177 protein-coding genes and 2 tRNA genes (1 of these 179 running past the window's edge) are annotated in these 461373 nt (G+C 48.7%); 99 read left to right on the top strand and 80 right to left on the bottom strand.

The features are described 5' to 3' along the window. From ACOJUO_RS03725 to ACOJUO_RS03630, 20 genes are all read left to right on the top strand, one after another. A protein-coding gene (locus tag ACOJUO_RS03725; RefSeq protein WP_422138962.1) for an AAA family ATPase crosses the window boundary here: on the top strand, positions 1-5098 show its 3' portion. The gene continues 2477 nt to the left of window position 1, outside the view; only the last 5098 of its 7575 coding nucleotides appear in the window; its start codon lies beyond the left edge, outside the window; it ends in the stop codon at positions 5096-5098. A gap of 252 nt (positions 5099-5350) precedes the next feature. After that, entirely contained in the window at positions 5351-12922 is a 7572-nt protein-coding gene (locus tag ACOJUO_RS03720) for an AAA family ATPase (protein WP_422138961.1), read from the top strand. A gap of 138 nt (positions 12923-13060) precedes the next feature. Then, positions 13061-20776: an AAA family ATPase gene (locus ACOJUO_RS03715; protein ID WP_422138960.1), complete on the top strand. Its 7716-nt coding sequence runs from the start codon at positions 13061-13063 to the stop codon at positions 20774-20776. A 168-nt stretch (positions 20777-20944) separates the two neighbouring features. Next, on the top strand, positions 20945-28570 hold the full coding sequence (locus tag ACOJUO_RS03710; protein WP_422138959.1) for an AAA family ATPase: 7626 nt from the start codon (positions 20945-20947) through the stop codon (positions 28568-28570). 130 nt (positions 28571-28700) lie between these two features. Continuing rightward, a complete protein-coding gene (locus tag ACOJUO_RS03705; protein ID WP_422138958.1) occupies positions 28701-36179 on the top strand; it encodes an AAA family ATPase in 7479 nt (2492 codons plus the stop codon). 156 nt (positions 36180-36335) lie between these two features. Beyond that, positions 36336-43916 carry an AAA family ATPase gene (locus ACOJUO_RS03700; RefSeq protein ID WP_422138957.1) on the top strand — a complete coding sequence of 2527 codons (7581 nt, stop codon included), beginning with the start codon at positions 36336-36338 and terminating at the stop codon, positions 43914-43916. A gap of 266 nt (positions 43917-44182) precedes the next feature. Next, positions 44183-44380 carry a hypothetical protein gene (locus ACOJUO_RS03695; protein WP_422138956.1) on the top strand — a complete coding sequence of 66 codons (198 nt, stop codon included), beginning with the start codon at positions 44183-44185 and terminating at the stop codon, positions 44378-44380. 73 nt (positions 44381-44453) lie between these two features. Continuing rightward, entirely contained in the window at positions 44454-52055 is a 7602-nt protein-coding gene (locus tag ACOJUO_RS03690) for an AAA family ATPase (protein WP_422138955.1), read from the top strand. A 146-nt stretch (positions 52056-52201) separates the two neighbouring features. Further along, complete coding sequence (locus ACOJUO_RS03685; RefSeq protein ID WP_422138954.1) at positions 52202-59689, top strand: AAA family ATPase; 7488 nt, start codon at positions 52202-52204, stop codon at positions 59687-59689. Between the two features lie 344 nt (positions 59690-60033). After that, entirely contained in the window at positions 60034-67818 is a 7785-nt protein-coding gene (locus ACOJUO_RS03680; RefSeq protein WP_422138953.1) for an AAA family ATPase, read from the top strand. A gap of 300 nt (positions 67819-68118) precedes the next feature. Next, the gene (locus ACOJUO_RS03675; RefSeq protein WP_422138952.1) at positions 68119-75492 is read left to right on the top strand and encodes an AAA family ATPase; all 7374 of its coding nucleotides are present in this window, start codon (positions 68119-68121) and stop codon (positions 75490-75492) included. A gap of 254 nt (positions 75493-75746) precedes the next feature. Continuing rightward, complete coding sequence (locus ACOJUO_RS03670) at positions 75747-75869, top strand: hypothetical protein (RefSeq protein ID WP_422138951.1); 123 nt, start codon at positions 75747-75749, stop codon at positions 75867-75869. Between the two features lie 125 nt (positions 75870-75994). Then, positions 75995-83596 (top strand): AAA family ATPase, encoded by a 7602-nt coding sequence (locus ACOJUO_RS03665; RefSeq protein ID WP_422138950.1) that lies wholly within the window; start codon positions 75995-75997, stop codon positions 83594-83596. A gap of 100 nt (positions 83597-83696) precedes the next feature. Beyond that, on the top strand, positions 83697-84308 hold the full coding sequence (locus ACOJUO_RS03660; RefSeq protein WP_422138949.1) for an Eco29kI family restriction endonuclease: 612 nt from the start codon (positions 83697-83699) through the stop codon (positions 84306-84308). Continuing rightward, positions 84289-85494, top strand: a complete 1206-nt coding sequence (locus ACOJUO_RS03655) for a DNA cytosine methyltransferase (protein ID WP_422138948.1) — start codon at positions 84289-84291, stop codon at positions 85492-85494. The genes ACOJUO_RS03660 and ACOJUO_RS03655 overlap by 20 nt, the downstream gene beginning before the upstream one ends. Before the next feature lie 191 nt (positions 85495-85685). Further along, on the top strand, positions 85686-85865 hold the full coding sequence (locus tag ACOJUO_RS03650; RefSeq protein ID WP_422135406.1) for a type II toxin-antitoxin system HicA family toxin: 180 nt from the start codon (positions 85686-85688) through the stop codon (positions 85863-85865). A gap of 48 nt (positions 85866-85913) precedes the next feature. Further along, the gene (locus tag ACOJUO_RS03645) at positions 85914-86354 is read left to right on the top strand and encodes a type II toxin-antitoxin system HicB family antitoxin (protein ID WP_422138947.1); all 441 of its coding nucleotides are present in this window, start codon (positions 85914-85916) and stop codon (positions 86352-86354) included. A gap of 272 nt (positions 86355-86626) precedes the next feature. Beyond that, positions 86627-94198, top strand: a complete 7572-nt coding sequence (locus tag ACOJUO_RS03640) for an AAA family ATPase (RefSeq protein ID WP_422138946.1) — start codon at positions 86627-86629, stop codon at positions 94196-94198. Between the two features lie 148 nt (positions 94199-94346). Beyond that, positions 94347-101942 carry an AAA family ATPase gene (locus tag ACOJUO_RS03635; RefSeq protein WP_422138945.1) on the top strand — a complete coding sequence of 2532 codons (7596 nt, stop codon included), beginning with the start codon at positions 94347-94349 and terminating at the stop codon, positions 101940-101942. Positions 101943-102095: 153 nt separating this feature from the next. After that, positions 102096-109874, top strand: a complete 7779-nt coding sequence (locus ACOJUO_RS03630; RefSeq protein ID WP_422138944.1) for an AAA family ATPase — start codon at positions 102096-102098, stop codon at positions 109872-109874. An 11-nt stretch (positions 109875-109885) separates the two neighbouring features. Here the strand turns inward: ACOJUO_RS03630 and ACOJUO_RS03625 are convergent, their stop codons facing one another. Continuing rightward, positions 109886-110011, bottom strand: a complete 126-nt coding sequence (locus tag ACOJUO_RS03625; protein ID WP_422138943.1) for a hypothetical protein — start codon at positions 110009-110011, stop codon at positions 109886-109888. A 312-nt stretch (positions 110012-110323) separates the two neighbouring features. On the opposite strand from ACOJUO_RS03625, the gene ACOJUO_RS03620 reads away from it, so the two are divergent. The 9 genes from ACOJUO_RS03620 (at position 110324) to ACOJUO_RS03580 (ending at position 173447) form a co-directional block, all read left to right on the top strand. Further along, positions 110324-118024, top strand: coding sequence for an AAA family ATPase (locus tag ACOJUO_RS03620; protein WP_422138942.1), 7701 nt, complete (start codon positions 110324-110326; stop codon positions 118022-118024). 591 nt (positions 118025-118615) lie between these two features. After that, on the top strand, positions 118616-126355 hold the full coding sequence (locus tag ACOJUO_RS03615) for an AAA family ATPase (RefSeq protein WP_422138941.1): 7740 nt from the start codon (positions 118616-118618) through the stop codon (positions 126353-126355). Positions 126356-126925: 570 nt separating this feature from the next. Further along, a complete protein-coding gene (locus ACOJUO_RS03610; RefSeq protein ID WP_422138940.1) occupies positions 126926-134524 on the top strand; it encodes an AAA family ATPase in 7599 nt (2532 codons plus the stop codon). Positions 134525-134678: 154 nt separating this feature from the next. Next, complete coding sequence (locus ACOJUO_RS03605; protein WP_422138939.1) at positions 134679-142253, top strand: AAA family ATPase; 7575 nt, start codon at positions 134679-134681, stop codon at positions 142251-142253. A 161-nt stretch (positions 142254-142414) separates the two neighbouring features. Continuing rightward, positions 142415-150031, top strand: coding sequence for an AAA family ATPase (locus ACOJUO_RS03600; protein WP_422138938.1), 7617 nt, complete (start codon positions 142415-142417; stop codon positions 150029-150031). A 148-nt stretch (positions 150032-150179) separates the two neighbouring features. Then, positions 150180-157529, top strand: a complete 7350-nt coding sequence (locus ACOJUO_RS03595; protein ID WP_422138937.1) for an AAA family ATPase — start codon at positions 150180-150182, stop codon at positions 157527-157529. A 63-nt stretch (positions 157530-157592) separates the two neighbouring features. Then, entirely contained in the window at positions 157593-157739 is a 147-nt protein-coding gene (locus tag ACOJUO_RS03590) for a hypothetical protein (RefSeq protein ID WP_422138936.1), read from the top strand. 305 nt (positions 157740-158044) lie between these two features. Then, entirely contained in the window at positions 158045-165787 is a 7743-nt protein-coding gene (locus ACOJUO_RS03585) for an AAA family ATPase (RefSeq protein ID WP_422138935.1), read from the top strand. Between the two features lie 172 nt (positions 165788-165959). Continuing rightward, positions 165960-173447 (top strand): AAA family ATPase, encoded by a 7488-nt coding sequence (locus tag ACOJUO_RS03580; RefSeq protein WP_422138934.1) that lies wholly within the window; start codon positions 165960-165962, stop codon positions 173445-173447. Between the two features lie 26 nt (positions 173448-173473). Here ACOJUO_RS03580 and ACOJUO_RS03575 read toward each other — a convergent pair whose 3' ends face one another. Beyond that, the gene (locus ACOJUO_RS03575; protein ID WP_422138933.1) at positions 173474-175033 is read right to left on the bottom strand and encodes an F-box/WD repeat-containing protein; all 1560 of its coding nucleotides are present in this window, start codon (positions 175031-175033) and stop codon (positions 173474-173476) included. A gap of 382 nt (positions 175034-175415) precedes the next feature. Here ACOJUO_RS03575 and ACOJUO_RS03570 point away from each other — a divergent pair, with 382 nt between their 5' ends. Together ACOJUO_RS03570 and ACOJUO_RS03565 are read left to right on the top strand one after the other, a co-directional pair. Beyond that, complete coding sequence (locus tag ACOJUO_RS03570) at positions 175416-175628, top strand: AbrB/MazE/SpoVT family DNA-binding domain-containing protein (protein WP_422135386.1); 213 nt, start codon at positions 175416-175418, stop codon at positions 175626-175628. Next, positions 175628-176056, top strand: coding sequence for a PIN domain-containing protein (locus ACOJUO_RS03565; RefSeq protein WP_422138932.1), 429 nt, complete (start codon positions 175628-175630; stop codon positions 176054-176056). Before ACOJUO_RS03570 ends, ACOJUO_RS03565 begins: the two co-directional genes overlap by 1 nt. Before the next feature lie 25 nt (positions 176057-176081). Here ACOJUO_RS03565 and ACOJUO_RS03560 read toward each other — a convergent pair whose 3' ends face one another. Further along, positions 176082-176819: a hypothetical protein gene (locus ACOJUO_RS03560; protein WP_422135384.1), complete on the bottom strand. Its 738-nt coding sequence runs from the start codon at positions 176817-176819 to the stop codon at positions 176082-176084. Positions 176820-177145: 326 nt separating this feature from the next. Here ACOJUO_RS03560 and ACOJUO_RS03555 point away from each other — a divergent pair, with 326 nt between their 5' ends. Together ACOJUO_RS03555 and ACOJUO_RS03550 are read left to right on the top strand one after the other, a co-directional pair. Continuing rightward, on the top strand, positions 177146-184606 hold the full coding sequence (locus ACOJUO_RS03555) for an AAA family ATPase (protein WP_422138931.1): 7461 nt from the start codon (positions 177146-177148) through the stop codon (positions 184604-184606). A gap of 222 nt (positions 184607-184828) precedes the next feature. Beyond that, a complete protein-coding gene (locus ACOJUO_RS03550; protein WP_422138930.1) occupies positions 184829-188137 on the top strand; it encodes a PEP/pyruvate-binding domain-containing protein in 3309 nt (1102 codons plus the stop codon). On the opposite strand, the gene ACOJUO_RS03545 is transcribed toward ACOJUO_RS03550, so the two are convergent. From ACOJUO_RS03545 to ACOJUO_RS03535, 3 genes are all read right to left on the bottom strand, one after another. Beyond that, on the bottom strand, positions 188123-195601 hold the full coding sequence (locus tag ACOJUO_RS03545) for an AAA family ATPase (protein ID WP_422138929.1): 7479 nt from the start codon (positions 195599-195601) through the stop codon (positions 188123-188125). The two genes, ACOJUO_RS03550 and ACOJUO_RS03545, sit on opposite strands and share 15 nt — an antisense overlap. A gap of 182 nt (positions 195602-195783) precedes the next feature. After that, complete coding sequence (locus ACOJUO_RS03540; protein WP_422138928.1) at positions 195784-197874, bottom strand: hypothetical protein; 2091 nt, start codon at positions 197872-197874, stop codon at positions 195784-195786. A 48-nt stretch (positions 197875-197922) separates the two neighbouring features. Then, positions 197923-198090 (bottom strand): hypothetical protein, encoded by a 168-nt coding sequence (locus ACOJUO_RS03535; RefSeq protein WP_422138927.1) that lies wholly within the window; start codon positions 198088-198090, stop codon positions 197923-197925. Positions 198091-198528: 438 nt separating this feature from the next. Between ACOJUO_RS03535 and ACOJUO_RS03530 the strand changes: the two genes are divergently transcribed. The 5 genes from ACOJUO_RS03530 to ACOJUO_RS03510 all read left to right on the top strand — a co-directional run bounded on the left by ACOJUO_RS03530 (position 198529) and on the right by ACOJUO_RS03510 (position 201889). Further along, positions 198529-200265 carry a hypothetical protein gene (locus tag ACOJUO_RS03530; RefSeq protein WP_422135379.1) on the top strand — a complete coding sequence of 579 codons (1737 nt, stop codon included), beginning with the start codon at positions 198529-198531 and terminating at the stop codon, positions 200263-200265. Between the two features lie 350 nt (positions 200266-200615). Continuing rightward, the gene (locus ACOJUO_RS03525; protein WP_422132603.1) at positions 200616-200750 is read left to right on the top strand and encodes a hypothetical protein; all 135 of its coding nucleotides are present in this window, start codon (positions 200616-200618) and stop codon (positions 200748-200750) included. After that, positions 200738-200965, top strand: a complete 228-nt coding sequence (locus ACOJUO_RS03520; protein ID WP_422138926.1) for a hypothetical protein — start codon at positions 200738-200740, stop codon at positions 200963-200965. Before ACOJUO_RS03525 ends, ACOJUO_RS03520 begins: the two co-directional genes overlap by 13 nt. A gap of 106 nt (positions 200966-201071) precedes the next feature. Then, positions 201072-201431, top strand: a complete 360-nt coding sequence (locus ACOJUO_RS03515; protein ID WP_422135376.1) for a hypothetical protein — start codon at positions 201072-201074, stop codon at positions 201429-201431. Continuing rightward, the gene (locus ACOJUO_RS03510; RefSeq protein ID WP_422138925.1) at positions 201428-201889 is read left to right on the top strand and encodes a hypothetical protein; all 462 of its coding nucleotides are present in this window, start codon (positions 201428-201430) and stop codon (positions 201887-201889) included. The genes ACOJUO_RS03515 and ACOJUO_RS03510 overlap by 4 nt, the downstream gene beginning before the upstream one ends. On the opposite strand, the gene ACOJUO_RS03505 is transcribed toward ACOJUO_RS03510, so the two are convergent. From ACOJUO_RS03505 to ACOJUO_RS03425, 17 genes are all read right to left on the bottom strand, one after another. Further along, entirely contained in the window at positions 201851-203983 is a 2133-nt protein-coding gene (locus ACOJUO_RS03505; RefSeq protein ID WP_422138924.1) for a hypothetical protein, read from the bottom strand. The two genes, ACOJUO_RS03510 and ACOJUO_RS03505, sit on opposite strands and share 39 nt — an antisense overlap. 99 nt (positions 203984-204082) lie before the next feature. After that, on the bottom strand, positions 204083-206194 hold the full coding sequence (locus ACOJUO_RS03500; RefSeq protein WP_422138923.1) for an F-box protein: 2112 nt from the start codon (positions 206192-206194) through the stop codon (positions 204083-204085). A gap of 150 nt (positions 206195-206344) precedes the next feature. Then, positions 206345-213706, bottom strand: coding sequence for an AAA family ATPase (locus ACOJUO_RS03495; protein WP_422138922.1), 7362 nt, complete (start codon positions 213704-213706; stop codon positions 206345-206347). Positions 213707-213801: 95 nt separating this feature from the next. Beyond that, positions 213802-213978, bottom strand: a complete 177-nt coding sequence (locus tag ACOJUO_RS03490) for a hypothetical protein (RefSeq protein WP_422135371.1) — start codon at positions 213976-213978, stop codon at positions 213802-213804. A 94-nt stretch (positions 213979-214072) separates the two neighbouring features. Then, on the bottom strand, positions 214073-221707 hold the full coding sequence (locus ACOJUO_RS03485; protein WP_422138921.1) for an AAA family ATPase: 7635 nt from the start codon (positions 221705-221707) through the stop codon (positions 214073-214075). A 128-nt stretch (positions 221708-221835) separates the two neighbouring features. Further along, positions 221836-229632 carry an AAA family ATPase gene (locus ACOJUO_RS03480; protein ID WP_422138920.1) on the bottom strand — a complete coding sequence of 2599 codons (7797 nt, stop codon included), beginning with the start codon at positions 229630-229632 and terminating at the stop codon, positions 221836-221838. A gap of 141 nt (positions 229633-229773) precedes the next feature. Further along, positions 229774-237303 carry an AAA family ATPase gene (locus tag ACOJUO_RS03475; RefSeq protein ID WP_422138919.1) on the bottom strand — a complete coding sequence of 2510 codons (7530 nt, stop codon included), beginning with the start codon at positions 237301-237303 and terminating at the stop codon, positions 229774-229776. Between the two features lie 242 nt (positions 237304-237545). Then, the gene (locus tag ACOJUO_RS03470) at positions 237546-237725 is read right to left on the bottom strand and encodes a hypothetical protein (RefSeq protein WP_422135367.1); all 180 of its coding nucleotides are present in this window, start codon (positions 237723-237725) and stop codon (positions 237546-237548) included. Positions 237726-237791: 66 nt separating this feature from the next. Beyond that, positions 237792-245168, bottom strand: coding sequence for an AAA family ATPase (locus ACOJUO_RS03465; protein WP_422138918.1), 7377 nt, complete (start codon positions 245166-245168; stop codon positions 237792-237794). 118 nt (positions 245169-245286) lie between these two features. Continuing rightward, positions 245287-252744, bottom strand: a complete 7458-nt coding sequence (locus ACOJUO_RS03460; protein WP_422138917.1) for an AAA family ATPase — start codon at positions 252742-252744, stop codon at positions 245287-245289. Positions 252745-252869: 125 nt separating this feature from the next. Next, positions 252870-260384, bottom strand: coding sequence for an AAA family ATPase (locus ACOJUO_RS03455; protein WP_422138916.1), 7515 nt, complete (start codon positions 260382-260384; stop codon positions 252870-252872). Continuing rightward, positions 260365-261690, bottom strand: coding sequence for a hypothetical protein (locus ACOJUO_RS03450; protein ID WP_422138915.1), 1326 nt, complete (start codon positions 261688-261690; stop codon positions 260365-260367). The genes ACOJUO_RS03455 and ACOJUO_RS03450 overlap by 20 nt, the downstream gene beginning before the upstream one ends. A 30-nt stretch (positions 261691-261720) precedes the next feature. Continuing rightward, entirely contained in the window at positions 261721-261939 is a 219-nt protein-coding gene (locus ACOJUO_RS03445; RefSeq protein ID WP_422138914.1) for a hypothetical protein, read from the bottom strand. A 30-nt stretch (positions 261940-261969) separates the two neighbouring features. Further along, entirely contained in the window at positions 261970-262167 is a 198-nt protein-coding gene (locus ACOJUO_RS03440; protein WP_422138913.1) for a hypothetical protein, read from the bottom strand. 30 nt (positions 262168-262197) lie between these two features. Next, the gene (locus ACOJUO_RS03435) at positions 262198-262659 is read right to left on the bottom strand and encodes a hypothetical protein (RefSeq protein WP_422138912.1); all 462 of its coding nucleotides are present in this window, start codon (positions 262657-262659) and stop codon (positions 262198-262200) included. Continuing rightward, positions 262656-262904, bottom strand: coding sequence for a GIY-YIG nuclease family protein (locus ACOJUO_RS03430; RefSeq protein WP_422138911.1), 249 nt, complete (start codon positions 262902-262904; stop codon positions 262656-262658). Before ACOJUO_RS03430 ends, ACOJUO_RS03435 begins: the two co-directional genes overlap by 4 nt. Positions 262905-263131: 227 nt before the next feature. After that, positions 263132-270784 (bottom strand): AAA family ATPase, encoded by a 7653-nt coding sequence (locus ACOJUO_RS03425; RefSeq protein ID WP_422138910.1) that lies wholly within the window; start codon positions 270782-270784, stop codon positions 263132-263134. A gap of 339 nt (positions 270785-271123) precedes the next feature. Here ACOJUO_RS03425 and ACOJUO_RS03420 point away from each other — a divergent pair, with 339 nt between their 5' ends. Together ACOJUO_RS03420 and ACOJUO_RS03415 are read left to right on the top strand one after the other, a co-directional pair. Next, the gene (locus tag ACOJUO_RS03420; RefSeq protein ID WP_422135355.1) at positions 271124-271402 is read left to right on the top strand and encodes a CopG family ribbon-helix-helix protein; all 279 of its coding nucleotides are present in this window, start codon (positions 271124-271126) and stop codon (positions 271400-271402) included. Further along, the gene (locus ACOJUO_RS03415; RefSeq protein ID WP_422135354.1) at positions 271399-271692 is read left to right on the top strand and encodes a type II toxin-antitoxin system RelE/ParE family toxin; all 294 of its coding nucleotides are present in this window, start codon (positions 271399-271401) and stop codon (positions 271690-271692) included. Before ACOJUO_RS03420 ends, ACOJUO_RS03415 begins: the two co-directional genes overlap by 4 nt. Before the next feature lie 96 nt (positions 271693-271788). Here the strand turns inward: ACOJUO_RS03415 and ACOJUO_RS03410 are convergent, their stop codons facing one another. From ACOJUO_RS03410 to ACOJUO_RS03330, 17 genes are all read right to left on the bottom strand, one after another. Beyond that, complete coding sequence (locus tag ACOJUO_RS03410; RefSeq protein WP_422138909.1) at positions 271789-272106, bottom strand: hypothetical protein; 318 nt, start codon at positions 272104-272106, stop codon at positions 271789-271791. A 209-nt stretch (positions 272107-272315) separates the two neighbouring features. Continuing rightward, a complete protein-coding gene (locus ACOJUO_RS03405) occupies positions 272316-273092 on the bottom strand; it encodes a M48 family metallopeptidase (RefSeq protein ID WP_422138908.1) in 777 nt (258 codons plus the stop codon). Then, the gene (locus ACOJUO_RS03400; protein ID WP_422138907.1) at positions 273092-276424 is read right to left on the bottom strand and encodes a type I restriction endonuclease subunit R; all 3333 of its coding nucleotides are present in this window, start codon (positions 276422-276424) and stop codon (positions 273092-273094) included. The genes ACOJUO_RS03405 and ACOJUO_RS03400 overlap by 1 nt, the downstream gene beginning before the upstream one ends. After that, positions 276417-277058 carry a hypothetical protein gene (locus tag ACOJUO_RS03395; RefSeq protein ID WP_422135350.1) on the bottom strand — a complete coding sequence of 214 codons (642 nt, stop codon included), beginning with the start codon at positions 277056-277058 and terminating at the stop codon, positions 276417-276419. Before ACOJUO_RS03395 ends, ACOJUO_RS03400 begins: the two co-directional genes overlap by 8 nt. Continuing rightward, a complete protein-coding gene (locus ACOJUO_RS03390; RefSeq protein ID WP_422135349.1) occupies positions 277045-278421 on the bottom strand; it encodes an AAA family ATPase in 1377 nt (458 codons plus the stop codon). Before ACOJUO_RS03390 ends, ACOJUO_RS03395 begins: the two co-directional genes overlap by 14 nt. Next, positions 278421-279491, bottom strand: a complete 1071-nt coding sequence (locus tag ACOJUO_RS03385) for a PDDEXK nuclease domain-containing protein (protein WP_422135348.1) — start codon at positions 279489-279491, stop codon at positions 278421-278423. Before ACOJUO_RS03385 ends, ACOJUO_RS03390 begins: the two co-directional genes overlap by 1 nt. Beyond that, complete coding sequence (locus tag ACOJUO_RS03380; RefSeq protein ID WP_422138906.1) at positions 279491-280708, bottom strand: restriction endonuclease subunit S; 1218 nt, start codon at positions 280706-280708, stop codon at positions 279491-279493. Before ACOJUO_RS03380 ends, ACOJUO_RS03385 begins: the two co-directional genes overlap by 1 nt. Further along, a complete protein-coding gene (locus ACOJUO_RS03375; protein ID WP_422138905.1) occupies positions 280698-281174 on the bottom strand; it encodes a DUF1016 N-terminal domain-containing protein in 477 nt (158 codons plus the stop codon). Before ACOJUO_RS03375 ends, ACOJUO_RS03380 begins: the two co-directional genes overlap by 11 nt. Continuing rightward, positions 281167-282681 (bottom strand): type I restriction-modification system subunit M, encoded by a 1515-nt coding sequence (locus ACOJUO_RS03370; RefSeq protein WP_422138904.1) that lies wholly within the window; start codon positions 282679-282681, stop codon positions 281167-281169. The genes ACOJUO_RS03375 and ACOJUO_RS03370 overlap by 8 nt, the downstream gene beginning before the upstream one ends. Positions 282682-282738: 57 nt before the next feature. Further along, positions 282739-283356: a restriction endonuclease subunit S gene (locus ACOJUO_RS03365; protein ID WP_422138903.1), complete on the bottom strand. Its 618-nt coding sequence runs from the start codon at positions 283354-283356 to the stop codon at positions 282739-282741. A 385-nt stretch (positions 283357-283741) separates the two neighbouring features. Continuing rightward, the gene (locus tag ACOJUO_RS03360; protein ID WP_422138902.1) at positions 283742-291187 is read right to left on the bottom strand and encodes an AAA family ATPase; all 7446 of its coding nucleotides are present in this window, start codon (positions 291185-291187) and stop codon (positions 283742-283744) included. Between the two features lie 147 nt (positions 291188-291334). Beyond that, a complete protein-coding gene (locus tag ACOJUO_RS03355; RefSeq protein WP_422138901.1) occupies positions 291335-298795 on the bottom strand; it encodes an AAA family ATPase in 7461 nt (2486 codons plus the stop codon). 140 nt (positions 298796-298935) lie between these two features. Next, a complete protein-coding gene (locus ACOJUO_RS03350) occupies positions 298936-306486 on the bottom strand; it encodes an AAA family ATPase (RefSeq protein WP_422138900.1) in 7551 nt (2516 codons plus the stop codon). Between the two features lie 138 nt (positions 306487-306624). Next, positions 306625-314118, bottom strand: coding sequence for an AAA family ATPase (locus ACOJUO_RS03345; RefSeq protein WP_422138899.1), 7494 nt, complete (start codon positions 314116-314118; stop codon positions 306625-306627). A 217-nt stretch (positions 314119-314335) separates the two neighbouring features. Continuing rightward, positions 314336-314920 (bottom strand): RING finger domain-containing protein, encoded by a 585-nt coding sequence (locus ACOJUO_RS03340; protein WP_422138898.1) that lies wholly within the window; start codon positions 314918-314920, stop codon positions 314336-314338. 202 nt (positions 314921-315122) lie between these two features. Beyond that, entirely contained in the window at positions 315123-322652 is a 7530-nt protein-coding gene (locus tag ACOJUO_RS03335) for an AAA family ATPase (RefSeq protein WP_422138897.1), read from the bottom strand. Between the two features lie 158 nt (positions 322653-322810). Then, complete coding sequence (locus tag ACOJUO_RS03330) at positions 322811-330127, bottom strand: AAA family ATPase (RefSeq protein WP_422138896.1); 7317 nt, start codon at positions 330125-330127, stop codon at positions 322811-322813. 1016 nt (positions 330128-331143) lie between these two features. On the opposite strand from ACOJUO_RS03330, the gene ACOJUO_RS03325 reads away from it, so the two are divergent. Next, positions 331144-333546: a hypothetical protein gene (locus ACOJUO_RS03325; RefSeq protein WP_422138895.1), complete on the top strand. Its 2403-nt coding sequence runs from the start codon at positions 331144-331146 to the stop codon at positions 333544-333546. Positions 333547-334117: 571 nt separating this feature from the next. Continuing rightward, on the top strand, positions 334118-338068 hold the full coding sequence (locus tag ACOJUO_RS03320; RefSeq protein ID WP_422138894.1) for a hypothetical protein: 3951 nt from the start codon (positions 334118-334120) through the stop codon (positions 338066-338068). Positions 338069-338427: 359 nt separating this feature from the next. Here the strand turns inward: ACOJUO_RS03320 and ACOJUO_RS03315 are convergent, their stop codons facing one another. The 4 genes from ACOJUO_RS03315 to focA all read right to left on the bottom strand — a co-directional run bounded on the left by ACOJUO_RS03315 (position 338428) and on the right by focA (position 344323). Beyond that, positions 338428-339411, bottom strand: a complete 984-nt coding sequence (locus ACOJUO_RS03315) for a transposase (protein ID WP_422138893.1) — start codon at positions 339409-339411, stop codon at positions 338428-338430. A 323-nt stretch (positions 339412-339734) separates the two neighbouring features. Beyond that, positions 339735-341624, bottom strand: a complete 1890-nt coding sequence (parE, locus tag ACOJUO_RS03310; protein ID WP_422138892.1) for a DNA topoisomerase IV subunit B — start codon at positions 341622-341624, stop codon at positions 339735-339737. A 133-nt stretch (positions 341625-341757) separates the two neighbouring features. Further along, positions 341758-343137, bottom strand: coding sequence for an MFS transporter (locus ACOJUO_RS03305; RefSeq protein WP_422138891.1), 1380 nt, complete (start codon positions 343135-343137; stop codon positions 341758-341760). Between the two features lie 298 nt (positions 343138-343435). Further along, positions 343436-344323, bottom strand: a complete 888-nt coding sequence (gene focA, locus ACOJUO_RS03300; RefSeq protein ID WP_422138890.1) for a formate transporter FocA — start codon at positions 344321-344323, stop codon at positions 343436-343438. A gap of 301 nt (positions 344324-344624) precedes the next feature. Between focA and ACOJUO_RS03295 the strand changes: the two genes are divergently transcribed. Continuing rightward, on the top strand, positions 344625-345119 hold the full coding sequence (locus ACOJUO_RS03295) for a hypothetical protein (RefSeq protein WP_422135326.1): 495 nt from the start codon (positions 344625-344627) through the stop codon (positions 345117-345119). 86 nt (positions 345120-345205) lie between these two features. On the opposite strand, the gene ACOJUO_RS03290 is transcribed toward ACOJUO_RS03295, so the two are convergent. Then, complete coding sequence (locus ACOJUO_RS03290) at positions 345206-346690, bottom strand: S41 family peptidase (RefSeq protein WP_422138889.1); 1485 nt, start codon at positions 346688-346690, stop codon at positions 345206-345208. A 307-nt stretch (positions 346691-346997) separates the two neighbouring features. Further along, a complete protein-coding gene (locus ACOJUO_RS03285; protein WP_422135324.1) occupies positions 346998-348146 on the bottom strand; it encodes a murein hydrolase activator EnvC family protein in 1149 nt (382 codons plus the stop codon). Positions 348147-348329: 183 nt separating this feature from the next. Here ACOJUO_RS03285 and ACOJUO_RS03280 point away from each other — a divergent pair, with 183 nt between their 5' ends. Beyond that, a complete protein-coding gene (locus ACOJUO_RS03280) occupies positions 348330-349340 on the top strand; it encodes an MBL fold metallo-hydrolase (protein ID WP_422138888.1) in 1011 nt (336 codons plus the stop codon). Between the two features lie 39 nt (positions 349341-349379). Here ACOJUO_RS03280 and ACOJUO_RS03275 read toward each other — a convergent pair whose 3' ends face one another. From ACOJUO_RS03275 to ACOJUO_RS03260, 4 genes are all read right to left on the bottom strand, one after another. Next, positions 349380-350825, bottom strand: coding sequence for a hypothetical protein (locus tag ACOJUO_RS03275; protein WP_422135323.1), 1446 nt, complete (start codon positions 350823-350825; stop codon positions 349380-349382). Between the two features lie 261 nt (positions 350826-351086). Continuing rightward, the gene (locus ACOJUO_RS03270) at positions 351087-352526 is read right to left on the bottom strand and encodes a hypothetical protein (protein WP_422135322.1); all 1440 of its coding nucleotides are present in this window, start codon (positions 352524-352526) and stop codon (positions 351087-351089) included. 286 nt (positions 352527-352812) lie between these two features. Continuing rightward, positions 352813-353118, bottom strand: coding sequence for a HigA family addiction module antitoxin (locus tag ACOJUO_RS03265; protein WP_422138887.1), 306 nt, complete (start codon positions 353116-353118; stop codon positions 352813-352815). 197 nt (positions 353119-353315) lie between these two features. Further along, entirely contained in the window at positions 353316-354752 is a 1437-nt protein-coding gene (locus tag ACOJUO_RS03260) for a hypothetical protein (RefSeq protein ID WP_422138886.1), read from the bottom strand. Between the two features lie 227 nt (positions 354753-354979). Between ACOJUO_RS03260 and ACOJUO_RS03255 the strand changes: the two genes are divergently transcribed. Continuing rightward, entirely contained in the window at positions 354980-355600 is a 621-nt protein-coding gene (locus tag ACOJUO_RS03255) for an FKBP-type peptidyl-prolyl cis-trans isomerase (protein WP_422135319.1), read from the top strand. A gap of 61 nt (positions 355601-355661) precedes the next feature. On the opposite strand, the gene gpmM is transcribed toward ACOJUO_RS03255, so the two are convergent. Further along, a complete protein-coding gene (gene gpmM / locus ACOJUO_RS03250) occupies positions 355662-357191 on the bottom strand; it encodes a 2,3-bisphosphoglycerate-independent phosphoglycerate mutase (RefSeq protein WP_422135318.1) in 1530 nt (509 codons plus the stop codon). Positions 357192-357636: 445 nt separating this feature from the next. Here gpmM and ACOJUO_RS03245 point away from each other — a divergent pair, with 445 nt between their 5' ends. The 3 genes from ACOJUO_RS03245 (at position 357637) to secB (ending at position 358973) form a co-directional block, all read left to right on the top strand. Further along, positions 357637-358053, top strand: coding sequence for a rhodanese-like domain-containing protein (locus ACOJUO_RS03245; protein WP_422135317.1), 417 nt, complete (start codon positions 357637-357639; stop codon positions 358051-358053). Between the two features lie 65 nt (positions 358054-358118). Further along, positions 358119-358370 (top strand): glutaredoxin 3, encoded by a 252-nt coding sequence (grxC, locus tag ACOJUO_RS03240; protein ID WP_422135316.1) that lies wholly within the window; start codon positions 358119-358121, stop codon positions 358368-358370. Between the two features lie 138 nt (positions 358371-358508). Beyond that, entirely contained in the window at positions 358509-358973 is a 465-nt protein-coding gene (secB, locus tag ACOJUO_RS03235) for a protein-export chaperone SecB (protein WP_422135315.1), read from the top strand. Positions 358974-359073: 100 nt separating this feature from the next. On the opposite strand, the gene trmL is transcribed toward secB, so the two are convergent. Continuing rightward, complete coding sequence (gene trmL / locus ACOJUO_RS03230; RefSeq protein WP_422138885.1) at positions 359074-359538, bottom strand: tRNA (uridine(34)/cytosine(34)/5-carboxymethylaminomethyluridine(34)-2'-O)-methyltransferase TrmL; 465 nt, start codon at positions 359536-359538, stop codon at positions 359074-359076. A gap of 510 nt (positions 359539-360048) precedes the next feature. Continuing rightward, the gene (locus ACOJUO_RS03225) at positions 360049-361071 is read right to left on the bottom strand and encodes a hypothetical protein (RefSeq protein WP_422138884.1); all 1023 of its coding nucleotides are present in this window, start codon (positions 361069-361071) and stop codon (positions 360049-360051) included. Between the two features lie 264 nt (positions 361072-361335). Here ACOJUO_RS03225 and ACOJUO_RS03220 point away from each other — a divergent pair, with 264 nt between their 5' ends. From ACOJUO_RS03220 to ACOJUO_RS03185, 8 genes are all read left to right on the top strand, one after another. Further along, positions 361336-361596, top strand: a complete 261-nt coding sequence (locus tag ACOJUO_RS03220) for a type II toxin-antitoxin system ParD family antitoxin (RefSeq protein WP_422138883.1) — start codon at positions 361336-361338, stop codon at positions 361594-361596. A gap of 121 nt (positions 361597-361717) precedes the next feature. Then, positions 361718-361885, top strand: a complete 168-nt coding sequence (locus tag ACOJUO_RS03215) for a type II toxin-antitoxin system RelE/ParE family toxin (protein WP_422140056.1) — start codon at positions 361718-361720, stop codon at positions 361883-361885. Between the two features lie 705 nt (positions 361886-362590). Continuing rightward, positions 362591-363139, top strand: coding sequence for a hypothetical protein (locus tag ACOJUO_RS03210; protein ID WP_422138882.1), 549 nt, complete (start codon positions 362591-362593; stop codon positions 363137-363139). Between the two features lie 286 nt (positions 363140-363425). Beyond that, positions 363426-365768 carry a TcfC E-set like domain-containing protein gene (locus ACOJUO_RS03205; protein ID WP_422138881.1) on the top strand — a complete coding sequence of 781 codons (2343 nt, stop codon included), beginning with the start codon at positions 363426-363428 and terminating at the stop codon, positions 365766-365768. 106 nt (positions 365769-365874) lie between these two features. Next, positions 365875-366834: a hypothetical protein gene (locus ACOJUO_RS03200; protein WP_422135308.1), complete on the top strand. Its 960-nt coding sequence runs from the start codon at positions 365875-365877 to the stop codon at positions 366832-366834. A 25-nt stretch (positions 366835-366859) separates the two neighbouring features. Beyond that, positions 366860-367762: a hypothetical protein gene (locus ACOJUO_RS03195; protein ID WP_422138880.1), complete on the top strand. Its 903-nt coding sequence runs from the start codon at positions 366860-366862 to the stop codon at positions 367760-367762. Between the two features lie 1135 nt (positions 367763-368897). Further along, the gene (locus ACOJUO_RS03190; RefSeq protein WP_422138879.1) at positions 368898-371315 is read left to right on the top strand and encodes a TcfC E-set like domain-containing protein; all 2418 of its coding nucleotides are present in this window, start codon (positions 368898-368900) and stop codon (positions 371313-371315) included. Between the two features lie 134 nt (positions 371316-371449). Next, on the top strand, positions 371450-372328 hold the full coding sequence (locus ACOJUO_RS03185; protein WP_422138878.1) for a hypothetical protein: 879 nt from the start codon (positions 371450-371452) through the stop codon (positions 372326-372328). 1 nt (position 372329) lies between these two features. On the opposite strand, the gene ACOJUO_RS03180 is transcribed toward ACOJUO_RS03185, so the two are convergent. The 6 genes from ACOJUO_RS03180 to glnA all read right to left on the bottom strand — a co-directional run bounded on the left by ACOJUO_RS03180 (position 372330) and on the right by glnA (position 378853). Continuing rightward, the gene (locus ACOJUO_RS03180; protein WP_422138877.1) at positions 372330-373040 is read right to left on the bottom strand and encodes a molecular chaperone; all 711 of its coding nucleotides are present in this window, start codon (positions 373038-373040) and stop codon (positions 372330-372332) included. 191 nt (positions 373041-373231) lie between these two features. Next, positions 373232-373786, bottom strand: coding sequence for a hypothetical protein (locus ACOJUO_RS03175; RefSeq protein WP_422135299.1), 555 nt, complete (start codon positions 373784-373786; stop codon positions 373232-373234). Between the two features lie 166 nt (positions 373787-373952). Then, positions 373953-375380, bottom strand: a complete 1428-nt coding sequence (gene ntrC, locus ACOJUO_RS03170; RefSeq protein ID WP_422138876.1) for a nitrogen regulation protein NR(I) — start codon at positions 375378-375380, stop codon at positions 373953-373955. 3 nt (positions 375381-375383) lie between these two features. Beyond that, positions 375384-376490: a nitrogen regulation protein NR(II) gene (glnL, locus tag ACOJUO_RS03165; RefSeq protein WP_422135297.1), complete on the bottom strand. Its 1107-nt coding sequence runs from the start codon at positions 376488-376490 to the stop codon at positions 375384-375386. 194 nt (positions 376491-376684) lie between these two features. Then, positions 376685-377206 (bottom strand): DUF4124 domain-containing protein, encoded by a 522-nt coding sequence (locus ACOJUO_RS03160; protein WP_422138875.1) that lies wholly within the window; start codon positions 377204-377206, stop codon positions 376685-376687. Positions 377207-377449: 243 nt separating this feature from the next. After that, positions 377450-378853: a glutamate--ammonia ligase gene (gene glnA, locus ACOJUO_RS03155; RefSeq protein ID WP_422135295.1), complete on the bottom strand. Its 1404-nt coding sequence runs from the start codon at positions 378851-378853 to the stop codon at positions 377450-377452. 907 nt (positions 378854-379760) lie between these two features. Between glnA and thiI the strand changes: the two genes are divergently transcribed. The 3 genes from thiI to ACOJUO_RS03140 all read left to right on the top strand — a co-directional run bounded on the left by thiI (position 379761) and on the right by ACOJUO_RS03140 (position 384324). Beyond that, the gene (thiI, locus tag ACOJUO_RS03150; protein ID WP_422135294.1) at positions 379761-381221 is read left to right on the top strand and encodes a tRNA uracil 4-sulfurtransferase ThiI; all 1461 of its coding nucleotides are present in this window, start codon (positions 379761-379763) and stop codon (positions 381219-381221) included. Between the two features lie 8 nt (positions 381222-381229). Further along, positions 381230-381742: a dihydrofolate reductase gene (locus tag ACOJUO_RS03145; protein WP_422135293.1), complete on the top strand. Its 513-nt coding sequence runs from the start codon at positions 381230-381232 to the stop codon at positions 381740-381742. Positions 381743-381948: 206 nt separating this feature from the next. After that, entirely contained in the window at positions 381949-384324 is a 2376-nt protein-coding gene (locus ACOJUO_RS03140; protein WP_422135292.1) for a hypothetical protein, read from the top strand. Between the two features lie 22 nt (positions 384325-384346). Here the strand turns inward: ACOJUO_RS03140 and argA are convergent, their stop codons facing one another. The 6 genes from argA to ACOJUO_RS03110 all read right to left on the bottom strand — a co-directional run bounded on the left by argA (position 384347) and on the right by ACOJUO_RS03110 (position 389627). Beyond that, positions 384347-385651 (bottom strand): amino-acid N-acetyltransferase, encoded by a 1305-nt coding sequence (gene argA / locus ACOJUO_RS03135; protein ID WP_422135291.1) that lies wholly within the window; start codon positions 385649-385651, stop codon positions 384347-384349. A 46-nt stretch (positions 385652-385697) separates the two neighbouring features. Then, positions 385698-385952 (bottom strand): Txe/YoeB family addiction module toxin, encoded by a 255-nt coding sequence (locus ACOJUO_RS03130; protein ID WP_422135290.1) that lies wholly within the window; start codon positions 385950-385952, stop codon positions 385698-385700. Next, entirely contained in the window at positions 385949-386200 is a 252-nt protein-coding gene (yefM, locus tag ACOJUO_RS03125; protein ID WP_422135289.1) for a YoeB-YefM toxin-antitoxin system antitoxin YefM, read from the bottom strand. Before yefM ends, ACOJUO_RS03130 begins: the two co-directional genes overlap by 4 nt. A gap of 105 nt (positions 386201-386305) precedes the next feature. Next, complete coding sequence (argE, locus tag ACOJUO_RS03120) at positions 386306-387460, bottom strand: acetylornithine deacetylase (RefSeq protein ID WP_422138874.1); 1155 nt, start codon at positions 387458-387460, stop codon at positions 386306-386308. 190 nt (positions 387461-387650) lie between these two features. After that, the gene (locus ACOJUO_RS03115) at positions 387651-388922 is read right to left on the bottom strand and encodes an inorganic phosphate transporter (protein ID WP_422135287.1); all 1272 of its coding nucleotides are present in this window, start codon (positions 388920-388922) and stop codon (positions 387651-387653) included. Positions 388923-388946: 24 nt separating this feature from the next. After that, complete coding sequence (locus ACOJUO_RS03110) at positions 388947-389627, bottom strand: TIGR00153 family protein (RefSeq protein ID WP_317145111.1); 681 nt, start codon at positions 389625-389627, stop codon at positions 388947-388949. Positions 389628-389883: 256 nt separating this feature from the next. Here ACOJUO_RS03110 and ACOJUO_RS03105 point away from each other — a divergent pair, with 256 nt between their 5' ends. Then, on the top strand, positions 389884-390543 hold the full coding sequence (locus ACOJUO_RS03105; protein WP_422135286.1) for an inorganic triphosphatase: 660 nt from the start codon (positions 389884-389886) through the stop codon (positions 390541-390543). On the opposite strand, the gene ACOJUO_RS03100 is transcribed toward ACOJUO_RS03105, so the two are convergent. Further along, on the bottom strand, positions 390486-391802 hold the full coding sequence (locus ACOJUO_RS03100; protein ID WP_422138873.1) for a GntP family permease: 1317 nt from the start codon (positions 391800-391802) through the stop codon (positions 390486-390488). The genes ACOJUO_RS03105 and ACOJUO_RS03100 overlap by 58 nt on opposite strands. Before the next feature lie 328 nt (positions 391803-392130). On the opposite strand from ACOJUO_RS03100, the gene ACOJUO_RS03095 reads away from it, so the two are divergent. Together ACOJUO_RS03095 and ACOJUO_RS03090 are read left to right on the top strand one after the other, a co-directional pair. Continuing rightward, positions 392131-393858, top strand: a complete 1728-nt coding sequence (locus ACOJUO_RS03095; RefSeq protein WP_422140055.1) for a GspE/PulE family protein — start codon at positions 392131-392133, stop codon at positions 393856-393858. A gap of 89 nt (positions 393859-393947) precedes the next feature. Next, positions 393948-394430: a hypothetical protein gene (locus ACOJUO_RS03090; protein WP_422138872.1), complete on the top strand. Its 483-nt coding sequence runs from the start codon at positions 393948-393950 to the stop codon at positions 394428-394430. 2 nt (positions 394431-394432) lie between these two features. On the opposite strand, the gene recN is transcribed toward ACOJUO_RS03090, so the two are convergent. Further along, positions 394433-396118: a DNA repair protein RecN gene (recN, locus tag ACOJUO_RS03085; protein WP_422135283.1), complete on the bottom strand. Its 1686-nt coding sequence runs from the start codon at positions 396116-396118 to the stop codon at positions 394433-394435. A gap of 258 nt (positions 396119-396376) precedes the next feature. Between recN and grpE the strand changes: the two genes are divergently transcribed. The 3 genes from grpE (at position 396377) to dnaJ (ending at position 400417) form a co-directional block, all read left to right on the top strand. Continuing rightward, positions 396377-396961 carry a nucleotide exchange factor GrpE gene (gene grpE / locus ACOJUO_RS03080; protein ID WP_422135282.1) on the top strand — a complete coding sequence of 195 codons (585 nt, stop codon included), beginning with the start codon at positions 396377-396379 and terminating at the stop codon, positions 396959-396961. 191 nt (positions 396962-397152) lie between these two features. Continuing rightward, positions 397153-399072, top strand: a complete 1920-nt coding sequence (dnaK, locus tag ACOJUO_RS03075) for a molecular chaperone DnaK (protein WP_422138871.1) — start codon at positions 397153-397155, stop codon at positions 399070-399072. Between the two features lie 205 nt (positions 399073-399277). Beyond that, complete coding sequence (gene dnaJ / locus ACOJUO_RS03070; protein WP_422135280.1) at positions 399278-400417, top strand: molecular chaperone DnaJ; 1140 nt, start codon at positions 399278-399280, stop codon at positions 400415-400417. 70 nt (positions 400418-400487) lie between these two features. Here the strand turns inward: dnaJ and ACOJUO_RS03065 are convergent, their stop codons facing one another. The 6 genes from ACOJUO_RS03065 to ACOJUO_RS03040 form a co-directional block, all read right to left on the bottom strand. Then, the gene (locus ACOJUO_RS03065; RefSeq protein WP_422138870.1) at positions 400488-401903 is read right to left on the bottom strand and encodes a hypothetical protein; all 1416 of its coding nucleotides are present in this window, start codon (positions 401901-401903) and stop codon (positions 400488-400490) included. 133 nt (positions 401904-402036) lie between these two features. Beyond that, positions 402037-403473 carry a hypothetical protein gene (locus ACOJUO_RS03060; protein WP_422138869.1) on the bottom strand — a complete coding sequence of 479 codons (1437 nt, stop codon included), beginning with the start codon at positions 403471-403473 and terminating at the stop codon, positions 402037-402039. 25 nt (positions 403474-403498) lie between these two features. Further along, entirely contained in the window at positions 403499-405556 is a 2058-nt protein-coding gene (locus tag ACOJUO_RS03055) for a hypothetical protein (protein ID WP_422138868.1), read from the bottom strand. Beyond that, positions 405553-405978, bottom strand: a complete 426-nt coding sequence (locus ACOJUO_RS03050) for a hypothetical protein (RefSeq protein ID WP_422138867.1) — start codon at positions 405976-405978, stop codon at positions 405553-405555. Before ACOJUO_RS03050 ends, ACOJUO_RS03055 begins: the two co-directional genes overlap by 4 nt. 143 nt (positions 405979-406121) lie before the next feature. Beyond that, the gene (locus tag ACOJUO_RS03045) at positions 406122-407357 is read right to left on the bottom strand and encodes a hypothetical protein (RefSeq protein ID WP_422138866.1); all 1236 of its coding nucleotides are present in this window, start codon (positions 407355-407357) and stop codon (positions 406122-406124) included. A 74-nt stretch (positions 407358-407431) separates the two neighbouring features. Further along, positions 407432-407626 carry a hypothetical protein gene (locus ACOJUO_RS03040; RefSeq protein WP_422138865.1) on the bottom strand — a complete coding sequence of 65 codons (195 nt, stop codon included), beginning with the start codon at positions 407624-407626 and terminating at the stop codon, positions 407432-407434. A 429-nt stretch (positions 407627-408055) separates the two neighbouring features. Here ACOJUO_RS03040 and ACOJUO_RS03035 point away from each other — a divergent pair, with 429 nt between their 5' ends. The 11 genes from ACOJUO_RS03035 to ACOJUO_RS02985 all read left to right on the top strand — a co-directional run bounded on the left by ACOJUO_RS03035 (position 408056) and on the right by ACOJUO_RS02985 (position 421821). Then, positions 408056-408523 (top strand): hypothetical protein, encoded by a 468-nt coding sequence (locus ACOJUO_RS03035; RefSeq protein ID WP_422135274.1) that lies wholly within the window; start codon positions 408056-408058, stop codon positions 408521-408523. 24 nt (positions 408524-408547) lie between these two features. Then, positions 408548-408979: a hypothetical protein gene (locus tag ACOJUO_RS03030; protein WP_422135273.1), complete on the top strand. Its 432-nt coding sequence runs from the start codon at positions 408548-408550 to the stop codon at positions 408977-408979. 374 nt (positions 408980-409353) lie between these two features. Then, positions 409354-410358, top strand: coding sequence for a calcium:proton antiporter (locus ACOJUO_RS03025; RefSeq protein WP_422135272.1), 1005 nt, complete (start codon positions 409354-409356; stop codon positions 410356-410358). A 623-nt stretch (positions 410359-410981) separates the two neighbouring features. Beyond that, the gene (carA, locus tag ACOJUO_RS03020; protein ID WP_422135271.1) at positions 410982-412136 is read left to right on the top strand and encodes a glutamine-hydrolyzing carbamoyl-phosphate synthase small subunit; all 1155 of its coding nucleotides are present in this window, start codon (positions 410982-410984) and stop codon (positions 412134-412136) included. A 94-nt stretch (positions 412137-412230) separates the two neighbouring features. After that, complete coding sequence (gene carB, locus ACOJUO_RS03015) at positions 412231-415452, top strand: carbamoyl-phosphate synthase large subunit (RefSeq protein ID WP_422135270.1); 3222 nt, start codon at positions 412231-412233, stop codon at positions 415450-415452. Then, on the top strand, positions 415449-415925 hold the full coding sequence (greA, locus tag ACOJUO_RS03010) for a transcription elongation factor GreA (RefSeq protein WP_422135269.1): 477 nt from the start codon (positions 415449-415451) through the stop codon (positions 415923-415925). Before carB ends, greA begins: the two co-directional genes overlap by 4 nt. A gap of 219 nt (positions 415926-416144) precedes the next feature. Next, on the top strand, positions 416145-416990 hold the full coding sequence (locus ACOJUO_RS03005) for a hypothetical protein (RefSeq protein WP_422138864.1): 846 nt from the start codon (positions 416145-416147) through the stop codon (positions 416988-416990). A gap of 445 nt (positions 416991-417435) precedes the next feature. After that, a complete protein-coding gene (locus ACOJUO_RS03000) occupies positions 417436-418506 on the top strand; it encodes an SPFH domain-containing protein (protein WP_422135267.1) in 1071 nt (356 codons plus the stop codon). A gap of 292 nt (positions 418507-418798) precedes the next feature. Continuing rightward, on the top strand, positions 418799-419365 hold the full coding sequence (locus ACOJUO_RS02995; RefSeq protein WP_422135266.1) for a hypothetical protein: 567 nt from the start codon (positions 418799-418801) through the stop codon (positions 419363-419365). A 174-nt stretch (positions 419366-419539) separates the two neighbouring features. After that, positions 419540-420598 (top strand): hypothetical protein, encoded by a 1059-nt coding sequence (locus ACOJUO_RS02990; RefSeq protein ID WP_422138863.1) that lies wholly within the window; start codon positions 419540-419542, stop codon positions 420596-420598. A 164-nt stretch (positions 420599-420762) separates the two neighbouring features. Beyond that, positions 420763-421821, top strand: coding sequence for a hypothetical protein (locus ACOJUO_RS02985; RefSeq protein WP_422135264.1), 1059 nt, complete (start codon positions 420763-420765; stop codon positions 421819-421821). Positions 421822-421941: 120 nt separating this feature from the next. On the opposite strand, the gene ACOJUO_RS02980 is transcribed toward ACOJUO_RS02985, so the two are convergent. Further along, complete coding sequence (locus tag ACOJUO_RS02980; RefSeq protein WP_422138862.1) at positions 421942-423174, bottom strand: hypothetical protein; 1233 nt, start codon at positions 423172-423174, stop codon at positions 421942-421944. A gap of 430 nt (positions 423175-423604) precedes the next feature. On the opposite strand from ACOJUO_RS02980, the gene ACOJUO_RS02975 reads away from it, so the two are divergent. Beyond that, entirely contained in the window at positions 423605-424201 is a 597-nt protein-coding gene (locus ACOJUO_RS02975; protein WP_422135262.1) for a CPBP family intramembrane glutamic endopeptidase, read from the top strand. Between the two features lie 107 nt (positions 424202-424308). Here ACOJUO_RS02975 and ACOJUO_RS02970 read toward each other — a convergent pair whose 3' ends face one another. The 3 genes from ACOJUO_RS02970 to istA form a co-directional block, all read right to left on the bottom strand. Then, the gene (locus ACOJUO_RS02970) at positions 424309-425253 is read right to left on the bottom strand and encodes a trypsin-like serine protease (protein WP_422138861.1); all 945 of its coding nucleotides are present in this window, start codon (positions 425251-425253) and stop codon (positions 424309-424311) included. 96 nt (positions 425254-425349) lie between these two features. Then, complete coding sequence (gene istB, locus ACOJUO_RS02965) at positions 425350-426108, bottom strand: IS21-like element helper ATPase IstB (protein ID WP_317146525.1); 759 nt, start codon at positions 426106-426108, stop codon at positions 425350-425352. 10 nt (positions 426109-426118) lie between these two features. Then, positions 426119-427672 (bottom strand): IS21 family transposase, encoded by a 1554-nt coding sequence (istA, locus tag ACOJUO_RS02960; RefSeq protein ID WP_422138318.1) that lies wholly within the window; start codon positions 427670-427672, stop codon positions 426119-426121. A 631-nt stretch (positions 427673-428303) separates the two neighbouring features. Between istA and ACOJUO_RS02955 the strand changes: the two genes are divergently transcribed. Then, the gene (locus ACOJUO_RS02955; protein WP_422138860.1) at positions 428304-428945 is read left to right on the top strand and encodes a hypothetical protein; all 642 of its coding nucleotides are present in this window, start codon (positions 428304-428306) and stop codon (positions 428943-428945) included. Between the two features lie 35 nt (positions 428946-428980). On the opposite strand, the gene yhbY is transcribed toward ACOJUO_RS02955, so the two are convergent. Then, positions 428981-429286: a ribosome assembly RNA-binding protein YhbY gene (gene yhbY / locus ACOJUO_RS02950; RefSeq protein WP_422135259.1), complete on the bottom strand. Its 306-nt coding sequence runs from the start codon at positions 429284-429286 to the stop codon at positions 428981-428983. 262 nt (positions 429287-429548) lie between these two features. On the opposite strand from yhbY, the gene rlmE reads away from it, so the two are divergent. The 21 genes from rlmE to ACOJUO_RS02845 all read left to right on the top strand — a co-directional run bounded on the left by rlmE (position 429549) and on the right by ACOJUO_RS02845 (position 458122). Continuing rightward, positions 429549-430169 (top strand): 23S rRNA (uridine(2552)-2'-O)-methyltransferase RlmE, encoded by a 621-nt coding sequence (rlmE, locus tag ACOJUO_RS02945; RefSeq protein ID WP_422135258.1) that lies wholly within the window; start codon positions 429549-429551, stop codon positions 430167-430169. A 324-nt stretch (positions 430170-430493) separates the two neighbouring features. Beyond that, positions 430494-432482, top strand: coding sequence for an ATP-dependent zinc metalloprotease FtsH (gene ftsH / locus ACOJUO_RS02940; protein ID WP_422137037.1), 1989 nt, complete (start codon positions 430494-430496; stop codon positions 432480-432482). 439 nt (positions 432483-432921) lie between these two features. After that, positions 432922-433875, top strand: a complete 954-nt coding sequence (locus ACOJUO_RS02935) for a reverse transcriptase domain-containing protein (protein WP_422135257.1) — start codon at positions 432922-432924, stop codon at positions 433873-433875. After that, positions 433868-435223, top strand: a complete 1356-nt coding sequence (locus ACOJUO_RS02930) for an AAA family ATPase (protein ID WP_422135256.1) — start codon at positions 433868-433870, stop codon at positions 435221-435223. Before ACOJUO_RS02935 ends, ACOJUO_RS02930 begins: the two co-directional genes overlap by 8 nt. Before the next feature lie 572 nt (positions 435224-435795). Then, complete coding sequence (locus ACOJUO_RS02925) at positions 435796-439044, top strand: CHY zinc finger protein (RefSeq protein ID WP_422138859.1); 3249 nt, start codon at positions 435796-435798, stop codon at positions 439042-439044. A 302-nt stretch (positions 439045-439346) separates the two neighbouring features. Further along, complete coding sequence (gene folP, locus ACOJUO_RS02920) at positions 439347-440189, top strand: dihydropteroate synthase (protein ID WP_422138858.1); 843 nt, start codon at positions 439347-439349, stop codon at positions 440187-440189. Positions 440190-440503: 314 nt separating this feature from the next. After that, positions 440504-441841, top strand: a complete 1338-nt coding sequence (gene glmM / locus ACOJUO_RS02915) for a phosphoglucosamine mutase (RefSeq protein ID WP_422135253.1) — start codon at positions 440504-440506, stop codon at positions 441839-441841. A 219-nt stretch (positions 441842-442060) separates the two neighbouring features. After that, complete coding sequence (locus tag ACOJUO_RS02910) at positions 442061-442978, top strand: TAXI family TRAP transporter solute-binding subunit (protein ID WP_422135252.1); 918 nt, start codon at positions 442061-442063, stop codon at positions 442976-442978. Between the two features lie 16 nt (positions 442979-442994). Continuing rightward, entirely contained in the window at positions 442995-444872 is a 1878-nt protein-coding gene (locus ACOJUO_RS02905) for a TRAP transporter permease (RefSeq protein ID WP_422138857.1), read from the top strand. 250 nt (positions 444873-445122) lie between these two features. After that, a complete protein-coding gene (tpiA, locus tag ACOJUO_RS02900; RefSeq protein WP_422135250.1) occupies positions 445123-445869 on the top strand; it encodes a triose-phosphate isomerase in 747 nt (248 codons plus the stop codon). A gap of 2 nt (positions 445870-445871) precedes the next feature. Continuing rightward, entirely contained in the window at positions 445872-446315 is a 444-nt protein-coding gene (secG, locus tag ACOJUO_RS02895; protein ID WP_422138856.1) for a preprotein translocase subunit SecG, read from the top strand. Positions 446316-446350: 35 nt separating this feature from the next. Beyond that, positions 446351-446437: transfer RNA gene (locus ACOJUO_RS02890), tRNA-Leu, on the top strand. A gap of 130 nt (positions 446438-446567) precedes the next feature. Then, a tRNA-Met gene (locus tag ACOJUO_RS02885) sits at positions 446568-446644 on the top strand. Between the two features lie 220 nt (positions 446645-446864). Then, complete coding sequence (gene rimP, locus ACOJUO_RS02880) at positions 446865-447332, top strand: ribosome maturation factor RimP (protein WP_422135248.1); 468 nt, start codon at positions 446865-446867, stop codon at positions 447330-447332. Between the two features lie 173 nt (positions 447333-447505). Continuing rightward, entirely contained in the window at positions 447506-448999 is a 1494-nt protein-coding gene (gene nusA / locus ACOJUO_RS02875; protein ID WP_422135247.1) for a transcription termination factor NusA, read from the top strand. Between the two features lie 26 nt (positions 449000-449025). Further along, positions 449026-451602, top strand: coding sequence for a translation initiation factor IF-2 (gene infB, locus ACOJUO_RS02870; RefSeq protein ID WP_422135246.1), 2577 nt, complete (start codon positions 449026-449028; stop codon positions 451600-451602). Positions 451603-451692: 90 nt separating this feature from the next. Further along, positions 451693-452097 (top strand): 30S ribosome-binding factor RbfA, encoded by a 405-nt coding sequence (gene rbfA, locus ACOJUO_RS02865; RefSeq protein ID WP_422135245.1) that lies wholly within the window; start codon positions 451693-451695, stop codon positions 452095-452097. 3 nt (positions 452098-452100) lie between these two features. Beyond that, positions 452101-453045, top strand: coding sequence for a tRNA pseudouridine(55) synthase TruB (gene truB, locus ACOJUO_RS02860; RefSeq protein ID WP_422135244.1), 945 nt, complete (start codon positions 452101-452103; stop codon positions 453043-453045). Positions 453046-453211: 166 nt separating this feature from the next. Beyond that, a complete protein-coding gene (gene rpsO / locus ACOJUO_RS02855) occupies positions 453212-453481 on the top strand; it encodes a 30S ribosomal protein S15 (protein ID WP_422135243.1) in 270 nt (89 codons plus the stop codon). Positions 453482-454169: 688 nt separating this feature from the next. Beyond that, positions 454170-456269, top strand: coding sequence for a polyribonucleotide nucleotidyltransferase (pnp, locus tag ACOJUO_RS02850; protein ID WP_422135242.1), 2100 nt, complete (start codon positions 454170-454172; stop codon positions 456267-456269). A 308-nt stretch (positions 456270-456577) separates the two neighbouring features. Beyond that, the gene (locus ACOJUO_RS02845) at positions 456578-458122 is read left to right on the top strand and encodes a hypothetical protein (protein ID WP_422138855.1); all 1545 of its coding nucleotides are present in this window, start codon (positions 456578-456580) and stop codon (positions 458120-458122) included. 32 nt (positions 458123-458154) lie between these two features. Here ACOJUO_RS02845 and ACOJUO_RS02840 read toward each other — a convergent pair whose 3' ends face one another. Both ACOJUO_RS02840 and ACOJUO_RS02835 read right to left on the bottom strand, forming a co-directional pair. Continuing rightward, positions 458155-459546, bottom strand: coding sequence for a hypothetical protein (locus ACOJUO_RS02840; protein WP_422138854.1), 1392 nt, complete (start codon positions 459544-459546; stop codon positions 458155-458157). A 331-nt stretch (positions 459547-459877) separates the two neighbouring features. Continuing rightward, a complete protein-coding gene (locus tag ACOJUO_RS02835; RefSeq protein WP_422138853.1) occupies positions 459878-461230 on the bottom strand; it encodes a hypothetical protein in 1353 nt (450 codons plus the stop codon). Positions 461231-461373: the final 143 nt, after the last annotated feature.

Raw genomic sequence — 461373 nt, 5'->3', positions numbered from 1 at the left:
GCAATCCTTAGCCATCGAGCCAAGAAGACAGATTAAACGTCTGCAAGATGCACTGGCTTCTGGCTGGCAGTTACCTTTGCACTCAGAGCAGACCCGATCCGATGCCATCCACGGCCTGGCCAGCGATTGTTTTCACATAGCCAGAACAGCGAACTCTAAAGCAGAAGGCATTGAACGCATAGAACATCGCCTGTCTGAATCACTGAAATGGCAAGGTTCCGCTGATGAGCCCCTGTCTGCACTGGCCAGGGATCTTTATTATGGCGAGATGAGTCAGGAAGATCGTGAAAGCCGTCGTTTATCCAGGCTCCATGACCGGCTGACAGACTCTCCCGTTATATTCCTTGAGGGAGAAACCGGCACCGGGAAAAGTTACTTTTCCGCCAAATTGGCGAAGGCTTCGGGACAAGCTTCAGTGATTTCCCTTGGTCCTTCCGACAGCGAACAGACCCTGATGAAACGCTGGCAGTGGCGACAACACGCTGATGGCGACCGCTCTATGGTGCAGCAAAACCGGGCGTTGATGGAATGGGCCAAGACTCCGTCCAACGAGGATGGACACTATGTCACCCTGGTTCTGGATGAAGCCAACCTGGCTAAAACCGGATTGCTGGCATCATTGAACGGCTTATGGGAACCGGAGCCCTGTATTTACGTGAATGGTCATCCTGTCAAGGTCGGCCCAAAACACCGGGTGATTCTCACCGGCAACCCGGATCATTACGCCGGGCGCCACATGGACCCGGCTCTTAAGGAGAGACTGCCCAGAGCTTACTACCCAAAACTGGACCAGGCTTTTCTTCGCGACAGAGTGGTGGAGTCGGCTTTGCTCAAGCATTTACAACGGCATCAAATAAACGACATTGCACACATTGCCAGCAAAAGTGTGATGGCACTCTGGCAGTATTATCAGGAACTCTTGCCCGACCATGAGTTTACCCCCAGGGATTTAACCGATATCTGCAGCTGGGTGGGTTGGTATCTGGATCGTGCTCAGCCCGCACGCGGCAGTGTGACCTGTGCGCAAATAAACAGTTTGATCCAGCAAAGTTTTCGGGATGTACTGGGTCCCGAAATCGCCGAAACTCATCAGGATGCCCTGTCAGCACTGGAAATCTGGTTTGCTGCCCGTTACGACCTGAAGAACACTCTGAGCGAAAGCGTTCGCAACAAGACCCTGTCAGATATTCAGCAGACCTTCGGAACAGTCAGCAGAAAAATCCGACCAGACTTTGATACCTCCGGATCGGCAGTCCTTGAACTGGCGCAGCAGGTTGAGCAGGATTTAAACCGCTGTCAGCAGGCTTGTCATCACGACAGGAAACACGGCGGTCGTCAGGCGACATTGATTGAAGGCCCGGCGGGAAGGGGCAAGGATGCGACGCTGAACCTGTTGATTGAAACTGTCAGAGAAGAGGCTAAACGACGGTGTGAGTCCATGCCGGAAGTCTATTACCTGAATGCCTGTGATTGTTCCTGGGACAAACTGTGCGAAAAGATACAGACGGCAAAAATTAAAGGCGGCATCGTGGTGATTTCAGAAATGAATCTGATCGACAGCCAACATCTGGAAGGAGAGTTAAACGATATTCTGGCCGGTGACGCCCATCCCGGCTTCCACCTGTTCGCCACCATCAATCCACCTGAGTACAGCGGGCGAAAACCCCTATCACCGGCGCTGAAAGGGCGTTTTCGACATTTGCCGATCCGGCAGTACAACCCGGCAGAATTACAGACCATTGCCGAAAAAGTGTTGCCAGAGTCCTCACAAGGGACATTCGTCGCTAAAAAGCTGACAGAAAAACATTGTCTTTTAAGGGCTCACCTGCAAGGCAAAAAGCTGCCGTTGCAGCCCACCAGCCTCGATTTACAGAATGTTGCCAGGGCTATCAACCGAGGTGGCGACTTTAGCGAAAAAGCCGTTCATCAATGCCTTAATCAGCATTACCGGCTTTACCTGATGGCCGCCAATATCTCGCTGGAGGAACTGCCAGAATCATCGGCTCCTGTTATGGCTAAAGGAGCGCTTGATCCTGAGCTGAGCGAATGGTTCTACCAAACGGTATCGGGTATTGATCGTCCGTGGTTGATACGACAAAGTGACCGCAACAGCATTAATGAAAAACGCCATGAAATTCGTATTAACAGGCTTCTGGACAAAGAGGAAGCGAAAACGGAAATCATCAAGAGGGTGGCCCAGGCCAGGTGGAAGGCATCCGGCCTTCCCCTGAACCCCGATCAGTCGGACGATGTTCTCACCCAGGCACTTTACCGACACTGGCAGCAAGGCTGGTTTGTTCATGCCTTTGACCAGATTGGTATTGACGCCAATAGCGTACTTCCTCTGACGGAAGAAGAGGAACAAACGCTGAAATTACCCGCTTCCCAGCATTATCTTCAGAAGGCTGATCAGTGGTTAAGCAAATGGAAATCCGATGTCGTTCAATTGTGGCCTGCGTTTTGGAATCAGATGAGTGGTCAGCGGAACCACAGGGTTGACGATTCTGAAGAATACGATCCGGCAGTCTACTGGAAACACGTTTCACCGTTGAAATGGGACACGGACTATGAAAACTGCGAGCCAAGACATCATGAAGACCATATAGTTTTTGAAACGGAGAAAACTTCTTCCGATATGTATCGCTTTTGGTTAGATGATATTAATGTGACCGCCAAGGGCGACATCGAAAAGCTCGAGATCAGTGATCAACAGATGCAGAGGATTGAAACCCTCATGCCTGCAAGGTTGCCGGGACATAATCAGGAAGTGACATTAGCCAGCAATCAAACGCTGGCGACTTTTAAATGGTCATCGAAGAATGGCGAATTTGCATTGCCCAGCCTGACACCTGACGACTATATCGTCGCCCTGCGTATCGAAGGCGATATGGCATTTACTCTGGTCAGGGGTGGCTATACCGGACTTCACACACTGTACGTTCCGGAGGCCAGAGCCAACCAGAGAATTGAGGTGGCTTATGTCGTAGAAACCAGAGAACCGGACAAAAAATCATCGGTTAAAGAAGCCCTGAGAGATCCACCAACAAGGTTTGACACCCACTGTTCAGAAGGAATGAAAAAAGTACTGCACGGAGTGTTTACGGCCATTGACCAACAACCATCCGAAATACGTGAACCATTGCGGAAAATAGCGGACGCCCATGACACGAAACAACGCATTAAGGCAATCAAGGAGTATTGCAAACAGTTTTCCGGTAAGGCCAGACCAGAGGAAAATGAAAATTTCTTTCGATTCCTGGTAACACAGCGGCAAGGTCGCTGTAGTCATCGTACGGCTGTTTTTGTAGCTCTTTGTCGTTATTTCGGAATTCCATGTCGGTATGTTAGAAACTACACTCACGGCTTTGCCGAGTATTCCCTGAATAAAGGCCAAACTTGGGAATCGGTGTCTCTGGGCGGGGCAAAAGGGGTTACGACAAAAATCACCTATAATTTCCAGCCCACCAGGCAGGTCGATGATCCCGGCGCTGTTTCAAGAAAGATTAAAGGACATCTGAAAGCTCTCCTGAAAGGTGCTGATTCAGCACACCAGCAAGCTCTGGCTAAGGCTTGTGTTATGAGCCTCGGGGAACTGAAAAAAAACCTTGATAACCTCAGTGCCTGGCCAGAAGCAAATCTGAGTTTCTCCAACATCATCAGGAACCTCTGGGAGAGAAATGATTTAAACGGCTTTTCCATGGGCGTCTCCTTGATAGAGCTGCTGGGGACAGACGCACTGAGCTATTTCGAGAAGCCGTGGGACCTTAATGTGATTGACAACGATTGGTATATTTATCAATCGATGTCAGAGACGGCCAAACAGATATTGTCCAACAGCGATGAAGACCAGATCACTGAACCGCTCAGGTCGCTCCACTCAAAAATGATTGATCAGGCCGGAGCAAACCCACACCAGTGGCACAGATCCATAGTGAAAATACTGGAAGACAGTGACCTAACCAAACCTTCGGTTATTCACTTTGCCCGTGAAGCCATGGAATTGGGTTGGCTGGACCCACTGCCAATCGATAAGAAGAACTTTTCGCTGCCCCGTGAGCTTCATCAGCTATTGGTGCGTCTGGAAGACGTCGATGAACTGAAGGTCAAAGCCGCCCACTGCCGGAAAAAGTGGTATACGGAGTTCTTGTCCAGGGAAAAAAATAGCCAGGAATGGCAGTTGTTTTATAAAGGGTTACAAAAGGCAAGAAGTGGTACCACTAACTTTTTCATCACTCAGGGTTATGATGGATGTTCGTCATTCCTTAAACGTAATATTGCCGATTCATCTTTACAGGAAGCCTGGACGGACGAACCTGAGGGCATTCCGGATATAGAACGAATGCTGTTGCACAACCCTGCATTTAAGCAGCTAATCTCGGGCCAGGCGAACCACCGTCCGGTAATTGTCATTGGGAAACCTCTCTGGGACGACACAGCATTTGCTGAAAAGACCCAAGCCCTGCTCCAACATAAAATGGAGAATAGCCCGGGCTTGAAGCAGTTATCGAAAAAAATCAATCAATATGAAGCGCTCAAAAAAGAAGAAACCCACCATCGCAAGCAATTTCTGAATGATGTGCAAAATCAGATGAAGACGCTTTTTCTTTCCGGTCGCCTATTAACTCCAGAGGCAATTAACAATCTAATTGAGCAAAAAGAGGCTGAGCTTAATAGCGAATACAAATCCATTGCAGAGTCCCATAAAATATCAGAGGAGGAGGAAAAACTTGTGGATAATTTAAAACACAAGTGCGAGGAAGCAATTACGCAGGCCTTCAGTTATTTTCTGTACGAATTGACACACTCGAAAGGGGGTTGTTTATCGTATTGTTGGGCCAATTCAAACTTCTGGGATATCTATTTTAGTAGAGGCAATTATGGCGCTCATGATCCCTCCTCACCCGAAGAGCTGGATACCATGATGTCTGAAACGAATCACGCTCCCTTGTTTGAGAAATCCATTAAGGATGACTACTTGCGGCAGGCACTCAACGTCAGCAACGCTCTGGTGCTCAAATCCGATGAGCTGACAAAAATTGCCGAAGAGTTTTTGAACAGCCTGGACTTGAATTCGATGAGTGACGCATTGGATACATGATAACCGTTTGACCATGTTGACACCCTCCCCAACACCCTCGAAGGAGGGTGTGGCAAAGCTCTGGTTCCCGCCTTCACCCCCGTCATTCTCGCGAAGGCGCAAATCCACACTGACTCACCACCACTGTTGGCAATCGTTGACAGCGTTTAATCGTCACGGCTGACCGCCAAAAAGGAACTTCCGTACTATCTAAAGGTCAAATAACTTAACAACTTCAATTCAGTTCTGCAGGTGGCAGTTGGGAGATTGGTTATGGATGGTCGTATCGGTGAGAAAATAAACAACAACCCCGTTCCTGGTTTTGCCCTGTCTGAGAGTGGTGAAAAGAGCGGCGTGCCAGCCAGGAAAGCAGAGCTGGATTCATCATCAAAGAAAGCAAAAGCCTGTTCTTTTGTAACTCCTGAACTCAATAAACCCTTTCCTCCGAGGACGTTGCCTGACAGAGCGAGAAGCGTATCCCCAATAGATTCATCACTCCAAAAGGTCACTCATGCCTTCGATTTCCGTTTTGTCGCCAGTGATGATGAAGTTCGACAGCTTTTAGTTGCCCAGACCGGCGATGAACATCGGGAGGTCACTATTATTTCCCATCCCGATGACCTCTCACAGGCTAATCTGGTGAGCCGGTTAAGCATTTCCGAAGAGGGTCGTCACACTCTGCGTTCAGGTAAGCTCTTTGAAGGTTCAAAGCCATTAACCCTGGTGATAGATATCCGAAAAATCACCAGCGAGAATCTGCCCAAATTTAACGATCTGCTGGACCCGGATAACCCCTGCCTGTACGACAAAGTCAGCCAGATGAAACGCCCTCTGGGAGAGCATGTTTCTTTATTAGTCCTGGCAGAGCCTAAACAGCTGGCATCGGTTGGCCAGCATGAAGATGCGCCCGCAGTCGGCGCACCGGGGGCCGACGCACCGGGGGCCGACGCACCGGGTGCTGATTTCTGGCGACGAGTTAATCGACCGGGCAATACCTGGCAGTTTGACGCACAGGCCGGTAATAACCCATCAATGAAGATCGACAAGGTTGCTCCCTTATTGCCTGAATTCACCAGTGCCAAAAGTACTATGGAAGACGACAATAGCATTTTAATTGACTGCCACTTGCACAGTCACTGGCGACAGTTGCTGCTGGGTGGCCCCGGAGTCGATAAACAGGGACGAATCCAGCACATCCCCGGCAGGCTTGAATCATTGAAGGCCGGACAACGGGTCATTCTGAAAGGAACCAACTGGGAAGATCTGGCCTTTGAACAGACGATTCGACAAATGCTGGCGCAGAAGTGTTTTGAGAGCAATGGCAAGGTCTGTCCGTTACCCGACGATGTTCAGTTTTATCAGATGCCGGTTGGGTATAACGAGCTTTATTCGCTGCTCCAAAGTCTGTCCCCTGCTCTTGACAAAGAAGGTGACAAAGAGCACGCATCACGCAAACCCATCATCATTAACCAGAGTAATATTGCCCAATGGCTGAGCCCTATTGCCATTGCCCCGGAAGGCTATGCAGTCCCTAACACCCGACTGTTGGAACAGATTCGGACGGGGGGATCAGTCACCGTAACGTCACCCCTTACTGAGGCACTCTGGTTTCGCTTGCTCGGCTCACTGCAGATGATTCACGAGACCACCGGCCTGGAGCCCCGACTCCGGGTGACTGATTCAAAACATCAGCCGAAGGCCCTGGGTTTGGTAGAAAAGGATGAGGTCTCTCTGTCCTGCCCACAGGAAAAAACCAGAGATCACGCCCCGGTGAGTACCGTCACTTATCAGCAACCTGCCCAGGCCAGTCATTGGATCAGGAAGCAGCCGGATTCACCTCTGGTCATTCAGGTCAATGAACAGACCCGATTCAGCCAGCTATTTGATAATATCCATATCACCTCGGAACAAAAGGCCCATTTTGGACATCGTCAGACTGGGTTGCAGGAGGCACTAACCGCTGGCAAGCCGGTCGTATTCCGTGGGCTGGAGAGTAATCCAACGCTTCAGCAGCTTCTGGAACCCCTGATTATCAGGCAACCTCTGTTGGTGAATGGCCAATTGCAGGCCTATCCAAAAGCTCATATCAAAATACTCTGGCCTGAGTCTGCAAAAAGCATATCTTCAATATTTCATTCGATGGTCGCCAGGGGTGAGCCGTGCCCTGAGGTTGATCTCTGGGGTATCAGTGCCCGCAAGCATGGTATCGCCCGGACTGACCTGCCAGAACAAGCGCTTCACTCACTTTACCAAGCTTTTAAAACCATACCTGGCAACCTTTGTAGCCCTCTGCCAGAAATGACCGAAGGGCTGTTGAATAATCTGATACTGGCTGCCCGGCAGGCACAGCAGGTTGACCACTCCCTACAGCTCCTGCCCTGCCACTGGCGCAAGGCCATCAATAGCGTCATCACCCATGGCACCCGACAACATCCGTCCGCGCGTGATTTTATGAAAGTGGCCTGTTGGCACTTGTTACCGGACAGGGATCAAGCCGCCTCGTTAGACCCGGATCAGTTAGCTGCGATCATCAGTAGCGCCCCGCAATTGGATAGAAAGTTTGTCAGGCAGAACCTGTGGCCACTGGCCCGGGCCTTTGACCCGGCAGTCTTTAAAGGTATCGAATTACAACTGTCCTACAAAAGTCCATTTCCAGAGCAAGTTGAAAAAGAAGCTATGGACAGGCTCTGTGCCATGATCCTGGCCCACGCGCCTGAAAAACAACGGGATGCCATAGCCTATCAGCTGGCAGTCGATCCGGCGGCAACAAAGCCCTGGCAATCCTTAGCTATCGAGCCAACCAGACAGATTAAACGTTTACAAGATGCACTGGCTTCTGGCTGGCAGTTACCTTTGCACTCAGGGCAGACCCGATCCGATGCCATCCACGGCCTGGCCAGCGATTGTTTTGACATAGCCAGAACAGTGAGTTCTGAGACAGAAGGCATTGAACGTATAAAAAATCAGCTGTCTGAATCACTGAAATGGCAGGGTTCTGCTGATGAGCCCCTGTCTGCACTGGCCAGAGATCTTTATCATGGCGAGATGAGTCAGGAAGATCGTGAAAGCCGTCGTTTATCCCGACTCCATGACCGGCTGACAGACTCTCCCGTTATCTTCCTGCAGGGAGAAACCGGCACCGGGAAAAGTTACTTTTCCGCCAAAATGGCAAAGGCTTCAGGACAGTCTGCGGTCATTTCCCTTGGACCTTCTGACAGTGAACAGACCCTGATGAAACGCTGGCAGTGGCAACAACAAGACAACGGCGACCGCTCTATGGCGCAGCAAAACCGGGCATTGATGGAATGGGTCAATACCAAATCCGACAAAGGCGGAGAATACATTACCCTGGTGCTGGATGAGGCTAACCTGGCCCAGGCCGGATTGCTGGCGTCACTGAACGGCTTATGGGAACCGGAACCCTGCATCTACGTAAATGGTCATCCTGTCAAAGTCAGCGAAAAACACCGGGTGATTCTCACCGGCAACCCCGATCATTACGCCGGGCGCCAAATGGACCCGGCCCTGAAAGAGAAACTGCCCAAGGCTTACTACCCACGTCTGGATCAGGCTTTCCTTCGGGACAGAGTAGTAGAACCGGCTTTGCTCAATCATTTACAGCGCCACAAAATAAACGACATTGCACACAGGGCCAGCAAAAGTGTGATGGCACTGTGGCAATATTATCAGGAGCTGTTGCCCGACCATGAGTTTACCCCCAGGGATTTAACCGATATCTGCAGCTGGGTGGGTTGGTATCTGGATCGAGCGTTGTCCGAAGGCGACAGTGCCAGCTGTGAGCAAGTGAACAGTTTGATCGAGCAAAGTTTCCGGGATCTACTGGTTCCCGAAATCAGCGAGACTCAACAGGATGCCCTTTTAGCACTGGAAATCTGGTTTGCTGCCCACTACCACCCGGACAACACCCTGCGCGACAAAGTTCATAACCACACCCTGCCAGATATACAGCGGGACTTCGAAGCATTCACCAAAGAATTCCGACCTGAGTTTGATACCTCCGGATCGGCAGTCATTGATCTGGTGCAACGGCTGGGACAGGATTTAAGCCGCTGTCAGCAGGCTTATCATCACGACAGAAAACACGGCGGCCGTCAGGCAACGCTGATTGAGGGTCCGGCCGGACGGGGTAAGGATGCCACGCTGAACCTGCTGATCAAAAGTGTTAAACAGCAAGCTGAAGAACGGGGAGAAACCATGCCAGAGGTCTTTCCCCTGAATGCCTGTGATTGCTCCTGGGAGCAACTGTGTGAAGTGATCCAGAAAGCAAAAGTCGATGGCGGCATCGTAGTTATTTCGGAAATGAACCTGATCGACAACCAGCACCTGGAAGGTGAGTTAAACGATATTCTGGCCGGTGACGCTCATCCGGGCTTCCACCTGTTTGCCACCATCAACCCGCCTGAATACAGTGGGCGAAAACCCTTATCACCGGCGCTGAAAGGACGTTTTCGGCATTTGCCGATCCGCCAGTATAACTCGGCAGAATTGCAGACCATTGCCGGGAAAGTGTTGCCAGACTCCCCAAAAGGGAAATTCGTCGCTAAACAGCTGACTGAAAAACATTGTCGTTTAAGGGCCTGCCTGCAACGGAAAGACCTGCCGTTACAGCCCACCAGTCGCGATTTACAGAATGTCGCCATGGCTGTCAAAAAAGGAGGCGATTTTAGCGAAAAAGCACTTCATCAATGCCTCAATCAGCACTACCGGCTTTACCTGATGGCCGCCAACCTGTCGTTGGAGGAACTGCCCGAATCATCGACTCTTGCCATGGATAAAAGGGCACTTGATTCCGGACTTTGCAAATGGTTCAACAAAACGCTACCGGACATTGATCGTCCGTGGTTGATACGACCCGGTAACCTCGACAGTATTGATGAAAAAAACCATGAAATTCGTGTTAAGGCTCGTCCGAATAAAGAGGAAGTCAAAGCGGAAATCATCAAGAAGGTGGCTCAGGCCAGATGGCAGGCATCCGGTCTTTCCCTGAGGCCGGATGAGTCGGACGATCTGCTCATCCAGGCAATCTACCGACACTGGCAGCAACGCTGGTTTGCACATAAGTTTTGCGAGACGGGTGTGGATGCTAATAGCGTATTTCCACTGACGCAAGCACAGGAACAAGCGTTGAAATTACCGGCTTCCCAGCCTTATCTTCGAGAGGCGGATCGGCGGATAGAGGCATGGAACTCTGACGCAGTTCAACTATGGCCTGCGTTCTGGCATCAGATAAGTAATCTGCCGAGCCATCAGGTTGACGATCATAGTAAAGAAGCTTTAGCGGTTGGTAATGATAACGCTCCTGAAAAATACCGTCCGAAAGCCCGCTCGAACCTGGCTAACACATTGAAATGGATAAAAAGCTATATAGACCCACCTTCCAGGAACCGGCCTGATCATCAGGCATTAGACCGGAGAACAAACAATAGAGGCCCTGTGAGTGGAACATCTCCTGTCAGCCAGCCTGATCATCAGACATTGGACCGGAGAACTATCGATAAGGGCCCGCTGAACAGAGCGTCCGGTCAGTCTGATCTTCTGGTATTGGACCGTACAACGAATTATGAGAAGCTGAAGCTGCCAGAAGTTAAAGACTATAACGTTTTTAATACACAGAAGTATCCTTCCTTTATGCATCGCTGGGAAGTATTGAATATTGATGTGACTGCCAAGGGTAATGTCGAAAAGGCCTTTCTTGGGGTGCAATGCCTTGAGGGGTTCGAAACCCTCACACCGGACCCGTTACCAGGACGTTACCACATGACACTAGCCAGCAATCAAACGATGGCAAGCATTTTGTTATCATCGAAAGCTAATCTTTTTTCATTGCCCAGCCTGACGTTTAACGACTACGTCGTTGCCCTGCGTATATCAACCGATTTGCCATTCACCCTGTTCAGGGATCGATATACCGGGCTTCACATAGTGCTGATTCCAAAGGCCAAAGCCCACCAGAAAATTAAATTTGATTATGTCGTAGAAACCAGAAAACCGGGCAGAAAAACAGCTCCGCAATCAACCCGACCAGAACGACCAACACAGCTTGACGCCCGGTGTTCAGAAGGTATGAAAACCATACTGGACCCACTGTTTATGACCATTAAAGAACAACCGACCGAAATACAAGAGCCTTTGCAGAAAATAAAAGACGCCAAAAACACTGAGCAACGAATTGAGGCGATCAGGGAATATTGCCGACAGTTTTCCGGTAAGGCTAAACCATCGAGACATGAGAATTTCTTTAAATTTCTGGTAACACAACGGCAAGGGGGCTGCCGTCATCGTGCGCCTGTTTTTGTTGCTTTTTGTCGTTATTTCGGGATTCCATCCCGGCAAGTGAATAGCCAAATCCACGCCTTTGCTGAATATTCCGTTGATGAAGGCCAAACCTGGGTGTCAGTGAATCTGGGCGGGGCGCCTGTCGAGAGAATAGATTTCAAACCTGACGTCCAGCCCAGTACCAATGTCAGTAGTACCAGCACTGAGTTAAAGAAGCATAAGGCTTTCCTGAAAGATTTCCTGAAAGGTGCTGATTTGTCACAACAGCAAACTCTGGCTAAAGCCTGTGATATGAGCCTTGAGGAACTGAACAAAGCCCTTGATAAAAACAGCGCATTGCCAGAAGCCAGGCTAATTATTTCCAACATAACCGGGAACCTTTGGGAGCAAAGAGATTTAATCAGTTTTTCCCTGGCTGTCTCAATAATAGTGTCGCTGGGGAAAGAGGTATTGGACAATTGCCAAGGGCAACAACTTAAACAAATATCGGAGGCGGTGAAAGAAATATTGTACGACGGTGATGAAGGGCAGGTCATTGAACAACTCAAGTTACTCCATCCAAAAATAATTAATGAGGACGAACTGGACGCTATAAGTTGGTTTTTTTCAATGGTAGAAATACTGAAAGATAGTGACCTGACCAAGTCATCGGTTATTCGCTTTGCCCTTGAAGTCCTGAAATTGGGTTGGCTGGATCCAATGCTGGCCGATGAGTACTCTTCTATGTACGCCCAAAATCATAACCTATTGGTGCGTCTGAAAAGCGTCGATGAACTCAAGGTTGAAGCCACTCATTGCCAGAAAAAGTGGTATAAACAGTTATTTTTCAGGGAAAAAAATAGTCAGTTATGGCAGAAAGCTTATGAAGACTTCCAACGGAAAGAAGGTACCTCGTTCGTCGATCATTGTTATGATGGCTTCTCATCATTCCTTGAATATGAAATCACCAATCGACTCTTACAGAACGCCTGGACCGACACGCCTGAGGGCATTCCCAATATAGAACGAATGCTGGCGCACCAGCCCGCTTTTCCGAGTGTAACCTCAGGCAGGGGGAACCACCGTCCGGTGATTATCCTGGGGAAACCTTCCTGGCAGTGCGCACAGATTAATAGACATGCCGGATTCATGATTGATCAAAAAACCAGGGACAGGGGCAATCGGGAATTAAGTCGGAGAAAACGTGATTCTTTACGCAACCAATCCGCGCTGGCGATTCAGAAGGCCTTCAGTCATTATCTGTATCAATTGACAAACACAAATGGCGGCTGCTTAACCTATTGTTGGGCGGATGCTTCCTTCGAATCGTGCTACGAGCGACACTCCTGTGGTGCTCATGACCCATCCTCACCAGAAGAACTCTATGCCATGATGTCTGAAATTCAGAGCTCTGAAGACTTTGAGAACTCTCTGAATGATGACTACTTACGGCATGCACTCAACGCCGATAACGCACTGGTGCTGAGATCCCGTGAGCTGACAACTATTGCCAAAGAGTTTTTGCGCAGTGTGGATTTGTTTTCGCTTTGTAACCTCTTGGAAATCTGATAGAACGATTTGGAAACCTGATAGCAGCCTGTTCAAGGGTCACGGCTGACTGTCAAAAAGGAACTTTCGTACTATCTAAAAGTCTAATAATTAAACAGCTTCAATTCAGTTCTTCAGATAGCAGTTGGGAGATTGACTATGGATGGTCGTATTGGTGAGAAAATAGACAACAACCCTGTTCCTGGTTTTGCCCTGTCTGAGAGTGGTGAAAAGAGCAGCGTGCCAATCAGGAAAGCAGAGCTGGATTCATCATCAAAGAAAGCAAAAGCCTGTTCTGTTGTAACTCCCGAACTCAATAACCCCTTTCCTTCGAGCACGTTGCCTGACAAAGCGAGAAGCGTATCCCCAATAGATTCATCACTCCAAAAGGCCCCTCATGCCTTCGATTTTCGTTTTGTCGCCAGTGATGATGAGGTTCGACAACTTTTAGTTGCCCAGACCAGCGATAAAAATCGGGATGTCACCCTTATTTCCCATCCCGATGACCTCTCACAGGCTAATCTGGTGACCCGGTTGAGCATTTCCAAAGCGGGTCGCCATACTCTGCGTTCAGGCAAGCTCTTTGAAAGTTCAAAGCCACTGACCCTGGTGATGGATATCCGAAAACTCACCGGTGATGAACTGCCCAAATTTAACGATCTGCTGGACCCGGATAACCCCTGCCTGTACGACAAAGTCAGCCAGAAGAAACGCCCTCTGGGTGAGCATGTTTCTCTATTAGTCGTGGCAGACCCTGCACAGTTGAAATTCGCTGGCCGACGTGAAGATGCGCCCGCAGCCCGCGCTCCGGGTGCTGATTTCTGGCGACGAATTAATCGACCGGGCAATACCTGGCAGTTCGACACTCAGACCGGCAATAGCCCATCGATGGAGATCGACAAGGTTCCTCCCTTATTGCCTGAATTCACCAGTGCCAAAAGTGCTATGGAAGACGACAATAGCATTTTAATTGATTGCCACTTGCACAGTCACTGGCGACAGTTACTGCTGGGTGGCCCCGGAGTGGACAAACAGGGGCGAATCCAGCACATTCCCGGCAGGCTTGAATCATTAAGGGCCGGACAGCGGGTGATTCTGAAAGGAGCCAACTGGGAAGATCTGGCCTTTGAACAGACGATTCGACAGATGCTGGCGCATAAGTGTTTTGAGAGCAATGGCAAGATCTGTCCATTACCCGACAATGTTCAGTTTTATCAGATGCCGATTGGGGATAACGAGCTTCGTTCACTGTTTTTCAGTCTGTCCCCTTCTCTTGAAAAAGAACAAGCATCACGCAACCCCATTATTATTAACCAGAGTAATATTGCCCAATGGCTGAGCCCCATTGCCATTACCCCGGAAGGCTATGCAACCCCTAACACCTGTCTGTTGGAACAGATTCGGGCGGGGGGATCAGTCACCGTAACGTCTCCCCTCACTGAGGCACTCTGGTTTCGCTTGCTGGGTTCACTGCAGACAATTCGTAAGACCACCGGCCTGCAGCCCCGACTTCAGGTGGCTGATTCAAAACATCAGCCGAAAGTCCTGGGATTGACAGAAAACGATGAGGTCTCTCTGTCCTGCCCACAGGAAAAAAACAAAGATCAGATCGGGTTCAGCACCCTCACTTATCAGCAATCTGCCCAGGCCAGTCATTGGATCAATAAGCAGCCGGACTCACCTCTGGTCATTCAGGTCAATGAACAGACCCGATTCAGCCAGCTATTTGATAATATCCATATCACCTCGGAACAAAAGGCCCATTTTGGACATCGCAAGACTGCGTTGCAGGAGGCATTAACCGCTGGCAAGCCGGTCGTATTCAGGGGGCTGGAGAGTAATCCAACGCTGCAGCAGCTTCTGGAACCCCTGATTATTGGGCAACCTCTGCTGGTGAATGGCCAGTTGCAAGACTATCCAAAAGCTCGTGTGACAATACTTTGGCCTGAGTCTGCAAAAAGCTCATCTTCTGTATGGAGCTCGATGGTTGCCAGGGGAAAATCCTGTCCTGCGTTCGATATCTGGGATATCAATGCCCGCAAGCATCGTATCTCACAGGCTGATCTGCCGAAACAAGTACTTCACTCCCTTTACGAAGCCTTTAAAACCGTACCTGGCAACCTTTGTAGCCCTCTGCCAGAAATGACCGAAGGGCTGTTGAATAATCTGATACTGGCTGCCCGGCAGGCACAGCAGGTTGACCACTCCCTGCAGCTCCTGCCTCGCCACTGGCGCAAGGCCATCAATAGCGTCATCACCCATGGCACCCGACAGCATCCGTCCGTGCGGGATTTTATGAAAGTGGCTTGTTGGCACTTGTTACGGGATAAGACGCTGGATGAGGATCAAACCGCCTCGGTAGACCCGGATCAGTTAGCTGCCATCATCAATAGCGCCCAACGTTTGGATAGAAAGTTTGTCAGGCAGAACCTGTGGCCACTGGCCCGAGCCTTTGACCCGGCAGTGTTTAAAGGTGCCGAATTACAACTGTCCTATGAAAGTCCGTTTCCAAAGCAGGGGAAAAAAGACGTTATGGACAGGCTCTGTGCCATGATCCTGGCCCACGCGCCTGAAAAACAACGGGATGCTATAGCCTATCAGCTGGCAGTCGATCCGGCGGCAACAAAGCCCTGGCAATCCCTGGCCATCAAGCCAACCAGACAGATTAAACGTTTGCAAGATGCACTGGCTTCTGGCTGGCAGTTACTTCTGCCATCGGGGCAGACCCGATCCAATACCATTCACGCGCTGGCCACCGATTGTTTTCACATATCCAAAACAGCGAATGCGGAGGCAGAAGGCATTGAACGTATAAAACATCGACTCTCTGAATTACTGAAATGGCAGGGTTCCGCTGATGAGCCCCTGTCTGCACTGGCCAGGGATCTTTATTATGGCGAGATGAGTCAGGAAGATCGTGAAAGCCGTCGTTTATCCCGGCTCCATGACCGGATGACAGACTCTCCCGTTATATTCCTGCAGGGGGAAACCGGCACAGGGAAAAGTTACTTTTCTGCCAAATTGGCCAAGGCTTCGGGACAAGCTTCAGTCATTTCCCTTGGACCTTCCGACAGCGAACAGACCCTGATGAAACGCTGGCAGTGGCAACAACACGGCGATGGCGACCGCTCTATGGCGGAACAAAACCGGGCATTGATGGAATGGGCCAATACCAAATCCGACAAAGACGGAGAATACATTACCCTGGTGCTGGATGAGGCTAACTTGGCCGAAGCCGGATTGCTGGCGTCACTGAACGGCTTATGGGAACCGGAACCCTGCATCTACGTGAATGGTCATCCTGTCAAAGTCAGCGAAAAACACCGGGTAATTCTCACCGGCAACCCCGATCATTACTCCGGGCGCCAAATGGACCCGACCCTGAAAGAGAAACTGCCCAAGGCTTACTACCCACGTCTGGATCAGGCTTTCCTTCGGGACAGAGTAGTAGAACCGGCTTTGCTCAATCATTTACAGCGCCACAAAATAAACGACATTGCACACAGGGCCAGCAAAAGTGTGATGGCACTGTGGCAATATTATCAGGAGCTGTTGCCCGACCATGAGTTTACCCCCAGGGATTTAACCGATATCTGCAGCTGGGTGGGTTGGTATCTGGATCGAGCGTTGTCCGAAGGCGACAGTGCCAGCTGTGAGCAAGTGAACAGTTTGATCCAGCAAAGTTTCCGGGATCTACTGGGTCCCGAAATCAGCGAGACTCAACAGGATGCCCTTTCGGCACTGGAAATCTGGTTTGCTGCCCGCTACCAACCGGACCACACCCTGCGCGACAGAGTTCATAACCATACCTTGCCGGATATTCAGCGGGACTTCGAAGCATTCACCAAAGAATTCCGACCTGAGTTTGATACCTCCGGATCGGCAGTCATTGATCTGGTGCAACATCTGGGACAGGATTTAAGCCGCTGTCAGCAGGCTTATCATCACGACAGAAAACACGGCGGCCGTCAGGCAACGCTGATTGAAGGCCCGGCTGGGCGGGGTAAGGATGCCACGCTGAACCTGCTGATCAAAAGTGTTAAACAGCAAGCTGAAGAACGGGGAAAAACCATGCCAGAGGTCTTTCCCCTGAATGCCTGTGATTGTTCCTGGGAGCAACTGTGTGAAGTGATCCAGAAAGCAAAAGTAAAGGGCGGCATCGTAGTTATTTCGGAAATGAACCTGATCGACAGCCAACACCTGGAAGGTGAGTTAAACGATATTCTGGCCGGTGACGCTCATCCGGGTTTCCACCTGTTCGCCACCATTAACCCACCTGAGTACAGCGGGCGAAAACCCTTATCACCGGCGCTGAAAGGACGTTTTCGACATTTGCCGATCCGCCAGTATAACTCGGCAGAATTGCAGACCATTGCCGGGAAAGTGTTGCCAGACTCCCCAAAAGGGAAATTCGTCGCCAAACAGCTGACTGAAAAACATTGTCGTTTAAGAGCCTGCCTGCAACGGAAAAACCTGCCGTTACAGCCCACCAGTCGCGATTTACAGAATGTCGCCATGGCTGTCAAAACAGGAGGCGATTTTAGCGAAAAAGCCCTTCATCAATGCTTCAATCAGCACTACCGGCTTTACCTGATGGCCGCCAACCTGTCGCTGGAGGAACTGCCGGAGTCATCGACTCTTGCCATGGGTAAAGGAGCACTTGATGCCGGACTTTGCAAATGGTTCAATCAGGCAGTACCGGACATTGATCGTCCCTGGTTGATACGATCCGGTAACCTCGACAGTATTGATGAAAAAAACCATGAAATTCGTGTTAAGGATCGTCCGAATAAAGAGGAAATCAAAGCGGAAATCATCAAAAGGATGGCTCAGACCAAGTGGCAGGCATCCGGTCTTTCCCTGAAACCGGATGAGTCGGACGATGTACTCATCCAGGCACTCTACCGACACTGGCAGCAACGCTGGTTTGCACATAAGTTTTGCGAGACAGGCGTGGATGCTAATAGCGTATTTCCACTGACGGAAGAACAGCAACAAACATTGAAATTACCGGCTTCCCAGCCTTATCTTCAGGAAGCCGATCAGCGGATAGAGGCATGGAACTCCGATGCAGTTCAATTGTGGCCTGCGTTCTGGCATCAGATAAGTAATCTGTCGAGCCAACAGGTTGAGGATCATAGTAACGAAGCTTTAGCGGTTGGTAGTGATAAGGCTCCTGAAAAATACCGTCTGAAAGCCCGCTCGAAACTGGCTAAGTTATTAAAACGGAGAAAAAGCCTTAAAGGTCCGGAGAGCAGAACGCCTCCCATCAAAAAGTCTGATCCTCAGGCATTGAAACAGAGAAAGAACAATAAAGGCCCGGTGAGCAAAACATCTCCCGTCAGACAGCCTGATCCTCAGGCATTGAAACAGGGAACGAACGGCAAAGGTCTGGTGAGCAAAACATCTCCCATCAAAGAGCCTGATCCTCAGGCATTGAAACAGGGAACGAACGGCAAAGGTCTGGTGAGCAAAACATCTCCCATCAAAGAGCCTGATCCTCAGGCATTGAAACAGAGAACGAACGATAAAGGCCCGATGAGCAGCACTCCTCCAACCGACCAGTCTCCTCCTGGGGTACTGGACAAAAGAACGAACTATGAGAATCTGGAGCTGCGACAAGTTAATCGTTATAAAATTTTTAAACCGCAAAACCAGCCTTCCCATATGTATCGCTCGGCGGTGTGGGATGTCAAAGTGAATGCCTGGGGTGATGTCGAACTGACCTTTCTTGAGGTTAAATACATTGAGGGTGTCGAAACTCTCAGACCGGATCCATTAACAGAGTGCGACCAGGAAGTGACCTTAGCCAGCAATCAAACGCTGGCAAGATTTTCGGTATCATTGTGTAAGGATCGTCTGGCAGTATTGCCCAGCCTGACGTTTAACGACTATATCGTTGCCTTGCGTATAAAACCCGGATTGTCATTTACGCTGGTCAGGGATCAATATACCGGGCTTCACATATTATGGATTCCGGAGGCCGAAGCCAACCAGAGTTTTGCCTTTGATTACGTCGTAGAACACAGAGAACCGGGCAGAAAAACACTTCCTGAAGAAGCCCGGCCAGAACGATTAACAAACCTTGACGCCCGGTGTTCAGAAGGTATGAAAAACGTACTGGGCAAAATGTTTATGACCATTAAAAAACAACCGACCGAAATACAGGTGCCTTTGCAGAAAATAAAAAACGCCAAAGACACAGAGCAACGAATTGAGGCGATCACGGAGTATTGCCAACACTTTTCCGGTAAAACCACACCAGCGAGCCATAAGAATTTCTTTAAATTTCTGGTAACTCAACGGCAAGGGAGCTGCCGTCACCGTACGCCTGTTTTTGTTGCTTTCTGTCGTTATTTCGGGATTCCATCCCGGATAGTGAATAGTGATATCCACAGCTTTGCTGAATATTCCGTGGATGAAGGTCAAACCTGGGTGCCTGTGGATCTCGGCGGTGCGCCCGTCGAGCAAACAGAGATCGAGTCTGTCTACCAGACCATCACAAATGTCAGTCATTCCAGCACTGAGTTAAAGAAGCATAAGGCTTTCCTGAAAGATCTCATGAAAGGTGCTGATTTGTCACAACAGCAAACTCTGGCTGAAGTCTGCGATATGAGCCGTGAGGAACTGAACCAGGCCCTTGAGACAGACAGTGCATTGCCAGAAGCTAAGCTAATTATTTCCAACATAATCGGGAACCTTTGGGAACAAAGAGATTTAATCAGTTTTTCCCTGGCCGTCTCAATCATCGTGTCGCTGGGGAAAGAAGCATCGGGCGATTACAAGAAGCAACTTGAACCGATATCGAAGGCAGTGAAACGAATAATATTGTACCGCGATGATAAACAGCGTGTCATTGAACAACTCAAGTTACTCCATTCAAAAATAATTAATCAGGATGACCTGAGCGCTCACCATTGGTGTTCCTCAATGGCAGGAATACTGGAAGGTAGCGACCTGACCAAGCCATCGGTTATTCGCTTTGCCCTTGAAGTCCTGAAATCGGGTTGGCTGGATCCAATCCTGAACGATGAGACATATATAAAAAACGCCGATAAACATCATAGGCTATTGGTGCGTCTGAAAAGCGTCGATGAGCTCAGGGTTGAAGCCACTCATTGCCTGAAAAAGTGGTATAAGCAGTTGTTCTTCAGGGAAAAAAATAGTCAGTTATGGCAGAAGACTTATGAAGACTTCCAACGGAGAGAAGGTACCTCGTTCGTCGATCATTGTTATGATGGGTTTTCATCATTCCTTGAATATGAAATTACCCATCGACTCTTAAAGAACGCCTGGACAGACGAACCTGAGGGCATTCCCAATATAGAACGAATGCTGGCGCAGCAGCCCGCTTTTCCGAGGTCAATCTCTGGCAGGGGGAACCATCGTCCGGTGATTATCCTGGGGAAACCTTCCTGGGAGTTCACATCGATTTACAAAAAGGCCGGAGATCTCTTGCAAAGTCAATATGCGGTCATTTTGAAACGTAATGGGATAAAAGACCCGCTGCTTTTAAATAAAGAATTCGAGGATTTGATTCAAAAGGCCTTCAGTCATTATCTGTATCAATTGACACACTCAAAAGGCGGCTGCTTAACCTATTGTTGGGCCGATGCTTACATCAAATGTTGCAACGAGAGATACTCCTATGGTGCTCATGATCCATCCTCACCAGAAGAGCTGTATGTCATGATGTCTGAAATTGACGGCTCTAAATGGTTTATGGACTCTCCATCCAGATTGTTTGTGGACTCTCTAAAGGGTGACTATTTACGGCAGGCACTCAACGCCGATAATGCACTGGTGCTCAAATCCGATGAGCTGACAATCATTGCCGAAGAGTTTCTGAACAGCGCTAATTTTGATTCGCTTTGAGGCGTGATGGATTTCTGGTAGTAGTCTGTTCATGATGAATTTTTCGAGATCGGTAATTACCTTCAATGATCACGGCTCACTGTCAAAAAGGAACTTTCGTATTGTCTAAAGGTCAACCCACTAAACAACTTCAATTTATTTCTTCAGATGACAGTTGGGAGATTGGCTGTGGATGGTCGTATTGGTGAGAAAATTGACAACAACCCTGTTTTTGATATTGGCCTGTCTGAGAGTGCTGAAAAGAGTGACATGCCAGCCATTAGAGCAGAGCAGGGTTTACCGTTAAAGATTACAAAGGTCAGCTCTGGTATCACCTCCAAACTCAATAAATCGTCACCTTCGACAACCTTTCCAGACAAAGCAAGAATCGTTTCCGCAACAGATTCCTCGCTCCAAAAGACCCCTTATGCCTTCGATTTTCGTTTTGTCGCCAGTGATGATGAGATTCGACAGCTTTTAGTTGCCCAGACCAGCGATAAAAATCGGGATGTCACCCTTATTACCCATCCCGATGACCTCTCACAGGCTAATCTGGTGACCCGGTTGAGCATTTCCAGAGAGGGTCGCCACACTCTGCGTTCAGGCAAGCTCTTTGAAAGTTCAAAGCCATTAACCCTGATGATAGATATCCGAAACCTCACCGGTGATGAACTGCCCAAATTTAACGATCTGCTGGACCCTGATAACCCCTGCCTGTACAACAAAGTCAGCCAGAAGAAACGCCCTCTGGGAGAGCATGTTTCTCTATTAGTCGTGGCAGACCCTGCACAGTTGGAATTCGTTGGCCGACGCGAAGATGCGCCCGCAGTCGGCGCTCCGGGCGCTGATTTCTGGCGACGAATTAATCGACCGGGCAATACCTGGCAGTTCGACACTCAGACCGGCAATAACCCATCGATGGAGATCGACAAGGTTCCTCCCTTATTGCCTGAATTCACCAGTGCCAAAAGTGCTATGGAAGACGACAATAGCATTTTAATTGATTGCCACTTGCACAGTCACTGGCGACAGTTACTGCTGGGTGGACCCGGAGTGGACAAACAGGGGCGAATCCAGCACATCCCCGGCAGACTTGAGTCATTAAGGGCCGATCAACGGGTCATTCTGAAAGGAGCCAACTGGGAAGATCTGGCCTTTGAACAGACGATTCGACAAATGCTGGCGCAGAAGTGCTTTGAGAGCAATGGCAAGATCTGTCCATTACCCGACAATGTTCAGTTTTATCAGATGCCGGTAGGGAATAACGAGCTTCGTTCACTGTTCCAAAGTCTGTACCCTTCACTTGACAAAGAACAAGCATCACGCAACCCCATCATCATCAACCAGAGTAATATTGCCCAATGGCTGAGTCCCATTGCCATTACCCCGGAAGGCTATGCAACCCCTAACACCTGTCTGTTGGAACAGATTCGGGCGGGGGGATCAGTCACCGTAACGTCTCCCCTCACTGAGGCGCTCTGGTTTCGCTTGCTGGGTTCACTGCAGGCGATTCGCGAGACCTCCGGCCTGGAGCCCCGACTTCAGGTGACTGATTCAAAACGTCAGCCGAAAGTCCTGGGATTGACAGAAAAGGACGAGGTCTCTCTGCCCTGCCCACAGGAAAAAAACAAAGATCAGATCGCGTTCAGTACCCTCACTTATCAGCAATCTGTCCAGGCCAGTCACTGGATCAATAAGCAGCTGGATTCACCTCTGGTCATTCAGGTCAGTGAACAGACCCGCTTCAGCCAGCTATTTGATAATATCCATATCACCTCGGAACAAAAGGCCCATTTTGGACATCGTCAAACTGCGTTGCAGGAGGCATTAACCGCTGGCAAGCCGGTCGTATTCCGGGGGCTGGAGAGTAATCCAACGCTTCAGCAGCTTCTGGAACCCCTGATTGTTGGGCAACCTCTGTTGCTGAATGGCCAGTTGCAAGACTATCCACAAGCGCGTGTGACAATACTCTGGCCTGAACCTGTGAAAAGCCCCTCTTCAATATTTCATGGGAGGGTCGCCATGGGTGAGCCGTGTCCTGAGGTCGATCTCTGGGATATCAATGCCCGCAAGTATGATATCGCCCGGACTGAGCTGCCAGAACAAGCGTTTAAACAGCTTTACAAAGCCTTTAAAACCGTACCTGCCCACCTTTGTAGCCCTCTGCCTGAAATGACCGCAGGTTTGCTGAATAACCTCATAATGGCTGCCCGCCGGGCACAGCAGGTTGACCACTCCCTGCAGCTCCTGCCCCGCCACTGGCGCAAGGCCATCAATAGCGTCATCACCCACGGCACCCGACAGCATCCTTCAGTGCGGGATTTTATGAAAGTAGCTTGTTGGCACTTGTTACCGGATAAGACGCCGGACGAGGATCAAGCCGCCTCGGTAGACCCGGATCAGTTAGCTGCCATCATCAATAGCGCCCAACGTTTGGATAGAAAGTTTGTCAGGCAGAACCTGTGGCCACTGGCCCGAGCCTTTGACCCGGCCGTGTTTAAAGATGCCGAATTACAGCTGTCTTATGAAAGTCCGTTTCCAGAGCGGGGTGAAAAAAAAATTATGGACAGACTCTGTGCCATGATTCTGGCCCACGCGCCTGAAAAACAACGAGATGCTATAGCCTATCAGTTGGCCGTCGATCCGGCGGCAACAAAGCCCTGGCAATCCTTAGCCATTGAGCCAAGAAAACAGATTAAACGTTTGCAAGATGCACTGGCTTGTGGCTGGCGGTTACCTTTGCTACCGGGGCAGGCCACCCGATCCGATGCCATTCACGCCCTGGCCACCGATTGTTTTCACATTGCCAGAGGAGAATATGTCACAGAAAATTCTGCCGCAGAACGCATTGACCGCATAGAAAATCGACTGTCTGATTCACTGCAATGGCCGGGTTCTGCTGATAGGCCATTGTCAGCAATGGCCCGGGATCTTTATCACGGCGAGATGGGTCAGGAGGATCGTGAAAGCCGTCGATTATCCCGACTCCACGACCGGCTGACAGACTCTCCCGTTATATTCCTTGAGGGGGAAACCGGCACCGGGAAAAGCTACTTTTCAGCGAAGATGGCAAAGGCTTCAGGACAGTCTGCGGTCATTTCTCTTGGACCTTCTGACAGCGAACAGACCCTGATGAAACGCTGGCAGTGGCAACAACACGCCGACGGCGACCGCTCCATGGTGCAGCAAAACCGGGCATTGATGGAATGGGCCAATAGCGAATCTCACAAAGACGGAGAATACATCACCCTGGTGCTGGATGAGGCTAACCTGGCCGAAGCCGGATTGCTGGCGTCATTGAACGGCTTATGGGAACCGCAACCCTGCATCTATGTGAATGGTCATCCTGTTAAGGTCAGCGAAAAACACCGGGTGATTCTCACCGGTAACCCGGATCATTACGCCGGGCGCCAAATGGACCCGACCCTGAAAGAGAAACTGCCGAGGGCTTACTACCCACGTCTGGATCAGGCTTTCCTTCGGGACAGGGTGGTGGAACCGGCTTTGCTCAATCATTTACAACGGCATCAAATAAACGGTATTGCACATAAGGCCAGCAAGAGTGTCATGGCACTGTGGCAATATTATCAGGAGCTGTTGCCCGAGCATGAGTTTACTCCCAGGGATTTAACCGATATCTGTAGCTGGGTGGGCTGGTATCTGGATTGTGCGTTGTCCGAAGGCGACCGTGTTAGCTGTGAGCAAGTGAACAGTTTAATCCAGCAAAGTTTCCGGGATGTGTTGGGTCCCGAAATCAGCGAAACTCAACAGGATGCCCTTTCAGCACTGGAAATCTGGTTTGCTGCCCGTTACGAACTGGACAACACCCTGCGCGACAAAGTTCATAACCACACCCTGCCAGATATTCAGCGGGACTTCAAAGCATTCACCAAAGAATTCCGCCCTGAGTTTGATACCTCCGGATCGGCAGTCATTGATCTGGTGCAACATCTGGGACAGGATTTGAGCCGCGCTCAGCAAGCTTATCATCGCAAGATAAAACACGGCGGTCGTCAGGCAACGCTGATTGAAGGCCCAGCCGGACGGGGTAAAGATGCCACGCTGAGCCTGTTGATTGAAAGTGTCAGAAAGCAGGCTAAGCAACGGGGAGAGTCCATGCCGGAAGTTTTTCCCCTGAATGCCTGTGATTGTTCCTGGGAGCAACTGTGTGAAGTGATCCAGAAAGCAAAAGTAAAGGGCGGCATCGTAGTTATTTCGGAAATGAACCTGATCGACAGCCAGCATCTGGAAGGTGAGTTAAACGATATTCTGGCCGGAGACGCTCATCCGGGTTTCCACCTGTTCGCCACCATCAACCCACCTGAGTACAGCGGGCGAAAACCCTTATCACCGGCGCTGAAAGGACGTTTTCGACATTTGCCGATCCGCCAGTATAACTCGGCAGAATTGCAGACCATTGCCGGGAAAGTGTTGCCAGACTCCCCAAAAGGGAAATCCGTCGCCAAACAGCTGACTGAAAAACATTGTCGTTTAAGAGCCTGCCTGCAACGGAAAGACCTGCCGTTACAGCCCACCAGTCGCGATTTACAGGATGTCGCCATGGCTGTCAAAACAGGAGGCGATTTTAGCGAAAAAGCCCTTCATCAATGCTTCAATCAGCACTACCGGCTTTACCTGATGGCCGCCAACCTGTCGCTGGAGGAACTGCCCGAATCATCGACTCTTGCCATGGCTAAAGGAGCACTTGATGCCGGACTTTGCAAATGGTTCAACAAAACGCTACCGGACATTGATCGTCCCTGGTTGATACGACCCGGTAACCTCGACAGTATTGATGAAAAAAACCATGAAATTCGTGTTAAGGCTCGTCCGAATAAAGAGGAAGTCAAAGCGGAAATCATCAAGAGGGTGGCTCAGGCCAAGTGGCAGGCATCCGGTCTTTCCCTGAAACCGGATGAGTCGGACGATTTACTCATCCAGGCACTCTACCGACACTGGCAGCAACGCTGGTTTGCACATAAGTTTTGCGAGACAGGCGTGGATGCTAATAGCGTATTTCCACTGACGGAAGAACAGCAACAAACACTGAAATTACCGGCTTCCAAGCCTTATCTTCAGGAAGCCGATCAGCGGATAGAGGCATGGAACTCCGATGCAGTTCAATTGTGGCCTGCGTTCTGGCATCAGATAAGTAATCTGTCGAGCCAGCAGGTTGACGATCAAAGTAACGAAGCTTTAGCGGTTGGTAATGATAACGCTCCCGAAAAATACCGTCTGAAAGCCCGCTCGAAACTGGCTAAGGTATTAAAACGGAGAAAAGGCCATAAAGGCCCGGTGAGCGGAACATCTCCCATCAGACAGCCTGATCCTCAGGTATTAAAACGGAGAAAAGGCCATAAAGGCCCGGTAAGCGGAACGCCTCCCATCAAAGAGTCTGATCCCCAGGCATTGAAACAGAGAACGAACAATAAAGGTCTGGTGAGCAGAACATCTCCCATCAGACAGCCTGATCCTCAGGCATTGGACCGGAGCACGAACGATAAAGGCCGGGTGAGCAGCACTCCTCCAACCGACCAGTCTTCTCCTGCGTTATTGGACCAGATAACGAACTATGAGAATCTGGAGCTGCGACAAGTTAACGATTATAAAATTTTTAAACCGCATAACCAGCCTTCCCATATGTATCGCTCGGCGGTGTGGGATGTCAAAGTGACTGCCTGGGGTGATGTCGAACTGACCTTTCTTGAGGTTCAATACATTGAGGGTGTCGAAACTCTCAGTCCGGATCCATTAACAGAGTGCGACCAGGAAGTGACCTTAGCCAGCAATCAAGCGCTGGCAGCCTTTGGAGGACCATTGACGAAGGATCGTCTAATTGTATTGCCCGGCCTGACGTTTAACGACTATATCGTTGCCTTGCGTATATTACCCGGTTTGTCATTTACCCTGGTCAGGGATCGATATACCGGGCTTCACATATTATTGATTCCGCAGGCCGAAGACAGGCAACACTTTAACTTTACTTATGTCGTAGAACACAGAGATCCGGGCAAAAAAACACCTCCTGAAGAAGCCCGGCCAGAACGATTAACAAGCCTTGACGCCCGGTGTTCAGAAGGTATGAAAACCGTACTGAACAAACTGTTTAAGACCATTAAAAAACAACCGACCGAAATACAGGTGCCTTTGCAGAAAATAAAAAACGCCAAAGACACAGAGCAACGAATTGAGGCGATCACGGAGTATTGCCAACAGTTTTCCGGTAAAACCACACCAGCGGGCCATAAGAATTTCTTTAAATTTCTGGTAACACAACGGCAGGGGAGCTGCCGTCATCGTACGCCTGTTTTTGTTGCTTTCTGTCGTTATTTCGGGATTCCATCCCGGATAGTGAATAGTGATATCCACAGCTTTGCTGAATATTCCGTGGATGAAGGTCAAACCTGGGTGCCTGTGGATCTCGGCGGTGCGCCCGTCGAGCAAACAGAGATCGAGTTTGTCTACCAGACCATCACAAATGTCAGTCATTCCAGCACTGAGTTAAAGAAGCATAAGGCTTTCCTGAAAGATCTCATGAAAGGTGCTGATTTGTCACAACAGCAAACTCTGGCTGAAGTCTGCGATATGAGCCGTGAGGAACTGAACCAGGCCCTTGAGACAGACAGTGCATTGCCAGAAGCTAAGCTAATTATTTCCAACATAATCGGGAACCTTTGGGAGAAAAGAGATTTAATCAGTTTTTCCCTGGCCGTCTCAATCATCGTGTCGCTGGGGAAAGAAGCATCGGGCGATTACAAGAAGCAACTTGAACCGATATCGGAGCCAGTAAAAAAAATATTGTCCGACGGTGATGAAGGGCAGGTCATTGAACAACTCAAACTACTCCATCCAAAAATAATTAATCAGGACGACCTGAGCGCTCACTATTGGTTTTCTTCAATGATAGGAATACTGAAAGACAGTGACCTGACCAGGCCATCGTTTAATCGCTTTGCCCTTGAAGTCCTGAAATCGGGTTGGCTGGATCCAATGCTGACCGATGAGTACTCCATTATATGCGCCCAACATCATGACCTATTGGTCCGTCTGAAAAGCGTCGATGAGCTCAGGGTTGAAGCCACTCATTGCCTGAAAAAATGGTATAAGCAGTTGTTCTTCAGGGAAAAAAATACTCAGTTATGGCAGAAGGCTTATGAAGACTTCCAACGCAGAGAAGGCACCTCGTTCGTCGATCATTACGATGGGTTTTCATCATTCCTTGAATATGAAATTACCCATCGACTCTTAAAGAACGCCTGGACGGACGAACCTGAAGGCATTCCCAATATAGAACGAATGCTGGCGCAGCAGCCCGCTTTTCCGAGGTCAGTCTCTGGCAGGGGGAACCATCGTCCGGTGATTATCCTGGGGAAACCTTCCTGGAAGTGCACATCGATTAAAAAAAAGGCCTCAGAGCTGTTTTATAATCGATATGCGCAAATGTTGAGACGTAGTGGATTAGAATCAGGAGCTCTGGAGTATTTAGAAAACAAATGCCTGGAGTTGATTAAGCTGGCCTTCAGTCATTATCTGTATCAATTGACACACACAAAAGGCGGCTGCTTAACCTATTGTTGGACCGAAGCTTTCATCGACTGTTGCAAAGAGCCACACTCCTATGGTGCTCATGATCCATCTTCACCAGAAGAACTCTATGCCATGATGTTTGAAATTCAGAGCTCTGAATCTCTTGAGAACTCTCTAAAGGATGACTACTTACGGCAGGCACTCAACGCCGATAACGCACTGGTGCTCAAATCCCGTGAGCTGACAACCATTGCCAAAGAGTTTTTGGACAGCGTGGATTTAGTATGAATTTTTCGAGATCGGTGATTGCCTTCAAGCGTTCCGGCTGACTGTCAAAAATGAACTTTCATACTATCTAAAGGTCAAACTACCAAACAACTTCAATTCAGTTCTTCAGATGGCAGTTGGGAGATTGGCTATGGATGGTCGTATTGGTGAGAAAATTGACAACAACTCTTTTCTTGGTATTGCCGTGTCCGAGAGCGGCGAAAAGAGCGGCGAAAAGAGTGTCGAGCCAGCCAGGAAAGCAGAGCAGGATTTACCGTTAAAGGTTGTAAAGGTCTACCCTGGTATCGCCTCCAAACTCAATAAATCATTACCTCCGACAACCTTTCCTGACAAAGCAAGAATCGTTTCCGCAACAGAGACCTCGCTCCCAAAGACCCCTTATGCCTTTGATTTTCGTTTTGTCGCCAGTGATGATGAGCTTCGACAGCTTTTAGTCGCCCAGACCGGCGATGAAAATCGGGATGTCACCCTTATTTCCCACCCCGATGACCTCTCACAGGCTAATCTGGTGACCCGGTTGAGCATTTCCAAAGAGGGTCACCACAGTCTGCGTTCAGGTAAGCTCTTTGAAAGTTCAAAGCCACTGACCCTGGTCATTGATATCCGAAAACTCACCGGCAATGAACTGCCCAAATTTAACGATCTGCTGGACCCGGATAACCCCTGTCTGTTCGACAAAGTCAACCGGGAGAAACGCCCTCTGGGTGAACATGTTTCTCTGCTGGTCGTGGCAGACCCTGCACAGCTGACATCGGTTGGTAGGCGTGACGACTCGCCTGGCGCTGATTTCTGGCGACGAATTAATCGACCGGACAATACCTGGCAGTTCGACGCACAGACCGGCAATAACTCATCAATGAGCATGGACGAGGTTCCTCCAGTAGTGCCTGAATTCACCCGTGCCAAAAGTACTACGGAAGACGACAACACCGTTTTAATTGACTGCCACCTGCACAGTCACTGGCGACAGTTACTGCTGGGTGGACCCGGGGTGGACAAACAGGGGCGAATCCAGCACATCCCCGGCAAGCTTGAATCATTAAGGGCCGGACAGCGGGTGATTCTGAAAGGAGCCAACTGGGAAGATCTGGCCTTTGAACAGACGATTCGACAAATGCTGGCGCAGAAGTGTTTTGAGAGCAATGGCAAGACCTGTCCATTACCCGACAATGTTCAGTTTTATCAGATGCCGGTAGGGAATAACGAGCTTCGTTCGCTGTTCCAAAGTCTGTACCCTTCACTTGACAAAGAACAAGCATCACGCAACCCCATCATCATCAACCAGAGTAATATTGCCCAATGGCTGAGTCCCATTGCCATTACCCCGGAAGGCTATGCAACCCCTAACACCTGTCTGTTGGAACAGATTCGGGCAGGGGGATCAGTCACCGTAACGTCTCCCCTCACTGAGGCACTCTGGTTTCGCTTGCTGGGTTCACTGCAGGCGATTCGTAAGACCACCGGCCTGGAGCCCCGACTTCAGGTGGCTGATTCAAAACATCAGCCGAAAGTCCTGGGGTTGACAGAAAACGATGAGGTCTCTCTGTCCTGCCCACAGGAAAAAAACAAAGATCAGATCGCGTTCAGCACCCTCACTTATCAGCAATCTGCCCAGGCCAGTTATTGGATCAGGAAGCAGCCGGATTCACCTCTGGTCATTCAGGTCAATGAACAGACCCGCTTCAGCCAGCTATTTGATAATATCCATATCACCTCGGAACAAAAGGCTCATTTCGGACATCGCAAGACTGCGTTGCAGGAGGCATTAACCGCTGGCAAGCCGGTCGTATTCCGGGGGCTGGAGAGTAATCCAACGCTGCAGCAGCTTCTGGAACCCCTGATTATTGGGCAACCTCTGTTGGTGAATGGCCAGTTGCAGGCCTATCCACAAGCTCATATCAAATTACTCTGGCCTGAGTCGACGGAAAGCTCATCTTCGATATTTCATTCGACGGTCGCCACAGGTAAGCCCTGTCCTGAGGTCGATCTCTGGGATATCAATGCCCGCAAGTATGATATCGCCCGTACTGAGCTGCCAGAGCATGCGCTTAAACAGCTTTACAAAGCCTTTAAAACTGTACCTGCCCATCTTTGCAGCCCTCTGCCTGAAATGACCGCAGGTTTGCTGAATAACCTGATAATGGCTGCCCGCCGGGCACAGCAGGTTGACCACTCCCTGCAGCTCCTGCCCCGCCACTGGCGCAAGGCCATCAATAGCGTCATCACCCATGGCACCCGACAGCATCCTTCAGTGCGGGATTTTATGAAAGTAGCCTGTTGGCACCTGTTACCGGATAAGACGCCGGACCAGGATCAAGCCGCCTCGGTAGACCCGGATCGGTTAAACGCCATCATCAACAGTGCCCTGCCATTGAATAGAGTGTTTGTGGAACAGAACCTGTGGCCACTGGCCCGAGCCTTTGACCCGGCAGTCTTTAAAGGTATCCAATTACAACTGTCCTATAAAAGTCCATTTCCAGAGCAAGGTGAAAAAGACGTTATGGACAGGCTCTGTGCCATGATCCTGGCCCATGCGCCTGAAAAACAACGGGATGCTATAGCCTATCAGTTGGCAGTCGATCCGGCGGCAACAAAGCCTTGGCAATCCTTAGCTATCGAGCCAGCCAGACAGATTAAACGCTTACAAGATGCACTGGCTTGTGGCTGGCAGTTACCTTTGCACTCAGGGCAAACCCGATCCGATGCCATCCACGGCCTGGCCAGCGATTGTTTTCACAGGGCCAGAACAGCGGGTTCTGAGACAGAAGGCATTGAACGTATAAAAAATCAGCTGTCTGAATCACTGAAATGGCAGGGTTCCGCTGATGAGCCCCTGTCTGCACTGGCCAGGGATCTTTATCATGGCGAGATGAGTCAGGAAGATCGTGAAAGCCGTCGTTTATCCCGGCTCCACGACCGGCTTATGGACTCTCCCGTTATCTTCCTGCAGGGAGAAACCGGCACCGGGAAAAGTTATTTTTCAGCGAAGATGGCCAGGGCTTCGGGACAAGCTTCAGTCATTTCCCTTGGACCTTCCGACAGCGAACAGACCCTGATGAAACGCTGGCAGTGGCATTACCACGCCGATGGCGACCGCTCTATGGCGGAACAAAACCGGGCGCTGATGGAATGGGCCAATACCAAATCCGACAAAGACGGAGAATACGTAACCCTGGTTCTGGATGAGGCTAACCTGGCCGAAGCCGGATTGCTGGCATCACTGAACGGCTTATGGGAACCGCAACCCTGCATCTATGTGAATGGTCATCCTGTCAGGGTCAGCGAAAAACACCGGGTGATTCTCACTGGCAACCCCGATCATTACGCCGGGCGCCAAATGGCCCCGGCCCTGAAAGAGAAACTGCCCAGGGCTTACTACCCACGTCTGGATCAGGCTTTCCTTCGAGACAGAGTAGTGGAACCCGCTTTGCTCAATCAGTTACAACGGCATCAAATAAACGACATTGCACACAGTGCCAGCAAGAGTGTGATGGCACTCTGGCAATATTATCAGGAGCTGTTGCCCGAGCATGAGTTTACCCCCAGGGATTTAACAGACATTTGCAGTTGGGTGGGTTGGTATCTTGATTGTGCTCAGCCAGCAGTTGGCAGTGTTACTCCTGAGCAAATCAACAGTTTGATCCAGCAAAGTTTTCGGGATGTGTTGGGTCCCGAAATCAGCGAGACTCAACAGGATGCACTTGCGGCACTGGAAATCTGGTTTGCTGCCCACTACCACCCGGACAACACCCTGCGCGACAAAGTTCATAACCACACCCTGCCAGATATACAGCGGGACTTCGAAGCATTCACCAAAGAATTCCGACCTGAGTTTGATACCTCCGGATCGGCAGTCATTGAGCTGGTGCAACGGCTGGGACAGGATTTAAGCCGCTGTCAGCAGGCTTATCATCGCGATATAAAACACGGCGGTCGTCAGGCAACGCTGATTGAAGGCCCGGCCGGACGGGGTAAAGATGCCACGCTGAACCTGTTGATTGAAAGTGTCAGAAAGCAGGCTAAGCAACGGGGAAAAACCATGCCAGAGGTCTTTCCCCTGAATGCCTGTGATTGTTCCTGGGAGCAACTGTGTGAAGTGATCCAGAAAGCAAAAGTAAAGGGCGGCATCGTAGTGATTTCGGAAATGAACCTGATCGACAGCCAGCATCTGGAAGGTGAGTTAAATGATATTCTGGCCGGAGACGCTCATCCGGGCTTCCACCTGTTTGCCACCATTAACCCGCCTGAGTACAGCGGGCGAAAACCCTTATCACCGGCGCTGAAAGGACGTTTTCGACATTTGCCGATCCGCCAGTATAACTCGGCAGAATTGCAGACCATTGCCGGGAAAGTGTTGCCAGACTCCCCAAAAGGGAAATCCGTCGCCAAACAGCTGACTGAAAAACATTGTCGTTTAAGAGCCTGCCTGCAACGGAAAGACCTGCCGTTACAGCCCACCAGTCGCGATTTACAGGATGTCGCCATGGCTGTCAAAACAGGAGGCGATTTTAGCGAAAAAGCCCTTCATCAATGCTTCAATCAGCACTACCGGCTTTACCTGATGGCCGCCAACCTGTCCCTGGAGGAACTGCCCGAATCATCGACTCTTGCCATGGCTAAAGGAGCACTTGATTCCCGACTTTGTAAATGGTTCAACAAAACGGTACCGAACATTGATCGTCCCTGGTTGATAAGAGCCGGTGACCTCGACAGTATTGATGAAAAAAACCATGAAATTCGTGTTAAGGCTCGTCCGAATAAAGCGGACGTCAAAGCGGAAATCATCAAAAGGATGGCTCAGGCCAGATGGCAGGCATCCGGTCTTTCCCTGAAGCCGGATGAGTCGGACGATTTGCTCATCCAGGCACTGTATCGGCACTGGCAGCAACGCTGGTTTGCGCATAAGTTTTGCGAGATGAGCATGGACGCTAATAGCGTATTTCCACTGACGGAAGAACAGCAACAAACCCTGAAATTAACGGCTTCCCAGCCTTATCTTCAAGAGGCGGATCGGCGGATAGAAGCATGGAACTCCGATGCAGTTCAATTGTGGCCTGCGTTCTGGCATCAGATAAGTAATCTACTGAGCCATCAGGTTAACGATCATAGTAACGAAGCTTTAGCGGTTGGTAATGATAACGCTCCTGAAAAATACCGTCCGAAAATCCGCTCGAAGCTGGCTAAGGCATTGAAATGGAGAAAAAGCCATATAGGCCCGGTCAGCAAAACGCCTTCCAGCAATCGGACTGATCGTCAGGCATTGGGCCAGAAAACGAACAATAAAGGCCCGGTGAGTAGTAATCTTCCTATCAACCAGTTTTATTCCGAGGTATTGGACCGGGGAACGAACTATGAAAATCTGGAGCTGCAACAAGTTAATGATTTTAAAATTTTTAAGACGGATCACCATCCTTCCTCTATGTATCGCTGTGAGACGCGGGATATTAATGTGACTGCCTGGGGTGACGTCGAACTGAGCAATCTGGAGACTGAATGCATTGGGGGGGTTGAAACCCTCATACCGGACCCGTTACCAGAGCATGAACAGCAAGTGACCTTAGCCAGCAATCAAACGCTGGCAAACTGTTCAATGACATTGTTGGATGGTCGTCTAAATCGATTGCCCAGCCTGACGTTTAATGACTATATCGTTGCCCTGCGTATAACACCCGCTTTGCCATTTATACTGGTCAGGGATCGATATACCGGGCTTCACACAGTCTTTATTCCGAAGGCCAAAGACAATCAGGTTTTTACATATACTTATGTCGTAGAACACAGAAAACCGAACAGAAAAACACCTCCTGAAGAAGCCCGGCCACAACGATTAACACAGCTTGACGCCCAGTGTTCAAAAGGTATGAAAACCGTACTGGACAAGCTGTTCAAGACCATTGAAAAACAACCGACCGAAATACAGGTGCCTTTGCAGAAAATAAAAGACGCCAAAGGCACAGAGCAACGAATTGAGGCAATCATGGACTATTGCCGACAGTTTTCCGGTAAAGCCAAACCAAAGAGCCATAACAATTTCTTTAAATTTCTGGTAACACGACGTCAGGGGAGCTGCGCTCATCGTACGCCTGTTTTTGTTGCTTTCTGTCGTTATTTCGGGATTCCATCCCGGATAGTGAATAGCAAAATCCACAGCTTTGCTGAATATTCTGTGGATGAAGGCCAAACCTGGGTGTCAGTGGATCTGGGCGGGGCGCCTGTCTCGTCAACAGACATCCAATCTTATTTTCAGCCCACCATAAATGCCAGTCATTCCAGCACTGAGTTAAAGAAGCATAAGGCTTTCCTGAAAGATCTCATGAAAGGTGCTGATTGGTCACAACAGCAAACTCTGGCTGAAGCCTGTGGTATGAGCCTTGAGGAACTGAAAAATGCCCTTGAGACAGACAGTGCATTGCCAGAAGCCAAGCTAATTATTTCCAACATAATCGGGAACCTTTGGGAGAAAGGAGATTTAATCAGTTTTTCCCTGGCCGTCTCAATCATCGTGTCGCAGGGGAAAGAAGCATCGGGCGATTACAAGAAGCAACTTGAACCGATAATGGAGGCAGTGGTAAAAATATTGTCCGACGGTGATGAAGGGCAGGTCATTGAACAACTCAAGTTACTCCATTCAAAAATAATTAATCAGGATGACCTGAGCGCTCACCATTGGTGTTGTTCAATGGTAGAAATACTGGAAGACAGTGACCTGACCAAGCCATCGGTTATTCGCTTTGCCCTTGAAGTCCTGAAATCGGGTTGGGTGGATCCAGTACTGAACGATGAGGAGTATATAGAAGAAGCCGATGAACATCATACGCTATTGGTGCGTCTGGAAAGCGTTGATGAGCTCAGGGTTGAAGCCACTCATTGCCTGAAAAAGTGGTATACGCAGTTGTTCAGGGAAAAAAATAGTCAGTTATGGCAGGAGGCCTATGAAAGATTCCAACAGAGAGAAGGTGATACCTCGTTCGTCAGTCATTGTTATGACGGTTTTTCATCATCCCTTGAGTATGAAATTACCAATCAATTATTACAGAACGCGTGGACAGACGAGCCTGAGGGCATTCCCAATATAGAACGAATGCTGGCGCAGCAGCCTGCTTTTCCGAGGTTAATCTCGGGCAGTGGCAACCACCGTCGGTTGATTATCCTGGGAGCACCTGATTGGGAGTACACATGGATTGACATAAAGGCCGAACTCCTGTTTCAAGCTAAATATGGTGACATTTTGAAACCTGAACAGCAGATAGATGTGGAGGATTTAGAAAACAAATGCACGCAGGCGATTCAGCTGGCCTTCTGTCATTATCTGTATAAATTGACACACACAAAAGGCGGCTGCTTAACCTATTGTTGGAGCGATGCTTCCATCCAATGTTGCGGCGAGCTTCACTCCTATGGTGCTCATGACCCATCTTCACCAGAAGAACTGTATGCCATGATGTCTGAAATTAAGGACTCTGAATTGTCTGTGGACCCAAAGGAAGACTACCTACGGCAGGCACTGAACGCCGGTAACGCACTGGTGCTCAGTGCCGGTGAGCTGACAAAGATTGCCGAAGAGTTTTTGAAAAGCGTGGATTTGGTTTCACTTTCTTACGCGTTGTGAACCTGATAGTAATCTGGTCATGATGAGTTTTTCGAGATCGGTGATTTCCTTCAATGATCACAGCTGACTGTCAAAAGTGAACTTTCGTATTGTCTAAAGGTCAAACTACCAAACAACTTCAATTCAGTTCTTCAGATGGCAGTTGGGAGATTGGCTATGGATGGTCGTATTGGTGAGAAAATTGACAACAACTCTTTTCTTGGTATTGCCGTGTCTGAGAGCGGCGAAAAGAGCGACGAAAAGAGTGTCGAGCCAGCCAGGAAAGCAGAGCAGGATTTACCGTTAAAGGTTGTAAAGGTCTACCCTGGTATCGCCTCCAAACTCAATAAATCATTACCTTCGACAACCTTTCCAGACAAAGCAAGAATCGTTTCCGCAACAGATTCCTCGCTCCCAAAGACCCCTTATGCCTTTGATTTTCGTTTTGTCGCCAGTGATGATGAGATTCGACAGCTTTTAGTTGCCCAGACCAGCGATAAAAATCGGGATATCACCCTTATTTCCCACCCCGATGACCTCTCACAGGCTAATCTGGTGACCCGGTTGAGCATTTCCAAAGAGGGTCACCACAGTCTGCGTTCAGGTAAGCTCTTTGAAAGTTCAAAGCCACTGACCCTGGTCATTGATATCCGAAAACTCACCGGCAATGAACTGCCCAAATTTAACGATCTGCTGGACCCGGATAACCCCTGTCTGTTCGACAAAGTCAACCGGGAGAAACGCCCTCTGGGTGAACATGTTTCTCTGCTGGTCGTGGCAGACCCTGCACAGCTGACATCGGTTGGTAGGCGTGACGACTCGCCTGGCGCTGATTTCTGGCGACGAATTAATCGACCGGACAATACCTGGCAGTTTGACACTCAGACCGGCAATAACTCATCAATGAGCATGGACGAGGTTCCTCCAGTAGTGCCTGAATTCACCCGTGCCAAAAGTACTACGGAAGACGACAACACCGTTTTAATTGACTGCCACCTGCACAGTCACTGGCGACAGTTACTGCTGGGTGGACCCGGGGTGGACAAACAGGGGCGAATCCAGCACATCCCCGGCAAGCTTGAATCATTAAGGGCCGGACAGCGGGTGATTCTGAAAGGAGCCAACTGGGAAGATCTGGCCTTTGAACAGACGATTCGACAAATGCTGGCGCAGAAGCGTTTTGAGAGCAATGACAAGACCTGTCCATTACCCGACAATGTTCAGTTTTATCAGATGCCGGTAGGGAATAACGAGCTTCGTTCACTGTTCTTCAGTCTGACCCCTTCTCTTGACAAAGAACAGGCATTACGCAACCCCATCATCATTAACCAGAGTAATATTGCCCAATGGCTGAGCCCCATTGCCATTAGCCCGGAAGGCTATGCAACCCCTAACACCTGTCTGTTGGAACAGATTCGGGCGGGGGGATCAGTTACCGTAACGTCTCCCCTCACTGAGGCACTCTGGTTTCGCTTGCTGGGTTCACTGCAGGCGATTCGTAAGACCACCGGCCTGGAGCCCCGACTTCAGGTGGCTGATTCAAAACATCAGCCGAAAGTCCTGGGATTGACAGAAAACGATGAGGTCTCTCTGTCCTGCCCACAGGAAAAAAACAAAGATCAGATCGCGTTCAGCAGCCTCACTTATCAGCAATCTGCCCAGGCCAGTTATTGGATCAATAAGCAGCCGGATTCACCTCTGGTCATTCAGGTCAATGAACAGACCCGCTTCAGCCAGCTATTTGATAATATCCATATCACCTCGGAACAAAAGGCTCATTTCGGACATCGCAAGACTGCGTTGCAGGAGGCATTAACCGCTGGCAAGCCGGTCGTATTCCGGGGGCTGGAGAGTAATCCAACGCTGCAGCAGCTTCTGGAACCCCTGATTATTGGGCAACCTCTGTTGCTGAATGGCCAGTTGCAAGACTATCCAAAAGCTCGTGTGACAATACTCTGGCCTGAATCTGTGAAAAGCCCCTCTTCAATATTTCATTTGACGGTCGCCACAGGTAAGCCCTGTCCTGAGGTCGATCTCTGGGATATCAATGCCCGCAAGTATGATATCGCCCGTACTGAGCTGCCAGAACAATCACTTCACTCACTTTACAAAGCCTTCGATACCGTACCTGGCTACCTGTGTAAACCCCTGCCGGAAATAACCGCAGAGTTATTGAATAACCTGATACTGGCTGCCCGACGAGCACAGCAGGTTGACCATTCCTCACAGCTTTTACCCCGCCACTGGCGCAAAGCCATCAATAGCGTCATCACCCATGGCACCCGGCAGAATCCGTCCGTGCGTGATTTTATGAAAGTGGCCTGTTGGCACTTGTTACCGGATAAGACAACGGATGAGGATCATACCGCCACGGTAGACCCGAATCAGTTAGCTGCCATCATCAATAGTGCCCCGCGACTGGATAGAAAGTTCGTGAAGCGGAACCTGTGGCCACTGGCCCGGGCCTTTGACCCGGCAGTCTTTAAAGGTATCGAATTACAACTGTCCTATGAAAGTCCGTTTCCAAAGCGGGGGAAAAAAGCCGTTATGGACAGACTCTGTGCCATAGTCGTGATCCATGGCCCTGAAGAACAACGAGATGCTTTAGCGTATCAGTTGAAAGTCGATCTGGCGGCAGCAGAGCTCTATCAATCGTTAGCTATCAGGCCAACAGGACAGATCAGACGTTTGCAAGACGCACTGGCTTCTGGCTGGCATTTACCTCTGTCACCGGGGCAGACCCGATCCGATGCTATTCACGCGCTGGCCAGCGAATGTTTTCACAGGGCCAGAACAGCGAATTCTGAGGCAGAACCCATTGAACATATAAAACACCGACTGTCTGAATCACTGAAATGGCAGGGTTCCGCTGATATGCCTTTGTCAGCACTGGCCCGGGATCTTTATCACGGCGAGATAAGTCAGAAGGATCGTGAAAGTCGTCGATTATCCCGACTCCACGACCGGCTTACAGACTCTCCCGTTATCTTCCTGCAAGGGGAAACCGGCACAGGGAAAAGCTACTTTTCCGCCAGAGTGGCGAAAACTTCAGGACCGACTTCGGTCATTTGCCTTGGGCCTTGTGACAGCGAACAAACCCTGATGAATCGCTGGCAGTGGCTGGAGCACACCGATGGCGACCGCTCTATGGCCCTGCAAAACCGGGCGCTGATGGAATGGGCCAGTACCGAATCCAACAAAGACGGAGAATACATAACCTTGGTTCTCGATGAAGCCAATCTGGCCAAAGCCGGATTACTGGCATCATTGAACGGCTTATGGGAACCGCAACCCTGCATCTATGTGAATGGCCATCCTGTCAAGGTCAGCGAAAAACACCGGGTGATTCTCACCGGCAATCCCGATCATTACTCCGGGCGCCAAATGGACCCGGCCCTGAAAGAGAAACTGCCCAGAGCTTACTACCCACGCCTGGACCAGGCATTCCTTCGGGACAGGGTGGTGGAACCCGCTCTGGTCAGGCATTTACAACGGCATTTGCCGGAGCAGCAAATAAACGACATTGCACACAGGGCCAGCAAGAGTGTGATGGCACTGTGGCAATATTATCAGGAGCTGTTGCCCGGGCATGAGTTTACCCCCAGGGATTTAACCGATATCTGCAGCTGGGTGGGCTGGTATCTGGATCGTGCGTTACCCAGAGGCGACAGTGTTAGCTGTGAGCAAGTGAACAGTTTGATCCAGCAAAGTTTCCGGGATCTGTTGGGTCCCGAAATCAGCGAGACTCAACAGGATGCCCTTTCGGCACTGGAAATCTGGTTTGCTGCGCGCTACCACCCGAACAACACCCTGCGCGATAAAGTTCATAACCACACCCTGCCAGATATACAGCGGGACTTCGAAGCATTCACCAAAGAATTCCGACCTGAGTTTGACACCTCCGGTTCGGCAGTCATTGAGCTGGTGCAACGGCTGGGACAGGATTTAAGCCGCTGTCAGCAGGCTTATCATCACAAGATAAAACACGGCGGTCGTCAGGCAACGCTGATTGAAGGCCCGGCTGGGCGCGGTAAGGATGCCACGCTGAACCTGCTGATCAAAAGTGTTAAACAGCAAGCTCAAGAACGGGGAGAAACCATGCCAGAGGTCTTTCCCCTGAATGCCTGTGATTGTTCCTGGGAGCAACTGTGTGAAGCGATCCAGAAAGCAAAAGTCGATGGCGGCATCGTAATCATTTCAGAAATGAATCTGATGGACAGCCAGCACCTGGAAGGGGAGTTAAACGATATTCTGGCCGGAGACGCCCATCCGGGCTTCCACCTGTTTGCCACCATTAACCCGCCTGAGTACAGCGGGCGAAAACCCTTATCACCGGCACTGAAAGGACGTTTTCGACATGTGCCGATCCGGCAGTACAGCTCGACCGAATTGCAGACCATTGCCGAAAAAGTCTTGCCAGAGAACGAGCAGGGAAAAACCGTGGCTAAAATGTTGACTGAAAAACATTGTCGTTTAAGGGCTTACCTGCAACGGAAAAACCTGCCATTGCAGCCCACCAGCCTCGATTTACAGAATGTTGCCAGGGCTATCAACAGAGGGGGTAATTTTACCGAAAAAGCCGTTCATCAATGTCTTACTCAGCACTACCGGCTTTACCTGATGGCCGCCAACCTATCGCTGAAGGAACTGCCCGAGTCAACGGCTCTTGCCATGAGCAAAGGAGCAATTCATTCCGGGCTTTGCCAATGGTTCAACCAGGTGGTACCTGGTATTAGTCGTCCATGGTTGATAAGAAGCAGTGATCGCAACAGTGTTGATGAAAAAAAACATGAAATTCATATCGACACTGATCTGATTGAAGAGGAAGCCAAAACGGAAATAATCAGGATGGTGGCTAAGGCAAGGTGGCAGGCATCCGGTCTTTCCCTGAACCCCAATAAGTCGGACGATATTCTCACCCGGGCGCTTTACCGACACTGGCAACAATGCTGGTTTGATCGTCTGTTTGGCCAGATGGGTGTGGAAGCCAGTAGCGTATTTTCCCCGACCGAAGAAGAGATACACACGCTGAAAATATCAATTAACCAGCCTTATCTTCAGGAGGCTGATCAGCGGATAAGGGGGTGGAAAGCCGATGACGTTCGGTGTTGGCCTGAGTTCTGGCATCAGATCAGGGATCTGCTGAACCATTTTGTTGGCGATTATATTAACAAAACCTCAGTGGTTGCTGGTGATAAGGCTTCCGGGCAATCCCTGCCACAAGTCCACGAGAAACAGGCACCGGCATTGGCTCAGAGAAAGAACCATAAGCCAGAGTCGGCCAGGGCATTGGACTGGGAAACAGATTATGAAAACCATGAGAAGCGACACTTTCACGATTATAGAGTTTTTGATAACCAGAACTTTCCTTCCTGGAATTACCGCTGGTTGGCAAGGGATATTTATATCTCTCCCGAAGGCAATATCGAACGGACCATTATTAATTATCAACACGTACAGGGGGTCGAAGTTCTCATACCTGCCCGATTGCCACAGGATGACCAGGAAGTAACATTAGCTAGCGATCAAACACTGGCGACCTTGGTGGTGACACCAAACAATGGTCTGTATGCTTTACCCAGCCTCACGGTCAACGACTATATCGTAGCCCTGCGCATGGAATCCAGGTTGTCCTTTGTTCTGCTCAGGGATCGCTATACCGGTCTTCATACAGTGTCTGTTCCAGAGTGCAGAGCCAATCAGAGTATTAAATTTGCCTATGTCGTAGAGTCCAGAAAAGCGAGCAAAAAAAAACCTGCTGAAGAAGCCCAACCAGCACAGTCAAAACGTTCTGACGCTCGCTGTTCAAAAGGTATGAAAACAGTACTGGAGGAAGTGCTCACGAACATTAAAGAACAACCACACGAAGTGCAGGAGCCATTGCAGAGAATAAAAAGTGCTATAGACACGACGCAACGCATTGAAGCAATCAGGGACTATTGCCGAGGGTTCACCGGTGTTGCCATACCAGCAGAGCACAATAAAAATTTCTTTCACTTTCTCGTCACACAGCGACAAGGGCGCTGTCGTCATCGTGCGCCTGTTTTTATGGCTTTTTGTCGTTATTTTGGCATTCCATGTCGAACAATATCTAATCTTCTCCACACCTTTGCGGAGTATTCCCCGGATCAAGGCCAAACATGGGAGTCAGTGGACTTGGGCGGGGCGCCTGCCGATACAACAAAACACACATCTGCATTCCAGCTCACCCGTCGGCTCAGAGGTTCTGGCACTGAGTTGAAGAAGAGCAGGGACCTCCTTAAGAATGTCCTGAAAGACGCTGATTTAGCACAACTACAAACTCTGGCCAAAGCCTATGGTATAAGCCTCGAGGAACTGAACAAAACCCTTGAGACAGACCATGCCTTGCCAAAAAAAAATCTGAGTACTTTCGAAATAGTAAAGAACCTCTGGGAGGAAAAAGAGTTAACCGGTTTTGCCATGGGCGTCTCAATCTTGCAGTCGCTGGAGACAGAAGTATTGAGCGAGGACGATAAGGCATTGGTCGGTAAAGTGATTGGAGGTGGAACCCCCCCCTATAAACCAATGTCGGAGGCACTCAAACCAATATTGTCCAACAGTGATGAAGATCAGGTCACTGAACTACTCAAGTCACTCCATTCAAAAATGATCGACCAGGCCGGAACAAGCCCTGACCAGTGGTTGTGCTCAATAGTGGACGTATTGGCAAACAGTGATTTGACCCGTCCTCCAGTTATTCACTTTGCCAGTAAAGCCCTGGAATCGGGTTGGCTGGATCCAGTGCCGACCTATGGCAAATATGTTATGACGACCGTTGAACATCATAAACTATTGATGCGTCTGGAAGCTGTCGATGAACTGAACATTAAAGCCGCTCATTGCTTGAAAAAGTGGTATGAGGAAGTGATGTCCGGGGAAAAAAATAACCAGCAATGGCAATCGGCTTATGAAACCTTCCAGGAGGGAAAAGAGAATGCCTTCTTCATCACTGATCCTCATAACGGGCATTCGCCATTCCTTAAAAATATAATGGCCAGTCCATCCGTCGAGATTGCCTGGACGGACAAACCCGAGGGCGTTCCGAATATAGAACGACTGCTGTTGCACAACCCTGCCTTTGTGCAGTTAAACTCGGGCAAAGGCAACTACCGTCCGGTGATTATCCTGGGGAACATCTCACTGAACAGCAAAGTGATTAATGAAAAGGCCGAAGCCCTACTTCAACGGAAACTTGAGAACAACCCGTACTTGAGGCAGATATTGGAAAAAATCAATCAATATGAAGCAATGGATCGACGATGCTTTAATGCTCTGAAAGCAACGGATAGTCAGAAAGAAAGGCTTGATATCATCAGCAAGTACCAATCCACCCTGAAGTCCCTTGAGGTACCATCCAGGGACAAAGTCCTGGTGTTTGACTTAAAAAACCAATGCCGGAAAGCAATTCAACAGGCCTTCATTTATTACTTGTATGAAATGACACATTCGAAAGGGGGGGGCTTAACCTATTGTTGGGCCGATGCTTTCATCCTGGCGGAAGACGATGATGGCCACTGTGGTGCTCATGCTCCATCCTCACCAGAAGAACTGTATGCCATGATGTCTTTAATCAAGAGCTCTGACTGGTCGCAGGAAGCTATTAGGGATGACCACTTGCGGCAGACACATAACGTCAGTAACGCTCTGATTCTCAAAACCAATGAACTGACAAAAATTGTCGAAGAGTTTTTAAACAGCCTGAATTTGAGTTCGCTTTGTGATGCTTTGGATACCTGATAACCGTTTGGTCATGTTGAGTGCTTCACTCCCGACACTCCCGGCTTCATTCTCGTCATTCCCGCGAAGGAGGCTGTCGCAAAAGGGTATGGTCAGCAGGATATATCAAGATCGTCGTTCCCGCGCAGGCGGGAACCCACCACGAACAGTGGATCTCCGCCTTCGCGGAGATGACGGTTTGAAGCTTGAAGCGTTTTAATTGACCTTTTGCGACACCCGCGAAGGCGGGAATCCACAGTGACTCACCACCAGAACCATACTGCCCGGTGCCCCCCTGGCTTTGTCATCCCCAAGAAGACAGAGACCCACCGTTGGCGCTGGATTCCCGCCTTCGCGGGAATGACGACCTCAGAGCATGGGAATCAGAGTTTTGCGACACCCTCCTTCGCGGGAATGACGACTTCCTTCGCGAACATCAGGCTGGACAACCCTGCAGACGGGTAACAGTTAAAATGGAACTTTAATCTCATCCTAAGGTCAAACGATTAATCAGTTTCAATGCAATCCTTCAAGGGACATCAGGAAAGGAGATTAATAGTGGATGTTCAGATCAGGGAAATAAACAAATCGGTTCTTGATAGTGGCGCGTCTGACAATATCGTACCAGCCAAAAATCCAAAGCTGGCATTACCGGCAAATGATGTCGAGATCTGCTCTGATGTCACTGCCAGGCTCAAGGTATCGTCACCACTGATTTCGTCGCCTCACCAGGCGAGAACCGTCTCCTCAACGAATTCCTCGCTCTCCGGGGCTCCTGGTGACTTCGATTTTCGTTTTGTCGCCAGTGATGATGAGATTCGACAGCTTCTGGTTGCCCGGACCTGCGATGAACATCGGGATGTCACCCTTATTTCCCATCCCGATGACCTCTCACAGGCTAATCTGATGAGCCGGTTGAGCATTTCCGAAGAGGGTCAGCACGCGCTTTATCCGGGCAAACTGTTTGAAGGTTCGCAGCCATTGACCCTGGTGCTGGATATCCGAAAACTCACCAGTGCTGAACTGTCAAAATTTAACGATCTGCTGGACCCGGATACCCCCTGTCTGTACGACAGAGTCAGCCAGAAAAAACGCCCTCTGGGCAAGCATGTTTCTCTATTGGTTCTGGCAGACCCGGCACAGTTGGCATTGGTTGGCAGCAATCATGAGGCACCAGGAGCTGATTTCTGGCGGCGAATTAATCGACCGGGCAATACCTGGCAGTTCGACGCACAGACCGGCAATGACTCATTAATGAGCGTCGCCGAGGTTGCTCCGGTAGTGCCTGAACTCTCCTGTGCCGAAAGTGCTGAGGATGGCGACAATACCGTTTTAATTGACTGCCACTTGCACAGTCACTGGCGACAGTTACTGCTGGGTGGCCCCGGAGTCGATAAACAGGGACGTATCCAGCACATACCCGGCAGGCTTGAGTCATTGAGGCCCGGACAACAGGTGATTCTGAAAGGGGCCAACTGGAAGGACCTGGCCTTTGAACAAACGATTCGACAGATGCTGGCGCAAAGGTGTTTTGAGAGTAACGGGAAAGTCTGTCAGTTACCGGACGATGTTGAGTTTTATCGGATGCCGGTAAGGAATGACGAGCTTCATTCACTGTTTCAAAGTCTGTCCCACTCTGATGCAGAAGGACTTTCCCACAACGTACCACCAAACCCGGTCATCATTAACCAGAGTAATATCAGGGAATGGCTGAGCCCGATTGCCATTAACCCGGAAGGTTATGTCGTCCCTGACAACTGTCTGTTGGAACGGGTTCGGGCGGGTGGTGTCATCACCATAACGTCCCCCCTCAATGATGTACTTTGGTTTCGTTTGCTGGGTTTACTGCAGACTATCCACAAGACGACAGGTCTGGTGCCCCGGCTTCAGGTGACTCATTCAAGACAGCAGCCGAAAGCGCTGGGACTGACAGAAAATAATGAGTGCCCTCTGCCCGGGAGCCATCAGCAAGATAAAAAAGACAGGGACCAGACCTCCTTTAGTATCGTCACTTATCAACAACATGCCCAGGTAAGTCATTGGATCAAAGATCACCTGGAAGCCCCTTTGGTCATTCAGGTCAATGACCAGACCAGCTTCAGCCAGCTGTTTGATAATATCCATATCACCTCGGAACAAAAGGCCCATTTTGAACGAAGTCAGAGCGAGTTGCAGAAGGCATTAATCGCTGGCAAACCGGTTGTATTTCTGGGGCTGGAGAGCAATCCAACACTTCAGCAACTTCTGGAACCCCTGGCTATTGGTCAGCATCTGTTGGTGAATGGCCAATTACAGGCCTATCCGCAGGCTCATGTCACTCTGTTCTGGCCTGAGTCTGCGAAGAGCCCATCGCCAGTATTTCGTTCGATGGTCGCCACAGGGAAGCCTTGTCCTGAAGTTGATCTCTGGGATATCAATGCCCGCAAGCATGATATCCCTCGGACTGAGTTGCCAGAACAAGCACTTAATAAACTTTACGAAGCGTTTAAAACCGTACCTGGCGGTCTTTGTAACCCCCTGCCAGAAATGACCGAAGGTTTGCTGAATAACCTGATCCTGGCTGCCCAACAAGCACAGCGGGTTGACCATTCCCTGCAGCTCCTGCCCTGCCACTGGCGCAAGGCCATCAATAGCGTCGTCACGCACGGCACCCGGCAGAGTCCGCCCGTGCGTGATTTTATGAAAGTGGCTTGTTGGCACTTGTTACCGGATAAGGATCAAGCCGCCTCGGTAGACCCGGACCGGTTAACTGTCATCATCAACCGTTCCCGGCGGTTGGATAGAAAGTTTGTGAAGCAGAATCTGTGGCTACTGGCCCGAGCCTTTGACCCGGCAGTATTTAAAGGCACCGAATTAAAACTGTCCTATGAAAATCCATTGTCACTGCGGGCTGAAAAAGAAGTTCTGGACAGGCTTTGCGCCATAATTGTGGCCCATGCGCCTGAAGCACAAAGGCAGGCGATAGCGTACCAGTTGAAAGTTGATTCGGCGGCGGCAGAGCAATATCAAGCGTTAGCCATCAGGCGAGCAAGTCAGATTAAACGTTTGCAGGATGCACTGGCTTCTGGCTGGCAGCTAAAGCTTCCATCAGGTCAGACCCGATCCGACGCCATTCACGCTCTGGCCAGCGATTGTTTCCACATTGCCAGGGGAGAATATGTCACAGAGAATCCCGTCGCAGAACGCATTGAACGCATAGAAAAACGACTGTCTCAATCAATGCAATGGCCGGGTTCCACTGATCAACCCCTGTCAGCACTGGCCAGGGATCTTTATCACGGCGAAATGAGTCAAAAGGATCGTGAAAGCCGTCGATTATCCCGACTCCACGACCGGCTTAGCGACTCTCCCGTTATCTTTCTGCAGGGCGAAACCGGCACCGGGAAAAGCTACTTTTCCGCCAAAATGGCGAAGGCTTCAGGACCAGCTTCAGTCATTTCCCTTGGACCTTCTGACAGCGAACACACCCTGATGAAACGCTGGCAGTGGCAAGAACACGCCGATGGCGACCGCTCTATGGTGCAGCAAAACCGGACGTTGATGGAATGGGCCAATACCGAATCCGACAAAGATGGAGAATACATAACCCTGGTGCTGGATGAGGCTAACCTGGCCAGAGCCGGATTGCTGTCGTCATTGAACGGCTTGTGGGAACCGGAACCCTGCATTTATGTGAATGCTCATCCTGTCAAAGTCAGCGCAAAACACCGGGTAATTCTCACCGGCAACCCGGATCATTACTCCGGGCGCCAGCTTGACCCGGCGCTGAAGGAGAAACTGCCCAGAGCTTACTACCCTCGTCTGGACCAGGCTTTCCTTCGGGACAGAGTGGTGGAACCGGCGCTGCTCAATCAGTTACAACGGCATCTGACAGGACCTCAAATAAACAAAATTCTACCCGATGCTACCGGGAGCGTGATGGCACTGTGGCAATATTATCAGGAACTGTTGCCCGAGCATGAGTTTACTCCCAGGGATTTAACCGATATCTGCAGTTGGGTGGGCTGGTATCTGGATCGTGCGTTATCCGAAGGAGAGAGTGTTAGCTGTGAGCAAATGAACAGTTTGATCCGGCAAAGTTTCCGGGATCTACTGGGTCCCGAAATCAGCGAGACTCAACAGGATGCCCTTTCGGCACTGGAAATCTGGTTTGCCGCCCGTTACCCACTGGACAACACCCTGCGCAACAAAGTTCATAACCAAACCCTGCCAGATATTCAGCGGGACTTCGAAGCATTCACCAAAGAATTCCGACCTGAGTTTGATACCTCTGGATCAGCAGTCATTGAGCTGGTAAAAGGGCTGGGACAGGATTTAAGCCGCTGTCAGCAGGCTAATCATCGCAAGATAAAACACGGCGGCCGTCAGGCAACGCTGATTGAAGGCCCGGCTGGACGGGGTAAGGATGCGACGCTGAATCTGATGATCAACAGTGTCAAACAGCAGGCTGAGAAAAAGAGAGAAACCATGCCAGAGATATTTCTCCTGAATGCCTGTGATTGTTCCTGGGATAAAGTGTGCGAAGCGATCCGGAAAGCAAAAGTCGAAGGCGGCATCGTGGTGATTTCAGAAATGAACCTGATCGACAGCCAGCATCTGGAAGGTGAGTTGAACGATATTCTGGCCGGCGATGCCCATCCGGGTTTCCATTTGTTTGCCACCATCAACCCACCCGAGTACAGCGGACGAAAGCCCTTATCACCGGCTTTGAAAGGGCGTTTCAGACATTTGCCGATCCGGCAGTACAACCAGACCGAATTGCAGACCATTGCCGAGAAAGTGTTGCCACTGACTCCAGAAGGGAAAGCTGCGGCTGAAAAGCTGACTCAGAAACACTGTCGCTTAAGGGCTTACCTGCAACGAAAAAACCTGCCGTTGCAGCCGACCAGCCTTGATCTGCAGAATGTTGCCAGGGCTGTTATCAGAGAGGGCGATTTTGGCGAAGACAGCCTTAATCAATGCCTCGATAAGCACTACCGGCTTTACCTGATGGCAGCCGACCTATCCCTGGAGAAACTGCCAGAATCATCGGCTCTTGCCATGGATAAAAGTGAGCTGGATTCCGGGCTTTGCAAATGGTTCAACCTGACGGTATCGGACATTAGTCGTCCGTGGTTGATACGACCCGGTGATGGCAACAGTATTGATGAAAAACACCATGAAATTCGTTTTGAGCCTGGCTTGACTAAAGAGGAAGCCAAAACGGAAATCATCAAGATGATGGCTCAGGCTGGGTGGCAGGCATCCGGCCTTTCTCTCAAGCCGAATCAGTCGGACGATATTCTCACCCGGACACTTTACCGACACTGGCAGCAAGGCTGGTTTAATCGTGTGTATGGACGGACGGGGGTAGACGTCAATAGCGTCTTCCCCCTGACCAAAGAAGAGAGACAAATGCTGAAAACACCCGCTTCCCAGCCTTATCTTCGGGAGGCTGATCGACAGATAGGGTTATGGAACTCCAATTCAGTTAAATGGTGTCGTGCGTTTTGGCATCAGATAAGTGATCTGCCGAAACGTGGGTTGGACAACTACGTTAACGAAGGGAAACAGACCAAGACATTGGATCGGAGGACCGGCTACGAGGGCCTGAAGAAGCCACAGGTCAACGATTGTAAAATTTTTGATACGAAGTACATTACTTCCAGAATGTATCGCTTCTGGGCAAGTGATTTTGATGTCACTGCCGAGGGTGAGATCAATCAGTTCGTTATTAATGATCGACACATTCAGGGGTTCGAAGCCCTCACACCGGCCCCGTTACCGGGGCGTGAACAGTCAGTAACATTAGCCACAAATCAAACACTGGCGACCTATGAATTGTCATCGAAGAATGGCCAATATGCATTGCCCAGCCTGACGCCTGACGACTATATCGTGGCCCTGCGCATAGAACCGAATATGCTATTTACCCTGGTCAGGGACCGATATACCGGACTTCACACACTGACTATTCCAGAAGCCAAAGCCAACCAGAAAATTCTGTGTGCTTATGTCGTAGAACCCAAAAAACCGGGGAAAAAAACAACGGCTGAAGAACCCCAATCAGAAGGATCAGATCGATCAGTACGTTTTGATGCCCACTGCTCAGAAGGTATGAAAACCGTACTAAAAAAAATGTTTATGACCATTGAAGACCAGCCATCTGAAATACAGCAGCCTTTGGAGACAATAAAAAACGCAGAAAACAGGACGCAACGAGTTAAAGCGATTAAGGACTATTGTCTACAGTTTTCCGGTAAGGCTAAACCAGCGCCCAGTGAACACTTCTTTCAATTTCTGGTAAAAAAGCGGCAAGGTAGCTGTCGTCATCGTGTGCCCGTTTTTGTGGCTCTTTGCCGTTATTTCGGAATTCCATGCCGACAAATTAATAACCTCATCCACAGCTTTGCCGAGTACTCCCTGGATGGCCGCCAAACCTGGCAATCAGCGGATTTGGGCGGAGCTCCAGTGCTGCCAATAGAAATCAGACCTGACTTCCAACACAACAGGAAGGTGGGTGCCCCCGACACTGAGTTAGAAACGGTCAAGAATCTCCTTAAAGGTGCTGATTTAGCAAAACAGCCAACTCTGGCTGAGGCCTCTGTTGTGAACTCCAGAGAACAGTACAACACACTTGAGACAAAGAGTGCATTGCCAGAAACCGATCCAAGTCCTTATGAAAGGGTACTGGAGCTCTGGAAGATAAAAATTTTAGGCCCTTTTTCCATGGGCGTCTCAATGTTAGTGTCGATGGACACAGAAGCATTGGGCGAAGAGGAGAAGAGTTTGATCGGAACGGTGTTCGATGGTCGGTGGCTTCGTAAACCGATGTCGGAGGCAGTATGTACGATGTTGAACTACTACGGTGAAGGAGATCAGGTCGCTCAGCAACTCAAATTATTGTACTCAAAAATGATTGATCAGGCCGGAGCAGACTCTCGACAATGGTTGGGTTCGATAGTGGATATACTGGCAAAATGTAACTTTCACAGAGCTTCGGTTGTTCGCTTTGCCCATGAAGCACTGGCATCGGGCTGGTTGGATCCAATGCCAGAATACAAAACTATTATTGTATCGGCCACAGATCATTATAAGCTATTGATGCGTCTGAAAGATTTCGATGAGCTGAGGGCCAAAGCCACCCATTGTCTGAAAAAGTTTTATAAGCAGTTATTGTCCAGAGAAAAAAATATTCAGTTCTGGCAGTCGGCTTGTAAATACCACCATATAATAAAAGGCAATGACTTTTTCGCCACCCATAGCCATGATGGGTTTTCGCCATTTCTGGAAGCTAACATTCTCTGCACATCGTTAAAGAATGCCTGGACAAACCAACCTGACGGTACGCCGAATATAGAACGAATGCTGGTGCACCAGCCTGCGTTTCCGAAATTAGCCTCGGGCAAGGATAATCATCGCCCGGTGATTATCCTGGGGCAACCTGTCTGGAGCAACACACTGGTTGAGGAGAAGGCCGAAGAACTGTTTCAACTAAAAGTTGAGAACACCCCGCACTTAAAGCAGTTATTAGGAATAGTCAGTATATCTAGGGCCAGGTTAGAACAGTTCGACGATGAACTGCAAGAGCTCAGTGCATCCAGAGAGAAAGCACTGCGAAAATTGAAAGACGAATATATGAAAGCATTGCATACTGCAGATGATCCTGCAGGTTGCTCTGGTTCATTACCTCTTCATGAAAAACGTCGGCTTGCAGAAGAAGTCTATAACGAAAAAACATCTGATATCGAAATGAGATACAAAAACATAAAAGACTCTGTTAAAGAGTTGAAAAAGGGTGTGGAATTTGGGGTTACTTTAAAAAGTAACTGCAATCAATTGATTCGGCAGGCCTTTAGTCATTACCTGTATGAATTGACACACTCAAAAGGTGGTCGCTTAACCTATTGTTGGGGCGATGCTAACGGGGTGAGTGAGCTTGTCAGCAATCAAGCCTTTGGCTCTCACGAACCGTCCTCACCAGAAGAGCTATATACCATGATGTCTGCTATTTCAAGCTCTTCCGATTTTCAGCGCTCTGTTAATGATGCCTACTTAAAACAGGCACAGGACGCCAGCAACGCTCTGGTGCTCAAAAACGCTGAACTGACAAAAATTGCCGAAGAGTTTTTGGACAGCATGAATTTGAATTCGCTATATAACTCATTAGATACACGTTGACAGCCTGACCATAGTAAGTTTTTCGAGATCGGTACTCCCTTCAATGGTTACGGGTAACCATTGAAATCGAACTTTCCTCCTGTCTGAAGGTCAAATGATTAAACAATTTCAATACAGTCATTCAGATGGCAGGAGAGACATTGACTATGGACAGTCGGATTGATGGTGCTGACATAAAAACAACCGTTCTTGACAGTGGCGTACCGGCCAAGAAAGCAAAGCGGGATGCATCAACGTCAAAGATTGCAGGAGTCTGCTCTGATGTCACTGCCAGGCTCAGGGTATCGTCACCACTGATTTCGTCGCCTCACCAGGCGCAAACCCTGGCCGCGGATTCCTCGCTCCAAAAGGCTCCCCGTTCCTTCGATTTTCGTTTTGTCGCCAGTGATGATGAGATTCGACAGCTTCTGGTTGCCCAGACCTGCAATGAACATCGGGATGTCACTCTTATTTCCCACCCCGATGACCTGTCACAGGCTAACCTGGTGACCCGCTTGAGCATTTCCGGCGACGGTGGCCACACGCTGGGTTCGGGCAAGCTGTTTGAAGGTTCACAGCCCATGACTCTGGTGCTGGATATCCGAAATCTCAACAGCGAGGATCTGCCAAAATTTAACGACCTGCTGGACCCTGATAACCCCTGTCTGTACGACAAAGTCAGCCAGCAGAAACGCACTCTGGGCGAACATGTTGCTCTACTGGTGGTGGCAGATCCTGAACAGTTGGCATCGGTTGGCCAACGCGAAGATGCACCCGGTGCTGATTTCTGGCGGCGAATTAATCGCCCGGGCAATACCTGGCAGTTCGACGCACAGACCGGCAATGCTTCGGCAATGGACATCGACCAGGTGCCTCCGGTATTGGCGGAACTCTCCGCTGAAAGCGCCATGGATGACGACAATACCCTGGTTATTGACTGTCACCTGCACGGTCACTGGCGACATTTGTTGCTGGGTGGTCCCGGCGTAGATAAACAGGGACGAATCCAGCACCTCCCCGGCAGGCTTGAGTTATTGAGGGTCGGTCAACGGGTGATTCTGAAAGGGGCCAACTGGCAGGATCTGGCCTTTGAACAGACGATTCGGCAAATGCTGGCGCAGCAATGCTTTGAGAGCAATGGCAAGGTCTGTCGGCTACCCGACAATGTTCACTTTTATCAGATGCCGGTAGGGAATGACGAGCTTAGTTCACTGTTTCAAAGCCTGTCCTGCTCTTTTGAAAAACAAAATGACAAACAAGGCGCCAATGGACTTAATCAAGAGCAACCACCACAAAATCCGGTCATCATTAACGAGAGTAATATCAGCGAATGGCTGAGCCCGATTGCCATCGCCCCGGAGGGTTATGCAGTCCCTAACAGCTGTCTGTTGGAACAGGTTCAGGCGGGCGGTGCCGTCGCTGTTACGTCTCCCCTCAATGAGGAAAACTGGTTTCGTTTGCTGGGCTCACTGCAGACTATTCGCGAAACCACTGGCCTGGAGCCCCGACTTCGGGTGGCTCATTCAGGACGGCAGCCAAAAGCCCTGGGATTGATAGAAAACGTTGAGTACCCTATACCCGGGAGCGTTCAGTTACCGAAAAAAGTCAGCGATCAGGCAGCCATTGACACCTTTACTTATCAGCAACATGCCCAGGTCAGACACTGGATCAATCAGCAGCCGCAAACACCTCTGGTCATCCAGGTCAATGAACAGACAGGCTTCAGCCAGCTATTTGATAATATCCATATCACCTCGGAACAAAAGGCGTATTTTGGACGACGCCAGAGTAAATTGCAGGAGGCATTAACCGCTGGTGAGCCGGTGGTATTCCTGGGACTCGAGCGTAGTCCAGCGCTTCAGCAACTGCTGGAACCTCTGGTTGTGGGACAACCTCTGTTGGTGAATGGTCAATTACAGGCCTACCCAAAAGCTCGCGTCACATTGCTCTGGCCTGAGTCTGCAAAAAGCCCCTCTTCAGTATTGAACTTGATGCTTGCCACAGGTAAGCCCTGTCCCGAGACCGATCTCTGGGATATCACTGCCTCCAGGTATGAGATACCGCGGACTGAACTGCCTGAACAAGCACTTAATGAACTTTACGAAGCCTTTAAAACCGTACCCGCCCACCTGTGTAACCCTTTGCCTGAAATAACCGAAGGGTTATTGAATAACCTGATACTGGCGGCCCGACGGGCACAGCAGGTTGACCAGTCCCCAGAGTTCCTGCCCCGCCACTGGCGTAAGGCCATCAATAGTGTCATCACCCATGGCACCCGGCAGAATCCGTCCGTCCGTGATTTTATGAAAGTGGTTTGTTGGCAGTTGTTACCGGATAGGATGCCAGATGCTCACAGGAAGCCGGATGAGGATCAAACTGCCTCGGTAGATCCGGACCAGTTAAACGAAGTCATCAATAGTGCCCCGCACTTAAACAGAGAGTTTGTAAAGCAGAACCTCTGGCCACTGGCCAGAGCCTCTGACCCGAAAATCTTTAAGCAAGCAAAACTCTACTATCAAAGTTCATCTCCGGAATGGGATGTAGAAGAAATTCTGGACGGGCTCTGTGCCCTGATCGTAGCCCATACGTCTGCAGAACAACAAGACGCAATGGCCTGCCAGTTGAAAGTCGATCCGGCAGCAACAGAGACCTTTCAATCGTTAACCATCAGGCCATCAAGACAGATTAAACGTTTGCAGGATGCGCTGGCTTGCGGATGGCAGTTAAACCTTGCGTCTGGTCAGATCCGATCCGATGCTATTCAGGCTCTGGCCAGCGATTGTTTTCATATTGCCAGAACCGCGAATACTGTCAAAGCAGGTATTGAAGAGATAGAAAATCGTCTGCCTGAATCACTGGAATGGACGGGTTCCGCTGATAATCCTTTGTCAGCACTGGCCCGGGATCTTTATCACGGCGAGATAAGCCAGAGAGATCGTGAAAGCCGTCGATTATCCCGACTCCATGACCGGCTTTCGGACTCTCCCGTTATCTTCCTGCAAGGGGAAACCGGCACCGGAAAAAGTTACTTTTCCGCCAAAATGGCGAACGCTTCAGGACTGGCTGAGGTCATTTCCCTTGGACCTTCCGACAGCGAACAGACCCTGATGAAACGCTGGCAGTGGCAAGAGCATACCGATGGCGATCGCTCTATGGCGCAGCAAAACCGGGCTTTGATGGAATGGGCCAAGACCGAATCCGATAAAGACGGAGAATACATCACCCTGTTGCTGGATGAGGCTAATTTGGCCAAAGCCGGATTACTGGCGTCATTGAACGGCCTGTGGGAACCGGAACCCTGCATCTATGTGAATGGTCATCCTGTCAAGGTCAGTCCAAAACACCGGGTAATTCTCACCGGTAACCCGGATCATTACGCCGGGCGGCAAATGGACCCGGCCCTGAAAGAGAAGCTGCCCAGGGCTTACTACCCACGTCTGGACCAGGCTTTCCTTAGGGACAGAGTGGTGGAACCGGCTCTGCTCAATCAGTTACAACGGTATCTGCCGGATTCTCAAACAAGCAGGATTGCGCAGAGTGCCACCGGGAGTCTGATGGTGCTGTGGCAATATTATCAGGAACTGCTGCCAGACCATGAGTTTACCCCCAGGGATTTAACCGATATCTGCAGTTGGGTGGGTTGGTATCTGGATCGTTCGTTATCCGCCGGTGACACGGTTACCGGCAAGCAAATGAACGCTTTGATCCAACAAAGTTTTCGGGATCTACTGAGCCCTGAAATCACCGAAACAAATCAGGATGCCCTGTCAGCACTGGAAAGCTGGTTTGCTGCCCGTTACCAGCCGGAGAACACCCTGAGCGACAGGGTTCGTAACAAGACCCTGTCAGATATTCAGCAGACCTTCAGAACAGTTACCCAAAAAATACGACCGGACTTTGATACCTCCGGAGCGGCAGTCTTTGAGCTGGTAGAACGAATTGGACAGGATTTAAGCCGCTGTCAGCAGGCTTATCATCGTAAGATAAAACACGGCGGTCGTCAGGCGACACTGATTGAGGGCCCGGCCGGGCGAGGTAAAGATGCCACGCTGAACCTGGTGATTGCAAGCGTCAAACAGCAGGCTGAAGAACGGCAAGAATTGATGCCGGAAGTCTTTTACCTGAATGCCTGTGATTGTTCCTGGGACAAAGTGTGTGAAGCGATCCAGAAGGCCAAAGTGCAGGGTGGCATCGTGGTGATTTCGGAAATGAATCTGATCGACAGCCAGCACCTGGAAGGTGAGTTAAACGATATTCTGGCCGGTGACGCCCATCCGGGCTTTCACCTGTTTGCCACCATCAACCCGCCTGAGTACAGCGGGCGAAAACCCTTGTCACCGGCACTGAAAGGACGTTTTCGACATCTGCCCATTCGGCAGTACAACCCGGCAGAATTACAGACCATTGCCGAAAAAGTGTTGCCAGAGTCACCAGAATGGACATTAGTCGCTAAAAAGCTAACAGAAAAACATTGTCTTTTAAGGTCTTGCCTACAACGCAAAAACCTGCCGTTGCAGCCGACCAGCCTTGATCTTCAGAATGTCACCAGGGCTGTCTTCAGAAGAGGCGACTTTACCGATAAAGCACTTCATCAATGCCTCACTCAGCACTATCGGCTTTATCTGATGGCCGTCAACCTATCGCTGGAGGAACTGCCCGGGTCTTCGGCTCTTGCCATGGGGAAATGTGAATTTAATTCCGAACTTTGCCATTGGTTCAATCAGACAGTACCGAAAATTGATCGTCCATGGTTGATACGAAGCAGTCATCTCAGCAGTGTTGATGAAAAAAAACATGAAATCCTTGTTAACACTGAGCTGGATGAACAGGAAGCCAGAACGGAAATCATCAAGAGCGTGGCTCAGGCAAAGTGGCGGTCATCAGGCCTTCCAATGAAGCCCTATGACTCGGACGACATACTCACCCAGACACTTTACCGACACTGGCAGCAAAGCTGGTTTAATCATAAGTTTGGCCACACCGGCGTGCACGCTGATAGCGTATTTTCCCTGTCGAAAGAACAGACACTGACGCTGATCTTATCAGCTAACCAGCCTTACTTTCGTGAGGCTGATCGGCGAATCAGTGCATGGAGTGTCGATGGTGCACAATGTTGGCCTCTGTTCTGGCATCAGATCAGTGATCTGCCGAAACATCTGGTCGATGATTTTATTAACGAAACACCACAAGACATGCCAAAAGTCAGCGAGAAACAGGCGTCGGCATTGCATCAAAGTACCAACCTTGAGCCACAGTCTGTTCACCAGGCATTGGCTATTGACAGTGGTAAGGCCTATGAAAAATACAATCCCGAAGCCCTCGAAAAAGAGGCTCCAACATTGGACCGCATGACGGACTACCAGAACAAGAGTAAACCAAAAATCAAGCGTTATATGATTTTTGACACTAAGGACTTTTTTCCCGCTCATTATCGGTGGCGGGCAAGAGATATTTTTGTATCTGCTGCGGGCGACATCAAATGGATCGATATTAATGATCGTCACATGCAGGGAGCCGAAGTCCTCATACCGGGTCGGTTACCGGAACCTGACCAGGAAGTGACATTAGCCAGCGATCAGACGCTGGCGACCTTTGAGCGGCCATCGAACACTTGTCGATATGCCTTGCCCGGCCTGAAGCCTGACGACCGAATCGTGGCCCTGCGCATAACACCAGCATTGCCATTTACCTTGATCAGGGACCGATATGCCGGGCTCCATACACTCTATGTTGCCAAGGCCGAAGATAACCAGACTATTCAATTTGCTTATGTCGTAGAACACAGAGAAGCGGGTGAAAAAACACTTGCTGAAAAAGTCCGACCCGCACAATCAACTCGGTTTGACGTCCACTGTTCAGAAGGTATGGAAGCAGTACTGAAAAAAGTATTTACCCGAATTGACCTGCAGCCAACCAAAGTACAGGCGCCTTTGCAGACAATAAAAAACGCTAAAAACAGCAGGCAGCGCATTGAGGCGATCAAGGACTATTGCCGGGGGTTTTCCGGTGGTGATATGCCAGAGGGTAATAAAAATTTGTTTCAATTCCTGGTAACACAGCGGCAAGGGAGCTGTCGTCATCGTGCGCCTGTTTTTGTTGCTCTTTGCCGTTATTTTGAGATTCCATGTCGGCTAATTGCTAACAAAAACCACGCCTTTGCAGAATGTTCCATAGACAGCGGTCAAACCTGGGAGTCAGTGGATTTGGGCGGGGCACCTGTTGAGGCAATAGAAATCTGGCCTGACTTCCAGCCCAACAAGCGGATCAGCGGTTCCGGCACCCATTCAAAGAAAATCAGGGATCTGCTGGAAGGAGCTGATTTAGCACAACAGGAAGCTATAGCTAAAGCCCTGGGAATGAGCCTGGAGGAGCTGAAAAAAGCCCTTGAGGCAAACACTGCATTGTTAGAAGCCGATCTGACACCTTTCAAATTAGTAGTGAGGCTTTGGAGGAAAAAAGATTTTGCCGGCTTTTCCATGGGCGTCTCAATCCTGGAGTCGCTGGAGACAGACGAATCAGACTATGCCGAGCAGGCATTGATCGGTAATATAGATGTCCGAGGAGATAATCCGATGTCGGAAGCCGTAATGCAAATATTGTCCGACAGTGATGAGGATCAGGTCTCTGATCAACTTAAATCCCTCTATTTAAAAATGATTGTTCATGGCGGAGCAGAGCCGCTCGATTGGTTGAATTCAATAGTGAAAATACTCAATGGCAGCGACTTGACCAAACGTTCGGTTATTCAATTTGCCAGTCAAGCCCTGAAATCGGGTTGGCTGAATCTATTGCCATTACAAAAATACAAAAGTAAGAAGGAAGTTAAACACCATCAGCTATTGCTGCGACTGGAAAGCGTCGATGAACTGAAGGTTGATGCCAGCCGTTGTCTGAAACAGTGGTATAAGGGATCATTCTCCAGGGAAAAAAATAGCCATCTCTGGCAGTTCCTACATAGCTACTTCCAAACAAAGAAAAAGTATGCCTTGCTCGTCACTCACAGTCATGACGGGGTTTCGCCATTCCTGCAAAGTAAAATTGCCAGCTCGTCTTTGCAAAAAACCTGGACAGACGAACCTGAGGGTATTCCGAATATAGAACGAATGTTGGTACATGATCCGGCCTTTGAGCAGTTAAGCTCGTTCAAGGCGAACCACCGTCCGGTAATTATCATGGGGCAACCTTCCTGGGACGAAACAGTGTTGGATAAAAAGGTCGAAGCCCTGTTGCAGCGAATTATTGCCAACAGCCCGGACGACCTGGAGCCGTCGGATGAGGAGCGAAGGCTGGAAAGTGATTTAAAAAACAAATGCATTCAGGCAATTCAGCAGGCCTTCAGTTATTACCTGTATGGACTGGCAAACTCGAAAGGCGGTTACTTAAAGTATTGTTGGGCTGACGCTGTCATCGGGCCTTATAAAAGCAGCGACCACCATGGCGCTCACGATCCATCCTCACCGGGAGAGCTGTATGCCATGATGTCCTGGATTTATAGCTCTTACGAGTTCCAGGGATCTGTTGAAGATGCCTACTTACGGCATGCGTACAACGCCAGCGATGCTCTGGTGCTGAAATCCGTCGAACTGACAATTATCGCCGAAGAGTTTGTAAACAGCGTGAATTTGAATTCGATTTATGACGCATTGAAGAGCTGATAACCCTTTGGTCATGATGAATTTTTAGCAAAATCGTCGTAAACCCTCGCCCAATCGAGGGTGTCGCAAAAGGTCAATTAAAACGCTTCAAGCTTCAAACCGTCATCTCCGCGAAGGCGGAGATCCACTGTTCGTGGTGGGTTCCCGCCTGCGCGGGAACGACGATCTTGATATATCCTGCTGACCATACCCTTTTGCGACACCCTCGACAAGGCGGGGAGTGTCACAGTGATTTCCATCAATCATTACGGCTAACTTTCCAAGCGGAACTTTCGTCCTATCTTACGGTCAAATAATTAAACAGTCTCAATTTAATCCTCCAGATGGCAGTAGGGAGATTAGCTATGGATAGTCGTATTGGTGGTGAAAAAAACAACCTCGTTTCTCTTAGTGACGTGCCTGTCAGTGACATGCCTGATAGCGCAGTGCCAAGCAAGAGAGCAACGCAGGGTTTACCATCAAAGATTACAAAGGCCTGCTCTGGTATCGCTTCCACACTCAATAAATCATCACCTTCGGTAAACTTTCCTGACAAAACCAGAACCCTGGCCTCAACCGATTCCTCACTCCACAAGGCCCCTCATGCCTTCGATTTTCGTTTTGTCACCAGTGATGATGAGCTTCGAAAGCTTCTGGTTGCCCAGACCTGCGATGAACATCGGGATGTCACCCTTATTTCCCACCCCGATGACCTGTCACAGGCTAACCTGGTGACCCGCTTGAGCATTTCCGGTGACGGTCGCCACACCCTGGGTTCGGGCAAGCTGTTTGAAGGTTCACAGCCCATGACTCTGGTGCTGGATATCCGAAAGCTCTCCAGCGAGGATCTGCCAAAATTTAACGACCTGCTGGACCCGAATAACCCCTGTCTATACGACAAAGTCAGCCAGAAGAAACGCTCTCTGGGTGAACATGTTGCTCTGCTGGTGGTGGCAGACCCTGACCAGCTGGCATCGGTTGGCCAGCGTGAAGATGCACCCGGTGCTGATTTCTGGCGGCGAATTAATCGACCGGGCAATACCTGGCAGTTCGAGGCACAGACCGGCAATGCTCCGGCAATGGACGCTGACGAGGTGCCTCCGGTATTGGCGGAACGCTCCGCTGAAAGCGCCATGGATGACGACAATACCCTTGTTATCGACTGTCACCTGCACAGACACTGGCGACAGTTGCTGCTGGGTGGCCCTGGCGTAGATAAACAGGGACGAATCCAGCACCTCCCAGGCAGGCTCGAGTTATTGAAGGCCGGACAACGGGTGATTCTGAAAGGGGCCAACTGGCAGGATCTGGCCTTTGAACAGACGATTCGGCAAATGCTGGCGCAGCAGTGCTTTGAGAGCAATGGCAAGGTCTGTCGGTTACCCGACAATGTTCAGTTTTATCAGATGCCGGTAGGGAATGACGAGCTTCGTTCACTGTTTCAAAACCTGTCCTGCTCTTTAGAAAAACAAGGTGACAAACAAGACGACGAAGGACTTGTTCAAGAGCAACCACCACAAAATCCCATCATCATTAACGAGAGTACTATCAGGGAATGGCTGAGCCCGATTGCCATTGCCCCGGAAGGCTATGCAGTCCCCAACAGCTGTCTGTCGGAACAGGTTCAGGCGGGGGGTACCGTCACCGTTACGTCTCCCCTCAATGAGGAAAACTGGTTTCGTTTGCTAGGCTCGCTGCAGACTATTCGCGAAACCACTGGCCTGAAGCCCCGACTTCAGGTGGCTTATGCAAAAGGACAACCAAAAGCCCTGGGATTGACAGAACAGGATGGGCACCCTTTGCCCGGGTTACCGAAAAAAGTCAGCGATCAGGCTGCCATTAACACCGTCACTTATCAGCAACATGCCCAGGTCAGACACTGGATCAATCAACAGCCGCAAACACCTCTGGTCATTCAGGTTAATGAACAGACCAGCTTCAGCCAGCTATTTGATAATATCTATATCACCTCGGAACAGAAGGCGTATTTTGGACGCCGTCAGAGTAAGTTGCAGGAGGCATTAACCGCTGGCAAGCCAGTGGTATTCCGGGGACTCGAGCGTAATCCAGCGCTTCAGCAACTGCTGGAACCTCTGGTTGCAGGACAACCTCTGTTGGTGAATGGTCAATTACAGGCCTACCCACAAGCTCGTGTCACAGTGCTCTGGCCTGAGTCTGCAAAAAGTCCCTCTTCAGTATTGAGCTCGATGCTTGCCACGGGTAAACCCTGTCCCGAGATCGATCTCTGGGATATCAGCGCCTCCAGGTATGAGATCCCCCGGACTGAACTGCCTGAACAAGCACTTAATGAACTTTACCAAGCCTTTGAAACCGTCCCCGTCGACCTGTGCAACCCTTTGCCTGAAATAACCGAAGGGTTATTAAATAACCTGATACTGGCGGCCCGGCAGGCACAGCAGGTTGACCAGTCCTTGAGGCTTTTACCCCGTCACTGGCGCAAGGCCATCAACAGCGTTATCACCCATGGTACCCGGCAACATCCGTCCGTGCGTGATTTTATGAAAGTGGTTTGTCGGCAGCTATTGCCAGATGAGAATCAAACCGCCTCGGTAGACCGTGATCGCTTGAACGCCATCATCAAAAGTGCCCTGTCGTTAGATAGAGAGTTTGTGAAGGAAAACCTGTGGCCTCTGATCAGAGCCTTTGACCCGAAAGTCTTTAAACAGTCACAACTGTCTTATCAAGGTTCATCTCTGAAATGGGATCAGGAAGAAGTTCTGGACAGGCTCTGCGCCCTGATCGTGGCCCATGCGTCTGAAGAAAAACGAGGTGCAATGGCCTGCCAGCTGGAAGTCAGTCCGGCAGCAGCAAAGACCCATCAATCGTTAACCATCAGGCCATCAAGACAGATTAAACGTTTGCAGGATGCATTGGCTTCTGGCTGGCAGTTAACCTTGCCATCAGAACAGATCCGATCCGATGCCATTCAAGCGCTGGCCACTGATTGTTTTCATATTGCCAAAACAGCAACTTCTGAGGCAGCAGGCATTGAACGCATAGAACTTCGGCTGTCTGAATCACTGAAATGGACGGTCTCCAATGATATGCCTTTGTCAGCACTGGCCCGGGATCTTTATCACGGCGAGATAAGTCAAAAGGATCGCGAAAGCCGTCGATTGTCCCGACTCCATGACCGGCTTACGGACTCTCCCGTTCTGTTCCTGCAGGGAGAAACCGGCACCGGGAAAAGTTACTTTTCTGCCAAAATGGCCAGGGCTTCGGGACAAGCTTCAGTCATTTCCCTTGGACCTTCAGACAGTGAACAGACCCTGATGAAACGCTGGCAGTGGCAACAACACGCCGACGGCGACCGTTCTATGACACCGCAAAACCGGGCGTTGATGGAATGGGCCAAAACCGAATCCGACAAAGACGGAGATTACATTACCCTGGTTCTGGATGAAGCCAACCTGGCCCAAGCCGGATTACTGGCGTCATTGAACGGCTTATGGGAACCACAACCCTGCATCTATGTGAATGGTCATCCTGTCAAGGTCAGCCTGAAACACCGGGTGATTCTCACCGGCAATCCCGATCATTATGCCGGGCGCCAACTGGACCCGGCCCTGAAAGAGAAACTGCCCAGGGCTTACTACCCTCGCCTGGATCAGTCATTCCTTCGGGACAGGGTGATAGAACCGGCTCTGGTCAAGCATTTACGAGAGCATCTGACGGAGCAGCAAATAAACGACATTGTACACAGTGCCAGCAAAAGTGTGATGGCGCTCTGGCAATATTATCAGGAACTCTTGCCCGACCATGAGTTTACCCCCAGGGATTTAACGGACATCTGCAGTTGGGTGGGCTGGTATCTGGATCGTGCTCAGCCCGCTTGCGGCAGTGTGACCTGTGAGCAAATAAACAGTTTGATACAACACAGTTTTCGGGATGTACTGGGCCCTGAAATCACCGAAACACATCAGGACGCCCTGTCAGCACTGGAAATCTGGTTTGCTGCCCGCTACGAATCGGAGAACACCCTGAGCGACAGAGTTCATAACAAGACCCTGCAGGAAATGCAGCAGACCTTCAGTACAGTCAGCGAAAAAATCCGACCAGACTTTGATACCTCCGGATCGGCAGTCCGTGAACTGGCGCAACGACTTGGACAGGATTTAAACCGCTGTCAGCAGGCTTATCATCACGAAAGAAAACACGGCGGTCGTCAGGCGACACTGATTGAAGGTCCAGCCGGACGGGGCAAGGATGCCACGCTGAACCTGGTGATTGAAAGTGTCAGAAAGCTGGCTGAAGAACGGCAAGAATCCATGCCGGAAGTCTATTACCTGAATGCCTGTGATTGTTCCTGGGACAAACTGTGCGAAAAGATCCAGAAGGCAAAAGACGATGGCGGCATCGTGGTGATTTCGGAAATGAATCTGATCGACAGCCAGCATCTGGAAGGTGAGTTAAACGATATTCTGGCCGGTGACGCCCATCCCGGCTTCCACCTGTTTGCCACCATCAACCCGCCTGAGTACAGCGGGCGAAAACCCTTATCGTCGGCACTGAAAGGACGTTTTCGACATTTGCCCATCCGGCAGTACAACCCGACAGAATTACAGACCATTGCCGAAAAAGTGTTGCCAGAGTCCTCAGAAGGGACATCAGCCGCTATAAAGCTGACAGAAAAACATTGTCTTTTAAGGGCTCACCTGCAAGGCAAAAAACTGCCATTGCAGCCCACCAGCCTTGATTTACAGAATGTTGCCAGAGCTATCACCAGAGGTGGCGATTTTAGCGAAAAAGCCGTTCATCAATGCCTCAATCAGCACTACCGGCTTTATCTGATGGCCGCCAATATATCGCTAGAGGAACTGCCTGAGTCTTCGGCTCTTGCCATGAGGAAAAGTGAATTTAATTCCGGACTTTGCCAATGGTTCAATCGGACGGTATCGGACATTGACCGTCCGTGGTTGATTCGAAACAGTCATCTCAACGGTGTTGATGAAAAAAACCATGAAATTCGTATCAAGACTCGTCCGACTGAAGAGGAAACCAAAACGGAACTTATCAGGATGGTGGCTCAGAAAAAATGGCAGGCATCCGGTCTTTCCCTGAATCCGGATCAGTCGGACGATATTTTCACACAGGCACTTTACAGACACTGGCAGCAACGCTGGTTCGCTGATGATTTTAGCCTTACCGAAGTGGACGCTAATAGTGTATTTCCCCTGACCAAAGAACAGGCACAAACACTGAAAATGTGGGACTGCAAGCCTTATCTTAAGGAGGCTAATAAGCAGATACGGGCATGGAACTCCCGTGACCTTCAATGCTGGCCCGCATTTTGGCATCAGATCAGCGCTCTGCCGAACCGTTTGGTAAACGATTTTATTAAGAAAGCATCAGCCATTAGCGGTGATGGCGCTCCTGAACCATACAATCCAGAAGTTGAGGAAGAAAAAGCTCCGGCATTGGATCGAGGAACGAACTACGAGGATCGGGATAATTCAGTGACTAAGTTTCACAAAGTTTTTAATACGCAGCATCACCCTAGTATGTATCGCTGGCAGGCAAAAGATATTCGTGTCACCGCCGGGGGTGAAATCAAAGAGATCGATCTTGATGGCAAACACTTTCTGGGGGTCGAAACCCTCACTCCTAAACGGTTGCCAGGGAAAGACCAGAAAGTGATATTAACCAGAGATCAAGCGCTGGGGACCCTTGAGGTATCACCAAAGAATGGTCAATGTCCCTTACCCAGCCTGACGGCCAGTGACACTATCGTGGCCTTGCGTTTAGAACCCAATGTGCCATTTAAACTGACCCGGGACCAATACACCGGGCTTCATACACTGTTTATTCCTCTGGCCAAAGCCTACCAGAGTTTTCAGTGTACTTATGTCGTAGAACCCCGAAAGCCGGGCGAAAAAACGGCTGCTAAAGAAGCCTTTTTTGACGTCCAGTGTTCAGAAGGCATTAAGTCCGTACTGAAGGAACTGTTTGATAACATCAACGAACAACCCGCCAAAATACAGGCACCGTTGCGCAAAATAATGGACGCTAAAGACGTCAGGCAACGAATTAGCGCAATCACGGAATACTGCGAACAGTTCTCCGGTGCAGCTAAACCAGATGAGAGTGAAAATTTCTTTCGATTCCTGGTAACAAATCGGCAAGGTAGCTGTCGTCATCGTGCGCCTGTTTTTGTTGCTTTTTGTCGCTATTTCGGAATTCCCAGTCGGCAAATTGACAGCCTCAAGCACGCCTTTGCTGAGTATTCCGTGGATGGAGGCCAAACCTGGGAGTCAGTGAATTTGGGCGGAGCGTCTGGTGAGTCTACAGTAATCACACCTGACTTCCAGCACAGCAGCAAGGCCGGTAGTTCCAGCAGCAGGCCTAATTTCGGAATTCCCGGTTGGGAAATCAGTAGCGGTATCCACAGCTTTGGCGGGTTTTCCGCAGATGGAAGCCAAACCCTGGGGTCAGTGAATTTGGGCGCAGCGCCTCGCAAGTCTACAGAAATCGCACCTGACTTCCAGCACAGCAGCAAGGCCGGTAGTTCCAGCAGCTGGCCAAACAAGATTAACATTAACAATCTCCTTAAAGATGCTGATTCAGCACAACAGCAAGCTCTAACTGATGTTTTGGAGATTAGCCAGAAGGCGCTAAAAAAAGCCCATAAGACAAACACTGCATGGTTAGAAACCAAACTGAAACCTTTCGAAATGGTACTGAAACTTTGGAAGAAAAAAGATTTGGCCAGCTTTTCCATGGGCGTCTCAATCTTAGATTCGCTAGAGACAAAAGCATTGAACGATTCAGGGCTGGAATTGATCGGTAATGTGTATGGCGAAAATAATCGAAGATATAATCCAATGACGGAAGCCGTAATACAAATATTGTCTGACAGTGATGAAGATCAGGTCTCTAATCAACTCAAATCACTCTATGTAAAAATGATTGTTCAGGGCGAAGCACTCCCTGAATATTGGTTGAGATCAATAGTGAAAATACTGAACGGCAGTGACCTAAGCAAACGTTCGGTTATTCAATTTGCCGGTGAAGCCCTTAAATCGGGTTGGCTGGATCTGGTGCCGGTAAAAATATTCCCGGGGCAGGAGAAAATTGAACATCATAAGCTATTGGTCCGTCTGGAAAGCGTCGATGAACTGAAGGCTGATGCCAGTCATTGTCTGAAACAATGGTATAAGGAATTATTGTCAAGGGAAAAAAACAACCACAGGTGGCAATTCCTTTATAGCAGCTTCCAAACGAATAAAAATTATGCCTCACTCGTCTCTCATGGTCATGATGGGGTTTCGCCATTCCTTCAAGGTAAAATTACCAGCTCGTCTTTGCAAAAATCCTGGACATACCAACCTGAGGGTATTCCGAATATAGAACGATTGCTGGTACATGATCCCGCGTTTGAGCAGTTAAGCTCGGTCAGGGTGAACCAACGTCCGGTGATTATCCTGGGACAACCATACTGGAGCGACACAGCGATGGATGAAAAGGTCGAAGCCCTTTTGCAACGAATTATTGCCAACAACCCGGACAACCTGAAGCCGCTTCTAGAAAAAAGAAATCAATATAATCAGATAAAAAAACAATTTGACGATGATATGGAAGCACTGAAGAAAGAACATAGTTATAGAGAATGCAGGTACTCCGGGTTTCGTGATGAGCGATATGAAAGTGAAAAAAATGACTATGAGAAAAAAAGGCTTGAGATTGAAAACAGGTATAACTCTGCTATGAAGCTCATTAAGCTGTCGTATGAGGAGCAAAAACTGCAGACTGATTTAGTAAACAAATGCATTAAGTCAATTCAGCAAGCCTTCAGTTTCTACCTGTATGGATTGGCAAACTCGAAAGGCGGTTACTTGAAGTATTGTTGGGCCGATGCTGCTATTGGGCCTCATGCTGTCAAAGGGCCTAATGATGAAAAGTGCTGCCACTATGGCGCTCACGATCCATCCTCACCAGAAGAGCTGTATGCCATGATGACCTGGATTAGAAGCTCTGACGAGTTCCAGGAGTCTGTTGAATATGCTTACTTACGGCAAGCGCAAAACGCCAGCGATGCTCTGGTGCTGAAATCCGGTGAGCTGACAACCATCGCCGAAGAGTTTTTGAACAGCATGAATTTGAATTCGCTTTCTGACGCATTGGAGAGCTGACAACCTCAATATCCCAAAAGTCCATCCCATTTGTGATGGATACGGGTAATACCAATCGTATTTTCTAACTCCCGCAATGAGCATGGAGATTTGAGCCTTAAGACAAGGCGGCGTGAGGAGTCATAGCCTTAGCTATGGCGACGATCGCCAACGCAGGATTAAGGCTCAAATCTTCAGCGCAATAGGGAGTTAGAAAGTTCGATTGGTATAACTATCCTGACGGAACTTCCATCCTGTCTGAAGGTCATACCATTAAACAATGGCAATGCAGTCCTTCAAATAACAGGTAGGAGATTCACTATGGATGGTCGTATTGTTGGGCAAAAATGCAAACCTTCTGCTGAAAATAGTTTACCTCCAGCCAAGAGACAGGGAGGATATTCATCATCTAAGATTGCAGAGGTCTGCTCTGGTGTCACTCCCCAAACCAAGACATCATCAAATCCGTTGATGTTGCCTGACAGAGCGAGTTCCGTATTCTCTATGGATTGCACGCTCCCAAAGGCCCCTTATTCTTTCGATTTTCGTTTTGTCGCCAGTGATGATGAGGTTCGACAGCTTTTAGTTGCCCGGGCTGGCGATGAGAATAGGGATGTCACCCTTATTTCCCACCCCGATGATCTTGCACAGGCTAACCTGGTGAGCCGGTTGAGCATTTCCGCCGATGGTCGCCACACTGTGAGTTCGGGCAAGCTGTTCGAAGGTTCACAGCCACTCACACTGGTGATGGATATCCGAAAACTCAACAGCGAAGAGCTGCCAAAATTTAACGATCTGCTGGACCCGGATACTCCCTGTCTGTTCGACAAAGCCAGTCAGAAGAAACGCCCTTTGGGCGAGCATGTTTCGCTATTGGTCCTGGCCGACCCTGAGCAGTTGGCATCGGTTGGTCTGCGTGAAGATGCACCCGCGGTCGGCGCTCCGGGTGCTGACTTCTGGCGGCGAATTAACAGGCCGGGAAATACCTGGCAGTTCGAGGCTCAGACCGACAATGACTCATCAATGAACCTGGACAATGTTCCCCCGCTATTGGCTGAACTCCCCTGTGCCGAAAGTGCTATGGATGACGACAGTACCGTTTTAATTAACTGCCATAGGCACACCAGCTGGCGACAGTTGCTGCTGGGCGGGCCGGGAGTGGATCAACAGGGGCGAATCCGGCACATCCCCGGCAGGCTTGAGTGTTTGAGGGCCGGGCAACGGGTCATTCTGAAAGGGGCCAACTGGCAGGACCTGGCTTTTGAACAGACGATTCGACAGATACTGGCGCAGCACTGCTTTGAGAGCAATGGCAAGATCTGTGGGTTACCCGACGATGTTCAGTTTTATCAAATGTCGGTAGACAGTAATGAGCTTCACTCACTGTTTCTAACCCTGTCCTGCCAGGGTGACGCTTCAGGACACCCGATCATCATTAACCAGAGTAACATTAGTGAGTGGCTGAACCCGATTGCTATTTCCCCGCAAGGCTATGCAACCCCTAACAACTGTTTGTTGGAACAAATTCGGGCGGGTGGTGTAGTCACTGTAACCTCTGCCCTTAATGAGGCACTATGGTTTCGTTTGCTGGGTTCATTGCAGACTATTCGCGAAACGAGTGACCTGGAGCCCCGACTTCAGGTGATGCACTCAAAACAACAGCCGAAAGCCCTTGGATTGCCAGAAAACGATGGGCAGCCTGTGTCCAGCCTGCAGGACAAAACCAGAGAGCACACTGCCTTTGATATCGTCACTTATCATCAACAGGCCCAGGCAAGCCACTGGATCAATTATCTGCAGGAAGCACCTCTGGTCATCCAGATCAATGAACAGACCAGCTTCAGCCAGCTTTTTGATAATATCCATATCACTTCGGAACAAAAGGCTCATTTTGGGCGACGTCAGAGCGGGTTGCAGAAGGCATTAATCGCTGGCACGCCGGTTTTATTGCGGGGATTGGAAACTAATCCAATGCTTCAGCAACTTCTGGAACCCCTGGCTGTAGGGCAACCTCTGTTGGTGAATGGCCAATTACAGGCCTTCCCAAAAGCCCTTGTCGCAATACTCTGGCCCAAGTCCGTGATGGGCTTCTCTTCGGTATTGGATTCGATGGTCGCCACGGCTGACCCATGTCCTGACTTCGATATCTGGGATATCAATGCGGACAGGCATGATATCCCCCGGACTGAATTGCCAGAACAAGCACTTTACTCAGTTTACAATGCGTTTAATACCGTACCTGCTCACCTTTGTAACCCTTTGCCTGAAATTACCGAAGACTTGTTGAATAACCTGATACTGGCTGCCCGACGGGTACAGCAGGTTGACCAGTCACCACTGCTTTTACCCGGCCACTGGCGCAAGGCTATCAATAGCGTCATTACCCATGGCACCCGGCAGCATGCGTCCGTGCGCGATTTTATGAAAGTGGCTTGTTGGCATTCACTGCCTGATGTTCATACGACGCCGGTTAAGGATCAAACCGCCTCGGTAGACCCGGATCAGTTAGCTACCATCATCAATGGTGCTCTGCGGTTGGATAGAACGTTTATGAAGCAGAACTTCTGGCAACTGGCCCGAGCCTTTGATCCGGCGGTATTTAAGGACAGTGAATTACAAGTGTCCTATAAAAGTCCATTTCCAGTGCAGGGTGAAAAGGAAGCTCTGGACAGATTCTGTGCCATGGTCCTGGCCCATGCGCCTGAAGAAAAACGCCAGGCAATGGCCTATCAGCTGGCAGTCGACCCGGCGGCGGCAGAGCCCTGGCAATCGTTAACCATCAGACCCACAAGACAGATTAAACGTTTGCAGGATGCACTGGCTTCTGGCTGGCAGTTAGCTTTGTCACCAGGGCAGACCCGATCCCATGGCATTCAATCTCTGGCTGGCGATTGCTTTTACATAGCCAGAACAGCCAATTCTGACGCAGCAGGCATTGAGCACATAAAAAATCGACTGTCTGAATCACTGGCATGGACGGGGTCCACGGATAAGCCCTTATCCGCACTGGCCGACGATCTTTATCACGGCCTGACGAACCAGAAGGATCGTGAAAGCCGACGATTATCCCGACTCCATGAACGGTTCGCGGATTCTCCCGTTATCTTCCTGCAGGGAGAAACCGGTACTGGAAAAAGTTACTTTTCCGCCAAAATGGCGAATGCTTCAGGACAGGCTGCGGTCATTTCACTTGGGCCTTCTGACAGCGAACAAACCCTGATGAAACGCTGGCAGTGGCAAGAGCACACCGAGGGTGACCGTTCCATGACACTGCAAAACCGGGCGCTGATGGAATGGGCCAACACTCCGTCCGGGAAGGATGGACACTATGTCACTCTGGTTCTGGATGAAGCCAACCTGGCCAAAGCCGGATTGCTGGCATCATTGAACGGCTTATGGGAACCGCAACCGTGCGTATACGTCAATGGTCATCCTGTCAATGTCGGCCCGAAACACCGGGTGATTCTCACCGGTAACCCGGATCATTACGCCGGGCGCCAAATGGGCCCGGCCCTGAGAGAGAAACTGCCCAGAGCTTACTACCCACGGTTAGACCAGGCATTCCTCCGGGACAGGGTGGTGGAACCGGCTCTGGTCAGGCATTTACAACGGCATCTGCCGGAGCAGCAAATAAACGACATTGTACACAGTGCCAGCAACAGTGTGATGGTACTCTGGAAATATTATCAGGAACTCTTGCCCGGGCATGAGTTTACCCCCAGGGATTTAACCGATATCTGCAGCTGGGTGGGTTGGTATCTGGATCGTGCCCAACCCGCTCGCGGCAGTGTGACCTGTGAGCAAATAAACAGTTTGATCCAACAGAGTTTTCGGGATGTACTGGGGCCGGAAATCACCGAAACTCATCAGGATGCCCTGTCGGCACTGGAAATCTGGTTTACTGCCCGATTCCAACCGGAGAACACCCTGAGCGACAGAGTTCGTAACCAGACCCTGTCAGATATTCAGCAGACCTTCATTACAGTCACCAGAGAAATCCGACCTGAGTTTGATACCTCTGGATCAGCAGTCATTGAACTGGTGCAAAGACTGGGACAGGATTTAAGCCGCGCTCAGCAAGCTTATCATCTCGGCATAAAACACGGCGGCCGTCAGGCAACGCTGATTGAAGGTCCGGCCGGGCGGGGTAAAGATGCCACGCTGAACCTGGTGATTGAAACTGTCAGACAGCAGGCCAGGCAACGGGGAGAATCCATGCCTGAGGTCTTCCCCCTGAATGCCTGTGACTGTTCCTGGGACAAACTGTGTGAAGCGATCCAGAAGGCAAAAGTCGATGGCGGCATCGTAGTGATTTCGGAAATGAATCTGATCGACAGCCAGCATCTGGAAGGTGAGTTAAACGATATTCTGGCCGGTGACGCTCATCCGGGCTTCCATCTCTTCGCCACCATCAACCCGCCTCAGTACAGCGGGCGCAAACCCTTGTCACCGGCACTGAAAGGGCGTTTCAGACATCTGCCCATCCGGCAGTATAACCCGACAGAACTGCAGACCATTGCCGGGAAAGTATTGCCACAGAACCCGGAGGGGAAAATCGTGGCTAAAGAGCTGACTCAGCAACACTGTCGCTTGAGGGCTTACCTGCAACAGCAAAACTTGTCGTTGCAGCCGACCAGTCTTGATCTGCAGAATGTCGCCAGGGCGGTTGCAAGAGAGGGCGCCTTGACCGACAAGAGGCTTCTTCAATGCTTCAATCAGCACTACCGGCTTTATCTGATGGCCGCCAAAATATCGCTGGCGGAACTGCCCGGGTCATCGCTCCCGAATTTAGGTGAAGGAGCGCTGGAGTCTGATCTTTGCCATTGGTTCAATGAAACGGTATCGGGCATTGATCGCCCCTGGTTGATACGACACAGTGACCGCAACAGTATTGATGAAAAAAACCATGAAATTCGTGTTAACACTTGTCTGCATCCAGAAAAAGTCAAAACTGAAATCATCAAGAGGGTGGCTCAGGCAAAATGGCAGGCGTCCGGTCTTCCCCTGAAGCCTCAACAGTCGTACGACATACTCACCCGGGCACTCTACCGACACTGGCAACAAAGCTGGTTTGGTGTTCAATTTGGCCAGACGGGCGTGGACGTTAATTGCGTCTTCTCCATGACGAAAGAAGAGCAACAAACGCTGAAAGCACCGGCTTCCCTGTCTTATGTCCGCAAGGCTGATCAGCGGATAGCTGCATGGAACGCCAATGAAGTTCAATTTTGGTCCGGGTTCTGGCATCAGATCAGTGATCTGCCGAACCAATGGGTTGACGACTCTGAAAGATACAACCCGGAAGTCGAGGAGAAAAAAGCCAAGACATTGGACCAAATGACGAATTATGAGGATCTGAAGATAGAGCTTAACGATTATAAAATTTTTGATACGCAGGACCATTCTTGCCACATGTATCGCTGGCAGGCAACTGATAATTATGTGACGGCTAAGGGGTATGTCAAACTGATCGATCTTGATGATGAACATCTTCAGGGGTTCGAAACCCTCATACCAACATCGTTACCCGGGCGTGACCAGACAGTGACATTAGCCAGAGATCAAACGCTGGCGACCCTTGAGCTGTCATCAGAGAATGCTAATGGTGAATATCCATTGCCCAGCCTGAGGGCTAACGACTATATCGTGGCCCTGAGTCTGGAACCCAATTTGGCATTTACCCTGGTCAGGGGTCGATATACCGGGCTTCACATACTGTCTATTAAAGAGCCCAGAGCCAACCAGAGTATTCAGTGTACTTATGTCGTAGAACCCAGAGAATCGAACAACAAAACAGCTGCTAAAGGAGTCCGGCCAGAACAATCAACACATTTTGATATCCACTGTTCAGAAGGTATGAAAACAGTACTGGACAGATTGTTTGAGACCATTGAAGACCCGCAAGACCCAACCGAAGAACAGCTGCCTTTATGGAAAATAAAAAACGCTAAAAACACGACGCAGCGCATTGAGGCGATCAGCGAATATTGCCGACAGTTTGCCGGAGATGCGCAACCAGAGAGCAATAAGAACTTCTTTGAATTTCTTGTAACACAGCGGCAAGGTAGCTGTCGTCATCGTGTGCCTGTTTTTGTTGCTTTATGTCGTTACTTCGGGATTCCCTGTCGGCAAATTAATAGCCGGGCCCACGCCTTTGCCGAGTATTCTCCGGATGAACGGCAAACCTGGGATTCAGTGGATTTGGGCGGAGCGCCCGCAAATACAACAGAGATCGAATCTGTCTTCCAGACCACCAGAAGGATCAGTGTTTCCAGCACTGAGTCAAAGAAGATTAAGGATCTTCTGAAAAGAGCAAATCTGGCACAACTGCAAGCTTTGGCTAAAGCCCTTGACATAAATTTTGAGGAACTGAAAGAAGCGCTTGAGACAAACAGTGCATTGCCAGACACCCATCTGAGTCTTCCTGAATTGGCAAGGAAGCTCTGGGAGCAAGGAGATTTAACCAGTTTTTCCCTGAGTGTCTCAATCATAGAGTCAATGGAGACAACAACATCAGGCCATCTCATCAAGCAGCTGACCGATGTTCTTGATGGCACCGGTGAGCATACCGGTAAAAGGATGTCGGAGGTGATAGCACAAGCATTGTCCGAGAGTAATGAAGATCAGGTCATTGAACCACTCAAATCGTTACACTCACAAATGATTGTTCAGGGCAAAGCAAACCCTCGGCAGTGGTTGAGTTCAATGGTGGATCTGCTGAAAAACAGCGACCTGAGCAAGCCTTCGGTGATTCACCTTGCCCGTGAAGCCCTGAAATCGGGTTGGCTGGACCCACTGCCAACCTCTGACGGCGAAATTATAGATGCTGACGAACATCATGAACTATTGGTGAGTCTCGAAGGTATCGATGAGTTTAAGTTTAAAGCCGGACATTGCCTTAAAAAGTGGTACAAGGAATTATTGTCCGCAGAAAAAAATAGCCAGCTATGGCGGTTAACTTATGAAAGCTTCGTAAAGAGAGAAGGTACTGACTTGGTCGTTGATCATTCTCATGATGGCGTTTCGTCACTCCTTGAAAATAAAATAGCCAGCCCATCTATACAGATGTCCTGGACAGACGAACCTGAGGGAGTTCCGGATATAGAACGAATGTTGCTGCAACATCCCGCGTTTGGGCAGTTAATCTCGGGCAATACTAACCACCGCAGGGTGATTATCCTGGGGGAACCTGACTGGGCAGAGACAATGATTGTTGAAAAGAGCAAAGTCCTGTTTCAACGAGTCGTTGAGAACAGCCCGAAATTGCAGCAGTTATCTGAACAAATCAAAACAAAGTCCCCTGGTGTGCCCTATGAAGACGAAAGGCTTGAGGAATTAAAACGCAGATGCTTCCCGATAATTCAGCAGGCCTTCAGTCATTACCTCTATAAAGTGACACACTCAAAAAACGCCAGTTTGACGTATTGTTGGGTGAATGCTCACATCAGGAGGTCCCAATACAATTACAACTATGGCACCCATGATCCATCCTCACCAGAAGAGCTGGATGCCATGATGGGTGAAATTGATAGCGATTATAAGTTTGAGAAATCGATTAAGGATGACTGCTTACGACAGGCACTCAACGCCGATAATGCTCTGGTGCTCAGAACCGACGATCTGACAAAAATTGCCGATGAGTTTTTGAACACCGTGAATTTGAATTCGATGTTTGACTCAGAATATTTATTCCTCTGATGATAGCTGCCCATAAATGTTCCATAAGGCCATCCTGACAACTCGTTCCCACGCTCCTTCGAGGCTGTCGCAAAACTCTAACAGCTCGTTCCCATGCTCTGAGGGTGTCGCAAAACTCCAACAGCTCGTTCCCATGCTCTGAGTTCGTCATTCCCGCGAAGGCGGGAATCCAGCGCCAACGGTGGATCTCTGCCTTCTCGGGGATGACAAGGCCAGGGGAGCACCAGGCAGTATGGTTCTGGTGGTGAGTCAGTGTGGATTCCCGCCTTCGCGGGAATGACGAGAATGAAATCGGGAATGACAGGAGTGAAGGCGGGAATGACAGGAGTGAAGGCGGGAACCAGAGTTTTGCGACAGCCTCTCCTTCGCGGGAATGACGGGAGAATTGTCCCCTGTAGAGTGGATTTGGGTAACTGTCCTTACGGAACTTCCATCCTTTCTGAAGGTCTTACGCTTAAACAATTTCAGTACAGTCCTTCGGATAACAGGTGGGAGATTGACTATGGATGGTCGTATTGTTGGGCAAAAAAGCAAAGCTTTTCCTGATAATAATAATGTTCCGCCCGCCAAGAAAGCGAATCAGTACGCATCGGCAAAGATTGTAGAGGTCTGCTCAACCCCCCAACTCAATAGATCCTTACCTCCGATAATCTTGCCTGACAGGACGACAAGTCTTTTCTCAGCCAATTCCCCGCCCCCAATAACCCCTCATTCCTTCGATTTTCGTTTTGTTGCCAGTGACGATGAGGTTCGACAGCTTTTAGTTGCCGAAACCGGCGATAAATATCGGGATGTCACCCTTATTTCTCATCCCGATGACCTCTCAAAGGCTAACCTGGTGAGCCGGTTGAGCATTTCCGGCGATGGTCGCCACACTCTGCGCTCAGGTAAGCTGTTCGAAGGTTCGCAGCCATTAACTTTGGTGATGGATATCAGAAAACTCACCAGCGCTGAACTGCCGAAATTTAACGATCTACTGGACCCGGATAATCCTTGTCTGTACGACAAAGTCAGGCACAGGAAACGTCCTCTGGGCAAGCATGTTTCTCTATTGGTGCTGGCGGCTCCTGAACAGTTGAGATCGGTTGGCAGACGTGGGGAAGCACCGGGGGCCGATGCACCGGGGGCCGATGCACCGGGGGCCGACGCACCGGGGGCCGACGCACCGGGGGCCGATTTCTGGCGGCGAATTAATCGACCGGGAAATACCTGGCAGTTCGATACTCAGACCGGCAATACCCCATCAATGACCAGCTGCAAGGCTCCCCCGATATTGCCTGAATACCCCAGTGCCGAAATTGCTCTGGATAATACCGTTCTTATTGACTGTCACTTGCACAATAACTGGCGACAGTTGCTTCTGGGCGGCCCCGGAGTGGATCAACAGGGGCGAATCCGGCACATTCCTGGCAGGCTTGAATCATTGAGGACCGGACAAACGGTGATTCTGAAAGGGGCCAACTGGCAGGATCTGACCTTTGAACAAACGATTCGACAGATACTGGCGCAACAGCGCTTTGAGAGCAATGGCAAGGTTTGTCAGTTATCCGACAATGTTCAGTTTTATCAAATGCCGGTAGGGAATGACGAACTTCATTCACTGTTCCAAAGCCTGTCCCGCTCTCGCGACAAAGAAGGTGACAAAGAAGCTGACAAAGGATCTGATAAAAAGCACGCACCACCAGGCCCGATCATTATTAACCAGGTTAATATCAGAGAATGGCTGAGCCCGATTGCCATTGCCCAGGGAGGCTATGCAGCCCCTAATACCTGTCTGTTGGAGCAAATTCAGGCGGGTGCTGCAGTGACCATAACGTCTCCCCTCACTGAGGCTCTCTGGTTTCGTTTGCTGGGTTCACTGCAGACTATTCGCGACACAACCGGCCTGACGCCCCGACTTCAGGTGGCTCATCCGGGACAGCAACCAGAAGCCCTGGGATTGGCAGAAAACCATGAACAACCTCTGTTCAATATCAGAGATCAGTCTGCTTTTAATGCAGTCACTTATCAGCAACAGGCCCAGGTAAGTCACTGGATCAATCATTACCCGCAAGCCCCCCTGGTTATTCAGGTGAATGAACAGACCAGCTTCAGCCAGCTTTTTGATAATATCCGTATCACCTCGGAACAAAAGGCACATTTTGGACGACATCAGAGTGGCTTGCAGCAGACATTAACCGCTGGCAAGCCGGTGGTATTGCGCGGGCTGGAGACTAACCCAACACTTCAGCAACTTCTGGAACCCCTGGCGGTTGGGCAACCTCTGTTGGTCAATGGCCAATTACAGGCCTACCCGCAGGCTAATGTCACCCTACTCTGGCCTGAGTCTGTGCAGAGCCCCTCTTCAATATTTAATTCGATGGTCGCCGCGGCTACCCCCTGTCCTGAGGTCGATCTCTGGGATATCAATGCCCTCAGGCATGATATCTCCCGCACTGAACTGCCGGAACAGGCACTGCACTCACTTTACGAAGCGTTTGAAACCGTACCTGCCCACCTGTGTAACCCTCTGCCAGAAATGACCGAAGGCCTGTTGAATAACCTGATACTGGCTGCCCGACGAGCACAGCAGGTTGACCAGTCTCCTCAGCTCCTGACCCGCCATTGGCGCAAGGCCATCAACAGCGTCATCACCCATGGTGCCCGGCAGAATCCGTCAGTGCGGGATTTTATGAAAGTGGCTTGCTGGCACTTGTTACCGGACAAGACGACGGATGCCCATAAAAAGCCGGATGAGAATCAAGCCGCCTCGGTAGACGCGGACCTGTTAGCGACCATCATCAGTAGCACCCCGCGACTGAATAGAAAGTTTGTCAGGCAGAACCTGTGGCAGCTGGCCCGGGCCTTTGACCCGGCAGTCTTTAAAGATGCCAAATTACAGCTGTCCTATGAAAGTCCATTTCCAGTGCAGGGTGAAAAAGAAGTTATGGACAGGCTCTGTGCCATAATCCTGGCCCACGCACCGGAAAAACAACGAAATGCTGTAGCCTATCAGCTGGCAGTCGATCCGGCGGCAACAAAGCCCTGGCAATCCTTAGCCACCAGACCAACCAGACAGATTAAACGTTTGCAAGATGCACTGGCTTCTGGCTGGCAGTTACTTCTGCCACCGGGGCAGACCCGATACGAAGCCATCCACACTCTGGCCAGCGATTGTGTTCACATGGCCAGAACAGCGAATTCTGAGGCAGAACCCGTTGAACGCATAGAAAATCGGCTGTCTGAATCACTGAAATGGTGGGGTTCTGCCGATGTGTCCCTGTCCGCACTGGCCCGGGATCTTTATCACGGCAAGATGAGTCAGGAGGATCGTGAAAACCGTCGATTATCCCGACTCCATGACCGGCTTAAAGACTCTCCCGTTATATTCCTCGAGGGGGAAACCGGCACCGGGAAAAGCTACTTTTCCGCCAAAATGGCGAGGGCTTCAGGACAGGCTGCGGTGATTTCCCTTGGACCTTCTGACAGCGAACAAACCCTGATGAAACGCTGGCAATGGCAACAACACGCCGACGGCGACCGCTCTATGGCGCAACAAAACCGGGCATTGATGGAATGGGCCAATACCGGAACTCACAAAGACGAAGGCTGTGTTGGAGGAAGCTATATCACCCTGGTGCTGGATGAGGCTAACCTGGCCCGGGCCGGATTGCTGGCGACATTGAACGGCTTGTGGGAAGCGCAACCCTGCATTTATGTGAATGGTCATCCTGTCAGGGTCAGCGAAAAACACCGGGTGATTCTCACCGGCAACCCGGATCATTATGCCGGACGCCAGCTGGACCCGGCCCTCAGGGAAAAACTGCCCAGGGCTTACTACCCACGCCTGGATCAGGCTTTCCTTCAGGATAGAGTGGTGGAACCGGCTCTGGTCAATCAGTTGCAACGGCATCTGCCAGAGCAGCAAATAAACGACATTGTACGCAATACTGTCGGAACTGTGATGGTGCTCTGGCAACATTATCAGGAGCTGTTGCCTGAGCATGAGTTTACCCCCAGGGATTTAACGGATATCTGCAGTTGGGTGGGCTGGTATCTGGATCGTGCGCTGCCCGCAGATGACCCCGTTACCTCCGGACAAATCAACAGTTTGATCCAACAGGGCTTTCTGGATGTACTGGGTCCCGAAATTACCGGGACTCATCAGGATGCCCAGCTGGCACTGGAAATCTGGTTTGCTACCCGTTACGAACCGGAGAACAGCCTGAGTGACAAAGTTCATAATCACACCCTGTCAGATATTCAGCAGGCCTTCAAAACATTCAGCCAAGAGATCCGACCTGAGTTTGATACCTCCGGATCGGCAGTCATTGAACTGGTACAACGGCTTGGACAGGATTTAAGCCGCTGTCAGCAGGCTTATCATCTCAACATAAAACACGACGGAAGACAGGCGACACTGATTGAAGGACCGGTCGGACGGGGTAAAGATGTCACACTGAACCTGGTGATCGAAAGTTTCAGACAGCAGGCTGAACGACGGGGAGAATCCATGCCGGAGGTCTTTCCCCTGAATGCCTGTGATTGTTCCTGGGACAAGGTGTGTGAAGCGATCCAGACGGCAAAAGTCCATGGCGGCATAGTGGTTATTTCGGAAATGAATCTGATCGGCAGCCAGCATCTGGAAGGTGAGTTAAACGATATTCTGGCCGGTGACGCTCATCCGGGTTTCCACCTGTTCGCCACCATCAACCCTCCTGAGTACAGTGGGCGAAAACCTTTATCACCGGCCCTGAAAGGGCGTTTTCGACATTTGCCCATCCGGCAGTATAACCGGGCCGAATTGCAGACCATCGCTGAGAAAGTGTTGCCACAGACCCCAAAAGGGAAAATGGTGGCTGAATGGCTGACTCAGCAACATTGTCGATTGAGGACTTACCTGCAACGCAATAACTTGCCGTTACAGCCCTCCAGCCTTGATTTACAGAATGTCGCCAGGGCTGTTATCAGAAGGGGCGACTTTAGCGAAAAAGGACTTTATCAATGCCTCGATCAGCACTACCGACTTTATCTGATGGCCGCTGACCTGTCAGTGGAGAAACTGCCTGAGTCATTGGCTCTTGCCATGGGTAAAAGTGAGCCTGATTTCAGACTTTGCCAATGGTTCAACCAAATGGTATCGGGCATTGACCGTCCGTGGTTAATACGACGCAGTGATCTCAACAGTATTGATGAAAAACGCCATGAAATTCGTTTCAAGGCTCGTCTGACTGAAAAGGCAGCCAGAACGGCAATCATCAGGATGATGGCTCAGGCAAAGTGGCTGGCATCTGGTCTTTCCCTGAAGCCCGATCCGTCGGACGATATTTTCACCGGAGCACTGTACCGATACTGGCAGCACCGCTGGTTTAATCATGAGTTTGGCCGGACAGGTGTAGACGCTGATAGTGTATTTCCCCTGACCGAAGAGGAAAAACAAACGTTGAAATTACCGGCATCCCAGCCTTATCTGCGAGAGGCCGATCAGCGGATAGTCCCATTGAACGCCCACGAAGTTCAGTTATGTCCCGGGTTTTGGCATCAGATAAGGGATCTGCCAAACCATTGGGTGGAGAGGTCTATGAGCGAAGCGTTCGAAACCGGCGATGATAAGGCTCCTGAACAATACGATCCGGAAGTCCAACAGAAACAGACTCCGACATTGGACCAGGACACGAACTATGAAAATCAGGAGAAGCCACCCGTTAACGTCCATAAAATTTTTAATACGCAGACCCCTTCTTTCCATATGTATCGCTGGTGGGCAAAGGAGATTTACGTGACTGCTGAAGGTGATGTCAAACGGATCGTCATTAATGACAAACCCACTCTTGGGATTGAAACCCTCATACCTGCCCGGTTACCAGGGCATGATCAGGAAGTGACATTAGCCGAAGATCAGACGCTGGCGACCCTCAAGAGATCATCCTGCAACGGTCAATTTGACTTGCCCAGCCTGACGCCTGACGACTATATCGTGGCTTTGCGTATCGAACCCGATTTGCCATTTACCCTGGTCAGGGATCGATATACCGGGCTTCACTCACTGACTATTCCAGAGGCCAGCGCTTGGCAGAGTATTCAATTTTTTTACGTCGTAGAACCCAGAAAAACGAGCACTAAAGGAACCCGGCCTGAACGGTCAATAGATTCCGACAGCCAGTGTTCAGAGGCTATGAAAAATGTACTGGATGAGCTGTTTACGACCACTGACCAATACCCAGCCGAAGTAGAGGCGCTTTTACAGACAATGAAAAGCACTGAGGACACGAGGCAACGCATTAAGGCGATCACTGACTATTGCCAGCAGTTTTCTGGTAAGGCCCGACCCGAGAGTAGTGACAATTTCTTTCAATTCCTCGTCACACAGCGGCAAGGTAGCTGTCGTCATCGTGTGCCTGTTTTTATCGCTTTTTGTCGTTATTTCGGGATTCCATGTCGGCAAATAAGCAACCTTGTCCACAGCTTTGCTGAGTATTCTGTGGATAGAGGCCAAACCTGGGAGCCAGTGGATTTGGGCGGTGAGCCTGTGCAGACAACAGAAATCACACCTGACTTCCAGCCCACCCGGAAGAGCGGTAGTTCCGGCACTGCATCAAAGAAAATTAAGGATCTCCTGAAAGGAACTGATTCAGCACAACAGCAAGCTCTGGCCAAAGCCTGCGGTATCAGTTTTGAGGAACTGAACAAAGCCCTTGAGGGAAACAATGCATTACCAGACACAAATCCAGGTACTTTCGAAATGGTTAAGAATCTCTGGAAAGAAAAAGATTTAGCCGGTTTTTCCATGGGTGTCTCAATGTTGGAGACAAAAACATTGGGCCATCTGGAAAAGCAATTGATCGGTGATGTGCATGACCCCGATGGGTATACCTGGAAACCGATGTCGGAGGCAGTCAAACAAATCTTATCCAGCAGTGCTGCAAATCAGGTCATTGAACCACTCAAGTCATTGCACTCAAAAATGATTATTCAGTGCGGAGCAGACCCCTGCCAGTGGCTGAGTTCAATGATGGATATACTGAAATACAGTGACTTGGCCAACCCTGCGGTTATTCACTTTGCCCGGGAAGCTCTGCAATCGGGTTGGCTGGATCCATTGCCAGTCTACGAACACCATATTGTAGGAGCTCATGAACATCACGATCTATTGGCGTTTCTGGAAGGCATCGATGAACTCAAGGTTAATGCCGTCCTCTGCCTGAAAAAGTGGTACAGGGAATTGTTGTCCAGGGAAAAAAATAGTCAGGTATGGCGTCTGGGTTATAAATACTTCCAAAGTGAAGAGGACAATGTCCCGTTCATCACTCATTGTCATGGCGGGTTTTCACCATTCCTTGAAGATAAAATGGCCAGTCAATCTTTACAAAACATCTGGACGGACGAACCTGAGGGCATTCCGAATATAGAACGAATGCTGGTGCATCTCCCCGCATTTGTGAAGTTAACCCCGGGCACTGCGAACTGCCGTCCGGTGATTATTATGGGAAGACCTTCCTTCCGCAGCGAAGTGATGGATAAAAAGATCGAAACCCTGTTAGCCAGGAACAACCCCGACTTGAAGCAGTTATTGGAAAAGATCAATCAATATGAGGCAAAGGAAAAACAACTCCAACATGAGCTGGATGCAGTGGATAGTTCTTATCCTGATAGTGAAATGGATGTTGACTGCATGGAGAAAAAAAAACGTGCCATCAAGCGCAGTTACGAACCCACTCTGAAGTCCCTTGAGGTGTCATGGGAGGACAGAAAGCTTTTGCATGTTTTAAAATTCAAATGTACGCAAACGATTGAGCAGGCTGTCATTCATTACCTGTATGAAGTGACACACACAAAAGGCAGTTGCCTGACGTATTGTTGGGCCAATGCTTACATCGGGGACTCCAGGGACCCCGACTACTATGGCGCTCATGACCCGGCTTCAGCAGAAGAGCTGTTTTTCATGATGTGTAATATTGATAGTTCTTTATCGTTTCAGAAATCTATCAAGGATAGCTGTTTAAAACAGGCACTCAACGCCAATAACGCTCTGGTACTCAAATCCGATGAGCTGTTAAAAATTGCCGAAGAGTTTTTGAATCGCATGAATTTGAACTCGATCTATAAATCGTTGAATATGTGTTAGGTGTCTCTGTGCACCAAACAACTCGCTTGTCGGGGACTGGCTTTGCCAGCCCGTCAGCTCTGGTGTTAGCGGCTACCCAAGATTTTAACTGGGGATGTAAATGAAGATAGAAGAACATATTTATCGGTCGGAGTCTTTTGTAGAGCTTATCGAAGACGCAGTTGAATTTATGATAAATACGCCGTTTGAAAAACTTCCACCGGAGGTCAAATTCGCAGGCGGTGGCGTATATGCACTTTATTACAAAGGGGATTTTCCACAGTACAGAAAGATCTATAGCAAAACTCCAGATCTTCCAATTTATGTGGGTAAAGCAGTACTGCCGGGATGGAGGCAAGGTCGGGGTAGTCTTAAAGAAAATGATTCCGCTTTATACAGAAGTTTAAACGAGCACGCGAGAAGCATTAATGCTGCGGAGAATCTTCAGATTGAAGATTTTTCATGCAGGTTTATCGTGTTACAAGATCAGGAAGCTGACCTTATAAGTACTGTGGAAGCGGCGATGACTCGCAGGTATAATCCTCTTTGGAACTCTCATATAGATGGGTTTGGCAATCATGATCCCGGTAAGGGGAGGTATGAGCAAGCAAAATCTGAATGGGACGTGCTTCATCCCGGCAGAGTTTGGGCTGATCGACTAAAAGGTACGCCACCGAATGAGAATAAAGTTGAAGAAAAAATAGGTATTTATCATGTCCAAAAATCAACCTAACTCAGTCGAGCTATTTTCTGGAGCAGGCGGGTTAGCTTTGGGGTTGGCAAACAGTGGCTTTAAGCATGAAATGCTCGTTGAATTTAATAAAGATGCTGTAAACACACTGTTAAAGAATCATGATGAGGGACAAGCTCAAATAAAAAGCTGGGATATCCAGCATGAAGATGTAAGAAATATATCATTCCAAAAATATAGAGGCAGTCTTTCTCTCGTTGCAGGTGGCCCTCCCTGCCAACCATTTTCTTTAGGTGGAAAGCACAAGGCGTTTAACGATAACAGAGATATGTTTCCTCAAGCTGTTCGAGCAGTAAGAGAGTCAAGGCCTGACTCTTTTATATTTGAAAATGTTAAGGGATTGCTGAGAAAAAATTTCAGCACATATTTTGAATACATAATATTGCAATTATCTTACCCAAATATCTCTAAGGCAGATGGCGAAGACTGGGAGAGTCATTTAGCGCGACTCGAAGAAACTCACACGAAAGGCAAATATAGAGGTCTTAAATACAATGTCGTGTACAGACTTCTGAATGCTGCAGATTATGGTGTTCCTCAAAAAAGAGAGCGAGTTTTCATTGTTGGCTTCCGTAATGATTTAAATGTCGAGTGGAGTTTTCCCAAGGCTACTCACTCTCAAGATGCATTGCTATGGGATCAATGGGTTACTGGAGATTACTGGAAGCGCCTCAAGGTTTCTAAATTCGATAGGCCAAAACTAAATCAAAACCCAGAGAAAATTGCTTCACGTCTTCAAAAAAAGTATGGGCTATTCCAAACTGAAGAAAAACCATGGGTTACTGTCAGGGAAGCTATACAAGATTTACCTTCGCCTAAAAGAAAGAATGATTTTAACAACCATGTATTTAAAGATGGTGCCAAATCATATCCTGGTCACACAGGAAGTCCCATCGACGAGCCTTCTAAAACATTAAAAGCGGGAGATCATGGTGTCCCCGGCGGGGAAAATATGGTTCGCTTTAATGATAATTCAATTAGGTATTTCACCGTACGTGAGGCTGCAAGAATTCAAACATTTCCTGATGATTATCATGTTGCCGGAGTATGGAGTGAGTGCATGAGGCAAATTGGTAACGCCGTTCCCGTCACACTAGCTGAAGTAGTAGCAAAGAGTGTCTATCAAGTCATTGCCCCTAACAAGTCAAAGCACTCGGTGGCAGCATAGCTGCGCCGGTGTTTTCGGCGCTATGCATATTGGCAAACTCTTCAGTAAGCTTATCTTCGTTATTCGTTCCGACATCTGTATCTATCTGAAATTAAAACAAAAAGCTCTTTACACATAACTGTGTATGGAAAGGTTTGCTTGCAGTGTGTGTGCGTGTGTATACTTCTGTTATGCAAGTTTAGGGAGGTCGAATGACTTCGGACGAACTAAGAAAAGAACTTGAAGCCAGGGGTTGCAGGTTCTTAAGGCAAGGCAAAGGCTCTCATGAGATATGGATAAACAAGGAAGGGAAAAGAACTTCCGTTCCTCATCCGAAAAGGAAACTTGGAAAGGGGCTTGTAACAAAGTTGCTGAAATGGGCAGGGGAGTGATCTCCCCCTCAGAATCGATAAAGAAATTATATTAATGTGAGGCAAGACATGTTATTTAAAATTGGTATAGAAAAAGCGGAAGACAATAACACAGCCTATGGTATTGTAATTCCTGCTCTGTGCAATGATAAATACTCAGCCTATTCTGCAGCTGATGAGTTTGATGATATTGTAAAAAATGCAAAAGATGCCGCATTTACAGTTATGGAAGAGATGGCTCTTAATGGAGAATTAGATCTATCTCAAATTGCATTATCAAACAAACAAGATTATTCGAATAATCCTGATTATGAAGATTTTACCGAATGGGCTTTTATAGATATTGAAGTAGATGAAGTTCTGGGAAAGCAAAAAAGAATCAATGTCAGCATGTCTGATCTTCTTATTGCTCATATAGATCAAATCGTTAAGAGTGGTGGAAAGTACAAAGATCGAAGTGATTTTTTGACGCAAGCAGCATTACATCAAATAACTGGTGCAACCTTATAACAAGTAAAACCATCTCCTGACAAACGACATGTACACGGACAAAAAATAGAACGCGCATAACGAACTCGCTTGACGGGGTCAGCTACGCTGCCCGTCAGCACTGGGATATCAGTTCATGATGCGTTTTTTGAGATCGCTGACTTTCTTCTCCGCTGACTTTCTTTCCTCACCAGGGATAATCATCAAAACGGAACTTTAGTACTTTCTTAAGGTCAAATAATTAAACAGCTTTAATTTATTCCTGCAAATGACTGTAGGGAGGAAGATTGACTATGGATGGTCGTATTGGTGAGAAAATAAATTACCCCGTTCCTGATGGTGGCATGCCAGCCAGGGGAGCAAGTCTGTATTTATCGTCAAAAAATACGGATGTCTGCCCTGGTGTAACGCCCAAACTCAATGGATCGGCACCTCAGGTTGCGTCGCCGGACAGAGTGAGAACCGTATCTTCAAAGGACTCCGCGACTCAAAGGCCCCCTCACGCCTTCGATTTTCGTTTTGTCGCCAGTAATGATCAGGTGCGACAGCTTTTAGTTGCCCAGACCCGCGATGAACATCGGGAAGTCACCCTTATTACCCATCCCGATGACCTCTCACAGGCTAACCTGGTGAGCCGACTGAGCATTTCCGGTGATGGTCGCAACACGCTGTATCCGGGCAAACTGTTTGAAGGTTCACAGCCATTTACCCTGGTAATAGATATCCGAAAGCTCGCCAGCAAAGCACTGCCAAAATTTAACGACCTGCTGGACCCCGATAACCCCTGTCTGTACGACAAAGTCAGCCGTAAGAAACGCCCCCTGGGCAAGCATGTTTCTCTATTGGTCGTGGCAGACCCTGCACAGTTGGCATCAGTTGGCCATTGTGAAGGCGCATTGGCGGCCGGCGCTCCGGGGGCTGATTTCTGGCGGCGAATTAATCGACCGGGCAATTCCTGGCATTTCGATGCTCAGACCGGCAATGCCCGGGCAATAAACATCGACAGTGTTCCTCCGGTATTGGCTGAATTCTCTCCCGCTGAGAGCACCATGGATAACGACAATACCCTTGTTATTGACTGTCACCTGCACAGCCACTGGCGACAGTTGCTTCTGGGCGGCCCCGGAGTGGATGAAAAAGGGCGAATCCGGCACCTGCCCGGCAGACTTGAGTCATTAAAGGCCGGACAACGAGTGATTCTGAAAGGGGCCAACTGGGATGATCTGGCCTTTGAACAGACGATTCGACAGATGTTGGCGCAACAGAGCTTCGAGAGCAACGGCAAGATTTGTCAGTTACCCGACAATGTTCAGTTTTATCAGATGCCGGTAGGGAAGGACGAGCTTCATTCATTGTACCAAAGCCTGTCTCACTCTTATAAAGAAGATGACAAAGGACTTGATAAAAAGCACGCACCACGAAACCCGATCATCATTAACGAGAATAATATCACGGATTGGCTGAGCCCCATTGCAATTGCTCCCGGAGGCTATGCCACCCCTAACACCTGTCTGTTGGAGCAAGTTCGGGCGGGTGGTACCGTCACCGTCACGTCTCCCCTCACTGAGGCAGAATGGTTTTGTTTACTGGGCTCACTGCAGACTATTCGCGAAACGACTGGTCTGGAGCCCCGACTTCAGGTGGCGCATTGGAAAAAGCAGCCGAATGCCCTGGGATTGACAAAAAACGATGAGCACCCTTTGCCCGGGAGCCAACAGCCACAGAAAAAAGTTAAAGATCATGCTGCTTTTAATACCTTCACTTATCAGCAACATGCCCAGGCAAGTCATTGGCTGAATAATCAGCGGGGAGCACCTCTGGTTATTCAGGTCAATGAACAAACCAGCTTCAGTGAGCTATTTGATAATATCCATATCACCTCGGAACAAAAGGCCCATTTTGGACGACGTCAGAGTAAATTGCAGGAGGCATTAATCGCTGGCACGCCGGTTATTTTTCGGGGACTGGAGAGTAATCCGGAGCTTCAGCAGCGTCTGGAACCTCTGGTGGTTGGCCAGCCTCTGTTGCTCAATGGCCAATTGCAGGCCTACCCACAAGCTCATATCACAGTACTCTGGCCTGATTCTGCAAAAAGCCCGTCTTCGGTATTTCGTGCAATGGTTGCCAGGAGTAAGCCGTGTCCCAAGGTTGATCTTTGGGGTATCAGCGTCTCCAGGCATGGTATCGCCCGAACCGAGGTGCCAGAACAAGCACTTGATAAACTTTACGAAGCGTTTAAAACCGTACCTGTTGGCCTTTGTAATGCTCTGCCTGAAATCACCGAAGGGTTGTTGAATAATCTGATACTGGCTGCCCGGCGGGCAAAACAGGTGGACCAGTCCCAACAGCTTTTACCCCGCCACTGGCGCAAAGCCATCAATAGCGTCATCACCCATGGCACCCGGCAAAATCCATCCGTGCGTGATTTTATGAAAGTGGCTTGTTGGCAATTGTTACCGGATAACACGCCGGATGCTCATCAGAAGCCGCAAGAGGGTCAGGCCGCCTCGGTAGACCCGGATCAGTTAACTGCCATCATCAACAGTGCCCGGCATTTGGATAGAGAGTTTGTGGAGCAGAACCTGTGGCCACTGGCCCGAGCCTTTGACCCGGCAGTATTTAAAGGTACCGAATTACAACTGTCCTATAAAAGTCCGTTTCCACAATCGGCTGACAAAAAAGCTCTGGACAGGCTCTGTGCCATGATCCTGGCTCATGCGCCTGAACAACAACGACAGACCATAGCCTATCAGTTGGAAGTCGATCCGAAGGCAACAGAGCAATATTCATCGTTAACCATCAGGCCAGAAAGACAGATCAAACGTTTGCGGGACGGGCTGGCTTGCGGCTGGCATTTACCTTTGTCACAAGGGCAGATCCGATCCGATGCCATTCAGGCTCTGGCCACCGATTGTTTCCACATGGCCAGAACAACGAATTCCGAGGCAGAGCGCATTGAACGTATTGAAAATCGACTGTCTGAATCACTGAAATGGCAGGGTTCCGCTGATATGCCCCTGTCAGCACTGGCCCGGGATCTTTATCACGGCAAGATAAGTCAGAAAGATCGTGAAAGTCGTCGATTATCGCGACTTCATGACCGGCTTACGGACTCTCCCGTTATATTTCTGCAAGGAGAAACCGGCACCGGGAAAAGTTACTTTTCAGCAAAGATGGCAGAGGCTTTAGGACAGGCTAAGGTCATTTCCCTTGGACCTTCCGACAGCGAACAGACCCTGATGAAACGCTGGCAGTGGCGGGAGCATACCGATGGCGACCGCTCTATGATGCAACAAAACCGGACTCTGATGGAATGGGCTACTATCCCAGAGGACACAGATGGAGAATACATTACTCTGGTTCTGGATGAAGCCAACCTGGCTAAAACCGGATTACTGGCGTCATTGAACGGCTTATGGGAGCCAAAGCCTTGCATCTATGTCAATGGTCACCCTGTTCCGGTCAGCCCAAAACACCGGGTGATTCTCACCGGCAATTCGGATCATTACTCCGGGCGCCAGCTCGATCCGGCCCTGAAAGAGAAACTGCCCAAGGCTTATTACCCACGCCTGGATCAGGCTTTCCTTGAGGACAGGGTGGTGGAACCGGCTCTGGTCAATCATTTATCACAACGGCATCTGCCGGAGCAGCAAATAAACGACATTGCACACAGTGCCACCAAGAGCCTGATGGCTCTGTGGCAATATTATCAGGAGCTGTTGCCCGAGCATGAGTTTACCCCCAGGGATTTAACCGACATCTGTAGCTGGGTGGGTTGGTATCTGGATCGTGCGTTGTCGGAAGGCGACAGTGTTAGCTGTGAGCAAGTGAACAGTTTGATCCAGCAAAGTTTTCGGGATGTACTGGGTCCCGAAATCAGCGAGACTCAACAGGATGCCCTTTCGGCACTGGAAATCTGGTTTGCTGCCCGTTACCACCCGGACAACACCCTGCGCGACAAAGTTCATAACTACACCCTGCCAGATATTCAGCGAGACTTCGGAGCATACACCAAAAAATTCCGACCTGAGTTTGATGCCTCCGGATCGGCAGTCATTGAACTGGTGCAAGGGCTGGGACAGGATTTAAGCCGCTGTCAGCAGGCTTATCATCACGACAGAAAACACGGCGGACGACAAGCGACGTTGATTGAAGGCCCAGCCGGGCGGGGTAAGGATGCCACGCTGAACCTGATGATTGAAAGTGTCAGACAGCAGGCCAGGCAACGGCAAGAATCCATGCCAGGGGTCTCTCTCCTGAATGCCTGTGATTGTTCCTGGGATAAAGTGTGTGAAGCGATCCAGAAAGCAAAAGTGAAAGGCGGCATCGTGGTGGTTTCGGAAATGAATCTGATCGACAGCCAGCATCTGGAAGGTGAGTTAAACGATATTCTGGCCGGTGACGCCCATCCGGGTTTCCACCTGTTTGCCACCATCAACCCACCCGAGTACAGCGGGCGAAAACCCTTATCACCGGCGCTGAAAGGACGTTTTCGGCATTTGCCGATCCGCCAGTATAACTCGACAGAATTGCAGAACATTGCCAAGAAAGTGTTGCCAAACTCCCCAAAAGGGAAATTCGTCGCCAAATGGCTGACTGAAAAACATTGTCGTTTAAGGGCCTGCCTGCAACGCAAAGACCTGCCGTTACAGCCCACCAGCCGCGATTTACAGAATGTCGCCATGGCTGTCAAAAGAGGAGGCAATTTTAGCGAAAAAGCACTTCGTCAATGCCTCAATCAGCACTACCGGCTTTACCTGATGGCTGCCAACCTGTCGCTGGAGGAACTGCCGAAGTCACCGGCTCTTGTCATGGGTAAAGGAGCACTTGATTCCGGACTTTGCAAATGGCTCAACGAAAGGGTATCGGGCATTAGTCGTCCATGGTTGATACGACGCAGTGATCGCAACAGTATTGATGAAAAACACCATGAGATTTGTTTCAAGACCGGTCTGACTGGAAAAAAAACCAAAACAGAAATCATCAGGATGGTCGCTCAGTCACAATGGCAGGCATTCGGTCTTTCCCTGAATCCGGACCCGTCGGACAATGCTCTCACCCGGGCACTGTACCGACACTGGCAGCAAAGCTGGTTTGATCGTAAGTTTGACAAGACGGGCATTGACGCCAATAGCGTATTTCCCCTGACGGAAGAAGAGAAAAAAACGCTAAAATTACCCGCTTACCGGTCTTGTCTTCAGGAAGCTGATCAGCGGATAAGCACATGGAACGCCAATGCAGTTCAATACGGGTCTGCGTTTTGGCACCAGATGGGTGCTCTGCCGAACCAGCGGGTGGACGATTATACTAACAAAGCCTCAGCCATCAATGCTGATGAGGCTCATGAAAAATTCATCGAGGAACTCTCCGAGAAAGATTTCATAGGCCTGGAACGAGACACGGACTATGAGTGCGAGAAGAAGCCACGAGTTAAGAGTGAAATAGTTTTTAAGACTCAGCACCATCCTTCCCATATGTATCGCTGGTGGGCAAGTGATGTTTGTGTGTCCGACAAGGGTAATATTAGAACGGTCGATATTAATGACCTGCACTTCCTGGGGGTCGAAACTCTCACACCTGACCCTTTACCAGGAGGGCGTGATCAGGAATTGATCTTAGCCAGCAATCAAACCCTGGCGACCCTCAAGATGTCATCAGAAGATGGTCAATATGAATTACCCAGCCTGACGCCTGATGACTATATCGTGGCCCTGCGTATAGAACCCGATTTGCCATATACCCTGAAAAGAGACAAATATACCGGGCTTCACACGCTGTTTATTCCAAAGGCCAAAGCTAATAAGGGGCGGCGTATTCAAATTTCTTATGTCGTAGAATCCAGAGAACCGGACTTGGAAGCATCGGCTAAAGAAGCTCGCTCAAAACGATCGATAAGGTTTCACACCCGCTGTTCAAAAGGGATGAAAAAAGTACTGAAAGGACTGTTTACGAACATTGACCAACAACCACCCGAAATACAGGAGCCTTTGCGGAAAATAGCAGACGCTCAAGACACGGCAGAACGCATTCAGGCAATCAAGGAGTATTGCCGGCAGTTTTCCGGGGTGACTAAACCAAAGCGCGGGGAGAATTTCTTTAAATTCCTGGTAACACAGCGGCAAGGGCGTTGTCGTCATCGTGCGCCTGTTTTTGTCGCTCTTTGCCGTTATTTCAAGATTCCATGTCGGCAAATGTTTAACAATACACACGCCTTTGCCGAGTGTTCCGAGGATGGAGGCCAAACCTGGCTGTCAGTGGATTTGGGCGGAGCGCCCACAAAGAACACAAAAGTGATACCAAAATTTCAGCGCACCAGAACGTTGCAAAGTGCCAGCGCTGAGTTAAAGACATTTAAGAATCTCCCGGAAGGGGCAGATTTATCACAACAGCAAACTCTGGCTAAAGCCATGAGTACGAGCCCCGAGAAACCGGGCAAACCTTTTCTGACAAACAGTGCATTGCCAGAAAGAATTCCAAGCATTTTCAAGATGGTAAAAAAACTTTGGGGAGAAAAAAATTTAACCAGTTTTGCCATGGGTATCTCAGCGTTATCAGAGACAAAAGCGTTGAGTAATGACGACAAGAAATTGCTCGGTACTGTGGCTCGCGACGATCAGGATGAGAACAGTAAAAGTCATAATGATAAACCGATGTCGGAGGCTCCGATCGATTCTGTGCAAATCGACGATTGGGAATGGGACGGGAGGAGTCGCGATTATGAACCGATGTCTGAGGCAGTCATACAAATCTTGCTCGACAATGATGAAGATCAGGTCACTGAACAACTCGAGTCATTGTACTCAAGAATGATTATTCAGGGCGGAGCAAATCCTAACAACTGGTTGAGATCAATGGTGTCTATATTGGGTCAGAGCGACCTGACCAAACCGTCGGTTATTCACTTTGCCCTTAAAGCCATGGAATCGGGTTGGCTGGATCCAGTGCCAGATTATGACATAAATATTATCAGAGCCTCTGAACATCATGAGCTACTGGAAGCTCTGGAAGGCATCGATGAGCTGAAGGTTAAAGCCACCCATTGTCTGAGAAAGTGGTATGAAGCATTGTTGTCCAGGGAAAAACACAGTAGGGTGTGGCGTTTGAATTATGAACACTACCAGAGGCAAGAACCTGACACCTTGTTCGTCACTCATTGCCATGACGGGTTTTCGTCATCCCTTGAAAATCAAATTGCCCATCATTCTATAGAAGACGTCTGGACGAACAATCCTGAGGGCATTCCGAATATAGAACGAATGCTGGTGCAACTGCCTGCTTTTTCACAGTTAAACTCGGGCAGGGAAAAACACCGTCCGGCAATTATTATCGGTTGCCCCAAATGGGACGAAATTGCAATTAAGGAAAAGGTTCAAGCCCTGCTGCAACGAAAAGCAGAGAACAGGCCGGAGTTGAAGCAGATATTGGAAAAAGCCAATCAGATTCTGCCCCCCCTCAAGGTGTCGGACGAGGAGAAAAAAATTCTTGATGACTTCACAAACAAATGCGAGCAAGCGATCAGACATGCCTTCAGTCATTATCTTTACGAAGTGACACAGTCAAAAGGCGGTCGCTTAACGTATTGTTGGGTTGACGCTGTCATGCATTCTCACAGAAACCGTGACAGCGATAACTTTGACTATGGCGCTCATGATCCATCCTCACCAGAGGAGCTGTTTGCCATGATGTCTGATATTTGTAGCTTTAGCCATCGAGAGAAACTTGTTAAGGACGCCTACTTGCGACAGGCACAAAACGCCAGTGATGCCCTGGTACTGAGGTCCGATGAGCTGACATTCATTGCCAAAGAGTTTTTGAGCAGCATGAACCTGAATTCGATGGCTGACTCATTGGATATCAGAACATAGTCTGGTCACGATGAGTTTTTCGAGGTCGTTGACTTGCTTCAATGGTTACAGGCAACTGTCCAAATGGAACTTTCATCCAATCTCAAGGTCAAATAACTGTACAGTTTCAAAACACTCCTTCAAAGGAAAGCAGTAGAGGAGATTGGCTATGGATGGTCAGATCAATGGAAAAACAAACAACCCTGTTTTTAAGACTGAAAAGCCTGATGGCGGCATACCATCCAAAAGAGCAAAGCTGGATTTAAAACCAGAGATTGCAGAGGTCGCCGGTGTGACTGCCAGACTCAATATATCGCCAACTTCGAGAGGCCTGCCTGACAAAACGAGAACCGTATCCACAACGGATTCGTCGCTCCAAAAGTCTACTCATTCCTTCGATTTTTGTTTTGTCGCCAGTGATGATGAGGTTCGACAACTTCTGATTGCCAGGACCTGCGATAAACATCAGGATGTAACTGTTATTTCCCACCCCGACGATCTCTCACAGGCTAATCTGGTGAGCCGGTTGAGTATTTCCGAAGAGGGTCGCCACACTCTGCGTTCAGGCAGGCTCTTTGAAAGTTCACAGCCATTGACACTGGTGATAGATATTCGAAAACTCACCGGTGAAGAACTGCCCAAATTTAACGATCTACTGGACCCAGATAACCCTTGTCTGTACGACAAAGTCACTCAGGAGAAACGCCTTCTGGGCGACCATGTCTCTCTATTGGTGCTGGCAGACCCTGCACAGTTGGCATCAGTTGGCCAGTGTGAAGGCGCATTGGCGGCCGACGTTCCGGGGGCTGATTTCTGGCGGCGAATTAATCGACCGGACAATTCCTGGCATTTCGATGCTCAGACCGGCAATGCCCGGGCAATAAACATCGACAGTGTTCCTCCGGTATTGGCTGAATTCTCTCCCGCTGAGAGCACCATGGATAACGACAATACCCTTGTTATTGACTGTCACCTGCACAGCCACTGGCGACAGTTGCTTCTGGGCGGCCCCGGAGTGGATGAAAAAGGGCGAATCCAGCACCTGCCCGGCAGACTTGAGTCATTAAAGGCCGGACAACGAGTGATTCTGAAAGGCGCCAACTGGGATGATCTGGCCTTTGAACAGACGATTCGACAGATGTTGGCGCAACAGAGCTTCGAGAGCAACGGCAAGATTTGTCAGTTACCCGACAATGTTCAGTTTTATCAGATGCCGGTAGGGAAGGACGAGCTTCATTCATTGTACCAAAGCCTGTCTCACTCTTATAAAGAAGATGACAAAGGACTTGATAAAAAGCACGCACCACGAAACCCGATCATCATTAACGAGAATAATATCACGGATTGGCTGAGCCCCATTGCAATTGCTCCCGGAGGCTATGCCACCCCTAACACCTGTCTGTTGGAGCAAGTTCGGGCGGGTGGTACCGTCACCGTCACGTCTCCCCTCACTCAGGCAGAATGGTTTTGTTTACTGGGCTCACTGCAGACTATTCGCGAAACGACTGGTCTGGAGCCCCGACTTCAGGTGGCGCATTGGAAAAAGCAGCCGAATGCCCTGGGATTGACAAAAAACGATGAGCACCCTTTGCCCGGGAGCCATCAGCCACAGAAAAAAGTCAAAGATCATGCTGTCTTTAATACCTTCACTTATCAGCAACATGCCCAGGCAAGTCATTGGCTGAATAATCAGCGGGGAGCACCTCTGGTTATTCAGGTCAATGAAAAAACCAGCTTCAGTGAGCTATTTGATAATATCCATATCACCTCGGAACAAAAGGCCCATTTTGGACGACTTCAGAGTAAATTGCAGGAGGCATTAATCGCTGGCACGCCGGTTGTTGTTCGGGGACTGGAGAGTAATCCAAGGCTTCAGCAGCTTCTGGAACCTCTGGTTGTGGGACAACCTCTGCTAGTGAATGGCCAATTGCAGGCCTACCCAAAAGCTCATGTCACAATACTCTGGCCTGATTCTGCAAAAAGCCCGTCTTCGGTATTTCGTGCAATGGTTGCCAGGAGTAAGCCGTGTCCCAAGGTTGATCTTTGGGGTATCAGCGTCTCCAGGCATGGTATCGCCCGAACCGAGGTGCCAGAACAAGCACTTGATAAACTTTACGAAGCGTTTAAAACCGTACCTGTTGGCCTTTGTAATGCTCTGCCTGAAATCACCGAAGGGTTGTTGAATAATCTGATACTGGCTGCCCGGCGGGCAAAACAGGTGGACCAGTCCCAACAGCTTTTACCCCGCCACTGGCGCAAAGCCATCAATAGCGTCATCACCCATGGCACCCGGCAAAATCCATCCGTGCGTGATTTTATGAAAGTGGCTTGTTGGCAATTGTTACCGGATAACACGCCGGATGCTCATCAGAAGCCGCAAGAGGGTCAGGCCGCCTCGGTAGACCCGGATCAGTTAACTGCCATCATCAACAGTGCCCGGCATTTGGATAGAGAGTTTGTGGAGCAGAACCTGTGGCCACTGGCCCGAGCCTTTGACCCGGCAGTATTTAAAGGTACCGAATTACAACTGTCCTATAAAAGTCCGTTTCCACAATCGGCTGACAAAAAAGCTCTGGACAGGCTCTGTGCCATGATCCTGGCTCATGCGCCTGAACAACAACGACAGACCATAGCCTATCAGTTGGAAGTCGATCCGAAGGCAACAGAGCAATATTCATCGTTAACCATCAGGCCAGAAAGACAGATCAAACGTTTGCAGGACGGGCTGGCTTGCGGCTGGCATTTACCTTTGTCACAAGGGCAGATCCGATCCGATGCCATTCAGGCTCTGGCCACCGATTGTTTCCACATGGCCAGAACAACGAATTCCGAGGCAGAGCGCATTGAACGTATTGAAAATCGACTGTCTGAATCACTGAAATGGCAGGGTTCCGCTGATATGCCCCTGTCAGCACTGGCCCGGGATCTTTATCACGGCAAGATAAGTCAGAAAGATCGTGAAAGTCGTCGATTATCGCGACTTCATGACCGGCTTACGGACTCTCCCGTTATATTTCTGCAAGGAGAAACCGGCACCGGGAAAAGTTACTTTTCAGCAAAGATGGCAGAGGCTTTAGGACAGGCTAAGGTCATTTCCCTTGGACCTTCCGACAGCGAACAGACCCTGATGAAACGCTGGCAGTGGCGGGAGCATACCGATGGCGACCGCTCTATGATGCAACAAAACCGGACTCTGATGGAATGGGCTACTATCCCAGAGGACACAGATGGAGAATACATTACTCTGGTTCTGGATGAAGCCAACCTGGCTAAAACCGGATTACTGGCGTCATTGAACGGCTTATGGGAGCCAAAGCCTTGCATCTATGTCAATGGTCACCCTGTTCCGGTCAGCCCAAAACACCGGGTGATTCTCACCGGCAATTCGGATCATTACTCCGGGCGCCAGCTCGATCCGGCCCTGAAAGAGAAACTGCCCAGGGCTTATTACCCACGCCTGGATCAGGCTTTCCTTGAGGACAGGGTGGTGGAACCGGCTCTGGTCAATCATTTATCACAACGGCATCTGCCGGAGCAGCAAATAAACGACATTGCACACAGTGCCACCAAGAGCCTGATGGCTCTGTGGCAATATTATCAGGAGCTGTTGCCCGAGCATGAGTTTACCCCCAGGGATTTAACCGACATCTGTAGCTGGGTGGGTTGGTATCTGGATCGTGCGTTGTCGGAAGGCGACAGTGTTAGCTGTGAGCAAGTGAACAGTTTGATCCAGCAAAGTTTTCGGGATGTACTGGGTCCCGAAATCAGCGAGACTCAACAGGATGCCCTTTCGGCACTGGAAATCTGGTTTGCTGCCCGTTACCACCCGGACAACACCCTGCGCGACAAAGTTCATAACTACACCCTGCCAGATATTCAGCGAGACTTCGGAGCATACACCAAAAAATTCCAACCTGAGTTTGATACCTCCGGATCGGCAGTCATTGAACTGGTGCAACGGCTGGGACAGGATTTAAGCCGCTCTCAGCAGGCTAATCATCACAACAGAAAACACGGTGGACGACAAGCGACGTTGATTGAAGGCCCAGCCGGGCGGGGTAAGGATGCCACGCTGAACCTGATGATTGAAAGTGTCAGACAGCAGGCCTTGCAACGGCAAGAATCCATACCAGAGGTTTATCTCCTGAATGCCTGTGATTGTTCCTGGGATAAAGTGTGTGAAGCGATCCAGAAAGCAAAAGTGGAAGGCGGCATCGTGGTGATTTCGGAGATGAATCTGATTGACAGCCAGCATCTGGAAGGTGAGTTAAACGATATTCTGGCCGGTGACGCCCATCCGGGTTTCCACCTGTTTGCCACCATCAACCCGCCTGAGTACAGCGGGCGAAAACCCTTATCACCGGCGCTGAAAGGACGTTTCAGACATTTGCCGATCCGCCAGTATAACTCGGCAGAATTGCAGAACATTGCCGGGAAAGTGTTGCCAGACTCCCCAAAAGGGAAATTCGTCGCTGCATGGCTGACTGAAAAACATTGTCGTTTAAGGGCCTGCCTGCAACGCAAAAACCTGCCGTTACAGCTCACCAGTCGCGATTTAAAGAATGTCGCGATGGCTGTCAAAACAGGAGGCGATTTTAGCGAAAAAGCACTTCATCAATGCCTCAATCAGCACTACCGGCTTTACCTGATGGCCGCCAACCTGTCGCTGGAGGAACTGCCGAAGTCACCGGCTCTTGTTATGGGTAAAGGAGCACTTGATTCCGGACTTTGCGAATGGCTCAACGAAACGGTATCGGGCATTAGTCGTCCATGGTTGATACGACGCAGTGATCGCAACAGTATTGATGAAAAACACCATGAGATTTGTTTCAAGACCGGTCTGACTGGAAAAAAAACCAAAACAGAAATCATCAGGATGGTCGCTCAGTCACAATGGCAGGCATTCGGTCTTTCCCTGAATCCGGACCCGTCGGACAATGCTCTCACCCGGGCACTGTACCGACACTGGCAGCAAAGCTGGTTTGATCGTAAGTTTGACAAGACGGGCATTGACGCCAACAGCGTATTTCCCCTGACGGAAGAAGAGGAAAAAACGCTAAAATTACCCGCTTACCGGTCTTGTCTTCAAGAAGCTGATCAGCGGATAAGCAGATGGAACGCCAATGCAGTTCAATACGGGTCTGCGTTTTGGCACCAGATAAGTGATCTGCCCAACCATCAGGTGAGCGATTATGCTAACAAAGCCTCAGCTATCAATGCTGATGAGGCTCATGAAAAATTCATCGAGGAACTCTCCGAGAAAGATTTCATAGGCCTGAAACAGGACACGGACTATGAGTGCGAGGAGAAGCCACGAATTAAGGATGAAATAGTTTTTAAAACTCAGCACCATCCTTCCCATATGTACCGTTGGCGGGCAAGTGATGTTTGTGTGTCTGACACGGGTAATATTAGAACGGTCGATATTAATGACCTGCACTTCCTGGGGGTTGAAACTCTCACACCTGACCCTTTACCAGGGCGTGATCAGGAATTGATCTTAGCCAGCAATCAAACCCTGGCGACCCTCAAGATGTCATCAAAGGATGATGAATATAAATTGCCCAGCCTGACGCCTGATGACTATATCGTGGCTCTGCGTATAGAACCCGATTTGCCATATACCCTGAAAAGAGACAAATATACCGGGCTTCACACGCTGTTTATTCCAAAGGCCAACGCTAAGGGGCGGCGTATTCAAATTTCTTATGTCGTAGAATCCAGAGAACCGGACTTGGAAGCATCGACTAAAGAAGCTCGCTCAAAACGATCGATAAGGTTTCACACCCGCTGTTCAAAAGGGATAAAAAAAGTGCTGAATGGACTGTTTACGAACATTGACCAACAACCACCCGAAATACGGGAGCCTTTGCGAAAAATTGCAAACGCTCAAGACATGACCGAACGCGTTCAGGCAATCAAGGAGTATTGCCGACAGTTTTCCGGGGTGACTAAACCAAAGCGCGGGGAGAATTTCTTTAAATTCCTGGTAACACAGCGGCAAGGGCGTTGCCGTCATCGTGCGCCTGTTTTTGTCGCTCTTTGCCGTTATTTCGGGATTCCATGTCGGCAAATGTCTAACCATACCCACGCCTTTGCCGAGTGTTCAGTGGATAGAGGCCAAACCTGGCTGTCAGTGGATTTGGGCGGGGCGCCCACAAAGGACACAAAAGTGATACCAAAATTTCAGCGCACCAAAACGTTGCAAAGTTCCAGTGCTGCGTTAAAAACAATTAAGAATCTCCTGCAAGGGGCAGATTTATCACAACAGCAAACGCTGGCCAGAGCCATGAATACGAGCCCCGAGAAACTGAGCAAATATTTTCTGACAAACAGTGCATTGCCAGAAAGCATTCCAAGCATTTTCGAGATAGTAAAAAAACTTTGGGGAGAAAAAAATTTAACCAGTTTTGCCATGGGTGTCTCATTGTTATCAGAGACAAAAGCGTTGAACAATGATGAGAAGAAATTGCTCGGTACCCTGACTCGCGACGATCCGGATGAGAACAGTAAAAGTCATAATGATAAACCGATGTCGAAGGCTCCGTTAAAAGGCCTCATAGACGCGAGGTATGAATTCGATTCTGTGCAAATCGACGAATCGTACAGGAGGAATCGCGACTATGAACCGATGTCGGAGGCAGTCATACAAATCTTGCTCGACAATGATGAAGATCAGGTCACTGAACAACTCGAGTCATTGTACTCAAGAATGATTATTCAGGGTGGAGCAAATCCTAACAAGTGGTTGAGATCAATGGTGTCTATATTGAATCAGAGCGAACGGACCAAACCGTCGGTTATTCACTTTGCACTTAAAGCCATGGAATCGGGTTGGCTGGATCCAGTGCCAAATTATCACAGAAATATTATCGGTGCCTTTGAACATCACAGGCTATTGGAAGCTCTGGAAGGCATCGATGAACTGAAGGTTAAAGCCACCCACTGTCTGAGAAAGTGGTATGACGCATTGTTGTCCAGGGAAAAACACAGTAGCGTGTGGCGTTTGAATTATGAACACTACCAGAGGCAAGAACGTGATACCTTGCTCGTCACTCATTGCCATGACGGGTTTTCGTCATCCCTTGAAAATCAGATGGCCCATCGTTCTATACAAGACGTCTGGACGAACAATCCTGAGGGCATTCCTGATATAGAACGAATGCTGGTGCAACAGCCTGCTTTTTCACAGTTAAACCCGAGCAGGGATAAAGACCGTCCGGTGATTATTATCGGTTGCCCCGACTGGGGCGAAATTGCAATTGAGGAAAAGGTTCAAGCCCTGCTGCAACGAAAATCAGAGAACAGGCCGGAGTTTAAGCAGATATTGAAAAAAGCCAATCAGACTCTGCCCCCCCTCAAGGTGTCGAATAAGGAGAAAAAAATTCTTGATGACTTCACAAACAAATGCAAGCAAGCGATCAGACATGCCTTCAGTCATTATCTGTACGAAGTGACACAGTCAAAAGGCGGTCGCTTAACGTATTGTTGGCTTGACACTATCATGCTTTCTCGCATGAACCATGACAGCAATAACTTTTGCTATGGCGCTCATGATCCATCCTCACCAGAAGAGCTGTTTGCCATGATGTCTGATATTTGTCGCTTTAGACATAAAGAGAAACTTGTTAAGGACGCCTACTTGCGACAGGCACAAAACGCCAGTGACGCCCTGGTGCTGAGGTCCGATACGCTGACAACCATTGCCGAAGAGTTTTTGAGCAGCGTGAACCTGAATTCGATGTCGGACTCATTGGATATCTGATCATAATCTGGTCACGATGAGTTTTTAGAGGTCGTTGACTTCCTTCAATGTTACAGGCAACTGTCAAAATGGAACTTTAATCCTATTTTAAGGTCAAATAGTAATACAGTTTCATAACACTCCCGCAAAGGAAAGCAGTAGAGGAGATTGGCTATGGATGGTCAGATCAATGGAAAAACAAACAACCCTGTTTTTAAGACTGAAAAGCCTGATGGCGGCATACCACCCAAAAGAGCAAAGCTGGATTTAAAACCAGAGATTGCTGAGGTCACCGGTGTAACTGCCAGACTCAATATATCGCCAACTTCGAGAGGCCTGCCTGACAAAACGAGAATCGTATCCGCAACGGATTCGTCGCTCCAAAAGGCTCCTCATGCCTTCGATTTTCGTTTTGTCGCCAGTGATGATGAGATTCGACAACTTCTGATTGCCAAGACCTGCGATAAACATCAGGATGTTACTGTTATTTCCCACCCCGACGACCTCTCACAGGCTAACCTGGTTAGCCGGTTGAGTATTTCCGAAGAGGGTCGCCACACTCTGAGCTCTGGCAAGCTCTTTGAAAGTTCACAGCCATTAATACTGGTAATAGATATTCGACAACTCACCAGCGAAGAACTGCCAAAGTTTAACGATCTACTGGACCCGGATAACCCCTGCCTGTACGACAAAGTCAGCAACAAAAAACGTCCTTTGGGCGAGCATGTTTCGCTATTGGTGTTGGCAGACCCTGCACAGTTGGCATCAGTTGGCGGACGTGACAAGGCATCGGGGGCCGAGGCACCCGGTGCTGATTTCTGGCGGCGAATTAATCGACCGGGCAATACCTGGCAGTTCAACGAAACGACCGGCAATGCCTCATTGATGGATATCGACGAGGTTCAGTTATTGGCTGAACTCCCTTCTGCCGAAAGTGCTATGGATGACGAAAATACCCTTCTTATTAACTGCCACTTGCACAGCAGCTGGCGGCAGTTATTGCTGGGTGGCCCCGGAGTGGATCAACAAGGGCGAATCCGACACATCCCCGGCAAGCTTGAGTCGTTAAAGGCCGGACAACGGGTGATTCTGAAAGGCGCCAATTGGCAGGATCTGGCCTTTGAACAGACGGTTCGACAGATGCTGGCGCAACAGAGTGTTGAGAGCAACGGGAAGATCTGTCCATTACCCGACGATGTTCAGTTTTATAAGATGCCGTTAGGGAATGAGGAGCTTCATACACTGTTCCAAAGTCTGTCTCACTCTGATAATGAAGAAGGTGACCAAGAACTTGATAAAGCCCAGGCATCAGCAAACCCGATCATCATTAACCAGAGTAATGTCAGGGAGTGGCTGAGCCCGATTGCCATTGCCCCGGAAGGCTATGCAATCCCTAATACCAGTCTGTTGGAACAAATTCGGGCAGGTGGTGTAGTCACCGTAACGTCTACCCTCACTGAGGCACACTGGTTTCATTTGCTGGGTTCACTGCAGACGATTCGCGAGACGACCGGCCTGGAGCCCCGGCTTCAGGTGACTGATTCAAGACAGCAACCAAAAGCACTGGGATTGACAGAAAACAATGAACAGCCAATCACAGATCAAGCCACTTTTAATACCGTTACTTATCAGCAACATACCCAGACAAGTCATTGGCTAAATAATCAGCAGGAAGCCCCTTTGGTCATTCAGGTCAGCGAACAGACCGGCTTTAGTCAGCTCTTTGATAATATCCATATCACTTCGGAACAACAGGCGCATTTTGGGCGACAGCCGAGTAAATTGCAGGAGGCATTGAGCGCTGGCGAACCGATTGTATTCCGGGGACTCGAGCATAACCCAAGGCTTCAGCAGCTTCTGGAGCCCCTGTTTATTGGGCAACCTTTGTTGGTGAACGGTCAATTACAAGCCTACCCACAGGCTTGTGTCACCTTACTCTGGCCTGAGTCTGCGAAAAGTCCGTCTCCGGTCTTGCATTCGCTGGTTGCCAAGGGTGAACCCTGTCCCGAGGTTGATCTCTGGGCTGTCAATGCCGACAGGCATGAAATCCCCCGGGCTGAGCTGCCAGAACAAGCGCTTAATAAACTTTATCAGGCGTTTAAAACCGTACCTGCCGACCTTTGTAACCCTCTGCCTGAATTGAACGAAGGCTTATTGAATAACCTGATAATGGCTGCCCGGCGGGCACAACAGGTTGATCAGTCCTCATCGCTTTTACCCCGCCACTGGCGCAGGGCCATTAATAGCGTCATCACCCATGGCACCCGGCAGAATCCACCCGTGAGGGATTTTATGAAAGTGGCTTGCCGGAGCTTGTTACCGGATAGGACGCCGGATAAGGATCAGCCTATCTCGGTAGACCCGGATCAGTTAACGGCCATCATCGACAGTGCCCCGCAGTTGAATAGAGCGTTTTTGGAGCAGAACCTGTGGCCATTGGCCAGAGCCATTGATCTGACAGCATTCAAGAACGGTAAATCTAAAGGATTACTGTTGTCCTATGAAGAACCAGTTTCCGTTTGGCATAAGGAAAATTTTCTGGACAAGCTCTGTGCCCTGATTGTGGCCCCTTTGCCTGATGAACTTCGTCAGGCCATGGCGTATCAGTTGAAAGTCGATCCGGAGGCAGCGAAACGCTATCCACCGTTAACCATCAGGCCATCAAGACAAATTAAACGTTTGCAGGATGCACTGGCTTCTGGCTGGCAGTTACGTTTGCCACCAGAGCAGACGCGATCCGATGCCATTGAGGCTCTGGCCACCGATTGTCTTGATAAAGCCATAACAGCGAATTCTGAGGCAGAAGGCATTGAACGCATTGAACACCGACTGGCTGAATCACTTATATGGGCAGGCTCCACAGACAATCCCCTGTCAGCACTGGCCGGGGATCTTTATCACAGCGAGATAAGTCAGAAAGATCGTGAAAGCCGACGATTATCCCGACTTCATGACCGGCTTACCGACTCTCCCGTTATCTTCCTGCAAGGGGAAACCGGCACCGGGAAAAGTTACTTTTCTGCCAAAATGGCCAAGGCTTCGGGACAGGCTTCAGTCATTTCCCTTGGACCTTCCGACAGCGAACAGACCCTGATGAAACGCTGGCAGTGGCAACAATACGCTGATGGCGACCGCTCTATGGTGGAGCAAAACCGGGCATTGATAGAGTGGGCCAAGACCAAATCCGACAAAGACGGAGAGTACATCACTTTAGTGCTGGATGAAGCCAACCTGACCCAAGCCGGATTACTGGCATCATTGAACGGCTTATGGGAACCACAACCCTGCATCTATGTGAATGGTCATCCTGTCAAGGTCAGCGAAAAACACCGGGTGATTCTTACCGGTAACCCGGATCATTATGCCGGGCGCCAACTCGACCCGGCCCTGAAAGAGAAATTGCCCAGAGCTTACTACCCACGCCTGGATCAGGCTTTTCTCAGAGACAGGGTGGTGGAACCGGCTCTGGTCAATCACTTACAAGAGCATCTGACAAAGCATCAAATAAACGACATTGCACACAGTGCCAGCAAAAGTGTGATGACACTCTGGCAACATTATCAGGAACTGCTGCCCGAGCATGAGTTTACCCCCAGGGATTTAACGGACATCTGCAGTTGGGTGGGTTGGTATCTCGACTGTGCTCAGCCCGCTCTTGGCAGTGTGACCTGTGGGCAAATAAACAGTTTGATACAACACAGTTTTCGGGATGTACTGGGGCCGGAAATCACCGAAACGCAACGGGATGCCCTGTCGGCACTGGAAATCTGGTTTGCTGCCCGTTACAAGGCGGAGAACACCCTGAGCGACAGAGTTCGTAACAAGACCCTGTCAGATATTCAGCAGAACTTCAGTACAGTCACGCGAGAAATCCGACCGGACTTTGATACCTCCGGATCGGCAGTCCGTGAACTGGCGCAGCGGCTTGGACAGGATTTAAGCCGCTCTCAGCAGGCTCATCATCACGACAGAAAACACGGCGGCCGTCAGGCAACACTGATTGAAGGTCCGGCGGGGCGGGGTAAAGATGCCACGCTGAACCTGGTGATTGAAAGTGTCAAAAAGCAGGCTGAACAACGGCAAGAATTGATGCCGGAAGTCTATTACCTGAATGCCTGTGATTGTTCCTGGGACAAACTGTGTGAAAAGATCCGGAAGGCCAAAATTGAAGGCGGCATCGTGGTGATTTCGGAAATGAACCTGATCGACAGCCAGCATCTGGAAGGTGAGTTAAACGATATTCTGGCCGGAGACGCCCATCCGGGTTTTCACCTCTTTGCCACCATCAACCCACCTGAGTACAGCGGGCGAAAACCCTTATCACCGGCCCTGAAAGGGCGTTTTCGACATTTGCCCATCCGGCAGTACAAAGCGACCGAATTACAGACCATTGCCGCGAAAGTGTTGCCAGAGTCGTCACAAGGAACATTCGCCGCTGAGATGCTAACAGAAAAACATTGTCGTTTAAGGGCTCACCTGCAAAGCAAAAAACTGCCATTACAACCGACCAGCCTTGATTTACAGAATGTTGCCAGGGCTATAAACAGAGGTGGTGATTTGAGCGAAAAAGCCGTTCATCAATGCCTCAATCAGCACTACCGGCTTTACCTGATGGCTGCCAACCTATCGCTGGAGGAACTGCCCGAGTCTTCGGCTCTTGCCATGGAGAAAAGTGAATTTGATTCCGGACTTTGCCGTTGGTTCAATGAAACGGTATCGGGCATTGATCGTCCGTGGTTGATACGAAGCAGTCATCTCAACAGTGTTGATGAAAAAAAACATGAAATCCTTGTTAACACTCAGCGGGATGAAAAGGAAGTCAGAACGGAAATCATCAAAAGTGTGGCTCAGGCAAAGTGGCAGTCATCAGGCCTTCCCCTGAAGCCGGACGAGTCCGACGATATTCTTACCGGGGCACTCTACCGACACTGGCAGCAACGCTGGTTTAGCAATCATTTTGGCCGGACGAACGTAGACGTTAACAGCGTATTTCCCCTGACGGAAGAACAGCAACAAACGCTGAAAATGTCTGCTAACCAGCCTTATCTTCAGGCCGCTGATCAGCAGATAGGGGCGTGGAAAGCCGATGAAGTTCAATGGTGGCCTGTGTTCTGGTATCAGATCAGTAATCTGCTGAACCATCTGGCAGACGATTTTATCAACGAAGCATCCGCTATTGGTGGTGATCAGGCTCCTGAACAAGACAAGCCAGAAGTCCACGAGAAACAGGCTTGGGCATTGGATCAGAGAACGGAGCCTGCGCCACAACCTGTTAACGAAGTCTTGACCACCAGTAGTGATAAAGTTCCGCCACAAGTCCACGAGGTGCAAGCTCCGGCATTGGATCAGAGAGCGAACCTCGAGACACAACCTGTTAATAAAGCGTTGACTGTTTACTGTGATAGCACTCCAGAAAAATACATTCCGGAAGTCCATGAGAAAGAGGCTCCGGTATTGGACCGAAGAACGGACTATGAGAATGAGAAAGAGAGCGAGCGACAACTTGACGATTATATAATTTTTGATGACCCGGACCATTTTCCCGGGATTTATCGGTCATTGGCAGAGGATATTTATGTATCACTTGAGGGCAAAATCAAAAGGATCAGTATTAATGATAAACACATGCAGGGAGTCGAAGTCATCATACCTGCACGGTTACCAGAGCATGACCGGGAAGTGACATTAGCCAGCGACCAAACACTGGCTACCTTTTACATGTCATCAAAAAATGGTCAATTTATATTGCCCAGCCTGACAGTTAAGGACTACATCGTGGCACTGCGCATAGAACCCCATCTGGCATTTACACTGCTCAGGGACCGATATACCGGCATACACACACTATTTATTCCAGAAGCCAAAGCCGACCAGAGCATTAAATTTGCTTATGTCGTAGAACCCAGAGAAGTGGGCAAAAAAACATCGGCTGAAAAAGTCCGGCCAGCACAATCAAGACGTTTTGACGCCCACTGTTGCCAGGGTATGAAAACAGTACTGGACGACGTGTTTCAGAAGATTGAGAAACAGGCATCCAAAGTAAGGAAACCTTTGCAGAAAATAGCAAAGGCTGAAGACACGGAGCAGCGCATTAGGGCAATCCAGGATTATTGCGAAGACTTTTCCGGTGTCGCTGTACCAAAGCGCAATAAAAATTTCTTTCACTTCCTGATAACACGCCGACAAGGCAGCTGTCGTCATCGTGTGCCTGTTTTTATTGCTTTATGTCGTTATTTTGGCATTCCATGCCGACAAATATCCAATGATACCCATGCCTTTGCAGAGTGTTCGCTGGACGGTGGCCAAACCTGGAAATCGGTGGATTTGGGCGGAGCGCCTGTCGAGGTAACAGAAATCCTCCCTGAGTTCCAGGACACCAAAAGAGTCAGTGTTTCTGGCACTGAATTAAAGAAGACCAGAGATCTGCTGAATGGGCGTCTGAAAGGTGCTGATTTAGCACAACAGCAAACTCTGGCTGAAGCCTGCGGAACAAGTCCTGAAGAACTGAACAAGGCCCTTGAGGCAGGCTGTGAATCGCCGGAAACCCTTCCAGATATTTTCGAAATAGTAAAGAAACTCTGGCAGACAAAAGATTTAACCGGCTTTTCCATGGGTGTCTCAATATTAGTGTCGCTGGAAACAAAAGCATTAGACTTTGACGAAGTGGAGTTGATTTGTATTGTCTTTAGCAAAAAAGGCCCGATGTTGAAGGCAGTCAAACACATCTTGTCCAACAGTGATAGAAATCAGGTCACTGAACCCCTCAAGTTATTGCACTCAAAAATGATTATTCATGGCTCATCAGAACCTGAGGACTGGTTAATCCTGATGCTGAGTATTCTGAGTGACATTGATCTGACCCCCGCAGTTATTGACTTTGCCAGGGAAGCCCTGGCATCGGGTTGGCTGGATATACCGCCGACCTATGCAGGCCAGATCGTAGAGGCCCATGAACACCATAAGCTATTGGTTCGTCTGCAAGGTGTCGATGAACTGAAGGTTCAAGCCAGCCATTTACTGAAAAAGTGGTATAAGAAATTATTCTTCAGAGAGAAAGATAGCCAGACATGGCAAAGGGCTTACCATTCCTTCCAAACAAGTAAATTAGGGGCCTTTTTTGTCACTCGTTGTCATCATGGTTTATCGCCATCTCTGGAAAAAAACATTCTCACCTCATCTGTACGCAACGCTTGGACGGACCAACCCGAGGGCATTGCGAATATAGAACGAATGCTGGTTCACCATCCTGCATTTCCGAAATTAATCTCGGGCAAAGCGAACCACCGTCCGGTGATTATCATAGGGAAGCCTGACTGGATATCCGGCTTGAAAGTGATGGATAAAAAGGTCGCAGCCCTATTACAACGAATCGCTGAGAACCGCTCAGACCTGAAACATTTGTTGGAAAAAAGCAGTCAATTTATGGCAAGAAAAAAAGAACTCGATCTGGCTCTGTTTGCATTGGACAGAGACTACAGCGTGGGATCACCAAATCATAGAGAGGAATATAGGAAAAAAAGGTCTGATATCTTAGGAAGCTACCAATCCATCGTGGAGCCTCTCAGGTTATCTTCAGGGGAGGTAGATCTCATAAATGATTTAAAAAACAAATGTGTGGTGGCGCTTAAGCAGGCCTTCAGTCATTATCTGTATGAAGTGACACACCTGAAAGGCGGTTGCCTGACCTATTGCTGGGGCGATGCCCACATAGATGGATGCTGGAATAGCAACAGGTATGGCGCTCATGACCCATCCTCACCAGAAGAACTGAATGCCATGATGTTTGCAATCAGAAATGAAGAGCTTGAGAAATCTATTCAGGATGACTACCTACGGCAGGCACTTAACGCCAGTGATGCTCTGGTGCTCAAAACCAATGAGCTGAATACCATCGCCGAAGAGTTTTTGAACAGCGTGAACTTGAATTCGCTTTGTGAGGCATTGGATACCTGATAACCGTTTGGTCATGATGCGCTTTTCGAGATCGGTAACTCCACTCCCGTCATTCCCGGCTTCCCTCCCGTCATTCCCGGCTTCCCACCCGTCATTCCCGGCTTCCCACCCGTCATTCCCGGCTTCCCTCCCGTCATTCCCGGCTTCCCTCCCGTCATTCCCGCGAAGGCGGGAATCCACACTGACTCACCACCAGAACCATACTACCCGGTGCCCCCCTGGCCTTGTCATCCCCGAGAAGGCAGAGATCCACCGTTGGCGCTGGATTCCCGCCTTCGCGGGAATGACGACCCTTTAGTGCCGCACAGGCCCAAAGACTCTATAACAGCAGGTTGGACACCCCTACAGAGGGGTAACAATTAAAATGGAACTTTAATCACACCTTACAGGTCTAACCATTAAACATTTTCAATACAGTCCTTCAAATAACAGTTGAGAGGGAGATGACTATGGATGGTCAAATTGCCGGAGGTACCAAAAAACGCGTTCATGATCGTAGCCTGCATGATCATGACGTGGCAGCCAAGATGGCAAAGCTGGGTATATTGTCAGAGGAAAAGCAGGATGTAGAAATCTGCTCTGAAGTAAGGTCCAGATTAAAGAGATCGCCCTCTTCGGAGACCTTGCCTGACAAAGTGAGAACCATCTCCGCAACGGATTCCTCGCTCCAAAAGGCGACTCATTCCTTCGATTTTCGTTTTGTCGACAGTGATGACGAGGTTCGACAGCTTTTGATTGCCACTACCCGTGATGAACATCTTGATGTTGCGCTTATTTCCCATCCCGATGACCTTTTAAAGGCTAACCTGGTGAGCCGGTTGAGTATTTCCGAAGAGGGTCGCCACACTCTGGGTTCAGGCAAGCTGTTCGAAGGTTCACAGCCATTGACTCTGGTAATGGATATTCGAAAGCTCACCAGCGAAGAGCTGCCCAAATTTAACGATCTGCTGGACCCGGATAGCCCCTGTCTGTACGACAAAGTCAGCCAGGAGAAGCGCCCCTTGGGTCAGCATGTTTCTTTATTGGTTCTGGCAGACCCTGCTCAGCTGACATCGCTTGGCAGGCGTGATGACGCACCTGGCGCTGATTTCTGGCGAAGAATTAATCGACCGGAAAATACCTGGAAGTTCAACGCACAGACTGGCAATGACCCATCAGTGGAGATCGACAAGGTACCTCCGTTATTGGTTGAACTCCCCTCTGCCGAAAGTGTTATGGACGACGACAATAGTGTTTTAATTGACTGCCATTTGCACAGCAACTGGCGACAGTTGCTGCTGGGCGGCCCCGGAGTGGATAAACAGGGGCGAATCCAGCACCTGCCCGGCAGGCTTGAGACATTGAGGACCGGACAACGGGTGATTCTGAAAGGGGCCGACTGGGAAGATCTGACCTTTGAGCAGACCATTCGACAGATGCTGACGCAACAGTGTTTTGAGAGCAACGGGAAGATCTGTCCGTTACCCGACGATGTTCAGTTTTATCAAATGCCGGTTGGGAATAACGAGCTTCATTCACTGTTCCTGAGTCTGTCGCACTCTCTTGTCAAAGAAGGTGTAAAAAAAGGTGTCAAAGAAGGTGACAATAAGGACTCTGCTCTACGAATCCCGATCATTATTAACGAGAGTAATATCAGTGAATGGCTGAGCCCGATTGCCATTGCCCCGGAAGGCTATGCAGTACCAAACAACTGTCTGTTAGAACAGATTCGGGCGGGAGGTTCAGTCACCGTAACGTCTCCCCTCACTGAGGTTCTCTGGTTTCGTTTGCTGGGATCATTGGTGACTATTCGCGAGATGACCGGCCTGGAGCCGCAACTTCAGGTAGCCCACTGGAAAAAGCAACCGAAAGCCCTGGGATTGACAGAAAAAGATGAGCGCCCTCTGTCCAGGCCACAGGAAAAAGTCAGAAATCAGGCCGCCTTTCATTTCGTCACTTATCAGCAACACGCTCAGGCAAGTCACTGGATCAGTGAACAGCAGGAAGCCCCTCTGGTCATTCAGATTAATGAGCAGACCAGCTTCGGCCAGCTCTTTGATAATATCCATATCAACTCGGAACAAAAGGCGCATTTTAGACGACATCCAAGTCAATTGCAGAAGGCATTAACCACTGGCAAACCGGTTGTACTGCTGGGACTGGACAGCAATCCGGCGCTTCAGCAACTTCTGGAACCTCTGGTTGTTGGGGAACCTTTGCTAGTGAATGGCCAACTGCAGGCCTACCCAAAAGCTCGTGTCACCCTGTTCTGGCCTGAGTCTGCAAGAAGCTCATCTTCAATAGTTAATTCAATGGTTGCCACAGGTGAACCTGGTCCCGAGCTCGATCTCTGGGATGTTAGTGCTCACAAACATGATATCTCCCGGACTGAGCTGCCAGAACAAGCACTTGATGAGCTTTACGAAGCCTTTAAAACCGTACCTGCCCACCTGTGTAAGCCTCTGCCTGAGATGACCGAAGGATTGTTGCACAACCTGATAATGGCCGCTCGGCGAGCACAGCAGGTTGACCAGTCCTCACGGCTTTTACCCCGCCACTGGCGCAAGGCCATCAATAGCATCATCACACATGGCACCCGACAACATCCGTCAGTGCGTGATTTTATGAAAGTGGCTTGTTTGCAGTTATTACGGGATAAGGATCAAACCGCCTCGGTAGACCCGGATCGCTTAAACGCCATCATCAAGGGTGCCCCCCGGTTTGATAGAAAGTTTGTGACTCAAAACCTGTGGCCACTGATCAGAGTGTTTAATCTGGCATTCTCTGAGGGCAAACGTTCTGAAGGCTTGCATCTTTCCTATGACTCTCCCTTTACACGATGTTATGAAACAACTGAAAAAATGTTTCTGGACAAGCTCTTTGGCATGATCCTGGCCCATGCTCCTGAAGAACAGCGAGATAAAATAGCCTATCAGTTGCAAGTCGATCCGGAAACGACAGAGCAATATCAATATTTAGCCATCTGGCCATCAAGACAGATCAAACGTTTGCAAGACGCACTGGCTTCTGGCTGGCAGTTATCTTTGCAAAAAGGGCAGACCCGATCCGATGCCATTCACGCCCTGGCCACTGATTGTTTTCATAGCGCCAGAACAGCGAATTCTGAGGCAAAAGGCATTGCACGCATTGAACATCGACTGGCTGAATCACTGAAATGGACGGGCTCCACTGATATGCCCCTGCCAGCACTGGCCCGGGATCTTTATCACGGCGAGATAAGTCAGAAAGATCGTGAAAGTCGTCGATTATCCCGACTCCACGACCGGCTTACAGATTCTCCTGTTATCTTCCTGCAGGGAGAAACCGGCACCGGTAAAAGTTACTTTTCTGCCAAAATGGCAAAAGCTTCAGGACAGGCTGCGGTCATTTCCCTTGGACCTTCCGACAGCGAACAAACCCTGATGAAACGCTGGCATTGGCAAGAGCACACCGATGGTGATCGCTCCATGAAACTGCAAAACAGGGCGCTGATGGAATGGGCCAAGACTCCGTCCGGGAAGGATGGACACTTCGTCACTCTGGTTCTGGATGAAGCCAACCTGGCCAAAGCCGGATTGCTGGCATCATTGAACGGCTTATGGGAACCGGAGCCCTGCATTTACGTGAATGGTCACCCTGTCAGGGTCGGCCCAAAACACCGGGTTATTCTCACCGGCAACCCCGATCATTACGCCGGGCGTCAAATGGACCCGGCTCTGAAAGAGAAACTGCCGACAACTTACTACCCTCGCCTGGACCAGGCATTCCTTCGCGACAGAGTGGTGGAACCGGCTTTGGTCAAGCATTTACAACGGCATCTGCCGGAGCAGCAAATAAACGACATTGCACACAGTGCCAGCAAAAGTGTGATGGCACTCTGGCAATATTATCAGGAACTCTTGCCCGACCATGAGTTTACCCCCAGGGATTTAACCGATATCTGCAGTTGGGTGGGTTGGTATCTGGATCGTGCCCTGCCCGCTCGCGGCAGCGTGACCTGTGGGCAAATAAACAGTTTGATCCAACAGAGTTTTCGGGATGTACTGGGGCCGGAAATCACCGAAACTCATCAGGATGCCCTGTCAGCACTGGAAATCTGGTTTACTGCCCGTTACCAACCGGAGAACACCCTGAGCGACAGAGTTCATGAACACACCCTGCGGGATATGCAACAGACCTTCAGAATAGTCAGCGAAAAAATCCGACCAGACTTTGATACCTCCGGATCGACAGTCCGTGAGCTGGCGCAACGGCTTGGACAGGATTTAAGCCGCTGTCGGCAGGCTTATCATCACGACAGAAAACACGGCGGCCGTCAGGCGACACTGATTGAAGGTCCGGCCGGACGGGGCAAGGATGCCACGCTGAACCTGGTGATTGAAAGTGTCAGACAGGAGGCTAAGCGACAGGGAGAGTCCATGCCGGAAGTCTTTTACCTGAATGCCTGTGATTGTTCCTGGGACAAAGTGTGTGAAGCGATCCAGAAGGCAAAAGTCGATGGCGGCATCGTGGTCATTTCAGAAATGAATCTGATCGACAGCCAGCATCTGGAAGGTGAATTGAACGATATTCTGGCCGGTGACGCCCATCCGGGTTTCCACCTGTTTGCCACCATCAACCCGCCTGAATACAGCGGACGAAAACCCTTATCGCCTGCGCTGAAAGGGCGTTTTCGACATTTGCCCATCCAGCAATACAACGCGGCAGAATTACAGACCATTGCCGAAAAAGTGTTGCCAGAGTCCTCAGAAGGGACATTCGCCGCTAAACAGCTGACAGAAAAACATTGTCTTTTAAGGGCTTACCTGCAACAGCAAAAACTGCCGTTGCAGCCGACCAGTCATGATTTACAGAATGTGGCCAGGGCCGTTATCAGAGAAGGTAATTTTACCGAAACCGGCCTTCATCAATGCTTCTGTCAGCACTACCGGCTTTATCTGATGGCCGCCAACCTGTCGCTGGAGGCACTGCCAGAACCACCGGTTCCTGCCACGAGTGGGACTGAACTTGTTCCTGAAATTTGCGTCTGGCTCTACCAAACAGTATCGGGCATTGATCGTCCGTGGCTCATACGACGAAGTGATTGCAACAGTATTGACGAAAAAAACCATGAAATTCAAATTGATACTCATCTGGATGAAGAGGAAGCGAAAACCGAAATCGTCAGGCGTTTGGCTCAGACAAATTGGCAGGCATCAGGTCTTCCCCTGAAGCCGGATCGGTCCGACGATATTCGCACCCGGGCACTCTACCGATACTGGCAGCAAAGCTGGTTTAATCATAATTTTGGCCGAACAGGCGTGGATGCCAGTAGCGCATTTCCCTTGACGGAAGAAGAGAAACAAGCGCTGAAAATGCTGGCTTCCCAGCCTTATCTTCAGGAGGCTGATCAGCGTATAAAGGCATGGAACTCCAATGCAGTTCAATGCTGGCCTGAGTTTTGGGATCAGATAAGGAATCTGCCGAACCCTCTGAACGAAGCGCTGCCTATGGGCGATGATAGCCCTGCTGAACAATGCATTCCAAAAGTCCACGGGAAACAGGCTCCGGCATTGAATCAGAGCACAAACCATGAGCCACAGCCTGTTAACGAAGCCTTGACGGTTGGCGGTAATAAGGTTCCTGAAAAATACATTCCAGAAGCCCGAGGGAAACAGGCTCCGGCATTGGATCAGAGAATGAACTATAAGCCACAAACTATTAGCGAAGCGTTGGCGATTGGCGGTAATAAAGCTCCTGAAAAATACATTCCGCAAGCCCATGGGATACTGACTCGGGCATTGGATCGGGAAACGGATTATGATCTCCGGAAGGAAGCAACAGATACGAATTATAAAATTTTTGATACCTGGAGGTATTCTTCCCGTATGTATCGCTGTTCGGCAGAAGATATTTTTGTGACTGCCAGGGGTGATATCATGCGGATCAATATTAATGATATACACATTGAGGGAGTCGAAACCCTCATGCCTGAGCGGTTGCCGGGGCCTGACCAGAAAGTGACATTAGCCAGCAATCAAACGCTGGCAGTCGTTAACTGTTCACCGAACAAACGTCAACATACCTTGCCCAGTCTGAGCCCTTACGACTATATCGTGGCCTTGCGTATAGAATCTGATTTTCCATTCACCCTGATCAGAGACGAATATACCGGGCTGCACACGCTGTTTATTCCCGAAGCCAAAGCCAACCCTGGTATTCAAGTGGCTTATGTCGTAGAACCCAGAGAACCGGTTAAAAAAACACCTGCCAGACGAACTCAACGAGAACGTTCAACACTTTTGGACACCCACTGTTCAAACAATATAAAAAACGTACTGAACAAACTGTTTGCAAACATTGCCCGACAGCCAGACGAAATACAGGAACCTTTGAAGACCATAAAAGACGCTGAAGGCACGATGCAGCGCGTTCGGGCAATCACGGACTATTGCAAAGGGTTTTCCGGTACGGCTCAACCAGAGCCTAATAAAAATTTCTTCAAATTTCTCGTCACACGGCGGCAAGGTAGCTGTCGTCATCGCGTGCCTGTTTTTATTGCTTTTTGCCGTTATTTTGGGATTCCATGTCGGCAAATAAATAGTTTTATCCACAGCTTTGCAGAGTATTCTCCGGATGGAGGACAAACCTGGAAATCAGTGGATTTGGGCGGATCGCCCGGACGGACAAAAACAATGACACCTGACTTCCAGCGCAACAGGAATCTCAATGATTCCAGCACTGAGTTAATGAAGATTAAGGAGTTTCTGAGGGATTTCCTGAAAGGGGCAGATCTGTCACAACAGCAAACTCTGGCTAGAGCCTGTGATATGAGTCTGGAGGAACTGAACCAGGCCCTTGAGACAAAAAGAGCGTTGCCAGAAACCAATCTGGGTATTTCCGAAATCGTCAAGAACCTTTGGAAGGAAAAAAATCTGACCGGTTTTTCCATGGGTGTCTCACTTCTGGAGTCACTGGAGACAAAGGTACTTGACAATAAAAAGCAGGGATTGGTCGGTTTTATGGTTGACAACGATGGAAATGTCATTAGACCGATGTCGGAAGCAGTCAAACAAATATTGTCCAACACTCATGAGTACCAAATCACTGAACAGCTGAAGTTACTTCATTCAAAAATGATTGTTCAGGCCGGAGCGAGTCCTGTCAATTGGTTGGATTCAATAGTGCATATACTGAAGGGCAGTGACCTGGCCAACCCTGCGGTTATGCGCTTTGCCCGAAAAGCCCTGAAATCGGGTTGGCTGGAAACACTACCGTACAATGATTGGGATGCCAGAAATGCCCATGACCATCATCGGCTATTAGTGCGTCTGGAAGCTGTCGATGAACTGAAGGTCGAAGCCACCCGCTGTCTCAAAAAGTGGTACGAGGAACTTTTGCCGAGGAAAAAAAACAGTCAGATGTGGCAGGGAGGTTATGCAAGATTCCACAAGGAGAAACGTGACGTCTTGTTGGTCACTCATTGTCATGATGGGTTTTCGCCATTCCTTAAAAATAAAATAGTCCTCTCATCCTTGCAGACTGCCTGGACGGACGACCCTGAGGGCACGCCAAATATAGAACGAATGCTGGTGCGCCATCCTGCGTTTGAGCAGTCAGGCTCGGGTAAGGCGGCCCACCGTCCGGTGATTATCCTGGGGCAACCTTCCTGGGACAACACAATGATTAATGAAAAAGCCGAAGCCCTGTTCCAACAAAAAGTTGAGAGCAGCCCGAACCTGAAAAAACAGCTCGATGCCAAAAGCAGGAACAAATCCGCAACAGAGCCCTCTGAGCTATCACCCGGGGAGCAGAAACTTGTGGATGATTTACAAGACAAATGCAAGAAAGCGATTCAGCACGCCTTCAGTCATTACCTCTATGGAGTGACGCACTCGAAGGGCGGTTGTTTAACGTATTGTTGGGCCAATGCTTCCATATTTGACCACAACTCCCCGGAAAAAGATCTCTATGGCGCTCACGATCCATCCTCACCAGAGGAGCTGAATGCCATGATGTTTTCATTCTATAGCTCTCCCTGTTTTCAGGAATCTGTCAAGGATGCCTATTTAAGGCAGGTACAAAACGCCAGTAACGCTCTGGTGCTCAAATCCGATGAACTCACAAAAATTGCCGGAGAGTTTGTGAACACCGTGAATTTGAATTCGCTCTGTGAGGCATTGGATACCTGATAACCGTTTGGTCATAATGCGCTTTTCGAGATCGGTAACTCCACTCCCGTCATTCCCGGCTTCCCTCCCGTCATTCCCGGCTTCCCTCCCGTCATTCCCGGCTTCCCTCCCGTCATTCCCGGCTTCCCTCCCGTCATTCCCGCGAAGGCGGGAATCCACACTGACTCACCACCAGAACCATACTACCCGGTGCCCCCCTGGCCTTGTCATCCCCGAGAAGGCAGAGATCCACCGTTGGCGCTGGATTCCCGCCTTCGCGGGAATGACGACCCTTTAGTGCCGCACAGGCCCAAAGACTCTATAACAGCAGGTTGGACACCCCTACAGAGGGGTAACAATTAAAATGGAACTTTAATCACACCTTACAGGTCTAACCATTTAACAATTTCATTAAGTACCTGGCCAGTTGGTTTCGCATATTCTGGCGAGTGGATTTTTTCATCCTTCAAGACGCAACGACGGGCGCGTAGCCATAGCTACGCAACCAGAGTTGGAACGCAGAATGATGGAAAAAGCCGCCGTCCAGAATATGCGAAACCAACTGGTTAGGTACTTCAGTCCTTCAAATGACAGTTGAGAGGGAGATTGACTATGGATGGTCAAATTGCCGGAGGTACCAAAAAACGCGTTCATGATCGTAGCCTGCATGATCATGACGTGGCAGCCAAGATGGCAAAGCTGGGTATATCGTCAAAGGAAAAGCAGGATGTAGAAATCTGCTCTGAAGTAAGATCCAGACTAAAGAGATCGCCAACTTCAGAGACCTTGCCTGACAAAGTGAGAACCATCTCCGCAACGGATTCCTCGCTCCAAAAGACGACTCATTCCTTCGATTTTCGTTTTGTCGAAAGTGATAACGAGGTTCGCCAACTTTTGGTTGTCAGGACCTGTGATGAACATCAGGATGTTATTGTTATTTCCCACCCCGACGACCTCTCACAGGCTAACCTGGTGAGCCGGTTGAGCATTTCCGAAGAGGGTCGCCACACTCTGAGTTCAGGCAAGCTGTTTGAAGGTTCACAGCCATTGACTCTGGTAATTGATATTCGAAAGCTTACCAGTGAAGAGCTGCCAAAATTTAACGATCTGCTGGACCCGGATAACCCTTGTCTGTACGACAAAGTCAGCCAGGAGAAGCGCCCTCTGGGCCAGCATGTTTCTCTATTGGTTCTGGCAGACCCGGCACAGCTGGCATCGGATGGCAGGCGTGATGATGCGCCTGCGGGCGGCGCACCCGGTGCTGATTTCTGGCGACGAATTAATCGGCCGGAAAATACCTGGAAGTTCAACGCGCAGACTGACAATGACCCATCGATGGAGATCGACAAGGTACCTCCGTTATTGGCTGAACTCCCCTCTGCCGAAAGTGTTATGGACGACGACAATAGTGTTTTAATTGACTGCCATTTGCACAACAACTGGCGACAGTTGCTGCTGGGCGGCCCCGGAGTGGATAAACAGGGGCGAATCCGGCACCTGCCCGGCAGGCTTGAGACATTGAGGACCAGACAACGGGTGATTCTGAAAGGGGCGGATTGGGCAGATCTGGCCTTTGAACAGACGATTCGACAGATGCTGGCGCAACAGTGTTTTGAGAGCAACGGGAAGATCTGTCCATTACCTGACGATGTTCAGTTTTATCAGATGCCGGTGGGGAAAGACGAGCTTAATTCAATGTTCCAAAGTCTGTCGCACTCTTGCGACGAAAAAGACTCCGCTCCACGACCCCCGATCCTTATTAACGAGAGCAATATCAGTGAATGGCTCAACCCGATTGCTATTGCCCCGGAAGGCTATGCAATCCCTAATACCAGTCTGTTGGAACAAACTCGGGCAGGTGGTGTAGTCACCGTAACGTCCACCCTCACTGAGGCACACTGGTTTCATTTGCTGGGTTCACTGCAGACGATTCGCGAGACGACCGGCCTGGAGCCCCGGCTTCAGGTGACTGATTCAAGACAGCAACCAATAGCACTGGGATTGGCAGAAAACAATGAACAGCCAATCACAGATCAAGCCACTTTTAATACCGTTACTTATCAGCAACATGCCCAGACAAGTCATTGGCTGAATAATCAGCAGGAAGCCCCTTTGGTCATTCAGGTCAGCGAACAGACCGGCTTTAGTCAGCTCTTTGATAATATCCATATCACTTCGGAACAACAGGCGCATTTTGGGCGAGAGCCGAGTAAATTGCAGGAGGCATTGAGCGCTGGCGAACCGATTGTATTCCGGGGACTCGAGCATAACCCAAGGCTTCAGCAGCTTCTGGAGCCCCTGGTTATTGGGCAACCTCTGTTGGTGAACGGTCAATTACAAACCTACCCACAGGCTCATGTCACGCTACTCTGGCCTGAGTCTGCGAAAAGTCCGTCTCCGGTCTTGCACTCGCTGGTTGCCAAGGGTGAACCCTGTCCCGAGGTCGATCTCTGGGCTATCAATGCCAACAGGCATGAAATCCCCCGGGCTGAGCTGCCAGAACAAGCGCTTAATAAACTTTACCAGGCGTTTAAAACCGTACCTGTCGGCCTTTGTAACCCTCTGCCTGAATTGAACGAAGGCTTACTGAATAACCTGATAATGGCTGCCCGGCGGGCACAACAGGTTGATCAGTCCTCAACGCTTTTACCCCGCCACTGGCGCAGGGCCATTAATAGCGTCATCACCCACGTCACCCGGCAGAATCCGCCCGTGAGGGATTTTATGAAAGTGGCTTGCTGGCAATTTTTACCGGATAAGGATCACCCTCCCTCGGTAGACCCGGATCAGTTAACGGCCATCATCAACAGTGCCCCGCAGTTGGATAGAGCGTTTTTGGAGCAGAACCTGTGGCCACTGGCCAGAACCATTGATCTGACAGTCTTGAAAGACAGTAAATCTGAAGGATTATCGCTGTCCTATAAAGAACCAGTTTCATTTTGGCATAAGAGAAATTTTCTGGACAGGCTCTGTGCCCTGATTGTGGCCCACGAGCCTGAAGAACATCGTCAGGCAATGGCGTATCAGTTAAAAGTCGATCCGGAGGCAGCGAAACGATATCCACCCTTAACCATCAGGCCATCAAGACAAATTAAACGTTTGCAGGATGCGCTGGTTTCTGGCTGGCAGTTACGTTTGCTACCAGGGCAGACGCGATCCGATGTCATTCAGGCTCTGGCCACCGATTGTTTCCACATCGTCAGGACAGCCAATTCTGAAGCAGAAGGCATTGAACGTATAAAACGTCAACTGTTTGAATCAATGGCGTGGCAAGGTTCCACTGATATGCCCTGGTCAGCACTGGCCCGGGATCTTTATCACGGCGAAATAAATCAGAAGGATCGTGAGAGTCGTCGATTATCCCGACTCCATGACCGGCTTACGGACTCTCCCGTTATCTTCCTGCAGGGAGAAACCGGCACCGGGAAAAGTTACTTTTCTGCCAGAATGGCGAAGACTTCAGGGCAGGCTTCGGTGTTGTCTCTTGGACCTTCTGACAGCGAACAGACCCTGATGAAACGCTGGCAGTGGCAACGACATGCCGATGGCGATCGCACTATGATGCAGCAAAACCGGGCATTGATGGAATGGGCCAATACCAAATCCGACAAAGACGGAGAGTACATCACTTTAGTGCTGGATGAAGCCAACCTGACCCAAGCCGGATTACTGGCATCATTGAACGGCTTATGGGAACCACAACCCTGCATCTATGTGAATGGTCATCCTGTCAAGGTCAGCCCAAAACACCGGGTGATTCTCACCGGTAACCCGGATCATTACGCCGGGCGCCAGCTCGATCCGGACCTGAAAGAGAAGCTGCCCAGGGCTTACTACCCACGTCTGGACCAGGCATTCCTTGGGGACAGGGTGGTGGAACCGGCTCTGGTCAAGCATTTACAAGAGCATCTGACAAAGCATCAAATAAACGACATTGCACACAGTGCCAGCAAAAGTGTGATGGCGCTCTGGCAATATTATCAGGAACTCTTGCCCGACCATGAGTTTACCCCCAGGGATTTAACGGACATCTGCAGTTGGGTGGGTTGGTATCTGGATCGTGCTCAGCCCGCTCGCGGCAGTGTGACCTGTGGGCAAATAAACAGTTTGATACAACACAGTTTTCGGGATGTACTGGGGCCGGAAATCACCGAAACGCAACGGGATGCCCTGTCGGCACTGGAAATCTGGTTTGCTGCCCGTTACCAGGCGGAGAACACCCTGAGCGACAGAGTTCGTAACAAGACCCTGTCAGATATTCAGCAGACCTTCAGTACAGTCACCCGAGAAATCCGACCGGACTTTGATACCTCCGGATCGGCAGTCCGCGAACTGGCGCAGCGGCTTGGGCAGGATTTAAGCCGCTGTCAGCAGGCTTATCATCACGACAGAAAACACGGCGGCCGTCAGGCAACACTGATTGAAGGTCAGGCCGGACGGGGCAAGGATGCCACGCTGAACCTGGTGATTGAAAGTGTCAGACAGGAGGCCGAAAAACGGCAAGAATTGATGCCGGAAGTCTATTACCTGAATGCCTGTGATTGTTCCTGGGACAAAGTGTGTGAAAAGATCCAGAAGGCCAGAATTGAAGGCGGCATCGTGGTGATTTCGGAAATGAACCTGATCGACAGCCAGTATCTGGAAGGGGAGTTAAACGATATTCTGGCCGGTGACGCCCATCCGGGTTTTCACTTGTTTGCCACCATCAACCCGCCTGAGTACAGCGGGCGAAAACCCTTATCACCGGCGCTGAAAGGGCGTTTTCGACATTTGCCCATCCGGCAGTACAACGCGACCGAATTACAGACCATTGCCGAAAAAGTGCTGCCAGAGTCCTCACAAGGGACATTCGCCGCCAAGACGCTAACAGAAAAACATTGTCGTTTAAGGGCTCACCTGCAAAGCAAAAAACTGCCATTGCAACCGACCAGTCTTGATTTACAGAATGTTGCCAGGGCTATCACCAGAGGTGGCGATTTGAGCGAAAAAGCCGTTAATCAATGCCTCAATCAGCACTACCGGCTTTATCTGATGGCCGCCAATATATCGCTGGAGGAACTGCATGAGTCTTCGGCTCTTGCCATGGGGAAAAGTGAATTTGATTCCGGACTTTGCCGTTGGTTCAATGAAACGGTACCGGGCGTTGATCGTCCGTGGTTGATACGAAGCAGTCATCTCAACATTGTTGATGAAAAAAAACATGAAATCCTTGTTAACACTCAGCGGGATGAAAAGGAAGTCAGAACGGAAATCATCAAAAGTGTGGCTCACGCAAAGTGGCTGTCATCAGGCCTTCCCCTGAAGCCGGACGAGTCGGACGATATTCTTACCGGGGCACTTTACCGACACTGGCAGCAACGCTGGTTCAGCAATCATTTTGGCCGGACGCACGTAGACGCTAACAGCGTATTTCCCCTGACGGAAGAACAGCAACAAACGCTGAAAATGCCAGCTAACCAGCCTTATCTTCAGGCCGCTGATCAGCAGATAAGGGCGTGGAAAGCCGATGAAGTTCAATGGTGGTCTGTGTTCTGGTATCAGATCAGTGATCTGCTGAACCATCTGGCAGACGATTTTATCAACGAAGCATCCGCTATTGTTGGTGATCAGGCTCCTGAACAAGACAAGCCAGAAGTCCACGAGAAACAGGCTCAGACATTGGATCAGAGAACGGAGCCTGCGCCACAACCAGTTAACAAAGTCTTGACTATTGGTAGTGATAAAGCTCCTGCATTGGATCAGAGAACGAACCAGGAGCTACAGCCTGTTAATAAAGCCTTGACTGTCTACGGTGATCGCACTCCAGAAAAATACATTCCGGAAGTCCATGAGAAAGAGGCTCCGGTATTGGACCAAAGAACGAACTATGAGAAAGAGAGCAAGCCACGAATTGACGATTATATAATTTTTGATAAGCCGGGCCATTTTCCCGGGATTTATCGGTCACTTGCAGAGGATATTTATGTATCTCCTGAGGGCAAAATCAAACAGATCAGTATTAATGATAAACACATGCAGGGAGTCGAAGTCGTCATACCTGCACGGTTACCAGAGCATGACCGGAAAGTGACATTAGCCAGCGACCAAACACTGGCTGCCTTTTATATGTCATCAAAAAATGGTCAATATACATTGCCCAGCCTGACAGTTAACGACTATATCGTGTCACTGCGCGTAGAACCCAATCTGGCATTCACGCTGCTCAGGGACCGATATACCGGTATACACACACTATTTATTCCAGAAGCCAAAGTCGGCCAGAGCATTAAATTTGTTTATGTTGTAGAACCCAGAGAAGTGGGCAAAAAAACATCGGCTGAAAAAATCCTGCCCGCACAATCAAGACGTTTTGACGCCCACTGTTGCGAAGGTATGAAAACAATACTGAACGACCTGTTTGAGAACATTGAGAAACAGGCATCCGAAATAAAGAAACCTTTGCAGAAGATAGCAGAGGCTACAGACACGGAGCAACGCATTAAGGCAATCAAGGACTATTGCGAACACTTTTCCGGTGTTGATGTACCAGAGCGCAATAAAAATTTCTTTCACTTCCTGGTAACACGCCGACAAGGCAGCTGTCGTCATCGTGTGCCTGTTTTTATTGCTTTATGTCGTTATTTTGGCATTCCATGCCGACAAATATCCAATGATACCCACGCCTTTGCAGAGTGTTCGCCGGACGGTGGCCAAACCTGGAAATCGGTCGATTTGGGCGGAGCGCCTGTCGAGGCAACAGAAATCCGCCCTCACTTCCAGGACACCAAAAGAGTCAGTGTTTCCGGCACTAAATTAAAGAAGACCAGGAATCTGCTGAATGGGATCCTGACAGGTGCTGATTTAGCACAACAGCAAACTCTGGCTAAAGCCTCTGGTATGAGTCCTGAAGAACTGAAACAGGCCCTTGAGGCAGGCTGTGAATCGCCGGAAACCCTTCCGGGTAGTTTCGAAATGGTAAAGAATCTCTGGGGGAGAAAAGATTTACCCGGCTTTTCCATGGGTGTCTCAATATTATTAGTGTCGCTGGAAACAGAAGCACACAACTTTGACGACATTCTATTGGTTTGGAGTGTTTTTCACGAAAATAAACTGATGTTGGAGACAATCAAACACATCTTGTCCAACAGTGATAAAGATCAGGTCACTGAACCCCTCAAGTTATTGCGTTCAAAAATGAGTATTTGCGGCGTAGCAGGCCCTGAGGACTGGCTAAACCCAATAATGAAAATTCTGAATGACATTGAACTGACTCCTTCGGTTATTGACTTTGCCCGGAAAGCCCTGGCATCGGGTTGGCTGGATATACCGCCGACCTATACGGGCCTCGTAAAGGCCCATAAACACCATGAGCTATTGGTACGTCTGCAAGGTGTCGATGAACTGAAGGTTCAAGCCAGCCATTTACTGAAAAAGTGGTATAAGAAATTATTCTTCATAGGGAAAGGTAGCCAGTTATGGCAAAGGGCTTACCATTCGTTCCAAACAACAAAAGCCGGGGCCTTTTTTGTCACTCATTGTCATCATGGTTTATCGCCATTTCTGGAAAAAAATATTCTCAGCTCATCTATACGCAATGCCTGGACGGACCAACCTGAGGGCATTGCGAATATAGAACGAATGCTGGTTCACCATCCTGCATTTCCGAAATTAATCTCGGGCAAAGCGAACCACCGTCCGGTCATTATCGTGGGGAGTCCTGACTGGAGCTATGGCCTGGAAGCGATGGATAAAAAGGTCGAAGCCCTGTTACAACGAATCGCTGAGAACCGCTCAGACTTGAAACATTCGTTGGAAAAAAGCAGTCAATTTGTGGCAAGAAAAAAAGAATTCGATCTGGCTCTGTCAGCATTGGACAACGACTACTCGGCGGGATCACCTTGGCTAAATAAAGATCGTAGAGAGGAATATTGGAAAAAAAGGTCTGATATCTCAAGAAGCTACCAATCCATCCTGAAGCCTCTCAGGCTATCTTCAGAGGAAGAAGTTCTCATAGGTGATTTAGAAGGCAAATGCATCAGAGCGCTTGAGCAGGCCTTCAGTCACTATCTGTATGGAGTGACACACCTGAAAGGCGGTTGCCTGACGTATTGCTGGGTCAATGCCGACATAGATAGATGCTGGGATAGCAACAGGTATGGCGCTCATGACCCATCCTCACCAGAAGAACTGCATGCCATGATGACTGCAATCAGAAATGAAGAGCTTGAGAAATCTATTCAGGATGACTACCTACGGCAGGCACTTAACGCCAGTGATGCTCTGGTGCTCAAAACCAATGAGCTGAATACCATTGCCGAAGAGTTTTTGAACAGCGTGAATTTGAATTCGCTCTTTGAGGCATTGGATACCTGATAACCGTTTGGTCATGATGCGCTTTTTGAGATCGGTAACTCCACTCCCGTCATTCCCGGCTTCCCTCCCGTCATTCCCGGCTTCCCTCCCGTCATTCCCGGCTTCTCTCCCGTCATTCCCGCGAAGGCGGGAATCCACACTGACTCACCACCAGAACCATACTACCCGGTGCCCCCCTGGCCTTGTCATCCCCGAGAAGGCAGAGATCCACCGTTGGCGCTGGATTCCCGCCTTCGCGGGAATGACGACCCTTTAGTGCCGCACAGGCCCAAAGACTCTATAACAGCAGGTTGGACACCCCTACAGAGGGGTAACAATTAAAATGGAACTTTAATCACACCTTACAGGTCTAACCATTTAACAATTTCATTAAGTACCTGGCCAGTTGGTTTCGCATATTCTGGCGAGTGGATTTTTTCATCCTTCAAGACGCAACGACGGGCGCGTAGCCACAGCTACGCAACCAGAGTTGGAACGCAGAAGGATGGAAAAAGCCGCCGTCCAGAATATGCGAAACCAACTGGTTAGGTACTTCAGTCCTTCAAATAACAGTTGAGAGGGAGATTGACTATGGATGGTCAAATTGCCGGAGGTACCAAAAAACGCGTTCATGATCGTAGCCTGCATGATCATGACGTGGCAGCCAAGATGGCAAAGCTGGGTATATTGTCAGAGGAAAAGCAGGATGTAGAAATCTGCTCTGAAGTAAGGTCCAGATTAAAGAGATCGCCCTCTTCGGAGACCTTGCCTGACAAAGTGAGAACCATCTCCGCAACGGATTCCTCGCTCCAAAAGGCGACTCATTCCTTCGATTTTCGTTTTGTCGACAGTGATGACGAGGTTCGACAGCTTTTGATTGCCACTACCCGTGATGAACATCTTGATGTTGCGCTTATTTCCCATCCCGATGACCTTTTAAAGGCTAACCTGGTGAGCCGGTTGAGTATTTCCGAAGAGGGTCGCCACACTCTGGGTTCAGGCAAGCTGTTCGAAGGTTCACAGCCATTGACTCTGGTAATGGATATTCGAAAGCTCACCAGCGAAGAGCTACCCAAATTTAACGATCTGCTGGACCCGGATAGCCCCTGTCTGTACGACAAAGTCAGCCAGGAGAAGCGCCCCCTGGGTCAGCATGTTTCTTTATTGGTTCTGGCAGACCCTGCTCAGCTGACATCGCTTGGCAGGCGTGATGACGCACCCGGTGCTGATTTCTGGCGACGAATTAACCGACCGGAAAATACCTGGAAGTTCAACGCACAGACTGGCAATGACCCATCAGTGGAGATCGACAAGGTACCTCCGTTATTGACTGAACTCCCCTCTGCCGAAAGTGTTATGGACGACGACAATAGTGTTTTAATTGACTGCCATTTGCACAGCAACTGGCGACAGTTGTTGCTAGGTGGCCCCGGAGTGGATAAACAGGGGCGAATCCGGCACCTGCCCGGCAAGCTTGAGCTATTGAAGGCCGGACAACGGGTGATACTGAAGGGGGCCGACTGGGAAGATCTTGCCTTTGAACAGACCCTTCGACAGGTGCTGGCGCAACAGTGTTTTGAGAGCAATGGCAAGATCTGTCAGTTACCGGACAATGTTCAGTTTTATCAGATGCCTGTAGGGAAGTACGAGCTTCATTCACTGTTGCAAAGTTTGTCCCACTCTCATAACAAACAGGGTGACAAAAGACTTGATAAAGAGCAGGCACCAGCAACCCCTATACTCCTTAACGAGAGTAATATTGTTCAATGGCTGAACCCAATTGCCATCGCCCCGGAAGGCTTCGCAGTTCCTAATACCTGCCTGTTGGAACAGGTTCGTGCCGGTGGTGTCGTCACCGTAACGTCTCCTCTTACTGAGGCAGACTGGTTTTGTTTGCTGGGCTCACTGCAGACGATTCAGAAGACAACCGGCCTGGAGCCCCGGCTTCAGGTGGCTCATGCAAAAGGACAACCAAAAGCCCTGGGTTTGACAGAAAACGATAAATACCCTCTGCCCAAACCACCGGAAAAAGTCAGAAATCGCGCTGCCTTTGATACCGTGACTTATCAACGATCTGCCCAGGCAAATCATTGGATCAATGGTCTCCCGCAAGCCCCCCTGGTCATTCAGGTCAATGAACAGACCAGTTTCAGCCAGCTATTTGATAATATCCATATCACCTCAGAACAAAAGGCCCGTTTTGGACAAGGTCGGAGTGCGTTGCAGGAGGCATTAACCGCTGGCAAGCCGGTGGTATTGCGGGGGCTGGAGACTAATCCAACGCTTCAGCAGCTCCTGGAACCCTTGATTATTGGACAACCTCTGTTGGTGAATGGCCAATTACAGGCCTATCCAAAAGCTCATGTCACCCTGCTCTGGCCTGCGTCTGCAAAAAGCACGTCGTCAATAGTTAATCTGATGATCGCCAAAGGTAGCCCGTGTCTTGAGGTCGATCTTTGGGATATCAATGTCGTCAGGCATGGTATCCCACGGACTGAATTGCCAGAACAGGCGCTTTATAAACTTTACGAAGCGTTTAAAACCGTACCTGCCCGGCTTTGTAACCCACTGCCGTCAATAACTGAAGGGTTGTTAAACAATCTGATACTGGCTGCCCGGCGAGCACAGCAGGTTGACCAGTCCCTGCAACTCCTGCCCTGCCACTGGCGAAAGGCTATCAATAGCGTCATCACCCATGGCACCCGACAGAACCCGACTGTGCGTGATTTTATGAAAGTGGCTTGTTGGCAATTGTTACCGGATAAGAATCAGACCACCACGGTAGACCCGGATCAGTTAACGGCCATCATCAAAGGTTCCCGGCGGTTGGATAGAAAGTTTGTGAGGCAAAACCTCTGGCGGCTGGCCCGGGCCTTTGATCCGGCAGTCTTAACGGAGAACCCGTTTGAAGGATTACAACTGTCCTATAAAAGTCCACTGCCCGGGTGGGCTCCAAAACAACTTCTGGACAAGCTCTGTGCCCTGATCGTGGCCCATGGGCCTGAAGAACATCGGCAGGCAATGGCTTATCAGTTAAAAGTAGAACCGCAGGCAGTGAAACACTATCTACCCTTAGCCATCAGGCCATCAAGACAGATTAAACGTTTGCAGGATGCACTGGCTTCTGGCTGGCAGTTAAACTTGCCATCGGGGCAGACCCGGTCCGATGCTATTCATGCGCTGGCCAACGATTATTTCTACATCGCCAGGACAGCCAATTCTGAAGCAGAAGGCATTGAACGCATAAAACATCGACTGTTTGAATCAATGGCATGGCAAGGTTCCACTGATATGCCCTTGTCAACTCTGGCCCGGGATCTTTATCACGGCGAGATAAGTCAGAAGGATCGTGAAAGTCGTCGATTATCCCGACTCCATGACCGGCTTACCGACTCTCCCGTTATCTTTCTGCAGGGAGAAACCGGCACCGGGAAAAGTTACTTTTCTGCCAGAATGGCCAAGACTTCAGGGCAGGCTTGGGTGCTGTCTCTTGGACCTTCTGACAGCGAACAGACCCTGATGAAACGCTGGCAGTGGCGACAACATGCCGATGGCGACCGCTCTATGGTGCAGCAAAACCGGGCACTGATGGAATGGGCCAAGACCGAATCCGACAAAGGCGGAGGCTGTGTTGGAGGAGAGTACATAACCCTGGTGCTGGATGAAGCCAATCTGGCCAAAGCCGGATTACTGGCATCATTAAACGGCTTATGGGAACCGCAACCCTGCATCTATGTGAATGGTCATCCTGTCAAGGTCAGCGAAAAGCACCGGGTGATTCTCACCGGCAACCCCGATCATTACGCCGGGCGCCAAATGGACCCGGCCCTGAAAGAGAAACTGCCCAGGGCTTACTACCCTCGCCTGGATCAGGCATTCCTTAGGGACAGGGTGGTGGAACCGGCTCTGGCCAATCATTTACAAGAGCATCTGACGGAGCAGCAAATAAACGACATTGCACACAGTGCCAGCAACAGTGTGATGGCACTCTGGCAATATTATCAGGAACTGCTGCCAGAGCATGAGTTTACTCCCAGGGATTTAACAGACATCTGCAGTTGGGTGGGCTGGTATCTGGATCGAGCTCAGCCCGCTCACGGCAGTGTGACCTGTGGGCAAATAAACAGTTTGATACAGCAAAGTTTTCGGGATGTACTGGGCCCTGAAATCACCGAAACGCATCAGGATGCCCTGTCAGCACTGGAAATCTGGTTTGCTGCTCGTTACCAACCGGAGAACACCCTGAGCGACAGAGTTCATAACAAGACCCTGTCAGATTTTCAGCAGACCTTCAGAACAGTCAGCGAAAAAATCCGACCAGACTTTGATACCTCCGGATCGGCAGTCCGTGAACTGGCGCAACGGCTTGGGCAGGATTTAAGCCGCTGTCAGCAGGCTTATCATCACGACAGAAAACACGGCGGCCGTCAGGCAACACTGATTGAAGGACCGGCTGGACGGGGCAAGGATGCCACGCTGAACCTGGTGATTGAAAGTGTCAGACAGCAGGCCGAACAACGGCAAGAATTGATGCCGGAAGTCTTTTACCTGAACGCCTGTGATTGTTCCTGGGAGAAACTGTGTGAAAAGATCCAGAAGGCAAAAGTCGATGGCGGCATAGTGGTGATTTCAGAAATGAATCTGATTGACAGCCAGTATCTGGAAGGTGAGTTAAACGACATTCTGGCCGGTGACGCCCATCCGGGTTTCCACCTGTTTGCTACCATCAACCCGCCTGAGTACAGCGGGCGAAAACCCTTATCACCGGCGCTGAAAGGGCGTTTTCGACATCTGCCCATCCGGCAGTACAATCCGACAGAATTACAGACCATTGCCGAAAAAGTGTTGCCAGTGTCCTCAGAAGGGACATTCGTCGCTAAAAAACTAACAGAAAAACATTGTCTTCTAAGGGCTCACCTGAAACGCACAAAACGACCGTTGCAACCGACCAGCCTTGATTTACAGAATGTTGCCAGGGCTATCACCAGAGGAGGCGATTTTAGCGAAAAAGCCGTTCTTCAATGCCTTAATCAGCACTACCGGCTTTATCTGATGGCCGCCAACCTATCGCTGGAGAAACTGCCCGGGCCTTCGGCTCCTGTCATGGGGAAGAATGAATTTAATTCCAGACTTTGCCAATGGTTCAATGGGACGGTATCGGACATTGATCGTCCGTGGTTGATTCGAAACAGTGATCTCAGCAGTGTTGATGAAAAAAACCATGAAATTCGTATCAAGACCCGTCTGACTGAAGAGGAAACCAGAACGGAACTCATCAGGATGGTGGCCCAGACCAGATGGCAGGCATCCGGTCTTTCCCTGAAGCCGGATCGGTCGGACGATATTCTCAGACAGGCTCTCTACAGACACTGGCAGCAACGCTGGTTCGCTGATGATTTTAGCCTTACCGAAGTGGACGCTAATAGCGTATTTCCCCTGACCAAAGAACAGGCACAAATACTGAAAATGCCGGCTTGCCAGCCTTATCTTCAGGAGGCTGATAAGCAGATACAGGTATGGAAGGCCCATGACGTTCAATGCTGGCCCGCATTTTGGCAGCAGATCAGTGATCTGTCGAACCATTGGGCAAAGGTTTTTATCAACCAAGCATCAGCTATTAGCGGTGACAGCGCTCCTGAACCCTATGATCCGGAAGTTGAGGAGAAAGAAGCACCGGCATTGGATCGAAGAACGAACTATGAGGATCAGGAGATACCGAAGATTGAACTTTGTGAAGTTTTTGATTCGCAGCATCCCCCTAAAATGTATCGCTGGCAGGCAATAGATATTCGTATCACTGCCAGAGGTGAAATCAAAAAGATCAATCTTAATGGTAAATACCTTCTGGGGGTCGAAACCCTCACACCTAAACGGTTGCCAGAGAATGACCAGAAAGTCACATTAACCGGAGATCAAACGCTGGCGACCCTTCGGGTATCACCAAAGAATGGTCAATGTCCATTGCCCAGCCTGACGGCCAGTGACTCTATCGTGGCCCTGTGTATAGAACCTAATTTGCCATTTAAACTGATCAGGGACCACTATACCGGGCTTCATACACTGTTTATTCCTCTAGCCGCTGCCGACCAGAGTTTTCAATGTACTTATGTCGTAGAACCCGGAAAGCCGGGCAAAAAAACGGCTGCTAGAGAAGCCTTTTTTGACGTCCAGTGTTCAGAAGGCGTGAGGTCCGTACTGAAGGAAATATTTGGAAACATCGGCGAACAACCAGCCAAAGTACAGGCACCGTTGCAGAAAATAATAGACGCTAAAAACATCAGGCAACGAATTAGCGCAATCACGGAATACTGCCAACAGTTCTGCGGTGCAGCTAAACCAGAAGAGAGTGAAAATTTCTTTCGATTTCTGGTAACAAACCGGCAAGGTAGCTGTCGTCATCGTGTGCCTGTTTTTGTTGCTTTTTGTCGCTATTTCGAGATTCCCAGTCGGCAAATTGAGAGCCTCAAGCACGTCTTTGCTGAGTATTCCGTAGACGGAGGCCAAACCTGGGAGTCTTCGGATTTGGGCGGGGCGCCGGTGAAGGTAACAAAAACTACACCTTTCTACCAGGCTGCCGGGAAGGCCGGGAAAGCCAGGAAGGCCGAAAAGGTCAGAAAGGCTGGTGATTTCAGCACTGAATTAAAAAACCTGAACGATGCTGACTTAGCACAACAGCAAGCTCTGACTAAAGCTTTTGGTATGAGCCCTGAGGAACTGAACAAAGCCCTTGAGACAAACAGCGCATTACCCAATCCAAGTACTTCCGAAGTTGTACAAAATCTTTGGAGGGAAAAAAAATTAGCCGGTTTTTCTATGGGTGTCTCAATATTAATAGAGACAAAAGAACTGAGCGCTTCAGAAAAGAAATTGATCGGTAATGTGCCCAACCAATATGGGAAGCCCCATAATCCGATGTCGTCGGCAGTAAGACAAATATTGTTAGACAATGATGCAGATCAGGTCATTGAACAACTCAGGTCATTGCACTCAAAAATGGTAGTTGAGGAAGAAGCAAGCCCTCTGAAGTGGTTGGGTTCAATGAATAAAATACTGCTGTACAGTGACTTAACCAACCCTTCGATTAGACACTTTGCCAATAAAGCCCTGCAATTGGGTTGGCTAGATCCACTGTCGTTCTACAAAGAAAAAACTATCAGAGCCGATGAACACCATCGTCTGTTGGAGAGACTTGAAGACGTCGATGAACTGAAGGTTGCAGCCACAGATTGCCTGAAAAAATGGTATCAGACCCTGTTGCACAGGGGAAAAAACAGCAAGCAATGGTGTCATTTTTATAGCGACCATCAAGAGAATAATCTCGATGCCTTGTTTATTACTCACTGTCATGATGGTTTTTCAAAATCCCTTGAAAATAAAATCGCCCACCGAGCTCTAAACAGCTGCTGGACCGACCAGCCCGGGGGCATTCCGAATATAGAACGAATGCTGGTGCATCAACCTGCTTTTGAGCAGTTGATCTCGGGCAGGGCGAACCACCGTCCGGTAATTATCGTGGGAGGCAATTTTTGGTGCAACACAGTGATTGATGAAAAGGCCGAAGTCCTGCTCCAACGAAAAGTTGAGAGCAATCCGGAATTGAAGACATTATCGGAAAAGGTCAAAAAATATAAGGCGATAGAACTGGAACGCACCAGAGCTCTGGCCGACTTGTATGAAGAAAGAGAAAACGCCCAAAAACTCAGTTTTTCTTGTTGGCAATATCAAAATAAATTAAAAGAAATCGTGAAAAAACAGCTTGAAATCGAAAGCAGATACCGACGCATTCTGGAGACCCTTGGGGTATCAAATAAAGAGAAGTCCCTTCTGAGAGGTATAGAACTCGAATACTCAGAAGCGATTCGTCAGGCCTTCATTCATTACCTGTATGGAGTGACACACTCAAAAGGCAGCTCTTTGACCTATTGCTGGGTCGACGCTTCCTTAGGGAATTCCTGCTACAAAAACTCCTATGGTGCTCATGAGCCATCCTCACCACAAGAGCTGTATGACATGACGTGTCATATTAACAGCTCTTTATCGTTTCAGAGTTCTGTAGAGGATACCTACTTAAAGCAGGCACAAAACGCCAGTAACGCTCTGGTGATCAAATCCTGTGACTTGACCAAAATTGCCAACGAGTTTTTGCACACTGTGAATTTAAATTCGCTGTATGAGTCATTGGATACCTGATAAGTACTTAACCATTTGGCCGTGATGAGTTTTTTGAGATCGGTGATTTCCTCCAATAGTCAGGGCTGTCTCTTTAAATGGAACTTTCGTTCATTTCTAAAGTCTAAACATTAAACACTTTCAATTTAATCCTTCAGATGTCAGGAGGCGGACTATGGATGGTCGTATTTGTGGTAAGAAAATAAAGGCGCCCGTTCACGATACTGCCACGCCTGCCAACACGCCTGCCAAAAGAGCAAAGCTGGATTTACCGCTAAGTATTGCCAAGGTCACCAGTGTAACTGCCAGACTCGATAAATTGTCAATTCCGGGTGTGATGTCTGGTAAACCGAGAAGGGTATCCTCAACGGACTCATCGCTTCAAAAGATCTCTAATGCCTTTGATTTTCGTTTTGTCGCCAGCGATGACGAGGTTCGACAGCTTTTGGTTGCTACTGACGGTGATGAACATCGTGATGTTGCCCTTATTTCCCATCCCGATGACCTTTTACAGGCTAACCTGGTGAGCCAGTTGAGTATTTCCGAAGAGGGTCGCCACACTCTGGGTTCAGGCAAGCTGTTCGAAGGTTCACAGCCATTGACTCTGGTGATGGATATTCGAAAGCTCACCAGCGAAGAGCTGCCCAAATTTAACGATCTGCTGGACCCGGATAACCCCTGTCTGTACGACAAAGTCAGCCAGAAGAAGCGCCCTCTGGGCCAGCATGTTTCTCTATTGGTTCTGGCAGACCCTGCACAGCTGGCATCAATTGGCCATAGTGGCAATGCCCCCGGTGCTGATTTCTGGCGACGAATTAACCGACCGGAAAATACCTGGCAGTTCAACCCACAGACTGGCCATGACCCATTGATGGAGACCGACAAGTTACCTCCGTTATTGGCTGAACTCCCCTCTGCCGAAAGTGCTATGGACGACGACAACACCGTTGTTATTGAATGTCACTTGCACAACAACTGGCGACAGTTGCTGCTGGGCGGCCCCGGAGTGGATAAACAGGGGCGAATCCAGCACCTCCCCGGCAGGCTTGAGACATTGAGGGCCGGACAACGGGTGATTCTGAAAGGGGCCGACTGGGAAGATCTGGCCTTTGAACAGACCATGCGACAGATGCTGGCGCAAAAATGTTTTGAGAGCAATGGCAAGGTCTGTCAGTTACCCGACGATGTTCAGTTTTATCAGATGCCGGTAGGGAATGACGAGCTTCCTTCACTGCTGCAAAGTTTGTCCCACTCTCATAACAAACAGGGTGACAAAGGACTTGATAAAGAGCAGGCACCAGCAAACCCCATCCTCATTAACGAGAGTAATATTGTTCAATGGCTGAACCCAATTGCCATCGCCCCGGAAGGCTTCGCAGTTCCTAATACCTGCCTGTTGGAACAGGTTCGTGCCGGTGGTGTCGTCACCGTAACGTCTCCTCTTACTGAGGCAGACTGGTTTTGTTTGCTGGGCTCACTGCAGACGATTCAGAAGACAACCGGCCTGGAGCCCCGACTTCAGGTGGCTCATGCAAAAGGACAACCAAAAGCTCTGGGTTTGACAGAAAACGATAAATACCCTCTGCCCAAACCACCGGAAAAAGTCAGAAATCCTGGTGCCTTTGATACAGTGACATATCAGCAAGATGCTCAGGCAAATTATTGGATCAATGGTCTCCCGCAAGCACCTCTGGTCATTCAGGTCAATGAACAGACCAGTTTCAGCCAGCTATTTGATAATATCCATATCACCTCAGAACAAAAGGCCCGTTTTGGACAAGGTCGGAGTGCGTTGCAGGAGGAATTAACCGCTGGCAAGCCGGTGGTATTGCGGGGGCTGGAGACTAATCCAACGCTTCCGCAGCTCCTGGAACCCTTGATTATTGGACAACCTCTGTTGGTGAATGGCCAATTACAGGCCTATCCAAAAGCTCATGTCACCCTGCTCTGGCCTGCGTCTGCAAAAAGCACGTCGTCAATAGTTAATCTGATGATCGCCAAAGGTAGCCCGTGTCTTGAGGTCGATCTTTGGGGTATCAATGTCGTCAGGCATGGTATCCCACGGACTGAACTGCCAGAACAGGCGCTTTATAAACTTTACGAAGCGTTTAAAACCGTACCTGTTCACCTTTGTAACCCACTGCCAGAAATAACTGAAGAGTTGTTGAACAATCTGATACTGGCTGCCCGGCGAGCACAAGAGGTTGACCAGTCCCTGCAACTCCTGCCCTGCCACTGGCGAAAGGCTATCAATAGCGTCATCACCCATGGCACCCGACAGAACCCGACTGTGCGTGATTTTATGAAAGTGGCTTGTTGGCACTTGTTACCGGATAAGAATCAGACCGCCACGGTAGACCCGGATCAGTTAACGGCCATCATCAAAGGTTCCCGGCGGTTGGATAGAAGATTTGTGAAGCAGAACCTCTGGCGGCTGACCCGGGCCTTTGATCCGGCAGTCTTGATGGAGAACTCGTTTGAAGGATTACAACTGTCCTATGAAAGTCCACTGCCCGGGTGGGCTCAAAAAGAAGTTCTGGACAAGGTCTGCGCCCTGATCGTGGCCCATGGGCCTGAAGAACATCGACAGGCAATGGCTTATCAGTTGGCGGTGGACCCGCAGGCAGCGAAACACTGTCTACCCTTAGCCATCAGGCCATCAAGACAGATTAAACGCTTGCAGGATGCGCTGGCTTCTGGCTGGCAGTTACACTTGCCATCGGGGCAGACCCGGTCCGATGCCATTCAGGCGCTGGCCAGCGATTGTTTTTACATGGCCAGAACGGCGAATTCTGAGGCAGAAGGCATTGATCGTATAGTACTTCGGCTGTCTGAATCATTGAAATGGACGGTCTCCACTGATATGCCTTTGTCAGCGCTGGCCAGGGATCTTTATCACGGCGAGATAGATCAGAAAGATCGTGAAAGCCGACGATTATCCCGGCTCCATGAACGGCTTACGGACTCTCCTGTTATCTTCCTGCAGGGAAAAACCGGCACCGGGAAAAGTTACTTTTCTGCCAAAATGGCCAGGGCTTCAGGACAAGCTTCAGTCATTTCCCTTGGACCTTCCGACAGTGAACAGACCTTGATGAAACGCTGGCAGTGGCGACAACAGGCCGATGGCGACCGCTCTATGGTGCAGCAAAACCGGGCGTTGATGGAATGGGCCAATACCAAATCCGACAAAGACGGAGAGTACATTACCCTGGTTCTGGATGAAGCCAACCTGGCCCAGACCGGAATACTGGCATCATTGAACGGCTTATGGGAACCGCAACCCTGCATCTATGTGAATGGTCATCCTGTCAAGGTCAGCAAAAAACACCGGGTGATTCTCACCGGCAACCCGGATCATTATGCCGGGCGTCAAATGGACCCGGTCCTGAAAGAGAAACTGCCCAGGGCTTACTACCCCCGGTTAGACCAGGCATTCCTTCGGGACGGAGTGGTGGAACCCGCTCTGGTAAAGCATCTACAACGGCATCTGCTGGAGCAGCAAATAAACGACATTGCACACAGTGCCAGCAAAAGTGTGATGACGCTCTGGCAATATTATCAGGAACTCTTGCCCGACCATGAGTTTACCCCCAGGGATTTAACAGACATCTGCAGCTGGGTGGGCTGGTATCTGGATCGTGCTCAGCCCGCTCGCGGCAGTGTGACCTGTGGGCAAATAAACGGTTTGATACAGCAAAGTTTTCGGGATGTACTGGGCCCTGAAATCACCGAAACGCATCAGGATGCCCTGTCGGCACTGGAAATCTGGTTTGCTGCCCGCTACGAACCGGAGAACACCCTGAGCGACAGAGTTCATAAGAAAACCCTGGAGGAAATGCAGCAGACCTTCAGTACAGTCAGCGAAAAAATCCGACCAGACTTTGATACCTCCGGATCGGCAGTCCGTGAACTGGCGCAACGACTTGGACAGGATTTAAGCCGCTGTCAGCAGGCTTATCATCACGAAAGAAAACACGGCGGTCGTCAGGCGACACTGATTGAAGGTCCGGCGGGACGGGGCAAGGATGCCACGCTGAACCTGGTGATTGAAAGTGCCAAACGGCAGGCTGAACAACGGCAAGAATCCATGCCGGAAGTCCATTACCTGAATGCCTGTGATTGTTCCTGGGACAAACTGTGCGAAAAGATCCAGACGGCAAAAATAAAAGGCGGCATCGTGGTGATTTCGGAAATGAATCTGATCGACAGCCAGCACCTGGAAGGTGAATTGAACGATATTCTGGCCGGTGACGCCGATCCGGGTTTCCACCTGTTTGCCACCATCAACCCGCCTGAGTACAGCGGGCGTAAACCCTTATCACCGGCGCTGAAAGGGCGTTTTCGACATTTACCCATCCGGCAGTACAACGCGGCAGAATTACAGACCATTGCCGAAAAGGTGTTGCCAGAGTCCCCGGAATGGATATCAGTCGCTAAAAAGCTAACAGAAAAACATTGTCGTTTAAGGGCTTACCTGCAACAGAGAAAACTGCCATTGCAGCCGACCAGTCTTGATCTTCAGAATGTTGCCAAGGCTGTCTTCAGAGGAGGCGACTTTACCGATAAAGCACTTCATCAATACCTCACTCAGCACTACCAGCTTTTCCTGATGGCCGCCAATCTATCGCTGGAGAATCTGCCCGGGTCATCAGCTCTTGCCGTGGAGAAAAGTGAATTTAATTCCGGACTTTGCCAATGGTTAAATCGGACAGTATCGGACATTGATCGTCCGTGGTTGATACGAAGCAGTCATCTCAGCGATGTTGATGAAAAAAACCATGAAATTCGTATCAAGACTCGTCCAGCTAAAGAGGAAACCAAAAGGGAACTCATCAGGATGGTGGCCCAGACCAGATGGCAGGCATTCGGTCTTTCCCTGAATCCGGATCAGTCGGACGATATTTTCACACAGGCACTTTACAGACACTGGCAGCAATGCTGGTTCGCTGGTGTGTTTGACCTTACGGACGTGGACGCTAATAGCGTATTTCCCCTGACCAAAGAGCAGGCACAAACACTGAAAAGGCCTGCTTTCCAGCCTTATCTTCTGGAGGCTGATAAGCAGATACAGGCATGGAGGGCCAATGACGTTCAATGCTGGCCCGTATTTTGGCATCAGATCAGTGATCTGCCGAACCGCTGGGTAAACGACTTTATTAACACAGCATCAGCTATTGGCGGTGACGACGCTCCTGAACCCTACGACCCGGAAGTCGAGGAACAAAAAGCTCCGGCTTTGGACCGAGAAACGAACTATGAGGATGAGGAAACGCAAAAGGTTGAACTTTATAAAGTTTTTGATTCGCAGCATTTCCCTGAGATGTATCGCTGGCAGGCATGGGATATTCGTGTCACTGCCAGGGGTGATATCAAAAAGATCAATCTTGATAGTAAACACCTTCTGGGGATCGAAACCCTGACATCTGACCAGTTGCCAGGGAATGACCAGGAAGTGATATTAACCAGAAATCAAACGCTGGCGACCCTTGAGATATCACCAAAGAACGGTCAATGTCTATTGCCCAGCCTGACGGCCAGTGACACTATCATGGCCCTGCATATAGAACCCTGTTTGCCATTTAAACTGATCAGGGACGACTATACCGGGCTGCATACACTGTTTATTCCTCTGGCCGCAGTCGGCCAGAGTTTTCAATGTACTTATGTCGTAGAACCCACAAAGCCGGGCAAAAAAACGGCTGCTAAAGAAGCCCTTTTTGACGTCCAGTGTTCAGAAGGCATGAGGTCCGTAATGAAGGAACTGTTTGATAACATCAACGAACAACCCGCCGAAATACAGGCACCGTTGCACAAAATAATAAACGCTAAAGACGTCAGGCAACGAATTAGCGCAATCACGGAATACTGCGAACAGTTCTCCGGTGGCGCTGCACCAGAAGAGCATGAAAATTTCTTTCAATACCTGGTAACACAGCGGCAAGGTAGCTGTCGTCATCGTGTACCTGTTTTTGTAGCTTTCTGTCGTTATTTCGGGATTCCCTGTCGGGAAATTACTAGCCGCATCCACAGCTTTGCCGAGTATTCCGTGGATGGAGGCCAAACCTGGGGGGCAGTGGATTTGGGCGGGGAGCCCATGGACATAATAGAAATTACACCTGACCAGCAGTCTTCCGGGGAGGTCGTAACGTTTAGCACTGATTCAAAGATCGGGGATCTGATTAAGAATCTCCTGAAAGGTGCTGACTCAGCACAACAGCAAGCTCTGGCTGAAGCCTGTCATATGAGCTTCGAGGAACTGCACAAAGCCCTTGAGACAAACAGTACATTGCTCGATGAATATCTAAGTACTGGCGGATTGGTAGAAAATCTTTGGAAGCAAAGAGATTTAGTCGCTTTTTCTATGGGTGTCTCGATCTTGATATCTATGGGTGTCTCGATCTCGATCTCGATCTCGATCTTCTCGACCTTGATAGAGACAAAAGCATTGCGCCCTTCAGAGGAGCAATTGGTCGGTGATGAGTTCGACCACTATGGGAATCCCCGTGATCGGATGTCGGATGCAGTAATAAAGATATTGTTGGGCCATGATGCAGATCAGGTCATTGAACAACTCAAGTCAATGCACTCAAAAATGATTGTTGAGGGCGGAGCAAGTCCCCTGCAGTGGTTGGCTTCAATGAATAAAATACTGCGATGCAGTGACTTAACCATCCCTTCGGTTATTCACTTTGCCAAAGCAGCCATGCAATTGGGTTGGCTAGATCCACTGTCGTTCTACAAAGAAAAGATTATCAGGGCCGATCAACACCATTATCTGTTGGAGTCACTTGAAAAAGTCGATGAACTGAAGGTTGCAGCCACAGATTGCCTGAAAAAATGGTATCAGACCCTGTTGCACAGGGAAAAAAATAGCAAGATATGGTGTGATTTTTATAGCCACGAAAAGAATGAACGCGGTGCCTGGTTCATTACTCACTGTCATGATGGTTTTTCAAAATCCCTTGAAAATAATATCCCCGAGCGATCTTTACAGATCCGCTGGACCGACCAACCCGGGGGCATTCCGAATGTAGAACGACTGCTGTTGCGCCAACCTGCGTTTGAGCAGTCGATCTCGGGCAGGGTGAACCACCGTCCGGTATTTATCATGGGAAATATTTTATGGCACAACACAGTGATTAATGAAAAGGTCGAAGCTCTGTTGCAACAAAAAGCTGAGAACAATCCGGAATTGAAGACATTATCGGGAAAAGCCAAAAAATATCAGGCGATAGAACTGGAACTCAACAGAGCGCTGGCCGACTTGGGTAGTAAGCGAGGTCAAATTGAATTAGAAGAATTCAAGAAAAAACAGCTTGAAATCAAAAGCAGCTACCAACAGATTCTGGAGCCCTTTAAGCTATCAATTAAGGAGCAGATCCTTCTGGAGAAATCAGAAAAAAAATGCAAAGAGGCGATTTATCAGGCCCTCAGTCATTACCTGTATGGAGTGACACACTCAAATGGCGGCTCTTTGGCGTATTGCTGGATCGAGGCTTTCTTAGGGTGTTCCTACCATACAGACTCCTATGGCGCTCATGATCCATCTTCACCAGAAGAGCTGTGTTGTATGTTGTCTTCAATCCAAAGTAATTCTCTGTTAATTCAGTCTCTTAAGGATGACTACCTACGACTTGCACAAAACGCCAATAACGCTCTGGTGCTCAAACCCACTGAGTTGACAAAAATTGCCGACGAGTTTTTGAACACTGTGAATTTAAATTCGCTGTTTGAGTCATTGGATACCTGATAACCAACTGGTTAGGTACTTAACCAGTTGGCCATGATGAGCTTTTTGAGATCGGTGATTTCCTCCAATAGTCAGGACTATCGGAACTTTTTTCCAACCCTAAGGTCAAATTACTGATGACTTTCAATATCAGTTTTTTAATGACAGCAAGGAGATGGACTATGGATGGTCAGATTGGTAAAGGTACAACAAAACGCGCTCTTGATCTTAGCCTGCCTGATGATGGCGTAGCAGCCAAGATAGCAAAGCTGGATTTAGCGTCAAAGGAAAAGAAGGATGTAGGAATTTGCTCTGAAGTAAGGCCCAAACTGGAGAGATCACCGTCTTTGGAGAGGTTGCCTGCCAGAGCGAGAACTCTATCCTCAACGGACTCCTTCCTGCCAAAGCCCACTCATGCCTTCGATTTTCGTTTTGTCGCCAGTGATGATGAGGTTCGACAGCTTTTGCTTGACCAGACCCGCGATAAAAGCCGGGACGTCACCCTGATTTGCCATCCCAATGACCTCTCTGAGGCTAACCTGCTGAACCGATTGAGCATCTCCGCTGACGGTCGCCACCTTCTGCGTTCGGGCAAGCTCTTTGAAGGTTCGCAGCCATTGACCCTGGTGCTGGATATCCGAAAACTCAGCAGCGATGAACTCCCCGTATTTAACGATCTACTGGACCCGGATAACCCCTGTCTGTTCGACAAAGTCAGCCAGAAGAAACGCCCTCTGGGTGAGCATGTTGCCCTGCTGGTGCTGGCGGACCCTGCACAGTTGAAATCAATTGGCAGCTCAGACGAGGTGCCGGGAGCCGATTTCTGGCGGCGAATTAATCGCCCGGGCAATACCTGGCAGTTCGATGCTCAGAGCGACAATAAAACCGATAATAAAACCGATAATGTCCCATCGATGGCCATCAATAAGGTTCCTCCACTGTTGCCAGAATTGCCCAGTGCCGAAAGCGCCATGGACGACGACAATACCGTTTGTATTGAATGTCACTTGCACAGCCACTGGCGACAGTTGCTGTTGGGTGGTCCCGGAGTGGATCAGCAGGGGCGAATCCAGCATATCCCCGGCAGGCTTGAGTCATTGAGAGCCGGGCAACGGGTCATTCTGAAAGGTGCCAACTGGCAGGATCTGGCCTTTGAGCAAACGATTCGACAGATGCTGGCGCAACAGAGCTTTGAGAGCAATGGCAAGCTCTGTCGGTTACCCGACGATGTTCAGTTTTATCAAATGCCAGTGGCGGAGGATGAGCTTCATTCACTGTTTCAGACCCTGTCCCGCTCCAGTGACAAAGGGTTTGGTAAAGGGCAGGCACCACAAAACCCGATCATTATTAACCAGAGTAATATTGCCCAATGGCTGAGCCCGATTGCCATTGGTCCGGAAGGCTATGCAGTCCCCGACACCTGTCTGTTGGAACAGCTTCGGGCAGGAGGTGTGGTCACCGTAACCTCTCCTCTCTCTGAGGCACACTGGTTTCGTTTACTGGGTTCTCTGCAGACTATTGGCGAGACCACAGACCTGAAGCCCCGACTTCGGGTAGCTCATTCAAGACAACAGCCGAAAGCTCTGGGACTGACAGAAAACGATGCGTACTCTCTGGCCAATAAGCGTCACCTGCAGGAAAAAATCAAAGAGCAAACCGACATTAAAGCCTTCATTTATCAGCAACCTGCCTTTGCAAATTATCATGTCAATAATTTCTTGAGAGCACCTCTGGTCATTCAGGTCAATGAACAGACCAGCCTCGGCCAGCTATTTGATAATATCTATATCACCTCGGAACAAAAGGCACATTTCGGACGCAGTCAGAGTGACTTGCAAAAGGCATTGACCACTGGCAATCGGGTGGTCTTCCGGGGGCTGGAGAGCAATCCAACCCTTCAGCAGCTTCTGGAACCCCTGATTATCGGGCAACCTTTGCTGGTGAATGGTCAATTACAGGCCTATCCGAAAGCTGATGTGACAATACTCTGGCCTGAGTCTGTGAAAAGCCCATCCTCAGTATTTCGTTTGATGGTCGCCAAGAGTAAGCTGTACCCAGAGCCCGACCCCTGGGATATCAATGTCCTCAAGCATCATATCCGCCGGGAAAAACTGCCAGAGAAAGCCCTTCACTCACTTTACAAAGCGTTCAATACCGTACCTGGATACCTGTGCAAACCCCTGCCAAAAATGACCGCAGGGTTGTTGAGTAACCTGATACTGGCTGCCCAACGAGCAAAGCAGGTTGACCATTCCTCAGAGCTTTTACCCCGCCACTGGCGCAAGGCCATCAATAGCGTCATTACCCATGGTACCCGTCAGCATCCGGCGGTGCGTGATTTTATGAAAGTGGCTTGTTGGCACTTGTTACCGGATAAGGATCAGGCCGCCTCGGTAGACCCGGATCAGTTAGCGGCCATCCTCAATAGCGCCCCGCGACTGGATAGAAAGTTTGTCAGGCAGAACCTGTGGCCACTGGCCCGAGCCTTTGACCCGGCCGTGTTTAAAGATGCCGAATTGCAGCTGTCCTATAAAAGTCCGTTTCCAGAGCGGAGTGAAAAAGACTTTATGGACAGGCTCTGTGCCATGATCGCGGCCCATGGGCCTGAGGATAAACGAGAGGCCATAGCCTATCAGTTGGCAGTCGATCCGGCGGCAACAAAGCCCTGGCAATCCCTGGCGATCAGACCAACCAGACAGATTAAACGTTTGCAAGATGCTCTGGCTTGTGGCTGGCAGTTACTTTCGCAATCAGGGCAGACCCGATCCGATGCCATTCACGCTCTGGCCTCCGACTGTTTAGACATTGCCAGAGGAGAATATGTCACAGAGAATCACTCAGAACGCATTGAACGCATAGAAAATCGACTGTCTGATTCACTGCGATGGCCGGATTCTGGTGATAGGTCATTTGTCACAGAGAATCCTGACCCGAAACGCATTGAACAAATAGAAAATCGACTGTCTGATTCATTGCAATGGTCGGGTTCTGGTGATAGGCCATTGTCAGCAATGGCCCGGGATCTTTATCACGGCGAGATGGGGCAGGAGGATCGTGAAAACCGTCGATTATCCCGGCTCCATGACCGGCTTAAAGACTCTCCCGTTATATTCATTGAGGGAGAAACCGGCACCGGAAAAAGTTACTTTTCAGCGAAGATGGCAAAGGCTTCAGGACAGGCTTCGGTCATTTCCCTTGGACCTTCTGACAGCGAACAGACCCTGATGAAACGCTGGCAGTGGCAACAACAAGACGACGGCGACCGCTCTATGGTTCAGCAAAACCGGACATTGATGGAATGGGCCAATAGCGAATCCGACAAAGATGGAGAATACATCACCCTGGTGCTGGATGAAGCTAACCTGGCTGAAGCCGGATTGCTGGCATCATTAAACGGCTTATGGGAACCGCAACCTTGCATCTATGTGAATGGTCATCCTGTCAAGGTCAGCGAAAAACACCGGGTAATTCTCACTGGCAACCCCGATCATTATGCCGGGCGTCAGCTGGACCCGACCCTGAAGGAAAATCTGCCCAGGGCTTACTACCCACGCCTGGATCAGGCTTTCCTTCGGGACAGGGTGGTGGAACCGGCTTTGCTCAATCATTTACAACGCCATCAAATAAACGGTATTGCACATAAGGCCAGCAAGAGTGTGATGGCACTGTGGCAATATTATCAGGAGCTGTTGCCCGACCATGAGTTTACCCCCAGGGATTTAACCGATATCTGCAGCTGGGTGGGCTGGTATCTGGATCGTGCGTTGTCCAAAGGCGACAGTGTTAGCTGTGAGCAAGTGAACAGTTTGATCCAGCAAAGTTTCCGGGATGTACTGGGTGCCGAAATCAGCGAGACGCATCAGGATGCCCTTTCGGCACTGGAAATCTGGTTTGCTGCCCGTTACGAACTGGACAATAGCCTGCGCGACAAGGTTCATAACCACACCCTGCCAGATATTCAGCGGGACTTCGAAGCATTTACCAAAGAATTCCGACCTGAGTTTGATACCTCCGGATCGGCAGTCCGTGAACTTGCGCAACAGCTTGGGCAGGATTTAAGCCGCTGTCAGCAGGCTTATCATCACGACAGAAAACACGGCGGTCGTCAGGCAACGCTGATTGAAGGCCCGGCCGGACGGGGTAAAGATGCCACGCTGAATCTGCTGATCAAAAGTGTCAAACAGCGAGCTGAAGAACGGGGAGAAATCATGCCAGAGGTCTTTCCCCTGAATGCCTGTGATTGCTCCTGGGACACAGTGCGTGAAGCGATCCAGAAGGCAAAAGTCAATGGCGGCATCGTGGTGATTTCGGAAATGAATCTGATCGACAGCCAGCATCTGGAAGGTGAGTTAAACGGTATTCTGGCCGGTGACGCGCATCCGGGTTTCCATCTCTTCGCCACCATCAACCCACCTGTATACAGCGGTCGAAAACCCTTATCACCGGCGCTGAAAGGACGTTTCAGACATTTGCCGATCCGGCAGTACAACCCGACCGAATTGCAGACCATTGCCGAAAAAGTGTTGCCACAGAACACCCAGGGGAAATTCGCGGCTGAAAAGCTGACCCAGCTACATTGTCGCTTGAGGGCTGACCTGAAACAGAAAAACCTGCCGTTACAGCCCAGCAGCCGTGATTTACAAACTGTCGCCAAGGCTGTTACCAGAGCGGGCGATTTCAGCGACAACGGACTGCATCAATGCCTCAATCAGCACTATCGGCTTTACCTGATAGCCGCCAGTACATCGCTGGAGGAACTGCCAGAGTCATCAACGCTTGCCATGGATAAAGGAGTCTTCGATTCCGGACTTTGCGAATGGTTCAACAAAACAGTACCCAACATTGATCGTCCGTGGATGATACGACTCGGTCACCTCGACAGTATTGATGAAAAAAACCATGAAATTCGCATTAAGGTTCGTCCGAATAACGAGGAGGTCAAAGCGGAAATCATCAGAAGGGTGGCTCAGGCCAAGTGGCAGGCATACGGTCTTCCCCTGAAGCCGGATCAGTCGGACGATATGCTCATCCAGGCACTTTACCGACACTGGCAACAACGCTGGTTTGCTCATGAGTTTCGCGAGACGGGCGTGGCTGCTAATAGCGTCTTTCCCCTGACGGAAGAACAGGAACAAACGCTGAAAATGTCAGTTAACCAGCCTTATCTTCAGGAGGCTGATCAACGGATAGGGGCATGGAACTCAGACCCAGTCCAATTGTGGCCTGCGTTTTGGCACCAGGCAAGTGATCAGCCGAACGACAGTCTTGACGATTCTGAAAAAAACATCCTGAAAGCCCTCAGGAATAAGGATGCGATGTTGGACCGGATAACTAACTATAAGCATCTGGAGACGCCACAGCCTTATAACTATAAAGTTTTTGATGTCGAGTCCCCTGCGCCCGTGATGAATCGCTGGTGGGTAAAGGATATTAATGTGACCGCCCGGGGTGATGTCGAACGGCTCGATATCAATGATCAGGACATTGAGGGGTTTGAAACCCTGACACCGTCGCAACAACTGCCAGAGACATTAACCAGAGTTCAAACACTGGCGAAATTTAAAACGACATCGAAGAATGGGCAGTATCTATTGCCCAGCCTGACGCCTGACGAGTCTATCGTGGCCCTGCGTATACTACCCGAGATGGCATTTACCCTGATCAGGGGCCGATATACCGGACTTCACACGCTGTCTGTTCCAGAGGCCAAAGCCGATCAGTTTATTCACGTGACTTATGTCGTAGAGCCGAGAGCACCGGGCAAAAAAACACCGGCTGAAGCAGTCCGTGCAGGACGATCAACACGGCCTGACGTCTACTGTTCAAAGGGTATGAAAACGGTACTGAATGAATTGTTTAAGAACATTGCCGATCAGCCATCCGAAATTCGGGAGGGCTTGAAGACAATAAAAAAAGCTAAAAACACAAAGCAACGTATTAAGGCGATCACGGACTATTGCACACAGTTTTCCGGCGAGACTCAGCCAGATAGCGGTGAAAATTTCTTTAAATTCCTGGTCACACAGCGACAAGGTAGCTGTCGTCATCGTGTGCCTGTTTTCGTTGCTTTTTGTCGTTATTTCGGGATTCCATGCCGGCAAATCACCAACCCTGCCCATTGCTTTGCTGAGTATTCCGTGGATGACGGTCAAACCTGGAAATCGGCGAATTTAGGCGGTCCAGTTGTAGGGTCAAGAGAAATCAACTGTGACTCCCGGCCCATCTGGAAGTTGAGGAATTCCAATCATGTGTCAGCGAAGATTAAGGATCTCCTGAAAAGGGCTGATTTTGCACAACAGCAAGCTCTGGCTGAAGCTTCCGGCATGAGCCTTGGGGAACTGAACAAAGCCCTTGCTTCAGAAAGTGCGTGGTCTGCAACGAATCCGGGTCCTTCCAGTATTCTGAAGAACCTCTGGGAGAGAAAAGATTTAGCCGGTTTTTCCATGGCTGTCTCGGTGATCGAGTCTCTGAAGACAGATGCATTGGCCTGGGGCAAGAATGAATTTAAAGCAATATCGGAGGCAGCCAGACATATACTGTCCAACAGTGATGAAGATCAGGTCACTGAGCTTCTCAAGTCACTCCGTTCAAAAATAATGGGTCAGGCCGGAGCAAGCCCTCATCAGTGGTTGAATTTAATAACGGACATACTGGTAGACATAGACTTAGCCAAACCTTCGCTGATTCACTTTGCCTATGAAGCCATGGAATCAGGTTGGCTTGAACCACTGCCGGTCAATGTGAAACATCCTGCACTGACCACGAAACTTCATCTGTTATTGTTGCTCCTGGAAAACGTAGACGAGCTGAAAGTTAAAGCCGCCCATTGCCTGAAAAACTGGTATCAGACATTTTATTCCAGGGAAAAAAATAGCCAGGCATGGCAGTTGTTTTATAAGCGTTTCCAAGAGAATAAAGATGATACCCGCGCCTTCATCACTGATAGTTATGATGGGTTTTCGTTATCCCTTGAAAAAAGTATTGTCGACTCATCTTTACAGGAGGCCTGGACGGACCAACCCAATGGCATTCCCAATATAGAACGAATGCTGACGCATAATCCTGCATTTGTACAGTTAATCTCGGGTAAGGCAAACTGCCGCCCGGTGATTATCCTGGGGCAACCTTGCTGGTTTACCACAGTGATTGATGAAAAGGCTAAAGCCTTGCTTTATCAGGAAGTTGAGAACAGTCCGGTATTGAAGCCGTTAATGGAAAAAATCGATCAATATCTGATAAACGAAAAAGAAAAACGCCACTATCTTGGGCAAGAATTAGACGAGATCTTTGCACAGTTAATAGGAATGAGTGTTCGCAGCAACATTACAAACATGGACGAATTACTGCTTCAAGTTAAGGAAACACCAATTGCTACGCAAAACAAATACGAAGCCGAGCCCTCTAAGTTATCACCTGAGGAGCAAACACTTGTGGATAACTTAAAAAGCAAGTACTCCCGGGCGCTTCGTCAGGCCTTCAGTCATTATCTGTTTGGATTGACACACTCGAAAGGCGGCTCCTTAACGTATTGTTGGTGCGATTCTGCCGCCCTGGCCAAGATCTCGGTTAGCGGTTCCCATGGCGCTCATGATCCCTCCTCTCCGGAAGAGCTGAATGCCATAATGGAAGAATTGGATCCCTCTCTGACTCGGGAAAGTCTCAATGATGACTACTTACGACAGGCACAGGACGCCAGTAACGCTCTGGTGCTGAGATCCGCTGAGCTGACAGCAATGGCCGATGAGTTTTTAAACAGTGTGAACCTGAACTCGCTTTATGAGTCATTGGACACCTGGTAACCGTTTGGTCTTGATGAGTTTTTCGAGATCGACTACTTCCTTCAATGCTTAACGGCTTATTATTCAAGCGGAACTTCCATCCTGTCTGAAGGTCATATCATTAAACATTTTCAATGCAGTCCTTCAGATGACAGGAGAGAGATTGATTGTGGATGGTCGGATTAATGAGAAAATAAACAACTCCGTGGTTAACACTGGTGTACCAGACAATGGCGCAAAACTGGATTCATGGTCAAAGGCTGTACAAATCTGCCCTGAAATAACCGCCAAACTCAACAGATCGTCAACTCCGATAACATCGCCTGATAAAGCGAGAACCGTATCCTCACACTCAAAGACCCCTCATGCCTTTGATTTTCTTTTTGTTGCCAGTGATGATGAGGTTCGTCAACTTTTGTTTACCCGAACCGGTGATGAGCATCAGGATGTCACCCTTATTTCCCATCCCGATGATCTCTCACAGGCTAATCTGGTGACCCGGTTGAGCATTTCCGACGATGGTCGCCACGCCCTTCGTTCAGGCAAGCTGTTCGAGGGTTCAAGACCATTAACACTGGTGCTGGATATCCGAAAGCTCACCAGCGGGGATCTGTCAAAATTCAACGATCTACTGGATCCGGATAACCCCTGTCTGTACGACAATGTCAGCCAGAACAAACGTCCCCTGGGGGAGCATGTTTCCTTGCTGGTTCTGGCAGACCCCACACAGTTAGCATCGGCTGGGCAGCGTGACGAAGCAGCGGGGGCCGATGCACCGGGGGCTGATTTCTGGCGCCGAATTAATTGCCCGGAAAATACCTGGCAGTTCAACGCACAAAAAGCCAAAGTCCCTCCTGTATTGGCTGAGCTCCCCCCTGCTGAAAGCGCTGTGGATGACGACAATATCCTTCTTATTGATTGTCACCTGCACAGCAGCTGGCGACAGTTGCTGCTGGGCGGCCCTGGAGTGGATAAAAGGGGACGAATCCGGCACATCCCCGGCAAGCTTGAATCATTAAAGATCGGACAACGGGTAATATTGAAAGGAGCCAACTGGAAGGATCTGGCATTTGAACAGACGATGCGACAAATGCTGGCGCAAAAGTGCTTTGAGAGCAATGGCAAGATCTGTCATTTACCCGACGATGTTCAGTTTTATCAGATGCCGGTAGGGGATGAAGAGCTTCATTCACTGTTCCGGGCCCTGTCCCGCCCTGATGAGGCAGGACTTTCCCATAACCCACCGGGAAACCCGATCATTATTAACCAGAGTAATATTAGCGAATGGCTGAGCCCCGTTGCCATTAACCCGGAAGGTTATGCTGCGCCTGACACCCGCTTGCTGGAACAGGTTATGGCGGGCGGTGCAGTCACCGTAAGCTCAGCTCTTAATGAAGCCCTCTGGTTTCGTTTGCTGGGTTCACTGCAGACGATTCGCGAGACAACAGGTCTGGAGCCCCGACTTCAGGTGGCTCATTCAAGACAGCAGCCGAAAGCCCTGGGATTAGCAGAAAACGATGAGCAGCCTCTGTCCATCCCACAGGAAAAAACCGGAGACCAGGCTGCCTTTGAAACCGTCATTTATCAGCAAAATGCCCAGGCACGCCATTGGATCAATGATCACCCGAAAGCACCTCTGGTCATTCAGGTCAATGAGCAGACAAGCTTCAGCCAGCTATTTGACAATATCCATATAACCTCGGAACAAAAAGCCCATTTTGGGCGATGTCAAAGTGATTTCCAGAAGGCATTAACCGCTGGTAAGCCGGTAGTAATCCTGGGACTCGAGAGTAATCCCGCACTTGCGCAGCTTCTGGAGCCCCTGGTTGTTGGGCAACCTTTGTTGGTAAGTGGCCAATTACAGGCCTACCCGGACGCTCATGTCACCCTACTCTGGCCTGAGTCTGCGAAAAGCCCCTCTTCAGTATTGAGCTTGATGGTTGCCATGGGTAAACCCTGTCCTGAGGTTGATATCTGGGAGAGCAATGCCCTCAGGCATGGTATCCACCGGGCTGAGCTGCCAGAACAAGTGCTTAATGAAGTTTACGAAGCCTTTCAAACCGTACCCGGCGGCCTTTGTAAACCTCTGCCTGAAATCACCGAAGGCTTGTTGAATAACCTGATACTCGCTGCCCGCAGAGCACAACAGGTTGACCAGTCGACACTGCTCCTGCCCTGCCACTGGCGAAAGGCCATCAACAGTGTCGTCACTCATGGCGCCCGGCAACATCCATCTGTGCGTGATTTTATGAAAGTGGCTTGTTGGCACTTGCTACCGGATAAGACGCTGGATATCAATAAAAAGCCAAATGAGAATCAAGCTGCATGGGTAGACCCGGATCGCTTGCATGAGATCATCATTAGTGCCCCACGGTTGGATAGAGAGTTTGTGAAGGAAAACCTTTGGCAACTGGCCAGAGCCTTTGACCCGGCAGTATTTAAAGCCCAGCAATTACGACTGAGATATAAACGTCCATTTCTGAGCGATGAAGAAGAAGCTCTGGACAGACTCTGTGCCCTGATCGCGGCTCACGGGCCTGAAGAAAAACGGGATGCAGTGGCGTATCAGTTGGAAGTCGATCCGGCGACAGCAGAGCCCTTTCAACCCTTAGCCATCAGGCCAACAAGACAGATTAAACGTTTGCAGGATGCACTGACCTGTGGCTGGCTGTTAATTTTGCCAGCGGGGCAGATCCGATCCAATGTCATTCACGCCCTGGCCACTGATTGTTTCCATATTGCCAGGGGAGAATATGTCACTGAGAATCCTGACGCAGAGCGCATTGAACGCATAGAAAATCGACTGTTTGAATCAATGAAATGGACGGGTTCCTATGATCAGTCCCTGTCAGCACTGGCTCATGATCTTTATCACGGCGAGATGGGTCAGAAGGATCGTGAAAGTCGTCGATTATCCCGACTCCATGACCGGCTTACTGACTCTCCCGTTATATTCCTGCAGGGGGAAACCGGCACCGGAAAAAGTTACTTTTCTGCCAAAGTGGCCAAGGCTTCAGGCCAGGCTGCGATCATTTCCCTTGGACCTTGTGACAGCGAACAGACCCTGATGAAACGCTGGCAGTGGCAGAAGCACGCCGATGGCGACCGCTCTATGAAGCTGGAAAACCGGACGTTGATGGAATGGGCCAGGACCCGATCCGACACAGACGAAGGCTGTGTCGGAGGAAACTTTATCACCCTGGTGCTGGATGAAGCCAATCTGGCCAAAGCCGGATCGCTGGCGTCATTGAACGGTTTGTGGGAACCGCAACCCTGCATCTATGTAAATGGTCATCCTGTCAGGGTCAGCGCAAAACACCGGGTAATTCTCACCGGCAACCCGGATCATTATTCCGGGCGCCAGCTGGACCCAGTCCTGAAAGAGAAACTGCCCAGGGCTTACTACCCTCGGTTAGACCGGGCATTCCTTCGGGACAGAGTGGTGGAACCGGCTCTGTTCAATCAGTTACAACGATATCTGACAGGACCTCAAATAAACAAAATTCTACCCAGTGCTGCCGGGAGTGTGATGACACTCTGGCAATATTATCAGGAACTGTTACCAGAGCATGAGTTTACCCCCAGGGATTTAACCGATATTTGCAGTTGGGTGGGCTGGTATCTGGATCGTGCGTTATCCAAAGGAGACCGTGTTAGCTGTGCGCAAGTGAACAGTTTGATCCAGCAAAGTTTCCGGGATCTACTGGGTCCCGAAATCAGCGAGACTCAACAGGATGCCCTTTCGGCACTGGAAATCTGGTTTGCTGCCCGTTACCCACTGGACAACACATTGAGCGACAACGTTCGTATAAAAATCCTGAACGATATACAGCAGCCCTTCATGCAATTCGCTGAAAAAAACCGACCTGAGTTTGATACCTCCGGATCGGCAGTCTGTGAGCTGGTGCAACGGCTGGGACAGGATTTAAGTCGCTGTCAGCAAGCTTATCATCGCAAGATAAAACACGGCGGCCGTCAGGCGACGCTGATTGAAGGCCCGGCTGGACGGGGTAAAGATGCGACGCTGAACCTGATGATCGAAAGTGTTAAACAACAGGCTGAGAAAAAGGGAGAAACCATGCCAGAGATATTTCTCCTGAATGCTTGTGATTGTTCCTGGGATAAAGTGTGTGAAGCGATCCAGAAAGCAAAAGTGCAAGGCGGTATTCTGGTAATTTCGGAAATGAATCTGATCGACAGCCAGCATCTGGAAGGTGAGTTGAACGATATTCTGGCCGGTGATGCTCATCCGGGCTTCCATCTGTTTGCCACCATCAACCCGCCTGAGTACAGCGGGCGAAAGCCCCTATCACCGGCTCTGAAAGGCCGTTTCAGACATTTGCCGATCCGGCAGTATAAGCAGACCGAATTGCAGACCATTGCCGAAAAAGTGTTGCCTCAGACCACGGAGGGGAAATTCGCGGCTGAAAGACTGACTCAGTTACATTGCCGATTAAGGGCTTACCTGCATCGAAAAAACCTGCCGTTGCAGCCGACCAGCCTTGATCTGCAGAATGTTGCCAGGGCTGTTACCAGAGGGTGCGATTTTAGTGAAAACGGACTGCATCAATGTCTTGATAAGCACTACCGGCTTTACCTGATGGCAGCCGGCCTGTCGCTGGAGAAACTGCCAGAATCATCGGCTCTCGTCATAGGTAAAAGCAAGCTTGATTCTGAACTTTGCTATTGGTTCAACCAAAGGGTACCGGGCATTAGTCGTCCGTGGTTGATACGACGCAGTGATATCAACAGTATTGATGAAAACAATCATGAGATTCGTATTGAGGCTGAGCTGAGTAAAGAGGAAGCCAAAACGGAAATTATCAAAAGGGTGGCCAGAGCCAAATGGCAGGCATCCGGTCTTTCCCTGAAGCCGGATGAGTCGGACGATATTCTCACCCGTGCACTTTACCGACACTGGCAGCGACACTGGTTTACTCGTGAGTTTGGTCGCACGGGCGTGGACGCCAATAACCTGTTCCCTCTGACAGGAGAACAGGAACAAACGCTGAAAATATCGGCTTGCCTGCCTTATGTTCGGAAGGCTGATGAGCTGATAAGGGCTTGGAACGCCAATGAAGTTCAATCATGGCCTGCGTTTTGGCAACAGATAAGTGATCTGCCGAACCATTGGCTTGACAGTTCTGAAAAATACAATCCGGAAGTCCATGAGAAAGAGGCTACAGCATTGGACCAGGAAACGAACTATTCGCACCTGGAGCGGCGGCAAGTTGTCGATCATAAAATTTTTGATACAGAGAGCTTTCCTACCAATATGTATCGCTGGCAGGCAGAAGATATTTATGTGACCGCCGAGGGTGATATCAAACTGATCGATATTAATGATCAACATATTCAGGGAGTTGAAACCCTGATACCTGACAGTTTACCGGGGCCTGACCAGGAAGTGACACTAGCCGGCGATCAAACACTGGCGACCCTGATCATCCCATTGCACAAGGGTCGATGTACCTTGCCCAGCCTGAGGGCTAACGACTATATCGTCACCCTGCGTATAAAACCCGAGTTGCCATATAATCTGACCAGGGATCGATATACTGGTCTCCACACACTGTCTGTTCCTGAGGCCGAACCCTTCCAGAGTATTGAAGCTGCCTATGTCGTAGAACCCAGAGAAGCGGGCATGAAAACACCCGCCAAAGTAGCCCTCCCGAAACAGGCAACACGCTTTGACGCCCACTGTTCAGAAGGTATGAAAACTGTACTGGACCGATTGTTCAAGACCATTGAAGGCCTGCAACAACCAACCGCAGAACAGCTGCCTTTATGGAAAATCAAAAACGCTAAAAACACGACGCAACGCATTGAGGCGATCAAGGACTATTGCCAACAGTTCTCCGGTAACGCCGTAGCAGAGAGCAATGAAAATTTCTTTCAATTCCTGGTAACAAAACGGCAAGGAAGCTGTCGTCATCGTGTGCCTGTTTTTGTCGCTTTATGTCGCTATTTCGGGATTCCGTGTCGGCAAATTGGCAACCTTACTCACGCCTTTGCCGAGTGTTCCATGGATAGCGGCCAAACCTGGGAGTCAGTGAATTTGCTCGGGGCGCCTGCCGAGGTGACAGAAACCCCGTCTGTCTTCCAGCCTACCAGGAGGGTCAGTGGTTCTGGCACTGAGTCAAAGAAACTGAAGGAGCTCCTGAAAGGTGCTGACCTGGCACAACAGCAAGCTCTGGCTAGCTCCTGCGGCATCAGCATTGGGGAACTGAACAAAGCCCTTGAGACTAACGGTGCATTGCCAAAAGGCAGTCTAAGCAGCTCCGATATGGTAGACAAACTTTGGCAGGAAGGAGATTTAGCCAGTTTTTCCATGGGTGTCTCAATATTATTGGAAAAAGAAGCATTAAGATATCGCGACAGGATTTTGATCGCTGAGGTCTATAACAATGATGAGAATGAACATACAACGATGTCGGATGCAGTAAGAAAAATATTGTCCAACGATAATGCCGATCAGGTCATTGGACAACTCAAGTTATTGTACTCAAAAATAATTGCTCAGGGTGGATCAATCCCAACAAGGTGGTTGAGATCAATGAATAGTTTATTGGATAGCAAATCCCTGGCCATACCTCCGTTTATTCGCCTTGCCCATGAAGCCCTGGTATCGGGTTGGTTGGATCCACTGCCGATCTACTATAACCATGTTATGAATGCCGCTCAGCATCATCAGCTATTAGCGCGTCTGGAAAGCATCGATGAATTGAAGGTAAATGCTAACCATTGCCTGAAAAAGTGGTATACGGAATTATTCTCCAGGGAAAAAAACAGCCATGAATGGCGATACATTTTTGGCTATTTACAAAACTACGAAGATTATTCCTTTTTCGTCACTCATTGTCATGGTGGGTTTTCGCCACTCCTTGAAAATAAAATGGCCCACTCATCCTTACAGACCGCCTGGACGGACGAACCTCAGGGAGTTCCGAATATTGAACGAATGCTGGTGCATCAGCCCGCCTTTGCGCGGTTAAACCCTGGCACGGCGAACCACCGTCCGGTGATTATGCTGGGGCGACCTTTATGGTTCGACTGCGGGTTAATTGAAAAGGCCGGGGCTCTGATCCAACTAAAAGCTGAGAATAGCCCGAGCTTGAAGCAGTTATTGGAAGACATCAAAGAAAAACCTGATGAGGAATCATCTGACCTTTTGGAAAATTTTAAAAAACAATGCTGGGAAGCAATTAAGCAAGCCTTCAGTCATTATCTGTATGGAGTGGCAAACTCGAACGGCGGTTGCTTAACGTATTTTTGGACCAATGCTTACGCCGGGCCACACTCCTGTGGCGCTCATGATCCATCCTCTCCAGCAGAGCTGCATGCCATGATGTTAGAAATTGGTACCAACTTCTTTTTTCAGAAATTTATCAGGGATGACTACATAAGGCAGGCACTCAACGCCAGTAATGCCCTGGTCCTGAAACCCAATGAACTGACAAAAATTGCCGGAGAGTTTTTGGACAGCCTGAATTTGAATTCGTTGTCTGAATCTTTTTAAAAGCCTTGACATCACACCCTCGAATGGAGGGTGTCGCAAAACTCTCTCCAGCGTGGGAACGAGTTGACTCCCGTCATTCCCGGCTTCATTCCCGTCATTCCCGGCTTCATTCCCGTCATTCCCGGCTTCATTCCCGTCATTCCCGGCTTCATTCCCGTCATTCCCGCGAAGGCGGGAATCCACACTGACTCACCACCAGAACCATACTGACCGGTGTCCCCCTGGCCTTGTCATCCCCGAGAAGGCAGAGATCCACCGTTGGCGCTGGATTCCCGCCTTCGCGGGAATGACGACCTCGGAGCATGGGAACGAGTTGTTGGGCTTTTGCGACACCCTCAGAGCATGGGAACGAGTTTTACGAGTTGTTGGAATTTTGCGACAGCCTCGAATGACGGGAGTGAAACTGGGAATGATGGTTGCGGCTGCCTATTTAAATGGAACTTACGATCAATTTAAAGGTCAAATTATCAGATAACTTCAACTTGATTCTTCAGATAGCAGTGGGGAGATTGACTATGGATGGTCAGATTGACGAAGGTAGAAAAAAAAACGCTCTGGATCCAAACCTCCTTGATCATGGCGCGGCAGCCAAGATGGCAAAGCTGGATTTATCATCAAAGCAAAAGAAGGCTGTCAGAAGCTGCTCTGAAGTAAGGTCCAGAATAAAGAGATCGCCATCTTCGAAAACCTTGCCTGACAGACCAAGAACCGTATCCTTATTGGATTCAAGGCTCCAAAAGCCCCCTTGTGCCTTCGATTTTCGTTTTGTCACCAGTGATGATGAAGTTCGACAGCTCCTGATTGCCAGGACCTGTGATGAACATCAGGATGTTACTGTTATTTCCCATCCCGATGACCTCTCACAGGCTAACCTGGTGACCCGGTTGAGTATTTCCGACGATGGTCGCCACAGTCTCTATCCGGGCAAACTGTTTGAAAGTTCCCAGCCACTGACTCTGGTGATGGATATCCGAAAGCTCACCGGCGAAGAACTGCCTGAATTTAACGACCTGCTGGACCCGGATACCCCCAGTCTTTACGACAAACTCAGCCAGAAGAAACGCCCTCTGGGTGAGCATGTTTCTTTGCTGGTCCTGGCAGACCCTGCACAGTTGATATCGGTTGGCCAGTGTGAGGACGCACCGGGGGCCGATGCACCGGGGGCCGACGCACCGGGGGCTGATTTCTGGCGGCGAATTAATCGACCGGAAAATACCTGGCAGTTCAACGCACAAACTGGCAATGGCCCGTCAATGGATATCGACGAGATTGCTCCGCTATTGCCTCAACTCCCTGCTGCTGAAAGCGCTACGAACGAAGACAATACCCTTGTTATTGACTGTCACTTGCACAGCCACTGGCGACAGTTGCTGCTGGGCGGTCCCGGTGTCGATCAACAGGGACGAATCCGGCACCTCCCCGGCAGACTAGAGCTATTGCGGGCCGGACAACGGGTCATTCTGAAAGGAGCCAACTGGCAGGATCTCGCTTTTGAACAGACGATTCGACGGATGCTGGCGCAACAGTGCTTTGAAAGCAATGGAAAGATCTGTTCTTTACCCGACAATGTTCAGTTTTATCAGATGCCGGTAGGGAGCGACGAGCTTTATTCACTGTTCCAAAGCCTGTTCCATTCTCACGACAAAGAAGGCGACAAGGAAGGTGAAAAAGCACTCGATAAGGAGCCCGCATCAGGCAACCCGATCATTATTAACCAGAGTAATATTAGCCAATGGCTGAATCCTGTTGCTATTGTTCCACAAGGCTATGCAGTCCCTAACACCCTTCTTGTGGAACAGGTTCGGGACGGTGGAACTGTCACCATAACTTCTCCCCTCACTGAGGCACTTTGGTTCTGTTTGCTGGGCGCACTGCAGACTATTGGCAAGACGACCGGCCTGAAACCCCGACTTCAGGTGGCCCATACAAGACAGCAGCCGAAGGCACTGGGATTGAAAGAGAGCAATGAACATCCTTTGTTCAGAAACCATCAGCCACAGAAAAAAGTCAGAGATTATCCTGCCTTCAGAACCTTCACTTATCAGCAATATGCCCAGGCAAGTCATTGGATCAATCATCACCAGAAAGCAGCTCTGGTGATTCAGATCAATGAGCAGACGAGCTTCAGTCAGTTATTCGATAATATCCATATCAGCTCGGAACAAAAGGCACATTTTGGACGACAGCAGAGTCCATTGCAGGAGGCATTAACCGCTGGGAAGCCGGTCGTATTGCGGGGGCTGGAAAGCAATCCAACGCTTCAGCAGCTTCTGGAACCCCTGCTGGTTGGACAGCCTCTGTTGGTGAATGGCCAATTACAGGCCTACCCGGACGCCCGTGTCAGCCTGCTCTGGCCCGAGTCTGCGAGAAGCTCCTCTTCACTATTTAACACAATGGTCGCCACGGCTGACTGCTGTCCTGAGGTCGATTTCTGGGAGATCAATGCCCGCAAAAATGGTCTCTCCCGGACTGAGCTGCCGGAACGAGCGCTTAATCAACTTTACGAAGCGTCTAAAACCGTACCTGGCAACCTTTGTAACCCTCTGCCTGAAATGACCGAAGGCTTGTTGAATAACCTGATACTGGCTGCCCGGCGGGCACAGCAGGTTGACCAGTCGAAACAGCTTTTACCTTGCCACTGGCGCAAGGCCATTGATAGCGTCATCACTCATGGCACCCGTCAGCATCGGCCAGTGCGGGATTTTATGAAAGTGGCTTGTTGGCACTTGTTACCGGATAAGGCAGCGGATGCTCATAGGAAGCCGGATAAGGATCAAGCCGCCTCGGTAGACCCTGAACAGTTAAATGCCATCATCAACAGTGCCCCGAAGTTGGACAGAGCGTTTGTGAAGCAGAACTTCTGGCAACTGACCAGAGCCATTGATCCGACAGTATTTAAGGACACTGAATCCAAAGGATTACTTCTGTCCTATGGAAGTCCAATTTCATCGTCAGATAAGAAAGGAGTTCTGGACAGACTTTGTGCCCTGCTTGTGGCCCATGGTCCTGAAGAACATCGACAGGCAATGGCGTATCAGTTGGGAGTCAATCCGGCGGCAGCAAAGCGATATAGACAGTTAGCCATCAGACCATCAAGACAGATTAAACGTTTGCAGGATACATTGGCTTGTGGTTGGCAGTTAACTTTGCCGTTGGGGCAGACTCGATCCGATGCCATTCAGGCTCTGGCCAGCGATTGTTTTCACAGGGCCAGAACAGCGAATTCCAAGACAGAAGGCATTGAACGCATAGAACATCGACTCTCTGAATCACTGAAATGGACGGGCCCCACTGATAAGCCCTTGTCAGCACTGGCCCGGGATCTTTATCGCGGCAGGGTGAGTCAGAAGGATCGCGAAAGCCGTCGATTGTCACGACTCCATAACCGGCTTACAGACTCTCCTGTTATCTTCCTGCAGGGGGAAACCGGCACCGGAAAAAGTTATTTTTCAGCGAAGATGGCGAACGCTTCAGGACAGGCTTCAGTGATTTCCCTTGGACCTTCTGACAGCGAACAAACCCTGATGAAATGCTGGCAGTGGCAGGAACACGCCGATGGCGACCGCGCTATGGTGCAGCAAAACCGGGCGCTGATGGAATGGGCCAAGACCAAATCCAACAAACACGCTGAATACATTACCCTGGTTCTGGATGAAGCCAACCTGACCCAAGCCGGATTACTGGCATCATTGAACGGCTTATGGGAACCGCAACCCTGCATCTATGTGAATGGTCATCCTGTCGGGGTCAGCCCAAAACACCGGGTGATTCTCACCGGTAACCCGGATCAATACTCCGGGCGCCAAATGGACCCGGCCCTGAAAGAGAAACTGCCCAGAGCTTACTACCCACGCCTGGATCAGGCATTTCTTCGGGACAGGGTAGTGGAACCGGCCCTGGTCAGGCATTTACAACGGCATCTGTCGGGGCATCAAATAAACGACACTGCACACGACGCCAGCAAAAATGTGATGGCACTCTGGCAATATTATCAGGAACTCTTGCCCGACCATGAGTTTACCCCCAGGGATTTAACGGATATCTGCAGTTGGGTGGGTTGGTATCTGGATCGTGCGTTATCCAAAGGAGACAGGGTTACCTGTGAGCAAATAAACAGTTTGATCCAACATAGTTTTCGGGACGTACTGGGGCCGGAAATCAGCGAAACTCATCAGGATGCCCTGTCAGCACTGGAAATCTGGTTTGCTGTTCGTTACGAACCGGAGAACAGCTTGAGCGACAGAGTTCGTAACAAGACGCTGTCAGATATTCAGAAGGCCTTCAGAACAGTCAGCAAAACAATACGACCAGACTTTGATACTTCCGGATCGGCAGTCTGTGAACTGGCGCAACGGCTTGGCCAGGACTTAAACCGCTGTCAGCAGGCTTATCATCTCGACAGAAAACACGGCGGTCGTCAGGCAACACTGATTGAAGGCCCGGCTGGACGGGGTAAGGATGCCACGCTGAACCTGATCATTGAAAGTGTCAAACAGCAGGCTGAACAACGGCAAGAATTGATGCCGGAAGTCTTTTACCTGAATGCCTGTGATTGTTCCTGGGACAGAGTGTGTGAAGTGATCCAGAAAGCCAAAGTGCAGGGTGGCATCGTGGTGATTTCGGAAATGAATCTGATCGACAGCCAGCACCTGGAAGGCGAATTGAACGATATTCTGGCCGGTGACGCCCATCCGGGCTTCCACCTGTTTGCCACCATCAACCCGCCTGAGTACAGCGGGCGAAAACCCTTATCACCGGCGCTGAAAGGGCGCTTTCGACATTTGCCCATCCGGCAGTACAACCCGACCGAATTACAGAACATTGCCGAAAAAGTGTTGCCAGAGTCTTCTGAAGGGAAATTCGCCGCTAAAAAGCTGACAGAGAAACATTGTCTTTTAAGGGCTTACCTGCAACAGAAAAACCTGCCATTGCAGCCTACCAGCCTCGATTTACAGAATGTCGCGAAGGCTATTACCAGAGGGGGCGATTTTACCGAAGACAGTCTTCATCAATGCCTCAATAAGTACTACCGGCTCTATCTGATGGCCGCCAAAATATCGCTGGAGGAACTGCCTGAGTCATCGGCCCTTGTCATGGATAAAGGAGAGCTTGATTCTGAACTTTGCCGTTGGTTCAACGAAAGGGTACCGGGCATAGATCGACCCTGGTTGATACGAAGCAGTGACCACAACAGTATTGATGGAAAAAAACATGAAATTCATATCAAGACTGATCTGACTGAAGAGGAAGCCAGAGCGGAAATTATCAAAAAAGTGGCTCAGGCCAGATGGCAGGCATCCGGTCTTTCTCTGGAGCCGAAGAAGTCGGACGATATTCTCACAAGGGTACTTTACCGACGCTGGCAGCAACGCTGGTTTGAAGGTGTGTTTTGCCAGATGGGTGTGGGCGCTGATAGCGTATTTCAACTGACGAAAGAAGAGGAACAAACGCTGACATTATCGGCTTTCCGTCCTTACCTTCACGAGGCTGATAGGCAGATAAGTGCGTGGAACGCCAATGCCGTTCAATATTGGCCTGCGTTCTGGCATCAAATGAGTCATCTGTCGAAGCATGGTGTGGACGATCATACTAACAAAGCTGTAGCTATCGGCGGTAATAAGGCTCCTGAAAAATGCATTCCAGATATAAACGGGGAACAGACTGAGTTCCTGGACCGGCTCACGAACTATAAGCACCGGAAGAAGTCACAACTTGACGATCATAAAATTTTTAATACTCATTACCCCCCTTCCCGGATGTATCGCTGCCAGGCAAAGAATATTGATGTGTCTGCTGAGGGTGATATCGAAGTGAGCGATATCAGCAAGAACATTCTGGGGGTCGAAACCCTTACGCCTGCCGGGTTACCGGGGCCTGACCAGGAAGTGACGTTAACCAGCAAGCAAACACTGGCATCCTTCATAGCGTCGTCAAACGATGGTCAATATGTATTACCCAGCCTGACGCCTGACGACTATATCGTGGCCCTGCGTGTAGAACCCGATCTGGCATTGAGCTGGCACAACTGGGCAATGAGTTTCTTCAGTCAACCTGTAGAACCCGAATATACCCTGCTCAGGGACCGATATACCGGACTTCATACACTGTCTATTTCAGAGGCCAAAGGCAAAAACACTCTTCGAATTGCTTACATTGTAGAACCCGGAAAGTCTGGCGAAAAAACAGCGGCTAAAGAATTCCGACGAGCAACACTGTTTGACAGCCACTGTTCAGAAGGTATGAAAACAGTACTGGACAAACTCTTTGAGACTGTTGGTGAAGAGACTATTGGTAGACACCCACGCAAAATAGAGAAGCTTTTACGGACCATAAGAGACACTAAAGACACAACGCAACGCATTAAAGCGATCACAAAGTATTGCCAACAGTTTTCCGGTGAGGCTAAAGCAGAGAGCGGTGAAAATTTCTTTAAATTCCTGGTAACAAAGCGGCAAGGGAGCTGCCGCCACCGTGTGCCTGTTTTTATTGCTTTTTGTCGTTATTTCGGGATTCCCTGCCGGCAAATTGATAGCTTCGTCCACAGCTTTGCTGAATATTCTGTCGATAAAGGCCAAACCTGGGAGACAGCGGATCTAGGCGGGGCAACTAGAGAGAAAACAGAAACCCTGTCTCACTTCCAGCCCACCAGGAAAGCCCCAAGTTCCGGCACTGCAACAAAGAAGATTAAGGAACTCATGAAAGGGGCTGATTTAGCACAACAACAAACCCTGGCTAAAGCCTGTGGCATGAGCCTTGAGAAACTGAACAAAGCCCTTGAGAAAAAAAGTGTATTGCCAGAAACCCATCTAAGTATTCCCGAAATACTGCAGAAACTTTGGCAGGAAAAAGATTCAACTGGTTTTTCCATGGGCATGTCAACGATCGCTTTACCAGGAGAAAAAGCGTTGGACTATTACAGGGAGCCATTTAATCCGATATTGGAGGCAGTCAAACGCATGTTGTCCAACAATGATGAAGATCTGGTGATTGAACAGCTCAAGTCATTCCATTCAGAAATGATTGATCAGGGCGGAGAAAGAGCCCAAAAGTGGTTGAGCTTAATAGTGAATTTACTGAAATGCAATAACTTAACCAGGCGTTCGGTTATTCACTTTGCCCGTGAAGCACTGGCATCGGGCTGGCTGGACCCACTGCCGATCTACTCAGGGGATACTATAGAGGCCCATCAACATCACGATCTATTGCTGCTTCTGGAAGGAGTCGATGAACTGAAAGATAAAGCCGCTCTTTGCCTGACAAAGTGGTATAGAGAATTATTGGCCAGAGAAAAAAATAGTCAGTTATGGCGGCTGGCTTATCAACGCTTTCGGCAAGCAAGAGGTAATGCCTTTTTCATCACTCATTGCCATGAGGGTTTTTCATCATTCCTTGAAGATAAAATCACCCGCACATCCCTAAAGAAAGCCTGGACGGATGAACCTAAGGGAATTCCGAATGTAGAAAGAATGCTTTTGCACCAGCCCGCATTTGAGCAAATAAACTCGGGTAAAGTGAACCACCGTCCGGTGATTATACTGGGAAGACTAAAGAACATTCGAGCGATACGTGAAAAGGCCGAAGCTCTGTTTCAACGGAAAGTTGAGAACAGCCCGAATCTGAAGCAGATGCTCGAAAAACTCAATCAATTCAATGAGGAGACACAACGACTCCAACATGAACTGGATAGTCCCTGTCCCGGAAGAGATCGTGACAAAAACGTGCCTTATGATGTTTCAGGCGATGATCTTATTGATAGTGATGATCTTGTTGATAGCGATATCGACAGCAATAGCGATATTGACTGTGTGGATATGGACGATAGTTCAAGGGACTCGTCAGGTGAGCAAGTTCAAGATCAGTCGTCATGGAAGAAAAAAGAGCTTCTGGGTCATTCTAAGGACAAATGCACACAGGCGATTATGCAGGCCTTCAGTCATTACCTTTATGAAGTGACACACTCGAACGGCGGTAGCTTAACCTATTGTTGGGTCGATGCTTACTTCGAGAATGATTTCAACTTGGGTCGCAGCTATGGTGCTCATGATCCATCTTCACCAGAAGAGTTGTATGCCATGATGTGTTGTATTCATGGTGGATTCTTTAACGAATCCGTTCAGGAAGCTGTTAAGGATACCTACTTGAGGCAGGCACTCAACGCCAATAACGCTCTGCTGCTCAGAACCGATGAGCTGACAAAAATTGCCGAAGAGTTTTTCAACACCCTGAATCTGGATTCGCTTTGTGACTCATTCATGTAAACCCGGGGCGTGTTTTCCTCTCTGATGACCAGTATCCATGCATATCTCATGAGGCCATCGCATCTGCCATGGTTGCGGCTGCCTGTTTAAATGGAACTTACGTTTAATCTGAAGGTCAAATTATAAAACAACTTCAACTTGGTTCTTCAGATAGCAGAGAGGGTGATTGACTATGGATGGTCAGATTGATAGAGGTAGAAAAAAACACGCTCTGTATCCTAACCCCCTTGATCGTGGCGTGGGAGCCAAGATAGCAAAGCTGGATGTATCGTCAAAGCAAAAGAAGACTGTAAGAAGCTGCTCTGAAGTGAGGTCCAGACTAAAGAGATCATCATCTCCGGAAACCTTGCCTGACAGACTGAGAACCGTCTCTTCAATGGATTCCACGCTCCAAAAGGCGACTCATTCCTTCGATTTTCGTTTTGTCGCCAGTGATGATGAAGTTCGACAGCTCCTGATTGCCAGGACCTTTGATGAACATCAGGATGTTACTGTTATTTCCCACCCCGATGACCTCTCACAGGCTAACCTGGTGAGTCGGCTGAGCATTTCCGGCGATGGTCGTCATACTCTGCGCTCAGGCAAGCTGTTTGAAAGCTCACAGCCGCTGACTCTGGTGATGGATATCCGACATCTCAGCAGCGATGATCTACCTAAATTTAACGATCTGCTGGACCCGGATAACCCCTGCCTGTACGACAAAATCAATCGCAGGAAACGCCCCCTGGGCGGGCATGTTTCTCTGCTGGTCGTAGCAGATCCTGCCCAGCTGGCATCGATTGGCGAGCGTGATGACGCACCCGGCGCTGATTTCTGGCGGAGAATTAATCGACCGGGAAATACCTGGCAATTCGAGGCACAGACCGGCGATGACCCAGCAATGGATATCGACGAGGTTCCTCCGGTATTGACTGAACTCCCCTCTGCCGAAAGCGCCATGGATGACGACAATACCGTTTTGATTGACTGCCATTTGCACGCTCACTGGCGACAGTTACTGCTGGGCGGCCCCGGTGTGGATAAACAGGGGCGAATCCGGCACATACCCGGCAGGCTTGAGTTATTGAGAGCTGGACAACGGGTGATTCTGAAAGGGGCTAACTGGCAGGATCTGGCCTTTGAACAGATGATTCGACAGATGCTGGCGAAAAAGTGTTTTGAGAGCAATGGCAAGATCTGTCCGTTACCCGACGATGTTCAGTTTTACCGGATGCCGGTAAGGAATAACGAGCTTCACTCATTGTTCAAGAGTCTGTTCCACTCTCGTTTCAAAAAAGGTGACAAGAGAAAGAACGCATCAAGAAGCCCGATCATTATTAACCAGAGTAATATTACCCAATGGCTGAACCCCATTGCCATTGCCCCGGAAGGCTATGCAATACCTAACACCCGTCTGTTGAAACAGATTCGAGCGGGTGGTGTCGTCACTGTAACCTCCCCCCTCACGGAGGCACTCTGGTTTCGTTTGCTGGGTTCACTGCAGACGATTCGCGAGACGACCGGCGTCAAGCCTCAACTTCAGGTGGCTGATTCAAGACGTCAGCCGAAGGCATTGGGACTGGCAGAAAACAATGAACAACCAATCAGAAATCACGCCGCCTTTGATACCATAACTTACCAGCGACCTGTCCAGGCAAGTTATTGGATCAATAATCAGCCGGAAACCCCTCTGCTCATTCAGGTCAATGAACAGACCAGCTTCAGCCAGCTATTTGATAATATCCATATCACCTCGGAACAAAAGGCGCATTTTGGGCGACGTCAGAGTAAGTTGCAGATGGCATTAACCACTGGCAAGCCGGTGGTATTCAGAGGGCTGGAAAGTAATCCAACCCTGCAGCAGCTTCTGGAACCTCTTGCTGTCGACCAACCTCTGTTGGTCAATGGTCAATTACAGGCCTACCCAAAAGCTCATGTCACCCTGCTCTGGCCTGAGAATGCGAAAAGCCCCTCCTCAGTATGGAGTGCAATGATTGCCAAGGGTAAGCCGTGTCCTGAGGTCGACCCCTGGGATATCAATGCCCACAAGCACGATATCTGCCGGACTGAACTGCCAGAACAGGCGCTTAATGACCTTTACAAAGCGTTTGAAACCGTACCTGCCCACCTGTGTAACCCTCTGCCTGAAATAACCGAAGGGTTGTTGAATAACCTGATACTGGCTGCCCGAAGGGCAAAGCAGTTTGACCATGCCGCACAGCTTCTACCTCGCCACTGGCGCAAGGCCATCAATAGCGTCATCACCCATGGCACCCGGCAGCATCCGCCCGTGCGTGATTTCATGAAAGTGGCCTGTTGGCACTTGTTACCGGGTAAGATATTGGACACCCATAAAAATAAGATACTGGACACCCATAAAGTTCTAGAAGTTCTAGACACCCATAAAATTCCGAATGTGGATCAAACGGCCTCGGTAGACCCGGACAGGTTAAATGCCATCATCAATAGTGCCCCGCAATTGGATAGAGCGTTTGTGAAGCAAAACCTTTGGCAACTGGCCAGGGCATTTGACCCGGTAATATTTAAGGACACCGGGTTTCAGCTGTCCTATGAAAGTCCAATGCCAGGGTGGGCCCAAAAAAAAACTCTGGACAGGCTCTGTGCCATAATCGTGGCCCACAGGCCTGAAGCACAACGAGATACAATGGCGTATCAGCTGGAAATTGACCCGGCAACAGCGGAACCCTGTCAATCATTGACCATCTGGCCAAGCAGACAGATTAAACGTTTGCAAGATGCACTGGCTTCTGGCTGGCAGTTGGCCCTGGCACCGGGGCAGACCCGATCCGATACCCTTCATGCTCTGGCCACCGATTGTTTTCACAGGGCCAGAACAGCGAATTCTGAAGCAGAAGGCATTGAACGCATTGAACATCGACTGTCCGAATCGCTGAAATGGACGGGCTCCGCAGACAGACCCTTATCAGCACTGGCCCGGGATCTTTATCACGGCAAGATGAATCAAAAGGATCGAGAAAGCCGTCGATTATCGCGACTCCATGACCGGCTTGCGGACTCTCCCGTTATCTTCCTGCAGGGGGAAACCGGCACCGGGAAAAGTTACTTTTCCGCCAAAGTGGCGAAAGCTTCAGGACAGGCTGCGGTGATTTCCCTTGGACCTTCTGACAGCGAACAGACCCTGATGAAACAATGGCGGTGGCAGGAACGTGCCGATGGTGACCGTTCTATGGCACAGCAAAACCGGGCGCTGATGGAATGGGCCAGTATTAAACCCGACGAAAATGACAAATTCGTCACTCTGGTGCTGGATGAAGCCAACCTGGCTAAAACGGGATTACTGGCGTCATTGAATGGCTTATGGGAGCCGGAGCCCTGTATCTATGTAGGCGGTCAACCTGTTCCGGTCGGCACTAAACACCGGGTAATTCTCACCGGCAACCCGGATCATTACGCCGGACGCCAACTGGACCCGGCTCTGAAAGAAAAGCTGCCCAGAGCTTACTACCCTCGTCTGGATCAGGCTTTCCTTCGGGACTGCGTGGTGGAACCGGCTCTGGTCAATCAGTTACAACGACATCTGCCGGAGCCTGAAATAAACGACATTGCACACAGTGCCACACAGAGCGTGATGGTGCTCTGGCAATATTATCAGGAGTTGTTGCCTGAGCATGAGTTTACCCCCAGGGATTTAACGGACATCTGCAGTTGGGTGGGTTGGTATCTGGATCGTGCGCTACCCACAGCTGCCCCTGTTACCTCTGAGCAAATCAACAGTCTGATCCAACAAGTTTTTCGGGATCTTCTGGGTCCCGAAATCAGCGAGGCCCATAAGGATGCCCAGTTAGCATTGGACATCTGGTTTGCTGCCCGTTTCGAACCGGACAAGACACTGAGCGACAAAGTGCATAACCAGACCCTGCCGGATATTCACCAGGCCTTCATAAATTTCACCGAACAAACCCGACCTGAATTTGATACCTCCGGATCGGCAGTCCGCGAACTGGCAAAACGGCTTGGACAGGACTTAAGCCGCTGTCAGCAGGCTTATCATCTCAACAGAAAACACGACGGTCGTCAGGCGACTCTGATTGAAGGCCCGGCTGGACGGGGTAAGGATGCCACGCTGTACCTGATGATTGAAAGTGTCAAACAGCAGGCAGAAGCACGGCAGGAATCCATGCCGGAAGTCTTTTACCTGAATGCCTGTGATTGTTCCTGGGACAAACTGTGTGAAAAGATCCGGACGGCAAAAATTAAGGGCGGCATCGTGGTGATTTCGGAAATGAATCTGATCGATAGCCAGCATCTGGAAGGTGAGTTAAACGATATTCTGGCCGGTGATGCCCATCCGGGCTTCCACCTGTTTGCCACCACCAACCCGCCTGAGTACAGCGGGCGAAAACCGTTATCACCGGCGCTGAAAGGGCGTTTCAGACATTTGCCGATCTGCCAGTACAGCCCGGCAGAATTACAGACCATTGCCGGGAAAGTGTTGCCAGAAACCCGGGAAGGGAAAATCCTGGCTAAAAAGCTGACGCAGCTACATTGTCGCCTGAGGGCTTACCTGCAACGGAAAAACCTGCCGTTGCAGCCTACCAGTCTTGATTTACAGAATGTGGCCAGAGCCGTCATCCAGGGAGACGATGATACCGAAAAAGGCCTTCATCAATGTTTTAATCAGTATTACCGGCTTTACCTGATGGCCGCCAACATATCGCTGGAGGAGCTGCCCGAGTCATCGTCTCTTGCCATGGGTAGAAGAGAGTTTGCTCTTGAACTGAGCAAATGGTTCAACCAGGCACTGCCGGACATGAATCGCCCGTGGCTGTTACGACTCAGTAATCTCAACAGTCTTGATGAAAAATGCCATGAAATTCGTATTAATGCAGATCTGAATGACAAGGAAGCCAGAACGGAAATCATCAGGATGGTGGCTCAGGCCCGTTGGCAGGCATCCGGTCTTTCCCTGAATCCAGACGGGTCCGACGATATTCTCAACCAGGCACTGTACCGGCACTGGCAACAATGCTGGTTTGCCCGGGAATTTGACCAGGCAGGCGTGAATGCGAACAGTGTATTTCCCCTGACGGAAGATGAGGAACAAACGCTGAAATTACCGGCTTCCCAGCCTTATCTTCGCGATGCTGAGCAGCAGATCGAGTCATGGAACGCCAAGGCATCTCAGTTATGGCCTGCGTTTTGGCAGCAGATAAGAAGACTGCCGAACCCTGTTAACAAAGCGCTGGCTATCAGCGTTGATAAAGCGGCTGAAAAATACGACCCGGAACTCCACGAGAAAGAGTTTGAGGCATTAGACCAAATGACGAACTATCAGTATCAGGAGAAGCCACAAATTGATGATCATATCGTTTTTGATACCCGGGACTTTCCTTCCGAGATGTATCGTTGCTCGGCAAACGACATTTTTGTGTCTGCCAAGGGTGATATCACACCGATCGAGCTTAGTAATAAACACCCTATGGGGATCGAAATACTCACGCCGGACCCGTTACCAGAGCATAACCAGCCAGTGGTATTGGCCGACAATCAAACGCTGGCGACCTTGAACGTGACACCGGACAATGGTCAATATGCATTACCCAGCCTGACGCCTGACGACTATATCGTGGCACTGCGTATAGAGCCCGATTTGGCATTTACCCTGGTCAGGGACCAATATACCGGGCTTCACACACTCTCTGTTCCTGAGGCGAAAGCCAACCAGAGTATTCGAGTGACGTATATCGTAGAACCCCTGGAACCGGGCGAAAATACATCGGCTGAAGGATCCCGATCAGAACGATTTGACGCCTGCTGTTCAGAAGGTATGAAATCAGTACTGGACAAAGTGTTTGAGAATATTGACGAACAATCAGGCAAAGTACGGTTTCTTCTGCAGAAAATAAAAGACTCTAAAAACACAAAACGACGAATTAAGTTAATCACGCGTTATTGCCAGCAGTTCTCCGGTGATGCCATACCAGAGCGCAAGCAAAACTTCTTTGAATTTCTCGTAACAAAAAGGCATGGCAGCTGTCGTCATCGTGTGCCTGTTTTTATTGCTTTTTGTCGTTATTTCGGAATTCCCTCACGGCAAATGAATAGCAGTTTCCACAGTTTTGCTGAGTATTCCCTGGATGAAGGGCAAACCTGGAAGTCTGTGCATTTGGGCGGGTCGCCTGTTCTGAAAACAGAAATCCCATTTAACTCCGAGCCCACCGGGAAGGAAAATGATTCCGGCACTGAGTCAAAGATGAGTATGGATCTGCTGAGAAAGATTATGAACGAGGCAGATTTAGCACAACAACAAGCTCTGGCTGAAGCCTGTGACATAAGCCTTGAGGAACTGAACAAAGCCCTGAAGACAAACAGTGAATTGCCAGAAAAAAATCCAAGTACTTCCGAAATACTAAACAACCTCTGGAAGAAAAAAGATCTACCCGCTTTTGCCATGGGCGTTTCAATAATCAAGTCGCTGGAGACAGGGGTATTGGGCTATTACGAGAAGGAATTTAAACCGATATCGGAGGCATTGAAAAAAATATTGCACAAAAGTGATGAAGATCGGATCACTGAACGACTCAAGTCGCTTCATTCAAAAATGATTATTCAGGACGGAGCATGCGTTCAACGGTGGTTGGGCTTAATAGTAGTGGCAACACTGGAAGGCAGTGACCTGAACAAACCTTCAGTTATTCATTTTGCTCGTGAAGTCCTGGAATCGGGTTGGCTTGATCCAGTGCCGAACTATAATAAATCTGTCGTAGGAGCCTTTAAACATCATCGGCTATTGCTGCGCCTGGAAAATGTCGATGAACTGAAGGTTAAAGCCAGCCATTGCCTGAAAAAGTTTTACAAGCAGTTATGGTCCAGAGAAAAAAATAGTCAGGTATGGCGTTTGGCTTATGAACGCTACCTGGAGATAGAAGATGATGACTTCCTCGTCACTCATTGCCATGATGGTTTTTCGCAGTACCTGGAAAATAAAATTGTCAGCTCATCTCTACAGTTCACCTGGACGAAAGACCCTGAGGGCATTCCAAATATAGAACGAATGCTGACGCAAGATCCCGCGTTTCTGAAACCAGACTCGGGCAAGGTCAATCACCGTCCGGTGATTATCATGGGACAGATTTTCCGGAACGATGAAGCGACTGGTAACAGAGTCGAAGCCCTGTTTCAAAAGATTGTTGAGAAGAGCCCGGAATTAAAGAATACATTACAAAAAATCAATACCCGTATGGCAATGAAAAAACAACGCTTCAATACTCTGAAGGCATTGAAAAAAATGAAGAAAAAGTTTCAAGATGATTTAAAGCATAAATGTGCGCAAGCGATTGAGGAGGCGTTCTGTCATTATCTGTATGGATTGACACACTCGAAAGGTGGTTACTTAACGTATTGTTGGGCCGAAACTTGCCTTGAGAATTCCGCAAACTCAGACTACTGCGGTGCTCATGAACCATCTTCACCGGATGAGCTGTATATGATGATGCAAGATTTTAATAGTTCTTCAGCATTTCAGAAATCTGTTAAGGATGCCTACCTGCGGCAGGCACTCAACGCCAATAACGCTTTGGTGCTCAAAGACAATGATATGGGCAAAATTTACCAAGAGTTTTTCAACACCGTGAATCTGGATTCGCTTTCTGACTCTCTGATCTATGAAGGTGACCAGCTCGCCCCCCACAGAGCATAGTTTCTTTCAGCGCACTCAAAATGGCGTCATTCAGTGACAGCAAGCAATGAATCATACCTTCGCAGTTCAGTGATTTTCACCGAATGGTCGCTGGAGGCAGTTACCACAAGGCGACTATCGATACTGAAGTTGGCCGATAAGACCCAGTCATTATGGTAAATGCAGGCTTTTTCTGACCATAACCCATCGGTGCCCAGACCAATGATTTTCGCTGTTCCGTCCCTGCTGGCAGTCACCACATGGCGGCCATCAGGACTAAAATTGGCTGATAAAACTCCGTCTTTATGGTAAATATTCACTTCTTCTCGTTCCCATGATCCATTCGCTGTCTGGCGATAGATTCTTGCTGTGTCATCTTCACTGGCCGTCACCAGATAACGGCCATCGGGGCTAAAGACGGCTGAGTGGACGTAGTCACCATGGCGAATGGTCTTTTTTGGTTCCCATGATCCATCGGCCTTTTGAGCAAAGATTTTCGCTGTGTTATCCCTTCCGGCAGTCACTAAATGACGGCCATCGGAGCTGAAGTTGGCTGATAAGACCCATCTATGACGTTCTGTGCTGGTTTTTTCTGAACGGGATCCATCGCCCTTGGGGCCACAGATTTCTGTCGTTTTATCGCCAGTGTCGGTCATACGAACAGCGGGGTTAAAGCTGACTAATTTGATCGGACCATTTGGGCGAACAGTAGTTTCCCTTTCCCATGATCCATCGTCCCTGAGGCCATAGACTTGCGCTGTTCCATCATTACTGGCAGTCAGCACATGGCTGCCGTTGGCGCTGAAGGTGGCTGAATAAACAAGGTCACTATGGGAAATAGTGCGAACTGTTTTCCATGACCCATCTTTCTTATAGCCATAAATTATCGCCCTGCCATCATTACTGGCGGTCACCACATAGGAACCATCGGGGCTGAAGCTGGCTGAATTGACCTTGCTGGTATGGCGAATGATGTCTATCAATTCCCATGATCCAGCAGCCGTTTTAACGTAGATTTTTGCGGTGCCATCGTCGCTGGCGGTGACCAGGTGGCGTCCATCGACACTGAGGCTGGCTGAGTTTACACAATTCGCTTCGTTAATAGTGGTTGTATCTAAAACAAATGTCTCACATTCAGACATCAGCCTGGACAGGGTGAAAAATAACAGAGCCGGCACATAAACCCTGTCCGTTTTGCGATCTGTGATTGACTTCACTAATGCCTGATCATTCGTGAACGACCTAAACCAATCACAAAGTTGGTCAACATTTTTTGTATTGATGGTTGTCCTTAGTTGATACTGCAATGGTGAAGGAAACCGGCGATACCATGCTTTTGCCAGAGCATTATCTTGATGGATACCATTGCGAAGGCGTTTACATACCCGTTTTAAAATGACAACATCCCGAAGTCGCAAACGGCTGAAAATCATGGGGCTTGATAAAATAGAAAAATATTGAAATGAAGGTCTGTTCTTTTTTTCTTGATCAGCAACAGCGACGGATCTAGCCGCACTGACACGAGATAATGCACGTTCCAGTTCGGCTTGCCCGGTTGGTGGCGGGTTAGGTTGTGCAATGCTGGTGTTATTATCTATTCCATGCATCCCTGAATTCTCCAGAATAGGTATTTATCTTCGATCAACAAGGAACATTCAATGTTGATGCTGAGCTATATGGAAAATTGGAGTCAGTTTTAAAATGAAAGTTCATAACATGTTGTTAAGTGCAACTAACAGAGTTTCTGTCTTTCAGCGCACTCAAAATGGCGTTACTCAGTGACAGCAAGCAATGAATGATTGCTTGGTAGTTCAGTGATTTTCACTGTGCATCACGCTAATCACCTGATTCTCTATAGAGGAAAAGTGAATTTCTTTATCAAGCAGTCAGGTGGCAGTTTGATAAAACGGAGATGCAGTACGCTATATATTGCGATAAGTAAAGTGACGCGCTATCTTTACTATACGAAAAATGTAAAGAAATAAACCTATGCCTAAACTCAGTGCCAAACGGCAAATCACTATCCCTGCCGGTCAGTGTGAAGAACTTGGCATCCAGCCAGGAGATGAAATCGACAGCTTTATCGTCGATGGTCGGATTACCTTGATCAAGAGGCATAAAGGGGCAGCAGAAGGGTTTCTGAAGCACGTCAAGACCAAGCAGGACATCTCAGACGACGATTCACTTCAGAGTGGTTTGTAGTGATAGTCATTGATAGCAATATCCTGCTCCGATACTTGCTGAACGATGATGAGAAACAGTCAGCACAGGCCGCCCGGTTGATTCAGGGAGAAGAAAAGGTTCTGGTGACTGATGCTGCTCTGGTTGAGACAGTCTGGACGCTGAAGGGTAAAAAATACCAGCTTGCCAAACCTGAAATCATTGAGACCGTTTTGCAGCTTTTTCAGGAAACCAACCTCTACTTTGAGGAAGGCCAGGTTGTTTGGAAAGCCCTGAGTGACTTCAAGAACGCAAAGCCTGTAAAAGGCAAGGAAGCCGACTTTGCTGATGCACTTATTGTGTGCAAAGGTCGAAGCGTGATTGAGAAGCAGAAAGAGGTATTCAATGGCTCCTTCACTTTTGACAAAGCTGCACAAAAACTACCTGGAGCCAAGGCTCCGAAGAATTAGAATCAGGGATTATCTACAGCTCGTCTTAGAGCTCGTCATTTAGTGTTGCAGGCCTGCACCATGGTTTATCTTCGCATAATCCACCTACGCACCTTTCAGAACCGCAGAAGGTGTCATCCGGGCATGGATCCCAGTATGTAAATGCTGAGCATTTGAAGGCGCCACAGCCATTACCATTACAATTGTGACAATGGGTGGTGACCGCATCGGAAGGACATGAATCCGGCAAAGCATTGAGTTCAATAAATGGTGAGCTGTGGTCTTGTGGTCTTTTTGCGCAGTTTATTCTTTCGTAACTGTGATCATAGACAGCTTTGACGAGATCCCGTTTTCCACATGTCGTACTACCATTGTCGTTTTGCTCATAACCAAAGGATATTTTACCTTCTTGTTTGTCGACATATGCACACATTGGTTCGTTAACCCTAGAACAGTTTTCAGGCGTTCTCATAACGTAATAATAATTTTTTGAGCCCGGGATAGTGACTTCTGTTGTATGGATATGCATGAAACCATCAATGGTATAGAAACCTGCGTCCAGCCAATCATAGTTTGTGAACTCTTCTTGCATAGAACCATTTGCATGATATCTGCAGACATGTGTGCTGGATTTTTCTGATGTTATCGTAGTGACATAACCAATATGCTCTTTACACTCTTCAGGTTTGCCGGGGTCGTTGGATAGGTTGTCAGCATTTTCAACATTGCTGACGAAACATAACAAAACTGTTGGCTTCAACTTGCTGATATCCTCAGGAAGCATGCTGGGTGGCCTTCGGTATTCGTGGATAGAATCATTCTTAGCCAGTGTCTGAAGAGAAAGAACAGAGACCAAAAACAGGGCTAATGACCCTGTTTTTTTCAGTGAGTTGAATAACATCAGACATTCACTCTTTCAGGAGGTGAAATTCAGTTATAGACAAGGATACAAAGAATGACAAACGCTCGATTTAAACGTCGGGAGAATAGAGACCATCGCATCTGCCTCGGTTGCGGCTCTCTATTTAAATGGAACTTATGTTTAATCTGAAGGTCAGAATATAAAACAACTTCAACTTGGTTCTTCAGATAGCAGTAAGGAGGTTGACTATGGATGGTCAGATTGATGAAGGTACAAAAAAACACGCTCTGAATCCTAACCTTCTTGATCATGGCGGGAATGGCGTGGCAGCCAAGATAGCAAAGCTGGATTTATTGTCAGAACAAGAGAAGACTGTAAGAAGCTGCTCTGAAGTAAGGTCCAAACTAAACAGATCGCCATCTTTGGAGACGGTGCCTGACAAAGTCAGAACCGTCTCTTCAACGGATTCCTCGCTGCCAAAGGCGACTCATTCCTTCGATTTTCGTTTTGTCGCCAGTGATGATGAAATTCGACAGCTTTTGACTGCCATAACCTGTAATGAAGATGTTACTGTTATTTCCCACCCCGATGACCTCTCACAGGCTAATCTGGTGAGTCGGCTGAACATTTCCGAAGAGGGTCGTCATACTTTGCGCTCGGGCAAGCTGTTTGAAGGTTCACAGCCATTCACTCTGGTGATGGATATCCGCAAGCTCACCAGCGAAGAACTGCCCAAATTCAACGATTTACTGGACCCGGATAACCCCTGTCTGTATGACAAAATCAACCGGAAAAAACGCCCCCTTGGCGGGCATGTTTCTCTATTGGTCCTGGCAGACCCTGCACAGTTGGCATCCATTGGTCAGCGTGATGACGCGCCCGCAGCCAGCGCTCCCGGTGCCGATTTCTGGCGGCGAATTAATCGGCCGGGAAATACCTGGCAGTTCAACGCACAGACTGACAATGACCCATCGATGGAGATCGACAAGGTACCTCCGTTATTGGCTGAACTCCCCTCTGCCGAAAGTGCTATGGACGACGACAATACCGTTCTTATTGACTGCCACTTGCACAACAACTGGCGACAGTTGATGCTGGGCGGCCCCGGAGTGGATAAACAGGGGCAAATTCAGCACCTGCCCGGCAGGCTTGAGCTATTGAAGGCCGGACAACGGGTGATTCTGAAAGGGGCCGACTGGCAAGATCTGGCCTTTGAACAGACCATTCGGCAGATGCTGGCGCAACAGTGTTTCGAGAGCAACGGGAAGATTTGTCCGTTACCCGACGATGTTCAGTTTTATCAGATGTCGGTGGGGAAGGGCGAGCTTCATTCACTGTTCCATAGCCTGTCCCACTCTCTTGCCAAAGAAGGTGTAATAGAAGGTAACAATAAAGACTCTGCTCAACGAATCCCGATCATTATTAACGAGAGTAATATCAGTGAATGGCTGAGCCCGATTGCCATTGCCCCGGAAGGCTATGCAGTCCCTGAAAACTGTCTGTTAGAACAGATTCGGGCAGGTGGTGCTGTCACGGTAACCTCTCCCCTCACTGAGATTCTCTGGTTTCGTTTGCTGGGTTCACTGCAGACTATTCGCGAGACCACTGGTCTGGAGCCCGGACTTGAGGTGGCTTATTCAAGACGACAGCCGGAAGCTCTGGGCCTGACAGAAACCGATGACTACCCTCTGTCCAAACTTCAGGAAAAAATGAGCAAGCACCTGGCCTTTCGTGCTGTCACTTATCAACAACCTGTTCAGGCAAGTTATTGGATTAATAAGCAGCGGCAAGCCCCTCTGGTCATTCAGGTCAATGAACAGACCCGCTTCAGCCAGCTCTTTGATAATATCCATATCACCTCGGAACAAAAGGCTCATTTTGGCAGAAGTCAGAGTAAACTGCAGGAGGCATTAATCGCTGGCAGGCCGGTGGTATTGAGAGGGCTGGAAACTAATCCAACGCTTCAGCAGCTTCTGGAACCCCTGGTTGTCGGGCAACCTCTGTTGGTGAATGGCCAATTGCAGGCCTACCCAAAAGCTCATATCACCCTGCTTTGGCCCAAGGCTGCAAGAAGCCCATCTTCACTGGTTAATTCAATGGTTGCCATGGGTAATCGGTGTCGCCGGGTCGATCTCTGGGATATTAATGCCCACAAACATGATATTCCCCGGACTGAGCTGCCAGAACAGGCGCTTGATGAACTTTACGAAGCCTTTAAAACCGTACCTGCCGACCTTTGTAACCCTCTGCCTGAAATGACCGAAGGATTGTTGCACAACCTGATAATGGCCGCCCGGCGAGCACAGCAGGTTGACCATTCCCCACAGCTTTTACCCCGCCATTGGCGCAAGGCCATCAATAGCCTTATCACCCATGGTACCCGGCAGAATCCTTCAGTGCGTGACTTTATGAAAGTGGTCTGTTGGCACTTGTTACCGGATAAGACGCCGAATGCCCATGAGAAGCCGGATGAGAATCAGACCGCCTCGGTAGACCCTGATCGGTTAAATGACATCATCACCAGTGCTCCACGGTTGGATAGAGCCTTTGTGGAGCAGAACATCTGGCCACTGGCCAGAGCTTTTGACCCGGGAGTACTTAATGAAGAATTAAAACTGCGCTACGTAAGTCCATTGCCATCGAGGGATGAAGAAAAAGAAGAAGTTCTCGGCAGGCTCTGTGCCATGATTGTGGCCCATGCTCCTGAACAACAACGGCAGGCAATGGCACAAGAGTTGGCAGTCGATCCGGAGTCAACAAAGCATTATCAATCCTTAGCCATCAGGCCATCGAGACAGATTAAACGTTTGCAGGATGTACTGGCTTCTGGCTGGCAGTTACCTTTGCCGTCAGGGCAGACCCGATCCGATGCCATTCAATCTCTGGCCACCGATTGTTTTCATATTGTCAGAACAGCCAATTCTGACGCAGCAGGCATTGAGCTCATAGAAAATCGACTTTCTGAATCACTGAAATGGACGGATTCCGCTGATACCTCCTTGTCAGCACTGGCCCGGGATCTTTATCACGGCAAGATAAGTCAGAAAGATCGTGAAAGTCGTCGATTGTCCCGACTCCATGACCGGCTTACAGATTCTCCTGTTATCTTCCTGCAGGGAGAAACCGGCACCGGCAAAAGTTACTTTTCTGCCAAAATGGCAAAAGCTTCAGGACAGGCTGCGGTCATTTCCCTTGGACCTTCCGACAGCGAACAAACCCTGATGAAACGCTGGCAGTGGCAAGAGCACACCGATGGTGATCGCTCCATGACACTGCAAAACCGGGCGCTGATGGAATGGGCCAACACTCCGTCCGGGAAGGATGGACACTATGTCACTCTGGTTCTGGATGAAGCCAACCTGGCCAAAGCCGGATTGCTGGCATCATTGAACGGCTTATGGGAACCGGAGCCCTGCATTTACGTGAATGGTCACCCTGTCAGGGTCGGCCCAAAACACCGGGTTATTCTCACCGGCAACCCGGATCATTACGCCGGGCGTCAAATGGACCCGGCCCTGAAAGAGAAACTGCCCACAGCTTACTTCCCTCGCCTGGATAAGGCATTCCTTCGCGACAGAGTGGTGGAACCGGCTTTGGTCAAGCATTTACAACGGCATCTGCCGGAGCAGCAAATAAACGACATTGCACACAGTGCCACCCAAAGTGTGATGGCACTTTGGCAATATTATCAGGAACTCTTGCCCGACCATGAGTTTACCCCCAGGGATTTAACCGATATCTGCAGTTGGGTGGGCTGGTATCTGGATCGAGCCCTGCCCGCTCGCGGCAGTGTGACCTGTGGGCAAATAAACAGTTTGATACAACGTAGTTTTCGGGATGTACTGGGGCCGGAAATCACCGAAACTTATCAGGATGCCCTGTCAGCACTGGAAATCTGGTTTGCTGCCCGTTACCAACCGGAGAACACCCTGAGCGACAGAGTTCATGAACACACTCTGCAGGAAATGCAGCAGACCTTCAGTACAGTCAGCGAAAAAATCCGACCAGACTTTGATACCTCCGGATCGGCAGTCCGTGAACTGGCGCAACGGCTTGGACAGGATTTAAGCCGCTGCCAGCAGGCTAATCATCACGACAAAAAACACGGCGGCCGTCAGGCAACACTGATTGAAGGCCCGGCGGGAAGGGGTAAGGATGCCACGCTGAACCTGGTGATTGAAAGTGTCAGACAGGAGGCTAAGCAACATGGAGAGTCCATGCCGGAAGTCTTTTACCTGAATGCCTGTGATTGTTCCTGGGACAAACTGTGCGAAAAGATCCAGACGGCAAAAATAAAAGGCGGCATCGTGGTGATTTCGGAGATGAACCTGATCGACAGCCAGCATCTGGAAGGAGAGTTAAACGATATTCTGGCCGGTGACGCCCATCCGGGTTTCCACCTGTTTGCCACCATCAACCCGCCTGAGTACAGCGGGCGAAAACCCTTATCACCGGCGCTGAAAGGACGTTTTCGGCATTTGCCCATCCGGCAGTACAAACCGGCAGAATTACAGACCATTACCGAAAAAGTGTTGCCAGAGTCCTCAGAAGGGACATTCGTCGCTAAAAAGCTGACAGAAAAACATTGTCGTTTAAGGGCTTACCTGCAACAGAAAAACCTGCCGTTGCAGCCGACCAGTCTTGATCTACAGAATGTCGCCATAGCCGTTAACAGAGGGGGGGATTTTAGCGATAAAGCACTCCATCAATGCCTCAATCAGTACTACCAGCTTTACCTGATGGCCGCCAAACTATCGCTGGAGGAACTGCCAAAATCATCGGCTCCTGCCATGGGTAAAGGATCGCTTGATCCTGAGCTGAGCGAATGGTTCTACCAAACGGTATCAGGCATTGATCGTCCGTGGTTGATAGGGCGCAGTGATCGTAGCGCTATTGATGAAAAACACCATGAAATTCGTATTAACGCTCATCTCGATAAAGAGGAAGCCAAAACGGAAATCATCAAGGAAGTGGCTCAGGCCAGATGGCAGGCATCCGGTCTTTCCCTGAAGCCGGATGAGTCGGACGATATTCTCACCCGGGCACTGTACCGATACTGGCAGCAATGCTGGTTTAAGCATGAGTTTGTCCAGACGGGCGTGGACGCCAACAGTCTGTTTCCGATGACGGAAGAAGAGGAACAAACGCTGAAAATGCCGGATTCCCAACCTTGTCTTCGGGAGGCTGATCAGCGGATAAACACATGGACATCCAATGCCGTTCAATTATGGCCTGAGTTTTGGCATCAGATAATTGATCTGCCAGACTATTGCATTGGCAATGATAACGCGCCTGAAAAATACGATCCTGAAGTCTTCGAGAAACAAGCTCCGGCATTGGACCGGAGAACGAACTATGAGGTTCTGACGACACCAGATCCTGAGGATCATATAGCTTTTGATACGGATAAGAATATTTCCCATATGTATCGGTGTTCGGCACTGGATGTTTACGTAACTTCTGAGGGTAATATCAAACTGATCGATCTTAAGGATATACACATCAGGGGGGTCGAAACCCTCATGCCTGAACGCTTACCCGGGCCTGACCAGACACTGATATTAGCCAGCAATCAAACGCTGGGAACCCGGGAGTTGTCATCGGACAATGGTCAATATGCATTGCCCAGCCTGACGCCCAACGATTATATCGTGGCCCTGCGTATGGAACCCGATTTGCCATTTACTCTGGTCAGGGACCAATATACCGGGCTTCACACACTGTCTGTTCCTGAGGCCAAAGTCGGCCAGAGTATCAGAGTGGTTTATGTTGTGGAACCGAGAGAGCCGGGCAAAGCCACGCGCGCCAGACAAACCAGACCTGCAACAGATTTGGACACCCACTGTTCAGAAGGCATGAAAACAGTACTGGACAGGGTGTTTACGACCATTGACCAACAGCGTCGAGCCAAAGAACGGGAGCCTTTGCAGACCATAAAAGACGCCAAAGACACTGAGCAACGAATCGAGGCGATCAGGAAGTATTGCCGACAGTTTTCCGGTAAGGCAAAGCCAAAGCGCACGGAAAATTTCTTTGAATTTCTCGTAACACGACAACAGGGTAACTGTCGTCACCGTGCTCCTGCTTTTGTTGCATTATGCCGTTATTTCGGGATTCCATGCCGACAAGTCGCAAGCTTTGTCCACTGCTTTGCTGAGTATTCCGGGGATGGTGGACAAACCTGGAAGTCAGTGGATTTAGGTGGGGAGCCCGGAGAGACAGTAGAAACGACAACTGAGTTCCAGACCACCACAAAGATCAATGATTCCAGCAATAAATCAAAGAGAATTAAAGCTCTCCTGAAGGATTTCCTGAAAGGGGCTGATTTAGCACAACAACAAACTCTGGCTAAAGCCTGTGGCATGAGTTTGGAGGAACTGAACAAAGCCCTTGAGACAAACAGTGCATTCCCGAAAGTCAATCTAAGTATTTCCAAAATAGTCAGGAACCTTTGGGAGGAAAACAATTTAACCAGTTTTTCCGTGGGGGTCTCATTGCTGATGTCCCTTGAGACAAAAGAATTAGGCTGGGACGAGATTGTATTGACTGGTACTAATTACGACAAAAATAGGAATACCTACAGCCCAATGTCGGAGGCGGTAAGAAAAATATTGTCCAAGAGTGATGAAGATAAAATCACTGAACAACTTAAGTTACTTTATTCAAAAATGATTATTCAGGGTGGAGCAAGCCCTCGCCAGTGGCTGAGTTCAATAATTAAAATACTGATAGACAGTGACTTAACTAAACCTTCGGTTATTCACTTTGCCAGTGAAGCCTTGAAACTGGGTTGGTTGGATCCACTGGCGGCCTCTGGCTCCTATGGGGTCACTATCAATGCCTATAAATTTCATCAGCTATTGGTGAGCCTGGAAGCTGTCGATGAACTGAAGGTTAAAGCTGCCCATTGTCTGAAAAACTGGTACAAGGCCTATTTGTCCAGGGAGAAAAATAGCTATTCATGGCTGTCAGTCCGTGAGTACTTACAAAAGAAATTAACCAGGACTACGTTGGTCACTCACGAACATGATGGGTTTTCGCCATTCCTTAAAGGTGAAATAGCCTGCCTATCTTTACAAAGCTTCTGGTCGGACGAACCTGAGGGCATTCCGGATATAGAGCGAATGCTGGTGCACCATCCTGCGTTCAGGAAATCAAGCTCGGGCAAGGCAAACCACCGACCCGTGATTATCCTGGGGCAACCTTCCTGGGACAGCACGGTGATTAAGGAAAAAGCCGAGGCTCTGTTTCAACGAAAAGTTGAGAACAGCCCGGATCTTAAGCGGTTACTGGAAAAAACCAAACTGAAGTCCTTCAAGGTGTCATTGAAAGATCAAAGGCGTTTAGATAATTTAAGAAACAAATACCAGCAAGCGATTCAGCAGGCCTTCTGTCATTACCTATATGGAGTAACGCACTCGAAGGGCGGTAGCTTATTGTATTGTTGGGCCGAGGCTCAAATGCAGGAGTCCCTGAGTCAAGATTTCTATGGCGCTCATGAGCCATCCTCAGCAAAAGAGCTGTTTGACATGATGCGTTATATTAATAGCTCTTTATCCTTTCAGAATTCTATTAAGGATGCTTATTTAAAGCAGGCACAAGACAGCAGTAACGCTCTGGTGCTCAAATCCCGTGAGTTGACAAAAATTGCCGAAGAGTTTTTGAGTACCGTGAATTTGAATACGATTTATGAGGCATTGGATACCTGATAACGACCATCCGGAAAACCTGAATCAGCTACTGAATTTCATAAACTTCAGCGACTCAGACAAGGCTTCCCAAAGCAAACTTTATTTTTCTTCTTTCTATTGCTTGCTTCAGGTCGACGGTGAACTTTATACAGGTATTATTGTCTAAAAAACTAGAGGTACTTTATTTATGCGTTAGCGATTAAATCATGGATGAGCATTAGTAGGATAGGGGGTGTCAAAATGTTAAATGCCAATTTTGGTGACTCAAAGCTCCAAATCCCGACGACGAATTCAAACCAGGATACCTGGTCTGGCAGTCCAACCAATCGGTCTGAAAGTGAATCCAAAAGACATTTTGATCCTGGTGGCGTTCCAGCCATCGAAATGCCTTTAGCCAAGCGTCTCTGTCGTTTGTCTGTTCCAGATCAGGTTGGCACACTCCGGGAACAACTTGGGGGCAAGGGAATGTTTTTGCAGGGGATGAAGGACGCCGGTCTGGATGTTCCACCGTTTAAATGTGTGACAACCCAGGTCGTGAATGCGCTTGAACAACATCCTCTAAATCCCCGTTCTTTAGTTCGTTATCTTCCCGATATTGCCTATGAGCCGGGTGCGCAGGCGAGTCTGGCGCACATCAGGGAATACCTTGATACTTTGCCAGCTTCAGACGTCAAAAGAACCGGGGTGCTGAAGGGGCTGGCGGAATTTATTGCCAGTGATGACTTTTACCAGCAAATTAAAGAGTCTGAAGCGGCCCAACAAATCAGGGATCTACGTCATCAGTTGGACAAACCCTCCCTATCAACACCGGTTATAGTCCGCAGTTCTGGCATCAACGAAGATAATTACGGCGATGCCCAGGCGGGCAAATACCTCTCTTTAGTTCAGGAAGAAGACGATGTTCTGCGAACCTGCCTCAAGGTCATGGCTTCAGGCTACCACCCTGAAGTCTGTCCCGCAGGTGTACCACAACCCATGGCACTGATCATCCAGGAGTGTATTGACTGTCAATACGGCGGGGTCATCATGAGCTTTAAATCTTTTCGGGATGGTACCATCGGGGTTGAGTTCACCCGCGGTCAACCCAGAGGTGTGGTTGCAGGGCAGTCCGGTAATACGCCTCACCGTATCGATATTTCTGACGAGGAAGGCCCTGACAGCTATCAGTATTTTCCCGGTACGATCTCAAGTCATTTTGTCCTGCGCAAAAGCACTAACGGCTATTCAGAAACAAGAATTGAAAATGCAGACACCCATAAAGACGACGTTAGTCATATAGTTAATGATAAAATGGTTTCAGATATCAGGAAGATGGTGACAACACTGGAAAGCTTACTGCTCTGCCCCGTGGATGCGGAGTTCGCCATCAATCCTGAGGGTGACCTGTTCCTGTTGCAGGTGCGTCCTGTTACCCAACTCTCTGGCGATATGGACTTTGCCATGACCATACCCAAAGAGACCATTGCTATTGGTGCGGGTGTCAGCGAAGGCTTTTGCACCGGATCACTTTGGCTGGCCAGACGACCAGAGGCAGACTCTATGCCGGATGGAGCCATTGTCCTGGCTGACCACGTTGAAGACTGGATGCTTGAGCCTAGGTTCCTGAAACGGGTTGGCGGTTTTGTTATTGCCAAAGGAGGATTCAATGATCATGTGGCGATCCTTATGAAACAGGAACAAAAAACTTTGATGCTGGCCGGTGATCAGTTTGAAGCGCTGTCTGTTCAGGCTGGCCAACAGGCGACACTGGTCTGCGCTTGCTTTAATGATGAGCCTGGTGCCTTTATTGTTGCCGGTGACCTTAGCGGAAAACTGGCCAGTTGCAGAAAGCTGTCCTCAGCTGTTACTGATGTATCGTTAGCCAAAGCCATCCCCTCACGGGATGATTTATCCTTTCCTGAAGGCACATTCCTTGAGGTTGCCAGCGGTTTCAAATGGCTCACGGATCAAAATGCCCGCCTGCTGGCATTATTTGCCCCCGGTGCCGGACTGGATGGTCTGGCCAACCCGGTAAAACTGAGCATGTCACCACAACGATCCAGAATACTGGCAGAGACTGAAGACAGCGTAAATCGGCTGGTTTATGGGGCCGAAGCCCTGTTGCAGGGTTACCAGGCCTTCTTACAGCTGGCGGGTGAGAAAGGTTCACCCGAGGTTCAGTTATTGCGGGATGAATTGCCGCAACTGACCAGCCGGTTCGAGACGTTGCAAAAGACCATCAAATCAAGGCTGGAGCGTATCATTCTGCTCATGCAAGCTGCTGAAAAAGGGCGACCATCCCCGGCTAACTTTCGTCAATGGCTGGCCGATTGCCATAAGCTACAATCCGATCTTCAAGCGCTCAACCCCGGGCAAGCTGAGCAGGTCCGAAGTGTCCATGAGCTGATTTTTGCCCTGCATCAGCGCTTTGTAAACGCACTGGCACCGGTCACTCTGGCTTCGGGCCAGGGCAGGATATCTAAGGAAAAGAAAATCACCTATGTCGATTGCACGACCTCGGGTGGCTCGGTAGAAAAAGCGCCACTACTGAGGCCGTCCGACAAAGTATTCATCGAAGAAGCAGGGAAATCAGGGACTGTCGTCAGTACGGATGATGCCTTGATTGTTAACCTGAAACTTGGAGTTCATATGAGCGTTATCGAGCTACTTGAACAGGCAGATGGGGGGAAAGGACGAACCCTGCGGCTGAAATTATCTGACGAGTTTAATAACCCTGATGAAGGATTTAAATCCGGTAAGTTAAAGCGTATGTGGTTTCTGGCACAGTTTCTAAAAGCGATCGAACTGGATGAAAACTCTGACCCCATGAAGATAAGTTGCAACGCCGCAGCGGGTGAAATAACCATTGAATGCCCCCAAATGAAATCACGTAAAACCATGCAGAATGCCTTTGAACAACTGCTCATTGTGATAAATGGTATGTTTGGTCTGGATACACGCCTTGAGGAGATAGCCATTTTTGGAAGAGATCAGTGGGACTTTAACGTACTTGCACAACATCTTAATTGCGATGTCACGACAGAAGCTGATAGATTCGCCTTTCAACACAGCCTTTTCTCAATCTTTTATATTCAATCTCTTCACAGTATTCCTCCTTGCTACAAGTTATTAAGCAACCACCAACAGTTTATTCATCATGCTCATCGGTTGGGAGTGTGTCATTTTTTAATATCCTTCAAGAAAGAATCGAAGGGTAGTTTTCGGGAAATGTTTATGAGCGATGAGATGAGTGAGGATATCCGCAGGGAAATCTTACAGCATCTTGTATTGTTAGACCCCAAAAGGGGTACACGATTGTATGAGGATGTCTACCCCGATTTAAAAGATAAATACTTTGTTATCACCCCAACACACGACTACAGGCCAGACTTTGTTGTTCAACCCGTTGAGCCCTATGGGGAGCATAATGAACAATTCGCGCAAACCCTGCTGAAGCATGGACTGAAATATGCGAGCAAACGGGCTCGGAGCGATTACTCCTACCTGGGGATTCGTGACCATTCCCTCAAAAAACGCATCATGACCAAACCGTTATCAGGTATCCATTGACTCATAAATCGAATCCAAATTCACGGTACTCAAAAACTCTCCGGCAATTTTTGTCATCTCGTCGTTTCTGAGTACCAGAGCATTGCTGGCATTATGTGTCTGTCGTAAGTAGGCATCCTCAATAAGTTCCTGACACTCGCGAGGGCTAGCAATATGCAACATCATGGCATACAGCTCTACCGGTGAGGATGGGTCATAAGTGCCACATTCTTTACTCATAAAAGCACCTGCCCAGCAACAGCTTAAGCAACCGCCTTTCGAGTGTGTCACTTCATAAAGGTAATGACAGAAGGCCTGCTGAATTGCTTGTTTGCATTGCTTTTCTAACTTCTCCAAGAGCATCTCTGCTTCCAATGCCAGCGGGTAGGACTTTGATTTGAGCATTTCCAATATCGGCTTCCAGTTAGGGCTGCTATTAACTTTTCGTTGATACAGGGCTTCGGCTTTTTCTTCAATCACTGTCTTGTTCCAGGCAGGCTGCCCCATGAGAATCACCGGACGATGGTTCGCCTTGCCCGAGGTTAACTGCGGAAATGCGGGCCGTTGCTCCAGTATTCGTTCTATATTCGGAATGCCCTCAGGTTGGTCTGTCCAGGCGTCTTCTATAGATGGATTGGCAATTTCACCTTCAAGAGATGACGAGCGCCCATCATGACAATGAGTGACGAAAAAGGCATTCTTTTTTTCCTCATGGATGGTGGCATTAACATTGCACGTCCGATAATCTTTTCCCCTGGAGAAGAATGTCTTATACCACTTTTTCAGGCAATGGCTGGCGTCAACCTTCAGTTCATCGACGTTGACCAGACGCAACAGTAGCTCATGATGTTGAAGCGGCATGATAGTACCGTTCGGTTTGTTGGACACGGGATCCAACCACCCTGATAGCAGAGCTTCACGGGCAAAGCGAATAAACGAAGGCTTGGCCAAGTCAGTGTTCACAATATCCACCATTGAACGCAACCACTCGTAAGCGCATGTTCCAGTCTGTTTAACCATTTTTGAATGAAGTAGCCTGAGCGGTTCAGTGACCTGAACTTCATCACTGTCAGACAATATTTGAATGACTGCCTCCGACATCGGTCTATAATCAGGATTGCCGAAATAAAACACTCTACCGATCAGTCGATCCGTAGTAGGATAGTTAGATGCTTCTGTCTTCAGCGACTCTAACAGCGAGACACCCAGGGAAAAACCGGCAAAACTTTTTTCTACCCAAAGACTCTTTACTATTGCGATAATAAATCGATCGACTTGTGTAATAAATGGTAATAAACCGCCTGTCTCAACGGCTTTCTTCAGTTGCTCAAGGCTCATGTTAAAGGCTCTGGCCAGAGCTTGAATTTGTTCTGAATCAGCCTCTTCCAGAAGGTCCTGAAGATGCTTTGATGCAGCGTTCAAATCACAGAACTTCCCGGAATCAGGTGTAATTTCTGTCACCTCCCCGGGCGCTCCGCCCAAATCGGAATCAGGTGTAATTTCTGTCACCTCCCCGGGCGCTCCGCCCAAATCGGAATCAGGTGTAATTTCTGTCACCTCCCCGGGCGCTCCGCCCAAATCTACTGACTCCCAGGTTTGGCCTCCATCCAGGGAATACTCGGGGAAGCAGTGGACATTGCTATCAATTTGCCGACAGGGAATCCCGAAGTAACGGCAAAAAGCAATAAAAACAGGCACCCGATGACGACAGCTACCTTGTCGCTTGGTTACGAGAAATTCAAAGAAATTCTTACCAGGCTCTGGTATGGCCTTACCTGAGAACTGTTCGCAATATTCCGTGATTGCGTTAATTCGTTGCCTGGTGTCTTCAGGGCTTGCTATTGTCTGCAAAAGTGCCTGTATTTTGGGTGGATGTTCGCCAGTGTTATCAAAGTTATTAAGCAGTTCTTTCATTACGGACTTGATACTTTCTGTACAATCGACGTCAAAATGTATTGATCGTTCTGTTCGGGTTTCTTCAGTACCCGTTTTTTTGCCCGGCTTTGCGGGTTCTACGACATAAGTACATTGAAAACTCTGGAAGGCTTCGGCCTGGGGAATAAACAGTGTATGAAGCCCGGTGTATTTGTCCCTGATCAGTTTATGCGGCAAATAGGGCTCTATACGCAGGGCCACGATAGAGTCACTGGCCGTCAGGCTGGGTAAGGGATATTGGCCGTTCTGTGATGATATCTTAAGGGTCGCCAGCGTTTGATCTCTGGTTAATCTCACTTCATGGTCATTACCTGATAACCGCTCAGGTGTGAGGGTTTCGAATCCCAGAAGGTGTTTACCATCAAGATTGATCTGTTTGATTTCACCTCTGGCAGTGACACGAATATCTAATGCCTGCCAGCGATACATCGTAGCGGGATGCTGCGAATCAAAAACTTTAAATAGTGTAGCCTTTGGCGTCTTCTGATCCTCATAGTTCGTTCTTTGGTCCAGTGCCGGAGCTTCTTCCTCCTCAACTTCCGGGTCATACGGTTCAGGAGCGTCATTACCGCTAATAGCTGATGCTTCGTTAATAAATTCGTTTACCAAGTGATCTGGCAGAGCGCTGATCTGATGCCAGAATCCAGGCCAGCATTGAATTTCGTGAGCGTTCCATGCCTGTATCTGCTTATCAGCCTCTTCAAGATAAGGATGGTAAGCCGACGTTTTCAGCGCCTGTGCCTGTTCTTTGGTCAGGGGGAATACACTATTAGCGTCCACTTCCGTAAGGCTAAAATTATGTGCGAACCAGCATCGCTGCCAGTGTCTGTACAGAGCCTGTGTGAGAATATCGTCCGATTGATCCGGTTTCAGGCAAAGACCGGATGCTTGCCACCTGACCTGGGCCAGCCTCTTGATGATTTCCGTTTTGGCTTCCTCTTTATCCAGACGAGTGTTAAAACGAATTTCGCGGCGTTTTTCATCAAGACTGTTGCGATGACTGCCTCGTATCAACCATGGGCGATTAATGCCGGAGACGGTTTGGTAGAACCATTCGCTCATTTCAGGGTCAAGCGCTTCTTTATCCATGGCAATAGCCGATGACTTTGGCAGTTCCTCCAGCGATAGTTTGGCGGCCATCAGATAAAGCCGGTAGTGCTGATTGAGGCATTGATGAAGTGCTTTTTCGCTAAAATCGCCACCTCTTTTGATAGCCCTGGCAACATTCTGTAAATCAAGGCTGGTGGGCTGCAACGGCATTTTTTTGCCTTGCAGGTGAGCCCTTAAAAGACAATGTTTTTCTGTTAGCTGTTTAGCGGCCAATGTCCCTTCTAAGGACGCTGGCAACACTTTTTTGGCAATGGTCTGTAATTCGACTGGGTTATACTGCCGGATCGGCAAATGTCGAAAACGCCCTTTCAGCGCCGGTGATAAAGGTTTTCGCCCGCTACACTCAGGCGGGTTGATGGTGGCAAACAGGTGGAAGCCGGGATGGGCGTCACCGGCCAGAATATTGTTCAATTCACCTTCCAGGTGCTGGCTGTCGATCAGATTCATTTCTGAAATCACCACGATGCCGCCTTCAATTTTTGCCGCCTGTATCTTTTCGCACAGTTTGTCCCAGGAACAATCACAGGCGTTCATGTAATAGACTTCCGGCATGGACTCACCCCGTCGTTTAGTCTCCTGTCTGACACTTTCAATCACCAGGTTCAGCGTGGCATCCTTACCCCGTCCTGCGGGGCCTTCAATCAGTGTCGCCTGACGACCGCCGTGTTGTATCTTGCGATAATTAGCCTGTCGGCAGCGGCTTAAATCCTGCCCAAGCCGTTGCGCCAGTTCACGGACTGCCAATCCGGAGGTATCAAAGTCTGGTCGGATTTTTTCGCTGAATGTACTGAAGGTTTGCTGCATTTCCTGCAGGGTGTGTTCATGAACTCTGTCGCTCAGGGTGTTCTCCGGTTGGTAACGGGCAGCAAACCAGATTTCCAGTGCCGACAGGGCCTCCTGATGCGTTTCAGTGATTTCCGGCCCCAGTACATCCCGAAAACTTTGTAGTATCAGACTGTTTATTTGCCCACAGGTCACACTGCCGCGAGCGGGCAGGGCACGATCCAGATACCAGCCCACCCAACTGCAGATATCGGTTAAATCCCTGGGGGTAAACTCATGCTCGGGCAACAGCTCCTGATAATGTTGCCAGAGTGCCATCACACTCTTGCTGGCACTGTGTGCAATGTCGTTTATTTGATGCTCCAGCAGATGCTCTTGTAAATGCTTGACCAGAGCCGGTTCCACCACCCTGTCGCGAAGGAAAGCCTGGCCCAGGCGTGGGTAGTAAGCTCTGGGCAGTTTCTCTTTTAGAGCCGGGTCCATTCGGCGCCCGGCGTAATGATCCGGGTTACCGGTGAGAATCACCCGGTGTTTTGGGCCGACCTTGACAGGATGACCATTCACGTAAATGCAGGGTTCTGGTTCCCACAAGCCGTTTAATGATGCCAGTAATCCGGTTTTGGCCAGGTTGGCCTCATCCAGAACCAGAGTGACATAGTGTCCATCCTCGTAGGATGGAGTGTTGGCCCATTCCATCAATGCCCGGTTTTGCTGCACCATAGAGCGGTCGCCATCGGCGTCTTGTCGCCACTGCCAGCGTTTCATCAGGGTCTGTTCGCTGTCGGAAGGTCCAAGGGAAATGACTGAAGCCTGTCCCGAAGCCCTGGCCATTTTGGCAGAAAAGTAGCTTTTCCCGGTGCCGGTTTCTCCCTGCAGGAATAGGACGGGAGAGTCCGAAAGTCGGTCGTGGAGTCGGGACAGTCGACGATTTTCACGATCTTTCTGGCTTATCTCGCCGTGATAAAGATCCCGGGCCAGCGCTGACAAAGGCCTATCAGCAGAACCCTGCCATTTCAGCGATTCAGACAGTCGATGTTCTATGCGTTCAATGCCTTCTGCTTCAGAATTCGCCGTTCTGGCCCTGTGAAAACAATCGTAGGCCAGCGCGTAAACGGCATCGGATCGGGTCTGTCCAGGCGGATGGGTTAATTGCCAGCCAGAAGCCAGTGCATCTTGCAAACGTTTAATTTGTCTGGCTGGCCTGATGGCTAACGATTGTCGGGACTCTGCTTGCGCAGGATCGACTTTTAACTGATACGCCAATGCATCTTGTTTTTTTCCGGGTGCATAGGCCACGATCAAGGCACAGAGCCTGTCGAGAGTTTCTTTTTCATCCTGCCATGAAAATGGTCTTTCATAGGACCGTTGTAATTTTTCATTAAATACAACCGGGTCAAAGGCTCTGGCCAGTGACCACAGGTTCTGTTCAACAAAGGCTCTGTCTAACGGCAGGGCAGTGTTGATGATGGCATTTAAGCGATCCAGGTCTACCGAGGCGGTTTGATTCTCATCTGGCAATAGCTGCTGACAAGCCACTTTCATAAAATCACGCACGGACGGATGCTGCCGGGTACCATGGGTGATAATGCTGTTAATGGCCTTGCGCCAGTGACAGGGCAGGATCTGCAGGGACTGGTCAACCTGCTGTGCCCGCCGGGCAGCCAGTATCAGGTTATTCAATAACCCTTCGGTTACTTCAGGCAGAGGGTTACACAGGTGGGAAGGTGCGGTTTTAAAGGCTTCGTAAAGTTCATTAAGTGCTTGTTCAGGCAGCTCAGCCCGGGAGATTTCATGCTTGACGGCATTGATATCCCAAAGATCGACTTCGGGACACGGCTTGCCAGTGGCAACCATCGAACGAAATACTGAAGACCGGCTTTTTGCAGACTCAGGCCAGAGCAGTGTGACACGAGCTTTTGGGTAGTCCTGTAATTGACCATTCACCAGCAGTGGCTGCCCTGCAACCAGAGGTTCCAGAAGCTGCTGAAGGGTTGGGTTGCTTTCCAGCCCCCGCAATACCACCGGCTTGCCAGCGGTCAATGCTTCCTGCAACCCACTCGGACGTTGTCCAAAATGGGCCTTTTGTTCCGAGGTGATATGGATATTATCAAATAGCTGGCTGAAGCTGGTCTGTTCATTGACCTGTATGACCAGAGGAGCTTGCGGGAGATCATTGATCCAATGATTTGCCTGGGCAGATTGTTGATAAGTGGCGGTATCAAAGGCAGCGCGATTTCCGACTTTTTCCAGTGGGGTGGGCAGAGGGTATTTATCGTTTTCTATTAAACCCAGGGCTTTTGGTTGTCCTTTTGCGTGGGCCACCTGAAGCCGGGGTTCCAGGCCGGTCGTCTCGCGAATAGTCTGTAATGAACCCAGCAAACGAAACCAGAGTGCTTCAGTGAGAGGAGACGTTACGGTGACCACACCTCCCGCCTGAACCTGTTCCAGCAGACGGGTGTTAGGAACTGCGTAGCCTTCCGTGGTGATGGCAATCGGGTTTAGCCATTGAACAATATTACTCTCGTTGATGATGATCGGGTTTGCTGGTGCCTGCTCTTTATCAACTTCTTTTTCAGGAGAACGGGACAGACTTTGGAACAGTGAATGAAGCTCATTATTTCCCAGCGGCATCTGATAAAACTGAACATCGTCGGGTAACGGACAGACTTTCCCATTGCTCTCAAAGCACTGTTGCGCCAGCATCTGCCGAACGGTCTGTTCAAAGGCCAGATTTTGCCAGTCGGCTCCTTTCAGAATCACCCGCTGTCCGGCCCTTAATGACCCAAGCCTGCCGGGAAGATGCTGGATTCGCCCCTGTTTATCCACTCCGGGGCCACCCAGCAACAACTGTCGCCAGTTACTGTGCAAGTGACAGTTAATAATAAGAATATTGTCGTCGTCCATAGCATTTTCGGCGCCGGGAATTTCTTTCAATAGTGGAGGAATTTCGTCGATGTTCATTGATGGGTCATTGCCGTTCTGCGCGTCAAACTGCCAGGTATTTTCCGGTCGATTAATTCGCCGCCAGAAATCAGCTCCCGGCGCCCTGTTGTGCTGGCCAGCCGCTGCCAACTGCCCAGGATCTGCCACCACCAGCAGAGAAACATGTTGGCCCAGAGAGCGTTTCTCCTGACTGACTTTGTCGTACAGACAGGGGTTATTCGGGTCCAGTAAATCGTTAAATTTGGGCAGTTCTTCGGCGGTGAGCTTTCGGATATCCAGCACCAGAGTTATGGGCTGCGAACCCTCAAACAGCTTGCCTGAACGCAGAGTCTGACGACCATCGTCGGCAATGCTCAACCGGCTCACCAGGTTAGCCTGTGAGAGGTCATCGGGGTGGGAAATGAGGGTGACATCCCGATGTTCATCGCAGGTTTGGGCAACTAAAAGCTGTCGTACCTCATCATCACGGGTGACAAAACGGAAATCGAAGGTTTGAGGAGGCTTGCAGAGTGAGGAATCCGTTGAGGATACGGTTCTTGCCCGGTCAGGTGACTTAATCTGAGGCGACGATGCATTGAGTTTGGCAATGACTTCAGAGCAGATTGTTACATCATTCGGCAGTAATTCCAGTTTTGGTTTCTTGAAGGGGGTGGCGGTATCAGACGCGCTACTATCAAGAATCGATTTGTTTATTTCTTTGATTTGACCATCCATAATAAAGCTCCCTTCCCGATGTCCTTTGAAGGACTGCATTTAAGGCGTTTAATAACTTAGATCTTAAAATGGGATGAAAGTTCCATTTTAACTGTCACCTCTCTTCAGGGGTGTTCAGGCTGTTGTTCGGCTGCACTGAATCAGGTGCTCAGTTAATGTTTCCATTCCCGCGAAGGAGGTCGTCATTCTCGCGAATGACGGGAGTGCATGATCTTCCAGAGCGAAAAAACCTCTTGCTCTCTGACATGGTCATGAGTAGGGCGCAAACTGGTGACTTGAAGGGTGCGGCTGCACGGGCTGAAGCAAAATTTTTCAATCCTGCCTTCTGTTTGCAAACGGGTCCTTTCCACCCAGCTCCCGTCTGCCGTCAACCCGAACAGAATCAGGCTTTGTGTACACGTACTGGGAACTAAAGCCAGAAGGCAACCTTCCTGATTGAAATCTGCTTTTACGATGGAAAACCCGATGCGTTGATTGACCCACTCAACGGCGGCGGGTTCAGCGAATGGCTGATCGAAAGATTCAGCAAAAGGCTTGCGTTGATAGAGATCAGTGTGGCCAGAAGGATCGTTACAAACAATGGTTTCACCGCTGGGACTGGCTACTACCAGGGCCTCAGCCGGAAAGGTTTGTGTCTCGCCCCAGATTCCGGAGGCTGCCTTGCGCCAGATCGTTACGCTGCGCCCGCTTCTTCTGATGAATTCACAAGGGTCCACAGGAAAATAAAAATCACCACCGCCACCCTGGGACTCCTCCCGATAAGAGAGTTGCCATTTGTCGTCAGTATCCAATTCCCAGATATTAAAACTTTTTTCGGAGGTGATAATCAGAAGCCGACCATCCTGGCTAAATTCAGGTTTGATAAAGAAATACCGCATTGGCCAGTCACAGTATTCAATGATTCTCTTTTTTTCATGCCACTGCCCTTGCGGATCACAGGCAAAAATGACGACAAAGAAATAGTCCCGTTCAATTGCACCAAGATTGCTATCATCGCCGGCATCCTCAAACCATGTAACAAAATGGCGGTTATCCGGGCTGAATTTCACATCGAGATCAAAGTCAAAGTCGCTCACTGTTTCGCCACTGGGCGTTTTTTTCAGATCATCAGCAGGATCTGTAACAACAATGTTGCCCGTTTGTGACCAGGATTTATCCTCTGCCCGACTCATCAAAGTAATGTATGATCCGTCATAAAGCAGAAGATGATTGTTGTCGGCACTGAACAGCAAATGATGATTTTGGCCTGTGTTAATCTTGCCTCTATTGACCCACTGCCCATCAGCCCCCCGTCCGAGAATAGCACCGCCTTCCCCATTGTGAATACAGACCAGTGAACTGGCATCAGGTGACAAGTGCATCTCATTCATGTACTTGTTCTCATCTTGAGGAAAAACATCACCCGTCGTCAGTTGTTGCTCAACCCACGAATCTTTCTTGCGTTCAAAAACAGACAGTAAATGCTCTTTGCCGGTGTATTGGTGGCTAAGGGGTCCCCTTCGCATAAGACCTCGGGGAACGCGATGCAGGACAAATAAAATATGGTCGGCCCATTGATGACCATAACTGACACGGTCATTGTGTTTGATTTCAGCTTCCCTGACCCATTGACCGTCAGGATCCGGAGCCAGAATATCACTGTAGTTCTCCGACTTTCTCTCAATGATAATGGGAATATGATCACGCAGATGATGGTGATAATGAACATCCAGGCTGCCAATGGGAATAAAGGTCAATGCGGCCCCATCAAGAATCTGCTGGCGCAAATGGCTGGCATAACAGGAGTAATAGGCCGGGCCCAGTTGCGCAGGGAAGTGGCGATCAGAAAATATGGGCAATGTTCTGAGATACTCAAGGAGCAAATGACTGGACTGAATGATTGCCCGGCACGAAGACTGTCTTTGTTTGGTCAGAGAGAGAAAGTAATGGACCTCATCCAGGCCGCATGACCTCAGGCGATCGCCCATTGTTGGCGATGTTTGCCCAAAATGATTGATATCGTTGATGGATAAATAGCTGGCGATTCTGTTGAACACTTCCACGGGCAAGCTAACCAGTCGGCTATCGGAGCAAGTCGTAGCCGTTGCTGAAACCGTTGCGGATACGGTTCTCGTCTTGTCAGGCATCCTGGCCGGAGTTGACCATGGACTGAGTTTGGGAATGACATCAGAGACCTCTGCAATGTTTGACGGTGCATCCTGATTTGCTCTGTTGGCTGGTGGCTCACTACCTGGAAAGGGAGTGTTTCTTTTCTCATTAATCCGACCATCCATCGTGAACTTCTCTCCTGTCATCTAAAGGACTGCATTGAAATTGTCTGGTTAGGTACTTATGACCTTCAGAAAGGAGAAAAGTTCTATTTGGATGGTTACCCGCAACCAGTGGAAGAAATCGGTAATGGTTGTCAACTCATCGGATTTCAGTACCAGAACATTACTGGACTGGTCTGAATAGTCACCCTGCCCTGTGAAGGCCAATTCATCGGGCATGATCTGCCAGAGTGAATAAAACTCTTGCGCTATAACACCGCCAGCGGCAGGGCGTAAACTGGTGACCTGGAGAGTGTGGCTGTACGGGTTTAAACATCAAATTCTGGGGCAGCTTTCTCTTCACATGAATGCCGTGTAGATTGAGAGCATTGAAAATTCATAGGATGTAATAAGAACCTTTGTATTTGATAAGCAGGGGAGTAATTTTCTTTAACAACTTCATATCGGACTGCTGTCAGATACCAGGGGTTCTGTTATCACAGACGCATGAATCACTGCTGGATAGTTGGATTTGAGTGTCCATTAAAACGGAAGAGATTGTTTTTTTTATGCCTATACTAGTGCCTGTCCGAAAATTATCAGGCTCCTGGGGTCAGGCAATTCTGAGCTTTTTTATCTAGAATGGTGCTTTTATCTCTTGGAGCTTAGTTATTTGTAATGAAGAATATCTGCTGCGCCTTTGTTGCTGTCGGCGTTTTTTTGTCAGTTATTAGTCAGGCTGAAGTTCCTTATGCTTCATTATTGGTCTCTGGCAATGGTGTCGATGAAATTCTTTCCTCTTTTTTATCTGACCCTATTCGTTTACCTAAGTCTGGGATTGTTCTGCTGTCTCTGTTAAAGAAGGGAAAAAAAGATTCAATAATCACTTCGCCTTTTTCTGAAGGGGAAGGGTTACAGCCAGATAAAGGAACGGTGTTTACTGGCTATTCATTCGAATTAAACCGTTATGGCGACGAAAACAAGGAGCAATCTAAAACCGACGGTAAATCTCCGCCGCCGCAGCAAGAGCAACAAAGTAAAAAACAAAGTACGAAAGAGCAGGGCATTTCTGGCTCTTCGGGTTCATCAGGCTCTGGTGCAGCGTCAGCATCGGCTTCCGGTAATGATAAGAGTCATGCCAGGCATCTTGAAAAACTGAAAGAAATTCTTAAGGCTGCTGAAAAGTCATTGAAAACAGTAGATCAGAAAAAAAATATTGATGATTTTAATGCAGAATTGGAAAAATTGTATGAGGCAAACCCCGATATTTTGGCAGAAAAAGGAGCTCTGGAAAACAAACAACACCGTGGTAAAGCGATTCTAAGGGTACTTCAACTTTACTTTCCTGGAAAGCTGGAAAGAGGTGAAATGATACATGTTTTACTTGACTATCCAGGGCTTAGGATATTTTCAATACATATAATCAAATTATTTGCCAAAGTTCTGTTACCTCAAATTGAGTTACCCGAAGGTCTGACCGATCACGAGTTTGTTTACAGGCTTGAGGAAGCAGCTAATCTGGATATGAGAAAACTCATGCATGCTTACCTTGGCTCCTATCATTGTCTTCATCAGCTACTTGCATTGTTTATAACCCAGCTGCCATTAATGACAGCAGAAGAAACAAAAAATTATATTTTTCAGGATAAATCAGGTCACGTCAGTGTTGTTTCTATCAGGAGGAATAGCAAAGGGCATTATCGGTTTTTTTTTGTTGATAGTCTAAGGACTTTTAAGCGCTACCCAGAACAAACTTATTCACCCATGTCGCACCTTGTCGGTTTAGTGCTGACACTGGCGATAAAATATCACGGCTTTACTGATTCCCGGTTTTTCTTTCTGCCTGGACGTCAAGTCAATGACTTTGGTTGTGAGTCATTTATGTTGCACGATCTGAAAACATTGTTGGAATCCCCTATGTTGCCTCAAAACGGTTATTATGTGGACAAAGAAGCCCTTAATGAAGACACCATGATGACGTTTTTTTTGCAGATAATGTATTTAGAGGGGGCCGAACAACTGGGGCGATTGGTAGTCAATGGGGAGGCTAAGGACTTTATCAAAGCAGCAGACAAACCTGCCTTTAATGCGCAAGACCTGGACTTCTTTATTGCTACGGCGATCCGAACCTGGAAGGAATCAGGGCTGGAACAAGATTTGGTTAATTTGTATCAGTTGCGCCAGTTTCCTCTGAGGTTTGCACATCTGACCCAGGGACAGAGGAATCTAAAACGGTTGCTGGATGAATTCCCTGAAGAAAGCCAAGAGGAGGTGAATCAGGTGATCGATGAAACTCGGGGTTTGTTAACCGTCAATGATGGAGCCTGCCATAACGTGAACCTGGCTGCTACTCTGCTGTGGATGAAAATGAATATTGATTTGCTGGATATGAACGGCCACGGTCAGGAAAAATAAATCTGTTCGGACGCTATCCCTGCAACTGCTTCAGCAGATGCAGGCGCTGTTGGTGAAACGGGACCAGAAGCTCGCCGCCCTTGAACACCAGCTGGCCTGGTTTAAACAACAGCTGTCTGGTGAAAATCTGAAAAGCGCCTGATCGAGAACCCTGACCAGTTGTCACCAGGAGCCTGACCGAGATAAGCAAGCACTAGTGCAGCTAAGCTCTGATATCCATACACCCCTCGTTCCCACGCAACAGAGGGTGTCGCAAAACCCGTTCCCCTCCCGTCATTTCCGGCCTCACTCCCGTCATTCCCGCGAAGGCGGGAATCCACACAGACTCATCACCAGAACCATACTGCCCGGTGTCCCCCTGGCCTTTTCATCCGCGAGAAGGCAGAGACCCGCTGTTGGCGCTGGATTCCCGCCTTCGCGGGAATGACGACCTCAGAGTATCGGAACGAGTGGCCTGTATGGATATCAAGGCTTGGCTGCACTAGCTATTGGAAGACTGAAAGATACACTTGCCCTAATAGTTTCAATGAACAATCATACTGGTTATATTTTCCCAGTTTTGATTGTTCCTATGGGAGAAGATAAAGGTCGAATCCAAGATGCAGTAGATAGTTGCTATGAAAGTCATTCTGGATTGAAAATTACTGTTTCTCGTCCAATTAATTATGATCCTGAGAATTTCGAAAAAGCCCTTACTTAATGGCAAGTTCGTTTGGGAGTATCCCGGTTGTGAGTACATAAAGGGCATCCTGAGTACATAAAGGACATCCTGCAGGAAGCTGTCAATAGCATATAGGAGCGCACCAATGAGCAACAATAGCAAATTTGTAGACGAGGCTCTCTCAGATATAGATGATTTAGTTGATAATAATGAGAGCGTCATTAAAATAAAATTGACTGAGCAGCAGATAGAAATGGCAAAAAAATTACAAGCTGCTTTGCATTTTTCAAAACATGTGTTTTTTAATACTCTTGCCAACTATGGGGCATACTCTTGTTCCAAAGATGACTTTGATGAAACCGAATTTCCATCATCAATGGAAGGAGTAGAAATCGACTTTAATGTGTCAACTGAATCAGAAACTGAATTGGAAAAACATCCAGAATATATGAATGAACTTATAACTGTTTTCGGCTTAATCAAAATGAGCCAAAGTTTGTTATGATTACTCTCAACAAGGCTCAAGCAATTAATTTAGCTGACTCAATCGTTTCATTAGATAGTAGAGGCAAACAAGAAATTGGTCGTAGGTTTGCCTACCGGCTGGGGTTCACACCTGGCCCTCTTGGGCCTGATGATGGCATAGATGGTGAGTTTTTACATAATGGATTATTTTGCCATTTTCAATCTAAAATGAGTCGCACACCCTTAGATAAAGATGAAGCAAGGAAATACTACTCAGATATAAAAGCTCATAAAGCAGAATGGAGTATCATGTTATCTGGTATTGGTTTCAAAGATACTTTTTATTCCAGGTTAGATATGCACGATGACTTGCAAAGGGAGAAGATATACCTTCTTACTTTGGTAGATGTTTTTACTAAAAGTGAATTATTTTTACAAGCAGCTAATAATATCCCGCCTCTATTCAATATCACTTCCATTGATTGGAGTAACTATTAAAGAGAAGCCGAAAGCCATTGCATTGGGTCTGATCTGCCAGAGCGAAAAAACTTCTTGCGCTCTAACACCGCCAGAAGCAGGGCGTAAACTGGTGACCTGGAGATTGCGGCTGCAGGGGCTGAAACAAAATTTCTTAATCCTGCCTTCTGTCGGCAAACGGGCTCTTTCCAGCCAGCTCCCGTCTGCCGTCAATCCGAACAGAATCAGGCTGTGCTCAGCTGTTTTAGGAACCACAGCCAGAAGGCAACCTTCCTGGTTGAAACCTGCTTTCATGATAGAAAAACCGATGCGTTGATTGACCCATTCAACGGCGGCGGGTTCAACGAATGGCTGACCGAAAGATTCAGCAAAAGGCTGACGTTGATAGAGATCAGTATGTCCGGCAGGATCGTTACAAACAATGGTTTCACCGCTGGGACTGGCTATTACCAGGGATTCAGCCGGAAATGTTTGTGTCTTGCCCCAGATTCCGGACGCTGCCTTGCGCCAGATTGCTACGCCGTGCCTGCTTTTTCTGATGAATTCACAAGGGTCCACAGAAAAATAAATCTTACCGCCGCCACACCGGAGCTTCTCCCGTTCAGATCGCTGCCATTTGTCGTCAGTCAATTCCCAGATATCAATACTGTTCTCGGTGGTGATAATCAGAAGACGACCATCGGGGCTAAATTCAGGTTTAAGATCGAAATACCGGGTTGGATGATGACAGAATTCAATGATTCTCTGTTTTTCACGCCACTGCCCTTGCGGGTCACAGGCAAAAATGACGACAAAGAAATAATCCCGCTCAATATCAAACTCACCGGAGTCTTCATCGGCATCTTCAAACCATACGACAAAATGACGGTTATCCGGACTGAATACCACATCAAAATCAATCTCAAAGTTGCTCAATTTTTCGCCACTGGGCGTTTGTTTCAGATTATCAGCAGGATCTGTAACAAAAATGTCACCCGTTTGTGACCAGGATCCATCCTCTGCCCGACTCATCAACGTCATGTATGAGCCACTATAAATCACAAGATGATTGCTGTCGGCACTGAATAGCTGGTAACGATTACGGTGTGCATTAATGTTGCCTTTATTGACCCACCGCCCATCGGCATCCTGACCGAGAATAGCAACGGTGTGCCCCCATTTGGTACAGACCAGTGACCTGGCATCAGGTGACAGTAGCATTTTAGAGATGCGCTTATTCTTACATTCAGGAAAAACCTCATCCGATGTCAGTTGTTGCTCAACCCAGGAATCGTTGTTGCATTCATAAACAGACAGAAAGTGCTCTTTGCCACTGTATTTTTGGCTAAGAGGTTCCGTTCGCTCAGGGGCTGGTGTAACGGGTTGCGGGACAAATAAAATATAGTCGGCCTGCTGATCGCCATAACTGACCAGTTTTTCGTGTTTGATCTCAGCTTTCCTGACCCAGTGACCATCAGGGTCCGGAGCCAGAATATCACTGAAGTTCTGCGCCTTTTCCTCAATGATAATGGGAATATAATCACGCAGATGATGACGATATTTATGAACATTTAAACTGCCACCAGGTATAAGAGTCAATGCGACCCCATCAAGAATCTGCTGGCGCAAATGGCTGGCATAACAGGCGTAAAAGGCCGGGCCCAGTTGTGCAGGGAAGCGGCGATCAGAAAATATAGGCAATGTTCTGAGATACTCAAGGAGCAAATGACTGGACTGAATGATTGCCCGGCACTGAGTCTGCCTTTGCCTGGTCAGGGAGAGGAAGTGATGGACCTCTTCCAGACCGCATGACCTCAGGCGATCGCCCATTGTCGGCGATGTTTGCCCGAAATGATTGATATCTTCGATGGCTAAATAGCTGGCGATTTTCTCGAGCACTTCCAGAGGCAAGCTGGCCCACTGGCGGTCGAAACAAGTCATAGCCGTTGCTGAATCCGCTGCGGATACGGTTCTCGTCTTGTCCGGCATCCTGACTGGAGTTGACGATGGACTGAGTTTGGGAATGGCATCAGAGACCTCTGCAATGTTTGACGGTGCATCTTGCTTTGCTCTGTTGGCTGGTGGCTCACTGTCTGGAAAGGGAGTGTTGCTTTTCTCATTAATCCGGCCATCCATCGTAAACTTCTCTCCTGTCATCTAAAGGACTGCATTGAAATTGTCTGGTGGTATGACCTTCAGAAAGGAGAAAAGTTCCATAGACTTTGGCACCAAAGCCTAGTCTGAAAAGTCATCCCGCCCTGCGAAAGCCAGTTCATCGGGCATGATCTGCCAGAGCGAATAAAACTCTCGCCTTCTGGCACAGCTGTCAGGGCGCAAACTGGTGACTTGAATGGAGCGGCTGCACGGGCTGAAACAAAATTTCTTAATCCTGCCTTCTGTTTGCAAACGGGCCCTTTCCAGCCAGTTCCCGTCTGCCGTCAACCCGAACAGAATCAGGCTGCGCGTATCCGTCTTGGGAACCACAGCCAGAAGGCAACCTTCCTGATTGAAATCTGCTTTTACGATAGAGAACCCGATGCGTTGATTGACCCACTGAACGGCGGCGGGTTCACCGAATGGCTGATCGAAAGATTCAGCAAAAGGCTGACGTTGATAGAGATCAGTGTGTCCGGCAGGATCGTTACAAACAATGGTTTCACCGCTGGGACTGGTTACTAAAAGGGACTCAGCCGAAAATGTTTGTGTCTCGCCCCAGATTCCGGACGCTGCCTTGCGCCAGATCGTTAAGCTTTGCTCGCTTTTTCTGATGAATTCACAAGGGTCCACAGAAAATTGAATTTCACCACCGCCGTCTTCGGGCTCCTCCCGTTTAGATTGCTGCCACTGGTCGTCAGTTAATTCCCAGATATCAATACTTTCCTCGGTGGTGATAATCAGAAGCCGACCATCGGGGCTAAATTCAGGTTTAAGCTGGAAATATCGGGTTGGCTGGTCACAGTATTCAATGATTCTCTGTTTTTCACGCCACTGCCCTTGAGGGTCAGAGGCAAAAATGACGACAAAGAAATAATCCCGTTCAATATCACCGTGATGGGAATCATTGCCGGCATCCTCAAACCATGTGGCAAAATGGCGGTTATCCGGACTGAATACCACATGAAGATCAAACTCAAAATCGCTCACATTTTCGCCACTGGGCATTTCTTTCAGATCATCAGCAGGATCTTTAACAGTAATGTGACCCGTGTTTGACCAGGATCCATCGTCTGCCTTGCTCATCAGCCTGATGCGTGAGTTATTACCATAAAGCACAAGATGATTGCTGTCGGCACTGAATAGCCCATGAGAAAGACGTGTATTAATGTTGCCTTTATTGATCCACTGTCCATCTGCACCCCGACCCAGAATAGCTACAGCTCGCCACTGGTTAATACAGACCAGTGTCCTGGCATCAGGTGACAGGTGCATGATATCGATATCCTGATACTTACATTTAGGAAAAACCTCACCCGTTGTCAGTTGTTGCTCAACCCACGTATCGTTCTTGCGTTCATAAACGGACAGACAATGCTCTTTGCCGTTGCATTGGTAGCTTAAAGGTCCAGATCGTATAAGAGTTCGTGGAAAGGGTTGCCGGACAAATAAAATATGGTCGGTCTGCTGATGCCCATAACTGACATGGTCGTCGTGTTTGATTTCGGCTTCCCTGACCCAATGGCCATCAGGGTCCAGGGCCAGAATATCGCTGTAGTTCTCCGCCTTTTTCTCAATGATGATGGGAATATGATCACGCAGATGATGTTTAAGGCTATGAATATTTATGCTGTCAGTGGGTATAAGGGTCAGTGTGACCCCGTCAAGAATCTGCTGGCGCAAATGGCTGGCATAAAAGGAGTAAAAGGCCGGGCCCTGTTGCGCAGGGAAATGACAAACAGAAAATATGGACAATGTCCTGAGGTACTCAAGGAGTAAATGACTGGACTGAATGATTGCCCGGCACTCAGTCTGCCTTTGTCTGGTCAAGGAGAGGAAGTGATGAACCTCTTCCAGACCGCATGACCTCAGGCGATCGCCCATTGTCGGCGATGTTTGCCCGAAATGATTGATATCTTCGATGGCTAAATAGCTGGCGATTTTCTCCAGCACTTCCAGAGGCAAGCTGGCCCACTGGCGGTCGAAACAAGTCATAGCCGTTGCTGAATCCGTTGCGGATACGGTTCTCGTCTTGTCTGGTATCCTGACCGGAGTTGACGATGGACTGAGTTTGGGAATGACATCAGAGACCTCTGCAATGTTTGACGGTGCATCTTGCTTTGCTCTGTTGGCTATCGCGCTTCTGCTATCAGGAACGGGTTCGTTTATCTTCCCGCCAGTCAGACCATCCATAGTTAACCTTTCTGCTCTCATTCGTGGGACTGTCTTGAAATTGTTTAATGATTTGACCTTCAGACAGGAGAAAAGTTGCATTTGGATGCTTTCCCGTAACCATTCAGGAAAGTCAATGATCTTGAAAAACGCATCACGGTCAAACGCTTATCAACTATCCAATGACTCATAAATCGAATTCAAATTCACGCTGCTCAAAAACTCTTCGAGAATGGTTGTCATATCCCAGGATTTGAGTATCAGAGCATTATTGGTATTTTGTGCTCGCATTAAGTAGGCATCCTTAACAGACTTCTGAAACAAAAAAGAGCTGTTAATATTACACATCATGTCAAACAGCGTCTCAGGTGAAGATGGATCATGAGCGCCGTAGTAGCCCTGATTATCGGAGTCCATGACGCAGGCATCGCCCCAACAAAAATTTAAACAACCGCCTTTCGAGTGTGTCACTTGATACAGGTAATAAGTGAAGGCTTGCAGAATCGCGCTCATGCATTTGTTTTTTAAATCATCCAAAAGCTTTTGGTCTTCTGACTGCACCTCAACGGACTCTGGTCTCATTTTTTTCAACGACTGCTGCAGTTTAGGGCTGTTCTTAACTTTTCGTTGAAACAGGACATCGGTCATTTCATTAAGCTCTGCACTGTAACAGTCAGGTTGCCCCAGGATAATCACCGGACGGTGGTTATTCTTGCCTGAGGATAACTGTACAAACGCAGGCTGGTGCAACAGCATTCGTTCTATATTCGGAATGCCCCCGGGTTGATCCGTCCAGGCGGTCCGTATAGATGAGCTGACAATGTTACCTTCCAGAAATGGCGAAAAACCATCATGAGAATCAGTGATGAAAAAGATACTGCCTTCTTTCTCCCGAAGTCTTTTATGAGCCAGCAGAAACGCCTGACTATTTTTTTCCCTGGACAAAAAATGCTCATACCACTTTTTCAGACAACGGGCGGCCTCAACCTTCAGTTTATCAATGCCTTCCAGACGCACCAATAGCTCATGATAATTATGGACCAATACTAAATGGCTTTGTGAGAACGGCACTGGATACAGCCAATTCAATGCCATGGCTTTACGCGCAAACTGAAGAACTGAAGGCTTGGTCAAGTCACTGCACTCCAGTACAAATACTATTGCAAGCAGCCATTGGTCATGAGTTACCCCGGCCTGATCAATCAATTTTGAATGGAGTATCTTGAGTGGTTCAGTGACCTTATCTTCATCACTGTTGGACAATATTTGTATGATTGCCCCCGATATCCATTTAAATGTCTCCTCGAAAGAGCCCAATACTTCTGTTCCCAGTGACTCAACCACTGAGATGCCCATGGAAAAGGCGGTTAAATTTTTTTCCTTCCAAAGGTTATTTAATAGTTCGGAAATACTTAGATTGGTTTCTGGCAATACGCTGTTTGTCTCAAGGGCCTTTTTAAGTTCCTCAAGGTTTATGCCACAGGCTTTGGCCAGAGTTTGCAGTTGTGCTGAATCAGCCCGTTTCAGGAGATTCTTAATCTGCTTTAATGTACTGCTGGAACTGGGAAACTTAATGTTGGGCTGAAAGGCAGGTGTGATTTTTGTTGGCTCTACAGGCGCTCCGCCCAAATCCACGGACTTCCAGGTTTGGCCGTCATCCCCGGAGTATTCGGCAAATCTATGGATGCGGTTATCAATTTGCCGACATGGAATCCCGAAATAACGACAAAAAGCAATAAAAACAGGCACACGATGGCGACAGCTGCCTTGCCGCTGTGTTACGAGAAATTCAAAGAAATTCTTACCAGGCTCTGGTGCAGCCTTACCGGAAAACTGTCGGCAATAGTCTTTTATCGCCTCAATGCGTTGCTCCGTGTTTTTAGCGTCTTTTATTGTCTCCAACAGCACCTTTACTTCGGATGTTTGTTCGCCAGTGGTCTCAAACAATTTGTCCAGTACTGTTGTCATACCTTCTGAACAACTGTGGTCAAAAAGTATTGATCGTTCTGGTCGGGCGCCTTTAGCCGATGTCTTTTTGTCGGGTTCTACGACATAAGTCACTTGAATACTCTGCCTGGCTTTTGCCTCTGGAATAGTCAATAAGTGAAGCCCGGTGTATCGGTCCCTGATCAGGGTGAATGCCAAATCGGGCTCGATACGCAGGGCTACGATGTAATCCTCAGGCGTCAGGCTGGGCAATGCACATTGACCATTCGCCGGTGACACCTTCAGGGTTGCCAGCGTTTGATTGCTGGTTAATCTCACTTCCTGGCCTTGCCCCGGCAATCGTGCAGGCATCAGGGCTTCGACCCTTTGAATGTGTTTATCACTGATCTCGATCAGTTTGATGTCACCCTCAGGAGTTACATGAATATCCTTTGCCCGCCAGCGATACATCCGGGAAGAGGGCGTCTGCGTATTAAAAACTTTATAGTCTTCAACGACAGGCTTCTTCTGGTTCTCATAGTTTGTGCTCCAGTCCAATACCTCAGACTGTTTCTCGAAGGCTTGTGGGATGTATTTTTCAGAATCGTCAGCCCGATGGTCCGGTTGCGCACTTATCTGCTGCCAGAACGCAGGCCACCATTTAACGGCATTGGAATTCCACGAGTTTATCTGCTGGTCAGCCTCCTGAAGATAAGATTGGTTAGCTGGCATTTTCAGTGTTTGTTCCTCTTCTTTTGTCAGGGGGAATACACTGTTGGCGTCCACGTCCGAGCCACCAAACTGACGATCAAACCAGCTTTTCTGCCAGTATCGGTACAGTGCCCGGGTGAGAATATCGTCTGACTGGTCCGGCTTCAGGGGAAGACCGGATGCCCGCCATTCTGCCTGAGCCACCCTCCTGATGATTTCCGTTTTGACTTTCTTTTCATGCAGATGAGTGTTGATACAAATTTCATGTTTTTTTTCATCCATACTGTTGCGGTTACTCTGTCGTATCAACCACGGGCGATTAATGCGCGTTACTGTCTGGTAGAACCAATGGCACAGTACAGGATCAAGCGCTCCTTCATCCATGGCAAGAGTCGATGACTCAGGCAGTTGCTCCAGTGACAGGTCGGCGGCCATCAGATAAAGTCGGTAGTGCTGATCGAAGCATTGATGAAGTCTTTTTTCGCTAAAGTCGCTCCTTTTCATAACAGCCCTGGCGACCTTCTGTAAATCAAGGCTGGTGGGCTGTAACGGCAGGTTTTTGCGTTGCAGGTCGGCCCTCAATCGACAATGTTGCTCAGTCAGCTTTTTAGCCGCGAATTTACCCTCCGTGGTCTCTGGCAAGACTTTTTCGGCAATGGTCTGCAATTCGGTCTGGTTATACTGGCGGATCGGCAAATGTCTGAAACGTCCTTTCAGCGCCGGTGATAAGGGTTTTCGCCCACTGTACTCAGGCGGGTTGATGGTGGCGAACAGATGGAAACCCGGATGGCTGTCACCGGCCAGAATATCGTTTAACTCACCTTCCAGATGCTGGCTGTCGATCAGATTCATTTCCGAAATCACCACGATGCCACCGTCGACTTTTGCCTTCCGGATCGCTTCACACACTTTGTCCCAGGAACAATCACAGGCATTCAGGAGAAAGACTTCCGGCATGGATTCTCCCCGTTGCTCAGCCTGCTGTCTGACACTTGCAATCATCAGGTTCAGCGTGACATCCTTACCTCGTCCAGCCTGGCCTTCAACCAGCGTCGCCTGACGGCCGCCGTGTTTTCTGCCGAGATGATAAGCCTGCTGACAGCGGCTTAAATCCTGCCCAAGCCGCTGCACCAGCTCAATGACTGCCGATCCGGAGGTATCAAACTCAGGTCGGGTTTGTTCGGTGAGTTGTATGAAGGGCTGCTGTATATCCTCCAGGTTCTGTGCACGAACTCTGTCGCTCAGGGTGTTGTCCGGGTGGTAGCGGGCAGCAAACCAGATCTCCAGTGCTGACAGGGCATCCTGATGAGTCTCGCTGATTTCGCTACCCAGTACATCCCGGAAACTTTGTTGGATCAAACTGTTCACTTGCTCACAGCTAACACTGTCTCCTTTGGATAACGCACGATCCAGATACCAGCCCACCCAACTGCAGATATCCGTTAAATCCCTGGGAGTGAACTCATGTTCGGGCAATAGTTCCGGATAATATTGCCAGAGTGCCATCACACTCCTGGTGGCAGTGTGTGCAATGTCGTTTATTTCAGGCTCCGACAGATGTCGCTGTAACTGATTGACCAGAGCCGGTTCCACCACTCTGTCGCGAAGGAAAGCTTGATCCAGGCGTGGGTAGTAAGCCCTGGGCAATTTCTCTTTCAGGGTCGGGTCCATTTGGCGTCCGGCGTAGTGATCGGGGTTGCCGGTGAGAATCACCCGGTGTTTTGTGCTGACCGGAACAGGATGACCGTTCACATAGATGCAGGGTTCCGGTTCCCACAAGCCATTCAATGACGCCAGTAATCCGGTTTTGGCGAGGTTGGCTTCATCCAGAACCAGTGTGACATAGCCTCCGTCTTTGTCGGATTCGGTATTGGCCCATTCCATCAGCGCCCGGTTTTGCTCCGCCATAGAGCGGTCGCCATCGTCGTGTTCTTGCCACTGCCAGCGTTTCATCAGGGTCTGTTCGCTATCAGTAGGTCCAAGGGACAACACCGAAGCCTGCCCTGAAGCCTTCGCCATTGTGGCAGAAAAGTAACTTTTCCCAGTGCCGGTTTCTCCCTCAAGGAAGATAACGGGAGAGTCCGTAAGCCGGTCATGGAGTCGGGATAAACGACGACTTTCACGATCCTTCTGACTCATCTCGCCGTTATAAAGATCCCAGGCCAGTGCTGACAGAGACCTATCGGTGGAGCCCGACCATTTCAGTGATTCAGACAGTTGATGTTTTATGCGTTCAATGCCTGCTGCCTCGGAATTTGTTGTTCTGGCAATGTGAAAACAATCGCTGGCCAGTGCGTGAATGGCATCGGATCGGGTTTGTCCTGATGGCAAAGGCAATTGCCAACCGGAAGCCAGTGCATCTTGCAAACGTTTGATCTGTCTTGCTGGCCTGATGGCTAACGGTTGATATTGCTCCGCTGCCTCCGGATCGACTTGCAACTGATGTGCCATTGCCTCTCGTTCAGGCACATGGGCAACGATCATGGCACAGAGCCTGTCCAGAGCGTCATTATTTTCCTGTCGAAATGGACTTTCATAGGACAGTTGTAATTCTCCATTAAATACTGCCGGGTCAAAGGCTCTGGCCAGTTGCCAGAGGTTGTGCTCCACAAATTCTCTATTCAGCCGCAGAGTATTGCTAATGATGTCATTTAAGTGATCCGGGTCTACCGAGGCGGTTTGATCCTCAGTTGGCGTCTTATCCGGTAACAAGTGCCAGCAAGCCACTTTCATAAAATCACGCACGGACGGATGTTGCCGGGTGCCATGGGTGATGACGCTGTCGATGGCCTTGCGCCAGTGGCGGGGCAGGAGTTGCAGGGAGCGGTCAACCTGCTGTGCTCGCCGGGCAGCCAGTATCAGGTTACTCAACAGGCCTTCGGTCATTTCCGGCAAAGGGTTACACAGGTGGGCAGGTACGGTTTCAGACGCTTCGTAAAGCAAGTGCAGAGCCTGTTCAGGCAGTCCAGCGCGGGAGATATCATATTTGAGGGCATTGATATCCCAGAGATTGACCTCAGGACACGATTTTCCCCTGGCAATCATCGAACGCAATACTGAAGAGGCGCTGTTTCCGGACTCAGGCCAGAGTAGAGTGACATTAGCCTGTGGGTAGGCCTGTAATTGGCCATTGACCAACAGAGGTTGTCCAAGCATCAGGGGTTCCAGAAGCTGCTGAAGCTTTGGGTTAGTTTCGAGTCCCCGGAATACCACCGGCTTGCCAGCGCTTAATGCCTTCTGTAAGTCACTCTGACGTCGTCCAAAATGAGCCTGTTGTTCCGAGGCGATATAGATGTTATCAAACAGCTGGCTAAAGCTGGTCTGGTCATTGACCTGAATGACCAGAGGTGTTTCCTGATGACTATTGATCCACTGACTGGCCTGGGCGTGCTGCTGATAATTGACTGCACTGAAGGCAGACTGATCTCTGACATTGAGCAGAGGATGCTCATCCTTTTCTGACACTCCCAGAGCTTTCGGCTGCTGTTTTGAATGAGTTACCTGAAGCTGTGGCTGCAAATCTGTCGTCTCGCGAATCGTCTGCAGTGAACCCAGTAAACGAAACCATAGTGCCACAGTGAGTGGGGACGTTACTGTAACTGCACCACCCGCCCGAATTTGCTCCAACAGACAGGTGTTAGGAGCTGCATAACCTTCCGGGGCAATGGCAATCGGGCTCAGCCATTCCGCGATATTACTCTGGTTAATGATGATCGGGCCTGGTGCTGTGTGCTTTTTATCAGGTCCTTTGTCAGCTTTTTTGTTGCCTTCTTTGTCGCCTTCTTTGTCACAAGAGCGGGACAGGCTTTGGAACCGTGAACGAAGCTCTTCATTCCGTACCGGCATCTGATAAAACTGAACATCGTCGGGTAACTGACAGATCTTCCCGTTGCTCTCGAAACATTGTTGCGCCAGCATCTGTCGAATTGTTTGTTCAAAGGCCAGATCCTGCCAGTTGGCTCCTTTCAGAATCACTCTTTGTCCGGCCCTTAATGACTCAAGCCTGCCGGGGAGGTGCCGGATTCGCCCCTGTTGATCCACTCCGGGGCCGCCCAGCAGCAACTGTCGCCAGTGACTGTGCAAGTGACAGTCAATAAGAACAGTATTGTTGTCATCCGTCGTGCGTTCGGAGCAGGGGAGTTCAGTCAATACCGGAGGAACTTTGTCGATCTTCATCGATGGATCATTGCCAGTCTTTGCGTCGAACTGCCAGGTATTTTCCGGTCGATTAACTCGCCGCCAGAAATCAGCCCCCGGTGCGACGGCCCCCGGTGCGACGGCCCCCGGTGCCTCGTCAAGCTGGCCAATCGATGCCAGCTGGGCAGGGGCTGCCAGGACCCATAGAGAAACATGCTCGCCCAGAGGGCGTTTCTTCTGGCTGACTTTGTCATACAGACAGGGATTATCCGGGTCCAGCAGATCGTTAAATTTTGGCAGTTCATCACTGGTGAGTTTGCGGATATCCATCACCAGTGTCAGTGGCTTTGAACTTTCAAAGAGCTTGCCAGACCCCAGAGTGTAGCGACCATCGTCGGCAATACTAAACCGGCTCACCAGGTTAGCCTGTGAGAGGTCATCGGGGTGGGCAATAAGAATGACGTCCCTATGTTCATTAGAGGTTTGGGCAACTAAAAGCCGTCGAACCTCATCATCATTGGCGACAAAACGGAAATCGAAGCAATAAGGGGCCTTTTGGAGCGAGGAATCCACTGTGGATACGGTTCTCTCTTTGTCAGGCAAGTCAATTGGAGGTGAAGATCTAGTAAGTTCGGGAGTGACAATGGGACAGATAGCCAAATTCTCTGACGATGAAGCCAGATTTGCTCCTGTGGCTGGCACGCCACTGTGTGTGTCTGGAAAAGTTTTGCTGATTTCTACTTTAATCTGGCCATCCATAGTCAATCTCCCTACTGCCATTTGAAGGACTACATTGAAATTGTTTGAATATTTGACCTGCAAAATGGATGAAAGTTCTATTTGAATTTTGCCGGTCAAGACTGACGGTCAAGATTGAGACACCCATAGAAAATTACTTCAGTGCAGATTCCTGCATCATTATTTGCCTCTGATGATAAATCCTGCTTTGCTAACCTGGCTGCAAAGTCATTATGAAAAAGATTATCATCAAGGGCGTGTTTGTTTGTAGCTGGAACAATCCGACCATCCATAGTCAGTTTCCCTCCTGTTATCTGACAGGCCTTTATTAAAATTGCTTAATGATTTGGCCTTCAGACAGGAGGAAAGTTCAATTTGGTTTAGAAGTCACCAAAGTCGAAAAAATCCATCATAATCAGACTCTAATGCCGTATCCAGTGAGTCATAAAGCGAATTCAAATTCATGCTGTTCACAAACTCTTCGGCAATTTTTGTCAGCTCATTGTTTTTGAGAATCAGAGCGTCACTGGCGTTATGTGCATGTCTTAAGTAGTCATCCTTAATAGCTTCCTGCGACCAGTCAGAGCTCCCGATCAAAGACATCATGGCATATAGCTCTCCCGGTGAGGATGGATCATGAGCGCCAAAGCTGCGATCATTTTCCCTCCAGTCGCTAGGATAGGCCCAACAATAGGTTAAGCTCCCAACGTTCGAATGTGTCATTCCATACAAGTAATGAATAAAGGCCTGTTGAATCGCTTTCTTGCATTCTTTTTTATAGCGAGACACCAGAAGTTTTTCCCTGGATGTGACCTCATTGGACTTCAGGAAGGATTGGTACTTGCTGTTGATATCAAGCTTTTCTTTCCTGCTATCCGTTGCCATTAAAGCATCACGTTGTCGTTTTTCCATTGCCTTACATTGATTGATTTTTTCGAACATCTGCTTAAAATCCGGGCTGTTCTCAAGTTTCCTTTGAAACAGAGCTTCGGCCTTTTCATTAATCGCTTTGTTCCTCGGGGAGATTTCTCCCAGAATAATCACCGGACGGTGGTTCCCCTTACCCGAGTTTGACTGCATAAAGGCAGGTTGTTGCAACAATATTCGTTCTATATTCGGAACGCCCTCTGGTTTGTTCGTCCAGGCAATCTCTATGCTTGGACTGGCAATTTTATTTTTAAGGAATGGCGAATGCCCGTCATGATGATGAGTGATGAAGAGAGTGTTCTCTATACTCTTTTGGAAGCTTTCATAATCCTGCTGCCATTGCTGGTTATTTTTTTCCCTGGACATCAATACCCCATACCACTTTTTCAGGCAATGAGCGGCTTTAATGTTCAGTTCATCGACACTTTCCAGACGCACCAATAGTTCATGATGTACAGAGGCCTGTATAAGCTCTGTTTTATAGGACAGCACTGGATCCAGCCAACCCGATTCCAGGGCTTCACGGGCAAAGTGAATAATTACAGGACGGGTCAAATCACTGTTTGCCAGTACGTCCACTATCGAACACAACCACTGTTCAGGAGGTGTTCCGACCTGATCGATCATTTTTGAATGGAGTGACTTGAGTTGTTCACTGACCTGATCTTCATCACTGCTGGACAATATTATTTTGAGGGCCTCCGCCATCGGTTTATATTGACTTCCGTATTCAAACACTTTACCGACCAATGCTTTCTCGTCTTCGCCGAATGCTTCTGTCTCCAGCGACTGAAGCATTGAGGCGCCAATGGAGAATCTGGTTAAATCTTTTGCCTCCCAAAGGTGTTTCACAATTTCGAAAGTACCTGGAATTTTTTCTGACAATGCACTGCCTGTCTCAAGGACTTTGTTCAGTTCCTCGAGGCTCATACCAGAGGCTTCAGCCAGAATTTGCTGTTGTGCTGAATCAGCATCTTTCATGACATTTTTCAGGAGACCCCTGGCCTGCCTTGACTCATTGCCAGAGCAACGGACCCTGCTGACAGGCTGGAACTGAGGCATGATTTCAGTTACCTCGACATCTGCTCCGTCCAACTCCGCTGACTCCCAGGTTTGGCCTCTATCCAGGGAATACTCAGCAAAGGCGTGGACACGGCTACTGATTAGCCGACATGGAATGCCAAAATAACGACAAAAAGCAGCAAAGACAGACGCACGATGTATACAGCCACCTTGCCGCTGTGTTACGAGGAAATGAAAGAAATTTTTATTGTGCTCTGGCAAAGCATCACAGGAAAACCACCAGCAATAGTTCTCGATCGCCTCAATGCGTTGCATCGTGCTTTTAGCGTTTTTTATTCTCTGCAAAGGCACCTGTACTTCGGTTGGTTGTTGCTCAATGTTATCAAGCACTCCCTTCAGTACTGTTTTCATAGTTTCTGAACAGCGGACGTCAAAACGTGTGGATTGTGCTGGTCGGACGTCTTCAGCAGGTATTTTTTTGCCCGTTTCTCTGGGCTCTACGACATAAGTAAATTCAATACTCTGGTTGGCTCCGGAGTTTGGAATAAACACTGTGTGAAGCCCGGTATAGCAATCCCTGAACAGGGTAAACGACGCATGGGGTTCTGTACGCAGGGCCAGGATACAGTCGTCAGGCACCAGGCTCGGCAATGGGTACTGACCATTGTTTGATGTCATCTTAATGGTTGCCAGCGTCTGGTTGCTGGCTAATGTCACTTCCTGGTCATGCTGTGGTAACCGGTCCGGTATGAGAACTTCGACCCCCTGCATGTGTTGATCACTAATATTGATCCATTTGACATCGCCTTGAGCAGACACATAAACATCCCATGCGCCCCAACGATCCATCCGGGAAGAAGGGTTCTCCTTATGAAAAACTATACGCTCTTCAACGTGTCGCTTCTTCTGGTTATCGTTGTTCGTCAGCTGTTTCAATGTCTTAGCCTGTTCCTCGTAGGTTTCTACCATGTATTTTTCAGGCGCCTTATCGTAAACAGTCAACGTCTTGTCAACAGGTTGTGACTCATGGTTTTTTCTCTGATCCAATGCCGGAGCCTGTTTCTCGTCGACTTCTGGCTTGTCGTGTTCAGGAGCCTTATCACCGCCAATAGCGGATGCTTCTTTGATAAAATCGTCTGCCAGATGGTTCGGCAGATCACTGATCTGATGCCAGAACGTAGGCCGCCATTGGACTTCACCGGCTTTCCACGCCCTTATCTGCTGATCAGCGGCCTGAAGATAAGGCTGGTTAGCTGACATTTTCAGCGTTTGTTGCTGTTCTTCCGTCAGGGGAAATACGCTGTTAGCGTCCACGTTCGTCTGGCCAAAATGATTGCTAAACCAGCTTTGCTGCCAGTGTCGGTAGAGTGCCCCGGTGAGAATATCGTCCGAATTCAGGGGAAGGCCTGATGACTGCCACTTTGCCTGAGCCATGCTCTTGATGAGTTCCGTTCTGGCTTCCTTTTCATCCAGCTGAGTGTTAACAAGGATTTCATGTTTTTTTTCATCAACACTGTTGAGATGACTGCCTCGTATCAACCACGGACGATCAATGCCCGATACCGTTTCGTTGAACCAACGGCAAAGTCCGGAATCAAATTCACTTTTCCCCATGGCAAGAGCCGAAGGCTTGGGCAGTTTCTCCAGCGTTATGTTGGCAGCCATCAGATAAAGTCGGTAGTGTCGATTGAGACATTGATGAACGGCTTTTTCACTAAAATCGCCACCACTGGTGATAGCCCTGGCAACATTCTGTAAATCAAGACTGGTGGGCTGCAACGGCAGTTTTTTGTGTTGCAGGTGAGTCCTTAAACGACAATGTTTTTCTGTTAGCATTTTAGCGGCGAACGTCCCTTCTGAGGACTCTGGCAACACTTTTTCGGCAATGGTCTGCAATTCGGTCGGGCTGTACTGCCGGATCGGCAAATGTCGAAAACGCCCTTTCAGCGCCGGTGATAAGGGTTTTCGCCCGCTATACTCTGGCGGGTTGATAGTGGCAAACAGGTGGAAACCCGGATGAGCATCACCGGCCAGAATACCGTTTAACTCACCTTCCAGATGCTGGCTGTCGATCAGATTCATTTCCGAAATCACCACGATGCCGCCTTCCTCTTTTGCCTTCCGGATCGCTTCACACACTTTGTCCCAGGAACAATCACATGCATTCAGGAGATAAACTTCCGGCGTGGACTCTCCCCGTCGCTGAGCCTGCTGTCTGAGACTTTTGATCAGAAGATTCAGCGTAGCATCTTTACCTCGCCCAGCCGGGCCTTCAATCAGTGTTGCCTGACGACCGCCGTGTTTTATCTTGCGATGATAAGCCTGCTGACAGCGACTAAAATCCTGCCCAAGCTGTTGCACCAGTTGACTGACTGCCGATCCGGAGGTATCAAACTCAGGTCGGATTGCTTCGGTTAATTTTTCGAAGGACTGCTGAATATACGTCAGTGTATGGTTATGAACTTTGTCGCGCAGGGAGTTGTCCACTTCGTAACGGGCAGCAAACCAGATTTCCAGTGCCTGCCGGGCATCCTGATGAGTTTCGGTGATTTCAGGACCCAGAAGATCGCGAAAACTTTGCTGGATCAAACCGTTCACTTGCTTGCGGGTAACATTCTCACCTGCGGGCAGCGCACGATCCAGATACCAGCCCACCCAACTGCAGATATCCGTTAAATCCCTGGGGGTAAACTCATGCTCGGGCAAGAGTTCCTGATAATATTGCCACAGTGCCATCACGCTCTCGGTGGTAATGCGTGCGATGTCGTTTATTACAGGCTCTGACAGATGTCGCTGTAATTGATTGACCAGAGCAGGTTCCACCACTCTGTCGCGAAGGAAAGCCTGATCCAGGCGTGGGTAGTAAGCCCTGGGCAATTTCTCTTTCAGGACCGGGTCGAGCTGGCGCCCGGCGTAATGATCCGGGTTACCGGTGAGAATCACCCGGTGTTTTGGGCTGACTTCGACAGGATGACCATTCACGTAAATGCAGGGTTGTGGTTCCCATAAGCCGTTCAATGATGCCAGTAATCCGGTTTTGGTGAGGTTAGCTTCATCCAGAACCAGGGTGACATAGCCTCCATCTTTGTCGGATTTGGTATTGGCCCATTCCATCAGCGTCCGATTTTGCTGTGTCATAGAACGGTCGCCGTTGGCGTCTTGTTGCCAATGCCAGCGTTTCATCAGGGTCTGTTCGCTGTCAGAAGGTCCAAGGGAAATGACCTCAGCCAGCCCTGCAGCTTTGGCCATTTTGGCAGAAAAGTAACTTTTCCCGGTGCCGGTTTCTCCCTGCAGGAATATAACGGGGGAGTCTGTGAGCCGGTCGTGGAGTCGGGATAACCGACGACTTTCACGATCCTTCTGACTTATCTCGCCATGACAAAGATCTTTGGCCAGTGCTGACAGGGGCTTATCAGCGGAACCCTGCCATTTCAGTGATTCAAACAGCCGACTTTCTATGCGTTCAATGCCTTCTGCCTCAGAATTCGCTGTCCTGGCCCTATGAAAACAATCGGTGGCCAGTGTCTGAATAGCATCGGATCGGGTCTGCCCTGATGACAGAGGTAAATGCCAGCCAGAAGCCAGCGCATCTTGCAAACGTTTAATCTGTCCTGTTGGCCTGATGGCTAACGATTGCCAGGGCTTCGCTGCCGACGGTTCGACTTGCAACTGGAACGCTAAAGCGTTTCGCTGTTGCTCAGGCCCACAGGCCACGATGATGGCACAGAGCCTGTCCAGAATTTCTTTTGCATCCCTGTATGGCAATGGATTTTCATAGGACAGTTGCAATCCTTTAATCAATCCAGCGGCCCTTAATACCTCCGGGTTAAAGGCTCTGGCCAGTTGCCACAGGTTTTGCTTCACAAACGCTCTATCCAACTTCGGGGCACTATTGATGACGGCATTTAACCGATCCGGGTCTACCGAGGGAGGTTGATCCTTATCCGGTAACAAGTGCCAGCAGGCCACTTTCATAAAATCACGCACGGACGGATTCTGTCGGGTACCATGGGTGATAACACTATTGATGGCCCTGCGCCAGTGGCAGGGCAGCAGTCGTGAGGACTGGTCAACCTGCTGTGCTCGCCGGGCAGCCAGTATCAGGTTGTTCAATAACCCTTCGGTTATTTCAGGCAGAGGATCACACAGGTTGGCAGATACCGTTTTAAAGGCTTTGTAAAGTTCATCAAGCGCCTGTTCCGGCAGCTCAGACCGGGAGATTTTATGCTTGTCCGCATTGAGATCCCAGAGATCGACCTCGGGACAGGGTTTACCTTTGGCAACCATCGAATTAAATACTGAAGAGGGGCTTTTCACAAGCCCGGGCCAAAGTACGGTGACTTGAGCCTGTGGGTAGGTTTGTAATTGGCCATTCAGCAACAGAGGTTGCCCAATAATCAGGGGTTCCAGAAGCTGCTGAAGTGTTGGATTAGTTTCCAGCCCTCTGAATACCACCGGTTTGCCAGCGGTCAAAGCCTTCTGCAAGTCACTCGGACGTCGTCCAAAATGCGCCTTTTTTTCCGAGGTGATGTGGATATTATCAAACAGCTCGCTGAGGCCGGTATGTTCATTGATCTGAATGACCAGGGGGGCTTGCGGTTGATGACTAATCCAATAACTTGCCTGGGCATGTTGTTGATAGGTCAACGTGTTAAAGGCACGGTGATCGCTGACTTTTTCCTGTGGCTCGGGCAGAGGGTATGCATCGTTTTCATCCAACCCCAGGGCTTTGGGCTGCTGTTTTGAATGAGCCACCTGAAGTCCGGGCTCAAGGCCGGTCGCCTCACGAATCGCCTGCAGTGAGCCCAGCAAACGAAACCAATGCGCCTCAGTGAGGGGAGAGGTTACGGTAACGGCACCACCGGCCCGAACCTGTTCCAACAGACAGGTGTTGGGGACTGCATAGCCTTCCGGGGCAATGGCAATCGGGCTGAGCCATTGGGCAATATTACTCTCGTTAATGATGATCGGGTTGTCTGATAAAGAATGGGACAGACCCCGGAACAGTGAATGAAGCTCGTCCTTCCCTACCGGCATCTGATAAAACTGAACATCGTCGGGTAATGGACAGATTTCCCCATTGCTCTCAAAGCACTTCTGCGCCAGCATTTGCCTAATCGTCTGTTCAAAGGCCAGATCCTGCCAGTTGGCTCCTTTCAGAATCACTCTTTGTCCGGCCCTTAATGACTCAAGCCTGCCAGGGAGGTGCTGGATTCGCCCCTGTTGATCCACTCCGGGGCCACCCAGCAGCAACTGTCGCCAGTTGCTGTGCAAGTGACAGTTAATAATAATTGCATTGTCGTTTATAGCACTTTCGGCACTGGTGCATTCAGGTAATAAGGGAGGAACCTCGTCGATCTCTATTGATGGGTTCTTGCCGGTTTGCGCATCGAATTGCCAGGTATTTCCCGGTCGGTTAATTCGTCGCCAGAAATCAGCACCGGGTGCCTCGTCGCTCTGGCCAAACGATGCCAGCTGGGCAGGGTCTGCCAGGACCAATAGAGAAACATGTTCGCCCAAAGGGCGTTTCTTCTGACTGACTTTGTCGTACAGACAAGGGTTATCCGGGTCCAGCAGGTCGTTAAACTTTGGCAGATCCTCGCCGGTGAGTTTTCGGATATCCATCACCAGCGTCAGTGGCCTTGAACCTTCAAAGAGCTTGCCAGAACCCAGAGTGTGGCGACCGTCGGTGGCAATGCTCAACCGGCTCACCAGATTAGCCTGTGAGAGGTCATCGGGATGGGAAATAACGGTGACATCCCGATGTGCATCGTCGGTCTGGGCACTTAAAAGCCGACGAACTTCATCATCACTGTCAACAAAACGAAAATCGAAGGAATGAGTCGCCTTTTGGCGCGGGGAATCCGTCGAGGAGACGGTTCTCTTTTTGTCAGGCATCTTCTGCGAAGATGGCGATCTCTTTAGTTGGGACCTGACTTCAGTGCAGATTCCTGCATTATTATTTGCCTCTGATGATAAATCCAGCTTTGCTAACCTGGCTGAAAAGCCACTATGAAGAGGGTTATCATCAAAGGCGTGTTTGATTGTAGCTGGACCAATCCGACCTTCCATAGTCAGTCTCCCTCCTGTTATCTGACAGGCCTGTATTAAAATTCCTTAATAATTTGACCTCCAGACAGGACGGAAGTTCCCTTTGGATGGACTATGGAAGCAAGTGTCCAATCTCGAAAAACCCGGGGTCACGCATCCAATGAGTCACAGAGCGAACTCAAATTTACATTGCTCAAAAAGTCTTCGACGACGGTTGTCAGCTCATCGGATTTGAGTATCAGAGCGTTACTGGCGTTTTGTGCCTGTTTTAAATAGGACCCCTTAACAGAACTCTGAAATTCGGAAGAGCTACTTATATCAGACAACATGGCGAACAGCTCCAGTGGTGAGGATGGATCACGAGCGCCATTGTGGGCGTGCATGGCGGTAGAATCGGCCCAACAATAACTTAAAGAACCGCCTTTCGAGTGTGTAACTTCGTACAGGTAATGACTGAAAACCTGCTGAATCACCAGGCGGCATTTGTCTTTTAAATGACGCAAACGGTTCTGAAGATGGAGGCTTCCAAGTGAATATTCAGGGGCTAGTCTGATGTCTTCCAATAACTGCTGCCAGTGAGGGCTACTCTCAACTTTTCTTTGATACAGGGCTTCGATCTTTTCATTGATCACTCTGCTCTTCCAGTCAGGTTTTCCCAGGATAACCACCGGACGGCGGCTTGCCTTGCCTGAGTTTAACTGCACAAATGCGGGATGGTGCAGTAATATTCGCTCTATATTCGGAATGCCCTCAGGCTTGTCCGCCCAGACGTCCTGTATAGATGGGCGAGCCATTTTAGCTTCCAGGAGTGGCGAAAACCCATCATGACAATGAGTGATGAACAATGTCTCACCTCTTAGCTGCAGGATGCGACCGTAATCAAACTGCCAAAACGAACTGTTTTTTCCCCTGGACAACAAATTCTTATACCACTTTTTCAGGCAATGGGTGGCTTTAACCTTCAGCTCATCGACACCTTCCAGGCGCAGCAATAGCTGATGATGTTTAGTGGACTTTAAAGTTGAACTGTCGTAGGACGGCGTTGGGTCCAGCCAGCCCAATGCCATGACTTTACTGGCAAAACGAATAACCGAAGGTTTGGCCAGGTCGCAGCCATTCAGTATACGCACTATTGAACCCAACCATTCGAGAGGGTCTGCTTTGCCATGGACAATCATTTTTGAATGCAATAACGTGAGTTGTTCAGTGACCTGATCTTCATCACCATTGGACAATATGTGTATTACTGCCTCTGACATCGGGCTATAACGACCCCTTTTCGAACCCTCTCTCGTAATTCTGCTCCTACCCCAATTTCCATTTGGCAGACTACCGACCAATTCTATCTCGTGACGGTCCAATGCTCCTTTCTCGAGTAACACTGAGACACCCATGGAAAAACTGGTTAAATCCTTTCTCTCCCAGAGGTTCACTACTGTTTCGAAACTGTTTAGATCGGTTACTGGCAATGTACTGTTTGTCTCAAGAGCTTTGCTCAATTCCTTGAGGCTCATACCAGTGGCCTCAGCCAGAGCCTGCTGTTGTGCTAAATCAGCTTCTTTCAGGAGGTTCCTGAGCTTTCTTGATTCAGTACCAGACCCAGTGACCCGCCTGGTGAGCTGGAAGGCAGGCCAGATTTCTATCGGCTCACTAGGTACCCCGCCTAAATCCACTGACGTCCAGGTTTGGCCGTCATCCGGGGAAAACTCTGCAAAGGTGTGAATACTGTTACCGATTTGCCGACATGGAATCCCGAAGTAACGACAAAAAGCGATAAAAACAGGCACACGATGACAGCATCTCCCTTGCCGTTGTGTTACGAGGAATTGAAAGAAATTGCGTTTGCGCTCCGGTACAGAAACACCGGAAAACTGTTTGCAATAGTCCACGATCGCCTTAATGCGCTGGGTCGTGTTTTTAGCGTTTTCTATTTTCCTCAACGGCCCCTTTATTTCCGATGCTTGTTCTTCAATGTGCTCAAGCACGTCCTGCAATACTGCTCTCATACCTTCGCAACAGCGAGCGTCAAAACGTGTTGATTGTGCAGGCTGGGCTCTTCTGGCAGGTGTTTTTTTGTCTGGTTGCCATGGTTCTACGACATAAGTTACTCGAATAGTCTGTAAGGGTTTGGCCCCCGGAACAGACAGTGTGTGAAGCCCGGTATATCGGTCCCTGATCAGGGTAAATGGCAAATCGGGTTCTATGCGCAGGGCTACGATATAGTCGTTAAGCGTCAGGCTGGGTAATGTATATTGACCATTGTGGGATGAGATATCCAGGGTCGCCAGCGTTTGATCGCTGGCTAATGTCGCTTCCTGATCATGCCCGGGTAACTGGTCAGGTATCAGGACTTCGGCCCCCTGCATGTGTTGATTGGTAATATTTATCACCTTGACAGCGCCCTTGGCAGTCACATAAATATCTTCTGCCCCCCACCGATAGTTTTCGGGAAGATGGTCCTGCGTGTCAAAAATTACAAGCTCTTTAGCCTGTAACATCCCTTTATTCTCAAAGTCCGTTGTCCGGTTCAATGCTTCAGCCTCTTTCTCACGGGCTTCTGGAATGTATTTTTCAGGAGCCTTATCACCGCCAATAGTCATCGCTTCGTTAACTGGTTGTGGCTTATGGTTAGTTCCCCGGTCCAATGCTGAAGCCTTTTTTCCGTGGCCCTCTGGAAGGTATTTTTCTGAAGCTTTATCACCGTCAATAGTCATCGCTTCATTAACTGGTTGTGGCCTGTGGTTTGTTCCCCGGTCCAATGCTGAAGCCTGTTTTTCGTGGCCCTCTGGAAGGTATTTTTCAGGGGCCTTATCACCGTCAATAGTCATCGCTTCGTTAACAGGTTGTGGCTTTTGGATCGTTTTCTGAGCCAATGCCAGGGCTTGTTCCCCGTTGACGTCTGGCATGTCTTGATCAGGAGCCTTATCACCCTCAACAGCTGAGGCTTCGTAAATATAATCGTCAACCAGATGGTTCGGCAGATCACTTATCTGAGCCCAAAACGCAGGCCATAATCGGACTTCATGGATGTTCCATGCATTTATCCGCTGATCAGCTTCCCTGAGATAAGGCTGGCAAGCCTGTAATTTCAGCGTTTGTTTCTGTTCTTCCGTCATCGGAAATACGCTGTTAGCGGCCACGCCCGTCTGGCCAAACTTACGACCAAACCAGCATTGCTGCCAGTGTCGGTAGAGTGCCCCGGTGAGAATATCGTCTGACTGATCCGGCTTCAGGGAAAGGCCTGATGCCTGCCACTTTGCCTGAGCCACCATCCTGATCACTTCCGCTTTGGCTTCCTCTTTATTCGGACGATCCTTAAAACCAATGTCATGGCATTTTTCATCAATACTGTTGCGATCACTGCGCCGTATCAACCACGGACGATCAATGCCCGATAGCGTTTGGTTGAACCATTTGCAAAGTCCGGAATCAAGCTCACCATTGCTCATGGTAATAGCCGACGACGCTGGTAGTTCTTCCAGCGACAGGTCGGCTGCCATCAGATAAAGCCGGTAGTGCTGATGGAAGCATTGGTGAAGGCCGTTATCGCTAAAATCACCCCCTCTGATAACAGCCCTGGCGACATTCTGTAAATCAACACTGGTCGGCTGCAAGGGCAGGTTTTGCTTTTGCAGGTAAGCCCTCAATCGACAATGTAGCTGAGTCAGCTTTTTAGCCACGATTTCCGGCTGCGTAGTTTGCGACAATACTTTCCCGGCAATGGTCTGCAATTCGGTCGGGTTATACTGCCGGATCGGCAAATGTCGAAAACGCCCTTTCAACGCTGGTGATAAGGGTTTTCGCCCGCTGTACTCAGGCGGGTTGATAGTGGCAAACAGGTGGAAACCCGGATGGGCGTCACCGGCCAGAATATTGTTTAACTCACCTTCCAGATGCTGGCTGTCGATCAGGTTCATTTCCGAAATCACCACGATGCCGCCTTCCTCTTTTGCCTTCCGGATCGCTTCACACACTTTGTCCCAGGAACAATCACAGGCATTCAGGAGATAAACTTTCGGCATGGACTCTCCCCGTCGCTTAGCCTGCTTTCTGACACTTTCAATCACCAGGTCCAGCGTGGCATCTTTACCCCGTCCAGCCGGGCCTTCAATCAGCGTTGCCTGACGACCGCCGTGTTTTTTGTTGAGATGATAAGCCTGCTGAGCGCGGCTTAAATCCTGTCCAAGCTGTTTCGCCAGCTCAATGACCGCCGATCCGGAAGTATCAAACTCAGGTCGGATTGTTTTGGTGAATGTTTCGAAGGCCTGCTGAATATACGGCAGGGTATGGTTATGAACTTTGTCGCGCAGGGTGTTGTCCACTTCGTAATGGGCAGCAAACCAGATTTCCAGTGCCTGCTGGGCATCCTGATGAGTTTCGGTGATTTCAGGACCCAGAAGATCCTGAAAGCTTTGCTGGATCAAACCGTTCACTTGCTTGCAGGTAACATTCGCACCTGCGGGCAGCGCACGATCCAGATACCAGCCCACCCAACTGCAGATATCCGTTAAATCCCTGGGGGTAAACTCATGCTCGGGCAAGAGTTCCTGATAATATTGCCACAGTGCCATCACGCTCTCGGCGGTAATTCGTGCAATGTCGTTTATTTCAGGCTCCGACAGATGTCCCTGTAACTGATTGACTAGAGCCGGTTCCACCACGCTGTCGCGAAGGAAAGCCTGATCCAGACGTGGGTAGTAAGCCCTGGGCAATTTCTCTTTCAGGGTCGGGTCGAGCTGGCGCCCGGCATAATGATCCGGGTTACCGGTGAGAATCACCCGGTGTTTTGGGCTGACTCCGACAGGATGACCATTCACGTAAATGCAGGGTTGTGGTTCCCATAAGCCGTTCAATGATGCCAGTAATCCGGTTTTGGTGAGGTTAGCTTCATCCAGAACCAGGGTGACATAGCCTCCATCTTTGTCGGATTTGGTATTGGCCCATTCCATCAGCGTCCGATTTTGCTGTGTCATAGAACGGTCGCCGTCGGCGTCTTGTTGCCAATGCCAGCGTTTCATCAGGGTCTGTTCGCTGTCAGAAGGTCCAAGGGAAATGACCTCAGCCAGCCCTGCAGCTTTGGCCATTTTGGCAGAAAAGTAACTTTTCCCGGTGCCGGTTTCTCCCTGCAGGAATATAACGGGAGAGTCTGTGAGCCGGTCATGGAGTCGGGATAACCGACGACTTTCACGATCCTTCTGACTTATCTCGCCATGACAAAGATCTTTGGCCAGTGCTGACAGGGGCTTATCAGCGGAACCCTGCCATTTCAGTGATTCAAACAGCCGACTTTCTATGCGTTCAATGCCTTCTGCCTCAGAATTCGCTGTCCTGGCCCTATGAAAACAATCGGTGGCCAGTGTCTGAATAGCATCGGATCGGGTCTGCCCTGATGACAGAGGTAAATGCCAGCCAGAAGCCAGCGCATCTTGCAAACGTTTAATCTGTCCTGTTGGCCTGATGGCTAACGATTGCCAGGGCTTCGCTGCCGACGGTTCGACTTGCAACTGGAACGCTAAAGCGTTTCGCTGTTGCTCAGGCCCACAGGCCACGATGATGGCACAGAGCCTGTCCAGAATTTCTTTTGCATCCCTGTATGGCAATGGATTTTCATAGGACAGTTGCAATCCTTTAATCAATCCAGCGGCCCTGAATACCTCCGGGTTAAAGGCTCTGGCCAGTTGCCACAGGTTTTGCTTCACAAACGCTCTATCCAACTGCGGGGCACTATTGATGACGGCATTTAACCGATCCGGGTCTACCGAGGGAGGTTGATCCTTATCCGGTAACAAGTGCCAACAGGCCACTTTCATAAAATCACGCACGGACGGATGCTGTCGTGTACCATGGCTGATAATGCTATTGATGGCCCTGCGCCAGTGGCGGGGCAGGAGCTGTGAGGACTGGTCAACCTGCTGTGCTCGCCGGGCAGCCAGTATCAGGTTGTTCAATAACCCTTCGGTTATTTCAGGCAGAGGGTTACAAAGGTTTGCAGGTACGGTTTTAAAGGCTTTGTAAAGTTCATCAAGCGCCTGTTCCGGCAGCTCAGACCGGGAGATTTTATGCTTGTCCGCATTGAGATCCCAGAGATCGACCTCGGGACAGGGTTTACCTTTGGCAACCATCGAATTAAATACTGAAGAGGGGCTTTTCACAAGCCCGGGCCAGAGTACGGTGACTTGAGCCTGTGGGTAGGTTTGTAATTGGCCATTCAGCAACAGAGGTTGCCCAATAATCAGGGGTTCCAGAAGCTGCTGAAGTGTTGGATTAGTTTCCAGCCCTCTGAATACCACCGGTTTGCCAGCGGTCAAAGCCTTCTGCAAGTCACTCGGACGTCGTCCAAAATGCGCCTTTTTTTCCGAGGTGATGTGGATATTATCAAACAGCTCGCTGAGGCCGGATTGTTCATTGATCTGAATGACCAGGGGGGCTTGCGGTTGATGACTAATCCAATAACTTGCCTGGGCATGTTGTTGATAGGTCAACGTGTTAAAGGCACGGTGATCGCTGACTTTTTCCTGTGGCTCGGGCAGAGGGTATGCATCGTTTTCATCCAACCCCAGGGCTTTGGGCTGCTGTTTTGAATGAGCCACCTGAAGTCCGGGCTCAAGGCCGGTCGTCTCACGAATCGCCTGCAGTGAGCCCAGCAAATGAAACCAATGCGCCTCAGTGAGGGGAGAGGTTACGGTGACGGTACCACCGGCCCGAACCTGTTCTAACAGACAGGTGTTGGGTACTGCATAGCCTTCCGGGGCAATGGCAATCGGGCTGAGCCATTGGGCAATACTACTCTGGTTAATGATGATCGGGTTTCCCAGTGCCTGCTTTTTATCAAGCCCTTTGTCACCCTGTTTGCCAGTAGAGTCGTACAGACTCTGGAACAGTGAATGAAGCTCGTCACTCCCTACCGGCATCTGATAAAACTGAACATCGTCGGGTAACCGAGAGATCTCCCCATTGCTCTCAAAGCACTTCTGCGCCAGCATTTGCCGAATCGTCTGTTCAAAGGCCAGATCCTGCCAGTTGGCTCCTTTCAGAATCACTCTTTGTCCGGCCCTTAATGACTCAAGCCTGCCAGGGAGGTGCTGGATTCGCCCCTGTTGATCCACTCCGGGGCCACCCAGCAGCAACTGTCGCCAGTTGCTGTGCAAGTGACAGTTAATAATAATGGTATTGTCGTTTATAGCACTTTCGGCACTGGTGCATTCAGGTAATAAGGGAGGAACCTCGTCGATCTCTATTGATGGGTTCTTGCCGGTCTGCGCATCGAATTGCCAGGTATTTCCCGGTCGGTTAATTCGTCGCCAGAAATCAGCACCGGGTGCCTCGTCGCTCTGGCCAACCGATGCCAGCTGGGCAGGGTCTGCCAGGACCAATAGAGAAACATGCTCACCCAGAGGGCGTTTCTCCCGACTGACTGTGTCGTACAGACAAGGGTTATCCGGGTCCAGCAGGTCGTTAAACTTTGGCAGATCCTCGCCGGTGAGTTTTCGGATATCCATCACCAGCGTCAGTGGCTTTGAACCTTCAAAGAGCTTTCCTGAGCGCAGGGTGTGGCGACCGTCGGAGGCAATGCTCAACCGGCTTACCAGATTAGCCTGTGAGAGGTCATCGGGATGGGAAATAACAGTGACATCCCGATATTCATCGCCGGTCAGGGCAGTTAAAAGCCGTCGAACTTCATCATCACTGTCGACAAAACGAAAATCGAAGGAATGAGTCGCCTTTTGGAACGAGGAATCCGTTGAGGAGACGGTTCTCTTTTTGTCAGGCATCCTCTGCGAAGATGGCGATCGCTTCAGTTGGGGCCTGACTTCAGTGCAGATGCCTGCATCATTATTTGCCTCTGATGATAAATCCAGCTTTGCTAGCTTGGCTGCAAAGTCGCTATGAAGAGGGTTATCATCAAGGGCGCGTTTGTTTGTAGCTCGATCAATCCGACCATCCATAGTCAATCTCCCTTTTGTTATCTGACAGGTCTCTATTAAATTCCTTAATAATTTGACCTTCAGACAGGACGGAAGTTCCCCGTGGATGGACTATGGAAGCAAGTCACCAATCTCGAAAAACTCATGACGAACAAACCAGGATCACGTATCCAATGAGTCATAAAGCGAATTTAAATTCACGTTGCCCACAAACTCTTCGGCAATTTTTGTCAGTTCATGGGATCTGAGGATCAGAGCGTTACTGGCGTTTTGCACCTGCCTTAAGTAGTCATCCTTAACAGATCCCTGAAAACAGTATGGGCTGTTAATATTCTTCATCATGGCATACAGCTCTTCTGGTGAGGATGGATCATGAGCACCGAAGTAGTCCAGTAGCCTGCCGGAAACGCCCCAACAATAGGTTAAACAACTGCCTTTCGAGCATGTCACTCCATACAGGTAATGAATGAAGACCTGCTCAATTGCTCGTGCGCATTTGTCTTTTAAATCATCCAAAAGGCTTTCTTCCTCCCGTGAAACCTCAAAGGGCTTCAGTTCGTGTTTTTCCAATAACTGCTTCAAGTCGGGTCTGGTATCAACTTTTCTTTGAAACAGAGCTTCGGCCTTTTCCTGTAATTTTCTGCTCCGCTGGCAAGCTCCCAGGATAATCACCGGTCGGTAGTCCGCTTTGCCCGAGTTGGACTGCACAAACGCGGGGTGGTGCACCAACATACGTTCTATATTCGGAACCCCACCGGGTTCATCCGTCCAGGTGATCTGTAAAGATGTATTGACCAGGTTAGTTTCAAGGGTTGGCGAAAACCCGCCATGACAATGAGTGACGAAAAAGCCACCAACATTTTCCTTTTTGAAACGTTGATAAGTAAGTTGCCATGCCCGACTATTTTTTTCCCTGGACAACAATTCCCTGTACCACATTTTCAGGCAACGGGTGGCTTTAACCTTCAGCTCATCGACGCCTTCCAGACGCACCAATAGCTCATGATGTCGAATGACCTGAATAAAATAACCCATTCTGGGAGGCAGTGGATCCAGCCAACCCGATTTCAGGGCTTCATGGGCAAAGCGAATAACCGAAGGATTCGACAAGTCACTGTCTGTCAATATATTCACTATCGAATGCAACCACATGTGAGGACATGCTCCGGACTGATCAATCATTTTAGAATGGAGTGACTTGAGTAGCTCAGTGATCTGATCTTCATCACTGTTGGACAATATTTGTTTTACTGCCTCAGACAACCGCTTGCTGTCGGACATACAGTCAAGCATGCCTCTGACAAGTCGCTTCTCGCAATCGTCCACTGCTTCTATCTCCAGTAACATTGAAACCCCCATGGAGAAACCGATTAAATCTTTTCTCTCCCAAAGCTTTTCTACCCGCTTGTAAGTACTCAGATATAGGTTTGGTAATGCCCCCTTTGTCTTAAGGGCTTTGTTGAGTTTACCAGGGCTGATGCCGCAGGTTTCAGCCAGTACTTGCTGTTCTGTTAAAGAAGACCCTTTCAGGAGATCCCGGATCTTCCTTAACTCAGTGCCAGAATCTCTGACGCTTCTGTTGTGCTGGAAGCCAAATTTGATTTTTGTTGCTTCGATAGGCGACCCGCCCAAGTCCACTGGCTCCCAGGTTTGGCCGCCATCCGGGGAATACTCTGCAAAGCTGTGGATATGATTAGATATTTGTCGGCATGAAATGCCAAAATAACGACAAAAAGCGATAAAAACAGGCACACGATGACAGCATTTGCCTTGCCGCTGCATTACGAGGAATTGAAAGAAATTTTTATTGCGCACTGGTACAGCAACACCGGAAAACAGTTTGCAATAGTCCCTGATTGCCTGAATGCGTTGCTTTATGTCTTCAGCGTTTTCTATTGTCTCCAAAAGCCGCTTTACTTTGAGTGGTTGTTCGTTAATGGATACAAACACTTTGTTCAACACTGTTTTCATACCTTCGCAACAGTGGGCGTCAAAACGTTTTGATGGTGCTGGTCGGACTTCTTTAGCAGGTATTTTTTTACCCGCTTCTCCGGATTCTACGACGTAAGCAATTCTTATGCTCTGGTCGGCTTTGGCTTCTGGAACAAATAGTGTGTGAAGACCGGTATATCGGTCCCTGAGTAGTGTGAAGGCCAGGTTGGGTTCTATGCACAGGGCCAGGATACGGTCGTTAGCTGTCAGGCTGGGCAATGGATATTGACCATCTTTTGATGTCATATAAAAGGTTGCCAGTGTTTGGTTGCTGGCTAATATCACTTCCTGGTCCTGCCTTGGTAACCGGGCAGGTATAAGGACTTCGGCTCCCTGCAAGTGTTTATCATTAATGCTGATCGTTTTGACTTCGCCCCCGGCAGTCACATAAATATCCTCTGCAATCCACCGATAGGTCCCGGTAAAGAGGCCCGGCTTGTCAAAAATAACATAATCGTCATATTTTGGTTTTGCCAGCCTCTGATAGTTTGTTAATGTGTCCAATGCTGGAGCCTTTTTCTCATGGACTTCCGGAACGTATTTTTCAGGAGCATTATCACTGTAAATAGCCAACGCGTTATTAACTTGCGGCTCGTGGTTACTCTTCTGAGCCAATGCCGAAGCCTGTTTCTCGTGGACTTCTGGCTTGTCTTGTTGAGGAGCCTTATCACCGTCAATAGCGGATGCTTCGTTGATAAAATCGTCGACCAGGTGGTTCGGCAGATCACTGATCTGATGCCATAACGCAGGCCACCATTGAGCTTCATTGGTTTTCCACGCCCTTATACGCTCATCAGCCGCCTTAAGATAAGGCTGGTTAGTTGACAATTTCAGCGTTTGTTTCTGTTCTTCCGTCAGGGGGAATACGCTGCTAGCGTCCACGCCCGTCCGGCCAAAATCACTCGTAAACCAGTGTTGCTGCCAGTGTCTGTATAGTGCCTGTGTGAGAATGTCGTCTGACTGCTTCGGCTTCAGGGGCAGACCTGATGCTCGCCACCTGACCTGAGCCACCCCCTTGATGATTTCCGCTTTGGCTTCCTCTTTATCCGGACGAGTGATAAAACGAATTTCATGGCGATTTTCATCAACACTGTTGTGATTACTGTGTCGTATTAACCACGGACGATCAATGCCCGATACCGTTTGGTAGAACCATTCGCTCATTTCAGGGTCAAGCGCTGCTTTATTCATGGCAATAGCCGATAGCCCGGGCAGTTCCTCCAGCGATAAGTTGGCGGCCATCTGATAAAGCCGATAGTGCTGATTGAGGCATTGATGAACGGCTTTTTCGCTAAAATCGCCAGCACTGGTGATAGCCTTGGCAACATTCTGTAAATCAAGGCTGGTCGGTTGCAATGGCAGTTTTTTGAGTTGCAGGTGAGCCCTTAAACGACAATGTTTTTCTGTTAGTATCTTGGCGGCGAATGTCCCTTGTGAGGACTCTGGCAACACTTTTTCGGCAATGGTCTGTAATTCGGTCGCGTTGTACTGCCGGATGGGCAAATGCCGGAAACGCCCTTTCAGCGCTGGTGATAAGGGTTTTCGCCCGCTGTACTCAGGCGGGTTGATGGTGGCAAACAGGTGGAAACCCGGATGGGCGTCACCGGCCAGAATATCGTTTAACTCCCCTTCCAGATGCTGGCTGTCGATCAGGTTCATTTCCGAAATCACCACGATGCCGCCTTCAATTTTGGCCTTCTGGATCTTTTCACACACTTTGTCCCAGGAACAATCACAGGCATTCAGGAGATAAACTTCCGGCATGGGCTCTCCCCGTCGCCTAGCCTGCTTTCTGACACTTTCAATCACCAGGTCCAGCGTGGCATCTTTACCCCGTCCAGCCGGGCCTTCAATCAGCGTTGCCTGACGACCGCCGTGTTTTCTGTCGTGATGATAAGCCTGCTGACTGCGGCTTAAATCCTGCCCAAGCCACTGCACCAGTTCACGGACTGCCGATCCGGAGATATCAAAGTCTGGTCGGATTTTTTTGCTGACTATACCGAAGGTCTGCTGCATATCCTGCAGGGTGTGGTTATATACTTTGTTGCTCAGGGTATTGTCCGGGTGGTAGCGTACAGCAAACCAGGTTTCCAGTGCCGACAGGGCATCCTGATGAGTTTCGGTGATTTCGGGCCCCAGTACATCCCGAAAACTTTGTTGGATCAAACTGTTTATTTGCTCACAGCTGGCACTGTCTCCTTTGGATAACGCACGATCCAGATACCAACCCACCCAACTGCAGATATCCGTTAAATCCCTGGGGGTAAACTCATGCTCGGGCAAGAGTTCCTGATAATATTGCCAGAGTGCCATCACGCTCTCGGCGGTAATGCGTGCTATGTCGTTTATTTCAGACTCCGACAGATGCCGTTGTAACTGATTGACCAGAGCCGGTTCCACAACCTGGTCCCGAAGGAATGCCTGATCCAGGCGTGGGTAGTAAGCTCTGGGCAGTTTCTCTTTCAGGGTCGGGTCCATTTGGCGCCCGGCGTAATGATCGGGGTTACCGGTGAGAATCACCCGGTGTTTCGGGCTGACTCTGACAGGATGACCATTCACATAGATGCAGGGCTGCGGTTCCCATAAGCCGTTCAGTGATGCCAGTAATCCGGTTTTGGCAAGGTTGGCTTCATCCACAACCAGGGTGATGTATTCTTTTCCATCACAGCCTCCGCCTTTGTCGGATTCGGTCTTGGCCCATTCCATCAGCGCCCGGTTTTGCTGCACCATAGAGCGGTCACCATTGGCGTGTTGTTGCCATTGCCAGCGTTTCATCAGGGTCTGTTCGCTGTCGGAAGGCCCAAGGGAAATGACCATAGCCTGCCCTGAAGCTTTCGCCATTTTGGCGGAAAAGTAACTTTTTCCGGTGCCGGTTTCCCCCTGCAGGAATATAACAGGAGAGTCCGTAAGCCGGTCATGGAGTCGGGATAAGCGACGACTTTCACGATCCTTCTGACTTATCTCACCGTGATAAAGATCCCGGGCCAGTGCTGACAAGGGCATATCAGTGGAACCCTGCCATGCCAGTGATTCAGCCAGTCGATGTTTTATACGTTCAATGCCTTCTGTCCTGGAATTCGCTGTTCTGGCTATGTGAAAACAATCGCTGGCCAGAGCCTGAATGGCATCGGATCGGGTCTGCCCCAATGGCAAAGTTAACTGCCAGCCGTTAGCCAATGCATCCTGCAAACGTTTAATTTGTTTTGATGGTCTGATGGCTAACTGTCTATATCGCTTTGCTGCCGCCGGACTGACTCCCAACTGATGCGCCATTGCCTGTCGATGTTCGTCAGGCCCATGGGCCAGAATCAGGGCACAGAGTTTGTCTGGGACTTCTCCTCCATGCTGCAATGGAAATGGATTTTTATAGGACAGTTGGAATAGTTTAAATACGCTCGGGTCAAAGGCTCTGGCCAGTGGCCACAGGTTTTGTTTCAGATACTTTCTATCCAACCGCAGAGCACTATTGATGATGGCAGTTAACTGGTACGGATCTACCGATGCGGTCTGATCCTCATGAACATCGGGCAGTAACTGCCAACAAGCCACTTTCATAAAATCACGCACTGACGGATTCTGCCGGGTACCATGGGTGATAACGCTGTTGATAGCCTTGCGCCAGTGGCAGGGCAGCAGCTGTGGGGACCGGTCAACCTGCCGTGCTCGCCGGGCAGCCAGTATCAGGTTATTCAGCAATTCTTCGGTTATTTCAGGCAGAGGGTTGCAAAGGTCGGCAGGTACCGTTGCAAATGCTTCATAAAGTCTATGAAGCGCTTGTTCTGGCAGATCGGCCCGGGGGATATCATGCCTGATAGCATTGATATCCCAGATATCGACCGCAGGACAGGGCTTACCCGTGGCGACCATCGAACCAAATACTGAAAAGGGTTTTTGCAAGGACTCAGGCCAGAGTATTGTGACCTGAGTCTTTGGGTAAGTCTGTAATTGGCCATTTACTAAAAGAGGTTGGCCTACGGCCAGGGGCTCCAGAAGCTGCGCAAGTGTTGGATTGCTTTCCAGCCCCAGGAGTACCAGCGGCTTGCCAGCGGTCAACGCTATCTGCAATGCACTCCGACGTTGTCCAAAATGCGCCTTTTGTTCCGAGGCGATATGGATATTATCAAATAGCTGACTGAAGCGGGTCTGTTCATTGACCTGAATGACCAGAGGTGCTTCCGGCTGATTATTGATCCAGTGACTGGCTTGGGCAGCTTGCTGGTAACTGACGATACTAAACGCGGCCTGATCGCTGATTTTTTCTTCTGGGCAGGACAGGCAGGACAGAGAGTGCTCATCGTTTTCTGCCAGCCCCAGGGCTTTTGGCTGCTGTTTTGAATGAGCTACCTGAAGTCGGGGCTCAAGGCCGGTTGCTTCGCGAATCGTCTGCAGTGAGCCCAGCAAACGAAACCAATGTGCCTCGGTGAGGGTAGACGTCACAGTGACCAAACCACCCGCCCGAATTTGTTCCAACAGACAGGTGTTAGGGACTGCATAACCTTCCGGGGCAATGGCAATCGGGCTCAGCCATTCCCTGATATTACTCTGGTTAATGATGATCGGGTTTGCTGGCACCTTATGGGAAAGTCCTTCCTCATCAGAGTGAGACAGGCTTTGGAACAGCGAATGAAGTTCGTTATTTCCTACCGGCATCTGATAAAACAGAACATCGTCGGGTAACTGACAGATCTTCCCGTTGCTCTCAAAACACTGTTGTGCCAGCATCTGTCGAATCGTTTGTTCAAAGGCCAGATCCTGCCAGTTAGCCCCTTTAAGAATCACCCGTTGTCCTGCCCTTAATGACTCGAGCTTGCCGGGGAGATGCCGGATTCGCCCCTGTTGATCCACTCCGGGGCTGCCCAGAAGTAACTGTCGCCAGTTGTTGTGTAAGTGACAGTCAATAAGAACAGTATTGCCGTCATCCATAACACTTTCGGCGGGGAATTCAGTCAATACCGGAGGAATCTTGTCGATGTTCATCGATGGGTCATTGCCGGTCTGTGCATCGAACTGCCAGGTATTTTCTGGTCGATTAATTCGCCGCCAGAAATCAGCACCGGGTGCGCCGACCGCCGGAACGCCGGCCGCCGGGGCCTCGTCGCTCTGGCCAACCGATGCCAGCTGGGCAGGGCTTGCCAGCACCAATAAAGAAACATGCTCACCCAGAGGGCGTTTCTTCTTGCTGACTTTGTCGTACAGACAGGGATTATCCGGGTCCAGCAGGTCGTTAAACTTTGGCAGGTCGTCGCTGGTGAGTGTTCGGATATCCATCACCAGCGTCAGTGGCTTTGAACCTTCAAAGAGCTTGCCTGAACGCAGCGTGTGGCGACCCTCTCTGGAAATGCTCAACCGGCTCACCAGGTTAGCCTGTGAGAGGTCGTCGGGGTGGGAAATAAGGGTGATATCGCGATTTTTATCGCGGGTCTGGTCAGCCAAAAGCTGTCGAACCTCATCATCACTGGCGACAAAACGGAAATCGAAGGCACGAGGGGTCTTTTGGAGCGAGAACCCCGTTGCTGATACGGTTCTTGCTTTGTCAGGCAAGTTCACCGGACAGGGTGAAATCTTTAGTTTGGCGCTTACTTTTGAGCAGATTCCTACATCCTTCGTTTCCTCTGAAGATAAATCCGGCTTTGCTATCTTGACCGGCACGCCACTCTCAGGACCGAGTTTATATATTTTTACATCAATACGACCGTCCATAGTCAATATTTCCCCACTGTCATTTGAACAACTAAAGTGAAACTGATTAGTTATTGGACTTTCAGTTAGTATGAAAGTTCCGTTTTAGTGGTAATAAAGGCCGGGTCCGGTTGCGCAGGGAAATGGTAAACAGAAAATATGGGCAATGTCCTGAGGGACTCAAGGAATTAAAGGGACGGTTTGGTGACGAACTAGGAATCGCCGTCCTTTACAGGATGTCGCAAAACTTCAACAGCTCGTTCTCACGCTCTGAAGTCGTCATTCCCGCGAAGGCGGGAATCCAGCGCCAACAGTGGGTCTCTGCCTTCTCGGGGATGACAAGGCCAGGGGGGCACCGGGCAGTATGGTTCTGGTGGTGAGTCAGTGTGGATTCCCGCTTTCGCGGGAATGACGAGAATGAAGCCGGGAATGACGGGAGTCAACTCGTTCCCACGCTGGAGCATGGGGGCCAGAGGTTTTGCGACACCCTCTTTAGGGCGGGGAGGATGTCAATGTGTATCCAGTGACTCATAAAGCGAATTCAAATTCACGCTGTTCAAAAACTCTTCGGCAATTTTTGTCAGCTCACCGGATTTGAGTATCAGAGCGTTGCTGTCGTTGAATGCCTGGCGCAAGTAGGCATCCCTGCCATATTCCTGAAACCAGGAAGAGCTGTTGATTTCAGACATCATGGCATACAGCTGTTTCGGTGAGGATGGATCACGAGCTCCATATTTGTATGGGTCATCAATTTTAGGCTTCACGGTAGCATCGACCCAACAATACGTTAAGCTACCGCCTTTCGAATGCGTTACTTCATACAGGTAGTGACTAAAGGCCTGCTGAATTGCCTGCCTGTATCTGGCTCTTGAATCATCTAAAAGCTTCTGATCCTGCCTTGATAATTCCTGGCTATTCTCAACTTTTTGTTGCAACAGGGCTTCGACCCTTTCATTAATCACAGTGCTGTTCCAGGAAGGCTGCCCCATGATAATCACCGGACGGTGGTTCGCCTTGCCCGAGATTAACTTTGGAAACGCAGGTGAGTGCATCAGCATTCGTTCTATATTCGGCATACCCTCAGGTTCGTTCGACCAGCCGGTCCGTAAAGACCGAACGATAATGATATCTTCAAAAGATTGCGAAAACCCGTTATGACAGTGAGTGACCAATAAGGCATCACCTTCTCTCTCCCGGAAGTTCCTGTAAGCCAACCGCCATGCAGGACTACTTTTTCTCCCGAAAAATACATACTTATACCATTTTTTCAGGCAATCAGCGGCTTTAACCTTCAGTTCGTCGACGCCTTCCAGACGCACAAATATCTGGTGATATCTATCAAACCCCCAGAAACGGTTGTCAAAGTGCACTGGATCCAGCCAACCCAATTTCATGGCTCCAAGTGCCAGGTGGATAGCCGAAGGTCTGGTTATGTCGATGTCTTGCAATATGTGCAGCAATGTCATTATCCACTTTAAACTGCTTGCTTCGGCCTGATCAATCACTGTCGCATAGATTGACTTGAGTCGTTCAATGACCTGATATTCAACACTGTTGCACAATATGTGCATTAATGCCTCTCTCATCAGTTTAAAGTCCATTTCCTGATCGACCAGTGCTTTGGTTTCCAATGTCTCCAGCATTGAGACTCCCATGAGAAAACCGGCTAAATTGTTTTCCTGCTGAGGGCTCTTTACTATTTCGGAATTACCTGAATGGGTTTCCAGCAATGCACTGTTTTCCTCAAGGGCTTTGTTCAGCTCCTCCAGACTCACGCCAAGGGTTTTAGCCAGAGCTTGCTTTTGGGCCAAATCAATCCCTTTCAGGAAAGCCTCAATCTTCTTTGACTCATCGCTGGAACAACTGATCTTTCTGTTGGGCTGGAAAGCATAGAGGATTTCTGTTGTCTTGGAAGGTGCTCCACCCAAATCCACGGATTTCCAGGTTTGGCCATCATCCAGGGAGTACTCGGCAAATGAGTGGATAGCGTTTTGAATATTTCGACAGGGAATCCCGAAATAACGACAAAAAGCAATAAAAACAGGCACACGATGAAGACAGTGCCCTTGCCGCTGTGTTACGAGGAATTTAAAGAAATTTTCATGGCGCTCTGGTTGAAGCTTACCCGAAAACAGTCGGCAATAGTCCGTGATCGCCCTGATTCGTTGCAGCGTGTTTATAGGGGATTTTATTTTCCGCAACAGTGTCTTTACTTCGGATGGGTGGTCAGTTTTCGCAAACAGTTCATCCAGTACGGTTTTGATACCTTCTGAACAGTGGCTGTCAAACCATGTTGATCGTTCCGGACGGGTTCCTTTGGCAGGCGTTTTTTTGCCCGGCTTTCTGGATTCTACGACATAAGCCACGTGAATACGCTGGTTGGCCTGAACCTCATTAACAGACAGTGTATGAAGACCGGTATATTGGTTTCTGACCAGGGTAAATGGCACATCAGGTTTTAAACGCAGGGCCACGATATAGTCATTAACCGTCAGGCTGGGCAATGCATGTCGACCATTGCCCGATATCCAGTTAAAAGTCGCCAGCGTTTGATCTCTGGTTAATTTCAGTTGCTGATCAGGCCCCGGCAACCGGGCCGGTATGAGGTTTTCGAAGCCATCAATGTCTTTATCATTAAGATCGATCTCTTTAACCTCACCCTCAGCAGACACATAAATATCCTTTGCCCACCAGCGATACATATGGGAAGGGCTCTCTGTCTCAAAAATTTTATAATCCTCAAGTTGTGGTATCTCCTGGCATTCATAGTCCGTTGTCCGATCCAATGTCGGAGCCTGATTCTCGTGGACTTCCGGATTGTAGGGTTCAGGAGCGTTATCACCGCCAACAGCTGACACTTGGTTACTGCAACCGTCAACCCGAAGGTTCTCCAGACCGCCCATCTGATGCCAAAATGCAGGCCATAGTTTAACGTCATGGTCATTCCATGCCGCTATCCGCTGTTCAGCGTCCTGAAGATAAGGCTGGGAAGCTGATAATTTCAGCGTTTGTTCCTGTTCTTCCGAGAGGGGAAAGACGCTATTGGCGTCCATGCCTGTCTGGCAAAAGTTACGATTAAACCAGCGTTGCTGCCAGTGTCGGTAGAGTGCCTGGGTGAGGATATCGTCCGATTCATCCGGTTTCAGGGAAAGACCGGATGCCCGCCACCGGGCCTGAGCCAGTCTTTTGATGATCTCCGTTCTGGCTTCCTTTGCATTCAGATCAGCGTCAACAAGCATTTCATGGCGTTTTTCATCCGTACTGTTGAGATAACTGCGTCGTATCAACCACGGACGATCAATGTCCGATATTGTTTGGTTTAACCATTTGCAAAGTCCGGAATCAAGCTCACTATTACTTGTGGCAATAGCCGATGGATCTGGCAGTTCCTCCAGCGATAGTTTGGCGGCCATCAGGTAAAGTCGGTAGTGCTGATTGAAGCATTGACGAAGTGCTTTTTTGCTAAAATCGCCTTTTCTGTTAACAGCCATCGCGACATTCTGTAAATCGCGACTGGTCGGTTGTAACGGCAGGTCTTTCCGTTGCAGGCAGGTCCTTAAACGACAATGTTTTTCAGTCAACCGTTTAGCCACGATTTTTCCCTGCTGATTCGCTGGCAAGACTTTTTCGGCAATGGTTTGCAATTCGGTCGAGCTGTACTGCCGGATCGGCAAATGCCTGAAACGCCCTTTCAGTGCCGGTGATAAGGGTTTTCGCCCGCTACACTCAGGCGGGTTGATGGTGGCAAACAGGTGGAAGCCCGGATGAGCGTCACCGGCCAGAATATCGTTTAACTCACCTTCCAGATGCTGGCTGTCGATCAGGTTCATTTCCGAAATAACAACGATGCCGCCATCGACTTTTGCCTTCTGGATGGCTTCACACACTTTGTCCCAGGAACAATCACAGGCATTCAGGAGAAAAACTTCCGGCATGGACTCTCCCCGTTGCTTAGCCTGCTTCCTGACACTTTCAATCACCAGGTTCAGCGTGGCATCTTTACCTCGTCCAGCCGGGCCTTCAATCAGCGTTGCCTGACGACCGCCGTGTTTTCTGTCATGATGATAAGCCTGCTGACTGCGGCTTAAATCCTGCCCAAGCTGTTGCACGAGCTCAATGACCGCCGATCCGGAGGTATCAAACTCAGGTCGGATTTCTTTGGTCAATGTTCTGAAGTCCTGCAGAATGTCTGGCAGGGTGTGGTTATGAACTCTGTCGCGCAGGGTGTTGTTCGGGTGGTAGCGCGCAGCAAACCAGATTTCCAGTGCCGAAAGGGCATCCTGTTGAGTCTCGCTGATTTCGGGACCCAGTAGATCCCGGAAACTTTGCCGGATCAAACTGTTCAATTGCTCACAGTTGACACTGTCTCCTTTGGATAACGCACGATCCAGATACCAACCCACCCAACTGCAGATATCGGTTAAATCCCTGGGAGTAAACTCATGCTCGGGCAACAGCTCCTGATAATATTGCCACAGTGCCATCACACTCTTGCTGGCACTGTGTGCAATGTCGTTTATTTGCTGCTCCGGCAGATGCCTTTGTAAATGCCTGACCAGAGTCGGCTCCACTACCCTGTCCCGAAGGAATGCCTGGTCCAGGCGTGGGTAGTAAGCTCTGGGCAGCTTCTCTTTCAGGGCCAGGTCCATTTGGCGTCCCGAATAATGATCGGGATTGCCGGTAAGAATTACCCTGTGTTTTTTGCTGACCCTGACAGGATGACCATTCACGTAGATGCAGGGTTGCGTTTCCCACAAACCGTTCAATGATGCCAGCAATCCGGTTTTGGCCAGATTGGCTTCATCCAGAACCAGGGTAATGTACTCTTTTCCAACACAGCCTCCGTCTTTGTCGGATTCGGTCTTGGCCCATTCCATCAAGGCCCGGTTTTGCTGCACCATAGAGCGGTCGCCGTCGGCATGTTGTTGCCACTGCCAGCGTTTCATCAGGGTCTGTTCGCTGTCAGAAGGCCCAAGGGAAATGACCTTAGCCTGTCCTGAAGCCCTGGCCATTTTGGTGGAAAAGTAGCTTTTCCCGGTGCCGGTTTCCCCTTCAAGGAATATAACGGGAGAGTCTGTAAGCCGGTCATGGAGTCGGGATAATCGACGGCTTTCACGATCCTTCTGACTCGTCTCGCCGTGATAAAGATCCCGGGCCAGTGCCGACAATGGCTTATCAAAGGAGCTGTTCCATTTCAGTGATTCAGACAGTCGCTGTTCTACACGTTCAATGCCTTCTGTTCTGGAATTTGCTGTTCTGGCTATGTGAAAACAATCGCTGGCCAGAACCTGAATGGCATCAGATCGGGTCTGCCCCAATGGCAAAGTTAACTGCCAGCCACAAGCCAGTGCATCCTGCAAACGTTTAATCTGTTTTGTTGGCCTGACGGCTAATGATTGACAGGGCTCTGATGCCGCTGGATCGACTTCTAACTGATACGCCATTGCATCTCGTTTTTCTTCAGGTGCATGGGCGACGATCATGGTACAGAGATTGTCCAGAACTTCTTTTTCATTCTGCTCTGAAAATGGACTCTTATAGGACAGTTGTAATTTTTCATTAAAGACAGCCGGGTCAAAGGCTCTGGCCAGTGACCACAGGTTCTGCTTCACAAACTCTCTATCCAGGCGCAGAGAATTGTTGATAATGGCATTTAAGTGATCCGGGTCTATCGAGGCGGTTTGATTCTCGTCCGGCGTCTTATCCGGTAACAAGTGCCAACAGGCCACTTTCATAAAATCCCTCACAGTCGGGTGCTGCCGGGTACCATGGGTGATGACGCTATTGATGGCCTTGCGCCAGTGGCAGGGCAGGAGCTGCGCGGACTGGTCAACCTGCTTTGCCCGCCGGGCAGCCAGTATCAGGTTATTCAACAACCCTTCGGTCATTACAGGCAGAGAGTTTTTAAGGCCGACAGGTACGGTTTTAAACGCTTTGTAAAGTTTATCAACTGCTTGTTCTGGCAGCTCAGTTCCGGGGATATGATGCTTGTCGCCATTGATAGCCCAGAGATCGACTTCAGGGCACCGTTTACCTGTGGTGACCAGCGAATTAAATACTGAAGACGGGCTCTTGGCAGACTCAGGCCAGAGCAGGGTGACATGAGCTTGTGGGTAGGCCTGTAATTGGCCATTCAACACCAGAGGTTGCCCGGCAGCCAGAGGTTCCAGCAGGTGCTGAAGCGTTGGATTACTCTCCAGCCCAAGGAATACGACCGGCTTGCCAGCGGTTAATGCCTTCTGCAACTCACTCTGACTTCGTCCAAAATGGGCCTTTTGCTCCGAGGTGATATGGATATTATCAAATAGCTGGCTGAAGCCGGTCTGTTCATTGACCTGAATGACCAGAGGTGCTGGCTGGTGATTATTGATCCAATGGCTTGCCTGGGCATGTTGCTGATAAGTGACTGTTTCAAAGGCAGCGCGATTTCTGGTTTTTTCCAATGGGATGGGCAGAGGGTATTCATCGTTTTCTGCCAAGCCCAGGACTTTCGGCTGCCGTTTTGAATGAGCCACCTGAAGCCCTGGCTGCAAACCTGTCTTCTCGCGAATCCTCTGCAGTGAACCCAGCAAACGAAACCAGAGCGCCTCACTGAGGGGAGAAGTTACGGTGACGACTCCCCCCGCCTGAACTTGTTCCAACAGACAGGTGTTTGGGGCTGCATGGCCATCCGGGGCAATGGCAATGGGGCTCAGCCATTCATTGATATTACCCTGGTTAATGATGATCGGGTTTCCTGGTGCCTGCTCTTTATCAAGTCCTTTTTCACCTTCTGTGTCACCTTCTCTGTCGCAGGAGCAGGAAAGGCTCTGGAACAATGAACGAAGCTCATCATTTCCTACCGGCATTTGATAAAACTGAACATTGTCGGGTAACGGACAAATATTCCCGTTGCTCTCAAAACATTGTTGCACCAGCATCTGACGAATCGTCTGTTCAAAGGCCAGGTCCTGCCAGTTGGCCCCTTTCAGAATGACCCGTTGTCCGGCTTTTAATGACTCAAGCCTGCCGGGGAGGTGTCGGATTCGCCCCTGTTGATCCACTCCGGGGCCGCCCAGAAGTAACTGTCGCCAGTTGTTGTGTAAGTGACAGTCAATAAGAACAGTATTGCTTTCATCCAAAACACTTTCGGCGGGGAATTCAGTCAATACCGGAGGAATCTTGTCGATGTTCATTGATGGGTCATTGCTGGTCTGAGCATCGAACCACCAGGTATTTTCCGGTCGATTAATTCGCCGCCAGAAATCAGCACCCAGTGCGCCGGCCGCAGGCGCTTCGTAGCTCTGGCCAACCGATGCCAGCTGCGCAGGGCTGGCCAGGACCAATAGAGAAACATGCTCACCCAGAGGGCGTTTCTTCTGGCTGACTTTGTCGTATAGACAGGGATTATCCGGGTCCAGCAGATCGTTAAACTTTGGCAGCTCGTCGCTGGTGAGTTTTCGGATATCCATCACCAGCGTTAGTGGCTTTGAACCTTCAAAGAGCTTGCCTGAGCTCAGAGTGTGGCAACCGTCGGCGGCAATACTCAACCGGCTCACCAGATTAGCCTGTGAAAGGTCATCGGGGTGGGAAATAAGGATGACATCCCGACCTTCATCGCCGGTTCGGGCAGCCAGAAGCTGTCGAACCTCATCATCATTGGCAACAAAACAGAAATCGAAGGAATAAGGGGCTGCCTGTGAGGAATTGGTTGAGGAAAGGGTACCTGCTCTGTCAGACAAGGTCATCGAAGTTGACGATACATAAGCTTTGACAGTGACAACAGGGTTGATGCCTTCAATCTTAGGCGGTGAACCGAACTGTGATCTCCCTGTTGGCATGCCATTATGGGATACGCCATTGTTACAAAAGGAGGGGGTTATTTCTCCGCCAATCTGACCATCCATAGCCACTTCTCCTGTCCTTTGAGAGATTAAGTTGAAATTGTTTGATCATTTGACCTTCGGATTGAAGAGAAGTTCATTTGGATCGTTATGTTTTGCCATTGAAGGAAGTCATCTATGATCACATTCTTAATGACTCACAAAGCGAATTTAAATTCATATTGCTCAAAAATTCATCAGCAATTTTTGTCAGTTCATTGGGTTTGAGTATCAGTGCATTACTGGTGTTGAGTGCCTGCCGTAGGTAGTCATCCTTAACAGAGTTCTCAAAAGAATAAGAGCTGAAAACAGAAGCCATCATGGCATACAGCTCTTCTGGTGAGGATGGGTCATGAGCGCCATATTCCGGCCTGTTGGCATCACCGCCCCAACAATAGGTTAAACAATCGCCTTTCGAGCGTGTCACTCCGTAAAGATAAAGACTGAAGGCCTGTATTAACGCATGCAAGTATCTCTCTTTTGAATCACTCAAAAAGCCTGCATCCTCAGGAGATATCCCAAGGTGGGCTAGTTCGTTTATTTGCGACAGTTGCTTCGAGTTCAGGCTATTCTCAACGGCTGTTTGAATCAGAGCTTCGATCTTTTCATAGAGCACATCGCCGTACCAGTGAGGTTGCCCCACGATAATCACCGGACGGTGGTTTGCCTTGCCCGAGTTTAACTTCACAAATGCAGGATGGTGCAGCAACATTTTTTCTATATTCGGAGTGCCCTGAGGTTCGTCCGTCCAGACGGTCTTTATGGATGAGCAGATCAATTTTTCTTCAAGCAGTGGCGAAAACCCTTCATGACAATGAGTGACAAACAAGGTATCACCATGTTCCCGTTGGAAGCGTTTATAATTGCGTTGCCATGCCAGGCTATTTTTTCCCCTGGTCAATAATCGCCGGTACCACATTTTCAGGCACTGGGCGGCTCTGGCCTTCAGTTCATCGACGCCTTCCAGACGCACCAAAAGCCGATGATGTTCAATGGCTTTCATAACAAGGCTCTTATAGTCCGGCAGTGGATCCAGCCATCCCGATTTCAGGGCTTCATAGGCAAAGTGAATAACCGAAGGGTTGTTCAGGTTACTCTCTTTCAATATATGCGTTATTGAATTCAACCAGTCTTCAGGGTCGGCCCCAGCCTGATTTATCATTTTTGAGTGCAGTAACCTGAGTTGTTCAGTGACCTGATTTTCATCACTTTTGGGCAATATCTGTTTGACCGCCTCTGACATTGGCCTGTGACGACCTTTACTGTCATCCAGTTCGCTGATCAATTTCCTCTCAAAATAGCCCAATGTTTCTGTCTCCAGTAATATTGAGACACCCATGGCAAAACCGGTTAAATCTCCTCTCGCCCAGAGATTCAATACCGTGTTGTAAGTGCTCAGGTTCGTTGCTGGCAATGCACTGCCTGTCTCAAGGACGTTGTTCAATTCCTCAAGGCCCATACCCATGGCCTCAGCCAAAGCTTGCCGTTGTGCTGAATCAGCCTCTTTCAGGAGATCACCGATCTTCTTCGACTCAGAACCAGAACCGCTGACCCTTCTGTTGGGCTGGAAGAAAGACAGGGTTTGTGTTGCCTCGACAGGCGACCCGCCCAAATCTACTGACTCCCAGGTTTGACCACCATCCACAGAACACTCTGCAAAGGCATGGGTACGGTTAGATATTTGCCGACATGGAATACCAAAATAACGACAAAAAGCGATAAAAACAGGCACACGATGACGACAGCTGCCTTGCCGCTGTGTTATGAGGAAGTGCAAAAAATTGCCACTTTGCTCTGGCATAGCTGCACCGGAAAACTCTCGGCAATAGTCCCCGATTGCATCAATGCGTTGTCTCGTGTTTTCAGCGCTTTTTATTCTCTGCAAAGGCAGTTGTATTTCGGGTAGTTGTTGGTCAATGTTCTCAAGCAGTCCCTTGAGTACTGTTTTCATACCTTCTGAACAGTGGCTGTCAAAACCTGTTGATCGTTCGCGGCGGGCTTTTCCGGCAGGTGTTTTTTGGTCCGCTTTTCTGTGTTCTACAACATAAGCAAATCGGATACTCTGGTTGGCTTTGGCCTCTGGAGCAGAGAGTATGTGAAGCCCGGTGTATCGATCCCTGATGAGGGTGAATGGCAAATGGGGTTCTGTTCGCAGGGCCACGATATAGTCGTTAACTGTCAGGCTGGGCAATGCAAATTGACCATTGTTGGATGAGATGTCCAGGGTTGCCAGGGTTTGATCGCTGGCTAATATCAGTTCCTGATCCTGTTCTGGCAACCGGGCAGGTATGAGGACTTCGGCCCCCTGTATGAACTGATGACTAATATTGATCCTTTTGATTTCACCCTCAGCAGATACATAAATATCCTTTGCCCACCATCGATAAATCCCGGGAAAATGGTTCGGCAAATCAAAAATTATATAGCGGTAAATTTGTGGCTTTTGCAGAGCCTCATAGTTCGTTTTCCGGTCTAATGCCGGAGCCTTTTCCTCACGGTCTTCCGGGAGGTATTTTTCAGGAGCCTTATCACCGTCAATAGTCAACGCCCGGTTTAGAGGTTGTGGCTCTTGGTCGGTTCCCTGAGCCAATGCCGGAGCCTGTTGGTCATGGACTTGTGGTATGTCTTGTGATGCGTCGTTAATAAAATTGTCTACCAGATGATTCGTCAGATCACTTAGCTGGTTCCAAAATGCAGACCACCCTTGAAGGTCAGGAGCGTTCCATGCACTTATCTGCCGATCAGCCTCCTGAAGGTAAGGCTGGCAAGCCGATAGTCTCAGCGTTTGTTTCTGTTCTTCCGTCATGGGAAAAACACTATTGCCGTCTACGCCTGCCCAGCCAAACTGGCGATCAAACCAGCGTTGCTGCCAGTGTCGGTATAGTGCCTGGATGAGCGTATCGTCGGACTCATCCGGCTTCAGGGATAGACCGGATGCCTGCCATTTTGCCTGAGCTACCCTCTTGATGATTTCCTTTTTGGCGTCCTCTTCATTCAAAAGAGTGTTGAAACAAATTTCGTGGTTTTTTTCATCAACACTGTTGTGATCACTGCGTCGAATCAGCCATGGACGATCAAAGTCCGGTACTGTCCGGTTGAACCATTCGCACAGGCCGGAATCAAGCTCACCTTTATCAAGGGCAAGAGCCGAAGATTCGGGCAGTTCATCCAGCGATAGGTTGGCAGCCATCAGGTAAAGCCGGTAGTGTTGATGGAGGCATTGATGAAGTGCTCTGTCAGTAAAATCGCCGCCTCTGAAGACAGCCCTGGCGACATTCTGTAAATCACGGCTGGTGGGTTGCAATGGCAGTTTTTTGCGCTGCAGGTAAGCCCTTAAAAGACAATGTTTTTCTGTTAGCTTTTTAGCGACGAATGTCCATTCCGGGGACTCTGGCAACAGCTTTTCGGCAATGGTCTGTAATTCTGCCGGGTTATACTGCCGGATGGGCAAATGCCGAAAACGTCCTTTCAGCGCTGGTGATAAGGGTTTTCGCCCACTGTACTCAGGCGGGTTGATGGTGGCAAACAGGTGGAAACCCGGATGGGCGTCACCGGCCAGAATATCGTTTAACTCACCTTCCAGGTGCTGGCTGTCGATCAGATTCATTTCTGAAATCACCACGATGCCGCCATCGACTTTTGCCTTTTGGATCTTTTCACACAGTTTGTCCCAGGAACAATCACAGGCATTCAGAAGATAGACTTCCGGCATGTATTCATCCTGTTGCTCAGCCTGCTTTTTAATAGCTTCAATCACCAGGTTCAGCGTGGCATCTTTACCTCGTCCCGCCGGGCCTTCAATCAGTGTTGCCTGACGACCGCCGTGTTTCCTGATGAAATGATAAGCCTGCTGACAGCGGTTTAAATCCTGTCCAAGTCGTTGCACCAGCTCACAGACTGCCGATCCGGAGGTATCAAAGTCTGGTCGGATTTTTTCGCTGACTGTGCTGAAGGTCTGCTGAATATCTGACAGGGTCTTGTTACGAACTCTGTCGCTCAGGGTGTTCTCTGATTTGTAACGGGCAGCAAACCAGATTTCCAGTGCGGACAGGGCATCCTGCTGAGTCTCGGTGATTTCAGGCCCCAGTACATCCCGAAAACTTTGTTGGATCAAACTGTTTATTTGCTCACAGGTCACAGTGCCGCGAGCGGGCAGGGCATGATCCAGATACCAGCCCACCCAACTGCAGATATCCGTTAAATCCCTGGGGGTAAACTCATGCTCTGGCAACAGCTCCTGATAATATTGCCAGAGTGCCATCACACTGTTGCTGGCACTGTCTGCAAAGTCGTTTATTTGATGCTCCGGCAGGTGCTCTTGTAGATGCTTGAACAGAGCCGGTTCCACCACTCTGTCCCGAAGGAATGCCTGATCCAGGCGTGGGTAGTAAACTCTGGGCAGTTTCTCTTTCAGGGCCGGGTCCATTTGGCGCCCGGAGTAATGATCCGGGTTGCCGGTAAGAATCACCCGGTGTTTCGGGCCGACCCTGACAGGATGGCCATTGACGTAAATGCAGGGTTGCGGTTCCCAGAGGCCGTTCAATGATGCCAGCAATCCGGCTTTGGCCAGGTTGGCTTCATCCAGAACCAGGGTGACATAGTGTCCATCCTTGTCGGACGGAGTTTTGGCCCATTCCATCAATGCCCGGTTTTGCTGCACCATCGAGCGGTCGCCGTCGGCGTGTTGTTGCCACTGCCAGCGTTTCATCAGGGTCTGTTCGCTGTCAGAAGGTCCAAGAGAAATGACCGCAGCCCGTCCTGAAGCCCTTGCCATTTTGGCGGAAAAGTAACTTTTCCCGGTGCCGGTTTCTCCCTCAAGGAATAGAACGGGAGAGTCTTTAAACCGGTCATGGAGCCGGGATAATCGACGGCTTTCACGATCCTCCTGACTCATCTTGCCGTGATAAAGATCCTGGGCCAGTGCTGACAATGGCCTATAAGCAGAACCCGTCCGTAGCGAATCAGACAGTCGATTTTCTATGCGTTCAATGCGTTCTGCGTCAGGGTTTTCTGTGACATATTCTCCCCTGGCAATGTGTAAGCAGTCGCAGACCAGAGCGTGAATGGCATCGGATCGGGTCTGCCCCAGTGGCAAAGACAACAGCCAGCCAGAGGCCAGTGCGTCTTGCAGACGTTTGATCTGTCTTGATGGCCTGATGACTAACGATTGATATTGTTCTGCTGCCGCCGGATCGACTGCCAACTGATACGCCATTGCCTGTTGTTTTTCTTCAGGAGCATGGGCCAGGATCATGGCGCAGAAACTGTCCGGGACTCCTTGTCCATCCCATTCTGGAAATGGATTGTCATAGGACAGTTGTAAGTCGCCATTAAACACTGCCGGGTCGAAGGCCCGGGCCAGTTGCCAGGGGTTCTGCTCCACAAACTCTCTATCCAGCCGCAGGGCACTGTTGATGACGCCATTTAACCGATCCGGGTCTACCGAGGCGGCTTGATCCTTGTCCGGTAACAAGTACCAGCAAGCCACTTTCATAAAATCACGCACTGACGGATTCTGCCGGGTGCCGTGGGTGATAACACTGTTGATGGCCTTGCGCCAGTGGCAGGGCAAGAGTTGTGGGGACTGGTCGGTCTGCCGTGCTCGCCGGGCAGCCAGTATCAGGTTATTCAATAACCCTTCGGTCATTTCAGGCAGAGGGTTACAAAGGTCGCCAGGTACGGTTTTAAAGGCTTCGTAAAGTGAGCAAATTGCTTGTTCTGGCAATTCAGTCCGGGAGATATCATGCCTGTCGGCATTGATATCCCAAAGATCGACTTCAGGACAGGGCTTACCTGTGGAAACCAGCGAATTAAATACTGAAGATGAGCTTTTCAAAGACTCAGGACAGAGTAGTGTGACACGAGCTTGTGGGTAGGCCTGTAATTGACCATTCACCAACAGAGGTTGCCCAACCATCAGGGGTTCCAGAAGCTGCTGAAGCGCTGGATTAGTCTCCAGTCCCAGAAGCACAACAGGCTTACCCGCAGTCAATGCCTTCTGCAACTTACTTTGACTTCGTCCAAAATGGGCCTTTTGTTCCGAGGCGATATGGATATTATCAAATAGCTGGTTGAAGCCGGTCTGTTCATTGACCTGAATGACCAGAGGGGCTTCCGGCTGATGATTGATCCAGTGATTTGCCTGGGCATTTTGCTGGTAAGTGGCGGTATTAACGGCGACAGTATCTCTGATTGTATTTTGTAGCCTGGACAAAAGGCATTCGTCGTGTTCATTCAACCCCAGAGCTTCCGGCTGCTGTTTCGAATGAGCCACCTGAAGTTTGGGTTGCAGGCCGGTTGTGTCGCGAATCGTCTGCAGTGAACCGAGCAAACGAAACCAGAGTGCCTCAGTGAGGGGAGAGGTTACGGTGACGACCCCCCCCGCCATAACCTGTTCCAACAGACAGGTGTTAGGTGTTGCATAGCCTTCCGGGGCAATGGCAGTAGGGCTCAGCCATTCGCTGATATTACTCTGGTTAATAATGATTGGGTTTCCTGGTGCATTATCAGAGCAGGAGAGGCTTTGAAACAGTGAATAAAGCTCGTCATTGCCAACCGGCATTTGATAAAACTGAACATCGTCGGGTAACGGACAGACCTTGCCATTGCTTTCAAAGCACTGTTGCGCCAACAGCTGTCGAATCGTCTGCTCAAAAGTCAGGTCCTGCCAGTCGGCTCCTTTCAGAATGACCCGTTGTCCGGCTTTCAAAGACTCAAGCCTGCCGGGTATATGCTGGATTCGCCCCTGTTTATCGACTCCGGGACCGCCCATCAGTAACTGTCGCCAGTGACTGTGCAAGTGACAGTTAATTAAAATTGTGTTGTCGTCTATAGTGCTTTCGCTGGAGGGGAGTTCAGCCAAAACCGGAGGAACCTTGTTGACAGTCATCGACGGGTGATTGCTGATTCGAGCTTCGAACTGCCAGGTATTACCTGGCCGATTAATGCGCCGCCAAAAGTCAGCGCCTGGTGCGCCGACCGGCGAAGCTTCGTCACGCTTGCCAACCGATGCCAACTGTTTAGGGTCTGCCACAACCAGCACAGAAACATGCTCACCCAGAGGGCGTTTCTTCTGGCTGACTTTGTCGTACAGACAGGGGGTGTCCGGGTCCAGCAGATCGTTAAATTTGGGTAAATCCTCGCTGCTGAGTTTTCGGATATCTATCACCAGGGTTGATGGCTTTGAACCTTCAAAGAGCTTGCCTGAATGCAGAGTATGGCGACCCTCCCCGGAAATGCTCAACCGGGTCACCAGATTAGCCTGTGAAAGGTCATCGGGGTGAGAAATGAGGGTGACATCCTGATGTTCATCGCAGGTTCGGGCAACCAAAAGCTGTCGGACCTCATCATCACTGGCGACAAAACGAAAATCGAAGGCGTGAGGTTTTTTTTGCAGTGAGGAATCGGCTGAGGATACGGTTCTCGCTTTGTCAGGCATTGCCACCGAAGAGGGCGATGTTTTCAGTTTGCACGTCACCTGGTAGCAGATTTCTATGCCCTTTTCCTTTTCCTCCGATGATGGCTTGGCTGGCACACGTCCATCAGGCACGTATCTCTCAGGAACAGGACTGTCTGTTTTTTCACCTATCTGACCATGCATAATCAATCTCTCTCCCGGAGGACTGCTTGAAGTTGTTTAATCGTTTGACCTTCAGACAGGAGAAAAGTTCTATTGGAGGGTTATCCGAAACCATTAAAGGGAAATCACTGGTCTCGAATAACTCATCACGATCCGGCTACTACCTTGTCCATCACTGCGTCACAAAGCGAATTCAAATTCACGCTGTGCAAAAACTCCTTGGCAATTTTTGTCAGCTCGTGGGGTTTGAGCACCAGGGCGGTGCTGGCGTTTTGAACCTGCTTTAAGTAGTCAACCTTAACAAAACACTGAAAATCGAAAGAGCTTCCAATTCGATCCATCATGGCATACAGCTCTTTGGCTGAGGATGGGTCACGAGAGCCATAGCAGCTGCCCGGATCATGCGACCCGTTGATGAGTGCATTACCCCAGCAATACGTTAAATGACCACCCTCCGAGAGTGTCAAGTCACAGAGATAATGACAGAAGGCCTGCTCAACCGCTTCCCGACATTTATCTTTCAGGCTATATTGCGTATCTGTCGCAAAAAAGTTATTTATCCTCCCATCTTCGAAGAACTGCTTCATGCGAGGGCTGTTGCTGACTTTTTGAAACAGGGCTTCATACTTTTCACACATGTCTCCGTCGCCCCAGTTAGGTTTCCCCAAGATAATCACCGGACGGCGGTTCACCTTGCCCGACTTTAACTGCTCAAACGCAGGATCATGTACCAACATTCGTTCTATATTCGGAATGCCCTCAGGTACCTCAGTCCAGGCGATCTGCATAGATGGATCGAGAATTTTCTTTTCAAGGAGTGACGAACTGCCATCATGACAATGAGTGATGAAGAAGGCGTTATTTTTTTGCTTTTGGAAGCTTTCATAGACCGGCGGCCATACCTGGCTACTCTTTCCTCTGGGCAATAATTTCCTGTACCACATTTTCAGGCAGTGGGCGGCTCTAACCTTGAGTTCATCGATTCTTTCCAGAGTCAGCAACAGATTATGATGTTCTCTGGTCATCGTAACAGGGTTCTCATCGTCCGGAAGTGGATTAAGCCAACCCGATTTCAGTGCTTCATCGGCAAGGCGAATAAACGAAGGGGTTTCCTCATCACTCTTTGCCAATATATCCACTATTGATTTCATCCACTGGTGAGGGCTGGCTCTGCCCTGAACAATCATTTTTGAATACAATGACCTGAGTGGATCAGTGACCTGATCTTCGTCACTGTCGGACAATATTTGCTTTACTGCTTCCGACATCGGTTTATAGGTATACCCAGGGCCGTAACGCACATCACCGACCAATGCCTGCTCGTCAGGGCCCAGTGCTTCTGCCTCTAGCGACTCTAATAGTGAAACACCCGTTGCAAAACCGGTTAAATCTTTTTTCTCCCAAAGTTTCCTTACTATTTGGGCTTGGCTCAGATCATCGGTTACTGGCAATGCACCGCCTGTTTCAAGAGCTTTCTTCAGCTCCTCAATGCTGATACCACAGGCTTCAGCCAAAGCCTGCTGTTGTGCCGAATCAGCCCCTTTCAGGAGATTCTTAATCCTCCTTGACTCAGTGCCACAACCACTGGCCCAATGGGTGGGCTGGAAGTCAGGCAGGATTTCTGTTGCCTCGACAGGCTCCCCGCCCAAATCCACGAACTCCCAGGTTTGGCCTCCGTCCAGCGAATACTCTGCAAAGGCGTGATCGCAGTTAACAATTTGTCGGCATGGAATCTCAAAATAACGACAAAGAGCGACAAAAACAGGCGTACGGTGACGACAACTGCCTTGCCGCTGTGTTACCAGGAATCGAAACAAATTTTCACCGTACGCTGGTACAGAATCACCGGTAAACTGTTCACAATAGTCCTTGATTGCCTGGATTTGTTGCCTGTTGTCTCTGGCTTTTTCCACTGTCTGCAAAAGCTGCTTTAATTCCTCAGATTGGTCCTTAGTGGCCACAAACGGTTCTTCCAGCACTGTTTTCATACCTTCGCAGCAGTAGGCGTCAAATCGTTTTGATTGTTCCGATAGGGCTTCTTCAGCGGATGTTTTTATGCCAGGCTCCCTGGGTTCTACGACATAAGCAAATTTAATTATCTGGTTGGCTTCGGCTTCTGCAACTGTCAGTGTGTGAAGCCCGGTATATCGGTCCCTGACCAGGGTAAATGGCAATTCGGGTGTTATGCGCAGGGCTACGATATAGTCGTCAGGCGTCAGGCTGGGCAATGCATATCGACCATCGTCCGATGACCATTCAAAGGTCGCCAGCGTTTGATCTGTGGTTAATGTCACTTCCTGGTCAGATTCTGGTAACAGGTCCGGTATCAGGACTTCGGCCCCCTGCATGTGTCGATCATTAATATCGATCCATTTGATATCGCCCCCGGCAGACACAAAAATATCCTTTGCCCACCACCGATACATTCTGGAAGGAAGGCCCGGCCTGTTAAAAATTATATGATTGTCAGTCTGTGACTTACCCCGTTGCCCGTAGCTTGTTCTCCGGTCCAATGCCAGAGCTTCTTCCTCGTGGTCTTCCGGATTGTATTTTTCAGGAGTGTTATCATCGCCAGTCGTCAGGGCTTCGTTAACAGGTTGTGGCTCATGGCTCGTGCTCTGAGCCAATGCCGGAGCCTGTTCCTCGTCGATTTTTGCAGCCCGCGCCTGGTCAACATAATGGTCAGCCAGATGGCTCGGCAGATCACTCAGCTGATGCCAAAATGCAGGCCATAGTTGCACGGGATTGGCGTTCCATGCACTTATCCGCCGATCAGCCTCCCGAAGGTAAGGCTGGTTAGCCGTTAATTTCAGCGTTTGTTGCTGCTCTTCCGTAAGGGGAAATACACGATTAGCGTTTATAGCCGTCTGGCCAAACTCACGATCAAACCAGCTTTGCTGCCAGTGACGGTATATTGCCCCGGTAAGAATATCGGCTGACTCATACGGCTTCAGGGAAAGACCGGATGCCTGCCATCTGGCCTGAGCTACCCTGTCGATGATTTCCGCTTTGGTTTCCTCATCGGTCTGAAGAGCGTTAAAGAAAATTTCATGGTTTTTTTCATCCATACTGATGTGATCGCTGCGTTGTATCAACCAGGGGCGATCAATGCCCGGTATCGTTCGGTTGAACCACTCGCAAAACTCAGTATCAAGCTTACCTCTGGCCATGGCAAAAGCCGATGACCCGGGCAGTTGCTCCAGCGTTCTTCTGGCTGCCATCAGGTAAAGCCTGTAGTGCTGATTGAGGTATTGATGAAGTCTTGTTTTGGTAAAATCACCCCCTCTGTTAATGGCCTTCGCCACATTCTGTAAATCAAGGCTGGTGGGCTGCAACGGCAGTTTTTTCTCTTGCAGGCAGGCCCTCAATCGACAATGCTGCCGGGTCAGCTCTTCAGCTACGCTTTTCCCCTGCTCATTGTGTGGCAACACTTTCTGGGCAATGGTCTGCAGTTCGGTCGGGATGTACTGCCGGATGGGCAAATGTCGAAAACGTCCTTTGAGTGCCGGTGATAAGGGTTTTCGGCCACTGTACTCAGGCGGGTTGATGGTAGCGAACAGGTGGAAACCCGGATGGGCGTCACCGGCCAGAATATCGTTTAACTCACCTTCCAGATGCTGGCTGTCGATCAGATTCATTTCCGAAATGACTACTATGCCGCCATTGACTTTTGCCTTCTGGATCGCTTCACACACTTTCTCCCAGGAACAATCACAGGCATTCAGGTAAAAGACCTCCGGCATCAATTCCTGCCGTTGCTCTGCCTGCTGTCTGACACTTTCAATCATCAGATTCAGCGTGGCATCCTTACCCCGTCCAGCCGGGCCTGCAATCAGTGTCGCCTGACGACCGCCGTGTTTCCTGTCGAGGTGATAAGCCTGCTGACAGCGGCTTAAATCCTGCCCAAGCTGTTGCGCCAGTTCACTGACTGCCGATCCGGAGGTATCAAACTCAGGTCGGTTTTTTTCAGTGAATTGCATGAAGGGCTGCTGTATATCCCTGAGGTTCTGTGTACGAACTCTGTCGCTCAGCGTGTTGTCCAGTTGGTAGCGGGCAGCAAACCAGATTTCCAGTGCCAGCAAGTTATCCTGATAAATCTCGGCGATCTCGGGACCCAGAAGATCCCTAAAGCTCTGCTGGATCAAACTGTTTATTTGCTCACAGGTAACAGGGGCAACGGTGGGCAGCGCACGATCCAGATACCAACCCACCCAGCTGCAGATATCCGTTAAATCCCTGGGGGTAAACTCATGTTCTGGTAACAGTTCCTGATAATATTGCCAGAGAGCCATCACGCTCCCGGTGGTAGTGTGTGCAATGTCGTTTATTTGATGGCGTTGCAAATGACTGAGCAAAGCGGGTTCCACTACTCTGTCCCGAAGGAAAGCCCGGTCCAGACGTGGGTAGTAAGCCCTTGGCAGTTTCTCTTTCAGGGCCGGGTCCATTTGCCGCCCGGCGTAATGATCCGGGTTGCCGGTGAGAATCACCCGGTGTTTCGGGCCGACCTTGACAGGATGACCATTCACATAAATACAGGGTTCCGGTTCCCATAAGCCGTTCAATGATGCCAGTAATCCGGTTTTGGCCAGGTTGGCCTCATCCAACACCAGTGTTATGTATTCGTCGTCTTTGTCGGATTCGATCTTGGCCCATTCCATCAGCGCCCTGTTTTGCTGCGCCATAGAACGGTCGCCGTCGGCGTGTTGTTGCCACTGCCAGCATTTCATCAGGGTCTGTTCGCTGTCGGAAGGTCCAAGGGATATGACCTTGGCCTGTCCTGTAGCCCTGGCCATTTTGGCAGAAAAGTAACTTTTCCCGGTGCCGGTTTCTCCCTGCAGGAATATAACGGGAGAGTCAGCAAATCGTTCATGGAGTCGCGACAATCGACGACTTTCACGATCCTTCTGACTTATCTTGCCGTGATATAGGTCCTGGGCCAGTGCTGACAAAGGCTTATTAGTGGAGCCCGTCCATCTCAGTGATTCAGCCAGTCGATGTTCTATGCGTTCAATGCCTGCTGCGGCAGAATTCGCTGTTCTGGCCCTGTGAAAACAATCGCTGGCCAGCGCCTGAAGGGCATCGGATCGGGTCTGCCCCAATGGCAAAGTTAATTGCCAGCCAGAGGCCAGTGCATCCTGTAAACGTTTAATCTGTCTTGTTGGTCTGATGGCTAACGATTGACAGGGCTCCGTTGCCTTCGGATCAACTTCCAGCTGATAGGCCATTGCTTGTTGTTTTTCTTCAGGCGCATGGGCCAGGATCATGGCACAGAAACTGTCCGGGACTCCTTCTTCGTACCATTGCGGAAATGGATTTTCAAAGGACAGCTGTAAGTCGCCATTAAAGACTGCCGGGTCAAAGGCTCTCGCCAGAGGCCACAGGTTCTGCTCGACAAACGTTCTATCCAACTGCAGGGTGCTACTAATGATGTCATTTAATTGATCCGGATCTACCGAGGCGGCTTGATCCTCATCCGGCGTCTTATCCGGTAACAATTGCCAACAGGCCACTTTCATAAAATCTCGCACGGAGGGGTGCTGCCGGGTGCCATGGGTAATGACGCTATTGATTGCCTTGCGCCAATGGCAGGGCAGGAGATGTGGCGACTGGTCAACCTGCTGTGCTCGCCTGGCGGCCAGAATCAGGTTATTCAATAACCCTTCGGTCATTTCAGGCAGAGGGTTACAAAGGTCAGCAGGTACGGTTCTGAAGGCTGCGTAAAGTTCATTAAGCGCTTGTTCTGGCAGCTCAGTCCGGGAGATTTTATGCCTGAGGACATTGATACCCCAGATATCGATCTCAGGACAAGGGGTGGCTGCGGCGACCATCGAAGCGAATACTGAAGATGGGCTGTTCGCAGACTCAGGCCAGAGTATTGTGACATGAGCCTGTGGGTAGGCCTGTAATTGGCCATTCACCATCAGAGGTTGCCCGACAATCAGGGGCTCCAACAGCTGCTGAAGGCTTGGGTTACCCTCGAGACCCAGCATTACAACCGGCTTGCCAGCCGTTAATGCCTGCTGCAATTGACTCTGGCGTCGCCTGAAATGGGCCTTTAGTTCCGAGGCGATATGGATCTCATCAAATAGCTCGCTGAGGCTGGTCTGGTCATTAACCTGAATGATCAAAGGGGCTTCCAGGTGATCTTTTATCCACTGACTTACCTGGGCATGATGCTGGTAAGTGACGGTACTAAAAGCGGCCTGATTCCTGCCTTTTTTATCTTGCTGATGGCTCCCGGGGAGCGGGCACTCATCATTTTCTGTCAATCCCAGGGCTTCCGGTTGTTGCCTTGAATTGACCACCTGAAGCCGAGGCTCCATGCCGGTCGTTTCGCGAATGGTCTGCAGTGAACCCAGCAAACGAAACCAGAGTGCCTCAGTGAGGGGAGAGGTTACGGTGACGATCCCTCCCGACCGAACCTGTTCCAAAAGACAGCTGTTAGGGACGGCATAACCTTCCGGGGCAATGGCAATCGGGCTCAGCCATTCCCTGATATTGCTCTGGTTAATGATGATCGGGTTTCGTGGTGCGTCGAGGGAAAGTCCTTCCTCATCGTGTTTGTCAAAAGAGCAGGACAGGCTTTGGAACAGTGAATGAAGCTCGTCATTCCCCACCGGCATTTGATAAAACTGAACATCGTCCGGTAACTGACAGACTTTCCCGTTGCTCTCAAAACGCTGTTGCGCCAACATTCGTCGGATCGTCTGTTCAAAGGCCAGGTCCTCCCAGTCGGCCCCTTTCAGAATTACCCGTTGCCCAGCCCTTAATGACTCAAGCCTGCCGGGGGTGTGCTGGATTCGTCCCTGTTTATCGACTCCGGGGCCACCCAGCAGCAACTGTCGCCAGTTATTGTGAAAGTGGCAGTCAATTAGAAGGGTATTGCCGTCTATAGCGCTTTCGGCAGAAGGGAATTCAGCCAATAGCGGAGGAACCTCGTCGGTTTCCATCAACGGCTCATTGCTGGTTTTTGTGTCAAACTGCCAGGTATTGTCCGGTCGATTAATTCGCCGCCAGAAGTCTGCACCCGGTGCGCTGCCCGCAGGCGCATCGCCATGCTGGCCAACCGCCGCCAATTGCCCAGGGTCTGCCAGGACCAGCAGAGAAACATGGGGTCCCAGAGGGCGTTTCTGCTGACTGACTTTGTCATACAGACAGGGGTTATCCGGGTCCAGCAGGTCGTTAAATTTTGGTAGCTCATCGCTGCTGAGTTTTCGGATATCTATCACCAGGGTTAATGGCTGTGAAGCCTCAAACAGCTTGCCTGAACGCAGAGTCTGGCGACCGTCGCCGGAAATGCTCAACCGGGTCACCAGATTAGCCTGTGAAAGGTCATCGGGGTGAGAAATGAGGGTGACATCCTGATGTTCATCGCCGGTCTGGGCAATTAAAAGCTGTCGAACTTCATCATCATGGGCGACAAAACGAAAATCGAAGGCATGAGGATTTTTTTGCAGTGAGGAATCCGTTGAGGATACGGTTCTCGCTTTGTCAGGCATTGCCAACGGAGAGGGCGATGTCTTTAGTTTGGACGTCACCTGGTAGCAGATTTCTATGCCCTTTTCTTTTTCCTCCGATGATGGCTTGGCTGGCAAATGTCCATCAGGCACGTATCTCTTAAGAGCAGAGCTGTCTGTTTTTTCACCAATCTGGCCATCCATAATCAATCTCTCTCTCTAAGGACTGCTTGAAGTTGTTTTGTTGTTTGACCTTCAGACAGGAGAAAAGTTCTATTTGCAGGGCTCTGTAGGGGACACTCGGGGATGACAAGGCTAGAGGGGGCACCGGGCAGTATGGTTCTGGTGGTGAGTCAGTTTGGATTCCCGCCTTCGCGGGAATGACGGGAGTGAAGATGGGAATGACGGGAGTGAAGCTGGGAATGACGGGAGTGAAGAAGGGAATGACGGGAGTGAAGACGGGAAAGAGTATGTGGTCGTCATTCCCGCGAAGGCGGGAATCCAGCGCCAACATAGGGTCACCGACTTCTCCGGCATGACAAGGCCAGGGAGTCACCGGGCAGTATGGTTCTGGTGGTGAGTCAGTTTGGATTCCCGCCTTCGCGGGAATGACGGGAGTGAAGATGGGAATGACGGGAGTGAAGCTGGGAGTGACGGGAGTGAAGCTGGGAGTGACGGGAGTGAAGCTGGGAATGACGGGAGTGAAGCTGGGAATGACGGGAGTGAAGCTGGGAGTGACGGGAGTGAAGACGGGAAAGAGTATGTGGTCGTCATTCCCGCGAAGGCGGGAATCCAGCGCCAACATAGGGTCACCGACTTCTCCGGCATGACAAGGCCAGGGAGTCACCGGGCAGTATGGTTCTGGTGGTGAGTCAGTTTGGATTCCCGCCTTCGCGGGAATGACGGGAGTGAAGCTGGGAATGACGGGAGTGAAGCTGGGAATGACGGGAGTGAAGACGGGAAAGAGTATGTGGTCGTCATTCCCGCGAAGGCGGGAATCCAGCGCCAACATAGGGTCACCGACTTCTCCGGCATGACAAGGCCAGGGAGTCACCGGGCAGTATGGTTCTGGTGGTGAGTCAGTTTGGATTCCCGCCTTCGCGGGAATTACGGGAGTGAAGAAGGGAATGACGGGAGTGAAGCTGGGAATGACGGGAGTGAAGATGGGAATGACGGGAGTGAAGAAGGGAATGACGGGAGTGAAGACGGGAATGACGGGAGTGAAGACGGGAAAGAGTATGTGGTCGTCATTCCCGCGAAGGCGGGAATCCAGCGCCAACATAGGGTCACCGACTTCTCCGGCATGACAAGGCCAGGGAGTCACCGGGCAGTATGGTTCTGGTGGTGAGTCAGTTTGGATTCCCGCCTTCGCGGGAATGACGGGAGTGAAGCTGGGAATGACGGGAGTGATGCTGGGAGTGACGGGAGTGAAGCTGGGAGTGAAGGGAGTGAAGACGGGAAAGAGTATGTGGTCGTCATTCCCGCGAAGGCGGGAATCCAGCGCCAACATAGGGTCACCGACTTCTCCGGCATGACAAGGTCAGGGAGTCACCGGGCAGTATGGTTCTGGTGGTGAGTCAGTTTGGATTCCCGCCTTCGCGGGAATGACGGGAGTGAAGCTGGGAATGACGGGAGTGAAGCTGGGAATGACGGGAGTGAAGAAGGGAATGACGGGAGTGAAGCTGGGAATGACGGGAGTGAAGACGGGAAAGAGTATGTGGTCGTCATTCCCGCGAAGGCGGGAATCCAGCGCCAACATAGGGTCACCGACTTCTCCGGCATGACAAGGTCAGGGAGTCACCGGGCAGTATGGTTCTGGTGGTGAGTCAGTTTGGATTCCCGCCTTCGCGGGAATGACGGGAGTGAAGCTGGGAATGACGGGAGTGATGCTGGGAGTGACGGGAGTGAAGCTGGGAGTGACGGGAGTGAAGACGGGAAAGAGTATGTGGTCGTCATTCCCGCGAAGGCGGGAATCCAGCGCCAACATAGGGTCACCGACTTCTCCGGCATGACAAGGTCAGGGAGTCACCGGGCAGTATGGTTCTGGTGGTGAGTCAGTTTGGATTCCCGCCTTCGCGGGAATGACGGGAGTGAAGATGGGAATGACGGGAGTGAAGCTGGGAATGACGGGAGTGAAGCTGGGAATGACGGGAGTGAAGCTGGGAATGACGGGAGTGAAGACGGGAAAGAGTATGTGGTCGTCATTCCCGCGAAGGCGGGAATCCAGCGCCAACATAGGGTCACCGACTTCTCCGGCATGACAAGGCCAGGAAGTCACCGGGCAGTATGGTTCTGGTGGTGAGTCAGTTTGGATTCCCGCCTTCGCGGGAATGACGGGAGTGAAGATGGGAATGACGGGAGTGAAGATGGGAATGACGGGAGTGAAGATGGGAATGACGGGAGTGAAGCTGGGAATGACGGGAGTGAAGCTGGGAATAGTGGAGGTAAAACTCGGGGGGGGGATTTTGCAAGCGGTCACTGAATATTATCCCACAGGTCATTCCATTGTAGGTTTTCTTTTTCAATCAAATTAATCTTCCACTGGCGATTCCATTTCTTCAGCTGTTTTTCGCGGATAATGGCCGACTCCATCGTTTCATGCTGCTCAAAGTAAACCAGCTTGTGAACGCTATATTCTGCTGTAAAACCAGGAGCCAGGTTGTTTTTGTGTTGCCATATCCTCTGAATCAGGTGACTGGTTACACCAATATACAGTACTTCCATTTCTCTTGCTGGCAAGTATGTAAACGCAAGGCTGCTTAAGCATTGATACTCCTTCGATCGTCATTCTCTCAAAGGCGGGAACCATTCAGCTTGAGTTAATAAGCTTGCAGTTTGCTGGCGAGTGCCCACTCTCCCTTTTATATCAAGATTCGTTACGAAATTGTCTCTCACAGAGTTTGCAGGGCTACCCGAAACCATTAAAAGAAATCACCGGTCTCGAAAACTCATCACGATCCGGCTACTACCTGTTCACGCAATGCGTCACAAAGCGAATTCAAATTCACGCTGTGCAAAAACTCTTCGGCGATGGTGCTCATCTCATCGGATTTGAGTACCAGTGCGTTATTGGCGTTGTGTGCCTGACGCAAGTAGTTATCCTTAACAGATTCCTGAAACTCGGAAGAGCTCTTTATTTCAAGCATCATGGCATGCAGCTCTTCTGGTGAGGATGGGGCATGAGCGCCATAGCTGTGTTTTTGCCAGCCCTCCACATCAGCATCGGCCCAGCAATAGGTTAAGCAACCGCCTTTCGAGTGTGTCAATCCATAGAGATAATGACTGAAGGCCTGCTGAATCGCTTTCCTGCAGTTGTCTCGTAAATTTCCCACAAGAACATTCTCCCTGAGTGAAAGCTTAAGGGTTTCCAGAATGGCTTCGTACCTGCTTAGGATAACAGACCTTTTTTTCTGATATTCTTCTTCCAGAGTTCGATCTCGCAGACGATCCGGGACTTTGTTGCGATCTCTTAGCAACGCTGCAAGAGTGTTTTGGAGTTGCTTTTCTGTTGCCTGCACTTGATTGAGTCTTTCCAATAAATGCTTCAGGTCTGGACGGTTCTCAGCGAGTTGTTGTAACAGGGCATCGACCTTTTCATTTAACAGTGTATCGTCCCAGGAATTGCCCCAGGAAGGCTGCCCCAAGATAATCACCGGACGATGATTCGCCTTGCCCGAGATTGACTTCACAAAGGCAGGATGGCGCAGCAGCATCCGATCTATACATGGAACGCCCTCAGGTTCGTCCGTCCAGTCTTTTTTTACAGATGAGCTGATAATTTGATCTTCCAGAGATCGTGAAAAACCATCATGACAATGAGAGACCAGCGAGGTCCTGACTTTTCCCCACCGGGGGTTTTCATAAGCCCGCTGCCATAGCCCGCAATTTTTTTCTCTGGACAGAAATACCCTATAGAACTTTTTCAGGCATTGGTCGGCTGCAACCTTCATTTCATCGATACCTTGCAGACGCACTAATAGCTCATGGTGCTCACGGAAATCTGCATGATTTCTAAAAAAGGTCGGCACACTATCCAGCCAACCCGATGTCAAAGCCTTTTGGGCAAAGTCAATAACCGGGGGCCTGGTCAGGTCACTGTTTATCAGAATTTTCACCATTGAAAACAACCAATGTATAGGGTTTTCTTTGCCCTGAACAATCATTTTTGAGTGCAATATCCTGAGTGGTTCAGTGACCTGGTCTTCATCACTGTCAGACAAGATTTGTTTGACTGCCTCCGACATCGGTCTTCTGTAGGTATTTAAATCCCTGTCAGACACAAGACCGACCAGACCTTTCTCTTCAAAGCTCAATGCTTCTGTCTCCAGCGACTCCAGGATTAAGACACCCATGGAAAAACCGGTTAAATCTTTTCTGTTCCAAAGGTTCACTACCATTTTGGCAATGCTTAGATGGGCTGCAGGCAATTCACAGCCTGTCTCAAGAGCTTTGTCCAGTTCTTCAGGACTTATGCCACAGGCTTTGGCCAGGGTTTGCTGTTGTGCCAGATCAGCACTCTTCATAAGACCCTGCAGGAGATTGCTTTTCTTCTTTAACTCAGTGCCAGAACCAGAGAACCTTTTGATGGGCTGGAAGTCAGGCAGAATTTCTGTTATTACGCCAGGCCTCCCGCCCAAATCCGCTGACGTCCAGGTTTGGCCGCTATCCGTGGAATACTCTGCAAAGGCGTGGACATTGTTAACCATTTGTCGGCATGGAATCCCAAAATAACGACAAAAAGCAATAAAAACAGGTACACGATGACGACAGCTCCCCTGCCGCCGGGTTACGAGGAAGTGAAAGAAATTTTGATTGTGCCCGGGTGCAGCAGCGCCGGAAAACTCTGTGCAATAGTCCTTGATTGCCTTAATCCGTTCCGTCGTGTCTTTGGCTGTTTTTATTCTTAGCAGGGGCTCCTGTATTTCGGTTGGTTGCAGGCTAATGTTCTCAAGCACTCCTTTCATTACTGCCTTCATACCTGCGGAACAGAGGGCGTCAAGACGGTTTGATGCGTTTGATCGGACTTCTTCGGTAGAAGTTTTTTTGTCTGGTTTTCGGGATTCTACGACATAAGCAAATCGAATACTCTGGTTGGCTCTGGCCCCCGGAACAAACACTGTATGAAGCCCGGTATATCGGTCTCTGACCAGGGTAAATGGCAATTCGGGTGTTATGCGCAGTGCCACTATATAGTCATCAGGCTTCAGGCTGGGCAAGGTATAGCGACCATTCCTCGGTGAACAGTCAAAGGTCCCCAGCGTTTGTTTGCTGGCTAATGTCACTGGCTGCTCATGTTCTGGTAAGAGGGCAGGTATGATGACTTCGGCCCCCTGTATGTGTCTGTCATTGATGCTGATCGCTTCGACTTCGCCCTCAGGAGACACATAAATATCTTCTGCCCACCATCGATACAGCTCGATAGAAGGGTAATTCTGATGAAAAATTATATAATCGATATGCCGTAACTCACCCAGGTTCTTATAGTCAGTGATATGGTCCAATGTCGGAGTCTGAGCTACAAGGGCTTGCGGATTGCATTTTTCAGGCGCTTTATTTGCAGGCTGTGGCTCATGGTTCGGTCTCTGACCCAATGCCGGAGCCTGTACCTCGTGGACTTGTGGCATGTCTTCTGCGGGAGCCTTATCACCGCCAACAGCTGATGCCTGGTTGCTAAAATCGTCAGTCAAATGATTCAGCAGAGCACTGATCTGAAGCCAGAACCCGGGCCAACATTGAACTTCATCGTCTTTCCACGCGCTTATCCGCTGATCAGCCGCCTGAAGATAAGGCTGGTTAGCTGTCATTTTCAGCGTTTGTTTCTCTTCTGCCGTCAGGGGAAATACGCTGGCAGCGTCAACGCCCGTCTGGTCAAACAGACGGTCGAACCAGCATCGCTGCCAGTGTCGGTACAGTGCCCGGGTGAGAATATCGTCGGACTCATTCGGCTTCAGGGAAAGACCAGATGCCTGCCACCTGACCTGAGCCACCCTCGTAATGATTTCCTTTTTGGTTTGCTCTACAGAAAGATCAGTGTTGATACAAATTTCATGGTTTGTTTCATCAATACTGTTGCGATCGCTGCCTCGTATCAACCACGGGCGATCGATCCTGGGGACCTTTTCGTTGAACCATTGGCAAAGTCCGGAATCAAGCTCATTTTTACCCATGGCAAGCGTTGCTGACCTGGGCAGTTTGTCCAGTGATAGGTTGGCGGCCATCAGATAAAGCCGGTAGTGCTGATTGAGGCATTGATGAACGGCTTTTTCGGTATAATCGCCTCCTCTCTTAACAGCCATGGCGACATTCTGTAAATCGCGACTGGTTGGCTGTAACGGCAGGTTTTTCCGTTGCAGGCAGGCCCTTAAAAGACAATGTTTTTCTGTTAGCTTTTTAGCGACGAATTTCCCTTTTGAGGACTCTGGCAACACTTTCCCGGCAATGTTCTGCAATTCTGCCGAGTTATACTGGCGGATCGGCAAATGTCGAAAACGCCCTTTCAACGCCGGTGATAAGGGTTTTCGCCCGCTGTATTCTGGCGGGTTGATGGTGGCGAACAGGTGGAAGCCCGGATGAGCATCGCCGGCCAGAATATCGTTCAACTCACCTTCCAGATGCTGGCTGTCGATCAGGTTCATTTCTGAAATCACCACGATGCCGCCTTCCACTTTTGCTTTCCGGATCGCTTCACACACTTTATCCCAGGAACAATCACAGGCATTCAGGAGAAATATCTCTGGCATGGTTTCTCCCTTTTTCTCAGCCTGCTGTTTGACACTGTTGATCATCAGATTCAGCGTCGCATCCTTACCCCGCCCGGCCGGGCCCTGAATCAGGGTCGCCTGACGGCCGCCGTGTTTTATCTCGCGATGATTAGCCTGCTGACAGCGACTTAAATCCTGTCCCAGCCCTTGTACCAGCTCAATGACTGCTGATCCGGAGGTATCAAACTCAGGTCGGAATTCTTTGGTGAATGCTTCGAAGTCCCGCTGAATATCTGGCAGGGTGTGGTTATGAACTTTGTTGCGCAGGGTGTTGTCCAGTGGGTAACGGGCGGCAAACCAGATTTCCAGTGCTGAAAGGGCATCCTGTTGAGTCTCGCTGATTTCGGGACCCAGTAGATCCCGGAAACTTTGCCGGATCAAACTGTTCATTTGCTCACAGCTGGCACTCTCTCCTTCGGATAACGCACGATCCAGATACCAGCCCACCCAACTGCAGATATCGGTCAAATCCCTGGGAGTAAACTCATGCTCGGGCAACAGTTCCTGATAATATTGCCACAGTGCCATCACGCTCACTGCAGCATCGGGTAGAATTTTGTTTATTTGAGGTCCTGTCAGATGCCGTTGTAACTGATTGACCAGCGCCGGTTCCACCACTCTGTCCCGAAGGAAAGCCTGGTCCAGACGAGGGTAGTAAGCTCTGGGCAGTTTCTCCTTCAGCGCCGGGTCAAGCTGGCGCCCGGAGTAATGATCCGGGTTGCCGGTGAGGATTACCCGGTGTTTTGCGCTGACTTTGACAGGATGAGCATTCACATAAATGCAGGGTTCCGGTTCCCACAAGCCGTTCAATGACGCCAGCAATCCGGCTTTGGTCAGGTTAGCCTCATCCAGCACCAGGGTTATATATTCTCCATCCTTGTCGGATTCGGTATCGGCCCATTCCATCAATGCCCGTTTTTGCTGCGTCATAGAGCGGTCGCCGTCAGCGTGCTCTTGCCACTGCCAGCGTTTCATCAGGGTCTGCTCGCTGTCAGAAGGTCCAAGGGAGATGACCCTGGCCTGTCCTGAAGCCTTTGCCATTTTGGCGGAAAAGTAGCTTTTCCCGGTGCCGGTTTCCCCTTCAAGGAAGATAACGGGAGAGTCTGCAAGACGGTCATGGAGTCGGGATAATCGACGACTTTCACGATCCTTCTGACCTGTTTCGCCGTGATAAAGATCATGGGCCAGTGCTGACAGGAGTTGATCAGTGGAACCCGGCCATTGCATTGATTGAGACAGTCGATTTTCTATGCGTTCAATGCGTTCTGCGACGGGATTCTCTGTGACATATTCTCCCCTGGCAATGTGGAAACAATCGCTGGCCAGGGCCTGAATAACATCGGATCGGGTCTGACCTGATGGAAGAGTTAACTGCCAGCCAGAAGCCAGTGCATCCTGTAAACGTTTGATCTGTCTTGATGGCCTGATGGCTAACGCTGGACATTGCCTTGTTGCCTCCGAAGGGACTTGCAACTGGTACGCTATTGCCTGTCGCTGTGCTTCAGGCCCATGGGCCACGATCAGGGCACAGAGCCTGTTGAACACTTCTTTTTTATCCCACGTAAAAAATGGTTTTTCATAGGACAGATAAAATGTTTCATTAAATGCAGCCGGGTCAAAGGCTCTGGTCAGTGACCACAGGTTCCGCGTCACAAACGCTCTATCCAACTGCCGGGTACTGTTGATGATGGCCGCTAACTGATCCGGGTCTGCTGTGGCAGCCTGATCCTCATCCGGCAGTAACTGCCTGCAAGCCCATTTCATAAAATCACGTACTGACGGATTCTGCCGGGTGCCATGGGTGATGACACTATTGATAGCCTTGCGCCAGTGGCGGGGTAAAAGCTGCAGGGAGTGGTCAACCTGCTGTGCTCGTCGGGCGGCCAGTATCAGGTTATGCAACAACCCTTCGGTCATTTCAGGCAGAGGGTTAGATAGTTTGTCTGGCACGGTTGCAAACGCTCCGTAAAGCTTATCAAGCGCTTGCTCTGGCAGCTGGGACCGGGGGATATTATGCTGGTCGGCATTGATATCCCAGAGATCGATTTCGGGGCAGGGTTTACCCGTGGCAAGCTTCAAACGAAAGACTGGCGATGGGCTTTTGGCAGACTCAGGCCAGAGCAGGGTGATATGAGCCTGCGGGTAGGCGTGTAATTGACCATTCACCAGCAGAGGCTGACCAGCAAACAGAGGTTCCAGCAGCTGCTGAAGGGTTGGATTAGTTTCGAGTCCCAGGAATACCACCGGCCTGCCAGCGGTTAATGCTTTCTGCAAGCCACTCTCACGTTGTCCAAAATGGGCCTTTTGCTCCGAGGTGATGTGGATATTATCAAATAGCTGGCTGAAGCCGGTCTGTTCATTGATCTGGATGACCAGAGCTGTCCCACGGTGACGGTTGATCCAATGACTGGCCTGGGCAGGTTGCCGATAAGTGACTGCCTCAAAATTATCCTGATCTCTGACTTTTTTCTGTAACTGAGGGCTTTCGGACAGAGGACCCTCATCGTTTTCTGCTAATCCCAGCGCTTCCGGCTGCTGCTGCGAATGAGCCACCTGAAGTCGCGGCTCCAGACCGGTTGTCTCATGAATTGTCTGCAGTGAACCCAGCAAACGAAACCAGAGTGCCTCAGTGAGGGGAGAGGTTAGGGTGACTGTCCCACCCGCCTGAACCTGTTCCAACAGACGGGTGTTAGGCACGGCATAGCCTGCCGGGGTAATGGCAATCGGGCTCAGCCAATCGTTGAGGTTACTCTGGTTAATGATGATCGGATTTTCTGATGAATGATCAGAGCAGGACAGACTTTGGAACAGTGAATGAAGCTCGTCCTTCCCCACCGGCACCTGATAAAACTGAACATCGTCGGGTAATGGACAGATCTTCCCATTGCTCTCAAAGCATTGTTGCGCCAGCATTTGCCGAATCGTCTGTTCAAAGGCCAGATCCTGCCAGTCGGCCCCTTTCAGAATCACCCGTTGTCCAGCCCTTAATGACTCAAGCCTGCCGGGGATGTGCCGGATTCGGCCCTGTTGATCCACCCCGGGGCCACCCAGCAGCAACTGCCGCCAGTTGCAGTGTAAGTGGCAGTCAATAAGAAGGGTATTGTCGTCTATAGCGCTTTCGGCAGGAGGGAGTTCAGCCAATACCGGAGGAACCGCGTCGATTTTCATCGATGGCTCATTGCTGGTTTTTGCGTCAAATTGCCAGGTATTGTCCGGTCGATTAATTCGTCGCCAGAAGTCAGCTCCCGGTGCGTCGTCACGCTGGCCTACCGATGCCAACTGTTCAGGACCTGCCACGACCAATAGAGAAACATGCTCGCCCAGAGTGCGTTTCGTCTGGCTGACTGCGTCATACAAACAAGGGTTATCCGGGTCCAGAAGATCGTTAAATTTAGGCAGTTCATCGCTGGTGAGCTTTCGGATATCCATTACCAGGGTGAATGGCTTTGAACCTTCAAACAACTTGCCTGAACCCAGAGTGTGGCGACCATCGTCGGAAATGCACAACCGGTTCACCAGGCTGGCCTGTGAGAGGTCATCGGGGTGGGAAATAAGTGTGACATCGCGATGCGCATCGCAGGTTTGGGCAACCAAAAGCTGTCGAACCTCATTATCATTGGCGACAAAACGAAAATCGAAGGCATGAGGGGACTTTTGTGAGGCTACAGCTCTCGCCTTGTCAGGCGTCATAATCTGAGATGACGATAGATTAAGTTGGTCACTGAAATCAGTGCAAACAGCTTTAACCGTAGGCGATAAGTCCAAATCCAGCCTTGGCCTCTTGGCTGGCACGTCACTACCCGGAACGGGTTTGTTGATTTCTCTACCAATCTGACCATCCATAATCAATCTTTCTCCCGGAGGACTGCTTGAATTTGTTTAATCGTTTGACCTTCAGACAGGAGAAAAGTTCTATTTGGAGGGTTACCCGAAACCAGTAAAGGAAATCACTGGTCTCGAAAAATGCATTATGACCAAACAATTAACAAGTATTCAGTGACTCACAAAGCGAATTCAAATTCACACTGTGCAAAAACTCTTGGCAATTTTTGTCAGCTCACGGGGTTTGAGCATCAGGGTGTTGCTGGCGTTTTAAACCTGCTTTAAAAGACGTCAAAAATTGCGTTCATGGTAAATACATAATATATACTTTGTTAGTATCAAACAAAGTGAGAGTTGCCCATGTCAAAACAATCTGTTTTCACCATGAAAATTGATTCTGAGCTCAGAGCTGATTTCATTGCAGAAAGCGAGGCTATTCACCGGCCTGCATCGCAGGTAGTCAGGGAGCTAATGAGAGAATTTATTGAACGTCAAAAAAAAGCTCGCGAATATGATGAATACTTGCAAGCCAAGGTAAATGCAGGAAGAAAGTCCATGAATGCCGGTAATGGTCGGGATAATCATGAAGTTGAAGCGGAATTTGCAGCGCTTCGCGCAAACGCAGCAAATCGTTCATGAGAGTAATTTGGACACCTGAAGCCAGTCAAGACCGTATGGATATTTGGGATTACTTGGTTGCTAAAAACTCGCAAGCGGCGATAGATATGGATGAACGATTCAGTGAAGCCGCCGAAATTCTGGGCACTCATCCGATGTCTGGCCATCGGGGGAAAATATCAGGGACACGTGAACTGATCCCGCATGAGCACTATCGGCTTGTTTATGAAATAGCGGCTGATACAGTCTGGGTACTGGCATTGGTACATACTTCCAGACTGTGGCAATCCGACAATGGTGGCTGTACTTGACATCCTCCCCGCCGTAAAGAGGGTGTCGCAAAACTCTCTACAGCTTGGGAACGAGGTGATCTCAAAACATCCGCCGCACGATTTACTCCGAAAGTGTCAACTTGCAGCCATCCCGTTCCCTCGCTCTGAGGCTGTCGCAAAACTCTGGTTCCCGCCTTCACCCCCGTCATTCCCAACTTCATTCTCGTCATTCCCGATTTCATTCCCGTCATTCCCGATTTCATTCCCGTCATTCCCGATTTCATTCCCGTCATTCCCGCGAAGGCGGGAATCCAGCGCCAAAGGTGGATCTCTGCCTTCTCGGGGATGACAAGGCCAGGGGGACACCGGGCAGTATGGTTCTGGTGGAGAGTCAGTGTGGATTCCCGCCTTCGCGGGAATGACGAGAATGAAGCCGGCAATGACGGGAGTCAACGCGTTCCCACGCCGGAGAGAGTTTTGCAACACCCTCGCTTCTGCGTGGGAATGCATACCTCCCCTGAAAAGCCTACTCTGCAGCGCGAGATGGGTATGGGTTCCTGCGCTGGGACCCAAAGGCCTGAAAGCATGGGAGCCAGAGTTTTGCGACAGCCTCCCAAAGTACGTGGTTTTGCGCTTATTCGATAATCACCGCAAAAAATAGTTCATTCGTTCAAGTACAATTCAGCCATCCCATCCAGACGACTTTTGACTTCTTTCCAGTGCGGCATAACTTGTTTCAGTAAACGCCAGAAGCGCTCACTGTGGTTATGTTCAGCAATATGGCACAGCTCATGGAGTACGACATAATCAATGCATTCCTTTGGGGCTTTCACCAGATGAGGGTTGAGTAGTAGTGAACCTTTTGCAGAGCAGCTACCCCATTGTTTCTGCATCTTCATAATGCGGAAACCGGGGATGTTTGTGACCCATGTAGCTTGAGGCAGCAAGTGGTTTAAGCGCTCCTGAAAAATGATCTCCGCCCGGTATTTATACCAGTCTTGAAGCAGCCCTTTGACTAGCTTGCCTTTATTGCTACCAAACCGTGGCAGTGTGACCAGCAGCTTTCCTCGATCCATCTTTACAGAAGCCGTTGACTCTTTATCTTCCACTACTTTCAGTACATAACGTTTGCCGAGGTAAAAGGTCATTTCGCCACTGATATACTGTTTGTCCTGCACGAACTTTTGATGACTTCTGAACTCTATCAGGGCATTCCATATCCATTTTGAACGCTTGAGGACTGCATCATGAATGTCGGGGTTCACCGCATCATCAGGGGCAGTGACTACCACTTGGCAGTCGGGGTGAACACGGATACTGATCTTTCGTTTCTTTCCCTCAGGGTGAGGCTTTCTGACAACCTCATAGGATACAGCTTCATCTCCATAGACAAAGCTGTACTCTTCCCTGGAACGTTCATCGGAACAGACGGATGCCATTATTTGTTAAGTCCTGACAAACCTGACCGTGTGATTTGCACGACATCGGTAATCAATGCCTGAGCCTTATCAATCCCGATATCACCAAACAGCAGTGGCAGAAGGCCAATAGTAATTTGGTTCTCGATTTCCTGTGGGTTAATGCTGAACTCGGCAACAGACTTCCTGACCACTTCATCAATTTTCAATGCATGCTCAAAGCACTGAGCTTCCGATGGAGTATCGTGACCGTCAGGAGGTAGTTGTTCACCCAGGTGCTTCAGGAACAACCCGTAATACGCCTGAACCTGCTGCCTGATCTGGGGTTCCAGAGATTCAAACCGATCTGCTGGAATGCTTGCAACTCTTCGCTCTTTCACCTGCTGCTCAAAGTCAGCAAAGATCAGGTACTGCTTCACCGGAGCGTCGAACATATCCCTGGTTTGCTGAATGGCTTTCTTAAGCAGTTTGGAGAAATACTCCTGTGCATACGGGTCATCAGCCAGATCCTGATCAATCATCTTGCTAATGCGGCCAGTAATCTTATCTTTCTGGTTCCGGGCTTCGTCGTCGGACATTTCCTCAGGCTTGGCGCTTTTGCCCATGTTGCCAACCAGATAAACGCCCTCAGACTCCCTGACTTCAACGCCGCCAATATGCTTATCCAGCAATGCGCGGATATTGTCTGTGTAGTCATCGTAATCGACGGTTTCTTCGGCATCCTCCCGCACTTGCTTACGCAGTTGCGACATCATCTTCAGCGTATCTTTGTAATGCTGGCGGGTAGTGGTATAGGTCCCGGGAAATAGCAGGTCAAAACTTTTGTCTTCAAAGTAAGTGGCAGATTGCAGTGCAACCTTCATGCAGTTGGCAAATGCGGTGAGTGCCGTATAAAAATCATCCCGTTTTTTCAGACGGGTATCCGTAAGCTGTCCATCAACGGTGTCAATCCTGGGAGTCAGTGCTTGTCGTAAAGCCTGTCCATCCTGCTTGTTCTTGACGCTATCGAAAATAGCCCACAGATCAGCATACAAGCTCGGTAGCTTTTTATATTCGGTGTCCATGCGGTTATAGAGACCTTTCAGGTCATCTATATCAAAGCCGCCCTGAGTGCGTTCCGCCAGATTTTGGTACTTTTCAATGGTGGCATCCAGCTCTTTGAGAATGCCCCTGTAGTCGATCAGATATCCAAACTGCTTTTTGCTATGAAGGCGGTTAACCCTTGCGATGGCTTGAATCAGGTTGTGTTGCTTCAGCGGCTTGTCGACATAGAGCACCGTGTTTTTTGGCTCATCAAAACCCGTGAGGAGCTTATCCACCACAATCATAATGTCTGGCCCATCTTCCTCACCAAACTCTGCAATGATTTTCTTGGTATAGGCTTTCTCATCCTGACTGCCAACGGTTTCTTTCCACCAGTTCTGCACCAGATCGGTACTTTCCTGATCAACACAGTCGTGCCCCTCACGGGTATCCGGTGGTGACATGGCAACAACAGAAGTGACCTTGCCAATCTCATCCAGCAATCTTTTGTATTGAATGGCTGAAGCCTTGGAGTCGCAGGCAAGCTGGCCTTTTAACCCCTGCTGCTTAAAGTTTTGGAAGTGGTCGGAAATATCATGGGCAATCAACTCAATCCGACCTTCAGTCTGATAAATCTGCCCCTTTTGAGCAAATTTCTTTTTCAGGTCTGAACGTTGTTTTTCGGTCGGCTTCTCGGTGATTCGATCAAACCACGCATCAATGGCTTTATCATTGGTAGAAAGTTCAGGAATACGCTCTTCATACAACAATGGTGTTACAGTGCCATCTTCTACTGCCTGCTGCATGGTGTAAGAGTGGATGATCCTGCCGAACTTATTTTCAGTTTTGTCATCTTGCAGCAAAGGTGTGCCAGTGAAGGCAATATACGCCGCCTTGGGTAAGGTTTGCTGCATGCGGATATTGTTTTCACCATTCTGGCTCCGGTGCCCTTCATCAACCAGCACAATGATATCCGGGCTGTCGTTGTAGCAATCCGGTAGTTTGATGGCTGTCCCGAACTTATCAATGATGGAGAAAATGATTCGCTCATTGCCCTTACCAATTTGTTCGGCCAGCCGCTTGCCAGTGGTTGCCATGGCATCTTTTTTATCTTTGCCGGAGAGAGCACCGCCAGAGGCAAAAGTACGGGCAAGCTGATCTTCCAAATCAACCCGATCTGTTACCACCACAACCCGACACTTCGCCAGTTCAGGCAACCAGATCAGTGCTTTGGACAGAAAGACCATGGTGAAGGACTTACCAGAGCCTGTGGTATGCCAGATCACACCACCATTACGTGCTCCCCGTCGTTCACCCGGTAAAGAGTCATCAAAGGAGGTAATGCGTTTGATCAGCGCTTTAATACCAAATACTTGCTGGTAACGGGCAACAATCTTGCCTGCTTTTTTATCGAACAGGGTAAAAAGCCGGGTGAGTTCTAACAGCCGGTCTGGGCGCAGCATAGAAATCAATAAACGGTCTTGGTCAGTTACTACCAAGTCGCCACCGGAAATCAGGGAAAGAAATTCAGTCTTTACTTTCTGTGGCCTATGGGCAAACAAGGCTTCAATCTGAACTTCTGACAGAGGCTTGTTTTTCAATTCAGCAAACTCTGCCTCAGTGATCTCTTCCTCTTTCCACTTCGCCCAAAATTTTGCCGGTGTGCCACAGGTGCCATAAAGACCATCGCTACCGTTAATGGATAACAATAATTGGTTATAGGCAAACAGGTGTGGAATTTCACCAACCTTCTGGTTTCGAATATTCTGCGAAATCCCTTCTGCAACCGTCGGTTTGCCAGTGGTCGAAGAGTCAGGGCGTTTCGCTTCAATCACCACCCATGGCAAACCATTGACGAAACAGACGATATCAGGAATCCGCTTTCCTGTACCTTGGCTGTTCTCAACTTCCAGTTCTTCAGTGAAGTGGTAAACGTTATTTTCCGGGTGCTCCCAGTCAATAATCTGAATGGTTGGGTTGGCCTTTTTACCCTCTATAAATTCAGTAACACCGATGCCGTAGGTCAGGGCGTTATAAAGCTTCTCATTGGCGGCTCTCAACCCTTCGTTCATGGCTGGGTTGGAAAGTTCCTGAACGATTTTGTCGATAGCGGCTGGGGAAAGCGGGTGCGCTTTTCCCATGAAACTGAATGTTTTTTTGGCCAAAATACCACGAAGTACCGATGGCAAAGTGACCGCAGAGAGGCTGCCACGCTGCGACAGGCACACTTTTGGGGGGATAAACTCATAACCCAGGTTACTGAGCAGGGACAGAGCAGGGATTTTTGCGCTTTGCTCTTCCTTGAAGTTGGGCAAAATAATATCAGTCATTACTAATCCATTGCCGCAAAATATTGATCGTTACAGGAGCAAATGCTTCAAGTTTTCCATCTACAGGAACAGAAAGCTCATCAATGAGTATTTCTATCAACTCGTTATCATCCAGACCTTCGCCAGGATTAACGCTATTTGTTAACAAGAGTGTCTGTACTAATTGCTTACGTTTTTCTATTAAGCTGCGGTTATTTCTCTCGGTATCACCAAGGTTTAAAACTCTTATTGTCTCTACTGCCTGTTGAGTCTTTCCAACTACACGACCACTGAGCTTGAAAACCAAATCTGTCTCACATTCTGGCATGAAGGGTGTCAGAGGCAATGGCTGTGAGCCGTGTGCAGCGTCACATTGGTCAGGGTTTGTACAGCTGGCAACAATGTTTGTGAAATCCAGACTGCGATGAGGTGCAATTCTTCGAGCCTCCACATGTTCATTTATGGTGTCCCGATTTTTCCCGGATACGGCTTGGCAGCAGTAAGCACAAAGGTAGTATTGTTCCTCTGCACATGCCGCCTTGATAGCCTGCCGTTCAACCTCTGACAGATCTTTATAAATACCTTTTGGGTTTCTCTGCTTCCATTTGGTAAGAAGTTCAGGCTCAACCCCCGGAGTTTTACTAACCCTTCGCACTACGCAACTCCTGTTTACGGAGCATCAGCCTGGCTTTGGCAAGCTCCAGATTGCTCTCAGGGAGGTCGTCCTCCAGCACCTCTAATAGTTGATTTGCCAGTTTAAAATCCGAGTCATGTATTGCATCAAGTAGATCATTGAGCTTGATATTCACCGCTTCATTTCTGATATCGGTATCCATGATGTCAAGCAAAACAGTATTCGCATCTTCACCGTACAGTGGTGGGAGCTGCTTTAACTCGTCATCCTTAATCAAGTATGTCAAAACGTCTTTACTATCACTGATGACCAGAGGTGAATGGGTAGTCAGGACAAACTGACAAGCAGGGAATGTCTCAGAGAGTTGATTTATTAAGGTGCGTTGCCATTTTGGGTGCAGGTGCATATCAACTTCATCAATAAGCACAATCCCTTCGCCTTCCAAAGGATTCGCCAAGTCCGGGTTCATTACAGCTAACCTTCGGGCAATGTCTCCTATCAGAGCCATAAGAGACTTCTCCCCCTGTGAAAGTTGGGCAACATTATAAGTGTCGCCGGACTTATCTACAGACATATGAAGCCTTGGCTTACGCTTGACCCGCAAATTTGAAAACTCAGGCATGAATTTGTAGATCGCCGTGCGGACTGCATTCAGTTGTCTATCCCTGGTTGAAGCTTTTAGTGCAGTAAGCCGCTCCCAGGTATCTTCATCTTCACCCAACAATGAACGAATATTCTGCAGGACTTCATCAGAAACCCCGGATTCATTTTCACTGTCCTCGCGTTCCCTATACCATTCAAAGAAACGCCTGAAATCTACGCCCTGACTCAGTGACTTGTCGTAGCCATCAAGCTGAAAAAAGGTGTGCTTATCCTTTATTTTGAGCGGGATATCCAAAACAACCCGTTCGACTGAATAAAAGGCGATCAAAGGTAAGCTGGTGTTTTCAAACCTGGAAAGCAACGTCCGGTAATGGTCTGCCAGTGCTTTAGCACCGGAATACTCACTTTTAAACTCACTCTTGCGACCTTTTCGTGACCTCGCAACTCGCCATGAAAAACAGTTTACTTCACAGGATTCAATTTCCCCATCTTCTGACCGACCATCGATGTGATGAAAAATATCGATATCCATGGCAGCGCCATTTTGATCGTTTTTTATGACGAGTTCAGGTATTGGATTACCCGCGCTTTTATCACTTTGTATGCGTGAAACCAGCCAGCTTAGAGAGGTAGCCAGAGAGCGTAAAATCGAGGTTTTACCGGAGCCGTTATTGCCAACAAATACTGTGACATTGCTTCGCAGGTTGCCCAATGGGGCGAGCATGATCTCAAGCTCAGAAAAACGCCCGACATTGTGCAATGTCAGTTTTTTAACCTCCATTAGTCTGCTCCCTGTTCATTGCTATTGGCTTCCACCTTAACCCTGCGTTTGCCGGTTAACAACTGTTGCCGCTGCAGCTCCAGTTGCAGGCGCAGCTCCTCTTCACTGGGCAACTCCAGCTTGTACTTGGAAGCAAACAGTTGCTGACTGTCGTTCAGCACAGAATATTTGGCGACAGTGTGACTGCCTTCGGAGCAGAGAATCAGGCCAATGGTGGGGTTATCATCCCCACGGCGTTTTTTCTCTTCATACATGCGCACATACATGTCCATTTGCCCCACATCCTGATGGGTGAGCCTGTGCATTTTCAGGTCGATCAGAAGGAAGCACTTGAGATGGAAGTTGTAAAACACCAGATCGATAAAATAATCGCCATCGTCTGTGCTGATGCGTTGCTGCCTCTCGACAAATGCAAAACCCTTGCCCAGCTCCAGCAGGAATTTTTGCAGACTGTTGATCAACTCCTGCTCAAGCTCATTTTCCTGAACTGAACCAGCAGGCAGGTTGAGGAAATCCAGAATATAGGGGTCACGCAGGTAGTCCTGCGGTGTGTCTTGCAGAACCGAGGTCTTTTGCTCGGCTTCTGCCAGTACAGGCTGCAAACCGTGCTTTCCGTGCTGGGTCGCCAGCAGGCGCTCGTAGTACAGTGTCCCCATCTGGCGCTCAAGGGCACGGGCGCTCCAGCATTGCTCTGCAGCTTCCTTCATATACCACTGGCGAGCCCGTTCATTTTCGATGCGTGTCAGTGCTCGGTAGTGGGTCCATGACAATTCGAGACGCAGTGCGTCTCGTTTTGGAAAACAGAGGTAAAATGCCCGCATTTTTCGCAGATTGGTGAGATCAAACCCCTTGCCAAACTCCCGGCTGAGGCTTTCGGAGAGCTTTTTTAATACCTTTTTGCCGTAAGCCGCACGGGTTTCGCCCTGCTGTTCATCCTCAACAATCAGGCGACCAATTTCCCAGTAGGTCTGCACCATGGCGGCATTGACCACCGTCACCACCCGCTGGCGACCTTGGGTCAGCAGCTTACGGATATTGTTAAGCAGCTTGTCGTGCTGGCTTTCGCTCATCAGGCGGCCTCCTCTGCTTCAACATTGACCCGGCGCTTGCCCGTTAGCAATTGTTGCATCAGAGATTTTTTCTCTTGTTTGAGATTGGCAAGTTTTGTTTGCAGATGTTCTAGCTCACTATCAGCAGAACTGAGTACAGTCGCAATTTTTTTCTGCTCTTCTCGAGAGGGGAGTTTTATGACAACTTCTGAGACTAGGCTCCAATCTGCACGGGGCATCTTTGAACCAGCAGATTTATTGGCCTCAGAAATAAATTTATCTGTTTGCACAAGATGAAATAAGTACTCATTCAGTAACTTTTCTGAGCTATTAAATACCCAAATTTCTGTGGAGCAAACACCATCGAAAGAAGGTCTAGCAAATTTACGAAGATATGGGCGTAACTTGCCAAATATCACACTGCCAGCAGAAAAATGATTTTTTATGCTGGCTAAATCGCTTGCTTTGGCTGCTCCAATTAAACGACCAGTGTCTTTAGTAATGTGCTCTAGTTCAATGCAAGTAAAACACTCGCTGCTTTTCGAAGGATTATACTTCTTCGAAGAGATGCTCACCACATCGCCAAACCCTACTGTCTGCCATTCTCCCTCAAACTCTGCAAAGCGCTTCTTCCCAGTCAACAACTGCTGCATCAGGGCTTTTTTCTGCTGCTTACTGACCTCAATCAGCTTTTCTGTGGTTGCAATGGCTTTATCCCAAGTGCCAAGGATTTTCGCTATTTTGCGCTGTTCTGCAAGTGGGGGGATGGCAATTTTTAACCCTAAAAATTCACCTTTTGTGATGTTTTTCATCGAACCACTTGTACCTGTAGCTAGATTCGACAACACATATCGAGAATGGTCTGAAGCCAAGATGTAACTGAGCCATTTCATACAAACATTTTGTTCGGGTTCAATCTGCCACAGCTTGTCTGGGAGAAAGAGATCAAGATAGTCTTCCTCTACATATGCACTCGCACCTACCAATTCTTCGGTATTGCTGCGACTAATGACGATTTGTCCTTTTCGAGGGTGAGTCTTAGCTCTCTTCAATTCAGAGTTTGAAATAATAGCTTTGACCGCATTGGGATCAAACCGGCCATAAGAAACTGCACTTACTTTCAGTACGCCTTTCTCAGTACCTTTCAGAGCACGGTCTTCCCCGTTGACACTTACGCCTGATTCTAAGCCTTGAATCAAATCACCAACACGACCATCAATCCATCCTTTAGGAAGCATATCCCAACTCCTTCAGGTAGCCCGCCATTTCCGCTTCCAGACCAGTCAGTTCAGTTGCACCAAAAAGCAATTGTGCAACGGTGCGTTGCACAATTTCGAAATCAGGCCAGCTGGCGGCAAATTTTGCCATATATTTCAAGTTCCTGGGGCTGAATCCGGACAGCGCAGGCAGTTGTTTTTTCAGATCCTGCGACAGGCGGTCAATGACCTTTGCTCCCCAGCCAGCCTCCTGCTGTTTGGTTAAAATCTTTTGTCCCAGATGCCAGTACAGGAGAATTTGCTCCACATTGACTTTTTGCAGGGCTATCATTCTTCGGCTGGCAACGGTTTCAACCATCAGGGCCAGAAATTCGGGATAATCACCAGGCAGGTTGCTCAGGGTCTCACCCACAGGAAAGCAAACACCTTCACGTTTGGGGTCCACTCGCTGCTTGCGTTTGCCTTGCTTATTACCCTTATCACTCATACCCAAGCTCCTCCAGGTAACCCTGCATTTCTTTTTCTAAACCTGCCAGCTCCAGCTGTAACTCCAAACGTTCAGCGCGCACCGCCATCAAGTCAATCTCCTCTTCCTCTTCAAAGGTATCCACATAGCGGGGAATATTCAGGTTGTAATCGTTTTCCTGAATTTCTTCCAAGGTGGCGAGGTAGGCGTATTTATCTACTGTCAGACGATCCTGATAGGTATCTACAATCTTCTGGATATTTTCAGGAGTAAGCTGATTCTGGTTCTTGCCAGACTTAAACCCACGAGAAGCATCAATAAATAGAACTTTGTCGTCAGTTTTCTGTTTCTTGAATATAAGAATGGCAGCAGGAATTCCAGTTCCAAAGAACAGCTTCTCTGGCAGGCCTATCACGGTATCCAGCAGGTTCTCATCAATCAGTTGCTTACGGATTTTCCCTTCAGACGATGCCCGAAACAAAACGCCGTGAGGCACAACCACACCCATGCGGCCCGTTTGTGGTTTCAGGGTTTCAATCATATGGCTGATAAAGGCGTAATCACCTTTGGTTTTTGGTGGAATACCCCGGCGAAAGCGACCAAAGGGATCGTGCTCAGCATCATCATGCCCCCACTTATCAAGGGAGAATGGTGGATTGGCAGTCACCACATCAAAGTGCAGCAGACCTCCGTTTTGGTCCTGTAATTTGGGGTTGCGGATGGTGTCGCCCCATTCAATACGGTGATTATCTTCCCCATGGAGGAACATATTCATCTTTGCCAGAGACCATGTAGAACCAATGGCTTCCTGACCAAACAGAGCGTATTTTTTGGAGCCGTTATAGTTTTTCTGGATTTGCTTGCCGCACTTCATCAGCAGTGAGCCAGAACCACAGGCAGGATCGCAGATCTGGTCGCCTTCTTCAGGCTCCAGCAAGATGGATAAAAGATCGGATACTTCAGGTGGGGTATAGAACTCACCGGCAGATTTACCACTACCCGCTGCAAAGTGTTTAATCAGGTATTCGTAGGCGTTACCGATGACATCCAATGAACCCACACGGCTTGGTCTGAGATTGAGGGTTTCTTTGCCAAAATCTTCCAGCAGGTGACGCAGAATATCGTTCTTCTGCTTTTCATCGCCCAGCTTGTCGGTATTGAAGCTGATGTCCTGAAACACGTTTTTCAGCTTTGTGCCGTTGGCTTCCTCAATGGCATGGAGTGCCTGGTCGATACGGCTACCGTTACCTGCCTCATGACGTTTAGCGTAAAGATCCCAGAAGGTGCAGTCAGCAGGGATTTTGAAAGACTGGCTCGCCAACATCGCATCAACCATCGCCTGGTTGCCAGCAAACTGGGTGGACAGCTCATCGAGCCTGTCTTGGTGTACGTCTGAGATGTACTTCAGGAACAACATCGTCAGGATGAAATCTTTATAAATGGAAGGGTCAACCGTGCCTCGGAAAGTGTCGCAGGCTTTCCACACTGTATTGTTGATTTCCTGCTGGTTAATGGGAGTGTTTGGCATATCTGCTCTCAACGTCTTCTGTCTATGTGTCTGGTAAAAAGTATCAGGTAAATTGGGTTATGCTTTGGCGATCAGATCATTGGCAATAATGCTTAGTTGCTGCTGACGGTTAACGATCAACCGTTGTAGCAGGGCATTCTCTTTAATGCTTGCCCGGTACAGTTTGGCAATGGTGTTCTGGGTTGTAAGGTCTGGCAGGGTGACTGCGGTTTCTGCAAGCACCGGCTTGCGGATATTGACCTGATGACTGCCTTCGGCACTGTTGCGAAAGTAGCGTTGAACAGGAGACTGGTTTAGCTGCCAAGTCAGAAACTCAGGATTCACCCTGTCTTTACAGGCGGAATTGACCCGAAGCAAAAATAAACTGGGAGCCAGCGTTACCTGCGGCATTTCGTCAGCGATATAGCTGGCAATATACCGGCCTCCCTTGGCAATAAACAGAATGTCACCCTGTTGAAGCCAGTCGGCCTTGCGCTTACCTGTCAGTTCTGTGGTGATCAGGTTCTCAGTGCTCAGCTCACCCAAGTCAGAAATATCCTTTGCCTGAACTACCCGAACATAGCCGTTTGCCACTTTTGTGATCGCACCACGGAATGGGTAGCCAGCCTGGATGCTGACCACTTCAGATAAAGCGATTTGATGTTCAGGAGAACTGTTTTTGACCACTGTTGGCATAAAAAGAGTCTGGATCGTAAATCTGAGGAGAGTATTGCAGTACGATAGTAATAGCTCAAGAAAAAAATGCAGTATTTGTTTTATGCAATTTTATTTTTGCTGTTCTCGTGATGCGTATCTCTTGCTTTTTGCATCATGGATTGATGATTATGAATCTGCTTTAAAGGGCGTCAAAAATTGCGTTCATGGTAAATACACATGAAGTTGAAGCGGAATTTGCAGCGCTTCGCGCAAACGCAGCAAATCGTTCATGAGAGTAATTTGGACACCTGAAGCCAGTCAAGACCGTATGGATATTTAAATAGCATGAAAGTTCAACTTAAATAGTTGTTCGTTGCCATTGTGGGAAGTCAACGGTCTCGAAAAACTCATCATGATCAAACCTTTAACAAGTATTCAGTGACTCACAAAGCGAATTCAAATTCACTCTATTCAAAAACTCTTCGGTAATTTTTATCAGCTCCGCAGATCTGAGTACCAGGGCGTTACTGTCGCCCAGTGTCTGTCGTAAGTAGGTATCATCAACCGATTTCTCAAACCACTCGGATCGATCAATTTCAGAGAACATGGCATACAGCTCTTCCGGAGAAGATGGGTCATGGGCGCCATAGTGGTTCCGATGAGGCTCAAACCGGACAGGAGCATCGCCCCAACAATAGGTTAAACGACCACCCTTCGAGTGTGTCAATTCATACAGGTAATGACAGAAGGCCTGAAGAATCGCCTGTTTGCATTTGTTCTCTAAATCACTGGCAAACTCTGCGTCCTTGTGTAACACGTCACCAGACTCAGAAATGGGTCTGTAGTGGTTGTAAATACCATTCATGTAGCCTCGGTTTGAGACCACATTATCCTGTTTGACTTTTTCCAATAACCGCTTTAAATCAGGGTTTTTCTTAGCTTTCAGTTGCAACAGGTCCTGGGCTTTTTTATCAATTAATGTGCTGCTCAGGAAAGGGTGGCCCAGGATAATCAGCGGACGGTGTCTGGCTCTGACCGAGCGCAACTGCACAAATGCGGGCTGGTTCACCAGCATTCGTTCTATATTCGGAACACCCTCAGGGTCATCCGTCCAGGCGGTATCTAAAGATGGGTTGGTAATTTTATCATTAAGGGATGGCGAAGCCCCTTCGTGACAATGACTGACGAGCATGTCATTGCCTTTTCTCCTCAGAAAGTCTTTATAAATCGACCGCCAGTTATGGCTTTTTTTCCCCCTTTTCAGTAATGTCTGATGCCACATTTTCAGGCAATTCATAGCTTCAACCTTTAGTTCTTCGACACCTTTCAGACGCATCAACAGCTCGTGATGTTGAGTGGGCATAATAATGCTGCGGCTATACCTTGGCACTGGATCCGGATCCAGCCAACCCAATTTCAGAACTTTAAGGGCAAAGCGAATAATCGAGGGGTTGGTCAAGTCAGTGTCCTCAAGTATATCCACCATTGAGCCCAACCAGTCGAGGTAGTTTGCTCTACCCTGAACAATTATTTTTGAATGCAATAATTGGAGTTGTTCAATGATCCGCACTTCATCACCGTTAGATAATATTTTTTTGACAACCGCCGACATCGGCCTGGAAGGCCAATCGCGATAAAAAAACTTACCGACCAGTTGCCACTCGCGAAAGGTCAATGCTTTTGTCTCCAGCGACTCTAAAATTGAGATCCCAAGGGAGAAACCGGTTAAATCTTTTCCTTCCCAAAGCTTCAATACTGTTTCGCGGATATCCAGGTTTTTTCCCGGTAATGCGCCGCCTGTCTCAATGACCTTGTTAAGTTCCTCAAGGCTCAGACCATAGGTCTTAGCCAAAGTTTGTTGTTGTGCTGAATCAGCACCCTTCAGAAGACCCTGCAGGAGATCCCTCGCCTTCTTTAAATCACTACTGACTTTTTTGTTGTGCTGAAAGTCAGATGGGAATTTTCTTACCTCTAAAGGCACCCCGCCCAAATCCACTGACTTCCAGGTTTGGCCTCTATCCATGGAACACTCGGCAAAGGCGTGAGAAGGGTTGCCAATTTGCCGACACGGAATCCCGAAGTAGCGACATAAAGCGACAAAAACAGGCACACGATGACGACAGCTTCCTTGCCGTTTTGTTACCAGGAATTGAAAGAAATTTTCATTGCTCTCTGCTACGGCGGTACCGGAGAACTGTTGGCAATAGTCCTTGATCGCCTCAATGCGTTGCGTCGTGTTTTTTGCGTTCATTATTGCCTGCAAAGGCACCTTTATTTCAGGCAGTTGTTGTTCAACCTCATCAAACAGTTTGTTCAATACTGCTTCCATACCTTTGGAGCAGCGGGCGTCAAAACCTATTGATTGTGCTGGCTGGACTTTTTTAGTCAGTGTTTTTTTGCTCGCCTCTCTGGGTTCCACGACATAAGTAAATTCAATAATCTGACCGGCTTTGGCTTCGGGAACTGACAGTGTGTGCAGCCCGGTATATCGATCCCTGAGCAGTGTATACGGCAAAGCGGGTTCAATACGCAGGGCCACGACATAGTCTTCAGGCGTCAGACTGGGCAATGCATATTGACCATTGCTTGATGGCGCTTTGTAGTTTGCCAGTGTTTGGTTGTTGGCTAACGTCAGTTCCTGGTTACGCCCCGGTAACTCTTCGGGTATAAGGGTTTCGGTCCCCTGAAGGTGTTGATCACTCATTTCGGTCAGCACGACCTCACCCCCGGCAGATACACTAATATCCTCAGCCTGCAGGCGATACATATGGCGAGGGTAATCCGTGTCAAAAATTTTATAGTCGTCGACTTTTGACTTCTTACTGCACTCATAGTCCGTGTCACGGTCCAGGGTCTTACCCTGTTTCCCGCGAGCTTTTGAGATGTATTCTTCAGGAGCGTTATCACCGTCAATCGTTATATCTTCGTGAGTCTGATCGTTCACACAATGGTTCAGCAGATCACTGATCTGATGCCAGAACGCAGGCCACCATTGAACTTCACTGGCTTTCCACGCCCTTATCTGCTGGTCAGCCGCCTCGAGATAAGGCTGGTTGGTTGACGTTTTCAGCGTTTGTTTCTGTGCATTCGTCAGTGGAAATACGCTATCAGCGTCCACGCCCAACTGGCCATACTCGCGATCAAACCAGCGTTGCTGCCAGTGTCGGTAAAGTGTCTGGGTGAGAATATCGTCGGATTCATCCGGTTTCACTGAAAGACCCGATGTCTGCCAGCGGGTACGTGCCAGCATCCTGATAATTTCCGTTCTGGCTTCCTCACCATTCAGATCAGTTTTGATACGAATTTCATGGCGTTTTTCATCCATACTGTTGCAATAACTGCGTCGTATCAACCAGGGTCGATCAATACCTGATACCCTTTGGTTGAACCATTCGCAAAGTCTGGTATCAAGTGCTTCGTTACTCATGGCAATAGCCGATGACCCGGGCAGTTCTTCCAGCGTCAGCCTGGCTGCCATCAGGTAAAGCCGGTAGTGCCGTTGGAAGCATTGATTCAGTCCGTTTTCGGTAAAATCCCATGCTCTGATAACAGCCCTGGCGACGTTTTGTAAATCACGACTGGTTGGCTGTAACGGCAGTTTTTTGCGTTGCAGGTGAGCCCTTAAAAGACAATGTTTTTCTGTTAGCCTTTTAGCGACGAATGTCCCTTCTAAGGACTCTGGCAACACTTTCCCGGCAATGGTCTGTAATTCTGTCGGGTTATACTGCCGGATGGGCAAATGTCTGAAGCGCCCTTTCAGCGCCGGTGACAAAGGTTTTCGCCCGCTGTACTCAGGAGGGTTGATGGTGGCAAACAGGTGGAAACCCGGATGGGCATCACCGGCCAGAATGTCGTTTAACTCACCTTCCAGATGCTGGCTGTCGATCAGGTTCATTTCTGAAATTACCACGATGCCGCCCTCTACTTTTGCTTTCTGGATCACTTCACACAGTTGCTCCCAGGAACAATCACAGGCATTCAGGGGAAAGACCTTTGGCATGGTTTCTTCCCGTTCTTTAGCTTGCTGTTTGACACTTTCGATCATCAGATTCAGCGTGGCATCCTTACCCCGTCCGGCCGGACCTTCAATCAGCGTTGCCTGACGACCGCCGTGTTTTCTGTCGTGATGATAAGCCTGCTGACAGCGGCTTAAATCCTGTCCCAGCCCTTGCGCCAGATCAATGACTGCCGATCCGGAGGTATCAAACTCAGGTCGGATTTCTTTGGTCAATGTTCTGAAGTCCTGCAGAATATCTGGCAGGGTGTGGTTATGAACTCTGTCTCGCAGTGTGTTGTCCAGTTCGTAACGGGCAGCAAACCAGATTTCCAGTGCTGAGAGAGCATCCTGTTGAGTCTCGCTGATTTCGGGACCCAAGACATCCCGGAAACTTTGCTGGATCAAACTGTTCACTTGCTTACAGTTGGCACTGTCGCCTTTGGATAACGCACGATCCAGATACCAACCCACCCAGCTGCAGATATCTGTTAAATCCCTGGGAGTAAACTCATGCTCGGGCAACAGCTCCTGGTAATATTGCCACAGTGCCATCACACTCTTGCTGGCAATGTGTGCAATGTCGTTTATTTGATGCCGTTGTAACTGACTGAGCAAAGCCGGTTCCACTACTCTGTCCCGAAGGAAAGCCTGATCCAAACGCGGGTAATAAGCTCTGGGCAGTTTCTCTTTCAGGGTCGGATCCATTTGGCGCCCGGCGTAATGATCGGGGTTGCCGGTGAGAATTACCCGGTGTTTTTCGCTGACCTTGACAGGATGACCATTCACATAGATGCAGGGTTGCGGTTCCCACAGGCCGTTCAATGACGCCAGCAATCCGGCTTGGGTCAGGTTAGCCTCATCCAGCACCAGAGTGATGTATCCTCCGTCTTTGTTGGATTCGGTATTGGCCCATTCCATCAACGCCCGGTTTTGCTGCGCCATAGAGCGGTCGCCATCGGCGTGCTTTTGCCACTGCCAGCGTTTCATCAGGGTTTGTTCGCTGTCAGAAGGTCCAAGAGAAATGACCGAAGCCTGTCCTGAAGCCTTTGCCATTTTGGCGGAAAAGTAGCTTTTACCAGTGCCGGTTTCTCCCTCGAGGAATATAACAGGGGAGTCTTTAAGCCGGTCATGGAGCCGAGATAATCGACGACTTTCACGATCCTTCTGATTGGTCACGCCATGATAAAGATCCCGGGCCAGTGCAGACAGAGGCTCATCAGCGGAACCCGTCCATTTCAGTGATTCAGACAGGCGATTTTCTATGCGTTCAGTGCCTTCTGCCTCAGAACTCGCTGTTCTGGCCCTATGAAAACAATCGCTGGCCAGACCGTGGATGGCATCGGATCGGGTCTGCCCTGAGTGCAAAGGTAAGTGCCAGCCAGAAGCCAGTGCATCTTGCAAACGTTTAATCTGTCTTGTTGGCTCGATGGCCAAGGATTGCCAGGGCTTTGTTGCCGCCGGATCGACTGCTAACTGATACGCTATGGCATCTCGTTGTTTTTCAGGCGCGTGGGCCAGGATCATGGCACAGAGCCTGTCCATAACTTCTTTTTCACCCGACTCTGGAAATGGACTTTCATAGGACAGTTGTAATTCGGTACCTATAAATACTGCCGGGTCAAAGGCTCGGGCCAGTTGCCACAGGTTCCGTTTGACAAACTCTCTATCCAGTCGCGGGTCGCTATTGATGATGGCAGCTAACTGATCCGGGTCTGCGGAGGCGGCTTGATCCTCGTCCGGCATCTTATCCGGTAACAAGTGCCAACAGGCCACTTTCATAAAATCCCGCACGGACGGATGCTGCCGGATGCCATGGGTGATGACACTATTGATGGCCTTGCGCCAGTGGCGGGGCAGGAGCTGCAGGGAGTGGTCAACCTGCTGTGCTCGACGAGCAGCCAGTATCAGATTATTCAACAGCCCTTCGGTCATTTCAGGCAGAGGGCTGCAAAGGAGGTCAGGTACGGTTTTAAACGCTTTGTAAAGCTGTTTAAGCGCTTGTTCTGGCAGCTCAGTCCGGACGATACCATGCCTGCGGGCATTGATATCCCAGAGATCGAGCTCAGGACAGGACTTACCCGTGGCGACCATCCCATGAAATACTGAAGAGGCGCTTTTCACAGACTCAGGCCAGAGTATTGTGACATGAGCTCGTGGATAGGCCTGCAACTGGCCATTCACCAACAGAGGTTGCCCAATAACCAGGGGTTCCAGAAGCTGCTGAAGCGTTGGATTACTTTCCAGTCCTCTGAATACCACGGGTTTGCCAGCGGTTAATGCCTCCTGCAACTCACTCTGAGATCGTCTGAAATGCGCCTTTTGTTCCGAGGCGATATGGATATTATCAAAGAGCTGAGTGAAGCCAGTCTGTTCATTGACCTGAATGACCAGAGGGGCTTGTGGCTGATGATTAATCCAATGACTGGCCTGGGCATGTTGCTGGTAAGTGATGGTATCAAAGGTGGCATGGGCTCTGGCTTTTTCATGCAGGTTGGACAGAAAGCGCCCATCGTTTTCTGCCAATCCCAGGGCTTTTGGCTGCTGTCTTGTATGAGCCACCTGAAGTCGGGGCTCCAGGCCGGTGGTCTCGCGAAGGGTTTGCAATGAACTCAGCAAACGAAACCAGAGGGCTTCAGTAAGTGGAGATGTTACGGTGACGACACGCCCCGTCTTAACCTGTTCCAACAGGCAGGTGTTAGGGATTGCATAGCCTTCAGGCGTAATGGCAATCGGGCTCAGCCATTCTGTGATATTCCGCTGGTTAATGATGATCGGGTTTTCTGCGGCGTGCTCTTTAGACTGACTTTGGAACAGCGAATGAAGCTCGTCCTTCCCCACCGGCATCTGATAAAACTGAACATCGTCGGGTAATGGACAGACTTCCCCATTGCTCTCAAAGCACTGTTGCGCCAGCATCTGTCGAATGGTCTGTTCAAAGGTCAGATCCTGCCAGTCGGCGCCTTTCAGTATCACCCGTTGTCCGGATGTCAACTGTTCAAGCCTGCCAGGAATGTGCTGGATTCGCCCCTGTTGATCGACACCGGGAGCACCCAGCAGTAATTGTCGCCAGTTGTTGTGCAAGTGGCAGTCAATAACCAGGATAGTGTCGTCGTCCATGGCGTTTTCGGCACTGGGGAATTCAGGCAATAGCGGTGCGGCCCGGTCAATGTCCATCGATGGTTCATTGCCAGTCTCAGCCTCGAACTGCCAGGTATTGCCCGGTCGGTTAATTCGCCGCCAGAAGTCAGCGCCCGGAGCGCCGGCCGCAGGTGCCTCGTCATGCTGGCCAACCGATGTCAATTGTTCAGGGGCTGCCAGAACCAGCAGAGAAACATGCTCTCCCAGAGGGCGTTTCTTCTGGCTGACCTTGTCGTATAGACAGGGGTTATCCGGGTCCAGCAGATCGTTAAATTTTGGCAGATCCTCACTGGTGAGTTTTCGGATATCTATCACCAGGGTCAATGGTTGTGAACCTTCAAAGAGCTTGCCTGGGCGCAAAGCGTGGCGACCATTGCCGGCAATGGTCAACCGGCTCACCAGGTTAGCCTGTGCAAGGTCATCAGGGTGGGAAATAAGCGTGACATCGCGATTTTTATCGCAGGTCTGGTCAGCCAAAAGCTGACGAACCTCATCATCACTGGCGACAAAACGGAAATCGAAGGCATGAGGGTTTTTTTGGAGCGGGGAATCCGTTGAGGATACGGTTCTCGCCCTGTCAGGTGTCATAATCTGAGATGACGATAGATTCAGTTGGTAATTGAGACCAGAGCAGACAGCTTTGACGTTTGATGGTAAATCTAAATCCTGCCCTGACCTCCTGGCTGGCCTAGCCGGAACGGATTTGTTAATTTCTCCACCAATCTGACCATCCATAGTTAACCTCACTACTACCATCTGAAGGATTGCATTAAAACTGTTTAATTATTCGACCTTCAAATAATACAAAAGTTTCATTTTGGTACTGGCTCGTTGCCATTGTGGGAAGTCAACAGTCTCGAAAAACTCATCATGATCAAACCTTTAACAAGTATTCAGTGACTCACAAAGCGAATTCAAATTCACACTATTCAAAAATTCTTCGGTAATTTTTATCAGCTCTGCGGATCTGAGCACCAGGGCGTTACTGTCGCCCAGCGTCTGTCGTAAGTAGGTATCATCAACCGATTTCTCAAACCACTCGGATCGATCAATTTCAGAGAACATGGCATACAGCTCTTCCGGGGAAGATGGGTCGTGAGCGCCATAGTAGTTCCGATTGCTCACAAACCGGACAAGAGCATCGCCCCAACAATAGGTTAAACGACCACCCTTCGAGTGTGTCAATTCATACAGGTACTGACAGAAGGCCTGAAGAATCGCTTGTTTGCATTTGTCCTCTATATCACTGGCAAACTCTGCGTCCTTGTGTAACACGTCACCAGACTCAGGAATGGGTCTGTAGCGATTGTAAATACCATTCATGTAGCCTCGGTTTGAGACCACATTATCCTGTTTGACTTTTTCCAATAACCGCTTTAAATCAGGGTTTTTCTTAGCTTTCAGTTGCAACAGGTCCTGGGCTTTTTTATCAATTAATGTGCTGCTCAGGAAAGGGTGGCCCAGGATAATCAGCGGACGGTGTCTGGCTCTGACCGAGTGCAACTGCACAAATGCGGGCTGGTTCACCAGCATTCGTTCTATATTCGGAACACCCTCAGGGTCATCCGTCCAGGCGGTATCTAAAGATGGATTGGCAATTTTATCATTAAGGGATGGCGAAGCCCCTTCGTGACAATGACTGACCAGCATGTCATTCCCTTTTCTCCTCAGAAAGTGTTCATAAATCGACCACCAGCTCTTGCTTTGTTTTCCCCTTTTCAGAACAGACTGATACCACTCTTTCAGGCAATTCGAAGCTTCAATCTTCAGTTCTTCGATACCTTTCAGATGCATCAACAGTTCGTGATGTTGAAGGGGCATAATAATTTCGTCGCTGTACCTTGGCAGTGGCTTCAGCCAACCCAATTTCAGAACTTTAAGGGCAAAGCGAATAACCGAGGGGTTGGCCAGGTCACTGTGCTCAAGTATATTCACCATTGAACCCAACCACTCCAGGGGGCGTGCTTTAGCCTCAACAATCATTTTTGAGTGCAGTGATTGGAGTTGTTCGATGACCCGGACTTCATCACCGTCAGATAATATGTTTATGACAACCGCCGACATCGGCCAGAAACTCCAGTCGCAAGAAATAAACTTACCGACCAGTTGCTGCTCGAAATAGCCCAATGCCTCTGTCTCCAGCGACTCTATCATTGAGACACCCATGGAGAAACCGGTTAAATCTTTTCCTTTCCAAAGCTTCAATACCGTTTTGCAGATACTCTGGATTTTTCCTGGTAATGTACCGCCTGTCTCAATGATCCTGTTAAGTTCCTCAAGGCTCATACCATAGGTTTTAGCCAGAGTTTGTTGTTGTGCTGAATCAGCACCCACCAGAAGACCCCGCAAGAGATCCCTCGCCTTCTTTGACTCACTACTGACTTTATTGGTGCGCTGGAAGTCAGATGGGATTTTTTTTAGCTCACCAGGCGCCCCGCCTAAATCCACTGACTCCCAGGTTTGGCCTCTATCCACAGAATACTCTGCAAAGGCGTGGATATGGTTGATCATTTCCCGACATGGAATCCCAAAATAGCGACAAAAAGCAATAAAAACAGGCGTCCGATGACGACAACTGCCTTGTCGCCGTGTTACGAGGAAGTGAAAGAAATTCAGATGATGCCCTGCTGGTTCAGCACCTCCGGAAAACTTCAGGCAATAGTCCTTGATCGCCCTGATGCGTTGCGTCGTGTTTTTTGCGTTCATTATTGCCTGCAAAGGCACCTTTATTTCAGGCAGTTGTTGTTCAACCTCAGCAAACAGTTTGTTCAATACTGCTTCTATACCTTTGGAACAGCGGGCGTCAAAACGTATTGATTGTGCTGGCTGGACTTTTTTAGCCAGTGTTTTTTTGCTCGGCGCTCTGGGTTCCACGACATAAGTAAATTGAATAATCTGACCGGCTTTGGCTTCGGGAACAGACAGTGTGTGCAGCCCGGTATATCGATCCCTGAGCAGGGTACATGGCAAAACGGGTTCTATACGCAGGGCCACGATATAGTCTTCAGGTGTCAGACTGGGCAATGCATATTGACCATTGTTTGATGACGCTTTGTAGTTTGCCAGTGTCTGGTTTTTGGCTAACGTCAGTTCCTGGTTACGCCCCGGTAATTCTTCGGGTATAAGGATTTCGATCCCCTGCAGGTGTTGAACACCCATATCGGTCAGCTCGACCTCACCCCTGGCAGATACATTAATATCCCTCGCGCGCAAGCGATACATGTTGAAAGGGAAGTTCGTGTCAAAAATTTTATAATTGTCGAATACTCTCTTCTTCTGGCGCTGATAGTCCGTGGCCCGGTCCAGGGCATTGGCCTGTTTCCTGCGAACTTCTGAAATGCATTCCTCAGGAGCCTTGTCACTGTCGATCACTATATCCTGATGAGTATAATCGTGCGCACAATGGTTCAGCAGATCACTGATCTGATGCCAGAACCCAGGCCAAAATTGAACTTCACTGGCTTTCCACGCCCTTATCTGCTGGTCAGCCGCCTCGAGATAAGGCAGGTTGGTTGACGTTTTCAGCGTTTGTTTCTGTGCATTCGTGAGGGGAAATACGCTATCAGCGTCCACGCCCAACTGGCCATACTCACGGTCAAACCAGCGTTGCTGCCAGTGTCGGTAAAGTGTCTGGGTGAGAATATCGTCGGACTCATCCGGTTTCACTGAAAGACCCGATGCCTGCCAGCGGGTACGTGCCAGCATCCTGATGATTTCTGTTCTGGCTTTCTCTCCATTCAGATCAGTTTTGATACGAATTTCATGGCGTTTTTCATCCATACTCTGGCAATCACTGCGTCGTATCAACCAGGGTCGATCAATGCCTGGTACCCTTTGGTTAAACCATTCGCAAAGTCTGGTATCAAGTGCTTCGTTACTTATGGCAATAGCCGATGACCCGGGCAGTTCTTCCAGCGTCAGCCTGGCTGCCATCAGGTAAAGCCGGTAGTGCCGTTGGAAGCATTGATTCAGTCCGTTTTCGGTAAAATCCCTTGCTCTGATAACAGCCCTGGCGACGTTTTGTAAATCACGACTGGTTGGCTGTAACGGCAGTTTTTTGCGTTGCAGGTGAGCCCTTAAAAGACAATGTTTTTCTGTTAGCTTTTTAGCGGCGAATGTCCCTTCTAAGGACTCTGGCAACACTTTTCCGGCAATGGTCTGTAATTCTTCCGGGTTGTACTGCCGGATGGGCAAATGTCTGAAGCGCCCTTTCAGCGCCGGTGATAAGGGTTTTCGCCCGCTGTACTCAGGGGGGTTGATGGTGGCAAAGAGGTGGAAACCCGGATGGGCGTCACCGGCCAGAATGTCGTTTAACTCACCTTCCAGATGCTGGCTGTCGATCAGATTCATTTCCGAAATCACCACGATGCCACCATCGACTTTTGCTTTCCGGATTACTTCACACACTTTGTCCCAGGAACAATCACAGGCATTCAGGTGAAAGACCTCCGGCATGGACTCTCCCCGTTGCTTGGCCTCCTCTCTGAAACTTTCAATCAACAGGTTCAGCGTGGCATCCTTGCCCCGTCCGGCTGGACCTTCGATCAGTGTCGCCTGTCGTCCGCCGTGTTTCCTGTCGAGGTGATAAGCCTGCTGACAGCGGCTTAAATCCTGTCCAAGCTGTTGCACCAGTTCACTGACTGCTGTTCCGGAGGTGTCAAACTCAGGTCGGATTTTTTGGGTGACTGTACTGAAAGTCTCTTGAATATCTGACAGGGTCTTGTTGCGAACTCTGTCGCTCAGGATGTTCTCCGGTTGGTAACGGGCAGCAAACCAGATTTCCAGTGCTGACAGGGCATCCCGATGAGTTTCGGTGATTTCGGGCACCAGCACATCCCGAAAACCTTGTTGGATTAAACCTTGTACTTGCTTGCAGTTAACCCTGTCACCTGCGGATAACGAACGATCAAGATACCAACCCACCCAGCTGCAGATATCCGTCAGATCCCTGGGGGTAAACTCATGTTCTGGCAACAGTTCCTGATAATACTGCCAGAGTAGCATGACGCTCTCGGTGGCAATGCGTGCCATGTCGTCTATTTGCCGAGACTCCGGCAGATGCCGTTGTAAATGATTGAGCAGAGCCGGCTCCACCACTCTGTCCCGAAGAAAAGCCTGGTCCAGACGAGGATAGTAAGCCCTGGGCAGTTTCTCTTTCAGGGCAGAATCCAACTGGCGTCCGCCGTAATGAATGGGGTTACCGGTGAGAATCACCCGGTGTTCTTTGCTGACCGGGACAGGATGACCATTCACATAAATGCAGGGTTCCGGTTCCCATAAGCCGTTCAATGACGCCAGCAATCCGGTTTTGGCCAGGTTGGCTTCATCCAGAACCAGAGTGATATATTTTCCTTCAACATAGCCTCCATCTCTGGGGTGTGAGGTCTTGGCCCATTCCATCAGCGCCCGGTTTTGCTGTGCCATAGAGCGGTCGCCATCAGCGTGTTGCTGCCACTGCCAGCGTTTCATCAGGGTCTGCTCGCTGTCAGAAGGTCCAAGGGACAGCACCGCAGCCGATCCTGAAGCTTTTGCTATTTTCGCTGAAAAGTAACTTTTCCCGGTGCCGGTTTCCCCCTGCAGGAATATAACAGGAGAGTCTGTAAGCCGGTCATGGAGTCGGGATAAACGACGGCTTTCACGATCCTTCTGACTCGTCTCACCGTGATAAAGATCCCGGGCCAGTGCTGACCAGGGCTCATCAGTCAAACCCTGCCATGCCAGTGATGCAGACAGTCGATGTTTTATACGTTCAATGCCTTCTGTTTCAGAATTCGCGGTTCTGGCCATCTGAAAACAATCAGCAGCCAGTGATTTAATGGCTTCGGATCGGGTCTGCCCTGAGGGCAGAGGTAACTGCCAGCCGGAGGCCAGTGCATCCTGTAAACGTTTAATCTGTCTTGATGGCCTTAAGGCTAAGGTTTGATAGTGTTCTGCTGCCTGCGGATCGACTGCCAACTGACAGGCCATTGCCTGTCGATGTTTTTCAGGGGTATGGCTCACGATCAGGGCACAGAGTCTGTCCAGAGCGTCTTCTTTGCTCTGCTCTGGAAATGGATCGCAATAGGACAGTTGCAATTGCTTTAAGACTCCAGGGTCAGAGGCTGCTCTGATCAGCGGCCACAGGTTCTGCTTCACAAACTCTCTGTCTAACCGTAGGGCACTACTGATGATCTCATTTAACTGATCCGGATCGACCGAGGCAGTTTGATCCTCATCCCGCTTCCCGGGAGCATCTGGCAGCAACATCCAACAAGCTACTTTCATAAAATTACGCACCGGCAGACTCTGCCGCAGGCCATGGGTGATGACACTATCGACGGCCTTGCGCCAGTGGCAGGGCAGGAGCTGAAGTGAGCGGTCAACCTGCTGTGCTCGCCGGGCAGCCAGTATCAGGTTATTCAACAAGCCTGCGGACATTTCAGGCAGAGGGTTACAACAGTTGGCAGGTACGGTTTTAAACACTTCGTAAAGCAAGTTAAGGGCTCGTTCTGGCAGCTCAGTCCGGGGGATATCATGCTTGAGGGCATTGATATCCCAGATATTGACCTCAGGGCAGGGTTTACCCATGGCAAGCATCGAATTAAATACTGCAGATTGGCTTTTCGCAGATTGAGGCCAGAGTATTGTGATATGAGCTTGTGGGTAGGCCTGTAACTGGCCATTCACCAGCAGAGGTTGGCCAAAAACCAGGGGTTCAAGGAGTTGTTGAAGTGTTGGATTAGATTCGAGCCCCCGAAATACAACCTGCTTGCCAGCGGTTAATGCCTTTTGCAAGTCACTCTGATCTCGTCCAAAAAGGGCCTTTTGTTCCGAAGTGATATAGATATTATCAAATAGCTGGCTGAAGCCGGTCTGTCCATTGACCTGAATGACCAACGGTGCTGGCTGGTGTTTATTTATCCAACGACTTGCCTGGACGTGTTGCTGATAAGTGACGGTACTAAAGGTGGCCTGATCTCTGATTTTTTCCTGCAGGTTGGGCACAGACTGTTCATCGTTTTCTTCTAATCCCAGAGCTTTCGGCTGCTGTCTTGAATGGGCTACCAGAAGTCGCGGCTCCAGGTCCGTTGTCTCTCGAATAGTCTGCAATGAACCCAGCAAACGAAACCAGGCCGACTCAGTGAGGGGAGACGTGACGGTGACCGTACCACCTGCTCGAACCTGTTCCAACAGACAGCTGTTAGGGACTGCGTAGCCTTCCGGAGCAATGGCAATGGGGTTCAGCCATTCTGTGATATTACTCTGGTTAATGATGACCGGGTTTCCTGGTGCGTGCTCTTGAGACAGGCTCTGAAACAGTGAATAAAGCTCATCCTCACCCACCGGCATCTGATAAAACTGAACCTCGTCCGGTAACTGACAGACCTTCCCATTGCTCTCAAAACACTGTTGCGCCAGCATCTGTCGAATCGTCTGCTCAAAGGCCAGATCCTGCCAGTTGGCCCCTTTCAGAATCACCCTTTGTCCGGCCCTCAATAACTCAAGCCTGCCGGGGAGATGCTGAATTCGTCCCTGCTGATCCACACCGGGGCCGCCCAACAACAACTGTCGCCAGTCGTTGTGCAAGTGGCAGTTAATAAGAACGGTAACGTCGTCGTCCATGGCGCTTTCGGCAGGGGGGAGTTCAATCAATAATGGAGCAATCTCGTCTATGTCCATCGATGGGTCATTACCAGTCTGGGCCTGGAACTGCCAGCTATTTTCCGGTCGATTAATTCGCCGCCAGAAATCAGCGCCGGGTGCGTCGTCACGATGACCAACCGATGCCAACTGTTCAGGATCTGCCACGACCAATAGAGAAACATGCTCGCCCAGAGGGCGTTTTTTTTGGCTGACTTTGTCGTATAGACAGGGGGTATCCGGGTCCAGCAGATCGTTAAATTTTGGCAAATCTTCGCTGCTGAGTTTTCGGATATCCAGCACCAGAGTCAGTGGCTGTGGACTTTCGAACAGCTTGCCAGAACCCAGATTGTGGCGGCCATCGACAGAAATACTCAACCGTCTCACCAGATTGGCCTGTGAGAGGTCATCGGGGCGGGAAATAAGGATAACATCCCGTTGTTCATCGCAGGTTTGGGCCACTAAAAGCTGTCGAACTTCATCATCACTGGCGACAAAACGAAAATCGAAGGCATGAGTGGTCTTTTGGAGCGAGGAATCCGCTGAGGATACGCTTCTCGTCTGGTGAGGCGAGATCCCCGGAGCTGATGATTTATTGAGTCTGGGAGTTACATCTGAGCAGACCTCTGCAATCCTTGACGGTGCATCCAGCTTTGCTCTCTTGTCTGGCACGCTGCAATCAGGTAAGGGTTGTTTATTTCTCCAGCCAATCTGGCCATCCACGGTAAATCTCGCTCCTGTTATTTGAAGGACTGCATTGAAATGGTTTGATTTCGTATGGTTGAGTACTTATGTGACCTTCAGGCGGGAGGAAAGTTCCATTGGGTTAGTTAGACGCAGGGCAATGGCATCAATCAGGATTATCAGTTATCCAATGACTCATAAATCGAATTCAAATTCACGCTGTTCAAAAACTCTTCATTAATTTTGGTCAGATCATCGGACCTGAGTATCAGAGCGTTACTGATGTTGAGTGCCTGTTTTAAATAGGCATCCTTGGCAGATGACGGAAATTCGTAAGATTCAATTAATTGCATCATGGCATACAGCTCTTCCGGTGAGGATGGATCATGAGTGCCATACCATTTTATTCTAAGTATCTGGTCACTGACAATTGCTTCGGCCCAACAATGGGTCAAGGAACCGCCTTTCGAGTGCGTCAAACCATACAGGTAATGACTGAAGGCCTGCCCAATCGCTTGCCTGCATTTGATTTTTAGATCACGTACAAGCCCTTTTTCCCGGTGTTGCAGCCCAATGGAATCCAGAAGGGGTTTGTAATGACTTTTGATAGCAAGTTTTTGTTTCTCATATTGTTCTTTTCGAGTCTGGCATTGCTGATCAGGAAGCATTGATTGTTCATGGCTTGAATGATCACTGTACCAATTATCCAGGTCAGCCAGAGCTTTGTCGTATTCATTATCAATCTCCCTGTACTGTTTGACTTTTTCAAACGACCGCTTCAATTCCGGGCTGCTCTCAACTTTTAGTTGAAGCAGAGCTTCGGTTTTTTCACTCATTGCTTCGCTGTACCAGCGAGGTTGCCCCAGGATAACCACCGGTCGGTGGAGCGTCCTGCCAGAGTTTAATCGCACAAACGCGGGATGGTGTACCAGCAACCGCTCTATATTCGGAATGCCTTCAGGTTCGTCCGTCCAGGCGTCTTGTAAAGCTTTACGGACAATCAGCTCTTCCAGGTATGGCGAAAAGCCACCATGACAATGGGTCATCAGGCAGGCATCTTCTCTCGTTTGGAAGTCTTCATAGCTCAGCCGCCATTCCTGACTGTTTTTTTCTCTGGAAAACAACTGCTTGTATAAATTTTTCAGGCAATGGGTGGCTTTAACTTTTAATTCATCAACGCCTTCAAGGCGTAACAATAGCTCATGCTGTTCACGGACCCCGTTAATCTTGTGGTCGTATTCCGGCAGTGGATCCAGCCAACCTGATTCCAGGGCTGCGAGGGCAAGTTGAATAACCGAAGGCCTGGTTAAGTCACTGCCGTTCAGTATATCCACCATGGAACTCATCCACTGCTGAGGTCTCTCTCCGGCCTGAACAATCACTTTTGAATGGAGTAACTTGAGTTGTTCAGTGACCTGGTCCTCATCACTGTCGGACAATATTTTTGCTACTGCCTCCACCATGGGTTTATAGGTACTCGCCCCGTGTTTTATATGCACAGCACCAACCAATGCCAGCTCGTAATTGTTCAATGCTTTTATATCCAGTAAAATTGAGACGCCCATGGAAAATCCGGTCAAATCTTTTCTCTTCCAAAGTTCCCTCACCATTTTGGAGGTGACTTTAAATGGATTTGATGAGGCACTACCTCTTTCAAGGGCTGTGTTCTGTCTCTCAGGATTCTTGTCAATGGCTTGTGCCAGAGCTTCTTGTTGCGCTGAATCAGCCCCTTTCAGAAGATCCTTAAACCTCTTTGACTCACTGCCGGAACTACTGAGCTGCCTGGTGGGCTGGAATTCAGATTTGATTTCTCTTACCTGTGCGGGCCCTCCGCCCAAATCCACCGATTCCCAGGTTTGACCTCTATCCAGTGAATACTCGGGAAACTCGTGGGTAAGGCTATGAATTTGCCGACTGGGAATCCCGAAATAACGACAAAAAGCAACAAAAACAGGCGCGCGATGACGGCAGCTACCCTGCTGCTGAGTGACGAGGAATCTAAAGAAATTTTCTTCCGGCTTCGGTTCAGTCTTACCCGAAAACTGTCGGCAATACTCCGTGATCGCCTCAATTCGTTGCCGGGTGTGTCTGGCGTTTTTTATTTTCTGCAAACTCATCTGTAGTTTGGCCGGGTGCTCTTTTACGGGCGAAAACAGTTCGTCCAGCACGGTTTTAATACCTTCTGAACAGTGGGTGTCAAAACGTATTGATTGTTTTGGCCGGGCTTCTTCAGCCGAAACACTGTCGTCCGGTTTTTTGGGCTCTACGACATAAGTAAATTGAATAGTCTGTTCGGTGTTGGCTTCTGGAATAATCAGTATGTGAAGCCCGGTATACCGATGCCTGATCAGTTTAAATGGCAAATCGGGTTCTGTACGCAGGGCTACGATATAGTCGTCAGGCGTCAGGCTGGGTAACACAAATTGACCTTTCTTCGATGTCCACTTAAAGGACGCCAGGGTTTGGTTGCTGGTTAATATCACTTCTTGGTCAGGCCCTGGTAACCGGTCCGGCATGAGGGTTACGAAACCTTGAATGCGTGGATCATTAAGATCGGTCCGTATGATATCGCCCCTGGCAGTCACACAAATATCCTTTGCCTCCCAACGATACATACGGGAAGTGGGTCTCTGCGTTTTAAAAACGGGTAAATCGTATAGTAGTGGCAATCTCAGGCACTCATAGTTTGTTCTCCGGTCCAGTACCTTATCTTTTTTCGAGGGAGCGTTTAGACAGTGTTTTTCAGGCGCATTACCAGAGTCAGTCGCTAACTTTTCATCCATGTAATCGTCAAGCCAATGGTTCGGCAGGTTACTTATCTGATGCCAAAAGGCAGGCCACCATTGAACTGCGTCGGCTTTCCATGCACCAATCAACTTATCAGCCTCCCGGAGAAAAGGCTGGGAGGTCGACATTTTCAGCGTTTGTTTCTCTTCTTTGGTCAGGGGAAATAAGCAATTGGCGTCCTCGCCCGTCAGGCCGAACTCACGATGAAACCAGCGATGCTGCCAGTATCGGTACAGTGCCCGGGTGAGGATATCGTTATACTGATCCGGCGCCAGTGAAAAACCGGATGCCTGCCACCTCGCCTGAGCCACCCTCTTGATGATTTCAGTCCTGGCTTGCTTTTTATCCAGACCAGCCTCAACAAGAATTTCGTGGCCTTTTTCATCAATACTGTTGCGATCACTCTGTCGTATCAACCACGGACGATCAATGTTCGGTACCTTTTGATAGAGCCAATGGCTCAGATCAGAAGCAAGCGCTCCTTTGCCCATGGCATGAGTCGATGACTCCGGCAGTTCCTCCAGCGACAGGTTGGCGGCCATCAGGTAAAGCCGGTAGTGCTGATTGAAGCATTGATGAAGTGCTTTTTCGCTAAAATCGCCTCTTCTTTTGACAGCCATGGCGACATTCTGTAAATCGCGACTGGTGGGCTGTAATGGCAGGTCTTTGCGTTGCAGGCAGGCCCTTAAACGACAATGTTTTTCAGTCAGCCGTTTAGCCGTGATTTTTCCCTGCTCATTCTCTGGCAAGACTTTCCCGGCAATGGCCTGCAATTCGGTCGGGCTGTACTGCCGGATCGGCAAATGTCGAAAACGCCCTTTCAGTGCCGGTGATAAGGGTTTTCGCCCGCTGTACTCAGGCGGGTTAATGGTGGCAAACAGGTGGAAGCCCGGATGGGCGTCACCGGCCAGAATATCGTTTAACTCGCCTTCCAGATGCTGGCTGTCGATCAGATTCATTTCCGAAATCACCACGATGCCACCATCGACTTTTGCTTTCTGGATCTTTTCACACACTTGGTCCCAGGAACAATCACAGGCATTCAGGAGAAAGACTTCCGGCATGGACTCTCCCCGTTGTAGAGCCTGCTGTCTGACACTTTCAATCAACAGGTTCAACGTGGCATCTTTACCCCGTCCGGCCGGGCCTTCAATCAGTGTTGCCTGACGACCGCCGTGTTTTCTGTCGTGATGATAAGCCTGCTGACAGCGGCTTAAATCCTGTCCCAGCCCTTGCGCCAGATCAATGACTGCCGATCCGGAGGTATCAAACTCAGGTCGGATTTCTTTGGTCAATGTTCTGAAGTCCTGCAGAATATCTGGCAGGGTGTGGTTATGAACTCTGTCTCGCAGGGTGTTGTCCAGTTCGTAACGGGCAGCAAACCAGATTTCCAGTGCCGAAAGGGCATCCTGTTGAGTCTCGCTGATTTCGGGACCCAGTACATCCCGGAAGCTTTGCTGGATCAAACTGTTCACTTGCTTACAGCTGGCACTGTCGCCTTTGGATAACGCACGATCCAGATACCAACCCACCCAGCTGCAGATATCCGTTAAATCCCTGGGAGTAAACTCATGCTCGGGCAAAAGCTCCTGATAATATTGCCACAGTGCCATCACACTCTTGCTGGCACTGTGTGCAATGTCGTTTATTTGATGCCGTTGTAACTGATTGAGTAGAGCTGGTTCCACCACTCTGTCCCGAAGGAACGCCTCATCCAAAAGTGGGTAATAAGCTCTGGGCAGTTTCTCTTTCAGGGTCGGGTCCATTTGGCGCCCGACGTAATGATCCGGGTTGCCGGTGAGAATTACCCGGTGTTTTTCGCTGACCTTGACAGGATGACCATTCACATAGATGCAGGGTTGCGGTTCCCATAAGCCGTTCAATGATGCAAGTAATCCGGTTTGGGCCAGGTTGGCTTCATCCAGAACCAGGGTAATGTATTCTCCGTCTTTGTCGGATTTGGTATTGGCCCATTCCATCAGCGCCCGGTTTTGCAGCACCATAGAGCGGTCGCCATCGGCGTGCTTTTGCCACTGCCAGCGTTTCATCAGGGTTTGTTCGCTGTCAGAAGGTCCAAGGGAAAGCACCGTTGCCTGTCCTGAAGCCTTTGCCATTTTGGCGGAAAAGTAGCTTTTCCCGGTTCCGGTTTCCCCCTCAAGGAATATAACGGGAGAGTCCGTAAGCCGGTCATGGAGTCGGGATAAGCGACGACTTTCACGATCCTTCTGACTTATCTCACCATGATAAAGATCCCGGGCCAGTGCAGACAGGGGCTCATCAGCGGAACCCTGCCATTTCAGTGATTCTGACAGTCGATTTTCTATGCGTTCAATGCCGTCTGCCTCAGAACTCGCTGTTCTGGCCCTATGAAAACAATCGCTGGCCAGACCGTGGATGGCATCGGATCGGGTCTGCCCTGAGTGCAAAGGTAACTGCCAGCCAGAAGCCAGTGCATCTTGCAAACGTTTAATCTGTCTTGTTGGCTCGATGGCTAAGCATTGCCAGGGCTTTGTTGCCGCCGGATCGACTGCCAGCTGATAGGCTATAACATCTCGTTGTTTTTCAGGTGCGTGGGCCAGGATCATGGCACAGAGCCTGTCCATAACTTCTTTCTTACCCCACTCTGGAAATGGATTTTCATAGGACAGTTTTAATTCGGTACCTATAAATACTGTCGGCTCAAAGGCTCGGGCCAGTTGCCACAGGTTTCGCTTGACAAAGTTTCTATCCAGTCGAGGGGTGCTACTGATGATGGCAGCTAACTGATCCCGGTCTACGGAGGCGGCTTGATCTTCATCCGGCAGTAACTGCAAACAGGCCACTTTCATAAAATCATGGACGGACGGATGTTGTCGGGTGCCATGGGTGATGACGCTATTGATGGCCTTGCGCCAGTGGCATGGCAGGAGCTGAGGGGAGTGGTCAAACTGCTGTGCCCTCCGGGCAGCCAGTATCAGATTATTCAACAACCCTTCGGTCACTTCAGGCAGAGCATTACAAAGGCCACCGGGTACGGTTTTAAAGGCTTCGTAAAGTGAGTGAAGTGCTTGTTCTGGCAGCTCTGCCCGGGAGATTTTATGCCTGAGGGTATTGATATCCCAGAGATCAATCTCGGGACACCGGCTACCCGTGGCAACCATCGAATTAAATACTGAAGAGGCGCTTTTCACAGACTCAGGCCAGAGTATTGTGACATGGGCTTGTGGGTAGGCCTGTAATTGACCATTCACCAACAGAGGTTGCCCAATAACCAGGGGTTCCAGAAGCTGCTGAAGCCTTGGATTACTTTCCAGCCCTCTGAATACCACCGGCTTGCCAGCGGTTAATGCCGCCTGCAAATCACTCTGAGATCGTCTGAAATGCGCCTTTTGTTCCGAGGCGATATGGATGTTATCAAATAGCTGGCTGAAGCCAGTCTGTTCGTTAACCTGAATGACCAGAGGGGTTTGTGGTTGATGATTAATCCAATGACTGGCCTGGGCATGTTGCTGATAAGTGAAGGTATTAAAGGTGGCGTGACCAGTGACTTTACTGTGTGGGCTGGACAGAAAGCGCCCATCGTCTTCTGCCAATCTCAGGGCTTTCGGCTGCTGTCTTGTATGAGCCACCTGGAGTCGGGGCTCCAGGCCGGTGGTCTCGCGAAGGGTTTGCAATGAACCCAGCAAACGAAACCAGAGGGCTTCAGTGAGTGGAGACGTTACGGTGACGACACCCCCCGCCCTGATCTGTTCCAACAGGCAGGTGTTAGGGATTGCATAGCCTTCAGGCGTAATGGCAATGGGGCTCAGCCATTCTGTGATATTCCCCTGGTTAATGATGATTGGGTGTTCTGCGGCGTGCTCTTTAGACTGGCTTTGGAACAGCGAATGAAGCTCGTCCTTCCCCGCCGGCATCTGATAAAACTGAACATCGTCGGGTAACGGACAAACTTCCCCATTGCTCTCAAAGCACTGTTGCGCCAGCATCTGTCGAATGGTCTGTTCAAAGGTCAGGTCCTGCCAGTCGGCGCCTTTCAGTACCACCCGTTGTCCCGACGTCAATCGTTCAAGCCTGCCAGGGATGTGCTGGATTCGCCCCTGTTGATCGACACCGGGACCACCCAGCAGTAACTGTCGCCAGTTGTTGTGCAAGTGGCAGTCAATAACCAGGATAGTGTCGTCGTCCATAGCATTTTCGTCACTGGGAAATTCAGGCAATAGCGGGGGAGCCCCGTCAATGTCCATCAATGGTTCATTGCCAGTCTCAGCCTCGAACTGCCATGTATTGCCCGGTCGGTTAATTCGCCGCCAGAAATCAGCGCCCGGAGCGTCGGCTGCCGGTGCGCTGGCCGCAGGCGCGCCGCCATGCTGGCCAACCGATGTCAATTGTTCAGGGGCTGCCAGAACCAGCAGAGAAACATGCTCTCCCAGAGGGCGTTTCTTCTGGCTGACCTTGTCGTATAGACAGGGGTTATCCGGGTCCAGCAGATCGTTAAATTTTGGCAGATCCTCATTGGTGAGTTTTCGGATATCTATCACCAGGGTCAATGGCTGTGAACCTTGAAAGAGCTTGCCTGAGCGCAAAGTGTGACGACCATTGTCGGCAATGCTCAGACGGCTCACCAGGTTAGCCTGTGAGAGGTCATCGGGGTGGGAAATAAGCGTGACATCGCGATTTTTATCGCGGGTCTGGTCAGCCAAAAGCTGTCGAACTTCATCATCACTGGCGACAAAACGGAAATCGAAGGCATGAGGTTTTTTTTGGAGCAGGGAGTCCGTTGAGGATACGGTTCTCGCCCTGTCAGGTGTCATAATCTGAGATGACGATAGATTCAGTTGGTAATTGAGACCAGAGCAGACAGCTTTGACGTTTGATATTAAATCTGAATCCTGCCCTGACCTCTTGGCTGGCAAGCCACTAGCCGGAACAGGTTTGTTAATTTCTCCACCAATCTGACCATCCATAGTCAATCTCCCTACAACCATCTGAAGGACTGAATTGAATCCCTTTAATGATAAGACCTTCAGAGGCCGGGAAAGTTCAATTTGGGTACTGGTCCGTTGCTATAGTGGGAAGTCAACGGTCTTGAAACCAAACGTTTATCACGTATCCAATGACTCACACAGCGAGTTCAAATTCACACTGTTCAAAAACTCTTCGGCGATGGTTGTCAGCTCATCGGATTTGAGCACCAGTGCGTTGCTGGCGTTGTGTGCCTGCTGCAGCAGGCGGGCATCCTTCACTGGCTGCTGAAAACAGAAAGAGCTCTCAATTTTACATATCATTGCATGCAGCTCTTCTGGTGAAGATGGATCATGAGCGCCGTAGTAGTCTGAATTCATGGAGTCTGCGATGGAAGCGTCAGCCCAACAATAGGTTAAACGACTGCCTTTTAAGTGCGTCACTTCATAAAGGTAATGACTGAACGCCTGCTGAATCGCCTGCCTGCATTGGTTTTTTAAAGTACCCAAAAAGCTTTCGTCATCCCATGACAGCTCAAGGCACTTTAAAATGGGTTCGTGACTGCCTGTGGTAGCAAAACGTCTTTTCTTATATTGTTTAATGTCTTCCAACAGCGCCTTCAATTCCGGGCTGTTCTCAATTTTTCGTTGCAACAGGGCTTCAACTTTTTCATTAAACACCTCGCTGTCCCAGGAAGGTTGCCCCATGGTAATCACCGGACGATAGCCAGCCTTGCCCGAGTTTAACTTCACAAATGCCGGCTGATGCACCAGCATTCGTTCTATATTCGGAACACCCTCAGGTTCGTGCACCCAGTCGATCTGTACAGATGGATTGAGCATATTTTTTTCAAGGGATGACGAAACCCCATCATGACAATGAGTGACGAACATGGCATCACTTTTTCTTCCCTGAAGGTCTCTATAAGCCACCCGCCATACCTGGCTATTTTTTTCCCTGGACAAGAGTGTCTGATACCACTTTTTCAGCTGATGGGTGGCTTCAGCCCTGAGTTTGTGGACACCTGCGAGACGCACCAATAGCTTATAATGATGATCGGCCTTCATAATAGGGCTCTTATAGGTCGGCAGTGGCTCCAGCCAACCCGATTTCAGGGCTTCGTGGACAAAGTGAATAACCGAAGGGTTGGCCAAGTCACTGTTCTCGATTATTTCCACTATAGAACTCAACCAATCAAGAGGGCTTGCTCCGCCCTGAACAATCATTTTTGAGTGCAATAACCTGAGTTGTTCAATGGCCTGATCGGAATGACCGTTGGACAATATTGCCCTTACTGCTTCCGACATCGGTTTACAGGCATTCCCCTCATGGTCATAGATAACTCCGATCAATCGCTTCTCACAATGTCTCAGGGCTCTCGTCCCCGAGGCCTTTAACGTTGACACGCCCATGGAAAAACCGGGCAAATCTTTTTCCTGCCAAAGTTTCTGTACTGCTTCAAAAAGACTTATATTGGCTTCTGGCAATGCACTGTCTGTCTCAACGGCTTTGTTCAACTCCTCAAGGCTTATACCACAGGCTTTAGCAAGAGCTTGTTGTTGTGCTAAATCAGCCCCTTTTAAAAGATCCTTCAGGAGTCCCCTGATCTCAATGTTGTAAACGTTTTCTTCCAAGGTAGGCTGACTGTCATTCCCCTGGAAGTCAGGGGCAATTACTGTGAACGGAAGATATGACCCACCCAAATCCACTGACTTCCAGGTCTGATCTCCATCCGGGCAATATTCAACAAAGCTGTGTAAAAGGCTTCTGATTTGCCGGGATGGAATCCCAAAATAACGACAAAAAGCCACAAAAACAGAACTACGATGACGACAGCTACCTTGCCGCTGTGTTACGAGGAATTCAAAGAAATTTTTACCGGGCTCTGGTTTGCTCTGGCCGGAAAACTGTCGGCAATAATCCGTGATCGCCTCAATTCGTTGGCTGGTGTTTTCAGAGTGTTTTATTTTCCACAAAGGAAAGCGTATTTCGGCTGGTTGTTTGCCAATGTTATTAAACACTTCGTTCAGTACTGCTTTCATACCTTCTGAACAATGGGTGTCAAACCATGTTAATTCTTTTGCACGGGGCTCCGTTTTCCTGGGTTCTACGACATAATCCACTTTAATATTCTGTTTGGCTTCGGCCTCAGGAATAGAGAGTGTGTGAAGCCCGGTATATTTGTCCCTGACCAGGGCAAAGGGTAACTCGGGTTCCAGACGCAGTGCCACAATATAGTCGTCTGGCGTCATGCTGGGCAATGCATGATGACTGTTGCCCGGTTTTAAGTCGAGGGCCCCCATCGTCTGACCCTTGGCTACTGTCACTGGCTGGTTCTGCTTTAACAGGGTCGGCCTGAGTATTTCGACCCCCAGCGTGCGGTTATCACTAAGATCGATTCGTTTGACATCACCCTCGACGGTCACATGAATATCTTTGGCCCAATAACGATACATGTGGCAAGGAACATTCCTGGTATTAAAAACTATATAATCGTAATGGTGTTGTACCTCCTGATGGTCTTCGTCAGTGTTCCGGTCTAATGCCTCTGTCTCTTTCTCGATGGCTTCCGGATTGTATTGTCCGGCTTTGTTGTCAGCGTCAACAGCCAAGGTTTCGTTAGTATGGTCCAGCACATCCTTCAACCGGTGCCAGAACGCAGGCCAACATTGAACTGCATTGGCGTTCCATGCCGCTATTTGCCGATCAGCTTCCTTGAGACAAGGCTCGTAAGCCGATAATTTCAGCATTTGTTCCTGTGCTTGCCAAAGATGAAATACTTGGTTGGCGTCCACGCCCGTCTTGTGAAACTCACGAGCAAACCAGCAATGCTGCCAGCGTCGGTATATTGACTGGGTGAGCATATTGTCTGACTTGTCTGGCTTCAGGGAAAGACCGGATGCCTGCCACCGGGCCTGGGCCACCCTCCTGATGATTTCTGTTTTGGCTGCCTCTTCGCTTAATTGAGTGTTAATACAAATTTCATGGTTTTTTTCATCCGTACTGTTGCGATGACTGAGTCGTATCAACCACGGGCGTCCTATCTTAGGTACTGTTTCGTTGAGCCAGTGGCACAAATCAGGAGCCAGCGCCCCTTCAGCCATGGCAAGCGTTGATAACCCGGGCAGTTCCTCCAGCGACAGGTTGGCGGCCATCAGATAAAGCCGGTAGTGCTGATTGAGGCATTGATGAAGGCTATCTTCGGAAAAATCGTGCCCTCTGGTAACAGCTTTTGCGACATTCTGTAAATCAAGGCTGGTGGGCTGTAACGGCAGGCTTTTCCGTTTCAGGTCAGCCCTCAATCGACAATGCAGCTGAGCCAGCTTTTCAGCCGCAAATTTCCCTTCCGTGGTCCGTGGCAACACTTTTTCGGCAATGGTCTGCAATTCGGTTGGGTTATACTGGCGGATCGGCAAATGTCTGAAACGTCCTTTCAGCGCCGGTGATAAGGGTTTTCGCCCGCTGTATTCAGGTGGGTTGATGGTGGCGAAAAGGTGAAAACCCGGATGAGCGTCACCGGCCAGAATATCGTTTAACTCACCTTCCAGATGCTGGCTGTCGATCAGATTCATTTCCGAAATGACCAGGATACCGCCATCGACTTTTGCCTTCTGGATCGCTTCACACACTTTGTCCCAGGAACAATCACAGGCATTCAGGAGAAAAACTTCCGGCATGGACTCTCCCTGTTGCTTAGCCTGCTTTCTGACGCTTTCAATCACCAGGTTCAGCGTGGCATCTTTACCCCGTCCAGCCGGGCCTTCAATCAGCGTTGCCTGACGACCGCCGTGTTTTCTGTTGTGATGATAAGCCTGCTGACTGCGGCTTAAATCCTGCCCAAGCTGCTGCACCAGTTCACAGACTGCCGATCCGGAGGTATCAAACTCAGGCCGGATTTCTTTGCTGAATGTACTGAAGGCCTGCTGAATAGCTGGCAGGGTGTAGTTGTGAACTCTGTCGCGCAGAGTGTTGTCCGGGTGGTAACGGGCAACAAACCAGATTTCCAGTGCCAGCTGTGCATCCTGATGAGTCTCGGTGATTTCGGGACCCAGTACATCCCGAAAACTTTGCTGGATCAAACTGTTTATTTGCTGAGGGGTAACATTGTCACCTTCGGGCAGCGCACGATCCAGATACCAGCCCACCCAGCTGCAGATATCCGTTAAATCCCTGGGGGTAAACTCATGGTCTGGCAAGAGTTCCGGATAATATTGCCAGAGTGTCATCACACTCTCGGTAGCACTTTTTACAATGTCGTTTATTGGTTGCCCTGACAGATGCCGTTGTAACTGATTGACGAGAGCCGGTTCCACCACTCTGTCCCGAAGGAATGCCCGGTCTAACCGAGGGTAGTATGCCCCGGGCAATTTCTCTTTCAAGGCCGGATCCATTTGGCGTCCGGAGTAATGATCGGGATTGCCGGTGAGAATCACCCGGTGTTTTTCGCTGACCTTGACAGGATGACCATTCACATAGATGCAGGGTTCCGGTTCCCACAAGCCGTTCAGTGACGCCAGCAGTCCGGCCTGGGCCAGGTTAGCCTCATCCAGCACCAGAGTGATGTAGTTACCTCCAACATAACCACTGTCTTTATCGGGTTCGGTCTTGGCCCATTCCATCAATGTCCGGTTTTGCTGCGCCATAGAGCGGTCGCCATCGGCGTGTTGTTGCCACTGCCAGCGTTTCATCAGGGTCTGTTCGCTGTCAGAAGGTCCGATGGAAATGACTGAAGCTTGTCCTGAAGCCCTGGCTATTTTGGCAGAAAAGTAACTTTTTCCGGTGCCGGTTTCTCCCTGCAGAAAGATAACGGGAGAGTCGCTAAGCCGGTCATGGAGTCGGGATAAGCGACGGCTTTCACGATCCTTTTGATTCATCTCACCGTGATAAAGATCCCGGGCCAGTGCTGACAGGGGCTCATCAGCGGAACCCGCCCATTTCAGTGATTCAGACAGTCGATGTTCTATGCGTTCGATGCGTTCTGCCTCAGAATTCGCTGTTCTGGCAATATGAAAACAATCGCTGGCGAGGCCGTGGATGGCATCGGCTCGGGTCTGCCCTGATGACAAAGCTAACTGCCAGCCAGAAGCCAGTGCATCCTGCAAACGTTTAATCTGTCTTGCTGGTCTGATGGCTAAGGATTGCCAGGGCTCTGCTGCCGCCAGATCGACTTTCAACTGGTACGCTATAGCATCTCGTTGTTCTTCAGCTGCATGGGCCACGATCATGGCACTGAGCCTGTTGAGAAAGTCTTCTTTACCCCAGGCTGGAAATGGGCTCCCATAGGACAGTTGTAATTCTCCATTAAATACTGCCGGGTCAAAGGCTCGGGCCAGTGCCCAAAAGTTGTGTTCTACAACCGTTCTATCCAACTGCGAGACACTATTGAGGATGCCATTCAAGTGATCCAGGTCTACCGAGGCGGCTTGATCCGGCTTCCTGTGAGCATCAGGTGTTTTATCCGGTAACAAGTGCCAACAAGCCACTTTCATAAAATCCCGCACGGGCCGATGCTGACGGGTGCCATGAGTGATAACGCTATCAATGGCCTTGCGCCAGTGGCAGGGCAGGATTTGTGGGGACTGGTCCACCTTTTGTGCCCGCCGGGCGGCCAGTATCAGGTTATTCAACAAACCTTCGGTCACTTCAGGCAGAGGGTTACAAAGGTCTTCAGGTACGGTTTTAAATGCCTCGTAAAGTTCATTGAGTGCTCGTTTTGGTAGTTCATTCCGAGGGATTTCATGTCTGCGGGCATTGATGTCCCAGAGGTTGATTACAGGGCACGGCTTACCCGCAGCAACCAATGAAGTGAATACTGAAGATGGGGTTTTCGCAGACCCAGGCCAGAGCATTGTGACATGAGCGTGCGGGAAGGCCTGTAACCGGCCATTGACCAACAGCGGTTGCCCGACAACCAGGGGTTCCAGGAGCTGCTGAAGACCTGGATTAGTTTCCAGCCCCCGAAATACCACCGGTTTGCCAGCGATCAATGCCTCCTGCAACTGACTCAGACGTCGTCCGAAATGCGCCTTTTGTTCCGAGGTAATATGGATATTATCAAATAGCTGGCTGAAGCCAGTCTGTTCGTTAACCTGAATGACCAGAGGGGTTTGTGGCTGATGATTAATCCAATGACTGGCCTGGGCATGTTGCTGATAAGTGAAGGTATTAAAGGTGGCGTAACCTGTGACTTTTTTATGTGGGTTGGACAGAAAGCGCCCATCGTTTTCTGCCAATCCCAGGGCTTTCGGCTGCCGTCTTGAATGGGCCACCTGGAGTCGGGGCTCCAGACCGGTGGTCTCGCGAAGGGTTTGCAATGAACCCAGCAAATGAAACCAGAGAGCTTCAGTAAGTGGAGACGTTACGGTGACGACACCCCCCGCCCTGATCTGTTCCAACAGGCAGGTGTTAGGGATTGCATAGCCTTCAGGCGTAATGGCAATGGGGCTCAGCCATTCTGTGATATTCCCCTGGTTAATGATGATCGGGTTTTCTGCGGCGTGCTCTTTAGGCTGGCTTTGGAACAGCGAATGAAGCTCGTCCTTCCCCACCGGCATCTGATAAAACTGAACATCGTCGGGTAACGGACAGACTTCCCCATTGCTCTCAAAGCACTGTTGCGCCAGCATCTGTCGTATGGTCTGTTCAAAGGTCAGATTCTGCCAGTCGGCGCCTTTCAGTATCACCCGTTGTCCGGATGTCAACTGTTCAAGCCTGCCAGGAATGTGCTGGATTCGCCCCTGTTGATCGACACCGGGACCACCCAGCAGTAACTGCCGCCAGTTGTTGTGCAAGTGGCAGTCAATAACAACAGTAGTGTCGTCGTCCATAGCATTTTCGGCACTGGGGAATTCAGGCAATAGCGGGGGAGCCCCGTCAATGTCCATCGATGGGTCGTTGCCAGTCTCAGCCTGGAACTGCCAGCTATTGCCCGGTCGGTTAATTCGCCGCCAGAAATCAGCTCCCGGTGCGCCGACCGCGGGCGCGTCGTCACACTGGCCTACCGCTGCCAGCTGTGCAGGGGCTGCCAGAACCAGCAGAGAAACATGCTCTCCCAGAGGGCGTTTCTTCTGGCTGACCTTGTCGTATAGACAGGGGTTATCCGGGTCCAGCAGATCGTTAAATTTTGGCAGATCCTCACTGGTGAGTTTTCGGATATCTATCACCAGGGTCAATGGCAGTGAACCTTCAAAGAGCTTGCCTGGGCGCAAAGCGTGGCGACCATTGTCGGCAATGGTCAACCGGCTCACCAGGTTAGCCTGTGCAAGGTCATCGGGTTGGGAAATAAGCGTGACATCGCGATTTTTATCGCGGGTCTGGTCAGCCAAAAGCTGTCGAACCTCATCATCACTGGCGACAAAACGGAAATCGAAGGCGTGAGGGTTATTTTGGAGCGGGGAATCCGTTAAGGATACGGCTCTCGCCCTGTCAGGTGTCATAATCTGAGATGACGATAGATTCAGTTGGTAAGCGAAACCAGAGCAGACAGCTTCAACTTTTGGCGGTAAATCTAAATCCAGCCTTGGCCTCTTGGCTGGCATGCCAGTATAAGACGGGTTACTATCACGCGCGCCACGATCAGGCATGCTACCAGCCGGAACGGGTTTGTTAATTTCTCCAACCATCTGACCATCCACTGTTAATCTCCCTATTAGCATCTGAAGGACTGAATTGAAACTCTTTTGTAATGAGACTTTCAGAGCCCGGGAAAGTTCAATTTGGATATTGGTCCGTTGCCATTGTGGGGAGTCAACGGTCTCGAAAAACTCATCAGGAGCTAACGGTTATCAGCTGTCCAATGAGTCAGACTTCAGGTGCATGGGCCACGATCATGGCACAGAGCCTGAATACAGTTCAAATCGTAAACTCACCATCAATATTCATGAAAGGACAACCAAAGCCAACGAATGAACTAGCCAAAAAACCAGCAACATGAGAAGCAGTAATGTAGCCATAAGTTTCAAAAGCTATAGGCACACCGTGAAAGCAAATAGCCCCACCAAAGAACGCGAGAGGTCTTAAGTCAGCCAGGCTATTTCCCAATCCAAAAAAAGCTCCAGATACAATAGCTGTATGTACACCAGCAGCCAAAGCAGTCATGACATTATCAGTCCCAGCCAAGCCACGGCCAACATTAATAATGCCATAGGAACCAATAAGAGTTGCCGCAGTTAGAGCAGAGGCAGCAGCACCGACAATAGTATTAGTAACGATTCTGACTACCCGATCACGCAAAAAAGGAGCAGAAAAAGATAACGGCATTTTAGACCTGCAAACAGGACAGGTCATGGATTGCTCAAACCATCTGACAATACATTTTCTTCCAAAGACATGAGTTTCATGACACGGGAGAACTACTTTATCATTACATCGAAGAGCTTCATTATCATCAAAAGATCTGTAACAGATTAGACACTCATCCACAACACCTATTGTCATAAAGTAAACTCCACCCTTGTTAATAGTTAATAATGAGATAAAAAACCGGCAAAGAAGTTCCCCAAATTTTATAACTCACCCTGTGAAAAGCTATTACGATGCCATTCAAGTATGATGGGACTTTCAAAGGCCGGGAAAGTTCAATTTGGATACTGGCTGGTTGCTATTGTGGGAAGTCAACGGTCTCGAAAACAAACGTTTATCAGGTATCCAATGATTCACACAACGAATTCAAATTCACAGTGTTCAAAAACTCTTCGGCAATGGTTGTCAGCTCGTCGGATTTGAGCACCAGAGCGTCACTGGCATTGAGTGCCTGCCGTAAGTAAGAATTCTCAATAGATTTCTCAAAACTATCAGGACCTATGATTCTGGACATCATTGCATACAGTTCATGGGGTGAAGATGGATCATGAGCGCCATAGTCCTTATGAGGGTTAGCATGTATGGAAATATTGCCCCAACAATGTGTTAAACGACCACCTTTTGAGTGTGTCACTCCATACAGGTAATGACTGAAGGCCTGCTCAATCGCCTCGCAGCATTTCATATGTAAATCACAGAAAGACAAATAGTCCCTCGGTGACAACTTAAGGGACTTTATAATGGGCTGGTACTTGCTTTCGATATCATGCTTTTTTTGCTTACGTTCTTCTTGAGTCAGGCATTGCTCATCCAATGCCTTCAGAGCGTCCCGGAGTTGTTTTTCCATCGCCTCATATTGCTTGTATTGTTCCCATAACCGCTTCAAGTCCGGGCTATTCTCTGCTTTTACTTCCATCAGGGCTCTGTGTTTTTTATTGAAGACTGTGACTCCCCACGAAGGCCGCCCCAGGGTAATCACCGGACGGTGGTTTGCGTTGACCGAGGTTAACTGCATAAATGCAGGTTCTTGCAGCAACATTCGTTCTATATTCGGAACTCCCTCAGGTACGTCTGTCCAGTTGTAGTCCAGGATTGAGCGGGCAATTTTATCTTCAAGGAATCGCGAAAACCCACCATGAGAATGAGTGACTAACAGGGCACTATTTTCTTCCCTCATGAAAAGCTCATAACATAACTGCCATCTCTGGCTGATTTTCTCCCCGGACAACACAGTCCGATACCACTTTTTCAGGCAATTAGTGGCTTGAGCCTTCAGTTCATCAATGTCTCTCAGGCGCATTAATAACTGATAATGTTCATCGGCTCCCATAATCGCGTTATCATAAATTGGCACTGGGTCCAGCCAACCCGATGCCAGGGCCTCACGGGCAAAGTGAATAACCGATGGTTTGGCCAAGTGACTGTTTTTCAGTATTTTTACCATTGAACACGACCATTCGAGATGGCTTGCATTGGTATGATTAATCATTATTGGATGGAGTAACTTAAGTTGTTTGGTGACCTGATCTTCATCGCTGTTGGACAATATTTGCACGACTGCCTCTGACATCGAATTGCGGTGAGGGTGGTTGCCAGAGCGCTCAGTACGAACCAACTCCCTCATTTGATACTGATGTGCCTGTCTCGACGTTATAACTGAGACGCCCATGGAAAAACTGGCTAAATCTTTTTCTTTCCAAAGGTTCTTTACAATGTTGAAAGGATGTAGATCTTTGTTTGCCAATGCCCCGAATGTCTCAATGGCTTTGTTCAGTGCTTCATGGTTGATGCCAATGGCTTTAGACAGAGCTTGCTGTTGTGTTAAATCAGCTTCTTTCAGAAGACTCTTCAGGAGTTTCTTAATCTTGTTTGACTGAGTATTAAGATCAATGCCCCTGCTGATGGGCTGGAATTCAGATTTGATTTCTGTTACCCGTGCAGGCCCCCCGCCCAAATTTGCTGACTTCCAGGTTTGGCCCCCATCTTCGGAATACTCAGCAAAGCTGTGGATAAAGTTTGTAATGCTCCGACATGGAATCCCAAAATAACGACAAAAAGCGACAAAAACAGGTGTACGATGTTTGCAGTAACCTTGCCGCTGTGTTACCAGAAAGTGAAAGAAATTTTCGTCTCTCTCTGGTTTGGTTTTACCGGAAAACTGTTTGCAGTAGTCCTTGATCGCCTCAATGCGTTGCGACCTGTTTTCAGCCTTTGTGATTTTCAGCAAAGGCACCTGTATTTCCGTTGGCTGCTGGTCGATGTTTTCAAACAGTTTGTCCAGTACGGCTTTCATCCCTTCTGAACAGTGGGTGTCAAAACCTGCTGGTTGGGCTTCTTGGCCCGGCTCCCTGGACTCTACGACATAAGCAACCTTTATACTCTGGTTGGCTCTTTCCCCGGCAATAAACAGTTTGTGCAGCCCGGTATATCGATCCCTGACCAGGGTGTATGGCCAATCAGGTTCTATGCGCAAGGCCACGATATAGTCGTCAGGCGTCAGGCTTGGCAATGCACATTGACCGTACTTTAATTGCATCTCAAAGGTTGCCAGGGTTTGATTTTTAGCTAATGTCACTGGCTGGTCATGCTCTGGTAACAGCTCAGGTGTGAGCAGTTCCATCCCCTGAAGGTACTTATCACCAATTTCGATCCTCTTGATATTGCCCCCAGCCGTTACAAATATATCCTGTACTCTAAGTCGATACATCTGGGAAGGAAGTTTCTCCGTTTTAAAAACTTTATAATCCCTAAGTTTTGGCCCCGCCAGAGAGTCGTAGTTCGTTATCTGGTCCAATGCCCTGGTCTTTTTCTCTTCGACTTCCGGATCGTATTGTTCAAAAGCACTATCAGCTGATGCTTCCTTAATAAATTCGTACAGCGAATGGTTCGGCAGATTACTTATCCCATGCCAGAACGCTGGCCACCATTGAACTGCCTTGGCGTTCCATAACCTTATTCGCTTATCGGCCTCCTGAAGATAAGGCAGGGAAGCCGACGTCTTCAGTGCCTGCTCCTCTTCTTTCGTCATGGAGAATACACTATTGGCGTCCACGCCTGTCTGGCCAAACTCACGATCAAACCAGCTTTTCTGCCAGTGTCGGTACAGTGCCCGGGTGAGAACATTGTCAGACTCATCCGGCCTTAGGGAAAGTCCGGACGCCTGCCATTGGGCCTGAGCGACCCTTTTGATGATTTCTGTTTTGGCATCCTCTTTACTCGGGTCAGCCTTAAAACAAATTTCATGGTTTTTTTCATCAATGCTGTTGTTATCACTGCTTCGTATCAACCAGGGACGACCAATGTCCGGTAACGTTTCGTTGAACCAACGGCTCAGTTTATCAGCAAGGACTCCTTCGCCCATGGCGGAACCGGATGACTTTGGCAGTTTCTGCAACGATATTTTGGCTGCCATCAGATAAAGCCGGTAGTGCTGATTGAGGTATTGATGAAGTGTTTTTTCGGTAAAATCACCCCCTCTGTCAACCGCCCTGGCGACATTCTGTAAGTCAAGGCTGGTGGGCTGCAACGGCAGGTTTTTCCGTTGCAGGTAAGCCCTTAAACGACAATGTTTCTCAGTCAGCTGTTTAGCCGTGTTTTTTCCTTGCGGGGTCTGAGGCAACACTTTTTCGGCAATGGTCTGCAATTCTTTCTGGTTATACTGCCGGATCGGCAAATGTCGGAAACGTCCTTTCAGCGCCGGTGACAAGGTTTTTCGCCCGCTGTATTCAGGCGGGTTGACGGTAGCAAACAGGTGGAAACCCGGATGGGCGTCACCGGCCAGAATATCGTTTAACTCACCTTCCAGATGCTGGCTGTCGATCAGATTCATTTCCGAAATAACTACGATGCCGCCCTCTATTTTTGCCTTCTGGATAGCCTCACACAGTCTGTCCCAGGAACAGTCACAGGCATTCAGGGGAAAGACTTCCGGCATGGATTCTCCCCGTTGCCTGGCCTGCTGTCTGACACTTTCAATCATCAGGTTCAGCGTGGCATCTTTACCCCGCCCGGCCGGACCTTCAATCAGCGTTGCCTGACGACCGCCGTGTTTTATGTCGTGATGATAAGCCTGCTGAGCGCGGCTTAAATCCTGTCCCAGCCCTTGCACCAGTTCAATGACTGCCAATCCGGAGGTATCAAACTCAGGTCGGATTTCTTTGGTCAATGTTCTGAAGTCCTGCAGCATATCGGGCAGGGTGTGGTTATGAACTCTGTCGCGCAGGGTGTTGTCCGGGTGGTAACGGGCTGCAAACCAGATTTCCAATGCCAAGAGGGCATCCTGGTGAGTCTCGCTGATTTCGGGACCCAGTAGATCCCGGAAACTTTGCTGGATCAAACTGTTGATTTGCTCAGGAGTCACACTGCCAACTGCGGGCTGCGCACGACCAAGATACCAGCCCACCCAACTGCAGATATCGGTTAAATCCCTGGGAGTAAACTCATGCTCGGGCAACAGCTCCTGGTAATATTGCCAGAGTGCCATCACACTCTTGGTGGCAATGTGTGCAATGTCGTTTATTTGATGCCGTTGTAACTGATTGAGTAGGGCTGGTTCGACCACTCTGTCCCGAAGGAAAGCCTGATCCAGACGTGGGTAGTAAGCCCTGGGCAATTTCTCTTTCAGGGCCGGGTCCATTTGGCGCCCGGCGTAATGATCGGGGTTGCCGGTGAGAATCACCCGGTGTTTTTCGCTGACCCTGACAGGATGTCCATTCACATAGATGCAGGGTTGCGGCTCCCATAAGCCATTCAATGACGCCAGCAATCCGGCTTGGGTCAGGTTGGCTTCATCCAGAATCAGGGTGATATATTTTCCTCCAACATTGTCGGAAGGGGTACTGGCCCATTCCATCAGCGCCCGGTTTTGCTGCTCCATAGAACGGTCGCCATCGGCGTGTTTTTGCCACTGCCAGCGTTTCATCAGTGTCTGTTCACTGTCAGAAGGTCCAAGAGAAATGATTGAAGCCTGTCCGGAAGCCTCTGCCATCCGGGCGGAAAAATAGCTTTTCCCGGTGCCGGTTTCCCCCTGCAGGAATAGGACGGGAGAGTCCGCAAAGCGTTCATGGAGTCGGGATAATCGACGGCTTTCACGATCCTGCTGACTCATCTCGCCGTAATAAAGATCCCGGGCCAGTGCTGACAGGGGCATATCAGAGGAACCTTGCCATTGCAGTGATTCAGACAGTCGATGTTCTATGCGCTCAATACCCTCTGCGTCAGAATTCGCTGTTCTGGCACTATGAAAACAATCGCTGGCCAGAGAGTGAATGACATCGGATCGGGTCTGCTCTGATGGCACATATAACTGCCAGCCAGACGTCAGTGCATCCTGCAAACGTTTAATCTGCCGTGTTGGTCTTATGGTTAACGGATGATATGGCCTGACTTTCGACTCTGTGACTTCCAACTGATACGCCATTGCAGGTCGTTGTTTTTCAGGCGTATGGGCCAGAATCATGTTACAGAGCCTGTCCAGGGCTTCTTTTTCACTATGTTTTGGAAATGGTCTTTTATAGGACAGTTGTAGTCCTTCAAATGGTTGTTCCACAGAGAACGAAAATTGCCCGTCGTTAAAGAATGCCGGGTCAAAGGCTCTGGCCAGTTGCCACAGGTTCTGCTGCAAAAATGCTCTATCCAAGCGCTGGGAGCTATTGATGATGGCATTTAACCGGTCCGGGTCTACCCAGGCGGCTTGATGCTTATCCGGTTTCTCATGAGCATGCGGCAGTAGCTGCCAACAGGCCACCTTGACAAAATCACGCACTGACGGATTCTGTCTGGCACCATGGGTGATGACGCTGTCGATGGCTTTGCGCCAGTGCCGAGGCAGGAGCTGTGGAGACCGGTCAACCTGCTGTGCCCGCCGGGCAGCCTGTATCAGGTTATTTAACAGCCCTTCGGTCATTTCAGGCAAAGGGTTACAAAGGTCGTCAGGTACGGTTTTAAACGCTTTGTAGAGTTCATGAAGCGCTTTTTCTGGTAGCTCAGTCCGGGGGATACCATGTTTGGAGGCAGTGATAGTCCAAAGATCGACTTCAGGACACGGACTGCCCGTGGCAACCATTGAACGAAATATGGGAGATGGGCTTTCTGTAAACTCAGGCCAGAGAATTGTGATATGAGCCTTTGGGTACTCCTGTAATTGGCCATTGACCAACAGAGTTTGCTCAACAAACAGGGATTCCAACTGTTGCTGAACTGTTGGATTGCTTTCCAGCCCCCGGAAGACAACCGGCTTGCCAGCGATTAATGCCTCCTGCAATTCACTTTGGTGACGTCCAAAATACGCCTTTTGTTCCGAGGTGATACGGATATTATCAAACAACTGGCTGCAACGGGTCTGCCCATTGACCTGAATGACCAAAGGAGCTTCCTCTTGATGATTGAGCCAATAACTTGCCTCAGCAGGTTGCTGATAAGTGACGGTATTGATGGTATTAAGGATGGCGTGATGACTAATTTTTTCTTGTAGTCCGGACAGTGATGAGTGCTCATCTTTTTTTGTCAATCCCAGGGCTTTTGGCTGCTTGATTGAATGAGCTACCTGAAGTTGCGGCTCCAGGCCTGTGGTCTCGCGAATAGTCTGCAACGAACCCAGCAAACGGAACCAAAGAACTTCAGTGAGTGGAGAGGTTACGGTGACCGTATCACCTGCCTGAACTTGTTCCAACAGGTAGGTATTAGGGACTGCATAGCCTTCCGGGGCAATGGCAATCGGGTTCAGCCAATCGCTGATATTACTCTGGTTGATGATGATCGGATTTCCTGGTGCATCACCAGAGCTGGACAGACTTTGGAACAGTGAATAAAGCTCGTCCTTCCCTACCGGCGTCTGATAAAACTGAACATTGTCGGGTAACTGACAGATCTTCCCGTTGCTTTCAAAACATTGTTGCGCCAGCATCTGACGAATCGTCTGTTCAAAGGCCAGGTCCTGCCAGTTGGCTCCTTTCAAAATCACACGTTGTCCGGCTCGCAGAGACTCAAGTTTGCCGGGGATGTGCTGGATTTGCCCTTGTTGATTCACGCCAGGACCGCCCAGTAGCAACTGTCGCCAGTGACTGTGTAAGTGGCAGTCGATAAGAACGGTATTGTCGTCATCCATAGCACTTTCGGCAGAGGGGAGTTCAGCCAATAACGGAGGAACCTTGTCGATCTCCGCTGGGTCGTCGCCGGTCTGTGCGTCGAACTGCCAGGTATTGCCCGGTCGATTGATTCGCCGCCAGAAATCAGCGCCCGGAGCGCCGACCGCAGGTGCCTCGTCATGTTGGCCAACCGAGGCCAATTGTCCAGGGGCCGCCAGGACCAGCAGAGAAACATGCGCTCCCAGGGGGCGTTTCTTCCGGCTGACTTTGTCATAAAGGCAGGGGTTATCCGGGTCCAGCAGATCGTTAAATTTTGGCAGATCCTCGCTGGTGAGTTTTCGGATATCCATCACCAGGGTCAATGGCTGCGATCCTTCAAAGAGCTTGCCTGAGCGCAAAGTGTGGCGACCATCGCCGGAAATGCTCAAGCGGCTCACCAGGTTAGCTTGTGAGAGGTCATTGGGGTGGGAAATAAGGGTAACATCGCGATTTTCATCGCAGGTCTGGGCAACTAAAAGTTGTCGAATCTCATCATCACTGGTGACAAAACGAAAATCGAAGGCATGAGCGGCCTTTTGGAGCGGGGAATCTGTTGAGGATACCCTTCTCGCCTTGTCAGGCAAAGCAATGGCAGGTGACGATAGGCTGAGTTGGGCTGTTACGTCACAGACCTCTGCTACCGAAGGTGAATCCTGTCTTGCTTTTTTGGCTGGCACGCTGCGATCAGGCTCTGCGCTCTTAAAAAAAGGCCTCTTTATTTTCCCATCAATCCGACCATCCATAGTCAATCTCTCTCCCTACTGCTATTTGAAGGACTGCATTGAAATTAATTGTTTGATGATTGGACTTTAGAACGGGCTTAAAGTTCCATTTGGAGAATTATTCGTTGCCATTGAGGGAAGTCACGAACCTCGAAAAAATCACCATGACCAAACCATGATCAGGTATCCAGTGACTCGTAAATCGAATTCAAATTCACGCTGCTCAAAAACTCTCTGGCAATGGTTGTCAGCTCATCGGATTTGAGCACCAGCGCATGACTGGCGTAACATGCCTGCTGCAAGTAGTCAGCCTGAAGAGATTTCTGAAACTGGCAAGAGCTTTCAATGACAGTCATCATGGCATGGAGCTCTTCCGGTGAGGATGGGTCATGAGCGCCGTAGTTGTTTTCCTCCGAGTATCCATATACTCGGGCATTACCCCAGCAATAGGTTAAGCAACCGCCTTTCGAGTGTGTTATTCCGTAAAGATAATGACTGAAGGCCTGCTGAAGAGCTTCCCTGCATTTGTTTTTTAAATTTCTCACTTTTATGTTCCACTCAGGCGCCCCGACGATAATCACCGGAAGGTGGTTAGCCTTGCCCGGGATGAACTTTGGGAATGCAGGATGATGCACCAGCATTCGTTCTATATTCGGAATGCCCTCAGGTTCGTCTGTCCAGGCTTTCTGCATAGATAAGCTGAGAATGTTCTTTTCCAGAGATGGCGAGAAACCATCATGGCCATGAGTGACAAAAAAACTATTAGCATTGACTGCCTGGAAGCTTCTATAAGGCATCCGCCATATCTGGCTATTGTTTCCTCTGGACAAAAATTGCTTATACCACTTTTTCAGGCAGTGGCTGGCTTTAACCTTGAGTTCATCAACACTGTTCAGAAGCGCCAACAGCTGATGGTGTTCATGGGCCTCTATGATATGGCCTGCATAGGCTGGCAGTGGGTCCAGCCAACCCAGTGACAGGGCTTCCCGGGCAAAGTGAATCACCGAAGGTTTGGCCAGGTTACTGTTTTGCAGAATATGCACTATTGAACTCAACCACTCGAGAGGGTTTGCGCCACCCTGAACAACCGCTCTTGAGTGCAATAACTTGAGTTGTTCAGTGACCTGACCTCCATCACTGTCAGACAGGATTTGTCGGACTGCCTCCGACATCGGTTTATATTTCTGTCCACTGTCGTCATAGACATCACCCACCATTTGCATCTCACCAGCGCCCAATGCTTTTGTCTCCAGTGATTCCAATATTGAGACACCCATGAAAAATCCTGTTAAATCTTTTCTTCCCCAAAGGTTCTTTACCATCTCGAGAGTGCTTAGATGGATTTCTGGCAATTCACAGTCTGTCTTGAGGGTTTGATTCAGTTCCTCAAGATTCATACCAAAGGCTTCAGCCAGAGTTTGCTGTTGTGCTAAATCAGCACCCTCCAGGAGCCCCTGCAAGATATCCCTGGTCTTTCTTAACTCAGTGCCAGAACCACCGACCCTTTTTGTCAGCTGAAAACCAGAGGAGACTTCTTTTGCCTCGAAGGGTGCCCCGCCCAAATCCACTGACTTCCAGGTTTGGCCTCCATCCATGGAGCACTCTGCAAAGGCGTGGATACGGTTAGTGATTTGCCGACATGGAATCCCGAAGTAACGACAAAAAGCGATAAAAACAGGCACACGATGACGACAGCTACCCTGCCGCTCTGTTACCAGGAATTGAAAGAAGTTTTCATTCTCTTCTGGTATTGCAGTACCGGAAAACTCCAGACAATAGTCTCTGATCGCCTCAATGCGTTGCGTTGTTTTTGTAGCGTTTTTTATTCTCTGCAAAGGTACCTGTACTTTGGATGGTTGTTGATTAATATGCGTTAACACTTCCTTCAGTACTTGTTCCATACCTTCTGAACAGCGGGCGTCAAAACGTCCTGATGCTTCTGACCGTGCTTCTGCAGCAGATGTTTTTTCGCCCGGTTCCCGATGTTCTACGATATAAGCAAATTGAATGTTCTGACTGGCTTCGGCCTCTGCAACAGACAGCGTATGAAGCCCGGTATATCGGTCCCTGACCAGGGTAAATCGTAATTCGGGCTCTGTGCGCAGGGCCACGATATAGTCGTCAGGCGTCAGGCTGGGTAAGGCATATCGACTATTGTTTGATGACATCTCAAAGGTTGCCAGCGTTTGGTTTCTGGCTAATGTCACTGGCTGGTCACGCCCTGGTAAACGCGCCGGTAAAAGGACTTCGGCCCCCTGCAGTTGTTGATCATTAATACTGATCTTTTTGACATCGCCCTCAGCAGACACGCAAATATCTTCTGCCCACCATCGATAAATCCCGGGGAAATGGTTCGGCCTGTCAAAAATAATTTGATATTCACGTTGTGGCTCCCCCTCGTTCTCGTAGTTCGTTATCTGGTCCAATGCCGGAGCCTTTTTCTCGTGGGCTTCCGGTATGTACTTTTCAGGTGCCTTATCACTGCCAGTAAAAACGGATGTCTGGTTGATAAAATCGCCTACCAGATGGTTCAGCAGATCACTGATCTGATGCCAGAACGCCGGCCACCATTGGACTTTATCGGCTTTCCACGCCTTTATCCGTTGATCAACCGCCTGAAGATAGGGCTGGTTAGTCAACATTTTCAGCGTTTGTTGCTGTTCTTCCGTCAGGGGAAATACGCTGTTAGCGTCCACGCCTGTCCGGCCAAAATCACCAGCAAACCAGCGTTGCTGCCAGTGCCGGTAAAGTGCCCCGGTGAGAATATCGTCCGACTCGTCCGGCTTCAGGGAAAGACCGGATGCCTGCCACCTGGCCTGAGCCACCTCCCTGATGATCTCCGTTTTTGCTTGCTCTTCAGTTGGACAAGCCTTAAAACGAATTTCATGGTGTTTTTCATCAATAGCGCTGCGATCACTGCGTCGTATTAACCACGGCCGATCAATGCCCGATACCGTTTCATTGAACCAATGGCAAAGTCCGGAATCAAATTCACTTTTCCCCATGGCAATAGCCGAAGACTCGGGCAGTTCCTCCAGCGCCAGGTTGACGGCCATCAGATAAAGCCGGTAGTGCTGATTAAGACATTGATGAACGGCTTTTTCGGTAAAATCGCCTCCTCTGAAGACAGCCCTGGCAACATTCTGTAAATCAAGGCTGGTGGGCTGCAAGGGCAGGTTTTTCTGTTGCAGGTGAGCCCTTAAAAGACAATGTTTTTCTGTTAGCTTGTTGGCGACGAATGTCCCTTCTGAGGACTTTGGCAACACTTTTTCGGCAATGGTCTGCAATTCGGTCGGGTTATACTGTCGGATCGGCAAATGTCGAAAACGTCCTTTCAGCGCTGGTGATAAGGGTTTTCGCCCGCTGTACTCAGGTGGGTTGATGGTGGCAAACAGGTGGAAACCCGGATAGGCGTCACCAGCCAGAATATCGTTTAACTCGCCTTCCAGATGCTGGCTATCGATCAGATTCATTTCCGAAATCACCACGATGGCGCCCTGGATTCTTGCCGTCTGGATCTTTTCACACAGTTTCTCCCAGGAACAATCACAGGCATTCAGGAGCAAGACTTCCGGCATGGATTCTTGCTGTTGTTTAGCCTGCCGTTTGACGCTTTCAATCACCAGGTTGAGAGTGACATCCTTGCCCCGACCCGCCGGGCCTTGAATCAGGGTCGCCTGACGGCCGTCGTGTTTTCTGTCGTGATGATAAGCTTGCTGACAGCGGCTTAAATCCTGCCAAAGCCGTTGCACCAGATCAATGACTGCCGATCCGCAGGTATCAAACTCAGGTCGGATTTCTTTGGTCAGTGTTCTGAAGCCCTGCAGCATATCTGGCAGGGTGTGGTTATGAACCCTGTCGCGTAGGGTATGGTCCGGGTGGTAGCGGGCAGCAAACCAGATTTCCAGTGCCGAGAGGGCATCCTGCTGAGTCTCGTTGATTTCGGGACCCAACACATCCCGAAAACTTTGTTGGATCAAACTGTTCACTTGCTCGCAGCTGGCACTGTCGTCTTCGGATAACGCACGATCCAGATACCAACCCACCCAGCTGCAGATGTCGGTTAAATCCCTGGGGGTAAAATCATGGTCTGGCAACAGCTCCTGATAATATTGCCAGAGTGCCATCACACTCTTGGTGGCACTGTGGGCAATGTCGTTTATTTGATGCCGTTGCAACTGATTGAGCAAAGCTGGTTCCACTACTCTGTCTCGAAGGAAAGCCTGATCCAGGCGTGGGTAATAAGCTCTGGGCAGTTTCTCTTTCAGGGCCGGGTCCATTTGGCGCCCGGTGTAATGATCCGGGTTGCCGGTGAGAATCACCCGGTGTTTTTCGCTGACCCTGACAGGATGACCATTCACATAGATGCAGGGTTGCGGTTCCCATAAGCCGTTCAATGATGCCAGTAATCCGGTTTTGGTGAGGTTAGCCTCATCCAGAACCAGGGTGATGTATTCTCCGTCTTTTTTGTCAGGTTCGGTATGGGCCCATTCCATCAACGCCCGGTTTTGCTGCACCATAGAGCGGTCGCCGTCGGCGTGTTGTTGCCACTGCCAGCGTTCCATCAGGGTCTGTTCGCTATCAGAAGGTCCAAGGGAAATGACTGAAGCTTGTCCCGAAGCCCTGGCCATTTTGGCAGAAAAGTAACTTTTCCCGGTGCCGGTTTCTCCCTGCAGGAATATAACGGGAGAATCCTTAAGCCGGTCGTGGAGTCGGGACAATCGACGGCTTTCACGATCCCGCTGACTCATCTCGCCGTGATAAAGATCCAGGGCCAGTGCTGACCAGAACGTATCAGCGGAACCTCGCCATTTCAGTGATTCAGCCAGCCGATGTTCAATGCGTTCAATGCCTTCTGCCTCAGAATTCGCTGTTCTGGCTATATGAAAACAATCGCTGGCTAGCGCGTGAATGACATCGGATCGCGTCTGCACTAATGGCAAAAGTAACTGCCAGCCAGAAGCCAGTGCATCTTGCAAACGTCTAATTTGTCTTGATGGCCTGATGGCCAACGGTGGATGTTGTTTCGCTGTCTCCGGATCGACTTTCAACTGATACGCCATGGCCTGACGATGCTCTTCAGGCCCGTGGGCCACGATCAGGGCGCAGAGTTTGTCGAGAGCTTCTTTTTTACCCCACCTTGGAAGTGGATTTTCATAGGATAGTAGTAACCCTTTAGATTTAGTGCCCTTGAAAATTGTCGGGTCAGTGGCTCTGGCCAGTGGCCACAGGTTCTGCTCCAAAAACGCTCTATCTAACTGCGGGGCACTGTTGATGATGGCCGTTATCTGATCCGGGTCTACCGAGGGAGGGTGATCCTTATTCGGCTTCTTATCCGGTAACAAATACCAGCAAGCCACTTTCATAAAGTCCCTGACGAGCGGATTCTGCCGGGTGCCATGGGTGATGACGCTATTAACGGCCCTGCGCCAGTGGCGGGGTAAAAGCGTTGAGGACTGATCAACCTGTTGTGCCCGACGGGCAGCCAGTATCAGGTTATTCAACAACTCTTCGGTCATTTCAGGCAGAGGATTACAAAGGTCGGCAGGGACGGTTTTAAACGCTTGGTAAAGTTTATTAAGCGCTTGTTTAGGCAGCTCAGCCCGGGGGATTTCATGCCTGTCGGCATTGATAGCCCAGAGATCGACCTCAGGACAGGGTTTACCCTTGGCGACCAGCGAATGCAAGACCGGAGACGTACTTTTCGCAGACTCAGGCCAGAGTAAGGTGACATCAGCCTGTGGGTAGGCTTGCAATTGACCGTTCACCAACAGAGGTTGCCCAATAACCAGTGGCTCCAGAAGCTGCTGAAGCCTTGGATTACGCTCGAGTCCCCGGAATACAACCGGTTTGCCAGCGGTCAATGCCTCCTGCAATTTACTCTGACGTCGTCCAAAATGCGCCTGTTGTTCCGAGGTGATATGGGTATTATCAAATAGCTGGCTGAAGCCGGTCTGTTCGCTGACCTGAATGACCAAAGGGGATCTCTGCTGATTATTTAGCCAATGACTTGTTTGGGCATGTCGCCGATAAGTGACGGCATTGAAGGTAGCGTGATCTGTGATTGGATGTTCATCGCTTTCTGCCAATCCAAGTGCTTTCGGCTGCCGTCTTGAATCAGCCACCTGAAGTCGGGGCTCCAGATCTGTCGTCTCGCAAATCGTCTGCAGTGAACCCAGCAAACGAAACCAGAGTGCCTCAGTGAGGGGGGACGTTACGGTGACTACACCACCTGCCCGAATTTGTTCCAACAGACAGGTATTTGGGACTGCATAGCCTCCAGGGGTAATGGCAATCGGGCTAAGCCACTCCCTGATATTATTCTGGTTAATGATGATCGGGTTTCCTGGTGCTTGCTCTTTATCATCTTCTTTATTGTTCGAATGAGACAGACTTTGGAACAGTGAATGAAGCTCTTCATTCCCTAACGGCATCCGATAAAACTGAACATCGTCGGGTAATGGACAGATCTTCCCGTTGCTCTCAAAGCACTGTTGCTGGAGCATCTGTCGAACCGTCTGCTCGAAGGCCAGATCCTGCCAGTCGGCCCCTTTCAGAATCACCCGTTGTCCGGCCTTCAATAACTCAAGCTTGCCGGGGATGTGTCGGATTCGCCCTTGTTGGTCCACTCCAGGGCCACCCAGCAGCAACTGCCGGCAGTTGCTGTGCAAGTGGCAGTTAATAAGAAGGGTATTTTCGTCATCCGTAGCACCTTCAGCAGCCGGGAGTTCAGCCAATACCTGAACCTCGTTGATATCCATCAATGAGGCATTGCCGGTCTTTTCGTTGAGCTGCCAGGTATTGCCCGGTCGATTAATTCGCCGCCAGAAATCAGCGCCCGGTGCGTCGGCCGCCGGAGCGCCGACCGCCGGTGCCTCTTCATGCTGGCCAACCGATGCCAACTGTGCGCGATCTGCCAGAACCAGCAGAGCAACATGCTTGCCCAGAGGACGTTTTTTCTGGCTGACTTTGTCGTATAGACAGGGATTATCCGGGTCCAGCAGATCGTTCAATTTGGGCAGTTCTACGCCGGTAAGCTTTCGGATATCGATCACCAGGGTCAATGGCTGCGAGCCTTCAAAAAGCTTGCCTGAATGCAGAGTGTGGCGACCATCACCGGACAGGCTCAACCGGCTCACCAGATTAGCCTGTAAGAGGTCATCAGGATGGGAAATAAGAGAGACATCCCGGCCTTCATCACAGGTCTGGGTGATTAAAAGCTGTCGAACCTCATCATCATTGGCGACAAAACGAAAATCGAAGGAATAAGGGGACTTTAGCAGCGAGGAGTCCGTTAAGGATACAGTTCTTGCTTTGTCAGGCAATATCTCCGAAGATGGCGATATCTTCAGTTTGGATTCTATTTCGGAGCAGATTCCTACACCCTTTTCCTTCGACGACAAATCCCGCGTTGCTCTCTTGGCTGTTACACGACTATCAGGCTCTTGACTCTCAAGAACCGGTTTGGGTAGTTTCCCATCAATCCGGGCATCCATAGTCCATCTCTCTCCTGACATCTGAAAGACTGTATTTAAAATGTTTTAAGTACTCAGGCATACGGAATCGAATATTTCTGGCTTATTGGGCAGGTGCTCTGCAAGGCGCAACGACGGGAACATAGGAGGCTGACCGAGAATAGTCTGCCCTACTGTGGCGGCAGCAAATTGGTCTGAAAATCCGCTTTTGTTCGTCAAATAGCTCGCTATTCTCCTCACAAAACCGAATTTTCATCCTCAATTTTCTGCCGTCCTCGCTACGGGCGCTATTCTCGGTCAGCCTCCTAGGAGCCTGTCCGAGAATAGTCTGCCCTACTGTGGCGGCAGCAAATTGGTCTGAAAATCCGCTTTTGTTCGTCAAATAGCTCGCTATTCTCCTCACAAAACCGAATTTTCATCCTCAATTTTCTGCCGTCCTCGCTACGGGCGCTATTCTCGGTCAGCATCCTAGCAAGCTATGTGACCAGAGTTGCAACACAGCACGACTGCATGGATGCAGGAGCTAGAGCAACGCAGGAGCAGTTGCCGCGAGTGCCTGAACAATGAGTCAGAAAATATGATTTCGTATGGTTGAGTACTTATGATATGACCTTCGAAGTGGACGAAAGTTTCATTCGGATATTTAGTCTTGGCTATTGAAGATGCCGGAGCGGTGACTCAAAACGTGAATGTCACCGGTTTCCGGATTCTTTGTGAGAAGTGGGAAAACGGTCTTGTAAGCTTTGTTCTTGGTTAAATAATATTTCTTCAGTGCAGTTGATTAATAAATAAATCGCAACTACTTTAGAGTGCATATTGATTGAATGTTTGTACAATTGAACGTAAAAAAGAACAGTAGTACTTACAGTGGATATCTTTTTAGTACTGGGATATTGAAGGATTAATGACTCTTAGAACGTTAAATTTCGGGTATTGAAAATGCACTTTCAGCAGCATAGCATCAGGAAAAACTGATCAAAAATTATTCGAATTTTATAGTATGGAAAATGGATTAACACTCAATTTTATAACTGGCTATGAAATCATTAGTATTTTTCTCATCCTTATTCTTGGTTGCTTTGCACGTTCAAGCTTTTGGTTCTACTTCTCTTCATTATCAGGCAGCTCTTATTCCGGGTTTTACTGGAAAATTATTTTCTCCAATACTTCCTCTTGAAAGAGATAGCGCTGAAAAAACGCTATTGAATGCTTTTAAGAAAAAAGTTATAGCGAATCTTAAAGACTGGAAAGACCCCTTTCTTGAAAGCAAGACAAATAAAGTGACAAAAGAGTACCAGGAACTTGATCGCAAAAAAAGTACAGGTCTTTCTAAAAAAGAAAAGGATAACTTTTACCAGTTGGTCTATGACAAAAATGAGGCTGGCAATAGTGCTCATGTCTTGAGTGCTTTTTTATCTTTATTAATTGATACTGCTAACAATGTTTCTTTGAGAGGTAATACAGGTGATATACACGGAATTGTCAGCCTCGGTAATTCAAATGAAAACGGAGCAGCGGGTGGCAAAGGTAATCGGTTGCCTGAAAAAAACGGAAGATCGACCAAGGATCAAAGCCAAGAAGCATCAATGCAATTTAAACCAGGCAAGCGCAAGAGGAAAAAGGAAAAAGAACTTGATTTTGAGGTGCTGGACTTATCACCTCGAGATGCAGCCAAGCACTTCCTGAATACCGTTAATCAACTTGCGAGGGAACATAATATATCCATCAAAAGAATAATCGGGAATAATAAGTGTAAGGGTTCTGGTTATATATATTTCAGCGATGGTAGTTACATTACTAGCAGTGCGAATGTTGAAGAGATATTTGTAGATTTTATATTATTTACGGAAGGGTTGTTAAGAGATCAGAAGTTTGTTTATAGTGATGATGCCGATAAATATCGTTCAGGTCAAAAAATTACTAATAACCAAGTGGAACTAATAGATTCAATTTTTTCAGAAATGTTTGCTCGGAAAGATAAACAGTTGTCAGATAGAAATCATTCATATCGTCGCTATTATCTTCGTGAATTACTATCCGATTACCTTTATGAGAATTACAGAGGCTTTGGCGATGTTGATGGCTATCAGGCAGTTGGGCATGCGACATTTCCATTCTTTGAAAAGATGCTTTTTGGGGAAGGCTATTTTTCAGAATTTGCTGGTTTTATGAGTTTTACTGATCAATATAAGGTAGAAATTATTACAGAGTTAAATAAGAGTTTCAGCTTTATAGATTGCAAGAATGAAATTATCGCTGTCCTTAGAGGTAATGACAAACTCAGAATGGCTTTTAATGAAGAGGTCATGGCGGGGGAGTTTAATAGACGCTGGTTAGATATTCTTGATGATATGTTTCAAGAAAAACCAGACTCAGTCGGACAGGCTCTTCTACCTGATAATCCCATTAATCTCAAATTTGGTGAAGAGTTGGAATATGATTTGGTTTCTAAAGAAGAAGATCAATGGGGCGGGCCAAGTTACTATTATCTTACGAAAGTAGATAAATATATGAAAAAATTAGGAGCCAATAAGGAAGTTGCTTATGATCCTAAGAGGTACACTTTTGATGGTCATTTCTATGTGGCCCCTTTTGTAGATTTTAAAAAATGGCTTGAGGTGAATTGTACGCCTTACTATGATGGTGACGCTGGTGCGGAAAAATGCTTTAAAAAAGTATTTAAACTCGTTGACTTAATGATTAAAGATGGCTTTATAGATCATGCCTCCGGTCACAAGCATGTAGATGCACTCTCTGCTACCCATGGCAACCCCGGCGTTCTACTGGAATTACAGAGGGAGATTGAGAGCAATCCTTATCTAACCAGAGCATTCGGTAATAATGACCGAATTGTTAAAAAAGATGAGGGTCAATGGTACAAATTGTTTTCTGACTATGCTGCTTTGAGAAGCCTGGCAATTGAACGGATAAATTGGATGATTGCTACGTACAATGAGAAGTTGGCTGGTGTAAATTATGGAGAGGGGAGTGCTTATTGGCTAACGGATTCAGAGAAATTGGAAAAGCTTAAACAGTTCTCAAAATTATACAGTCATTTTGTGCAATTGGCGCCTTTGCAAAAAATGTTTGGTGCAGTTGGTAATGTGTTTTTAGATAAATATATGGCTGTATCTTTGTTGCACATTCCAGGAACTGAGATAATTGATCCTTATGGCACAATAGAGTTTCGCTTTTTCCGTTGTCCAGAAAGTATGCAGGAATTAAAATTGATTAATCAGTTTTTAAAAGCCTTGTTCGAATATATCCATGAGCGTCGAATGCGAAATGAGCCGATTGAGTCTGTACCTGACGACATTAAAGCCAGCAAAGATTACACTCCTGAAGAAGTTCTTCATCATACTGTTGAATACTTGCAAAAACTGGGACTGAACCCCGCTGACTATCAAAGCTTTCTGAATAAAGTATCCAAGGATATGTGATCATAAAATGGCGGGTTTGATAGCCCAGCGCAGTTATTATCGGCTCGACCCGTGCGATGGTTTCGATACACACTGGGTGACCGATTAATGACAAGAGAGCCTGTGGTTGTTGATACTCCCTGTTTTTACTTGTTGCTAATCGAAGCTGGTCATCCTCTCGCAGCCCTAACCTCTATGCAAGCTTCCTGATAATGCGAAATGTTAGCTTTTTTTTGGAGTACAGCCACCACATTCAAGTAATGATTGGCATTTTATTCTAAGCTCTCCCCTGCGCCAGTTAATGCGATCCGGGAATGTCTGGGCATACCTGGTGTTCAATTATCGTAACCGCAGCAGGACCATTTTAAGTACGACAGCTTCCCAGTATCTAAGTACCAGGCCTGTTGGTCTCGCATATTCTGGCGAGTGGATTTTTTCATCCTTCAAGGCGTAACGACGGGCGCGTAGCCATAGCTATGCAACCAGAGTTGGAACGCAAAAGGATGGAGAAAGCCGCCGTCCAGAATATGCGAAACCAACTGGTTAGGTACTTATATTGGGTATCTTTTAATGGGTCATGGAGTGGAAGTTGTTGAGTATAAAAACCGGTATATCTTTCTTGTGCTTGGCCTGGCTATTTCTGGCCGTGTTCTGTGCGTATTCTACTGATTTGTACGGTGATACCATTCCAGATAGCTCATCTTATTGTACACAGTTTTCTGTTCCCGGTGTCTCTGTAAGTTTTTCGTTTAACCTCGAAGATGTCGGGGCTGCGGCGGTTGTGCAGCTGGCGGTATCGTCTGCAATCGTGTTATCAGCGTTAGTTTGTCAGGGTCATGCCGTGCCCTGTAGTTCGGTTATCTATCCTCTTTTGCAGGTTTACATTATTTCGGCTGGTCTGCTGCACCGTTTTCTTTTGATTGATGCTTTCAGGCAATGGGCTTCGTGGCTTGTATTTTCTGGTTCGCAGTGGAACCCCGTGAGAATACCCGATTCTGCCACTGCTGAGGCTGGCACCTTGAATCCGGTGCTTGGCTACTCGACTCTGGCAGAAGCTGATCCAAACTATCAGCTACGGCACGATAATTTTGCCAGCCTGCACAGCCTTGTGGCCTATGTTACCGAGCTTAATAAGCAGATCACACCCGGTCAGTCGGTCGTGAAAAGTCGTGATGGAAAAGCCCAACTGCAGGTTGTGCAACAGGATACCACTGCAACTGTATTCTCGATCATTCTACCCAACAGTGACAACACGACCAGCACTTATCAGGTGGGGAGTAATCAGGGCATTTTCTGGATAAAAAAATTTAATGGCATCAATGTAGAGCGGTATCAACAGGTTGTTTGGAGCGAACCGAAAGAAGGAAGTACTACTGCTTGTTTAACCGCCCAGCTTATTGCTCCAGAGAAAGCAAATGAGTCTGGCTTGCAACTCGCACTAAGGGTGCCATCCTGGCTGACTCACCGGCTTCTGGCGGTCAGCACTGAAAAGACTATAGCTAAGTTCACCCGGTTGTTTCTGAATTGGTATTGGTCGGCTTATTTAATGTCTGAACCGGTGAAGGCTATGATGTCCCGGCGACATCAAAAACCAGGCTTGCAAGGGCTGTCTCCTGTGGTTCCTGCCTGCTACTCCGACAATCAGCATTGTTTTGGCTGGATGACCACGCAAGGTTTTTCTGCTGGTGTTGTTCCACAGTCACATATGATGGATGCACCTGCAGAGGAAAATAGTTTTTCCAGCAGCGGAGAAAGCTTCACTCTCAACAAACCTGAAGAAAGGGAGCCAGAGGGTTCCGGGGTGGGTGAGGGTGAGGGAGCCGAAGGTGGAAAAGATAAGGACAAAGGTGAAGGCTCCCCATTTTCTGAAAAGCCACGTTTGTCACCCGTCGCGTTACCTGAGAGTCTTCTGTGGCAGGCGACAGAGCAGTTTTTTTTAAACAGTGGATTGAGTGTGGGGCAGTCACCCGAAGTCGATCTTCAGGATGCCTACGACTTAATGCGCAAGATGAGCCATGCAGGCATGCTGCAGGTTTTACCTGTTGAAGGTCAGCCGATGAAAGACTGGGCAATGGTTGTGAGTAAGCGTCTTGCTCGTTATATCAATCACCCCATAAGTCCAGCAGGTGATACAGATCAGCCTGCTTTTTCTGATCACAGTCGTAGTCGTTATGATGAGTATGTTGTACCCATGACGCAAGATATGTTTAATCGTGTCGTTGATAGCTTTGATAAATATGACCAGTTTGCTCAGACTATTATTAATCTGCGCGATGGCCTCAAGGATATTATCGAAGCCTTTTGTGTAGAGAAAGAAACGGGTAGCTGCTTGTATGGAGGAGAGTCTGTAAGAGCGTACATAACCAAATACGGGTTTGGACATCAGCTTAAATTCAAGGATAACGAGCCTGTTACGGATGATATTGATGTGCTGCTTGGGTACGACAAAGTAGACGATTTAAAACAGTGGCTGGACACAAAACTGGTTGGTTTTAAAGTATCAGAACCTCGTAAAAAAATGTTGTTTTCTTTTCCCGGACAGAGGCCTGATCCTGAAGCCTATAACCTGTATGTGTTTGATTTCGAGGTTGATAGCGGGTCAATCAACGCCTTCCTCCCAAGCCTGGATGTCGCTATGGCGATTCCTGGATCAAAGGCGACTTTTCAGTCAGAGGAACTGGTTATTTATGAGAGCATCGTCAGGGGGCTAAACGCTGATGCCTTGGTTCGCAATACCTCTGTTCGTAAGCAGGGCAAGCATTGGGACCGTGCCCTCTATTTGAAATCGGTTTTTTCACAGAATTATTTCTTCAGTATGCTTTTAGACGACATAGATCGGCAGACAGGTGAATTACCATTACAGCCAACTCACAGGAGTACTCATTCCAAGTCAGCCACGATTGAAGTGATGAAGGAGCGCATTGATGAACTGACCTGTGAATTAAATAATAAGGAACAACAATTAAAAATTTTGAAACAAAAAGTTTTGGATGCTTTAAAAGCTAATGAAATCAGTCTTGCCAAAAAGGAAGAGGAGCGAAAGCAATTATTTCATGAATTTCAGCAGAAGCTGGCGAAGGAAGGTAAAGAGATAGCTGACAGGAAGTCTGCTAATAAGAAAATGGGTGAAAAAATATTGTTATTAAATAAACTGAATAAAAGCTATGAGGAAAAAAATGTAAATCTTGATAAAGAAATAAAAAGTCTTGAGCAACAACTAAAAAAAATAAAGCAAGATCTGGTTCAAGCTCAAGATAAAAGAAAGGGGATTGATAGGTATAAAGAAAAAATCAGTCAGCTTGATCTTGAAGTGCTCAATATTAAAAAAAAGTTGGAAGTATCAAATATCAGGTGTGACGAATTGCAGGCAGATAATGAAAGGCTTAAAAAAGAAGTTTCAGAGTATAAAAAAACACATGAAAAATGCCTTGAAGTCGATAATGAAACCTCGAAAAATTTAAAAAATCCAATTAATAATGTTAGCCACCGACTAGACCAGAATAATAAGCTAACCGGCAAAAAAAACAGACGTAAAGCTAAATTAAAAAGCTCAGAACGATATGAGTATGAATCGACTAAAAGGTCATGGCTCAGAGCTTTTTTGGTAGGTATTTCAGTTTTTATAGGCTACAAGCTAAGCGGTTACGTGGCGCGACAATACATGCAGGAGTCCGGTAGTGATGGCATAGAAAATCCTTGCCTTAATTTAGATGATTACACAGGATTAAATAGGTATATACTGCAGACATTGTGCGATCTCGATAAAAATTACAGAGTTGTTGATTATCAGATTTTCTCGTTCATTCGTAAAAAAGCAGCTTTTGAATTTATGAATAAAAAAACTTTCTTCGAGAACCAAAGAGCACAAAAAATACAGAAGGGAAGCAAGGTTATATTAGCTCATGCCAGGTACTACCTGCTATCTCAAATGACAACAAAGCAATTGCTGCAGGTTGTAGGTGGCATCAGAGCTGGCAAGGAATCGGTGGGTGATAAACTTTTATTGAATGAAATTATCCCTGGTGTTGTTGATTATTGTGGCTTGATGCCTGATAAAAAATGGCAGTACGACTGTGGTCGTATGGCAGTGCAAAGAATGCTTTCTAAGCAATTTGAGAATGAGTATTATGTTGTTGTCAATGGAAGAAGAGATATCAAACTTGGAGATTCACACAGGGTTATCAATTTCCTTCCTGTGTGGGACATAACTTCAGAAAAACTGCGCTGGTACGATGTTTGGCCCTATCGTCTTGACAACGAAGGATATGCCATTCTGGGCAATATAGCTGAAAAACAAAATGCTGTATTTTTACTGTCAGAATGCAAAAATAGAAATATTAAAAAAGAAATTAAGTTAAAAGTATTCTCTAATTATAAGTGGCACGACAAAGTTTTTAAATGTGCTGTGAAAACTGAAATAAGTGCGAATCTTGATGCAGTCTTCTGGTGGAATCATTATTATCCGGAGGCGCATCGCAGTACAGCTGGTTGTGATGATGGACATGGGCCGTACTACGGGGCATGGACATATATCGATAAGTAGTTACCCGGAGCTGTCACGCCAGCTTCTGAGCCTGGGCAAAACTGGGCCGACTTTTGCCCTGCTACCACTCAAGCAGTTTTTCGGGCTTCTGTTTTAGCTTTCTCGCCAGATCAGCAGGAACCATCCCGGCACGTTCCCAAAAAAATAAGACACCCATAAAAATAAAAACAAGACATTCAAAAATTGTATTCCCAAAAAGGATCAGAAAATCTATCTTCAAGTAGCGTATCATCGAGCCACACATCGCCATCCAACGAAAAGAGGCTGTTCAAGCCATAATTCAGACAATGCAAATTCATTCCGACATGAGTCGAAGAGAGATAAAGAGAGGGTCTTTGACGTCTTAACTGACTTCTACGCTAACCTATCATATACAAACGACTACAGACATTTAAACCTCGAAGCCACTTCTGTCCGGCTTCAATTGCATAAGCCTTCATCGCCTCCAGACGGCCAACTGCCCGATAAAAACGATTATTCCATTGCATGGTTTTCAGCCACTCATCCGGATCAATTTCCAGTCTTTCAAGAATACGAGGGATATGCGACGGGATGGAACCTTTCTTATCTGTTCTGACAATGCGACCACTCCAGTCAACCAGTTCCAGATAGTCGTGAAGAAGGTAGGGAAGGGCAACGTCCGTATTCTGGCCCTGCGAACAAAAAGGTTTCAGGGTCAGCGGCTGCTTTTTAGTCTCAGAATGTGTAACCTGCTCCACGCGTTCCTGAATCGACGTGTAGTCTGATGCTTCCGGTGTTTCCACCTTTCCAGCCCGAATCGGATTCAAGTCAACATAGGTCATGCAGGTCAGTAAGGCTGCTTCGTCCAGCAATGCCTGGCTTTTAAAACGACCTTCCCAGAAGCGTCCTTTACACTCGTCTTCTTTATTGGCCTCACGAGCAAGATGTTCATTCAGGCAGCGCATAAACCAGCTGATATCCGTTAAACGACGCCGGTATTCCTCAGCATATTCATCAATACGGGCCAATTCAGCGCTGCCCAGTTTGTCAGCGGCCAGATGCCTTTGCACCAGAGGTGGACCTCTGAACAAGGTCGTCCAACGATGCAGCACTTCATTCCGTGACCAGCTCCTGGCAGATGACTGATTGATGTGCAAAACCACATGATAATGATTCGACATGACAGCGTAAGCGCAAACTTCGATAGCAAAGACTGAAACCAGTTCCTGAAGTTTATCCACCACCCATTGGCGGCGATGCTCGTAGTTCTTGCCAGTCAGGTGGTTCTCTCCACAGAGGTAAGCCTGACGAACACATCTTGCCATGCAGTGGTAATAAGGCGTTGAGCCGGGGTCAATCAGAGTATTGCGGGCCTGAGCCATGAACTCACCTGTCTGGGTAAAAAATCAGTGTTGGGTGAAAAAGTAGACCAGGTGGATGGGAAAGCAAATTTATGGGTGTCTTTTTTTCTTTTTTTCTTCTCGCCAGATCAGCAGGAGCCATCCCGGCACGCTCCCGGGCCCAATGGACGATCTCCGGATTGATCATGGCTTCGTTCATTATTGGCGTCCATCGTGTAATGGTTGGAACGGTATCATTATGAATATTTCATCGGTAGGTGTTATTAGAGGTTGACTGCCAACCTCCAAAACAGATCTCAAGCACACTCTGGTTGTTTAAGTAATCTTTACCTAAAAATCCACACTCAGGAAATCTCCACCAAATCCCCCTTAGCCTCCAGCCAGCTCTTGCGATCGCCAGCCCGTTTTTTGGCCAGTAGCATGTCCATCTCTTCATGGGTCAGCTCAAAGTCTTCCAGCGTTAACTGAACCAAACGACGAGTGTCGGCAGACATGGTGGTTTCACGAAGCTGTAACGGGTTCATTTCACCCAGACCCTTGAAACGCTGTACGTTGACTTTGCCCCGTTTCTTTTCGGCCCTGATTCGTTCCAGAACGCCTTCTTTTTCTGCTTCATCGAGAGCGTAGTAAACTTCTTTGGCGACATCGATTCGGTAAAGGGGAGGCATGGCTACATAGATATGTCCCTGTTCTACCAAAGCTCTGAAGTGTTGTACAAACAGTGCACAGAGTAGCGTGGCAATGTGCAGACCATCAGAGTCGGCATCCGCCAGGATGCAGATTTTACCGTAGCGCAGACCGTCGAGTTTGTCTGAACCGGGGTCAACGCCCAGGGCTACAGAAATATCATGAATTTCACGAGAGGCCAGTACTTCGCTCGAATCCACTTCCCAGGTGTTCAGGATTTTACCGCGCAGTGGCAGAATCGCCTGATATTCACGATCCCTGGCCTGTTTTGCAGAGCCCCCTGCAGAATCACCCTCGACCAGGAACAATTCGGTGTAATTCAAATCCTGGCTTGAACAGTCTGCCAGCTTTCCGGGCAGGGCAGGTCCCTGAGTGATTTTTTTACGGGCTACTTTTTTGGACTTGCGCATCCGCTTCTGGGCGTTATTGATGCACAGTTCTGCCAGCAGCTCACCCTCTGCATGGTGCTGGTTCAGCCAGAGACTGAAAGCATCTTTGGCAACGCCGGAAATAAAGGTAGCGCATTCTCTTGAGGACAGACGTTCTTTGGTTTGACCTGAGAATTGCGGGTCAGCCAGTTTGGCTGAGAGAACGTAGGAGCAGTTTTCCCAGATATCGTCCGGGCCCAGTTTGACGCTTTTAGGTAAGAGGTTACGGAATTCACAGAATTCGCGAATCGCTTCCAGCAAGCCGGTTCTTAAACCATTGACGTGTGTCCCGCCCAGGGGAGTTGGAATCAGGTTGACGTAACTTTCTGTCAGCAATTCACCACCTTCAGGAAGCCATTGTACTGCCCAGTCTACCGCTTCTTTTTCACCCTGCAGTGAACCTGTGAAAGGTTCCTGTGGCAGGGTTTCGTATTCCCGGGTCGAACCTTTCAGGTAGTCGGTGAGGCCATCTTCGTAGTACCACTCATCGGTATCGCCGGTGTGGTGATCGACAAACTCGATGTTCAGGCCGGGGCAGAGTACGGCTTTGGCACGCAGTACGTGCTTGAGTTTGTTGACCGAGAATTTGGCTGAATCAAAGTAGCTGGCATCGGGCCAGAAACGAACTGTCGTGCCGGTATTGCGACGTCCACAGGTGTCGATCTCGTGCAGATCCTGGTCTTTGTAGCCATCCCTGAAGGTAATCAGGGAGACTTTTGCATCTCTGCGAACAGTGACTTCAAGACGTGTCGACAGTGCGTTAACAACCGATACCCCCACTCCGTGCAGACCACCAGAGAACTGGTAGTTCTTGTTGGAGAATTTACCACCGGCGTGCAGCCGGGTCAGGATCAGCTCTATGCCGGTTATTCCGTGTTCCGGATGAATATCCGTGGGCATACCCCGGCCATCATCAGTGACTTCCAGAGAGTTATCCTTGTGCAGGATAACCTTGATCTTGCTGGCAAACCCGGCCAGCGCCTCGTCGACACTGTTGTCGATGATTTCCTGAGCCAAATGGTTGGGCCGGGTTGTGTCTGTGTACATGCCCGGACGTTTGCGAACCGGGTCCAGGCCACTGAGTACCTCAATGGCTTCCGCTGTATAGTCGTTACGCATGAAATCCTTGTTGGGTCTGATTGCGCGTTAACTCATAAGTGTACCTAAAGCCTTGGCGTTAGTCAGTGTTGAGAGCACCTTATCATTGTTATGGGTATTTGTTCTCGGGATTTTAGTTCAGGGAAGACCTTTTTTATTTTGATGAAAGGGTCATGGATTGCGGTGTGGTCGGGCTGAACTCGAACGTAGGGTCAGGGTGCCTGTTTTCCCATAGCCAGAGCAGTAAAAGCAATAGCAGAGCCAGGAAGCTGGCACCGGCTAGCAGTTGGAAGCAGGCATCCCAGCCGTAGAGGTCGAGTACTTTTCCAAGTAACAGGTTGGCGGAAGTGGCTCCGAAAATATAGCCAAAGAGACCACAGAAACCGGCCGCAGTGGCTGCAAAGGGCAAAGGTACCAGATCAATAATATGAACGTGTACCAGCATGACCGGGCCGTAGATTAAAAAGCCGGTGGAGATCAGCGAGAGTACGGCGTGAGTGGTGTCGCCCGGTGGTGAGTTCCAGTATGCAATGACCGAAATGAGTACCAGTGCCATAAAAAGTGCATTCATGGGAGCACGCTTGCCTTTGAAGTGCTTATCGCTCACGTAGCCGCAAATAAGGGTTCCGGGAATAGCGGCGTACTCAAAAGCGAAGAAAGCCCAGCTGGAGGCGTTGAAGCTAAAGCCTTTGGTTTCTGTCAGGTAGACTGGAGCCCAATCAATAACACCGTAACGAATGAAATAAGTGCAGGCGTTCACGACGGCCAGAATCCAGAGCGGTGGCAGAGTCAGGCAATGCTGGCCGAACAGCTGAAGCGTTCGGACAAAGGACGTCTTGTGTCGTTCTATCTCCAGTTCTTCCGGCAATTCCGCAGAAGGCGACGGTAGCTGACATTGAGAAGGTCTGTCCCGTAAGAGCAGATACCCCAGTATGGCAATAATGATGGCTATAAAAGCTGGAACGAAGAACTTGCTTTGCCAGCTACCGAAGAGTGTTACTGCCAATATGGCAATGGGCCCCAGCAGGCCGCAGCCGACATTATGCGACAGGTTCCAAATGCTCATGGCTGTGCCACGCTCTTGCCTGACGAACCAGTGAGCAATCAGTTTGGCACTGCATGGCCATCCTGAACCCTGTATACAGCCATTGAGGGCCAGGGTGATCACTATCATTATCAGCGGGAACTGAAGCAATGGTGAAAAGCCAAGAACCAGAGAGAGTATCGCCGAGCCCAGAAGGCACAAAGGCATTAACTTACGGACATCAATACGGTCTGCCAGATATCCCATGGCCAGATTGCTGATTCCATAACTGAGGGCCAGCGCTGATAGCGCCATTCCGAGTTCAGATTTGCTGTAGCCTTCTGAAATCAGGTCGGGCATGACCATGACAAAGTTTTTCCGAACCAGGTAATAGGCCGAATAAGATAGAAAAGCCCCGAGCAGAATCTGCAATCTTAATCTTGAATAGCGTTCGTGCTGCTCTTTGGAGTAGCCATCAGGGACAACAGAGCATTTAAGGAAAGATCTCATGAAAACTTCCATGAACTTTTAAGAAAAAGTGGAACACGTCAGGATAGAAGGGGCCGAAAAAACAAAGGTGGCAGTGTTTTTACGGAAAAAAAATCTTTTACCAGCGGAGGAGACGAAAGATTATCTTTGTCGTTCATCTGTTCAGACTCAAAGTCAACTTAGGGAATAATGTAGCACCATTCAGAAAAAACGCCTGTCGAATTAAAGTCTTATAAGGGTGATGTCATGAAAACCAGATATAAGACCACTGTGGTTGAGCAGGGAGGCTGCGTCAATGCAGCCTTATCTTAATGAGGGCTCAGTCACGTTCGCGAAGGTGAACAAACCAGTAGCTCAGACCTACCATGACACCACCACCAATAATGTTGCCGATGGTTGCAGGGATGATATTCATGACAATCATGTTGAAGGCAGTGATATTGCTGAAAGAGTCAGCACTATAGCCTGTGGCTGCCCAGAATTCAGGCGAGGCAATGTTTTTGATCAGCAAGCCCATAGGCAGCAGGAACATGTTGGCAATGGAGTGCTCAAATCCGGCTGCCAGGAAGCAGGCGACGGGTAATGTGCAAGCGAGCATTTTTCCGGCTGCAGAACGTGCGCTCAGAGTCATCCAGTAAGTGAGACAGACAACAAGATTACAGAGGATACCCAGCATCATGGCCTGAATGAAATTGTGACCCATTTTGGCATTGGCAATGTACATGTAGTTGATGCCTACCTCACCATGAGCGCCCTGGTATTGACTCACTCCCATGAGCATGACCACCATGAAAAAGGCACCGGTCATGTTACCGAAGTAGACCAGTGTCCAGTTCCTGCTGATCTGGGCTATGTTGAGACGACGGGTGGCGCGACCCATCAGCAACAGGGTATTACTGGTAAACAGTTCGGCTCCACAGAGTACGACCATCATCAGACCCATGCTGAAAGTCAGTCCACCGACCAGCTTGGTCATACCATAGGGCAGGCCCTCTGTTCCTGTGGTGACGATGGTGTAAAACATGCCCGCCAGAGAGATAAAAATACCGGCCAGAACGGCAAGGACAAAGGTCACTTCAGGGTGCTTTTGAGTTTTACCCACAGCGGCGTCTTCTGCCAGACGGGCAATTTCAGAAGGAGGTACGCAGCCAGATTGTGGGTTGTTGTCGGTTTGCATGTCGGGGTCCAGAAGGGAAAGAACGGCCAAACTTAATGACCATGAGCGATTGAAGCTATTTCTCGTAAAGCTATTTCGAGTAAAACTATTTCTCGTCACCCATCGTTGATGAAAATGGTGAGAAGTTTTTTCATTAAGAAAAGATAGTTTATCAATATGGGAGTCAGATGATCAGAAGGAGAATTCGTGAGTTGCTTTCAGGATTCACTCGTTGAATGGTTGACTTGCTTCGGCTTTTCCGGAGAGGATATGGGAAAGATCCCTGTTCCAAATCGTGATTCCCGGAGAAAGGATAATGAACGGCGGTCCTTCAATCTTCGCAGTCTGCATCATGCTTTCCGTAAATACTCTGGCAGATGATGCCGACTTTATCCCTGTAGAAACCGGCGGTGAGGTTTTGAGCAGCCAACAACCAGCAAGCAGCCACACTTTTGGTCTTCGTGCTTATTCGTTGATCGGTGATGGTCTTTCTGTTCCCGATACTCACAGCTCTGCTTCAAAAAACGGTCTGTTGATTGATTACTACCCCTTTGAAAGTGGCTTCAGGGTCTCTGCAGGAGCATTTTCGGGCGACTCGAAGAAACTGGGGAAGGCCTATTTTTCTGGTGAAGGGCAGCAAGCCTATGTCGGTGTCGGTTGGAAAAAACTTCTTGATGATGCAAAACGAGTCGATCTCAGTGTTGACTTAGGTACTTTTCTGGACACAGGGCCTGAAGCGGTAGAGAGCACTGTTTCGGAGTCTACAGCCAACACGTTATTGCAACGTACCAGGTCTGACAGTAGAGATCAGCCTGTCATCAGTCTGGGGATTGAATTCAGGTTCTGAAATGCGGTGAATGCATCTGGCTTTCTGTTTTTTAATGGCTTGTAAAAAAACCGTCTGAACGGTTCCAGACGGTTTTTTTACGAAGCTTAAAGAGTCGTTGCTGTTTTTATAGCCTCTTTGGGTTCTTCGGCCAATGCAGAGGGCTTTTTCTTGTCCCGGGTAGCATTTATATGAATGCCCTTAAGAACATTAAGAGCCTGGCTTAACTGATAATCTTGCTCGGCCAGAGAACCCGACTCGTCCTTCTGCTTGTCTTTGAGCTGTTTGCTTTTCTTGTGTTTGCCTTTTTCAGTCTTTTTATTGCCGTTGGTAAGATGACCCTGCAAGTCCGCCTCCTTGTAATCGGATACGTCTTCTTCAGGTGTCACTTTGGCCTTTGGTACAAAAATATCAGGCTTTATACCCTCGGCCTGAATTGAACGACCATTGGGCGTGTAATAGAGAGCCGTAGTAAGTTTCAGACCTTTCTCTTTATTATTTCTCAGAGGTAGTACGGTTTGAACGGAGCCTTTGCCGAAAGATTCGGTGCCGACCAGAACGGCTCTGTGATGGTCTTGCAGGGCTCCAGCGACGATTTCAGAAGCCGATGCTGAACCACCATTGATCAGCACTACCAGGGGCATACCTTCGGAAGGATCATCTTTGCTGGCTTTAAAGCTGAGCTGAGAGTTGGGGATATTTCCTTTGGTGTAGACGATCAGTCCTTCTTTGATAAAGGCGTCTACAACTCCCACTGCTGACTGAAGAACACCGCCGGGGTTATTTCGAAGATCCAGTACCAGACCTTTCAGTTTCCCGTTCTGAGATTTTTTGAGTTTGTTAAGGTGTTCAACCAGCTCCTTGTCAGACTCAGACTGGAACTGGCTCAGGCGAATGTAACCATAGCCATCCTCCAGAACCCGGGACTTGACACTCTGTACTTTGATGATGTCGCGTTTGACAACCAGGTTAATGGGTTTGGGCGCCCCTTCACGAACTATCGTTAACTTGATAGGCTCTCCGGGCTTGCCACGCATCTTATCGACAGACTCCATCAGAGTCATACCTTTCACGGAAGTGTCATCCAGCTTGATGATAAGGTCGCCTGCCTTTACACCGGCTTTCTGGGCCGGGGTGTCATCAATAGGAGCGATGACCTTGATAAAACCATTTTCCATTCCGACTTCGATACCCAGTCCGCCAAACTTGCCGGAGGTATTGATTTCAAGTTCTTTAAATTCGTCTGGTTTCAGGTAAGAGGAATGGGGGTCCAGGCCTGAAACCATACCCTGGATGGCATTATCCAGAAGCGTCTTGTCATCTATATCTTCAACATAGGCACTTTTGATAAGTTGCAGGGCCTCGGTGAAGGTACGCAATTCTTCCAGTGGCAGTGCGCCTTTCTTCTCTTCCTTTGCCGCTTTGTCATCGGCTTCCGACTCGGCGGGTTCAACCGCTGCCGGGGCGGGCTTATCTCCCCGGTCAACAGGGGCTGACCAGCCTTGCAGGGCAAACCCGGATGCCAATGCCAGCACAGCGGCTTTTATCCATTGTGGCATCGGCTGCCGGGAAGTAGAAAAAGATGTTGTCATGAATTCTCCCTGCACATTTATGGTGAAAATGCCGCTATTTCTGATCCTGCGGCAATGTTCGTGGTTTGGATGGTCCGGCATCCCGGTGGTCCGGCATTCCGGTGGTCCGATTCCGGTGGCCGACATCCCGGTGGTCCGGTACTGAAGTATAGGCAGCTTTATTTAACAGACTGCGCTGTGCACTGTCTTTCAAGCTTCAGGTTCAGCCGGAAAAATAAGGGATAAGAAAACCCAAAGCTCTCTGTTTTATCGGTTCAACCCACCGTTTCTGCAATCTTTTATGGGACGATGTTTTATGATTCCTCTGTTACAATTTTGATAACCATGGAACTGGATTCTGCGGTTTTCCCCTGTGTCGGATTTCCAGATAGACTCCGGGTTCGTTCTGCCCCCCTGACTGACCGCTGAGTGCCAGTTCCTCTCCGGCCAGAACTGTCTCACCTTCTTTCTTCAGTAGCCATTGGTTGTGTGCGTACAGCGACAGGTAGTGATTACCATGGTCTACAATAATCAGCTGACCGTAACCTCTTAGCCAGTTAGAAAAAATGACAGTGCCGTCGTGTATGGCATTGACTTTGGTTCCGGCTTTTACCGAAATAAGAATCCCCTTCCAGCGAATTCGAGTATCTGGTCGCTGCTGGTTGAAACCGTACAAAACCCGACCTTTAACCGGCCAGGAAAGTTTTCCCCTGGACTGCTGAATAGGAGAACTGGCTGGTTTTCTGGCAGCCAGTTGGGCCAGAAGTGCCTGCAGCTGTTGCTTTTGTCGATTGAGGGAGTCCAGCTCCCGGTCATTGCTTTTGAATTGATCATTGATTCTGGAAATTAACTGCTTCCGGTCATTTCTGGATTTAATCAACCGGTCCTGTTTTTGGGTAAGGTCCGCTTGCTGTTTTTCCAGTCTGTCGTTCAGAGCCTGCTGCTGTTGTCTGTTGTCTTCTATGTCGGTCAGCGTTTTCTCGAAAGCTTCGATAGCCTCCAGCTGAGCTTTCTGAAGATGCTTCAGGTAGGTCAGGTGTCTGGATACTTCTTCCGGATCTTCCTGATTCAATAGTAACTTCAGCCGATTGTCGCGGCTGGCAAAATAAATGGAGCGTACACTGTTGGCGATGCGACTTTTTTCTTTATTTTTCTGCGCCGTCAGAGCCTGCTGACGGCTTTCGAGCTTTTTTATGTCGGCTTGCCCCTGCTCAAGAGCTTTTTCTATTTTACGAATAGAGTTTTGCAGCTGGCTTATTTCTGTTTCGGTAGATTGCAAGTGCCTCTCGGCAGATGAGCGTTCGTTGTTGAGCTTGTCCAGCAGCTTTTTCAGATGTTTAATGTCCCCGTTGATCGCCTCCAGCTGAGTCTGGGGTGATTCTTTTTCCACGGATTCTGCGTGGGCCGTTCCGCTGTTCATAAAATTGAACAGAGTCAGGACTACGGCGAACATCAGGTTTGCAGCCGTGATTCTCATACTCAAATGCCATTGATTTTTTTAGTAGATGTTTCAGTATGCCCTGAATGATCGGGCTTTCACATACTTATATGCAGGTTGCTTCCGATTTGTTTTCCGCTCCCTGTAACGTGTTATGCTGTTTCAAAAGCAGAAAGACGGCATAACCCATCTGGGAATACTGTGCAGGTAAACGACGATTTTATGAGATTTACTTTTCTCGGAACCTCGGCAGGGTCTCCTACCGCAGACAGAAATGTGACCGCAATGGCCCTGGCTCTGGATGAAAGTCGAGACTGGTATCTGGTTGATTGTGGTGAAGGAACTCAGCAGCGACTGTTGATAAAGAGCCCTCAGCAGATAGAAAGCCCTCAGCGAACAAAGAACCGTTACACGCTGTCCAATCTTGCAGGTATTTTCATTACCCACGTTCATGGTGACCATATTTTTGGATTGCCAGGCTTGATCACCAGTGCCAGTATGCAGGGCAGGAGAGCCCCCTTAACAATCTGTGCACCAGAAGGCGTGGAAAGTTTTGTCAGACACTCACTCAAATGTGCTGCCGTTCGCAATATGCCCTTTGAACTGAATTTTATTCGCAGTGATCAATCGGGTTTTCACTTTCAGGATAAGAATTTTAAAGTGACTTCCCATGAGCTGTCCCATCGCGTTCCCAGCTATGCCTATCGCTTCGCAGAGAAGCCTGTTATTCAATCAATGGATCAGGACAAACTGGAAGCGTTGGGCGTGCCAAGGGGAGCGCTTTGGGGTGCATTGCAAAATGGCAATAGTGTCACCTCACCGGATGGCAGGGTTATTCATCCTCGAGATGTAAGGCAGCCGCCCCGGCCAGGCAGGGTGGCTATTATTGGTGGGGATAATGACCAGCCTGATCTGCTGATAGACGCCATGAAAGGTGTTGATGTGCTGGTGCATGAAGCCACCTTTACGGAACCTGTTCTGAAAAAAGTCGGACCCCAATATATGCACAGTACCGCCAGAATGGTGGGTGAAGCAGCGGAAAAAGGTGGAGTCAGTCATATCATCCTGACTCACATCAGTGGTCGTTATCGAAAACATGCGTCTGACTTTGCCTCATCGGTTGAAGCACTCAGAAGCGAAGCTCAATCGGTTTTCAGTGGGCAGATTGAGTTGGCTGAAGATTTTGCCTGTTGGGCTTTGGACAGGGAAAGAAAACTGACTCGAATGGAATAACGCGGAAGAGCTTTATAGCACCTCTCCCGCTTATCGGTCTCAGTGATTAGCCTGACGGAGTGAGTGCATAACCCTCAGGGCCCCAGCCGCTATCAATTGATCAGTCTCCTGCTTGTTGATGTAGGAGTAAGTCAGCCCCCATTCCTTAAAGCGTTCTCTGAATAAGGCATTGACAAAATCAATCTCGTTGATTTCGGCGTACTCTCCCAGAAAGTAAACATGGGGCGGATTGGATTTTCCCTTTTCTTCCGCTTTGGCGATCATGCCTGCAGCACGTTTCTGGATCTCTCTCAGAGTGGGTTCCATGGTGGCTTTCATATGGTCAACATACCACTCTTTAAGAGCTACTGGCGCTTCTGAATCCTGTAGTCTGAGTAACAGGATTCTATGGCCCAGCTCATTTTTTCTCTTGCGTTGGGAATAGCGGTCAAAGAACTCAGAGGTTGATGCCTCTGAATCAATATTTTGCTTCAGATAGAAGTAGGCAGCGATCTTGTCTGCTTGCAGTTTCAGCTCTTCCATACAGGTTTTTGTTCCTTCAAGACAAGCATATGCATCTGAAGTAATCTCCTGGAACTGTTGGTCAGACTTGTATTCTTCCCATCGTTTCATCTTTGCCCGACATGTCTGTAAATTGTCTTTGCAATCTGTTTCGGTATTGATAAAAAACTCGTCACTGGCGAAGGCGCCAATGCTGTGAACGCTGCCACTGGGAATGGATTTGGGGGGCTTGCGTGGCTTGGGAACCCTCATTACTGGCATCTTGAAACTATCTCTGAAATCCTCTTTGCTATCTCTATAGAACATTTTCATATCAACGGTTTTTAAGGTTCCCTGCTCCATGGAGCACACCAGATCGTAGGTGGTTTTAAAAACGAACAGCTCATCTTCAGCGTTCATCAGTTTCATAGCTTCCCCGATCAATGCGGTATCGCGGGTAGTCCTGATGTCTGTCAGAGCTATTCCGCTATCCTGAAAGGTTTCCTTAATGGCAGTTTCTGCCTGTTTCTGAATGTCGATAACATCTTGTGGGTTAAAGAAGATGTGTAGAACATCTCCTTCTTTGGCCGTGGCGGCATCAAGGCCAGCCACTGCATAGAGGAACGAAGCGGGTGTTTTTGCAGGATTTATCCCCTTTTGGGCCAATACCGGCTTTTGCTCTGCAAGCATTTCCCGGGCCATTTTTCTGGCCACAGCCACGGCGTTTCGGGAGGGGTCATAATCACCGCTCTTCATGTCGGTGCGGGTTCGTTTGGAAGCAATGTTCCCAACATGATCCAGATACGCTTCGTCGATACTCATGTCCCGCTTGATCGAGACCAGAACTCTGGGTTTGTCATTGTCCAGACGCTGAACCAGATACATTTCGGCACGGGAATTCAAGCTCCAGAGTACATAGACCAGCTCTTCCTGAGCCTGGAGGATGGCACTGAAGCTTATGGAAAACAGGGCCACGAACAGAATAGGTACTTTTCTGATAATCATGAATTACTCCTTACAAATTCATAAAGACTCAAAGTTTAGACAGGAATTTCAGGCTTTTAGTTCCTTTGTTGTCGATATTCTTGTTTTATCAATACCTATGGTGTTAAGTCTGAAGTCGGGCAGGTTCGTGGTACAACCCATCGGGGGGGGTAGTGAACAAAAGCATTAAGACTCAGATTATGGGCTCTGGACAGGGAAAGAAAACTGACTCAAATGGAATAACGCGGAAGGGCGTTATAGCACCTCTCCCGCTTATCGGGCTCAGCGATTAGCCTGACGGAGTGAGTCGATAATCCTCAGAGCTCCAGCCGCTATCAATTGATCAGTCTCCTGCTTGTTGATGTAAGAGTACTTCAGCCCCAAATTCTCAAGGAACTCTCTGAACAAGGCATTGACAAAATCAATCTCGATGATTTCGGCGTACTCCCCAAGAAAGTAGACATTGGGCGGATTGGATATTCCCTTTTCTGCCGCTTTGGCAATCATGTTTGCAGCGCGTTTCTTTATCTGTCTCAGAGTGGGTATCATGTTGTCTTTCATTTGAGCAACATACCACATTTTGAGAGCTGTTGGCGCTTTTGCATCCTGCAGTCTGAGCATCAGGATTTTGTAGCCCAGCTCATTATTTCTCTTGCGTTGCGAATAGCGGTCAAAGAACTCAGTGTCTGACGCCTCTGGATCAATTTGTTGTTTCAGATACTGGCGGCTTAGTATCAGTCGCTGTTCTATCAGACAGGCCTTTAAATCGGCGTCGCAGGCAGATAATTCTGAATCCATCTCCCGGTACTGTTGGAGAGAGATAGATTCTTCTGATTGTGCCAGTTTCTCTTTCCATTGTGTCTGCTTTGCCTTACATGCCGTATAAGTGTCTTCGCAATATGTTGTTTCGGCATTGGCAAAAAACTCGTCACTGGCGAAGGCCCCGATACTGTGAACGCTGCCACTTGGAAGGGGCAGTTTGGCAGCGATCATTGGCATGCTAAGGGTTTTAGCGGCACGCTCTATGTCATCCCTGTACAGCATTTTCATATCAACGGTTTTTAACTCGCCCTGTTCCATAGAACACAACACATCGTGGGTGGTTTTAAAAACGAACAGCTCATCTTCTGCGTTCATCAGTTTCATAGCTTCCCCGATCAATGCGGTATGGTGGGTAGTCCTGATGTCTGTCAGAGCTATTCCGCTACTCCGAAAGGTTTCCTTAATGGCTTTTTCTGCATGTTCCTGAACGACGATAACATCCTGTGGGTCATAGAAGACCTGCAGTAAATCTCCTTCTTTGGACGTGGCGGCATCAAAGCCAGCCACAGCATAGAGGAGCGAAGCGGGTGTTTTTGCAGGGTCTATCCCCTTTAGGGCCAATACCGGCTTCTGCTGTGCAAGCATTTCCCGAGCCATTTTTCTGGCCACAGCCACAGCGTTTCTAGAGGGGTCATAATTACCGCTCTCCATGTCGCTGCGGGTTCGTTTGGAAGCAATGTTTCCATCATGGTCCAGATACGCATCGTCGATGCTCATGTCCCGCTTGATCGAGACCAGAATTCTGGGTTTGTCATTGTCCAGACGCTGAACCAGATACATTTCGGCACGGGAATCCAGGCTCCAGAGTACATAGACCAGCTCTTCCTGAGCCTGGAGGATGGCACTGAAGCTTATGGAAAACAGGGCCACGAACAAAATAGGCACTTTCCTGATAATCATGAGTTACTCCTTATAAAATTGTTAAAGACTCGAAGATTGGACAGGAGTTTCAGGCTTTTAGTTCCGCTGTTGTCGACATTCTTGTTTTATGGTTTTAAGTCTTAAGTCGGGCAGGTTCGTGGTACAATGGCTTCCTTTCGCCGTAAGAATACTGAAAAGGCAGGCTTGTGGCGTCAGCTTGAGCGATGTGAATCGCTTACACCTGTTTCACCCAAAGTGAATAATTCAATGTCCGAATATACAAGTGTCGAAGAGCGCGTAAGTGGATGACTGTGCAGAATTCGTTTCAGCCGTTAGCCAGTTTTCCTACGGCCTGATAACACTCATCATTACTGTTTTCCATTTCCCAAATATCCAGAGCATTTTGCATTCCGAGCCATACATCTACAGAGGTACCCAGAGCAATAGCCAACCGCTTGGCCATATCCTTGCTGCATGGTATTCGTTCGTTCACGAAAGCGGATAAGTGCTTTCTGGAAACATTCAGAACTTTTGCCGCTTCTGCGACCGAAAAATTCAAAGGCTCAAGCACATCCATTTTTACAATCTGACCGGGATGGGTCGGCTTTCTGCTTCTGATTCTCTTAGACATAATTTTTTCCTCAGTGGTACTGCTCATAATCAACTCTGATTGCATCCTGCCCTTCAAACTCAAAGGTGATGCACCAGGGCCCGTTTACATGGACCAAGCGATTAAGACTCAGATTATGGGCTTTGGACAGGGAAAGAAAACTGACTCGAATGGAATAACGCGGAAGAGCTTTATAGCACCTCTCCCGCTTATCGGGCTCAGTGATTAGCCTGACGGAGTGAGTCGATAACCCTCAGAGCTCCAGCCACTATCAATTGATCAGTCTCCTGCTTGTTGATGTAAGAGTAGGTCAGCCCCCACGCCTTAAGGTGCTCTGTGATGATGACATTGACAAAATCAGTCTCGATGATTTCGGCGTGCTCCCCCAGAAAGTAGACATTGGGCGGATTGGATTTTCCCTTTTCTGCCGCTCTGGCAATCATGCTTGCAGCACGTTTCTTTATCTGTCTCAGAGTGGGGTGCATGCAGTCTCTCATTTGAGCAGCATACCACTGTCTGAGAGTTATTGGCGCTTCTTCTGCATCCAGCAGTCTGAGCAACAGGATTTTGTGGCCCAGCTCATTATTTCTCTTGCGTTGCGAATAACGGTCAAAGAATTCAGTGTCTGACGCCTCTGGATCAATGTGTTGTTTCAGATACTGGCGGCTTGGCATCAGTTCCACTTCTCTCAGACAGGTCTCTAAATCGGCTTTGCAGGCAGATAATTCTGAATTCATCTCTCGATACTCTTGGAGAGAGATAGATTCTTCCAGTTGTGCCAGTTTCTCTTTCCATTGTGTCCTCTTTGCCTTACATGCCGTTAAAGTGCCTTTGCACCTTGTTTCGGTATTGGCAAAAAAATCGTCACTGGCGTAGGCTCCGATGCTGTGAACGCCGCCACTGGGAACGGGTTTGGGAATCATCATTGGCGTGCCAGGGGTTTCAGCGGCACGCTTCAAGTCATCACTGTACAGCATTTTCATATCGAGGGCTTTTAACTCGCCCTGCTCCATAGAACAGACCACATCGTAGGTGGTTTTAAAAACGAACAGCTCATCTTCTGCGTTCATCAGTTTCATAGCTTCCCCGATCAATGCGGTATGGTGGGTAGTCCTGATGTCTGTCAGAGCTATTCCGCTACTTTGAAAGGTTTCCTTAATGGCTTTTTCTGCATGTTCCTGAACGACGATAGCATCCTGTGGGTCATAGAAGATGTGTCGTAGATCTCCTTCTTTGGCCGTGACGGCATCAAAGCCAGCCACTGCATAGAGGAACGAAATGGGTGTTTTTGCAGGATCTATCCCCTTTTGGGCCAATACCGACTTCTGCTCTGCAAGCATTTCCCGGGCCATTTTTCTGGCCACAGCCACAGCGTTTCGGGAGGGGTCATAATCCCCCCTCATCATGTCGGTGCGGCTTCGTTTGTAAGCAATGTTCCCAACATGGTCCAGATACGCATCGTCGATGTACATGTCCCGCTTGATCGAGACCAGAACTCTGGGTTTTTCATTGTCCAGACGCTGAACCAGATACATTTCGGCACGGGAATCCAGGCTCCAGAGTACATAGACCAGCTCTTCCTGAGCCTGGAGGATGGCACTAAAGCTTATGGATAACACGGCCACGAACAAAATAAGCATTTTCCTGATAATCATGAGTTACTCCTTATAAAATTGTTAAAGACTGAAGATTTGACAGGAGTTTCAGGCTTTTAGTTCCGCTGTTGTCGACATTCTTGTTTTATGGTTTTAAGTCTTAAGTCGGGCAGGTTCGTGGTACAATGGCTTCCTTTCGCCGTAAGAATACTGAAAAGGCAGGCTTGTGGCGTCAGCTTGAGCGATGTGAATCGCTTACACCTGTTTCACCCAAAGTGAATAATTCAATGTCCGAATATACAAGTGTCGAAGAGCGCGTAAGCTATGGTATTGGCCGTCAAATGGGCGACCAGCTGGCCAGCAATCCTGTTGAAGGTCTGTCCATCGATGCCGTTCTGGCCGGTCTGGCTGACTCCCTGAATGGGGCTCCAAGTGCCGTTGAGCATTCTGCTCTGCAGGAAGCGTTCAATGAAATGCATCAGCGCATCCAGGCCAGGGAAGCCGAGAAAGCCAAGGAGCTGTCTGCTGAGGGTGAAAAGTTCCTGGCTGAAAATGCCAAGCGTGAGGAGGTTACTGTTACTGAATCAGGCCTGCAGTACGAAGTGCTGGTAGCCGGTGATGAGAATGGCGAAAAGCCGGGACCCAACTCCACTGTTCGCACTCACTACCATGGTACTTTGCTCAACGGTTCTGTGTTTGACAGTTCTGTTGATCGAGGTGAGCCTATCGAATTCCCCGTTAACGGCGTTATTGCAGGCTGGACAGAAGCCCTGCAGCTGATGACCGTCGGCTCCAAATGGAAACTGTTTATTCCATACAATCTGGCTTACGGTGCCCAGGGTGCAGGTGGTGCTATTGGCCCTTATGCAACTCTGGTCTTCGAAGTTGAGCTGCTGGCTGTCTCCTGACAACAGCTCTGGACTGGCAGCGTCCTGCTCCCAGTCCTGTTTTGCCAATATTCTGGAAGCATCAGCCCACCAGCGACTTACCGGTCATCTCTTCAGGTTGCTCGAGACCCATCAGGTCCAGCAGGGTAGGGGCAATGTCAGATAAAATACCGTCTTTCAAGTCAATGGCTTTGGGTCCAAAGTAAACGAGAGGGACCAGCTCGCAGGTGTGGGCTGTGTGAGCCTGACCGGTTTTAGGGTTAACCATCTGCTCAGCGTTACCGTGGTCGGCGGTAATCAGACACTGACCACCGGTTTCATCCAGCGCGGCAATAACTCTGCCAATGGCTTGATCGACGGCTTCCACGGCTTTCACAGCGGCATCAAAAACGCCGGTATGACCCACCATGTCGCAGTTAGCGTAATTGCAGACAATCAGGTCATGCTTGCCGCTCTTGATTTCAGCGACCAGTTTTTCAGTCACTTCCGGAGCGCTCATTTCAGGCTTGAGGTCGTAGGTGGCTACTTTGGGTGAAGCAACCAGAACTCTTTCTTCTCCTTTGTAAGGCTCTTCCCTGCCGCCACTGAAGAAGAAGGTGACGTGGGCATATTTTTCAGTCTCGGCAATACGCAGCTGTGTTTTACCCAGCTTTTCTATGTATTCACCCAAAGTATTAGGGAGTTCTGACGGTGGGTAGGCACAGATCGTATCGATGTTGGCAGCATACTGAGTCAGCATCACGAATCCGGCCATTGCGGGCTGTTTGGAGCGTGGGAAACCGTCAAAATCTTTTTCTACAAAGGCGCGGGTGATTTCACGGGCCCTGTCGGCACGGAAGTTCATGAACAGAACCGCATCACCGTCATTGATGGTGGCCGGGCTTTCACCAAGGGTGGTAGCTTTTACAAATTCGTCGTTCTCATCACGCTCATAAGCCGCATGCAGTCCTTCTACAGCAGTTTTGGCAGAAAAGTCTGCTTTGCCCAGAGTCATCAGGTCATAGGCTTCCCGGACTCGTTCCCAGCGGTTATCACGATCCATTGCGTAATAGCGACCGATCAGGCTGGCCACTCTGCCAATACCTTTTTCCTTCAGGAGAGCGTCGGCTTTTGCCAGAGAAGCTTCGGCGCTGCGTGGTGGCGTATCGCGGCCATCCAGAAATGCGTGAACATAGACTTCTTTGGCGCCTCGTTTGGCAGCCAGTTCCACCATGGCGTTGATATGATCTTCGTGACTGTGAACACCGCCAGGAGATAACAGTCCCATGATGTGAACCGCTTTTCCTGCTGAGACAGCTTTGTCGATAGTGTCTGTAAATGCTTTATTCTCGAAGAAGTCACCGTCCTTAATGGACTTTGTAATACGGGTAAAGTCCTGGTAAACCACCCGACCGGCACCGAGGTTCATGTGGCCGACTTCGCTGTTACCCATCTGACCATCGGGCAGGCCCACATCCATACCGGAGCCTGAGACAAAACTGAAAGGATGCTCCTTCTGGAGTCGGTCCATGACCGGTGTATTGGCAGCCAGGATAGCGTTGGAATCAGGTTCTTTTCGGTAACCGTAACCATCGAGGATGATCAGGGCGGTGGTTTTGCGCTTGTCAGTCATGGATCAAACCTTGGGCATAAAGGCCAAAATGGTGGTCAAAATAGTGTCTTTGAAATACTGCTTTTGCGAACATTGCAGCTATTCTCAGAAACCGGGTTGAGCAGCATTTTTGGCTCAGGACTGTTTTGAGAGGTGAAGGCCATGAATTCTACCTGCTTTACGGCTGGTTTCCAGAGACAGATAGATAGAAATTCACAATTTGCAGAATAGAACAATTGTTTTCGCCAAAGCCTGATTTTCTCTGCTTTCAGAGGGGTGTACACAACCTGTTATGCTGACATTTACTAGCGAGCACTTTTAGTTCACACAGTCGTAACTCTATTTAGCAGCCTGTATACTTGTCGCCTCAAGGAAAATAATTACGAAAACTGGCACGGTTCTCTCCTTAAATAGAGAGACAGTAAGCTGTTTTCCCCTCGTTAAGGCATATTAGTACTGGTTCGGTATGGAACAGATTATTGAATTTATAGGCAACCACCCTCTGCTGGTGGGTTCTCTGGTGGCTTTGGTGTGTGCACTGCTCTTTACCGAGATGCGTAAGGGCGGACAGAGCGTCGGTTCTCAGGAAGTGACTCAGCTGATTAACCACCAGGGGGCTATAGTACTTGACGTCAGGGAAAAAACCGACTTTAGCAAAGGTCATATCGTTGATGCCGTGAGCATGCCCTATGGCAAAGTGGCTGAGCGTATCGGCGAGCTGAACAAACACAAAGACAAGCCGATTGTTATCGTCGATGCCATGGGGCAGCATGCTGGTACCGTTGGCAAGCAATTGAAAGACGCCGGGTTTGAGCAGGTTGTCCGACTGAAAGGTGGTATTGGCACCTGGACGGCCGATAGTCTCCCTCTGGTTAAGAAGTAGATTAACAGAGAATGATTCACTCCCGGATAGACGAGTGAATCATTGTCAGCAACAATGGAAAACAGATGGCTCAGGTTACCCTTTATATTTCTGCTTATTGCCCCTTTTGCCATCAGGCGCTCAGGCTGCTGGACAGCAAAGGGGTCAGCTACCAGACTATCAGCGTCGACGGTAAGCCCGATGTCCGTCAGGAAATGACACGCAAGGCAGGTGCGCGCACAGTTCCCCAGATATGGATCGGAGACACCCACGTGGGGGGTTGTGATGACCTGTATGCTCTGGAATCTGCTGGCAGACTGGACGACTTGCTGAAGTAAAATGGACTCGTATCCTGAAGCTTCATGGGATCGAGCCCGTTTTTGAAAGTAGCTGGTTACCAGACTTGATACTGGTATTTTTATCCCCACTAATAAGTGGGAAGCGAATTTAGAACCGATGTTTTTAAGGAAAAGATAATGGCTGAGAATCAGCAGCAAGATCAGGCGCAGTTTGCGCTGCAGCGTATTTACGTAAAGGACCTGTCCTTTGAATCGCCAAAGTCTCCGGAAATGTTTCAGGCGCAGTGGCAGCCAGAAGTTAAGCTGGATCTGAACACCACTAACCGTCTGCTGCACGATGACATGTATGAAGTCGTGCTGTCTCTGACCATTACTGTCCAGAACGGCACTGAAGAAGAGAAAGAAACGGCTTTCCTGGCTGAAGTTCAGCAGGCGGGAGTTTTCCTCATCAAAGGATTGGGTGATGAGGAATTGCACCGCACTCTGGGTGCTTTCTGCCCGAACATTCTGTTTCCATACGCACGTGAAGCCATTGATAACCTGGTTCTGCGTGGCAGCTTCCCTCCGCTGATGCTGGCACCTGTCAATTTTGACGCCCTCTACCTGCAGGCGCGTGAACAGCAGGAAGCTACCGTTAACTGACGGACTGATAGCTTATAAATAGATAGCTCATAAATAGATAGCTCATAAATAGATAGCTCATAAATAGAGTGTGCCGGGCGTTGACCGGCACACTCTTCTCTCACTCACCCCCAATAAATTCCAGCTGCTTCCAGGCCTCGTAAACCATAACGGCCACAGTATTGGATAAGTTCAGGCTTCTGCTTCCAGGCAACATTGGTAAACGCAGTACCTGATCCTTTGGCAGGCTATTCAAAATATCGGCTGGCAGGCCTCTGGTTTCCGGGCCGAACATCAAGGCATCTCCGGGTTCAAAGGCATGTTTCGAGTAGCGGGTGGTACCTTTGGTGCTCAAAGCCAGAACTCTTTTGGGTTTCACTGTTTGAAGAAAGTCCTGATAGTGATCATGAATCTGCAAATTGGCGTACTCATGGTAATCCAGCCCGGCCCTTTTCAGACGCTGATCATCAAGATCAAAACCCAAAGGCCTGATCAGATGCAGGCGAAAACCTGTATTGGCACAGAGTCGGATGATATTCCCTGTATTGGGAGGAATTTCTGGCTGGTAGAGAACGATATCAAGCATGCTGGAGGGAACTGATTCAGTACATCGAGGTGGAATTATAAGGCTTTTAGCTTGGGTTGTGAGTGAATCTATACCCATCACTACATCTTTAAAGGCGATGGATACAGAAACGGTTGTTAACCTTTCAGACAGAAGCCTGAGCCAGACCTGAGATCAGAACCATGGTTAACAGGAGAGCAACAATGTTACAGCTGCGTCCGACGCTACATTGTTTTTCATCGCAGCGGCATTGGTCGTAAGGTGACAGATTCATCTTCAGAAGCCTCTTTAAATTTCCTGAGGGTTTGCTGATACACGCTTCGAATACTGCTCTGCCTTGGAAGCTACACAATTTAATACTAGTAAAGCTTGTCAGGGCCGAAAGAAAATTTCTTGCCCCAATAAATCTGTCGGGATAATACTATTTTTTCAGGGGTTTTTCAGGATTATCTTGATGGCTGTTGCTTTTCTGGCGTGTTCGATGAAATGTATGCTCAATCCATCTCACCTCACCCCGGAGGAAGTGCGGACTTAGGTTTCATCTTTCGAAGCGTAATATTCAGCAACCTTTTCATGGGTAGCAGTCAGTGCCTGAAGAGTGCCGCTCCACATCAGATTGGAGACACCTCCCATGGCCGTTGCATAAGCTAACTGGGCAACAAAAACCTTAGGGTTTTTAGCGGCAGTAGCAGCCAGTTGTCTGAAAATCTCCTGATGGGTTTTGCCCAGTATCCGGCCATTGGCGTGGGTTTTGAGAATATTATTGATAAAACCCACTGTTGCACCCACACCAAACTGTGTTGCCCTCATTTCAAAATCACCAAGCTTCCCTTCATCCCGTCGTTTTACCTGCTGCCTGTCCATTGAATCCATCGAAAACATCAGCAGAGCGGAAAGGCAATTGCTTGTAACTCCTCGAAAATGCGATGTTAGCGTTCTTTTGAAGCCTCGTTGCAGAATAGTTTTAGATTCCTGAGCTTTTTTTACATTGCGATCTCTCATCTGCTGTTTAATTTGCATCGCTGCAAAAGGCTGGCTGGCTACTGTCATTAGTGTGGCAGTAGTGCCGTTGACTGCAAAATTAGCTTTACCCTGGGTGTCTTCAGGCAGCTCCATTGTAGAAGACACGCCATAAAGCAATTGCGCAGATACTGTTCGAACCGTATCGGCAATCGCATAACGAGTAACAGTGCGGGCTATGGCTGGAGCCCAGCCGGCCGTAGATAAAGCCGCTGTCAACTTAGGCAGCTGACCGGTTTGCTGTGACTGAACCAGTGGCCTGAGTAAGGAGGAAGTCGCAGGTGTGTTCAATACAGCAGGAAGCAGCATATTGTCTTTAGCAAACTTACTTACGTACAAAGGTAAAGGAGCACCCTTCAACAGGCTTTCAGGAGCCAGCTCTGTTTTTCGGCTTACAAGAGATGTTTCACTGCCTGTTTCTGCGTTACTGGCGTCAGGAAGGTACTTTGACGATTCAATGTCAGCAGAGGGCTTGTTTTCAGGTGAGACAGTACTCAGGCCCGGTTGTTGCTGTGTGGTGGTTAGTGGATCCATTATCGACTCCCTTTAAATAAATCATATTCATTCTGAGTTCCTCGCTGGGAAAAAGTTCATTTTATAGTGTGTTTGCGCTCATCTTCCTCACTTACCGCGAAGGACAATCTCAAGTCCGACAGGCTGCCAGCTGCTTGGTAGCAGAAATCAGATCACCGTAAGCTCGTTTGGCGTCTTGTGCGTTCAACCCAACGAAAGAATAGAAAGCTGAATCGCCAGAATGTAGTAATATGTGTTAATTATTAACACAAATGGTGCGGAGCTATGGCAAGAACAACATCGGTAACATTAGGCCAGCATTACGAAGACTTCATCAATGATCTTATAGAAAAGGGTCGTTTTCAGTCTGTTAGTGAGGCGGTTAGGGCAGCGCTCAGGGTCTTTGAAAAAGAAGAGCAAGAATATGAAGCCAGGTTACAGGTTCTGAAGGACAAAATAGAAGCCGGTCGTAACAGCCCGATTGTAAAAGACTTTGATATGGATCGTTTGCTTGATGAATTAAACGAGAGGCGTGATGTCGGGTAGTTACACTGTTCGCCAGAGAGCAAAAGACGATGTAATGAGCATCTGGTTTTATACAGTGGAGCGCTGGGGGACTGAACAGGCCAACAGGTATCTGCGTAAAATCAGGGACAAGTTTGAATAGCTGGCTGAGAACCCCAGAGCGGGCACACAGAGAAAAGCCGTAGACCCTGAACTGTATGCTACACCGGTAGGGATGCACATCGTTCTTTACGATATTGTTAATAACCAGCCTGACATTGTGGCGGTTATTCACCAGTCTGCAGACATAAAACGCAAACTGCGGGAATAAGAATAAATATTTAACAAAACGACTGCGGATGTTTTTTTGCTTTAACAACTAACATTCAAAAGTCGGCTTCATACAGTTTTTTTATGCCCGAAAAAAGGTGAGTCATGGAAGACATTGCTCACATTCTCAATCTCTCAGGTGGCAAGGATTCAACTGCACTGGCGTCACTGGCAAAGGAACGACTGTAAGCAGGAGCGATTAGTAACGTTCAGCTGTTTTTGCGGATACAGGCAACGAGCATCAGGACACTTACGATTAAGTTGACGACCTGAAAACAAATCTTTATCTAAAAAAATCTGCTCAAAGTTTAAAATATAAATTTATATTGATGAATCCGCTTACATTTGTGCGGGAAGTACCTGTTTTCAAAATCTTTGAATATGAGGTATTGACATGGATCAATATATCTCCAATAGATGTTTTTGTGAGCAATTATTTATGTTAGCCTTATCGGAAAATACGTACATTAGTCAGCCTTGGGCTAACTAAAGCGTGTAGAGAAAATAAGAAGTATCGGTTTCAGGTAAAGTCAGTCATAAGAATAATAAAAAGACAGTGGTTGTTTAGTTCTTTTTGTCATTCTCCATGTCTGCCTTGATGTTCCGAAAGAAGCCTGAAAAGTGGCTTCGAGATCAGGTGTCGGAAAACACCTGAAGCTTTGAAGAAAAATAGACAACGGACTATTTCTAGATATTGGAGAAAGTGATGGAATTTAAAAAAGTAGCTGTGGCTTTAGCACTGTCTGGAGGCCTGGCCTCTTTTGGGCTTCAGGCAGCGCAGGATGGAGAGCTTGAAATAGGCTCAACTGGGTCTACTGGCAACTTCGATATAAATCTATACAATAATGCCCAATCCAGAGTTTTCGGTCTTCAAGATATTGACCTTGATACAGGCGAGAGCACCGAGTCATATAACTTCTGTGTATACAGCAACACCGACTTCGCTAGATTTGAAGTAAGCTCCGCAAATGGAGACTTTAATCTGGCCTCTGGTGGAGGTTCTACTCTTCCCTATACACTTGCGCTTGATGAAATAAGTGGTAGTTCTCCTGCGACTTGGGGAGGAAGCAACTTAGGTAGTGGTGAGGTTTCTACTAAAAACTTTCCCGCAACGGGAAGCGGTGTTGTAGATAATACTACTGCTTGTTCAGCATTTGGTGAGAACGTAACTGTCACAGTGAATGTTGATACTTCTACTGTAGCTGACCCCGGTGCGTACAGTGATCGTGTAACGCTTACCGTAACTGCAATTTAATCCCGAGTAGCCAGCGAAGTTGACTCCGGTATCTTCGCTGGCTCTCCAAAAAAATAAAAAACAGCCGTGAGTAATAGCCCTGAGCCAACCCACGGTAGAAGAATCAGAGCAGTAACAAAAAGGACTTTCCCGGGTCATGACTAGGCGGAAATGCATTGACATTCTATGTATTGCATTGCCCATGGTTTTTATTTTTTCGAAAGCTGTGGCCAGTCAGCCGCTTTTCCTTGCCCAGAATAAAGTCCCCGAAGGTTTTGAGACGCTCAGCGAGCCCCAGCAGTCGCTGATGGATATCTATTATGGCAACCGCTATCTAACTTCCCAGCTGGCCACCTTTCAACCCGGTAAAATTACCCTTTCCAATGTTAATGAAGTGGTTCGCCTGATTGGTTCGGTGAATGATCCTGCTTTTTTGACGACAGCTTTATCGGGCGAGTTGAATACCCATGCCGAGGCGATCTGTCCGCCCAATGTCACGAAGGATTGTGGTGTTCTTAATCCTCCCATTGCCGGTGTGATTTTTGATGAGTCCCGCTTCCGGGTCGATGTGTTTGTTAATCCCCGCTTTCTGTTAACCCGGGCTGCAGATGTCAGAAAATATTTGCCGCCATCCGATGCAGGCTTTGCCATGATGCAGAACTTTTCGGCAGCGGCCACGGGTAACACTGAAGACGCTAATGGCAATGACTACACTCTGAATGGTCTGACACTGTTGTCTTATTATGAAAACAGTGTGCTGTGGAGCTGGGACTATTCAAAGTCACAGCAGTTCTCGGTCAATCAGCTATATGGTCAGAGGGAGTATGAAGGTTTTGAATACAATCTTGGCTTGCTCTCAAGTCAGGGGTTTGGCCTGAATTTCACGTCCGACCAGCCTCTTGTGGGAGCCCGCTTTCAGAGTTCTGATAATACCCGGAACGACACCGATTTCAGCGGTGGTATGCCGGTTGAAATCTTTATGCCCCTCAGAGGCAGGGTTGAAATCAGAAAAGATGGACGACTGATTGCCTCTTATTTCCACGAAGCGGGTCTACAGGCTCTGGATACCACTAATTTTCCCAGTGGTGCCTACGATATAGAAATCAGTATTCTGGATGAACAGGGTAACTTACAGTCTCAGGAAACCCGTTTCTTTTCAAAGCAGTACCAAATACCCCCTGAAGGTGAATGGCAGCTCTTTGCCGAAACAGGGCGTGTGATGACATCGGTTTTCGATGGTGCCCTGCCTCAAAGTACCGAGCAGTGGCTGACCCGGGCCGGTGTGAGTCGGAGAATTTTTGATACTATGGCAGGTACTCTCTCTGCTGCCGCTACTCTGGACACTGCATTGCTTGAGCTGGGTCTGTTTAATCTCGGGTATCGTTATGAGTTATCACCGTCGGTGATGGTAGCAGCAGATAACGGCAGCTATGGTATGACCCTGACTGGCAGAACCTGGTTGGGCGACGTCTCTCTCAACGGCAGTTATCGCCGACTCTGGAGAGATGACAGTGAAGAGGAAAACACAGATCGCCCGGCACTGATCGGTGATGCTTTTGAGCAAAGCAGTTTTTCTGTTTCTGCACCCCTCTGGAGAGGTAACGCCAATTACCGATTCAGCAGCAACAGAAATAATAGCGACGGTAGAACAGAAACCCACGGAGTGAGTTACACCGCTAACGTTTTCAGAACACTGGATTACGACACCAGTGCGACCTTCAGTTTGAGTGAATCAGAAGGTAACACGGTAGCGCTGTTCAGTTTTGAGTGGCGATTCCGTCAGGACCGTTGGAATTTCCGGGTTAACCCCCGGGCTGAGGTTCAAGACAATAACGGTGTTAGAGACAGAACAGAAAAAATGAGGCTGTCAGCCTCCTGGGACGACGGTGATCTTTTTGATGGCCAGTTGACTTCCAGTGTCTCCGCAGAAGCGGGCAGCGGCGAACGCAGACTCGATGGTACTTTGCAGTATGGTAACCGGTTTGGCAGAGCGGCATTGTCGGTAAACCACAGTTCAACAGAAGCTAACCGGATTACTAACTATAACGGCAGTTTCAGTACCAGCTTCCTGACCGATGGCAATGTTGTTGCCATGGGGGGAGAGCAAAGAGCTGAAAGTGCTCTGGTGGTCAATCTGGAAGGTCGTGAAGGCGACGTTTTTGATGTGAGAATTGATGGCCAGAGAAGAGGTTATGCCGTGGCGGGCAGACCGTCGGTGATCACACTGTCGCCTTTTGAACAATATACCGTTACCCTGTCGCCTTCAGGAGATACCCTTTACAGTTTTGATGAGCGGGAGCGCCGTTTTACCCTGTATCCCGGAAACGTGGTGACACTGGACTATGAAGCTATCCCCCTGCAACTGCTCTTTGGCCGTCTGTTAATGAATGGTGAACCTCTGGACAGAGCCCGGATAACCGGAGGGCTTTATCCTTCCAGCTCAGACGACATTGGCATGTTCCAGATAGAAGCTCGCTCAGATATTAACGAATTGAGGATTGAGCTGGAGAATGGTTGGCAATGTTCCGTACCTGTTGAACCTGATGATGAACAATACATATTGAGAATGGGAACTCTGGATCTTTCCGAGTCTGATTGTGTTCCCGAGCTGGAAGGTCAGCTGGCCATCGGTAAACGCGATGATTCCTGAGCGGGATTTTCAGAAAAAAATAGATAACAGGATAATGGGATCCTGCAGTGTTCAGCTGCATTGATTACAAGAAGGTCTGTCGTATAAAGGCCCGGGATTGAAGACATTGAAGTATTTTATCAAGGTGTTTTTTGCAGTACTGATATTCTTTTCGTCAGGGTCACAGGCGTTCTTTGATTTCTCAGGTTTTGTCGCTGACCCGCTCAACGTGTCCTCGGGCAGTGCAAACCCCACCTATAACTTCACGGTTTCCTTCAGTGCATTTTGTAATTCGGGCTGTGTAGGTCAGGATTATCGGTTGGCTCTCTCTGATTCTGATCCCGGCAGCCAGAGCCCTTCGAGTAATGTTCCTGATAGTTATCAGGCGGATGAGTTGTCAGAGTTTTTGATCAGTGCTCAATATAGTCAGCTGGAAAATCAGGGGAGTTTAGTACCCGGTCAGTGGACACATTCCGATAGCTCATCCTCATTTTTTCAGACTACTACCAATGGCACAGTGATGGGTTCGTTTACTTTTACATTCAACCAGAATCGGCTGCAACAACTTGAAGCTGGCACATACAACTTCCGTTTTTATATTGCTGGCGAAGACATGTTCGATACACGCCATCTGGACAGTATTCTGGTAACTATTCCGATCGTTGTACCTGAGTTCGTGCAAATATCAGGTCTGGAAGATGTTGCCCTGGATGTTAATGATCTTTCTGGTAATAACCTGACAGCTCAATTTGGTGTCTGCGTATTCAGTAACACAGGTGGCGTTTCTGTAGACTTCGATAGCAGCAGTAATCCGGGCGGTAACTTTATGCTGAGTAAACAGGGACAATGTGTGAACCCTTCGGATTGTGTTGATTATCGTATCAGGGTCCGGACGCCCGGCCAGTTTCGGCGGACTTATAGCCGTCAGGGGCAAAGACCTAACAGGATCTGGAATGCCAGTAATCAGCAGGATTGCGGTGGTCAGGATAACATGACGTTGCAGGTCAGGATCATGCAGAGTGCTCTTAATAATATCGATTCTGGTGTATACAGCGATACCATGACGGTTACAGTAAGGGCACGATAAAAATAACTATGGATGTTGTTTTCTTATGATATATGTCAGATGGATACTTTCGCTAATTACACTGACATTGGCTAATACGGCTGCAGGCTTTTTCGTTTTTGGTCAGCAGCAATATACTGCGACACCTGTTATTTGGACCGGTGGCGATGTTGATATCGATCTGCCTATTCAGTTGCGGTCGTGCAATGGTATCGGTACTGGATCAAACTTTCTCCGCTGTGGCTGGTTTCGACAAGCTGAAGATTACACTATTGAAGCGACTGATTTTGATTTCATTGCTTCAGGGAGTGTCCCTTCTATAGAAATGTCCCGGGTGATCTTTGAGCAGGGGAGCAATTCATTGTTGCTAAAAGATGGCAGCAATGTTCCCGATACGGGTTCGACATTTTTAGATCCGGGGACTTGGAGGCAGGTAGATGGGAACGTATCGGTTACGGTGAATGCTATCGAGTTACAGGGTCGTCAACCCGGAAATTATCAGGCTGTAATAAAGCTCACAGGCATGGAGAACGGTGGTTTTATACCTTATACCGATAACAGCGATCTCATCTTTGATCTGAACATTCCTGACCGCATCCAGATCAGCGGCCTGAGCGACCTGGCGCTCACTGATCAGAATCTTCAGGGTGATATGGATTTTTGTGTTTACACTCAAAGCGGATCTGATTTTACTGTCAGAGCAACCGGGCTGAATAATGATTTTCTTTTATCCGGTCTGGTAGGTTATCAGTTAAGAGTAGGGCAAGGTGGCTCTATGGAAACTCTGGTGCCGGGAGTGGATGGGCAGCCGTGGAACGGTTCTACTCAGCAGTATTGTGGTGGCGGCTCTAATATGGATCTTGAAGTTACAGTACCTTCATCGGAAATATCCGGACTTCAGCCCGGCGTCTATAAAGATACGGTAACGGTGACTGTATCGGTTCTATAAGTTATAACTTCTCTCTTACGAGCCGCGTTTGAACAAGTTGTATTCGACTTCGGTTTTGCTGCTGGCGATGTTCAATGCCTGACTCTACCCAGCATAGAGTCGTTTAATCTCATCAATTATAATGACAATGACTTTTTTCATTCTGTCCCGTGCAGAATTGTCCATTCCGTAATAACTTATTTTTCAATAATTGAGGTAAACGACAAAGTTTAATTCATGAATTGAGCCTACGTCTTTCTGTTTATATGCCATACTGCTCTGAGTTGGACCTGTAAAGAGACTCAGAGATCAAAGTGTCCTGAAGAGCCTGATACTCTTAGGAGAAACAGGTTGCAAAGTGGTGCTATAGAGGAGTAAGTGATGGAGTTAAAGAAGTAGCTATAGGTGTTGCGCTATCCGCAGGACTGGCCTTTTTCGGGCTTCAGGCGGCTGAGAACCCACCAAGTCCCACTATAGACTCATCTACCGGTAAGTTTCAGGTCCTTTTTGTAAGGAACGTCTTAATACAGCTCTTTGCTCTGGAGGACATAACTTTCAACACCGCTGCAACGGGTGATCTCAAAGGTTCTACTCCTTCTTGTGTTGATTCAAATGTTGAACGGTATGAAGTCAGCCTGGACACCGCTAATGAGTTCAAATTGGCTGCAGGGTCAGCTCCAGCAGCAGATGGTATCCCTTACACTCTGACCTATTCTCAAAAAGGTGCAACAGATCAGGTTTGGGGGGCTTGGGGGACTGGCCATCTGGGGCCGGGTGTTGCAGCGGGTGATTTTGCAGTAGATGGCCCCATTGGCAGTAAGACTTGCAGTCCCGCTCTTGACTCTAAAATTACTGTAGATATTAAAGAAGCGGATTACACCGGTAAGGCCACGGGTTCGTACTCAGACACAGTAACAGTGGTGGTTTCACCTAAGTAAATTTTAACTATCTAATCTCAGATAACCAGCTAACTTGTCTCGAGCATACTCGCTGGCTTCCTGGAAAATACAAAAGTGGCTATGGTTAACAGTTCTGAGCCAATCTGCGCTACAAATTACCGCTGTCTTGTATCTAAGTATCAGAGCGGTAACAAAAAGGATTGTTCCGGGCCATGATAAGGTGGAAATGCATTGACATTTTATGTATTGCATTGCCCATGGTTTTTATCTGCTCGAAAGCTATGGCCAGTCAGACGTTTTTCCTTGCCCAGAATAAAGTACCTGCGGGTTTTGAGACGCTGAGTGAGCCACAGAGGTCAGTGGTGGATATTTATTATGGAAAGCGCTATTTAACTTCCCAGCTGGCCACCTTCCAACCCGGTAAAATTAGCCTTTCTAATGTTAATGATGTGGTCCGCCTGATCGGTTCGGTGAATGATCCTGCTTTTTTGGCTTCGGCTTTATCGGGCGAGCTCAATACCCATACTGAGGCAATCTGTCCGCCCAATGTCACCAGGGATTGTGGTGTTCTTAATCCTCCCGTTGCCGGTGTGATTTTTGATGAATCCCGCTTCCGGGTCGATGTTTTTGTGAATCCCCGCTTCCTGTTAACTCGAGGTGCGGATGTCAGAAAATACCTGCCGCCTTCCGACTCTGGTTTTGCCATGATGCAAAACTTTGCAGCAGTAGCCACCGGTACATCTGATGACGTTAATAGCAGTGACTACACTTTATATGGTCTGACGCTGTTGTCCTATTACGAAAACAATGTTCTGTGGAGTTGGGACTATTCAAAGTCTCAAGACTTCTCGGTCAATCAGCTTTACGGCCAGAGGGACTTTGAAGGCCTTGAATACGATTTTGGCTTGCTTTCGAGTCAGGGGTTTGGCTTAAATTTCACGTCCGATCAGCGCCTTGTCGGAGCTCGCTTTCAAAGTTCTGATAACACCAGAGACGATACCGATTTTAGTGGTGGCATGCCCGTTGAAATCTTTATGCCGACGAGGGGTAGGGTTGAAGTCAGAAAAGATGGACGACTGATTGCATCTTATTTCCTTGAAGCCGGTCTTCAAGCTCTTAATACTACCACTTTTCCGTCGGGTGCCTATGATATAGACATTCGGATTCTGGATGAGCAGGGCAACCTTGAGTCTCAGGAAACCCGTTTCTTTGCTAAGCAGTTTCAACTGCCCCCTGAAGGTGAATGGCTGCTTTTTGCTGAAACGGGACGTGTAATGACATCCGTTTTTGATGGGGTATTTCCTGATAGTACCCAGCAGTGGTTGACCCGGGCCGGTGTCAGTCGAAGAATTCTTGATACTGTGGCGGTTACTCTCTCTGGCGCTGCTACGTTAGACACTTCATTGCTTGAGCTGGGTCTGTTTCATCTGGGCTATCGTTATCAGTTATCACCTTCGGTGATGCTGGCGGATAACGGAAGCTATGGTATGACACTGATTGGACAGGCCTGGCTGGGCAACGTCTCCCTGTATGGCAACTATCGTCGACTCTGGAGAGATGATAATGAAGTGGACAATGCTGATCGCCCAGCACTGATTGGTGATGCTTTTGAGCAAAGCAGTTTTTCTGTTTCTGTACCCCTCTGGAGAGGTAGCGCCAATTATCGATTCAGCAGCAACAGAAATAATAACAGTGACAGAACGGAAACCCACGGAATAAGTTACACCGCCACTGTTTTCAGAACGCTGGATTGCGATACAAACGTTACTTTCAGTTTTAGTGAGTCGCAAGGCAACTCCGTAGCTCTGTTGAGTTTGGAGTGGCGATTGCGTCAGGATCGATGGACTTTCCGGGTTAACCCCCGGGCTGAAGTTCAAAACACTGACGGCACAGAAGACAGAACAGAAAAATTGAGGCTTTCAACAACCTGGGATGATGGTGATCTTTATGATGGTCAACTGATTTCCACTGTCACCGCAGAAGCCGACAGCGGTGAACGCAGACTCGATGGTGTTTTGCAATACGGCAACCGGTTTGGCAAAGCCGCATTGACAGTTAACCATAGCTCAACAGAGGATAACCAGGTTACTAATTATAACGGCAGTTTCAGTACCAGCTTCCTGACCGATGGCAATGTTGTGGCTATGGGAGGAGAGCAGTTGGCAGAGAGTGCTCTGGTGGTCAATCTGGAAGGTCGTGAAGGCGACGTGTTTGATGTAACCATTGATGGTCATAAAAGGGGTTATGCCGTAGCGGACAGACCTTCGGTGATCCCGCTGGCGCCTTTTGAGCAATATACCGTTACCCTGTCGCCTTCAGGGGATACCCTTTACAGCTTTGATGAGCGTGAGCGCCGGGTCACCCTGTATCCCGGAAATGTCGTGACACTCGACTATAAGGCTATCCCCCTGAAACTGCTCTTTGGTCGCTTGTTAATGAAGGGTGAGCCTCTGGACAGAGCCCGGATTATCGGAGGACTTTATCCCTCCAGCACTGACGATATTGGCATGTTCCAGATAGAAGCCCGTTCAGATATTCATGAGTTGAGGGTTGAACTGGAGAATGGTTTGCAATGCACAGTGCCCGTTGAAACGGATGATAAGCAATACATACTAAGAATGGGAACCGTGGATCTTTCCGAGTATGACTGCGTTCCCAAGCTGTCAGGCAGTTGACCAATGGCGAACAGGACAGCGGCTGAGCATCAGTAATACTCGGTCATACGGAGATATTATGATGGTTAGAGTTAAGGTCCAGTCAAGATAAGAACAGATGTTGTTTTCTTATGATATGTCTCAGAGGAATACTTGTGCTAATTGCACTGACATTAGCTAACACAGCTTCAGGTTTTTTCGTTTTTGGTCAGCCGCAATATGTTGCGCTGCCTGTTACCTGGACCGGTGGAGATGTTGATATCGACCTGCCTTTGCAGCTGCAGTCGTGCAATGGCACCGGTCTTGGGCCACGCTTTCCTCGTTGTGGCTGGTATCGGCGAGCTGAAGATTACACCATTGAAGCTACCGATTTTGATTTCGTCTCTTCAGGGAGCGCTCCTTCTATAGAAATGTCTCGTGTGGTCTTTGAGCAGGGGATAAATTCATTGTTGCTAAAAGATGGCAGTAATATTCCGGATACGAGTTCGACATTCCTGACTCCAAGGACTTGGAGACAGGTAGGAGGGAAAGTATCGGTTAAGGTGAATGCGATTGATTTAGAAGGGCGTCAACCCGGAAGTTATAAGGCGACATTAAAGCTCAAAGGTATGGAAAGTGGTGGTTTAATCCCTTACACAGATAATAGTGACCTTGTCTTTGATGTGAAAATTCCTGATCGTATCCAGATCAGTGGCTTGAAAGACATGTCACTCAGTGACAAGAGTCTTAAGGGGGATATGGACTTTTGTGTTTACACTCAAAGTGGATCTGACTTCAAGGTCAGAGCGATGGGACTCAGTAGTACTTTTCTACTATCAGGTCGGGTGGGCTATCAGTTAAGAGTAGGGCAGGGGGGCTCTCTGGAAACCCTGACGCCGGGAGTGGATGGGCAGCCCTGGAAAGGTTCTACTCAGCAGTATTGTGGCGGTGGCTCCAATATGAATCTTGAGGTTACCGTACCTCCATCAGAAGTATCAGGACTTGAGCCCGGCATCTATAAAGATACGGTAACGGTAACAGTAACCGTTCTATAAGTTAGAACTTTTTCCTTTCCTCTGTGCTGCCATTGAACAAACCGTATTCCACTTGGGTTTTGCTGCTGGGAATTTTCAATGTCCAACTCTGACCAGCATACAGTCGTTTAATCTCATCAATATCAGAACACTGACGTTTGCCTTTCTGGTCTGAGCAAAATTGTCCATTGCGCAATACCACATTAACGTTGCCACTGTTGGTGAAAGTGATTGAGTCTTTCTCTCGTCTGGCTGTCACTTTGTATTCCGGATTTTCCGGGCGAACAAAGACCAGAGCCTGGTAGGCAATCAGCAGTTTAATGGCATTCTGGGTGGCTTCCAGATCACCGACGACGGGTTTGAAGGTTACTCTGTAGACTGACTCAATTGTTTTTGGTGTCTCAAGGCTGACCAGTCGAACGGTTTTTCGACTGTTGGGGGCGACAATGGTTTTCTGTGGCGTGCTGAGTAATTTCAGCTCGGAAGGGTCGGTAATACGAACCCTTTCTTCCTGTTTGGTGCCGGGATTAACGACTTTGTAGACCTCAGTCTGCAGATACAGGTTTTCCTTATCCGGATTGGTAACGACTATGTCCTGACGAGGGGATTTGTTCGGCTCGAAATAAACAATCATTTTATCCAGTGACATAGCGCCGAAAGCATTGAGGGTTATAGCCAGAGGTGCCAAAGCTAATAATATCGATAGACGACAAAGTTTAAGCCACGACCGCATCTGTTGGGCTCTTGTGTTTCTGTAATCTGATCCAGTCACTGAAGTGATCTCTTTTTCATCACGACTGGTTCCCGGTTTTGATCCAGTGGGTCTAAAAGCACGGGAACCAGAGTTTGAATATCAGGCAATAGTCTTCGGCCTTCATTCTACGGGTACTATCGCCTGTGGTAAACAGCCTTTGATAAAGCGTCTTATTCGGCATTGATGATCAAGTTTAGCTCACCTTCAAGAGGCTGCTGAGCCACGTCTTGAGGTAGTTTCACCATAAAACCCGTTTCACTGTTATTACAGTCTGAGCTGCGTGGCAGTGCATTGATCGGGTTACTGTTCTGTCCACTGTTAAGGGCCTGGGCTTCGCGATTAGAAGACCAGAGGTCGACTTCATAGTTATAGGAACTTTGATCATTTCTGAGCGCATAGGAGCCACCTGTTCCTGAACCTTCTGTGACAACAGAGTACTGATTAATTCCCGTACCCCTGATGCAAATAGGCTCCACCTCATTGAATTTAGCAACAGTTGATGTTGCGTCATTGAGGTTGGCAGCGTTTGAATTCGTGTCATCCGTTTGTGATGTGGAGGGAGTTGCTATGGAGGCTTGCAAGTTAGGCTTTATAACCAGGCGAATACCGAAAGAACCTGTGGATGTTTTTCCAATATTGCCCTGCTGCGCAGAATAACTCGAAGACGTGATGAGAATAACTAATGAGGCGACTAAGCCTCTGCAGACCATTGCTGAGAGTTTCATATTACACCTACTTCCTGTCTGGTGTTACCTAAGTGGAGTATAGAAATTCTCAGAGACTTGTTTGGCAGGACAGTTTATCGGGTAGTAGCGGAAGATATTCGGGCATGTTGATGTGTCCAATGGAGGGATACCGTCAGAGAAACGGCTCCCCCCGATTCCATAAGCGTTATTCTGTCAAAGCTTTGTCGGACATTTCCAGCTCTTTTATTTTACGGGTGAGAGTGTTTCTGCCCCAGCCTAGTAGCTCGGAAGCATCTCTTTTTCGACCTCCTGTGTGTTGCAGAGCTGATTCAATCATGATCTTTTCAAAAGCCGGGATAGCTTTGTCCAGAATGCCGCTGTGTCCTGCTGCAAGCTCTCTGTCTGCCCAGAGACGAAGCTGCTGCTCCCAGTTGCCTGACTGGGGAGTGACCGGGCCACTGTCGGGCTGGCTCAACAGTTCAGGTGGAAGGTCAGAGATCAGTACTTCCCGGCCTGAAGCCATCACCGTCAGCCAGCGACAAGTGTTCTCCAGCTGTCTGACATTACCGGGCCATTCCAGACTGGCAATAAATTTCGCTGTTTCCTGGGTGAGTACTTTGGGCTCAACGTTCAGTTCTTTGGCGGCCCTGTCCAGGAAATGTCTGGCCAGAACAGGGATATCTTCTGAGCGTTCTCTGAGTCTTGGCAGGTGAACACGAATCACATTGAGTCGATGGAATAAGTCTTCACGAAATGAGCCTTCCTCAACCAGTTTTTCGAGATTCTGGTGAGTGGCTGCAATAATGCGGACATCGACTTTTACCGGAGTATGACCACCCACCCGATAGAACTCACCGTCTGCAAGTACCCGAAGTAGACGGGTTTGTGTTTCTGCGGGCATATCTCCTATTTCGTCAAGAAACAGTGTGCCGTTCTGAGACTGTTCAAAGCGCCCCTTGCGCATGGCACCGGCACCGGTGAATGCCCCTTTTTCATGGCCAAAGAGTTCTGATTCAATCAGGTCCCTGGGTATGGCTGCCATATTCAGGGCAATAAAAGGATTATTGGCTCTGGGGCTGTGCTTGTGCAGTGCCTGGGCAACCAGTTCTTTACCTGTGCCAGATTCACCATTGATGAGTACAGTAATATTGGACTGCGATAGCCTGCCAATGGCACGGAAGACTTCCTGCATGGCAGGTGCCTCACCGATAATCTCTGTACCGTTATCAACCGCCTCAATCACCTGTTCTGTCTTTTTCTGGCAGCTGTGCTCAATGGCACGTTTGGCCAATGAAACGGCATCGTCTATATCAAAGGGTTTGGGAAGATATTCAAAAGCGCCACCCTGATAGGAGGAGACAGCGCTTTCAAGATCTGAGTGGGCGGTCATAATGATGACAGGCAGATCCGGGTAGGTTTCGTGAACTTCCTTGAGGAATTCCAGCCCATTGGTACCGGGCATTCTGACATCGCTGATTATGGCTTCAGGCTGAGAGTATTGCAGTTCCCGCAGAGCCTTGTCGGCAGAGTCAAACACATCGACTGCGATCTGCTCTCCGGCCAGTGCCTTTTCTAGCACCCAGCGGATAGAGCGATCATCATCAATAATCCAGACTTTAGAGTCCATACTCATTAATTACTCCTGTTGTTTATCCGCTGAAGACTGTCTGATGTAAGACGGTTGGGATGAAGGCTGATTAATCGTTAGCGGGAGATAGACGTGAAAGCATGTCTGCCCCGGTTTACTGTCACATTCAATTAACCCCTGATGCTGGCTGATAATGTACTGGGCCATGGGTAGCCCGAGGCCGGTTCCTTCTGCTCTGCCGCTAATCATGGGGTAAAAAATATTTTCCTTAAGGTGCTCAGGAATACCGGGACCATTGTCAATAATGGATAGACGACAAACGAGCTTCCGTCGTTGATTGCCAATCGTGAACTGTCTGGATATACGGCTTTGAATGGCTATTTGACCATCACTTAAAGGCATGTGCTGTTCTATGGCCTGCATGGCGTTACGCACCAGGTTGAGAATGGCTTGAATCAGCCGCTCCCTGTCAGCAGGAAGATCAGGAATACTGGGATCATAATCTTTCACAATAGACAGCTGACCACCGGTCTCTGCATGTATCAGCTGGATAACCCTTTCCAGCACCTCGTGAATATTCAGACTGTTCATGCTCGGGGGTTTGATGGGGCCGAGCATCTGGTCAACCAGGTCTCTGAGTCTATCCGCTTCCTCAATGATGATCTGTGTGAACTCACTGAGTTCTTTGTCATCCAGTTGTTTATCCAATAGTTGGGCTGCGCCTCTTATACCTCCCAGTGGATTCTTGATTTCATGAGCGAGTCCACGGGCGAGAATACGTGAGGTTTCCTGCTTGGCAATCAGAGATTCTTCACGAGTGATGCGTTGCAACCTGTCTCTTGGGTGAATCTCTACCAGCAGGCAGGCGTGCTGGTTTTCCACGGGAGTAATCGTGTAATCAACCAGTACTGGGGCCCCATGAATCACTATTTCTGACTCTCTGCGGGTAAATTGCTGGTTCTGCTCCAGGGCTCGCTGCAGGTCTTTCATCATGGAGCCATGGTCAAGCGACTGCGGCGGGGGCAATTGCAGACCGCTCTTTTCGCTGATATCCAGGAGTGCTTCAGCAGCATGGTTGATGAAGGAGACACGAAGCTCCTGATCCAGAGCAATAATGGCCGTGTTTAGATTTTCCAGTACAAATTCATTGATCACCGACTGACACCCGGATAAGTGGTGGTTGTTATTTCATGGTCTGGTAAAACATTACGCAAGAATTGAACCAACTGTTGCCAATCTCTTTCAGTGTGTGACCTTTTTGCATCAGGTCGCACTACTGAAAAGAGTCGAGAGGCTCCGAATTATAAGTCAGTTTATCAAAGCGCACTAACATAGTGCGATCAGTAGTTTCAGAGGGCTGGTGTTGGAACCGGTGTGGGAGGTCTGAAAACCGTTCTCTGCACATGCACAGTGCTTTTGGCGGTTTTTAAGGTTTTGCCTTTAGGGTCAAGAATGGTCACTGACAGCTGGTGAGTACCTCGATCGACATTTTTCAGCTTGAATTGAGGGTTTCTCTGGGGGGGGCCCTGCTGAACGCCATCAACTGACAAGGACAAAGTGTGACCTTTTACCAGTCTTGGTTTCAGGCTGACTTTAACGGTGAAGTTGCCATTATCTCTGACGGTTGAATCATTGGCAGGTTCGGTAATCGTGAAGACTGGATAAATGCCCTCTTTATGGTTATTCAACGGCTTGATGGACGAGCGACCTGTTGTCTGGGTAGAGGGTATGCTGGTAATGGGAGTGAGTTCTACCGGCTCAGCCTTTTCACGGGCGCCAGGGCTGTCAGTGAATGTGACATTGCCATTCTTGTCGACCGTTTTATAAATTTCAGAGGCTTGTTCAGGCAGGGGTAGGGCCAGTAATAACATAAATATTATTCTTTTCATGGTGATCTAAGGCTGATTCCGGGTTCTCCTAGAGTACTGTAGAGCGCACCTGTTTGCATCCGTGCGGTCAAGAAAGGACAAAGAAAGGACAAAGAAAGGACTTTAAAGCGAGTATTGGGGATATGAAATAGAGGGGACTTGAATAACAGCCGGAGTGCTATCTGTGGCGATAGACACTCCAGCATTTGGGCTTTTGATAACAGGAGTAGTTACTGCCCTATTCGTTTACACACTGTAGTAGAGATCGAACTCAGCAGGATGAGTGGTCTGGCTTACCTGTACACACTCTTCTTTCTTCAGTTCGATGTAAGCGTCGATCATGTCGTCAGTGAATACACCGCCGGTAGTCAGGAATTCACGGTCGGCATCCAGAGCGGCCAGAGCTTCTTCGAAGCTTTCTGCAACGGTCGGGATTTCAGCCGCTTCTTCTGCAGGCAGGTCGTAAAGATCCTTGTCAGCAGCGTCGCCAGGGTGGATCTTGTTCTTGATGCCGTCCAGGCCAGCCATCAACAGAGCAGCAAACGCCAGGTATGGGTTAGCTGTTGGGTCAGGGAAGCGAACTTCTACACGACGGGCCTTGGGGCTGTTTACGTAAGGAATACGGATGGAAGCAGAACGGTTACGGGCAGAGTAAGCCAGCATAACAGGTGCTTCAAAGCCCGGGATCAGTCGCTTGTAGGAGTTGGTGGAAGCATTGGCAAAAGCGTTAATCGCTTTAGCGTGTTTAATGACACCACCAATGTAGTACAAAGCGTTTTCGCTCAGACCGGCATAGCCATCGCCAGCAAACAGGTTTTCACCATCTTTGCTCAGGGACATGTGAACGTGCATACCGCTGCCGTTATCACCCACCAGAGGCTTGGGCATGAAGGTGGCAGTTTTACCGTAAGCGTGAGCAACATTGTGTACGGCGTATTTCAGGATCTGAACTTCGTCAGCCTTGGCTACCATGGTGTTGAATTTAACACCGATTTCACACTGGCCCGCAGTACCTACTTCGTGGTGATGTACTTCAACGCCGAGGCCCTGAGCTTCCATCGCTGTGCACATGGCAGCACGAATATCGTGCAGTGAATCGACGGGAGGAACCGGGAAGTAACCGCCTTTAACTTTTGGTCGGTGGCCGATATTGCCACCTTCGAAAGACTTGCTGGAAGACCAGGCCGCTTCTTCAGAGTTGATTTGGTATGAAGCACCGGAAATGTCAACGTTCCACTTAACATCGTCAAATACGAAGAATTCCGGCTCCGGACCAAAGAAAGCCGTGTCAGCAATACCAGTAGACTTCAGGTACTCTTCAGCACGCTTGGCAACAGAACGTGGGTCACGCTCGTAGCCCTGCATGGTTGAAGGCTCGATGATGTCGCAACGAATGTTCAGAGTAGTTTCGTCAGTAAAAGGATCGATGACTGAGCTGTTGTCATCAGGCATCAGGATCATGTCGGATTCATTGATGCCTTTCCAGCCAGCAATGGAGGAACCGTCGAACATTTTACCCAGCTCGAAGAATTCGGCATCGACTTCGCCGACCGGCAGGGAAACATGCTGTTCTTTACCACGGGTATCGGTAAAACGAAGGTCAACCCATTTTACATCGTGATCCTTGATCAAATTCAGGGTCTTGGACATTTATTATTCCTCCAAAGGACTATAGCTCTCGTTGAGCACCGCAGGTCGATTGTAGGAGCCTGACCGAGAATAGACTGCCCTACTGCGGCGACAGCAAATTGGTCTGAAAATCCGCTTTTGTTCGTCAAATAGCTCGCTATTCTCCTCACAAAACCGAATTTTCATCCTCAATTTTCTGCCGTCCTCGCTACGGGTGCTACCCTCGGTCAGGCTCCTAGGAGGCCGACCGAGAATAGACAGCCCTACTGCGGCGGCAGCAAATTGGTCTAAAAATCCGCTTTTGTTCGTCAAATAGCTCGCTATTCTCCTCACAAAACCGAATTTTCATCCTCAATTTTCTGCCGTCCTCGCTACGGGCGCTATTCTCGGTCGGCCTCCTAGAGACTTGTCAATCGTTATGGCGGTTTACCAACATTTAGTCGTATTGTGCCGCATTGGCGGCTGTGCCGACACCGTCTCAGCAATTGCTGTGCCAGTATCGAAAACCGGTTGATTTTGCTGAGTTCTAAAACGTGAACATGCCTGAGTATAAGCCGAATGCAGGTGGTTGCACCGAAAAGAATCTCATTAAATCGAATAAGTGCACAAAAAAAGTGCGCCAGACTTTGAGAGTGTTTCGGTTTGGTGCATTTGCCCGTTAAATATCCGCAAAACCATTCCCAGGCGGTGCCCAGTGTAGCGTGAATCTGCAGGGACTACTAACAACCATGTGGCCTTTACGAGGTGTCTAAGCGAATTGTCTGCTACCAGCCGGGGTTACCGGTGTCTGGGAGTCTTCTGTATAATCGTGTGGATTCGTTTCTTAATTTTCCTAACTGGCATCTGGACCGGGTTCTCTTCCTGACTTGCAGTGGCACTTTTCTGTGGTGACATTTTTCCGATGGGAGAGCACCGGACATACAATTCTATGAAGTTCATCATCAAGCTGTTTCCTGAAATTACCATTAAGACGCCTCCGGTGAGAAAGCGTTTTATTAAGCAGCTGCGCAAGAATATTCGTACCATTCTCAAACGGGTTGATGAAGACATTGAGGTGGCTGGCACCTGGGATTTTATCGAGCTGGCCACTGGTCATGATGATTCTCGGCTGGTGGCTCAGGTCTCCGATCTGTTGAGCCATATTCCCGGTATAGCGTACTGGCAACAGGTGGTTGAGTATCCGCTGACTGACCTGGATGACATTATGCATAATGCTCTGGCAGTGAATCGTGAATTGCTGGCCGGGAAAACCTTCCGGGTTACCTGTCAACGCTCAGGTAAACATGACTTTCAGTCTATTGATGTGGAGCGATACGTGGGTGGTGGCCTGAATGCCCGAACTGAAGCGGCGGGTGTCAAGCTCAAAAATCCGGACGTTGTCGTAAAAATTGAGATCAGGGGCGACCGTTATTTCCTGGTCACGAACCGTGGTAATGGGTTGGGTGGCTACCCACTGGGCTCTATGGAGCCCGTATTATCGCTAATCTCTGGTGGCTTTGACTCGACAGTTTCAAGTTTCCTGACCATGAAACGGGGTATCAGAACCCACTTCTGTTTCTTCAATCTGGGTGGCCATGCCCATGAGCTGGCGGTGAAAGAGGTGGCTTATTATCTCTGGAGCCGCTTTGGCTCGTCCCATAACGTCAACTTTGTTACGGTTCCTTTTGAAGGGGTTGTCGAAGAGATTCTGACCAAGGTAGATAACTCCCAGATGGGTGTTGTTCTCAAGCGGATGATGTTGAGAGCTGCAACCCGGGTCGCAAAAGAGATGTATGTTGAAGCCGTAGTCACCGGAGAAGCCGTTGCCCAGGTTTCCAGCCAGACACTCACCAACCTGGCGGTTATTGATTCGGCTACCGATCATCTGGTCTTGCGTCCGCTTATTGCCATGGATAAGCAGGACATCATTGATATCTCAGTCAGGATCGGTTCAGAGGAATTGGTAAAAAATATTCCCGAGTATTGTGCGGTGATCTCGAAAAATCCGACCACCAGGGCCAAGCCGGAAAAAATTGCAGCGCAAGAAGCCCGTTTTGATTTCTCCATTCTGGATGCGGCGGTTGTCGATCGTCGTAAGGTTTCCGTTTCTGATATCATTGCCGATGACCTGACCCGTGAAGAAGTTGAGGTGTTCGAGACCGCAGAACAAGACGACATTGTTGTTGATATCCGCCATCCGGATGAAGAAGAGATCAAGCCTTTTGATCTCAATGACCGAGAAGTGCTGACGATTCCTTTCTATCAGCTCAGGACAAAATTTGCTGAACTGGATAAAGATAAGCACTACCTGCTCTACTGCGAAAAAGGGGTGATGAGTCAGTTGCACGCCATGCACCTTCGTGACGAAGGGCATGAGAATGTCGGCGTCTACAACCCAGGGAAAAAGTAACCGATAAGATGATGAAAATTGCCATGATTGCCGCCGTTGCCAAAAACCATGCCATCGGCATCAATAATAAAATGCCCTGGTACTTGCCCGGAGATCTCCGCTATTTCAAGGCTGTCACCATGGGCAAGCCTGTAATTATGGGACGCAAGACGTTTGATTCACTGCGCAAGCCTCTGCCGGGTCGTACCAATATTGTCATTACCCGTGACAAAGACTGGCATCATGAAGGGGTCAGGGTGGTGCACAGTCTTGAGGATGCCATTTCTTTGGCGGAAGATGTATCCATGATCAATGGCAATGAAGAAATCATGGTGATTGGTGGTGAGCAGATTTATCGTCAGGCCCTGGACAGAGCTGATCGGCTTTATCTGACCAAAGTCTTCAAATCGTTTGATGGTGACGCATTTTTTCCGGAAATCGATGACAGTGAATGGGATATTACCGCCAGGGAAGATCAGGTCTCTGAAGATGAGCAGGCTCTGGAGTTCAGTTATCAGGTGCTCGATCGCAAGTCCGTCTGAGGTCTTGGTCTCCCTGCCGTATAAGCCAGCTAAATCAAGTTGGCTTTTCTTATTTACAGCTGTTTTTAGTCAGTACAAGCGTAAAACAAAACCACAGCAGCCCTGAGGCGGCTATAGTTTAAATATTGTTGCTTTTGTATTTTTTAATCATCTTATCTAATAAAAAACGTTTCGATTCATCATCTATTTCTCAGGGATTGAGAGGCATGCCATCAGAGATCAGGAACCAAAGAGGTTCTCCTCTCTCTGCTACAGAGCGAAAAGAGACCGTTAGAACTTCAGAAGATTCCAGCCTGGGTCAGATTGATTACGGTCGGTGGCGGGGTCGCTTTGTTTTCTCGCGCATAGGCGGTTTTATCAAGCGTCTATTTGGCGGAGGTCCCTCAGCAGCAAAGGCACTCAGGGTTTACGACTCATTCCGTTATGCTGCCCACGAAGAACTCTCTTCTCCTATCCAGCGCAGTCTGCGTGACTACCATATTGCCTGTGCCATGGCCTATCACCATGTTTGTGTGCTGGGTGAAGAGAAAAAAGGTGAAGCAATGAAACTGGTGCTGTCAGGGGGCAGTGAAAAAATCAGTGAACAGGTTCTCACTGAAGTCAGAAAAACCGTTTCTTGTTCTACCGTTGAGTTGACTTATAAATACCTTGCAGAAGATCGAACTCTGCCCGTTGGCTTTTTGAAAAGGGCTCTGATACCGGACTTAATTCAGAGCACCGTGAGAGACTTCAATGTGGATGCTGACACAGCGGAAGCTACGATTGTCAAACTGGCACAGGATACAGGGCTGCTCAACGATACGGATATCACCTTTGAACGTATTCTTGAAATCAAGAATGCGCTGCGCTGGCGGTTTGCACCAGAGACTCGCACACAGGTGGAGCAGTTACCGGGCAGAAGAGGTAAAGGTCCCGTCAGCAGGTTTGACCCTTCTATTCCTGCAGCAACTCCTCCCGGACTTGAAAGACCCAAAGCGACTCGTTACCACCTGGATAAAGTCGACAGGACCCATATTCAGAATGTTGTGGATAAAGGGGGGGGTATCAAGCTAAAGAATACGGATACCCGTGACAGGATCAAACGCCATTTTCTCAGGAATAAAAGGTACTTTAGTCTTAATTCTGCTGCCATAGTGGTCAGTACCGTGCTGATAGGTCTGGTGTCAGGGGGGATTGCCGCTGCAGCGGCTCTATTCAGTTATATTGCCTGGTACGGTGTATGGAGTGGTGGTACAGAGCTGATTCGGATGACCAAAGCGATCAGGGCTTTACAGAGGGCAGAAGCATCCGCTGATTACAAACTGGAGGTGAATGATCTGGGTGTCTTGTCAGAGATGGATGACAAGAAATTTCGGGTCTTCCTGAAAAGCCTGAGATACATCTGCAGTCATGAAACCTTAACCCGCATCTTCACTGCCTATTCTGCGCTGGAAAAAGACGCTCAGATGAGATTGGAGATGGAAAGAGAGAAAGATGAGAGCAATCTTGAAGCCGTGATACGTCTGGAGGAAGGCAAAGCTCGATACCTGTATCGCAGACGCAACCTGCAAGATGCTTTCAAACTTTACAGACGTTTCTACACAGCAGCCGTCAGCGACGTTGAGAGAATGGATCAAGAGTGGGAGCCGGTTCTGGATCAGCTGTGGAACGGTAAATTCAAAAACATGGACCCGGAGAAAAGAGAACGCTTGTTCAGCCATGCGGCCAATGATCCTCGAGTGATTGGCAAGTCATATCATTTCAAGACCAAGCAGACGGGATGGCTGCAAAAAGTGTTCCCGAAAATGACCGATGATTTAACCAGTGACGGCTCTATTGCTTCCAAAGAGGCTGTGGAAGAGCTGGAGCGGATACTGGCAGAAGAAATGCCCGATATAGAGCTGAGCGAAGAAGAAAAGAGTCGCTTTAACACTCACGCCGACAGGGTGGCCAATGCCCTGATACTGGCTGAGAATGGCGTCAGAAGTTATTTGAATGTCTGGTTGAAGGGAGCCATTAAATCAACCATGCTCCATGGCTTTAAAGTGGTCTGGCATGCTTCTGAAAGGAGACCAGCATTGGAAATCTCACCTCACGTGCCCAAGCCCACTGTGGATGGATTAATTATCTTTGGTTTTTTCTTTCTGGCAGATCTTTTTGTTGATCGTTACAACGAGGCAGTCAATAAAGAGCGATTTGAACGCATTACCGGAAAGAAGACAGGCAAAAGTATGGTCTGGGATTGGCAGGGTCAGAGAAAAAGAACCGGACGGGAAGAAATGAATACCATGAGAAGGTTGGCTAAAGATCAGCTGGAAGACTTTGTTGATCGTATGCTGAAACTGCATGATTCCCATAAAGACATTATGAAAGAAGTCAGGCTCCAACAGCAGCTGAGCCAGGTTAACCCTGGCTCTCCCATGTTTGATCATATGGATGATCGGGAGGCAGCTGTGTTAATTCTACGAAGGCAATATCACCATCAAATCATTTCTGAAATGATGATGGGAGCTATTGGTAAATACTATGAGAGCGTTATGACCAAAACCGCTTCCTGGGATCAGAAAATGAGCCATATTATTCCCCCACAGACCCCTATTTGAGCGCAATAAGCTTTTCTATGCCTCAAAGCTTCTTGACCAGAACTTTGGATTGTCTCTCCTCATTGTACTGATTGCGCTTCTCCATAGGCAAAGACTTCTGGGTGGATTCAGAAAAACCTCGTTCCAGAAACCAATGGCTGGTCTGGGTCGTTAATACAAACAGCGTATCCATTCCCTGTTGGGCAGCCTGTTCTTCTATAGCACTGAGAAGAAGGTCGCCTCGGTTTTTCTTCTGGTAATCAGGGTGTACGACGAGACAGGCCAGCTCCGCGACCTTTTCTCCCGAAAACAAATGGATAGCTGCACAGCCAATAATCATGCCGTCCAGGGAAATGACCCGGAACAGCCGAATCTCACGCTCCAGCTCTTTTCTTGAACGCCTTCTGAGGATGCCTTTTTGTTCCAGAGGCCTGATAAGCGCCAGGATTCCCCCCACATCCTCAATGCTGGCCACACGAATTTCTTCATAACGATCACGAGAAACCATCGTGCCAGATCCATCACGGGTAAAAAGCTCCATTAGCAGAGAACCGTCCTGCTCGAAGCTGATCAGCTGTGAGCGTTCCACACCACCGTGACAGGCGGTAATGGCTGAGGAAAGCAGTCTTCTGTCCTCCCCATGAAGGTGCTTGAGGACTTTTTCAGCTTCTTGGGGGGAAAGACGGCTGATCTGTTGCCCCTGCTGATCCTTTACACCTTCAAACCTTGAGTACAAAAGTAGTTTTTCGGCTTCAAGGTGGATGGCTGTGTGGGTAGCGACTTCTTCCACCTCCATGTTGAAAAGCTCGCCAGTCGGTGAATGACCGAGGCAGGAGAGAAGAACTATGTAGCCACTGTCGAGCTGCTGCTGGATTGCTTCTTTATCTATTTTGCGAATAGCACCGGTGTGGAGAAAATTCTGCCCATCGATCACACCCAGAGGTTTTGCAGTGACGAAATTGCCACTAATAACTCGAATGCTGGCCCCGTGCATGGGAGAGTTAACCAGACCAAGTGAAAGCTTGGATTCAATTCGTGCGCGAAGATTACCCACAGCGTCCATCACGCATTCAAGGCACTGACGATCCGTAATCCGTATTTCGTTGTGAAATCTGGACTCAAGGCCTCTGGCTCTGAGACGCTCCTCGATCTGAGGCCGGGCTCCGTGGACAAGAACCAGTCGAACGCCCAGGCTGTTGAGCAGGGCAATATCGTTGATGATATTGTTCAGATTAAGGCTTGCCAGAGCCTCACCGCCCAGAGTAATGACAAACGTTTTGCCGTGGTGGGCATGAATGTAGGGCGAACTCTGGCGGAAAAATTTTACGTAGTTCTTGTTCAAGTTCATGGCTGTTTGTTTATCTTCATTCTGATGTTACGTTGCTGAATCAAACTCAATAGTGATAGCGTAAACTGGCTATCAAAATAGAATCGTCTTCAAACTTGTATACAACCCTGTGCTCATCATTGATGCGTCTTGACCAATAACCTGATAGTCCATGTTTTAGCGGCTCTGGCTTCCCGGTTCCTTCATAGGGCGTTCTCTTGATTTCTTTAATTAATGAATTGACCCGTTTAGCAATTTTTTTATCTGTTTTTTGCCAGTAAAGGTAATCTTCCCACGCTCGTTCTGAGAAAGTGAGCTTCATTCTATGAGCTCTCTTTCAGTACCTTTTCCACTTTCTAACTCAGCAATAGACTCAAGCAAACGGCGAGCATTTTTCGGGCTGCGCAGTAAATATGCTGTCTCTTGCAGTGATTTATAGTCTTCCATTGACATCATAACGACGGGTTGTTCCCCTTTTCTGGTAATAATGACCGGAGCATGATCGGAACACACCTGTTGCATGGTTTTTGCCAGATTATTTCTTGCTGATGTATAACTAATCGTATCCATAGTTCACCTATATCGTACATGTTCATTATTCTGTACAATAAGTTAGCGCAGCATAACGAATTTATCCAGTCGATTCGTTTCGCTGAAGGCTGATAGAAGGGTTAATCAGAGGCAGAATTGCCGTATCAGAGATCTCAGTAGCTCAATGGTTGGATGAATTCTGTCCATAGAAAGGTATTCATCAGGTTGATGAGCCTGATCGATATCACCCGGACCCAGCACGACTGTATCCATCCCCATTCGGCTGAAGAAAGGCGCTTCCGTAGTAAAAGCAACGGATTTCGCTGAATAGCCGGTTAGATTTTCACAGCTTTTCAGCAGGGGAGAGTCGGCAGAGCCTGCAAATGGATCAATACTCTCGTGAATAGCGTCCAGAGAAAGTTTTACATTATCGGCTCTGGCGATGGGGAGAAGACGCTGTTTCAGGCTTTCTCTCAGCTCCCGGCTGTCCATACCAGGCAGGAGGCGCACGTCAAAGTCCAAATCACAGTGGCCACAGATTCTGTTAGGGTTGTCGCCACCATGAATGCAACCGAGGTTGATGGTAGGGGTAGGCACAGCAAATCCGGGATTATTGTATTTACCGGCCAGTTCTTCCCGGAACGCCATGATTTCAGTGATTACTTTATGGGCTGTTTCCATGGCATTCCTGCCAAGGGCCGGGTTGCTCGAATGACCGGACTGTCCGAGAATCCGAATGCGTTCCATCATGATACCTTTATGCATATAGACTGGTTGCATACCGGTAGGCTCACCCACCACCGCATAACGCCCCCTGGGTTTACCTGCAGCAGCCAGGGCCCGGGCACCACTCATGGAGGATTCTTCGTCTGCTGTTGCCAGAATAATCAAGGGGGCCTTCAGAGGCGCTTTCAGATAATCTTTTACTGCTTCCATGACGAGACCAAAGAATCCCTTCATATCGCAGATGCCCAGACCGTAAAACCGGTTATCGGATTCATTGAGTGAGAAAGGGTCGAATTGCCAGAGATTTTCATTGTATGGCACGGTATCGGTATGGCCTGCCAGAACTAATCCACCAGGACCTGAGCCCAGAGTGGCAATCAGGTTGGCTTTCAGCGGTGCTTCCGGAATGGGTATGATCTCACAGCAAAAGCCCATGGTTTCAAGCCAGCCTGCCAGTTCATGAATCACCGGCATATTGCCCATATCCAGCTCAGGCTGTGTGGAACTGACAGAGGGAATCTCTATCAACCGCGACAGGACTGCTTTCAGATCAGGTTGCTGGATTCCAGACATTATCAGGCCCCAGGTTCTAATTGTTGGAAAATTGGATAGGCATAAATCAAATCTGCCAGATCATCTGACTGTCAACCTTCCAGTGCCGAAATTAACAGCCTTTTTCAGCATGATAACAGCCCTGCCTCGGGATAGGTACGAGAGACTGAAACGAAAATGCTGGAAGAGGGTGCGTAGAAGAGCCCTCTAGTTAACCAAAAATAAGCCTCAAAATATGGAAGAAGACGATAGCAAGGAAGGCACCGGCGGGCAGTGTGATTAACCAGGACATAAAAATAGTGCCGATGACTCTCAAGTTAAGTGCACCAATTCCTCTGGCAAGGCCAACCCCTAACACGGCACCCACCAGAGTGTGTGTGGTGGAAATAGGAAGCCCGGTCCCTGAGGCCAGAACGACGGTGGTCGCTGCTGCCAGTTCTGCTGCAAAACCTCTGCTGGGGGTTAGCTCAGTAATCGCTGTGCCTATGGTCGCCATGACTCTATATCCATAGGTAGCCAGACCCACCACTATGCCTCCAGCCCCCAGAAGCAAAACCCAGCTTGGCATGGCTGCCTTGCCTGCGATTTCTCCGCCACTGAGAACAATACTGGCCACTGCTGCCAGAGGACCTACTGCATTGGCAACATCGTTGGAACCGTGGGCAAAAGCCATCGAGCAGGCGGTGAAGATCATCATTACGCCAAAGACTCGCTCGACACTGGAGAAATGGAAAGCTTTGTCGGCCTGTGCATCTTCCTTGATTTTGGAAAGCGCTATTTTTCCGGCCAGCATGACCAGCAGGCCAATCAGTAGCGAGATCAGGCTGCTTTCCTGATAATCCAGCGGCAGGCCAATATGCTTGAGCCCCTTAGTCAGGGTCACCATAGCCATCATGAAGCCAACCAGAAACATATAAATGGGCACGTAAACTTTGGCATTTCTAAAAGGGTTGTCGGTATCCAGTATTAGTTTCTGGACGCTCATGAAAATCATGAAAGAAATAAAGCCGGACATGATGGGAGAGACGATCCAGCTGGCTACGATTGAGCTGACTTTCCCCCAGTTCACGGCATCTGCCGAGACGTTGACAACGGCAAAACCGACAATTGCCCCGACAATAGAGTGTGTTGTCGACACAGGCCAGCCATAATGGGTGGCAACTAACAGCCAGGTGCCCGCAGCCAGCAGGGCTGCCATCATTCCGTAAACCAGCAGCTGTGGATGCTCCAGCAGTAATGGCATGTCGGGATCGATGATCCCTTTTCTGATCGTATCGGTAACCGATCCACCGGCCAGGTAGGCACCCATAAACTCCAGGCAGACAGCAATGACAATGGCCTGTCTGATGGTCAGAGCTTTGGAACCGACCGAGGTTCCCATGGCGTTGGCGACATCATTTGCTCCCACGCCCCAGGCCATGAAAAAGCCAAAGAGGCAGGCGAGAATCAGCAGTATCGTTCCATACTCAGCGATAATGCTCATGGATGTTATTTCCAATCATTAGAGTTAACGGGCAAGCAGCAATTGAAGATAACTGCCAACTCTTGAGGCGCGATCTGCCAGGTCACCGACCCAGTCGATAATTTTGTAGAGAAAAATGACTTCCACAGGGGGGAGGTCCTTTTCCAGTTTGAACAGAATTTTTCTGACTTCAATCTGGTGCTTGTCGGTATCGCTTTCTATCTGGTCGAGCTCTTCAATGAGCTCTTCCACCAGATTGACTTCTCTTCCCCTGAAGCCTGTTTCCAGCAGTTCATCCAGTTCATCCATGGCCCTGACTGCTTGCGCTGAAGTGGCAATGGAGCGTTTCAGGTAGTCCATAAAAGCCTCCCTCATCTCCTGGGGGATCATCATTTGTCTGCCCAGCACAATGCCGGCAATATCCTTGGTCCTGTTTGCTACTTTATCTTGCACCGTCACTATCTCCAGAAGATCATTTCTGGGCACTGGCAAAAACAGGCTTTTGGGAAGGGAGAGTCGAACGTTCTTTTTGATGAGATCAGCCTCGTGCTCCAGCTCTACGATGGTTTGCTGAATACTTTCAACTTCCAGCCAGTCGCCATCAAATGCTGCTTTGAAAAATGGTTCCAGCTGTATGGCACATTCGTGTGCCTTGGCTATGTGTTTTTGTATCGGACCAATAGGAGATCGGCCAAATACACTCGATAGTAGATTGCTGGTTGGCATAGTCGCAGACCTGTCGGATTAAATTTCTAGGGGTCAGACTCCTCGTCGTTTGCGGCGAACGACTTACAGAACTAACATCGCATCCCGTTCCCTGGAAGAGGGCGGCTGACCAAAAATTATAGGAGCTGGCTGAAAATTATGCATTGAAACGCCACCTGCACTGGAAGTGCTGTGGCCATTCTGACGCTCATTTTTCATAACAAGCCCTTGTTGTTACAGGTAAAATGACCCTTTTAAGCCGTCGGTCAGATAACCCATGAATACTGAAACAGAGTTAAAGTTGTCGCTGCCAAAAGAGCAGATACCTCTTCTTAAGACACTGACTTTCTGGAAAAAGTTCGCCAGCTCGTCACCTGAAACCTTTCATTTGGGCAATACCTACTTTGACACGGCCTCTCTGACACTAAATCAGGCTCGGGTTGCCTTGCGTATCAGAGAGAAAAATGGTCAGCTTTTTCAAACGCTTAAAACCAAAGGTGAGAGTCTTGACGGACTGACTCGCCGGGGGGAGTGGGAGTGGTCAATAGAGCGACCGGAACTGGATATGGAAGGGTTAAAAAAAGTCTGGCCAGAATCATTGGGAGCTTTTCCTCCAGAGTCCCTGATACCGCTTTTCTCGACCGATTTTGATCGTACCTGCTGGCTGGTGGAGTGGTCTGAGCCAGATGCCAGGGTTGAAGTTGCTCTGGATTACGGGTTTGTCCGCTCAGGAGATGAGAGCAGTGTCATCTGTGAGTTGGAGCTCGAGCTGGTGAAGGGTGATGAAAATGCACTGCAAATGATTGCCGATGAACTGGCAAAAACCATTGATTTGAAGCCTGCAGACAAGAGCAAGGCCGAGAGAGGATTTGAACTGCTTCAGATCTTCAGGAATCCAGCCAGCACTAGCACGGTTGCCAGTCCAGTAAAAGCCTGAAGCAGGGTGGCCAGGGTGAATGACTTAAAGCCTGTGGCCGGGCTGATTCCGGAAAACTGAGTGACTACCCAGAAATAGCTGTCATTGGCATGGGTAACCATCATGGAGCCACATCCCGCCGACAAAAAGGTCAACAGTCGACCATTTTGGGAGTCCAGACCCAAGCCAGGCAGCAAGGGGTCCATCATCGAAGCCGCACTGATTAAGGCCACGGTGCTAGAACCCTGGGCGGTTTTGAAGAGAGCGGCTACGAGAAAAGGCAAAATCAGTCCAAGGCTCTCTGGCAGTCCTTGAGCAATTCTGGCTATATGTCCGGTCTGAGCCAGCATTCCCGCAAGCGCCCCACCGGCTGTAATGATCAAGATAATCATCGCGCATGAGTGAATACTCTCACTGAACATCTCAGTCAGTCCGGTCTTACAGTGTCGAATCAAAGGCAGGCTGGCCAGCAAACCCAGGAACAGAGCATTGGCAGGTTGTGAAAGGAAAGCAGTCCAGCTTTGCTCTTTATTGCCTGTTTGAAAGTTAGCCATGGACATCAGTAGCAAAGGCAGAAGGATAGGGATAATCGCTGTCCAGACATTCTTTTGATGAGCAGGGGGGGATTGAGGAGGGTCACTGACCACTTGGCTCTCATCATTCAGCCAGCGGGTGACCCATTTACCCCAGAGAATAGCTACAAAAGTGACCAGGAGAGCCACTCCCAGCGCCCAGGGAATTGTCAGGCTCGGAGATATTTCCAAAATCAGGGTTGCCGCTGCGGGCCCGGGTGTGGGAGGGACCAGAGAATGGGTTGCAAATAGGCCTCCACCCAGAGCAACGCTGAGAGAGATCGGGTTGCACTGCACTCTCCGGGCAATAGACTGCCTGATACTGTTGAGCAGGATAAATCCAGAGTCACAGTAAACGGGAATAGAAATAATATATCCGGCTATACCCATGGCTAACGCAGGAAAGCGCCTGGCGATAGAGAGAATCAGCTTCTCTGCGAGAAGGACGGCTCCGCCCGACTTCTCCAGAATATTTCCCAGTAATCCCCCAAAAATGATGAGCAGAGCGACGTCGCCGAACGTCTTGCCCATATCACGGGATATGAGGGGAGTCAGTTCAGAGATCGGCAGGCCTGAAAAAAAACCTGTGGCGTAAGCACTGAGCAGCAAGACGATGAATGGCGAAAACCTGAGACGACCAATCAATATCAGAATGAGGGCTGTCAGTGAAAGGATGAACAGAAAACTATGCAGTATTGATGGGGTCACAGCGGAGTGTCTTGAGAGAATGGTATTGAGTAAAAGTCAGTATAGAGGGGAATGGGTCACCTCGTATCCAGAAAGCCATTTATAACAGACATCAGTCGCGGTTTATTCTGGCGATATACTTAGTTGAACCATTGCTGAATTGAACTTCTGCTTAAAAGCCTGAATTTTCTTATAGGCATAAGCTGACGGTTTAGTGGAGAATAGCGAGATGGAAAGCTTTTCAAGGTAAAAGGAAACGACAGTGTCCAGTGTCCGTGAGCCGAAGTCAAACGCCAATAAATTCAGGGCCTCACTCAACAACAGAGAACTCCTTCTGGATCTGCAGACAGTGGTCTCTGATCTGATTCAGACGGGTCGGATCAGGCAATCGGAAGCCAATGAAATATTGGCTCGTCATCGAAATGCTGATCAACTTAAGCTTCACCCTCTGGAGTACATTGCCTCACAGGATCTGAAGGACGCCCGCAGTGGCGGCTCTCTCGATCTCGATACCCTGATGCATTGGTTGGCAGATCTGTCAGGCCAGGAGTATTTTCACATTGACCCTCTGAAAATTGATGCTACTGCCATTACTCCGGTCATGTCTCACGCTTATGCCATACGTCATCAGATTCTGGCAGTAGAAGTCTCGGCTGACGAGCTCGTGATCGCTTCAGCACAGCCGTGGCACATTGGCTGGGAGGATAATCTCAGACATATTAACCGCAAGGAAATCCGGCGGGTGGTCGCCAATCCAACCGATATTCGAAGATACACTTCGGAATTTTATCGACTGGCAAAGTCTGTCCTGGGTGCTAATGAACACAACGGCGTCCAGTCCACTCAGTTGAACAGCTTTGAGCAGATGCTTGAGCTGGGCAATATGAAGGCTCCGGACGCCAATGACCAGCACATAGTTAATATTGTCGACTGGTTGCTCCAGTATGCCTTTGAACAAAGGGCCAGTGATATTCATGTTGAGCCCAGACGAGAGCAGACTCACCTGCGTTTTCGAATTGATGGGGTGCTACACCTGATCTACCAGATGCCTGCCAAGGTGGCGGCTGCCGTAACCAGTCGCCTTAAGATTCTGGGTCGTATGAATGTGGCAGAGAAAAGAAAGCCACAGGATGGCCGACTTAAAACCCGCAACCCGGATGGCAATGAAGTTGAACTGCGACTTTCAACCCTGCCGACCGCCTTCGGGGAAAAGCTGGTGATGCGGATTTTTGATCCGGATGTTCTGGTCAAGGGATTTGGCGAGCTGGGTTTTTCCAGAGAAGACGAACGTCGCTGGACTCATATGACCGCGCAGCCCAACGGGATTGTTCTGGTCACGGGCCCTACTGGTTCAGGTAAAACTACTACGCTCTATTCGACGCTGAAAAGTCTGGCTTCTGATCAGGTGAATGTTTGTACTATTGAAGATCCTATTGAAATGGTGGAGTCCAGCTTCAATCAGATGCAGGTTCAGCATAATATTGATCTGACATTTGCCAGCGGCCTGCGTGCGCTGCTTCGTCAGGATCCGGATATCATTATGGTGGGTGAGATTCGGGATTTGGAAACCGCTGAAATGGCGATTCAGGCGGCGCTGACCGGGCATCTGGTGCTTTCCACTTTACACACCAACGACGCGCCGTCTGCCATAACCCGTCTGCTGGAACTCGGTGTTCCCCACTATCTGATCAAAGCAACGGTTCTGGGAGTTATGGCACAGAGGTTGGTCAGAACACTGTGTCCTTCTTGCAAACAGCCTGTAAAACTCGATAAGTCTGGTTGGAAATCCCTGACTCGTCCCTGGACAGCCCCCGCGCCTTCGCAGATCTTTCAACCTGTGGGTTGTCTGGAATGCAGGGATACCGGATACAGGGGGCGAGCGGGTGTTTATGAGTTAATGCCTATGTCTCAATCTCTTAAGGACATGCTGGCAGAGACTTCTGATATAGAAAACCTTCGTCGTCAATCCATCAAAGAAGGTATGTACAGTCTTCGCCTTTCCGGAGCTCAGAAAGTAGCAACAGGATTAACAACCATCGAAGAAGTGATGAGAGTGACACCAGACCAGCAGCATTGATTGACTCAGCTTTAAGAAGAAATGGTTGCAGTCTCCCACTGACTATTCGATATTAATATGTGAAGTGGCAGTGGAACAGTCAGATAATAATGAAAACACTTATCCTTACAGGCTTGCTGCTATTACCCTTTGCAATACAAGCGCAGAAGGTAATGGAACTGAAGCCTGCCGAAAAAACCCAATCATTTGTTGAGCAGATGCAGCAGAATTTTGATCCGGCTGTGGCTGATCTCGTGCTGGAGTCTTATTTGAACAGCCTGCTCAAGGCTAACGCAATTAAAGGTGGAGCCAGAAACTCATCCATAGAGTATTCTGTAAGAGCCAACCGGGAAGGGGAGTTGGTGGTGACTCGGCATCAGCAACTGGAGCGGGGGCTGGTCCGAAACAATAACACCCTGACAGTGTTCGGCGTTGGCCATACTTTGGAGTCAGACTGTTCCAGTATTGAGCAGCGTTGCTGGATTTTATATCCCGATAAGGATGAACGTTGGGTTGAAATAGAATATGCACCCAAAGCCGTGAAGGAACTGGCTAAAGGAATGGGGTTACTGATTAAGGAGCTGCAAAGGTAATTTCAGGCGGCAGACCTTGAAACACAGAGACTAAGCATCTCTTTTGCGTGGTTGAGTGTGGACTCGGTCATTTCTACACCGCCCAACATTCGGGCCACCTCTTTAACACGACAATCGCCTTTCAGGCCGACGATCTCAGTGGAGGTTTTAGCATTGCGAACCTTCTTGCTGACATGCAAATGCTGATGCCCCTGGGATGCTACCTGAGGCTGGTGGGTGACACAAATTACCTGACTTCTTTCTCCCAGCTCCCTGAGCATGGCTCCGACAATTTCTGCGGTGCCACCGCCAATGCCGACATCCACTTCGTCAAAGATCATGCTGGGAATGTGAGAGGTTTGAGCGGTTATCACTTGAATGGCCAGACTGATTCTCGATAGTTCACCACCAGAGGCCACTTTAGCCAGTGCTCTGGGTGGTTGACCCGGGTTAGTCGTCACCAGGAATTCGACCTCTTCAGCACCATTGGCTGAGAGCATGCTGCCCTCTATCGGTGTCAGGGCAATGATGAACTCTCCGTGGGGCAGGCCGAGCAAAGCCATGCGTCTAGTGATTTTCTTTTCAAGTTGTCTGGCAGCAGACTGACGTTTTCTGGAGAGTTTTTCGCATTGGTTCTGAAACTCGGATTTTAGTTCGATCAGCTTTTGTTGTAATGCTTCAACCCGTTCATCGCTGAACTGGATGCTCTCCAGCTCAGAGCCAAGCGTGCTTTGCTTTTCCAATAACGCTTCGGGTTGAACCCTGTGCTTTCTCGCAAGGTCGTAAATAGCACTGAGGCGTTCATCCACATCCCGCATTCTGGCGGGATCGGCATCAAAATGATCGATAAAGTGATTGATTTCTCCTACCGCTTCCTCGACCTGAATTTGGGCAGAGGACATCATTTCAATTGTGTTGTTGATGGCTGGGTGATCTATTTGCAGATCGCTCAGGCGCTGCAGGCAGGTGGAGAGTTTCTGGAGAATGTTACCTGCCTCGTTGTCTGAGCAGATAGCATTGATTTCGTGACACACGGAAAGAGTGCCTTCAGCATGGGATAACTGTTTGAGTTCCTGCTCAAGTTGTTCCAGCTCTCCTTCCTGAAGCGATAGCTGTTCCAGCTCCTGAAGCTGATAGCTGAGCAGTTGCACTCGTTCATCCTGCTCCCTGCGATTATGGCTGAGAGTGGTCAGTTCATCATGTGTCTGGTTGAACTGATGGGCAGTGCGAGCCACTTCGGAGGCCAGTTTTTGTATGTCGGCATAATCATCCAGAAGCAGTCGATGGTTGCTTTTTTTCAGTAACGACTGGCTTTCATGCTGGCCATGGATATCAATTAACCGTTCACCAATGGCCCGAAGATCCGCAAGGGGAGAAAGAGTCCCATTGATATAGGCACGGGACCGTCCCTCTTTGGTAATGACTCTTCGGAGAATGCACTCATCATCACTGGCCAGATCTTTTTCTTGCAGCCATGCTTTTGCCGCAGTGCACTGGCTGATATCAAAAGAAGCGTGAATCTCAGCTTTGTCAGTACCCTGACGAACACAGTGACTATCGGTTCTGTCACCCGTTGCCAGACCGAGAGCATCCAGCATGATGGACTTACCGGCACCGGTCTCGCCGGTAATGACAGTCATTCCACAATGGATGTCCAGATCCAGCTGGTCAACGATGGCAAAGTTGCTGATGGACAGTTGGGTCAGCATGATAAATACCCGCTACTGTAGCTTTACTGTTTATATATACAGTAACCTGAAGTGTGCGATTCGTAAAGTCAGAGCTGAAAAAATCCACTGATCCTGAACTGAATGAGATGGGTGGCCGTTGTGATTTTGTTTTGCGGCCCGGTGTTTTGCGAAATGATCGCTTGCGTTAAAAAAACTGTTTTTCAGGTCTTGAATCCGGAATTCGTGACCCAATATACGTTTCATCTAAATGATTGCCTCCCGGTCGGAGATTCTGGAATGACAGTAGAAAGCAGCAAACCTGAAGAGCAGGTAACGGAAGAAGCCACAGAGCAGCAGGCAGAAGAAAGCCTGCTGAACGAAGAGGGTGGTGTTGAACTCGACAGTGAAGGTAATCTGACCGACGGCCTTGAGAGTCAGCTGGAAGCACTCAACGAAGAACTTGCCAGGGCGAAAGATCAGACTCTGCGTACTGCTGCTGAAATGCAGAACATTAAGCGTCGTGCCGAGCAGGATGTTGAAAAGGCTCACAAATTTGCTCTGGAAAAATTTGTTGACGCACTGATTCCAGTGGTTGATAGCCTGGAAAAAGGCATTGAAAGTGCCGAACAGGCAGAAGGGTCTCACGAAGCCCTGGTAGAAGGTATGAAGCTGACTCTGAAGCAGTTCCTGGATGCATTGGGACGCTTCGCGGTAGTTCAGGAAGACCCCAGTGGTCAGCCTTTTGACCCGAACTTCCATCAGGCCATGTCGATGGTTCCGAATCCCGATGTTGAAGCCAACACCGTGATTGATGTTTTCCAGAAAGGATACAAGCTGAATGGTCGTTTGATTCGTCCGGCTATGGTTGTTGTTTCCAAATAAGTGATTTTGCTGAGGAATATTCAAAAAAGAATATTTCAACAGCCTTGAAATCAAATCGATTGATCCCATATTGATTTCAAAGGCCAAAAACAGCTGCTCACCAGACACTGGCAAGCAGCCCTCAGCTGAAGAATTAAAGAATTGAACTAAAGAATTTCGTCCTGGAATCAGGGCAATGGAGAGATTGAACAATGGGTAAAATAATCGGTATTGATCTGGGTACCACTAACTCTTGTGTATCTATTCTGGATGGTGAAAAAGCCAAGGTTCTGGAAAATGCTGAAGGCGGTCGTACAACGCCTTCTATCATCGCCTTCACTGACGATGGTGAGACTCTGGTAGGTCAGCCAGCCAAGCGTCAGGCCGTTACCAATCCTGACAATACCCTGTTTGCCATCAAGCGTCTGATTGGCCGTCGTTTCAAAGACGATGTGGTTCAAAAAGACATCCAGATGGTTCCTTACAAGATTGTTGAAGCTGACAATGGCGACGCCTGGGTTGAAGTTAAAGGTGACAAAAAAGCGCCGCCTCAGATTTCTGCTGAAATCCTGAAGAAAATGAAGAAGACCGCTGAAGACTACCTGGGCGAGTCTGTTACTGAAGCGGTGGTTACCGTACCTGCATACTTCAACGATGCTCAGCGTCAGGCAACCAAAGATGCTGGCCGTATTGCCGGTCTGGATGTCAAGCGTATCATTAACGAGCCAACTGCTGCTGCTCTGGCCTACGGCATGGACAAGAGGCAGGGTGACCAGACCATCGCTGTATACGACCTGGGTGGTGGTACTTTTGATATCTCAATCATCGAGATTGCCGATGTTGACGGCGAGCACCAGTTCGAAGTACTGGCCACCAACGGTGACACTTTCCTGGGTGGCGAAGACTTTGACATGCGTTTGATCGATTACCTGGCAGAAGAGTTCAAAAAAGACCAGGGTATCGACCTTAAAGGTGACCCTCTGGCCATGCAGCGTCTGAAAGAAGCTGCTGAAAAAGCCAAGATTGAGCTGTCTTCTGCTCAGCAGACTGATGTTAACCTGCCTTACATCACTGCCGATGCAACCGGTCCTAAACATCTGAACGTTAAAGTCACCCGCTCTAAACTGGAGTCTCTGGTTGAAGACCTGGTTCAGCGTTCTCTGGAGCCATGTCGTCTGGCGGTTAAGGACTCCGACCTGGATCTGTCTGACATCGACGAAGTCATTCTGGTGGGTGGTCAAACCCGTATGCCAATGGTTCAGGAAAAAGTTGCTGCTTTCTTCGGCAAGGAACCTCGTAAAGATGTGAACCCTGACGAAGCGGTAGCCATGGGTGCATCCATCCAGGGTGCGGTTCTGGCGGGTGACGTTAAAGACGTGCTGCTGCTGGACGTCACTCCACTGACTCTGGGTATCGAAACCATGGGTGGAGTTATGACTGCCCTGATTGAAAAGAACACCACGATTCCGACCAAGAAGTCTCAGGTGTTCTCTACTGCTGATGACAACCAGAGTGCTGTAACCATTCACGTTTGTCAGGGTGAGCGCAAGCAGGCTTCTGCCAACAAGTCTCTGGGACGTTTTGACCTGTCTGACATTCCACCGGCTCCACGTGGCATGCCTCAGATTGAAGTCAGCTTCGACCTGGATGCCAACGGTATCCTGAATGTTTCTGCCAAGGACAAGGCTACTGGCAAAGAGCAGTCCATTGTGATCAAGGCTTCTTCCGGCCTGTCTGACGATGAAATTGATCAAATGGTTCAGGACGCTGAAGCTAACGCGGCTGAAGACAAGAAGTTTGAAGAGCTGGCGGCTGTCCGTAATACGGGCGATGGTCTGGTACATGCTACCCGCAAGACTCTGGAAGAAGCCGGTGATAAGGCCACTGAAGAAGAGAAGAGTGCGATCAACGAAGCTCTGACTGCTCTGGAAGAAGCGCTGAAGGGTGACGACAAGGATCTGATTGAAGAGAAGTCCAAGGCACTCTCTGAAGCTTCTTCCGGTCTGGTTCAGAAGATGTACGCTGAAGCCCAGCAGCCGGGTGCTGAGAGTGCTCAGGAAGCTGAATCTTCTTCCGCTGCGGACGACGCCGTAGATGCCGAGTTCGAAGAAGTGAAAGATGACAAGAAGTAAACCCATTCCGCGCTGCGGTATGAGTTGATTTGGCGGCGCGGGAGCTTTCTCCCGCGCTCTTGTGTTTAAGAGGCTGTCTGAAAAGTTTCGCTGATTTTCCAAACAGTCTCTGATTCAATAAATCGGGATCGATCCCGATGTATGAAAGCGATTTGGATTATTTCGGTCAGGTGATCTGACGGAACCTGACCACAGGGTGTTACTGATGGCAAAACGTGATTTTTACGAAGTACTGGGCGTAGAAAAGGGGGCCTCTGACAAGGAGATCAAGAAGGCCTACCGCCGCATGGCTATGAAGTTCCACCCTGACCGTAACCCTGATGACAAAGAGGCAGAAGAGAATTTCAAGGAAGTAAACGAGGCTTTCGAAATCCTCTCTGATGATCAGAAGCGTGCCGCCTACGACCAATACGGTCACGCCGGTGTCGATCCCAATATGGGCGGCAGTGGAGCTGGCGGCTTCGGTGGAGCTGGCGGTTTCGGTGACGTCTTCGGTGATGTTTTTGGAGACATCTTTGGTGGCGGCGGCCACTCCCGCAGCTCTGTTCAGCGAGGTGCTGATCTGCGCTACCAGCTGGAGCTGAGTCTGGAAGAAGCGGTTAAGGGGACTACCAAGAAAATCAAGATTCCTTCCCTGGTAGTCTGTCAGTCCTGCGACGGTTCTGGTGCCAGGAAAGGCACTTCTCCGGTTACCTGTACCACCTGTGGAGGCATGGGTCAGGTGCGTATGCAGCAGGGTTTCTTCTCTGTTCAGCAAACCTGTCCTGATTGTCACGGCACCGGCAAGATGATAAAAGACCCTTGTCGTGAGTGTCATGGTGAAGGTCGGGTTCAGGAATATAAGACTCTGTCTGTAAAAATTCCTGCCGGCGTCGATACCGGTGACCGTATTCGTCTGGCTGGTGAAGGTGAAGCGGGCGTCAATGGTGGTCCAGCCGGTGATCTCTACGTTCAGGTCAGCGTAGCAGACCATCGGATCTTCCAGCGTGATGGCAAGCACCTCTACTGTGAAGTGCCTATTACCTTTGTTGATGCAGCCCTCGGTGGCGAACTGGAAGTTCCAACCCTCGACGGCCGGGTAAAACTCAAGATTCCAAAAGAAACCCAGACTGGCAAGTTGTTCCGTCTGCGCGATAAAGGTGTCACACCGGTGCGTGGCGGTAGTCGTGGAGACCTGATGTGTCGTGTTGTGGTAGAAACGCCGGTGCATCTGACTGAACGCCAGAAAGAGCTGATGGAAGAGTTGAAGGAAACCTTTGCTGCCGAAGGTGAGCATCGTCAGTCGCCTAAGAAAACCTCTTTCTTTGAAGGGGTTAAAAAGTTCTTCGACGATATGGGCAAGTGATCGGTCAGTCAGAATGGAAAATAAAAAAAGTGGCTTCAGTGCCACTTTTTTTATGTCCAGCGTTGTTCAATTAATGCGTAGGCTTACAGAAATATTTATCGTACTCGGTAAGAAAGTATTGATGATTGAAGTACTTTGTAGTCATGGCTCCCAGCGCTTCGTTTCTGTCTCTGAACGGGTTTTTGTAAGCTAGTTCTTTCTGTTCCAGAAAATCCCGGTAATCAGAGTTTGGAGTATCGGCATCATTGTCGAAGTTTGTTATATCAATGTAGGAGAAAATCAGGCGATCTTCTTCTGCAATAACGACAGTATTCCAGGCATGTGTTTTGTAGGGTGAAAACAATGCCCTGGTCAGGTAAACATTTGCCAGTACGTCAGGAAACAGCTGTTTCAGTTGGGCAAAAACAACCATTCCCAGTACCGTGTATTTATCACAGTCGCCAATCTCCCTTCGCCAATATTCAGCGATTGAACACTCCTCCGGGAAAGTCATTGCCAGCTCGCCTTCATCCACAGTCTCGTAGTGAAGCTTTTGTGAAACAATATGAGCTGTCAGATAGAGCAAATTATAGATCGTTGGTTTTTTTACATAGTTAGCTATGTTTTCAACGTACTTGAAAATTTCCGCCTGGTCGTCTGTCGAAAAAAGGTTCATGCTGTTATAAACATGTATTGAGTTAAGCTGGGAAAATAAATCTTTTGGTAGAGGGATGGGCTCTTTCTTACTCTGGTAGCCCGCCAGATTACCGATGTACTCAAATTCAAGATGATTAGCGGGGTATACACTGCAGGTTGGCTGGTCTGAGATTAGAGAAGGGTAAGTGTCCAGGTCAATGCCATGGAAGTAGAGGGAAGTTGCATCACTCAGCGTTATGTTTTTGCTCATGGCTTCATGAATAAAAGCTGTAGGCACTTTTGAAGAGTAGAGTTTTTTTAATTCAAAGGGTGTGCGGGCGAGCCCTATGTATTTGGGCAGGTCTTTTGTTGTTAAGCCTTTTTCGAATGTTTCATGAAAATCTTTCTGTTCAGTATCCGTGGCGATATACAAGCCGTTCTTGTTTAGGGAGTCTGCAAGATTGGGAGGTATTCCATGTTTAACATAAGCGATAATAGACCTGGCACGATAAACACCTGCCTCGATGTAGCTGTTAGCCGTTTGGGGAGTTAGTCCTGCCTCGAGAATATCTGCAATAAAAAATGGTTTGGAAATGACTCTGGGATGAAACATTGCGGCAACGCCCGGAGTAATGTTGAAGTGAGTATAATAGTAAATAATGTCTGGACTGATTGTTGGGGCATCTTGAGCAAAAAGAAGGACTTCTTCTGGCGTGGTTCCTACTTCTATGAGGCTCTCAATATCATAATCGACTAGCCCGGCGTTCAAGAAAGCCTGTTTTTTTTGTTCTGTAATATCAGCTTCGGCGCAGAAGCTCGTCGTTATGAGCAGCGCAGTTGTCAGTATTATGGCACGTTTTGCAATGTTCATAGGCGTACTCCTTTACTGGCAGATTTAATGGTCCTCTATTTATTAGAGTTTCTGGAGAGCGAGAAGTTCCCCCAGGGGTATAGATGATTTACAGGTAAAGCCGACCTTGCAGGCTCCTGGTTTGACGCCCAGCCTACTTCGATTGCGTCGTACAGAAGTATTCTTCGTATTTGCTAAGAAAGTTTCGCATCTCGAAGTACTCTGGGTACATTGCTCCCAGTTCTTCATTTTTGTTTCTGAGTGGGCTCGGGATGCAGCCAGCTGCCTCATACAGATTGTGCAAGGCGTCATGCAGTTGTATAAGAAACTGAAGAATAAGGCGCAGAACATTGGAATCAGTGTCGTATCTTATGATGTCAATGTACGTAACAATCAGGTGATTCTCTTCTGCAATGACGACGGTATTCCAGGAATGTCTTTTGTATGTCGAAAACCATTCCTTGCTTAGGTAAACATTGGTCAGTACGTCAGGAAACAGTTGTTTTAGTTGGGCAAAAACAACCGCACCCAATGCCATATATTTATCACAGTCACCCATGCCCCTTCGCCAATATTCAGCTATTGAACAGCCTTCCGGGAAGGTAAGACTCAGCTCGCCATCCACTAATGCGTAGTGAAGCTTGTCTGAAACAATTTTTGCGGTCAGGTAGAGCAAACTATAGATCGTGGGGGTTTTTACATCTTTTGCAGCCTTTTCAACGTACTTGAAAATTTCCGCTTGATCGTCTGTTGAAAAGTGGTACATATCGTATTGGATATATATGGAATTTAGCTCGGAAAATAGAGCTTTTGGTAGAGGAATGGGCTCTTTTTTACTCTGGTAGTTTACAAGATTACCCAAGTGTTCAAATTTAAGATGAGAAATGGGATACACAGTGCAGGTATTTTGGTCAGAGATTAAAGACGGGTAGGTGTCCAAGTCAATGCTGAGAAAGTAAAGAGACATTGCATCATACAGTTTTATACCCTTACTTTTAGCTTCATGAAGAAAATCTGGGGGCACTTTGGAAAAGTAGAGATCTTGTAACTGATCGATTGATATGGTGAGCCCTCTGTATTTAGACAGGTTTTCTGCCGTTATCCACTGTTTAAATTCATCTTGAATAGGGATACGATCACTGCTCATGATTACGAAAAAGAGGTTTTTGTATAGAGAATTTGCAAGATCAGGGGATATTCGTTTTTTGGCGTACCCGATGATACTGAAGGCCACATTAATGCCGACGTCGAGGTAGCTATTTGCCGTTTGGGGGCTTAACCCTGCCCGTAGAACCTTATCTATAAAAAACGAATCATTGGCCACTTCAGGACGAAATGATGCAACGACTTCCGGAGTAATGTTGCGCCGTGTAAAACTGTGAATGACATACGGGCTGACCATTGGGGCTTTTTGAGAAAAAAGAAAGACTTCTTCTGCCGTAGTCCCCACCTCTGTAAGGTACTCAATATCATAACCGGCCAGTGCATCTTTCAGGCAATGTCCTTCTTGTTCTGTAATATCAGCGTCGACACTAAAACTCATCAATATGAGTAATGCAGAGATCAGCTTGATGGCATTTGTAATGTACATTGGCGTACTCCTTTATTGCCGGGCTTCAGTTATCCGGAAGATTTCTTTCTAATACTTCCAACATCATGTTGTTATCAGGATGCAATGCCTTTTGTTGTAATTCTCTGGCCAGTTCATAAAAACTATCTCCTGGCTTAGTTGTTTGAGACATATAATCAAGCATTATTTCATTTGATTTATCACAGACGTACTGGCAAAACTCGGGTAATCTACCTTCGTCTAATAACCGGGTAAAGTAACTTTGCCGATCGTCAGCTGAGAGATCAGTATATTCATGGATTTTTGAGGTATCCGTTCCATTAAAAAAATGCGGAATTAACGTTGGGGTTAGCCCGGTATATCTCAGGATATCGTCGGTGATTGCATTACATATCTTATTGAGTTCTAAATGGGCATTCTCAGGGTCATACCAGAGATCACGTTTGATATTTCTGTCGCATAACTCTATTTGCTCTTTGCTCATTGTTAGCAGAGTCGATTTAACCTCTTGCAGAAGGAATGTATTCAAATGAAATGCACCATTAGCTACTTTCCAGCGGCCTAAGAGTTTCGGGTTGCCTGTTGCTGGTATTTCATGACCACATCTGCCCAGTCCAAGGTAGGGTTTATTTAAGCATTGTGCAATATTAGCGGTGCTGGCTCCCGGTGCATAAATGGGGATGTTGGAAAAATAACAAACCAACTCAAACAGTCGCTTCGGTAAAAAAGTAAATTCAAATACGGTGACCTTATCTATAAGTGATTTCTCAGTGGTAAAGTCCAGGGAGTAATTAGTTGAAAACTGTATATTACCAGTATCACTGAGTTCTTTTTTGCCTTTTTCAGACAGACTGATATTCTCGTTGTGTGGTGCAATAATAATGATAGGCTTATCGCCAAAACACGCTTTAGCAGCATTTGTGTAATTGTAATACTCATGCTTTAACATTCCCCAGGCATGATAAGAAAGGGCTAAATATATTTTATTTTCTTTGGCCAATTGCAATAATTCGGTAAAAAATTGAGCTGATTTTTCAGTATCATAACCTTCTATTACTGGCTTTTGTAAGCTGTTAGCTATATCCCTTTTCATTAACTCTGGTGTTGACGTATCTTTATTGACCTCGTACGGATAAATGGGCAGATGATTTTCTTGGTTTTTCAGGGGCATTTCCCTTGGAGATCCAGGGAACCATCTATAGTTAGTTATTTGAAATAATGGAGCTTTTGTTGATGTTCTAAACGAGTCCCAAACGGTGTAAATTTGTAGTGTGTTTTTTGATAAAAGATGGGTAGGTATTGTCTGTTCTATGATGTATGGAATACCAAATATTTTATCTGGTCTTATTTTTGGTGACGATAATTTGTGATCCCCATCCCCATGAATGATAGATTCATCAATGTCACGCTCAGGTAAACCAGAAAGAAGATTTGGTAATTTGTTGCTAAGAGTAGGTTCATAGCCAGAAAAGCGAACCAGATTTAAAGTGCCAGGGGAAAGTCTGACAAAATTCCTTAAGAATTCTATATACAGGTTTAAATTTCCATAGCCCTGAGTGGGGGAGCTAGCTTCTACCAGAAAAACTATTTCTTTAACTTTCCCAGCTTTACTTTGCAAAGAGGTGATTCTATTCATAGATGATGCATGAATCGGTATCTGCCTGAAAAAATCCTGAAGAAAAGATATCCATTGCTTGTCCTTTGGTATCAAACAACCAACTTGCTGGAGAGCACTACTTTCGATAATAGAAGACTCTTTAGTGTTTTTTAACTTTTTTGGAAGCACCTCTGCGGACGAACTTTCACAGGCTGTTCTTTTTTCATCATGCCAGGTAATTCCTTCATTAGTTGAAACATAATAATGCTCCAGTTTAGTCGGGGGCTCAGGAAAAGATTTTTCCAAGGTATTTTCCGGTTTGTGTACTTGGTTTATGGCAGAAGTTGCACAAACATCATTCTTAAAGATTTTGTTTATATTATGGTGTTCCTGACTGGCAAAGGTATCAGTAGTAGTCTGGTCACCATCTTCTACTTTAATTGTTTTTTCTTGTGTTAACAGTTCACTGGTAAGTCTGGGCTGAACTGGAAAATGACTATTAATCATAATGAACCTCCGAACCAATTTCCCGTTACTGGCTGAGAAAGCGTGAATAGGTGTATTTCGCTCTGTCGTGTTGATAACTGTCCAATTAGCCAGAAATATACGATTCCATACGGCCAACTACTTAGCATTGAATGGATGAGTCCTTTGTATTTAGGTAGGTCTCCTGCTCTAAGCTCCAGTTTGAATGCGTCATGAAGGTCGGTCCATTCAAAGTCAGTGATTGTACTAAAGCCGTTTCGTTTTAAGGTGCCTGCAATATCTGCCGTGGTCTCCACCTCTATGTGGCGGCCAATATCATAATTGGCCAACGAGGCGTTCAGGAAGCGTTCTTTTTCTTGTTCTGTAATATCAGCGTTGACACAAAAACTCATCGTTATGAGTAATACAGATATCAGCTTGATGGCATGGCTTGTAATGTTCATTGGCGTAATCCTTTACTATCGGGTTCAATAGTCCATGGAACTTAGAGTCTCGGGAGAGTGATTAGTTCCCCCAGGAGGGAAATATAGTAGCGTTACAGGTAAAGAAGCCGGAAAAGATTGGGGGGATTTTCTCAGCTCATCTATCATTCATCTGTCTGAGCAGTTGTTATGTCCGGATTGCTCTGATCGTGTGGACAGAAATATTTCTTGTATTCGCTAAGAAAGTGTTCCTTGTTGAAGTTCTCGGGGTACATCGCTCCCAAGGCTTCGTTTTTGTTTCTGTATGGATTCGGGGTGTAGCCAGCTGCCTCACGCAGATTCTCAAGAACTTCATACAGTTGTAGATAAAACCGATAAATAAGCTTTAGATAATAGTAATCTCCGGGGTCGTAGTTTGTTATGTCAATGTAGCTGAATATCAGGCGATCTTCTTCTGCAATGACGACGGTATTCCAGGAATGTCTGTTGTATTTTGCAAACAGTTCATTGATTAGGTAAACATTTGCCATTACGTCAGGAAACAATTGTTTCAGTTGAGCAAAAACAACCGTTCCCAATGCCGAGTATTTATCACAGTCGCCAATTCCCCTTCGCCAATATTCAGCTATTGAACAATCTATCGGGAAAGTCTGCTCCAGTTCTCCTTCATCCACTAATTCGTAGTGAAGCTTTTCAGAAACAATCTCCGCTGTCAGGTAGAGTAAATTATAGATCGTTGGGTTTTTTACACGTTTGGCTTTGTTTTCAACGTACTTGAAAATCTCTTCCTGATCGTCGGTTGAAAAATGTCCCATAAATTCTTGCGTAAAATCCCTGCCAGAAAATACTGTGTTAAGCCGGAAAAATAAAGCTTTTGGTAGAGGAATAGGCTCTTTTTTGCTCTGGTAGCCCGCAAGATTACCAAGGTGTTCAAACTCAAGATGGGTTGTGGGATATGCTGTGCAGGTCCGTTCGTCAGAGATTAGAGATGGATAGGTGTCCAGGTCAATGCCACGGAAGTAAAGAGATTTTGCATCTTCCGTGTCCAGGGTTATATCCATACTCAGGACTCTATGAAGAAAATCAGTAGGTACTTTTGAAACGTAGAGTCTTTTTAATTCATTGGTTGTTGAGGCGAGTCCCTTGTATCTGGGCAGATCTTCCATGGTTAGCCCCTTTTCCATTGTTTCTTGAAGCCAAACCTTCGAATAGTCAGAGTCAGTGTAGAAATAGTAGCCACTTTTGTATAAGGCGCCTGCAAGATCAGGAGCTATTCCATTTTTGAAGTAACTGGTCAAAATGTTGGCCTGATCAACGCCGGCTTCTAGGTAGCTATTTGCTTTTTGGGGGCTTAACCCTGCCTGTAGAATTTTATCTATAAAAGCCGGTTCACCAGCCACTTCAGGATGAAACGATGCAACGACTTCCGGAGTAATGTTGCGCCGGGTAAAACGGTGAATGTCATACGGGCTGATCATTGGGGCTTTTTGAGAAAAAAAAAGACTTCTTCTGCCATGGTTCCTGCCTCTGTGAGGCGCTCAATATCATAACCGGCCAGTGCGTCGTTCAGGCAATGTTCTTCTTGTTCTGTAATATCAGCGTTGACACAAAAACTCATCGTTATGAGTAATGCAAATATCAGCTTGATGGCATGGCTTGTAATGTTCATTGGCGTAATCCTCTACTCTCGGGCTCAATAGTCCATAGAACTTAGAGTCTCGGGAGAGTGATTAGTTCCACCGGGAGAGAAATATAGAAGAATTACGGGTAAAGAAGCCGGGAGAGATTACAAGCAGCAGGCTCTGCCCGGAATGCTACGTGGGGGTGCCGCTTTATTCGCAGTGGGGGGCCTGACCATTCGCCTACTCTCTTCAGTCTCCGTTCAATTCAGCCCTTTTTGGCTATTCCATAGGCTTCTGTCAGTATTTCATCAGTCTTGCAGTCGAGGCTCGGATTCCTTTTTATGTGCTGCTCGTTATCATACTTTGATCTTCCTTTGGGGCACCATTCCCGCAGCAGGTGTGCTATACCGTTTTTAGCAACGCTGGCGAAAAATCAAACGGGTTCGAGGGCAGGAAGAAGTTAACCGGAGAAAATTATGTCTCAACAACGAGTCTTAATGGCAATTCTTGTATTGAATGGATCTATTGCCACAACACTCAGGAAGACGCTTGAAAAGGATTGTACCAGGCTTTACCAGAATCACTTCGGCAAACATTACAAGCTCTTTCCGATCTGGGTGGAAGTGCCGCGTTCACAGGCTTTTTTAGCAGCTCGCCCGAGCAATGCGACCACCATTTCCATTGGCGTGGAAAACGATCTTCCCAACGACATTCGTCATGCATTTATGAGTGAATTCAGTGAACTTTGGATGAACTATACCGGGTGCAATAAAAACGAGATCATGCTGACGGCGATGGATTTTCAGGCACAACAAGATTTATTGAAGCTGACTCAGACCCGAATCCGTCCCTCCAGAAGACCTCTGGTTACACTTCAGATGTTGGGCCGATTGGCAAAGTCGAAAATCATTACACGACACTTTTCCACGTCCATTAACTTTTAAACCTTAGCCCGCAGGAGAACAGCCATGCCCCTGTACAATGTTTCAACCCCGGGTGCGGTAGAGATGTCAAAAAGACAACCCTTGTCAAAACTCATTATGGATACCCACTGTGGTTTAACGAGTGCTCCTGAGAGTCTTGTAAATGTGCTCTTTAATCAAAATATTCCATTGCAAAAAGGTATTGCCATTCACGTACAAGCTAACGTCCGCAAAGGCAGGACATCAGACGTCAACGACCGACTTAGTCTGGAAATGCAGAATAATATTGCTGATTTTTTTGGGATCGATGTTTCCGGGGTATCAGTAACCCTGTTTGAAGTGCCAGCATCCTGGGTGATGGAAGGCGGTGAGTTGTTACCAGAACCCGGAGAAGAAGCTTCTTGTGAATGGCTTCAAAAAGATCTCAAAGAATGCGAAGAGAAGAAAAAGCATGCTACTTTGGAAACGATGACATAGTTTGTATCTGGACAGTTGCTCTGTCGATAGCCCTTGTTCGAATGCAGCTTGAAACGTTCAAGGGCATGCTCCTTTCCTGTCGGGTTTAATAGCTCGCTGGAGAATGGAGTTTCGGGAGAGCCTGTAGTTCCCCCAAGAGAAATATAAAACAGTTACAGCAAAATAAGCCGGGAAAGAGTGGGGAGATTTTTACCGCTCATCTATTCTTCATGTACGGCTAAGTGACTGCTTTTGTCGTGTTAATAACATTCAAAAAACATTTTTTGCGGGTAGCTTGAGCAGTGATGAAACTACCTTTGGTGTTAAAATCCGAGCCTGGCCTTTATTCAGGTTTTGCTGCATCAATATTATTCTATTCGTTGTGCAACTGCTTTTTGACGACAGGATCTCCCAACTGGGTCAGTGCGGCTCTGTTTCTGATTTTGTTCGTTGTTATGCTCTGGTCTTCCTTCGGCGTGGTTCGCCATGCTGATGGTCTGGCTGAACAGTTGGGTGAGCCATACGGCACTCTGATATTGACCCTGTCAGTGATCAGTATCGAAGTCATTGTGATTTCAGCCGTGATGCTCACCGGAAGTCATAATCCAACGCTGGGTCGGGATGTGATGTTTTCTGTCCTGATGATTGTACTGAATGGATTGGTCGGGCTGTCGCTGCTTCTGGGAGGGGTCAGACATGTTGAGCAGACGTTTAATTTGCAGGGAGCCAACTCCTTTCTGGGAATTCTTGTTCCTCTCTCTGTGCTGGGTTTGATTCTGCCGAATTTTACAGAATCAACGTCCATAGGTACTTTCTCCCTTGAGCAAATAGTCTTTCTTGTTGTTATGAATGTTGTCCTCTACTTGGCTTTTCTGGGAATGCAGGCCATGAGACACCGGCACTATTTTGTGGGTGACAATGAGGGTTCTGATCACAGTGATGAAAAGAGGTTGTCTGTCCCGTCACATACCCTGCTTTTGCTCTGCTACATGGTTCCCATTGTTTTGCTGTCGAAGAAGCTGGCAGTGATTGTGGATTATGGGATTTCTGAACTGGGAGCACCCACAGACCTGGGCGGAATGATTGTGGCAATTCTGGTGCTGTCGCCGGAAGGGATGGCGGCGATCAAAGCAGCAAGAGCTAATAATCTTCAGCGCTCTATCAATATTTGTCTGGGGTCGGCTCTGGCCACTATAGGTATGACCATACCTGCCGTGCTACTGATCGGGGTTCTGACCTCCAAAATCATTGTTCTGGGTTTGAACAATGTCGATGCACTATTGCTGGTTCTGACGCTGCTGGTTTCCATCGTGAACTTTTCTTCAGGTAAAAGTAACCTGTTCCAGGGGGTGACTCATCTGACACTGTTTTTCTGCTACATTATTCTGATTTTTGACTGATCCTGGTTCATAAGCACTCAACCATACGAAATCATATTTTCTGACTTATTGTTCAGGCACTCGCGGCAACTGCTCCTGCGTTGCTCTAGCTCCTGCATCCATGCAGTCGTGATGCGTTGCAATTCTGGTCACATAGCTTGCTATGTTTCCGTCGTTGCGCCTTGCAGAGCACCTGCCCAATAAGCCAGAAATATTTGATTCCCTACGGCTGAGTACTTAACTGCTTTTCTTTTCGATTCATTGGCTCTTGATCTCTCATAAGAAAACCGGTTCAGAAATGCCCTGAATTCAGGTGTTTTTTGGAAGAAAAATATTGTCTTTTTATAAATATTGTGTTTGAATGCGAAAAATTTGCATTAGATTTGTTGAGGCAGTTGGCGTGCCCCCGAGACTCCTTATAAAAGTCGGATAAAAAAAGCGAGACGGTGATTCAATTTACCTCTCGCTTTTTTTGAGCGTGCTCTCTAAGGAAACAGGGTTATAACATTGCTGTCTTGCGTACTTCACCCATCAGGTTTTACCCTTGCTGACCTGATTGGGAACAGGTCGAACAGCCTTAAGCGTAGAAAATCATTTTGCCCATGAATAAGATGATTTTCATGAGGTGAATGTGGGAGGAATCATTGACTAAGTCAGCCGTACTGGCTCTGGAAGACGGAAGTCTTTTTCGGGGCATTGCCATTGGATCCGACGGAGAGACCAGTGGTGAGGTCGTTTTCAATACAGCCATGACTGGCTATCAGGAAATACTCACCGATCCTTCTTATTCTCGTCAAATTGTGACTCTCACCTACCCCCATATTGGTAATACCGGCATTACTCCCATAGACGAAGAGTCTACTGAAATTCATGCCGCTGGCCTTGTTATCCGTGATCTTCCTCTTCTCGCCAGCAACTGGCGGAACAGGATGCCTCTTGATGAGTACCTTCGTACTAATCAAATCGTAGCCATTGCTGATATTGATACCCGTCGCCTGACTCGTATCCTGCGAGAGAAGGGTGCCCAGAATGGTTGTATCCTGGTGGCCGATGAAAACGGTCATATTGATGAAGCGGCAGCTTTGGAAAAGGCTCGGGCATTCCCCGGCCTGAAAGGTATGGACCTTGCCAGAGAGGTGACAGTTTCGGAGTCTTATGAATGGAAAGAAGGTGTCTGGTCTCTGGAGTCCGATGATCACCAGACTGTTGATGAGCAGCCCTTCCACGTTGTGGCTTATGATTTTGGTGTCAAGCGCAACATACTCAGAATGCTGGCCCAGCGTGGTTGTCGTTTGACGGTTGTGCCCGCTGAAACTCCTGCACAAGAGGTTCTGGCCATGAACCCGGACGGTGTTTTCCTGTCCAACGGTCCTGGTGATCCGGAGCCCTGTGATTATGCCATCAAGGCCATTCAGGATATTCTGGCAACCCGTATCCCGGTCTTTGGTATCTGTCTGGGTCATCAGCTGCTGGGTTTGGCCAGTGGTGCTGCCACCATAAAGATGAAGTTTGGACACCACGGGGCCAACCATCCAGTGCAGGATCTGGATTCCGGTGTCGTAATGATTACCAGTCAGAATCACGGTTTTGCCGTGGCTGAAGAGAATCTGCCTGAAAATATCCGGGTCACTCACAAATCCCTGTTTGATAGCAGTCTTCAGGGTATTGAGCTGACAGACCGGCCCGCCTTCAGTTTCCAGGGACACCCTGAAGCCAGCCCGGGGCCGCATGATGTCGCAGTGCTGTTTGACCGGTTTATCACTATGCTGGAAAAGCACACAGCCGCTTCCAAATCCTGATCAGGTCGCTTGAAAGAGAGACATACAGTACAGACTCAACAGGCTTTCGTGAGCGAAGAACTCCGCAAGCCTGAGACAAGTTACGAGAGCAACGATGCCGAAACGTACAGATATTGAAAGCATCCTGATCCTGGGTGCGGGTCCTATCATCATCGGTCAGGCCTGTGAATTTGACTATTCCGGAGCCCAGGCCTGTAAAGCCCTCAAAGAAGAGGGTTATCGTGTCATTCTGGTGAACTCTAACCCGGCCACCATCATGACCGACCCCAGTATGGCAGACGCGACTTACATTGAACCCATTCGCTGGGAAACCGTCGCCAAGATCATTGAGAAAGAACGTCCGGATGCGGTACTGCCTACCATGGGCGGTCAGACCGCTCTGAACTGTGCCCTGGATCTGTTCCATAAGGGCGTTCTGGAAAAATATAATGTCCAGATGATCGGCGCCAGCCGTGATGCCATCGATAAGGCTGAAGATCGTGAAATGTTTGACAGGGCAATGAAGAACATTGGTCTGGAAACACCTCGTTCCGGCATTGCTCACACCATGGAAGAAGCTCAGGCTGTGCTGGATCAGGTGGGCTTCCCCTGTATTATCCGTCCTTCTTTCACTATGGGTGGATCCGGTGGTGGCATTGCTTATAACAAGGATGAATTTGAAGAGATCTGCAAGCGTGGTCTGGATTTGTCACCCACCAGTGAGCTATTGATCGATGAATCCCTGATTGGCTGGAAAGAGTATGAGATGGAAGTGGTCCGTGACCGTAATGACAACTGCATCATTGTCTGCTCTATCGAGAACTTTGACCCAATGGGCGTTCACACCGGCGACTCGATCACAGTCGCTCCTTCCCAGACGCTGACCGATAAAGAATATCAGATCATGCGTAATGCCTCTGTTGCTGTGCTGCGAGAGATTGGCGTTGAAACCGGTGGTTCCAATGTTCAGTTCGGTATTTGCCCGGACACCGGCCGTATGGTCGTAATCGAGATGAACCCCCGGGTATCCCGTTCTTCCGCTCTGGCTTCCAAAGCGACTGGCTTCCCCATTGCCAAAGTGGCCGCCAAGTTGGCCGTAGGGTATACCCTGGATGAACTGCGAAACGAAATTACCGGTGGTGTGGTCCCGGCTTCTTTCGAGCCTACCATCGATTACGTCGTTACCAAGATTCCCCGTTTTGCTTTTGAAAAATTCCCTCAGGCTGACGACCGCCTCACTACCCAGATGAAATCGGTGGGTGAGGTCATGGCTATTGGTCGTACTTTCCAGGAGTCCATGCAAAAAGCCCTTCGTGGTCTGGAAACCGGAGTTACTGGTTTCAATCCAATGCTGGATGTTTCTGATGAAGGTGCTATCGACAAGATCAAGGCAGAGCTGGTTGTTCCAAAAGCGGATCGACCTTACTACGTGGCAGATGCTTTTCGTGCCGGTATGACACGTGAGGAAGTCTTTAACAGCTGCATGATCGATCATTGGTTCCTTGTCCAGATTGAAGACATTGTTAAAGAAGAGCAAAACCTGGTTGGTAAAGATCTGTCTGCACTGGATGCCGACACTCTGTTCAGACTCAAGCGCAAGGGTTTCAGTGATGCACGTCTGGCTGAAGTGATGGCCGTCGCTGAAACAGAAGTGCGTAACCATCGTCGTCAGCTGAACATAAAGCCGGTATTCAAACGTGTGGACACCTGTGCGGCCGAGTTTGCCTCCACGACAGCTTACATGTACTCCACCTACGAGGAAGAGTGTGAAGCTGTGCCAACCGATAATGAAAAGATCATGGTTATCGGTGGTGGTCCAAACCGTATCGGTCAGGGTATCGAATTCGATTATTGCTGTGTGCATGCCGCCATGGCTGCCCGTGAAGACGGTTACGAAACCATCATGGTTAACTGTAACCCCGAAACGGTTTCTACAGACTATGACACTTCTGACCGACTGTACTTTGAGCCAGTTACTCTGGAAGACGTTCTCGCCATTATTGATGTTGAAAAGCCCAAGGGTGTGATTGTTCACTACGGTGGTCAGACTCCTCTGAAGCTGGCTCGTGCTCTGGAAGCTGAGGGTGTGCCAATTATCGGTACCAGTCCGGACGCAATTGACCGTGCCGAAGACCGTGAACGTTTTCAGGGCATGATCCAGAAGCTGGGTCTGCTGCAGCCTGCAAACGCTACCGTGCGCAGTGCTGAAGAAGCTGTAACTAAAGCCAAGGAAATTGGTTATCCGCTGGTTGTGCGTCCGTCTTACGTCCTGGGTGGTCGTGCCATGGAAATCGTGGCAGGCGAAGATGAACTTCAAAAGTACATGAAGGAAGCCGTTCAGGTTTCCAATGACAGTCCGGTACTGCTGGACCTGTTCCTGAGCCGTGCCGTAGAGGTGGATGTCGATGCAGTATGCGACGGCGAGCGTGTGGTCATTGGTGCCATCATGCAACACATTGAGCAGGCAGGTATTCACTCGGGTGATTCCGGTTGCTCTCTGCCTCCCTACAGTCTGAGTCCCCGTATCCAGAACAAGATCCGTGGGCAGGTGAAAGCCATGGCTATGGAACTGGGTGTTGTTGGTCTGATGAATGTTCAGATGGCGTTGCAGGACGGTGAACTCTATGTGATCGAGGTTAACCCTCGTGCATCCCGTACAGTGCCTTTTGTGTCCAAGTGCATTGGTCACTCCCTGGCCAAGATTGCCGCTCGTGTCATGATGGGCAAGACTCTGGAAGAGCTGGAGTTTACCAAAGAGATCGTGCCTCCATACTTCTGCGTGAAAGAAGCCATCTTCCCATTCAACAAGTTCCCGGGTGTGGACCCGATTCTTGGCCCTGAAATGAAGTCTACTGGAGAAGTGATGGGTGTTGGTGCTTCTTTCCCGGAAGCCTATTACAAGGCTCAGCTGGCTGAAAATATGGCACTGCCGGAAGGTGGCCGTGTCATCATCAGTGTCCGTGATCAGGACAAGCCCATGGTGCCTGGTATCGCCCGTCTGTTAATGGATACCGGTTTTGAACTGGTGGCTACCAGTGGTACTGCCCAGGTGATCGAAGATGCCGGTCTGCCCGTGACCCGAGTCAAAAAGGTGATGGAAGGTCGACCAAATATGGTGGACAGCATCGTCAATGGTGATATAGCCTTTGTGGTCAATACTACCGAAGGTCGTCAGGCCATTGCAGACTCCTATAAAATCCGCCGATCTTCCCTGACCAATAAGGTTCTCTACACCACTACCATGGCAGGTGCGGAAGCCATTGCTCGGGCCATTGCCTTTGGTTCGGAGAAAACAGTCAGAAGACTTCAGGATTTACACGAAGGTAAGACTGGATGAATCGATATCCAATGACAGTGGAGGGCGAAAAAGCTCTCCGAGAAGAGTTGGCTCAACTGAAAACCGTGGAAAGACCACGCATTTCCCAGGCAATTGCCGAGGCCCGGGAATTGGGGGACTTGAAAGAGAACGCTGAATATCACGCAGCCCGTGAACAGCAGAGTTTTACTGAGGGTCGTATTAACGATATTGAGGGCAAGTTATCCAACGCTCAGGTTATCGATATTACTACGATCAAGAAAACCGGTAAGGTTGTCTTTGGTACTACGGTTGTACTGGTTAATCTGGATACGGACGATGAAGTTGAGTACAAGATCGTGGGTGATGATGAAGCAGAGATCAAGGATAACAAGATTTCTGTAAACTCACCGATTGCCCGTGCCCTGGTTGGTAAAGAAGAAGGTGACGTGGTGGTTGTGAATACACCATCTGGCAATGTTGAATATGAGATCGATGAGGTTAAGCACATCTGAAGATCTCGATTCTCTGCATGGGTCAATGGCCTGTGCAGAGAAGCTGGTTTCCCCCTCTGCGCTCCCTGAAGCTCTCATCCTCTGTGTATAAGTACCTGGCCATTGGGTTTTCATAGCTATGTCAGCATAACTGACATGCCTGTTAGTGACCTTTCCTGCCATTGATTGCATTCTTGTGTCCAGAAAAACAATACAACAAGGATTCATGGAGGGAGTGTTATGATGAATTTTCTGGAAACAGGCTCAGTGCCATTCAGTAAGAAAACGATTGCCGTAAAATTGGAGCAATTTGGAAGCGCTGTCTCCAAGCTTGGACGCCATACGGTCGGTAAGCTCAAAAACGCTTATGGCCATATGAAGAGCGGCGACTTTTCGCACACCCACTACTCTGAGCAAAGCTCAAGCAGCTCAGACGGCACCATACAGGTTTCAGAGCGTGCTATTGCCAGACCGCCTTCAGAAAGAGGTGTTATCAGGCCGGTTTCAAAACCTGCCCAGTCGGGCAGTGACAATGGCAACGATCTGGCAACCAGACTTGAGAGTCTCAAAAGTGACTGCTCTCGGGCACATTCCGGGCAGGATCTGGTGGCTATGAAGCAGAAAACCACAGATCTGCTAAACGATGCCAGAAAAAAGCTTCAGGATCATCCAGAGGCGGGCAAAATTCTTGAGAAACTGAACACAGCGGCCAATCTGCTTGATGCGTCATCTGCAGCTGATAACCATGTCCACGAGGCTGCCAACAGTCTTCAGAAGGTGTTGCTGGACATTAAATTTGATGAATTGGGCCAGCTACGCAATCGACATCAGCAGATGATCCAAATAGAAAAAGATGTTGCTGATGTGTGCAGGATGATGCATACACTGCAAGATCTGGTTCATAAACAGGGTGAGGAAGTGAGCCGGATTGAAGATAATATCACTCGAAGCAGTGAGAATGTCAAAGATGCCGGGGATTCTCTGGATTCAGCGCAAAAGTCCGCTAAAAAAGCTCGTAAACTGAAGATTGTTTTAGGTATTGTGCTTGCCGTTGTCGGCATCACCCTTCTGGCCTGCTTGCTCTGATTGACACTCAGAACTTGAAGGTGTGAGATGATCAGCTGCTCACACCTTCAAATTCTCCAGTTTCATAACGGTAAGAGTATCGAATATTTGACTAATAAGTCTTCTCTCATTTCTCTGAATAGCTCTTGTGGAACCTTATCCTTGAGCGGGCTCAAAAGCTTTTATTGCTTCAATAGTTCAAAGCACCTTCAGGACACTGCTGCTGCCACGAATAACATCAACGAAATCAGGCTTTTCCTTTGACTGATATTGCAACATTCTTTCTTCGACTTCCGATAAATAATCAGAAGTCAGAGTTATGTCTATACTGTTGGCTTTGAATTCGGTGTATTTGTAAAGTGAAGACAGTCAGAAGCGTACTTTTTTATTTTTAAAATAATCCGATACCTCATGTCAGCTTTGCTATCTTGTAGCTGAAAATTCAAAATTTTTGGAAACTTGGATTATGAGAAAAATAGCTGCCTTGATATTTTCATTACTTTGTGTTGAATCTGCCCTTTCTGATGAAATTTCAGTTCACTGGTTATACAGTTGGATGCCTTTTACATATACGGTACCAGAAGGAAGTGTTGGTATTTTTTTCAGAGGTGGATTTTATAAGGAGGTTTATGAGCCGGGAATACACAGATTATTCACATGGCCTGTTACCAAAGGAATGCGAATAAATGTAAGACCACAGATAGATATTATTGAGGATATAGCATGTGGTACTATGGACGGTCTCACAATCCATTTTCCTAGAATTGCCGTTTATAATCAGCTCCATAAAGAAGAGGTATTAAATATTGTCTCAAATTTTGGAGAAGATTATGATCATTACTTAATAACAGAACCTACAATTCAGGCTGTAACAGAGCTGTGTACGACTATGACAGCACAGGAAATATATATTGATAAGTTTCCTACTATAAACGATTTTTTGTTACAACATCTGGTTGAAGAGCAAGCAAAAAGTAATTCTAAATTAAAAATAAATAAAGTAGTTGTTTCTAAGCCCGTTCTTCCGGGAAACATAAGAAAAAACTACGAAGTTATTGTGGAAGAGAAAAGCAAGCTTGTAGCTGTTTCACAAATTCAAGCCAGGAAATTAAAGGAAGCTGAAACCGAACAATTGGGACGGTCAAAAAAGGCTCAAACAGATAAAATGGTAGCTGAAATAGAGAATGAAAAAAAACTTGCTGAAGAAAAAAATAAAATGGAATTAGAGAAGATTCGAGTGGCTGTTAGAATTCATCAGTTACGTGAAGACGCTGAAGCAGAAGCGCTTATACTCAGGCAAAAGGGTGAAGCTGAAGCCTATGTAATACAAGTTAGTGGTGAAGCTCGTGCCAATGCTACGCTGCAAGAAGCAATAGCCAATGAAAGGCTCATTACACCTTTATATGTTGATCTAAAACAGGCAGAGGCATTTTGGAGAAATAACAACTCTAAACTGATATATTTTGGCGAAAATATTCCTAAAACTGTATATCCAAGCTTTATCGACTCAGAAGAAGTAAGAAAGTTTGCAAATTAACGCAAGTATCTTTTAGAGTCAGCTAACGCTGGCAGACGGGGTGGAGAGCGAAATGAGCTACCCATTTACTAACTTCGAAGCCCTGTCAGCTTGGACAAGGTTGATTGATACACAGAACTTGCAGATATCCTTTTCTTTGCTCTTTTCTGGTTATGGATTTTGCCAATTTAAGCCTTACTGGCAACATCAATGCTTATGCAACTTTTAAATGCTGTAGAGCTGCAGGGAATATGATCATGAAAATCGGTAAAGCTGCAGAACTGATGATTTTCCAAGTAGTAGAGTATTGAATATGAAAAAACATTACTTCTTTTTTTTTGCTCTATGTTTTTGTCATGTCGCACTTTCAAATGAACGGTTTATAAACCCCAAGCTTGTATATAAATCTGGTTGGCTTGAATTCAATATTCCTGAATGGATCAATTTTCTTGATTATGAAGGTGGAAAAAAAGTTCAAACGAGTGAGGGGCGCACATTTTATATTGCAAACAAAGATGGCTGGCAGTCTAATTTTGGCCGAATGGTTAAAGTTTTCTTAAGAAATGAAATTGAATTGAACAAAGGGTTGCTTTATTTAACTGGTTCTGAAATGAGTGCAGGTGTTTTTGAAAATTTTAAAGACTGGATACAAGGTAAGAATGCTATTTGTACATGCAGTAACCCAGCTTGCGAAGCGGGATTTACAACAACAGTTCCGGATAGAACCTACCGTTCGACTATTAAAGTAAACAATGAAATGACTTACTCAATAACATTTATTATCGAAAATAATGCACTTACCCTGACAGTTGTGGATGATACGGCGCCTTCAAATAGTGTGAAAATAATATACGAATGCGCAGTCAATTCAAGCAGTTAACCTATTGAGTCAGTTTATGGGGACAGGTGATGCCGGATTCATTGTCAGGTGGCATGTATCTTGAGGTAGTTCACAAGGATTCTATTATCTTATTGATATATTAAACAAGGGAACTTTTTACAAGAGTTTTGGTCAAAGGATGTATGATCAAAGAAATTGAAAGGATGCTAATCCATGAAAAATAAAGCTTACTTATTATTATTTCTTTCTCTGGCGTTCTCACGTTATTCATACCCGTGTCTTGTAAGTGATAATTACAAAGGCTACAGGTCAGAGGCCATTTGTACTGAGGAACCTCTGTCTATCGAAGAAAAAGCTAAAAAGATTCTGGCTAATATCGAAAAACGTCCATTGAAACAGAAGAAAATAAACGCCTCCATAAAATCAGCTTACTTAGAGATCAGATCTTTGACCAATAGGCTAAGTAATGGCAAATCTACAGAAAGGTTATTTTTAGTTGTACGCGATCAAAATAGAACGTTTTCAAAGGATATAACTGAGTATTCACTCGTACTCTTTAATGATGGGATGGTCCTGTTCCCGAATGCATATGATCTTATGCATGTAATGGAAGATTCAGGATTTTCAATTTCATATATTAATAAAATTAAAGATAAATTAAAGAATAAGCATTTGACAATGGCTTTTCCAGAAGTCCTTTCAGATCTTGGCATTCCTATGGATCAAATTTTTATAAAAGATGGATTTTCAAAGTATATATCGAGAATTAAAGTAATGATTGACGCTTCTAAAAAAGAAGCATCGCTTTCTGGAATGTTGCATAGGAATACGCCTCATGTTATTGCTTTATTGCGATGTCATTTTCCTGATATCAAACAACTACATTTGGATATAATACCCGGTACTAATAACGCGGTTTTTGTGTACGAAGCAGCTTTACTTGTACGTTATTTCTCTTTAGACACATACATAGGAAAAGACAGTCAGGTTTATTCTGGGGGTGTTATATTGTTTTTCTCAGGTGCGAAGAAATTTTTTCACAGTGGAGCAATATTAAAAGATCACGGTTGGCAGGCAAAAATTATTGAACAGGGTCAACCTGGGAGTGAATTTAGTGACCAACAATTAATGCTCAACGATTTAAGAGAAACTCTTGGTTACCCTGTTTTGCTTAAGGAATTGACAAAAAGTTTAACACCTGACGTCTTTCATCGATTTACACCTGATGAGTTATCATCTATGGGGGCTGTTCTCGTTAATGATGAGCTTTGAGGCATAAACCTTCAAATCGCCGGTTGACGAAATGTAATGATTTTCTCAGGATAAATAGACATAGGTTTACTAGCTAAGTTAACCATCTCGTGTTCTACTTTAGGTCGGTCATTGCAACACACATAATCAAAGATATATGATCAAAATTAAAAGGATGTTTACCTATGAAAAATAAAACTTACTTATTATTAATTCTTTCTCTGGCGTTCTCAAGTTATTCATACCCGTGTCTTGTAAGTGATAACTACAAAGGCTACAGGTCAGAGGCCATTTGTACTAAGGAACCTCTGTCTATCGAAGAAAAAGCTAAAAAGATTCTGTCCAATATCGAAAAACGCCCATTGAAAGAGAAGAAAATAAACGCCTCTATAAAATCATCTTTCTTAGAGATTAGATCTTTGTCCAAAAGGCTAAGTAATGGCAAATCTACAGAAAGATTATTTGTAGTCGTGCGTGATCAAAATAGAACGTTTTCAAAAGATATAACTGAGTATTCAGCTGTAGTCTTTAATGATGGATTGATCGTGTTCCCAGATGTTTATGATCTTATTCTTGTAATGAAAGATTCAGGATTTTCAAGCTCATATATTAATAAGCTCGAAGATAAATTAAAGAATAAGCATTTGGCAATGGCTTTTCCAGAAGTCCTTTCAGAACTTGGCATTCCTATGGATCAAGTTTTTATAAAAAATAGATTTTCAAAGTATTTATCGAGAATTAGAGTAAAGGTAGATGCTTCTGAAAAAGTAGCATCGCTTTCTGGAAAACTGCATAAGAATACACCTCATCTTATTGCCTTATTGCGACAATATTTTCCTGTTATCGAACAATTGTATTTAGATAAAATACCCGGAACTAACGACGCAGTTTTTGTGTTCGAGGCAGCTTTACTTGTTCGATATTTCTCTTTAGATACATACATAGGAAAAGACAGTCTCGTTTATTCTGGCGGGGTAATATTGTTTTTGTCAGGTGCAAACAAATTTTTTCACAGTGGAGCAATATTAGAAGATCACGGTTGGCAGGCAGATACTATTGAACAGGGCCAACCAGGAAGTGAATTTAGTGACCAGCAATTAATGTTCAACGATTTAAGAGAAACTCTTGGTTACCCCGTTTTGCTAAAGGAATTGACAAAAAATTTAACACCTAAAGACTTTCATCGATTCACACCTGATGAGTTATCATCTATGGGGGCTGTTCTCGTTGATGATAAGCTTTGAAGCATAAACCTTTAAAGCGCTAGTTGCCGAACGTAATGATTTTCTCGAGATAAAATGGACATGTAGCAAAGTTGTCCATCTCGTGTTCTACTGGAGGCCTGTCATTTAAGATCAAAACTATTAACTCTCTGCGGCTCTGATTATCTGCATAAATTTTATTCTGTCTTGATCATTATAAACAGTATTTTCACTCAAGCTGCGATCAATATCACTGGATCGGGAAGATAGAATTATAGATTCCTCCTTAGTAATGTGTGCCAAAATCAACCTTAAAAAGTCTATGGCTGTCTCAGCATTTATCAATCTGACTTTGGTTAAATGTTCACAAGCAGAGATTGTATCTTTTACATCTGATCTGGATTGACGAGCATAGCGTGCAATTTTACGAAAAGTCTTGGATTTATTTAATTGATACAAACGCTCAAATAATTCGTTTCTTGTGCAAGTCCCGGTGTGATCTTGGCTTGAAATGAGAGATGAATAAGCACAAATTGCATCTTCAGCCAGTGGAATAGCTCTAATGTATCTAGTGTTTTCCACGCCTTGAACTAAACCATTGAAAGGGTTCATCGAATAGAAGTTACCAAAGTATTCAATTACATTAGATATGTTAAAATAAGAGACTTCTAGATTTTCCTCTACCAGTATTTTAATTAGACTATCCATGTCATCTTTTGAGAAATAGTTTGCCTCTATGGCTTGTATACGGCATTCACTTAAAGCTGATTTGAATTCCTCTAATCTGCTTTGCGATGAGAGACAGTGTAGCTCTCCCATTGCTTCTTTATACATTGCCGCTGATTCTAAAATTTCTGATTCTACTTCGTCTGCTATACATCCTGATTTCTTTAAAAGCTCTAAAGATGACTGGACTAACTCATCAAAAATTTCGGGATTGATTAAAGTTAAGAAGGTCAATTTTTCCAATATTTTTTCAATGAATTTTAAAAGAACAGGGTCGCAGTCAACTTGTATGATCAATTTTGATATTCTTGAAAGCTCTGGTATACAAGATAGTAAACCTGACTCACCCGTTACAATGGATACTCTTCTTTCATTTACTGGGGGTGAGTTACGAATCCTAGCAATAGTTGATGCTAACGAAACATGTTCGCATGCATAAACTGATGAAATTTCATTTGTAAACCAGAAATGACTTTTCAGGGAATGATTTTCTAATTTTGAAATTGGAAATCGGTTTGCAAGTCTGTCAGCAACTCTGGAAACATTAAACCCAGCAAACTTACAAGGAGGCCTGGTTTCAGGCTCCAGATTATAACTTGCTTGTACGTTCTCTGTTGATAATGATAAAGACGAAATATGGTTCATTTTATTAACATCCCTGTTATCCATTTATCACTTAGACAATTTTTTTATTCTTTAGTTCAAAGTTGTAAGCGTTATCTTGTGTCTAAGACTTGCAGCAAAGGAGGCGAATACAATGAACTATCATCTTCCCCGATAAAATAGACCCCGAAAAAATCGACATAGGTCTATAGCTAAGTTGTCAGCTCGTATTCTACCGGCGATCGCTTATTGAAGCTTGAATGACATTGAACTCGATTATAAAAATGCTGTCTGTATCCCGCTATAGCATCTCAAAGATGCTGGATTATCCGTAACGTCTTTACGAACACGAGCTTCACCTTCAAGGTTTCGAAGAAGAGGACCATTTAAGCGTTTCTGACGAGCTTTAGGAATATGGCTCTCGTTTCAGTTGGATTTAATGCCGGAATTTTTTTTTAGATGCTAGACTTCCTGATTTGTATATGAATAGCTGCCAATGAAAACTTTTCTACTTATTACACTTTTGCTGTGCCCATTAATCGCAAGCTCTGTCTATGAAGAGAAACCAGAGTCTTCAGTAAGGATCATAAGCAGACAGATAATGATTGGTGTGATCTGTGGTACCATTGAATTTACTTTTTCAACTTGCATTGTAGTCCCGATAGCTTCTATATTCCTTCCTGAAGGTCAAAGGATATGCGATGATTGTGCAACCAGTCGGCCTGTTTTTATCAGGGGGTTAGCGCTTGTTGTTGGGTCAGCCATGGAAGAAGTCTTTTTTCGCTTTTATTTGCAGCCAATGCTGAATTATGTCTTGTGCCGAAGATTGTGCCGTCCCCGATCATTCATTGATACTTTATTTGTCAGCCAACGTTGTATTGCCAGTGATCTCTCTTTATGTTTTAGCAACATTTTTTTTGGATTTTGTCATTTATTAGGTCCAAACTGGTCAACTGTCCAAGCTTTTAGTGCTACAGTAGCAGGTTTTTACTTTTCATATATATATAACCATCATGGTCCAATCGCTGTAATCACCTGTCATGCCACACACAATCTTATCTGGCTTGCTCTGAGACCCTACCTTAAAAGATAAAAGGCAACTGACGCTTGTGAAAGCAAGATAGTTAAGTACTCAACCATACGAAATGATATTTTCTGACTTATTGTTCAGGCACTCGCGGCAACTGCTCCTGCGTTGCTCTAGCTCCAGCATCCATGCAGTCGTGATGCGTTGTAACTCTGGTCACATAGCTTGCTATGTTCCCGTCGTTGCGCCTTGCAGAGCACCTGTCCAATAAGCCAGAAATATTCGATTCTGTATGGCTGAGTACTTACTATCGTAAATGCCATGTAGAATGTGTTAAAAACACAACTAAAAAAAGCATAGTCGTTGAAGCCTTTGATGTTGATGAGGCAGTTGAAGCCGCTGGGCATTCTAAAGAAATCCACATTATGCATCATAGTTTCATAAATGTTACCACAGTTATTGCAAAACAAACTTTGAATTGCTACGCCTAAAACATGGTAAGAATTATTTTCCCAATAGAATAATGGCGAGCCTGAATCGCCTCTTTCAGAGTAGCCATCATAGGATAAATAGTATTTATAAGGACCATTAGGCTCAGCACATTCTTGATTTGTTTCCCATGTTAAATTAGCTTCTCTGAGAGAAGTTCGCATTGCATATCCTGAACCAATGAGACTCTGAAAACTGTATAGCTCTTCACATGTATAGGGTTGAAAGTCAATAGCAGGGGTTGATGATAGTATTAGTTTTTCTTCAACAGGAGTTGATAATTCAAGAACAGCGATGTCATTAAATATATTTTTATTGTGATTATATAAAGGGGATAATGCGATTCTATTTATCTGTATGAAGAATGGGTTTTGATAATTAAGAAAGTGTATAGATAAGCATCTCCTTTTCTCAATATTATCAACTACGTGTGCCGCTGTTAATACATATCGTTTGTTGATTAAAAATCCGCTGGACTGACGACCCCTTTGATTGATTGTCTGGATTATCCAAGGGTATTTATTAATTGGTACTTTAATACTTGTATGAGAGTACCTTTTTACAATTCCCTGAGCCTGTAAAATTGATGAAAGAGCTACAAGGACAAAAATTTTACACGCTGCTTTCATGAAAAATCAATCCATCTGCGTATTCTGGTCAGCTTGAACACCCATTCTGGTTCATTTGAACACCCTGGATCTCCTACGCATCACCCAGTCTGATTTTTAGTCCAAGTGTTCAAGTGTTTCCAGTTTTCCCAGCTTCTTGCGCATGGATTCCCCTTTCAGCGTAATCCTGTGGGCGTTGTGCATCAGGCGATCCAGAATGGCGTCTGCCAGAGTCTCATCACCGATGCTGCCATGCCATTGCCGGGTCGGTAGCTGGCTGGTAACCAACGTTGAACTTTGTTCGTGACGGTCATCCATCACTTCCAGTAAATCGTTGCGTTGCTGCTGGGTCAGAGGTTCCAGCCCCCAGTCATCCAGTATCAACAAATCCACCTTCGCCAGTTGCTTGAGTTGCCTGCTGTAGCTGCCATCACCATGGGCAAGGCTCAGCTCTTCCAGTAAGCGCGAGAGTCGGTAATAGCGGACACTGTAACCCTGTATGCAGGCCCGGTGTCCCAGTGCACAAGCCAGGTAACTTTTACCACTGCCACAAGGTCCGGTAATCAGCAGGTTCCTGTGCCTGTTTAACCAGTCCTCGCTGGACAGTGTGGCTATTTGGACTTTCTTCAACCCCCGGGGATGTTCGTAGTCAATGTCGTCTACCCGTGCAGCCAGCTTAAACCTGGCCGCCCTCAGTAACCGGGCAAGACGTTTGTTATTGCGCTCGGTCTCTTCCTGTTCTGTCAGGAGGGCCAGCCGCTCCACAAAGCTCAGGCTGTCGTAGGTGCCGGGCTGCTCCAGTTGCTGAGCCAGGGCATCGGCCATGCCTGTCAGGCGCAGTGACCGCAGACGGGTCAGAGTTTGATTCATCATGATACGTCTCCGGTTACTGATAGCTGGCTGCACCACGAACATTTTCGTGGCTGTCATGAAGAGGTAGTGTCGTTTGTTTCACCTCAGGTTGAAGAGCCTGTTTGTCTTTACCTGATTGCAGGATCGCCCGGATATTCTTGAGTCGGTAACCTTTGATTTTCCGGGCATGGGCGCAAGCATTGTTTAACCGGTCAGCTCCGTAATCCCGTTTGAGGTTCAATAACCCCAGGCAAGACCGATAAGCCTGCTCCGGATGCTCACGACTGTTCAACAGATACTGAGTTATCCAGTGAACATCGGGGCCCAGCTGTTTTGCCCACTCCAGCAGTCGTTCCGGTGTCCACTCCTGGTGCTTGCTATGTCGTTCAGGCATATGGGCTGATTGAGTGGTAAAACCGGTTGTGAACTTACGGGGGTGACAGGCCACAACTTCACCTTTGCAGAAGACAGTGACCGTATGTTCTGTTGCCTGAACTTCCACCTCTTTCTTGACCAGCTGATGAGGCACTGAGTAGTAATGGCCTTTACAGTGAATGTGATAGTCAATGTTCACCCTGGCTTTGCTGAACTCAGCGTACTCAAAGGCCTGTTTGGGCAAAGGTCGCAAAGCGGGTTCATCCAGTTGCTCAAAGGTACTTCGTCGTGTACCTGGCAGTTTTTGAAAGGGCTTAAGGTTGAGTTCAGTCAATAGCTCCCGTATACGACTGTTCAGTTCTGCCAGGGTAAAAAAGGTCTCATGACGAAGTCTGGCCAGTATCCAGCGTTCAACCAACTGCACACCCACTTCGGCTTTCGCCTTGTCCTTGGGCTTGTAGGGCCGAGCTGGAATGACCGCCACCTGGTAGTGGTTGGCCAGGTGTTGGTAAGCCGGGTTCAAGTCCGGTTCATAACGGCAAGACTTACTGACACCGCTCCTGAGGTTGTCTGGTACCACGACAGCTGGAATACCTCCAAAGAACTCAAAGGCCCGAACATGAGACCCCAGCCAGTCTTCGGACTTCTGGGATAGGGTGGCTTCTGCGTAGGTGTAGTTAGAGGCTCCCATCACCGCTACGAAAATCTGGGCGTTATGGGCGATCTCACCGGTCTTTGGATTAACGACAGGGACCGTAAGACCAGCGTAGTCTACAAACAATTTTTCACCCGCCTTGTGATGCTGTCGCATGGAACGTTTCTGGCAGCCCAGCCACTGGTTGTAGCGGTGACAGAACTGCGAGTAGCTGTAGGCATTGAGAGTGCTCTCCTGGCAGTACTCCTCCCAGAGTGTTTGCTTGGTCACCTCCTTGCGCTTGAGTGACTGGTGAATAACGCCCCAGTCCGGGTCGACCAGCCCCTGGCGGCTCGACAGGGGGGCCTCAGGGAACAATGTTTGCACCAGGGTAGCCTCAGAGCAATCGGAGGACAGAGGCCAGCTCAGTGGGGACCGCTCAAAGGCCTGAACGTAGTTGGACACAGTGCCAACACTGACCCGCGTGCTGCGAGCTATTTGCCGGATGCTGAGGCGGTACTCAAAGCGCATCCGAAGCATTTCTTGAAGTTTTCGCATGGAAATCCTGTTATTTGGCATGGCTGCTGTCCTTACTGTTTAGAAAGGTCAGCGGCTAAAGTTCATGGAAATCAATGCGTAAGAGATAATCTACCGAAAGAAGAGGTTTCAGATTCTGGAGGCTTGAACACGGATTCTGGGCAGTTGAACAGCGATTCTGGTAATCTCGAAAAAGTGTTCAAGAGTTAACAGAATGAGTGTTCAAGCGCCGCCAGAATAGGTGTTCAAGAGTTAACAGAATCAGTGTTCAAGCGATGCCAGAATATGCACCATCAACTTGCAAAATTTCAAGATTAGCTGTTTTCCCTGATTTGACAATATAACAAATTCTTAGAAAAAATCACCATAAAAGCTGTTATCTTCAAGAGAGGCTGAAACGGATTTTGCGTTTGAAACACTCTCTCTCAGAAGTCAGGAAACCCTGATAATCCCTCACAACGTACTCTGCTTTCAATACTTCCAGATCCACTTGATGGGCATACGGTTTTCTGAGAGAGAAGTTTACAAGTGCTTAATCTGATAGAGCGGCTTTGATATAATTGGATGACTGCAAAAGGATTAAATTAATATTCAAAGTGAGTGTCTTGGAGAGAGTAGCCTTAGAAATGTTTTTTCTACAGGCCCGTTATATTGATTCAGAAAGGTATCAACAATGTATTACTTTTTCTTTTTATTATTTTTTGCAGTGGTCAGCGCAGTTAAGGCTTCTCCTGACCAATGTGAAAAAGGTTATCTGATTTTAAAGCTAGGCGAAACGACAAGACAAGAAATCAGACAACAAGGTAATAAATCTGAGAATAAAGTTTATTTGGAAGATGATGCGGGAAGCAGAATAGATCTTCACCTTATAAAGCAGTTGCCTGAAGAATTATCTAACGACTTTTTTGAATATAGCTATTTGGAAATTAATTCTGTCTCAGAAATAAATTCTGCATACGGAGGAGGTTGCATGTTTTTTAGTTTTGATTTGCCTGAAAATCTTTATTTGAACGGATTTTTTGGTTCCTTCCCTATATTCAATACAATAAAACATGAATGTTTAAAATTTTCAATACATGTGTGCTTGGATGATGATTTGTACTGGGCTACAGGCCGTTGGTTTGGATTTACAAAGGAGGCGGGAGACTTCTTGTCACTTATATTGCCAAGGTATGAAATTAAGTGGAAAAGAAAAAACAATGAAGTTTTACGAGAGCTTTTACTATTACCCCCAGACAAAAACAAAGGCTTCCCTGGAGGTATGGAATATCTAAAAGCTAAAGCTCATTTTGAAAGTTATACGAAAAAGAACTGATCAGGGCGCCTGAAACATACAGGCACCCTCAAAAGTCAGAAGCTTTTGATATTAGACAGGTTGGGCTTGGCGTCTTTATTCTCTTTGAAGATAAGAGCAATGTTACCAATGGTCTGAATCAGTTCTGCCTGAGTCTGGTTGCACAGCTCGTTAATAGCTTCTTTCTTGACTTCACGGTCACCTACTGCAAACTTCACCTTGATCAGCTCGTGATCGTGCAAGGCGCGCTGTGTTTCTTCAATAACGCCGTCACTCAAACCGTTGCCCGCTACCATGACAACAGGCTTCAGTTTATGGCCGAGGGAACGGTAGTGTCTCTTTTTTTCAGAACTAATGCTCATGATTTCAGAATCCTGAGGCTGCTTATCCAGTAAGCCGATTGCCTACAGCCATGGCAATCGGGCAACAGATTCCTGATGAGCGATTAAACAAGGTTGTATTTTACAGACCTGAATCGGGGCTCGTTTCCCGGTTTTTATAAGATTGGGAAAAACCGGGTTGGAAACTGTTGATCAAAAGTTCATCATTGTACTTTATTCTCTGTGGCTCACAAGTCCAGTAGTTATGAATAATGCTTTTTAAGCTAGGTAATGTAAGGTAGAAATGGCCAGATCCAAAAGCAGTGCCCGCTGGCTGCAGGAGCACTTTGAAGACAAATACGTAAAGCGTTCACAGGAAGACGGCTATCGATCCAGGGCCAGCTATAAGCTGATTGAAATCCAGGAGAAGGACAAGCTGATCAGGCCGGGGATGAAGGTCGTTGATCTGGGGGCGGCTCCTGGCGGCTGGTCTCAGGTGGCTATCGAAATGGTAGGGGATAACGGTCGTGTGGTGGCTTCAGACATTCTTCCCATGAACCCCATTGCCGGAGTCGACTTTATTCAGGGCGATTTTACCGAGGACGCTGTACTGGAAAAAATCCTCGAGACGATCGGAAGTGATAAAGTAGACCTTGTAATTTCAGATATGGCCCCCAATATGAGTGGTACACTGGCGGTTGATCAGCCCAGAGCTATGTATCTGGCTGAGCTGGCTCTGGATCTGGCCAGACAGGTGCTGAAGAAAAATGGCTCTTTTCTGACCAAAACATTTCAGGGTGAAGGGTATCAGGAGTATCACAAGGATATGAAAACCTCATTCCAAAAAGTGATTACCCGAAAACCGGGCTCCTCAAGAGCACGATCCAGAGAGGTGTTTCTGCTGGCCAGAAATTTTGTATCTTGAGAACATTGCTTTAACCTGGACGTTGCAATGTTTTGTCTGTTCAAGGGTGATGGTTAAACGCTATCGAATCTTGACAGAAACCTGACAACCCGTTAGGTAAACGCGAAAAACCTTGTCGCAGCGCAGTTTCAAGCAGACCTGTCGGCATTATAGATTTTTTCTATCTGCCCAATAGCCAGCTGATGACTGTCACCCTCACTGCCATTCGTGTATGGTAGAAGCTGCGGATTAACCATAAGAGAGAGCAGAGCCGGTAATTATGCCCTTTAAAACCGTTAGCCACAGGCTTCAGTACGCTCAAGTGAGGGTAGCCCTTTGAATGATATGGCAAAAAACTTGATTTTATGGGTCATCATTGCCTTGGTGCTGTTGACCGTATTCAAAAACTTCGATGGCATGCAGTCTTCTACTCAGAAGCTCAGTTATTCAGATTTCATCAGTGCAGTAGAAAACCGTCAGGTCAGCAAGGTAGTGATTGACGGGTTTACCATTACTGGACTAATGAACAACAGTGAGCGTTTTGAGACCAACCTGCCCCCGGCAGTGCCCGATAATCAGCTGATGGACGAGCTATTGCGCGGCAATGTTCAAATTGAGTCCAAACCTATTGAAAAGCAGAGCATCTGGACACAGTTGCTGGTTGCCAGTTTCCCGATTCTGGTGATTCTTGCCGTCTTCATGTTCTTTATGCGACAGATGCAGGGCGGCGGCGGTGGCCGTGGTGGCCCAATGAGCTTTGGCAAGAGCAAAGCCCGATTGTTGTCGGAAGATCAGATCAAGACGACTTTTGCTGATGTAGCGGGTGTTGAAGAAGCCAAGGAAGACGTACAGGAACTGGTGGATTTCCTGAAAGACCCGGGCAAGTTCCAGCGTCTGGGTGGCCGCATTCCCCGTGGTGTCCTGATGGTAGGTCCTCCGGGTACTGGTAAAACTCTGCTGGCCAAGGCTATTGCAGGTGAAGCCAAGGTTCCGTTCTTCACCATCTCTGGTTCTGATTTTGTTGAAATGTTCGTGGGTGTGGGTGCTTCCCGTGTCCGTGACATGTTCGAACAAGCTAAAAAGCAGGCACCCTGCATTATCTTCATCGATGAGATTGATGCTGTAGGTCGTCACCGTGGTGCTGGTATGGGTGGTGGTCATGATGAGCGTGAGCAAACACTTAACCAGTTACTGGTAGAAATGGATGGCTTCGAAGCAAACGACGGTATTATCGTAATTGCGGCAACGAACCGTCCCGACGTACTGGATCCGGCGCTGCTGCGTCCCGGTCGTTTTGACCGTCAGGTTGTGGTAGGTCTGCCAGACATCCGTGGTCGTGAACAGATCCTGAAAGTTCATATGCGCAAGGTGCCTATTGGAGATGACGTTGAGCCGGCAGTGATTGCCCGTGGTACTCCCGGTTTCTCCGGTGCAGATCTTTCCAACCTGGTCAATGAAGCGGCACTTTTCTCTGCCCGCGCCGACAAGCGCACGGTAGGTATGCATGAGTTCGATCTTGCCAAAGATAAAATCATGATGGGTGCCGAGCGCAAATCCATGGTGATGAGTGAGAAAGAGAAACGAAATACGGCCTATCATGAAGCCGGTCACGCTATTGTTGGCCGTCTGGTGCCTGATCATGATCCTGTATACAAGGTCAGCATTATTCCTCGTGGTCGAGCACTGGGTGTCACCATGTTCCTGCCCGAGGAAGACCGTTACAGTCAGAGCAAAGAGGCTCTGATGAGTCAGATCTGTTCACTGTTCGGTGGTCGTATCGCCGAAGAAATGACCCTGGGTAAATCGGGTGTCACCACTGGTGCTTCCAATGACATTCAGCGTGCAACCCAGATTGCCAGGAATATGGTGACCAAGTGGGGTCTATCCGAGAAGCTGGGTCCTCTTCAGTATGATGATGAAGAAGGAGAAGTGTTTCTGGGCAAGAACTACGGCAGTGGTGGCGGACGCATGAATGTGTCTGGCGAAACTGCCAAGATGATCGACGAAGAAGTGCGCAGCATCATTGATGAGTGCTATGACACTGCTGAGAGACTTCTAAAGGAAAACCGCGACAAGCTGGATCTGATGTCTGATGCATTGATGCAATACGAAACCATTGATACTGATCAGATTGATGACATTATGGAAGGCAAGAAGCCTCGGCCACCCAAGGAATCTTCCGGCTCTTCATCCAACGGTGATGGTGGTGCGGGTATCAAGGCAGAAGAGACTCCTGAAGCATCCAAGTCAAAAGGTGCTGACGGTGATAATAATGCCAACAGCGACAATGATGATAAGAAAGGACCTATTGGTGGGCCGGCTGGCGAACATTGATCCCTTCTTATGAAACAAAAAAGGCAGGATTGTTATCCTGCCTTTTTTGTATGGCTTGAGAAGAGGCTAAGTTTGTTGGCTGGTTTGTGCTGAGTCCGACTTTTTTTGGGGCAAAAAATGACAGTAATGCATGAAGTTGCTGTAGATTGACCTTAAATAAGTGTTGAAGCTATACTTCTTGCTACCAGTGACTAGGAGTAGCTCCAGTCGTAAAGCTGGTCCCTAGTGGCCTTCATGTCATTTCTTCCACGACCCTCTTTTGAGAGGGTTGATGGTTGAAAATACTGCTACCCTCTCTGGCTAGTTTGTCTTTAATCTATTCTGACTGTCGTCCCTGTACTCTATCGTTTCTTTTTGCATTTTGTATATATCAATACTGATATGTTGTAGCTTATTGTTATTAGGGAGAATGTGTTTTTGCATATTGTCGGGAGGTTGCGTGAACAAAAGAACGCTGGAGCAGGCATTTAATGCAGTGTTTCATGAGAAAGAATCTTTCAATGACTTTTGTGTAATGAGTCAGAGTCAGGAGGTGCTAGCCTTTTCTGCGAATTCTCGGGATCTTTTCCGCCCATCGGTAAAACTCAAAAAGTATCTCAGATTTATTGATAAAGTTATCTTGAGGTATCTCAAGAGGGCTGATGATGTTGTCCATTCATATGTCAAAGGTAAAAGTGCTCTTACGGCTGTTCAGGCTCATGCAGGCAACTCTCATTTTTTTATGACGGATCTTAAGGCTTTTTTCTCGAATATTTCAAACGTCGATGTCAGAGAAATATTAGCCAGAAATGAAGCTAATGTACCGATATCAGACATAAAAGAGTATATACCTCTGTTAGTGGGCATGATGACATGGCAGGGGTCTTTACCAGTAGGGTTTCCTACGTCGCCTCAACTAAGTAATGCTTTCTTATTGAGTTTTGATCAAAAATTGAGTGTTTATTGTGCTGGTAGGGGTTATACCTATACTCGATACTCTGACGATATTGTTATCTCTGCTAAGACTTTCGATGGTTTTGAACATTTATCTGAAACTATTCAGCTTCTACTGGATTCTAATGCTTCACCGTTACTGACGTTGAATGATGATAAAACTCGTTTCACACATACAGGGAATAAAGTTAAAGTTTTAGGGCTTGTTGTGACTCAAGGAGGGAAAGTCACAATCGATTCTAAGTATAAAAGACAGCTTGAAATGTTATTACATTTTTATGTGACTGATAGAAAACGTTTTAACCGGGTTTTAGATGAGACGTTGACTGGAAAGGAACATTCTTTATTTGGTTTGTTACACTATGCCAGATCCATTGATCCAGGCTATCTGGAAAAATTGCAAAGAAAATATGGTGCTTATGCCTTACGTTCTTTGATGGAGGATAAGTGGCATGGCTGATGTTGTTGTAATTCGAAACATTAAAAATGTCTCGGAGTTGCGAGTTAGTTTTGACTTTCCTGACTCGAATATAATAGTTGTTACTGGAAAGAATGGTGTAGGTAAAACAACTTTGGTTAAAGCATTTAAAACTATCGTAAATCCAAAGGTTTTTGAAAGCTCTACCGTGCATAAAGCAATAAGCGAAGGAAGTGAAATTAAATTTGATCTAGATGGTTTTTCTCCCTTTTCTTATGCCTATCAAAGTAAATTGGGTGTAATTGACACTAAAGATTTTCTGCCTGAAGAGGGAGCGATTTTAGCGGAGTTACCTATTCCTGATGGGCAAAGGTTTCAGCATTTTTCAGCAATAGCAGCTCAGAACTCTGAAATATCTGTTCGTAATGCAACTCAAGATTATGAGAGGGCTGAAGAGTTAATCAAGTTTCTTCATGAGGTTTATGGGGATGATAAGTTTGATAACCTGAAAATGATTAATATAGGGAAAAAGAATTATTATTTCATTCCAAAAGACGATGCTACCTATATACGCGAAGATCACTTAAGCTCTGGAGAGTATTTTCTTATACAGATATTCAGGCTTGTGACATCAAAGGCAAAGCTCATTATTGTTGATGAGTTGGATGTAGCTCTGGATGCGGCTGCACAGGTGAAATTATTCCATGCTTTAAAGTCTTTGTTACGACAACGCGATTCACGCTTGATTGTTATTTCTCATTCGTTAGCTTTTATGAATACTGTAGATGATGGAGGGCTGTATTACCTTGAGAGTAACAATGATCAAGTGAGCTTGGAGCAGCGTTCATTTGGCTATATCAAGGCTGACCTATACGGATTTAAAGGGTTTGATCGTTACATCTTAACAGAAGATTCCGTATTGGAAGGTTTTATAGAGTTCATTATCAGACATTTCTCAATAATTCCATATTATCAGCATAAAACGATTGGTTTGGGTGGTGTCAACCAGTTGAGAATGATTGTTGAAAAAAATGATAGTGATCAAATTTTTTCAGATTCTAAGAATGTTTTAGCTATTGTGGACAGGGATGTGTTTTCTGAAATGTGCAAAGGTTACAGTGGTGAGTCAAGAATACTTTGTTCTCCTGTTCAGGATCTAGAGCTATTTATCTATGAGAATCGAGATGAGTTGTTTCCAGAAGTCAAGCTCCCTTCCTATAAGGAGTCGAGTCAGGCCAAGAAAGCTTCAAAATCGTATTGGAAGTATTTGGTAGCGGATAAAGGTCTAAATCTCAATAAGTTATACCTATTAATCGTTGAGCATAATGAAATAGAGACTAGAAAGTTAGTCAACGAAATTGACTTGTTCTTGAACTTGGGTGGTGCTTAGCGTTTTTTAAAAAAGTAAGTTGAATTGTTCCAGAAAAACTCTGACCTTTGACCAAGCGCTGGTCATGGGAATATTGAATACTATTCCAGAATCCTTTTGTCAAAGCTGTCGTTACCAGGATCTGGATCAGGGACTGAGTCTTGCTTTGTAGATGGTTCGGGATGGTGTTATCCGTGAACCCGCTGGCTAACATTGATCCCTTTTTTTTATGATGTGTCCCGTCCTGAAATAAGTTGACAACTTGTAGACTTATTATGAATATCCCTTTATTGGCCCGTGATTTTCACGTTACCAACCCAGCCCTCCCCGCAAATGCCTTACTGACCTGCTGGATAAGTATTTTTAAGGTGAAGAGGTCGGTCTACGGAAGCTTTTTTGGCACATGGCAATCATATCCATATAGCGATTCAGAAATTCTTGGCTATTCTCTCTCTGTACTTCGAATAATGAAATTAGCCAATGGCGTTCCTTTATTTTTCCAGAGCAGAAAGTCAACACGGATTGAATTGGTTTTCTATCAGACAAAGAGGGCGGTGTTGGCATTATTGACCAAATTGTACAGAGAGACTTTAGTGCATTTTTACCGCTCATTGGTAGCCTTAATAGCGTTTGTTCTTTCATTAATAACAACGGTGGTTGTACAGTTATGCTATTCCTCAACCGTTATTGATCGGCATAGTCCTGATGGGTACAAGGTTCGGATTGAAATCAATGATGATGCAGATCCGCAGGATAAGGTTCAGTGGCAATTGATTTTGCTGCTCCCCGAAGGTTTCAATGACCGAAACAGCATTCTTTGCTTTAATGCACCTGTGGCGCCAGCAGACTCGAACAGTATCGCAATATTAGTCACGAACGACTTGAGCAACTATTGCTATCAGCTAACGATACTGTCAGAGGGACAAATACCCATTTTCCATCATCTGTCAAAAGGTGTCTCGGAAAATAGCATAACTGTTCGTTTACAATCCACGACGGCAGACAGACCTGAGCTTACTTCTGTAAACACCGATCCGCTTCTGAATGACAAACCCCATGCGACCTCACTTATTCTTCTGGCCTGTTCCGACAACATGATTGTCAGTGAGCTGGAAACGCAGCAAGCTCTGAATAACACAATGACATTGACAGGAGGCAAGCTCACTGGCATTGCTGATTTTTCCAGTGACGGGGGTGGTGGCTTTTTCTATTCGCTCCCACCCCCGCCTTCGCCCGGAGGCGGCGGCAGGCCGTCGGGATTATTCGAAATAGACCTGCTTATCCTGAAACCCGTCATCACATGGTTGATGTCCATTGGCAAGGATTCTATTTCGTTTGACCAGCAGTCATCCCCGGCACACCTGAAAATTACACGCGTTAATGGCGATGGTTCTTCCAGCGAAGTCGCTATACCCGTTAGCTGGCTTGACTTTCTCGATATTGAACAATTGATCGATGTTGATTTCTGGAATACTCTTCTTCGGCGTGCAGCCAATACCTGTCCTGCCAGCGAAAGTCTTCAGTGGCAGCTTGGCTGTTTCAAACTATTTCTTGAGAGTGCTGTCTTGAAGGCAGGTAATGGGGATGGACAACCCTCTTATAGCGTATCCGATGCAGGACCTGAGAACGGAAATAACGACCATCAAGAGGAGGAAAGAGAAGAACCTGAAGATCAGGAGGGCCAATCATCTGGAGAAGACAGTGATGGTAGCGGAAATGAAAATAACAGAAAAGACGATGATGGTGACAAGAGTGAAAAAAATGCGACGACTCAAGACCTTCAGGAACTTGCTGACCAGCTTATTGCCATTATTGAAGGCAGCGATCGCAATGCAGTTTATAAGCTGAGGCAAATACTGGATGAACTGGACAGGCCTCAACGTTTACAGGTTTTGGAAACAAAAGGCACGAACATCAGGGGGAATACTGTCACTCCTCTTGAGGCGGTACTGGAACTGCGGCGTTCTTGCAAAGAGAATTCATTGCGCAACCGTTTTATCGAGCAGCTGATAGAAGCCACGAGCGATACAAAACAGACTTTGAATGACCTTGGTATTCTGTCTTCACTGCAACCGATCATTCCAACTGACGAGACACTGCTCAAAGTCGGCGAAAACAACCTGATGATTTTGCATAAGATTGTTCAGGACATCATTCATAGGGTCAATCAACCTGATCAACAGCCACCTATAGGACAATTTGAAAAATGTTGCTTTACTGAGTACTTCGTTCATTTGTTCCTGATCTATTCAAACCCCATTGAACTTATTCGTAATCTGTTAGGGAAAATATCAGATGTCGCTATAAGTCACGATATCATGATTTATGCACAATCATTTACATTTTCCACCTCTTTTCTGGATACCCTTATACGATTTGATCAGCACCCGTCATCCCATGAATTAATAAGCTTCTCAGAGAAACTGTACATGCAGTTGCAATCTTGCTCTTCACCACAAGAGCCTCTGATCAGTAACAGTGATAATATTGCCAACGAAATAATTGCCATCAATGCAAATACATTCACAGATCCCATCCAGCAGGTTGATAGCTACCAGAGTACCTCGGGCTCTGTGGGCAGTTCCTCTAATCTAACAGCTGATAGATACTTACAGCAGGGAGCAAGGCCAAAACAGCCCGGGTTTGCTGATCGGCAAAATGACTCTTCCCAAAAGAGAGCCAGCCTTGGACAACCTCCAGACTTCCCGACGATTACTCCGGGAAATGCAGTGAATGCTGACAATAGCCCCGACGATCATCGGGCTAAAAATTTGAAACATAAATTGAATAAGTTAGAAGGTGTTGTAAGTAATTACCTCAGGCTTAGAAAAGCAATTGATCTGAAGAGAATCGCTAAGGAAAAAGAAGAGCAAAAAAGACAACAGATAGAAAGACAACAGACTGAAAAGTTAACAGTAGAGGTTCAAAGGTTAACAATAGAAAATCAAGGATTAACTCAGGAGGTTCAGGGGGTAAGAGCAGAGAATCAGGAGTTGGCTATAAAGAATCAAAATCTTACTGCAGTAGCTCAAAGGCTCTGGAAACGGGTGACCCAGTCAGACACTGAGAACCAACGTTTGAGGGAAAATATCGAAAAGTTGGAGGGAGAGCTCGGGAAACAACAAGAATTAATAGACTTAATGATCCAGCAAGCCCTCCAACAGGTGGCAGCAGCCAGTCCAGCGATGTCAGCCAGTGACCCGAAGAGTTCTGCTTCTTGCCCGCAGTCGAGCCTCCCTGATGTGAAGGCAAACCGGTCGGGTGGGGAGTTACCGCTATCTCGGCAAGAAAGCATAAAGCCAATGTGCGAACACTACCACAGGCGCTGCCTTGTGAAATTCAAGTGCTGTGGCCTCTATTTCCCCTGCCATAGATGTCATAATGCAAGCCCTCGCTGTCAAGTTGAAAATTGCAAGGTTTTTGACGCAACACACCTTAAATGTACTCTCTGTGCCTATGAAGGGGAAATTACGGATGGCTCCCAGACATGCCCGGGATGCAACGAGCGGATGTCTGACTTTTTCTGTGCAAAGTGCAAACACTTCATCAGTGCAGAACTAAACCCGTTCCACTGTGATAAATGCGGCATTTGTCGAGTATATGAGGAGAAAAACTATCACTGTGATGTTTGCAACATCTGCATGAATAAAAGGTTAAAAGGCAATCACATATGCCGACCTGATTCAGGGCACGATGAATGCTGCATCTGCCTCGAAGACGCCTTCGGCGGCTGCCAGATACTACCCTGCTCCCACAGAGTCCATAGGGAATGCGCCGATGCGATGATTCAAAACGGAGTGACAAGCTGCCCAGTGTGCAGGGATCCCTTCCGGTTAAGGTGAATACCACATCTTCGTCACCCCTGGCCTGGAGATTGAATGCAGTGGTGGAAATATTAACCTTGCCAGGCTGTATTTGTGGATTAATGGCCTGAGGTTTGAGTGTGGAAACGGTCTGTTGTGGAAAATCTTCGCTTCGGCTATAAGCTTCTATTCTCAGGTGTTTGAGGGTTTCCAGACGGGCGCTGTAAAGCCTGATTGATGGGCAGAATGAAAGAGAGTCTCAACAATTGGCCTGTAAAATCAGGCAGTAGCTGAGTCTGGATGATTTTTAGTGGTATTCGTAGATTGGGTATATGAAAAAAATGAAGACGTTAAATTGTGCCGGAAAGTCTCTGACTTTTGACCGAACGCTGGTCATGGGAGTATTGAATATTACCCCGGACTCCTTTTATGAAAGCAGTCGTTATCAGAGTCTGGATCAGGTGCTGAGTAGTGCTGAGCAAATGGTTCGCGATGGGGTCGATATTCTGGATGTGGGTGGTGAATCCACAAGGCCAGGAGCAGACGGAACAGTCACCAGTGAGCAGGAGCTTGAGAGGGTTGTGCCTGTTGTGGAAGCTTTGAGAACGAACTTTGATCAGGTGGTCTCTGTGGATACCAGTTCTGCCCTGGTTATTTCTGAAGCCAGCAAAGCCGGTGCAGGCATGATTAATGATGTGCGTGCTCTGTTGAGGCCCGGAGCTCTTGAGGCGGCGGCCGCCACCGACCTTCCTGTCGTTTTGATGCATTCGCTGGTTGAACAGACAGAACCAGGCTTTGTGCCTCAATACGATGATCTGGTCAGCGAAGTGAATGAGTATCTGCTTGAGCGTGTCAGTGCCTGTGAAACGGCGGGTATTACCAGAGATCGACTGATACTTGATCCGGGATTTGGTGGCGGCATGTTTGGAAAAACACCTGCCCATGATCTGCAGTTACTCAAACATCTGGATCGTGTGCTTGCTCTTAACTTCCCGGTGTTGGCAGGAATGTCCAGAAAGTCATTCATTGGTGTTGTGTTGAATAAGCCTGCAGAGCAGAGGTTAAGTGCAAGTCTTGCCGTTGCTACTCTGGCTGCCCGGGCAGGGGCTCAAATTATTCGAGTTCATGATGTTGCTGAAACCGTTGATGCAGTTCGTATGGTAGATGCAGTCAGGAATGCTTAAGGTGTTTTAATCGCCTGCTCTTGTGGGCAGGCATTGGCTCTGATTCTTTTTTCTATTTCTCCCTTTTTTCGCAGCGTTGGCTCTAAGCGCAGGTAGGGAGAATTTTGTCATTTGTAAGACAATCATTTCTATTAAGTCTGTATGACAGTCATGTCATAATTCAGAGTATATCTTCAGTATTTTTTGTTCTGCGACGCCATCATGGCAAAGCAGAATATCGCCTGTTTTCACCTGTCACTCCTTTTTGTCTAGCCATTTGAGAGTGCTGTCTGACAGCGGATTCAGGCGCCAGATTATTGCATAAGGGTTGCTTTATGGGTCGCAAATTTTTCGGCACCGATGGTATTCGAGGCAAGGTGGGTGAGTTTCCTATTACCCCGGATTTCGTTCTCAAGCTGGGCTGGGCTGCGGGTAAGGTTCTGGCAGCAGAGGGCGAGGGTAAAGTCGTTATTGGTAAGGATACCCGTATCTCCGGCTACATGTTTGAGTCTGCTCTGGAGGCCGGTCTTTCTGCGGCGGGTATTGACGTGTGTCTGACCGGTCCTATGCCGACACCTGCTATCGCTTATCTGACCCGCACTTTTAATGGTCAGGCCGGAATTGTAATCAGTGCCTCTCATAATCCTTTCTACGACAACGGTATCAAGTTCTTTACCGGTAATGGCAGCAAATTGCCAGACGATGTTGAAGCAAAAATCGAGGCTCTGATAGAAGGTGTTATTGAGGTCGTTGACTCTGGTGAGCTGGGTAAAGTGACCCGACTGGATGATGCTTCCGGTCGTTATATCGAATATTGCAAAGCCAGTACTGTCTACCCTCTCGACTTGCGTGGCATGAATATCGTGATTGATGCCGGTCATGGTGCTACCTATCAGGTGGGTCCTGCTGTGTTCAGAGAGCTGGGTGCCAATGTTCAAGCCATTGGAATTAACCCGAACGGTTTGAATATCAATGAGGGTTGTGGTTCTACCCAGCCTGACAATCTGGCTGAAATTGTCAAAGAACGTGAAGCTGATCTGGGAATTGCTTTTGATGGTGATGGCGATCGAGTCATCATGGTGGATGACAATGGTGAGATTGTTGATGGTGATGAGCTGCTGTTCGCTATTGCTCTGGATCGTCGTCAACATAATGAGCTGAAGGGAGGGGTTGTCGGCACTCTGATGACAAACCTGGGAATGGAGAAAGCTCTGGAAGCCAACAATATTCCTTTTGCCCGAGCCAAAGTCGGTGATCGTTATGTCAATGAGTTACTGCTGGAGCATGATTGGCAGATAGGTGGTGAGTCCTCCGGTCATATCATCTGTAGAGATGTGTCCACCACCGGTGATGGTATTGTCTCTGCGCTGCAAGTTTTGAAGGCCGTAGTTCGTTCAGGTAAAAAACTGTCTGAGCTGCGTAGAGGAATGAGCAAGTACCCGCAGACCATGATTAATGTCCGGGTAAAAGAGAAAAAAGACACTGATAAAGTACCGGGTATTGTTGCCGCTGTGCAACAGTCTGAAACTGAACTGACAGGTCGTGGTCGTGTGCTCTTGAGGCCTTCCGGCACTGAGCCTGTTATCCGTGTCATGGTAGAGGGTGAGAATGCCGAAGAAGTTCGTGCTCACACCGAAAGACTGGCCATGGTGGTTGAACGGGAAATGTCCTGATTCTCGTTTTACAGGCTGGCTGGATGATTTCCAGTCAGTCTGTTGCTTTTGAAGTTTATTATTGATCTACGACAGTTTTAAGCAACCTCTTGCTTCTCTGAATTACTTTCCTTAGGTAGGATAAAAAACCGGCGTGTCAAATTTGTACGGGTCAGTCTACCCGGACTTGACTGCTGTTGCTCGAAAGAAAAATAAAAAATATTTTACAGGGGAAATATCATGCGTTTTGTCGCTGCCCTCTTTATGCTGATCCTGCCAGCGTTCTCTTTTGCACAGAACTACTCCATTGGTACCGGTGGTCAAAGTGGTATTTATTATCCGCTCGGTGGTGCACTGGCAAAAGTTTGGTCTGATAAGGTTCATGGGGTTAATGTAAAAGCAGAAGTTACTGCCGCTTCTGTTGAAAATACTATCAAGGTTGTTCGTGGCGATATGCTGGCTGGCATTGCCATGGGGAATGTGGTTCTCGATGCATACAGGGGTGAAGGCAAGTTTCCCGGTGAGATGCCGGTAAAGGTGTTGTTTGCCCTCTATCCAAATCTGGTTCATGCTTTGACCCTTCAAAGCTCGGACATCGCCAAACTGTCTGACCTCAAAGGTAAGCGGGTTTCTTTGGGTGCACCGGGTTCCGGGACCGCTGTTACCTCTGCTGCACTGTTGGAGAGTGTGGGTGTTGATCCCAAAAAAGATATCCGCGCTGTTTACCTGAATTATTCTGAAACCACTAATGCTCTGGCTAATGGTCAGGTTGATGCGGGCTTTATTGTCGGTGGTCAGGGAGTAGGCGCTGTAACCCAAGTCGCTCTGACTCACCCGATTCGTGTCCTGCCAGTCTCTGAAAAAGAGCGTGAGAAATTCATTGCTGAAAACCCTGCTTACAGCAGTTATACCATTCCGGGTGATGTATACAACGGCGTTGAAGCGGTTGATACCCTGAGTATCTGGAATGTCCTCGTCGTGCGAGCTGATATGTCTGACGACATGGCTTTCAGCCTTACTAAAGCAGCTTTTGAAAACATGGATGATGTTCGCAAGGTGGTAAAAGTGGCCGAAGCCACTACCAAAGGCAATGCCACTCGCCTGTCCGGTGTGCCTTTGCATCCGGGTGCTGAAAAATACCTGAATTCCATCAATTGAGTTTTCGGGTGGCCGAATGAATAAAGTCGTGATCAAAGCGCTGGGTTATCTGGTTCTTGTCTGTGCAGTACTTCTGTCTGTGTTTCAGATCTGGCAGGGGATTACCTCGACGATTTCTGCCACCTATTTCAGGCCGGTTCATCTGGCCTGGGTCATGGTGCTGATATTTCTTAATTATCCTTTGCTGAAAAACGAAGAGAGTCGTTTTTTTGTGCCAGTCAGGCTGTTTGATTTGATTCTGGCCCTGGCTACTGTGGTGGCGGGCTTTCGAATTATTAACTTTGACTACAACGATATTAACTATCTTCTGTATGGTCTTTCCGATTATGACCTTTATGCTGGTGTCGTCTATGTGGTGCTGATGATGGAGGCCTGTCGTCGGGCTGTAGGCTGGGTGATGGTGTTCATAGCATTGTTGTTCCTGGCTTATAGTGGTTTTGGGGATATGCTGCCAGGTGCTCTGGCAACCAAGAGTTACAGTGTTCAGGAATGGGTGCAGTTTCAGATCTTTTCCAGTAATGGCGTGTTTGGTTCTGCGCTGGGCATTGCGGCCACCACTGTCTTTATCTTTGTTCTGTTTGGAGCCTTCCTTGAGGTAACAGGCGCAGGCAAGTTCTTTATTGATCTGGCATTTGCTATTGCCGGTAAATACCGGGGAGGGCCTGCCAAGGCAGCCGTTATTGCTTCCGCTGGTCTGGGTTCTATTTCCGGATCTGCTATTGCCAATACGGTGACCACTGGCTCCATCACCATACCGATGATGAAAAAACTGGGTTATAAGCCAGAACAGGCTGCAGGTATCGAAGCCGCTGCATCAACCGGTGGGCAAATAATGCCACCTATTATGGGGGCAGGTGCTTTTGTGATGGCGCAATTTACCGGTGTGCCCTACAGCGACATCATGATTGCCTCCATTGCGCCTGCACTGCTCTACTTCTTCTGTACACTGTTGTACGTCCATATCATGGCCTGCAAACTTGAATTGCCAACAGTCAGTCGGACTGAAGCGGTATGGAGTGTCATGAAGCAGGGTGCTCACTTCCTTCTTCCCCTGGCCCTGATTACTAGCCTGCTGATGATCGGGTACTCGCCTCTTCTGGTGGGGGTGGCCGGTTGTGCGGCTATTCTGGTGGCGGCGTCACTGAGAAGTCATAGTCGTATAGGTGTCAGCAAGATCATTGAAGGGCTTAAGTCGGGTGCGCTGCTGGCCTTGCCTATCTCTGTTGCCTGTGCAGCGGCAGGAATTATTGTTGGTGTAGTAGGGCAGACCGGTATTGGGTTGCAGTTTACGCAGTTCGTTATGGCACTTTCCGGTGGGTATATGTTTACTGCGCTGATTCTCATCAGTCTTGTTGCCCTGGTGCTTGGAATGGGATTGCCTGTCACTGCTGCCTATATAGTATTGGCGGTAATGGCTGTACCTTTGTTGGGTGATTTTGGATTGCCTCTGTTGACATCGCATCTGATGGTTTTCTGGTTGTCTCAGACTTCCAATGTAACGCCTCCTATCGCTCTGGCAGCGTTTGCGGGAGCGGGTGTTGCTAATGCCAGTCCAATTAAATCTTCCGTTGAGGCGTTCAAGTTGGCGGCGGGCTTATTTTTGATTCCGATTGTGATGGCCTATACCGGTTTAATTAATACTGGAGAGGATTTTGCCGGATTGGTTATCGCGGTTGCCCGGACAATAGCCATCATTATTAGCATGGCTGTTGTTGTCGAAGGTTACCTGATTAGAAGATTAAGCCTGTTGGAAAGAGGTTTGGCCTTCAGCAGTTTACCAGTTCTACTGTTTAATCCTGCGGGTTTAGGCTTTTTGGGTATTTTTCTTGTAATGATGCTGTTGTTAATGCAGTGGCGAGCAACTGGGGCTGTGTTGCGTTCTCATTCGAGTTGAGTGATATGGGCCGGTCGCGCTCTCATTCATCAGCTAATGTGCAGTACTCTGATATAAAGTTAACGTTCTTGAAGGCTATTCATGCACTGGCCTTGAATGAGCAGTAGTGATTCTCTAAGTGCTTGACTGGTTATGAGTTTATTGATTTTCATCCGCTGTTGGAAAATTGCCAGTGAAAGGTGTCATCACAGTTGTATAACAAAGGAACTTGGGTTAGTATGCCGACCTCGCGAATGTTGAGGTGAGCAGTATGCGCCAGCCACTGGTTGCCGGTAATTGGAAGATGAATGGATCTCTCGAAGAGAACCGTCAATTACTGGGTAAACTTGTTTCCGGTCTTGATACTAAAGCTGAAGTCCTGGTTTGTCCTCCTTCGATTTATGCTCAAGGCATTTGCGAAATATTGGCTGTTAGTGCTATAAAAGTTGGCTTGCAGAATGTCTCTGACAAGACATCTGGCGCTTATACTGGCGAGGTTTCGCCTCTGATGGTCAAAGATCTTGGTATTGAATACGTGATCATTGGTCATTCTGAGCGTCGCTCTCTGTTTGGAGAGGGTGATGAGGAAGTTGCTGCGAAATTCTGTGCTCTGGCTGATCAGGGTTTGGTGCCTATCCTTTGTGTGGGTGAAACTCTGCAAGAGCGAGAAGCTGGCAGCACCATGAAGGTGGTGACAGCTCAGGTCGAAGCTGTGCTGCGGACTGCTGGTCCGGAGCGTTTGGCAAATTTTGTGATCGCTTATGAGCCCGTATGGGCTATTGGAACCGGGCTGACTGCAACACCGGAACAGGCGCAGGAAGTGCATGCTGTGATTCGCAGCTTGCTGGCAGAACATGATCAGGCTATGGCTGGCAGAACTCGTATTCTGTACGGTGGTAGCATGAAAGCAGCTAATGCTGCAGACCTGATCGCTTTGCCGGATGTTGACGGTGGTCTTGTGGGGGGAGCCTCATTGGTTGCTGAAGAGTTCCAGGCGATCTGTCGCGCTGCAGGATAGTGATGGAAACCATAATTCTTATTGTTCATGTTCTTGCCTCTGCTGCCGTAGTCGGTCTGATTTTGTTGCAGCAGGGTAAGGGTGCGGAAGCCGGTGCCAGTTTTGGGTCCGGTGCGTCACAAACAGTGTTTGGTAGTCAGGGTACTGGCAACTTTATGAGTCGTACTACGGCGATTCTGGCAACGGTGTTTTTTGTGACCAGTTTTGCTCTGGCTATGGTGGCCAGGCAAAAGGCAGACAGTATCGGTGATGCAGGTGTGCCAGCTGTAGTTGTTGAGGAGTCCGTTCCGGCCGGTGATGCACCGATCGCTCCGGAAGCCGCTTCAGAAACGAGCTCAGGTATAGGCTCAGAAAAGAGTGTCGAGAGCGATGCTCCTGTGATAGAATCACAACCCGTCGAAAGCGACGAGCAGAATAAAGAGCTGTCTCTGCCTCCAGTCCAGTAAGGACTAGCTTTAAGCAGGATGTAGTGGTGGTGTTTGCCCAGGTGGTGGAATTGGTAGACACGCCGTCTTGAGGGGGCGGTGGCCTAACGGTCGTGCGGGTTCAAGTCCCGCCCTGGGCACCAAATTGCCATTAACTTTTTCAGTAAATGGAAGAAAAGAATTTGGTTTAGTGTTGTAATGATTAAAAGGCGTATCTACAGTTATGGCTTGTGAAGCAGGTTTTTAGCTGGCAGTATACTGGAGTAGGTTTGATGCGGGGTGGAGCAGCCTGGTAGCTCGTCGGGCTCATAACCCGAAGGTCGTCAGTTCGAATCTGGCCCCCGCTACCAAATAATTAAACCCCATTATGGGGTTTTTTATTAGGTGCGTCAGAGTCTTTTGTTGGGCTTGAGGTGTCGGTCTCGACAGGGCTCTGGGAGTCTATTGAATTCATGTCTGATGGCGTGACTTTGGTAGGTTAATTAGTTGCGTCCAGCTGGAAAACTGGGTGCATAGAAGAGACAGGGCTTTTAAGCCCTTTTTTTGTTTTTGCAGACAGGTGTTTCCAACGTGGCAGGCAAGCAGTCGCAGCTGGAAGCATTGATTGGACCCGTGGTTGAATCCCTTGGCTATCAGCTTTGGGGAGTTGAGTTCAAATCTCAGGGTAAGCAGTCAATGCTTCGCATTTATATTGATTCCCTTGATAAAGAAAAGGGAATTCAACTGGATGACTGTGAGGTCGTCAGTCGCCAGGTCAGTGGGGTTCTCGATGTGGAAGATCCCATTACGGAAGAATATACCCTCGAAGTCTCATCGCCCGGAGTAGACAGGCAGCTGTTTACTCTTGAGCACTTTGTAGCCTGGGCGGGGGCAGAAGTTAATGTGCGTTTGAGGGTGCCTTTTGAAGGGCGTCGCAAGTACAGGGGTATTGTAAGAGGGGTTGAAGATCAGGACGTGGTGTTAGTTGTCGATGATCACGAACTGCTTCTTCCCATTGAGAGCATAGACAAGGCTCAGGTGATACCGAGATTCGACTAACTTCAGACTCAAAACTGGTAATGACCAGATAAAAGATTGAGAACAAGGTTCAGGCCGGGTTGTTAGCCGTTGTCTGCAATAACAAAGTTGATTACAGGCAGGGGTCTTCCCGGTTAACGGCCAGGGAAGTGTTGGCAAAGGCATGGACTGGTTCAGCATAGGCGAGGCAGAGCATGAGTAAAGAAATTCTGTTGGTCGTTGAGTCCGTTTCCAACGAGAAGGGCGTTCCACCCGAAGTGATCTTCGAGGCTATGGAAATTGCTCTGGCGACCGCGACCAAAAAGCGTTACGAAACCGAAGTTGATATCCGGGTGGCGATTGACCGCAGCAGTGGTGAATACGATACCTTCCGTCGTTGGACTGTAGTTGCTGACGAAGATTTCGAGTTTCCTGGCATGCACTTTACCCTGGATGAGGGTAAGGAAAAGGATGAGTCACTGGAAATCGGTGGTGTCTGGGAAGAGCAGGTTGAGTCTGTAGCATTTGGACGGATAGCAGCCCAGACTGCCAAACAGGTTATTGTTCAGAAAGTGCGTGAAGCTGAACGTGCCCAAATGGTTGAGCAATATCGTGACAAGCTGGGCGATCTGATTAATGGAACCGTAAAGAAAACGACTCGTGACAGTATTATTGTTGACCTTGGCAACAATGCTGAAGCAGTCATGCGTAAGGATAGCGTCTTGCCACGTGAGAACTTCCGTATGGGAAGTCATGTAAGGGCACTGCTCAGTGAAATTTCCACGGAAGGTCGTGGACCGCAGCTGATGCTGTCCCGAACTGCGCCTGAAATGCTGATTGAATTGTTCCGCATTGAAGTGCCAGAGATTGCTGAAGAGGTTCTGGAGATCAGGGCGGCTGCCCGTGACCCGGGCTCAAGGGCAAAGATTGCCGTTAAAACCAATGACGGTCGCATTGATCCGGTAGGTGCTTGCGTAGGTATGCGCGGTGCTCGTGTACAGGCGGTATCCGGCGAGTTGGGTAATGAACGTATCGACATTGTTCTGTTCGACGAAAACCCTGTCCAGTATGTGATTAATGCCATGCAGCCTGCAGAGGTTGCCTCCATCATCGTTGACGAAGATTCCGGAACTATGGATATCGCAGTCAGTGAGGATAATCTGGCCCAGGCCATTGGTCGTAGTGGTCAGAATGTTCGACTGGCCAGTGAGCTGACTGGCTGGAAATTGAACGTTATGACAGAAGCTGAAGCCGCTGCCAAACAGGAAAAGGAAGCGGACAGGTTTAAACAGAGTTTTATTGATCTGCTCGACATTGATGAAGAACTGGCGCAGCTGCTGGTCGACGAAGGATTCACCACCGTTGAAGAAATTGCCTATGTCCCACTGGAAGAGATGGTGGCAATTGAAGGCATGGATGAAGACATCGTGGAAGAGCTTCGCACTCGTGCGAAAGACAAGCTGCTGACCCAGGCCATTGCTCGAGAAGAAAAGCTAGATGGCGCACAGCCAGCTGAAGACCTTCTGACTATGGACGGTATGGATGAGGAGCTGGCACTGGAGCTGGCCAGCCTGGGTGTCATTACTATGGAAGATCTGGCGGAGCAGTCCATTGACGACCTTCTCGAAATTGAAGGTATGGACGAGACGCGTGCGGGTGAATTGATTATGACGGCGCGTGCTCCCTGGTTCGAGGAAGCTGGTAACTGAGCGGGCCACTGAGAGGAGAAGTGTTAATGGCAGAAGTAACCGTAGAACAACTCGCGAAGGTGGTCGGCGCTCCGGTCGAAAGGTTGCTGCAGCAGATGCAGGATGCGGGCCTGAAGCAGACAAAGGCTTCGGAAGCCGTGTCGGATGCAGAAAAGAAGCAGTTGCTGGCTCACCTGAAAAGCATTCACGGTGATCATACAGGTACTGCTGAGCCAACCAAGATCACCCTCAAGCGCAAAACTGTCAGTCAGATGAAAGTATCTGGCGGTGGTGGCGCTGGTAAGAAAAAAGTTGTCAATGTAGAAGTTCGCAAGAAGCGTACCTACGTCAAGAACGAAAAAGCGGAAGAGCAGAAGCCGGAAGAAAAGCGGGCTCGTGGTGACTCACGCCGTGATGGTGACCGTCCTCAGCGTCGTGACGGCGATCGTCCTCAGCAGCGTCGTGACGGCGATCGCCCACCGCGTCGTGATGGTGATCGTCCTCAGCGTCGTGATGGTGATCGTCCTCAGCGTCGTGATGGTGATCGCCCACCACGTCGTGATGGCGACCGCCCACCGCGCCGTGACGGAGATCGTCCGGCTCGTCGTGATGGTCCTTCTGCACCTGGCTTTGATCCAGCAGCAGCGCCAATGCCGACTCCGGAAGGTGATAAGCGAGGTCGTAATCGTAAAGCCAAAGATCGCCGTGATGAGCCCCGTGAAGAGCGCGGTCGTCGTGGTGAGAAGCGTGGCGGACGTAGCGCCGGTCGTAAAGACGATCGTCGTGGCGGCCGTAAGGCAGCTCGAACTATCACGCCTGAATCCATGGCCGCTCACGGCTTCACCAAGCCAACCGCTCCGGTGATACGTGAAGTCTCAATTCCTGAGACCATCACTGTTGCTGAACTGGCGCAAAAAATGGCCGTGAAGGCCGCTGACGTCATCAAGGCAATGTTCAAGATGGGCTCCATGGTGACCATCAACCAGGTGATCGACCAGGATACAGCGTCCATCGTGGTTGAAGAGATGGGTCACACCTTCAAGTTGGCTAAGGCTGACAGCATTGAAGACTCCCTGACTGAAAATCAGGAAGGTAGCGTAACCGAGTTTGAAGAGAGGCCTCGTGCACCGGTTGTCACGGTAATGGGTCACGTTGACCACGGTAAGACCTCCCTGCTGGACTATATCCGCAAGAGTCGTGTGCAAGCTGGCGAGGCCGGTGGTATTACTCAACACATTGGTGCTTATCATGTAGATACGCCACGCGGTATGGTGTCCTTCTTGGATACTCCTGGACACGCGGCCTTTACCGCTATGCGTGCTCGTGGTGCCAAGGCAACGGATATCGTCATTCTGGTGGTTGCAGCTGACGATGGTGTTATGCCTCAGACCGAAGAAGCGGTTCAGCACGCCAAGGCTGCCGGTGTTCCTGTGGTTGTTGCTGTGAACAAGATCGATAAGGAAGCTGCAGATCCTGATCGTGTGAAGAATGAACTGGCTGCGAGGGAAGTCATTCCTGAAGAGTGGGGTGGTGACACCCAGTTTATTCATGTATCGGCTCTGACCGGTCAGGGTATTGACGAGCTGCTGGAAGCGGTGCTTCTTCAGGCTGAGGTTCTTGAACTGTCTGCTGCTGACGAAGGTCCGGCTAAAGGCGTGGTGGTTGAATCCCGTCTGGATAAAGGTCGTGGCCCTGTCGCTACGGTTCTGGTTCAGTCCGGTAACCTGCAACAGGGTGACAACATTCTGGTAGGTCAGCAGTACGGTCGTGTTCGTGCGATGCTGGATGAAGACGGTAAGGCGATCAAGGATGCAGGTCCTTCCATCCCGGTTGAAATTCTGGGCTTGGACGGTACGCCTGATGCCGGTGATGAGCTGATTGTGGTTAAGGATGAGCGTAAGGCTCGTGAAATCGCACTGTTCCGTCAGGGTAAATACCGTGAAGTCAAACTGGCTCGTCAGCAGGCTTCCAAGCTGGAAAATATCTTCTCCAGCATGGGCTCTGAAGAGAAGAAAACTCTCAATATCGTTCTGAAAGCAGACGTACGAGGTTCTCTGGAAGCTCTGACGACTTCTCTGGAAGAGCAGGGTAATGATGAAGTACAGGTTAAGGTTATTTCTGGCGGCGTAGGTGGTATCACTGAAACCGACGCTAACCTCGCTCTGGCTTCCAACGCTGTTATTGTCGGCTTTAATGTTCGTGCTGATGCCTCTGCCCGCAGGGTGATTGAGGCAGAAGAACTGGATCTCCGCTACTACAGCGTCATCTACGACATCATCGAAGATGTTAAGAAGGCTCTGGGCGGTATGCTGGGCTCCGACACCCGTGAGCAGATTGTTGGTACCGCAGAAGTGCGTGACGTCTTCCGTTCTCCGAAGTTCGGTGCGGTGGCTGGCTGTATGGTTATTGAAGGTACTGTTTACCGCAACGACCGTATCCGTGTTCTGCGTGACAACGTGGTTATCTTTGAAGGCGAACTGGAATCCCTGCGTCGCTTCAAGGATGACGTGCAGGATGTGCGCGAAGGCATGGAGTGTGGTATCGCGGTTAAGTCCTACAACGACGTTAAGCCAGGCGATAAGATCGAAGTGTACAAGACTGTCGAGGTCAAGCGTACTCTTTAATCAGGCTCGGCCGATCTCATTCGGTTGCCCGTCAAAGAAGCCCGCAGAAATGATTGCGGGCTTTCTCATATCAGCAGGATTGAATCCCCAATGGCTAAAGAATACAGTCGAACCCAGCGGGTGGCGGACCAGATTCAGAAAGAACTGGCACAGCTGATCCAGCTGGAGATGAAAGATCCCCGTCTGGGTATGGTCACTGTCAGTGCGGTAGAAGTTTCCCGCGACCTGGCCTTTGCCGATGTTTTTGTTTCTTTCCTGGGTGTAGACGACCAGAAAGGCGTCAGTAACCAGAAAAGCGCTGATGAGGACCTTGAGGTGCTGCAGAGTGCTGCCGGATTCCTGCGCAGCCAGCTGGCCCGTTCCATCAAGTTACGTAGCATTCCCCAGTTGCGTTTCCGCTATGACAATAGCCTGAGGCGTGGGGCGTATATGAGTGAGCTGATTGCAAAAGCTCGTTCTGGTGACAGTGATCATCAGGGTGAGTCTGAGGAGTAATGGATGTCTAAACGCAGACGTAGCCGTGGCCGCAGGGTGGACGGTATTGTTGTTGTGAATAAGCCCAAAGGTGCCAGTTCCAATGACGTTCTGCAACGCGTCAAGGGGCTTTATGGTGCAGCCAAGGCCGGTCATACCGGCAGTCTTGACCCTCTGGCCACAGGCGTTTTGCCGATCTGTCTGGGTGAGGCGACCAAGTTTTCACAGTATCTGCTGGAGTCCGATAAGTCCTACAGGACGGAAGTAAAGCTGGGTATCCAGACGGAGACCGGTGACCGTGAAGGTGAGATTGTTGAGCAGCGTGCGGTGAATGTTACCCGCTCTGATATCGAGACTGTCCTTGATCGTTTCCGTGGTGAGGTTGATCAGGTTCCCAGTATGTATTCAGCGTTGAAGTACAATGGTGAGCCCCTTTATAAGCTGGCTCGTCAGGGGATTGTTGTTGAGCGTCCGTCTCGCCGAATCACTATCTATCGTCTTGAACTGCTGGATTTTGAAGGTGACAGGTTAATCCTTGAAGTGGACTGTTCCAAGGGCACCTATATCCGTACACTGGCTGAAGATGTTGGTGCGGCTCTTGGTTGTCTGGGGCATGTTGCCGAACTTCACAGAATTAAAGCCGGTCCATATACTGAACACCAGTCTCACACTTTGGAAGAGCTCGAAGACATTCGTGACGGCGGTGGTCACAGGGCTCTGGATGAGCTCTTATTACCGTTGGATACTTCCGTCAGTGACTGGCCTCAGATCCGTCTGGGGGCAACCAGCAGCTACTACATCAGTCAGGGGCAGCCTGTTCAGGTACCTCAGGCGCCAACCAAAGGGAATGTCCGTATTTATGGCCAGGAAGAGGTTGAAGGGCAGGAAGTCTTTCGATTCCTGGGGATTGGTGAGATTGATGAAGACGGTCGTGTCGCTCCCAGGCGGCTGATCAATTCTGGAAACTGAGGCAGATTTTCTGGCGTGGTGGTTTTAACAGACTGGCTTCCGGTTGGAAGTTGGTGTTAGAATGCCCCGCTTGGTTGACAGCAGGTGCTGTTAAACTTTGAAGGCTGGCTGTAAATATGCACGGTCTTGCCTGATTGTGAATGCATATTAACTGGAGTACAAAACAATGGCTTTGACTGCCAAAAAGAAAGCGGAAATCATCAAGAAATTCGGTCGCACTGAAGGCGACAGCGGTAGCCCTGAAGTTCAGGTTGCTCTGCTGACTGCAAACATCGAAGGTCTGCAGGGGCACTTCAAGGCAAACCACAAGGATCACCACTCCCGTCGTGGTCTGATTCGCATGGTAAACCAGCGTCGTAGCATGCTGAACTATCTGAAGGGTAAAGACGTTGAGCGTTACCGTTCCCTGATCGAGCGTCTGGGTCTGCGTCGCTAATAGCGCCTGTCTCGCTATTGACCTGGATTCAGGATTCTACTTTGGGTTGTTCTGTCAAGTTCAACTCAGGGTTGAACAGGATACATTGAACAGTTTTGTGTCTGATAAATGTATTTCTGTGCAGCTAAAGCACCGCCGGCTTCCGTTGTGAGGCAGGCGGTGTTTTTGCATTGTTGATCACAGGAAAAAAGAAAAATCAGTGTGTTGTAAAAAGCAGCAAGGTGTTGCTGATAAGCTGTGAAATCTTTATTGCAAATAAGTGTATAATAAGGTTCTGACTTTTCTTGTGGTTAAAAAAACCATAAAGACGACATTGCTTTTACGGTTTTAAAGAGAGGGATTACCCCTCTCAAGTGCCTGACCAGGTACTCATACCAATCGTATTTTCTAACTCCCGCAATGAGCATGGAGATTTGAGCCTTAAGACAAGGCGGCGTGAGGAGTCATAGCCTTAGCTATGGCGACGATCGCCAACGCAGGATTAAGGCTCAAATCTTCAGCGCAATAGGGAGTTAGAAAGTTCGATTGGTATTACATGTCAGCACTCTGGTCGTCAGTAGAGGGTGCAATTCCAAGTCTGTCTGGATAGGCGGGGTCTGTACATTATCCAGAAGGTTTAGAATTGCATCTGTCACGCCACTATGACCGGGTACTGTATTGGTTCATTCACACTCAATAGGAAAACGTTGTGAATCCGGTAATTAAAACATTTCAGTTCGGTGATCAGACCATCACTCTGGAAACTGGCCGTGTTGCTCGTCAGGCTTCAGGTGCCGTCCTGGCCAAGATGGGCGATATTGCTGTTTTGGCAACCGTAGTGGGTGCCAAGCAGGCAAACGAAGGTCAGGATTTCTTTCCGCTTTCTGTGCACTATCAGGAAAAAACATACGCTGCTGGTAAAATACCGGGTGGTTTCCTGAAGCGCGAATCCCGTCCAAGCGAAAAAGAAACTCTGACCTCCCGTTTGATCGATCGTCCTATTCGTCCTCTGTTCCCTAAGGGGTTCATGAATGAAGTGCAGGTTGTCTGTACTGTCATGTCTACTGACAAAAAGAACGACCCGGACATCCTCGCCATGGTCGCTACTTCTGCGGCTCTGGCTGTATCAGGTATTCCTTTCGATGGCCCTATTGGTGCTGCGCGCGTTGGTTTCAATGAAGAGAAAGGCTATCTGCTGAACCCTGACTATGAAGAGCTGAAGACTTCAGAGCTGGACATGGTAGTAGCGGGTACCAACGACGCTGTTCTGATGGTTGAATCTGAAGCCCAGGAGCTGACAGAAGACGAAATGCTGGGAGCAGTCTTATTTGCTCATCAGGAATACCAGACCGTCATCCAGGCCGTTAAAGAGCTGGCTGCAGAAGCTGGCAAGGCTCGCTGGGAGTGGGAAGCGCCAGCTGAGAACACTGAGCTGAAAGAAAAAGTAGCGTCCTTCGAAGGCAAAATGCGTGAAGCTTACCAGATCACCATCAAGCAGGATCGTACTGCTGCCGTAAAATCGCTGCGCCAGGAAGTGCTGGAAGCCATTGCTGGTGAAAACAGTGCTTTCGACACTTCTGATGTTGAAAAAGCCTTCGGCAAGCTGGAGAAAAATGTTGTACGTGGCAACATCATCAGCGGTATGCCTCGTATCGATGGCCGTGATACCAGGACGGTCCGTAACATTGGTGTCGAGATCGGCGTTCTGCAGAAGACCCATGGTTCATCCCTGTTCACCCGCGGTGAAACTCAGGCCATCGTTACCGCCACTCTGGGGACGACTCGCGACGCTCAGATCGTTGACAATCTGGAAGGTGAAGTCAAAGATCCATTCATGCTGCACTACAACTTTCCTTCATACTCTGTAGGCGAGTGTGGTCGTATGGGAGCGCCTGGTCGTCGTGAAATTGGTCATGGTCGTCTGGCTCGTCGTGGTGTTCAGGCGGTTCTGCCTACTCAGGAAGATTTTCCGTACACCATCCGTGTTGTTTCCGAGATCACAGAATCCAACGGTTCCAGCTCCATGGCTTCGGTTTGCGGTTCTTCCCTGGCCCTGATGGATGCAGGTGTGCCTTTGAAAGCACCTGTAGCCGGTATCGCCATGGGTCTGGTTAAAGAAGGTGATCAGTTCGCTGTTCTGACCGACATTCTGGGTGATGAAGACCACTTGGGTGATATGGACTTTAAAGTAGCGGGTACTTCTGAAGGTATTACTGCCCTGCAGATGGATATCAAGATTGCCGGTATTACGGAAGAGATCATGGAGATTGCCCTGGAGCAGGCTATGCAGGCCCGCCTGCACATTCTGGGCGAGATGAACAAGGTCATCAGTTCTGCTCGTACGGAACTGAACCCGAATGCGCCTATGACCATGTCTCTGAAAATTGACCCGGACAAGATTCGTGACGTGATCGGTAAAGGGGGTTCTACTATTCGCAGCATCTGCGATAAAACGGGTGCGTCCGTTGATATCGACGACAGCGGTATGGTACAGATCTTTGCCGAGAACAGCGAGAAAGCCAAGGCTGCCTATGACATGGTCTACGGCATAACTGCCGAAGCCGAGATTGGTAAGATCTATACCGGTGAAGTGACTCGTATTCTTGACTTTGGCGCATTCGTCAGTGTTTTGCCCGGTAAAGACGGTCTTGTGCACATTTCTCAAATCGCCAATGAGCGTGTTGAGAATGTGACCGACTACTTGAAAGTTGGCCAGACTATCGACGTTGTGGTGCTGGATATTGACTCCCGTGGTCGTATTAAGCTCAGCATTAAAGAAGTTGAGCGTGCAAGAGAACAGCAGGGCTGATCTTGAGTGCGTAACTTTCTAATAAAACAGGAGCCAGTGGCCCCTGTTTTATTATCTCCCTATCACACCGCTAAATCGCTGAACTCCCAAGCTGTAAGTCAGACTTCATTAGAACCAGTTTTTATAAGTCATTTATATAATTTGCTATTAAACCTACAAACTCACAGCCAGATCTCATAAGAATCGGTTTTTATAAGTCATTTATATTCTATTTATCATTGAAATAAAAACTATACTGTCGTCTTGTTGAGTGTTACGAACAGGCTTTTAACCGGGTTTTACCGTAACTATGGTCGAGGAGCTTAAGCATGAAACGAGTTTTAGGGGCTCTACCCGTGCTGGTCTTATCCATCGCTGTGACTCACGGTGCAATTGCTTTTGCCGTTGAGCAGCGCCAGGGAGGGCCTACGCACTCAGATTCAAAGCAATCAAAAAATGGAACGCTTCTTCCATCCGATTTGGATCCGACATTGCCGTCGGGCGACTCAAGAGCTGGGAAAAGCAGTTCTGTTGATTCCTCATCAAGTCAAAGTGATATTAAAAACAGCCCCAGTGAGCTATTTGCGCTATTAAAGGGCACGTTAGTAGAGGGCATACAGCTTCCTGAGAATTCTCAGAGAGCGATCATCGATCAGAACAACCTGATTCCTTTTGATGTCGATGAGGATAACTACACTGACGCTAAGAAAAAGCCAACACTTCTTTGGGCAAGGGCGACTTTTCTTAAAAAAAAGCACCCCCCTCACCTTAATGAAGGTGATCTCCGGCCGGCACTATTTCCGTTAAACACTTCCTCCTATAAACGGGCCGATCCCTTCGGGACTGCGGTCGTAAAGTGTGATTCCCCACTGCCAGCACCTTTAACCAAAAAGGGTCGCTGCAATGATCAGCAACCGACCGGATTCTGTCGAGTCAAGTTAGAGTGGGGCGGAGGGGTCTATACCCTCGTTGGTATGCTGGCCAACACACCCGATGATTTCAGCGGATGTCTTTTATCGGGTAGAATAACAGATAATTTCCTGGCATCCTTGGGGGTTGAGGCTCTGCTACCCAGAGACATTCTGGTCACTGACGAAGAATATTATCAGATCAATGTTACTTATCGCAGAGGCTCCTACCGATTTCGGAAAGAGCCTAGGCATCCGGTACTCTTTGCATCGACAGTACTCTTGTCTGGGAGTCTGCGTCATGAAACTTTGTGTAAAAATGATGCCAGCCCCGGAACCCAATGGTACAGCGATTACAGCGATGGGGTTCGTGAAAGCGGAGATGGATGTGCAGGACTGATAGCTGGTGCTAACCCATCAGGCTCTATGCTCCATTTTATCCCTATACGAAAGAAGGCCCTTCCAGTCAAGCAGTCTCCTGTTGTATGGCAAGCAATGGAATCTGAACAAGATATCAGAGGAGTCAATCTTGATGTTTATGAATACTTTTGCTCCCCCAGAAGGCCTTACAAAGAGTTTATCCTGGGCTCACTGGCAGGGCAGGGATCTGATAAGTATTGTGGATATATAGGTACCAGTGGAAAAAGTGGCTACGTCGCTACCAATCAGGATGGCAGTATTGCTACTGATTACCTGAAACCTGTGATTAATGGTAGGATTGGCTGGAAGGCTTTTGAGGATAATCTGCCTGACGAGGCTATTATTGCCGGTTACAGCGTTGCAGGTTTTAGCAGAAGAATAGACAGGGTACCGGTATATTTTTGTCGTTTTATGAATAACGGTTTCAAAACCTTCGGCCAGTATTTTAAGGAGGGCAAAGTCTGTAAAGCATCATTTGCAACGCCCTGCGGAGACTCCAACGCCCTGGTTACTTCAGATACCTTTGAAATTCTAGTCAGGAAGTGACGGGCAGAACCAGGAAGGCTGCAGACGGAATGTCAATTGTCGTTGTTTGGGCAATGGTGCGGCCCGCACTGGCTAATGAACATGTCATTAAACGTTTGAATGAACTGCTCTATGTGCATTTCAATAATGCCGGTACTGGCAGGGCTTCTCTCAGAAGTAGACCTGAATCCTTCGATGTTAAGTGGGATTGTGTCTTTGGTTATGTCGAATATGTACGGTACAGCATGTTTCAGGAGGTCCTTTACTTGCGGCTTTGTCAGGCCATAAGCGACTCCATAGCTGAAATGCCCCAGATTACTCCTCATGACTTCAAATATTACGCTATTTTCTGAGGAAAGAGGCTGAGTGTGTTGATTAATGGTAATCAGATTTTCAACTGCAGCAGACTCACCTTCAGGGTCTCGGATGTAAACGATATCTTTTTCTTTGTCATAGCCAATCAGGCTGTAGGCGTGTTCGGTTCTAATTTCTGCGAACGGTCTCAGCCCCAAGGGAGCTGAATGGGGTGGGCTAATGGAAACAGTGGCTGCTTTTTCATTATCGACAAAAGAATTAAGTTGCTTCTTCAATCGCTCCTGAGTTTGAAGTTGCGGGTTGACGAAATCGGTAAGCGATCCCATCAGTACAGTCAAAACTGATTCTTCATCTAACCCGTCCAGTTCTGAGTATTGATGATACTTGAATCTTGCCGGGCGATTATATCGATTTGCATTAATGAAACGTTTCGACAGGTGGGCGTAAGCGGCTTCCAGCATAGCCAGCCAAACACCACCATCACGTGTTTCGGCAAAGTGTGAGTAGCGCTCAACTTCTCTGAATTGGATCAGCGTGCCATCATCAATCCCCGGAAAAACAATGTCAAATGTTCGTTCATCCGTCGTCGTATGGAAGTAATTGAATATTAGTCTTTTTCCGGTTTCAGAGCTGGCAATTGAGGCCAGTGAGGCAATCAGAACACAATCTGGAAAATGTTTCTGCAGTAGATTGTCGGGAGTAATACTGGTCAAGCCGTGGGGGAAAAGCCGTTTATAGGCGTTGTTAAACGGTTGCCGTTCTGGCCTGGCAAGCCAGGTATCCCAAAATCCGTTGTCCTGCTCGTAGTGATACTTTGCGGCCTGCCCCGACAGTTCAGCCAGCTCAATACTATCCCTGCTTAATAAAGCGGTAACAGGGTTTTGCCATTGCTCGAAATTAACAAGGTAAAGCCTGATGGTCTGGTAAAGGTCTTTGTTCAAATAGGGAGCATGATAACCCTCAATCAGTTCATCTTGGGAGAGCAGGCCATCAGAGTCTTTATCAAGTGCACCTGCCAGCTCCGGAAAGTAGCGGTATGCCGAAGGGTAACCGGGTGAAAATTCGCCACTAAATACCTGGACAGTAAAAAAGAGCAGACTGGTCAGTAATAAAGTACGTAAATGGTCCATCCTGTTAATTCCTGTAATAAGCATCCTGCTGTTAAGCCATGCCCTCTGGTTTTGTCATGGGTTGTGACACGGCTTCTTAACCATTAAGTACCTGGCCAGTTGGTTTCGCATATTCTGGCGAGTGGATTTTTTCATCCTTCAAGGCGTAACGACGGGCGCGTAGCCGTAGCTACGCAACCAGAGTTGGAACGCAGAAGGGTGGAAAAAGCCGCCGTTCAGAATATGCGAAACCAACTGGTTAGGTACTTAGATGACAGGAAGTTCAAAAAGTTCATTTACAGGTGAGAGAAATGGAGATTCCTGTTAGCAGAATGAGCAACTGGCCAGGTCCTTAGTTATGGCTTATAGGGCATTGATACGGCCCGTCCTGACTAATGTGCATGATATTAAAGGTGCTAATAAGCTGGTCTATGCTCATTTCGATGATGCCGGTATTGGCGGGGCTTTTCTCAGACCAAGACCTGAGTCGTTCAATATTGATTATGTCTTTCTCCATTTTAATCGTCTTAGGGTCATTTAGTTTAAGGAAGTTGTTTACTTCAGACTCTGTCAAGATATAGGCGACTCCGTAGTCAGGATGGCTGGGATAGTTCATCATGGCTTCAAATATTACGTTATCTCCTATGGAAAGATGCTGATTATGTCGAATAATGGTAATGAGATTTTCAACCGCAGCAGAATAACCATGAGGGTCACGAATATAGACAACTTCTTTTTCCCTGACATAGCCAATCAGGCTGTAGGCGTGATTGTTTATAATTTTTGCGAACGGCTTCAGCCCGAGGGGAGCTGAATAAGATGGGATAATAGCAATAGTTGCTGCTTTTTCATTATCAACAAAAGTGTTGAGCAGTTCCTTTAATCGCCCCTGAGTCACAGATTGCAGATTGATGAGATTGCTATGCGATCCCATTAGTATGTGAAAAGCATCTGACTCCCTGATTGTATCCAGTTCTGAGTATTGATGATATCTGGATTGTGCCCGGTCATTATGTCGATTTTTATTAATGAAACGTTTCGACAGGTGGGCGTATGCGGCTTCCAGCACAGCCAGCCAGATACCACCATCCCGTGTTTTGGCAAAGTATGAATGGTGCTCAACTTCTCTGAATTCAATCTGGGCGCCCTCACTAATACCTTCAAAAAGAATACTTAATGCCTGTTCATCAATGGGATAGAAGTAATTGAATATTAACCTTTTTCCGGTTTCACAACTGGCTAATGAGGCCAGAGTAGCGATCAGAACACAATCTGGAAAATCTTTCTGCAGGAGGTTATCCGGGGTGATACTGGTAAGACCATGGGGGAAAAGTCGTCTATAAACGTCGGCAAACGCTTTCTGTTTCGGCTTTGCTAGCCAGGTATCCCAGAAGGTGTTGTCCTGCTCGTGATGATACTTTGCGACTTGCCCCGACAGTTCAGCCAGTTCAATGCTCTTCCTGCTTAATGAAGCAGTAACAGGGTTTTGCCATGACTCGAAATTAACAAGGTAAAGCCTGATGGTTTGGTAAAGGTCTTTGTGCAGATACGGGGCATGGTAGCCCTCAATCAGTTCATCGTAGGAGAGCAGACCATCAGAGTCTTTATCAAGTGCGCCTGCCAGCTCCGGGAAGTAGCGGTATGCCGACGAGTGTGTGCCACGAGCACAGACTGCTGCGTAAGCAGCACTGATGCGCAACTGCACAGAAGATGAGGGTGGGCCCCTCGGAGCCGTCTTACAGGAGGAGGCTTCAAACCACCTTAAGCGGCGAAGGTAAAGAGCCTTGGTCGTGAGCGTTAAGGAAAAGGCAGGGCTTGATCCTGTCAGGTGTGTGTTAAGGAGATGAA

Origin of the sequence: Endozoicomonas sp. ALC020 (assembly GCF_049275935.1) — a bacterium.
Classification (GTDB): Bacteria; Pseudomonadota; Gammaproteobacteria; order Pseudomonadales; family Endozoicomonadaceae; genus Endozoicomonas_A.
Note: the sequence above shows the minus strand (reverse complement) of the source record. Positions and strands in the feature narration are given on the sequence as shown.

Excerpts from the sequence above, each read along its gene's own strand:
- ACOJUO_RS03350 (WP_422138900.1), bottom strand. The coding sequence starts at position 306,486 with ATGGATGGTCAGATTGGTGGAGAAATTAACAAACCTGTTCCGGCTAGT.
- ACOJUO_RS03270 (WP_422135322.1), bottom strand. The coding sequence starts at position 352,526 with ATGATTATCAGGAAAGTGCCTATTTTGTTCGTGGCCCTGTTTTCCATA.
- ACOJUO_RS03530 (WP_422135379.1), top strand. The coding sequence starts at position 198,529 with ATGAAGAATATCTGCTGCGCCTTTGTTGCTGTCGGCGTTTTTTTGTCA.
- ACOJUO_RS03390 (WP_422135349.1), bottom strand. The coding sequence starts at position 278,421 with ATGGAGGTTAAAAAACTGACATTGCACAATGTCGGGCGTTTTTCTGAG.
- ACOJUO_RS03440 (WP_422138913.1), bottom strand. The coding sequence starts at position 262,167 with ATGTTGGCGCTGGATTCCCGCCTTCGCGGGAATGACGACCACATACTC.
- ACOJUO_RS03090 (WP_422138872.1), top strand. The coding sequence starts at position 393,948 with ATGAAAACACTTATCCTTACAGGCTTGCTGCTATTACCCTTTGCAATA.
- ACOJUO_RS03510 (WP_422138925.1), top strand. The coding sequence starts at position 201,428 with ATGATTACTCTCAACAAGGCTCAAGCAATTAATTTAGCTGACTCAATC.
- ACOJUO_RS03505 (WP_422138924.1), bottom strand. The coding sequence starts at position 203,983 with ATGGATGGCCGGATTAATGAGAAAAGCAACACTCCCTTTCCAGACAGT.
- ACOJUO_RS03650 (WP_422135406.1), top strand. The coding sequence starts at position 85,686 with ATGACTTCGGACGAACTAAGAAAAGAACTTGAAGCCAGGGGTTGCAGG.
- ACOJUO_RS03180 (WP_422138877.1), bottom strand. The coding sequence starts at position 373,040 with ATGCGGTCGTGGCTTAAACTTTGTCGTCTATCGATATTATTAGCTTTG.
- yefM (WP_422135289.1), bottom strand. The coding sequence starts at position 386,200 with ATGGATACGATTAGTTATACATCAGCAAGAAATAATCTGGCAAAAACC.
- gpmM (WP_422135318.1), bottom strand. The coding sequence starts at position 357,191 with ATGACTGACAAGCGCAAAACCACCGCCCTGATCATCCTCGATGGTTAC.
- ACOJUO_RS03705 (WP_422138958.1), top strand. The coding sequence starts at position 28,701 with ATGGATGGTCGTATTGGTGAGAAAATTGACAACAACTCTTTTCTTGGT.
- greA (WP_422135269.1), top strand. The coding sequence starts at position 415,449 with ATGAATCGATATCCAATGACAGTGGAGGGCGAAAAAGCTCTCCGAGAA.
- ACOJUO_RS03640 (WP_422138946.1), top strand. The coding sequence starts at position 86,627 with ATGGATGGTCGTATTGGTGAGAAAATAAATTACCCCGTTCCTGATGGT.
- trmL (WP_422138885.1), bottom strand. The coding sequence starts at position 359,538 with ATGCTTGATATCGTTCTCTACCAGCCAGAAATTCCTCCCAATACAGGG.
- yhbY (WP_422135259.1), bottom strand. The coding sequence starts at position 429,286 with ATGAGCATTAGTTCTGAAAAAAAGAGACACTACCGTTCCCTCGGCCAT.
- ACOJUO_RS03495 (WP_422138922.1), bottom strand. The coding sequence starts at position 213,706 with ATGGATGGCCAGATTAAAGTAGAAATCAGCAAAACTTTTCCAGACACA.
- ACOJUO_RS02910 (WP_422135252.1), top strand. The coding sequence starts at position 442,061 with ATGCGTTTTGTCGCTGCCCTCTTTATGCTGATCCTGCCAGCGTTCTCT.
- truB (WP_422135244.1), top strand. The coding sequence starts at position 452,101 with ATGTCTAAACGCAGACGTAGCCGTGGCCGCAGGGTGGACGGTATTGTT.
- glnA (WP_422135295.1), bottom strand. The coding sequence starts at position 378,853 with ATGTCCAAGACCCTGAATTTGATCAAGGATCACGATGTAAAATGGGTT.
- tpiA (WP_422135250.1), top strand. The coding sequence starts at position 445,123 with ATGCGCCAGCCACTGGTTGCCGGTAATTGGAAGATGAATGGATCTCTC.
- carB (WP_422135270.1), top strand. The coding sequence starts at position 412,231 with ATGCCGAAACGTACAGATATTGAAAGCATCCTGATCCTGGGTGCGGGT.
- ACOJUO_RS03370 (WP_422138904.1), bottom strand. The coding sequence starts at position 282,681 with ATGCCAAACACTCCCATTAACCAGCAGGAAATCAACAATACAGTGTGG.
- istA (WP_422138318.1), bottom strand. The coding sequence starts at position 427,672 with ATGCCAAATAACAGGATTTCCATGCGAAAACTTCAAGAAATGCTTCGG.
- argE (WP_422138874.1), bottom strand. The coding sequence starts at position 387,460 with ATGTCTGGAATCCAGCAACCTGATCTGAAAGCAGTCCTGTCGCGGTTG.
- nusA (WP_422135247.1), top strand. The coding sequence starts at position 447,506 with ATGAGTAAAGAAATTCTGTTGGTCGTTGAGTCCGTTTCCAACGAGAAG.
- ACOJUO_RS03720 (WP_422138961.1), top strand. The coding sequence starts at position 5,351 with ATGGATGGTCGTATCGGTGAGAAAATAAACAACAACCCCGTTCCTGGT.
- ACOJUO_RS02955 (WP_422138860.1), top strand. The coding sequence starts at position 428,304 with ATGTATTACTTTTTCTTTTTATTATTTTTTGCAGTGGTCAGCGCAGTT.
- ACOJUO_RS03400 (WP_422138907.1), bottom strand. The coding sequence starts at position 276,424 with ATGACTGATATTATTTTGCCCAACTTCAAGGAAGAGCAAAGCGCAAAA.
- thiI (WP_422135294.1), top strand. The coding sequence starts at position 379,761 with ATGAAGTTCATCATCAAGCTGTTTCCTGAAATTACCATTAAGACGCCT.
- ACOJUO_RS03225 (WP_422138884.1), bottom strand. The coding sequence starts at position 361,071 with ATGGATCCACTAACCACCACACAGCAACAACCGGGCCTGAGTACTGTC.
- ACOJUO_RS03455 (WP_422138916.1), bottom strand. The coding sequence starts at position 260,384 with ATGGATGGCCAGATTGGTGAAAAAACAGACAGCTCTGCTCTTAAGAGA.
- ACOJUO_RS03205 (WP_422138881.1), top strand. The coding sequence starts at position 363,426 with ATGGATATCTATTATGGCAACCGCTATCTAACTTCCCAGCTGGCCACC.
- ACOJUO_RS03060 (WP_422138869.1), bottom strand. The coding sequence starts at position 403,473 with ATGTACATTACAAATGCCATCAAGCTGATCTCTGCATTACTCATATTG.
- ACOJUO_RS03040 (WP_422138865.1), bottom strand. The coding sequence starts at position 407,626 with ATGAACATTACAAGCCATGCCATCAAGCTGATATTTGCATTACTCATA.
- ACOJUO_RS03425 (WP_422138910.1), bottom strand. The coding sequence starts at position 270,784 with ATGGATGGTCAGATTGGTAGAGAAATCAACAAACCCGTTCCGGGTAGT.
- ACOJUO_RS03220 (WP_422138883.1), top strand. The coding sequence starts at position 361,336 with ATGGCAAGAACAACATCGGTAACATTAGGCCAGCATTACGAAGACTTC.
- ntrC (WP_422138876.1), bottom strand. The coding sequence starts at position 375,380 with ATGAGTATGGACTCTAAAGTCTGGATTATTGATGATGATCGCTCTATC.
- ACOJUO_RS03160 (WP_422138875.1), bottom strand. The coding sequence starts at position 377,206 with ATGTTATTACTGGCCCTACCCCTGCCTGAACAAGCCTCTGAAATTTAT.
- ACOJUO_RS02930 (WP_422135256.1), top strand. The coding sequence starts at position 433,868 with ATGGCTGATGTTGTTGTAATTCGAAACATTAAAAATGTCTCGGAGTTG.
- parE (WP_422138892.1), bottom strand. The coding sequence starts at position 341,624 with ATGCGTAACGACTATACAGCGGAAGCCATTGAGGTACTCAGTGGCCTG.
- ACOJUO_RS03055 (WP_422138868.1), bottom strand. The coding sequence starts at position 405,556 with ATGATTAATAGTCATTTTCCAGTTCAGCCCAGACTTACCAGTGAACTG.
- ACOJUO_RS03535 (WP_422138927.1), bottom strand. The coding sequence starts at position 198,090 with ATGCCCGATGAATTGGCCTTCACAGGGCAGGGTGACTATTCAGACCAG.
- ACOJUO_RS03680 (WP_422138953.1), top strand. The coding sequence starts at position 60,034 with ATGGATAGTCGTATTGGTGGTGAAAAAAACAACCTCGTTTCTCTTAGT.
- ACOJUO_RS03615 (WP_422138941.1), top strand. The coding sequence starts at position 118,616 with ATGGATGGTCAAATTGCCGGAGGTACCAAAAAACGCGTTCATGATCGT.
- ACOJUO_RS02905 (WP_422138857.1), top strand. The coding sequence starts at position 442,995 with ATGAATAAAGTCGTGATCAAAGCGCTGGGTTATCTGGTTCTTGTCTGT.
- ACOJUO_RS03380 (WP_422138906.1), bottom strand. The coding sequence starts at position 280,708 with ATGCTTCCTAAAGGATGGATTGATGGTCGTGTTGGTGATTTGATTCAA.
- argA (WP_422135291.1), bottom strand. The coding sequence starts at position 385,651 with ATGAACTTGAACAAGAACTACGTAAAATTTTTCCGCCAGAGTTCGCCC.
- ACOJUO_RS03605 (WP_422138939.1), top strand. The coding sequence starts at position 134,679 with ATGGATGGTCGTATTTGTGGTAAGAAAATAAAGGCGCCCGTTCACGAT.
- ACOJUO_RS03290 (WP_422138889.1), bottom strand. The coding sequence starts at position 346,690 with ATGACAACATCTTTTTCTACTTCCCGGCAGCCGATGCCACAATGGATA.
- ACOJUO_RS03260 (WP_422138886.1), bottom strand. The coding sequence starts at position 354,752 with ATGATTATCAGGAAAATGCTTATTTTGTTCGTGGCCGTGTTATCCATA.
- grxC (WP_422135316.1), top strand. The coding sequence starts at position 358,119 with ATGGCTCAGGTTACCCTTTATATTTCTGCTTATTGCCCCTTTTGCCAT.
- ACOJUO_RS03635 (WP_422138945.1), top strand. The coding sequence starts at position 94,347 with ATGGATGGTCAGATCAATGGAAAAACAAACAACCCTGTTTTTAAGACT.
- ACOJUO_RS03130 (WP_422135290.1), bottom strand. The coding sequence starts at position 385,952 with ATGAAGCTCACTTTCTCAGAACGAGCGTGGGAAGATTACCTTTACTGG.
- rlmE (WP_422135258.1), top strand. The coding sequence starts at position 429,549 with ATGGCCAGATCCAAAAGCAGTGCCCGCTGGCTGCAGGAGCACTTTGAA.
- ACOJUO_RS03140 (WP_422135292.1), top strand. The coding sequence starts at position 381,949 with ATGCCATCAGAGATCAGGAACCAAAGAGGTTCTCCTCTCTCTGCTACA.
- glmM (WP_422135253.1), top strand. The coding sequence starts at position 440,504 with ATGGGTCGCAAATTTTTCGGCACCGATGGTATTCGAGGCAAGGTGGGT.
- ACOJUO_RS03630 (WP_422138944.1), top strand. The coding sequence starts at position 102,096 with ATGGATGGTCAGATCAATGGAAAAACAAACAACCCTGTTTTTAAGACT.
- ACOJUO_RS03330 (WP_422138896.1), bottom strand. The coding sequence starts at position 330,127 with ATGGATGCCCGGATTGATGGGAAACTACCCAAACCGGTTCTTGAGAGT.
- ACOJUO_RS03030 (WP_422135273.1), top strand. The coding sequence starts at position 408,548 with ATGCCCCTGTACAATGTTTCAACCCCGGGTGCGGTAGAGATGTCAAAA.
- ACOJUO_RS03190 (WP_422138879.1), top strand. The coding sequence starts at position 368,898 with ATGGTTTTTATCTGCTCGAAAGCTATGGCCAGTCAGACGTTTTTCCTT.
- ACOJUO_RS03430 (WP_422138911.1), bottom strand. The coding sequence starts at position 262,904 with ATGGAAGTACTGTATATTGGTGTAACCAGTCACCTGATTCAGAGGATA.
- rpsO (WP_422135243.1), top strand. The coding sequence starts at position 453,212 with ATGGCTTTGACTGCCAAAAAGAAAGCGGAAATCATCAAGAAATTCGGT.
- ACOJUO_RS03645 (WP_422138947.1), top strand. The coding sequence starts at position 85,914 with ATGTTATTTAAAATTGGTATAGAAAAAGCGGAAGACAATAACACAGCC.
- ACOJUO_RS03195 (WP_422138880.1), top strand. The coding sequence starts at position 366,860 with ATGATATATGTCAGATGGATACTTTCGCTAATTACACTGACATTGGCT.
- ACOJUO_RS03065 (WP_422138870.1), bottom strand. The coding sequence starts at position 401,903 with ATGAACATTGCAAAACGTGCCATAATACTGACAACTGCGCTGCTCATA.
- ACOJUO_RS03715 (WP_422138960.1), top strand. The coding sequence starts at position 13,061 with ATGGATGGTCGTATTGGTGAGAAAATAGACAACAACCCTGTTCCTGGT.
- ACOJUO_RS03550 (WP_422138930.1), top strand. The coding sequence starts at position 184,829 with ATGTTAAATGCCAATTTTGGTGACTCAAAGCTCCAAATCCCGACGACG.
- recN (WP_422135283.1), bottom strand. The coding sequence starts at position 396,118 with ATGCTGACCCAACTGTCCATCAGCAACTTTGCCATCGTTGACCAGCTG.
- ACOJUO_RS03115 (WP_422135287.1), bottom strand. The coding sequence starts at position 388,922 with ATGAGCATTATCGCTGAGTATGGAACGATACTGCTGATTCTCGCCTGC.
- ACOJUO_RS03600 (WP_422138938.1), top strand. The coding sequence starts at position 142,415 with ATGGATGGTCAGATTGGTAAAGGTACAACAAAACGCGCTCTTGATCTT.
- ACOJUO_RS03445 (WP_422138914.1), bottom strand. The coding sequence starts at position 261,939 with ATGTTGGCGCTGGATTCCCGCCTTCGCGGGAATGACGACCACATACTC.
- ACOJUO_RS03655 (WP_422138948.1), top strand. The coding sequence starts at position 84,289 with ATGTCCAAAAATCAACCTAACTCAGTCGAGCTATTTTCTGGAGCAGGC.
- ACOJUO_RS03420 (WP_422135355.1), top strand. The coding sequence starts at position 271,124 with ATGTCAAAACAATCTGTTTTCACCATGAAAATTGATTCTGAGCTCAGA.
- ACOJUO_RS03145 (WP_422135293.1), top strand. The coding sequence starts at position 381,230 with ATGATGAAAATTGCCATGATTGCCGCCGTTGCCAAAAACCATGCCATC.
- ACOJUO_RS03485 (WP_422138921.1), bottom strand. The coding sequence starts at position 221,707 with ATGGAAGGTCGGATTGGTCCAGCTACAATCAAACACGCCTTTGATGAT.
- ACOJUO_RS03285 (WP_422135324.1), bottom strand. The coding sequence starts at position 348,146 with ATGAGAATCACGGCTGCAAACCTGATGTTCGCCGTAGTCCTGACTCTG.
- ACOJUO_RS03275 (WP_422135323.1), bottom strand. The coding sequence starts at position 350,825 with ATGATTATCAGAAAAGTACCTATTCTGTTCGTGGCCCTGTTTTCCATA.
- ACOJUO_RS03465 (WP_422138918.1), bottom strand. The coding sequence starts at position 245,168 with ATGGATGGTCAGATTGGCGGAGAAATAACCCCCTCCTTTTGTAACAAT.
- ACOJUO_RS03295 (WP_422135326.1), top strand. The coding sequence starts at position 344,625 with ATGCTTTCCGTAAATACTCTGGCAGATGATGCCGACTTTATCCCTGTA.
- ACOJUO_RS03580 (WP_422138934.1), top strand. The coding sequence starts at position 165,960 with ATGGATGGTCAGATTGATAGAGGTAGAAAAAAACACGCTCTGTATCCT.
- ACOJUO_RS03105 (WP_422135286.1), top strand. The coding sequence starts at position 389,884 with ATGAATACTGAAACAGAGTTAAAGTTGTCGCTGCCAAAAGAGCAGATA.
- folP (WP_422138858.1), top strand. The coding sequence starts at position 439,347 with ATGAAGACGTTAAATTGTGCCGGAAAGTCTCTGACTTTTGACCGAACG.
- ACOJUO_RS03515 (WP_422135376.1), top strand. The coding sequence starts at position 201,072 with ATGAGCAACAATAGCAAATTTGTAGACGAGGCTCTCTCAGATATAGAT.
- ACOJUO_RS03340 (WP_422138898.1), bottom strand. The coding sequence starts at position 314,920 with ATGACAATAGGTGTTGTGGATGAGTGTCTAATCTGTTACAGATCTTTT.
- ACOJUO_RS03620 (WP_422138942.1), top strand. The coding sequence starts at position 110,324 with ATGGATGGTCAAATTGCCGGAGGTACCAAAAAACGCGTTCATGATCGT.
- ACOJUO_RS02845 (WP_422138855.1), top strand. The coding sequence starts at position 456,578 with ATGAAACGAGTTTTAGGGGCTCTACCCGTGCTGGTCTTATCCATCGCT.
- ACOJUO_RS03110 (WP_317145111.1), bottom strand. The coding sequence starts at position 389,627 with ATGCCAACCAGCAATCTACTATCGAGTGTATTTGGCCGATCTCCTATT.
- ACOJUO_RS03480 (WP_422138920.1), bottom strand. The coding sequence starts at position 229,632 with ATGGATGGTCGGATTGATCGAGCTACAAACAAACGCGCCCTTGATGAT.
- ACOJUO_RS03375 (WP_422138905.1), bottom strand. The coding sequence starts at position 281,174 with ATGAGTGATAAGGGTAATAAGCAAGGCAAACGCAAGCAGCGAGTGGAC.
- dnaJ (WP_422135280.1), top strand. The coding sequence starts at position 399,278 with ATGGCAAAACGTGATTTTTACGAAGTACTGGGCGTAGAAAAGGGGGCC.
- ACOJUO_RS03685 (WP_422138954.1), top strand. The coding sequence starts at position 52,202 with ATGGACAGTCGGATTGATGGTGCTGACATAAAAACAACCGTTCTTGAC.
- ACOJUO_RS03365 (WP_422138903.1), bottom strand. The coding sequence starts at position 283,356 with ATGCCAACAGTGGTCAAAAACAGTTCTCCTGAACATCAAATCGCTTTA.
- ACOJUO_RS02980 (WP_422138862.1), bottom strand. The coding sequence starts at position 423,174 with ATGGATAACAGGGATGTTAATAAAATGAACCATATTTCGTCTTTATCA.
- ACOJUO_RS03035 (WP_422135274.1), top strand. The coding sequence starts at position 408,056 with ATGTCTCAACAACGAGTCTTAATGGCAATTCTTGTATTGAATGGATCT.
- dnaK (WP_422138871.1), top strand. The coding sequence starts at position 397,153 with ATGGGTAAAATAATCGGTATTGATCTGGGTACCACTAACTCTTGTGTA.
- ACOJUO_RS03585 (WP_422138935.1), top strand. The coding sequence starts at position 158,045 with ATGGATGGTCAGATTGACGAAGGTAGAAAAAAAAACGCTCTGGATCCA.
- ACOJUO_RS03360 (WP_422138902.1), bottom strand. The coding sequence starts at position 291,187 with ATGGATGGTCAGATTGGTGGAGAAATTAACAAATCCGTTCCGGCTAGG.
- ACOJUO_RS03545 (WP_422138929.1), bottom strand. The coding sequence starts at position 195,601 with ATGGATGGTCAAATCAAAGAAATAAACAAATCGATTCTTGATAGTAGC.
- ACOJUO_RS03245 (WP_422135317.1), top strand. The coding sequence starts at position 357,637 with ATGGAACAGATTATTGAATTTATAGGCAACCACCCTCTGCTGGTGGGT.
- ACOJUO_RS02840 (WP_422138854.1), bottom strand. The coding sequence starts at position 459,546 with ATGGACCATTTACGTACTTTATTACTGACCAGTCTGCTCTTTTTTACT.
- ACOJUO_RS03210 (WP_422138882.1), top strand. The coding sequence starts at position 362,591 with ATGGAATTTAAAAAAGTAGCTGTGGCTTTAGCACTGTCTGGAGGCCTG.
- ACOJUO_RS03460 (WP_422138917.1), bottom strand. The coding sequence starts at position 252,744 with ATGCATGGTCAGATAGGTGAAAAAACAGACAGTCCTGTTCCTGAGAGA.
- ACOJUO_RS03490 (WP_422135371.1), bottom strand. The coding sequence starts at position 213,978 with ATGGATGGTCGGATTGTTCCAGCTACAAACAAACACGCCCTTGATGAT.
- ACOJUO_RS03050 (WP_422138867.1), bottom strand. The coding sequence starts at position 405,978 with ATGAACATTACAAGCCATGCCATCAAGCTGATATCTGTATTACTCATA.
- ACOJUO_RS03555 (WP_422138931.1), top strand. The coding sequence starts at position 177,146 with ATGGATGGTCAGATTGATGAAGGTACAAAAAAACACGCTCTGAATCCT.
- ACOJUO_RS03570 (WP_422135386.1), top strand. The coding sequence starts at position 175,416 with ATGCCTAAACTCAGTGCCAAACGGCAAATCACTATCCCTGCCGGTCAG.
- ACOJUO_RS03175 (WP_422135299.1), bottom strand. The coding sequence starts at position 373,786 with ATGAAACTCTCAGCAATGGTCTGCAGAGGCTTAGTCGCCTCATTAGTT.
- ACOJUO_RS02970 (WP_422138861.1), bottom strand. The coding sequence starts at position 425,253 with ATGAAAGCAGCGTGTAAAATTTTTGTCCTTGTAGCTCTTTCATCAATT.
- ACOJUO_RS03575 (WP_422138933.1), bottom strand. The coding sequence starts at position 175,033 with ATGCATGGAATAGATAATAACACCAGCATTGCACAACCTAACCCGCCA.
- infB (WP_422135246.1), top strand. The coding sequence starts at position 449,026 with ATGGCAGAAGTAACCGTAGAACAACTCGCGAAGGTGGTCGGCGCTCCG.
- ACOJUO_RS03325 (WP_422138895.1), top strand. The coding sequence starts at position 331,144 with ATGAAATCATTAGTATTTTTCTCATCCTTATTCTTGGTTGCTTTGCAC.
- ACOJUO_RS03450 (WP_422138915.1), bottom strand. The coding sequence starts at position 261,690 with ATGTTGGCGCTGGATTCCCGCCTTCGCGGGAATGACGACCACATACTC.
- ACOJUO_RS03660 (WP_422138949.1), top strand. The coding sequence starts at position 83,697 with ATGAAGATAGAAGAACATATTTATCGGTCGGAGTCTTTTGTAGAGCTT.
- ACOJUO_RS02990 (WP_422138863.1), top strand. The coding sequence starts at position 419,540 with ATGAAAAATAAAGCTTACTTATTATTATTTCTTTCTCTGGCGTTCTCA.
- ACOJUO_RS03265 (WP_422138887.1), bottom strand. The coding sequence starts at position 353,118 with ATGTCTAAGAGAATCAGAAGCAGAAAGCCGACCCATCCCGGTCAGATT.
- ACOJUO_RS03700 (WP_422138957.1), top strand. The coding sequence starts at position 36,336 with ATGGATGGTCGTATTGGTGAGAAAATTGACAACAACTCTTTTCTTGGT.
- ACOJUO_RS02985 (WP_422135264.1), top strand. The coding sequence starts at position 420,763 with ATGAAAAATAAAACTTACTTATTATTAATTCTTTCTCTGGCGTTCTCA.
- ACOJUO_RS03255 (WP_422135319.1), top strand. The coding sequence starts at position 354,980 with ATGTCCGAATATACAAGTGTCGAAGAGCGCGTAAGCTATGGTATTGGC.
- secG (WP_422138856.1), top strand. The coding sequence starts at position 445,872 with ATGGAAACCATAATTCTTATTGTTCATGTTCTTGCCTCTGCTGCCGTA.
- ftsH (WP_422137037.1), top strand. The coding sequence starts at position 430,494 with ATGGCAAAAAACTTGATTTTATGGGTCATCATTGCCTTGGTGCTGTTG.
- ACOJUO_RS03280 (WP_422138888.1), top strand. The coding sequence starts at position 348,330 with ATGAGATTTACTTTTCTCGGAACCTCGGCAGGGTCTCCTACCGCAGAC.
- ACOJUO_RS03665 (WP_422138950.1), top strand. The coding sequence starts at position 75,995 with ATGGATGGTCGTATTGTTGGGCAAAAAAGCAAAGCTTTTCCTGATAAT.
- ACOJUO_RS03675 (WP_422138952.1), top strand. The coding sequence starts at position 68,119 with ATGGATGGTCGTATTGTTGGGCAAAAATGCAAACCTTCTGCTGAAAAT.
- ACOJUO_RS03005 (WP_422138864.1), top strand. The coding sequence starts at position 416,145 with ATGATGAATTTTCTGGAAACAGGCTCAGTGCCATTCAGTAAGAAAACG.
- ACOJUO_RS03385 (WP_422135348.1), bottom strand. The coding sequence starts at position 279,491 with ATGAGCGAAAGCCAGCACGACAAGCTGCTTAACAATATCCGTAAGCTG.
- ACOJUO_RS03315 (WP_422138893.1), bottom strand. The coding sequence starts at position 339,411 with ATGGCTCAGGCCCGCAATACTCTGATTGACCCCGGCTCAACGCCTTAT.
- ACOJUO_RS03625 (WP_422138943.1), bottom strand. The coding sequence starts at position 110,011 with ATGACGGGAGGGAAGCCGGGAATGACGGGTGGGAAGCCGGGAATGACG.
- ACOJUO_RS02975 (WP_422135262.1), top strand. The coding sequence starts at position 423,605 with ATGAAAACTTTTCTACTTATTACACTTTTGCTGTGCCCATTAATCGCA.
- ACOJUO_RS03475 (WP_422138919.1), bottom strand. The coding sequence starts at position 237,303 with ATGGACGGTCGTATTGATGTAAAAATATATAAACTCGGTCCTGAGAGT.
- ACOJUO_RS03415 (WP_422135354.1), top strand. The coding sequence starts at position 271,399 with ATGAGAGTAATTTGGACACCTGAAGCCAGTCAAGACCGTATGGATATT.
- ACOJUO_RS03405 (WP_422138908.1), bottom strand. The coding sequence starts at position 273,092 with ATGGCATCCGTCTGTTCCGATGAACGTTCCAGGGAAGAGTACAGCTTT.
- ACOJUO_RS02995 (WP_422135266.1), top strand. The coding sequence starts at position 418,799 with ATGAAAAAACATTACTTCTTTTTTTTTGCTCTATGTTTTTGTCATGTC.
- ACOJUO_RS03335 (WP_422138897.1), bottom strand. The coding sequence starts at position 322,652 with ATGGATGGTCGGATTGATGGGAAAATAAAGAGGCCTTTTTTTAAGAGC.
- ACOJUO_RS03000 (WP_422135267.1), top strand. The coding sequence starts at position 417,436 with ATGAGAAAAATAGCTGCCTTGATATTTTCATTACTTTGTGTTGAATCT.
- ACOJUO_RS03610 (WP_422138940.1), top strand. The coding sequence starts at position 126,926 with ATGGATGGTCAAATTGCCGGAGGTACCAAAAAACGCGTTCATGATCGT.
- rbfA (WP_422135245.1), top strand. The coding sequence starts at position 451,693 with ATGGCTAAAGAATACAGTCGAACCCAGCGGGTGGCGGACCAGATTCAG.
- secB (WP_422135315.1), top strand. The coding sequence starts at position 358,509 with ATGGCTGAGAATCAGCAGCAAGATCAGGCGCAGTTTGCGCTGCAGCGT.
- ACOJUO_RS03500 (WP_422138923.1), bottom strand. The coding sequence starts at position 206,194 with ATGGATGGTCTGACTGGCGGGAAGATAAACGAACCCGTTCCTGATAGC.
- ACOJUO_RS03560 (WP_422135384.1), bottom strand. The coding sequence starts at position 176,819 with ATGCTTCCTGAGGATATCAGCAAGTTGAAGCCAACAGTTTTGTTATGT.
- ACOJUO_RS03540 (WP_422138928.1), bottom strand. The coding sequence starts at position 197,874 with ATGGATGGTCGGATTAATGAGAAAAGAAACACTCCCTTTCCAGGTAGT.
- grpE (WP_422135282.1), top strand. The coding sequence starts at position 396,377 with ATGACAGTAGAAAGCAGCAAACCTGAAGAGCAGGTAACGGAAGAAGCC.
- ACOJUO_RS03305 (WP_422138891.1), bottom strand. The coding sequence starts at position 343,137 with ATGAGATCTTTCCTTAAATGCTCTGTTGTCCCTGATGGCTACTCCAAA.